Source organism: Enterococcus sp. AZ084 (genome assembly GCF_051714905.1).
Taxonomy (GTDB): domain Bacteria; phylum Bacillota; class Bacilli; order Lactobacillales; family Enterococcaceae; genus Enterococcus_B; species Enterococcus_B pernyi.
The window spans coordinates 1050001-1511373 of sequence record NZ_JBIOSS010000001.1 but is presented as its reverse complement, the minus strand read 5'-3'; the positions used below and the strand labels follow the sequence as shown (position 1 = coordinate 1511373).

At 38.7% G+C, this 461373-nt stretch carries 383 protein-coding genes, 13 tRNA genes, 1 other RNA gene, 3 pseudogenes and 3 riboswitches (2 of these 403 cut by a window edge); of the genes and pseudogenes, 89 read left to right on the top strand and 311 right to left on the bottom strand.

The annotated features are described in order from the left end of the window. Positions 1-338 carry the 5' portion of an AMP-binding protein gene (locus tag IGI79_RS06925; protein WP_195273494.1) on the bottom strand. It extends 1192 nt beyond the left edge of the window, so 338 of the gene's 1530 nt are visible here — the first part of the coding sequence; it begins with the start codon at positions 336-338; its stop codon lies beyond the left edge, outside the window. A gap of 503 nt (positions 339-841) precedes the next feature. Here IGI79_RS06925 and IGI79_RS06920 point away from each other — a divergent pair. Together IGI79_RS06920 and IGI79_RS06915 are read left to right on the top strand one after the other, a co-directional pair. Beyond that, positions 842-10111: a QWxxN domain gene (locus IGI79_RS06920; protein ID WP_438845779.1), complete on the top strand. Its 9270-nt coding sequence runs from the start codon at positions 842-844 to the stop codon at positions 10109-10111. An 863-nt stretch (positions 10112-10974) separates the two neighbouring features. After that, positions 10975-20250 (top strand): QWxxN domain, encoded by a 9276-nt coding sequence (locus IGI79_RS06915; RefSeq protein WP_438845778.1) that lies wholly within the window; start codon positions 10975-10977, stop codon positions 20248-20250. A gap of 255 nt (positions 20251-20505) precedes the next feature. Here the strand turns inward: IGI79_RS06915 and IGI79_RS06910 are convergent, their stop codons facing one another. The 3 genes from IGI79_RS06910 to IGI79_RS06900 form a co-directional block, all read right to left on the bottom strand. Continuing rightward, positions 20506-21504, bottom strand: a complete 999-nt coding sequence (locus IGI79_RS06910) for a tyrosine-type recombinase/integrase (RefSeq protein WP_438845777.1) — start codon at positions 21502-21504, stop codon at positions 20506-20508. A gap of 249 nt (positions 21505-21753) precedes the next feature. Beyond that, positions 21754-23064 carry a sensor histidine kinase gene (locus IGI79_RS06905; RefSeq protein WP_438845776.1) on the bottom strand — a complete coding sequence of 437 codons (1311 nt, stop codon included), beginning with the start codon at positions 23062-23064 and terminating at the stop codon, positions 21754-21756. A gap of 4 nt (positions 23065-23068) precedes the next feature. After that, positions 23069-23743 carry a response regulator transcription factor gene (locus IGI79_RS06900; RefSeq protein ID WP_438845775.1) on the bottom strand — a complete coding sequence of 225 codons (675 nt, stop codon included), beginning with the start codon at positions 23741-23743 and terminating at the stop codon, positions 23069-23071. A gap of 141 nt (positions 23744-23884) precedes the next feature. Here IGI79_RS06900 and IGI79_RS06895 point away from each other — a divergent pair, with 141 nt between their 5' ends. The 7 genes from IGI79_RS06895 (at position 23885) to IGI79_RS06865 (ending at position 30633) form a co-directional block, all read left to right on the top strand. After that, positions 23885-24610: a polyphosphate polymerase domain-containing protein gene (locus tag IGI79_RS06895; RefSeq protein ID WP_438845774.1), complete on the top strand. Its 726-nt coding sequence runs from the start codon at positions 23885-23887 to the stop codon at positions 24608-24610. Then, positions 24600-25274: a DUF4956 domain-containing protein gene (locus tag IGI79_RS06890; RefSeq protein ID WP_438845773.1), complete on the top strand. Its 675-nt coding sequence runs from the start codon at positions 24600-24602 to the stop codon at positions 25272-25274. Before IGI79_RS06895 ends, IGI79_RS06890 begins: the two co-directional genes overlap by 11 nt. Before the next feature lie 13 nt (positions 25275-25287). After that, positions 25288-27132, top strand: a complete 1845-nt coding sequence (locus IGI79_RS06885) for a carbohydrate-binding domain-containing protein (protein WP_438845772.1) — start codon at positions 25288-25290, stop codon at positions 27130-27132. Positions 27133-27403: 271 nt separating this feature from the next. Further along, positions 27404-28477: an ABC transporter permease gene (locus IGI79_RS06880; RefSeq protein WP_438845771.1), complete on the top strand. Its 1074-nt coding sequence runs from the start codon at positions 27404-27406 to the stop codon at positions 28475-28477. Between the two features lie 7 nt (positions 28478-28484). Next, entirely contained in the window at positions 28485-29165 is a 681-nt protein-coding gene (locus IGI79_RS06875) for an ABC transporter ATP-binding protein (RefSeq protein ID WP_438845770.1), read from the top strand. Positions 29166-29183: 18 nt separating this feature from the next. Next, positions 29184-29795, top strand: a complete 612-nt coding sequence (locus IGI79_RS06870; protein WP_271554124.1) for a TetR family transcriptional regulator — start codon at positions 29184-29186, stop codon at positions 29793-29795. Positions 29796-30054: 259 nt separating this feature from the next. Continuing rightward, positions 30055-30633: a histidine phosphatase family protein gene (locus IGI79_RS06865; RefSeq protein ID WP_438845769.1), complete on the top strand. Its 579-nt coding sequence runs from the start codon at positions 30055-30057 to the stop codon at positions 30631-30633. 96 nt (positions 30634-30729) lie between these two features. Here the strand turns inward: IGI79_RS06865 and IGI79_RS06860 are convergent, their stop codons facing one another. Further along, positions 30730-31602, bottom strand: a complete 873-nt coding sequence (locus IGI79_RS06860) for a MurR/RpiR family transcriptional regulator (RefSeq protein WP_438845768.1) — start codon at positions 31600-31602, stop codon at positions 30730-30732. 212 nt (positions 31603-31814) lie between these two features. Between IGI79_RS06860 and IGI79_RS06855 the strand changes: the two genes are divergently transcribed. From IGI79_RS06855 to IGI79_RS06800, 12 genes are all read left to right on the top strand, one after another. Next, a complete protein-coding gene (locus tag IGI79_RS06855) occupies positions 31815-32852 on the top strand; it encodes a Gfo/Idh/MocA family oxidoreductase (protein WP_195273480.1) in 1038 nt (345 codons plus the stop codon). 213 nt (positions 32853-33065) lie between these two features. Continuing rightward, a complete protein-coding gene (locus IGI79_RS06850) occupies positions 33066-34109 on the top strand; it encodes a LacI family DNA-binding transcriptional regulator (RefSeq protein WP_065095808.1) in 1044 nt (347 codons plus the stop codon). A gap of 147 nt (positions 34110-34256) precedes the next feature. Next, on the top strand, positions 34257-35591 hold the full coding sequence (locus tag IGI79_RS06845; protein WP_065095807.1) for a PTS sugar transporter subunit IIC: 1335 nt from the start codon (positions 34257-34259) through the stop codon (positions 35589-35591). A 12-nt stretch (positions 35592-35603) separates the two neighbouring features. Then, entirely contained in the window at positions 35604-36041 is a 438-nt protein-coding gene (locus IGI79_RS06840; RefSeq protein ID WP_065095806.1) for a DUF3284 domain-containing protein, read from the top strand. A 92-nt stretch (positions 36042-36133) separates the two neighbouring features. Continuing rightward, positions 36134-38380 (top strand): alpha-galactosidase, encoded by a 2247-nt coding sequence (locus IGI79_RS06835; RefSeq protein WP_195273478.1) that lies wholly within the window; start codon positions 36134-36136, stop codon positions 38378-38380. Beyond that, a complete protein-coding gene (locus IGI79_RS06830) occupies positions 38377-40425 on the top strand; it encodes a beta-galactosidase (protein ID WP_195273476.1) in 2049 nt (682 codons plus the stop codon). Before IGI79_RS06835 ends, IGI79_RS06830 begins: the two co-directional genes overlap by 4 nt. A gap of 83 nt (positions 40426-40508) precedes the next feature. Continuing rightward, the gene (locus IGI79_RS06825) at positions 40509-40802 is read left to right on the top strand and encodes an rRNA processing protein (protein ID WP_065095803.1); all 294 of its coding nucleotides are present in this window, start codon (positions 40509-40511) and stop codon (positions 40800-40802) included. Between the two features lie 162 nt (positions 40803-40964). Continuing rightward, positions 40965-41156: a hypothetical protein gene (locus IGI79_RS06820; RefSeq protein WP_065095802.1), complete on the top strand. Its 192-nt coding sequence runs from the start codon at positions 40965-40967 to the stop codon at positions 41154-41156. A gap of 35 nt (positions 41157-41191) precedes the next feature. Further along, positions 41192-41536 carry a hypothetical protein gene (locus IGI79_RS06815; RefSeq protein ID WP_065095801.1) on the top strand — a complete coding sequence of 115 codons (345 nt, stop codon included), beginning with the start codon at positions 41192-41194 and terminating at the stop codon, positions 41534-41536. After that, entirely contained in the window at positions 41533-42057 is a 525-nt protein-coding gene (locus tag IGI79_RS06810; protein WP_195273474.1) for a hypothetical protein, read from the top strand. Before IGI79_RS06815 ends, IGI79_RS06810 begins: the two co-directional genes overlap by 4 nt. 114 nt (positions 42058-42171) lie before the next feature. Next, complete coding sequence (locus IGI79_RS06805; RefSeq protein WP_142433042.1) at positions 42172-43116, top strand: L-lactate dehydrogenase; 945 nt, start codon at positions 42172-42174, stop codon at positions 43114-43116. A 911-nt stretch (positions 43117-44027) separates the two neighbouring features. Next, positions 44028-44873 (top strand): hypothetical protein, encoded by an 846-nt coding sequence (locus IGI79_RS06800; protein ID WP_142433043.1) that lies wholly within the window; start codon positions 44028-44030, stop codon positions 44871-44873. Between the two features lie 928 nt (positions 44874-45801). Here the strand turns inward: IGI79_RS06800 and IGI79_RS06795 are convergent. After that, on the bottom strand, positions 45802-48342 hold the full coding sequence (locus tag IGI79_RS06795) for a cation-translocating P-type ATPase (RefSeq protein ID WP_438845767.1): 2541 nt from the start codon (positions 48340-48342) through the stop codon (positions 45802-45804). Positions 48343-48603: 261 nt separating this feature from the next. On the opposite strand from IGI79_RS06795, the gene IGI79_RS06790 reads away from it, so the two are divergent. Next, positions 48604-49092: a GNAT family N-acetyltransferase gene (locus IGI79_RS06790; protein WP_104776494.1), complete on the top strand. Its 489-nt coding sequence runs from the start codon at positions 48604-48606 to the stop codon at positions 49090-49092. Positions 49093-49128: 36 nt separating this feature from the next. Here IGI79_RS06790 and IGI79_RS06785 read toward each other — a convergent pair whose 3' ends face one another. Both IGI79_RS06785 and IGI79_RS06780 read right to left on the bottom strand, forming a co-directional pair. After that, on the bottom strand, positions 49129-49443 hold the full coding sequence (locus IGI79_RS06785) for a hypothetical protein (protein ID WP_010735484.1): 315 nt from the start codon (positions 49441-49443) through the stop codon (positions 49129-49131). A gap of 24 nt (positions 49444-49467) precedes the next feature. Continuing rightward, the gene (locus IGI79_RS06780) at positions 49468-51690 is read right to left on the bottom strand and encodes a DNA topoisomerase 3 (RefSeq protein WP_438845766.1); all 2223 of its coding nucleotides are present in this window, start codon (positions 51688-51690) and stop codon (positions 49468-49470) included. Positions 51691-52108: 418 nt separating this feature from the next. On the opposite strand from IGI79_RS06780, the gene IGI79_RS06775 reads away from it, so the two are divergent. The 3 genes from IGI79_RS06775 to IGI79_RS06765 all read left to right on the top strand — a co-directional run bounded on the left by IGI79_RS06775 (position 52109) and on the right by IGI79_RS06765 (position 55367). Next, positions 52109-53989, top strand: coding sequence for an RNase A-like domain-containing protein (locus IGI79_RS06775; RefSeq protein ID WP_181055220.1), 1881 nt, complete (start codon positions 52109-52111; stop codon positions 53987-53989). A gap of 125 nt (positions 53990-54114) precedes the next feature. After that, complete coding sequence (locus IGI79_RS06770) at positions 54115-54732, top strand: hypothetical protein (protein WP_104776493.1); 618 nt, start codon at positions 54115-54117, stop codon at positions 54730-54732. A gap of 17 nt (positions 54733-54749) precedes the next feature. Continuing rightward, entirely contained in the window at positions 54750-55367 is a 618-nt protein-coding gene (locus IGI79_RS06765) for a hypothetical protein (protein ID WP_065095795.1), read from the top strand. Between the two features lie 111 nt (positions 55368-55478). On the opposite strand, the gene IGI79_RS06760 is transcribed toward IGI79_RS06765, so the two are convergent. From IGI79_RS06760 to IGI79_RS06710, 11 genes are all read right to left on the bottom strand, one after another. Continuing rightward, the gene (locus tag IGI79_RS06760) at positions 55479-56060 is read right to left on the bottom strand and encodes a hypothetical protein (protein WP_065095794.1); all 582 of its coding nucleotides are present in this window, start codon (positions 56058-56060) and stop codon (positions 55479-55481) included. Positions 56061-56078: 18 nt separating this feature from the next. Then, the gene (locus tag IGI79_RS06755) at positions 56079-56633 is read right to left on the bottom strand and encodes a hypothetical protein (RefSeq protein ID WP_065095793.1); all 555 of its coding nucleotides are present in this window, start codon (positions 56631-56633) and stop codon (positions 56079-56081) included. Between the two features lie 54 nt (positions 56634-56687). After that, on the bottom strand, positions 56688-57266 hold the full coding sequence (locus IGI79_RS06750) for a hypothetical protein (RefSeq protein ID WP_065095792.1): 579 nt from the start codon (positions 57264-57266) through the stop codon (positions 56688-56690). A 20-nt stretch (positions 57267-57286) separates the two neighbouring features. After that, entirely contained in the window at positions 57287-57844 is a 558-nt protein-coding gene (locus IGI79_RS06745) for a hypothetical protein (protein ID WP_065095791.1), read from the bottom strand. Between the two features lie 254 nt (positions 57845-58098). Beyond that, a complete protein-coding gene (locus IGI79_RS06740) occupies positions 58099-58722 on the bottom strand; it encodes a hypothetical protein (protein WP_438845765.1) in 624 nt (207 codons plus the stop codon). A 508-nt stretch (positions 58723-59230) separates the two neighbouring features. Continuing rightward, a complete protein-coding gene (locus IGI79_RS06735) occupies positions 59231-60379 on the bottom strand; it encodes an LCP family protein (protein ID WP_195475950.1) in 1149 nt (382 codons plus the stop codon). A gap of 114 nt (positions 60380-60493) precedes the next feature. Then, on the bottom strand, positions 60494-61354 hold the full coding sequence (locus tag IGI79_RS06730) for a shikimate dehydrogenase (protein ID WP_195475948.1): 861 nt from the start codon (positions 61352-61354) through the stop codon (positions 60494-60496). A gap of 181 nt (positions 61355-61535) precedes the next feature. Further along, on the bottom strand, positions 61536-62306 hold the full coding sequence (locus IGI79_RS06725) for an ABC transporter ATP-binding protein (protein WP_065095787.1): 771 nt from the start codon (positions 62304-62306) through the stop codon (positions 61536-61538). A gap of 2 nt (positions 62307-62308) precedes the next feature. Next, positions 62309-63190: an ABC transporter permease gene (locus tag IGI79_RS06720; protein ID WP_019722826.1), complete on the bottom strand. Its 882-nt coding sequence runs from the start codon at positions 63188-63190 to the stop codon at positions 62309-62311. Beyond that, positions 63187-64212 carry a tryptophan ABC transporter substrate-binding protein gene (gene trpX, locus IGI79_RS06715; RefSeq protein ID WP_195475944.1) on the bottom strand — a complete coding sequence of 342 codons (1026 nt, stop codon included), beginning with the start codon at positions 64210-64212 and terminating at the stop codon, positions 63187-63189. The genes IGI79_RS06720 and trpX overlap by 4 nt, the downstream gene beginning before the upstream one ends. Before the next feature lie 422 nt (positions 64213-64634). Beyond that, positions 64635-65261, bottom strand: coding sequence for a hypothetical protein (locus tag IGI79_RS06710; protein WP_195475942.1), 627 nt, complete (start codon positions 65259-65261; stop codon positions 64635-64637). 192 nt (positions 65262-65453) lie between these two features. On the opposite strand from IGI79_RS06710, the gene efbA reads away from it, so the two are divergent. Continuing rightward, the gene (efbA, locus tag IGI79_RS06705; protein ID WP_195475940.1) at positions 65454-67154 is read left to right on the top strand and encodes a fibronectin-binding protein EfbA; all 1701 of its coding nucleotides are present in this window, start codon (positions 65454-65456) and stop codon (positions 67152-67154) included. Between the two features lie 78 nt (positions 67155-67232). On the opposite strand, the gene IGI79_RS06700 is transcribed toward efbA, so the two are convergent. From IGI79_RS06700 to IGI79_RS06590, 23 genes and pseudogenes are all read right to left on the bottom strand, one after another. Further along, the gene (locus IGI79_RS06700) at positions 67233-68147 is read right to left on the bottom strand and encodes an ETX/MTX2 family pore-forming toxin (RefSeq protein ID WP_438845764.1); all 915 of its coding nucleotides are present in this window, start codon (positions 68145-68147) and stop codon (positions 67233-67235) included. A gap of 256 nt (positions 68148-68403) precedes the next feature. Then, positions 68404-69306: pseudogene (locus tag IGI79_RS06695) on the bottom strand (LysR family transcriptional regulator). Continuing rightward, a complete protein-coding gene (locus IGI79_RS06690; RefSeq protein ID WP_019722832.1) occupies positions 69303-70004 on the bottom strand; it encodes a carbonic anhydrase family protein in 702 nt (233 codons plus the stop codon). Before IGI79_RS06690 ends, IGI79_RS06695 begins: the two are co-directional and overlap by 4 nt. A gap of 41 nt (positions 70005-70045) precedes the next feature. Beyond that, positions 70046-70687: a YfbR-like 5'-deoxynucleotidase gene (locus tag IGI79_RS06685; RefSeq protein ID WP_019722833.1), complete on the bottom strand. Its 642-nt coding sequence runs from the start codon at positions 70685-70687 to the stop codon at positions 70046-70048. Between the two features lie 196 nt (positions 70688-70883). Then, on the bottom strand, positions 70884-71516 hold the full coding sequence (gene pyrE, locus IGI79_RS06680) for an orotate phosphoribosyltransferase (protein ID WP_010735509.1): 633 nt from the start codon (positions 71514-71516) through the stop codon (positions 70884-70886). Between the two features lie 3 nt (positions 71517-71519). Beyond that, on the bottom strand, positions 71520-72230 hold the full coding sequence (pyrF, locus tag IGI79_RS06675) for an orotidine-5'-phosphate decarboxylase (protein WP_195475936.1): 711 nt from the start codon (positions 72228-72230) through the stop codon (positions 71520-71522). Continuing rightward, positions 72227-73156: a dihydroorotate dehydrogenase gene (locus IGI79_RS06670; protein ID WP_065095779.1), complete on the bottom strand. Its 930-nt coding sequence runs from the start codon at positions 73154-73156 to the stop codon at positions 72227-72229. The genes pyrF and IGI79_RS06670 overlap by 4 nt, the downstream gene beginning before the upstream one ends. Further along, positions 73153-73929, bottom strand: coding sequence for a dihydroorotate dehydrogenase electron transfer subunit (locus tag IGI79_RS06665; protein ID WP_195475934.1), 777 nt, complete (start codon positions 73927-73929; stop codon positions 73153-73155). Before IGI79_RS06665 ends, IGI79_RS06670 begins: the two co-directional genes overlap by 4 nt. An 85-nt stretch (positions 73930-74014) precedes the next feature. Beyond that, complete coding sequence (gene carB, locus IGI79_RS06660; protein WP_195475932.1) at positions 74015-77200, bottom strand: carbamoyl-phosphate synthase large subunit; 3186 nt, start codon at positions 77198-77200, stop codon at positions 74015-74017. Then, on the bottom strand, positions 77200-78279 hold the full coding sequence (locus tag IGI79_RS06655) for a carbamoyl phosphate synthase small subunit (RefSeq protein ID WP_195475930.1): 1080 nt from the start codon (positions 78277-78279) through the stop codon (positions 77200-77202). The genes carB and IGI79_RS06655 overlap by 1 nt, the downstream gene beginning before the upstream one ends. 4 nt (positions 78280-78283) lie before the next feature. After that, a complete protein-coding gene (locus IGI79_RS06650) occupies positions 78284-79564 on the bottom strand; it encodes a dihydroorotase (protein WP_195475928.1) in 1281 nt (426 codons plus the stop codon). A gap of 20 nt (positions 79565-79584) precedes the next feature. Further along, positions 79585-80511 (bottom strand): aspartate carbamoyltransferase catalytic subunit, encoded by a 927-nt coding sequence (locus IGI79_RS06645; RefSeq protein WP_065095774.1) that lies wholly within the window; start codon positions 80509-80511, stop codon positions 79585-79587. Positions 80512-80523: 12 nt separating this feature from the next. Then, positions 80524-81807 (bottom strand): solute carrier family 23 protein, encoded by a 1284-nt coding sequence (locus IGI79_RS06640; protein WP_010735517.1) that lies wholly within the window; start codon positions 81805-81807, stop codon positions 80524-80526. A 14-nt stretch (positions 81808-81821) separates the two neighbouring features. Next, on the bottom strand, positions 81822-82361 hold the full coding sequence (gene pyrR, locus IGI79_RS06635; RefSeq protein ID WP_029594119.1) for a bifunctional pyr operon transcriptional regulator/uracil phosphoribosyltransferase PyrR: 540 nt from the start codon (positions 82359-82361) through the stop codon (positions 81822-81824). Between the two features lie 240 nt (positions 82362-82601). Continuing rightward, entirely contained in the window at positions 82602-83513 is a 912-nt protein-coding gene (locus IGI79_RS06630) for an RluA family pseudouridine synthase (protein ID WP_195475926.1), read from the bottom strand. Then, a complete protein-coding gene (gene lspA / locus IGI79_RS06625) occupies positions 83510-83974 on the bottom strand; it encodes a signal peptidase II (protein WP_195273443.1) in 465 nt (154 codons plus the stop codon). Before lspA ends, IGI79_RS06630 begins: the two co-directional genes overlap by 4 nt. A gap of 4 nt (positions 83975-83978) precedes the next feature. Beyond that, positions 83979-84677 (bottom strand): CBS domain-containing protein, encoded by a 699-nt coding sequence (locus tag IGI79_RS06620; RefSeq protein ID WP_438845763.1) that lies wholly within the window; start codon positions 84675-84677, stop codon positions 83979-83981. Then, positions 84664-85047, bottom strand: coding sequence for a hypothetical protein (locus tag IGI79_RS06615; protein ID WP_195475921.1), 384 nt, complete (start codon positions 85045-85047; stop codon positions 84664-84666). Before IGI79_RS06615 ends, IGI79_RS06620 begins: the two co-directional genes overlap by 14 nt. Positions 85048-85143: 96 nt before the next feature. Next, entirely contained in the window at positions 85144-85635 is a 492-nt protein-coding gene (locus tag IGI79_RS06610) for a DUF6773 family protein (RefSeq protein WP_019723662.1), read from the bottom strand. After that, positions 85622-85816 (bottom strand): helix-turn-helix transcriptional regulator, encoded by a 195-nt coding sequence (locus IGI79_RS06605; RefSeq protein ID WP_438846065.1) that lies wholly within the window; start codon positions 85814-85816, stop codon positions 85622-85624. The genes IGI79_RS06610 and IGI79_RS06605 overlap by 14 nt, the downstream gene beginning before the upstream one ends. A 293-nt stretch (positions 85817-86109) precedes the next feature. Continuing rightward, positions 86110-93300: a QWxxN domain gene (locus tag IGI79_RS06600; protein WP_438845762.1), complete on the bottom strand. Its 7191-nt coding sequence runs from the start codon at positions 93298-93300 to the stop codon at positions 86110-86112. 262 nt (positions 93301-93562) lie between these two features. Then, on the bottom strand, positions 93563-100810 hold the full coding sequence (locus IGI79_RS06595; RefSeq protein WP_438845761.1) for a QWxxN domain: 7248 nt from the start codon (positions 100808-100810) through the stop codon (positions 93563-93565). 256 nt (positions 100811-101066) lie between these two features. Next, a complete protein-coding gene (locus IGI79_RS06590; RefSeq protein WP_195475914.1) occupies positions 101067-102737 on the bottom strand; it encodes a formate--tetrahydrofolate ligase in 1671 nt (556 codons plus the stop codon). Between the two features lie 181 nt (positions 102738-102918). On the opposite strand from IGI79_RS06590, the gene IGI79_RS06585 reads away from it, so the two are divergent. Beyond that, entirely contained in the window at positions 102919-103131 is a 213-nt protein-coding gene (locus IGI79_RS06585; protein ID WP_074799328.1) for a cold-shock protein, read from the top strand. Positions 103132-103239: 108 nt separating this feature from the next. Here IGI79_RS06585 and IGI79_RS06580 read toward each other — a convergent pair whose 3' ends face one another. Next, positions 103240-103677 carry an EbsA family protein gene (locus IGI79_RS06580; protein WP_195475912.1) on the bottom strand — a complete coding sequence of 146 codons (438 nt, stop codon included), beginning with the start codon at positions 103675-103677 and terminating at the stop codon, positions 103240-103242. 75 nt (positions 103678-103752) lie between these two features. Between IGI79_RS06580 and IGI79_RS06575 the strand changes: the two genes are divergently transcribed. After that, positions 103753-104148: a ribonuclease HI family protein gene (locus IGI79_RS06575; protein WP_065095766.1), complete on the top strand. Its 396-nt coding sequence runs from the start codon at positions 103753-103755 to the stop codon at positions 104146-104148. Positions 104149-104161: 13 nt separating this feature from the next. Here IGI79_RS06575 and IGI79_RS06570 read toward each other — a convergent pair whose 3' ends face one another. The 4 genes from IGI79_RS06570 to alaS form a co-directional block, all read right to left on the bottom strand. Then, the gene (locus IGI79_RS06570) at positions 104162-111631 is read right to left on the bottom strand and encodes a QWxxN domain (protein WP_438845760.1); all 7470 of its coding nucleotides are present in this window, start codon (positions 111629-111631) and stop codon (positions 104162-104164) included. Positions 111632-112279: 648 nt separating this feature from the next. Next, positions 112280-113419 (bottom strand): cation diffusion facilitator family transporter, encoded by a 1140-nt coding sequence (locus tag IGI79_RS06565; protein ID WP_418261517.1) that lies wholly within the window; start codon positions 113417-113419, stop codon positions 112280-112282. A 38-nt stretch (positions 113420-113457) separates the two neighbouring features. Next, positions 113458-114054 (bottom strand): ECF transporter S component, encoded by a 597-nt coding sequence (locus IGI79_RS06560; protein WP_065095763.1) that lies wholly within the window; start codon positions 114052-114054, stop codon positions 113458-113460. Positions 114055-114221: 167 nt separating this feature from the next. Continuing rightward, a complete protein-coding gene (gene alaS / locus IGI79_RS06555; RefSeq protein ID WP_438845759.1) occupies positions 114222-116864 on the bottom strand; it encodes an alanine--tRNA ligase in 2643 nt (880 codons plus the stop codon). 359 nt (positions 116865-117223) lie between these two features. Between alaS and IGI79_RS06550 the strand changes: the two genes are divergently transcribed. Further along, a complete protein-coding gene (locus IGI79_RS06550) occupies positions 117224-117652 on the top strand; it encodes a GNAT family N-acetyltransferase (protein ID WP_066025522.1) in 429 nt (142 codons plus the stop codon). Between the two features lie 107 nt (positions 117653-117759). Here IGI79_RS06550 and IGI79_RS06545 read toward each other — a convergent pair whose 3' ends face one another. Then, complete coding sequence (locus IGI79_RS06545) at positions 117760-119109, bottom strand: DEAD/DEAH box helicase (RefSeq protein WP_010735538.1); 1350 nt, start codon at positions 119107-119109, stop codon at positions 117760-117762. 75 nt (positions 119110-119184) lie between these two features. Continuing rightward, positions 119185-120330: a VanZ family protein gene (locus IGI79_RS06540; protein ID WP_335883335.1), complete on the bottom strand. Its 1146-nt coding sequence runs from the start codon at positions 120328-120330 to the stop codon at positions 119185-119187. Positions 120331-120455: 125 nt separating this feature from the next. Between IGI79_RS06540 and IGI79_RS06535 the strand changes: the two genes are divergently transcribed. Beyond that, positions 120456-120782 carry a hypothetical protein gene (locus IGI79_RS06535; RefSeq protein ID WP_071867245.1) on the top strand — a complete coding sequence of 109 codons (327 nt, stop codon included), beginning with the start codon at positions 120456-120458 and terminating at the stop codon, positions 120780-120782. 181 nt (positions 120783-120963) lie between these two features. On the opposite strand, the gene IGI79_RS06530 is transcribed toward IGI79_RS06535, so the two are convergent. The 7 genes from IGI79_RS06530 to IGI79_RS06500 form a co-directional block, all read right to left on the bottom strand. Continuing rightward, positions 120964-121638, bottom strand: coding sequence for an HD domain-containing protein (locus IGI79_RS06530; RefSeq protein WP_195273428.1), 675 nt, complete (start codon positions 121636-121638; stop codon positions 120964-120966). Between the two features lie 30 nt (positions 121639-121668). After that, entirely contained in the window at positions 121669-123171 is a 1503-nt protein-coding gene (locus IGI79_RS06525; RefSeq protein WP_195273427.1) for a carboxypeptidase M32, read from the bottom strand. A gap of 63 nt (positions 123172-123234) precedes the next feature. Continuing rightward, entirely contained in the window at positions 123235-123699 is a 465-nt protein-coding gene (locus tag IGI79_RS06520) for an ASCH domain-containing protein (RefSeq protein ID WP_065095755.1), read from the bottom strand. An 81-nt stretch (positions 123700-123780) separates the two neighbouring features. Beyond that, on the bottom strand, positions 123781-124950 hold the full coding sequence (locus IGI79_RS06515; RefSeq protein ID WP_010735544.1) for a THUMP domain-containing class I SAM-dependent RNA methyltransferase: 1170 nt from the start codon (positions 124948-124950) through the stop codon (positions 123781-123783). A gap of 295 nt (positions 124951-125245) precedes the next feature. Beyond that, positions 125246-125616: RNase P RNA component class B (rnpB, locus tag IGI79_RS06510), an RNA gene on the bottom strand. An 18-nt stretch (positions 125617-125634) separates the two neighbouring features. Next, positions 125635-126048: a cell division regulator GpsB gene (gpsB, locus tag IGI79_RS06505; protein WP_010735545.1), complete on the bottom strand. Its 414-nt coding sequence runs from the start codon at positions 126046-126048 to the stop codon at positions 125635-125637. Between the two features lie 89 nt (positions 126049-126137). Next, the gene (locus tag IGI79_RS06500) at positions 126138-126677 is read right to left on the bottom strand and encodes a DUF1273 domain-containing protein (RefSeq protein ID WP_010735546.1); all 540 of its coding nucleotides are present in this window, start codon (positions 126675-126677) and stop codon (positions 126138-126140) included. A gap of 64 nt (positions 126678-126741) precedes the next feature. Here IGI79_RS06500 and recU point away from each other — a divergent pair, with 64 nt between their 5' ends. Together recU and IGI79_RS06490 are read left to right on the top strand one after the other, a co-directional pair. After that, a complete protein-coding gene (gene recU / locus IGI79_RS06495; protein ID WP_065095754.1) occupies positions 126742-127383 on the top strand; it encodes a Holliday junction resolvase RecU in 642 nt (213 codons plus the stop codon). Further along, positions 127373-129763 (top strand): PBP1A family penicillin-binding protein, encoded by a 2391-nt coding sequence (locus tag IGI79_RS06490; protein WP_065095753.1) that lies wholly within the window; start codon positions 127373-127375, stop codon positions 129761-129763. Before recU ends, IGI79_RS06490 begins: the two co-directional genes overlap by 11 nt. 87 nt (positions 129764-129850) lie before the next feature. On the opposite strand, the gene IGI79_RS06485 is transcribed toward IGI79_RS06490, so the two are convergent. The 29 genes from IGI79_RS06485 to IGI79_RS06345 form a co-directional block, all read right to left on the bottom strand. Continuing rightward, entirely contained in the window at positions 129851-130222 is a 372-nt protein-coding gene (locus tag IGI79_RS06485; RefSeq protein ID WP_065095752.1) for an LPXTG cell wall anchor domain-containing protein, read from the bottom strand. A gap of 5 nt (positions 130223-130227) precedes the next feature. Next, positions 130228-130791, bottom strand: a complete 564-nt coding sequence (locus IGI79_RS06480) for a hypothetical protein (protein ID WP_065095751.1) — start codon at positions 130789-130791, stop codon at positions 130228-130230. Between the two features lie 24 nt (positions 130792-130815). Further along, a complete protein-coding gene (locus IGI79_RS06475) occupies positions 130816-131340 on the bottom strand; it encodes a hypothetical protein (RefSeq protein ID WP_438845758.1) in 525 nt (174 codons plus the stop codon). A gap of 54 nt (positions 131341-131394) precedes the next feature. Continuing rightward, on the bottom strand, positions 131395-134349 hold the full coding sequence (locus IGI79_RS06470) for a BspA family leucine-rich repeat surface protein (protein WP_438845757.1): 2955 nt from the start codon (positions 134347-134349) through the stop codon (positions 131395-131397). A gap of 153 nt (positions 134350-134502) precedes the next feature. After that, the gene (locus IGI79_RS06465; protein WP_438845756.1) at positions 134503-135693 is read right to left on the bottom strand and encodes a hypothetical protein; all 1191 of its coding nucleotides are present in this window, start codon (positions 135691-135693) and stop codon (positions 134503-134505) included. A 67-nt stretch (positions 135694-135760) separates the two neighbouring features. Further along, complete coding sequence (locus IGI79_RS06460) at positions 135761-135934, bottom strand: hypothetical protein (protein WP_019723727.1); 174 nt, start codon at positions 135932-135934, stop codon at positions 135761-135763. A gap of 46 nt (positions 135935-135980) precedes the next feature. Further along, a complete protein-coding gene (locus IGI79_RS06455; RefSeq protein WP_065095748.1) occupies positions 135981-136541 on the bottom strand; it encodes a hypothetical protein in 561 nt (186 codons plus the stop codon). A gap of 31 nt (positions 136542-136572) precedes the next feature. After that, entirely contained in the window at positions 136573-138741 is a 2169-nt protein-coding gene (locus IGI79_RS06450) for a MucBP domain-containing protein (RefSeq protein ID WP_438845755.1), read from the bottom strand. Between the two features lie 20 nt (positions 138742-138761). Continuing rightward, positions 138762-143075: a hypothetical protein gene (locus IGI79_RS06445; RefSeq protein ID WP_438845754.1), complete on the bottom strand. Its 4314-nt coding sequence runs from the start codon at positions 143073-143075 to the stop codon at positions 138762-138764. A 38-nt stretch (positions 143076-143113) separates the two neighbouring features. Then, positions 143114-144043 (bottom strand): hypothetical protein, encoded by a 930-nt coding sequence (locus IGI79_RS06440; protein WP_065096270.1) that lies wholly within the window; start codon positions 144041-144043, stop codon positions 143114-143116. Positions 144044-144062: 19 nt separating this feature from the next. Beyond that, positions 144063-147314, bottom strand: coding sequence for a lysozyme family protein (locus tag IGI79_RS06435; protein ID WP_438845753.1), 3252 nt, complete (start codon positions 147312-147314; stop codon positions 144063-144065). After that, positions 147307-149616, bottom strand: a complete 2310-nt coding sequence (locus IGI79_RS06430; RefSeq protein WP_065096429.1) for a VirB4-like conjugal transfer ATPase, CD1110 family — start codon at positions 149614-149616, stop codon at positions 147307-147309. The genes IGI79_RS06435 and IGI79_RS06430 overlap by 8 nt, the downstream gene beginning before the upstream one ends. Continuing rightward, positions 149558-149908 (bottom strand): PrgI family protein, encoded by a 351-nt coding sequence (locus IGI79_RS06425; RefSeq protein ID WP_065096430.1) that lies wholly within the window; start codon positions 149906-149908, stop codon positions 149558-149560. The genes IGI79_RS06430 and IGI79_RS06425 overlap by 59 nt, the downstream gene beginning before the upstream one ends. 15 nt (positions 149909-149923) lie before the next feature. Then, positions 149924-150748 (bottom strand): hypothetical protein, encoded by an 825-nt coding sequence (locus IGI79_RS06420; protein WP_065096431.1) that lies wholly within the window; start codon positions 150746-150748, stop codon positions 149924-149926. A gap of 29 nt (positions 150749-150777) precedes the next feature. Continuing rightward, positions 150778-151014: a hypothetical protein gene (locus IGI79_RS06415; protein ID WP_010735554.1), complete on the bottom strand. Its 237-nt coding sequence runs from the start codon at positions 151012-151014 to the stop codon at positions 150778-150780. Between the two features lie 2 nt (positions 151015-151016). Further along, positions 151017-152756, bottom strand: coding sequence for a VirD4-like conjugal transfer protein, CD1115 family (locus IGI79_RS06410; protein WP_065096432.1), 1740 nt, complete (start codon positions 152754-152756; stop codon positions 151017-151019). A 35-nt stretch (positions 152757-152791) separates the two neighbouring features. Continuing rightward, entirely contained in the window at positions 152792-154252 is a 1461-nt protein-coding gene (locus IGI79_RS06405) for an HTH domain-containing protein (RefSeq protein WP_081277446.1), read from the bottom strand. A 324-nt stretch (positions 154253-154576) separates the two neighbouring features. After that, on the bottom strand, positions 154577-155929 hold the full coding sequence (locus IGI79_RS06400; protein WP_065096433.1) for a lytic polysaccharide monooxygenase: 1353 nt from the start codon (positions 155927-155929) through the stop codon (positions 154577-154579). A gap of 260 nt (positions 155930-156189) precedes the next feature. Then, positions 156190-157686: a helix-turn-helix domain-containing protein gene (locus IGI79_RS06395; protein ID WP_065096434.1), complete on the bottom strand. Its 1497-nt coding sequence runs from the start codon at positions 157684-157686 to the stop codon at positions 156190-156192. Positions 157687-158226: 540 nt separating this feature from the next. Further along, positions 158227-158802 (bottom strand): hypothetical protein, encoded by a 576-nt coding sequence (locus tag IGI79_RS06390; RefSeq protein ID WP_065096435.1) that lies wholly within the window; start codon positions 158800-158802, stop codon positions 158227-158229. 473 nt (positions 158803-159275) lie between these two features. Continuing rightward, positions 159276-159941: an endonuclease III gene (gene nth / locus IGI79_RS06385; RefSeq protein WP_010735562.1), complete on the bottom strand. Its 666-nt coding sequence runs from the start codon at positions 159939-159941 to the stop codon at positions 159276-159278. Between the two features lies 1 nt (position 159942). Then, positions 159943-160647 carry a DnaD domain-containing protein gene (locus IGI79_RS06380; protein WP_010735563.1) on the bottom strand — a complete coding sequence of 235 codons (705 nt, stop codon included), beginning with the start codon at positions 160645-160647 and terminating at the stop codon, positions 159943-159945. A gap of 236 nt (positions 160648-160883) precedes the next feature. After that, positions 160884-161174 (bottom strand): DUF5960 family protein, encoded by a 291-nt coding sequence (locus IGI79_RS06375; protein WP_023519579.1) that lies wholly within the window; start codon positions 161172-161174, stop codon positions 160884-160886. Positions 161175-161434: 260 nt separating this feature from the next. Further along, positions 161435-162787, bottom strand: coding sequence for an NADH oxidase (locus tag IGI79_RS06370; protein ID WP_065096436.1), 1353 nt, complete (start codon positions 162785-162787; stop codon positions 161435-161437). A gap of 372 nt (positions 162788-163159) precedes the next feature. Further along, positions 163160-163585 (bottom strand): Fur family transcriptional regulator, encoded by a 426-nt coding sequence (locus IGI79_RS06365; RefSeq protein WP_019724202.1) that lies wholly within the window; start codon positions 163583-163585, stop codon positions 163160-163162. A 182-nt stretch (positions 163586-163767) separates the two neighbouring features. Then, entirely contained in the window at positions 163768-164694 is a 927-nt protein-coding gene (gene cysK / locus IGI79_RS06360; RefSeq protein ID WP_010735567.1) for a cysteine synthase A, read from the bottom strand. A gap of 133 nt (positions 164695-164827) precedes the next feature. Further along, on the bottom strand, positions 164828-165697 hold the full coding sequence (locus IGI79_RS06355) for a glucosaminidase domain-containing protein (protein ID WP_019724201.1): 870 nt from the start codon (positions 165695-165697) through the stop codon (positions 164828-164830). Positions 165698-165955: 258 nt separating this feature from the next. Then, on the bottom strand, positions 165956-167950 hold the full coding sequence (gene tkt, locus IGI79_RS06350; protein ID WP_108144620.1) for a transketolase: 1995 nt from the start codon (positions 167948-167950) through the stop codon (positions 165956-165958). Positions 167951-168048: 98 nt separating this feature from the next. Beyond that, on the bottom strand, positions 168049-168300 hold the full coding sequence (locus tag IGI79_RS06345; protein WP_010735570.1) for a DUF896 family protein: 252 nt from the start codon (positions 168298-168300) through the stop codon (positions 168049-168051). Between the two features lie 151 nt (positions 168301-168451). Here IGI79_RS06345 and lexA point away from each other — a divergent pair, with 151 nt between their 5' ends. Both lexA and IGI79_RS06335 read left to right on the top strand, forming a co-directional pair. After that, positions 168452-169075, top strand: coding sequence for a transcriptional repressor LexA (lexA, locus tag IGI79_RS06340; protein WP_010735571.1), 624 nt, complete (start codon positions 168452-168454; stop codon positions 169073-169075). Positions 169076-169252: 177 nt separating this feature from the next. Next, a complete protein-coding gene (locus IGI79_RS06335; protein WP_023519576.1) occupies positions 169253-169471 on the top strand; it encodes a hypothetical protein in 219 nt (72 codons plus the stop codon). A 205-nt stretch (positions 169472-169676) separates the two neighbouring features. Here the strand turns inward: IGI79_RS06335 and IGI79_RS06330 are convergent, their stop codons facing one another. From IGI79_RS06330 to IGI79_RS06290, 9 genes are all read right to left on the bottom strand, one after another. Next, positions 169677-170189, bottom strand: coding sequence for an adenine phosphoribosyltransferase (locus IGI79_RS06330; RefSeq protein WP_010735573.1), 513 nt, complete (start codon positions 170187-170189; stop codon positions 169677-169679). A gap of 14 nt (positions 170190-170203) precedes the next feature. Beyond that, positions 170204-172501 (bottom strand): single-stranded-DNA-specific exonuclease RecJ, encoded by a 2298-nt coding sequence (recJ, locus tag IGI79_RS06325; RefSeq protein WP_195274480.1) that lies wholly within the window; start codon positions 172499-172501, stop codon positions 170204-170206. Between the two features lie 234 nt (positions 172502-172735). Beyond that, on the bottom strand, positions 172736-173170 hold the full coding sequence (locus IGI79_RS06320; protein ID WP_023519574.1) for a LapA family protein: 435 nt from the start codon (positions 173168-173170) through the stop codon (positions 172736-172738). A 9-nt stretch (positions 173171-173179) separates the two neighbouring features. After that, complete coding sequence (locus tag IGI79_RS06315) at positions 173180-173968, bottom strand: SDR family NAD(P)-dependent oxidoreductase (RefSeq protein WP_029594283.1); 789 nt, start codon at positions 173966-173968, stop codon at positions 173180-173182. After that, positions 173965-174906 (bottom strand): ribonuclease Z, encoded by a 942-nt coding sequence (rnz, locus tag IGI79_RS06310; RefSeq protein ID WP_065095905.1) that lies wholly within the window; start codon positions 174904-174906, stop codon positions 173965-173967. The genes IGI79_RS06315 and rnz overlap by 4 nt, the downstream gene beginning before the upstream one ends. A 151-nt stretch (positions 174907-175057) precedes the next feature. After that, positions 175058-175645, bottom strand: a complete 588-nt coding sequence (locus IGI79_RS06305; RefSeq protein ID WP_023519572.1) for a hypothetical protein — start codon at positions 175643-175645, stop codon at positions 175058-175060. Positions 175646-175909: 264 nt separating this feature from the next. Beyond that, entirely contained in the window at positions 175910-177223 is a 1314-nt protein-coding gene (gene obgE / locus IGI79_RS06300; RefSeq protein WP_104776808.1) for a GTPase ObgE, read from the bottom strand. Positions 177224-177474: 251 nt separating this feature from the next. Further along, complete coding sequence (locus tag IGI79_RS06295) at positions 177475-178407, bottom strand: alpha/beta hydrolase (RefSeq protein ID WP_034689256.1); 933 nt, start codon at positions 178405-178407, stop codon at positions 177475-177477. Positions 178408-178564: 157 nt separating this feature from the next. Further along, entirely contained in the window at positions 178565-179656 is a 1092-nt protein-coding gene (locus tag IGI79_RS06290) for a DUF871 domain-containing protein (protein WP_108144624.1), read from the bottom strand. A gap of 186 nt (positions 179657-179842) precedes the next feature. On the opposite strand from IGI79_RS06290, the gene IGI79_RS06285 reads away from it, so the two are divergent. After that, complete coding sequence (locus tag IGI79_RS06285) at positions 179843-180595, top strand: peptidylprolyl isomerase (protein WP_019723747.1); 753 nt, start codon at positions 179843-179845, stop codon at positions 180593-180595. Positions 180596-181038: 443 nt separating this feature from the next. Here the strand turns inward: IGI79_RS06285 and fabZ are convergent, their stop codons facing one another. Then, positions 181039-181479 (bottom strand): 3-hydroxyacyl-ACP dehydratase FabZ, encoded by a 441-nt coding sequence (fabZ, locus tag IGI79_RS06280; RefSeq protein WP_010735583.1) that lies wholly within the window; start codon positions 181477-181479, stop codon positions 181039-181041. A 210-nt stretch (positions 181480-181689) separates the two neighbouring features. Here fabZ and fabI point away from each other — a divergent pair, with 210 nt between their 5' ends. Next, complete coding sequence (gene fabI / locus IGI79_RS06275) at positions 181690-182445, top strand: enoyl-ACP reductase FabI (protein ID WP_010735584.1); 756 nt, start codon at positions 181690-181692, stop codon at positions 182443-182445. Between the two features lie 66 nt (positions 182446-182511). Here fabI and IGI79_RS06270 read toward each other — a convergent pair whose 3' ends face one another. Next, positions 182512-183525, bottom strand: a complete 1014-nt coding sequence (locus IGI79_RS06270; RefSeq protein ID WP_195476304.1) for a branched-chain amino acid aminotransferase — start codon at positions 183523-183525, stop codon at positions 182512-182514. Positions 183526-183702: 177 nt separating this feature from the next. Between IGI79_RS06270 and IGI79_RS06265 the strand changes: the two genes are divergently transcribed. Then, a complete protein-coding gene (locus IGI79_RS06265; RefSeq protein WP_010735586.1) occupies positions 183703-184620 on the top strand; it encodes a mechanosensitive ion channel family protein in 918 nt (305 codons plus the stop codon). A gap of 279 nt (positions 184621-184899) precedes the next feature. Here the strand turns inward: IGI79_RS06265 and cbpB are convergent, their stop codons facing one another. From cbpB to IGI79_RS06225, 8 genes are all read right to left on the bottom strand, one after another. Further along, positions 184900-185406: a cyclic-di-AMP-binding protein CbpB gene (gene cbpB, locus IGI79_RS06260; RefSeq protein ID WP_010735587.1), complete on the bottom strand. Its 507-nt coding sequence runs from the start codon at positions 185404-185406 to the stop codon at positions 184900-184902. 106 nt (positions 185407-185512) lie between these two features. Then, entirely contained in the window at positions 185513-186025 is a 513-nt protein-coding gene (locus IGI79_RS06255; protein WP_019724525.1) for a metallophosphoesterase, read from the bottom strand. After that, positions 186026-187378 carry a ribonuclease PH gene (gene rph, locus IGI79_RS06250; protein ID WP_195339610.1) on the bottom strand — a complete coding sequence of 451 codons (1353 nt, stop codon included), beginning with the start codon at positions 187376-187378 and terminating at the stop codon, positions 186026-186028. Continuing rightward, positions 187378-188205, bottom strand: a complete 828-nt coding sequence (gene racE / locus IGI79_RS06245) for a glutamate racemase (RefSeq protein ID WP_019724592.1) — start codon at positions 188203-188205, stop codon at positions 187378-187380. The genes rph and racE overlap by 1 nt, the downstream gene beginning before the upstream one ends. 212 nt (positions 188206-188417) lie before the next feature. Then, positions 188418-189074: an amino acid ABC transporter permease gene (locus IGI79_RS06240; RefSeq protein ID WP_010735591.1), complete on the bottom strand. Its 657-nt coding sequence runs from the start codon at positions 189072-189074 to the stop codon at positions 188418-188420. A 14-nt stretch (positions 189075-189088) separates the two neighbouring features. Then, the gene (locus IGI79_RS06235) at positions 189089-189736 is read right to left on the bottom strand and encodes an amino acid ABC transporter permease (RefSeq protein ID WP_023519564.1); all 648 of its coding nucleotides are present in this window, start codon (positions 189734-189736) and stop codon (positions 189089-189091) included. A 12-nt stretch (positions 189737-189748) separates the two neighbouring features. Continuing rightward, on the bottom strand, positions 189749-190564 hold the full coding sequence (locus IGI79_RS06230; protein ID WP_019724510.1) for a transporter substrate-binding domain-containing protein: 816 nt from the start codon (positions 190562-190564) through the stop codon (positions 189749-189751). A 13-nt stretch (positions 190565-190577) separates the two neighbouring features. Then, entirely contained in the window at positions 190578-191315 is a 738-nt protein-coding gene (locus IGI79_RS06225) for an amino acid ABC transporter ATP-binding protein (protein ID WP_010735594.1), read from the bottom strand. A gap of 253 nt (positions 191316-191568) precedes the next feature. Between IGI79_RS06225 and trpS the strand changes: the two genes are divergently transcribed. Further along, positions 191569-192582, top strand: coding sequence for a tryptophan--tRNA ligase (gene trpS / locus IGI79_RS06220; RefSeq protein ID WP_195476301.1), 1014 nt, complete (start codon positions 191569-191571; stop codon positions 192580-192582). A 70-nt stretch (positions 192583-192652) separates the two neighbouring features. On the opposite strand, the gene pheT is transcribed toward trpS, so the two are convergent. From pheT to IGI79_RS06190, 6 genes are all read right to left on the bottom strand, one after another. Continuing rightward, positions 192653-195073: a phenylalanine--tRNA ligase subunit beta gene (gene pheT / locus IGI79_RS06215; protein ID WP_195476299.1), complete on the bottom strand. Its 2421-nt coding sequence runs from the start codon at positions 195071-195073 to the stop codon at positions 192653-192655. Positions 195074-195077: 4 nt separating this feature from the next. Further along, entirely contained in the window at positions 195078-196121 is a 1044-nt protein-coding gene (pheS, locus tag IGI79_RS06210) for a phenylalanine--tRNA ligase subunit alpha (protein ID WP_019724055.1), read from the bottom strand. 308 nt (positions 196122-196429) lie between these two features. Continuing rightward, on the bottom strand, positions 196430-196771 hold the full coding sequence (locus tag IGI79_RS06205) for a winged helix-turn-helix transcriptional regulator (protein ID WP_019724054.1): 342 nt from the start codon (positions 196769-196771) through the stop codon (positions 196430-196432). Positions 196772-196837: 66 nt separating this feature from the next. Then, the gene (gene addA / locus IGI79_RS06200; RefSeq protein WP_438845752.1) at positions 196838-200557 is read right to left on the bottom strand and encodes a helicase-exonuclease AddAB subunit AddA; all 3720 of its coding nucleotides are present in this window, start codon (positions 200555-200557) and stop codon (positions 196838-196840) included. After that, positions 200554-204084 carry a PD-(D/E)XK nuclease family protein gene (locus IGI79_RS06195; protein ID WP_438845751.1) on the bottom strand — a complete coding sequence of 1177 codons (3531 nt, stop codon included), beginning with the start codon at positions 204082-204084 and terminating at the stop codon, positions 200554-200556. Before IGI79_RS06195 ends, addA begins: the two co-directional genes overlap by 4 nt. Positions 204085-204226: 142 nt before the next feature. After that, positions 204227-205690: a peptide MFS transporter gene (locus IGI79_RS06190; protein ID WP_438845750.1), complete on the bottom strand. Its 1464-nt coding sequence runs from the start codon at positions 205688-205690 to the stop codon at positions 204227-204229. Positions 205691-206062: 372 nt separating this feature from the next. On the opposite strand from IGI79_RS06190, the gene IGI79_RS06185 reads away from it, so the two are divergent. Further along, on the top strand, positions 206063-206659 hold the full coding sequence (locus IGI79_RS06185; protein WP_010735602.1) for a nitroreductase family protein: 597 nt from the start codon (positions 206063-206065) through the stop codon (positions 206657-206659). 68 nt (positions 206660-206727) lie between these two features. Here the strand turns inward: IGI79_RS06185 and IGI79_RS06180 are convergent, their stop codons facing one another. Then, positions 206728-207216: a hypothetical protein gene (locus tag IGI79_RS06180; protein ID WP_019724091.1), complete on the bottom strand. Its 489-nt coding sequence runs from the start codon at positions 207214-207216 to the stop codon at positions 206728-206730. A 240-nt stretch (positions 207217-207456) separates the two neighbouring features. Next, a complete protein-coding gene (locus IGI79_RS06175) occupies positions 207457-207654 on the bottom strand; it encodes a hypothetical protein (RefSeq protein ID WP_010735604.1) in 198 nt (65 codons plus the stop codon). Between the two features lie 271 nt (positions 207655-207925). On the opposite strand from IGI79_RS06175, the gene IGI79_RS06170 reads away from it, so the two are divergent. After that, complete coding sequence (locus IGI79_RS06170; protein WP_065095894.1) at positions 207926-208675, top strand: C39 family peptidase; 750 nt, start codon at positions 207926-207928, stop codon at positions 208673-208675. Between the two features lie 59 nt (positions 208676-208734). Next, on the top strand, positions 208735-209157 hold the full coding sequence (locus IGI79_RS06165) for a hypothetical protein (protein WP_065095893.1): 423 nt from the start codon (positions 208735-208737) through the stop codon (positions 209155-209157). Between the two features lie 92 nt (positions 209158-209249). Here the strand turns inward: IGI79_RS06165 and IGI79_RS06160 are convergent, their stop codons facing one another. Next, entirely contained in the window at positions 209250-209621 is a 372-nt protein-coding gene (locus IGI79_RS06160) for a YxeA family protein (RefSeq protein WP_019724088.1), read from the bottom strand. Between the two features lie 159 nt (positions 209622-209780). On the opposite strand from IGI79_RS06160, the gene IGI79_RS06155 reads away from it, so the two are divergent. Further along, positions 209781-209966 (top strand): hypothetical protein, encoded by a 186-nt coding sequence (locus IGI79_RS06155; RefSeq protein WP_019724087.1) that lies wholly within the window; start codon positions 209781-209783, stop codon positions 209964-209966. A gap of 162 nt (positions 209967-210128) precedes the next feature. On the opposite strand, the gene IGI79_RS06150 is transcribed toward IGI79_RS06155, so the two are convergent. Beyond that, positions 210129-210317, bottom strand: a complete 189-nt coding sequence (locus tag IGI79_RS06150; protein WP_019724086.1) for a hypothetical protein — start codon at positions 210315-210317, stop codon at positions 210129-210131. 22 nt (positions 210318-210339) lie between these two features. Further along, positions 210340-210603 carry a hypothetical protein gene (locus IGI79_RS06145; RefSeq protein ID WP_108146530.1) on the bottom strand — a complete coding sequence of 88 codons (264 nt, stop codon included), beginning with the start codon at positions 210601-210603 and terminating at the stop codon, positions 210340-210342. A 170-nt stretch (positions 210604-210773) separates the two neighbouring features. Between IGI79_RS06145 and IGI79_RS06140 the strand changes: the two genes are divergently transcribed. Continuing rightward, complete coding sequence (locus tag IGI79_RS06140) at positions 210774-211028, top strand: glucose uptake protein (RefSeq protein WP_108146531.1); 255 nt, start codon at positions 210774-210776, stop codon at positions 211026-211028. Between the two features lie 73 nt (positions 211029-211101). Here the strand turns inward: IGI79_RS06140 and IGI79_RS06135 are convergent, their stop codons facing one another. Beyond that, positions 211102-211536, bottom strand: a complete 435-nt coding sequence (locus IGI79_RS06135) for a universal stress protein (protein WP_023519554.1) — start codon at positions 211534-211536, stop codon at positions 211102-211104. A gap of 341 nt (positions 211537-211877) precedes the next feature. Between IGI79_RS06135 and IGI79_RS06130 the strand changes: the two genes are divergently transcribed. Then, positions 211878-212492 (top strand): LysM peptidoglycan-binding domain-containing protein, encoded by a 615-nt coding sequence (locus IGI79_RS06130; RefSeq protein ID WP_074799681.1) that lies wholly within the window; start codon positions 211878-211880, stop codon positions 212490-212492. Positions 212493-212554: 62 nt separating this feature from the next. Here IGI79_RS06130 and IGI79_RS06125 read toward each other — a convergent pair whose 3' ends face one another. The 3 genes from IGI79_RS06125 to arsC form a co-directional block, all read right to left on the bottom strand. After that, positions 212555-213109, bottom strand: a complete 555-nt coding sequence (locus IGI79_RS06125; RefSeq protein WP_195274549.1) for a ClbS/DfsB family four-helix bundle protein — start codon at positions 213107-213109, stop codon at positions 212555-212557. 151 nt (positions 213110-213260) lie between these two features. Beyond that, positions 213261-214121 (bottom strand): AraC family transcriptional regulator, encoded by an 861-nt coding sequence (locus IGI79_RS06120; protein WP_195274547.1) that lies wholly within the window; start codon positions 214119-214121, stop codon positions 213261-213263. A 90-nt stretch (positions 214122-214211) separates the two neighbouring features. Next, a complete protein-coding gene (gene arsC / locus IGI79_RS06115; protein WP_108146534.1) occupies positions 214212-214646 on the bottom strand; it encodes an arsenate reductase (thioredoxin) in 435 nt (144 codons plus the stop codon). Between the two features lie 260 nt (positions 214647-214906). Here arsC and IGI79_RS06110 point away from each other — a divergent pair. Together IGI79_RS06110 and IGI79_RS06105 are read left to right on the top strand one after the other, a co-directional pair. Next, a pseudogene (locus IGI79_RS06110) lies at positions 214907-215086 on the top strand (helix-turn-helix transcriptional regulator); the annotation flags it as partial. 47 nt (positions 215087-215133) lie between these two features. Then, a complete protein-coding gene (locus IGI79_RS06105) occupies positions 215134-215712 on the top strand; it encodes a helix-turn-helix domain-containing protein (RefSeq protein WP_104776883.1) in 579 nt (192 codons plus the stop codon). A gap of 91 nt (positions 215713-215803) precedes the next feature. Here IGI79_RS06105 and IGI79_RS06100 read toward each other — a convergent pair whose 3' ends face one another. The 4 genes from IGI79_RS06100 to IGI79_RS06085 form a co-directional block, all read right to left on the bottom strand. Beyond that, complete coding sequence (locus tag IGI79_RS06100; protein WP_195274545.1) at positions 215804-216250, bottom strand: GNAT family N-acetyltransferase; 447 nt, start codon at positions 216248-216250, stop codon at positions 215804-215806. A 240-nt stretch (positions 216251-216490) separates the two neighbouring features. After that, positions 216491-216613, bottom strand: coding sequence for a hypothetical protein (locus IGI79_RS06095; protein ID WP_267472077.1), 123 nt, complete (start codon positions 216611-216613; stop codon positions 216491-216493). A 29-nt stretch (positions 216614-216642) separates the two neighbouring features. Next, positions 216643-217101, bottom strand: coding sequence for a GNAT family N-acetyltransferase (locus IGI79_RS06090; protein WP_195274543.1), 459 nt, complete (start codon positions 217099-217101; stop codon positions 216643-216645). Continuing rightward, entirely contained in the window at positions 217091-217579 is a 489-nt protein-coding gene (locus tag IGI79_RS06085; protein WP_207463599.1) for an ASCH domain-containing protein, read from the bottom strand. The genes IGI79_RS06090 and IGI79_RS06085 overlap by 11 nt, the downstream gene beginning before the upstream one ends. 250 nt (positions 217580-217829) lie before the next feature. Between IGI79_RS06085 and IGI79_RS06080 the strand changes: the two genes are divergently transcribed. Then, complete coding sequence (locus IGI79_RS06080; RefSeq protein ID WP_195274519.1) at positions 217830-218333, top strand: phosphoribosylanthranilate isomerase; 504 nt, start codon at positions 217830-217832, stop codon at positions 218331-218333. 362 nt (positions 218334-218695) lie between these two features. On the opposite strand, the gene IGI79_RS06075 is transcribed toward IGI79_RS06080, so the two are convergent. From IGI79_RS06075 to IGI79_RS06055, 5 genes are all read right to left on the bottom strand, one after another. Continuing rightward, positions 218696-219439, bottom strand: coding sequence for an SIR2 family NAD-dependent protein deacylase (locus tag IGI79_RS06075; RefSeq protein ID WP_229054109.1), 744 nt, complete (start codon positions 219437-219439; stop codon positions 218696-218698). A gap of 187 nt (positions 219440-219626) precedes the next feature. Beyond that, positions 219627-219848, bottom strand: a complete 222-nt coding sequence (locus IGI79_RS06070; RefSeq protein WP_229054107.1) for a hypothetical protein — start codon at positions 219846-219848, stop codon at positions 219627-219629. Between the two features lie 4 nt (positions 219849-219852). Further along, the gene (locus tag IGI79_RS06065) at positions 219853-221166 is read right to left on the bottom strand and encodes a hypothetical protein (RefSeq protein WP_195274517.1); all 1314 of its coding nucleotides are present in this window, start codon (positions 221164-221166) and stop codon (positions 219853-219855) included. 1234 nt (positions 221167-222400) lie between these two features. Further along, the gene (locus IGI79_RS06060) at positions 222401-222739 is read right to left on the bottom strand and encodes a metal-sulfur cluster assembly factor (protein WP_019723739.1); all 339 of its coding nucleotides are present in this window, start codon (positions 222737-222739) and stop codon (positions 222401-222403) included. A 247-nt stretch (positions 222740-222986) separates the two neighbouring features. After that, a complete protein-coding gene (locus tag IGI79_RS06055; protein WP_034691361.1) occupies positions 222987-223916 on the bottom strand; it encodes a YitT family protein in 930 nt (309 codons plus the stop codon). 174 nt (positions 223917-224090) lie between these two features. Between IGI79_RS06055 and IGI79_RS06050 the strand changes: the two genes are divergently transcribed. After that, positions 224091-224585 (top strand): YajQ family cyclic di-GMP-binding protein, encoded by a 495-nt coding sequence (locus IGI79_RS06050; protein ID WP_019723741.1) that lies wholly within the window; start codon positions 224091-224093, stop codon positions 224583-224585. A gap of 58 nt (positions 224586-224643) precedes the next feature. Here the strand turns inward: IGI79_RS06050 and IGI79_RS06045 are convergent, their stop codons facing one another. Further along, positions 224644-226992, bottom strand: a complete 2349-nt coding sequence (locus IGI79_RS06045; protein ID WP_347082162.1) for an ATP-dependent DNA helicase — start codon at positions 226990-226992, stop codon at positions 224644-224646. A gap of 315 nt (positions 226993-227307) precedes the next feature. Here IGI79_RS06045 and IGI79_RS06040 point away from each other — a divergent pair, with 315 nt between their 5' ends. The 3 genes from IGI79_RS06040 (at position 227308) to IGI79_RS06030 (ending at position 229777) form a co-directional block, all read left to right on the top strand. After that, positions 227308-227934 carry an MBL fold metallo-hydrolase gene (locus IGI79_RS06040; protein WP_010735633.1) on the top strand — a complete coding sequence of 209 codons (627 nt, stop codon included), beginning with the start codon at positions 227308-227310 and terminating at the stop codon, positions 227932-227934. Positions 227935-227957: 23 nt separating this feature from the next. After that, a complete protein-coding gene (locus IGI79_RS06035; protein ID WP_019723743.1) occupies positions 227958-228662 on the top strand; it encodes a histidine phosphatase family protein in 705 nt (234 codons plus the stop codon). A 281-nt stretch (positions 228663-228943) separates the two neighbouring features. Continuing rightward, complete coding sequence (locus IGI79_RS06030; protein ID WP_065095862.1) at positions 228944-229777, top strand: undecaprenyl-diphosphate phosphatase; 834 nt, start codon at positions 228944-228946, stop codon at positions 229775-229777. Between the two features lie 115 nt (positions 229778-229892). On the opposite strand, the gene abc-f is transcribed toward IGI79_RS06030, so the two are convergent. Further along, complete coding sequence (gene abc-f / locus IGI79_RS06025) at positions 229893-231476, bottom strand: ribosomal protection-like ABC-F family protein (protein WP_335884851.1); 1584 nt, start codon at positions 231474-231476, stop codon at positions 229893-229895. Between the two features lie 509 nt (positions 231477-231985). Between abc-f and IGI79_RS06020 the strand changes: the two genes are divergently transcribed. The 6 genes from IGI79_RS06020 (at position 231986) to rpsT (ending at position 235424) form a co-directional block, all read left to right on the top strand. Continuing rightward, positions 231986-232318: a PadR family transcriptional regulator gene (locus IGI79_RS06020; protein WP_104872446.1), complete on the top strand. Its 333-nt coding sequence runs from the start codon at positions 231986-231988 to the stop codon at positions 232316-232318. Next, on the top strand, positions 232315-233271 hold the full coding sequence (locus IGI79_RS06015; RefSeq protein ID WP_195476327.1) for a permease prefix domain 1-containing protein: 957 nt from the start codon (positions 232315-232317) through the stop codon (positions 233269-233271). Before IGI79_RS06020 ends, IGI79_RS06015 begins: the two co-directional genes overlap by 4 nt. 380 nt (positions 233272-233651) lie before the next feature. Beyond that, positions 233652-234107 carry a DUF441 domain-containing protein gene (locus IGI79_RS06010; protein WP_010735644.1) on the top strand — a complete coding sequence of 152 codons (456 nt, stop codon included), beginning with the start codon at positions 233652-233654 and terminating at the stop codon, positions 234105-234107. 70 nt (positions 234108-234177) lie between these two features. Continuing rightward, the gene (locus tag IGI79_RS06005) at positions 234178-234303 is read left to right on the top strand and encodes a hypothetical protein (RefSeq protein ID WP_010735645.1); all 126 of its coding nucleotides are present in this window, start codon (positions 234178-234180) and stop codon (positions 234301-234303) included. 195 nt (positions 234304-234498) lie between these two features. Then, positions 234499-234768, top strand: coding sequence for a hypothetical protein (locus tag IGI79_RS06000; RefSeq protein WP_010735646.1), 270 nt, complete (start codon positions 234499-234501; stop codon positions 234766-234768). Between the two features lie 401 nt (positions 234769-235169). After that, complete coding sequence (rpsT, locus tag IGI79_RS05995) at positions 235170-235424, top strand: 30S ribosomal protein S20 (RefSeq protein WP_010735647.1); 255 nt, start codon at positions 235170-235172, stop codon at positions 235422-235424. A gap of 114 nt (positions 235425-235538) precedes the next feature. Here the strand turns inward: rpsT and holA are convergent, their stop codons facing one another. The 36 genes from holA to purC all read right to left on the bottom strand — a co-directional run bounded on the left by holA (position 235539) and on the right by purC (position 282660). After that, positions 235539-236585 carry a DNA polymerase III subunit delta gene (gene holA, locus IGI79_RS05990; protein ID WP_077151784.1) on the bottom strand — a complete coding sequence of 349 codons (1047 nt, stop codon included), beginning with the start codon at positions 236583-236585 and terminating at the stop codon, positions 235539-235541. Between the two features lie 36 nt (positions 236586-236621). Next, the gene (locus tag IGI79_RS05985; protein WP_195476241.1) at positions 236622-238898 is read right to left on the bottom strand and encodes a DNA internalization-related competence protein ComEC/Rec2; all 2277 of its coding nucleotides are present in this window, start codon (positions 238896-238898) and stop codon (positions 236622-236624) included. After that, a complete protein-coding gene (locus IGI79_RS05980) occupies positions 238891-239373 on the bottom strand; it encodes a ComE operon protein 2 (protein WP_034689319.1) in 483 nt (160 codons plus the stop codon). The genes IGI79_RS05985 and IGI79_RS05980 overlap by 8 nt, the downstream gene beginning before the upstream one ends. A gap of 19 nt (positions 239374-239392) precedes the next feature. Beyond that, on the bottom strand, positions 239393-239968 hold the full coding sequence (locus IGI79_RS05975) for a helix-hairpin-helix domain-containing protein (protein WP_258080084.1): 576 nt from the start codon (positions 239966-239968) through the stop codon (positions 239393-239395). Positions 239969-240169: 201 nt separating this feature from the next. Next, positions 240170-241312 (bottom strand): hypothetical protein, encoded by a 1143-nt coding sequence (locus tag IGI79_RS05970; protein WP_229078418.1) that lies wholly within the window; start codon positions 241310-241312, stop codon positions 240170-240172. Positions 241313-241615: 303 nt separating this feature from the next. After that, entirely contained in the window at positions 241616-242659 is a 1044-nt protein-coding gene (locus IGI79_RS05965) for a SepM family pheromone-processing serine protease (protein WP_207463899.1), read from the bottom strand. After that, entirely contained in the window at positions 242649-243140 is a 492-nt protein-coding gene (coaD, locus tag IGI79_RS05960; RefSeq protein WP_195476243.1) for a pantetheine-phosphate adenylyltransferase, read from the bottom strand. The genes IGI79_RS05965 and coaD overlap by 11 nt, the downstream gene beginning before the upstream one ends. Beyond that, a complete protein-coding gene (gene rsmD / locus IGI79_RS05955; protein WP_019723134.1) occupies positions 243141-243698 on the bottom strand; it encodes a 16S rRNA (guanine(966)-N(2))-methyltransferase RsmD in 558 nt (185 codons plus the stop codon). 182 nt (positions 243699-243880) lie between these two features. Continuing rightward, complete coding sequence (locus IGI79_RS05950) at positions 243881-244222, bottom strand: YlbG family protein (protein WP_104872426.1); 342 nt, start codon at positions 244220-244222, stop codon at positions 243881-243883. Continuing rightward, positions 244206-244637, bottom strand: coding sequence for a YlbF family regulator (locus IGI79_RS05945; RefSeq protein ID WP_195476266.1), 432 nt, complete (start codon positions 244635-244637; stop codon positions 244206-244208). The genes IGI79_RS05950 and IGI79_RS05945 overlap by 17 nt, the downstream gene beginning before the upstream one ends. Further along, positions 244624-245754: a CAP-associated domain-containing protein gene (locus IGI79_RS05940; protein WP_195476245.1), complete on the bottom strand. Its 1131-nt coding sequence runs from the start codon at positions 245752-245754 to the stop codon at positions 244624-244626. Before IGI79_RS05940 ends, IGI79_RS05945 begins: the two co-directional genes overlap by 14 nt. 17 nt (positions 245755-245771) lie before the next feature. Then, entirely contained in the window at positions 245772-249200 is a 3429-nt protein-coding gene (locus tag IGI79_RS05935; protein WP_195476247.1) for a pyruvate carboxylase, read from the bottom strand. Positions 249201-249221: 21 nt separating this feature from the next. Further along, the gene (locus IGI79_RS05930) at positions 249222-250388 is read right to left on the bottom strand and encodes an FtsW/RodA/SpoVE family cell cycle protein (RefSeq protein WP_019723755.1); all 1167 of its coding nucleotides are present in this window, start codon (positions 250386-250388) and stop codon (positions 249222-249224) included. A gap of 2 nt (positions 250389-250390) precedes the next feature. Beyond that, positions 250391-250693 carry a YlaN family protein gene (locus tag IGI79_RS05925; protein WP_010735661.1) on the bottom strand — a complete coding sequence of 101 codons (303 nt, stop codon included), beginning with the start codon at positions 250691-250693 and terminating at the stop codon, positions 250391-250393. A 97-nt stretch (positions 250694-250790) separates the two neighbouring features. Further along, the gene (recQ, locus tag IGI79_RS05920) at positions 250791-252569 is read right to left on the bottom strand and encodes a DNA helicase RecQ (protein WP_104776300.1); all 1779 of its coding nucleotides are present in this window, start codon (positions 252567-252569) and stop codon (positions 250791-250793) included. Positions 252570-253004: 435 nt separating this feature from the next. Further along, positions 253005-258140: an LPXTG cell wall anchor domain-containing protein gene (locus IGI79_RS05915; protein ID WP_195476251.1), complete on the bottom strand. Its 5136-nt coding sequence runs from the start codon at positions 258138-258140 to the stop codon at positions 253005-253007. A gap of 499 nt (positions 258141-258639) precedes the next feature. Then, positions 258640-260469: a translational GTPase TypA gene (gene typA / locus IGI79_RS05910; protein ID WP_065096760.1), complete on the bottom strand. Its 1830-nt coding sequence runs from the start codon at positions 260467-260469 to the stop codon at positions 258640-258642. A 347-nt stretch (positions 260470-260816) separates the two neighbouring features. After that, complete coding sequence (locus IGI79_RS05905; protein ID WP_195274399.1) at positions 260817-261584, bottom strand: inositol monophosphatase family protein; 768 nt, start codon at positions 261582-261584, stop codon at positions 260817-260819. 4 nt (positions 261585-261588) lie between these two features. Continuing rightward, a complete protein-coding gene (locus IGI79_RS05900) occupies positions 261589-261864 on the bottom strand; it encodes a UPF0223 family protein (protein WP_065096761.1) in 276 nt (91 codons plus the stop codon). 167 nt (positions 261865-262031) lie between these two features. Beyond that, complete coding sequence (gene lpdA, locus IGI79_RS05895) at positions 262032-263438, bottom strand: dihydrolipoyl dehydrogenase (protein WP_010735668.1); 1407 nt, start codon at positions 263436-263438, stop codon at positions 262032-262034. Positions 263439-263445: 7 nt separating this feature from the next. Next, on the bottom strand, positions 263446-265098 hold the full coding sequence (locus tag IGI79_RS05890; protein ID WP_108145716.1) for a dihydrolipoyllysine-residue acetyltransferase: 1653 nt from the start codon (positions 265096-265098) through the stop codon (positions 263446-263448). A gap of 24 nt (positions 265099-265122) precedes the next feature. After that, positions 265123-266100 (bottom strand): alpha-ketoacid dehydrogenase subunit beta, encoded by a 978-nt coding sequence (locus IGI79_RS05885; protein ID WP_010735670.1) that lies wholly within the window; start codon positions 266098-266100, stop codon positions 265123-265125. Between the two features lie 2 nt (positions 266101-266102). Continuing rightward, positions 266103-267212: a pyruvate dehydrogenase (acetyl-transferring) E1 component subunit alpha gene (gene pdhA, locus IGI79_RS05880; protein ID WP_010735671.1), complete on the bottom strand. Its 1110-nt coding sequence runs from the start codon at positions 267210-267212 to the stop codon at positions 266103-266105. Between the two features lie 519 nt (positions 267213-267731). Continuing rightward, positions 267732-269168 (bottom strand): PLP-dependent aminotransferase family protein, encoded by a 1437-nt coding sequence (locus IGI79_RS05875; protein ID WP_195274401.1) that lies wholly within the window; start codon positions 269166-269168, stop codon positions 267732-267734. Between the two features lie 243 nt (positions 269169-269411). After that, the gene (gene guaC, locus IGI79_RS05870; RefSeq protein ID WP_019723828.1) at positions 269412-270389 is read right to left on the bottom strand and encodes a GMP reductase; all 978 of its coding nucleotides are present in this window, start codon (positions 270387-270389) and stop codon (positions 269412-269414) included. Between the two features lie 239 nt (positions 270390-270628). Next, positions 270629-271750 carry a hypothetical protein gene (locus tag IGI79_RS05865; protein ID WP_065096735.1) on the bottom strand — a complete coding sequence of 374 codons (1122 nt, stop codon included), beginning with the start codon at positions 271748-271750 and terminating at the stop codon, positions 270629-270631. A 105-nt stretch (positions 271751-271855) separates the two neighbouring features. Continuing rightward, entirely contained in the window at positions 271856-272770 is a 915-nt protein-coding gene (locus tag IGI79_RS05860; RefSeq protein ID WP_065096736.1) for an aldo/keto reductase, read from the bottom strand. Between the two features lie 118 nt (positions 272771-272888). After that, entirely contained in the window at positions 272889-274154 is a 1266-nt protein-coding gene (purD, locus tag IGI79_RS05855; protein WP_065096737.1) for a phosphoribosylamine--glycine ligase, read from the bottom strand. A 15-nt stretch (positions 274155-274169) separates the two neighbouring features. Then, entirely contained in the window at positions 274170-275702 is a 1533-nt protein-coding gene (gene purH, locus IGI79_RS05850; RefSeq protein ID WP_065096738.1) for a bifunctional phosphoribosylaminoimidazolecarboxamide formyltransferase/IMP cyclohydrolase, read from the bottom strand. Continuing rightward, complete coding sequence (gene purN / locus IGI79_RS05845) at positions 275699-276277, bottom strand: phosphoribosylglycinamide formyltransferase (protein ID WP_207463895.1); 579 nt, start codon at positions 276275-276277, stop codon at positions 275699-275701. Before purN ends, purH begins: the two co-directional genes overlap by 4 nt. Next, on the bottom strand, positions 276274-277317 hold the full coding sequence (purM, locus tag IGI79_RS05840) for a phosphoribosylformylglycinamidine cyclo-ligase (protein WP_207463896.1): 1044 nt from the start codon (positions 277315-277317) through the stop codon (positions 276274-276276). Before purM ends, purN begins: the two co-directional genes overlap by 4 nt. Positions 277318-277347: 30 nt before the next feature. Next, positions 277348-278787 (bottom strand): amidophosphoribosyltransferase, encoded by a 1440-nt coding sequence (gene purF, locus IGI79_RS05835; RefSeq protein ID WP_065096813.1) that lies wholly within the window; start codon positions 278785-278787, stop codon positions 277348-277350. Beyond that, complete coding sequence (gene purL / locus IGI79_RS05830; RefSeq protein ID WP_207463897.1) at positions 278772-280994, bottom strand: phosphoribosylformylglycinamidine synthase subunit PurL; 2223 nt, start codon at positions 280992-280994, stop codon at positions 278772-278774. Before purL ends, purF begins: the two co-directional genes overlap by 16 nt. Continuing rightward, the gene (purQ, locus tag IGI79_RS05825; protein ID WP_065096815.1) at positions 280995-281669 is read right to left on the bottom strand and encodes a phosphoribosylformylglycinamidine synthase subunit PurQ; all 675 of its coding nucleotides are present in this window, start codon (positions 281667-281669) and stop codon (positions 280995-280997) included. A 1-nt stretch (position 281670) separates the two neighbouring features. Then, positions 281671-281925 (bottom strand): phosphoribosylformylglycinamidine synthase subunit PurS, encoded by a 255-nt coding sequence (gene purS / locus IGI79_RS05820; RefSeq protein WP_065096816.1) that lies wholly within the window; start codon positions 281923-281925, stop codon positions 281671-281673. 3 nt (positions 281926-281928) lie between these two features. Continuing rightward, positions 281929-282660: a phosphoribosylaminoimidazolesuccinocarboxamide synthase gene (purC, locus tag IGI79_RS05815; protein ID WP_065096817.1), complete on the bottom strand. Its 732-nt coding sequence runs from the start codon at positions 282658-282660 to the stop codon at positions 281929-281931. Positions 282661-282916: 256 nt separating this feature from the next. Here purC and IGI79_RS05810 point away from each other — a divergent pair, with 256 nt between their 5' ends. After that, positions 282917-283294 (top strand): hypothetical protein, encoded by a 378-nt coding sequence (locus IGI79_RS05810; protein ID WP_010735685.1) that lies wholly within the window; start codon positions 282917-282919, stop codon positions 283292-283294. A 141-nt stretch (positions 283295-283435) separates the two neighbouring features. Here the strand turns inward: IGI79_RS05810 and purB are convergent, their stop codons facing one another. The 9 genes from purB to IGI79_RS05765 form a co-directional block, all read right to left on the bottom strand. Next, a complete protein-coding gene (gene purB / locus IGI79_RS05805; RefSeq protein ID WP_195476257.1) occupies positions 283436-284731 on the bottom strand; it encodes an adenylosuccinate lyase in 1296 nt (431 codons plus the stop codon). 13 nt (positions 284732-284744) lie between these two features. Then, positions 284745-285869: a 5-(carboxyamino)imidazole ribonucleotide synthase gene (purK, locus tag IGI79_RS05800; RefSeq protein WP_195476259.1), complete on the bottom strand. Its 1125-nt coding sequence runs from the start codon at positions 285867-285869 to the stop codon at positions 284745-284747. After that, positions 285862-286350: a 5-(carboxyamino)imidazole ribonucleotide mutase gene (gene purE / locus IGI79_RS05795; RefSeq protein ID WP_065096818.1), complete on the bottom strand. Its 489-nt coding sequence runs from the start codon at positions 286348-286350 to the stop codon at positions 285862-285864. The genes purK and purE overlap by 8 nt, the downstream gene beginning before the upstream one ends. A gap of 434 nt (positions 286351-286784) precedes the next feature. Beyond that, positions 286785-288089, bottom strand: coding sequence for a nucleobase:cation symporter-2 family protein (locus IGI79_RS05790; protein WP_065096819.1), 1305 nt, complete (start codon positions 288087-288089; stop codon positions 286785-286787). 2 nt (positions 288090-288091) lie between these two features. Then, positions 288092-288673, bottom strand: coding sequence for a xanthine phosphoribosyltransferase (locus IGI79_RS05785; RefSeq protein WP_104872133.1), 582 nt, complete (start codon positions 288671-288673; stop codon positions 288092-288094). A gap of 85 nt (positions 288674-288758) precedes the next feature. Further along, positions 288759-288856, bottom strand: a riboswitch (purine riboswitch). Positions 288857-289201: 345 nt separating this feature from the next. Beyond that, the gene (locus tag IGI79_RS05780) at positions 289202-289879 is read right to left on the bottom strand and encodes a hypothetical protein (protein ID WP_010735691.1); all 678 of its coding nucleotides are present in this window, start codon (positions 289877-289879) and stop codon (positions 289202-289204) included. Between the two features lie 24 nt (positions 289880-289903). Further along, entirely contained in the window at positions 289904-290518 is a 615-nt protein-coding gene (locus IGI79_RS05775; protein WP_071867141.1) for a glycoside hydrolase family 73 protein, read from the bottom strand. Positions 290519-290527: 9 nt separating this feature from the next. Continuing rightward, positions 290528-291328, bottom strand: a complete 801-nt coding sequence (locus IGI79_RS05770) for a M15 family metallopeptidase (protein ID WP_104776287.1) — start codon at positions 291326-291328, stop codon at positions 290528-290530. 13 nt (positions 291329-291341) lie between these two features. Continuing rightward, positions 291342-291878: a hypothetical protein gene (locus IGI79_RS05765; RefSeq protein WP_019723461.1), complete on the bottom strand. Its 537-nt coding sequence runs from the start codon at positions 291876-291878 to the stop codon at positions 291342-291344. A 196-nt stretch (positions 291879-292074) separates the two neighbouring features. Here IGI79_RS05765 and IGI79_RS05760 point away from each other — a divergent pair, with 196 nt between their 5' ends. Continuing rightward, the gene (locus IGI79_RS05760; protein WP_104776286.1) at positions 292075-293034 is read left to right on the top strand and encodes a Gfo/Idh/MocA family protein; all 960 of its coding nucleotides are present in this window, start codon (positions 292075-292077) and stop codon (positions 293032-293034) included. 57 nt (positions 293035-293091) lie between these two features. On the opposite strand, the gene IGI79_RS05755 is transcribed toward IGI79_RS05760, so the two are convergent. Then, positions 293092-294057 carry an aromatic acid exporter family protein gene (locus tag IGI79_RS05755; RefSeq protein WP_195476261.1) on the bottom strand — a complete coding sequence of 322 codons (966 nt, stop codon included), beginning with the start codon at positions 294055-294057 and terminating at the stop codon, positions 293092-293094. Positions 294058-294166: 109 nt separating this feature from the next. On the opposite strand from IGI79_RS05755, the gene IGI79_RS05750 reads away from it, so the two are divergent. Beyond that, positions 294167-294769 carry an FUSC family protein gene (locus tag IGI79_RS05750; protein WP_065096826.1) on the top strand — a complete coding sequence of 201 codons (603 nt, stop codon included), beginning with the start codon at positions 294167-294169 and terminating at the stop codon, positions 294767-294769. Here the strand turns inward: IGI79_RS05750 and IGI79_RS05745 are convergent. The 3 genes from IGI79_RS05745 to IGI79_RS05735 form a co-directional block, all read right to left on the bottom strand. Next, a complete protein-coding gene (locus IGI79_RS05745; RefSeq protein WP_438845749.1) occupies positions 294704-296452 on the bottom strand; it encodes an IS1182 family transposase in 1749 nt (582 codons plus the stop codon). The genes IGI79_RS05750 and IGI79_RS05745 overlap by 66 nt on opposite strands. Positions 296453-296599: 147 nt before the next feature. After that, the gene (locus tag IGI79_RS05740; protein WP_104872138.1) at positions 296600-298081 is read right to left on the bottom strand and encodes a flotillin family protein; all 1482 of its coding nucleotides are present in this window, start codon (positions 298079-298081) and stop codon (positions 296600-296602) included. Positions 298082-298094: 13 nt separating this feature from the next. After that, entirely contained in the window at positions 298095-298619 is a 525-nt protein-coding gene (locus IGI79_RS05735; RefSeq protein ID WP_104872139.1) for an NfeD family protein, read from the bottom strand. A gap of 126 nt (positions 298620-298745) precedes the next feature. Here IGI79_RS05735 and IGI79_RS05730 point away from each other — a divergent pair, with 126 nt between their 5' ends. Together IGI79_RS05730 and IGI79_RS05725 are read left to right on the top strand one after the other, a co-directional pair. Continuing rightward, positions 298746-299558 carry a DNA/RNA non-specific endonuclease gene (locus IGI79_RS05730; RefSeq protein ID WP_195476336.1) on the top strand — a complete coding sequence of 271 codons (813 nt, stop codon included), beginning with the start codon at positions 298746-298748 and terminating at the stop codon, positions 299556-299558. A gap of 9 nt (positions 299559-299567) precedes the next feature. Beyond that, the gene (locus tag IGI79_RS05725; RefSeq protein ID WP_195476334.1) at positions 299568-299927 is read left to right on the top strand and encodes a hypothetical protein; all 360 of its coding nucleotides are present in this window, start codon (positions 299568-299570) and stop codon (positions 299925-299927) included. Positions 299928-300197: 270 nt separating this feature from the next. Here the strand turns inward: IGI79_RS05725 and IGI79_RS05720 are convergent, their stop codons facing one another. Next, positions 300198-302789 (bottom strand): HAD-IC family P-type ATPase, encoded by a 2592-nt coding sequence (locus IGI79_RS05720; RefSeq protein ID WP_065096829.1) that lies wholly within the window; start codon positions 302787-302789, stop codon positions 300198-300200. A gap of 162 nt (positions 302790-302951) precedes the next feature. Between IGI79_RS05720 and IGI79_RS05715 the strand changes: the two genes are divergently transcribed. After that, a complete protein-coding gene (locus tag IGI79_RS05715; RefSeq protein WP_258080082.1) occupies positions 302952-303740 on the top strand; it encodes a MerR family transcriptional regulator in 789 nt (262 codons plus the stop codon). Positions 303741-303834: 94 nt separating this feature from the next. Here IGI79_RS05715 and nagA read toward each other — a convergent pair whose 3' ends face one another. The 4 genes from nagA to IGI79_RS05695 all read right to left on the bottom strand — a co-directional run bounded on the left by nagA (position 303835) and on the right by IGI79_RS05695 (position 307843). Continuing rightward, the gene (nagA, locus tag IGI79_RS05710; protein WP_104776281.1) at positions 303835-304983 is read right to left on the bottom strand and encodes an N-acetylglucosamine-6-phosphate deacetylase; all 1149 of its coding nucleotides are present in this window, start codon (positions 304981-304983) and stop codon (positions 303835-303837) included. 74 nt (positions 304984-305057) lie between these two features. After that, complete coding sequence (locus IGI79_RS05705; protein ID WP_010735706.1) at positions 305058-305894, bottom strand: helix-turn-helix domain-containing protein; 837 nt, start codon at positions 305892-305894, stop codon at positions 305058-305060. A gap of 435 nt (positions 305895-306329) precedes the next feature. Continuing rightward, positions 306330-307547 (bottom strand): pyridoxal phosphate-dependent aminotransferase, encoded by a 1218-nt coding sequence (locus IGI79_RS05700; RefSeq protein WP_019724414.1) that lies wholly within the window; start codon positions 307545-307547, stop codon positions 306330-306332. Between the two features lie 134 nt (positions 307548-307681). Further along, complete coding sequence (locus tag IGI79_RS05695) at positions 307682-307843, bottom strand: hypothetical protein (protein WP_019724415.1); 162 nt, start codon at positions 307841-307843, stop codon at positions 307682-307684. Between the two features lie 64 nt (positions 307844-307907). On the opposite strand from IGI79_RS05695, the gene IGI79_RS05690 reads away from it, so the two are divergent. Continuing rightward, positions 307908-307990: transfer RNA gene (locus IGI79_RS05690), tRNA-Leu, on the top strand. Between the two features lie 146 nt (positions 307991-308136). On the opposite strand, the gene IGI79_RS05685 is transcribed toward IGI79_RS05690, so the two are convergent. Together IGI79_RS05685 and IGI79_RS05680 are read right to left on the bottom strand one after the other, a co-directional pair. Continuing rightward, positions 308137-308412, bottom strand: a complete 276-nt coding sequence (locus IGI79_RS05685) for a hypothetical protein (RefSeq protein WP_019724534.1) — start codon at positions 308410-308412, stop codon at positions 308137-308139. A 96-nt stretch (positions 308413-308508) separates the two neighbouring features. Continuing rightward, positions 308509-309201, bottom strand: a complete 693-nt coding sequence (locus IGI79_RS05680; protein ID WP_104776280.1) for a DNA-directed RNA polymerase subunit omega — start codon at positions 309199-309201, stop codon at positions 308509-308511. A gap of 211 nt (positions 309202-309412) precedes the next feature. Between IGI79_RS05680 and IGI79_RS05675 the strand changes: the two genes are divergently transcribed. Further along, positions 309413-309625, top strand: coding sequence for a DUF378 domain-containing protein (locus IGI79_RS05675; protein ID WP_010735711.1), 213 nt, complete (start codon positions 309413-309415; stop codon positions 309623-309625). A gap of 398 nt (positions 309626-310023) precedes the next feature. Then, positions 310024-310638 (top strand): LysM peptidoglycan-binding domain-containing protein, encoded by a 615-nt coding sequence (locus IGI79_RS05670; protein ID WP_019724622.1) that lies wholly within the window; start codon positions 310024-310026, stop codon positions 310636-310638. 110 nt (positions 310639-310748) lie between these two features. On the opposite strand, the gene IGI79_RS05665 is transcribed toward IGI79_RS05670, so the two are convergent. The 8 genes from IGI79_RS05665 to IGI79_RS05630 form a co-directional block, all read right to left on the bottom strand. Further along, positions 310749-311273 carry a hypothetical protein gene (locus IGI79_RS05665; protein ID WP_019723590.1) on the bottom strand — a complete coding sequence of 175 codons (525 nt, stop codon included), beginning with the start codon at positions 311271-311273 and terminating at the stop codon, positions 310749-310751. Between the two features lie 98 nt (positions 311274-311371). Beyond that, entirely contained in the window at positions 311372-311974 is a 603-nt protein-coding gene (locus IGI79_RS05660) for a hypothetical protein (protein ID WP_019723589.1), read from the bottom strand. 41 nt (positions 311975-312015) lie between these two features. Then, positions 312016-312354 carry an LPXTG cell wall anchor domain-containing protein gene (locus IGI79_RS05655; protein WP_065096554.1) on the bottom strand — a complete coding sequence of 113 codons (339 nt, stop codon included), beginning with the start codon at positions 312352-312354 and terminating at the stop codon, positions 312016-312018. A gap of 376 nt (positions 312355-312730) precedes the next feature. After that, on the bottom strand, positions 312731-314203 hold the full coding sequence (locus IGI79_RS05650) for a helix-turn-helix domain-containing protein (protein WP_104776828.1): 1473 nt from the start codon (positions 314201-314203) through the stop codon (positions 312731-312733). A 330-nt stretch (positions 314204-314533) separates the two neighbouring features. Further along, positions 314534-316018, bottom strand: coding sequence for a helix-turn-helix domain-containing protein (locus IGI79_RS05645; RefSeq protein WP_104776829.1), 1485 nt, complete (start codon positions 316016-316018; stop codon positions 314534-314536). 411 nt (positions 316019-316429) lie between these two features. Further along, positions 316430-317377 (bottom strand): ABC transporter ATP-binding protein, encoded by a 948-nt coding sequence (locus tag IGI79_RS05640; protein ID WP_104776821.1) that lies wholly within the window; start codon positions 317375-317377, stop codon positions 316430-316432. Next, entirely contained in the window at positions 317374-318912 is a 1539-nt protein-coding gene (locus IGI79_RS05635) for an ABC transporter permease/substrate-binding protein (protein ID WP_066025372.1), read from the bottom strand. The genes IGI79_RS05640 and IGI79_RS05635 overlap by 4 nt, the downstream gene beginning before the upstream one ends. A gap of 129 nt (positions 318913-319041) precedes the next feature. Further along, complete coding sequence (locus IGI79_RS05630; RefSeq protein ID WP_010735720.1) at positions 319042-319257, bottom strand: hypothetical protein; 216 nt, start codon at positions 319255-319257, stop codon at positions 319042-319044. A 510-nt stretch (positions 319258-319767) separates the two neighbouring features. On the opposite strand from IGI79_RS05630, the gene IGI79_RS05625 reads away from it, so the two are divergent. Beyond that, on the top strand, positions 319768-320433 hold the full coding sequence (locus IGI79_RS05625) for a YitT family protein (RefSeq protein ID WP_010735721.1): 666 nt from the start codon (positions 319768-319770) through the stop codon (positions 320431-320433). A gap of 132 nt (positions 320434-320565) precedes the next feature. Here IGI79_RS05625 and IGI79_RS05620 read toward each other — a convergent pair whose 3' ends face one another. The 5 genes from IGI79_RS05620 to IGI79_RS05600 all read right to left on the bottom strand — a co-directional run bounded on the left by IGI79_RS05620 (position 320566) and on the right by IGI79_RS05600 (position 324805). Continuing rightward, on the bottom strand, positions 320566-321615 hold the full coding sequence (locus IGI79_RS05620; protein ID WP_104776822.1) for a zinc-binding alcohol dehydrogenase family protein: 1050 nt from the start codon (positions 321613-321615) through the stop codon (positions 320566-320568). A 151-nt stretch (positions 321616-321766) separates the two neighbouring features. Beyond that, positions 321767-322459: a hypothetical protein gene (locus tag IGI79_RS05615; protein WP_108146544.1), complete on the bottom strand. Its 693-nt coding sequence runs from the start codon at positions 322457-322459 to the stop codon at positions 321767-321769. Positions 322460-322521: 62 nt separating this feature from the next. Then, positions 322522-323490 (bottom strand): LacI family DNA-binding transcriptional regulator, encoded by a 969-nt coding sequence (locus IGI79_RS05610; protein WP_010735724.1) that lies wholly within the window; start codon positions 323488-323490, stop codon positions 322522-322524. A gap of 158 nt (positions 323491-323648) precedes the next feature. After that, positions 323649-324410 (bottom strand): alpha/beta fold hydrolase, encoded by a 762-nt coding sequence (locus IGI79_RS05605; RefSeq protein ID WP_065096561.1) that lies wholly within the window; start codon positions 324408-324410, stop codon positions 323649-323651. Positions 324411-324418: 8 nt separating this feature from the next. Then, on the bottom strand, positions 324419-324805 hold the full coding sequence (locus IGI79_RS05600) for a hypothetical protein (protein WP_041684187.1): 387 nt from the start codon (positions 324803-324805) through the stop codon (positions 324419-324421). Positions 324806-324942: 137 nt separating this feature from the next. Here IGI79_RS05600 and IGI79_RS05595 point away from each other — a divergent pair, with 137 nt between their 5' ends. After that, entirely contained in the window at positions 324943-325491 is a 549-nt protein-coding gene (locus tag IGI79_RS05595; protein ID WP_019724126.1) for a DUF2179 domain-containing protein, read from the top strand. 138 nt (positions 325492-325629) lie between these two features. Next, positions 325630-326241: a hypothetical protein gene (locus IGI79_RS05590; protein WP_195273905.1), complete on the top strand. Its 612-nt coding sequence runs from the start codon at positions 325630-325632 to the stop codon at positions 326239-326241. A 163-nt stretch (positions 326242-326404) separates the two neighbouring features. On the opposite strand, the gene IGI79_RS05585 is transcribed toward IGI79_RS05590, so the two are convergent. The 7 genes from IGI79_RS05585 to IGI79_RS05555 form a co-directional block, all read right to left on the bottom strand. Continuing rightward, a complete protein-coding gene (locus IGI79_RS05585) occupies positions 326405-327256 on the bottom strand; it encodes a DUF1803 domain-containing protein (protein ID WP_195273907.1) in 852 nt (283 codons plus the stop codon). Between the two features lie 98 nt (positions 327257-327354). Further along, on the bottom strand, positions 327355-328281 hold the full coding sequence (locus IGI79_RS05580) for a manganese-dependent inorganic pyrophosphatase (RefSeq protein WP_019724232.1): 927 nt from the start codon (positions 328279-328281) through the stop codon (positions 327355-327357). An 84-nt stretch (positions 328282-328365) separates the two neighbouring features. Continuing rightward, the gene (gene pflA, locus IGI79_RS05575; protein ID WP_065096563.1) at positions 328366-329127 is read right to left on the bottom strand and encodes a pyruvate formate-lyase-activating protein; all 762 of its coding nucleotides are present in this window, start codon (positions 329125-329127) and stop codon (positions 328366-328368) included. 198 nt (positions 329128-329325) lie between these two features. Then, a complete protein-coding gene (gene pflB / locus IGI79_RS05570; protein WP_195273909.1) occupies positions 329326-331557 on the bottom strand; it encodes a formate C-acetyltransferase in 2232 nt (743 codons plus the stop codon). Positions 331558-331829: 272 nt separating this feature from the next. After that, the gene (gene parC / locus IGI79_RS05565; protein WP_195273911.1) at positions 331830-334280 is read right to left on the bottom strand and encodes a DNA topoisomerase IV subunit A; all 2451 of its coding nucleotides are present in this window, start codon (positions 334278-334280) and stop codon (positions 331830-331832) included. Positions 334281-334291: 11 nt separating this feature from the next. Beyond that, positions 334292-336337: a DNA topoisomerase IV subunit B gene (gene parE / locus IGI79_RS05560; RefSeq protein ID WP_023519491.1), complete on the bottom strand. Its 2046-nt coding sequence runs from the start codon at positions 336335-336337 to the stop codon at positions 334292-334294. A 266-nt stretch (positions 336338-336603) separates the two neighbouring features. Further along, the gene (locus tag IGI79_RS05555; protein WP_010735735.1) at positions 336604-337029 is read right to left on the bottom strand and encodes a CoA-binding protein; all 426 of its coding nucleotides are present in this window, start codon (positions 337027-337029) and stop codon (positions 336604-336606) included. Positions 337030-337126: 97 nt separating this feature from the next. Here IGI79_RS05555 and plsY point away from each other — a divergent pair, with 97 nt between their 5' ends. Further along, entirely contained in the window at positions 337127-337762 is a 636-nt protein-coding gene (gene plsY, locus IGI79_RS05550) for a glycerol-3-phosphate 1-O-acyltransferase PlsY (protein ID WP_010735736.1), read from the top strand. Positions 337763-337899: 137 nt separating this feature from the next. Here the strand turns inward: plsY and IGI79_RS05545 are convergent, their stop codons facing one another. The 12 genes from IGI79_RS05545 to IGI79_RS05490 all read right to left on the bottom strand — a co-directional run bounded on the left by IGI79_RS05545 (position 337900) and on the right by IGI79_RS05490 (position 351110). Next, entirely contained in the window at positions 337900-338775 is an 876-nt protein-coding gene (locus tag IGI79_RS05545; RefSeq protein WP_195476271.1) for an aldose 1-epimerase family protein, read from the bottom strand. 66 nt (positions 338776-338841) lie between these two features. Beyond that, complete coding sequence (codY, locus tag IGI79_RS05540; RefSeq protein WP_010735738.1) at positions 338842-339633, bottom strand: GTP-sensing pleiotropic transcriptional regulator CodY; 792 nt, start codon at positions 339631-339633, stop codon at positions 338842-338844. A 15-nt stretch (positions 339634-339648) separates the two neighbouring features. After that, positions 339649-341046 (bottom strand): ATP-dependent protease ATPase subunit HslU, encoded by a 1398-nt coding sequence (gene hslU / locus IGI79_RS05535; RefSeq protein ID WP_010735739.1) that lies wholly within the window; start codon positions 341044-341046, stop codon positions 339649-339651. Positions 341047-341057: 11 nt separating this feature from the next. Then, the gene (gene hslV / locus IGI79_RS05530; RefSeq protein WP_010735740.1) at positions 341058-341606 is read right to left on the bottom strand and encodes an HslVU peptidase proteolytic subunit; all 549 of its coding nucleotides are present in this window, start codon (positions 341604-341606) and stop codon (positions 341058-341060) included. Between the two features lie 24 nt (positions 341607-341630). After that, the gene (xerC, locus tag IGI79_RS05525; protein WP_023519490.1) at positions 341631-342527 is read right to left on the bottom strand and encodes a tyrosine recombinase XerC; all 897 of its coding nucleotides are present in this window, start codon (positions 342525-342527) and stop codon (positions 341631-341633) included. Positions 342528-342804: 277 nt separating this feature from the next. After that, a complete protein-coding gene (gene trmFO, locus IGI79_RS05520) occupies positions 342805-344130 on the bottom strand; it encodes an FADH(2)-oxidizing methylenetetrahydrofolate--tRNA-(uracil(54)-C(5))-methyltransferase TrmFO (RefSeq protein WP_023519489.1) in 1326 nt (441 codons plus the stop codon). A 22-nt stretch (positions 344131-344152) separates the two neighbouring features. After that, entirely contained in the window at positions 344153-346231 is a 2079-nt protein-coding gene (gene topA, locus IGI79_RS05515; RefSeq protein WP_195273913.1) for a type I DNA topoisomerase, read from the bottom strand. Between the two features lie 126 nt (positions 346232-346357). Then, the gene (dprA, locus tag IGI79_RS05510) at positions 346358-347215 is read right to left on the bottom strand and encodes a DNA-processing protein DprA (protein WP_195273921.1); all 858 of its coding nucleotides are present in this window, start codon (positions 347213-347215) and stop codon (positions 346358-346360) included. Positions 347216-347270: 55 nt separating this feature from the next. Beyond that, a complete protein-coding gene (locus tag IGI79_RS05505) occupies positions 347271-348038 on the bottom strand; it encodes a ribonuclease HII (RefSeq protein ID WP_108145488.1) in 768 nt (255 codons plus the stop codon). After that, the gene (gene ylqF / locus IGI79_RS05500) at positions 348031-348891 is read right to left on the bottom strand and encodes a ribosome biogenesis GTPase YlqF (RefSeq protein WP_023519485.1); all 861 of its coding nucleotides are present in this window, start codon (positions 348889-348891) and stop codon (positions 348031-348033) included. The genes IGI79_RS05505 and ylqF overlap by 8 nt, the downstream gene beginning before the upstream one ends. A 120-nt stretch (positions 348892-349011) precedes the next feature. Beyond that, positions 349012-349788 (bottom strand): aminoglycoside phosphotransferase family protein, encoded by a 777-nt coding sequence (locus tag IGI79_RS05495; RefSeq protein WP_195273923.1) that lies wholly within the window; start codon positions 349786-349788, stop codon positions 349012-349014. Between the two features lie 677 nt (positions 349789-350465). Continuing rightward, positions 350466-351110 carry a helix-turn-helix domain-containing protein gene (locus IGI79_RS05490; protein WP_195273926.1) on the bottom strand — a complete coding sequence of 215 codons (645 nt, stop codon included), beginning with the start codon at positions 351108-351110 and terminating at the stop codon, positions 350466-350468. A 212-nt stretch (positions 351111-351322) separates the two neighbouring features. Between IGI79_RS05490 and IGI79_RS05485 the strand changes: the two genes are divergently transcribed. Next, the gene (locus tag IGI79_RS05485) at positions 351323-351790 is read left to right on the top strand and encodes a hypothetical protein (RefSeq protein ID WP_019724587.1); all 468 of its coding nucleotides are present in this window, start codon (positions 351323-351325) and stop codon (positions 351788-351790) included. 88 nt (positions 351791-351878) lie between these two features. After that, complete coding sequence (locus IGI79_RS05480; RefSeq protein WP_010735749.1) at positions 351879-352277, top strand: VOC family protein; 399 nt, start codon at positions 351879-351881, stop codon at positions 352275-352277. Positions 352278-352329: 52 nt separating this feature from the next. Here IGI79_RS05480 and lepB read toward each other — a convergent pair whose 3' ends face one another. The 14 genes from lepB to IGI79_RS05410 all read right to left on the bottom strand — a co-directional run bounded on the left by lepB (position 352330) and on the right by IGI79_RS05410 (position 365291). After that, positions 352330-352881: a signal peptidase I gene (lepB, locus tag IGI79_RS05475; protein WP_065096573.1), complete on the bottom strand. Its 552-nt coding sequence runs from the start codon at positions 352879-352881 to the stop codon at positions 352330-352332. Between the two features lie 248 nt (positions 352882-353129). Further along, on the bottom strand, positions 353130-353357 hold the full coding sequence (locus IGI79_RS05470) for a YozE family protein (RefSeq protein ID WP_019723629.1): 228 nt from the start codon (positions 353355-353357) through the stop codon (positions 353130-353132). After that, entirely contained in the window at positions 353354-353872 is a 519-nt protein-coding gene (gene msrA / locus IGI79_RS05465) for a peptide-methionine (S)-S-oxide reductase MsrA (protein ID WP_195273928.1), read from the bottom strand. The genes IGI79_RS05470 and msrA overlap by 4 nt, the downstream gene beginning before the upstream one ends. 32 nt (positions 353873-353904) lie before the next feature. Continuing rightward, positions 353905-354561: a YpmS family protein gene (locus tag IGI79_RS05460; protein ID WP_438845748.1), complete on the bottom strand. Its 657-nt coding sequence runs from the start codon at positions 354559-354561 to the stop codon at positions 353905-353907. Continuing rightward, positions 354554-355450, bottom strand: coding sequence for an SGNH/GDSL hydrolase family protein (locus IGI79_RS05455; protein WP_023519482.1), 897 nt, complete (start codon positions 355448-355450; stop codon positions 354554-354556). The genes IGI79_RS05460 and IGI79_RS05455 overlap by 8 nt, the downstream gene beginning before the upstream one ends. A 243-nt stretch (positions 355451-355693) precedes the next feature. After that, a complete protein-coding gene (locus IGI79_RS05450) occupies positions 355694-356536 on the bottom strand; it encodes a DegV family protein (protein WP_010735755.1) in 843 nt (280 codons plus the stop codon). 264 nt (positions 356537-356800) lie between these two features. Further along, positions 356801-357313: a dihydrofolate reductase gene (locus IGI79_RS05445; protein WP_065096577.1), complete on the bottom strand. Its 513-nt coding sequence runs from the start codon at positions 357311-357313 to the stop codon at positions 356801-356803. Between the two features lie 14 nt (positions 357314-357327). Then, positions 357328-358275 (bottom strand): thymidylate synthase, encoded by a 948-nt coding sequence (locus IGI79_RS05440; RefSeq protein ID WP_195273932.1) that lies wholly within the window; start codon positions 358273-358275, stop codon positions 357328-357330. A 10-nt stretch (positions 358276-358285) separates the two neighbouring features. Further along, a complete protein-coding gene (locus tag IGI79_RS05435) occupies positions 358286-360172 on the bottom strand; it encodes an ABC-F family ATP-binding cassette domain-containing protein (protein ID WP_010735758.1) in 1887 nt (628 codons plus the stop codon). 221 nt (positions 360173-360393) lie between these two features. Next, positions 360394-362490 carry a cation:proton antiporter gene (locus tag IGI79_RS05430; RefSeq protein WP_195273934.1) on the bottom strand — a complete coding sequence of 699 codons (2097 nt, stop codon included), beginning with the start codon at positions 362488-362490 and terminating at the stop codon, positions 360394-360396. A 12-nt stretch (positions 362491-362502) separates the two neighbouring features. After that, the gene (locus tag IGI79_RS05425) at positions 362503-362778 is read right to left on the bottom strand and encodes a hypothetical protein (protein WP_010735760.1); all 276 of its coding nucleotides are present in this window, start codon (positions 362776-362778) and stop codon (positions 362503-362505) included. A 228-nt stretch (positions 362779-363006) separates the two neighbouring features. Beyond that, positions 363007-363462: a hypothetical protein gene (locus IGI79_RS05420; RefSeq protein ID WP_010735761.1), complete on the bottom strand. Its 456-nt coding sequence runs from the start codon at positions 363460-363462 to the stop codon at positions 363007-363009. Between the two features lie 265 nt (positions 363463-363727). Further along, positions 363728-364933 (bottom strand): CCA tRNA nucleotidyltransferase, encoded by a 1206-nt coding sequence (locus tag IGI79_RS05415; RefSeq protein ID WP_195273936.1) that lies wholly within the window; start codon positions 364931-364933, stop codon positions 363728-363730. A gap of 19 nt (positions 364934-364952) precedes the next feature. Next, a complete protein-coding gene (locus IGI79_RS05410) occupies positions 364953-365291 on the bottom strand; it encodes a nucleotide pyrophosphohydrolase (protein ID WP_195273938.1) in 339 nt (112 codons plus the stop codon). A gap of 247 nt (positions 365292-365538) precedes the next feature. Here IGI79_RS05410 and IGI79_RS05405 point away from each other — a divergent pair, with 247 nt between their 5' ends. Then, entirely contained in the window at positions 365539-366420 is an 882-nt protein-coding gene (locus IGI79_RS05405) for a YitT family protein (protein ID WP_019723717.1), read from the top strand. A gap of 498 nt (positions 366421-366918) precedes the next feature. Here IGI79_RS05405 and tnpB read toward each other — a convergent pair whose 3' ends face one another. The 12 genes from tnpB to IGI79_RS05345 form a co-directional block, all read right to left on the bottom strand. Then, positions 366919-368067, bottom strand: a complete 1149-nt coding sequence (tnpB, locus tag IGI79_RS05400; protein WP_438845747.1) for an IS200/IS605 family element RNA-guided endonuclease TnpB — start codon at positions 368065-368067, stop codon at positions 366919-366921. Between the two features lie 16 nt (positions 368068-368083). After that, positions 368084-368488, bottom strand: a complete 405-nt coding sequence (gene tnpA, locus IGI79_RS05395) for an IS200/IS605 family transposase (RefSeq protein ID WP_207463901.1) — start codon at positions 368486-368488, stop codon at positions 368084-368086. Between the two features lie 548 nt (positions 368489-369036). Beyond that, positions 369037-369597 (bottom strand): YpiB family protein, encoded by a 561-nt coding sequence (locus IGI79_RS05390; protein WP_029594129.1) that lies wholly within the window; start codon positions 369595-369597, stop codon positions 369037-369039. Between the two features lie 5 nt (positions 369598-369602). Then, the gene (locus tag IGI79_RS05385; protein WP_195273940.1) at positions 369603-370862 is read right to left on the bottom strand and encodes a tetratricopeptide repeat protein; all 1260 of its coding nucleotides are present in this window, start codon (positions 370860-370862) and stop codon (positions 369603-369605) included. Next, positions 370863-371909, bottom strand: coding sequence for a hypothetical protein (locus IGI79_RS05380; protein ID WP_195273942.1), 1047 nt, complete (start codon positions 371907-371909; stop codon positions 370863-370865). It abuts the gene before it with no gap. A 241-nt stretch (positions 371910-372150) separates the two neighbouring features. Next, positions 372151-372426 carry an HU family DNA-binding protein gene (locus IGI79_RS05375; protein ID WP_002290178.1) on the bottom strand — a complete coding sequence of 92 codons (276 nt, stop codon included), beginning with the start codon at positions 372424-372426 and terminating at the stop codon, positions 372151-372153. 246 nt (positions 372427-372672) lie between these two features. Further along, positions 372673-373983 (bottom strand): ribosome biogenesis GTPase Der, encoded by a 1311-nt coding sequence (gene der, locus IGI79_RS05370; RefSeq protein WP_010735768.1) that lies wholly within the window; start codon positions 373981-373983, stop codon positions 372673-372675. A 212-nt stretch (positions 373984-374195) separates the two neighbouring features. Further along, positions 374196-375428: a 30S ribosomal protein S1 gene (gene rpsA / locus IGI79_RS05365; protein ID WP_010735769.1), complete on the bottom strand. Its 1233-nt coding sequence runs from the start codon at positions 375426-375428 to the stop codon at positions 374196-374198. Between the two features lie 133 nt (positions 375429-375561). After that, positions 375562-376242, bottom strand: coding sequence for a (d)CMP kinase (cmk, locus tag IGI79_RS05360; RefSeq protein WP_010735770.1), 681 nt, complete (start codon positions 376240-376242; stop codon positions 375562-375564). 126 nt (positions 376243-376368) lie between these two features. Beyond that, a complete protein-coding gene (locus IGI79_RS05355) occupies positions 376369-377004 on the bottom strand; it encodes an SAG1386/EF1546 family surface-associated protein (protein ID WP_010735771.1) in 636 nt (211 codons plus the stop codon). A gap of 84 nt (positions 377005-377088) precedes the next feature. Beyond that, the gene (locus IGI79_RS05350) at positions 377089-378480 is read right to left on the bottom strand and encodes a RecQ family ATP-dependent DNA helicase (RefSeq protein ID WP_104775662.1); all 1392 of its coding nucleotides are present in this window, start codon (positions 378478-378480) and stop codon (positions 377089-377091) included. Continuing rightward, positions 378467-379486, bottom strand: coding sequence for a helix-turn-helix domain-containing protein (locus IGI79_RS05345; protein ID WP_104775663.1), 1020 nt, complete (start codon positions 379484-379486; stop codon positions 378467-378469). Before IGI79_RS05345 ends, IGI79_RS05350 begins: the two co-directional genes overlap by 14 nt. Positions 379487-379515: 29 nt before the next feature. Between IGI79_RS05345 and IGI79_RS05340 the strand changes: the two genes are divergently transcribed. Further along, complete coding sequence (locus IGI79_RS05340) at positions 379516-379737, top strand: ferredoxin (RefSeq protein WP_010735774.1); 222 nt, start codon at positions 379516-379518, stop codon at positions 379735-379737. A gap of 256 nt (positions 379738-379993) precedes the next feature. Here the strand turns inward: IGI79_RS05340 and IGI79_RS05335 are convergent, their stop codons facing one another. From IGI79_RS05335 to IGI79_RS05245, 19 genes are all read right to left on the bottom strand, one after another. After that, positions 379994-380725, bottom strand: a complete 732-nt coding sequence (locus IGI79_RS05335) for an alpha/beta hydrolase (RefSeq protein ID WP_029594035.1) — start codon at positions 380723-380725, stop codon at positions 379994-379996. A 278-nt stretch (positions 380726-381003) separates the two neighbouring features. Further along, positions 381004-381411: a type II toxin-antitoxin system death-on-curing family toxin gene (locus tag IGI79_RS05330; RefSeq protein ID WP_019723228.1), complete on the bottom strand. Its 408-nt coding sequence runs from the start codon at positions 381409-381411 to the stop codon at positions 381004-381006. Then, a complete protein-coding gene (locus IGI79_RS05325; RefSeq protein ID WP_104775664.1) occupies positions 381408-381644 on the bottom strand; it encodes an AbrB/MazE/SpoVT family DNA-binding domain-containing protein in 237 nt (78 codons plus the stop codon). The genes IGI79_RS05330 and IGI79_RS05325 overlap by 4 nt, the downstream gene beginning before the upstream one ends. Positions 381645-381869: 225 nt before the next feature. Further along, positions 381870-383210 carry a M20 family metallopeptidase gene (locus IGI79_RS05320; protein WP_104775665.1) on the bottom strand — a complete coding sequence of 447 codons (1341 nt, stop codon included), beginning with the start codon at positions 383208-383210 and terminating at the stop codon, positions 381870-381872. A 375-nt stretch (positions 383211-383585) separates the two neighbouring features. Further along, a complete protein-coding gene (locus IGI79_RS05315; protein ID WP_010735777.1) occupies positions 383586-385109 on the bottom strand; it encodes a YfcC family protein in 1524 nt (507 codons plus the stop codon). Positions 385110-385665: 556 nt separating this feature from the next. Further along, positions 385666-386277 carry an ECF transporter S component gene (locus tag IGI79_RS05310; protein ID WP_019723230.1) on the bottom strand — a complete coding sequence of 204 codons (612 nt, stop codon included), beginning with the start codon at positions 386275-386277 and terminating at the stop codon, positions 385666-385668. A gap of 127 nt (positions 386278-386404) precedes the next feature. Then, positions 386405-386527: riboswitch (FMN riboswitch) on the bottom strand. Between the two features lie 84 nt (positions 386528-386611). Continuing rightward, positions 386612-387328, bottom strand: coding sequence for a pseudouridine synthase (locus IGI79_RS05305; RefSeq protein WP_010735779.1), 717 nt, complete (start codon positions 387326-387328; stop codon positions 386612-386614). Further along, positions 387328-387903 (bottom strand): SMC-Scp complex subunit ScpB, encoded by a 576-nt coding sequence (gene scpB / locus IGI79_RS05300; RefSeq protein WP_195273948.1) that lies wholly within the window; start codon positions 387901-387903, stop codon positions 387328-387330. The genes IGI79_RS05305 and scpB overlap by 1 nt, the downstream gene beginning before the upstream one ends. Then, positions 387887-388657 carry a segregation/condensation protein A gene (locus IGI79_RS05295; RefSeq protein ID WP_029594036.1) on the bottom strand — a complete coding sequence of 257 codons (771 nt, stop codon included), beginning with the start codon at positions 388655-388657 and terminating at the stop codon, positions 387887-387889. Before IGI79_RS05295 ends, scpB begins: the two co-directional genes overlap by 17 nt. Beyond that, positions 388654-389022 carry a GNAT family N-acetyltransferase gene (locus IGI79_RS05290; RefSeq protein WP_019723231.1) on the bottom strand — a complete coding sequence of 123 codons (369 nt, stop codon included), beginning with the start codon at positions 389020-389022 and terminating at the stop codon, positions 388654-388656. Before IGI79_RS05290 ends, IGI79_RS05295 begins: the two co-directional genes overlap by 4 nt. Positions 389023-389041: 19 nt before the next feature. Further along, on the bottom strand, positions 389042-389929 hold the full coding sequence (xerD, locus tag IGI79_RS05285; protein ID WP_019723232.1) for a site-specific tyrosine recombinase XerD: 888 nt from the start codon (positions 389927-389929) through the stop codon (positions 389042-389044). Positions 389930-390025: 96 nt separating this feature from the next. After that, on the bottom strand, positions 390026-390499 hold the full coding sequence (gene fur / locus IGI79_RS05280; RefSeq protein WP_023519469.1) for a ferric iron uptake transcriptional regulator: 474 nt from the start codon (positions 390497-390499) through the stop codon (positions 390026-390028). A gap of 104 nt (positions 390500-390603) precedes the next feature. Continuing rightward, the gene (locus IGI79_RS05275; protein ID WP_065096604.1) at positions 390604-391467 is read right to left on the bottom strand and encodes a CvfB family protein; all 864 of its coding nucleotides are present in this window, start codon (positions 391465-391467) and stop codon (positions 390604-390606) included. 280 nt (positions 391468-391747) lie between these two features. Then, positions 391748-393808: a cell division site-positioning protein MapZ family protein gene (locus IGI79_RS05270; RefSeq protein WP_019723579.1), complete on the bottom strand. Its 2061-nt coding sequence runs from the start codon at positions 393806-393808 to the stop codon at positions 391748-391750. Positions 393809-394090: 282 nt separating this feature from the next. Then, positions 394091-395200, bottom strand: a complete 1110-nt coding sequence (gene rpoD / locus IGI79_RS05265; RefSeq protein WP_010735787.1) for an RNA polymerase sigma factor RpoD — start codon at positions 395198-395200, stop codon at positions 394091-394093. Between the two features lie 23 nt (positions 395201-395223). Continuing rightward, a complete protein-coding gene (dnaG, locus tag IGI79_RS05260) occupies positions 395224-397065 on the bottom strand; it encodes a DNA primase (RefSeq protein WP_019723580.1) in 1842 nt (613 codons plus the stop codon). A 168-nt stretch (positions 397066-397233) separates the two neighbouring features. Continuing rightward, positions 397234-399603 carry a cation-translocating P-type ATPase gene (locus IGI79_RS05255; protein ID WP_192807061.1) on the bottom strand — a complete coding sequence of 790 codons (2370 nt, stop codon included), beginning with the start codon at positions 399601-399603 and terminating at the stop codon, positions 397234-397236. 248 nt (positions 399604-399851) lie between these two features. Beyond that, complete coding sequence (locus IGI79_RS05250) at positions 399852-400688, bottom strand: DUF368 domain-containing protein (protein WP_039730321.1); 837 nt, start codon at positions 400686-400688, stop codon at positions 399852-399854. A gap of 102 nt (positions 400689-400790) precedes the next feature. After that, the gene (locus tag IGI79_RS05245) at positions 400791-401420 is read right to left on the bottom strand and encodes a lysozyme family protein (RefSeq protein ID WP_065096593.1); all 630 of its coding nucleotides are present in this window, start codon (positions 401418-401420) and stop codon (positions 400791-400793) included. A 210-nt stretch (positions 401421-401630) separates the two neighbouring features. On the opposite strand from IGI79_RS05245, the gene IGI79_RS05240 reads away from it, so the two are divergent. Together IGI79_RS05240 and mprF are read left to right on the top strand one after the other, a co-directional pair. Continuing rightward, positions 401631-402347 (top strand): alpha/beta fold hydrolase, encoded by a 717-nt coding sequence (locus IGI79_RS05240; RefSeq protein WP_010735792.1) that lies wholly within the window; start codon positions 401631-401633, stop codon positions 402345-402347. 23 nt (positions 402348-402370) lie between these two features. After that, positions 402371-404956, top strand: a complete 2586-nt coding sequence (gene mprF, locus IGI79_RS05235) for a bifunctional lysylphosphatidylglycerol flippase/synthetase MprF (protein ID WP_019723507.1) — start codon at positions 402371-402373, stop codon at positions 404954-404956. 71 nt (positions 404957-405027) lie between these two features. Here mprF and fic read toward each other — a convergent pair whose 3' ends face one another. From fic to IGI79_RS05220, 3 genes are all read right to left on the bottom strand, one after another. Further along, positions 405028-405633, bottom strand: coding sequence for a protein adenylyltransferase Fic (gene fic, locus IGI79_RS05230; RefSeq protein ID WP_019723508.1), 606 nt, complete (start codon positions 405631-405633; stop codon positions 405028-405030). Positions 405634-405951: 318 nt separating this feature from the next. Further along, positions 405952-407139 carry an elongation factor Tu gene (gene tuf, locus IGI79_RS05225; protein ID WP_019723509.1) on the bottom strand — a complete coding sequence of 396 codons (1188 nt, stop codon included), beginning with the start codon at positions 407137-407139 and terminating at the stop codon, positions 405952-405954. A 406-nt stretch (positions 407140-407545) separates the two neighbouring features. Further along, a complete protein-coding gene (locus tag IGI79_RS05220) occupies positions 407546-409429 on the bottom strand; it encodes a glycosyltransferase family 2 protein (RefSeq protein WP_104775673.1) in 1884 nt (627 codons plus the stop codon). 241 nt (positions 409430-409670) lie between these two features. On the opposite strand from IGI79_RS05220, the gene IGI79_RS05215 reads away from it, so the two are divergent. After that, a complete protein-coding gene (locus IGI79_RS05215; RefSeq protein WP_029594083.1) occupies positions 409671-410027 on the top strand; it encodes a YxeA family protein in 357 nt (118 codons plus the stop codon). Positions 410028-410156: 129 nt separating this feature from the next. Here the strand turns inward: IGI79_RS05215 and IGI79_RS05210 are convergent, their stop codons facing one another. Beyond that, positions 410157-411161, bottom strand: a complete 1005-nt coding sequence (locus tag IGI79_RS05210; protein ID WP_104775674.1) for a nucleoid-associated protein — start codon at positions 411159-411161, stop codon at positions 410157-410159. Between the two features lie 159 nt (positions 411162-411320). Between IGI79_RS05210 and IGI79_RS05205 the strand changes: the two genes are divergently transcribed. The 3 genes from IGI79_RS05205 (at position 411321) to IGI79_RS05195 (ending at position 413489) form a co-directional block, all read left to right on the top strand. Beyond that, a complete protein-coding gene (locus IGI79_RS05205; protein WP_010735800.1) occupies positions 411321-412172 on the top strand; it encodes an aldo/keto reductase in 852 nt (283 codons plus the stop codon). A 22-nt stretch (positions 412173-412194) separates the two neighbouring features. Continuing rightward, on the top strand, positions 412195-412440 hold the full coding sequence (locus IGI79_RS05200) for a hypothetical protein (protein ID WP_104775675.1): 246 nt from the start codon (positions 412195-412197) through the stop codon (positions 412438-412440). A 308-nt stretch (positions 412441-412748) separates the two neighbouring features. Next, positions 412749-413489: a hypothetical protein gene (locus IGI79_RS05195; protein WP_104775676.1), complete on the top strand. Its 741-nt coding sequence runs from the start codon at positions 412749-412751 to the stop codon at positions 413487-413489. A gap of 122 nt (positions 413490-413611) precedes the next feature. Here the strand turns inward: IGI79_RS05195 and IGI79_RS05190 are convergent, their stop codons facing one another. The 4 genes from IGI79_RS05190 to IGI79_RS05175 all read right to left on the bottom strand — a co-directional run bounded on the left by IGI79_RS05190 (position 413612) and on the right by IGI79_RS05175 (position 420593). Then, complete coding sequence (locus IGI79_RS05190) at positions 413612-415213, bottom strand: phosphatase PAP2/LCP family protein (RefSeq protein ID WP_104775677.1); 1602 nt, start codon at positions 415211-415213, stop codon at positions 413612-413614. Between the two features lie 20 nt (positions 415214-415233). Further along, positions 415234-416373: an FtsW/RodA/SpoVE family cell cycle protein gene (locus IGI79_RS05185; protein ID WP_438845746.1), complete on the bottom strand. Its 1140-nt coding sequence runs from the start codon at positions 416371-416373 to the stop codon at positions 415234-415236. Then, positions 416363-417508 (bottom strand): FtsW/RodA/SpoVE family cell cycle protein, encoded by a 1146-nt coding sequence (locus tag IGI79_RS05180; RefSeq protein ID WP_010735805.1) that lies wholly within the window; start codon positions 417506-417508, stop codon positions 416363-416365. The genes IGI79_RS05185 and IGI79_RS05180 overlap by 11 nt, the downstream gene beginning before the upstream one ends. Positions 417509-417592: 84 nt before the next feature. Beyond that, a riboswitch (M-box (ykoK) riboswitch) is annotated at positions 417593-417760 on the bottom strand. Positions 417761-418154: 394 nt separating this feature from the next. After that, positions 418155-420593, bottom strand: coding sequence for a hydroxymethylglutaryl-CoA reductase, degradative (locus IGI79_RS05175; protein WP_438845745.1), 2439 nt, complete (start codon positions 420591-420593; stop codon positions 418155-418157). Positions 420594-421050: 457 nt separating this feature from the next. On the opposite strand from IGI79_RS05175, the gene IGI79_RS05170 reads away from it, so the two are divergent. After that, the gene (locus IGI79_RS05170) at positions 421051-422208 is read left to right on the top strand and encodes a hydroxymethylglutaryl-CoA synthase (RefSeq protein ID WP_062805420.1); all 1158 of its coding nucleotides are present in this window, start codon (positions 421051-421053) and stop codon (positions 422206-422208) included. Between the two features lie 30 nt (positions 422209-422238). Here IGI79_RS05170 and IGI79_RS05165 read toward each other — a convergent pair whose 3' ends face one another. Next, positions 422239-422961, bottom strand: a complete 723-nt coding sequence (locus IGI79_RS05165) for a class I SAM-dependent methyltransferase (RefSeq protein WP_104775681.1) — start codon at positions 422959-422961, stop codon at positions 422239-422241. Between the two features lie 202 nt (positions 422962-423163). Beyond that, a complete protein-coding gene (locus tag IGI79_RS05160) occupies positions 423164-425830 on the bottom strand; it encodes a cation-translocating P-type ATPase (RefSeq protein WP_438844163.1) in 2667 nt (888 codons plus the stop codon). A gap of 337 nt (positions 425831-426167) precedes the next feature. Here IGI79_RS05160 and cls point away from each other — a divergent pair, with 337 nt between their 5' ends. After that, entirely contained in the window at positions 426168-427619 is a 1452-nt protein-coding gene (gene cls / locus IGI79_RS05155) for a cardiolipin synthase (protein WP_438845744.1), read from the top strand. Positions 427620-427802: 183 nt separating this feature from the next. Here cls and IGI79_RS05150 read toward each other — a convergent pair whose 3' ends face one another. From IGI79_RS05150 to IGI79_RS05115, 8 genes are all read right to left on the bottom strand, one after another. Then, a complete protein-coding gene (locus tag IGI79_RS05150; protein WP_155756830.1) occupies positions 427803-428342 on the bottom strand; it encodes a hypothetical protein in 540 nt (179 codons plus the stop codon). Next, positions 428329-428988: an ATP-binding cassette domain-containing protein gene (locus IGI79_RS05145; RefSeq protein ID WP_019724307.1), complete on the bottom strand. Its 660-nt coding sequence runs from the start codon at positions 428986-428988 to the stop codon at positions 428329-428331. The genes IGI79_RS05150 and IGI79_RS05145 overlap by 14 nt, the downstream gene beginning before the upstream one ends. Before the next feature lie 10 nt (positions 428989-428998). Further along, on the bottom strand, positions 428999-429742 hold the full coding sequence (locus IGI79_RS05140; protein WP_019724306.1) for a hypothetical protein: 744 nt from the start codon (positions 429740-429742) through the stop codon (positions 428999-429001). Continuing rightward, positions 429721-430476: a hypothetical protein gene (locus tag IGI79_RS05135; protein ID WP_019724305.1), complete on the bottom strand. Its 756-nt coding sequence runs from the start codon at positions 430474-430476 to the stop codon at positions 429721-429723. The genes IGI79_RS05140 and IGI79_RS05135 overlap by 22 nt, the downstream gene beginning before the upstream one ends. Continuing rightward, positions 430466-431248, bottom strand: coding sequence for a hypothetical protein (locus IGI79_RS05130; protein ID WP_019724304.1), 783 nt, complete (start codon positions 431246-431248; stop codon positions 430466-430468). Before IGI79_RS05130 ends, IGI79_RS05135 begins: the two co-directional genes overlap by 11 nt. A 318-nt stretch (positions 431249-431566) precedes the next feature. Continuing rightward, a complete protein-coding gene (gene thiD / locus IGI79_RS05125; protein WP_065096600.1) occupies positions 431567-432382 on the bottom strand; it encodes a bifunctional hydroxymethylpyrimidine kinase/phosphomethylpyrimidine kinase in 816 nt (271 codons plus the stop codon). 149 nt (positions 432383-432531) lie between these two features. Beyond that, complete coding sequence (locus IGI79_RS05120) at positions 432532-432972, bottom strand: universal stress protein (protein WP_010735813.1); 441 nt, start codon at positions 432970-432972, stop codon at positions 432532-432534. 195 nt (positions 432973-433167) lie between these two features. Next, positions 433168-434565 (bottom strand): glycoside hydrolase family 1 protein, encoded by a 1398-nt coding sequence (locus IGI79_RS05115; RefSeq protein ID WP_438845743.1) that lies wholly within the window; start codon positions 434563-434565, stop codon positions 433168-433170. A 153-nt stretch (positions 434566-434718) separates the two neighbouring features. Between IGI79_RS05115 and celB the strand changes: the two genes are divergently transcribed. The 4 genes from celB (at position 434719) to IGI79_RS05095 (ending at position 438869) form a co-directional block, all read left to right on the top strand. After that, positions 434719-435990: a PTS cellobiose transporter subunit IIC gene (celB, locus tag IGI79_RS05110; RefSeq protein WP_019723475.1), complete on the top strand. Its 1272-nt coding sequence runs from the start codon at positions 434719-434721 to the stop codon at positions 435988-435990. Between the two features lie 303 nt (positions 435991-436293). Next, positions 436294-437016: a GntR family transcriptional regulator gene (locus IGI79_RS05105; RefSeq protein WP_023519447.1), complete on the top strand. Its 723-nt coding sequence runs from the start codon at positions 436294-436296 to the stop codon at positions 437014-437016. 252 nt (positions 437017-437268) lie between these two features. After that, positions 437269-438246: a ring-cleaving dioxygenase gene (locus IGI79_RS05100; protein ID WP_019723477.1), complete on the top strand. Its 978-nt coding sequence runs from the start codon at positions 437269-437271 to the stop codon at positions 438244-438246. Positions 438247-438266: 20 nt separating this feature from the next. Next, entirely contained in the window at positions 438267-438869 is a 603-nt protein-coding gene (locus tag IGI79_RS05095) for an alpha/beta hydrolase (protein WP_019723478.1), read from the top strand. A gap of 207 nt (positions 438870-439076) precedes the next feature. On the opposite strand, the gene IGI79_RS05090 is transcribed toward IGI79_RS05095, so the two are convergent. The 8 genes and pseudogenes from IGI79_RS05090 to IGI79_RS05055 form a co-directional block, all read right to left on the bottom strand. Beyond that, positions 439077-439340, bottom strand: coding sequence for a hypothetical protein (locus IGI79_RS05090; protein ID WP_019723479.1), 264 nt, complete (start codon positions 439338-439340; stop codon positions 439077-439079). A 371-nt stretch (positions 439341-439711) separates the two neighbouring features. Then, positions 439712-440017: a hypothetical protein gene (locus IGI79_RS05085; protein WP_019723480.1), complete on the bottom strand. Its 306-nt coding sequence runs from the start codon at positions 440015-440017 to the stop codon at positions 439712-439714. A gap of 9 nt (positions 440018-440026) precedes the next feature. Further along, on the bottom strand, positions 440027-441274 hold the full coding sequence (locus IGI79_RS05080; protein ID WP_195273967.1) for a lipase: 1248 nt from the start codon (positions 441272-441274) through the stop codon (positions 440027-440029). Continuing rightward, complete coding sequence (locus tag IGI79_RS05075; RefSeq protein WP_019723482.1) at positions 441271-441678, bottom strand: hypothetical protein; 408 nt, start codon at positions 441676-441678, stop codon at positions 441271-441273. The genes IGI79_RS05080 and IGI79_RS05075 overlap by 4 nt, the downstream gene beginning before the upstream one ends. Then, positions 441674-441948 (bottom strand): annotated as a pseudogene (locus IGI79_RS05070) (lipase); the annotation flags it as partial. The gene IGI79_RS05075 and the pseudogene IGI79_RS05070, both read right to left, overlap by 5 nt. After that, positions 441945-442352 carry a hypothetical protein gene (locus IGI79_RS05065; protein ID WP_019723485.1) on the bottom strand — a complete coding sequence of 136 codons (408 nt, stop codon included), beginning with the start codon at positions 442350-442352 and terminating at the stop codon, positions 441945-441947. The gene IGI79_RS05065 and the pseudogene IGI79_RS05070, both read right to left, overlap by 4 nt. Positions 442353-442371: 19 nt before the next feature. Continuing rightward, positions 442372-442602 (bottom strand): hypothetical protein, encoded by a 231-nt coding sequence (locus tag IGI79_RS05060; RefSeq protein WP_019723486.1) that lies wholly within the window; start codon positions 442600-442602, stop codon positions 442372-442374. After that, positions 442599-443006, bottom strand: a complete 408-nt coding sequence (locus IGI79_RS05055) for a hypothetical protein (RefSeq protein WP_195273970.1) — start codon at positions 443004-443006, stop codon at positions 442599-442601. Before IGI79_RS05055 ends, IGI79_RS05060 begins: the two co-directional genes overlap by 4 nt. 464 nt (positions 443007-443470) lie before the next feature. Between IGI79_RS05055 and IGI79_RS05050 the strand changes: the two genes are divergently transcribed. After that, positions 443471-444691, top strand: coding sequence for an MFS transporter (locus tag IGI79_RS05050; RefSeq protein WP_019724159.1), 1221 nt, complete (start codon positions 443471-443473; stop codon positions 444689-444691). 117 nt (positions 444692-444808) lie between these two features. On the opposite strand, the gene IGI79_RS05045 is transcribed toward IGI79_RS05050, so the two are convergent. From IGI79_RS05045 to IGI79_RS05015, 7 genes are all read right to left on the bottom strand, one after another. Then, positions 444809-445471 (bottom strand): DUF624 domain-containing protein, encoded by a 663-nt coding sequence (locus IGI79_RS05045; protein ID WP_019724158.1) that lies wholly within the window; start codon positions 445469-445471, stop codon positions 444809-444811. A gap of 12 nt (positions 445472-445483) precedes the next feature. Then, entirely contained in the window at positions 445484-446320 is an 837-nt protein-coding gene (locus tag IGI79_RS05040) for a carbohydrate ABC transporter permease (RefSeq protein ID WP_019724157.1), read from the bottom strand. Between the two features lie 13 nt (positions 446321-446333). Continuing rightward, positions 446334-447230, bottom strand: coding sequence for a carbohydrate ABC transporter permease (locus IGI79_RS05035; protein WP_065095643.1), 897 nt, complete (start codon positions 447228-447230; stop codon positions 446334-446336). Positions 447231-447449: 219 nt separating this feature from the next. Continuing rightward, entirely contained in the window at positions 447450-448715 is a 1266-nt protein-coding gene (locus IGI79_RS05030; RefSeq protein WP_066025600.1) for an ABC transporter substrate-binding protein, read from the bottom strand. A gap of 35 nt (positions 448716-448750) precedes the next feature. Further along, complete coding sequence (locus IGI79_RS05025) at positions 448751-449884, bottom strand: glycoside hydrolase family 88 protein (RefSeq protein WP_195273976.1); 1134 nt, start codon at positions 449882-449884, stop codon at positions 448751-448753. A gap of 11 nt (positions 449885-449895) precedes the next feature. Then, positions 449896-451683: a DUF2264 domain-containing protein gene (locus IGI79_RS05020; protein ID WP_019724531.1), complete on the bottom strand. Its 1788-nt coding sequence runs from the start codon at positions 451681-451683 to the stop codon at positions 449896-449898. Beyond that, positions 451592-451897, bottom strand: coding sequence for a hypothetical protein (locus tag IGI79_RS05015; RefSeq protein WP_196768990.1), 306 nt, complete (start codon positions 451895-451897; stop codon positions 451592-451594). Before IGI79_RS05015 ends, IGI79_RS05020 begins: the two co-directional genes overlap by 92 nt. Before the next feature lie 331 nt (positions 451898-452228). Here IGI79_RS05015 and IGI79_RS05010 point away from each other — a divergent pair, with 331 nt between their 5' ends. Further along, positions 452229-453284, top strand: a complete 1056-nt coding sequence (locus IGI79_RS05010; RefSeq protein WP_019724308.1) for a LacI family DNA-binding transcriptional regulator — start codon at positions 452229-452231, stop codon at positions 453282-453284. A gap of 181 nt (positions 453285-453465) precedes the next feature. Here IGI79_RS05010 and IGI79_RS05005 read toward each other — a convergent pair whose 3' ends face one another. Both IGI79_RS05005 and IGI79_RS05000 read right to left on the bottom strand, forming a co-directional pair. Next, positions 453466-455139 carry a heparinase II/III family protein gene (locus IGI79_RS05005; protein WP_019724309.1) on the bottom strand — a complete coding sequence of 558 codons (1674 nt, stop codon included), beginning with the start codon at positions 455137-455139 and terminating at the stop codon, positions 453466-453468. Positions 455140-455142: 3 nt separating this feature from the next. After that, a complete protein-coding gene (locus IGI79_RS05000) occupies positions 455143-455991 on the bottom strand; it encodes a discoidin domain-containing protein (RefSeq protein WP_335884557.1) in 849 nt (282 codons plus the stop codon). Positions 455992-456586: 595 nt separating this feature from the next. Between IGI79_RS05000 and IGI79_RS04995 the strand changes: the two genes are divergently transcribed. After that, on the top strand, positions 456587-458098 hold the full coding sequence (locus IGI79_RS04995) for a helix-turn-helix domain-containing protein (protein WP_195273980.1): 1512 nt from the start codon (positions 456587-456589) through the stop codon (positions 458096-458098). A gap of 417 nt (positions 458099-458515) precedes the next feature. Here IGI79_RS04995 and IGI79_RS04990 read toward each other — a convergent pair whose 3' ends face one another. From IGI79_RS04990 to IGI79_RS04930, 13 genes are all read right to left on the bottom strand, one after another. Further along, complete coding sequence (locus IGI79_RS04990) at positions 458516-459523, bottom strand: hypothetical protein (protein WP_430608345.1); 1008 nt, start codon at positions 459521-459523, stop codon at positions 458516-458518. A 738-nt stretch (positions 459524-460261) separates the two neighbouring features. Continuing rightward, positions 460262-460345: transfer RNA gene (locus IGI79_RS04985), tRNA-Leu, on the bottom strand. A gap of 17 nt (positions 460346-460362) precedes the next feature. Then, positions 460363-460434: transfer RNA gene (locus IGI79_RS04980), tRNA-Gln, on the bottom strand. A gap of 9 nt (positions 460435-460443) precedes the next feature. After that, positions 460444-460516 (bottom strand) — tRNA-His (locus tag IGI79_RS04975). Positions 460517-460580: 64 nt separating this feature from the next. After that, positions 460581-460664 (bottom strand) — tRNA-Leu (locus tag IGI79_RS04970). 16 nt (positions 460665-460680) lie between these two features. Then, positions 460681-460751 (bottom strand) — tRNA-Cys (locus IGI79_RS04965). Between the two features lie 38 nt (positions 460752-460789). After that, positions 460790-460861: transfer RNA gene (locus IGI79_RS04960), tRNA-Gln, on the bottom strand. Between the two features lie 10 nt (positions 460862-460871). Further along, a tRNA-His gene (locus IGI79_RS04955) sits at positions 460872-460944 on the bottom strand. A gap of 2 nt (positions 460945-460946) precedes the next feature. Next, positions 460947-461020: transfer RNA gene (locus IGI79_RS04950), tRNA-Trp, on the bottom strand. A gap of 6 nt (positions 461021-461026) precedes the next feature. Continuing rightward, positions 461027-461107 (bottom strand) — tRNA-Tyr (locus tag IGI79_RS04945). 1 nt (position 461108) lies between these two features. Next, a tRNA-Phe gene (locus tag IGI79_RS04940) sits at positions 461109-461184 on the bottom strand. Positions 461185-461227: 43 nt separating this feature from the next. Further along, positions 461228-461300: transfer RNA gene (locus IGI79_RS04935), tRNA-Asp, on the bottom strand. Between the two features lie 9 nt (positions 461301-461309). Then, positions 461310-461373 (bottom strand) — tRNA-Val (locus tag IGI79_RS04930) (it continues 9 nt past the right edge of the window).

The window sequence follows — 461373 nt, the reverse complement described above, 5'->3', positions numbered from 1 at the left end:
AAACGATCAACAAATACTTCTAAAGTACTTGTTGGTAAATGGTAGGAAGGCATGACAGGAACTGCACCTAGATAAGAGACAGCAACGGCCATCAAGTAGGTATCAAAAGCAGAGCTTTTGTAGATCATGACCTTGTCACCAAGTGTCACACCTAAACTAGCCAGTTGATAGGCACGTGTTACTACTAATTCATGACATTCGCTGTAAGTGCTTTTAAAACCAAGCTCCGGAAAAGCCACTAAAGTCTGATCAAAAATCATTGGGACATCAGGTGTGCGTTCAGCAGCTTCTTGAAAATTCGTATAAAGATTAAGTGGGGTATAGTCGATTGTTTCCATCTTTCACGCTCCATAAATAAATTTGTTAATAAATGTACAAAGTCTTAAAATATGATAGCATATCCACAATCTAAATAACAGAAAAACCTGAATGTAAAGTTATCTTTTGAATTGAGACGGAAGATTGGATGAGAAATGCGCAACATCCACATGATGTGACGTAAAGGTTTTTTTTGAGAAAATGCTTGCCACTCACTTTTTCAATTTTTTATTTTTTAGTAGGAGATACTCATATAAATGAATTTTCATACTCATGAATATACCATAACCTTCTATACCTTTCATATTTACCCACTAAGATAATTAAATGGTAATTTTGAAAACACATAACAATTTTCTATTCTACATAAATAAAAAAAGCTTTTAATAAAGGATTTATTAATCATTTTTTTATTTTTTTCAAAAAAATAGTACTTAGAATCGGTTATTTTTTTAATAAGATAAACTAAAATAATAGATATACCATTTGAATTAATCAGCTGTATTGAAAAGGAGCAAAAAAAATGCCAATCGAAGAACATCGTAAAGCAGTCGGTACATTTGAGAACAAGCGCAATAAAAAGTCTGATCAAAATGCTAGGCAAGAAGCAGTCAATTTCATCTCTAGCACTGCAAATAACCAACTAACGGAACGAATTAGATGGTCTCCATTACTTTTCTTTCAACTATTAGTCATTACTGATTCTTTAGCTGTGAGAGGGGAACCCCCAAGGGCACTTCGCACAAGTAGACCAGCTTTTGAAGCCGATACCACCGTTGAGATCGGCCCATTAGAAACAAATGCGAATAAAACGACGATCCATTCCCTTTCTTTTCGTTCGAGTGTAAATACGACCCTCGTTCAACCAGCTCAACCGATCAATGCTTCTGAATACCTTTCTGATCCTGTAAAAAACGCGACCTTACAAGAACCTGTTTCTTTAGCTGAATTTACACACCATTGGACACTACATATACATAAAACCATTCATAATCTGGAAAAAATCGATAAGTGTAATACTACCGTCACGCCCATGTCCGTACTCGAGTATGGGTTGTGGGAGAAGAAAAATCATACCCTCTATCATTTTAATACGATCTGTGAAGAGGCAAAATCAAAATCCCTTCAATTAAGAGAACAAGCCAAAGACGAGCAACAAGAAATCCACCATTTTTCTTTTAAAAATAAAGATTCCAAGAATAAAGTAGATCTAGGTAAAATCCAACGTGAGGCAAAAAATATTGCTCGTATGGTCCTATCCTCTTACTATGACCATGAAGGGGAACCATCAAGTAGTCAGAGCGAAAACAATCATACTCGACCGTTCCTGCCAAACTCTTTTTGGGACAACTTAACGGATACCTTCACTTCTTTTTTTCACGAATACCAGAATACTAGTCACACGACTGGTTCAGGTGAACCACCAGTGGAAAGCGTATTATCAAAATTTTTTACAGTGTTAACTCGGACATTCTCAGCGGAACAGCTGGCAACTGAACATGCGCACAAAGAAAGTAGTAGAAGTGCTGGGGTAGCTTATTTCCCTCAAGCACCCAAGAGTGAACAACCTCAGGGATCTAAGAGCCAGCAAGCTCAGACGCCCAAGAAAGAACGTCCTCAGACATCCAAGAGCCACCAAACTCAGACAACTATGAACGACCAAGCAACCGAGACACCTATTTTGGAAGAAGAAGAAGAATATCTCGCAGCGCCATTACTAGAATTAGCCAAAAAATTCAACGAACGGCTCGATCAATTCTTTGAAAAGATCAACTTTCAGATACTCCCTGGAGCGGAAGCACTACCGACACCCCCAAAAAATCTGAATGCTCCTATCTTACCTTATGCCTCTAGTACGAGTGTTTTTATGAAGTATATGGAAGAAGAACCTTCTGTTGAACTACTAGCAACAGTCAATGAGGTACTAAAACGTTACGTGAATATTGAACCTTCACCATCAATAACTGTTAAACAATTGACTCCATTTTGGTTTCATCTAGTGCTCTTTCAGAAGAGAGATAAAGTGGATGAAGTAATGGACACCCTCAGAAAATCGCTTTGCGAGTTGTCTGATGACGTTTGTTTCTCGAATAGTGTGTCCACAAAAGAATTATTTCATGGGCTTCAGAAATGGGGGACTTCAAAGGACCCAAGTGATTACGAACAAGTCTTAGAAAGAAGACAAAAGATAGCCAAACTCATTTTAGAAGCTTATGACGTAAAAGTAGGTACGATTACTGATATCGAAGCAGTCAAAATCTTTCTACAAGCACGTAATAATCATGCCTTTAAGTACTATACATTTCACGAACCTAAACCATTGGATCCAGCCAAAGAACAAACAACTAATTCACCCTCCTTACCTGATGTCAGCCCTTATGATGCTAGTCAAACGCCACTGAACTCAGCCGTAGAAATATCAGCACTAACTCGAGCCTTCTTAGACCAAACAATGGATGCCTATATGAAAGATCAGCCTTTACCTATTCCACCGAAAGAACCAATAAATGCAATGTGGTTTGACTTAGATGTCTATCAGCAGCGTATCAAAACAGAAATCGCTACAAATAGAATGAAAGAGAATGTTTGTGAATATCTGGGATTATGTTTGATCGATGATCTGTCCATCAAAGATTTTTTCCTTGCGTTACAAAAATGGGGAAGTAGGGGGATGTCAAGTACTAGCATACTGGAGAAGAGGCTTCAAATCGCTCACCTCATCCTTCAAAGTTACGATTTGAAGGATGAGGTGATTTCCGACGAACGTGCGGTTGCGATTTTCATCCAATGGCTTCATAACGATGCTCTAAAAAATGTTCCATTTACCGAACAGCATCTAATAGACATACACCCTATAAAATCAGTTCATTCAGAGCGTAAGAAACTTTTACCTTATGACATCAGCGCGGAAGTATCGTTAAAATCAACGAAAGAGCTTTCAGAAGAAGAACAATCAGTCGTCAATAAAATAGTCATGGCTCATTTAAAAAATCAGCCTTTACTTGACAATCCCTCTGTGGCTTTACCTCCGATATGGTTTGATTCAGAGTTATTTGAAAAAAGGGAAGAAACTGAAAAAGTCAACAGACTCATTATTAAAGAACTTAGTAGCCAGTATGCTGAATTAAACCAACTATCGGAACTAGCACCAAATGATTTTTCGCTAGTTTTGCAGAGTTTTGCTAGTAAAGGACGATCAGATGCAGTGATTATTGCCCGAAGACTTCAAATTGCCAAAACGATTCTTGATAAGTATGGGTTACCTGCCCATAACTTATCGGAAGAACGCGCAATCGCTATCTTTATGCAATGGCGCTATAACAATGCTTTTAGGGACTACAATTTCAAAGAAGAAAGCGAGAAACACCTCGTCCAAAAACGTACAGGGTTCAGAACCAATAATCCCTACCCAGGAACTTCATTATATGAAAGTGCTAAAAGTTTACAAGCGCCATTATTTTCATATGAGGAACTGCACATAGATGTAGAACACAAATTAAGATTATGGACTATCTCCTATCTTGACACGAGATACTTGTACAGTACATTGATACCACATGTCATACTAATGCCATTCTGGTATCATTCGATCATTTTTAAAGAGCGAGACTATACTGAAACAATCAATGGGGCAGTGAAAGATTATCTAGCTCATGAAGAGGGGAATTTTCGTCAATTAAACAACTCAGTCATACGCTATACCTTCATTGAGCTGGCCTCACTGGAAAGTGAAGAAAGTCCTGCTCAGTCATTGATTCGAAGGAGAAAAATCGCCCATGTCATACTTGATACTATTAGACGTCCAGCAACAAAATTGACGGATGCAGAAGTAAATGCGATTTTCTTACAATGGCGAACGAACAACGTGTTTATTGCTGCCAACTTTAAAAATATAAAAACGATTCCTTTACTTGAATCCCCACCAGTTGATGAGATAGCAACGACGGATCAGACGGTGAGTCCTTCTCTTTCGTCTCAAGAGAAGGATTTGATACAAATCAAGAGAATCGTGCAAGAAGTCAGCAATAATAAGCAACCGTCGGAGGCAGATAGAAAGAGTATCCCGAATTGCTATTTTGTTTTTTCACTTTATCAAAATATCTATAGAACGCATGTAGTCAACGAAAAAATCAGGGAATACTTACGCCAACAAAATATTGTTGGTGACCTCGATACGTCTGAGAAATTGATTAACGAAGTTGACAAGTGGTTAGGGGGAGAATGGGAAGTTGAAAATAGTGTCGATGCGGGAAAGATGCAATTTTTCACGTACATGCTCTTGGAAGAATATCGTGTGGAGTTTATGAGGTTTGGCGAGGTCCTATCAACAAGAAAAATACAGGCAATTTATATGCAATGGAAAATGAATACATTACTTGAAGGTGGGACATACAAAGACACGGATGAACAAACGATTTATTACAAATTATCTCCTCCAGAATCTCCATATGTTATCAGTAACTTTCAACATAAACAGGACAGCGATCAAATCTATAGGGCCTTTAGTAGGGGGTATCAATCCGAACTTTCTACTGAAAAACCAATCATTCCATATGTCTATTATAAAAATATTTTTGATAAACTGGAAGAAACGTATTCCGTCAATTCAGGTGTAAGAAACTATCTTCTTTCACAAAAAGTCCCGACAATACCTCAAGAAACCGAAGATTTGACAAAAGCATTGGAAAACTGGATACTTTCCGAACCAAACTATTATCACATGGTTGAACGTGTAAAAAAAGCGGCAAAAATCATTCTGCAAGAATACAAAGTTAATGAAGAGGATTTAACCCTTAACAAGGCGTATGCGGTAATCCTTCAGTGGATTAACAATAATGCGCAGTTTGGTTTTACCTTTGATATGCAGGAAATATGTTTTGCCTATGGAACAGATGAAGCTAGCAAAAATCAAGAAATACTTGAAAAAGCTAAAACATTTATTTCTGAAAATAACATCGAACAAAGTTCGGAAACAACCGGTCAAGCAGAAATTGATACATTCGGAAGATCTGCGATACAAGTGGAAGCAACATTTAAAAAAATAGCTGATTTTTTAACTTCTGAGGGATATCCTTGTAATACTGACGATACAGATAACTTAGTAAGAGTGGCATCTTATTGGACACTTAAAGAAGGAACGGCAGAAGAAATACTTGATTTCGGTAAAATCAAAAAATTAGTCGTCATGATTTTAGGCGCAAGACAAGCGCAAAGACTTTCAAACAATGAGTTGCAACAAGCATTCGTCAAATGGGCCGTAGATACCTTAGAAATGGCTGCTCCACCAACAATAACTTCTGTACCAGTAACCACTCCCGTGGCTGCTCCCATCGATCAATCCTTTGGAAGTAGAGAAGACCGTGAATGGCGTGATCTAAGCATCAGAAAGCAAATCGAAAATTTCTTTCAAGACAAAAAGTTACTTCCTGATAAAGCAACAAAAGAGGATTTATTGATTGCTTTTGCCAAATGGTTTTCACAAGATGGAGCAGGAATCACACTAATGCCTGATAAATCCCAAGCGATTGCAAAAGTCATTCTAAGAGCCATGAACCGATATGGTGGTGAAACGAGCGAAGTAATCAGTAACAAAAATGCAGAATTAACGGTAACAAAATGGATTTTTGAAAACATATTAGGCTGTTCTATCGAAGCCTATGTCACTAAGAATATCCTTGCTTCGTCAAATCCATCCGTCTTTACTATCGGTCAGCTAAGGAAATTGTTTGAGATCGACGAGATGCTTAAAACGGGCACTATCTCATTTGGTCAGCTACGAACGGCTAATGCAACAGAAGAATCTTTGATACTTTTAAAAAAAATGTGGATTCTTTTGGTTCAAAAAACACTACCGAATTATTTTCTTGAGACGAGTCAGTTAGCAGACGAATTACTGATTTCTGAATTTGGCTCATTGGTTCAGCTGGTGGGATCGAAATTACTTGATAATGAAGGCTACATCAGCCAGTTCAGTCAAACTGAGATTCGTAAATTAGGTGCTGCGTTCTGTGAGATGATTAGTGTAAAAGGCGTTTCAACTTTGGACGAATTGAATCATGTCTTAATACCAGCGTTGATTGCTACAGCGCAATTCGATCCAGAAGGATTACGAGAAGCAGGTAAGACCGGAGATTATAAAGGCTATGCGCTAAAAGTCTTTCTAGGATATTGGCAAAAACGGCATGAACTGAGTTTGCAACTTCAAGAAGAAGTCCAAAAGGAGTTTTTGTCTTTTCAAGCAGCAATGATCAACTGGCGACGAAAACAAGTGATCACAGAAGAGGTCGTCCAGGAATGCGTACGACTTGGTGCACAGTCGACCTTTGGCATGGGGGAAACCTACCTAGGCGGAGGTAGCCCATGCCCAAATTTATACACTCCTGTAAATATTGAAGTTGCTTATACAAGCTTGACAAAACAGGTTTCAGAAACTTATTTCAGATTTGATCAAAAGATTATTGAATTTTCATTTCATACGATGAATCCAGTAGAATACGATTTTATATTTTCTCCTACTACTCAAATTTACGGCGCAACTGCTCAATTAAAAAATAAAGTCCACTATTACGCTCCTTCTGGTCCTGGAGTGATGCCTCCCGTCTTTTTTGCTCGACGTGAAACATGGTTAGACACCACTCTTTCTCTCGAGCAAACCGATTTATTTGTGGCGATAAATGGGACAGAAGAACGGTTATATGCGTTGAAAAAGCTACCAGGTGAAGGTGGCTACATTATCTATCGTGTGGATAAAAACCCATTACTCTACCTTAACTTTGGTTTGTTCAACAACAAAAAAGTTTGGGGTCAGGGCTATCAAACAGAAGGGGATAAGATTCGCATTGGAGATAAACTTTTTACCTTTAGTGTTGAGATCGATAAAGAGAAGAAGCTCAGTCAAGGAATCGATAATCAACCTTTAATCGATTATTTTGCTCATCTACACAAGGATATACTATACAAGCTTTTATATGATTTTGGAAACGATAAAACCATCAAGGAGAAAGTATGGAATATCGTTAAACACTTTATTCCGTTTTATGATTGTGTCGTCGGCATTATTGATCAAAATGTAGGTGAAGCAGTCACGTCTTGTACCATTGATGCTATTTTCTTGATCCCTTTCCTTGGTCAAGTGACCTCTGTGACTTCAAAATTTGCTTTAGGGACAGCAAAAGTAATGGCAACGGCTGGTATGAAAGCAGCCATAAAAAATGCCCCTCATTTTCTTCCTAGCATAACTGATGTAAAGTTCTTATTGAAAAGCAGTGCTCGTTACGTAGATCCGGGATTTGAGTTATTGATGGGCGGCGGAAAAATTGCTATCAAGCGATTGATCAATTTGCAATATACACATTTAATTACAGAAGAAATGAAATTGTTACTAAAAAAACTAGAAAAATATCAAGGTGCAACGACGGCTAAATCCATGGAAAAAGACATGGTTCTAGCTAAATTGACCCAAGATGGTCCGTACATCTTTGTTAGACGTAAAAAAGATCACTTGTATCTGCAAGTGACAAATATAGAAACGGGTGATGTCTTTGGTCGCTACTATACATTGAATGGTGATCAATTGAAAGTATTTGAAGGACCTATTCCTTCAACCCCTGAGCAAATTGAATTGGTTAAACGGTTAACAAGTTCAGTAGTTGTTTATAAATCGTTTGGCGAGGAAAAAAATTTAAATCCAAAAGGGTATGGTGAGGGTACCATCTTAACGAGTACAAAAGTAGATCAACCAATTGAGTATTATATCAAGATCAATGGACAGACCGTTCCAGTCCGAGTGACGACGATTGATGGTCAAGGTACTCGCTATGACGTGTGTGAAGGAAATAAGATATTTCCTGTAATGTATAATGGGATCGAATGGGGGTTTGAGCCACCCTCATCCCGAACGGTGACAAAAGAACTCATCGAATCGCTGGAAAAACAGCTGGATCAGTCTGAAACATTGAAAGACCCAACTACCCTTTCACCACCCGATGAAAATGGATTGATGTGGAATACTCATAAGAACGCCTACATCAAGATCAAAGATCAGTATGTCCCAATTCAATTACTTGATGCAGAAAAAAGTCGCTATTCCATAGTAAAGAAAAATGCGAATGCTCCAATGACAGTTTTACGTTTTGAACCTGAGATGAATCAATTTCGCTTTGAAACACCAGAAGAAAAAAAAATGATCGACCTAGAAAACGCGATGCTAACGGCTGGAAAGAGGAAGAGATACCAAGAAAAAGTCACTCCTAGCACGTCAAAAGATGCTTCTTCAAGTTCACAAGCTGAAGGACCACCCAAAGGAGTGCTTCAGCATATTGAATATAACACTCTTCCGCCAAAAGCGGGAATGGAAAAAGAATGGAATGCACTACGAGATACTGTCCCATATGCAGACAATATCGCTAGAACGATCGATCCTAGCATCAAACTTGAACCTTTGACTGCTTTTATCCCAGAACTACCCAACCGAGTCTTAGCAAACCAAGAAGAGCGCCTAGTAAATGAACTCACTGGCGGAATCAACTTCCTTTTACCAAAAAACCCTGCGCTTCTTTATCGCGTATTTACAGGACTTGATCCAACTACAGTTCCAGATTTTCTCCAACCGTTTATCAATAAATTTAATGAAGAAGTAGAAAAATCTTCAGCAGTTTTTCAAACATTTATAGAAAAAGTGGACGAGTGGTTGAGTCATGAAAATATTGCGGATACAGCGGCTGCCAAACTCTTAATTCCATTCTTTGAATTGCAGGATGTCGCAAACAGAGAAGCAATCATGAGAGCAACGCTCAATAGACTCAAATCAGTGTGTGAAAAAGGGAACCAATTTCTTCAACAATCGTCTGCTTTTGGCTTTAATAATATTTTGACAGTATCGACCAATTTAGTTTACCAAAAAGAAACAAAAAAGTACCTGTCTCGGTATAGCTCCCCGCCAAAAGCAAATGCCTTTGTTTTACGCTACGATCCAGAGGCTCGAATTATCATCTTGGCAGATTCTTTTCATGTGAATCCAGCTCTAGCGGAAGGCAAGCAAACAGATTCTATGGTAAAGCAAACCCTTATCCATGAAATAACACACCTTGTATCTCTCACAGACGATTGGATAGCCTTTGATTTACCAGACATAGGTGAGGATATGCTTAGTCTTAAACAAGTACTAGATGAATATAAGGAGGATGCGGCTAATCTAATAGTATCAACTCCATTTAACGACTTCGTAAATCAAATTTCCAAACAATTCAACTTACCAGGTATATCAGCCGACAGCGTTAGAGAGGCACTAAAAACAGATCCTTTCCTACGAGCAAATATCAAAATGACTGATGCAGAAACAGTGACAATCCTAATTATAAGTCTTGCTGAGGGATTACCGTTCGAAAAAGCCAAACTAAACAAAAGAGACTTAGCGAATAGTAAACTAGGATCTGGTTATCTTATGCTTGCTATTGCCTTATCAAATATCTTGAATTATACCGCACATAAGAAAGAAATCCAGCTGGAACAAACCCAGACGATTGAAAATAATAAGACTACAACTTCTGCTCCAGTTAGTGAGGAACATCCTAGAGAAAAAAGAGGGATCAACACCATAATCACTTATGGGAAAACAGCTAGCACTATTGCCAATACACAGGGAGCGATCAAAAAACAAAAAATGGAAAAAAATTTCTACAATCCATTCAGATTATACAAAAAGAATAAAAAGGAGCAATATCCTTTTGATCCGTCCAAGTCTAGTAAGAATAAAGCAATGAAGCGCAGCGATTTGAATCTATCTCAACGATGAAGTTCCAATAAATGGTGTTCATCCGGCAAAAATCATGATTTTCTCAGAGGATGTTCAGTAAACCTAGTTGTAAAAAAATGATGGAATAGAGAACAGATGTATCTTATTGAATGTCAAAACCAAAAAATTTCAAGACTCTGGAATCCCCCCATGGTCGCTAACGTGCCTACCTCATAGGATGAGTATAATAAGAAAGAGGACCTAAGATTTATTAGTGGCGATAAAAAATCAACCTAGCAAGTTGATCGAACCAGATAACACAAGCAACTTGCTAGGTGATTAATTTGTTTATTTGTTTGTTCCAGTGTAGGAGAAATCACGCCTCTTTGCACGAACAGCATCAAATGGGTGGGAACGAATATAACGATTGCTGCAGAGACAATTCACTGCCCTCTTTATCTCCTAAGTATCATTTCGTTTAGTAGTGGAAGGTTTTCCGATACAATTTTGGTGAAATATTGTTGTGTTCGTGATTCACTCAAGAATCTGGCGAATCGTGTTGGGGGAGATTTGTTCATCGTGAGAAGAGAGCAAAAAGGATTTTACAAGTCCGCCTTTTTTATATTGGTTAGAATAATTTGTTAGTATCGGAAATCCCATCATTTGGAACAGGTAGCCGATACACAGGATGGATTCTGTACCTCTATACTTTTCAAGTAAAAAAATCAACTAAAAACTGTATTACTAAATGATGGGCTTCTAATGAATCAGATATAAAATGATCTTTGAATAAGATGTTTATTCAACATTATTTATTCTTATATAAAAAAGGACTTGGTACGAGTTATTTTCTATATAAAATTAATTTAAATAGTAGGTATACCAATATCAACGATAAATAGAATGAAAAAGGAGCGAAAAAAATGCCAATCGAAGAACATCGTAAAGCAGTCGGTACATTTGATAATAAGCGCAATAAAAAGTCTGATCAAAATGCTAGGCAAGAAGCAGTCAATTTCATCTCTAACACTGCAAATAACCAGCTAACGGAACGAATTAGATGGTCTCCGTTACTTTTCCTTCAACTATTAGTCATTACTGATTCTTTAGCTGTGAGGGGGGAGCCCCCAAGGGCACTTCGCACAAGTAGACCTGCTTTTGAAGCCGATACCACCGTTGAAATCGGCCCATTAGAAACAAATGCGAATAAAACGACGATCCATTCACTCTTTTTTCGTTCGAGTGTGAATACGACCCTCGTTCAACCAGCTCAACCGATCAATGCTTCTGAATACCTTTCTGATCCTGTAAAAAACGCGACTTTACAAGAACCTGTTTCTTTAGCTGAATTTACACACCATTGGACACTGCATGTACATAAAACCATTCATAATCTGGAAAAAATCGATAAGTGTAATACCACCGTCACGCCTATGTCTGTACTTGAGTATGGGTTGTGGGAGAAGAAAAATCATACACTCTATCATTTTAATACGATCTGTGAAGTGGCGAAATCAAAATCCCTTCAATTAAGAGAACAAGCAAAAGACGATCAGCAAGAAATCCAGCATTTTTCTTTTAAAAATAAAGAGTCAAAGAATAAAGTAGACTTAGGTAAAATCCAACGTGAGGCAAAAAATATTGCTCGTATGGTCCTATCATCTTACTATGATCATGAAGGGGAACCTTCAAGTAGTCACAGCGAAAACAATCATACTCGACCGTTCCTGCCAAACTCTTTTTGGGACAACTTAACAGATACCTTCACTTCTTTTTTTCACGAATACCAGAACCAGAATAGTAGTCACACGACTGGTTCAGGTGAACCACCAGTGGAGAGCGTATTATCAAAATTTTTTACAGTGTTAACTCGGACATTCTCAGCGGAACAGCTTGCAACTGAACATGCTCACAAAGAAAGTAGTAGAGGTGCTGGGGCAGCTTATTTCCCTCAAATACCCAAGAGTGAACAACCTCAGGCATCCAAGAACGAACGACCGCAGGCATCCAAGAGCCACCAGACTCAGACAACTAAGAATGACCAAGTAACAGAGGCACCGATTTTGGAAGAAGAAGAAGAATATCTCGCAGCGCCATTACTAGAATTAGCCAAAAAATTCAACGAACGGATCGATCAATTCTTTGAAAAAATCAACTTTCAGATATTCCCGGGAGCGGAAGCGCTACCGACGCCTCAACCAAATCTGAATGTTCCTATCTTACCTTATGCCTCTAGTATGCGTGTTTCAATGAATTATCTGGAAGACGAACCTTCTCTTGAAATCCAAAAAACAGTCAATAAGGTAATGAAGTGCTACGTGAATATTGAACCTTCACCATCAATAACTACGAAAACATTAACACCTTTTTGGTTTCATTTAGTGCTATTTCAAAAGAGACATAAAGTAGGCATGGCAATGGAAACGATTAGAAAATCACTTTGCGAGCTGTCTGATGACGTTTGTTTCTCGAATAGTGTCTCCACAAAAGAACTGTTTCATGCTCTTTATAACTGGGGGACTTCAAAGAACTCAAGTGATCAGGAGCTAGTATTAGAAAGAAGACGACAAATTGCGCAGGTCATTTTAGAGGCGTATGGCGTAAAAGATGAGCCAATTTCAGATGTCCAAGCAATAAAAATATTTCTACAAGCACGTAATAATCATGCCTTCATGAACTATAACTTTAAACTTCCAGACACATTGAATCAAGTAACACAACGCATCGATACGCCTTCCACCTCAGCGGATGTGCCACCATACGATGCGAGTAAAATACCACTGAATTCAGTAAAATACATCTCACAAACTACTCAAGCCTTTATTAACCAAAGAGTGGATATGTATACAAAAGGACAACCATTACCTATGCCAAAAACAGAAGCAATCGACGCTTTTTGGCTCGACTTAGATGTCTTTCAACAGCGCGTGGAAACAGAAGTGGCAACCAATCGAATCAAAGAACGTGTGTGTGAATACCTAGGTTTCTGTTTGATTGATGATTTGTCTACAAAAGACTTTTTCCTCGCTCTACTAAAGTGGGTGGATAACGACATATCAAGTGTTGCCATCCTGGAAAAAAGACGCCAGGTTGCTAAAGTAATACTTCAAAGCTACGACATAAATGATGACACCATTTCAGATGACCGAGCCATAGCCATTTTCTTTCAGTGGATTTACAACGATGTGTTTAGCGACATCCAGTTCAATGAACCGAGCCTAACAGACATTCAACACTTAAAATCATCTTCGCCAACACAAAAAAAACTTTTGCCTTATGACATCAGTTCGCAAGTATCTTTGAACTCCTCTAAAGAACTTTCACAAGAAGAACACGATGTCGTAAATAAAATCGTCACGGCTTATTTGAAAAATCAGCCTTTGCTTGATAAACCATCATTGACTTTGCCGCCAATATGGTTTGATCGAGAATTGTTTGATCGAAGAGCAGAGACGGAGAAAGTCAATAAGCAAATCATCGAGGAACTTGTTGATCAGTATGAAGAATTAAAAGGATCATCAAGACTAGCGTCAAATGATTTTTCACTTGTTTTGCAAAATTTTGCTAATAACGGAGGCTCAAATGCGGTAATTATCGATCGGAGAGTGCAAATTGCCAAAACGATTCTAAAAGAACATGGACTACCTGCACATAACTTATCAGAGGAGCGAAGCATCGCAATTTTTTTACAGTGGCGCTATAACAACGCGTTTAATGGTTACACATTCAAAAAAGAACCTGATCATTTGATTCAGAAAAGGGCAGGCGAACATATCCCAGGTACCGAGTTGTATGAAAGTGCTAAAAGTTTACAAGCGCCATTATTGTCATATGAGGAGCTAACTCTGGAAGTTGAACATGAATTAAAATTCCGGCTCATATCCTATCTTGATATAAAGCACTTGTACACGAACTTGAAATTAGATGCCGTGTTAACACCCTTCTGGTTTCAATTTGAGGTTTTTAAAGATCGATATCATACAGAAATAATCAATGAAGCCGTAAAAGAGTATTTAGCCAATGAAGACGGTCGTTTTAGGGAATTGAAAGGATCACTCATACGCTATATCTTTATTGAGCTGGCTAAATTAGAAAATGAAGAAAGTGCGAGTCAATCACTGCTTAGAAGAAGAAAGATTGCCCATATCATACTTCATACGCTTAGTCGCCCAGCGACAAGATTGTCTGATGCAGAAGCAAATGCCATTTTCCTACAATGGCGAGCGAATAATGTCTACCATGATGCTAAATTTCTAGACGTAAAAACAATTCCTTTTTTTGAATCTCCTGAGTATACTGAAACAGCAACGACCAATCAGACGGAGAAAGTGGTTCCTTCAGATCTGGAAAATGATTTGACACAAATCAAAAAAGTTGTGCAAGCAGTCATCAATAACAACCAACCTTTAGAAGCCGATATACATAATCTGCCAAATTTTTATTTCGTTGGCTCTATTTATCGAAACAAACAGAGAACCGCTAATGTCAATAAGAAAATAAGAAATTATCTTGTCCAGCAAAGAATTGTGGAAAAGCTAGACACGCCCGAGAATCTAATTGAGCAAGTCGAAAAATGGATAGGTAAAAACTGGCAAACTGAAAATAGTGTTGATTCAGAAAGAATGCAATTTTTTGCATACATGATCTTGAAAGAATACGATGTGCCACTGATAAGATTGGGTGAACTGTTATCAACAAGAAAATTAGAAGCAATTTATATGCAATGGAAACTGAATACTTTACTAGAAGGAGCAATCTACCAATCAACAAATGAAAAAACAACCTATTATAAAATATCTCCAGATGAATCACCCTACGTGATAAGTAAATTTCAGCAGAAGCAGGAAAGTGACTACATCTATAAGAAATATAATAAAGGCATGGTAACCAATACCAGTATTTTCAATGGAAAACCACTCGTTCCATATGTGTATTATCTTAATATTTTTAATAAAATAGAGAGAACATTCTCGGTTGATCGGAGTAAAACATTCTCTGCTAATGAGATAGTTAGGAGATATTTACGTTCAAAAAAGATCATACTGAAGCGTTTACAATCCCGTTATCTAACCCAAGCAGTTGAAAACTGGATACTCTCTGAGAAAAGATATCCTCTAATGGTGGTACGGGTGTATAAAGTAGCCAACATCATCCTTAGTGCATACAATGTCAATGAGGAAAATTTGACTCTTGAAAAAGCATATGCAGTGATACTCCAATGGATAAATAATAATGCGCAAGCTGATTTCACTTTTGATATGGAACACTTGAATTTTGCCTATGGAAATGATGAGGATAGCAAAAAGCAAGAAATGAAGGAAAAAGTCAAAGCATTTATTTCTGAGAATGGCATTAATAAAAGTAATAAAAAAATCAGTGATGTAGAGATTGATAAATTTGGAAGTTCTTTACTACAGGTTGAAGAAACATTACAAAAAGTAGCCGATTTTTTAACTTCCTATGGCCATCCTTGCAGTCCTGACGATAAAAATAACTTAGTTAAAGTGGCCACCCACTGGACGCTTCAAGAGGGAACATCCACAGAAAAAGTTGATATGAACAAAGTCAGAAACTTATTAGTTCTGTTTGTCGGAATCTTTAAAGTTCGGGAGCTATCAGATGAAGAGGCGCACCAAATGTTTCTTAAATGGGCGATGGATACACTAGAACTAGCCTCTGCACCGACGGAGGTAAAACCGGCACCATCTCCAAACGATCGATCATTCGTCATCACTGAAGATGGTCGCTGGCGAGATAAAAATATTAGGAATCAAATCGAAATATTCTTTCAACAGAAACAACTACTGTCTACAAACCCAAGTAAAGAAGAATTGTTGGTCGCTCTCGGTAAATGGTTTTCTCAAGATAGCGCAGGGTTCGTCCTCATGAATGATAAAACCCAACCTATAGCAAAAATCATTCTGAAAGAAATGGATCGATATGGTGGGGAAGCAGACGAAAAAATCAGTGAAAAAAATGCAGAATTAACAGTGACCAAATGGATCTTTGAAACGGTATTAGAAAACTCGGTCGAAGCTTATGTCACAAAAAATATTCTCGACGCAGAAGATCCATCGATATTTACTATTGGGCAACTTAGAAACTTATTTGAGGTAGATGAATTAGCAAAAGCAGGCGTATTCAATTTGTCCAAAACAGATTCGAAAATATCAGAGGACTCCTTAAGCACCTTAAAAAAAATCTGGATTCTTCTTGTTCAAAAGACCTTACCAAATTATTTCCTTGAGACGAGTCAAATTTCCGACGATTTACTGATATCAGATTTTGGATCGGTGATACAGCTGGTCGGGTCGAAAATACTTGAAAACGTAGGTTATCGTACGAAATTTGATCAAACTGAAATTCGCAAGTTAGGCGCTCTGTTCTGTGAAACGATCAGTACCCAAGGAATCACAACCATTGATGAACTAAATCATTTGTTGATGCCCGCATTGATCACTACGGCGCAACTCGATCCAGAAGGACTACGCAAAGCAGGGAAAGAAGGGAGATATAAAGAATATGCGTTGCAAACCTTTCTGGGGTATTGGAACAGGCGTGATGAAATCCGCTTGGACATTCAAAAAGAAATAGAAAAAAGATTTTCACCCTACCAAAAAGCAACCATCAATTGGCGCAGAAAACAAGCGATAACAAATGATGTCGTACAAGAGTGTGAGCGGCTTGGTGCCACCTTTACTTTTGGAATGGGGGAAATCTATCTAGGTGGTGGAAATCCATGTCCTAGCCTATTTACTCCCGTCAATATTGAGGTCGCCTATAAAAGCTTGACAAGAGCTGTTTCTGATAGTTATTTTGATTTAGATCAAAAAATAATTGAACTTTCATTATATTCGTTAAATATAGAAGATCAGAATTTTATCTTTTCTCCGGATACTACTGTCTTTTTAGCATCTGCTAAATTAGCCAACAAGGTACATTACTATGGCCCTTCTGCGCCCGGTTCGATGCCTATGATCTTTTTCAAGCATGATCCATGGTTAGACACCATTCTTGAACTTGACCAGACGGATCTATTTGTGGCAGATAACGGAGAGGAAGAACGAATATACGCGTTAAAAAGACTGGCAGATGAAGGTGGGTATGTCATCCAACGAGTCGATAGAGACCCCTTGCTGTTCCTTGAATATGGTTTGTTTAATAACAAGCATCTTTTGAAAGAAGGCTATTCAAAGGAAGGCGATCGGATTAAAATAGGCAAGAAATTATTTACCTTTACCATTGACATCAAAAAAGATAAAAAGCTATGTCAGGGACATGATACAAAGCCATTTATCGATCAACTTGCACGTCATCACAGTGATTTGCTCTATAATATCATGTATGAACTCGGCAATGATAAAACAGTCACTGAAAAAGTCTGGAATTTAGTCAAACATTTTATCCCATTTTATGATTGTATTGTGGGTATCATCGATCAAGATATTGGTGAAGCGGTGACATCTTGCACGATTGATGCCGTTATGATGATTCCTATTTTAGGTCAAATCTCAGCGCTAAATTGGAAATTTGCGCTAGGTGTATCTAGAGCGCTGGCGAAAGGCGGCTTAAAATTAGTAATCAAAAATACCACGTATTTTCTTCCTAGTATGTCTGACATAAAAGCCGTGATGAAAAGCGTTGCACGATCTGTCGATCCAGGATTTGAATTGTTACTCGGAGGAGGAAATTTGATCATCAAACGATTGATCAGTTTTAAATACAGTTCACTGGTTACAAGAGAAATGAAACTACTATTAAGTAAATTAGAACGCTTTGACAGTGCAACGAAAGCGCGATTAATTGAAGAAGAGGTATTGCTTGCTAAGCTATCAAAGGAAGGGCCACATATCTTTGTCAAGCGTGTAAAAGACAATTTATTTTTACAGGTAACCGATATAGAAACTGGTGATGTCTTTGGAAAATATTATACGTTGCACGGCGATCAGTTAAAACCCTTTGAAGGTCCTATTTCTTTCACTTCAGAACAAAAGGAATTAATCAAACACTTAGCAAGTACAGTTGCTGTATATAAGTCTTTTGCTGATGAAAAGAATTTAAACCCGAGAGGGTACGGAGATGGTCCAATCTTAGCAATCAGAAAAACAGATCTACCAACAGAGTATTACATCAAGCTAAACGGTCATATAGTCCCAGTCAGAGCGACAATTATCGAAGGTCAAGGCATCCGTTATGACTTATGTAACGGAGACAAAATATTTCCGGTAAAATATAATGGGATCGAGTGGGGATTTGAGCCACTATCATCACCATTGGTTACAAAAGAAGTAATCGAAACAATCACAAAACAGTTGGAAAAAACAGAAACGATAAAAGATCCAAGTACACTTTCGCCACCAGATGAAAATGGTTTGATGTGGAATGCTTATGGAAAATCCTATCTTAAAATCAATGACCAGTATGTTACGACCGTACTACTAGATCGAGAATTTAATCGCTACGGTATATTGAATCAAAGCGGAAATGATCTGCTGACGATTTTACGCTTTGATTTAGAAAATAATTCTTTCCGCTTGGAAACCTCCGAAGAAAAACGACTGTATGAACTGGAAAAATCGGTCCGCAGAACTGGAAAAAAAGAAATTCCCTCGCACGATCTCCCAGGTACTTCAAATGCAGGGACGTCAGCTGGTGCATCGAGTTCACAAACTACAAGTACAACCAAAGGACCAGACTACTCTATCTTCCCGAAAAATCCTGGAAGAGAAAAGGAGTGGAATATGATTCGAGATGCTATCCCTTACTTTGAGATTGATGCCATCAGATTTGTGGATCATAGCGTACAACTTCCTCCTTTAGATGCGCTTATTCCACTACCTAGAAACCGAGTCAGAATAGACGCAGAAAAAAATTTGTTAAGTGATCTGGCAGAGATCCTCCAACTATATTTACCTAAAACGCCCGAGCTTCCCTACAAAGTTTATTCTGGTCTTGAACCGAGTAAGTTACCGGCTTCTCTCAGACCGTTTGCAAAAAAATTCGTAGAGGAGGTTCAGGAAACGACAGCTATCTTCGAAACTTATATAAAATTAGCTGAATTTTGGCTAAGTCATGACAAAATAGAGAATACAGATGCAGCCAAACTTTTTATGCCGCTATTTGAACTACAGAACGTTGAAAACAAGGAAGAGATCATGCGAGCAGCACTAAAAAGGTTATTATTTATCTCTAAAAAAGGACTCCAGTTCGTTGAACAATCCGCTACTTTTGGCTTTGAAAATATTTGGCTGGTTTCTACTGATTTGGTTTATCAAAAAAGCACTAAAAGTTATTTTTCTCAATATACAACGCGCCCCCTTGCAGACGCATTTATTATAAGCAATGATCCGAATTGTCGCGTCCTTATTTTTGCTGATACTTTTCATATGGATTCAAAAATAGATTTGAATCGACAAGTACGTCCGGGTATAAAGGAAACCTTTATTCATGAAATCACACACACTGTGGCAGGCACAGAAGATTGGATATGTTACACCTTACCCCCTCGAGGAGTATTCATGAACAGTCTGGAAGAGATACGAGATTCCTTTAATAAAAATAAAGATAAGCTTTTAGGCACCCCATCATTTCAAGAATTCGTCAGGCATGCATCGATGTGTTACGGTTTACCAGAACTATCACCAGAAAGTGTCTTGGTATCTATACGTACAGATCCATTTTTAAGTGCAAATATTAAATTGACTGATGCAGAAACTGTAATGAACCTGATCGTCAGTCTTGTGAAAGGACTTCCTTTTGCGCGGGCTAAAGTACAAAAAAGAGAAACAAACACCATGGATCTAGGGAGTGGATATCTTATGATGGCGATTGCCTTATCAGAAATATGGGACTTTAAGGCAAATGAGATGGAAATTCCATTGGAGAATGTTCATACGATCCAAAATAATAAAACAGTCACTGCTACTCCGGAAAGAGCCACTGGTCATAGAGAAAAAAGAGGGATTGAAACCATTATTAACGAAGGAAAAGAAAATAGTGAACACGTGAATGTCTTCGGCTTGACTGGCAAGACTGAAAGTAAACGGAATGTCTTGGATCCGTTTGGATTGATCAGAAAACAAAAAATGAAGAAAAAACAAAGAATAGGCCAAAAACAAAGTCCTTTAAATCCCTTTGGACTAGGAGGGAGCAACGATAAAAAAATGAAGCGAAGTGATTTAAATGTATCACAAAGATAAGTGAGTCACTATGATCGAATCGCTTCTTTATCAGTCAAGTGCAACGGATCATGTCCTTAGGAGGATGAGCAGTTACGACATAATTACTTTATCTCATGAAAGCAGACAAAATCAACTTGATCGTTTTTTCACACTTGAAGTGAGGATACTTGGCAGTTAATAAAATCAGCAACAAGAAATTGCTCGCATAGAAAGTGAAGAAACAAGGCGATGTAGCGAACTTTCTATGCGATGTTTTCATGGATCATTGAAGGTTCAACGATAGGAGAAGCCACGCATTTTCTCGTAGATTTCTTCAAATGAGTGCGGACGTACATAGCGATTGCCACAGAGATAATTCACTGCATCTTTGTCGCCTAAGTATAATTCAGTATAGTAACGGAAAGTTTTCCGACACAATTCCGGTGAAACATTTTTGTACACCGTGATCCGATCAAGGATTTGGCGAATCGTGCGAGGCGAGATTTGTTCATCGTGTGAAGAGCGGAAAACATAGGATTCACCAGATGCGCCATTTTTATGTTGGTTGGCATAATTCGCAAGTATCGGAAGTGCTTCATTTGGAATAGGTACTCGCTCCAAACGATTCGCTTTCCGATCTACAACCAGAATCTGTTTCTTCAAATCAATGTTTTTCCATTTTAATTCAACAACTTCATGAATTTTCAAGCCACAATAGAGGAGAACAGCCACGATTGCCAGATTTCTTGCACGATTTTTTTGTTCAAAAAGTGCTTCCCGTGGAGAATTAAAGCCTTTTTCAGGAACGAAAAGCGAGTCAAAATCACTTAATAAGGAAGCATCGATGTAACGTGGAGCGGCAGAGGTAGTTTCTGGTAAACTATCCCCTAATAAGGAAATCTCTTTTTCAACAAGGCCTTTTTCATACAAAAAGCGTAGAAAATGATTCAAAGCATATTGCTTGCGAGAGATCCCGTAGTAACCATTTTTGAATTGCTGTTGCGTTTCTTGTGCAGCAGCTGTATGGAAAGCTCGCGTGTGAAGGTAAACTTCACTTAAAAAATTAAGATAGACTTGTTTTTCCAATTGGATGATCAACTGATCATTTATTTCTTGTTTATGCGTTTTTCGTAAGTAATCTGTAAATAAATGGAAATCTTTTGCATATTCATAGCGACTAGCTAATGATAATTTTTTTGAATTCGCCTGCAAAAATTCATTGAAGATCGGTGGTAACTGGAGCATTCGTTGTTTCAACTTTTTTTGTATCTGTTTTCTTGTTTTGGCATCCATGCAAAAAACCTCCATTTCTTATCTAATGTCATGGGAACAGGAACTAGTGTAGTTTCTGGAAAGATTGCTTCTGCATCCCCAAATGTATTAGCCTGATAGGGGGAGCGATGAAAAGCAATTGTTACTTGTTATCCTCGTCTTATTTTACTACAACCATTCACTGAATACTAAAAACTAAATCAATAAAAAAGACACTTTGACGTAGCATCGGCTATGGTTCAAAGTGTCTTTTCGCGTGTCACTAACTGATTATTTGATAGGTAACTGGATCTTGAAATCCACACCCACAGGCAGGTGATCTGACACAGTCAATTGTCCCTTGTGTTGCTCGATCAATTGTTTTGCGATTGCTAAGCCTAGTCCATAGCCACCCGTTTCCTTTGATCTAGCTTGGTCTTCGCGGTAAAAGCGATCAAAAATCCGTTTTTTGTCTTCGTCACTGATCGCAGGACCTGTATTTTTGACATGGATCACCCAGTCTTTATTGGTGCTAGCTGAAGTGACAATGATCTCGTCGTGTTCACTTGTGTACTTGAGTGCGTTATCTAGCAAAATGACTAATACTTGATGGATTTTTTTCGGATCAGCTAAAACGCTCATGTCTGCTTGATTCTCGACTATAAATTCTTTTTGATCAATCGTTGCCATCTCTTGGAAAGGTTTGATCAACTCAGCGATAAATCCTTTTGTTTGTAGTTCTTGCTTTGCGAGCGTATCTTGACTCGAATCGCTTCGTGCTAAGGTCAATAAATCAGAAGTCAAGCCAGTCAGGCGTCTTGTTTCAGACAATGCTTGCGCAATACTTTCAGATTCTTCGATGATCGTATGATTTGGTTTAGTGAAGAGGTGTTCCAAACTGTTTTGGATGATTGTTAAAGGTGTTCGCAATTCATGGGAAGCATTTTCCACAAATTCTCTTTGTCGACGCCATGATGCTAAAATCGGACGCATGTTGAGCTTAGACAAATAATAGCTAACGCCAATAGAGCCTAGCCAAAAGACGATCATACAAAGAATCAAAATCGTTTGGAATGTTCGCAGAGAAGAGTTGATTTGATTCGTATTTTCCAAAACTTGGACGTAGGCAACTTCTCCTTGGTTTGTTGCTTTTTTTGTAATGGATCGAAAATAAAGGGGCGTTCCTTGGTCAGCTTGCGCCAGTTCAATGTCTTGGATCGTATCTAACTTACTCGTATCCAGCTTGATCCCTTCGATTTGATTAAAACGACCACCAATGGTTTCTTTATTCAAGACTTCACCTGATGCAGACCACAAGATCACTTGAGTATTGAAACGATCGCCTTCAGGTAGTGACTCTGTTTGACGTGGAGGGATCTGGGCGTTGAAAAAAGGGTCTCCCTGTTGATAACGTTCGATTTCTAATTGCACCATATGGGAGTTCATTGAGACATTCTTCAACATCAGGTCGGTCTCACGATAGGCTGACTGATTCAATAATTGGAGAATGATTCCTCCAAGCAAAAGAAAAATCAAGGCAAAGGCGGTCACATTGGCTGCAAATAGTTTTGTGCGTTGTTTATTGAAAATGCTGTCTGTCATCGCCTCACTCTCCCTGTAAGATATAGCCGACATTACGCAGCGTTTTTATTTCTTTATCCAAGCCGGTCTCGCGAAGGTGCTTTCTAAGATTACTCATATAGACTTCCACAACAGTGATCGTCGTGTTAGAATCAAAGCCCCAGATACGGTCGAAAATCTGCTCTTTCGTCAAGATGATCCCTTTATTTTGCAAGAAATAAACAAGCAACTCAAATTCTTTCCCTTGGATCGGAAGTAGTTGTTTCTTGTATTCGACGGTATTTTGTTGCAAATCACAGATGATTCCTTGATACTCCAACGTATGTTCACTGAAGAGTCCAAGTGAACGTTTCAATAATGCTTTGATCCGCATCAGTAATTCTTCACGATAAAATGGTTTGGTCAAATAGTCATCCGCACCACGTTCAAAGCCTTCAATTTTGTCTTCTAAGCCATCTTTTGCAGTCAAGATCAGCACAGGGGTCAAGATGTTCTTTTTCCGAAGATGCGCTAATACTTCATATCCATTCATTTCAGGGATCATCAAATCAAGCACTGCTAGATCATAAACACCAGATTCCAATTCATATAAGCCTTCGCTGCCATCATAGACTTGGGTCACTTCACCGATTTCAGAAATGATCTCTTTGATATTATCCGACAATACGTGATCATCTTCGACCACTAATAATTTAATCATACATTCCACCTCTATTGTTTTCACCATATAAGTTGATTTTACCATGATTAGCATAAACAAAACTTAAATTTCGGATTAAGTTCCGTTTAAGCTAACCTTTGTATGCTAGGTGACATCACTTGATCCGACAGGAGGAATAAAATGAAATTAAAAAATGTATTCCAACGCAAAGAAACAAAATATCTGATCCCAACGACACAGTTCCATTCTTTTTTAAAAGACTTGAAAAAACAGATGCAGATCGACGAATATGGGCTGCATACTATTTTATCCTTGTACTTTGATACACCAGACGATCGTTTCATTACCAATTCTATGACGAAACCAAAATACAAAGAAAAATTCAGAGTAAGAAGCTATGGCCTCCCACAGGAGACATCGATGGTCTTTCTAGAAATCAAAAAAAAGGTCAACGGAATCGTCTATAAAAGAAGAATGCCACTCACTTATGCTGAGTATCTACAATGGCTTGATCAAAAACATTTCCCAAAAAATAAAGACGAACAAATCCCACAGGAAGTGAACTGGTTGTTCAAAAGAAATCCAGATTTGTCGCCTAAAACAATGATCATTTATGAACGAATGTCGCTATTTGGCACGTCAGATCCAGATTTTCGTGTGACGTTTGACCAGAATATCCGTTTTCGCAGTACCAATTTGGATCTATCAATCACAGGGGATGAAACTTTGGTTGCGCCTGAGATTGGCGTATTGATGGAAGTGAAAGCGCTAGGGGCGTATCCCTTGTGGTTTGTGGAGCTACTGAACAATTATCAGCTAAGAAAAGGGAGCTTTTCAAAATACGCAGAAACATATCAGCGACATTTATTCATTCAGACAAAGGAGGGAAAGAACCATGCTATCTAGTTTAATCGAATCAGGGACAACCATTCAACCTAAAGAATTATTGATTTGTATCGCCACTTCATTAGTTTTAGGGTTATTAGTTGCAACTATCCATATGCAACGTAACGTCTATACAAAAAGCTTTGTTGTTACCGTTGCAGTCTTGCCGATACTGGTTCAATCAGTCATCATGTTGGTCAATGGCAATCTTGGAACAGGCTTAGCGGTCGTCGGTGCCTTCAGTCTGATTCGTTTTCGTTCGGTTGCCGGCGGCTCAAGAGAGATCACTAGTATTTTTTGGTCGATGGGTATCGGGATTGCTACAGGGATGGGCTACGTTGCGTACGTGGTGATATTCTCAGTTATCGTCGCGCTCTTTTTACTATTGCTTTATCTTTCACCTTTTGGCAACCAGAATAAAGTAGCTGAGCGAGAATTGAAAGTGACGATTCCAGAAGATTTGGATTATCCTGAACTATTTACCGATATTTTTGAGGAATATACGTATACGCATCATCTCAATTCCGTTCGAACTACGACAATGGGGAGTTTGTATGAATTACGCTATATCCTTTTACTAAAAGACCATCAACAGGAAAAAGAAATCATTGATCAGATACGTGTTCGCAATGGTAATTTACCAGTCGTACTCGGTAAAGTAGCCACGAATCGTGAAGAATTATAAAGGAGGAACTCGCATGAAAAAATTCTATTCATTGATCGCTGCCAGTCTCTTATTAACCGCCTGTTCTTCAGCAAATTCAGCTTCTTCGGGTAAGACTAGCACAGAGGAAACAGATACAAGTACAGTGACAAATCTCTCGACAGATACGACATCGACGGAATCAGAAACGACGTTCGGTAATTATGAGACAGAAGATCTAACAACTAGCTATGACAAAAGTACCGCTGTCGACATCCAATTAGGGGAGGAGACAGAAGTGACAGGAGAAGGTGTCGAAGTAGCGGATAAACAAGTAACGATCACAAAAGGAGGGACTTATGTCATCAGCGGAACATTAACTGACGGTCAATTGATCGTGAATGTGCCGAAAGAAGAAAAAGTCCATCTGATTTTCAACGGTGTATCGATCACCAATTCTAGCGGACCCGCAGTGGATATCCAACAAACAGAAAAGGCGATAGTGACGTTGGCAGACAACACCGATAATCACTTAGCTGATGGAAAGACATATACACTTGCTGAAAACGAAACTGAGCCAGATGCCACATTATACAGTAAAGAAGATTTGACGATCAATGGAACTGGCGCATTGACTGTTGATGGCAATTATAGTAACGGTATCCGCAGTAAAGATGACTTATTTTTGATCTCTGGAACCTATACGATCAATGCAAAAAATAACGGATTGAAAGGAAAAGATGCGGTATCGGTCAAAGGTGGAAGCTATCAGATCACCACCGAAGAAGGGGATGGCATCCAAGCAAATGGAACAGAGGACGAGACAAAAGGTGCTGTTGCAATCGACGGCGGGACTTTCAATATAAACAGTGGAAGAGACGGCATCCAAGCAGAAACATCCATCCGTAGCCAAGGAGTAGAAATGACGATCCAGACGGCCGACGGAGCCGATAGCACGAACTTAGATACAAATGAAAGTTACAAAGGCATAAAAGCTGGGAATAATGTATTGATCAGTAGCGGAAACTATACCATCAATAGTGCCGATGACAGTATCCATACCAATAACAGTGCAGAAATAACAGGCGGGACACTCACATTAAGCTCTGGAGATGATGGGATTCATACAGACAACGAGTTGACCTTCAATGGCGGAACAATTGACATCCAACAATCCTATGAAGGCATTGAATCAGCAGTCATCACCTTCAATGACGGAGAAATAACAGTCACTGCCACTGATGATGGGATCAATGCCGGTGGTGGCAGTGACACAGAAACAACTACTGGACAGTTTGGCGCTGACAGCTTTGGTGGTCCACCGGATGAGGCGGATGAGAGCAAAGAAGTCACGATCAATGGTGGGACGATCTACGTTAATTCAGAAGGCGACGGTTTAGACAGCAACGGGAACATTCAAATGTCTGGCGGTACAATGCTGATCGACGGCCCCGTAAATGGTGGTAATGGCGCATTGGATTATGGTGGCGCGTTTACTTTAACAGGTGGGACATTTGTCGCTGCTGGTTCAAATGGGATGGCGCAAACAGTCAGTGATAGTTCTACTCAAGCAACAGTAGCGATCAGCTATGACACTCTTCAACAAGCAGATACACTCATGAGCCTACAAACAACCGCAGGGGAAGCAGTGATTGCGTATCAACCTGCTAAAAATTATCAAACAATCGTAGTCTCGTCACCACAGCTTGCAGTTGGGGAAACGTATACGATCGCTACCGGTGGCACGACTCAGGCTGAACTTACTAATGGCTTTAGTGAACAACTATCAATCAGTGACGCAGAAGATTTAGGCACGTTCACCTTCGCAGATACTACAATGACGATTTCTCAATCTGGCGAAGAAGTTTCCTTTGGTCAAATGGGACCGGGAGGTTTTTAGCACCACCCTAAAACTCGAAAGCCCCCAAATAGCACCTGTTCCCACGCTATTTAGGGGGCGTTTTTTTGTTCATTATTTCTTTCATTTGAGATATCATCTGTTTTTAGCGTTTAAAGAAGCATTTTCTAGGTTTTTTTTCTTCGTAAAAATACTATTATTATGAACTGGATAATCAAACGAAGCAATTGACTTTTTCTTTGCATAAGCGCTATACTTTTCTCCAGTGACACTTTGTCACTAACAGAGAAATCGAAATGGAGGAATCAAAAAAATGTTTTTAGCGATAAAAGAAATGCGCTATGCCAAACTACGCTATGGGCTGATTATTGGGATCATGTTCTTGATCGCTTATGTTGTGTTTATGTTAACTGGTTTAGCAAGTGGACTCTCCGAAGAGTTCAAAAAAGCAATTGTTGACTGGCAAGCACAAGAAATCGTGTTATCAGAAGATGCCAATAAAGTCTTTGCTGCCTCTCAATTGACGAGAGAAGATCTGGATCAAGTAGATGCAAAAGACAAAGCGCCGATTGGCTTATTCAGCGGAGCAGTCAAAGCAGAAGAAAAGGAAAATATCACTGTATTTGGGACGACAAGCGATGCGTTCTTATTGCCTGATTTATTAGAAGGCGAGATGTTCAAACAAAAAAATGAAATCATTATTTCCAAAAATATGGCAGATCTAGGTTTTTCGATTGGCGAAAAAATCAAAATCGGTAGCTATGATGAAGAACTAACAATCGTTGGGATCTTCCCTGAAACTTATTACACGGTTGGCCCGGTCGTTTATACAGACCTTGATACATGGACACAGTTGAAATTTGGCGATCAGCCTTTTGCTTCGGATGAGAAGAAACCGATCAATGCCATTGTCACGAAACAAGCTGCCACTATCCAATCGGATGGGGCATCAAAAACATTACAAAAATTGTCGATTGACGACTTTATTCAAAGTCTCCCAGGTTATTCTGCACAAAACATGACATTGAATGCGATGATTTATTTCTTGTTTGTCGTTGTTGCAGCAGTTGTAGGCATCTTTATGTATGTGATCACCTTACAAAAAACAGCGATTTTTGGTGTGATGAAAGCACAAGGGATCAGAAATTCATTTATCGCCCGTTCATTACTAGCGCAAGCATTCATCGTAGGAGTAGTTGGTGTAGCATTCGCAGTAGGGCTTGCTTTCTTGACTAGTTTGATCTTACCGACTGCCATGCCTTTCGCGATCATGTGGCCTCAGTGGCTTTTATATAGTGGGATATTGATACTCGTAGCAATGATCGGTGGGCTATTCTCCATTCGGACAGTCGCTAAAGTTGATCCAGTTATTGCGATAGGAGGGTAATAGAAAAATGAAAGAAATCTTGACAATGAAAAATATCGTCAAAAAATTCGGCAACGGCCGAACAGAAGTGACTGCACTAAAAGAAATCAATTTTTCAGTAAAACAAGGAGAATTTGTCAGCATCATCGGCCCTTCTGGTTCAGGGAAAAGTACATTTTTAACTATCTCTGGTGGTCTTCAAACACCTACTTCAGGTGAAATCCACATTAATGGTCATTCATTTTCCGAATTAAATGAAAAAAAACGAGCAGACTTACGCTTTAAAGAAATTGGCTTCATTTTACAAAGTTCAAATTTGATTCCTTTCCTAAAAGTCAAAGAGCAGTTTTATTTAGTGGATCGCGTCGCTAAGAAAAAAGCAGGGGACGAGCGAATCGACGAATTGCTGAAATCATTGGATATCTATGAGTTGAAAGACAGTTATCCGAAAGATTTATCCGGTGGAGAAAGACAACGAGTAGCTATCGCAAGAGCATTATTCAATGATCCAAGCTTGATTTTAGCGGATGAACCAACAGCAAGCTTAGATACCGATCATGCCTATGAAGTCGTCAAATTGTTAGTCAAGGAAGCCCATGAGAAGCAAAAAGCCACCGTCATGGTCACGCATGATTCTCGAATGATCCAATGGAGCGACCGTATCTACCGCATGGAAGACGGTTATTTGACAGAACAAGCTAAAGCTTAAGCAGTAAGGAGAGAGCTTATGCCAAAAGAAACATTTTTCAATATTTCCAAGGACAAACAGCAATGGATCTTAGAGATTTTATTAGATAAATTTTATGATCGGCACATCAGCCAAGTCAAAGTTTCAGAAATCGTTGAAGCAATGGGCATGTCTCGGGGTGCGTTTTATAAATATTTTCAGGATCTGGAAGATGCGTATACGTTTACTGTCCGAAACTACTCCAATCGGGTCCATGGAGATATCATTGCTTCAATCAATCGAAATCGAGATCACTTTTTCTTAGGAATCGAAGAATACCTCGCTTGGTGTGGAAAACTAAGTAAAGATAGTTCTTATTGGCGATCCATCAAATTACTGACAAGAGCGAGCGATTTAGGTTCAGCGAAGCGTTCAAAGAATGAAGGAGACGCATCGATGGTCCAACAATGGCTTGATCTATTGAAAATCAACCAGATTACGATGGACACGACGGAAGAAGCCATCAGCTTTTTATATTTCGTGATGGCTCTTGTCATGAATTCTTTGACAGATTATATGGTCAACCAATGGACAGCCGAAGAACTAGTGGAAGATTTCCGCTATAAAGTTAAATGGTTAGAAATAGGGATAAAGAGCAAGACAGACAGCTAGCCAAAGTCCATAAATAAAAAGAAGCGCCTACTTCCACAGAATTTTCTGTTGTTGGGAGGAGGCGTTTCTTTTTTATATGGTCGCTGAATAACCATTATCAAAGTTTGATGGTAAACATCGAGAGCGTTGATCATTTCAAGTCAAGACACTTTTAGCCCAACCTTATCGAAAAAAACAGGTTTTCTGTTGACTTGGAGTTTACTCCAGAGACTATACTAACTAATGAAGATACATAGCCAAATCGACAGGAGGTCTAGCAATGAAAAAACTTTATCTGATGCGTCATGGTCAAACCTTGTTCAATCAATTAGGGAAGATCCAAGGGGCTTGTGACTCTCCCTTGACAGAAGCTGGTATCAGACAAGCAGAGGTGGCAAGAGACTATTTTGAAACCAATCAAATCACCTTTGATGCCTATTATTCATCCACCCAAGAACGAGCTTCTGATACGCTAGAAATCATTATCGGACAAAAAGAATATCAGCGTTGCAAAGGGTTAAAAGAATGGAACTTTGGCCGATTTGAGGGAGAAAGTGAAGCGTTGAATCCTAAACGACCAATTGGCGAAACTTCCTATGGTGATTCATTTGTTCCTTATGGCGGTGAATCAGCAAAAGAACTCCAACAAAGAATGAACACGACCTTGATCGACATCATGGAAAAAGAGCACCAAAACGTTTTAGCAGTTAGCCATGGTGGGGCGATGTATTTATTCATTCAAAAATGGTTACCCTATGAACAAGTAGCCAAGCTAAAATTTTCAAATTGTTGTATTTTAGAATTTGCGTATAGCGATCGTCAATTTTCATTCATCCAGGCGATCAATCATCAATTTTAAGTTTTTTTGATAGATGAAGCAATAAACTCCGATACTAATAGCCCAAAGACTAAAAGAAGGATTCAGTCTTTAGGCTATTTCTTTTTACTACAACGCTTACTTCTTGTATTCCTTTAACAATCCTTTTTGGATCAGCTCTTGTTTTTCTTTCAAATTCAATAAATTATCTTGGTAGTTTTGCGTATACATCAAGGAGTACAAGGTATTCAAGACATAGTCAAAGGCAATTTGAGAAGAGAATGTAGCAACTTTCGCAAAATCATACTCTTCTTGGGACACGACCAACCGCATGGCTGCTTTCTTTGCCATTTCAGACTGTTCATTTCCTGTGATCAATAAACTAGGTGCGCCAATATGTGCCAGATAGGTAAGAATACGTTCGTAATGATGGATGCGTCCACTATAGCTAATAAAAATCCCGCAGTCATTTTCCGTCAAATTAGCCGCATTCCAGGACGAATCGCTATATTCTTCGGCTAAGATCAAGAACTTATTTAGTTTGACTAATTTGTTTTGGAACTTCCGGGCGGTTGTTTGCGAATCACCTTTTGCAAATAAGAAAATGCGCTCTGCTTTGTTTAAAACAGTCGCGATGGTTTCTAACGATTGATCTTCCATTTGAAATTGCGCTTTTTTGATAGCTTGAATGGATAGATCTGCCATTTTTTTGGCAATCATCTTCGCATCATCATCAACGGTAAAAGGAAAATTAGGATCGATGACTTGATTGAACTGAGCAACCAGTTGGTGGACTTCTCGTCCTAATTCAAAGCGAAATTCTTTAAAGCCGCTATAGCCGATTTTTTTACAGAATCGGATAATAGCGGAATGGGAGGTATAGGTCTCCTTTGCCAGCTCTTCAATCGTCATATAAACTGCTGCTTCCAAATTCATCCGCAGATAATCGGCGATCCGTTTTTCATTTGTAGTAAATGTTTCTTGTTGGGTTAATTTTTCTTCGATAAGCATCCATCACACACCTCCAAATCTATCTTACTGAATAACTAGAAAAATAACCACTTCTTTTTACAGTAGTCTAAGATTGAACATCTTTTTCAAAAATATCGTCATTCTTTCAATTTCTTTGAACATTTCTACCAAAAAAACTAGAATCGGTTTTCTTTTATCTATAGTGCGCTATACTCAAGAAAAGAAATCATTCGAAAGCAGGAGGAAACGACATGTTAACCATCGCATATTTAGGTAATGGCAAAAGTACCAATCGCTATCATTTGCCCTTCTCAAGAAGGCTACCTGACAAGATCAACGTCAAAAAAATCTACTCTCCATCAGCACCAATTTGGGAAACTTTTGATGAGATCGAATATACCGATCAGTTGTCTGATCTGTGGCATGATCCTGAGATCCAATTAGTAGTCATCACGACACCAAGCCAATTTCATGCAGAATACGCCAAACTTGCTTTGGAAAATGGCAAGAACGTGTTAGTCGAAAAACCTTTTGCAGAAACTTCAAAAGAAGCAAAAGAATTATTCGACTTAGCAGCGGAAAAAGGACTATTTATCCAATGTTATCAAAATCGCCGCTTTGATTCGGACTTTTTGACCGTCCAAAAAGTGATCGAAAGTGGGAAGCTTGGTGATATCTTAGAAGTGGAAATGCACTATGACTACTTCCGCCCAGAAATCCCAGAGAATACAAAAGAATTTTCAGTGGCAAATAGCTACCTGTATGGTCATGCCTGTCATACAGTAGATCAGGTCCTTTCTTATTTTGGTGAACCAGATGATATTCATTACGATGTCCGTCAATTACTAGGCACCGGTCGAATGAATGATTACTTTGACTTAGACTTTTACTACGGTCGAATGAAAGTTTCGATCAAATCAAGTTATTTCCGTATCAAAGAACGTCCTAGTTTTGTCGTCTATGGCAAAAAAGGGATGTTTGTCAAACAAACAAAAGACCGACAAGAAGAACACTTAAAAATGTTTTATATGCCTGAAAATGCGGACTTCGGGATTGATCAACCGGAACACTATGGTGTATTGACCTACATTGATGAAGAAGGAACGTATCATGAAGAGAAAGTTGTTTCTGAAGTCGGAGATTATCGCCGAGTGTACGAAGGAATCTATGAAACATTGATCAATGGTGCAGAAAAAATCGTAAAAGATGAAGAAACGTTATTACAAATGAACATATTAGAAACAGGTATCCAACAGATCGAAGAAGCAAAAACTGCATTTGAAAATTAAGGATGTTGTTACATCCAAAAGGGATACTTTTTTCCAAGTAATGAAAGAATCGAGCCGTAAATCAAAAGGATGATTTACGGTTTTTTCGTTTATTCTACCCACTGATTCACACAATGCAACAACAAATCCTCAAAGGGCAAACGCTAAATTTTCATTCGCCTTTTGCTTGATCTTCTGTTACTATTTAGTAAACAGTAAACAAGAGGTGAGTAAATGGCATCTATACGTGATATTGCAAAAATCGCTGGGGTTTCAGCAGCGAGTGTTTCCCGTATCCTGAATGAAGATCCCACATTTAGCATCAACGAACAAACGAGGATACGTGTGATTGAAATTGCCAATCAATTAAATTATTCTGTCGATAAAAATAAACGCGGCAGTCGAAGTTTAGGAGATGAAATGACGATTGCCTTGATCGTTCGACATCAAGAAGAAGCAGAATTAGATGATCCCTATTTTCGCAAAATCCGTGGTGGCATTGAAAAAGAAGCAGCAAAGTGGCGTTTTCGCACGATCCGTGCTTTCCATATGAGAGATGCCCATAAAGAATGGAAAGAGTTAGCGAAATATGGTGCGGTGATCATGATCAGTGAAATGACGATTGAAGCAACGAAAAAAATCGCTACGATCAATCCCAACTTGATCTTGGTCGATAACTACTCGAACTCTGAAGAATTTGACTGTATCCAAACCGATTTCCAACAAAAAACCGTGGAAGTATTAGAAGTTCTCTATAAGAAAGGCCATCGAAACATCGCATTTATCGGTGGCTACAGCAGTCAAGTAGCTGAAAACGGTGAAGTCCATAAAAACAAAGAGGAGATCCGGGCGGAATCTTACTTGAAATGGATGAAATTAAATGGCCTGCAACATTATGCCAATACCTATCAAGGAAACTGGAAACCTGAAGATGGCCTTCGTTTAGGTAAAGAGTTATTGGCGCAATCCTCACCGCCCACAGCAGTTATCGTCGCCAGTGATCCGATGGCAGTAGGTGTTTATAAAGCAATCAGTGAAGCAAATAAAAAAATCCCTGATGATATTGCTGTCGTGAGTTTTGATGATATCGAAATGGCTCAATTCATGACACCAAGCTTATCAAGTATTAAGGCAAACCCGGAAGAAATGGGGCGTTTAGCTGTACGCTTAGCGAAGGAACGCATGCTAAAAGAACGAACGATGCCGATCCGTGTGATCTGTCGCAGTGAACTCGTGTTACGAGACTCCATCGGACAGGACAGCGCGCTTTTAGATTAACTCATTTTACACATTTATCCCTTGAAAAAGTTCGAGAATCTCTCTTTCTCGAACTTTTTTTGTTTTCTCACTTGTGTAAACATTAAGTAAACAATTATACTCACCAAGTAAACGTTTGCACATATTAAATAAAAGGAGTTATCACACATGAAATTTGTCGATAAATTAGCTGAAAAAATGGTGCCCGCTGCAACGCTGATCGCAAATAATAAATATCTACTCAGTCTCCGAGATGGTTTTATGATGGCTTTTCCTGCAACAATGTTTGCTTCCATCATGATCATTATCCAAAATTTGCCAACAACATTTGGCTTCGCTACTTTTCTGCCAGAAGCATTCAATACCTTTTTAAATGAGTTCTTTGGACCTGTCGGCAATGCGACAATGAGTATTTCAGCACTTTTTATTGTATTTGGGATCGGTTATCAATTGGCTGGTCACTACAAACAACCACAAATCTTTGCTGGTGCCATTTCACTTTCTTGTTTCATCATGCTGTTACCGTTTGGGAGCGATGAAACCATGGGTACGTTTATTCCTTTATCGAAACTAGGTGCTGAAGGGATGTTCGTGGGTATCTTGACAGCGATCGTTGCTACAGAAATCTATAGTCGGATCAGTCGCTCAGGGTTTACGATCAAGATGCCAGAATCTGTACCGCCGATGATCGCTGAATCTTTCGTGGCAATCATCCCCGGAGCTGCTCCTTTGTTTTTATTCAACATCATCCGCTATCTATTTACTTTTACCACCTGGGGAAATGCAGTCGATTTCGTTTATCAGATGTTGCAACAACCTTTGATGGGACTTGGCGGAACTTTACCAGCTGTATTGATCGCTGTTTTCTTTACGCAACTTTTCTGGTGGTTCGGTATCCATGGCACGTTAGTCATCAATGCAGTGATTGATCCAATCATGGGTGCTTTAGCCATCGAAAACTTTGAAGCATATAAAAATGGCGCTGAGCAGTTGCCACATATCATCAATACGACCTTTATGGGGGTGTTCGTCAATCAAGGAATGCAACTTGGTATTTCGATCACGATGGCGTTCTTTATTGCTCGCTCCATCCGAATGAAGAAAACGATGAAAACGATCATGGCGCCAGCGATCTTTAATGTATCAGAACCAATGACTTTTGGACTGCCCGTCGTGCTGAACCCTATAGCATTCATCCCTTGGATTCTAGCGCCACTAGCTTCTACCACGATTTCATACTTTGCGATTTACTTGGGCTTCGTTCCTCGTCCAATCGGGGCAACAGTTGTCTGGACGACGCCGATTTTACTGTCAGGGTGGTTAGGAACTGGTTCGATCACCGGCGCACTTTTACAAATCGTAACAGTAGTTGTGATGACACTGATCTGGGTGCCTTTCTTAGTTGCGATGGACCGTGAATATTTGAAGGAAGAACGCCAACAACTGAAACAAGAAAAAGAAAACCAACTGATGGATGGAAAAATCACCATAGAAGAACAGTAGGGAGTGAACCGTATGCGGATCGATACCTTGAACTACCGAAAGAAAATACCGACACACCCCGCACATTTTTACCAAGTACTACTTGAAGAACAATTAAACTATTTTCACAGCAAGGACTCTTCAATTACCAAACTGACAGAAGGAGCAGCTGTCACGACTGCGCTTCAAACAAAACTAGGGCAAGCGACTGTCGAAAGTACGCTAACGATCCAACGTTTAGTCAAAGATGAACTACTTGAAATGACTACTGATTACTCCGGTGGAAAAATCATTCAAACCTACCAACTAAAACGTCAAGATGAGCAGCAGTTCACATTGCATTATTCTGAAAGAAATGAACTGGTTGATGCCAAAACGCAGCTGAGTTTGCTTTTTGTCCTGCCATTTTATAAACTCTTTTACAATCGTCAGTTAGCCAAAAGAGTCAATTATTTGATACAAAAGCTCTGATTTCTCCACAAACAAGGAATGGAGGAACAAAACGTCGTTCTCTTCATTCCTTGTCTGTTTTACTAACTAAAAATTAAGAGGTGTTGCCTTCCATGATTGAACAATTAAATAACCGCATATTTCACATCAATAATTCGCAAGTTAGCTTTATTCTCCATGTCATGCAAAATGGACAGATCGAGCAAATCTATTACGGGAAACCTTTACATGGCTTATCTGTTGAAGAAATCGACTACTTGGTCACAGATCAAAATAAATCTGCTGGAACAGTCAAGTTTTTTGAAGATGACCCGAATTTTACGTTAACTGATCATCCACAAGCATATCCTGTGTATGGTTCTTCTGATTTTAAAGAAGGCGCGATCGAACTTTCAAGTAACCAAACGCCTTACTACACAGATTTTCGCTTTGTTGAAGCAACGACAAAAAAAGGCAAGACAAGAAACTTGAATTGTCCGACCACTTATGGCAATGAGGAAGAAACAGAAACCCTCTCATTGCGATTAGTGGATCAGGAACGTCAGTTAGAACTAATACTTCATTACACCTTATTTTACGATTCCACCGCCATTGTACAAAGTCAGACGCTGATCAATCAATCTGAGGCAGATTTACAGATCCATCGCATGCTTTCAGGCGTCTTGAATCTTTCCACCAAAGCGTATGATTTCACTCATTTTTCAGGTGCTTGGTTAAAAGAACGGCATGAAAAGAAACGGCCGCTTGAACAAGGAGTCGTAGCGATTGGCTCACTAAAAGGTGCAAGTAGCCATCAGCATAATCCCTTTATCCGGCTAGAACATCAAAACTCGACGCTCGATCAAGGAGAGGTCTATGGAATGAATCTCGTTTATTCCGGTAATTTTCTCGCTCAAGCAGAAGTGGATGAATGGGACAAAACGCGAGTGATGATCGGTATCCATCCGACACAATTTACTTGGACATTAGCGCCTAAGGAAAGCTTTACGACACCCGAAGCAGTCTTGATGTATAGCGCTGCAGGTACGAATGGTCTTGCCAAACAATTGACACATTTTATCGAAAACTACCTGATTGATCGTCAATGGCAAGACACGCCACGACCAATCGTCTTCAACAACTGGGAAGCAACGTATTTCGATTTTACTGAGGAAAAACTCTTGTCCCTTGCGACCATTGGAAAAGAATTAGGGATGGAATGTTTTGTCTTAGATGATGGCTGGTTCGGCAAACGAAACAATGATCGTTCCTCATTAGGTGACTGGACGCCTGATAAGCAAAAATTCCCACACGGTTTGGCTTCCTTTGCAACAAAGCTCAAAAACATGGGTCTTCAATTCGGCATGTGGTTCGAGCCTGAAATGATCTCTCCTGATAGTCAGTTATTGGAAAAACATCCAGATTGGGTGGTGAAACATCCCTATTCACGTATCTCGGTGGGACGTGGACAATATGTGCTTGATTTTGCGAATCCGGCGGTTGTTGAAGGAATCTATGAGCAAATGGCAAAGATCATCGAAGAAACAAATTTAACTTATATCAAATGGGATATGAACCGCAATATCACTGAAGCCTATTCCGCTTATTTAGAAAAACAAGGGATGCATCAACAGGAGTTTTTCCATCGCTATGTCCAAGGCGTCTACACGCTTTACGGTAAATTATTGACCAGCTATCCTGATCTTTTGATTGAAGGTTGTGCTGGCGGGGGAGGGAGATATGATTTAGGTATCCTATTTTATAGTCCACAAATCTGGCCTAGTGATACCAGTGATGGGTTGGAACGATTAAGTATTCTTAGCGGAACATTAGCAGGATACCCCATTTCTAGCTTTAGTAATCATGTCTCTGCTTCTCCGAATCATCAAGTATTACGTGAGACTTCTTTATCATTCCGCCAAGATGTAGCCATGTTTGGGCCTTTAGGCTATGAATTAGACCTATTGACTTTGACAGAAGCAGAAAAACAACAGATCAGTAGCCGGATCACTTTTTACAAAGCCCATCGTCAGTTGCTGACTCACGGTGAATTTCTCCAGATCTTGCCAAATCATCCGTATGATAATGAAATTTGTTGGGGTGTGTTTAGTCACGATCGGTCAGAAGCAATCATTGGTTTTTATCAAAAATTAGGACGTGCAAATCCAGCTGCACAGGCATATTTACCACTTCCAGAATGCCTGAATAAGGATAGTTATTATCAAATCAATGAAAAAGAAACGATTAGCGGTCATTTCCTGATGAATGTCGGTCTGAAAAAACCACGTTTGTTCAATGGAGCCAACCATACCACTTACCAACTTGCAGGAGACTGTCAATCATTCATCTATCATCTGGTAGAAAGGAGGGAAATGAAGTGAAGACATATAATGACACACGTTTACTCCATGGTGGGGATTATAATCCGGAACAATGGTTGAATCACCCTGAAGTATTGAAAAAAGATTTTGAGTTGATGGATAAAGCACATGTCAATACTGTAACTGTCGGGATCTTTTCATGGAGTACATTAGAACCAGAAGAAGGGGTTTATCACTTTGACTGGTTGGATAAAGTGTTTGAAGAGATGCACAAACGTCAAGGGCGTGTGATCTTGGCCACACCAAGTGGCGGACGACCGCAATGGCTGAGTGAAAAATATCCAGAGGTGAATCGAACGAATGCAAAAGGACAAAAGCATCATCATGGTTTTCGCCATAACCATTGCTACACATCCCCAATTTATCGGGAGAAAGTCCAGCAAATCAATCGGCGTTTAGCTGAACGATATGGTGACCATCCGGCATTATTGCTGTGGCATATCAGTAATGAATACTCAGGAGAATGCTACTGTCCACTTTGTGCAGCCAAATGGCGTGAGTGGGTCAAAGCGAAATATCAAACCTTAGAAGCGGTGAATGACGCTTGGTGGATGACATTTTGGAGCAATGATTATTCCAGTTGGTCACAAGTTGTACCACCTTCGCCTCTTGGAGAACATAAAGTACATGGCATGGACTTAGACTGGAAACGATTTGTGACTGATCGGACGATCGATTTCTTTTTACATGAAATCGAACCGATCAGAGAACTCACACCAGCAATCCCAGTAACGACTAATTTTATGGCAGAAGGCCATGATCAACATGACTTTATTCCCCTGGAAGGACTTGATTATTCCCGATTTGCTGAAGTTGTAGATATCGTCAGTTGGGATAGCTACCCCGACTGGCATAACCCATACGAATCCTTACATGTGACCGCCATGAAATCAGCTTACGTCCACGATCAATATCGTTCATTGAAGAAACAACCGTTTCTCGTGATGGAATCGACGCCTAGTTACGTGAATTGGCACGCATTCAACAAGGCGAAGAAGCCAGGGATGCATCTGCTCAGTGGGATGCAACAACTGGCACATGGGTCAGATAGCACACTCTATTTTCAATGGCGGCAATCACTAGGGAATTCCGAAAAATTCCACGGGGCGGTGGTCGAACATGACAATTCAGAAAACAATCGAGTCTTCCAAGAAGTAGCGGCTTACGGAAAACGAGTAGACACTTTATCTTCGATCAAAGGCACACAAACAGAGGCAAAAGTCGCTATTTTATTTGACTGGGAAAGCAATTGGGCATTAAAGAGAGGCGGTGGTTTTGGTCGTCCAACTCGTCGTTATATCCAAACACTTCAAGAACATTACCGATTCTTTTGGGAAAGAGATATCGCTGTTGATATTTTGACGCCAAATCAAGACTTCTCTAATTATGCTTTAGTCGTTGCACCAATGCTCTATTTGATGCGGGAAGAAACAATGGTTGCACTCTCAGAGTATGTCAAAAATGGTGGTACGTTGATTGGTAGCTATTTTACCGGAATGGTCAATGAACACGATCGGTTACATCTTGGAGAATGGCCACAAGTATTGCAAACACTTTTTGGTGTCTTGCCAAAAGAGCTTGATACGCTTTATCCAGGTGAATACAATCAAATCCTTTACAAGGAACAAACGTATCAAACAAAAGACTACTGTGGTATCGTCAAAGAAACGACAGGGAAGGTGAGGGCTACTTACCAAAAGGACTTTTATACTGGTACACCAGCTTTAGTTGAAAATCGCTTAGGGAAAGGGACTGCTTATTATTTAGCGGCCCGTACCGATCTGGACTTTTTAGAAGTATTTTATCAACCAATCATCGAATCATTACAATTGCAACAAGGAATCATTAAGGCATCACATCCAAAAGTATCGATTCAATCGCGAACAGATGGGAAACAGAGCTATTACTTTCTAATGAATTTTTCTGAAGAGATGCAACAACTTGAGTTACTTGATCCTCACTTGGCTATCGAAACAAATCAAACGCTCACTGGTATACTAACGTTTGCACCTTACGAAGTGAAAATTCTAAGGAAAGACAATTAATACGAATGAATACGCCTTTATGTTTTGACAGTTATTTTATTCTTGTTGTAGGATAGAGACAGAGCAACAAGGAGGACGAGAACATGACAAATTATGATGGAGAAAAAGAAAAACGCTTAAGAGGGTCAATGGCGCCTAAAACAGATGATGAAGTTGCGTTAGCCGGAACTAATTCAGGTGAAACAACAAATAAAGAAGAGGCGTTAGCTGGGACCAACTCCGGTGAAGAAAAAGAAGTCGCGATGTCTGGTTCAAATGCTGTGGAAGAAGAGTCTGAGCATCCTACAAAGAAACATCATTTGAAGGAAGAACTAGATGAAGTGGTAGAAGAAGCGAAAGAAAAATTTGACGCTTTTAAAAGGAAACACAAAGAATAAGTAATCAAAAAAAGAACTTGTATCCACATGAGCCATGTTGAAGGCTTACGGATGCAAGTTCTTTTCTATTTTTTCAAAATAAGTCAAAAAAAGTTTTTTTCGGACCAGCCTTTCATTATAAACTATGATTGCTTATTGTATGTCTAAAGGAGGTGAAACATAGTGGTTGGTCAAACAGACATCATTCAATTATTGACAAAATATTTTATCAATAACACATCTATGATCATTGGTATCACAAGTTTTGTTATTGTTTTATGTGTTTTTATTTCTGTAAAAATGGTTGCACAACCTAAAATGGGGAAACCATCTAAACAAGCACTCGCCAAAAGTCGATATAAAAAGAGTAAGTAATCACTGGAACAAAGAGGAGTAGGGGGAAAAAGAAAATGGGCATGTACTGGGTTTTAACATTTATTGCGCAACAGCAGGAAAATTTTCCATCAGCTAGTCAAGCAGGTAAGCTTGCTGCTTTTCTTATGTCGTTTATTATTCAGTTTGGTTTTTCTGGCTTTTTTACGGTTTACTTACTTGTCGTAATTATTTGGCAAATATTCAAATATATTAAAAGAGTGACTCGTAAAGATCGCAGACACTTTAAAAAAGAAGTTGCGGCTTCTTATAAAGTCCAAGAAGAAAGAGTGAAGAGCAATATAGAAAAAGAAAAGGCCCGAGCAAGTAGACAAAGAGATGTCTTTGAGCCATGGCACCAGAATGAGGAGCAAGAAGATTGAGGGATTTTATACTGTATCAGTTTCATCGATTATTCAATACAAATACATATCGGGAAATGCTATTCCAACGAATCAACGAAGCTATCTATTCGACTTATCATGCTGCAAACTATCCTAAATATACTGGTGAGAATGAAATGGAGCGGTTAACTAACAAGCTCAAGCGCAGTGAAAGAAGAAAAAACTGGATACCTAAACTTGGGGATCCACTCTATAAAAAACCTTCTTCAAGAATTTATGTCGAAGATCTACAACTAAAAATTTCTCCTACTCGTTTGGAAGGAGATCCTAATTTTAGCTATCTCTCACGACAATCCAGTACCAATTCTTTACCTGATGATCATCAAGCTTATCAATCAACAAAACCTGAACCTATGTCTTTACGATCTAAAGTAACAAAACTTTCACCGCAAATGACTGCTTTAGTAAAAACAAATGATCTATCAATTAAAGGCTTGCCCACTTGTCGTAAAGAAATACCAAGAGTGAGAAGAACACAATCCGACTATGGACGTTATTGATTTTCTATAAAAAATTATTATAGTATATATAATTTCTATATTATTGAAAAATGATAGCAACCGATTTATAATTTTCATGAAAATAACAAAGAACGGATGAAAGGTGTGTTAGACATGAAAAAAACAAGTCGTAAAGTTGTAATCGTAGGTACAGGATTTGTCGGTACAAGTATTGCTTATGCGATGATCAATCAAGGTGTTGCCAATGAACTTGTCTTAATCGATGTCAACCAAGAAAAAGCAGAAGGAGAAGCTTTAGACTTACTAGATGGAATGGCATGGGGCGAAAAGAACGTTTCCGTATGGTCTGGCACGTATGAAGAATGTAAAGATGCAAATCTAGTGATCTTAACTGCTGGCGTGAACCAAAAACCTGGTCAAACTCGCTTAGATCTAGTGAAAACAAATGCAGCAATCACTCGTCAAATCGTTAAAGAAGTCATGGCTTCAGGTTTTGATGGTATCTTCGTGGTTGCTTCAAACCCAGTCGATATTTTAACTTACTTAACATGGCAAGAATCCGGCTTACCAACTTCAAGAGTGGTAGGAACTGGAACAACTTTAGATACAACTCGTTTCAGAAAAGAAATTGCTTTGAAACTTGCAGTTGATCCACGTAGCGTACATGGTTATATCTTAGGTGAGCATGGGGATTCAGAAGTAGCTGCTTGGTCACATACTACAGTCGGTGGTAAACCAATCATGGAATACGTTGAGAAAGATCATCGTTTAGAAGAAAATGATTTAAACGTGCTTGCTGACAAAGTAAAAAATGCAGCTTATGAAATCATTGACCGTAAAAAAGCAACTTATTACGGTATTGGTATGAGTACGACTCGAATCGTCAAAGCCATCCTAAATAATGAACAAGCTGTACTACCAGTTTCAGCTTACTTAAATGGCGAATACGGTGAAGAAGATATCTTTACTGGTGTGCCATCGATCGTTGATGAAAATGGGGTAAGAGAAATCATTGAACTATCGATCACACCTCAAGAAAAAGCAATGTTCCATCAATCAGTTAGCGAACTAAAAGCAGTACTTGATACTGTACGTTAACATCAGCAATGAAATAAACACAAAGACGGGAAAATCGGAAAGTAGTAAAAAATTATTTCCGATTATTCCCGTTTTTTTTAATAAAATAAGAAAAATAAACAACAATCGTTTCATTAAATGAGTTTTGAAAAAAATTTACATTTATGACTTCTCTAATTAATTTAAGAAAATAATCTTAATCCTTGATCAAGCCGAAAATAAAAAACTATTTGTAATAACTTTTACAAAAAGATAAAGGTAATCTATTGATGATTGGTTATATTGTTTCTGTGTTTACTCATAGTAAAAAATAGTATATTATGAACTATAAGACCTCAAGTAAAGGCGTTTACTGAAGCTGAGCTTAAAATTCAAAGTAATTAGTTGTTGTTATATAGAATCGTTAGCCATCAAATTAAAAATATCACTTATAACGTTATTTTTTGACTGATATGACTATATATTACAAAGCCTTCTACTCAGAAAAATCCACTTGGGTGTTCATCTTCACTAGAGAAGAAGGTAAGAGTATTATTATATAAATAATCTTTCAGTTTTTAAGATTACTGCTCTTATTGCAGAGGCGATTGTGTAGAATGATTTAGGTTAATGCCCGAACATGCTAAAGAAAGATTCAAAATTTCTAATTGCTATGTAGATTAGGCAGTAACTCAAGAAGCCATAAAAATTTGAATCTTTCATCATCGAATCAGTTTTAAAATGTTAAAGAAAGGAGAAGGGGATTTGGGATAAAATATATCCAGAATTTATAATCGATGAAGGAAATAAATTGTACTACACTGTTGTAGCTCTGTAACTTCTCAAAGTTTATAAAGGATATCAAGAAACATCGAAATACCAACCGAGCAATAAAAATAGCGAACAAACAGATGATATTTAATCATTAATTGTCTAGTAAAGGACGGAGAAAAATGACAGGATTTATAGTGTTTTTTGGGATAGTTACAATTGCTTTGGGGTATGGAATTTGGAGACTTTTTGTTAATAAAAAGAACTGGTTTTTTAAGGGGATTGCTATTGCATCATTTCTATTTTCAGCTTTTTGTTTGTTCGCATTTTCAATTTATGATGAAGACTCGACCACCCAAGTGAGAGGCGAAAGTTCATTGAGTTCTCAGTCAAAAGAAGTGGAAGAAACAACGGTATCAAGCTCTAAGAAACCTGAGTTAACTGAAGTAGAAAAAGAAGAGAAACGTAAGCAAGAGGAAGAAGCTGCTGCGAAAGCCAAAGCAGAAGCAGAAGAAAGAGCCAAAAAAGAGGAAGAAGCAGCCGCGAGAGCCAAGACGGAAGCAGAAGAAAGAGCCAAAAAAGAGGAAGAAGCAGCCGCGAGAGCCAAGGCGGAAGCAGAAGAAAAGGCTAAGAAAGAAGAAGAAGAAAGAATAGCTAAAGAAGAAGAAGAGAAACGACAAGCTGCGGCACAAGCTGAAGCAGAAAAAAATAAATATGAAACTGGAATTACTTATGATAATATAGCAAGAAATCCAGATTCAAATATTGGTAAAAATGTTAAATTCTACGGAGAAATTATTCAAGTTATTAAAGGCGAGGATTATAGTCAATTTAGATTTGCAATTGACGGAAATTATGATCAATTAATTTTAATCGAAATTAGCGAAGATCAATTACAAGATAATCGTATTTTAGAAGATGATTACATTACAATTAAAGGTATGTCAATGGGGGAAATGACATATACTTCAGCAATTGGTGGAGAAATTACTGTACCAGCGGTATTGGTTGATTCATTCGAATTTTAATTTGTAAACAAACTACTCGTGAAGACTAATGCTTTGCTTTTAGACAAATAGTCTGAATGATTTCAAATTGAAAAAAAATTCATCAAAAATAAATCTAAGCCTACTATAAGCTTAGATTTATTTTTTTGGATTAAATTTGTAAAACTAAGCCCATCCAATTAAATACGTTCATCAAAATAAACAGAATTACGGCTCAGAATTTTACGACATTTCTGGCATTTCTATAGATAATATATAGAACCAAAAAAGTTATTTCCGAGGAAAATAAGGAACATAGTGAGCTAAGTTATTTAGAGTAATAATAATTGAAAAAGATAGTTAAAATGATTGTTTATATGTGATTTATGAATAAACATATGAAATTAGCAAAACATATTATTAGAATGGCTGATATAGATTAGTTGATGATAAATACATAAATTGACGAAGTCACAAAAAACTCTTGAGACCAACTTAAATCTGATGCAAGAATGTCAATCTGATTTTTTTGTAGATTTAGGATGAACATAGATTTAAAATCATTGGTTTCTAGTAAATGGATAACGTATAACTAGTAAGAGAAAACAAACGAATCAAGTACAAAATAATTTTAAAATTTTGCAGAAGAGTCAAAAATCGGTTTTGTGGTAAAATTCGGTTTAATTCAGGTTGATAACGGTTCATACTTCATTTGAATCTACTTTGTATAATATATATTATGTAAACTATAATAAATAAAAAATGATTAAGTTCATAATTCCTCGTTCTAACCTCTCTCACTAATCGTAAATTCCCATAATTCTCTAGTTTTTTAGTTATCTGTATTTATTTTTATCATTTGCGCTTTTTTCAAGTCATTTTAAGAAAAGTTCGTCCGTAGCTTCGGGAAAAATAAACGACAGACGAACAAAATCAAACTTAACTAAGAGAAAATCCTTCAGGTAATTCTTTAAAACAGATGTGTCCATTTTTTTACTTCGATATAGGCTACTGGAATAACAGATAAACCAAGAACCCATAGCCAATTGGAAAGTCCAATCGTTACAAATCCAAAGATATGTTGTGTAACAGGGATTGTCACTAATAAGACAATGATCAATGCGCCAATTGCTGTAGTTAAGACTAACAGTGGATTGCCCAAAAATTTCAATCGTAAAATAGATACTTCACTGCGACAATTATACATATGGCTGATCGTGGATAATCCTAAGACAATAAATGTCATTGTTTCAGCAATCGCTACTGATTGTGTACGACCAATAACTATAGCCAATAATGTGACGACGGTAAACACGACAGAGATTTCAAGGATCTTAAAGGTCAATCCTCGTGAAAAAATGCTATCGTATTTATGGATCGGTTGTTTTTCCATATTTTTTTCCTCTGCAGGTTCGACACTTAAACTAAAACCAGGGATGCCATCTGCGACTACTTTGATGATCAACAATTGGATCGCTGTGACCGGCGCGCCCCAACCTAAGATCAAAGAAATCAATACGATCGTTAAAGCTGAAATATTACAACCTAACATGGCATATAGAGATTTACGGATATTTTGATACACTCTTCGCCCCTCTTCTACCGCTTGGACGATCGTTGCAAAATGATCGTCCACTAAAACCATATCAGAAGCTTCCTTCGCCACTTCCGTTCCACTCCCCATAGCAATGCCGACGTCCGCTGCTTTTAATGCCGGAGCGTCGTTCACTCCGTCCCCTGTCATGGCGACGATTTCGTCATTTTGTTGAAAAGCTTTAACGATTCGTATCTTGTCCTCAGGCGACGTTCGAGCAAACACTCGATACCTATCGATAGTTTCGGCTAACTGTTTGTCACCCATTCTTTTCAGTTCCGCCCCTGTCATTGCCTGGTCTCCTTCTCCCATTATCCCTACTTCTTTAGCAATACGTGAAGCTGTTAATAAATGATCGCCAGTGATCATAATGGTTTTGATTCCTGCTTTTTTGGCTACTTCCACTGCCTTTGCTGCTTCTTTCCTCGCTGGATCGATAATGCCGATAAAGCCGGCAAATGACAACTCCTCCTCTAGTTCTTCCTCTGATAATTCTTCGATTGATTGTTGGAATACATTGTAGGCTACCCCTAATACACGGTACGCTTGATCAGCAAGTTGATCATGTTCCGCTTGGTAATCTTCGTTTAGATTCACTAAGTGTAGTCTATCGAATGCTCCTTTTGTGACCGATAGATATTCTTGACCCATACGATAGACGACAGTCATACGTTTTCTTTTTGAATCAAAGGGCAATTCTTTGATTTTTTTCAAATCAGAAAGAGATTCCTGTAATTCTTTCTCCGAAAATTGATCTTTTACAGCTTTTTGAATCGCTAATTCCGTTGGATTACTCCCTCCTTCTTTCTCAGAAAAACCACTCGCAAGATAAAACAGTAAAAGTAGATTTTTTTCCTTGTCTTTAGTGAAGTCTATAAGAGTAGGTAATTCTGTTAGAGGAACGATTTTTTTCAACGTCATTTTATTTTCAGTAATCGTACCCGTTTTATCTGAACAAATCACAGAGACACCGCCTACTGTTTCAACCGTTGAAGGTGTTCGAACAATGGTTTTCTTAATTGCCATATTCCCCATTCCCACAGCTAAAGAGATGGTTACGACAACCGGTAATACTTCTGGTATTGCTGCAACGGCCATTGAAATTGCAGTCATGATACTTGATTCTAGGCTCAAACCTTTTACTAAACCAATTACAATTGCTAAGAAACCAGCAGTGATTGCGACTATCCCTAGTACTTTACCCAGTCTTTGCATTTTGACTTGCAGTGGTGCGACATGCGTTCCTTCATTCGTGATCAAATGAGAGATTTTTCCGATTTCTGTAGCATTACCAGTTTTTTCAACTAAGACTGTCGCTTTACCTGTCACAACCAATGAACCTGAAAATACTAGGTCTTTACGATCACTCAATGCTTCATTATCAGTAGGTTGATAAGAAGCGTCTTTTTCACTCGGTTCACTTTCTCCAGTCAAAAACGATTCGTCAACAAAGAAATTAGTACTTGTAATTACTTTCGCGTCAGCAGGGACACGATCACCCAATTTAAGTTGTACAATATCACCAGGAACGATCTCAGAGCTGTTTATTTCTTTAACGGAACCTTCTCTCAAGACACGACTAGTTGACGCACCCATTTTTTTCAATTGATCCATTGATTTTTCCGCACTTTTTTGTTGCCGTATCGATAAATAAAGATTTAATAGGACAATTGAAAAGATGACAATTGATTCTGTAAAATCATCCGGATGTGTTTGATAAGCAATAAACGTAGATAGGCCTGTGGCAACAAGTAAAATTAAAATCGTGATATCTTTCATTGCTTCTTTGAGATAAGCAATAAAAGATTTAGTTGACTGAGTGTCAATCGAGTTCACACCGTAGTATTCTAATCGATCGTTTGCTTCTTGTTCCGTTAATCCTTTTTGTCTATCTGTCTGTAAGTTTTCTATTTTCATTCTGCCTATTCCCTCCCAAAACAAAAAGGAGCCAGGCAAACGAACCATTAAAGCCTACGGTTCGTTTGTCTGACTCCTACAAGATCGTTCCGGCGAACGCTCTTAAGTCATAAATTTTTTATGAAGTTATTATTTCACAGTTCAAGCAATGGGTCAAGGGAGAAGTTGATAAAAGAATGTCCCTCTGAGTACAAAGTAAATTGACCCTTCCGTTCATTTGTATTACGATAAATAAACACGATAGAAAAGGAGCCTTGTCCGATGCTGATCCGAGAAATCAAACCACAAGATGATCCAATCATCAAAGAAATTATTCAAACTTCCCTAGAATCACTCGATTTAGCGATTGAAGGAACTGCCTATTTCGACCCACAATTAGACCATTTAACAGACTACTACCATGCTCTCCCCTGTGCTGCTTATTGGGTGGTGGAATTAGAAAATAAAGTAGTTGGCGGAATCGGCATTGCACCTTTCGACGAGCAAAATCAGATATGTGAATTACAAAAATTGTACTTAGCCCCAGAAGCAAAAGGTTTAGGAATTGCCAACCAATTGATGGAAACAGCATTGTCTTATGCCACTCAACATTACCGTCAATGCTATTTAGAAACGATGCTTTCCTTAAAGCCTGCTTGTAAACTGTATGAAAAGTTCGGCTTTCACTTGATAGCTGATCCACTAGCAGGTTCTGAACACTCGACGATGGACGCTTGGTATATCAAAGAATTGAAAAAAGACGGCGAATAAGGAAATTTTTCTCTATCGTCGTCTTTTTTTATCTATTTATATGAACTGTTGAATAAATTGCGTAATCACTGGTAAGAAATAAACAACACCCGCCGCAGCTAATACGAAAAGCAACTGTTTCCGTTGTTTCTTTCTTTTCAGTAGACTACTCGTTGTATGCAACAAGTATGTGCCACTCTTGGCTGCTGCGGTCAAAGTTGTCAAAATGACCGTCGGTGAGTAGCCAGTCGGATGTTTTGTAATAGCTAATAATTTGGTTCCATATTCTGGATATGCGATGACCGCTTGATATAGCGCAACCAACGTTAACAACCCCATCGCATAATTCAAAAGCGAATTGATTTTTTTCACGTACAAGTACTCCTCTAATAATGATTACTTTAGTATTTTTTGGTTTAGGCATTTTGACTTTTCGGAATATATATACCTACTCTTTTTTTCCATCCAAGGAAATGAAAAGCCGATCGTTAAATCTTCTTTCAAAATAAGGACAGCATCAAACTTTCCTTTTTTCCCCGTGAATCCTTTGACCACTTTACTAGTCTTTCCTTTTGAGAGTAACTCTCTAAGATTTGTTTTGGTCAATTTCTTCTTAGCAATCGTAGGCCATAATTTAAAATCACATTCCTTGTTCGTACATGTCGCGATTTTTGGATACAACATCACAGTGCCTTTTTTACATTTGGGACAACGCCCGACTTGGTCATTCTTCTTCTCCATTGCTTCGATTTGCATCAATCCGCTTTGCTCTTCCGACAAGTCGACTGTTTTTACTTGTTCTGGGACGACTTCTAATAAATGCAGAATAAATTTTTTGATATTTTCTAAAAAGACTTCTGGCGTTCCTTGCCGTTCACCGATTTTTTTCAAATAACTTTCCCACCGCGCCGTCATCTCAGCACTTGTCAGTAAAGATTCTCCTGCTACTGCTTTACACAAAGTGATACCTTTGGCAGTCACTTGAATATCATTTTTATTGACTTCGATATAGTGCCGTTGTTTCAAGTTTTCAATAATGCTCGCGCGGGTAGCTTCCGTTCCGATCCCTTCCACTTCTTTCAGAATCTCTTGCGCTTCTTCATCGTCTAAGGTCTTTCCTGCGGTTTTCATCGCAGTGATCAGCGTTCCCTCATTGTAGGGCTTAGGTGGTTGAGTCTCTTTCTCAAGGCTTCTCAGATCAACAGCCACTACCTCTTGTTCACTAACTTTAGGCAAAAGCTGACCATCTGATTTTTTCTTGCTTTTTACGGTCAAGATTTGTTGCCAGCCTTCTGCGATCGGACGTTTCCCTACACTCTTCAAACGTAATTGTTCCACTCCTGTAAGGATCACGGTTTCTTCATAGCGATAATTTTCTGCAAACATTGCTAAAGTCGTACGCATCACCTGCAAATAGATCGCTTGCTCTAGCCGGGAAAGCTTCGCAAAACGTTCCTTCGTCGGTATCGTTTTTGTCGGAATGATCGCATGATGCTCTTGGACTTTTTTTGCATCCACATATCGTTTTTTAGGAAATGTTTCAGGTGTCGCTACCTCTGTGATCCCTAAAAACGCTTTATAGCGATCAAGATTTTGGACAAGATACTGGTGTTCGCTTTCTGTGATGTAAAAAGAATCTGTTCGAGGATAACTCAAAAACTTACTTTCGTACAAGCCTTGGACTGCATCAAGTGTGGCTTTCACACTGACTTTCATCAGTTGATTCATTTTCGATTGTAAACTTGACAAAGAAAACAAACGTGGACTACTTTGTTGTTTTTCTTTTTTCGTTACTTGTAAGATCGTTCCTTGTTGTTTTCCTAAATGCACACCTTTTGCCTCTATCGCAGCAACTAATTCGTTCGCAGTCTTAAAAGTTTGTTTCGGCTCGATTTTACCGACAAACTGTCCATGTTGACTTTTGATCTGCGCTTCTCCTTCGAAATAAGGTTCTTTTTTAAACTTTCTGATTTCTTCTTGTAACTGGTAGATTATATAAAGCGTTGGTGTTTGCACACGCCCTAAGGAGAAGCTCCCTGAGATTCCTTTTTGTTGCAGCAGCAAACTATACAGTGGACTGCCATTCATCCCGATCAGCCAATCCGCATGTTGACGTGCTTGTGCTTCTTTGTATTTTGGATAAAATTGCTCCGCTGGTTTCAGTTGTTTGAACCCTTGGTAGATGGCTTCTTTTTCCAATGAATTGATCCATAAACGTAAGTACTGCTTTTGCTTCGTAAAGGCTTTCGCTTGCCGGATGATCGACCAAGCAATCGCTTCACCTTCACGGTCACTATCTGTTGCGATAATGATCGTATCAGCTGCTTGTAATTGTCGTTTAACGATCGCAAATTGGGCCCGCTTCTCTGGAGGGACCGTATATTTAAACTGATCTGGAAATATCGGCAAGTTGGGCAATGACCACTTAGCCCAGCGTTCTTCATACTCTCCAGGAGGAACCATTTCCACTAAATGACCAAATCCGTAAGTGATCGTTACTTCACCTGTGAATAGTGGATCGTTGACTTCAAAATAACCTTCCTGCTTTTTCCTTTTTTTGAACGTTTCCGCATACGCTTTTGCTTGAGAAGGCTTTTCAGCAAGTATCACTGTTTTCATGTTTTCCCTCCTCTTCTTGATAAAATAAGAATTCCTTAACAGTTTACCAAATGGCTTTCAAAAAGAATAGCGAAAAAATTGAAGATGTTTTTGTTGAATGGAAAAAAGCGTTACAAAAAAATAACTATAATCACCTAAAGAAGAACATTTATCTTTTTATTATTATCATGCTGTTATTTTTAAATAAGGGTATAAACATTGATAAAAGAACAGCAAGACTTAACATATAATTAGTATTTGCAAAGAAAATAACTATATAAAAAAATGAGTTTTTTTATAATTATAATTTTAAATAAACTTGAAGTTTATTGTTATATTTTAGAAAATATAATTAAGCAACCTACGACACAAATAAGGAGGTTTTTGGTAGTTGAACTGTTGGTAGTCACTTAAGCCATTTGATAAAAAGGAGTAAAAAATGAAAAAATTTTATCGCCTATTACTTGTTGGTCTGTTGCTCGCACCTTTTGCCACTTTGCCACTTGATGTCCACGCCCAAGAAGCGATCGCTAGCGAAATCACCCAACCTGACGAAGCCATCGTTCCGATCGATACCACCTCACCGATCCCTTCGTCCGCAGAACCACAAAATGCAGCAGTTGCCTTAAACGTTTTTAATGGAATCAGCATGTCTGCTTATGCATCTGGTTTATCAGGTAGTACACTTAGCGCTGGCTTACTGTCGACCGCCGCCTCCGCTGTTCTTGCCCCCGCTCTGCTAGGGATTGGTCTAGGGGTCGGCTTTTATCAGCTCGGTGCCTCTTTAGGCGTCGCAACAGCTGATTTAGCGAAAACAAACAGTGGCTTATTTGAATCGATCGGTAGCAGTGCCTCCACTCAAAATGAACTGAACGCTTTTGCAATGTCTGGAATCGATTCGACAACAAATACCTACAATTTCTCCGCAGCCTTACAAAACCGCTACGCACAAGATGTAACAAGCAATGCGTTGATGCGTGAGTACTTGACTGGCGAGAGCGACCACGGAATCTTTACTTTCAGCGTCAGTGACCGTGTTGAACTTTATCGTCGCTACATCAACTACACCATCCCTTGGACACTACGGGAACAAGCAGCGGTGGTCGGACGTAACACGTCACTAGCCGATTCTCTCTCCCAGAATGAGTTTTTCGTTTTAGAAAGCATCCAGTATGGCGAATCCGTTCGTGGTGCAGATGATGCCATCTTGAACATCACCGGTTCTTCTTACTACGGCTATGATTTCCCAGAACCTTTTAACTATCAAGTCAAGCTTGATACGAGCATCTCTACGCTCTTAACAGAGATCACAACAAAAGAACAATTGCTCGACTACGTCCAAGCAACCACACCATTTGAATTCGGGGTCGTCAATGAACCTTCTAAAGCCTTAGCTATTGAAACTGCCCAAGAAATGGCTGTCGCATATGATGAACGAACCAGCCAAATCAGCCAAAGTTTAAGCGAAGCCTTAGCTCCAAACAACAATGGATTAGACTTTGACCCTTCTGGAATGATCGCGACACTATACGGTGCGGCAGTCGTATTGGATCGTGCTGGAAACTTCATCTATGCTCAAACCCAGGAAGCAGTTCCATCGCATTTAGTTGGAGCGATTGAGTTTTCTTATAGTGATGAGGCAATACCTTATGATAATGCTCTTACGATTAACGGTAGGCGAGGGACATTTGATCCAGAAACAGGAAGCATAATCAATGAAGGCACAAATGAAACTTTAATTGATTCAGCATTAGGGGACTGGACCATTGCCAGTTACAATACTTTGGTAGCTGAACTACGTAAATATGATGATAACGAAGATGCCTGGTATACTCCCATCGACTTAATCTATGATGAGTACTTTGCTCATGGCGGCAAAGGTCATACGATTACAGATCATGTTATTCAAAATTGGGACACCCTATTTACAAGGATGGAAACAACTCCCACTTTAGAATATACTTCAAGTTTTCATAATGCTCTCCAAGCTTTATTAATAATCAACTATGCCGTTTGGACAGCAAAACATGAAAATTTATTAGCCGGAGATAAAGGATTCGACTTAGGTTATTGCAATTTCCCAGAAAACAGCAATACGATTTCTTATCGATCCTATGGTATATTGTCTTTAGGGCAATCTCTCGGTATTGGTTTATCAAAAACCACAATACCTAATCAATTTGATCGGCATGAACACATCCCTTATGCAAAGGTCATGATCCGAAAGACCAAACAAGCAGTTCGAAAAAATAGAAAATATTTTATTGTTACTGCATTTCCTGATTTAAAAAGAACGATTGAAGGATGGACACCTAGTTGATAGAAGTTCGTTAGAAAATAATCAGAAAAAGGTGGATTTAAAGATCCATCTTTTTCTAATTTAACCTTCCGATTTCTCAAACACTGGAGGTTTAAGAAATTGAGTGACATAAAGGAGGAAAATAGATGGAACTACTAGAAAAAGAAACGCTGACCTGTTGGAGAATTGATAAAAAAAGTATTCCAAATCATGTTAATTATGGTTTTTTTTATGAAAATAATTACCTAGGAATTAACAGTCACCAGCAAGCCGTATTAGGATATCTAGAATTTTTAAATCGAATCGTGCAATGTAACCGCTGGGCATCAGTCCTTAGAGGAAAAACTGGGAACCCTGCAAGTATAGAACAATTCAACGAGTATTTCTGTTCAATTAAAGCTGACCCACTCATCTATATCAAGCGAGATCCCGACTACTTAAGTTGGGAAACAGCCCCAATTTATGTCAATAAAAAAATGATGAAGGCAGAAGAAGTCAATCCCGATATTCTATTTAAAAATAGAGGAATCTATGAAAAAACTTTTTTCCATGAAACTCAAACAATCAAAGTGACTAAAGAGCAATTTTTAGCTCTCAATCAACAATTCTTTCCTGAAAGAGCCCAATTAAAAGTGTACGAGTGGGATACATCCTTTTCCAATCATTATAATCGTGCACGTGATTGTTTCGGTGCCTATTTATGGAGTATTTATGATGAGAAAAAGCACCGTTTTACAGTTATCAGTATACTTTTGGAACCTTAGTAAAAGGAGACAAATAGATGGAACTATTAGAAAAAGAAACACTAGCATGTTGGGATTGGAGTGGTGAAAATATACCGATTTATGTTAATTATGCCTTCTTTATTGAAAATAATAATCAAGGAATTCACAGTCACCAACAAGCCATTCTAGGATATCTAGAATTTTCGAATCGAATTGTACAATGTAATCATTGGGCATTCGACCAAAGAGAAAAAACTGGGAAGCCTACAAGCATAGAACAATTTAACGAATATTTTTGTTCAATTAAAGCTAACCCACTCATCTATATCAAGCGAGACCCTGATTACTTAGGTTGGAAAACAAACCCGATTTACGTCAATAAAGAAATGATGAAAGCAGAAAAAATTAATCCTGAAATCCTATTTAAAAATAGAGGAATCTATGAAAAAGCCTTTTTCCATGAAACTCAAACAACTACAGTGAGTAAAGAACATTTTTTAGTGCTTAATCAACGGTTCTTTCCTGAAAGAGAGCATTTAAAAATCTACGCGTGGGATACATCCTTTTCTAATCGCTTTAATCGTGCGCGTGATTGTTACGGTGCCTATTTATGGAGTATTTACGATGAAAAAAGAAAACGATTTACAGTAATCAGTGTATTTTTGAATCCTTAGTGATGAACCCGAATTTGAAAAAATGCTTTTTCTTCACTTATTTACATATGCAACTGAGAGTCATCACATGACTTTCAGTTGCATATTATTATACTTGATCAATTGTGTCATTCAATCAGCTATTGAAATTCCGATCACTGTAAATTTATGTTGCGCTTTGTCATAAATCGTCCATAAAAATCCATCATATAATTCTCTTCCAAAAGAAAAGTAATTTGACCATTCGCTGTTCCATTCATACACCGTTAGCTTTTTTTTATCAGGAAACAACCAATCATTAAGTTGTATAAAGTGGTTTTTTTTACCACCATAACTATACGGAGGATGAAGAAAAAGAAAGGTATACATAGATTGATAACCACCTGCACTTTTGTTGTCTATTGATATTAACTCCTCGATCGTTGAGAGTTTCCCATACATTAAGGCTGGATTCACTGCATATCTATACTGGAGTTGATTGCCATATCTAGGTAAACAATCAAAATAAAGTAATTCAGTATAGTAAATTCCCGGCACATTCCTTTTTTCATTCATCACTTTAATAAATTCAAGTGCTACTTTTCGATGACTAGAGCGTCCTTTATACTCAGTCTCTTCAAAAAAAACATAATCTATCAAAAGACCCTGCACTGGAATGTTTCTCTTGTGGGCATTTTGTTTAAACTCGAATGTTTCTTTTCTCAATAATCTCATGATCGACCTCCTTCTTTCTCAAGTTCCTAAAACTGTGAACTTCTTACTTTCTTCATCGTAAACTGTCCATAAGTAAGCAGCTCCGCTCATCTTCTTTATGTAAGAAAAATAATCTGACCAAGTATTGTTCCATTGATAGATAATCAGTTTGGCTCTATTTCCAAAGATATGATTGTTCAATTGAATAAAATCTTTCTCCTCTCCTTTATAAGATGAAGATAATTTAAAGAAAGCAGTGGCATAATCGGAAGTATATTTCTTGTCCGAATCATAGGCTGTAGAAAAGAAAACATTCCCTTCGATTATAAACCCTTGCATCAGTAGTTGATTGATGGAATAAGTTTTTCTCAGATTGACAGGGAAATTTACTCTATCCGTATACTCAATTTTTGTATGTCCTCTCTTTTGATTGATTGCTGTCACAAAGGCAAGTGCTGCTTCTTTGTGACTTTCTTCTCCTTTGTAATTTTCTTCATGGAAGAAGCCGTAAGTGAGTACGAGCTCTTTCATCCAGATATTTTTTTCAACCATAGTCAGTACAAATCGATCTGTTTCCTTTTCCAAAAATTTCATCTTTCCCTCCTCTAGAAATGTTGTATGTACTCGATAGTATTTTTCACGTAGTATTCAGTACCTCATCGAAGCACCTATCACCGTAAATTTTTCAGTTTCCCTCTCATAGATCGTCCATAAATACGCACCATATTCCTCGCTACCTATTGAAAAATAATTTGACCAATCATTATTCCATTGGTAGATTATTAGGTTCTCTTGCATAGGAAATAGATACTCATTGGCTTTTAAAAAAATCTCTTCTCGCTGAGGTCTATATATCTGTGAGAGTATGGAATAAGCATAGGAAGATTCATATTTACCATTCTCACATTTAGTAGAGAAAAAGGCAGGGGGCAATACTGATTTCGCATACATCAACTCTGGATTCACTGCATAAGGATAAGCCACAGATTTAATAAAAATAGGTAAATCATCAAAATAATGTAAATCTGTTAAATGGACACATGGGTATCCTAGTCTTTTTTTGTTCATCACCTTTATAAATTCAATCGCTGCTTGTTGATGACTCTCCACATTTCGATAATCCTTCTCTTTAAAGTAGACAAAGTCTAAATTTAAACGTCTTGTAAATAATGCTTTCTCCTCTAATTTTTGGCTCAATACTTCTGTTTCCTGTAGTAAAAACTTCATATTATATTTTTCTCCTAATCTCATAAAATGCTTGCATTGATCACCGTAAACTTATTTCTTTTAGGATCATAGATCGTCCATATAAAAGCCCCTCTATGCTGTCTGCCATAATGAAAATAATCTGACCAAGTATTATTCCACTCATAAATAATCAGTTGTTCTTTATCTGGAAAAAGAATATCGTTCATTTGAATAAAATGTTCTACTTTTCCGAGATAGTTTGAAGACATCTGGAAGAATGCATAAGCATAATTTGAAATAAACGGTCTTTTAGGTTCCCGATAAATTGAGAAAAAAACCTCGTGACTTAAACGTCGAGCGGTCATGCGCGTAGGATTTATTGTATATTCTTGTATTCGGTTATCTAAATGTTCCTGCTTATTCCAAGTATTCATAGGATATCTTTTTTTCTGGTTCGCAAACTTAACAAGCTGAATTGCTGCTTGTTGATGACTGCTATCTTCCTCGTAATCTTTCTCATGAAAGAATAGAAAAAGAATCGGGATATTTTTCATTGGGATATTATTCTCCATCATAGTCAAAGGGAATCGATACGTTTCTTCATCTAATAATTTCAAATTGATCTTTCCTTTCTTTTATGTGATGATTTCTTTTCTATTATGTAGTCAATAAAGCACCAAGCACTGAAAATTGAGTCAAAATCCGATGAATGAAATTTCTCTGCATACATTTCATAATGATCAGTTTTCGGTTTCCCTATGTTTTTATTACCCAATTATTTACTTTTACTAAAGGAAAAAGTACTTTCTTTTTTTATATTTTCATTATTAATGATTCAATTGTTTAACCTACTTATAGGTTTGTTATCCTCTTACCCCTGTTCTGCTAAATAAATCTCGATGATCGTAAAGATTTTAGTTCTAGGATTATAAACACTCCAAAGATAGGCGCCCCAGCCCACACGCGCATAATTGAAATAATTTGTAAACTCTGAATTCCATGAATAGATGATCAATTTATCTTTTAAAGGAAAGAAACGTTCATTTACCAGATTAAATTCTTTCTTAGATAACTTTGTACCATGAAATTCATTAAAAAAAGCTTCCTCATATACCCCACCATCCATAAACAATTCTTCCGCAGTAAGTTCAGTACCTTCCATCATCTCTTCGTTGACTTCAATGGGGTAGCCATCTAAGTTTAACGTAGTAGGATCAATTTCTGTGTAAGTAATTGAATCAGAATTTAGTTCACGAAATTTCGCTACATACATTTCACGGGTAACAGTTTTTCCAGTTTCTTTGCGTTTTTTTGATGACCAAAGATTTGTTTTTGCTAAACGACTTAAATAATTTAGGTAGGCTATGATTGCCTCTTTATGGGTGCTCTTTCCTTGGTAATTATTTTCCTTAAAGAACGTATAACCAACGTAATACGGAAAAAGTATATCCCTTTTTTCTTCTAATGCTAATGTTTCTTTTACCAATAATTCCATGGCTTTTTTCTCCTCTAAATAATGTTGTATGTACTCAATAAGTATAATTCCTATACTTTACAAAAAGACCTATTTATCTTTGCATCACCAAACGTATACTTAAATTTCATAATCATCCTTCGAACCTCTAAAAAATTAAACAGAAAACCCAATTACCTTTTATTGTTATTTTATATGTATTTAAGTAGAATAACTATCTTTTTAATATTATATTATCGCATGATAAAGAAATCGACAAGTTTCTCCGATTGATTTATCTTGTTTTTTAAAGTCGTATCTGCGAAACAAAAATTTATGTTTTTAAGAAATAAAAGTAAAAAAATAAGCTCATAAAAAATGAAAAAATTGTTAAGAAATTCAATCTGAATAATAAGTGGATTTTTGCGAGGAGGATAAAATGGAGCTATTGGAAAAAGAAACACTATATAGCAATTAAGACATCCACACAAAAAAAGCTTTTCCAGAAGTTATCACCTCCAGAAAAGCCTTTTTAACAAAACATCAACGATCATTTACTCAAAAATTGTTCAATCTTTTCACGGTTCATTTGTTTATCTAATACGAGGATACTACCCGCATAATCACTTTGACCATAGCTCCAAGTATTATCCGCTGGGACGCTTAAACGGTCGATTCCGCCAGCACCACGTAAGATAGAGAAACTATTTTTGACTAAAAAAGTCATCGGTACATCGGTGGATGTATAACCGATTGCTTTTCCGGCAGCATATGGCGCACGGATCAAGTTCAATGGATTTTTTAGTTGACCGAAAATCGCATCCATTACTTGTTGCTGTCTGCGGACACGACCGAAGTCGCCTTCTTCATCCATCCGGAAACGCGCATATTGCAACAGCACATGACCGTCCATCCGTTGTTTGCCTTTAGCGATATCAACACCGTCTAGATTCAAATCTTTTTCAGCATCGATCGACACACCATTCATGAACATGGCATCAATCACTTTTTCAAACGATTTGAAATCGACTTTCATGTAGTATTGACAGTTCAGCCCAAAGTTCTCTAACAAGGTTTGTCGAACTAACTCAGCGCCACCATAAGCATAAGCTGCATTGATTTTATTGTCTCCGACCCCAGGGATCGTCACGAAGCTATCCCGCATGAATGAGATCAATTTGGGTTTACGAGCTGGCCCATCTAATTGTAGAACCATGATCGTATCTGCTCGTCCCGCATCTTCACCCCTTGTATCACTGCCTAAAATCAAAATGTTGTGTGCGCCACTTGTTGATTGGGTGCCGTTGAATGTTTCTGAAGTCGCTGGTTCCAGTGACTGATCATTTTCAGCCACGAACTTGCCGACGAAAAATGAAATCAGTGAAAAGACAAATAAAAATAATAAGATCCCTACTATGATTTTCCACCAAGACCGCTTCTTACGTGGACCTTTGGGCTGTTTCTTTTTAAAGAGTCCTTTTTTCTGGGGTTGTTGTTCTGAATGAACGTGTTCTTCGTAAGGCGTTGAGTATCGAGAATCACTTGGACGTTCTTCATAAGTTTGTTCGTAAGAAGGGATTGCTTCCTCTTCAGGCTCCGCTTGTTTCTTACTTGCGCGTCGCCAAGATAGCGGCGATGACTTTTCTTTGATTGGTTTTGCTTTTTTATGGATGTTCTGATAGCGATCCATCCGACTCATTTGATTTCCTCCCTTTGTTCAACTCAGTAAAATCATACGATACTTCTTAATGAAAAACAGTAAGAACTTTGTAAATTTAACTAAAAGCTAACGAATCCTTTGATATCACGCGTTTCATTCCTTTGAAACGAGTAAAGGTTGGATTTCCTCAATCGGCATGGTCTCGCCTGTCCAAAGCTCAAAGGCAATTGCTCCTTGGTACATCAGCATCCCTAGCCCATTTCGTGTGAGACAGCCGACTGCTTTGGCTTCTTTTAGAAAGCGTGTTTCTTTAGGGGAATAAATCAAATCAAAAACTGCGATTTTCTTATGGAGAAATTGAGGATCAATTGGCATCAACTCTTTTTTTGTGCCCATGCCCATATCGGTACCATTGATCAAAAGGTCCGCATCTTCTAGATCTTTTTTCAACTGTTCAGTATCTGCATAATCTTTGACGATGATAGGACAATTGGTTTGTTCCGCTACTCTCTCAAAATCCGCAACGACACTCGCAAAAGTAGCATTCTTCCTTTTATAGATGACGATTGCTTTTGCTTGATCTAATGCCGCTTGAACAACGATTGCTTTCGCTGCGCCACCTGCACCTAGCATGATTATTTTTTTGTTTTTGATTGAGACACCCGCTTCGTGTACTGAACGCATGAAGCCCATGCCATCCGTATTATAGCCGATCAAGCGGTTGTCTCGATGAACGATGGTATTAACAGCGCCTATCAACTGCGCTTCTTGACTTAATTCATCTAAATAAGGAATAACTGCTGTTTTGTTAGGCATGGAAAGATTGACTCCTAACATATTGAATGTACGAATGCTTTCAACCGCCTGCATAAGATTCGTCTGATCGACTGTGAATGCCAAGTAAACAGCATCGATCGAACGCGCTTGAAAGGCTGTATTATGCATCAATGGAGATAAACTATGGGTAACGGGAGATGCAAAAATCCCTGCTAATCTTGTTTTTCCTGAAATCATGGAACGCCTCCTATAATACGCTAAAAATGCCGCGTCCATTCGTAGAACCTACGAAGGAACAAGCGGCATCAATCATTTTTCTAATATGAATCGTATTGATTTTGATTGTTATTATACCTGCTATCACAAGTATAAATTGAAGGAAACAAACTTGTCAAACGGAGATAGCGTTCTCGAATGACTAATCGATGACTTCCTCGAAGAAGTGTAAGAGATCGTTCATGGATAATGCTTGTTTTTCTTCTTTCGCTAAGTCTTTGACGATCCGGCCTTTTTGTAAGACGATCAAGCGATTCCCATATTTCAAAGCATCTTCCATACGGTGCGTGATCATCAAGCATGTTAACTTTTGCTCTGTGATGCGTTGGTTGGTCAATTCCATTAATAGCTTGGCTGTCTTTGGATCTAACGCTGCGGTATGCTCATCTAACAAGAGTAATTCTGGCGCTTTGATCGTTGCCATCAATAAACTTAAGGCTTGTCGTTGCCCCCCTGACAATTCGCCAGCAGGTGTATCCAAATGTTGCTCTAATCCATTCCCTACTTCTTGGCATATTTTATAGAACGCTTCTTTTTGGGTTTTCAATTGACGTAAACGAAGCGTCCGTTTCTCGCCACGTTTTTGAGCTAACAATAGATTTTCTGCAACGGTCATCCGTGGTGCAGTCCCCATTTTCGGGTCTTGGAATACGCGTGATAGAAATAAAGCTCGTGCTTCTTCTGACAACTTAGTGATTGGCTGGTCTTTAAAATAAACCCCGCCTTGACTTAATTGCAATGTTCCGGCAATCGTATTGAACAAAGTACTTTTGCCCGCCCCATTACCGCCAAGAACAGTGATAAAATCTCCTTCATTGATGGTCAATTGGATATCATCCAATAATACTTTTTCTTCGTGCATCCCATTGTTGACTACTTTTCTACCATTTTTGATCGTTAAGATAGCTGTCATCGTTAGACCTCCTTTTCAAAGCCAGTTTTTAATTTCAATGCTTGTTTCACTTGTGGGATCATCAGGCAAGCCGCTAAGATGATCGCTGAGAATAATTTCAGATAAGTTGTATCAAAACCTAATTTGATAACAGCTAAAATCAATAATTGATAGATGATGCTTCCGACAACGATTGCTAATAAACGCTCGATCAGTGTCAACTCCTGGAAAATGACTTCCCCAATGATGATCGAAGCTAGTCCGATCACGATCACGCCGATTCCTTTGTTGACATCCGCATAGCCATCGTTTTGAGCGATCAATGCGCCTGATAAAGCAATCACTCCGTTAGATAAAGTCAAACCTAAGATTTTCATACGGTCGGTTTTGATTCCTAATGAACGTGCCATTGTCTCATTATCTCCAGTGGCAATATAGCCTTGCCCTAGATCTGTATTGAAGAAAAAGATCAACACGCTGATCAATAAGCCCAGCGATAATAATCCTAATAAGACAGTGTCAAAATAATTCGGTAAATGTAGTGCGTGGAACACATCTTGTAAGACTGGATGATTCAACAATGAAAGGTTGGGTGTGCGCATCACGAACAAGATGACTGAGTTTAAACCTGACATTACTAAGATACCGGCTAAGATGACTGGAATCTTTCCTTTTGTATAAAGTAAGCCTGTGACAAGGCCAGCTGCCATTCCGGCCAAAACACCTAGAATCGTTGCCAATAATGGACTAACGCCATGCGTGATTGCTGTTACACAGACAGCCCCACCAAGAGGGAATGAACCTTCTGTTGTCATATCAGGGAAATCTAAAATGCGGTAAGTCATAAAAATCCCTAAACCTAATATGGCCCATAACATACCTTGTGAAATTGCGGATACGATCATTGTTCTTCCTCCTTGATCTCTGTCAGTACTTTTGCATCTTGTTTGATGGATTCAGGAATCGTGATTCCTAATAGTTCTGCTTGCTTTTCATTGACGATGATATCGCCTTTATCAAAGACATAGACAGGGGTTGTGGCTGGTTCTTTCCCATTTGCTAAAGCGGCTGCCATTTTACCTGTTTGTACACCTAATTCGTATTGATTGATTCCAATTGTCGCTAACCCACCTTGTTCGACCATCGTATCGACAGAAGGAATTACTGGGATATCTGCTTTATTTGCTTCTTTGATGACCGTTTGCATCGCGTTAGCAATCGTGTTATCTAAAGGAACATAGATAAAATCAACTGATTGGCTCATGACTTGGACGGTTTGCGCAATTTCATTCGTTGAAGGGACGGCATACTTCACTGGTGTTAGTCCTTTGGCTTTTGCCGCTTCTTCTGCTTGGCTGACTTGATAACGTGAATTGTCTTCTGATGATGCATAAAGAATCCCGACCGTTTTTGCTTTTGGTAATAGTTCTGTCGCTAACTGGATCTGCGCTTCCACAGGTGGTTGATCCGACACTCCTGTGATGTTGCCTCCTGGTGCTTCTAAACTTTGTACTAGTCCTGCCCCTACAGGATCAGTTACTGCGCCCAAGACAAGTGGAATATCCTTTGTAGTGTTTGCGATGGCTTGTGCTGCTGGCGTCGCAATACCTACGAGAACGTCTGGGTTGTTTTGGACTAATTGCTGGCTCATGGTAGCTAATTTACTTTGGTCGGCTTGACCATTTTGGAAATTGATTTCTAGGTTTCGTCCTTCTTCCAAACCTGATTCTTTTAATCCATCTTTGATCCCTCGATAGATTTCATCTAAAGCAGGGTGACTAACGAACTGTAAAACCCCAACCACTTTTTTATCACCCGTTCGATTTCCTTCAACAGATGGTTGATCCTTGATTGTTTCGTAGATAAATGTACCGGTCAAGTAGACAAGTATCAGTGCGATCACTGTGATCAATCGTTTATTTTTCATTTTTATTTCCCCTTTTTGTTATGTATTTTTTTAAATAAATCGGCTACGTGTGTAACTTCGAGCGAATGAACAAAAAAAGACAATCACCGCTTGTACGGTCATTGTCTTTTACCAACAAAAAACCGCATAGAGCCATCTATGCGGTCGTCAAATTCTTGTCCAGCATAGATACAAACTTTAGAATCGTACATTGTTGTACTCTAAAAAGTTGTATCTACGAAAAAGTTCGCCCTTGATACAACTTATCTACGCCAGTTACGCCAATTATTTTTATGTTCTGATAAAAATTGAATTGATAAGTTCATCTTGGACCATCCTTTCCTTTAAGTGTTATCCTAAGTCTAATCGAATTTTATTTATCCGTCAACTAATTTTTTATTTTTTTGTTTTTTTGTTATTTTTCACTAAGTATTTCGCTACACTTACTCCAAGGTGCTCTCTGTTGTTTTTTCCGTTTGTTCGCCGTTTGCTAATTCTTTTTCAAGTTGTTTGATGTTGATCAGTGGCAATCGATTCAATGCAGGAACCAGGGTTTTCTCAAGTTCCTCTTTACTTTGGTCAGAAAGGACTAAGCGATTTCTCTCTTTTCCGCCATCAAAGAAAATAATAGTGATTTTATCTTTTTCGATCCCATATCGTTGTTCTAATTCTTGGGTATCATAAACGAGTGGATAGAAGAAAATCGATCGATTCAATTCACTACTTTGTTGCGGATCTTCAAATATATCCACCACTTGCTTGTAAAGTTCACCTTTCGGCAGACTAAACATGACAGAGATGGCTCGACTATCAGTGATCTCTTGATGCGCGGAAGAAAATGGCAAAGGCTGTAGCTTTTCGGAATGGATCGAGGAATAAATCAATGTATCCACCTGTGCTTCTTTGATTTTACTTGGCAAAAAAAACATTGCAGCCGTCAACAAAAATGAACAGCTCAGAAGAAGACCGATCCGTCTGAAATATTTTTGAGGATGTTGTTCAAAATCCTCTGATAAATTCGTGTAGCTTAGTATGATTTTATCCTTTATCTCTACCATCAATCGCTGCATTCTCTTTTCCCCCACCTGTTCTTTCTTTAATTATACCTAAAATCAAGCGAAAGAACGAAATAAAACACTAGTTTTTCATGTAAATTCTTTCTTTATTCTCTCTTTTACAGAAGAAATCATCCGGTCCATTGGTCTTTCCTTTCTTTTTTCGTTATAATAAGTGTACTTATGAATAGAAATGAGGAATGAATCATGTCCTTTGATGGTGTATTTACCCATGCAATGATCCGTGAATTGCGCGAAACACTATTATCTGGTCGGGTCTCAAAGATCCACCAACCGTATGAAAATGAAATCATTTTGGTGATTCGTTCTCGTGGAAAGAACCACCGATTGTTGTTATCTGCTCATCCAAGCTATGCCCGTGTCCAGATCACAGAGATCGATTATCAAAATCCAGAAAATCCGCCGAACTTCGTGATGATGTTGCGTAAACATTTAGATGGTGCGATTTTAGAAAATATCAAGCAAATCAAAAATGATCGAGTGATCCACTTCCATTTTTCAAAACGAGATGAACTAGGCGACTTACAAAATATTGTTTTGATCGTTGAATTGATGGGACGACACAGTACCATCGTTTTAGTGAATCAACAAACACAAAAGATCCTAGACGCGATCAAGCATATCGGCAGCTCACAAAACACGTATCGTTCGTTACTCCCTGGTGTCGAATATGTCGCACCACCTGAACAAGCGGCACTTGATCCTTTTGAAGCAACAAAAGAACAAGTATTTGAACGCTTATCAAAAATCGAGGCAAATGCAAAAGCACTGCAACAAGTATTTCAAGGATTAGGTCACGACACTGCATTAGAATTAGTCGAACGGATCAATCAGCGACCGAATGAAAAAATGGCTGTTTGGGAAGAATTCTTTACTGCGATCGATCAACCTACACCCACACACTATGAAGTGGGTACAAAAGAATACTTTACGCCGATTGCTTATCAAGAATTAGCGAAACAAGCCGATTCAGTGCAAGAATACGAAACATTAAGCGCGTTGTTAGATGCGTTTTACCAAGAAAAAGCGGAAAAAGATCGGGCGAAACAACAAGGTGGCGAACTGATCCGTAAAATCGAAAATGAACTGAAACGTAATCGCAATAAATTGAAAAAGCGCGAACAGACCTTGCTTGATTCTGAAAATGCGGAGGAATTTCGTCGTGATGGCGAACTATTGACAACTTTTATGACTCAAGTTCCTCGTGGTGCGACTGAAGTGACCTTGGCGAATTATTATGAAGAGAATCAACCAATCCGGATTGCTCTTGATCCCGCCTTAACACCTAATCAGAATGCGCAAAAGTACTTTCATCGCTACCAAAAACTTAAAAATGCGGTCAAATTGATCGGGAAACAAATCGAAGAAGCGAAAAGCGAGATCCAGTACCTTGAATCTGTCCTTTCGCAATTGGAGATTGCTGGACCGATGGATATCGAAGTGATCAAAGAAGAGCTATTAGCAGAGGGCTACTTGAAAAAGAAAACAAACAAAAAACAAAAGAAAGCAAAATCTTCTCAACCTGATCGCTACTTCTCTTCTGACGGCACTGAGATTTTAGTTGGTAAAAACAATCTGCAAAATGATCAATTAACTATGAAAACTGCAAGAAAAACGGATCACTGGTTGCACGCGCAAAACATTCCAGGGTCTCACGTGATCATCAAGAGTGATCAACCTTCTGATGAAACCATTACGGAAGCTGCGGAACTAGCTGCGTATTACTCCAAATATCGCCACTCTGCACAAGTGCCTGTGGATCTAGTGCAAGTCAAACATATTCGCAAACCGAATGGCGCTAAACCAGGCTATGTGATTTACGAAAACCAAAAAACGATCATTGTGACGCCAGAGGAAGAAAAAATCCAAGCAATGACGAAAGATTGATTTTGCTGAAAAAAACCGACGTCAAGAATTCATGACTTCTGACGATCGGTTTTTTTGTGTATTTATAACTATCTTCAATTAAAATTGGTAGCCTGTCGCAATGATTTCTTTTGTGCCAGTTGTTCGATCGAAGGCTTCTAAGACAAATCCTGAACCATAATCGACACGATAGGTACCAGCACCAATTTTATGTCCTGCCACATTTGCATCGACTTTCTTCCAGTTATTACGAGTTTCTGTGATATAGCGATCCCAATAACTATCTGACAGCACTTGGCGGTCGCCAACTACCGTTCCAAGTCCATATGTATGGATGCGCCCAGCAGCATCTTTTTTGTATGGGATATCTGCTCGGATGCGTTCTTGTAAATCAACCGATCCTGTGGCTTCACCCGTATAAAATACCCAATTGACTTCGACTGTATGTCCCGGTCGAACATTGATAGCTTGACCAGGAACAGTCCAGCCTTTTTGTGTCTCCCGTGTATGTGAAGTGGTTGTACTAAAATTGTAACTTAATTCAAGACCCATACTTGCCGAACCAAACATTGGTACACTGATTTCAGTACTCGCTGATGTAGAAATACCTGCAGAATGTGTAGTTGATGTCGTAATCGAATCTATATAAGTTTGGGTATAAGAAGGTGTGGTAAACGTTTGATCTTGATTTGTTTGATTATGAAAAACACTTGTATTAACAGTTTTTGACGTTTGTTTCGTTCCCATATCACTATTGACTCCTACAGAATAGGATTGACTGGACACATTTTTTGGATTGTATTCATTGCCAGTCAGTCTTTCATTCACACCAATATCTCCCCATTGATACATTTGGTAGGACAAAGCGTAGGCCATCGTACTCATGCGATCGATCGTGCTTTGATTGACCGATTTCAAATACCCTTCTCCGATTTGTGGAAGCGAATCATCCGCACAAGCAACAGACTCCCCTTTAAATAGTCCTACACTCGTCGCTCCAACTACTCCTAACATTAATTAAATTACTTTTTTCATTTTGCTGATCCCCTTTGTCATTATTGATAAACCAACAGTGAAATCGTTCCCAATTGATTTATTAATGACAGTATGAATCATTTTTTAACTATGTAACATTATGTACTTTACTGCAACAATACAGTCAGACTTGAACGAACAAAAAATAAGCCTGAAATCAACATTCACTGATTTCACGACTTATCTTTTGCATCATCTTCTTTTCCAATGAAAGGATTGATTTGATTTTAAACATTCACTTCATCTGTTTCATCACCTGTTGGATACTTGTGATAAACTTCTTGGCGATATCACTTAATGGCTGCTTTCCAGAATAAATGACATATAACTCATTCATTGGACTATCCGCTAAAGGAATCAAGCGTAAATATTCTTTGATCTCCCCGATCACGATGCCAGAGCCTGAAGCATAGGCATCTGTTTCTAACACAATGTTCATCAACGTGCCACGGTCACTCGTATAGATCACCGATTCTTGTTCAGGGATCTCAATTAGATCTTCATAAAAGTAAGGAAAATTATTGCCATCTTGTGTAAAGCGAACTTGTGGAAATGCTGCTAACTCTTCTACCTTTATTTCTTCTTGCTGGGCAAGTGGATGGCGCTGTCTAAGAAAGATATGGGTCTTAAATGTTCCTAAAGACTGCGCGACTAATTCCCCTTGTTCTAAGTAACGCTTGATCCCTGTGCGATTATGGTCATTCATATAAAGGATACCTAACTCGCTTTACTGCTGTTGGACTTCTTCGATCACGTTTGCTGTCGTCGTTTCCATGATCCGAAACTGCTTCACTTCTGCTTTAAACGTCTCGATCAGTTGCGCAGTCAACGGTCCTAAAAAATCATAGTGTTGTGAAGCAATCGAAAAGCTTTCTCGCTTTTCACTTTTTTGGTAATAGTTTTCCAAAGAATCTAATTGTACTAAAATCCGTTCCGCCCGTTTTAAAAAGGCTTGACCTTCTTCGGTTAGATAGGCACCTCGATTCGTGCGGGTAAATAAAGTGATACTTAATTCATTTTCCAATTCTTTGATCGCTGCAGAAAGGCTTGGTTGAGAAACAAACAATTTTTTTGCTGCTTCTCGAAAACTTCCATTATTCGCTACCGCAGTGACATATTTCAATTGTTGGATATTCATTTCGTCCCCTTGTAATAATAAATTTTTCGTTCCTTTAGTGGTTGTAATGGACGATTGTTTGGCTGCGCATATTGTCCTTTGAATGGGATCAAAAAATCACGATTCAATTGACCGACTTGATCCATGACGAACCATTGGATCGGCCCACTCGTTGGCGGAGTGGTCAAGGAACCAACGTAATGATAATGACTTTTCTGCTCAGGGAAAAAGACAGAGGCATCGGTCCAATGCTCATGTGCATCGAGATCCCATTTGTCGCCATTTTGGCGATCGTACAACCAACCCTCATCATTTGATAGATGGTACATCGCACCAACCACTAAGTTTTCTTGTCGTTCGTTCGTATGGACAAAGTGAAACTCGATATCTTCTTGTTTCCCATTGATGACGTGTTCTGACGGCATATGAAAATGGATGTCGGTCAAATAGTATTTGTCTTCATTGAAAAGAACGTAACTGATTTGATCGTATGGCACAAGATGGATCGTGTTCTTGAACTCTTTATCCGTGAAGCGTTGCTTCTGATAGTGAAAAGACAGTGTTTCTTTCGTGTCACTGCTTTCTTCACATGTAACTAGAGGAATGGGCGATTGCCACTCAAATTCGGCTCCTTTTGCAAACCAATCGCACAATCCTGCCCAATGTTCCGGTCCTCTTTCACCAGAATAACCCCACTCAACATCCATATTCTTCTTCAACTAAAATTCCTCCTGAATCAGTTACCTACAAGGCACTTCGACTATTCTTTTTCTTTTTTGACAATGTTTGAAACAGCTGCTAAGAAATCCTCTTTTCCATAGAATTCTTGATTGAGCAACTCCGGAAAGATCTCCTTGAAAAAATATTGGACGGAAGGTCGATGGTCGAAGCCTTTGATCGTTGTGACTGCCTCAATAAACATCTCTTTATAGACTTTCTCCGGATTATTTTTACTGATCTCATCAAATGATTCGTACAACAAATCGATTTTATCTGAAACTGCTAATAATTCGCCTTCGACCGTATCGTCTTTTCCTTCGAATAAGCGGCGACGATAGACGTCTTGTAACGCTTCGGGAATTTCTTGATTGATGAACTCATCCGTCATTTTTTCTTCGACAGTCTGTAGCATCCCCCGCAACTCTTTACTTGCATATTTTACCGGTGTTTTGATGTCACCGATAAAACGTTCAGTATAATCATGGTTCAAAGCTTTTTCATACAAGAGTTTCCAATCGATTGGTTGCCCATGGAGTTCTTCAATATCACCTAAGACTTGCGCAATTGAAGCCACACGATAGGAATGAGCCGCAACAGTATGTTCAGTGTGTTTGAAGAAACCTGGCGCCCGTGTGATTCTTTCTAAGTTATTTAGTCCTAAAATAAATTCATTCAATCCCATAAAGATTCCTCCTCCTTGAGATGACTTTTCCGATAATGTTATCATTAAATAACTTGAATTCGCAAATTTTCAGCTTATTATCTTTAGAGGTTTTCATTTATAAAAGAATAGTTTTTACTATGTATCATCAGGATTTGGCTATTTCAAAAATAGAAAAAGGGCTGAAACAACAAATGTTTTCCGCCCTTTTTTCAACTTAATCCGTCACCCAGTTCTCAGGATCTTTTTTCCATTCTTTTAGTAAAGCTAATTCTGTTTCGTCAATGGTTTTATTTTCTAAAGCAAATTCGATCAGCACAGAATAATTCGTCAAAGTAACCAATGGTAGACCCGCTGCTTCAAAGTTAGCTTTTCCTTTTGGCAACTCGTAAGTAAAGATAGCTGCGACACCTAAAACATCCGCACCTTCTCGTTTCGCTGCTTCAGCGGCTTCTAGTACACTTCCACCTGTTGAGATCAAATCTTCAATGACCACCATTTTTTGTCCTTCGAAGATCCGTCCTTCGATTTGGTTTCCTTTGCCATGAGCTTTCGCTTTGCTGCGAATATAGACCATTGGTAAGTCTAAGATCTCAGCTACCCAAGCTGCATGAGGGATTCCTGCAGTTGCTGTTCCAGCAATCACTTCGACTTCTGGAAATTCTTGCTTGATTTTTTCAGCTAATCCTTGAGCGATTTCTTTTCTTACTTTTGGATAACTCATCGTGATGCGATTGTCACAATAGATGGGGCTTTTGATGCCACTTGCCCAAGTAAATGGTTGATTTGGGCTTAAGAAAACAGCTTCGATTTCTAAAAGGTCTTTGGCAATAGTTTGTTCGATATTCATAGATCAACGACTCCATTCTGCTTTGATTGTTTGATAGGCTTGGTAGGGATCTTCTGCTTGTGTGATTGGTCGACCGACAACGATAAAGGTTGAACCGATTTCTTTTGCGCGGGCTGGTGTCACGATTCTGGTTTGGTCACCAGCAACTGTTCCTTCCGGTCGGATGCCAGGTGTCAAACATGTAAATGACTCACCTGCTTTTGCTTTGATTGATGCCACTTCAAGTGCTGAAGATACGACCCCATCTAAACCTGCTTCTTTTGCACAAGTTGCGTAGTGGATCACACTTTCTTCTAGCGGCACTTCGATCAGTTGATCATGGTGCATCTCTTCTTCACTCGTAGAAGTCAGTTGCGTGATTGCTAAAAGTAAAGGTCGTTTCTTCCCTTCGGGTGTGCCATCTGTCAAACCGCGCATCGCCGCTTCCATCATACGGATACCGCCGGCAGCATGGACACAGGTGATGTCTACGCCTAATTTTGCTAAGCCACGCATCGCTTTTTCCACGGTGTTCGGGATATCATGTAATTTCAAATCTAAGAAAACGTTATGTCCAGCATCTTTTAACCAGCGAACGATGATCGGCCCTTCTTGATAAAAGAGTTCCATACCGATTTTAACGAATAACTTTTCGTCTTCTGGGAAACGTTGCATAAATGTTTCTACTTCTTGCCAAGATGAAAAATCTAAAGCAATGATTGGTCGTTGATTCATTGATTTCTACCTTCTTTCACTTCTTTGATCAATTGCTCTAAAGACTCAATGCCTAACTCGCTCATTCTCGCTGGTAGGTCTGCAATCAGTTTTGGACAGATATAAGGGTCGGTAAAATTCGCCGTTCCAACAGCAACTGCACTTGCACCTGCCATATACATCTCCAGTACATCATCCACGGTTTGCACACCGCCCATCCCAATGATCGGCAAGTTAGAGACACCTGCCACTTGATGGATCAAACGAATAGCTACCGGTTTGATCGCTGGTCCTGAAAGACCGCCTGTTTGATTGGCAAGGATCGGTTTTCTGGTTTTCAGATCGATACGCATCCCTAACAAGGTATTGATCATGGTAAAACCATCGGCTCCGCCAGCCTCGATAGCTTGAGCCACTGGGACGATATCCGTAACATTAGGAGATAATTTGACATAGACAGGGACATTCGCCACTTTTTTCACTGCTTGTGTCAGTTGGAACGCCACATCCGGATCCGTACCAAAAGCAATTCCGCCATGTTTGACATTTGGACAAGAGATATTCAGTTCAATGGCATGGACATTCGGTGCATCACCGATCTTGCCACAGACTTCGACATAGTCTTCTTCACAGGCGCCAGCGACATTCGCAATGATCGGCAAATCTTTATAGGTGGCTAATTCAGGTAGCGATTTTTCCATGACCACTTCCATTCCAGGATTTTGCAACCCGATCGCGTTGAGCATACCAGAAGGTGTTTCTGCTACTCGCGGCGTGGGATTACCAAAGCGCGCTTTAGGTGTCGTCGCTTTGACCATGATCGCGCCAAGTTGGTTCAAATCGTAGTATTTACCATATTCTTTGCCAAATCCAAAGCAGCCACTTGCTGGCATGATCGGATTCTTCAAGTTTAGTCCTGGAAGTTTAACTGCTAAAGGGTTACTCATAAAATCACCTCTCCTGCTTGGAAAATCGGTCCTTCATCACAGACTTTCAAGCTTTTCGTTCCTGTTTTATCGCCTGGGACATGACAGACACATGCGTAACATGCACCGACACCGCAAGCCATGCGAGACTCTAAGGACAGTTGGACGTTAGGATGACCGGCGAAAAGCTGTTCCACTGTCTTTAGTAATCCATTTGAACCGCATGCAAAAACAGCAGCAGGCTTATCTTTTGCCGCAAGTAATAGATTACCGACATTCCCATGGAGTCCATAGGTGCCGTCATCCGTTGCGATCCTTGTATCACCTAGCTTTAGAAATTCTTCTTCATAATACATTACTTCTTGTGAAGCAAAGCCTAGAAAGTGAATCGCTTTGACGCCTCGTTGCTTTAGCTGTTTCGATAGTTCGTATAAAGGAGGAACACCGATCCCTCCACCGACAATGAAGACCTCATCTTCTTTCGTTAATCCTGAAAGATCAAAGCCATTCCCTAAAGGTCCTAAGACGTCTAAAGAATCACCAGCAGTCAATTCTGCGAAATGCTTTGTTCCGTCTCCTTCTACACGGTAGATGATACGACAAGTTTTTTGTGATTGATCGATCTGGTTGATACTGATTGGTCGGCGCAACAACAAATCTGCTCGGGGTACCCGAATATGAAGGAATTGTCCAGGGCATGTCATTTCTTTGACTAATTCCCCTGTCAGTGTCATTTCATAGATTCGTGGTGCTAGTTGCCGTTGGTGAACGATTTTCATTACTTCTTGTTTCATCTTAACACTCCTATGTTTTGGGACTTTTCGCTAGACTGCTTTGCTTTTTTTATTTTTTAAATAGGAGGGCAATTGCCCTCCACGATTAGATTGCTTGTGTTGAAAATGCTCGGGATTCCATCACGCGGACGATCGCATCCGCAGTATCAAGGGAAGTAAACAATGGCGTGCCATGCTCTACTGCCTCACGTCGAATGATAAAACCATCTTTTGACGCATTCCCACGATCTTTATCAATGGTATTGACGACCACTTGTGCTTTGCCCGCACGAATCAGGTCAACGACATTTTTCTCTTTTGTTTCCTCAGAGATTTTAGCTACTGGGGTCACCACAAGTCCGTGTTGTTCAAAGAACGCTGCGGTATTTTTCGTTGCCAATAAGCTATAGCCGATTTCTGCAAAGCGTTTTGCTAGACCTAAGGCTTCTTCTTTCGTTTCATCGGCGATCGTAAACAAGACAGCACCATAATCAGGCAGACGTAAGCCAGATGCTTCAAACGCTTTATACAGCGCTTTGTCTAAGTTTTGATCCGAGCCCATGACTTCACCTGTCGATTTCATCTCTGGGCCTAAATAAGTGTCCACTTTATGCAACTTTGTGAATGAGAAAACTGGCGCTTTGACATGGACGTTGGCAGTTTCAGGGTACAAACCATCTTCATAGCCTAAGTCTTTCAATTTTTCTCCTAAGATGGCTTTTGTCGCGATCTGTGCCATCGGGATATTCGTCACTTTGCTCAAGAAAGGAACCGTTCGACTCGCACGTGGGTTCACTTCGATGACATATACTTGGTTGTCGTGGATCACGAATTGGATGTTCATCATCCCGACACAATTCAACCCTCGTGCTAAACGGATCGTGTAATCTTCGATTGTTTGCTTGATTTCCTCTGACAGCGCTTGTGGTGGATAAACCGCCATCGAATCGCCTGAATGGACCCCTGCACGTTCAATATGTTCCATGATTCCTGGGATCAAGACGGTTTCACCATCACAGATCGCATCGACTTCACACTCACTACCGATCAAGTAACGATCGACTAAGACTGGATGTTCTGGTGAAGCTTTGACCGCATGTTCCATATAATCTTCTAAGTCACGTTGGTTCTCCACGATCTCCATTGCCCGACCTCCCAAGACATAGCTTGGACGAACAAGTACTGGATAGCCGATTTTATTGGCAACTGCAACTGCTTCTTCTTTACTTGTCGCAGTATCTCCTAGTGGCTGAGGCACCCCTAATTCTTGTAACGCTTGTTCGAATAGATCACGGTTCTCCGCACGATCAAGGTCTTCGATCGTTGTCCCTAGGATTTTTACGCCTGCATTTGCTAATGGTTCAGCCAAGTTGATCGCTGTTTGTCCTCCAAATTGGACGATGACACCGATTGGTTGCTCTAACTCGATGACATTCATCACATCTTCAAAAGTCAAAGGCTCAAAGTAAAGTTTATCAGAAATCGAGAAATCTGTCGAAACGGTTTCAGGGTTACTATTCATGATGATTGCTTCATAACCTGCTTGTTGAATGGCTTTCACTGAATGAACTGTCGCATAATCAAATTCGACCCCTTGTCCGATACGGATCGGTCCAGAACCAAGTACTAACACAGAAGGTTTTTCCGAACGATGACTTTCATTTTCGATTTCATACGTACTATAGAAATAAGGGGTATGAGATTCAAATTCGGCAGCACACGTATCGACCATTTTGTAGACAGGTTGAATGTTCTTTTCTGTACGTAATTGACGAATCGCTTCCGTCGTCGTTTTCCACAATTCCGCAATTTTTCGATCCGTGAAGCCATTTTGTTTCACAGTAAGAAGTAGATCCAACTGATTCGGTTGTTCCGAAAGCTCGTCTTCTAATTCAACGATGTGCAACAATTTATCTAAGAAGAATAAATCGATTTTCGTCAAGTCTGCCAGTTCTTGGATCGGATAGCCCCGACGGATCGCTTCGGCTAAGTAGAATAAACGATCATCTTGTGCCCGGACGATTTTCTCCATCAAACGTTCTTCACTGACTGTCTTCAGTTCAGGCAATTCAAGGTGGTGTGCCCCGATTTCTAATGAACGAACCGCTTTTAGTAAAGATTCTTCGATGTTACGACCGATCGCCATTACTTCGCCGGTCGCTTTCATTTGCGTACCTAAGACACGTTCCCCGTTTTCGAATTTGTCAAAAGGCCAACGTGGGATCTTGGCTACTACATAGTCCAATGCAGGTTCAAATTCAGCATAAGTCGTTCCTGTTACTGGATTTTTCATTTCATCCAAGGTCAAGCCTAACGCGATCTTAGCTGCTAATTTTGCGATCGGATAGCCGGTCGCTTTACTTGCTAAAGCAGAGGAGCGTGAAACACGAGGGTTCACTTCGATGACATAGTAGTTGAAACTATGAGGGTCTAATGCTAACTGAACGTTACAGCCACCTTCGATTTTTAAGGCACGGATGATCGATAGTGACGCATCTCTTAACATTTGATATTCATGGTCTGCTAATGTCTGGCTTGGTGCAAAGACGATCGAATCGCCTGTATGGATACCAACTGGATCGAAATTCTCCATGTTGCAGACGACGATAGCATTATCGGCAGAGTCGCGCATCACTTCATATTCGATTTCTTTGAAGCCTGCAATACTGCGTTCGATCAAACATTGTGTGACAGGTGATAAACTCAACCCATTTTCCGCGATTTGGCGTAGCTCGGCTTCATTCTCACACATACCACCACCAGTACCACCTAATGTGAAGGCTGGTCGAACGATGATCGGATAACCGATTTTATTGGCAAAAGCAACTGCTTCTTCCACCGTCGTCACGATTTCTGATTCGGGGATCGGTTGATTTAATTCTTCCATCAACTTTTTGAACAAGTCACGATCTTCTGCTTGGTCGATCGCACTTAATTTTGTCCCTAGTAATTCGATGCCTAATTCGTCCAAGATTCCTGACTCGGCTAATTCCATCGCCATGTTCAGACCTGTTTGCCCACCTAATGTCGGTAAGATCGCATCTGGACGTTCTTTTCGTAAAATTCGTGAGACAAATTCTAATGTGATTGGTTCTAAGTAGACTTGATCCGCAATTTCTTTATCGGTCATGATCGTTGCTGGATTGGAGTTGACTAAGACGACTTCGTAGCCCTCTTCTTTTAAAGCAAGACAAGCCTGTGTGCCTGCATAGTCAAACTCAGCGGCTTGACCAATGATGATCGGACCAGAACCGATCACCATGATTTTATTGATATCTGTGCGTTTTGGCATTAGAATTGCTCCTTTCCAGCGTCCATCATTTCCATAAATTCATCAAATAAATGTAGTGCATCATGTGGGCCAGGTGCTGCATCTGGATGGAATTGCACACTGAAGGCAGGATAGCGACGGTGACGGACACCTTCGACTGTGCCATCATTGACTTCCACGTGAGTGACAAGTAATTGTTCCGGATCGATCGTCTGTTCATCTACCGCATAGCCATGGTTTTGTGACGTAAAATCGATTCTTCCTGTTGCAACTTCACGCACAGGATGATTCAGTCCACGGTGACCAAATTTCATTTTGTACGTATCTGCACCATTTGCTAGTGCAAAAAGTTGATGCCCCAAGCAGATGCCGAAAATCGGGATCTTGCCTTGGATTTGTTTGATCATCTCGATCGCTTCTGGTACATCTTTCGGATCCCCTGGTCCATTCGTCAACATCACGCCGTCTGGCGATAATGAAAGGATCGTTTCCGCATCCGTATTGTACGGTAAGACTGTTAAATTACAGTCACGCTTACTCAATTCACGTAAGATGCTATGTTTCAATCCAAAATCAATGACTGCCACATTTCTTCCTGTTCCTGGGCTTGGATAAGGTTTATTGGTTGAAACTTGTTGGACTTGGTTCGTTGCCAAGACGGTTGCTTTTAGTTGGTCAAACGCATGTTCAAATGTGTCGCCTGCATCCACGATACTGGCTTTCATTGTCCCAACTTCACGGATTTTTCGTGTCAACGCCCGTGTATCGATGCCAGAGATACCAGGGATTCCTTTTTGTTTCAAGAACTCGTCTAATGTCATTTGGTTACGCCAATTTGACGCAACACGTGCATGCTCTTTGACCACTACACCTTTACACGTTGGTGCAATCGATTCATAATCATCACGGTTGACGCCATAATTCCCTACCATCGGGTACGTAAATGTAATGATCTGTCCATTAAAACTTTGGTCTGTGATCGTTTCTTGATATCCTGTCATACTTGTCGTAAAGACGATTTCTCCAAACACATTGGCTGTCGCGCCAAATGATTTCCCTCTAAATACTGTGCCATCTTCTAAAATCAGCAACCGTTCCATCCAATTATTCCCCCTTATGCCAAACAAGTTTTCCGTTGACAAATGTCATCAATGTTTCCCCTTTGATTTCCCAACCGACAAAAGGTGTGTTTTCGCCTTTTGATAAGAAATCTTTTTTATCGATTACTGCAGCATGGGCAATATCGTAAACGGCCAAGTCTGCTGGTGCGCCGATCGTCAAGGTCCCAGCTTCCAAGCCAAAGATGGCTGCTGGTTTGACTGCCATCCAGTCAATCACTTGCTCTAGTGTGAATTTTCCAGTTTCAATAAAATGTGTATACACGAGTTGGAAGGCTGTTTCACTTCCAACGATCCCGAACGGTGATTGCAAGAAACTTTGACTTTTTTCTTCTAATCCGTGAGGTGCGTGGTCGGTGGCAATACAATCGATCGTGCCATCAAGCAAGCCTTCGATCAATGCCTCGCGATCTGCTTTGCCTCTCAATGGCGGATTCATTTTCCAAAAACCAAAATCTTCTGGAATATCTTCATCGATCAAGATCAGATGATGTGGTGAAACCTCTGCGGTCACATGGATCCCGGCTTTTTTCGCATCGCGGATCACTCGCACGCTTTCTTTTGTTGAAACGTGGCAGACATGATAATGAACGCCTGTTGCTTCCGCTAATAGCAGATCACGAGCAATTTGAGAAGACTCAGTCACACTTAAAATACCTGGCAACCCTAGCTCTTCTGCTTTTTCTCCTGCGTGCATCACACCGCCAAATAATAATGATTCATCTTCTGTGTGAGCAACGAGTGCTTTATTGTTTTTTGCGGCTTCTTTCATCGCTAAGTACATCGTGCCTGCTGTTTGCACGCCGACACCGTCGTTGGTAAAAGCAAATGCGCCTTCATTGATCAATGCTTCTTGATCGACCAGTTCTTCACTTCGAAGATTCTCAGTGATCGGTGCATATTGTAAGACTTTGACGACAGCATCACGTTTGATGATGTCATAGACTTGTTTTAATTTTTCTGCTGTATCGGGTACTGGGTCAAGATTTGGCATCGCACAAACAGTGGTGAACCCACCTCGAGCAGCTGCTTTCGTGCCAGCTTCGATCGTTTCCTTGTAAGTAAAGCCTGGCTCTCTCAAATGGACATGGACATCCACTAATCCAGGTGTGATCAACTGCCCTTGTGCATCAAACACTTCATCAAATTCAGCCTCAGGAAAGCCTGTACCGATTGCTTTGATCTTTCCTTCTTCGATCCAAATTTCTGCTGGTGTTGTTTCATTTCTTTTTGTATTGATTTGACCGTTTTTAATGAGCGTTTTCATGTTTCTTCCTCCTCTTATCTCTATGCTTTTCCACTTAATACAGCTTCTAAGATCGCCATTCTGACAAACACACCATTGCTCATTTGTTGAATGATCCGTGACTGCAACCCTTCAACCAGTGAGTCCGCCAACTCGACATCTCGATTGACTGGGGCAGGGTGCATGATGATTGCGTGTTTTTGCATTTTTTTGGCACGTTCGACCGTCAAGCCGTACTCTTGGTGATAGCCTTCTTTTGAAAAGCTTTCTTTTCCATCATGACGTTCATGTTGCACCCGCAACATCATCATGACATCGACTTGATCCAGTAATTCATCCAGTGGTAAGTAATGACCGTAAACTTCGAATTCATCGTCATACCATTCTCTCGGACCTGAGAAGAAGACTTGCGCGCCAAGACGTTTCAACATTTGCATGTTCGATTTTGCGACACGAGAATGCGTGATATCACCGACGATAGCCACTTTCAAGCCTTCGAAATAGCCAAATTCTTCGTAGATCGTCATCAAATCAAGTAAACACTGCGTTGGATGTTGCCCACTACCGTCACCACCATTGATGATCGAGCATTGGATCGTTTTACTTTGGATCAATTCGTCGTAGTAGTTTTCGTCTCCATGACGGATAACTGCTACATCCACCCCAAGTGCAGACATCGTTAGAACGGTATCGTATAATGTTTCACCTTTTGTAACTGAACTTGTACTTGCTTCAAATTCGATCACTTCAAGACCAAGTTTCTTTTCTGCTACATCAAAACTTTTATGGGTTCGTGTACTGTTTTCAAAGAACAAGTTCGTCGCAAAATATTGAGATTTTTGTGGTGACCAAGTTGCACCTTGCTTGAACTCTTGTCCTCGTCGGATCAACCCCATTACTTCTTGGTCTGTCAATGCCTCTACCGTTAATAAGTGTTTTAAACTGATGCGTTCTGATTTGATGATCATGCGATGTCCTCCTTAATTTTCTTCGCTGCGTGAAGTTTCTGGTAAGATAAGATTCAAAATGATTCCTAAAACTGTTGCTAGTGCCATGGCAGATAAAGTGAATGTTCCTACTTCAAGGACTAATCCTCCGATACCTACGACTAAGATGACTGAAGCAATCAATAGATTTTTCTTTTTATCAAAATCGATTTTGTTTTCGACTAAGATTTTCATTCCACTTGCCGCAATCACTCCGAATAGGATGAAACTGATACCTGAAATGACTGGGCCAGGAATACTTAATATCAAAGCACTTAGTTTGCCAATGAAACCAAGGATCACTGCGAAGACCGCTGCGCCTCCGATCACGAACACGCTGTGTACGCGAGTGATTGCCAAGACTCCGATATTTTCACCATAACTTGTCACTGGCGGTCCACCAACGAAGGCTGCCACTAGCTGAGCCAGCCCATCTCCTGTCAATGTACGGTGTAATCCTGGATCTTCAAAGAAATTACGTTTCGTCAATTTGTTCAAGACCATCAAGTGGCCGATGTGTTCAGTCATTGTGACAAAGGCGATCGGTGCCATCGTGGTAATCGCTCCTATATATAACTTCGGTTGATATTGCACAAAGGGAATCTCGAAGTTGGGTAGTGCAAACCACGGTGCATCAATGATTGGTTGGGTATCAACGATCCCGAAAAGTAAAGCGACGATGTATCCAGAGATGATGCCAAGCAGGATCGGTAATAATCCTAGGAACCCGCGTAGGAACATATTGAAGAAAATCGTCAATCCTAAAGTGATCAACGCAACTGATAGATATTTGAAATCGTAATGGTCTTGATTGAACATCGCGTTGTTTGCTGCATTGGCAGCTAAACCTAAACCGATGACCATGATGACTGGGCCAACCACGATCGGTGGCAAGATTTTGTCTAACCAAGCAGAACCGATTTTCTTGATGATCAACGCGACGATCAGATAGACAAGTGCTGTTGTCATCGCGCCTTGTGCGATCGCCGGGAATCCGTCGGTTTTCATCAACATCTGCATGGCTGCGATGAACGCGAAACTACTGCCTAGATAAGCTGGGATCTTTCCTTTCGTTGTAATCAAGTAAACGATCGTTCCTAATCCTGAACTGACCAAGGCAATCCCTGGGTCGATCCCAACTAAGATCGGTACTAAGACGGTTGCACCGAACATCGTGAATAAATGCTGTAAACTTAATCCCACCCAGTGTCCAATGGTTGGTCGATCATGGATGTCTAATACCACACTATCGTTGTGAAACTTTTTTTCTTCTGCCATCTTGCCTTACTCCTCTACTTTTCCTCGTTTAAGATCATGATGCGATCTTGTCCATCTAGTTCTTGCATCTCTACTAAGATTTCTTCTTTTTTTGCTGTAGGAATGTTTTTGCCTACATAATCTGCGCGGATCGGTAATTCTCGGTGTCCGCGATCAACTAGAACCGCTAGTGAGATTTTTCTCGGGCGACCAAAATCCATGACCGCATCCATTGCTGCGCGGATCGTCCGTCCTGTGTATAACACATCATCGATCAAGATGACTTCTTTTCCTTCTAAACTGACTGGAATATCTGAAGAATGCAATTCTGGTTCTTGAGCGATTTCTTTTTTATCATCACGGTACAACGTGATATCAAGTTCTCCTACAGGTACTTCGATATTTTCGAGTTGTTTCAGACGTTCGGCAATTCGAGCAGCAATATAGATCCCTCTCGTTTTGATCCCGACTAAAACGATCTCTTCGATACTTTGATTTCTTTCAATGATTTCATAAGTGATACGTGTTAGCGCTCGTTTCATCGTTACTTGATCCACTACTTCTTTTGCTTGCATCATTTTTCCCCCTCCATTTTTTACACAAAAAAACTCCTGCCCTAAGAGGACAGGAGGAATGTTTAGACTGAGTGTATACTGCTACACTGGTCGCTTTGTGTATGCGACGTCATTGAGCAAGTCTCGCTATGGCGCACCACAGGAATTCTTACTCACACCCTTCTTAGCCTCACGGGACTAAACTTAAAGGACTTCTATTAAGTTTTTCTTTTATTGTTTATTACTATACCGTTAAGTACTTTAAAAAGCAATATCTTTTCTCAACTTCTCTAAAGTTTTTTCAAAAACTTCTGGCAATGGTGCCTCAAAGGTCATTCGTTCATTCGTTTGAGGATGGGTGAAACCTAATAATTTCGCATGTAAAAATTGCCCATTGCCTTTGAGGGTTTTCTTTGGTCCATAAACGGGATCACCTGCTAAAGGATAACCGATATACTTCATATGCACACGGATCTGATGTGTACGCCCTGTTTCTAATTGTAACTCTACTAAAGTAAAATTATCAAAACGTTCTAGTACAGTAAAATGCGTCACAGCAGGTTTTCCATCTTCACGGATCGCTTGCATTTTTCGATCGACTTTTGAGCGCCCGATAGGTGCATTGATCGTCCCTTTTTCATGAGGAATAACGCCATGGACTAAAGCAATATATTTTCTTAGGGAAGTTTTATCTTTCAATTGCTGTGCCAAAGCTTCATGGGCTTGATCATTTTTGGCGATCATCAATAATCCAGACGTGTCTTTATCGATTCGATGGACGATCCCTGGACGGATCACGCCATTGATCGATGATAGATTTTTCATATGGTACATCAACGCATTGACTAGTGTTCCTTGGGCATGACCAGCAGAAGGATGAACAACCATGCCTTGTGGTTTATTGACCACAGCTACGTCGTCATCTTCATAGACGATTTCTATTGGTAAGTCTTCTGCTACGATTTCAAGTTCTTCAGGCTCTGGTACTTCCACGATGATTGCATCAGCCGATTTTACTTTGTAATTCGCTTTTACTGGTTCACCATTTACGGAAACGGCACCGTCTTTCAACCATTGTTGAACTTGTGAACGACTATGATCCGCAAATAATGCTGTTAGAACTTTATCGATTCGTCCTTTTTCTTCTTTGATCGTTGCTTTTAATTGTGTCATTTTTTTCGTTGTTCCTTTTCATCTAAAATAATATAAATCAATACGCAGATCACACCGATCACTAGAGAAATGTCTGCCACATTAAAAATCGGGAAATTCATGAAATCAGTTTGGAACATATCGATCACATACCCTAAACGGACACGATCGATAAAGTTACCGATTGCTCCAGCTAGAATCAATGTCAGACCGATCATGAACCAACGATTTCCGTTGCTACGATTTTTGATCATCAACGTCAAGATCACTACAACTGCGATGATCGTCACGACAGTAAAAAACCACATTTTTCCTTCTAGTAAACTCCAAGCTGCTCCGAAATTACGGATATGATTCAAGGACAAGACCCCTGGAATCACTGATTTCGTTTCTCCTAAAGCAAAGTTATCGACGATCAACCATTTTACCCATTGATCTAACCCGATGATCAACGCACTTATAATCCAATATATCGCTAACAAACAATCATTCCTTTTCTACTTCATGATAAATATCTCTTGGTCTGATGATCCCTAATAAATTTCCGTTAGGGTCGCCGTTTTTGGTGATCAACACAGCTTCAAGCGTACCCTGCTCGCCAAACATTTTTTCTACTTCAGCAATCGTTGTCTGAGCGGATACAAAATGATAATTGGTGTACTTACCATCTTGAGTGATCAGATCGGCAGCTATTTTCCCTTGAAGATCGATCACACCATGATGACTTTCTTTGGCTAACCAAAAACCTAACATCCGCAACGTCACTAATCCTTTGAATGTTCCTTTATGATAAAGCGGGAACTGAGAATAACGCTTTTGAGCAACAGTCTCCAACAAACTAGGTAATGGGATGTCCCATTCAAACCCAGTTACATGCTTTGCGAAACGCGGTAACACTGTTTCTGGACGAATCAGTTCTTGCTCGATTCTTTGGATGCGTTCCGCCGCCCAATCATTAGGCTCAGCGATAATAAAATCGACGGCGATGCGATCATGCACGATCGCATTACGTAATTGAGCCAACTGTAGTAAGTCATCCTCATATTTTTTGATACTTTGATGTTGCTTTTGTGCTAACCGACGAACGAGTTCGGTGAACCCCATGTTTCGTGGATTCCCCATCTCTTCTTGCATCCATTTTTCGATCCGATTAAAGCTACTCAAAAAAAGATCAGAATTCTTCATCACTAGCCTCCTTGATGACATATGCTTTATTTTTTATAAAGAAAAAGAAACCAATCATTACGACGACGATCAGTAAACTATAAAGGATACTTTGCATAAACACGGCGCTGATCCCCGTAAATAAGAACAGCAAAGGATACATCTGTAACAGTATCAGATTCATCGTGATCCGATAGTTTTTAGTTGGTCTTGATATCGCGTAAACCGGACTTTTCAGCCAAAAAAAGGTGACTTGCATCTGAAAAGGGGCGTCTACATCTATCATAACAGATTGGTTATGTCTTAAACTGATTTTCCGATCATCTATACGTAATGTGATTGGACTTCCCATTCCGTAAAATCCCGTATCTCTAGTAACATTCACTTCCATTTTCGCTCCTCCTATTATGCGTTAGTCTCTATCAAAACACAAGCGGAATCTCTGTTATTCCTAATGGATCGATCCTTGTATCATCTTTTTCAGCAGTCATTTTTCCTCATTTTCATCCTCTAATTTACTTTCAAGTCTTTTCTGCCCAAATCGATTGACAGAAGAAACCAAAAACACTAAGGCAGACATAAATAAAGCTGAAGATATAAATGTAATCCCTAAAATCGCTAAAAAATGAGGATCGAAATAACCAGTGTATAACTCATGATATAAGGTATAATTTCTCACCCCAGTAACTGCAGAAACGAATACACTTCCAACAATGACTGCTAACACTCGCAATTTCTTTGCATGTTTGGATTGATCGATAAGCTCGTGACCAATCAGTGAGCCACGGATCAATAAATAGATGAACGCTACTCCTAGCAACAATAACTCGGTAAATACTTCAGAAACTGGTTGCTCCAACAAATAACTTTTTACAAAGATCGAAGTCCCTAATAACACCAATAATAACAAAAAGGCTTCACTTTGTATTTGATTATTGACCTGTACAATACGTTCATCTTTAAGTTTATTCTTTTTCATCTTTATCCTCCCAAAATAGATCATCTAGTGTTTGATTCAATTCATGGCAGATGGCCTGACACAACTTGAGTGTGGGATTATACTTCCCTGCTTCAATCAATCCAATCGTTTGCCTTGTCACGCCTACACGTTGGGCCAATTTTTCTTGGCTTAAATCATTTGCTAAACGCGCGAGTTTCATTCGAATGTTTTTCAACTTGATGGTTAACCTCCATTCTTCTCTGTCATCCTAATTGTAAACTATACCTTACTAAATGTAAAATATATATTGCTAAAATAAATGTAAACGACAAATAAAAGTAATAGAAAAACTGGTACGTTAGCCCTCTCGCCCATCTCCGAATAAACGGTGGGAACAGAAGTAACCACTTCGAAAAAATAAGGCACCATCCACAAAAATTTGAAGAACATTTTTCGTGGATGGCGCCTTATTTATGAGGTTAAACAAAAAGGATTGAACTTTTACCAGGTCCATTACTTTTGAAGATTTAAATCGCTCTTTTTTTTGGCTGAGTTGTTTACTTGTCCTTCATTCACAAACCCACTGATTTTCGTGCTAAATCCAACCAGTTTATTTATCCGCGGCTTTTTTTGATTCTTCTTATTCTGATTCTTCTTACTTTGTTTCGCCTTATCTTGTCCAGAGCCTTGCTGATTGGTATTCTCTTTATTAGGCGTACCGGTTGGCAAGGGACTTGCAGTAGTCTGGACTATCGGTTCTTTTGTAACTCCCAATTCTAGATTTCTTTCAGCTATATTGAACTGTCCTGAATTCATTAATGCAAGAGAGACCAGCATTTCACCATTTATTTTTGGATTGTTCTGTTGATTGCTGAGGTCTCGTTTAAAGAGTTTTGGTCGTTGATTGATTGGACGTTTATTGAAAGGATTCCCTAATGCAATATCTCTAATGATTATCGTTAGGGTTTCTGCATCAAGACTTTGAATATTCATACTCATCATCGCATCAGTTTTTTCTGCAAGTATAACCGCTTCTTCTGATAACATCGGAGACTTCTGGTAATCTGCTAACTGATCAACAAAGCGAGTAAACTGCTCCGTTTTGAAAAAACCAGGATACTTTCTGAAATATTGGTTGCGAACATCTGCTCCAGATTTCGAATATCCTGACACCATATACGGATAGCTGGAAATAACGTCATAGGCCATGGACACGATATGTGTTGTTTCATGGATAAGAGTTTCCTTTGGATCTACAGATATCTGCATTTTTGGCATATAATCTGGATCAATATGATTCGTATCTGCAATAAATATGATTCGACATTCCGGATCATGACTCATCATAAACGCATATGCCTCTGGGATCGCTTCAACCTTTGAATAGAATACTTGCTTCGCTTCATTTTTTTCTAACTCCGTAGAGACGATCCAAATATTTTTAAATCCCCAATCTGCTGACTGGCGAAGAAAACGTTCACCTTTTTCCGATACAGTTAATAATCTTTTAAAGATCTCCCTTAAATAAGGTTCACGATTTTTGATCAGATACATGTCAAACATTTCTACTGCATACTTGCCTTCAGGAGTTTCCGCAATGTTATCTAGTTTCAACAACTCAATACATCTTTCTTTTGTAGTTTTGAAATAATTGATTGCTTCATAAAATCCATCTGAAAGTTCTTTCAAATAAGGTTGAAGGTAATCAGGCACCTTGCTAAGATCCAACCCTGAAAAAACTTGGTAGTCTACAGGTTGTGAATGATACATCATTGCAATTACTTCAGATATTGATTGACGCATACTTTCCTCATTCAACATAACCTCGACTTGTGGTTCGGGAATAAAAGTAGTTAATTTCTTAGGTTCTACATTTTTATCGACCGTCCTTGGCAGCGGATCTGTGAACACTGCCACTGCTTCCCTGATTTTATTCCATTCTTCCCATTTACCTGGCGTATTTGGAAGTAGTGGATAGGATAGAGTTACCTGTTGTGACGTTTTTTCCCCTTGGGATGTGCCCACAGTTCCGCTTGAAGTACCTGGTATCACCTCATCACTTCTTCCGGCTCTTCTGAACTGGTTTTGAATGTCAATCGCTTGTTTTTCAAGCTCAGTTTCGAATCTAAATGAGCGGTTAATTGGATCGAACCGTAAGATAGTCATCGTTTCAAGGATATCTTTTTTTACTAGATGGTACCGATTTACATCTTTATCCAATAAGATCAATGGGAGATAGCGATCGTTGATTCTAATGTAAGACCTACCCTCCGCATTCCACATCAAACCTCGTTCATCTGGAGGTGAAAGGATACTTGAATCCCATAACGCCTCAAATTGATTGATTCGGTTCGTTATATCTATTTCTACAGGTTTCCTCACCATTGGCGATGTAGGTGGTTCAAAGTACCATTCAATCCCATTGAAATTAACGGGTAAAAGCTTTTCTCCATCGTATACATCATAGCGTACGCCATGTTTTTTGAGCACAGTTATTTCAACAGGAACCAGGTGACCATCCATTTGAAGCACAGAAACTCGTTGACCGTCTCTTTTTTTGAATGTAAAGACGTTCCCTTCTCCATAAGCTTTAGGATTTAAATTGGGTTCTTCTACGAATACTTGATCAACGTCCAATGTTCTTGAAAGTCGTTGGATCACTACCTTTTGTCTTGGTGTAAAGGTAGCAGGTCCTTCGAATTCTCTCAACTGATCACCTCTTAAGGTAAAATAATTCCCAAACACATCCCCATTTCTAAGGTCATTTACCCTCAAGTATAAATGGTTTGACATACGCTTCACTCGGACTTCTGGACCATCCTTTGCTAAGCGAGCGGTCACATATTTTTTTGTCCAATCAGTCTGTTGACTTCCTAATTCGCCTAATTTTGCCAATGCTGCTTTTAATTCTTTCCCAATAAATTGTTCATTGCTAAAATTGACTAAACGTTTCAAAATGAAGCGTCCACTACCTGCGATCAGCTCCACGCCCGGCTCCAAATAACGTATCGTATTTATGATTAGCCCGCTAATTTCGGTTAGCGTTGGCAGAAAGCGTGCGCTGTTTTTTAGCGTCACACTCATCCCACTTTTAACGACAGATTTTGCGACTCCTAAGGCAAACCGCATGTTGAAAGTCGTCACCTGACCTAGAAGTGGGATCAATGAGACCGCATCAATCAGACAATTAGGTACTGCTTCTTCTGCATTTTGTTCGGAAATACCCACCACGCAATCATAAAAAGGGATCACGTGTTTTAAAACATTCCAGACTTTTGTAGCGGTCGTTTGTTCATTGCCTGAGTCATATAACTGTTGATAGAGCGCATCTCGATGCTTCAAACTGATTTGATTGGCGAGTGTCTGTTTCGTATCTCCACGAGAAAATTCCCTATCGGTATGCACTTTCGTTGTGAATGTATAATCTTTCTTGCCAATCTGGATCATATCCCCATTTTTTCGAAATTGCCCATCCCAAATATCTTTCTGATCCATCAGGCCATAGGTAAGGTATAAAAAAGGATCTTTGTCCACACGATAAAATTTATAGCCACCATTTTCCACTTGTTTCAACGCATACCATCGTTCTTCGTTTCCCTTGATGACAACGAACAGATCTGTTTGGTTCAAATTGAGCGTCGCGTTCAATAATTCCTCCTGTTTATAAAATAAAAGCGGAGGAACTGAACGTAAGTTTATTGGGTACTGATATTGACGAACTTCACTCTTGAATTGAGCCGAAGCTTCATAAATTCGGCTATCAGGAGAAAAGATAAATTCCAACTCCTGTTCTCGGATCGATTGGATTGAAAGCTCGATCAAAAACTCATTAAGCAAGTGAAAGGATTCTGAGACATCTTTCGTCAGTCGAGTATACCATTTCTCAAGATCTGGTGGGATCCATGGACCGGGACAAGGGTTACCTCCAGCTAGATACACTTGACTCGCAGCCAAATCAAGCCTTATGCCAAGTCGATTACACTCTGCTAGTACCTCGTCTACTAACACAAGCTTTCGTCGCCAGTTGGTCACAGCTTGTCGATACGTAAGAACAAGATCATCAGCAACCGCTTGCATCTTCATCATCTGGAGATAACCTCTTTGCGAATAACCGATAAAGGTTGTCAGTGCTACTTCGATAAGGTTGCCTTTCATTAGCGCTTCTTGCATTTTATCAGGTTCTAGTTGTGCCACAGTGAGCAAAGCTGGCGTCAAAAGGAAGGACAACTCTTCGAAGTGGCGGATGCCTTCAACACTAAGCGTTTCTAAGAAAAATTCACCTAGCAACTGAGTCTCAGTCTGATTAAATTTTAAAGAAAAACCTAAATCTGCGATTAAGCTTTCTCCTGTTAATTGAGTCAGTGAATTATAATCAGAAATCAATAAATTATCTGAAAGATTGCTTGACTTCAGTAAGTAATTTGGCAACGCTCGGTTGGACAAAGAAATCCAAAGTTTCCTAAAAAACATCTCTGCGTCCCCTGCTTGATTGCCCTGTTGTAAAGCATTGGATGGCGGAGATAGGTTAATCACTCCTGCTTTTTTTAATTCTTCAAACATGAGCAATTTTCTAAGATGACCAATCGTAAAGGCTGATGGATCAGGGGAATCGACGATTTTCTTTACGATGTACGCTTCGATCGAGCTCCCCAATACATTCTCAAACGCCCACTTCATCACCGTTCTTTCTGCACTGGAATCAGAAATCATTTCATCTGGACCGCCACCATATAAGTTCAATTCTTTTAAGATCAAAGAAGCAACTGCCTGAACTTTCTCAGGCATGATGACCGTTTGCTTCTCTCCTTCGGTGAACCATCTCCCCATCGCACTCAAAATATCTTCTTTGGAGGCTATGCCAATCAGCAGACCTTTATTACGAAAAAAATTTTCGACTTGTTTTAATAATTTTGGACTACGCCATTGCTCACTATTTGCTGTTTCTTTCGATTTCTTTTCTTCTTTGACCGGTGATTCTGTCAGAGTGGTCACGTTTATGTCTGTAGAAGTTGAGACTGTACTATTTTCAAGTATGGATTCATTATTCACTGATCGAGGCACTACAGTCAATAATGATTCATCGGCTTCAATCAAATCCCACAACCATTTCGTAAAAGTGATTTCAGCATGTTCATTTGAAATAGCACCATCTACCTTTTCATCGAGGATCACTTGGGCGATTTGTTTGACTTTTACCATATCAATGATGTCTTTAGTTGCTCCCTCAAGTAATATCCAGTTTGACACAGTTTCAGCGAAAACATTGGGATCCGATGCATTACAAGCAACATCCTGCTCCAATAAAAATTTCGCTACTCTTTGGCGTGCCATAATGTGATCCTTCGTTGATAGCATTTGTGATGATTCTTCTGGTTCTTGAAGGTTCTTTAGAGGTGGATCTATATTATTTTCACGAAGAAACAGTTCGATTTTTTGATTCATCTGTTCCTTACGTTCCGTTTCCTGATCCTTTTTGATTTTATTGATATCGATGCCCAGAATTTTTTTCTTAGCTTTCTTGTATGTATAACCGATCTGCGCATTATTTTCTTCCCATTGCAACAAAATCGCTCGTGCCATATTGACCGTTAAATGTTTCTCTGTCAATCCATAGGCTTTCAAAAGTAAGTTGGCTGCTGTTAACTCCCTTTGGACGATTTCATCGTACAGTTTGCCATTAAAAATCCATTTTTGCAGCCAATAGATTAACTTTTCAGGTGTTGGCTCATTCAAATAAATTCGTTGCTTGTAAAGAAATTCTTCAACGATTGCGTTAACTTCTACTGTTTTTGATCGCCTGTTGAAACTATTTTTATGGTAATAGATCGCTAGAATCTTGGTCCCCTTAGAAACAGTCTCTGGGCGCTGATGCTTAAAATCCGCATAAATTTGATTATTTAATTTTTTTTGATTTTGTAGTCGAATCACTGCATCATCCTCTACAGGTGATAAGCGATACTGCTCCGTTTTTTCATTAATTTCTTTAAATTGATAATCAATCAACAACGTATTCGTTTTCCATTGATTATAGATCGACTGTAACTTTATGTCCGATAAGAAATCCCCTAGTCGGACATTTTCTATCCCATATTCGGTAAGTATCCGGTAAGCGAGATACTGTGCTCTAGCGGAGGACAGAGACTCTTCATTTTTCCAATTCATACCGGCCCATCGTTGGACAACTTTAATCAATTCCAGATCGGTCGCTTGCGTAGGAAGTAAATTCTGATCAACAAAAAATTCTTTTAAATACGTGTTCACTTGAGCTGTTTGATTCCTTCTTTGAGAAAGCAACTCGTCATAATAAAAATTCGGTAATGGGGACAAAATCCTCGTAGGTTTTTTATTTTTAGAGATTGCTTCAGTGATTTGAATGACTTGTTCATATTCAGAATCCTTAGAAGGAAGTAGGAGTCGATCCTCTAGATTCCCTTCAACAGTTTGAACGGTCGTAGATTGATCGGACATCGGTCGACCAATTATTGGCGCTGCCTCTACGCCTCTTGTGACTAAAAAATCATATTTTTTTATGAAGCGATCAAGTTTTTCCGCCAATTTGTTCGTGAGTTCCCATAAAGGTGTTATCGCTCCTGCCACCACTTCCTTTACAGCTGGCTCGGCCATTGAAGCTTGTGTCTGGGATTGATCAGGTAAACCTGACGCTAGAGGAATATTCGAATTCTGATTTTTTTTGCTATCCACCGTATCATAGGACGAATGATTGACTGAGAACGTCTGGGTCAGCCATTCAACCAAATGATCTACCACTGAGTATCCATTCGTGTCTGCTGGTTGCTCTGTATATGTAGCATTTTCAGGTTTACCGAAAAATGTCGTAAAGAGCTCGGTCAGTTCTCCCCAAAAAGCCTCAACGATTGGCGCTTCAGGAATAGGAGTTCCATGCTTTTTTGTTTTTTCTGTCGTTCTTCTATTTTTTGTTTGATAGAATTCTTCCACCGTTGATTCAAATATCGTTTTCATTTTTTTGGCTGCCTCTTCGGCAGTGAATCTGTGTGTTGTCTTCTCTATTGTTTTCTTTTTAAAAGAAAATTTTTGAATACTCGCAGGCATACTTTTTCGTTCTTCATTGGTTGTTTGTGATTTTGTAATAGCTGTCTGACAAATAGTTTTAAAATGAGCTTGTGTATGATTGGCGCCATTCCAAAGTCCAAGAGGGTTTTGGTGAAAGATCTCGCTCGTAGTCGTGCAATTTTCGACTTGCGCAATTCGATGCGCCATTTTGTGCAGTCCTATGCTCCACTGATGAGCCTTCTCTACTAAATAAATGAGCGAATTCGAAGGCAGTGCACCCTCAATCGTCGAATTGGTAGGTATAGACGAATGATTCGGCGTAAATGGAGTAAATCGCTGGGGAGCCGCAGTAGAACTTGACACTAAAGAATGTAAAGAGGTCTCATTCCCTTGTTGTCGTGCTTCTACAAATGTATCCACTTCAAATGCAGCAGTCGTTTCTTGCACTGCACGCTGTCGATTCGGTAGATTTGCTTCCGATATCCGAAGATTTTGACCAACACTTAATAAGTACAATATTCCTGTCGGCGACCAGACTCCTCTACCGACAGGATAATGCCCAAAACTATCTGCAAGTGAGCTTAGATTTCTTTTTAGGTGATCTTCCGTCATATATTTCTGTGATTTGTTGTTGAATTGACCGATTTTTTCTCGATGTTGTTCGATAGGCATCTTCATACTCCTTTATTTATTAGGTATTTGTACGCATCTGATAAGAGATAGATCGTGTGAACAACTAAACCAAAATTTGTCTAATTAATCTAATTAATATGAATACTTGACTAAGCAAAACAAAATTTATTGCATCGACATGTAGTCACAAAATAAAAATATTAATACCTAAAGATATCCAGATAATCATTAAACAACTGTTGTCTTTATCCCCAGTGTCAACGTATTTACAATTGTTGACCTGCATGATCATTTCAGGATCTCAATTTTGTAAATTCATTCCTACCAATTTATTCTTATTTTGCCTCCTTGTTGAAGTTCTATTTAGCGCCTGACTCTTTCCAACTCCTCTATTTATGAGAGCGGAGAATTTATTATAAAATGTTGGATTGTCGCTTACAGGCTGGGAAATCTCAGCTGAGGTACCTGTTTGTACGACAGGTCTAGATTGAGAAGTTCCCTGATCGATTCTTTCATCCGCTAAATTCAAGTCACTTCGTTTCACTCTTGTTCGTTGGAAAGGAATCTCTCCATTTTGTGATTGACTATTTGACATCTTTCCATCTATCACCGAAGCAGAACCAGCTTGTTTCGAATCAATTGAGGTAGAAAATTCTGTTGTAGGACGTACATCGCTAAGTGTGCTTCCTAAAGGGGGTTCCTTCGTCACTTCCAATCCAATATTTCTTTCTTCTGCTGCATACTCACCGATTGACATCAATGACAGACTGATAAGTATATTACCACTTCCAACTTCTGGCGTTGGCTCCTGAGTTGGTTCATCCACAGAGCGTTTTGGTCGCAGGAGCGGTTGATCATACTTATGCCCATAGGCAACATCTCTAAGAAGCGTACCGACCATTTCCGCATCGTTCAACATATAATTAGCCAACAACATAGAATCTGTACCAAAATTTCGAAAAACAGCCATTCGTGACAGCCCATCCAAACGAAAATAATTTGCTATCAGTCGAACAAAATTATAAAAACCAGGTTTTCTGAAATTATTATGATACCGAGAAACAAAATCGGTTAGTGCATCTTTTCCACGCTTTAAAAAACCACGCTGCACCGCATCATAACCGACGATATCATCAGTCATCGAAACTAGATGAGTTGTTTCATGAAGCAAAGTTTCTGATACAGGTGGTGCCATTTCAGCTTCTGGCCAAATATTAGGATTTTTATTGAAAGAGTCTGCCATAAGTACGATTCGATTTTCAGCATCGGTTCGAATCACAAATCCATAGGGCGAAGTACGTTGCTTGCTTAAGGAATAGAATGCCTTTGTTATCGGATCTTTTTGAAAATCGGTGGAAGCGATCCAAATATTCTTGAATCCCCAATCTGCTGATTGCTTAAGAAATGCTTTGCTCTTTTCTGCGATCGTCTGAAGCCTTTTGACTACTTCTTTTAATACTGCCTGTTCCTCTGGTTTGCCATATACATTAAACATATTAGCCAAATAGGTTCCTCTCTTCGTTGAACTTATTTTCTCAAACTTCAACATATAGATACATTCTTCGATAACACGTTCTAAAACAAGCAACGCTTCCTTATATTCTTTTGCTACTATTTCTCGAAATTCTTTTAAATGTTCAGGCATCTTTGCAGCATCTAAACCAGCAAACACACGATATTTATTTTTCAACTCAGGTGGTAAACAATGCTGGATCCCCAACTTGATTTTTTTTATGGTCATCGCTTCATTGGTACTAATTCGTTTTGGTGGTTCTGGTATCAGCTTAGTTAATGGTGGGAGTACAACTCGACTGTCTTCCACGACAGAGAAACCGCTAGGGCCAGCTATTTCAATTGCGTTCATCCGTGCTTTCCATTCTGGCCATTTCTCTGGTATTTTAGGTACCCACATATAAGGTGGATAATTAGGATTGCTAAGAGTTACAGAGGTCAGCTGATTTTGTGTAGAGACTGGTTGACCTTTTGATGTGCTTGCTCCCTCATCGAAGCCGCCAGCGAATAATAGATCATCCGGACGTTCAACGACGCTTTTCTCCAACTGAGTTTCAAAACGGAACTGATCGATTCCCGGATCTAATCGTAAGACAGTCATTGGTTCGAGAATATCTTTTTTCACTAAATGATATCGGTTGTTTTCCTTATCTAATAGTGCCAAAGGAATATAGCGTTCCTGGATCTTAATATAGGATCTACCTTCGGCACTCCACATCAGACCATTTCCATCTGGCGCTGACAGAGTACTAGGGTCCCATACCGCTTCAAACTGATTGATACGATTCGTCACTTCGATTTTTACTGCTCTCGAAATTATCGGGGAGGTAGCTGGTTCGAAATACCATTCAATACCATTAAAGTTCACTGGTAATACTTTATCTCCATCCATTACATCATAGCGCACACCGTATTTTTTTATCGGTTGGATCCTAACAGGAACAAGCTGATCGTCCATTTCGATCACAGTCATTTTTTTCTGACCATTTTTAAAGATGTCCATGACCGTTCCGTCACCATAACCTTTAGGATAAAAATTTTTCTTTTCGATAAACATCTCATCTGGCTGGATATTGATTTTTAAAGATTGGATGATTTCCTTTTGTTTTTGAGAAAAAAATACGGGACCCTCAAACTCTCTCAGTTCTTCTCCTCTTAAAGTAAAATATTTTCCGTATACATCTCCTTTCTTAAAATCGGAAACTTTGACATAAAGACTGTTTTTCATTTTTTTCACAAGAACTTGCGGACCATTCCTTGGTAAATGAGCGTTGACAGTCATTTTTGATATTACTGGTGCAGGCAAATCTTTTTCATGTTTTTCAAGTTTTGTTAGGACTGGTTTATAGTGAATATTTCTCGTAAGAATTGGCTGGTCTTTTAATTTTAATAGGTTCTTGATCACAAATCGTCCACCACTAATTGCTGCTTCAATCCCTGGATCGATATACCGCACCACACTAGCCAAAAGACTTCTCAAATCAGAGAGTTTTGGAAGCACCTTTGCGCTGTTTCTTACCAATCCTGTTACCCCGCTTTTGGCAATCACTCTTGCTGCACCTAAAGCAAAACGAATATTGATAGTAGCTATTTGCCCTAATACAGGAATAACAAGAAGCGCATCGATGACACAATTAGGTACTGCACTTTCAACATCTTTATTGATGATACCAACGACACAATCATAAAAAGGAATGAAATGGCTAACAGCATCCCATACTTTACTCGCCATCGTCTGGTCATTTCCTGATTCATATAGTTGTTGATACAGAATATCTTTATGTTTCGTGCTGATATTGTTGAATAAAGATTCCCTTTCATCACCATGAGATAATTGTTTATCCTGATGGGTCTGCATGACAAAAGTATAAGAATAATCACCGATCCGAATCTTAGCCCCTTCTTTTTTATATTTCTTCCACCAAAGGGATTTGAGATCCATTAAATCATGATCTAAGAATAAAAGGGGATCTTTATCCACACGATACATCGTATATCCCCCTTCTTTTTCTAATCTCTTCAACGCATAGACTCGTTCTTCATTCCCACGAATGGCCACCAATAGATCTGTTTGCTTAAGGTGTAAGATCAAATCATCCCTATTTTCTTTTCTACTGGCGATAACGAGAGACGGAATTGAACCAATCGGGTTTGAGGCAAGAGCTGCCTCATCTCTAAACTCAGCCTTCCCTTCATAAATACGCGTCTCAGGAGAAAACATAAAATCTAACTCTGTTTGATTGAACGAATCGATGGATAGTCCAATCAATTTCCGGTTCAAAAGATGATACGACTCTGCCACATCACTGGTTAGCTCTCTGTACCAAGTTTCGATATTAGGTGGAATCCATGGACCTGGACATGGGTTCCCACCTGCTAAATAGATTTCTCCTGCAGCGGGAGGCACCCTGATTCCGAGTCTTTCACACTCATTCAGAACTTCCCCCACTAATGCTTGTTTTCGCCTAAATTTGATCACAGCCGTTTTATAGTTTCGATAAAAACGGTTAAATTCTTCTTCGTGGGCCATGATCGTAAAGTAGCCTCTTTGGAAATAGCCAATGAATGTACTGATTGCGAATTCTTTATAGTTGCCGGTTTCAATTGCAATTTTTAAACTAGGGGCATCTAATTGCGCTGTTGTGAATAATGCCGGTAACAACAGCTGATCAAATTCTTCGATATCCTGGACCCCTTTTTCACTGACTGACTCAAAGAAAAGTTCACCCAACGTTCGAATCTCTTCTTTGTCAAATTTATTTAGAATACCTGCGGCTGCTAGTATCCTTGAGCCTGCAATCTGCATCAATGACCCATAATCGGAAATCAACAGATCATCTGACAATTCACTTGATTTGAGAAAATAATTAGGGAGCAGATCGTTTAGACACTCCTTCCACAAATATCCTATGTTAGTCTCTAATTCTTTTTGCTTTTTAGCATCATTATTTTTATTAAGAATAATTCGTTTGTTCTTTACCAATTCCTTCAGTTTGAATGAGTCTCTCAGCTCACCAATCGTAAAAGTAGCCGGACTGGGGTGATCAAGAATTTTTTTTGTCGCATATTCTTCAACTGAGCTGCCTAGTACATTTTCCATGACCCATTTCATGACTGTTTTTTTTGCATCATTATCAGAAATCAGCTCATCCTCTGCCCCACCATATAAGTTCAATTCTTTCAGTATGACAGTAGCTATCGCTTGTAGCCTTTCAGATCTAATTTCCCCTTCATCTTTATTTTGCATAAACCATTTGCCTATTCCACTCAGAATATTCTCTTTTGTGGCTGGTCCTGTGATCAAATAATTTTGACGTAAATATTGCTCTACTTTATTCGTCACTTGCTGACTTCTCCATTGAATTTCATCATTTTTCAAGTCAGGCTTATCTGTTTTTGGCTGATTGTCAGGTTTCAAGTCAGGCTTATCCTTTTTTGGTTGATTGTCTGGTAAACTAGGCGACTCTTTTTTTGCCAATTTCCCTTCTAACCAGTTCGCAAATGTCAATTCTGCTTCCTTATTTGAAATAAGACCATTATCTTCTTGGTTAAGTATCGTTTGTGCGATTTGCTTTAGTTTAACAGGATCGATCACTTTCTGAACTGCGCCTTCAAGCAAAAGCCAATTGGATACTGTGTCCACTAACACCTGAGGATTCGATAGCTTACAGACGACACCTTTTGATTTTAAAAAATCACAGATTCGCTGATCGGTTACTGCAGTCAATTCGTTTGGTGGATTTTGCAGTTTGTTTTCATGAGTGGTTTCATTTATCGGCTTGATGTGATTATCTTTAAGGAAAGATTGAACTTGCTGTTCCTCGGTCTGATCTGATTTGTCCTTGCGAGCATCTGGCGCAATTGCATTTATGCTGTTTTTCTTATACCTATATCCTACTTGCGCATTATTATTTTCCCACTGAAGGATTACCGCTCGTGAATCATTAGTTCCCGCAAGTGTCATCTTAGATCCATAGGCCCTCAACAACGCCTTCGCTGCTAGTTCTTCTCGACTCACGATTTCTTCATATTTACCTATTCTAAATAGCCATTTCCGCATCCATCGGACCAGTTCAATGGCGGTGGGATCCTTTAAAATGAACCCTTGTTTTCGTGCAAAATCAATGATTTGTTTATTCACTTCTTCGGTTTTGTGCCGATCATTGAAAAGATCGCGATTGTAAATTATAGCTGTAATCATCTGGTTTTTTGGTACAGTAGCAGGAACATCATTGATAAAGTCCGTAAAGATTTGATTGGACACATTGGTTTCTTTCCGATAATTAGCGTCTATAGGTTGTTCCATTTGTGACAATTGAATGGGTTGCGACTGTTCTTGGTAAGAATAATCTACCAAATATACATTGACTTTCAATTGCATAAAGATTGCTTGTAGTTGTGCTGTGGTCAAAGCATCGCCAATTCTTACATTTTTCAAACCATAGTTTTTTCGAATGAGGTAGGCGGCAAATTGAACTTTAGACGAATCTTGTGAAATATCATTTGTACGACGGATTCTAATCCAGTTCTCTAGCCCATTAACAACTTCCACATCATTGGCATTTTTACTCACAGCTTTTTGTTTGATTAAAAAGACTTTCAATTTTCTGATTACATTCTTTGTTTCGCTCTTACTCTGGAATAAAGAATCATCGTAAAAAAAGTACGGTAGAGGTTCTGTAGACGGATTAGTTGGTAGCCGATTTTGTTCAATATCTGCAATGATTCCTTGGACTATCTCGATCTTAGAAGATTGAGTATTCTTCTTACCCTGCTGATTATCTTTGGCTGTTTCGCCTTCACTTTCTGCTCTAGCATTTAAACGTGGATCGTTGATCGGCCTTGCTTCAGCTCCTCGAACTACGAATAAATCCCATTTTTTTATAAAGTTGGTCAGTGTTTCATCCATTTTACTAAACAATGTCCAAAATTGTGTCGCAAATCCTTCCTCTTCTTTTTTCAACGTAGGAAATCCACTTGGTAAGTCGGAGGATTGAAACGAATGAGGAACATTTGTACTATTTGAAGGTTTTACTGTATCATGGATCTTTTCTTGATAGGTAATGCTTTGAGCCATCATTGATAAAAAGCGTGTGATCAGTGAATCTCCTTTTAAACTTTCGTGTTTTTCTGTATAGATTGGTTGATCAAAATCATTAAAAAATGTGACGAAAGCCTCAGTTAGACCCGTAAAGAAATTAGCTGCCTCAGAAGTATCATTTGTCGCATTCCCTGTTGTCTGGTGATCCGTCTGATTGTTTTTTTTGTTAAATGATTGTTGAAAAATATTTTTTAGTTTTTCCGCCGAATCTTCAAATGAAAATTGCTGTTTGGGACTCCCATTTCCTCCTTTCTTGAAGGAAAAACGATGTAAATCTGTGGGTTTATCAGTTCGCTGAAGATTCATCTTTTGAGACTCAGCAATCGCACTCTGACACACGGTTTTAAAGTGGACTTGGGTGTGATTGAACGGATTTGATTCTTCCTCTAAAATTGGGCGCGTTATGCTCGTCTTATTTGTTGTGCAACCATATGTTTCTGCAATACCGTGTGCTATTTTATGTACATTTAAACTCCAGTGATGAGCAAAATCTGTCAAATTGTAAGTAGTATTATCATAAAAAGTTCGAAAAAATGGTGCATCCACAGTAGCAATTGTCGTCGAGTTCTCTGTCAGAGCTGGTGTGAGCAACGTCGTGTTCACCGTCGAATGGGAGGTAAGCGAATTCAATACTTCTGATTGATTTGCATGTTGTGTAACTTCAACAAAAGTATCTACTTCAAAAACAGCGCCACTATTTTGCTTAACTCGTTGTTGTTTTGGTCCCTCTCCTCTAACGACCACATTTCCTAAGATGCTCGAGACATATAGTGACAATAATAATGGCGAGTGAAGAATCTCTGGTGTTGGGGCATGACCGACACCAGAAGAAATTGCTTTGACTGCCTCTTCAAAAGCTTGTTTATCTTCTTTATTATTTTTCTCATTGTTAAATTGTCCATTTCGTTTTCGATTACTTTGGTTATCGATTGGCATAGCTTTCTCCCCTTGTTTTGTTGATGAGATACAAATTTAACAGTACAATTTATGCCCCAATTATACATGTCCGCCCGTTTGAACTCGTGACTAGTTTTTTTTTAATAATAAAAACTTGAACTTTTTTTGTTACTTAGGTATAAATCAATCATTATAAAAAAACGCATAAGCAAAAAATAGATCAACTATTTTTTACTTATGCGCCTACTTATCAAAAAGAGTCAGTGAATACTACTTAAAATCTTGCATTTTCCGATTAGAATAAACCAATTACTTCTCCTTGATTCGTCACATTCATATTCAAGGCGGCTGGTTTTTTTGGTAATCCAGGCATCGTCATCACATCGCCTGTCAAAGCGACTAAAAATCCCGCACCTAACTTAGGCACAAATTCACGGATCGTGATGGTGAAATCCTCTGGTGCACCTAGTAATGTTGGATCATCAGAAAAAGAGTACTGGGTTTTCGCCATACAAACCGGTAAGTCAGACCAACCATTTTTCTCAAATTCAATGATTTGATTTTCTGCTTTTTTACTAAAAGAAACTTCTTTGCCACCGTAGATTTTTTGAACAACCGCTTGGACTTTTGTTTTGATCGAATCACTGGATTGGTACAATGGAACGTAATCCGCGCTTTCTGTATCGATCAATTCTACGACTGCCTTTGCTAGCTCGACTCCCCCTTGGGCACCATTTTCCCAAACACTTGCGCGTTTTGCTACGACTCCTTCTTTTTCACACAATTCTTTCAGTAATTCTAATTCAGCGTCTGTATCAGTCACAAACTCATTGATTGCGACGATCACTGGAATCTGGTAACTTTTCATATTACGAATATGCCGTTTTAAGTTCGCATATCCAGCCTGCAACGCCTCAAGATTTTCACTTTGTAATTCTGCCTTATCCAATCCCCCGTGCATTTTTAACGCACGGACAGTTGCTACGATCACAATCGCATCTGGTGCTTTCTGCAAATTAGGAACTTTGATATCTAGGAATTTTTCTCCTCCTAAATCAGCACCAAAACCAGCTTCAGTCACTACATAATCCGCAATTTTCAAAGCAGTTTTAGTTGCTAATACACTATTACAGCCATGAGCAATATTTGCAAATGGTCCACCATGGATAAATGCTGGTGTACCATAGATCGTTTGTACGAGATTCGGTTTAATTGCATCTTTTAATAACAAAGCAAGAGAACCCTCTGCTTTTAAATCCCCTGCTGTTACAGGACGGCGATCGTAGGTGTAGCCAATCACGATTCGTGCTAACCGAGCTTTTAAATCATCTAAATCAGCAGCTAAACACAAAATTGCCATGATTTCACTAGCCACAGTAATGTCGAATCCATCTTCTCTTGGTACCCCTTGCATCGGTCCGCCCAGCCCAACGATCACATTTCGCAATGCTCGGTCATTTAAATCCACCACACGTTTCCAAATGACACGTCGAGGATCGATCCCCAGCTCATTTCCTTGATGGATATGATTATCTAATAGAGCTGACAATGCATTGTTTGCAGAAGTGATGGCATGCATATCGCCAGTAAAATGCAAATTGATATCTTCCATTGGTAATACTTGCGCGTAGCCACCTCCTGTCGCTCCGCCCTTAATTCCCATAACCGGACCTAATGAGGGCTCACGCAATGCAATCACTGCTTTTTTGTCTATTTGGTTCAACGCGTCACCTAATCCGACTGTAACTGTTGATTTTCCTTCACCCGCTGGTGTTGGATTGATAGAAGTTACCAATATGAGGCGACCATCCTCTTTTTCCGAAAAATCATTTATTGCGGTAAAGTTTATTTTTGCTTTGTATTTTCCATATAATTCCAAATCATCTTCATTGATCCCAATGCTATGCGCAACTCCAACTATCGGTTTTAGCTGTGTTTCTTGTGATATTTCTAAATCGTTTTTCATTAAAACGCCCCTTTTCACGAACTATATACGCTGTTATTAGTTTTTTTGTTAAGTTATATCCATTATACCTTTTTTTGTTGTAAAAAAAAACAAAAAAAACTGACTTTTAATTTATTTGACGTACCTATTAATTCTCTTTATAATATAGGCTATGATCAGACATAGAAAGGTCGTGAGTGTTTTGACCACAGGAATGGTGAAATGGTTCGATAACAAAAAAGGATATGGCTTTATTAGTTATGATGAAACAGAAGAGATCTTCGTACATTTTACTGCAATAGAAGAAGAAGGATTCAAAACACTTGAAGAAAACCAAGTGGTAGAATTTACCGTCATTGAAGGTAATCGAGGCGTTCAGGCGGCCCATGTCAAAAAGATCAATGATCAAGTTTAGTCCAATCAAACAAAATAAGCTATTCCGATATTTTTCGGAATAGCTTTTTTATTATTATAGACGACTCTCAGTGCAGTTAAAGATAGCTAAAGTCTCTATCGTTATTTTTTACTCAACTAAATCATTCGTATTCTGTATCAGCGAAGAAGTGTTGATCGTTTTTTTATGTGGATGTTTCAAGTGATCAAGCAATTTCCCTTGTGCCTTCTGATTGACGAAAATCACGAATGGCTCTTTGCCTTTTACAAGAGATAAAGATACTTTACGTTTTTGTACGTGAACTTCCTTGATTTCATTGATAGGTATGTCGCGATCTCTCCAAAAAGCAGCATATTTTATTTTTATTGCCTCTTTCTTTAAAACTAGCGAGCGTCGAAATCCTAGCAAAAGAAAAATAAAGAAAATCCCCATTAAAATATTACTTTTCCAATAAGGTCTTGTATTTTCTAACGATAAAATCAAACTCAAAAATAATAGAATAAATGTTGATGACCAATAAATGATCGACTGTGCCGTTTCGGGCTGCCAGCGAATATTTTTTTTCATTCTTCAACCTCGTGTCTTTATCTGTAGTGGTATAATAAGTCAAACCGACAATTTTTGAAGGGCGTGTTTTTCCTTATGTTAAAAGTATACATTGACGCATCAACAAAAGGCAACCCTGGACCTAGTGGTGGAGGAATTTTAATAGTCGCTGATCAGCAACAAGAACAGTTATCTATCCCTTTGTCCTTTGGTTCAAACCATCAAGCCGAGTTTGAAGTCTTTTTAAAAACTTTAGAAATTCTAAAGAATAGACAGATGACCGAAGAAATCATTCTCTGCTATTCCGATAGTAAAGTACTTGTATCAACCATCGATAAAAATCATACGAACAACAAAGATTTTTTGCCCTATTTTGAAAAAATACAAAGTCTATTAAAAGATTTTTCACTGTTGATCCTTCAGTGGGTACCTGAAAGTAAAAATAAAGGCGCCGATAATCTAGCTAGACAAGCGTTACAAAAAACCTTATAAACTATCGGTATATTTAGTTAACCCCCCTCACATTCAATTCCTTTTTATTCAAATTGGAAAATGAACTATTCACTGTTTTATTCGTTTCTTTGCTATTTGTTGCTGCTTGTTGGACGATACTAGCAAAACTTCTTTTGTCACGAATATTCGGAGTACTTGAAAGGGTTGTGGGTTGATCCTCTCTGATATTTCCCGCTATGGTTTGGTTCTTTTCCGTTTCATATTCTTTTTCTATGATAAAAAAATTCCCCGTATGCATCAGCGCAAAAAACATGAATATTTTAGGATCGATTAAAGGTCCATCCCTCAACCCTCTTTCCACACGCAGACGATTGAAGAAATCATTGTCTAATGCAAGATCTCTTATAATCGTCATCACCACTTCCGCATCTAAAATCAAAAAATTTGCTGCTAACATTGGATCATTTAAAAGTTGCTTTGCCACCTCACTACGAGCTAATTTAGGCAAATCGAATTCTTGCGCCAAATGTCTAACAAACAAATCAAAATCCTCAGAATACGTTATTTTCGCATATTCAAGGTCATAGCGTTTTCTGATATCTTCACCACTACTTTGAAATCCTATCGGAGGATCTTCAAATTTAGCATAATCAACTGTGCTTGATACAATATGCGTGGTTTCGTGGATAACCGTTCCGGATAAAGTAGGTGTAGTTTGAATCGTTGGCTTAGCTGACGGCTTGACATGAAATTTATCCGCCATGATCAGTATTCGGCATTCTGGGTCAGCATTTACAACAAACGCCACGGTAGTCGGAGGTTTCACTTTGGATGTATAATAGTTTTTCGTCTTTTTATCGTAGACTAAATCGGAAGAGACGATCCAGATATTTTTATAGCCTAGATCTTTTGATAAGTTGAGGAATTGTTCGCATTTATCCGCTATAATCAATAATCTTTTGATGACTTCTTTCATTATTTGTTCTTTATTTCCGCTGGTTTCTAGCTTGAACATGTGATTCAAATATTGACCTGGCTTTCTTTCTGCAAGTGTTTCAAGTGTTAACCACTCCTCTGCTTTTTTCTTGAATGTTTTGAGATAGGTCACTGCCTCATCGACTCCCGAAGCGACTTCTTGTTGAAATGCATCAATATACTCTGGTACTTTATCAGAGGTAAAGCCAGGAAATATTCGGTAAGGGATCTCGGGCTTGTTCGCTAGTATTCTTGCGATTTCATGCTTCATCCCTGATTTTGCCATCCCATCAGTACTGGCAGTTGGATTCGTATACTCTGACACAAAAGAAGTCAATATTGGAAGCTTCACTCGGTCATCCTCATACCTGAACTTCTTTGGATGATCAGAAAGTATCGTGGCTTTTCTGAACTCATCAAATGTTACCGCTACACCAAGGGAATCTGGTAATTTGTAATACGGTGGGTATTCCAAAATTTTCGCTATCTCTGCTAAACGGTCTGCCTCATGTGATGGTCCCGCTTCTCCAAGTTGCGGAATTGGTTGCTTTTCTTTTTTTCCCCCTGCTTCCTTGTCCTTTGGTTTCTTAGGAACACTTTTTTTCCCACCTGCTAAGATGGCATGGTGTGGATCAGCGATCAATCTTTCTAATGGGGTCTCCACACGGAAATGATTGTGTATCTCATCAAATCTCAAGATGATCAACGGTCTAGTTACCTTTTTCTTAACAAGATGATATCGTTGATTTTCTTGATCGATTAAAATCAATGGAACATAGCAATTATTCACCTTGATATGCGTCCTTCCTGAAGAGGTACGCATCAAGCCAAACTCATCAGGTGGTGTAAGTGAGACGGGACTACTGATACTTTCAAATTGTTCCGGTTGACTAGCAACATAGTCACTTACATCTTTTGCCAATCTTGGCGAAGTCTCAGTTTCGAAATACCAGCCAATACCGTTAAATCGGATAGGGAATAAGTTATCTCCTTCGTATACGTCATATCTTACCCCATGTCCTTCAATCGAATGGATTTGAACAGGAACTATTCGTTGATTCATTTGAACAAAGGAACCAATGACTTCTCCATTATTCTCTACCTTATATACCTTTCCTTCACCATATCCTTTGGGGTTTAAATTATTTTCTATTATAAACAGTTGTTTGGTATCCACTTGATTTGCGAGCCTGTTTATACGCTCAAGCTCTTCATGGTTGTAAAACAAGTCCCCTTCAAAAGACCTGAGCTGATTCCCATGCAATGTGAAATATCCACCAAAAATATCACCATCTTCTAAATTCATCACTTGCTTGTACAATGAGTCTTTCACACGTCTCACTATACTGTAGGGGCCCTTTCTCGGCAACTGTGCTCTCACATGATCCTCAGGCAACGGAGGTATTTTTCTGGTTAACCTCTCTAGTTTAGTTAATACTGGTTTCAAATGAGCAGGAATGAACCAATGATTTTTCAATTCAGAAAATCCTCTAAGTATCCAATTTGCGCCGTCAGTGACTAATTCAAATCCAGGATCTGCATAGCGTGTTGAACTTTTAAGAAGCGCTTTTATTTCTAAACGAGAGGGTGTGAAGCGCATTCCACTTCGTATCGCGTGTCTGACCCCACTTTCCGCAGCCGCTTTTGCCATTCCCAAGGCAAAATTTGTACTCAATCCCATCACTTGTCCAAAGACAGGGATCAAGAAAATCACATCAATTGTGCAGGAAGTAACCGCATCAGAGACATTTTTTTCACTGATCCCGACAATACAGTCGTAAAAAGGAATAATATGTTTGATCACATCCCAAATTTGTTCAGGTACAGACTTATCATTTCCAAACTCATATAGTTGGTGATAGAAACGATCACGCTGTATTTGACTGATTGCGATACTCAGTTTTGCATGATTCATCCCTTGCCCTAGTTCATTTTCTTGATTGATTTTGGTAGAAAACGTGAAATCTTTTTTACCAATTCGGATTTTTTCTCCGTTTTGTATATAACCATTGCGCCAAAGATCTTTTTTATCAAACAATCCATATTTAAGATATAACAGCGGATCTTTATCCACTCGATAAAAAATATATCCCCCGTCTTGTTCCAGTTTCTTCATAGCATACAAACGTTCTTCTGTTCCCTGAACCGCTGCAAAAAGATCTGTTTTTTCTAGATTCAAGTTCGTATCCAACCATTTTTCACGTTCACTGAAATTGATCGCAGGAACTCCTCCAATAGCTGGTGGCGCATAGTAGTGTTTCTGATGCTTTAGTTCTGCCGAAGCTCTATAAATTCGTGTGTCCTTTGAAAACAAAAAATTCTTCTCTGACTGATCTAATCCATTCAAAGCGGTGCCGATAAATCGCTGATTGATTTTGAAAAAAGCATCGGCTACGTCTTTCGTTAACTGTGTGTACCATTCCTCTAGATCTGGTGGTTGGTAAACGTCAGGACAGGGTGGTAAGCCTAATAAATATGCTTGATCCAATAATAATCTGTTCTTTCCTGAACGTTTGTTACATTCTTGGTTCACATATTCTGCCAATGCTTTTTTTCGACGCCAGTTGATCACTGCCTCTTCATAAACACCCATTTCATGATAAACGATTTTTTCATTCTCAACGATTGACTCCATCATTTCTTGCCAGAAGGTGATAAATGTCTGCAGGGCATAGATTTTATACTCGCCATTTTCTATAGCCTCTTTTAATCCTTCTGGATCTAGTTGAGCAGTGGTCAGTAAAGCTGGAGTTAGCAAGTACTGTAAGCCTTCAATTTGCTGATCCGATTGTATCTCCAAGTAATCACAAAAAAATGTACCTAGTCTTATAACGTCTGCCGTGTTAAATTCCGATAGATAGCCAGCATCTGCCAATAGTTTTGCCCCAGCTAATTGCATCAATGAGCCAAAATCAGAAATCGGTAAATCATCAGCTAATTGGCTAGATTCAAGAAAATAATTGGGTAATACTTTCCCGATAAATTTTATCCATAGTTTTTCAAAAAATACCTGATCTTTTCTCAACATTTGTTCCTCATTGCTATCTTTTCCGACGATGGTATGGAGAGTGATCACGCCTTCTTTTCTTAACGAATCGACCTCTAACAAATTTCTGATTTGTCCGATCGTAAAGCTTGATGGATCAGGTGAATCGATAATTTTTCTTATGATGTATTCTTCAACCGATCCATTCAATATATTTTCAATCGCCCATTTCATAATTGTAGCTTCAGCTTTTTTTACAGAAATTTTCTCCTCTGACGCGTCACCTTGCATCTTTAGTTCATTTAAAATGATTTTGGCGATAGGCAGAATTTTGTCTGGCATAAAGACCATGCCAACACCTTCTTGAGTCAGCCACTTCCCCATAGATATCAGTATTCGTTCCGTTGATTGATCATAAGGATGAACCCCATGTTGCATAAAAAAGTGATGCAACTGAACACCTATATTTTTATTACGCCATCGTTCCTTGCTTACACTGGAATCTATTGCCTCTCTCTTGGTTTGTCCTGTTTGTTTATTGTCAGTCAAGTCAATATTTGCCGGTAATTCACGTGCCTGATCGTCAAGCTCAAACGTTTCAAATAACCATGTTATATACGTTAATTCGGCTTGTACACCTGAGATGACCCCATCGATTTTTTCGTTCAAAATCACTTGTGCCAATTGCTTGATTTTGACCGGATCAATCACCTCAATCGTTGCTCCCTCTAATAACACCCAATGAGTAACTGCGTGCGCAAAGGCACTGGGATCAGACATATTCCAACTTCGGCCTTGTTCTACGAGAAAATCAGCGACTCGTCGTTTCGTCTCCTCTTTTTGGATGGGTGTATCTTCAACATGCCTTGTCGCTTCAACACTTTGTGCATCTTCTGCTTTTTTTTGCAGGTTATTTTCTTGTAGAAACGTATCGATCCCCTCTTTTTTGTCTTTATGCTCCCTTTCTGGCTTCTCATCAATAAGGTAATTTAATTGCGCATTATTATCTTCCCACTGAAGTATACAAACACGAGCATCCTGAACAGTCAAAGGTCGCTCATCAATACCATAATGCTCAAGAAGTAGTTCGGCTACCTCTTCTTGTCTTTGGACAATCTCCTCGTAGTTTTCCCCGTTCAGCAGCCAACCTTGTAATTTCCTTACTAATTCACTGTTTGACACATTTCCCAATGATAAACTTTTTGAAATAAGGAAAATTCTGACTGCTTTGTTTACAACCAATGTTTTTTCACGTTGGAGCAAAATCGGATAATCATAATAATATGGCTTGATGGGATCAACATTCGATACCGTCATTGCCTGATCATGTATAAAGTCATGAAAGATTTTTCCACTTACTTTTTTTTGTTCTTGAAGTCGAATAGTATAAGGGGTTTCTGGTGAAGACAGGCGAATATCTTCTGTCTGTTCAGAATTTTCTTTATAGGTACATCCTTTCAATAATAGATTTACTTTCAATTGTTGTTGCACCGCTGATGTTTTGGTTAGCAAGTATGGATCACCTAACCGAATATTTTCTACCCCGTAGGCCTTCATTAAAAAATAAGTAATGAATTGTTCTCTTGATTCTTGTGCCAAAGGGTTAGAACTCCCCCCCGATTCTACAAATTTTTTGAGACTAGCCATTATTTTTTTAGACGTAGCATCTCCCTGGATCTCCACTTTATTTTTTTTGAGGAACTCAAGGAGCAGTTCTTTTACCTTATCCGTTTCGTCTCGATTGATAAAAAGATCATATTCATAATAAAAGATTGGCAAATCTTGAAATAAGATTCCTGCCGGCATTTCGTTATTTTCCAAAATTTCTTTGATATTGTGTACTTGAGCTAAATAAGCGATTGGAGATATCGTTGTCGTAAGATGATTCATCTTCACTTTAGGAAGTGTCAAATGAACGATCACACTACTTACTTCAGTGAATTCAAAGCCTTTGAAAATATTGTTTGTTCGCCACTGAAGGGCAATTGCGACGGCTTCTCTGTAGGTTAAATCTCGATCTGGTATCCCATATTTTTTTAGGATAAGATGCGCCAGAGAGATTCGTTTCTCTAAAATAAGATGAAAGGCAAACGTGTCTTGTTCCCAGTTACTGATCAACACAAACAAGTCATGAATGGCTAGATCACCCATAAAGTTTTTGACTGCTTCGTTGACCTCGTCTGTTTTGCTGCGCTGTTGAAACACCTCGTGGTCATACCAAAATGGCATCATAGGCGCCATCATATTTTCTGGAAAAGGTCGTCTATGTAAATAGTTGTGGATAATATGATTAATTCTATCGACCGTTGTTTGAGGAAGATCCTCATAAGAAGTAAAACGTATTTTGGAAATCTGTGCCGAAGCAGGTGTAGTTGTCATGGAATGAGAAGGAAGTGATGTAGCATCTACACCAAAAAAGTTTGTCTTTTGATCAAAAAATTCGCTAATGCTTTCAGCAAATCTACTCGTTAGCTGCCAAATAGTCGTTAACAATTGTTCTGATTCTTCTTTTGATGATGGGAGATTGAGCGGTGGTAAATTATGTGCAGAAAAAGGATGTTCATGAGGATTTGTTTTTTGTTCTCTGCCAAACCGTTCACGCGCTTTTGGTATCCCATCGAAGGTGTCTTTGATCCATTCATAAAATTGACGAGAAGTTCCCTCTTCTGGTCTTTCAGCACTAGGTTTCGATGGGTTGCGAACGAATGAGCGGAAGCTATCGGCTAGATAGAACCAAAAATCCTCATTTATACCGTGGAAATAGGGATCGTTTATGTTGTCTGTCCCATTTTGTTTAGTCGTATGAGGACTAGGTGTTTCATCAACGAACTCTTCAAACACATTTTTAAGTTTTTCCGCGATGTCTTTCGCTTCAAAATAATCTCTGTCATTTGTTGGGGGAATTTTTTTGAAATAGAATTGTTGGGGATCGTGTGAAGGCTCTGTTTCTTGTTCATTTATTTTTTGAGATTTAGCGGTTGCCACTTTACAGATAGTTTTAAAGTGCGTTTGTACGTTTTTGGGTTGTTCCCACAATCCCCCTTTACGTCCGATTGTCTCTGTTTTTGTCGTCGTGCAATCGTCTAGTTCTACTATGCCATGTACGAACTTATGAACCGCTAAGCTCCATAACTGCGCTGCTTCAACTAACGGGGTTGACGTATTTATCTTGGGGGCAAATTTATTTTGTGTTCTGTTACTATTTGATACATCGGGGAGAGTTCTGGCATCGAAGGTTGAACTTGAAGACAGCGAATGCACCACTTCGTCTTTATGATTGATCCACTCATCAGTTACCACAAAAGTATCCATCTCAAAAATGGCACGGTCTTCTTGAACAGCCCTCTGTTTATTTGGCATTTCCTCTTCTAATTTGAAATTTTGGAACAGACTGAATGCGTAAAGCATTCCGACTGCCGTCTTTAGCCCCTCTCTTGTTGGTTGGTTGCCAGAATGTTCGGAAATATAATTGACCATTCTTTGTTCAGCTTTCCTGTTCACATTTTTATGTCTTTTATTTTCGAATATTCCTATTGATTTACGATGATCTTCTATCGGCATCTTATTCCCTCCTCAATTGATTCGAATGACTGATTGCTAGGACTTCATCAACAGTTGAACATTGAAACAAGAATTTTCACCTTGTGAATGATAAGAATCATTGAGACTCATTATTCTTAAAAACACAGCCTACATCCATAATTATTCCTGTTGGCACTACCGAAAATCTCAGAATCATTGATGGAATAGAATATTTATTTTTATAGTACTTGATAGTATTTATAAAACAACTACTATTATTTCTTGATAAAGTAAAAAAAGACAAAAAAACGTTTGAATTTCTTTTTTTCACAGAATTCAAACGATAGATTAAAAATTATTTGATCAAGAAGGTTATACTTAAAAATCACACATTTATTAAACGATACATTCTATTATACGACTACGACACCACCTCTATGTTCATTTCAATGGATAAAAGAGTGGACACACCGTTCAGAAAAAATAATATCATCACCCTTTGTTCTCCCCTAAAGATGAAGTGGCGGTGTTCCATAAGCATTCTTTTAAAAAAATAAGCAAAAAACCCGAAAATCCAAGATTTCAGGTTTTCTGCTTATTTTAGCTAAGTGAAACAGTTCAATCAAAACCTCATTGCATCAGATGGACTTATTGATGTTTAACCGTCGCTCATTTTTTTACAACTATTTAGAAAAGTAAATAATTATGATCAAAGGTGATATCTAATTGATACTGCCCGACTCTCTTTTCTATTTGGATACGCATCATTCGTTCTAACTCCTCATCTGACAAACGCGTACCTTCAGGAACAACGACATCAAATTGTAGGATCTGTCCTTTATGGATCATACGGAAATCATGGATCTTCAAGCCTTCTGCTGTCTCATTGATGATTTTTTTCAATTCATTAAGAATCTCTTGATAATTCTCATTATTGATTGGTACAGGATCTAGATGACAGACTAATTCGACACCTAATGATCGTTTAAAATCCTTTTCGATGATGTCCATGATCTTGTGCGCTTCATTTAAATCTAGCCGATCATCCACTTCCACATGAACAGAAGCAAAGCGTTGATTTGGTCCGTAATTATGCACTAACAAGTCATGATAACCGAGGATTTTCGTATAGCCATTCAGCTGCTCCTCCATCGCCTGGATCTGTTCGACAGTGGGACGGCTACCTAATAATTCATACACGAATTCTCTTAACATCATTACGCCGCTGTACAAGATGTAAAGTGCTAACAAGAAGCCAATATAGCCATCCACGCGCCAACCTGTCAACCATTCGACAGAAGCTGAGAGTAAAACAGCAAATGTCGTATATACATCATTATAACTGTCTTTGGCAGTTGCATGTAAGGTTTCCGAATCGATCATTTTTGCGGTTCTCTTGTACATACGCCCCTGAATAACTTTTAAAGCAATCGAAAAGACTAAAACTAAAAAGATGATCGGTGATAGGGCGATATTTTCCGGATCGATGATTTTTTCAATTGAGGAGTGTAAGAACTGGAATCCGACGTACGTGATGATGAGAGACACGAATAATCCACTAATATATTCAAAACGTTCGTGTCCATAAGGATGCTCCGGATCTGCTGGTTTTGCCGCGATTTTGAAGCCAATCAAAGTCAAAACAGAAGAAGCGGTATCCGACAAACTGTTGATGGCATCCGCCATGATCGACACACTTCCAGAGAGTAGTCCGATCATCAATTTCGCAACGAATAGGATCACATTAGTTAACAGACCCCATACTCCTGCCATCAATGCTTTTTTTGTTCGTTCTTTTGCTGTTAGTGTTTCTTGTTTCTTTGCCAAATTTGTGACTCCTTTTATCTGTGATTGCTGGTCTTATATCATTCAGGTTTTAAAGGTGTTGCTGCAAATAATGCTTTGGCGAGTAATGGTGTGATGATCCCCGCGCCGATAGCTTCTGGAATCCCGTTGATTGCGGCAATTCCAGCAAGTGTCTTGAACAAGACCGAAGCATCGACACCATAAGCTTGAGCTGTGGCATTCGTATAAAATAAGCCCATAAATCCTAAAACAAGGATCGTATTGACTAGAGAGCCTAGAATCCCAGCTACAACAGCCGGTACGACGATCGTAGAGGAACGCTTATACAACCAATGGAATACTAAGCCAGCCACTAGTCCCACTAAAACTCTGGGTACAACTGAGATGATTGGATTGGTAAAAACCAACGTATCGAACGGTGTAGTTGGCATCGCGTAGGCTCGGATGATCGTCGCAATTCCCCAGAACAAGCCGATCAACATGCCATCTTTCGGTCCTAATACTACGGCCGCTACGATCACTGTGATATGGATGATCGTCAAGCTAATAAAACCTAATGGAATAAAGCCTAACCATGGAATCATTGATTGAACGATAATGATGGCTAACAAAATGGCACGAAGTACTAACCGAAATGTTTTGTTTTTGCTATTCATTGAATCTCCCCCTGTTTGCTTTACTCTAATCCTATAGCGTTTTGTTGATTTGTCAATAAATGTGTACATAGCAACAACCGTTGAGCCAATGAAAATAAAGCAACGAGTTTGGGAAATCAGCCCAAACTCGCTTGCCATTTATTTGTAGTAAAAACCTACGCTTGCTTCTATTTATTTTCTAACCATGTTTTTGCTTCTGTCAATGCGTCTGAGATACCCGCTGGGTTTTTTCCACCTGCTTGCGCCATATCTGGACGACCACCGCCACCACCGCCGACTTTCGGTGCGATTGCTTTGATCAAATCACCGGCTTTTAAGCCTGCTTCATTTGCTTCAGGTGTCATTGCTGCTAACAAGCTGACTTTACCTTCTTGTTCGTTTGCCAAGACAAGAATATCTGAAACTGCTTTTTGTTTCCATTGATCAGCTAATTGACGCAATTGATTCATATCTTTTACTTTAACTTGCGCAGTGATGATCGTTTTGCCATTGATCGTCTCTGGATTTTTGAAAATATCCCCTGCTTGTTGGTTGGCTAACTTACTTGCCAATTGTTCATTTTCTTTTTGTAGTTCTCTTACTTGTTGTTGCAATTGTTCTGCTTTAGCTACGACTTCTTTCAATTGTAGTGATTTCACGATTGCCGCAACTTCTTTTAGTTGTTGTTCTTCGCTTTCCAACAATTCATAAGCTTCTTTACTTGTCACCGCTTCGATCCGACGAACCCCTGCACCGATCCCTGATTCAGAAACGATTTTAAAGATTCCGATGTTTTCGGTATTACCGACATGCGTACCACCACATAATTCGATCGACCAACCGCCGATATTGACCACGCGGACTTCATTGCCATATTTTTCGCCAAACAATGCCATTGCGCCCATGTTTTTCGCTGTGTCGATATCTGTTTCGATGGTTTCGACAGGAATCGCTTCCCAGATTTTTTCGTTCACGATTTGTTCCATTTTCGCCAATTCTTCACTTGTGATCTGCCCAAAATGTGTGAAGTCAAAACGTAAATGGCCTGGTGCAACCAATGAACCTGCTTGGTTGGCATGATCGCCTAATACTTCTTTTAATGCTTTGTGCAATAAGTGAGTAGCCGTATGGTTTTTGATGATTCGGTTACGTCTTGGTTCATCGATCAATAAATGATAGGTGTTTCCTTCTTTGATTTCAGAAAGGACTTCTGCTTTATGCAAGAATTGTCCATTTGGTGCTTTACGAACATCGGTCACATTAGCTACTGTTTCACCAGCTGCATCAATGATCCAACCTTGATCGGCTACCTGTCCACCCATTTCAGCATAAAATGGTGTTTGATCAAAGATCAATTGAGCTTCCCCATCCGATAGTTCACTGACGATTGTTTCGTCTTGGACGATCACTAGTAATTCACTGTCAGATTCAATATGGTCATAACCGATGAATTTGCTGTCTACTTTGATATCTGTCAATAAAGCAGATTGAACACCCATCGATGTTTCTGTATTACGAGCCGCACGCGCGCGCTCACGTTGCGCCTGCATTTCTGTTTCAAAGCCTGCGTGATCGACATTCAATCCTTCATCTTCCGCCACTTCTTCTGTCAATTCGACTGGGAATCCATACGTATCGTAAAGTTTAAAGATATCTTTTCCGGCAAGCGTTGTTCCGTTTGCTTGTTTTACCTCTTTGATCACTTGGTTCAAGATCTCAAGACCTTCATTGATCGTTTCATTGAAACGTTCTTCTTCCGTACGAACGACTTTTTCGATAAATTCTTTTTGCTCCAACACTTCAGGGTAGTAGCTCTCCATGATTTCGCCAACAACAGGCACTAAACGGTATAAGAAAGCTTGCTCGATCCCTAATTTTTTTCCGTGCATGACTGCTCGACGCAACAAACGGCGCAACACATAGCCGCGTCCTTCATTTGAAGGCAATGCCCCGTCACCGATCGCAAAAGATAATGCGCGGATATGGTCTGCGATTACTTTATATGAAATATCAGTTAAGGCATCCTCACCGTATTTTACTTTGTTGCTCAATTGCTCAACTGCATGGATGATCGGCATAAATAAATCTGTTTCAAAGTTGGTTGGTGCATCTTGAACGATGGAAACCATTCGTTCTAAGCCCATGCCCGTATCAATGTTTTTATGTGGAAGAGGTTCAAACGTATTATCTGGTTTGTGGTTGAACTCTGAGAATACTAAGTTCCAGATTTCAAGATAACGTTCATTTTCGCCACCAGGATAGTTTTCAGGATCATCTTCTTCCAAGTCATTATAGGCTTCGCCACGATCATAAAAAATCTCTGTATCTGGTCCACATGGTCCAGCACCGATATCCCAAAAGTTATCTTCTACATCCACGATATGGTCAAGAGATAACCCAACTTCTTCGTGCCAGATACGTTTTGCTTCTGTATCTTTTGGATAAACAGTGACATATAATTTCTCAGGATTAAACGCCATCCATTTTGGACTTGTTAAAAATTCCCATGCCCAGTGGATTGCCTCTTCTTTGAAATAATCGCCGATCGAGAAGTTCCCTAACATTTCAAACATCGTATGATGACGAGCTGTTTTCCCAACATTTTCGATATCATTCGTCCGAATCGATTTTTGCGCATTCGTGATTCTTGGATTGTCTGGTACAACAGATCCATCAAAATATTTCTTTAGTGTCGCCACTCCTGAGTTGATCCATAATAAGGTTGGATCATTGACCGGTACTAGTGAAGCACTAGGTTCGATCGTATGTCCTTTTTCTTGGAAAAAGTCTAAAAACATTTGACGTACTTCTGCACTGCTTAATTTTTTCATTGTTTTACCTTCTTTCTACATAATAAACGACAAAAAACACCATTACAGCCAAGGACGAAAACTCGCGGTACCACCTTGATTGCAATGATGTTTACTCATTACCTCTTAAACTCGTTAACGCTGAGTCGCGTTGATATTTCTATCAAATTGAAAAAGGGAGCAGTTTGAACAGTGACTATTCTTTTTTCAGCCGAGAAAGAATTTTCTGTGAGTCAGTCTAAAACAAACTATGTCCTTTTTGTACTTTATCAGTATACGTATTCTTAGCGATGCTGTCAATCCTACTTTTTGATTTTTCATTGTTTGCGATCTACGTTTTCCTTGCTATAATCAGGAAAGAACCCTAGGGAGGCAAAACAATGGAAACGTATTTTGGAACCGAAGAATGGATAAAAGCCAGCAGTTACGTTTTACGTTATGACGTATTCGTGTTAGAGCAAGAAATACCTGCTCATTTAGAATTTGACGGTAAGGATGCCTATTACCCAAACCTTGTCATGATCCATGACGAACAGCCAATTGCTACCTTACGTTACCAAAAACAAAGTGACGAACAAATCCAATTTGATCGTTTTTGTGTCGCAAAAGATTGGCGCAAACGTGGGATTGGCAGAGAAATGCTTCAATTGGCAGAAAAGCGAGCAATAAATGAGGCATTCAAAGAAATCTATTTGATTGCAGAAATCCCCGCCGTTCCTTTCTACGAAAAGCAGGGCTACCAGAGTTTTTCAGACCCACTGATCGAAGACGGCATTCTTTGTCAACAGATGCGAAAACAGCTCTCCTAATATCAACTGTTTAATCAAAAAAATCAGCCCCAAAACCAAAAATAGATTTCCTATTTAGGTTTTTGGGGCTGAAAGTCAAGAGCAGCGTGATTCGCTCATGACTGCTTTTATTGGTTGGAATTCTTTTTATTTTTTCTGGCTGTACGCGTTTGTTGACGTCTTTCGATCTTGCGGTCTTTTTTATTTTTCTCCGCAATCGCCCAGTCGATTTTTTTCTTGTAACCAGGTTTGATTTTTTTCTTTTTCTTTTTGACTAAACCAATCAGTGTTGGGTCTAGACTGTCTTTTGATTTTTCACGTTTCGTCCGACGGTTACGGTCATAGGTTTTAACGATTTCACCATTTTTGATTTCCATTGGCTCAAAGACAACACCGATTTTTTCGATGCCTTCGATCAATGGCTCATCACTTGGTGCATATAAAGTGATCGCGGTTCCTTTTAAGCCATTTCTACCAGTACGACCGACACGGTGGATAAAGAAATCTAGATCTTCTGGGACCTCTGCATTGATGACATGAGAAACGCCTTCGATATCGATACCACGAGCAGCTAAGTCTGTCGCAACTACATATTGATACTCTAAGTTTTGCACTTGGCGCATCACACGCTTACGCTCACGAGGAGTGATATCTCCATGGATCTTCGCTACTTTCAAGCCTTGGTTTTTCAAGTAATCAGCGATTTCGTCTACATGTTGTTTCGTATTTGCAAAGACGATTGCTAAATAAGGATGCCCGATCGTCAATAATTGATAGATCGTTTGATTCTTATCTTTTCCTTTTGTTGAAACTAACCAATTCTCGATATCTTCTGAGATCACTGCTTTTGGTTTGATTTCTTCGATGATTGGATTTTCCATATATTTACGCAAGAATGGGCGTAGTTTTTCTGGAATCGTTGCTGAGAAAACTAAAAATTGTAATTTCTCTGGTAAGCGACTAGCGATTTGATCAACTTCATTCAAGAATCCCATATCTAAGGTCATATCTGCTTCATCCACGATGAACGCAAAGGCTGTATGGATCTTCAAAGCTTGCTCATTCATCATGTCAAGGATACGTCCTGGTGTACCGACAACGATCTGTGGTTGTTGGTGGTTCAAGCGATTTAATTGACGTTGTTTGTCTGTTCCGCCGACAAAATTCGATACGCGAATCTCCGGATCGGAAAACTTAGCGATTTGAACAGCAGCTTCATAGATCTGCGTCGCCAGTTCACGACTTGGTGCTGTGATCACCACTTGGACTTCTTCTTTATTGGCATTGATTTTTTGAAATAGAGGCAAAAGAAACGTATGCGTTTTTCCTGAACCAGTTTGTGATTGTCCGATGATATTTTTCCCTTTTAAAATCAAAGGAATCAATCGTTCTTGCACTTCTGTTGGTTGTTGGAACCCTTTTTCTGCTAACGCTTCGTTGATAAACGGATGAAAATTGAATTGTTTAAAATGACTCATTTCGACACCTCTTCTCTTTGTATTTTTCACGACTTTGGAATTATACCATAAATTTGCTTATTTTGCTTGAAAAGGTCAGGCTTTTCTATCTTTGATCGTACTGATCGTGTAAGTATGACTCGCTTTCTCATAGAATAAAACTCTCTTTTTGCGGATAAAAGATAAGAATAGATTCAGACCGAAGATGAACTGTGCAACCAAAGTACATAAGAAAATGAATACTGCACTCATCTGTGTGACACCTGTCGCTTGATTGATGACTGGACCAACTAATTGGCTCAACCAGCCTAGCCCATAAAATAAGAAATAGAGATACGCATATCGAATGAACAATGCACGAAATCTGATTCGTTCTCTCCCATCTTCAACAAGCTTGATCCGGACGATTTTTTTTCCAAGTGTTCTGCCATTCGTTAAGAAAGGAAGAAGCATGAAATATAGAAAGACTTGCACGAACAACCACCAACTGTAGGAAGTGAACTCGCTACTTCCAAACGATAATCCGGCTACTAATCCGATAATCGCCGAACAAATAGACAAGAAAAACCAATCGATCAAATAGGCAACCAGGCGGCGCGTCAATGAGACTGTCTTGCCTTTTTCATAAGATACTTCATCCATTCTCGCTCTTGTAGGCAACATAAACGTGAAAATCGGTGTCACTATGAACCCCAGCATCCCGCCAAATGTATTCGTCAGTAAATCATTGACATCAAATAATCGATACGGACGTGGATAGATAAAGTAAAGACCGGTTAATTGTGTCAACTCAAAAAATAGGGAGAGACAGAAACTTGCAATAACCGTTTTGACGAAGGATAGTCGGAAATAATACCTTAAATAGATGCCAAACGGTAAGAGTAAAAAGACATTGAATAATGGCTCTAAAAAAACACTTTGTCGCATCGCAGGTAAATACGTACTCGGATCAGCCAATACAAGAACAGTATTCGCTCTGAAGTTCTCCCAAGACGCAAATAGGTGTAATTCCATTTTTGGACCTGTCATTTGCGCAACAGCTTCCTTAGTAGGTAAAGGTAAAATCACTAAAAAGTAAGCACATAATAGATAAAAGACAAATGAATATAAAATGACCGCTCTAGTTAGGAGAAACGTTCCATACTTTCGGTATTCATAAATAAAAAAGATAGCAGAAATCGCCAACGCTAGAAAAGGAAAGACGATCAACGCAAAGCGAATCGGCTCGATATAACTTGGCATAAATAAAAATCCTCCTTTGAATATAGTCATCTTATCAAGATTGCTTCAAAAAACGCAAGCAATGACTAAATTATTTTTAAATTCCTATCAATTGAAGTATGATTATTATAAGGAGGCGATTCATTTTGCTTAATATTTATTTTGTATTTGGTGTTCCAGCATTTTTACTTATTCTCTATTTAGTCTTTGCATTGATTCGTAAGCGGACATCGATCCATTACTTAGGCTTTATTCTATTGATCATCGCAGGCTTTATGCTTGTTTTCAACTTACAGACATGGCAACAAGCACTATCTGAGCTTTCACATACTTCAAGTGCAGAACTTTCTGCAGAACTTGGCTATTCTGTGTATTTGATCTGGGTGCCGATTGGGATTGCTACTTTATTATTTTTGTTGAATATTTTCCGAGCTTTGTTAAGGATCAAGCAAATTCGAAAAAAAAACAAATAGAAAGACGAGGTCCAGACAGAAGCGTTTAGCCTCGAAAAATAAGGCGCCATCCACGAAAATTGTTTTTCAACTTTTTGTGGATAGCGCCTTATTTTTTGAAGAGGTTCCTTCTGTTCCCGCCGTTTATTTGGTTTTAGATGATGCGAGAGGACGAATGGCGCAAACACGTCTTTTGATTCAATTATCGGTTACGCCAAGTTTGTGCAGCAAGTGAATCATCACCTAAGAACCATTCTGTGTAGAACTCATCTAGAAATCCACGCATAAATGCTGCACGTCGTTTGGCTTCTTGCCTCGCATACTCCGTATTCATTTGATCTGGCAGTAACAGCAATTTCTCATAAAAATGATTGATGACTGTCGAACCTTTACGATAATCTTGTTTATTCGTATAATTGATCGGCTGGATGGCTGGGTCGAAAATCGGATGCCCCTTATGTCCTCCATAATAAGCCGTGCGTAAAATACCCATTGCACCTAACGCCTCTAAGCGATCTGCATCTTGTACGATCTTGCCTTCTAATGACAATTCAACGTCATCAGACAAGCTTTTTGAAAAAGACATATTTTCGATGATATGAAAAATCTGGTAAATCTCTGTTTCTGCTACTCCGATGTTTGCTAAAAAGACTCTAAGTTTTTCTTTCGCTTGCTTTTCATCTTCGACCACTTTATCATCGACCGTATCATGTAGATATGCCGCTGCCAGAGTGATAAAAGAATCGGCTTGTGGTAGTGTCTCAAGGACTTGACGGGAAAGTTCGACTACCCGATTCGTATGATCCACACCATGTCCTGAACGATCCAAAGACAATTGTTCCATGCTGTAGTTAGCAATTTCATTTAATTTATCCACTGCCGCTTTCACCTTCTATTTGAGAATTTTTTAGACTTCTTCAACACCATAAACGCTAAAGTAAAGTTTTCGCATGAAATCGATCAAGTACTGCGGATTCAATGCTTCTCCTGTCGCATCTTGAATCAATTGATTTGGTTTTCTTGATGCACCGTACTGATGGATTTTTTCTGTCATCCACTCTTTGATCGGTGAATAATCATCAGAAGATAAGATCTCATCAACAGCGATATCTTTTTTCATTGCATGTAACAATTGGGCAGCATACATAAATCCTAACGCATAAGATGGGAAGTAACCAAAACTTGCACCTGACCAATGGACATCTTGTAAGATCCCTTCTAAATCGTTTGTTGGGCGGATACCTAAATACTCTTCATATTTTTGGTTCCATACTTCTGGTAATTTCTCAACTTCTAACCCTTCATTGAACATCATTTTTTCGATCTCATAACGTATAATGATGTGCAATGGATACGTCAAACTGTCTGCTTCGATCCGAATCAAGCTTGCTTTTGTATACTGCAATGAACGATAGAAATCATCAAAAGAAATATCATCAAAGGTTCCTTCAGCACACTCTTGGAAGAATGGGTACTGTTTTTCCCAGAAACTACGGTTGCTGCCGACAATGATTTCATTGAAAAGTGATTGCGACTCATGGATGCCCATCGAAGTACCTTCACCAACTGGTGTATACGTATATTTTTCATCAATATTTTGTTCATACATCCCGTGTCCGGCTTCATGGATCACTCCAAACGTTGCCATTTTGAAGTCCTCTTCATTCCAACGTGTCGTGATGCGGACATCATTACGATTGATCCCGATCATAAATGGATGGATCGTGTCATCTAAGCGACCTCTAGAAAAATCATATCCTAACTGTTTGATCACACCGACTACAAAACGTTTTTGTTGTTCCTTCGTCATTTTACGTGAAAGAAAATCCGTCTCAGGTGCTGTTCCTTTTTCGACTAAGGCTTGACGGATGGACATAATACCTTCTTTGACTTGATCAAATACTTGATCTAAGATCTCTACTGTCATTCCTGGTTCGTATTGATTCAACAGCACATCATAATCTGTTTTCTCCTCTTTACGCCAATATGGGATCAACTGTTTTGTGATCTTGATGTTTTCAGATAACGCGGATTCAAAATCAGCAAATTGTTTTGATTCACGCGATTCTTGCCATTTTGTGTGGGCTTTAGAAGTCGCAGAAGTTAATGCAATCATCAATTCTTCCGGTACTTTATGCTCTAATTCATAGTCTTCCTTGACTTTCTCAAAAACCGTTTTTCCGACTTCAGACAACTCGTCAGGGTGCGCAGAGAAGTATTCGATTGCTTCTGCGATTTTCGGTCCGACTTTTTTTGAGAAATATAGCCCATATAAATAACTGTTGACTTCACTGCGTTCTTCACTTGATTTTTCTGGCATACCTGTTTGGATATCCCAGTCCAATACTGTTAACGCTTGACTCATTAAATCGATTTCTTTGACTTCTTTCAAAAATTCCTTTTCATTCATCCAAAAATCCTCCAACTTATCCTAGTTATCATTTATCCAATAGTTATCGCTCACTTACTTTTACTACATTTCCTTTGCGTTGATTAATTCAAACCGTTCAACAGCAAGGGGCATCTCTTCATAAAATTCTTTTCCAATTTGGGGCATTAACTCCCTAAAAAATTTTTTATGAACTTTATACCAGTAATCATAACTCAAATCACCCTCACCCTCAGCACGGGCAATTTCTTCTGTTACTTCATTCATTGGCATTACCGTCATATCTGTATATTTTATGATGCCTACAGGTTCGTCTTTACTATTTAAAACAATGGTATAACTTCCGATTTTAGACAAAGGGTCTGCATCGTAATACAGGCATTCATCGTATGATGAACATGACGCCGTTTTGATCCCCTTTAAAATCAAGTCCGCCAATTCATCTGCCATCGGTGTCCCTTCCCAACCCCACTGCTCTGCCGTAACATTTGTTGGGGGGGATTCACCTTGCCAAAATTCTTTCCAATACTTTTTTGCTTGTTCATTCATTTAGAATTCCTCCAAAAATCATAGGGTCAAAGGTCTTAAAGTCCCAACCATGTTTTTTTGGTGTCCATACTTATATCCTAGTTATTCGTTTTCAGTCCGTTCTTTTCTTGGTGGCCGAGTTCCCCAATATTGGAACAGATCTGTGCGCAATGCACCATTGTATAATTTACGTTTTTTTGTTGCTTTTTGTCCGTAAAATTCTTCAAATGCCAAATCACTTGTCAAGATGTACTTACTCCACGTTTTCAATGGTCGGAAGACCTCACCCATTTCTTTGTAGAGACGACGAACAGACTCTTCTTCACCTAAGCGTTCACCATAAGGGGGATTAGCAACGATCACGCCGTATTCTTTTTCCGTTTTGAAGTCCTTCACTGCCCGTTGTTGGAAGGTGATGGAATCTCCTAAACCGATCTCTTCCGCATTGGCTCTGGCGATACCGATCAATTGACCATTGATATCAGACCCAGTGATATCTAATTCGATATCATAATCTGCCTGTTCTTCTGCTGCTGCACGTACTTTTTCCATGATAGCCGGATCGAACCAATCCCACGTCTCACACACAAATTCACGATTGAAACCAGGGGCGATATTATGACCGATCAGTGCAGCTTCGATACACAGTGTTCCTGAACCACAAACCGGATCATAAAACGGACGATCTTTTCGCCAGTTCGTCAACATCACTAAAGCTGCTGCCATATTTTCTTTTAATGGGGCACCACCTTTTTCTAAGCGATAACCGCGTTTGAACAAACTTGGACCAGTTGTATCAAGGGTCACTAACACATGATCTTTCAGTAAAGCAACTTCTAGTTGAAAATGTGCACCGGTTTCTGTCAATGGCACAGTAGACGGACGATGATAATACGTACGTAGTCTTTCAACAATTGCTTTCTTAGTGATGGCTTGACAGTCTGGTGTACTATAAAGCGTCGATTTGATCGATTTTCCTGCAACCGGGAAAGAGGCGTCTAATGGAAGGTAATCTTCCCATGGTAACGCTTTGACTTGCTCGAATAATTCATCAAACGTACGGGCATCAAATTCACCCACGACGATCTTGATACGATCTGCTGTACGTAACCACAGATTTGTTGTAGCAATCGTTTCCATCGTCCCTTTGAAACGCGCACGACCATTTTCGACTTGGCACTCGATGCCAAGATCTCTAAGTTCTTTTCCTACTAATGCTTCTAGCCCGCTTGCCGCTGTCGCTATTAAATTGAATTCTCTATTTTTATCCATTGTACTCTCCTTATCAATCAAAAAAGAGGCATGACATTTGTCCTCTATAATCAAACAAATGGTGTGGCAGAAGCAGCCCTTAGAAAATAAGCAACAACACCCAAAAATACGATAAGCTATTTTCGTATGTTGCTGCTTAATTCTTGGAGCTGTGCGCTTCCGTCACACCCTCTTCTAAATCCCCCTACATCCGATCTTTTCTATGTGAAAAGACCTGACGTAGGAAAAAGCTATTGTTAGTACTGTTTTTGTAGGCTGTTATTCGCCTATCGATTTATTCCCTGAAGATGTGGTTTTCTATAAGCCATGTTCTGTACTTTGTTTTTCCAGGGAGAAAAAACAAAGCGGTAACCATCTATCTGCAGATCAACTGCCCTTTTGTCTCGTTCTGATTCCCCGACAAAAAGCGCCCCTACCGTTGTTTGGGTTGCTCGCTCGAGGGGTTTACCGCGTTCCACCGAACAAGTTTCCTCGTTCGCTTCGTCACTGTGGCACTTTCAAGGATACTGAAGCATAGCCGAAACCTTAGCTTGTTTTCCTGCCGTTACTCTGAAAGAGTACCTTAGCTTATTTTTTCGCTAAGCACGAACACTACAGGCATCACAGCCTGTGCGAGCATGGACTTTCCTCAGTCTGGTCAAAGCCAGACCGCGATTACCCGAAAACCACAAATCGATTCATTGCTTAAAACTGACGTGTTGCTTCGTTGTCATGTTCATTTGTTGTTGTATAGTTGTTTGGATTAGGTGTTACTGGTGGTACATTTCCTGCTTGTGCATCTAATTTTTTACCAAATACTTCACGTTCAAGATTTGATAGACGTTTTAAAATATCAAAATTCGTTACTGCCGCACTTTTCGGAGTTTCTGTTTGTTGTGCACGACTTGGAGCTGCTCCTTGGTTTTTCGATAATTGAGCGACTTTTGCACTTAATTTATCGTTTTCTTCTTGTAAAGCAAGGAGTTGTTTGCTGTAATTCTCATAATCTTTGATAATATTGTCTAAGAATTCGTCCACTTCGATCGGATCATATCCGCGCATCTTTGTTTTGAATTCTTGTTGTAAAATGTCTTTAGGACTATAAATCAAATTCGCCATATTTACACCTCTAGTTCTCATTTACGTATTAACGTTTCTACTTTTTTATTGTATCGGAAAAGACTTGATAAATCAAACACTATATTATTTTATTCACTAAAATTTTGCAAATCATCCATGCTGACGGTTCGAATCTCATAAGGATGACTCCCTTGATATTTTTGTGCATCCTTAAAAAAATAGTCTGTTTTTCCAGGATATTCTGGATCATAAATCAATAGGGTCCCGTCTGTGTGTTGTAGAATAAATTGGGTATGATTCCTTAGTTGACTTGGTGATTGATAGGGTTGATGACTCACCGACTCACGATAGTCAGAAAGCTGTTCTACCAGCCTTTTCTTTTCCTGATTGTTCTCATTCCAACCATTGCCAAATTCTGCAAACGGATAAATGATCCCAAGCTTCAATTCTGGATAATCCGTCTTCATTTCAGCGACGACTTCACCTGCCCATAATTCGACACCTAAGTTACCGCTGATGATCACCCATTCCAATCCTTCTTCCACTAATTGAGTCAATTCATTTTTTAAAACTTTTTTAATAACTGTCATTTTAGGGTCATTATCTTTGAATATGCCTAATTCAAAACTGCGATAACCAGAGATATACATTACTTTTATTGTATCCATTCCAGTTTCCTTTTCTTTCTCTGTGCTTTTTTGCTATAATGTGGCCTAGGAGAGTGATTCGATCATGGTTTTACGCTATCCAAATGGCCGTCCTTATATCAAGGATGCCTCGTCCAAAGAAAAAAAACAAGTAAAAAGGAACCCACATACGGAGTTTGGCAATCGCGGGATGCGATTTGAAGAAGCCATCAATGAAAGCAACGAGTATTATCTGGCACATCAAATGGCCGTTATCCATAAAAAGCCAACACCGGTTCAAATCGTAAAAGTTGACTACCCTCGACGTAGTGCCGCTGTCATTAAAGAAGCTTATTTTACTCAAGCTTCCACAACTGATTATAACGGTGTCTATCGAGGTTTCTATTTGGATTTTGAAGCAAAAGAGACAAAAAACAAAACTTCATTTCCATTTAAAAATTTTCATCCCCATCAAATCTCACATATGGAAGCTTGTCTAAATCAAGGAGGAATCTGTTTTGTCCTTTTATGGTTTTCTGCCTTACAACGTTGTTTTTATTTAGATAGTACACATTTAGTCCATTATTGGCACGAACAACAGACACAAGGAAGGAAATCCTTGCCGCTTTCATTGATCGAAAAATTAGGAATCGAGATTCCAAGTGGCTTTGCCCCTCGTGTTCCATACTTGCAAGCAATCGACCAGTACTTAGAATCTAATGAAGGAGAACCAAAGAATGCCAACTAATCAAACGAGATCTTCTAAAAGAAGCACCTCCTCTTCTTCTCCAAAGAAAAGAGGAAAACAATCAACGAAAAAAGGCACTGGAAAAGATCGAAAAGGATTGATCACACGTATTCTTTTAATTGGTCTTTCCTTGATCTGTGTCGCTTTTCTCGCAGGGGTCGGACTTTTTTGGTTTTATGCCAAAGATGCTCCTGCTTTGACAGACGAAAAACTGGATGCAACAGTTTCGTCAAAACTTTATACGAAAGATGGCGAGTTATTTGAGGATCTAGGAGCAGAAAAAAGAGAAAAAATTTCTGCCAACGAACTGCCAAAGACACTTGAAGATGCCATCGTTTCAGTCGAAGACCGAAGATTTTACAAACATATCGGTGTCGACCCTGTTCGGATCATCGGTGCCGCATTATCCAACTTTACATCTGGCGGCTTACAGGGTGGTAGTACGTTGACTCAGCAGCTGATCAAGCTCTCTTTCTTCTCAACTAGTACCGAAGACCAAACAATCAGACGTAAAGCCCAAGAAGCTTGGATGGCTGTCAGACTGGAACAAACGAAATCAAAACAAGAGATATTGACCTATTATGTCAATAAAGTCTATATGTCTAACGGTCTTTATGGCATGGAAACAGCGGCTCAATCTTACTTTGGAAAAACATTAAGCGAATTGAATTTACCGCAAACCGCGCTTTTAGCAGGAATGCCTCAAGCACCGTCAGCTTATGATCCTTACCAGTTTCCAGAGCAAGCAAAAAAACGTCGTGACACTGTCTTGTACACGATGCTCCAAAACGAAAAAATCTCTCAAACAGAGTACGATACAGCGATCAATACACCGATCACGGATGGGTTACAAGAATTAACCCAAGAAGACACTAATACACGGATCGTCGACAATTATGTCAAAGAGGTCATCAATGAAGTCCATGCTAAAACAGACAAGAATGTCTATACCGATGGCTTAGATATTTATACGAACTTAGACTTGAATGCCCAAAAACACTTATATGATGTAGTGAATACAGATCAATACGTTGCATATCCAGATGATCAAATGCAAGTAGCCACTACGTTGATCGATGTCAATACTGGACAAGTCACCGCGCAGATCGGTGGAAGAAACATTCCGGATGATGTCGCTTTAGGTAATAACTTAGCTGTTAATACCTCTCGTGACTTTGGTTCAACCATGAAACCGATCACTGACTACGCGCCAGCATTTGAAGAATTGAACTATTCTACTGGCAAATTGATCGCCGATGCACCTTACAATTATGAAGGAACTTCTATTCCTGTTTCGAACTGGGACAACCGTTACATGGGAATGGTCACCTTGCGCCAAGCGTTATACCTTTCAAGAAACGTCCCGGCAGTCAAGCTCTTCAATGAAGTTGGCGCAGATAAAGTCGCAGAATTCTTGAGTAGCTTAGGGATCGAATATAGCACGATCCACCAGTCAAATGCGATTTCAAGTAATACTGAACAACAAGATGGTACAAAATACGGTGCTTCTTCTGAAAAAATGGCCGCAGCATACGCTGCCTTAGCAAACGGTGGTACTTACTATAAACCACAATACGTTAATCGGATCGTTTTCCAAGATAGCACCGAAGAAACATTTGAACCAGAAGGAACAAGAGCGATGTCTGAAGAAACAGCGTACATGGTGACGGACATCTTAAAAGACACGATCACTCGCGGAACCGGCACGAATGCCGCAATCCCAGGGTTGATCCAAGCAGGTAAAACAGGAACATCTAATTATACGGACGAGGAGTATGCTAAGTTAGGTACCTCAACGGGCGTTTATCCAGACATTTTATTTGCTGGTTATACACCGAATTATGCGATTTCTGTGTGGACGGGATACAATGATAAAATGACTCCGATCACTTCCACTGGAACAGATGTAGCTTCAGATGTTTATCGCGAATTGATGAAATTTGTCTCTGCAAATGTGACAAATACGGATTGGACGATGCCTAACGGACTGTACCGTTCTGGTGGTGAATTATTCTTTAGAAATGCATCATCATCTGGCAATTCAAACGCTACGGTGCCGTCAACGACGATTCCTTCTTCATCTGCGGTCGTCCCTGTAACTCCTGTTCCAGATTCTTCAACGAGCGAAACTGTTCCTGAGACTTCTACAAGCTCAACGACTGAACCTAGTAGCTCTGAACAGTCGACGCCACCAAGTAGTGAACCAACTGAACCAAGTAGTGAGCCTTCTACAGAACCACCAGCATCTTCTAGCGAGGAAGCACCACCTGAATCCTCTGCTACGCCGCCAAGTTCCGAAGATACAAATGCTGCTGGTGGTGACAGCGGGACACGAACTGCACCTTCTACTCGAGCTTCGTCCAGAAACAGTAGTGATTGACCATAGAAAAAAGCCATTCTCTGCGGATGGCTTTTTTGTTTACTCGTTTTCTGTCATTTTTCAACGCTCATTTCCCTACTAGATCGATCATTTTAAGTATTCAATAGGATAGTTTCGTTTTCTAGAAAACAAAACTACTCCCCCAGAAATACCAATCAACAGATAACCTAAGAAAACAATTCGTTGATTTACTACTGTTCCTGTTTCGGGTAGATTTTGTTTTGTGATCGCAGAAAGATCAGCGACTAGTGTCTGGTGCTTATTTGCTTCTTTTGTTTCTTCAACAGTCGATCCAATCGTACCAGATACTCTGATATTGTGAGTGGATTGCACCACTTCTGCCTTGACTATGGTGGAAAAGGATAAGCTAATAATAAGAAGTATGTGTAGTACCGATAAAACTTGCCATTTTTTACTTCTAGACTTCCTCATCTTACTATCTAATAGTAAATTTTCCATTTGCTTTATTCCTCTACTGCAAAATTCAATACTAGTTTAAAGCTCGGATTACTTTCTACGGAAGCATTTCTCGGTGTCGCATCCCCACTAAATTGGAAGTTACCGACTGTATGATTCCCCTCATTACCAGATAAGGTGAATAAAGGCGTAGCTGCCACTGTTGAAACCCCGTCTTTAAATAATTCGATCGTATTGATCATTAGTCGATCTACTTCGCTCATTTCTTTGACTTCTGTCACATTTGAGACGGAAGCCCGCACACTTAGCGCAGAATGGTTCGTCACGTGATAAGCCGGAGAAGTAATCTTTTTATGCTCAGATTCTTCTGTTGTCCGGAAAATAGCTGTCGTCGGTAGGGTCACATTGATCCATTGATCGAGATTTTCTGGATTTGGACCAGGCTTTGTATTATCAAATTCACCGATGATCCCCTTTATAGTGATATCTCCAGAAGTTGCGCCTTCTCGCCCATCGATGGTTTGGACTGGACTTGCAAAAGCGGTAATTCCACTAATACATACTCCTGTAATTGTTAGAATACTTAACACTAATTTTGTTGCTTTTTTCATTTAGGTAGCCTCACTTAAATTGGATTAATTTTTTATCAATATACTGATTTCTGCTTCGGTTACGCCTTGCTTTTCTTTGGTTTCTGGATCATAGATATTGACTGTCGCTGTTGCTGGATATTCTCCTTTTTCTAAAGGTCGTTTCAAATACACCGCTTCAATCAATTGATTGGGATAAATCGCACCAGAAGAATAAATCACTTCTTTCGTATCATTGATCGTGATATCGACCGCAATCGGATAAACATTCGTGCCAGGATTGACGATTTCGATCGATCCACGACTTCTGCCATTTTCGAAAACTGCTTCTGAGTTGATCTGCAAGGTGAAATAATTTGCATCTGCTAGTTCTTGCGCACGCTCAGAGATCCGTTGATCACTCGCATCACTGATTTCAGGTAACAAATCCGCGCTGATAACTGGAATGGGTTCTTTGTGACCAAACCAATACCAACTAGCAACAGCCATCACCATTAAAGAAACAAACAATAATAAGACACCGTTCTTCCGTCGTTTCTTTTGTTGATTCCTTCGTTTTGTTTTACTCATTGGTTGAACGTCTCCTAGTCATTATCATTCTTTTATCTCGTACATCTATGCCCGCTATCTGGGAACAAAACGTAAAATCATACGATAGGTAGGAACGAATGAATCTTGATAATAGCCCCCTTGTTCATTGTCACTTTCCGAGATCCACTTAGGATATGGCCCATAAAATCGACCGATCAAATGGAAAGGGACACTTGAGTATGGTGCAACTTGTGCCAAGCGTTGTTCACTTCTTCGTCCATATAAAGAAATTTTGGTTTCATTAGACATCAACTGTAATTCCAATAGTGGTTGTTTGATATCAGAGAATTTTTTCGGTTGTCCTTCTTGCAATGGCGCGTGATCTAAAGGATTTTCATCCTCTCTTAACAAGGTGACCCCTGCATCATCTTCAACAATGAACTGATTCACATACGTATCAACAGAAAGATCTGAATGATTACGGATCTCGTAATCTGGACTAACAAATTCACGATTAGTTTCCTCGCCTTGGTAGAGGGATTCGAACACCATTTTCGTCGGTATGGAAACTTTTAGATGATGGATCTTCGAGCTAACATCAATGCCTATTGTAAACTTATAGGCTTTGTTCCCTACTTGAAATGTAGCAAAATACGTGCCATCGTCCACTTCATCCTTGGTTAAATCCGTAGCTACGATTTTAATTTCCTGACTGTGATCGTCCTGTGTCAAAACATCGTGTGCTGTTGCCTGACTTTCCTTCAGAATCAATTCATGGAGTTCTGCTTCACTGGTTAATCCCTCTAACTTCTTACGTTCTAATGTGAAGTGATTTGCAGTGTAGTCGATCCCTTTGATTACCTTTTCGTCAATCGTCAAATCACCAGTTGTTTCGACGGATGGTTTAGCAACAGCGAGTGTTACCTGTGTGTCTGTTGCTAAACGCTCATTTTCTGCTAAGGATATCTCAAACTGACGAATCCGTTGATCTGCATCTTGGTAATCTCCCCACTTGATCCTCGGTGATTCTTTAGTTATAGTGACTGTTTGTCCCGCTGTATTTTGGTAAGTGATTGTTCGGCTATCCGTTACTTCTGTCATCCAGCCAGTGATTGCTGTTGATTGGTCACTTAATGGCTCTAATGCTGCCACTAATTCTTCCGGACGAGAACGTTCCCATACATAAGTTCCTGGATGATTTCCGTCATAGTTTGCCATAAATTCGTTTGAATTCTCAAACGCGATTGTTCGAACTGAACTATCCAAGCTTTCTTCAAGTACCCATCGGCCTGTATATTCAGTTGTAGATGTGATCCTTGGTAACCTGGTACCTTCAATCACTGTTTCTTTTCCTAATTTAAGAGATGAAAGTCTCCAAGTATTAGAGAACATGCCCCTAATATCTTTATTTTTTGTGTCCCAATTACTCAAATCTAATTCAGTTAGTGAAGAGGAAGACATAAATAAATTCGTCATACTGGTCACATTCTCAACATTCCATTGACTGACATCAATGTCCGCCAAGTTGTATGTCCAAGCAAATGCGTGGCTCATATTCGTCACATTAGACACATTCCATTGACTGACATCTAACTTTGTTAAATTGCTCATCCATGCAAATGTGTGACTCATGCTAGTTACATTAGACACATCCCATTGACTAATATTGAGCTCTTTTAGTGCTGTTGTACTTGCAAACATTCTGCTCATATTCGTAACTCCGGATGTATTGAACTTTCCTGCATCTTCAATACTTTTCAACTGATTTAACTCGTAAAATAAAGATGCGCTATTTTCTGGTAAAAATACTTCATTGATGACACGAATAGTTTCAACTTCTGAGTGAACTTTCCATGGCGCTTGCGAGACCGATCCAGCGATTCCACCATACAAATGGATCGTTTTCGTTGCCTCGTCGTATTGCCAAGGGACGGTTCCCCATAACTCCTGATTCTTCCGATAGATATAGGTGACTATCTGCTCAATATTCGTGAAAACCCCTGTTGCATTTTCCGGTGTAACAAGCAATTCCCAGCCTTCGATTTCTATTGCTTCTGTACGATATGCTTCTCCGCTAAATCCCGTTAAAATATCGCTTTGAGCTAACTCATTACCCTCTTCGTCCACATACCTTACGACGACACTGCCTTGTTGCAAGCGTTCATAATTGGCTTGAACGCTCACAGGTCCCGTACCCATTCGTAAACTGGTATTCGCCAGATTACTATTCGTGATGATTGCACCATTTTGGGTTCGAAACTGCCAATTGACAAACCGGTACCCGACAGCTGGATTCGCATTCAAATTGATGGTTGCTCCTTGTGCAGCAGATGAAGCTGAAACCGTAGGATTGCCACCAATCGTTGGATTTGCCTGCACACTCACACTATGGGTGATTTGTTCGTAGACTGCTCGAATGGACGAATCTCCTGTCCCCATCGTAATGGATGTACTTTGACTCGTTCGGTTTGCAATAGTCGCGTTTCCAGAAACAGGCTCCCATTGAACAAAGCGATATCCATTCGAAACGTTGGCATGGATCGTGGTCGTTTCACCTTGTGCCAGTATTGTTTGATCCGCTCTTGGATTTCCTCCAGCATTTGGAGCAGATTGAAAGGTTAAATTGTACACTCGCTCATAAACCGCTCGAATCCTTGCTGTCGCACTTATCGGTCCTGTAGGTCCGCCACCTGTATTGAGATTTGTTACCTCTGCATTTGGGTTTTGTATAGAAACACCATCACTGGATACTAATTCCCATTGCACAAAACGAAATCCTGGATTCGGATTCGCATGTATGGTGTACACCGGTCCAAGTGGTGGCATCTGACTACTACTTGTACGGTAAGGATTTCCACCTTCTGAAGGACTTGTTTCAAATGTAATCGTTACATTTCTAGCTAAGTCTACCCTTGCCTCATTCTGGATTTCATTAGCGGGTTCACTGGTTTCTGATCCATAAACAAAATGAAAAGGTAGATGAGACAATAGAACAACGATTACGGTCAATAAAATGATAGTTTTACTATGATTAATTCTACTTTTCATTGGTGCTCCTTAATGATTAACTGTTGGAATAAATAAACACATCGATCTTTTTCTTTTTATGAATAGTTCCAGATGAAAAACATCCGTCATTTTTACACACTGATCAGTGATATCTCCTATTGATAAAATTGATATCAATAGGAGATCCGTTTTTTATGCTCGTAATTCTTTATGTGAAGAATTACGTAATTTCTCCGTATTTTTTTGTTGCATAATTTCTGCTGATTTACTTATGCTTGCTTCCATTTTGTTTTGCAGTTTACTAGGACCAGGAATACTTGTAGTCAAGGAAGGCGATAACGTTTTTTGAGTAAGTCTTCGTTGCTTCACTTCATGAGAAGTCCCTGTGCGTTCATTAGCATTGAATAAGTTTTCTGCTTTTGTGAAATCGCCTTTCATAGCTAGTGATCGAGCTTCTCTTATAATATTCAATTCGTTTTTTAATTCATGGATCTGATTTTTTAATTGACGATATTTTTCGCGATTAAAAATATACTTACTAAAAAAATTGATTCGCTGTTTTTTACTTTGCAATTCGGCTAATTCATTTTGTTTCGTGTTGACTTTCATACTGTATTTCTCTAAGTTATGATTTTTTACAATTGTTTCTTTCATTTCATGGATTTTTTCAATAGCGGAATGAGTATCTCGATTGTAGCCTTGGTCTTCTTTCCATTTTTCGATAAAATTTCCGAGTGCTAGTTCACTTTGTTTTTCATTTTTCTTAAACCTGCCATAGAACCCCCCGTCATTAAAACTATTTTTCATCTTCAGGTCATATCTTTTTTTATGCATGTCGATATTCTCACCTAATTCCTTGATGTTTTTTTCATCCTTTGATGAATCATACTTAAATTTATACTCCTCAAAAAAATTAGATAGTTTTTTAAATTGTTGGTCTAGATCGTGGTGGATCATTTTTTGAGCATTTTTTAAATCTTCTTTGTCGATCATTGAGACCCCATTTGCTTGCCCAGCTATGCCTGTTTTGTCTGTAAGTTCATGACTCTTAGCTGATTTGAGACGTTCACTTTCTCTTTCTCTGATCAACTGTGTTTTCTCCGCTTCTAATTTTTCATAGCGGGGATCACTCATATCTTTGATACGGTTTATTTGCGCTTGTTTCTCTGAAATTTTTTCCGTTAATTGCTGAATCTTATTAGGATCAGTTTTTACTTCAGTTACTCTCGAGGTACTGGATGAAGCGGCCGACTGTCTTTCATTCCGTGCAGCGATTTGTTGTCGCACCTTATTTCTCTCTGCTACTAAGCGATCGTATTCAGGATCATTGATATCTTTTATGCGTGCAATTCTTTGGTTTAATTTTACGAGTTGTTCATCCATTATCATTCCCACTTTCTTAAAGAAATTCTTAATCTGTCTTCGCGATATTATTTATGAACAAAATGACTTATTTCCTATTTTTCTTTTGTAACGAACGTTTGAATCCCTCTGACGATCGAACACTCTCCAAATAAACGCGTTCTTGCTCTCTCTTGTTTTCTTCTATCCTTTTCATTGTTTGGATTCGCTTAGTCTCACGACCGATTCTTCGTTGTTCATCACTCATACGCTCATGTTCCATTCTTTCTCCTCCAATCAGGATGGCTCCAATTGATCATGAGAATTCCTTATGATCTTTGTAATGACGGTCTTCTTGTTAACTGATTATTTTTTGATAACTGATTGATTTTATTACTTTTACTGATTGCCTCTTTTTTTACTGTGGCAAAGCTCAATTTTTTGATTTTAGCAACGGATTGTTGTTTTGACGCTTTCACTGTTTTGACTTCGGCAGATTTGATTCTTCGTTGAGAGGATGTTGCACTGATACCTAGTGTTTTTATACTTTTTAAAAGATCAACCTTCATGAAGTTCGTCCCTAATTTGTATAAAAACTGAAAAAGGTTCCGATTGGTTTTTGTTGCGATATTTTTTACAACAGGCGCTTTTTCTTTCGCAGCTTCCAGCTTGACAGGTTGTTTTTTAGCTGCCTTCGTCGTATTAGCAGATGCTTCTAAAGGTGATTGCTCTTTTTCTTTCTTTTTTGTGATTCTATTTTTGATCATCTTCGTCACTTTGACGACAAATCTTCCTAAATATTTCAGTCCCATAAAACCAAATTTAGGTGTTTTCAACGATGTCTTTTGTAGCATTTTTACTTCTGGATCTGGCTGTTCATTGGTGATCATCGAACTCCTCCTTTAAATCAAACGTTTGGTATCATTTATTTTTACATTTAGTTCGCTTTTTTAGTTGTTTCCAAAAGACAAATGCAACGATTGACGTCCCTACTACAGTTAAGGAAATTCCTGCTTGACTATTCAATCTTGGTAGCGAACGCTTCTCTTCTTTTCTTCTGATTGCGCCCCCATCATTCTTTTTAGTTGAAGTTTTTTTGTCAGTTGTTTGGTCTACTGGTTTTGTTTCAGGTTGCTTATCCTTATTATCATTAGGTTTGTCTTCCTCTGGTATCGGCTGCTCCTCATTTCTAACATAGACGAAATTTATCTCTTGCTCCTCATCTGTAAATACACCTGTAGGTTGGCCGATGGTTTCTTTTACTTCCCAACCAGCTATTTGCATTGGCTCTGCCTTAAAAGCTTCTCCCCAACGTCCAAGTAGAATGTCCATTCGATTTTTTTCAGGCGCTTCCTCAAAAATGTGGTTGACGACTACTTGACCGCCAACTTTACGCTCGTATTGGATCGTTACCGTTTGTGCTTGTTCTGTCACTATCACTTCTGGCAACTCACCTTTTACTTGCCAACCCGCGTCTGTTCGTGGCGTCAATTCAAAATGATCACCAACATTCCCGACATCTGTAATCACATCGTTCGTATTCATAGAAGATTCGCCAATGAATTCATGATTGACGGTGATGGCACCTCCAGGTTTTCGCTCGTATTGGATCGTCACCGTTTGTGCTTGTTCTGTCACTATCACTTCTGGCAACTCACCTTTTACTTGCCAACCCGCTTCTGTTCGTGGCATCAATTCAAAACGATCACCGACATTCCCGACATCTGTAATCACTTCGTTCGTATTCATAGAAGATTCGCCAATGAATTCATGATTGACGGTGATGGCACCTCCAGGTTTTCGCTCGTATTGGATCGTCACCGTTTGTGCTTGTTCTGTCACTATCACTTCTGGCAACTCACCTTTTACTTGCCAACCAGCTTCTGTTCGTGGCGTCAATTCAAAACGATCACCAACATTCCCGACATTTGTAATCACTTCGTTCGTATTCATAGAAGAATCGCCAATGAATTCATGATTGACGGTGATGGCACCTCCAGGTTTTCGCTCGTATTGAATCGTCACCGTTTGGGCTTGTTCTGTCACTATCACTTCTGGCAATTCACCTTTTACTTGCCAGCCAGCTTCTGTTCTAGGTGTCAATTCAAATCGATCGCCCACATTCCCCACGTTTGTGAATCGTTCACTGCTATTCATACTTGAAGCACCGATAAATTCGTGGTTCACCGTGATCGCTCCGCCCACCGTTGGATTCTTTGTATAGACAAATTCAACAAGTCTTTCCGGACCAGCTGCCATCTGACCGGAAGCACTTGCGCTTCCAGATGATAATCTGCTGAAGGTATATCCCGGAATGACTGGAGGTGTATACGCATAGTTTTGACCAACCTCCATTTGTTCTACCAGTGGAGCTCGGAGTTCATTACCTTCCTCATCGATATATCTCACTTTGATTGAATTTTTTGTTCGCAGTGACAATGTGCCTAAATTAAGATTAGTAAGTGTGATACCCCCTACATTAATCGGGTTGTTTCCAAAAAAATCAGCAGTTGTTGGATCAATTGCCCATGTATCTAAATAAAGCGAACTCAAGTTAAGATTGATTGAGTTAGTATGACCATTTGTCGCACTCACCTGTGACCTAGTAACTGTCACATCAACTCTTGTATGATTTCCCGTAGTCGGACCAACTACCCTGCTAATAGTCACTCCCGAAGGAAGATTTGTCGCGGTCACTTCGCCTATGCTAAAATTACCTAGCAGATTTGGTGACTTTCCATAACGCATCTGAGTATAAAAGTAATTGGGTACAGGCGTATTTCCACTCTTACCTCCCGTAAGTGCTGGAATCCAACCACCTCGATCTGTTACAAGGGCATAGGTAGGAATATTAATCGAAAAACTTACACTATCCCCCACATCAACCCCTAAAGAACCATCTACTTGTGGTGTAGCACTGATCTGTTGAGAGATTGCGTTTTCTCCTTCGTCATACAACCATGCACTTAAGCTCTTTCCTTGATGGATCTCATCGAGCATATAATCATTAAAAGTAGCATAAACACTCACTGGAAAATGTAAGAGCAACAAGATGACGCTAAATATGCTCATTAGTTTGATTTTATTCATTGAATCTCTCTCCGTATTCTTTATTTTTCAAAAGATATTTGACCTTTCAGTAGGGGCTTACCACTGGCATTATTACTCTTCGAAATTGCTTTTTGTTTGATTGAATCAAATGCCTCTTTGACGGCCGGCTGACGATTGATTCCCTTATTTTGTTCAGTAATCTGTGGATTTCTTTCAGATTTTGTATTATCCAACCGATGTCTTGCGGCTTCACCTAATTGATTCGTCGTACGGTTATCACGAGAGGACTGTGATGGTGGCTCATGAATATCCGCTTTCACATGAAGTGTTTCATGGGTATTGAACGAATTCGACCGACTTGAACGATTCGCTTCATTTTGGGTTTTGTTTTCTGTCTCTTGACCATAGACCCATGCATATGGACTTTTTTCCATTGACTTCGTCTCATTACTAGCGAGTTTTATGCCATCTTCTTTTGAACCAGCACTTTTTATTGACGAATTATCATGGGCAGGTGCACGATCATCCTTATCCACTTTTTCATAGGCTTTATCAAAATTCTTATCTACCTCTAAAGAATTTTTTTCGATTGTTTCTTTTTGTGTTGTGGTTTCTAATGTTTGATCTTCTTTTTTATAAAACTTTCTTTGTAGTGCATGCAGTCCTTTACTCAAGGCGGTCACACCAAAGGAAACCGCAAGTGCCATTGCAATAACTGAAGTTACTTTGTACATAAATAACGGAGTTGAAGTGGCTATCGCAAATATATATGGTGCTATTACTGGTGTCAGTGCGATACCAATTCCTGCTACAACTATCCCAACACCAAAGATGATGGCGAGAGATTTCCAATTTCTTTTAAAATAACCCTTTACAGATTTGTCTTTTTCTGAATTTTCAGGACTGACTTTTTCTGATGAGTGATTCTGTTGTTTTGTTTTTGCTGTTTCTTTCTCATGAGCGGCAGTTTCTCTTTGAATTGATTTTTCTTTTGGATCAATCACTCGATCTTCTAAGTTTCTCTGTCGACTTCGTTCTGCCTGGCGATAGGTTTGTATTCTAGAACGAAGTTTAAGAATATAGTTGATGAGTTTTGGTCCATAAACGGCAATCAAAATAGTCACGTAAATAAGCCGAGTTAATGGTAGTCCATACATAGCAAAGTAAATTGGAACGATACCTAAAATGCCAGTTACCCACATACTGATCAACGGCCAAGATGCTAATGGTAGTAAGTTCAACAAAAATCTTCCGATTTGAATCGCTCGGCTTTTTTTTGTGTGGATTTTCTTTTTTTCTGTAAGCGGTCCTGACTCTGGCAATTCTATATCGTCATCCATAAAATCGGTTTCTGTAGCTTTATCCGTTTTTCCTGAAGGATTCTCATTTAAACCAAAAGTATCACTACTCGCGTCTATTCCAAGTTTATCTAAAGAATCAGTTGTGTTTTCCGACTGTTTTTTATCCATTCCTCGAGTGGCTATACTCGCTTCATCCAGTTTCGTTGGTCTCGGTTCCACACCTTCAATCATCTGATTTCTCATTTGGCTATTTTGAGTGTCTGAGGAAGATTCCTCTAAGGGTGCATGGGAACTATCTGTTTGATTATTTGTCTGGGTATTTGTTTCAAGTGGTACTTTTTCTTCTGGATTAAATTTGAGTTTATCAGCTAACAATTCACGGATTTTTTTCGTATTACCAGCAACGATACCTGTTTGATCTGTTTGATCTGTTTGAGCAGTAGAGTGAGCAGTAGATTGGTTGTTTGTTTCAGTTCTACGATCTAGCTGATCGGCTATAACCGTTTCTTCCGATTTTTGCCCATCACTACTTGTTACAGCAGGATTTTCAAATTGGTTTCGGCGTTGACGAAATCTTTCATTAGCCAAGCCATTTAGTTTTTGCTGGAATGTTTCGTTAGAGTCACTAGCTTCAGTTTCTCTCCCATTTCTGGACTCGTACTGTCTTCGCATCGCTTCAACTCGACCCGTCGATTCTGGAGCTGGTCGCTCATTAGGATGATCGTTCGCTTTTTCAAACTGGTCTCTCGCTGTTTTCACTTGACCCGTGGATTCTGGTGCTGGTCGGTCGTCAGGAAGATTACTCGCTTTTTCGAACCGTTCCCTCGCTGCCTTCACTCGTCCCGTGGATTCTGGTGCTGGTCGCTCATCGCGAAGAGCATTCGCATTTTCGAACTGATCTCTCGCTGCCTTCACTCGTCCCGTGGATTCTGGTGCTGGTCGCTCATTAGGATGGTCATTCGCTTTTTCAAACTGGTCCCTTGCTGCCTTCACTCGTCCCGTGGATTCTGGAACTGGTTGCTCATCACGAAAGGCATTCGCATTTTCGAACTGATCTCTCGCTGCCTTCACTCGTCCCGTGGATTCTGGTGCTGGTCGCTCATCACGAAGAGCATTCGCATTTTCGAACCGTTCTCTCGCTGCTCTCACTCGTCCCGTGGATTCTGGTGCTGGTCGCTCATTAGGATGGTCATTCGCTTTTTCAAACTGGTCCCTTGCTGCCTTCACTCGTCCCGTGGATTCTGGAACTGGTTGCTCATCACGAAGGGCATTCGCATTTTCGAACCGTTCTCTCGCTGCTCTCACTCGTCCCGTGGATTCTGGTGCTGGTCGCTCATTAGGATGGTCATTCGCTTTTTCAAACTGGTCCCTTGCTGCCTTCACTCGTCCCGTGGATTCTGGAACTGGTTGCTCATCACGAAGGGCATTCGCATTTTCGAACCGTTCTCTTGCTTCTCTCACTATTCCCGTGGATTCTGGTACCGGTCGTTCATTGCTAAAGGCATTCGGATTTTCAAACCGCTCCCTTGTTGCTCTCACTTGACCCGTGGATTCTGGAGCAAGGCGGTTATCACTTTTTACACTAGGTTTTTCAAATCGAGCGCGACGGTTTTGGAATTCTTCATTCGTCAAGCCGGTTTGATTCGATTTTATTTTATTTGCAGATGATGAATCATTCGTATCAACTGCTCTTTCGTTTACTTTACGTACGCTTTCACTACTGCCATGCCTGGTGATAGCTCTTTGATAAGAAATTCCTTGATGTTCACTCTCTCCACGACTCTTTTTCTTTGAAAGTGATGGTTCACTGCTTGTACCAGTCAGGTTTTCGAATCGATCACGAAGATTTTGAAATTCTTCGTCAATCCTACCAGTTTGACTCAATTCTGCATTATTTGTCCTTAAGGTATCGTTGCTATCTACCCTGCTTGCTCCGGCTTCTTGTACTAGCTCACTACTTCGTTGCTGTCTGGGTGGATTTTGATAAGCAGCTGTCTGGTAGTTATCCGTTTCTCTTTGGGTTGTTCTCTCTATGATTGGTGGTTCGTTACTTGGTCCAGGCATATTGCCAAATCGATCTCGCCGTCTTTGAAATTCTTCGTTTGTCATGCCCGTTTGATCTGGCTCTGCTTTATTTGTGGGTGATGATTCATTCGTATAGACTGTGCTTTCGTTTCCTCTACGCACAAATTCGCTAGTACCTTTTAATGGAGGAGCTTTTTGATAGGACGATGTTCCTTCATCTCTTTGGTTCTGTCGATCTGTCGGTTGATTTTGCCTATTTTGAACATTCGGTGAATCATTCGTTTGCGAGGTTCTCCATCTAGACGACTGTCGACTTTCTAATGGTGAATGATCATTTGATGAATGATTCAGACCTTCATAGTATTGTCGCAATCGATTGACTGTTCCTGATGGTACTTCAGCTGAATGCGCCTCTTTATTAAAAGAACGTTCTTTTTCAAATCGTTCTTTTAAATCACTCACTTTAAGCCTTTCTTGGTGTTCTTCTTTTGTATATTGATTCTTCGTGTGGACAGAATTTACGTGCATCGAGACATTCTCTTTGATCTGATCATTAGATAAAAATTCTTGCTTTACGTTGTCTCTCATATTGAGTGAGGCTTGTTCTGCAAATCTTCTTTCTTGTTCAGCCACTAATTTAGGACTTACTAATTCTTCAGATGCTTGTAATTGTGTGTGTGACGTCAAATTAGGTGTCGCATCTTTTGTCCTTGTTTCTTGCCTACGTATATTTTCTTTTAAGACGATCATCCGTGATTTATAGATGGAGAATCTCAACGTATTGTAATCTGATGAATCAATGTCTAAGAGCATTCTTTCAAATGAATGTTTTAAATCATTGGTCTTTTCTTCGTTCACTTGCTTTCTTGAAGAAATCAAGTCTAGAACGAAGTGAAATTCTTCTCTCAAAGTTTCAGGATTACTATCCAGTATTGCTTTTGCTTGAAACTCATTGAATACTTTTTCTTCATGAGGTTTTACTGATTTTATTGAAATATCTTTGTTTATATATTCTTTAAGATAGTCTTCGTATTTTTTATAAAACATCGGTCTCCTCCATTCAATGAAGAATTTTTTAGAGTCGATTAACCATTCAAGCGATGTTCAAGTAATTGTTCTAAAGATGAATTTTCTTCTCTAAAAATACCTGTTTGAGTTAATCGCACAGCTTGATGTGGTTTTTCGTAATCATTTACCCATAAAAACATCCCTGGGAGGGAATGCATGCGATAACCGAATTGTGTCTCTTCTAAGGTGACCTCAAATGTCATCACTGCTGAATTTTCATCTGTGACTGATAGTTCAAGTACACATAAAGTCTCAGAAATATCTTCAGAAATGACGCGATAGTAAAAAATTCGACTTATTTCGTTTCCGTCTTCCACTTTTCTTTGGACAAATGTGTCTTCTGTAAAATCAATCAACACTTGACTATTCATTGTCGTTCCCGTCCAACTACCTTGAAGCAACACGTCATTCCATTTTTGACTGATTATCTCATCGATTTCTTCCCCACCGGAATCAATAATTTCTTTGGTCCTTTCCATCAGTGCAACGCTAGGATAGAAATAGGTCGTGTTCCCTTCATTATCTTCATAAAAGAAAATCGTTTCGCCTAACCTTGTCATCATCTCAAAAGAAACTTCCTCTTTCTCTTTGTCCGTCAGAACAAGCTTTGTATCTACTAAGCGATACTGACCCGTTGTGAGCCAACTGGTACTTTGATAAGTTCCGTCATTTTTTAATTCTAGAACCATACCATCTTCTCGATCAGAGTACCAAATACCTCTATAGACTAAGGCTTCATTTCTTTCTACTAAATTTAGGTCCTCTTTTCTTTGCTCGCTTGCAGACAAAGGTTTACTACTAGAGGTAGCTCCCGAGTTTTCATTCGTACCGCGATGAAAAAATAGCGAGTAAAAAATAAAACTGAACATGGTGATGAAAATGCCGATAGCTATAAACACGATTCTTTTTCCTTCTTTTGACTCAACTATATTTTTTATTTGTTTCATTGTTTATCTCTTTCTCTCTTTATTGAAGAATACCGTAACCTGAAATGCTTGGATCATTGTTAAAATAGGTCCTTCTAGCTACTTTATCAGCAGTATTCCCTTCGATGGTCTGAATGATATTTCCATCTGTAAACTCTACGATTCCCACATGATCTTTTCCTGTACCACCTCCATTCCAATCAAAGAAAATCAAATCACCTGGTTGTGGATGATAGTTCTCTGAAGCTTTCTTATAGTTCCCTTTTTCAGTTAACCAGTTGATCATTTGTAAACAGTTAGCAGACTTGGTTATTTTCTCTTGGTTGAGATACCCTACTTGATCTGCTACCCAACTCACAAAGATCGCACACCACTCTACTCTTCCTTCAAACCCATACCATCGCCAGTACTTCTCTCCTTGGATCGTGCCAATCTCATTGATTGCAGCCTCAAGGAAATCTGAGTTTTCGAGCCATAGATAGTTAGTTACTATAGGAACATAGAACATATTTCCGTAAGCATATCGCCATGAAAATCCATATGCTAACGCTACTGGATGGGTATAAGTAACAGTCTGTCTGTTGCTTTTTTCTCTTGCATATAACTCTGCATGAAAGAAGCTATATTGATTATTGGTATTTGCTAACCAGTTTAAAAAGTCTTCTCCGTAGTTATAGGCTTGAAGAGCCGCACGATCATCAAGATGTAAGTCTCTCGCTTTACTTAATAATTGGGCAAAATAGTGGGTGCCTCGATCAATTGATCGTTCTGGATCATCAATCGTATTAGGAGACAAACCTTGTGACTCACTAGCCTGCATAATATCAGGGAATCTTTCTGCATCACCACCGGATTCTACTTGGATGATTGCCAAAATCATGTTGACATACTCTGGAATCCCATATTTTTCACAGGCTTCTCGAACAAGATGTTCCCATTGTAAAATCATTTGTCCAGGATTTTTAAGACTTCCTGAGATCGATCTTGAAGAACGATGTGTAAATCCTTCTATCTCAGAAGGATATTGAAATTCCAGATCAAAAATATAAGCAGATGGATAAATGTGTCTGTTTGGCCAGAATGTTCGACGTTCAATGACCTCAACCTTTAAATTTCCTGTGGTTTCTCCTACGATTGTATCGGCATCTACCCACTCACCATTTCTCACTCGGACATTTTTTAATGGAGATAAAACAACTCTTTTGCTCAAAGAAGTATTGATAGTGACATAATCATTGCCAGCAGCATGTACTCTTCCTGATCCAGAATTATCGATGCCATAGACAGGCGTGCCAGGCTCAGCCAACAGCTCGATATGATTATGTCTATTTCTGTCATTTGATCCTCGATAGCCATATTTTTGAACAACGATGGCGTCTTGGTTCATGCCAAAAGGACTTTGCAAAAATACTTTATTCTCAAATCGGTCCAATTCTTGGATCGGTCCAAACTTATCTAGTTCTTCCTCTGTCAGCGTATCTGAATTTTCATCAATAAACTGACTGATTGTTTTGATCTCAATATTGATCAACGCCACTTTTATCGTACGATGCGTTGGCCGATCTTCTTCATTACGAGGGGTAGGGGGTTGGTCCCCATTTAGAGTGTCATTCGTTTGATTTTCTTCGGAATCATTCGGTTCTTCTTCTGAGTCCTCATCTTCTTCTGAATCATCCGGTTCTTCTTCTGAGTCCTCGTCTTCCTCCGAATCATCCGGTTCTTCTTCTGAATCCTCATCTTCCTCCGAATCATCTGCTTCTTCTTCTGAGTCCTCGTCTTCTTCTGAATCATCCGGTTCTTCTTCTGAGTCCTCGTCTTCTTCTGAATCATCCGGTTCTTCTTCTGAATCCTCGTCGTCTTCCGATTCATCTGGTTCTTCCTCTTCCGAACCATCAGCTTCTTCCGATTCATCGTCGTCTTCAGAGTCTTCCGAGCCATCCTCTTCTGGATCAGTCTCATCAGGATAAATAATTGGCACTTCTCTTGTTTCGATTTCTGTCGTGTAACTAAAGGTATAGCCATGGATTCCCTCTACTTCTCCACGAACTCTTGTTGCACCAAAGATATTGCTACTTGCTGAGATACGTTTACTGATGTTATAGTCTTCATATTTTGCATTCAGGTAATAAAGGTACGTATCTGCATCAGAGCTATAGATAAAATTGTTATCTGGTCTTGCAACACCATTTACAACAAAATAAACTTCTTCGATTTCAGAATTTTCTGAAAAATTTTCGAAAACTTGTTGCACTTCTTTGTTCTTTCTGGCATCCAAAAGTGTGACATGTTCATATGCCTCTGCTAATGCCATATCTTCCGTTTTTATAGTAAATATACTAGCAATAAAATTAAAGATAGCGATAATCACGACGATCACGACGATGACGACCGCCAAGATCATCATTACTTTGACGGACAACAACATGAGAATCAGTTTGAGAATAATAAATAAGACTAAAAGAACTCCAAGGATATTCAATTCGCCATCTTTGTTCCTGCCAACTGTGTCTATGGCTGTTTGCGCCAGATTTTTTTTCAGTTTAGGTTTGAAATTTTTTTTCGATGGCATTTTTGTTTGCTTTTTTAATCGTTTGACTTTGTTGGAGTTACTTAACACTTGATGTTTACGTTCAAGTTTGTCTTTGATACCGAATAGTTTTTCTTCAAGCTTCTTTGCTCTGGTCTGCTTATTCGTAATAAGTGTATTCTTTATGCCAGCTAGATTGAGAACATTTTTGCCTAGCTTTTCTTGTTTCTTATGATAGAATTTTTTTGATCCTAGTTTTTGTTTATTGATTTTTTCAGCAGAGAGCTGACTTCGCTGATTCGTCCCATAATTATTGGGTGAAGTTTGTCTTTTCTTTATTCCTAAAAGCGCATGATCGATTTCTTTGGGAGAGCGATGTTTATTCTTTATGAAATAGGCCTTTTCTCTAGTGGTACTATGTTGTTTGTTTCTATTGATTTTGTTTAACTTTTTTTTATTTGTCATAAGATGGCGCTTTTTAAAATGACTAGCGTTTGATTTTTTGCTTGTCGCGCCTTTACTCAATGGCTCTTTTTTTGACTGGCTATTCACCATATGTTGTTTGAAATCAATGATATTTCTATTTTTTAGCTGTAAGTTATCTCTTTTTTTTCTCGCTAATTTTTGCTGACGCTTTTTGAATCGGAGGCGTTTCTTCAATGCTTTCTTATTTTGTTCTTTCGGACTGACACGTTTCAATTTGATCGATAACAGATCTTGCTGCTTGTTGTTTTCTTGTTTATTCCCCTCGTATGTTTCATTCATAATCTTGCTTTGTTTTTACCTCTTCACCAGGTTTAGTTGTCATGATTTGATAGAGTTTCGTCTCTTTAGGCAGTCGGTCTTCAAATGGAATGATCGTGTCCCCAAATACCATCAATCCAGTACCTTCACTCCCATTTAATACATACTTTTCCTGCTCTTCTGATATATCGAATAAACGAGTCAACTCTGAGCGGTCAGATTTTGCTTGATTGAACATGACAACGAAGTCGCTATTAGAAAGCATTCTTCTGGCTAGATCTGACAATAATAGTGTCTCGACATTTTGAGTGATCCCTGTCGGTATCGCCCCCCATTTTCTTGCTCTACTCCACAATTCAAAGAAATAATTTTCTGAATATTCATTTGTAAAGAGCAACTGTAATTCATCTATATATAACCATGTACGGATCCCTGATTCTCGATTTAATGTGATTCGATTCCAAATTTGATCTAAAACGACCAACATTCCGAATGGTTTAAGTTGTTTCCCTAAATCTTTGATGTCAAAAATGACCAAACGTTTATTTAAATCCACGTTCGTCTGCTCGGAAAATAGCGCCAGACTACCTTCTGTATAAAGCTCCAATTCAATCGCCAATTGCTTTGCCTCTTCTTCTGGCTGTGCATTTAGCGCCGTATAAAAATCTTTTAATGTCGGCAACTGTGTCTGGTCTTGGTAAATTTTCCGGCATACTCGGTCGATGATCGTCTTTTGTTGAGAAGATAACCCTAAAATCCCCCCCGTGATCAGCTCACAAAGTGAAATCAAAAACTGGGTTTTTAAAGCGATCGGGTCTGCATCATCGCCATAGTTGCTATTGATATCCATCGGATTGATGCAGGTGTTTGAATTACCAGCCAACCGAACCATTTGACCATCAAATTCCGAACAAATATGCTGATATTCTGATTCAGGGTCAATGACGATTACTTCATCTTCGGCGTTTCTTAGTAAAACATTGACAATTTCCCGTTTGACAGAAAAACTCTTACCCGATCCTGGTGTACCTAAGACAAACCCATTGGGCGCCATTAGTTTTTTCCGATCAAGAATCGTCAGATTTTTTGTCACAGAATTGATCCCATAATAATTGCCATTCTCGTGGAGCATTTCAGAAATCGAAAATGGCATCAGCGCCGAAACCGCAGAAGTTGCCAATAATCGATTTAAAGGAACATGATTCTTCCCTATTGGTAATAGTGTATTCAAAGCAAATTTTTGTAAATAAGCTAGTTCAATGATCGTGCAGCCAAATCTTCGCCCTACTGACTTGATTTTACTAGCGATTTTATTTAAGTTATCCTGATTCTCTGCGGAGAAATTGATCAACACAGTTACTTCAAATAGTTTCTGGCTTTTACTTTGTAATGAATCTAAAAGCTCTTTTGCTTCATCCAGAGAATAAGTTAGGTCATAGGGTAACATGTCATAATCGTACCCACTGTTTAAGGCTTTTCTTTGTTCATCCACCTTTTGCTGATCCATGTAAGCCATTTTAGTCTTTACTAAGTCGAAACTGCTTGCCATCGGTATCGGCTTGCAACTAACCGTAAGAGTGATTTCTTCATCGATCTCCATGAGACCTGTCAAGCATTCATCAGATAGTTCAGCTGGGTAACCATTCAAATAGAGGGTCTGATTTAGTTTGTCATCGATCTTGATCAGGCGCTTATCTAATTTGAGATCCACTTGTTTCGGTAGTACTGTATGCTTCTCATTATTTAAGATTTGACCGATCAATTCTTTGCGTTCTTCTCCCTTTAAAATATGGATGGTCGAACCAATTTTTCGAGCGAATAGATCCATTTGATCGGCAATCAAGAATAACTCTCTTTCCGCAAATTCCTGATTCTCATGTTTTTGAGTAAAAGTAATAAAAATTTTCTTTTCAAACGCATTCTTCTTTTCGTTGATTTTCGCTGTTAGATAGTCATTCATTTCTTGGCGGTATTTATCATCATATTGTTCATTTTTTTCTTTAAAAAGCACATGAGTCAATTCTTCGACTGTTTTTTTCTTTTTTACTAACGTAACTTTGTAATCAATGGAAGCTTCTAAAGAATTTAGGAACTCACAATATTTAATGAATATCTGCATACGTTGTTCTTCGGAACAAAGTTGATAACTGATATCGTGAATATTGATCGTTATTGAGTATTCATTCTCAGTAATTAGACAAATACCGTTCTCATAGATTTCTTCAAAAAGTAAAAAAGATTTTTTTTCTTCTTGCATATTTTTCTTATTCTTGTTTTGCCTGAAGTTCACCTTCATGAAATTGGGACGTATCAGATTCTTCATAAACAACTACTCCTTGATCAAAATGGTAAATAAAATAGTATTTCAAATAGCGTTCAAAAGGCAGTCCCTCTTTTTTTAGCCACCCAAAAGCGACGATTGGCATTGAAATGAGAATCATCAGCCAACTGATCACGTCCATGGAGTAACCAAAAAAGCGCACAAACACAAAACTGATCACGATGTTAGTCAACACCGCCACAGACAGAAAGCCTAATTGTCGTACGCTCATGCCTGCTACGATCCGTTCTTTATATTCACGTACATCTTTATGGACTTTTACTTCAATTGCCATTACTTTTATTCCTTTCTATGAGGCAGATACAATCATTTTCGCCCATCCTTTTGTCTTATTTATTGCAAACATCAAAGCAATCATGTAAATCGTCAAACCAAAAATCAGCGACCACATGCCACTTCTATGACTATTTAAGAAATTCACAAAAATCAAAGGATAAATGGTCAATACTAATGCGATCATGACAGCATGTAAGGAGGAAGCTGCAAAATTCTTAAAAAATCCTTTAGCCATCGATGAAAATTCTTGATGGGGTAATGCCGCCATCGAAATGGGAGCAATCGCACTAAATATATATAATTCAAAAAATCTTATATAGACGATGACATTGATAAAGACCCCTACCACTAAAGAAACTAAAAATAGAACAACAAAAATCATTAATACGACCATTACTTCCCACCACGAAAGATTGCTTACTGCTGAATTGACTACATTGCGATAAGAACTTAAAAAATCATCTCTATTTAGGGCCATTATTTGCCCTGCTAACATTGCCCCTAATGCGACAATGGCATCGAGAATCACTTGGATTCTTAAGATGACAATATAACAAATAATAAATTTTACAAATGCTTTCATGATCATTTCAAATCCCAAAGTTGGAGCACCACCCGCATTCTCTACTTTTAAAGAAATTTTTTGAAATTCAAATAAGATGAATATCGCTAGTATTGAAAATGCAACTGGAGCTATGATCGTTTGTTGGATGATTCCTGCTACTCGATAGGCATCTGCCATGTAATCTTGCAAACCACGACTTAAGGTTTCTGCAATATTGTCCCCATTCAGATATTCCATCATTCGATCAAATAGCATCATTATCGCTGCGCGCACTGATTAACCTTCTTTCTATAAAAAATTTTCTACCTACTTAAAAGTGAGCCGACATCAAATGCGGTCACGAACCAAACTGCAGCAACTAAAATCAATGCACCGCCGACGACTTGCCAAATCCCTTGTTGTAGTTGCGGGCCATTTTTATCTTTTAACGCACCTGCTAAGATCACGGTTCCCCAAATGATCCATAATCCTCCGCCAACCATCGTAAATCTTGAAATCAAATTAAATACATCCTGTAATAATTGTTGATTATTGTTCATTTCTATCCATTCTCCTCTTCATTTTTCGGTGATTGATTTCGTTCGTACCAATTCTCTGGAGTCACATCTCCGAGTTTTTTATAATTTTTATGTTTGGTAATATCATATTTTTCTGATATAAACGGAACTATTCCACGAATCTTCAAAATCGCTTTTGTTCCACTTAGGTTAGCCACTTCATCTACATCCAATAAATTTCGACCCATTTTTTGATAGTTCTCACTATAATTCCCATTACTACCTTTGGTGATACTGATGTTCTTGTGCTGGATCGTTTTCTTTCCTAGTAATTTGGAGATATACTCATGCGTGCTTAACTCCATCCCACCTAAATACAGAAAAACGTCACTGGTCCCGATGATTGTTTCCCAAGTATCTTTATATAAATTTTTAAGCTGACTAATGTTTTGTAAGATCACATTGACCGATATCTCGCGACTTCGAATCACTGAAATCACTTTTTCAAAGTCTGGAATCTGTCCAATATTGGCAAATTCATCTAAGACACATCGCACATGATGGGGCAGACGACCTTTATAAACATTGTCTGCTTTGTAAACTAAGCTATCGAATAATTGTTGGTACAACATACTTGCTAAGAAATTGAAACTCGTATCTGTATCTGATAATAAAATATAGATAATCGTTTTCTTGTCTCCAACAGTGTCTAATGCTAAGGTATCTTTACTCACGATTTTTTTGATATTTGGAATATCAAAAGGCGATAATCGCACTCCTAAGCTGACTAAAATACTTTTTGCGGTGCGATCCCCCGCTAATTTGAAAATTTTGTATTGCGCCACTGCAAAGTTGGCAGGATCTTTTTCTTCAAGTTCATTGAAAATCACGTCTAGTGGGGAAACATAATCTGGCACATCCTCTGGACAGTTTGCTAAGCGAACCATTTCAACGACATTTGTCAATGTTTGATCTTCCTCATCAACTTCTTGCAAAAGATAACTGAATGTGGCCATCAATAAGGCAGTTTCAGCTTTTTCCCAAAAATCATCGCCACCCTTTTTTTCAGGGTCTGAAGTATTTTTGATCAAGTTGTTGACGACTTTTAAAATATCGTCTTCGCTACGGATGTAAGTAAAAGGATTATAGTAATCTGTATTTTCCCGCGTGATCAAGTCAAAAACCTTGATTTCATAACCTGCTTCTTTAAACATTGTTGCTGTCTCGCTTAACAATAGTCCTTTAGAATCACTGACGACATAAGAGGAATGCAGTTGCATCAAATTTGGTTTCACATAGAATCTTGTTTTCCCTGATCCAGCTCCTCCTACTACGATGACATTCTTATTCCGATTAAAGTTATTAGATTTAGTGATCTTCATACGACCAGACATAGACAGCGATTCACTTTTTGTGAGAATGATATTGTTGTCTTTTTTTTTATCCATCATTGGCTTTATGTCTTTTTTGTTGCCCCATCTGGCACTTCCATATTCAAACTCTGTATGTTTCGGCATACCTGAGTGATACAAGATACCAAGAGCAAGCCCCCCCACGATTGTCAATGTACCAATGGTACTTGCTAGACTATAGCTAAAATCAAACTCAAAGCGACTAACTTCTAGTCCAAATTGATCGATTGTGCGAACCAAGACTTGTGCGATATCTTCTGTCTGTTGTCGGAAATTCTCGTAAATTAGGATGGTCCGATTTGCCGTATACGCGAATACAAGAAATAAAAATAGTAAAAGTAATTTATAATACCAAGTCTTTGAGTTTTTCAACTTGTCCTCCTAAACGACATAAGTTATCTTTGTTATTATCTAAAATCCGTAACGAGCAAGTCTGAAACGATGTCCATCGTTCGGTCAATATCTGCTTTTTCTGGTAGATAAAACATTTTAGTTTGATCACCAACTTGATACGGAAATGGTAGTATATTTGTCACTAATATATCTACATCAAGTGGATTTTCAATGGTTTCCAATTGTTCCTGGTACATGATGCTTGCTCTGGTGTGTAGATATCTTTCAATAATTTCATTTAAAGCAAAATCTGTTAAAAATCCTCGTTTTAATGCAACAACAACTGTACTTAAAACTTCACATGCCTTGTTCGTATATAAGAAAAGTAATAAGTCAGAAGTAAATGATGAAGCACATCTTTTTTGCAGGAAATTCTTTTGGATCGCTTTATTTTTTTTGATGACTGTATTCATTTCTTTATATAGCCGCCGGTTGATTGAATCAATCAGCATCGCCGATTCTTCATCGTTATATGAAAAATCAATTTCAAGTTCCTGTTTGATTTTCTCTTGAAATAAAAAGCAATTGACAATTGAATACAGTTGCTCATTATCAACTTGGATCCGATTCCCGAGAACACTCTTGAGATCTAAAACCAAATGTTTGACTGTCTCAGAAAAACCAAAGTATTCTGCAAATCCTTTATTGTGTTTTTCTATCTCAGTGTAATAACATTCATGTAAATGGATCATACAAGCTATAAAACAACATTCTTCAAAAATGACTTCTTTAGAGTAGGTCTTAAAACAATCTAATTGAATAAATTCAACGAATAATTGATTCGTTAAGGGATTGTTTCTAAACCAATCTAACAATCGCGACTGGATATATAATTTGTCTTTTCCAAATCGGATAAAAGTTAAAGCAAGTATTTTCTTTGTGATTGATTGGGAAACATCCGAACATAACGCCAAAACGATTTTGGTTATTTCTTCCATTTCATTTTTATAGGGGCAATAATCTTCGATTTCTAGATAAGCTGATTTAATGTAAAGATCAATAAACAGTTTCCTGATTTTGATCTCCTTCCCTATAAATTCAACCGGTGAAAGTTTTAAATTCAAACCATATTGATGGCAGATTTTCTTTAGCTTTCGCATTTTTTGGATCACTGTTTTCTCACAGTAGTGTAGTTCCCAGCTCCAATCGATCACCTGCTTCAGTTCACCTGTAAGGATACTTGTTGTCACTTTTACTAAGTCTTCATTCATGTAATAAGATTTTTTCTTCTCGAATAACTTAAAATGGTTCAATACAAACATGCTGACCCCTTTATAGGAAGTCAATATTTCAATTGTGTCGGAAAATTCATCTTGAATCGTTTTTAAATCATTGGTAATCGTTCTTCTAGTTACTTTGAGACTTTTTGCAAGATATTGAACGGTCACATTTTTTCTTCTCTCTAAAGTATTCAAGATAAATACGACACGTTTTTTGTAATCATTCGATATTAATCGTTCAAGAATCTCTTCCACTTACCTTCCCCCTTTCACATAACAACTTCACTATAAACAATATGTTTTTTTATTTCGAGGTATTGTATTTCCCGACTTAGAGAAAAAAATTTCTTTAGAAGACGAAGTTTTTTTAAAGTTTTTTTATAGATTTTAGTTTTTAGAGATAACAATAAAAAAGAGACTATACAAATTGTATAGCCTCTTTAAGGCGCAATTAATAACAATACTCCACTATTTTTATTTATCTACAATAAATGGCCCTCTAAGTTTTTAAGCTTTCTACAAAAAAGTTATTCTATTGGAATCCTAAATTAATCCAAAAGGCTAAAAGACTTTTAAAAGTTATTTAATTCTAAATAAACTTGCTGCACTATCTGGCGCCCAAGATGGATCCCCATAATTATAATGAGTCACTAATGTTGTATACAGTTTCCCTTCATGGAAGATGATTTCATCTTTTGTGTACAGCACTGGATTGGTTAAACTTCCTAACTCAAATTGACGATGTTCACTAGGTGGTGTAATTTCATTTGTTTTTGTTGAAATCACTAAGCGGTTGCTGGCCTCTGATCGAATAGAATCATTACTCACTGCTTTGATCGTATAGGTATATTGAGTCCCAGCATTCAATCCAGTATCTAGATAAGTTGTATTTGCAGTTTGACCAACTAATTGGCCATCTCTATAGATTTCATATGTTTTGATTCCTGCAGAGTGGCTCGAAGGATTCCACATCAATGAGATTGAGTTCACTGTTTCCCCCATTGAATGTAAGTTACCTGGTCTTGTTGGCACTTCTACTTCGTTATCTGCTAACGTTGTTACCTGAAGCGCATCACTTTTTTCAGATACTTGTCCGGTAAACGATACTGCTTCGATTTCGTACTTATACGTGGTATTTGCTGTTAGTTGATTATCTTGATAGTTGTTCGCAGAAGTTGTAGTAATCAGTTGACCATCACGATACACATTGTATTTTTCAGCAGCTGCTTGTGCATCCCACGAAAGTGAGACTGACTGTTTTGTCGTATTTACTGCTCTGACATTTGTTGGTTTATTTGGTACGACTGGTATTGCTCCATTACTCTTGATATTCGCATCAATCACATTATAAAAGGCATTCGCAGTATCACTAATATCCCAAATTGCTAAAATAACGTGATACCCCATACGGTCTTCTGGAATATTGACTGTGTGCGTTGCGCTAATATTCGCAGAAGATTGTCCGCCACCATCGAATTCCGATAATAACTCTAGATCTTCTCTCGCAAGTGGTTTGTTTTGATCCCAACCATTTTTCGTGATGTAGTAATGATATTTCGCAGTCCGGTGATTTGCCGTAAAATGCCAAGTGAAATTATTAGGACCAGTACTGATATCTTGCTTTGTCCATAACGTGGATGTCTGTTGATCTAACTGAAAACCTAACGCGCCATTTGCAGAAGCAATTCGTCCATCCGCTGGTCCTGCTGCTGGGAAGCCTTTCAATGCTTCTAAAGATTGTGGCTCATTGATCACTGCCCCATACTTTTGAAATGCTGCAGTCCAGTTGGTACGGGCATCTAATGACCCTTGGTATCCTCGACTAATTGGCTCCCTTACATACCCATGTGCAGAAACATCTTTTGTCGCACCAAAAATTATTCCTCCTAGACTTAAAATTAATACAACACTACCCAATAATCTTTTTTTCATATCATACCTTCCTTCCAATATTTTTTTGTTACATTATTTTTATAACATAATGACTTATTTAAAAATAGCAAACATACATTGATCAACAAATCACAAAAATACATATAAAAAACATTAAAATATTTATATATAAGTGTTTATAGCTTGTGAAAATAAAAACTATTATTCAGTTTTTGTTCATTTAAACCAAGAGATGATAAACAGATTTGACAAATAACTTCGATTTATCGTATCTGATTATGTTATTTAGTCAACCGTTATCAAAATTTGTACGTATTGACGATAACTTTATTAAAATACGATCCCAGCCTTGTCCATGAATCCTTATCTGAGATATGCTTAAAATAAAATAAATCTTTATCCTCGTATCCATGGGTGTCCGAAATAACGATATCAGCATGATGATACGATTCTACGATTTTTATTCGTTTATTATTGTAGTAATTTGTAATAACGTTTTCGACTATATTTTTAGATTCTGGAAGGTTAAAAAATTCTACATAAACTTTATGTTCAGATTTAAGACTGTTGGAGACTAAGTTTCCTAAGATGACTTGCACAAAACTATTTTTGATGTGATTGTAAGAAGGTTCATTTTGGTAAGATTTTAAGTTTTTATCGATGCAACGCTCTATATAGGACCCATAACGATTTGTTGGTAGTGCATCATGATATATAGGCATAAATTTATATAATTCCAAATGATGGATAGTAACTAATTTGTTTGTCAAATAATAGAGTAATTGATAAAAAATCGTTTCTGGTATATGAAAGTAATCAATCATGCACGTGAGTAATTTTTTACACTTGGTGACGATTGAATTCTTCTTTAGCTCCCCTAGCTTTCTTCCTAGTTCTTCTTTTTCTTCTTTCTTATTTAAATCTTGTGCAAAATAGTTGGATAGAAAGGCGAAATGGATACATTCATTTCGTGAATTTGTTCCATCTATCATCTTTTTGACAGTCAGCTTTTCTAAACATGCATCCATCTCCTCCTTATAGACTGTTTCTCCTAGCTCCACGAGTTCTAAGGGTAGATCATGGATTTGGTATCCATTTTTCAAAGATATCAAACTGACCGCTAATAGATAGTTGATACGCTTTTTCCCAAGCGGAGATAAATTTTGGTAATGATCAAAGTTGATGGATAAGCGTAAGTTGGTTACTTCTTCTTGCGTAATCGTTTTGAACAACCAATAGTTTCCTTTTGAAATAACAGCGATACTTAAATAATGCAACATACGTATAGTAGACTCACTACCTGCTAACTCAATCAATGTTTCATTGATCTTCATCAATCGAATATCGATTTTTAATAATTGAAACAATTCTTTCAACTTTCCTAAAAGTTTGTATACATGTGATTCACTATAGATTAGATATTTTGCGATATCTGAAACACTGAATTTCCTTTTTTCCAACACATATAACAATGTCTGATACAAATTTGACTCTGCAAAATATCTTTCTTGAAAAATATTGATCAACTCGAGATATTCCGTATCTATTAGTTGTGGCACACAGCGCAATTCATCTTTATCTAGAATCAAAGAAGTGTGCGTTTTCTTTGAGAATCCACTTTCTTCATATTCTGTCATCAAATTTTGAAGTATCTTCCTTGCTTGTCTTTTTGTTAGATCCATTTCATCTTCCAGCTTTTTTATTGAGACTGCTCCATGTTTCATTTCTTTTAATACCTTCATTTGTAAAAATTGTGTTTTTGTAATGAATAATAATATTAATTTATCTGGCAGCATATTTGTTTTCTCCTCAATCTATAGTTGAAATGTAAAAATTCAAATAGTATAACATCACCTCAATCTTTCCCTGTCATTTTTAAATAGCAAAAATATTCTTACTATTCAGAAAACAAAAGATACTTGTTAATTTATAGTAATTATTTGACATGAGAACGGTGTAAACCTTCGTTCTCTTTTTAAAGATACCCTAAAATAACTATTATAAAAAAACAAGTACAATTTAATATTAGAATATTTCTGCATAAAATTCCAATAATTATATTCTTGAATTTATTTTATTCCAATAAATTTAAGAGAAATTTATTGATTTATTTGCATGCGATACCTAGCAAAAAAACTGAAGAACCAACGAGTTGCCTCGTTTGATCCTCCAGTTGCTTTACAAATATTGCTTAAAATCATTTCAGTTAGTGCTGATAATTTATTTCGATGATTCGTTTGACTATCCTACATTATGTATCAATCTTACATGGTGGAAGTGTTAAAAGATCAAGCAGGATAGTCAGTCATTTTGTTGATTTAGCCATATATCTTTTCTTATCCGAATGGCACACTTGAGTGATGTAACTGAATTTTTAAGTCGCCATCCTCATCCATGATATAACCAAATGTGTATTCAACTTTGACTTCTTCGTTGGTTTCCCCAGAAGTAAAATAGTATACACCTGAAGAAATCGCTGTATCACCGTTCAAGATCGTGTCGTGATTATCAAAGCGGATATCTGTCCAAGGCTCTAAGGCAAATCCACCATCTTCTGCGATGTCCCCACCAACAAAATAAGATAGTGCTTCATCTTTTGTTCCACGAAATGGTACTTCCGCAGCTTTCGTTGGTTTGAAGAGTACTTGACCATCATCGTAAGCATAAAGGTTTTCCAGTGTCTCAAGCGCTTTTTCTTCGGCTTTTTCGTCACTTTCCAAGCTAGCTTCACCAATAGCGATAATATTTTCTGCCCATTCTTGTTGCGCTTCTTCCACATCTGAAAGAGTAATGACTGGTGTTTCCACCTGTGATTCATTTGTTGTACTAGTTGTATCTTCTCCTTGGGCAGATGTAGCGCATCCAGCCATTGTTAAAACTAAAGTTGATAAAAGTAATGTTTTTTTAATCATATAATTCCTCCTCTATAATTAAATTCTAACAGAAAACTCTTTTATTTAAAACTAAAAATATAACATACTTAAAACAAAATAAATAAATTAAACGTGTTATAATTGCCTAATTATAACATGCATATTTCATAAAAACATCATAATAAAATAACTGTTTTATTTTATTATTCTAATAACGTTTTATTATTTATTTCGTCGAAATAATTCTCGTTTGTATCATTCAGCAAATTTGCTTGTAATGTTATAAACAATCATTTATTCTTTTTCTCTTATGCCTCTTTCTCAATATTTGTTTCTTTACAAAAAAAGGTGGGATTTTCCTCCGCTCACATATTCGAAAATCGAATAAATGGCGGGAATAAAAGTAACTAATTCAGAAATAAGGCACCATCCACAAAAAATTGGACGAACAATTTTCGTGGATGGTGCCTTATTGATCGAGGCTAAACACTTCTGTCATGACCTCTTCTTTCTTATTTTAAGTGTTTGTTTGCAGGATTTTTCATTCGCATTTTGCCATCCTGGCACATATCCAGTAAAGGACATACTTCACAGCGGGGACTTCTAGCAGTACAGTGATACCGTCCAAAGAAAATCAATGTATGATGCGTTTTTACCCATAAATTTTCCGGCACCTTTTTCATCAATGTTTGTTCAACTTCTTGTACTGACGCATCCAATTTACAGATTCTTAGTCGTTTCGTCACACGTTCTACGTGAGTATCAACTGCTATAGCTGGCACCCCAAATGCATCCCCAAGCACCACATTTGCTGTTTTTCTACCCACACCAGGTAATGAGACCAACTCTTCTCTTGTCTGAGGGACCTGTCCTTCAAAATGATCAATCAACTGTTGCGCACATGCTTTAATGTTTTTCGCTTTATTCCGATACAATCCAATTGTTTTTATTTTAGGAATGATCTCTTCTAGTGGGGCTTTAGCTAACGCCTCAGGAGTTGGAAAAGCCTGAAATAGAGCAGGTGTTGCCTTATTGACCGAAACATCTGTCGCTTGTGCACTTAAAATGACGGCAATCAATAATTCATAAGGATTCTTATGCTGTAATTCTCCATGTGCTTCTGGAAACATCTCATACATTTTCTCAAAAGCTTCCATTGTACGTTGTTTACCTAACATATTACTCCCATTCTTCCAGCCAATTCTTTAATGATACTTTTGGCAGCTCTTCTTGTTGGGCTGGCTGATCGATTTCTTTTTGAAGCAGTTGCTGCTTTCTGCGTTTTTGATCTTCTTCTACTTGCTGTTTGGTTTTTAAATTTTTCCGTTCCCAAGATAATAAGATACGGTCGATATAATTGAAACTATACGCTTGGTTCAATACAGCCTCCCGTAAAGCTAGTTTCAAAATCTCCGGATGATAATGGTCCTCTTCCAACCACTGTCCGATCCGTTGGAATTCAATAGAGGATAACGGACGTCCAAACTCTTGTTCAAATAATTGATAGACTGAACGTGTCGTTTTTTCTTGGACTTCTTCTTCTTGCTTTAGAGAGTCTTTTTCTAATAATCTTTCTAAATGCACATACGTTGGTGTCAAATCATAGCGATCCGCTTTACGTCCATCAATAAGTGTAGTTTCGATCGCTATGAAATGACCACTGACCAATCGATTCAAAATTTGAAAAACTTTTTCTTGCTTGACGCCCATATTCTGGGAAATATTCATCAGATCCGGGAATGAATCTCCTTCTGATTGTGCCATATGCAACTGTAATATAAATAAAAATTCATCTGCTTGTAAGCCGATACGATGATAATTTTTAAGCAAAAGATTGGAAACGATCGTTTGACCAGCTTTTAAATAGTTTTCTAAATTCAACATTATTATCCCTCTCTTTAAAATTAGTATACGTAAAAACAAGAATTGAAGCAAGAAAGGATTATTTGAATTTTTTTAAAATGTTTTAGTGGTTTTTATATTTAGTTTTCACTTTTCGGAATATATGTATGCTAGAAAAAAAGCTGCTTGTATTAGTATATGCTCTCCTCTATGAAAAGGTCTCATATCTAATCTACAAGCAGCTTAGAAAATGACGCTCACGCTCGATAGAACGTTTATTATTGTACTTCGTCATCCGTTCGTAGCTCGTATGGTTGTCCTTCATACGTATACTCTGTATTCAATGTTCCATCATTTTCATCGGTATAGATCCGTCGACTAAACGGGAATTGATGGTCCTCCCCATCTGTTGTCTCATCTCCAGATAAAACGAATTCTTCTGCTTGAGTTTCATTTAATTGATTGATCACTTCTTCTGCTAATGAATCGATATCGATCGTTTCATTCCCTGTCACTTTTTTGTAATCTTCAATAAAATTATCCTGTTGTACAAAATATTCTTTTTCCATAATGATCCTCCTCTAGTCCAACTCACTACATCTGCTTTGTTGGAAATTAATTACATCTATTATTTTGACAAAAAAAACAAAGGAAAACAACTAATTGCAACTGGTGAAGTCTGCAACAAACCATTCCTGTCTCGTGAGAAATAAAACAAAAAGTGTCAATAAAAAATTTTGACCTTTAAATAGCCAGTTGAGTTCCAAAAAAAAGAACCATCTGGATACAATATCGCATCCAGATGGCTCGTCTATGACACTTTGACCAATTATTGAGCTGTCTCGATTTCTCCTAGAGCTGCTTGTGCAAGAAGATTCAAGTAGTTCCAAGGACGGTCAAAATGAGGTTGGAAGAAGAAGTCAGAAAGAGCTAAGTCTTCAACAGTCATTTTATTTTGAACCGCTAATGACATCGTATTAGCAGATTGAGTGATGTCGTATTTAGACATGAATTGTGCGCCTACGATACGATTTGTTCCTTTTTCATATACTAATTCCATCATGACTTTTTCAGTCGTTGGCATGAATTCTGGACGATAGTTATCTTCAAATAGTGTTGCTTGGACATCCAAGTTATTCATTGGGGCACTTTCTGTTGTTACACCTGTGGAACCGATCGTCCAACCGAATAAGTACAAACCAGAAGTTCCTTGTGTTCCACGATAAGCCATTTTTTGATCTGTTAAATTGTTTCCTACTAACAATCCTTGACGGACCGCATTTGTTGCTAAAGGAATGTAGTTTTGCGTACCACTTGGGTTATAATTGACAACTGCTGAATCGCCCGCTGCAAAAATATCTGGATTGCTTGTTTGCATGTACTCATTTACTTTGATTGCGCCGTTTGGCAATGTTTCTACTTTACCTTCTACTAATTTTGTATTTGGTCTGAAACCAACACACAAAATAACCATATCCGCATCAAATGTTTGGCTAGCTGTAGTTACTTGTTTTACTTTACCATTCTCATCTGGAATGAACTCAGAAACGTTTTCACCTAAAGCTAAAGTAACGCCACGATCGACTAATTCTTTTTCTAACACATCCGTAAATGGTTTATCAAGATATTTATTCAAGATACGATCTAAACCATCGATCAATGTCACTTCTTTGCCAGACTCGACAAACGCTTCGACTAATTCGATCCCAATATAACCACCACCAACGATCACTACTTTCTTCGCTTCTTCTGCTTTAGCAATGATTTCGTTTGCTTGGTTATAGTTTTTACATAAAAGAATATTTTCAGATTCGATCCCTTTGATTGGCGGGATGATTGGCCATGAACCAGTAGTCATTACTAATTTGTCATAAGAAACTGTTTCAGTTTCGCCAGTTTTTAAATCTTTCGCTGTGACTTGTTTGTTTTCTGTGTCAACATCAGTGACATCATGTTCCATTTTCACTTTCGCTCCTAACGAAGCTAACTCTTCAGGGTTTGAATAGAACAAGCCTGCTGGGTCTTTCACGACGCCTCCAACATACAATGCGATCCCACAAGATAAAAATGAAACATTGTCGTTACGTTCATAAACTGTAACATCTGCTTCTGGGTTGTTTTTTAAGATGCTTTTTACTGCTGCTGTTCCTGCATGGGTACAGCCGATTACTACTACTTTCATGTGTGTCCCTCCGATAAACGATTTGTCCTTTGACAATTTTTACTATAGCAAAATTAAAACGTATCCAACAGTTTTATGCTTGTGAATTCACAAGTGCTTACTTATCATATTTTGCGCATTTTCTATTTAAAACGCTGATAAATAAACGTTCTTTTTGTGATGTTTTAAACTAACACCTCTAAGCTTGTGAATGAATACGAAATCGCATAAAAAATCGCATAAATATTTTCACCTTTTTAAAACTGTTAGTGTGTTTTCCTCTTAATTTCACAGGAGTAGGTATCCCATGTTTTTCTACACGTCACAAATGAAAGACAAAAAAACATCAACAAAGTCATTTGACCTTATCGATGTTTCAGATGTTCGCACGATTTATTTTTTGCAATTCGGACATAGCCCATATAATTCTAAACGATGATCATGGATTTCAAAATCAGTTAAGCGCCCCGCCGCCATTTCAATATCTTCTAGCCCAGGATAATGAAAATCGACGATCGTCTCGCAATTTTGGCAAATCACATGATAATGTCTTTGTGAACTAAAATCAAATCGGCTTGATGCATCACCATATTTCATTTCTTGAACAAAGCCGATCGATGTGAACAATCGTAAATTATTGTAAACTGTTGCAACACTCATATTAGGAAAGCGATGCTCAAGCGCCTTGTAGATTTCATCTGCAGTTGGATGCGAACGATGCTCAATCAGATACTCTAAAACTGCGTATCTTTGCGGCGTAATCCGAATATTTTCTTTTTTCAGCTGCTCGATCGCCGCTTCTACTTTTTTATTTTCCATATAAACAAAACCCCACCTTATTGTTCTTTTATTATCATACTATTTTTATTTTTTTAAATCTACATATTATGGAAAGAAAAAGAAAAGAATTTTATAATTTTGCCTATTTTATGCAAAAAAAGTGTAAAATAACGGATGTTTCACCATTATTTCACACTTTTTATTCAGATTTTCACGTAGACTTACATATCCTGATACAATGGAGTAGACAAATAACGTTCTCCGTTATCAGGAATAATCGCAAGAACTTTTTTTCCAGCACCTAGTTCTTTAGCTACATTAAGTGCAGCTTCAACTGCGGCTCCTCCTGAAACACCCACTAAGATCCCTTCTTCTTGCCCCATACGGCGAGCTGTGATCATTGCTTGCTCACTAGATACTGATAAGACTTGATCATATACATTCGTATCTAACGTATCCGGGACAAACCCTGTCCCGATGCCTTGGATTTTGTGTGGACCAGGTTCTTTTCCTTCTAAAACGGCAGATTCGGCTGGTTCAACCCCAACGATCTTAAGCGCTGGATTGATCCGTTTTAATTCGTGTCCCGCACCGGTGATCGTTCCACCAGTACCGATTCCTGCAACAAACGCATCCAACCCATTCACACCAAACGCCGCTTGGATTTCTGGACCAGTCGTTTTTTCATGAACTAATGGATTAGCTGGGTTTTCAAATTGCAGAGGCAAGAAATACCCATTTTCTTCAGCCAGACGTTTTGCTTCTTTGATTGAACCACTGATGCCTTCTGTCCCTGGAGTCAAAATTAGTTCTGCTCCGTAGCCCTTCATCAATAAGCGACGCTCGATACTCATCGTTTCAGGCATGACAAGTTTCACATGATATCCTTTGGCTACACCGACCATCGCTAAACCAATACCAGTGTTCCCTGAAGTTGGTTCAATGATTGTATCACCCGGTTTCAATATTCCATCATGTTCTGCTTTTTCAATCATATTTAAGGCAATACGGTCTTTCACGCTTCCACCTGGATTGAAGAATTCCAATTTAACAAAAACATCCGCAGCTCCTTCTGGAACCATCTTATTTAATCGAACGATAGGTGTTTTACCGATCAATTCTGTGATCGACTGATAAATCTGTGTCATGTTTTTTCCCCCTTCATTTGCTTCTCTATTAATCATAATACAAAAGAGGTACTTCTGCGAGTGATTCTTACTGGAGAAGCAAAAAATAGAGACATATCATTGGATATGCCTCTATTTTTAAGTTGATATAAAGTTAGACATTGATTTCTTGTCCAACCAATAATGAATAATTTGACATCGTCATGCCATTTTTTGCCATCAGATCATCGACGGACATACCAAATTTTTGAGCAATATCCCAAAGTGTATCTCCAGAGACGACAGTATAAGTTTGGTTACTACTTGTCGTAGTCGTTGTAGAGGTTGTCGTACTTGTCGTTGTGGTACTTGTCGTACTAGTTGTTGTTGAACCAGTTGATGGTGTATCAAAGCGAGTCAGATTATATGTGCTGATCAATTCATTTAATTTGTATGCGTAATTAGGATCTGTTGCATAACGTCCAGTTAAATAAGCTGTTGCATCATAATAGCTGGTTGTATTACTTTTCCATACACCTGAATAATGATAATCGCCTGTCGAAAAACTAGTAGAACGTAAAACATTCGCATGATCTTGGAATGATTCCCAATAAGATGAATAGCGACGGAAAGGTTCGTTCATCGTTACCCATTGACCATTCAAATATTCTTGCGTATTCATATATACCACAGATTGACCTGCGCTACCTTTGACTCCAAATAAGTTGTAATATGGTGCACTTGATAATCCAGATGTACCATACGCACTTTCAAGTAATGCTTGTGCAATCATGACAGATGCATATAAGTCATTGCTTGCTGCAACTTCAGAAGCAGCCCATCCGATTTGATTGATAAATGCTTGCGGATCGGCAGAAGATGCGACATCTAACTCATCCGCACGTACAGTTTGTGGTGTTGCTGTGACCAACATTGGCCCAACTAATAGGCTTGTCCCCACTAAAGGTGCAATGGCTTTTTTATTGATGGTCATTTTCCTTTTGGGCCTATGGTGTCGAGCGCTACGGGTTCTCAGCTCTTGCATTCAAATTCCTCCTCAAATGAAACAGTAAATAAAACTTCCTCTTAAACGAAACTTAATCATTTAAATTATACGTTTTATTTTATTGAAACTCAAACGAATCTTCAATTATTTACTTTTTGTAATCTTCACGTAATCAAAAAGTAACACAAAAGTAACGACAATTATCCCTTTTTACTAATTTGTACCTAAAAAAAATAGAAAATTGGAGGCTTGGAAAAAATCTCCAAGCACTCCAATCGAACTGCTTTCAGTATTTGTCTATAATTGATTGAAGACGTTGACTACATTATCTACTGTAAAACCAAATTCTTCAAGTATTTTGTTTCCAGGAGCAGAAGCACCAAAGTGATCGATCGTGATCGTTTGACCTTCGATTCCTACATAACGTTCCCATCCAAATGAAGCAGCCGCTTCAATCGCAACACGCTTCGTCACTGCTTTTGGCAAGACACTTTCTTGATATTCTGCAGATTGTTGTTCAAACAAATCAAAACTTGGCATTGAAACCACAGAGACATCTTTTCCTTGTTCCGCCAATACTTTTTGCGCTTTGACCGCTAGATCCACTTCTGAACCTGTCGCGATCAAGATTCCTTCTGGTTGTTCCCCTTTAGCTGGAGACAAGACATAGGCACCTTTTTTAACCATATCATCCGCCACTTCTTTTGTTGTTGGAAGAACTGGTAGATTTTGACGACTCAAGACTAAGATCGTTGGTGTATCTGTCGATTCCATCGCAACTTTCCACGCCGCACGAGTTTCGTTCCCGTCCGCCGGACGTAAGACATGGACACCTGGCATACTTCTAACCGAAGCCAATTGTTCCACTGGCTCATGCGTCGGACCATCTTCACCAACTGCCACAGAGTCATGGGTCAAGACGAAAATAACTGGCGTGTTTTGGATCGCTGCTAAACGCACAGCTGGTCGCAAGTAATCGACAAAGACAAAGAATGTTCCCCCATAGATCCGGGTACCACCATGCAATTGGATCCCGTTCATCGCTGATGCCATCGCAAACTCACGAACACCAAACCAAATGTTGCGGCCTTCATAGTGTTCAGGCGTGAAATCTTTGTCTGCTGTCACCATCGTATTGTTTGATCCAGATAGATCGGCAGAACCACCCCAGAAGCTTGGGATCGCTTTTGATAATTCTTGGATGACTTCTTTACTTGAGACACGACTCGCTTGGCTTTCACCTTCGTCGTACGTTGGAAGTTCGGCATCCCAATTCTCTGGTAACTTCCCAGCAAAAGCATCTTCGAATTGTTGCGCTAATTCTGGATACGCTGCTTTGTATGCTGCGAACAGCTCACGCCAAGCATTTTCAGCTTTTTCGCCTTCTTCAACCATCGTTTGACGGAAGCGTTCCGCCACTTCTTCTGGTACGGTAAAGTCAGGGTATTCCCAACCATAGATCTCTTTGGCTTTTTGAATGCCTTCTAAGCCAAGTGGTGCGCCGTGGACCGCAGAAGTACCTTGGTTTGGTGCACCAAATCCGATGACCGTTTTCACTTCGATCAATGTCGGTTTGTCTGTTTCGGCTTTCGCTTCTTCAATTGCTTTTGAGATGGCTTCTAAATCATTGCCGTCTTTGACCAAGATATGTTGCCAACCATAAGCTTCATAGCGTGCGCCAACATTTTCAGTGAAGGCTTTTGAGGTTGGTCCATCTAAAGAAATATCGTTTGAATCGTATAAAACGATTAATTTTCCTAATTTCATATGACCAGCCATCGAACTTGCTTCTTGAGATACGCCTTCCATCAGGTCGCCATCGCCACATAACGCATAGGTATAATGATCAACGACGTTGAATTGGTCTTTGTTGTAGGTCGCTGCTAGATGCGCTTCTGCCATTGCCATCCCCACAGCCATTGCGATCCCTTGTCCTAACGGACCAGTCGTTGCTTCGACGCCGTCCGTATGGTTGACCTCAGGGTGTCCTGGTGTTTTTGACTCCCATTGACGGAATTGTTTCAAGTCATCAATCGTCACTTGGTACCCTGCTAAGTGCAACAAGCTATACAACATCGCTGAACCATGTCCCGCTGATAAGACAAAACGGTCACGGTCTGCCCAGTTTTTAGAAGTTTTCGGATTCACTTTCAAGTGTTTCGTCCAAAGGGCATAAGCCATTGGCGCGGCACCCATTGGTAACCCCGGATGTCCTGAATTTGCTTTTTGTACTGCATCGACACTCAATGTACGGATCGTATTCACACCAAGCTGATCAATTTTATCAAACAATGTAACCCCTCCTGTAATTTAGGTTTTTTTTACCTATATTTCTACTTCTAATTTTATAGTATCTCCTCTGAAAAAGCAACGACTTTTAGTTTTTTTTACTAAAACTTGCTATTTCGGTCGTGGAGGCCTTTTTTCTTCTGGATTTCTTTCAATTTATCTGGTGTGACATCATTTCCATCGGGATCAACCACTTTCATCCCTTCAATATGATGTCTCATGCCAGAACGAAAGGCTGTCAGATATGCTTCTCGTAATTCCTTTTGCTCTTTGACTTCAGCTGGTGTCAATCCTTCTGCTTTTTTCTTTTTAGCTAACTGATTGATACGTTCGATTTTTTCAGGCGATAACACAACTATTCCTCCTCGCTTTTGCTTCTCCTACATCTTATATAAAAAACGAAAAAAAAACAACTACATCAATAGTCTTTAATGCGAACATTTGTTTGAAATCATGTATTTTCTATGGTACTATTTAGTTATCAAGTGAAAGAAGGTGTACCTTGTGGCCCGACAAACTGAAACAAGACAAATCGAAGTCTTACGATATATTCACGAACAAGTGACCCAAAAAGGCTATCCACCGACTGTCCGTGAGATCGGAGAAGCTGTTCAGCTTTCTTCCACATCGACAGTCCATGGTCATCTTGCCCGATTAGAGAAAAAAGGCTTTATTCAAAGAGACCCTACGAAACCACGTGCCATCGAATTGACGCAACAAGGATTATCGAAAATTGGGATTCGCCCAACGACGATCCCTGTTCTCGGCGTTGTTACTGCCGGAGAGCCGATACTAGCTGTCGAGGAAGCTTCTGACTTCTTTCCAGTCCCACCAAACCTTTCCTCAGAAGAAGGCAGTCTGTTCATGTTGACGATCCGAGGAGAAAGTATGATCAATGCTGGGATATTGGATGGCGATAATGTCATTGTCCGTAAACAAGAAACTGCACAAAATGGTGATATCGTGATTGCGATGACTGCAGAAGACGAAGCAACTTGCAAACGGTTCTATAAAGAAAGAGATCATTTTCGTTTGCAACCCGAGAATGATTTACTGGAACCGATCATTTTAGATGAGGTGTCGATCTTAGGTCGTGTCGTTGGTCTGTACCGTAGTCATATTTATTGATAAGAAAAGAAAATTCAGTTATTTATTTACGAGCTTGAGATCATGATCTCAAGCTCGTCTTTTCCTCTTTTAGTAGATATCTTTGTTCTTTTTGAACTTCCCTCTTTACAAACCGAACAAAAGTTCGTATAATAATGATACGAACTTTTGTTCGCATTCTATAAAGAGGTGAAAATCATGAAATCAATGAGACGTTTTGGTTTAGTATTGATCGTTTTGTTTTTAGGTATTATTATTGGTAATTTTGGTCTACGTACAGCGCTGTTGGTTTTTGTTCCTTTGTTTACATTGTGGTTTATGTTGTGGGATGAAAAAAAATACCGTCAATCACAACGTCGTCAATCCCATGAAGACTCCTTCTATCACGAAACCTATTACAGCTCCAGGCACTCGTAAAAGTAAATAAGATCGCTTCTATGAAAATTCCGTCCAAGCAAACGATGATCGCTCGTTTGCTTTTTTTTAACGACAAACTGACTACCTACTCCTTGCACATATTTGTTCTATCAATAAATTGAGGCTACTCATCCAACGAAAATCCCCTTCCGCAAACGATTCATCCGTTTGTGGAAGGGGGTTTTCTGTTCAATATTTTATTTGATTAATACTCCATCAAAGTAATCATGTCGTAGCCTTCGATTTTGTCACGACCATGCAAGTCCATCAACTCGATCAAAAAGGCACAACCCACAACAACTCCGCCAAGCTCTTCGATCAATTCGATCGTTGCTTTGATCGTTCCACCTGTTGCTAATAAGTCATCACAGATCAAGACTCTTTGTCCTGGTTGGATTGCATCTTTGTGCAGCGTCAAGGTATCTGTCCCGTATTCAAGTCCGTAAGTCACTTCGATCGTTTCACGAGGTAATTTTCCTTTTTTACGAACAGGAGCAAAGCCCACGCCTAATTCGTAAGCCACTGGACACCCTACGATAAATCCACGTGCTTCTGGTCCAACGACCATATCGATACGTTTTTCTTTCGCATAATCAACGATTTGCTTCGTTGCTTCACGATAAGCATCTCCATCAGCCATCAATGGCGAGATATCTCTAAATATAATTCCTTTGGACGGATAGTCAGGAATACTGGCAATATAATTTTTTAAATCCACTTTATTGTTTCCTCCTAGGTTGTTAACCATTTTTTTATTGTGGGAATGTCACTTAATAGTAAGAATTCCTCTGATTTGATTTTTTTCAATCGCTCCTGATAGCGGTCACTTGCAGTCAATGGATGACTCGCCGGATCTGCGACTTTCTCCAAAACACCATTGTTTATTGTAACAAACTTCAACTCAAAAAACACCTGTATCATAAAAATTAATAATTTTTGTGGAATTTTTAAATAGTTGGCCATTGCACCTAATTTATGTCGGATATCGATCCGTTCTTGCGCATGGATCAATTTGAAGAGTCGAGCATATTGTTCTCTTGTTCCTACACCGTTCAAGTATGCTTCATCAACAGAAATACCTAAAAAGTAAACTCGGCTAAAGGACCCAAATGATAAGATCTCTTTCAAGTCGGTCAAATCGGTTGGACAATCGATCACGACTAATGCGTTTGGGTCATTTTCCTGAATCCATGATTGAATCATTTCTTTATCTGTCCAATGAATGATGTGTTTTTGTATCGACTTATTTAGTTCTTTGATCGATGCTTCATCAAAAGCTAAATAAATCGGATGTTCGATTTCATTTGCTAGCGTTCGGTAACGTTTTGCTCGCCAATCAAACACTTGCAATCCTTCTACTGCAAAGTCGGAAACCATCAGCTGTGGTTTTTTGCGTCCATTCCACTCATTGATCGATAACTGTCCTACAATATCAAGTGAATCATCTACAAATTCGTTTTCTTGTGGGCCAAAACCAAACGCGACAGCATCTAATTGACTATCTTCATCCACTAAAGAAAGCTTCAAGTGCTGTTGGTTCGAACCGATTCGTTTTACATTTTGGACAGCAACCTGTTTGAATAAAAAGTTAGGTACAGGATTATCTGTTCCGAATGGTGCCAGTGATTTCAATGTAGCGATTTGTTCGACCGTCACATCTTTTGGCGAGACGACCTCATCGATCGTCAACGCAGGACCCTTGGACAAGTCGATTTTCTTTTCTTCTATATAGGCATTCATCCGTTCTTGTAATTGGGGGATATTTTCCGCTGGCATCGTTAAACCGACTGCTGCGTGATGGCCACCAAAAAATGTAAACAATTCACGCATCTCATTCAGCATATCGAAAAGATTCAACGCTTCGATACTTCGACCTGATCCTTTTGCAACGGACTGGTCTTTGATGCCAAGCACGATTGTTGGTTTGCCTGTTTGATTCATGATTTTTCCTGCGACGATCCCTAGTACCCCTTCATGCCAACCTGGATGTGCTAATAAATGGATCTGGTTCTCTTCATTGATCATCGCTAATGCTTCTGAGGTGATTTGCTCAACGATTGCTTTACGTTCTTCATTGACCGTTTGTAACTGCTCGGCTAATGTCTGAGCTTGACTTTCGTCGAATGTGGCTAGTAATTCAACCGCTGGATTAGGGTCTCCCATCCGACCGATGGCATTCAAGCGCGGGGCAATCGAAAAACCGATCATCGTTTCATCCGCTTCATTCGCACGTACACTACTTTTCGCAAACAGTGCCTGTAAGCCTACTCGCTCGGTATGACGAATTGCCTCTAAGCCTAACGCCACTAGCGTCCGATTCTCATCAGTCATAGAGACAAGGTCAGCGATTGTGCCAATTGCGACTAAATCTAAAAATTCTGCTGGTGGTTCTTCCAACAAAGCGGTCGCTACTTTAAATGCGACACCGACACCTGCTAATTCTCCAAAAGGATAATTGCCTTGTGGATGGCGGGGATGGATGATTGCATAAGCCGTCGGTAATTCACTAGGCAACTCATGATGATCTGTCACGATCACATCTACTCCCTGCTGTTGTGCATAAGCAATTGCTTCATGCCCAGCTACCCCATTATCGACAGTCACGATCAGTTGGGTACCTGCGGCTATTTTCTCTTGATAAACGGTTAGATTAGGTCCATACCCATGTTCAAATCGATTAGGTAAAAAGACTTCCACTTGGGCACCAAGCAATTCTAACGTTTCTTTCATGACGGTCGCACTGGTGATGCCATCTGCATCATAATCTCCGTAAACTAAGATTTGTTCACCATTGATCACGGCTTCTTGGATACGGCTGATTGCCTTGTCCATATCAAACATCAAATATGGATCATGCAACTTTTGCTCTTTTGGATGTAAAAACCGATGGATACTTTCTTCCTCTCGGTATCCTCTTTGCCATAGCAATTGCCCGATCAGAGGAGACAATCCTTGTTGTTTGATTATTTGGATAAAAGATTCAGAAGGTGTTGTTTCATTGACCTTCCAATCAAAATTTGCTCGTCTCACATACTCACCCCTAACTTAGTCATTATAGCAAACGTCTTCTCTAAAAAAAAGAATTTCAGAAGATTAGATTCTGACATCACTAACTTAAATAAACCAAAGTAGACAAAACAGATTCGTTTGCCTACTTTGGTTGCCTTTTAGAAATTGAGTAATAAATCCTCTATTTGATTTTTGATACAGTGATTTCTACCACTTTATTCTATTTACTTTCAAAAAAACATCAGCTATCCATGATCAATCAAAGTAATTGACGCTTTGCTTTGGTGTTTGAGAAGGTGATTCAGAAGGTGTTTGCATTTGTTCGATCTGTATTTGCTTTGCTTGTAATTCTGCTTGATAGGCCGCTTCAAGTTCCGCACGTTCATTTCGAAATTGTCTTTGTTGTTCTTCTGTCGCCTCTTCGATTTTCTTTTGGATATCTGCTTGGTTCTCTGCTAATTCTTTTGTTAATTGTTTTAATTGTTTCTTTTGTTGCCATAGTGTCGTAAAGGCTGTTAAAAATACAATCAATGCACCAATCAATGCTGAACCAATGATCACTAGAATCAATGGCGCATTAAAAGAAGCAAAGCCAAAGCTTACAGGAACATTTTGATTGTTCAATACAGCGAACACGACAATGACAAGTACAAGTAAAAAACCAACGATCACACTACCTTGCTTTTTCATTTACTTCACCTACTTTTTATTAAAAATTCCACCTGCAAAATAATCCCCAATGGTTGGGAAAAGTGCATAAAATTTAGACGCGATTTCTAACAATACCGGTTGATTGATCTCACGTTTCGGATGTTTCATCGCTCGCACGATCGTTTGCGCCAATTTAGTTGAATCCAAAACTAAGTGACCGACTTTTTCCAAATAGCTACCACTTGGATCAGCCTTATCAAAAAATTCCGTTTCGATTGGTCCGGGATTTACCGTAGTGACCGCGACTCCTAGTGGCTTCAACTCTAAACGTAACGCATTTGAAAAGCCCAAAACAGCAAATTTTGTAGCGGAATAGATCGTAGATTTAGCTGTCGCCATTTTTCCTGCCATGGATGCCACATTGATGATATGTCCTTGGCGTCTTTCTGCCATATCGATCGCAAATTTTTGTGTCAATACCATCATCCCCAAGACATTGACTTCGAACATATCGTAGGCTTTTCCTAAGTCAAAGGATAAGAAATCCTCAAAGATACCAAATCCAGCATTATTGACTAAGATATCAACACGACCGACCTCAGTCATCACCTTGTCGTACAATTCATCTACGCTGTCAGGATTACTAACATCTAGTTGAAACGCGTATGCTGGTTTTCCACTTAGTTCTTGACAAACCGCCTTCACTTCGCCGATTTGTTGGATTCTTCTTGCACATGTGACAACGATTGCTCCTTGTTTTGCTGCTTCATAACAGATTTGTGCACCTAAACCACCAGAGCCACCAGTGACTAAAACGACTTTATTTTCTAAATTCAACTTTTTTCCTCCTCTTGAAACGGAACATCCACAACCTCAAAATCTTTCATGACTTTTGTATTTGGAAAGATTTCTTGTGCTTCTTGTTCAAGTTCTTGTGTTGCTTTTCCTAGATATCTCGCACTGATATGGGTCAGTAATAATCTTTGGACATTTGCTTCTTTTGCCACTTCTGCGGCTTGATGAGTCGTTGAATGGAAATAATTATGGGCCATTCTCGCCTCGTTTTTATTAAACGTACTTTCATGCACCAAGACATCTGCGTTTTTTGCTAATATAACAGAATTGGTCGTTTTTCGAGTATCTCCTAAAATGGTCACGATTCGGCCTTTTTTATCTGGACCGACAAAATCACGTCCATTGATGAGCTGGCCATTGTCTAATTGGACCGTCTCCCCTTTTTTTAGTTTTCCATAGATGGGACCAGCTGGAATATTCAGTTCTTTAAGCTTATCCACTTGTAATTCGCCTTTGTGATCATGCTCAACGATCCGATATCCGTAGCTTTCGATGCCATGGCTTAATTTTTTTGCATACACAGAAAAGTGTGCGTCTTCAAAAATAGCTTGATCTTCTGATAAATCAATAAAAACAAGGGGGTAGCCTAATTTTGTTTGAGAAATCGTCAGCGCATTGCGTACAAATGCTTCCGTTCCTTTAGGGCCATAGATTTCTAATGGTGTTTCGCCCCCCTGAAAAGAGCGACTACTGATTAAACCTGGCAAACCAAAAATATGATCCCCATGGAGATGAGTGATAAATATTTTTTCTATTTTTCTTGGACGGATATTTGTTCGTAGAATCTGCATTTGCGTGCCTTCCCCACAATCAAACAACCAAATCTCATTTCGCTCGTCCAAAAGTTTCAATGCGATACTTGAGACATTTCGATGTTTAGCAGGAACCCCTGCGCCTGTACCTAAAAATTCTAGTTCCATAATTTACCTAACTTTCTATTCATTCTTATTAATTCTAGGGTAAAATCAGCCGACAATCAACTGAAATTCGCAGGATTATTTTTAGAAGACTGTCCCTATAAATGAAAAGAGTGAATAAGTACCACTATTCTTACATCCATTCTTTTTATCGTTATTCAGAAGGCGTAGTATCCTCTGAGCTATCGGTTGGCTTTTTGTGCTTTTCATCCCAATTTTTCTGCGCTGTTTCTTTTGCATGTTTTTCTACCTCAGTTGCATCATGAACGTCTTGTTCTACTTCTTCATAATCCAATCGAGTGATTTCTCCACCTAATTCCATCATCACAAGTTGATTCAATGGTCGGTTGTCCTCTTCTTCTGCGATCAAGATCAGACCGGTTGCGCCTTCACCGATCTTATTACCGACAAAATCAAACACCGTTTGTGCATCTTTGATTTCCTTCGCATCTTGGCTGGCACCGATCATTCCGCCTGCAAACCATCCTAGTAAGATCCCTAATGGGCCACCTAAAACGCCAACTAGCATCCCGATCAGACCACCTTTAGAGGATTTATTATTGCCAGTAAAATCTAAAAAGTCTTCAATTTTGAATTGATGGGCGCCATTAGATTGATGGCTGATGACCGCCATTTGTTCGCCTTTGATCGCTCTCGTCATGTGAAGCTTCTTGATTTCGGAAAATGCTTGGTAAGCTTGACTTTCTAACTCAAAATTCAATATGATCACTCGTTTGCTCATGGAGATCGCCTCTTTCTCATTTTCTTTTAGTGTACCTTGGAATAAACAAAAATAAAAGGGAAAACCTTTAAAAAATAACGCAGTATACAAAAAAAGGAGTATGACATTCGTCAACTCCTAAAATCTGATAAACGTTTTAAAAAAACTACTCCTAAGAGAGTAAGCCAAAACTTGAAAAAATGAACGATTATTTTCTCAAATTTCGCCTTACTACTTGGAGCTGAACGACTACCTAGTCACCTAGATATGTGGTGTACCAAAAAATTATTCGACAAATTCAAACTCAAACTCACCAATGCGGACCAAGTCACCATCTTTTGCACCTCTAGCACGCAAGGCTTCATCGACACCCATCCCACGTAATTGGCGAGCAAAACGCATCACCGTTTCATCGTGGTCAAAGTTAGTCATTTGGAATAACTTCTCGATCTTCTCACCTGACAATACCCATGTCGCATCTGGTTCACGATCGATCGTAAATTCAGGACCTTCTGGATTGAAACCATAGTGCACAGTTTCTTCTTCGATCTCTTCCTCGTATAATGGGAATTCTGGTGTTACTTCTAATAGATCAGCTGTCGCATTCAGTAACGCATCCAGTCCTTTACGAGTCACACCGGAGATTGGGAATACCGGCAGGTCATCGGCAAATTCATCTTCTTTGTTTTTATTTAATTGTTCTTTGAATTTCACTAGATTTTCTTCTGCATCTGGCATATCCATTTTATTTGCTACAATGATCTGTGGACGCTCTAACAAGCGCAGGTTATGAGAAGACAACTCATGGTTGATCGCCAAGTAATCTTCATAAGGATCGCGCCCTTCCATTCCACTCATATCAATGACATGCAAAATGACACGAGTACGCTCGATATGACGCAAAAATTGTGTGCCTAATCCGACGCCTTGTGAAGCTCCTTCGATCAGTCCTGGAAGATCCGCCGCTGCAAAACTACGTCCGTCACTTGTAGTGACCATTCCTAGATTTGGCACAAGGGTAGTAAAATGATACGCACCGATTTTTGGTCTTGCCGAAGAGATCACAGAAAGCAAGGTCGATTTCCCAACCGAAGGAAAACCTACGAGACCTACGTCTGCTAGTACTTTTAATTCTAATTCGATTTTACGTTCTTGGCCGGGTTCGCCGTTTTCAGCAATTTCCGGGGCAGGGTTTCTTGGAGAAGCAAAACGGATATTTCCGCGACCGCCGCGGCCACCTTTTGCTACTACCAATGTCTGACCATCTTCGATCAAATCTCCTAAGAGTGCCCCTGTTTCTGCATCACGTACAGTTGTTCCTTGAGGGACTTTGACATACGTATCATCAGAACCACGTCCATGCATCCCTTTACTCATGCCATTTTCACCGGGCTGAGCCTTAAAGTGACGGTTGAAACGGAAGTCCATCAACGTGCGTAAGCCTTCATCAACGACTAAGATCACATCGCCTCCTTGACCGCCATCACCACCAGCCGGTCCTCCATCAGGTACATATTTTTCTCTACGAAACGCAACCATCCCGTCTCCGCCTTTACCAGCCTTCACGTCGATTGTTACTTGATCTAAAAACATGGACATATTATCGTCCTCCTATTTCCTTTTATCTATTCTAACTATACTGACTACCTGAATTTCCACAATAAACACAAGTCCTGTCTATTTTATCGGTGAATGGCCCGTTTGTCCATCATTAAACTGAAAGTTTCACGGAAATACCTGACTCTTTCTTTATTTTACTGCAAGAACGAATGGAGACAAAATAAAACGTTGTGACCAAAAGTTTCAAGAAAGTTCTTAAAGTTCTTTAAGAAACACTTTGGTCACAACAGTTATTTTACATATTTTTCTAGGAAACTACTTACAGTCTTTTGATAATTCTCAGGATCGATCGAATATGCTTTGGCATGCTCTGCTCCTGGGACGATATATTTTTCTTTTGGTCCGTTCGTCGCTTGGTAGACTTTGTCCAACATTTCATAAGGAACAAAGGTATCCGCATCCCCATGGATAAACAGCATCGGTAATTGGTTTTTTTCTAATTGTTTGATCGCATCAGCTTCCCCAAAGAAATAGCCGGCTCTGATTTTTGTCATCAAACTGGTTACTTGGATCAGTGGGAACGGTGGTAAGCTAAATAATTCATTGAGCTGATAAGCCAATTCTTCGTTAACAGAGGAATAACCGCAATCTTCGATGATCGCTTTAACATTTGTAGGCAGTGATTCTCCGCTAGTCATCATCACCGTCGCTGCCCCCATACTAATACCGTATAGAACGATTTCTTCCGATTGACCGTTTGTTTCAAGCACTTGATCGATCCATTTCACATAATCTTTCCGTTCGTGCCAGCCAAAGCCGATATAATCCCCTTCACTTTTTCCGTGTCCACGGGCATCAGGTACTAATACGTTATAGCCAAGATCATGGAACATCTTTGCGTAATTTGCCATCGTTTCTGCATTGCCCATATATCCATGAGCCACAATCGCCGTCTTATGACTGTCTGTTGCTGGTAGATAAATGGCTGATAGCTTCAACCCATCCGTAGATGTCTGTTGCCACTCTTTACGATTGTCAGGGTTCGCAAACCAAGATTGTGCACTCGATTCTTCATTTGTTTTTGTTGTGCCAGGAGTATCGCCTTCTAAAAAGTCTTTTTCTGAAGGAACAACGGCATAGTTATAAAAATAATTACCCGCAAAGACTAATACGACTGTCACGAGTAATGTCACGCCGATTAAAATTTTGATCCAAAGTTTCATCTTATACCTTCCTTGCTTTTACATTGATATACTATCTAAAATTAGTATAAACAAAGAGGACGTGTGATGCAATCTAGAATAAATAATAATCGTCATTGAAAAGCCCCGTAAAGCTCTGATCGCTTTACGGGGCTTTTCAATATTTATAATTACACAATTATTTGCTTTCGATCAACTTGAAGTTTGACCATGGTTTCAAGAAATCAAGTAAGAATAACTCATCGTCTGAGATACGTCCGACGACGTTCACACGTCCATCATTCTTCATTTCTTTTAAGGCAATTTGTGTTTCGCCTTTATATTGACCATAGCCAACGTTATCGATCAATACATCCCCACGGGTCATATCTTTCGTATTATGCGCTGGGAATGGTTTGTCTTTGTAATAGATACGTGTCATCGTTGAACGCAAGATATACTCTGAGCGATCCCCACGATAACTATGAAGGTTGTCGAATAGACAAATACGTTCGTCTTCTGTGATATCGTCTGCTACATCCACTTTTAATGTAGGATAACTTGCAAAGAAGGCTTCAGACATTGCGCGTAATTCCTCTTCACTCGCATAAGCATTCCCTACAGAGATATCATCGATCAAACCTGTCAACATCAGGTGTTTGACTTGTGTTGCGATCTCAAGATCACGATGGTCTTCTAATGAGCAAAGTCCGTCTTGAGTCGGCCATGGACCAAAGTCAGCAGTTTGTGAATTTACGAAAGCCATCGTATTCAAATTATATTTACGGAATTTCTCCGAACAAGCAACAAAATGTTCATAGCCTAAGCCGGAATAACGATGAGGGTAGAAGTTATGTGAACCTAATAAGTTATCTGTGTTCGGCGAATAGCTCATGATATTGTCAACATAATTCGTACCTGAACTCATGTTGATCTCGATTTTGATATTGTATGGATTACGAGTCATTTTTGCTTCTTCAGCTCCAGTAAATCCAATATCAAGACGAATGCCGTCGGCGCCCATCTCATCAAAGAACGATAGATCATCATATGAGATCTCTAACTGTTCAAATAATGCTGGATTGATATCCACCATGACTTCCATCTCTAATTGATTGGCATAATCGACTACCTTTTTAAAGTCTGCTAAGACTTTTTCTTTATCGTCTGCAATTTGTAATAAACTTGTGAATACACGTTTAAATCCGTATTTATGTGCTAAATCTAAATATTCTTTGTCCTTTTCAAACGTTGAACGTTCAGGATAAATTGAAATTCCTAATTTTCCCATGTGTTGATACCCTCCTGGATGTGCGTTTTTGTATCCACTTACATTATAACAAACCGCTTTCAAATGGTCTACACCTTTTGCTATTTATTAAATAATTTCGCTTATTGTTCGAAAAAGTGTAGGTATTTATCTGATAATTTGCTATCATTAAAGATAACAACGAACAAAAAAAGAAAGGAATTACTTATGAAACACAAAAAATTATTTTTAACTATGAGTATGGCTGCAACGCTATTATTTGCAGCTGGTTGTACGTCGAACGGTTCAGATACCGCCTCTTCAAGTACGAAAGAATCTACAGAAAAAACAACAGAGACTAGCACTGTAGAAAGCATCGATTTAAATTCTTTAGAGTTACCTCAATTGAATACAGAAGTCGCTGATAACGAAGATCTAGTTGAAATGGTCACAACTAAAGGAACAATCAAGATCAAACTATTCCCAGAGCTTGCACCAAAAGCTGTGGAGAACTTTATGACTCATGCTAAAGATGGCTATTACGATGGCGTCACTTTCCATCGTGTCATCCAAGACTTTATGATCCAAGGTGGCGATCCTGAAGGGAACGGAACTGGCGGAGAAAGTATTTGGGGAGAAGGTTTCGAAACGGAGATCTCAAACCAACTGTATAACATCCGCGGCGCCCTTTCAATGGCTCGTACACAAGACCCGAATAGTAATGGCAGCCAATTCTTCATCGTACAAAACTCTGATGACATGCATGATGGTTTATTGAAAGATGATTACCCACAAGCTATCATTGACGCTTATAAAAATGGCGGCTACCCTAGCTTAGATGGTGAATACACTGTCTTTGGTCAAGTCGTTGAAGGTATGGACGTCGTTGATGCAATCGCTGCTGTCGAAACAGATAGCTCAGATAAGCCAAAAGAAGATGTGAAGATCGAAAAAATCAACATCTTACAGGAAGCAAAATAAACACACATTTGAACACTTCGAGGTCGTGACAGAAGTGTTCAGCCTCGAGAAATAAGGCGCCATCCACGAAAATTGTTTTTCAAATTTTTGTGGATGGCGCCTTATTTTCGAAGAGGTTACTTTTGTTCCCGCCGTTTATTCGGTTATAGGTGGGTGAGATGAACGAATATCCCACTCCCTTTTTTACTAAAAAAACTTTTGATGGCTGGGACTTTACAACTATTTTTTATATTTTCGCTAAAAAATAGTTTTTTTATTTTCATCTTTAGTAAAACTTAACATTTTCAAAACAGTCTTAAATAGACAAAAAAAGATCATCTAAGAATAGAAAACTATTCAGAAGATGATTCTTTTTTGCGGAAAGCTACTTTCCGCTCCCCTATTGCCATATCTATTGCTATTTTTAGAACCTCTCTATGGGTTCCTAAAGTTTATTTTTATCTTTATGCTTGCTCATTGACGATAAATGTAAATTCACATTCACACACTTTTTTATCGTCAACAAAAGCTTCAGAAATCGCAGTCCCTACAGGTCCTTTCATTTTGATGATCTCAAAATGACACTTCATCACATCTCCAGGAACGACTTTTTGGCGGAATTTTGCTTTGTTGATCCCACCGATATACGCACGTTTGCCTAGGAACTCTTCTGATTTTAAAATCAAGATCGAACCTGCTTGTGCAAGGGTTTCTAGGATCAACGCTCCGGGCATGACAGGATTGTCAGGGAAATGACCTTGGAAAAAATCTTCATTGATCGTTACATTTTTTGTTGCAATGATCTTCTTTCCTGAATCGATCGAATCCACGTAATCGATGTAACAAATTGGGTAACGGTTTGGAATAAGATCCATTACTTCCGTTGCTGATAATGCGTATGACATAGTTTACTCCTTCTTTCGGGCAATTGCCGTAATCAATACTTTGATTATCAAAGTATCATATTCTTGATTATTTGGCAATCATTTTTTATTCATCAAAAAAATAGTTTGACAATCAAAGCATTTTACTGAATAATAAGAAATCAAGAAGTTATTTTTTTGCACTTATATTATCGTCAAACAAAACTTTTATTGAATCAAAGGAGTGTCTATATGTCTTTTTTAGAAGGAAAAAAAATCGTGATCATGGGTGTTGCGAATAAACGCAGTATTGCTTGGGGTTGTGCAGAAGCAATGATGCAACAAGGCGCTGAGATCATCTATACGTACCAAAATGAACGGATGAAGAAATCGCTAGTCAAATTAGTCGGTGAAGATGCCTTCACTGTAGAGTGTGATGTTGCTAGCGATGAGAGCATCGAAAAAGCGATGGATACGATTGGTGAATATGCCGGTGAGATCCATGGTTTGGTCCACGCTGTTGCTTATGCCAACAAAGAAGAGCTTTCAGGTAACGTTTCTGATATTTCAAGAGATGGTTATCAATTAGCACAAGACATCAGCAGTTATTCATTGATCGCTGTATCGAAGTATGCCCAAAAGTACTTAGCTCCCAACAGCGGCATCGTAAGTATGTCTTATCTTGGTTCACAACGAGCGATCCCTAACTATAATATGATGGGAATCGCAAAAGCTTCACTAGAAGCTGCCATTCGCTACTTAGCCGCTGAATTCTCACCTAAAGGAATCCGCGTCAATGGGATCTCAGCTGGTGCGATCAAAACATTAGCAGTGACTGGTGTGAAGGATTACCAAAAATTGATCGAGTTATCCGAATCACGCACACCTGATCAACAAGGTGTGACGATCGAAGAAGTCGGAAACACTTGTGCTTTCTTGATCAGCCCCCTATCTAGCGGGATCATCGGCGATATCATTTACGTAGATAAAGGTGTTCACTTATCTTGATCCAATAAAAAATCAGCCCTCCAAAGTGAGAGCTGATTTTTTTGTAGTTATTTTTAAAGCCTGTCATTATTCGACGACTTCGATCCATCCTTCTGGTGCTTCGATATCCCCAAACTGGATACCCGTCAATTCTTCATATAAGCGCTTAGTTACTGGTCCTACTTCTGTCTCACTGTAAAAGACATGTAAATCATTTTTATAGTAGATTCCACCAATCGGTGAAATCACCGCTGCGGTCCCACACGCACCTGCTTCTGCAAATTGATCAAGTTGATCGATGTAGATATCTCCCTCAACTGCTTTAAGCCCCAAACGTTCTTCCGCAATCTGCAACAAGGAATACTTCGTGATACTTGGTAAAATCGAAGGCGATTGCGGTGTGATGAACTGATTGTCTTTAGTGATACCAAAGAAATTCGCCGCGCCGACTTCTTCAATTTTTGTGTGCGTCGCTGGATCTAGATAAACGCAATCTGAATAATTTAATTCTTTCGCTTCAGTCCCTGGTAATAGACTTGCTGCGTAGTTCCCTCCTACTTTGGCAGCTCCTGTTCCATTAGGTGCCGCTCGGTCATAGTCAGAAACGATAAAGTTCGTTGGTTTTAATCCACCTTTGAAATAGGCTCCTACAGGCGTACAGAAAACAACAAACAAATACTCAGGCGCTGGATGAACACCAATGTTTTCTCCAACCCCGATCAGGAAAGGACGTAAATATAGCGTTGCTCCTGAACCATAAGGTGGCACAAAGGCTTCATTTGCTTTTACGACTTCTTTCACTGCATCAACAAACATTTTTTCTGGAACCATGGGCATCAATAAACGTCTGGCACTCTGGTTCAAGCGACGACTGTTTTGCTCTGGACGGAACAAATTGATCTTTCCATCTTTTCTGCGATAAGCCTTTAATCCTTCAAAGCACTGTTGGCCATAGTGAAGTGCGGGCGATCCTTCATGAAGTGACAGATAATTATCCTCGGTCAATTCGCCTTTTTCCCACTCTCCATCTTTCCATTTGGCAACGTAGCGCCAAGGTGTTTTGATGTAAGAAAATCCTAAGTTATCCCAATCTATTTGCATGTTCATACCACCAATCGTCAGTTTTGAAATATTTTAGCACTATCTCTCCCATTTGTCATCGTTTATTTTAACCACTTGTTATTGCAAATGTGATTGGTAGCTTATCTAATGATTTATTTTGATTTTTATGCTGTTCTTGTTACAATACAAAAGAGACTAATTAGAAAAGGGGATTTTATGTTTTCATTCATTGCAACAGCAGAAACAACAAGCTCAACTGGAGAAAATTTGACTGATCAAGCGGTCAGTCAACTCAATGCGTTCCAACGTTTTTGGAATAATATTGATTGGGATGGGATTTTTTCTACAATGATCCAAAAAGGATTATTCCTTATTTTTTTGATTATTCTTTTTGGCCTCATCAATCGAATCGGTAAATACTTGATCGACAAATCTTTTAAACAATATTCAAAAAAAACCGTTCTTAACGGTAGTCGCTTAAAAACGTTACAAAGTCTTTTAAATACCATTTTCAATTATACGATTGGCTTTTTCTTTATTTATGCCATCCTATCCGTGATCGGTGTGCCGATTGGTTCACTATTAGCCGGAGCAGGGATTGCCGGAGTAGCCATCGGTTTAGGGGCACAAGGCTTTATGAGTGATGTGATCACTGGCTTCTTTATCATCATGGAACAACAAATGGACGTTGGGGACTATGTCAAATTAACGAATCTTACGATCGAAGGCACCGTGGTATCCGTTGGTATCCGGACACTGCAACTCAAAGGTGTTGACGGCACCGTTCATTTCATTCCAAACCGTAGTATCACAACGATCAGTAACCTCTCTCGTTCCAATATGCAAGTCGTTCTTGATATTCGGATCGTTCCGGAAGAAGGCTATGATAAGATCTATGAGATCATTCAAAAAGTTAATGAAACGTTAGCTGTAAAATACGAAGAGGAATTACAAACTGAGCCATCGATCTTTGGATTGGTCGATATCGGCAACAGTAACTTTGCGATTCGGACGATTTGTTACGTTTTAAATGGTAAACAGTTCGAATTGAAAGAAGAATTTTTGAGTTCTTACGTCAAAGAACTGACAGCTGCCGGTTACAGCATCCCAAATACACCGATCGTGTTGAAATAGTTTATGTAATGTCTATTCTGGGAGTGGGACATTAGCCCTCTCCTACCATCTAAAACCGAATGAACAGAAGTGTTTAGGTTTGACCTCTTTTTTTAATCATTAGAAAAATGTCTAAAATGACTAAATTATTTGATTCTCAGGACAAACTTTATTCCCAATCTTGCCATTCCTTAATACTGCAAATGAAGCGACGTCCAGAAGTTAGAAATATAATCTAACTTTTGGGCGTCGCTTCATTTGTTTTATGTCTTTCTATTTTGTGAGTAGGATCAATTACCTTTAACTAACGATATCGATTCTTTCTCTTAAATCATCTACATCTATTTTTGGTGATACAATATTTTGACGTTCTAATTCGTGTACCATGTAATTGACTGCTTTCAATAACTCTTTTCGTGTGATGATTCCTTTGAACACTTTATCCTCTGTGACAACTGGCAAGAACGAAGCATCCACTAGTAAATGAAGAACTTCTTCTAGTTCCCAATTTTCATCAATGGTTGGTACATCGGTTTCCATTACATCAGCAACTGTTAGGCCTTCTAATGGTTCCATACTGATTGTTTGTAGGTCCATCATCTTATTGACAACATTCGACAGACTGACTAGACCAACAAAGCGATCATCTTTCCCTAAGACAGGGATTTTAGTGTAGCCAACTTTCGATAAAACTAATAGTCCATGCGATAACGGATGTTGATACATAACATTTGCCACGTTTTCTGCTGGAACCAAAAATGTCTCTTGATTTTGCAGTAATAACTCTCTTACAATTGGTCCAATCATGTATTGGCCCTCCATTTCAAATTCTTTCAATATCTCTATTTTACCGAAAACGGATGCAAAATCTATACAAACATTTCTTTTTTTAGCAAAAATTAGAGTTTGTTTGTCAGCGTTTATATTCAAATGCCATGTTATCGATTTTTTTGTGTGATCGATTATAGTACTGGACAGCAAGTGTCTCTTTCATACTCTCAATGATTGCGTAAGCTGGGATTTGGATCATTCCTCGAGGTTGGGAAATGCTTCCTGGATTCAAGAACAAGATACCTTCTTCAAATTCACACCCTAGTTGATGGGTGTGCCCAAAAAGAGCAATCGTTGCTTGTTGCTCTTTTGCTTCAAGGGCTAACTGAGTCAAACCAAAGCGGACATTCGATAAATGGCCGTGCGTCATATATACCCGATCAAGCCCAGTATCTACAACTCGTTTGGTCTCAAAGTCTGTGCCGAAATCACAATTGCCTTGCACACCGAGATAAGTTTCCCAAACTTCATCTGTTGCGTCAAGTTCTGAATCGCCACAATGAAAGAAATAATCAACTTGATTTTGATACTGGGTCAGCAATTCTTTGATGATTGCTCGATCCCCATGGTTGTCACTAACGACTAAATAGCGCATCTACTCCACTCCTTCCAACCATGCCTGCCAAACTTGGCTTAGTTTTGCCATAGCCAAGCCTCGGTGACTGTGGTTATTTTTTTCTTCACTTGAGATTTCTGCCGCTGTTTGAGTGTACCCATCAGGAATGAACAAAGGGTCATAGCCAAAGCCATTTTCGCCTTTAGGTATCCGACCAATTCGTCCAGGCCACTCTGCTTCCACTACTAAACTTTCTTTATTTGGCTCAGCGAAAACCAACGTACAATGAAATTGTGCGGTGCGTTCTTCATCAGCTACATCGGTTAATTCAAAAAGTAATTTTGCGTTATTTGCCGCATCACTCTTATGTTCGCCAGCAAAACGGGCAGAATAAACTCCTGGTCTGCCACCTAACGCATCGACTTTCAGGCCAGAGTCATCCGCCAATACTGGCTGGTTCAATACTTGAGCAATCGTTTCTGCTTTTAACCGAGCGTTTTCTTCGAATGTTGTACCTGTTTCTTCGACATCAGGTATCTCAGGATAATCGAACAATGTTTTGACTGTATAGCCTTCCTTCGCAAATAAGGTACGGAATTCTTCTGCTTTGCCTGCATTTCGAGTAGCAATCACAATCGTTTTTTCTGTCGGTTCAGGCGTAGTGTCTGACCATTCACTCAACAAAACATTTTTTTGTTCAAAAATCAGTGATTCGATCGCTGTTTTGCCATAAACAAGCATTTCGTTCAATTGTTCACCATCAAAGGTAGCTTCTTCGCCTGTCCCTTGGATTTCCACAAATTTGCCCGATTCCGTCATCACTAAGTTCATATCGACTTCTGCTGCAACGTCTTCGTGATAATCCAAATCAGTCACACATGTCCCATCAGCTAAAATCCCTACACTGATGGCGGCTAAATGTTCTTTGATTGGATCATTCGCTAACACTTTTTTCTGTAATAATTTTTCGATAGCTAATCTTAAAGCCACAAATGCACCGGTAATACTTGCTGTTCGGGTGCCACCGTCTGCTTGGATCACGTCACAATCAACGATGATACTACGTTCACCAAGTTTCTCGAGATCGACGACCGCACGCAACGAACGACCGATCAAACGTTGGATCTCCATCGTCCGTCCACTTAACTTACCTTTGCTGCTTTCACGACGATTTCTCGTATTCGTGGCGCGGGGCAACATACTGTATTCTGCTGTCACCCATCCTTTACCAGTCCCTTTTAAAAACGGGGGGACTGTCTCTTCAACCGTTGCCGCACAAATCACTTTCGTATCGCCAAAGCTGATCAAAACTGATCCTTCTGGATGCTTCAGCACATTTGTTTCAATCGTGATTTTACGTAAATCTTGGACATTTCTTCCGTCATGACGCATCATTGCTCTTTTCCTCCTAAATCAATCGATTCAACGATCAGTTCTTTTAATCCTAACCAATCTTGGGCAATCTCATGGAACATTTTAGCTGATCCTGTCGTATAAAACTGACAAAGCGTTCGGCCATTTTGTGGTGAATTACTGATTTCAAAATAGTCAAGTAACATTGAAACTTCACCAATCGTTTCTGCTCCTGAATCGATCAGCATGACTTTATCCCCCATAACATTCTGAATGATTGGGCGAAGGAGCGGATAATGGGTGCAACCTAAAATCAAGGTGTCGATCCCTTTTAATTCTAATGGAGCCAAAGTTTGGGCCACGATTTTTTTAGCGACTGATGATCGGTATTCTTTACTTTCTACGACTGACACAAACTTTGGACACGCCAAGCTGGTGACTTTCAGTTCGGGTGCTTTATCCAGCAAGGCCGTCTCGTAAGCGGCACTTTTGACGGTTCCAATTGTTCCAATCACCCCTACTCGGTGATTTTTCGTTTGTTTGACTGCCGCTCTCGTTCCTGGCAAAATCACACCGATCACTGGAATCGAGAGGGTTGCTTTGATTTCTTCTAATGCGACCGCAGTTGCCGTATTACAGGCAATCACAAGCATCTTTATGCCTTTTTCAACTAAATAATTCGTCATTTCCCATGTATAAGCGATCACTTGCTCTGCTGGTCTTGGTCCATATGGACAGCGCGCGGTATCGCCAACGTATAATATGTTTTCATTCGGCAATTGCTTCAATGCTTCTTTGACGACTGTAAGACCGCCAACTCCTGAATCAATAAAACCGATCGGACGTTTATCTGTCAATCGAATCATCCTTTTTCAAAAAAATTCTACCTTCTATATTGTGGACTTTTTGACGTGATTTATCAAGTCCTACAATCTGCTTTCCTGCTCTTTTCCCACATGACGACTCAACAGGTGTCCCGATGGAATTTTTGGATAACGTAAGAAGGAATCCACAAAAAATTTTTTAAAAAATTTCGTGGATTCCTTCTTAATTCCCATGTAAAATACGATTTTTTCTACTAATAACTGTACTTTCTTCTTTCTAGGTAAGAAGAAAGTAAAGAAAGTGCGTAACATACGACAAAATACATGAAAGTCATCATAACGAACATTGGTAAGACATAATTGGTATTTTGACCGTAGACGATCCGCGCTTGGTGTGTCAATTCTGGCAACGAGATGATCACCGCTAAAGAAGTGTCTTTGATCAACGAGATCAACTGACTGACGATAGCAGGGATCATTGACTTGAATGCTTGCGGCATGATGATCGTACGCATCGTTTCCACATAGCTTAATCCCGTGGAAAGCCCTGCTTCCATCTGACCTTTCGGCACAGCATTCAAACCTGCACGGAAAATCTCTGATAACATGGCAGATTCAAAAATCGTCAATGCTGCAACTGCTGACCAAAAGATGTTCATTTGGATACCGATTTGCGGCAAAGCAAAATAAGTGAAAAAGATGATCAGCAATAATGGCAGATTACGAATGATGTCGATAATCAAACCTACTATTTTTGATAAATAAGGAATACTCGCAAAACGAAGAACACCTGTCAGCCCACCGATCAGAAAACTAAAAATGATGGAGAAGAGCGAAACTTCGATCGTTACTTTTAGTCCTTCCAGTAAAAAGCGAATATTCATCCATGAAAATGCACCACTAAAATCCATTGAGATTCTCCTTTCTATGAACGAACTGCCCATTTTTTCTCAAGATAAACCATCAAATAAGACAATGGTAAGGTAATGATCAAGTAAAATAAACCGACGATGATATAGGTATCAAACGTGTTGAAAGTTTCACTGGCGATCAAATCCCCTTGATACATGATATCCAAACCAGCAACAATTGCTAAAATCGATGAATTTTTGACCAAATTGATAAATTGATTGCCTAATGGTGGGATAACGATTTTAAATGCCTGTGGCAATACGATGTAACGCATCGTCTCTGAATAAGTAAATCCTGATGAAAGACCAGCCTCCATTTGACCTTTTGGCACAGTTTGGATGCCCGAACGAACGGTTTCTGCAATAAATGCGGAAGTATAGATCGTCAGCCCGATCGTTCCTGCTTGAAAACCATCAAAGCTGATCCAATAAAGTGGTAATACGACATAGAAGAACATCACGATGATCAATAACGGGATATTCCTAAAAAATTCAACATAGGCTTTCGCTAAACCACGAATCCATTTATTGTGTGACAATTGAAAAATCGCCATCAACGTTCCGATGATCAAACTGAATAAAAGTGCCAAGACACTTGATAGGATCGTTACTTTAAATCCATCAAGGAAGGCTGGCCCATAAGTTTGTATCAATTCACTCATTGTATTCCCTCCTTAATCAATTTTTCCCTGAGTCGTATCTGGGAACCATTTTTCATAAATCTTATCGTAGGTGCCGTCTTCAACCATTTCCGCTAATGCTTGGTTGACTGCATCTAAGAAATTTTCTTGTCCTTTGTTGATCGCAATACCATAAGGCTCTTCGGTAAATGTTCCTCCTGCTAATTCATAGCTAGGGTTCTCCGCTGCCATTCCGAGTAAGATCGCATTGTCTGTCGTCATGGCATCACCTTGCCCCGATTGTAAGGCAGTAAATGCTTCTGCATAGTTCTCTAACTCCAAGATCCGCGCATCAGGTGCATGTTCTCTGATGTTGGCAGCTGAAGTCGAGCCTTTCACCGCTAGAACAGTCGTTTCAGCGTTTAAATCCTCCACACTTTTGATGGGACTACCCTTTTCAACGAGCAATGATTGTCCGGCGTCAAAATAAACAGAAGAGAAATCGACTTGCTTTTTACGTTCTTCGGTAATCGTCATCGTCGCAATGATGGCATCGATATTCCCATTTTTTAATAATGGGATTCTTGTTTTAGAAGTGACTTCGACAAACTCTGCTTTTCCGTCCTCTCCTAAAATCTTCTTCGTGATTGCTTTGGCGATATCGATATCAAACCCTTGAACAGTGCGACTTTCGATGTCCATCATCCCAAACAATCGTGTATCGTATTTGACACCCCAAATGATCTCGTTCGTTTCTTTACTACGAGTCAAAATATCTTTTTCTGCCAAACTGCTACCTTTACAGCCGCTCAATACTAGAAATACTAGCCCAAAAAGAAATAATAAACGAGTGAATGTTGTCTTACGCATATCGTTCCTCCTATCAATGATTGATTACTTTACTGATAAATTGTTTTGCACGTTCCTCTTTTGGATCATCGAAGAAATTGCGTACATCGCGACTATCTTCTAATACTTGTCCGTCCGCCATAAAAATGACACGGTCTGCCACTTCTTTCGCAAAGCCCATTTCGTGTGTGACCACGATCATTGACATGCCATCTCTTGCCAATTTTTTCATTACGTCCAATACATCACCGATCATCTCTGGGTCCAAGGCAGATGTTGGCTCGTCAAATAACAGCATTTCGGGATTCATCGCTAAGCCGCGAGCAATCGCTACACGCTGTTGTTGTCCACCAGATAACATGGAAGGATAGGAATCTTTTTTATCTAGCATATTGACTGTCTTTAAAAACTTTTCCGCATTTTTTACAGCAGTTGCCTCATCTTGTTTTAATACTTTGATTGGTGCCAATGTGATGTTTTCTAAAACTGTTTTATTGGGGTAAAGATTAAAATGTTGAAAGACCATTCCGACATTTTTTCTAATCTCCGTCAATTTTGTGTTTTTATCGCGAATATCGACATCATTGATCAAAAGCTTTCCTGAAGTGATTGTTTCCAAGCCGTTGATACAGCGAAGCATCGTACTTTTTCCTGATCCTGATGGACCAATGACAACGACAACTTCCCCTTTTTCAAACTCAAGATTGATGTTTTTCAACGCGTGGAATTTGCCGTAATACTTTTCCACGCTATCAAATTTAATCATTGTCATAACATTACACTCCCATTATTATTTAGTAAGATTTCATTTAAAGATATATAATAGAACACATTATATCCGAAAGCGAAGCAACTTGTAAAGTTTCCAAGAAAATTCCTTTGTGCGTTTTCTTTTACCATTTGTATAAATAACGATTTCCTAACTGATTTTTTCAATGATTTTCGGTTTATCCTGTTGTTAATTCTGCAAAAAAACGGTAAGATATTAAGTATTAGTCTTAGAAATTACAAAGAGGTGTTCTTTTTTGAAAAATATTATTTTAACAGGAGACCGTCCTACTGGCAAACTACACTTAGGCCATTATGTCGGGTCTTTGAAAAAACGTGTAGAAATGCAAGCGGATGAGAACAATCAGTTGTTCGTAATGATCGCAGATATGCAAGCCTTGACTGACAATGCGAAAAACTCTGAAAAAGTGTCTTCCAATGTATTAGAAGTTGCTTTAGATTACTTAGCGGTTGGTTTAGATCCTGCCAAATCAACATTGTTTATCCAGTCGCAAATCCCTGAATTAGCTGAGTTGACAATGTATTACTTAAACTTAGTGAGTGTTGGACGCGTACGTCGTAACCCGACTGTTAAAACGGAGATCGAGCAAAAGAAATTTGGCGAAAGTGTCCCAACAGGCTTCTTTATCTACCCTGTCTCACAAGCTGCTGACATCACTGCGTTCAAAGCGAATCTAGTGCCAGTTGGTGAAGACCAAAAACCAATGTTGGAACAAACACAAGAGATCGTCCAAAGTTTCAATCACACTTATGGAGAAGTACTCGTTGAACCGAAAGGCGTCTTCCCTCCTAAAGGAATGGGTCGTTTACCTGGGATCGATGGTAACGGAAAAATGAGTAAATCATTAGGAAATGGCATCTACATTTCTGACCCTGCGGATGTTTTACAGAAAAAAGTGATGAGTATGTATACTGATCCAAATCACATCCATGTCCAAGATCCAGGACAAGTCGAAGGCAATATGGTCTTTACGTACTTAGATGTTTTTGGTACAGACAAAGAAGCAATCGAAGAGATGAAAGCTCACTATCGTCGTGGTGGACTCGGTGACGTGAAAATCAAGCGTTACTTGATCGACGTATTAGAAGCAGAGTTCGCACCGATCCGCGCACGTCGTGAAGAATTGGCGAAGGACCCACAAGCCGTGATGGATATCTTACGTCATGGTAGTGAAGAAGCGGCTAAAGTTGCGGCAGCCACACTTTCTGAAGTGAAAGCGGCAATGGGCATCAATTATTTCAATCAGTAATCACACAAAAAAGCTGGAACAAAAATCATTGAATGATTTTTGTTCCAGTTTTTTCTTCTATTATTAAGGTTTAACGAATACTTGCATCGACTGTTTCTGTCAACGCCTTTTCAACCTTGCTCATTGCTTGGTTGATTTCTTCATCTGTCAACGTTGCTTCGGGATTTTCAAAGCTTAACGTATAGGCGACTGATTTGTACCCTGCTTCAATATTTGCTCCTTGGTAGACATCGAATAGTTCGACATTTGTCAAGAATCGGCCAGCAGCTGCTTGGATTGTGCGAACGATTTCTTGATTCGTCACTTGTTCAGCTACTAACATCGCAATGTCACGCGTCACACTTGGGAATTTTGTGACTGGTCGGAAAGTGATGCCTTTTTGTGATGCTTCCACGACTGTGGCTAAATCAAACTCTGCCACATACGTTTCTGGAATATCGTAAGCTTTAGCAGTCATAGGATGTACTTGACCAACAAACCCGATCATTGTTTCACCTAAATAAATGGCTGCTGTACGACCTGGATGAAGTTCATCAATCGTTGTCAATGCTTGATAAGTGATTTCCTCATTGATGGAAAGTTGTTCGAATACATTTTCTAATATGCCTTTTACTGTAAAGAAATCAACCGCTTGTGGCTTACTTTGCCAACTCTTCTCTTCCCATGTGCCAGACACCGCAAGAGCTACGTGAGTGACTTCTTGTGGTAGATGAGTCAATGGATCGTTTTCTTGATAGAAGACGCGACCTACTTCATAAAATGCGACATCTGCATTTTTACGTGCCGTGTTATATTGGACGTTATCCAAAAGACCACTGATCAAGTTCATACGTAAGACAGAACGGTCTTCACTCATCGGCCAATCCAAGCGAGTGATGGCTGTTTCTTTCAAAGCGAATTGACGTGATTTATCTTCCGTTGTCAGTGCATAACTAATGGCTTCAGTTAGACCACTGCCTTCAAGTAATGTACGGATCTTTCGTGTAGTCGCTTGTTCTTGTGTCAAACTACCTGCAACTGTTTCGCCGCTTGGTAACGTTGAAGGTAAACGATCATACCCATAAATACGTGCCACTTCTTCGATGATGTCTGCTTCGATCTGGATATCCCAACGTCTTGGAGGTACAACAACAGTATAAGTTTCTCCATCGACGTGATAGCCGAATCCTAATGCTTCAAAGATCTCACTTACTTCAGCGACATTTAAGGTTGTGCCAAGGTACTGGTTGATGCGCTTCAATGTGATCTGTACTTCGACTTCTTTTGCTTGATACTCAGAACCTTTGACAGCGCCTTGTAACACTTCTCCTCCTGCTAAAGCAACGATCATCGCTGCTGCAACATCGCTTGCTTCGCCGACGGTTCCTTTATTGATGCCTTTTTCAAAGCGCGCAGATGATTCACTACGTAAATTGAAACGTTTGGCTGTGCGGCGAATCGAGATGGGATCGAATAAAGCGGATTCTAACGCAACGGTTGTCGTTGTTTCCGTAATCTCTGAGTCTCGTCCGCCCATTACTCCAGCTAAGGCGACTGGTACTTGCCCATTCGTGATGACTAAGTCTTCTGAGGTCAATGTGCGCGTTTCGCCATCTAACGTCACGATGTTCTCTTCTTCTGCTGCATGACGCACCACGATTTCTTCTGAACCTAACTTATCATAGTCAAATGCGTGTAACGGTTGACCGAACAATAATAAGATATAGTTTGTGATATCAACGACGTTATTGATTGGTCGGATTCCTTCATTCATCAAGATATTTTGTAGCCATTGTGGACTCGGTTGGATCTTGACGTTTTCAATGATGCGGATTTGGTATGCTGGTACCAATTCTTCGTCTTCTACTTTTACCGCAATTTTCTCTGAAGCTTTACGTTCAACTTCTACTAATTTTTCATCATTGAACGTCGGCGTTTGGCGGTAGATCGCGCCAACTTCGTACGCCACACCTCTCATTGATAACGCATCGGCACGGTTAGGTGTGATCGATAGTTCGATGATAGCATCGTCCATATCTAGATAAGAAAAGACTGGTTCTCCATTGACCGCTTCTTGTGGCAAATAGTAGATGCCTTCTGAATATTCTTTCGGTACGACACTGTCAGAATAACCGATTTCTTGTAAGGCACAGATCATCCCATTCGAGACTTGTCCACGCATCTTGCCTTTTTTGATTTTGACATTGCCCGCAATCCGTGAATTTGGTAAAGCCACGATGACTTTGATTCCTGCTTTGACGTTCGGTGCGCCACAAACGATTTGTGATAATTCCTCTTCACCGATGTCGACTTGACAAATCGATAGATGATCAGAATCAGGATGTGGAATACATTCCTTCACTTCTCCGACAACGATTTTTTTCAACCCTTCTTCAGGTACAGTCACACCTTCGACTTCGATTCCTGTGACTGACATTTTGTCTGCAAGTTCTTGCGGTGTCACATTTGATAAATCAACGTATTGATTCAGCCATTTATATGATACTAACATTCTTTTACTCCCCCTTGAACTGACTTAAGAAGCGCAAGTCATTTTGATAGAAATTACGAATATCGTTGACCCCATAACGTAACATTGCGACACGATCTGGGCCAAGTCCAAAAGCAAATCCGGAGTATTCTTCAGGATCGATCCCTGACATTTCCAAGACATTCGGATGAACCATACCAGCACCTAAGATCTCGATCCAACCTGTGTGTTTGCAGACGTTACAGCCTGAACCACCGCATTTGAAACAGCTGACATCGACTTCAACAGATGGTTCTGTAAATGGGAAGTAGCTTGGGCGTAAACGGATTTGGCGATCTTCACCAAACATTTTCTTCATCACGACTTCAAGTGTTCCTTTTAGATCACCCATCGTCACGTTCTTGTCGATCACCAATCCTTCGATTTGATGGAATTGATGGCTGTGTGTTGCATCATCAGTATCACGTCGGAAAACTTTTCCTGGTGAGATCATGCGTAGCGCACCTTTTGAAAAATCATGTTTTTCCATGGTACGTGCTTGCACAGGCGACGTATGCGTACGGATCAAGATTTCTTCTGAGATATAGAAAGTATCTTGCATATCACGTGCCGGATGGTCTTTTGGTAAATTCATTCGTTCAAAGTTATAGTGGTCTGACTCGACTTCATATCCTTCAACGATTTGATATCCCATGCCGACAAAAATATCTTCGATTTCTTCCATGATCTGCGTCAAGATATGGCGTGTACCTTGTTTGACTGAGCTACCTGGAAGCGTTACATCGATGGTTTCTTTTTCTAATGCTTCATTCATTGCAGCGGTTTCCAAGACTGCTTTTCTTTCTTCGATTTCTTGTGTCAATAGATCACGGATCTCATTGGCAAAGCTTCCCACTTTCGGACGCTCTTCGGCACTTAGATCTTTCATTCCACGTAAGACCTCAGTGATTGGTCCTTTTTTCCCTAATGTTTCGACACGGATTTGATTTAGTTCTTTCAAATCCTGCGCCTGCTTGATCTTGATGATCGTTGCTTCTTTCAAGCTTTCGAGTTGTGCTTGTAAAGACATGCGATTTCCTCCTTTAAATTCAACTACAAAAAAGACCTCATTCCTATCAAGGAACGAGGTCTTCGCGTTACCATCCTAATTTACGATCCCAACGAGATCGTACACTCATTTTAATAACGACAGACATACTGCCGGTCTGAAAAATCTCTCAGACGAACTCGGAAAGTGAACTTCATTTTTCAAACACAGGATCTGCTTTCAGTCCATGACAGATCTCCCTATACTGGTTTAGCCAAACTACTCTTTTTCGTCAACATTCTTTTTGTCTATTCAACTAAAAACTAGTGTACAAGATTTTTGATGCAAAATCAACTGCATTCTTCGGGTGTGACCCATTTCTCACTCCAAAGCTGCAACTGGACCATCGCTTTTTGTAGATCTGCCCCTTTTTCTGTCAGCATATATTCTGAACGACTGGATTCATTACACGAAAAATTACGGGTAACGATCTTTTCTTTTTCAAGCTCTTTTAATCGTTCGACCAAGACACGGTCACTGACCATCGGGATTTTTGCAGAGAGATCAACAAAGCGCTGCGGACCATTTTCGAGTAATACATCGATAATCAATCCATTCCATTTTTTCCCTAAAATCGAGAATGTTTTTTCAAATTTGGGACACAGAATGAATTCTGTCTGTGTTAGCTCCATCTTACTCACCTCTTTTCATGAGTATAGCATATTACTTACAAAGTGTAAGTCCAGTTTGCTCACTTCTTATTCTTTATTAAGATTTATTATTTTCTTCGCCTGCAGCAAAACTAAAAAGACATCTTGAACGGGTTTATTCAGCGCTTCACTCAATGCCCGTTGGTATAAGTTCAATTGCCCGCGGTATTTGCTGATGACCTTAGTGATTTCCTCTGGGTTTTCAGGATGTAAAATAAAATCAGTCTTGAAATCATAAAGCTGCACGTAGTCCCCAAAATCAAGATATCCATCGACGATCCCATGAATCAATAATTCATCGTCTTCATTCGGGTAGTGATCGAATACCTTTTCTGCTTGTAGAAGCATTGAAAATGGTTGTTCGCGTTTCACTTTTTCTGGATGTTCGATCAGTGATCGGCCAAGGGTAGATTCATAAAACCATAAGATGGAATCAATTGGCACACGTTTCGCTACTTGTTCATCGACTAAACGTTTTTTGACGAGGGTCGTCAGTTCTTTTTCGATGCTTTCTTTCGTCAACTGTTCCAATGGTAGGACTTGTAACAGAAAATGTGTCGCTGTCCCAACAGCTGTGGCAGAAACTTTGCGCTCTTTTTGTACAAAACGTGGTTCAGCTAATTGGTCTTGCGTATACCTGAAAGGCTGAGCAAAGGCTTTTTTATCACTGCTTTCCCAAGTCAAACGTGCCTCTGGAGAGTCGTCTGGATCTTCAAATAGCCGTTTGATCTCAGAAACTGATTGATAACTCGTTGTTTGTGCAGAAGCCTCATAAGGATAACTGAAGGCTAAACGTGCTTGTAGTTCAGTCGTTAATGGAGTTAGATCTCCTTTTTGCTCTTCTGCTTGCTCTCCTTTGACTGTCAATGCTTGGCGTTGGGTTAAAATCTCTTGTTGATCCATCCAGGTGATCGTAAAATCTCCCGGTGAATGTTTCAGTTGTGGTAAAGGCGTGACTTCTGGAAAATATTCGGTCATTTTAGGATGACGGATCAAGCTGTAACCGATCCAATTCATCAAGCTACTCGAACTTTTCAGGCGAATCACAGGGTCTAACACTACATCCGTTTGCTCACTTGCTTCTGACCAGGCTTTGAACGTGTCTTCTTTGCTTTTGTACGAACCAACAATAAACAATTTTTGCTCTGCTCTAGTCAGTCCTACGTATAATTTACGCATTTCTTCAGAAAGCAATTTTTTCTGCTTAGCCAATTTGATGGCTTGATAAGGCAATGTGTCAAACAAGACCCGCGTGTCTGGCTCCATGTAGCGCACGCCCGCACCTAGTTTTTCTTCGAAGGCATAACGGTTTTTCAAGTCTTGCAGATTGAATTGCTTCGTCATATCTAATAAGAAAACAATGGGGAACTCTAATCCTTTACTTGCATGGATGGTCATGACACGAACGGCATTGTCACTAGAAGCAATCACTGGTTCCGCCAAGTCTTTGTCTTTCTCCTGCATTTTCTCAATAAATCGTACAAATTGATAGAGACCACGAAACGAGCTTTGTTCATAAGCTTTGGCACGATCCACTAACGCATACAGATTCGCTTGACGTTGTGCACCAGCTGGCAACCCAACGACATATTCTAAATACCCTGTTTGGTAATAGATTTCCCATAATAAGTCCGTGATCGAAGAACGCCGCGCTAACTCTCGCCATTGTTCCAGTTGCTCATTGAAATGAAGCAATTTAGCCGCTAATTCATCTTGGTTATTATTTTGGTAAGCCAAGACTGCATCATAGTAAGTATGCGCCTTATCGGCTAATCGGATACGTGCTAACTCTGGTTCGATCAAACCCACGACTGGTGAACGTAACACTGAAGCTAATGGGATATCCTGATAAGGGTTGTCGATCAATTGGAGCAATGAAATCATGATCCTGATTTCTGTCGCTTGGAAATAATTCTGCGCATCATTGAGTTCCAACGGAATATCGAACGTTTTGAACACTTCTAAAATCGTCAAATTGTTTTTCTTCGTTGGTGTCAATAACACGATATCTTTGTATTCGATCGGGCGCTCTTCTTGACTTTTTTTGTCGTAGATCATGAATTTTGAATCGATCAATTCACGGATCTTCAAACCAGTCATCAAGAGTTCACCTTCTGTCTTATCTTCCAACATATCGTCCATCGGCAACTCGATTTCTGTCGTTTCTTGTTCCTTTTCATATATCAAGACTTCTGGTGCAAATCGTTCATTTTCTGGAAACCCAGAAAAACCAAGAACCAGCCGAGCCGCTTCATCATAAGCGATTTGTCCAACTGTTGGGTCCATCAACTGCTCAAAAATCAAGTTGGTAAACGCTAGGACTTCCTGCCTTGAACGGAAATTCTCAGCTAAGACGATTCGTCGTCCCCCTTTTTCTTCAGAGAATTTCTCATATTTATTGATAAATAGAGTTGGATCTGCTAAACGGAAGGAGTAGATCGACTGTTTGACATCTCCCACCATAAAGAGATTGCCTCTCTCCTCATCTGGCTCTCTGACCCAATAGAGCAATTCTTCTTGCAATTGATTGACATCTTGGTACTCGTCGACCATGACTTCTTTAAACTTTCTGCGATAATAATCCGATGCTTCGCTTGGTAGCCACTCTTCCTCTGTTTGTTTCGTCAATATTTGTAACGCCAAGTGTTCCAGATCATTGAAATCTAGCACGCCTTTTTCACGTTTGCGCGCACTGAAGCCTTCCATGAAAAGCTTAGTGACTTCGGTCATTTGTTCCACGAGGGGGAACGCTTTTTGACTCAACTCTTCGATTTGTGCAGGAGAAACTGGGAAGTAGTTTTTACCGATTTGTTGTAAGATTTTTTTGGCACGGTCTCGCAAGTTTTTGACTTCAGCCGAACGTTCTTTCAACTCTGTTTTACGACTGCTTTTGAAAGTCGAAAACGTCAGATTTTCTAAAGCTTGGTAAGCTTCGTCTAACTCATCACCAAGAAAACGTTCATAGATTTGTTGGATGCTCGCTTGTTCCTGTGAGACTTGATCAAACATCTTTTCAAGTCCTTCTTCTTGTGCCAAAACGACCATTTCTTCGTATAGCTGCGTACAATGAAGTAAATCAGCTAAGACGAGCGGTCGGATCTGTTCTTGGTACAATGCAGAAGCTGCTAATCCCTCTTCTAGCCGATATGCTTCTGGTAAACGATCCAACCAAGCCAACGGATCAGGGTTCGCTCTGGCAAAATCATAGAGAGAAAACACGAGGTTAGTCAAACCATCGTCTGAGCGATCATTTGAAAAGTTCATCGTCAGCTGAAAAAAAGCTTCGCGATTTTCTGCATAAAGTTGTTCTCTGATCTCATCCCAGACATCTTCTTTCATCAAGATCGTTTCCGTTTCATCCGTCAACATCCGAAAGACTGGATCGATATCGATCAAATAGTAATATTTACGGATCACCGTTAAACAAAACGCATGGAGTGTCGAGATATTGGCGGTGGGTAGTAAAACGAGCTGTTTCGTAAAATGTTTTTGCCAGACCGGATCACTTTCACTATTCACTGCTTCTTGCAAGGCTACTTGGATCCGTTCCTTCATTTCTCTTGCTGCTGCTTCTGTAAACGTCACGATCAGCAACTCGTCGATATTGACACCCATTTTTAACTTTTCGATCACTCGGCGGACTAACACAGTCGTCTTACCTGAGCCGGCGGAAGCCGAAACAAGCAGGTTGTCGCCTTGGTCAAAAATGGCTTGCCATTGTTCATCGGTAAAACGTTCATTTTCCGGTTTTAAAGGAATTGATGTCACTCGTCTTCACTCCTTTTTAGTATTCTGCGCAATGCCTCATCTTTATCCAATTTTTCCAAACGATGATAATTATTTTCTTTGAGCATGACGTCAAACGTACAAATACTTCTGAACGGACAATGCTCACAAGCAATCCGTTGTTTATCTTTGTAAGCTGGATTCAGTTTGATCTCCCCTGAGGTGATCGCTTCACCAGCTAAACGCATATTCTCACGATTATGGTTCATGAATAATTGTAGTTCTTCTTCTGTATAGAATTTTTCTTTGCTATAACTACCCTTTTGTAATTCGTTTTTGGCATTTTTCTTCACCGGATAGATCAATGAACTTTCTTTTGCTTCCAATGAATGATCGAGCACTTCTAACAGACCAGGATCATCGACAAAAACACCGTCATAGCTGAATTTCTTCAACGTATTTTTCTCGACATCTGTCGTATCTGTCAAAACTGGATTATGCACATGCAAGTAATAAGAGCCTGCTGGTTTGACTGCGGCTTTCCCCGTCAAACGTACAGCATCCATCAAAGCCACATCAAGATATGTCAATAGTTGCATCGCCATACCATAGTAAGCCTCAGTCACATCAAAAGAACGACCACTTGATTTATAATCGACCACACTCAGCCACGTATCACTTTGTTCAGTCGCTACATCGATGCGATCGATTTTTCCACGAACGTGGAGTTTCCCGCCCTTGTCTAAAGGTATTTCCAATCCTGGAATCCCTCGTGCGCCAGCGATCTGTCCGAATAAAATCTCTGTTTGCAATGGCTTCATGCCAGTATTCTTACTTTGTTTTTGTAACGCCCAAGCCACTTTTTGGATCGTTTGCCCTAATTGGTAACGAATATAGTTCATGCGGGCAGAGCTATCTAAAATCTCAAAGCGTAATTCACCAAATACTTCTTGTAAGACTTTTTCAGTAAATTCTTGTCGTTCCTTCTCCGACATCGCCACAAGTGACAGTTGATTTGAGAACAGCAATTTGAAGAAGCGATCCAATGATTCATGATAAAAGTCGCCAGTGGCAGCTGGTGTCAGTCCATAGATATTACGTTCTTTCAGCTTCAAACCAAACTGGACAAAGTATTTATATTCACAGTTATAAAAGTTTTCCATGCGTGAGATCGACGTGTAGATTTCTTTGCCATAGAGAGCTTCTGCCATTTCTTCTGATAAGGAAACTGGTACATTCAGATGATCTTGACTTTCAAAAATCGTCAATGCAAAATTTCGTTGATCCGAACGCAGAACTAACTCTTTTAATTGTTGCCAATAAAGTGGTACTACCTGTTTGGCTTCTTTTGCTAAACGATAGACCCGATTGATCGTATTGATCCCACTACGGTAAGTGCCAACGTAACAATCTGGCTTACTCGTCAATTGCAACTGGCATTTTGGCTCGACTGGAACGCCTAGATAGTCAACGACTCGTTTCAAATACGGAGACATTTTTAACCGATTGGTATCATAGCTCTGCGCGTAGCTCAAGTACAAACGTTCCGTTCCCGAAACAAACACTAAATACGCTTGGAAAGGTTCGAAAGACATACTTTCTTTTGCTGGATCGAATAAAAACTGATCCTCGCCTAACCCTTGATTCAACGCTTCACGTTCTTCACTCGATAATAAACCTTTAGTTTCATGGCGATCTGGAAACACTTGGTCATTCAAGCCGACCGCAAATGTTACTTTTGCTTGATTGGCACGTACAAGTTCCAACCGGTTGATCCTCACTTGGTCGATTGCTGTAGGGATCTTCCCATAGCTGAGATTTTCTAGGCCACTCGTGATGATCTCTTGAAATAATGACCAGTCGAATGCTGTTTCTCCGTAGATCAATGAATACTCGTCCAAAAGATCCATCAAAGCGCCCCAAGTTTGTTCATGGTTTCTAGCCGCAGCTAACCCGCCACGCGCCACTTCTTGGTCTCGCCAGAAAAGCAATTGTTGTTGCACACCGCTTTCGATCAAGAAGCGATAAAACAAAGTGACCGCTTCTTGCCCTGTTCGGCTTTTTTTGATGTTCTTCAGGAATACCGGCACCATGTCGCGGAAAAGTCTTCGGACCGTATTCGATTGCTCTTCCAGTTGTTTGACGTCTTCTAGCTGTTCTGCTTCAAAATCATAGGCGACAAATTGCCAATCTTTTTCGCGAAGCCAATAATTCCCTTGGTAGTTGTACGCTAGTGCTACGTTTTCCGTGATATCTAAATTCGTGCGGAATTGATTTCTAGTAGCTTCCCAAGTAGCCAGATCGAGCTCTTCATCTGTCCGACCGATCGTCAACTCCGTCTTGAAGAAACGCATGATGTCGTTTAAGCGATATTGATAACGATCCAAAGCAAACAAACTGTTGATCCATTCGATCAATGGATGGTTTTCCATCAGTTGCTCTTCATCCAGATAAAAAGGGATCGCCATCTCTTGGAAAATTGGTCGCAGTAGATTTCCATAAAGCGTCATATCCTTCGTCAACACTTGGATATCTCGATAGCGAAATCCTTCTTGACTGACCAAACGACGGATTTCCACCGCTAATTGGCGAACTTCTTCCGTTGGATTCTCCGCCTCCCACAGATGTAATGTCTCTTGCGCGCCAAGTTTCACAGGTTGGCTTTTCTGCTGGCTGGAAGTTTCTTCCCACATTTGTTGTAATGTTTGAAGTTCGTTTTGGTGTTCTCGATTCGGTGCATAATGATCGACAGCCACAGGAACATTCAATTCTCTTGCTGCGTTGAGAAGTTGGAAATAGATCTTTCCTGTATTGAAAAACAAGGTCAACGGATCTGGTAGATCGGATTTGTAGGGACGATCCAATAGCAAATCCACCACTAGATGTCCTTTTTCCATCATTTTTTGCAGCAACTGGTACTCTTGGGCGTTGATCCGGGCGAAACCACTCACTAAGAACTTGATCTTATGATAATCCTGCGTCGCCATATAATTCGCTAATACCGTCAGCGCATCTTCAGATTGTAGGGCGCGTTGGACTAATTCCTCTTCGAATGCAGAGAAAATCAGTTGTAGATCCTTCATTTTCAATTGTCGGTCTTCTTCTTTTGGTGATTCTCCTGTCACAGAAGTCAACAGATCAACAGGGGAAATTTTTCCGACTTGTAGTTCGCTATATAGCTCTTGTAACTGACGGATAAACCCTTTTTTGCGGATTTCTCCTCGAAATATCGTCAATTCTTCTTGTTTTTTTTCTAAGATTTGGCGGAGGATCATCGCTGAGCCAGATTCGGTCAATTCACTACCTGTCAGCAATGTAGTTTGTTGCAATAAGTACCAAGCCAAACGATAGAAACTGAATACTTGCATGTTGGTTGTGCTAAATGAGCTTTTTCCGCTTTTTTTGCGCATCTCAGCGAGTAATTCTTGCTCTTGTTCAAATTTATTATAGTTAGGTACAAGGAAAAATACTTGATTGTCTTCATCTTTGTCAAGCCAAGCGGCGGCTTCATCGATCAGTGCTTTGCGGTGGTCTTTTTGACCATTCCCTAAGATAAATTGTAACGACACCTTATTGCCTCCTTTTCCTGGTTGATATACCTCTTCATTATAACAAAGATAGCTGAACATTTGTTCTATTATCGTTTAAATTTTGTAAATAAAAAAGCCGGAGCAGGACGACTGTCCTCTCCGACAAATGATGTAGATCCAATCAGTGGATCGACCCCATTAATTTTTTGATTGGTTCTTTGATTGCAAATAAAATCACTGCACCGACGATTGCAACGACGCCGATGATCCCAAAGTAGGCAGATTCAGTACCTGGTGTATAGAACCGTGCGATTTGTGCATTGATGGCTTGGGAAGAAGCATCTGCTAAGAACCAGATCGCAATCGTTTGCGATTCGAAGGCTCTAGGCGCCAATTTCGTCGTCACTGATAGGCCGACAGGTGATAAGCAAAGTTCAGCAATCACGATGATGAAAAAGCTACCGATCAGCCAAAGTGGGCTGACTTTTCCAGCTGTTCCATATAACATTCCTGGCAACATCAGTAATAGGTAAGACAATCCGGCAAATAACAACCCTAGAGAGAATTTCACTACAGTTGATGGTTGACGTTTACCTAAACGAGTCCATAAAGTAACGAACACAGGTGTCAAAATAAAGATGAAGATCGGGTTCAATGATTGATACCAACTTGCTTGGATCGGAACACCCATCAAGGTCGATTGTGTTCGTTCACTTGCAAATAGGGCAAGGATCGATGACCCTTGTTCTTGCAATGACCAAAAGATGATTGCTGCTAAGAATAATGGGATATATGCCCATACACGTGGTTTTTCTTCCACTGAAACATCTTTTGAAGTCAACATTTTGATAAAGTAATAGAGTGGTAAAACGATTCCTAAGACACTGATCGTATTAACAAAGAAATCGATCGTCAAATGTCCAGTCAGTTGCGCTCCACCAAAAATAATAACAAATACGACCAAAGCGATCACAACATTACGGATAAATACTTTACGTTCGCCTTGTGTCAAAGGATTTGGAGGTGTCATACCCACTCCATCCAATGTCTTACGTCCTTGGATCACATATTGCAATAACCCGAAGAACATACCGATAGCGGCTAATGAGAAACCTAAATGGTAGTTATACTCTTGACCAATCGTACCGACGATCAACGGCGCGAGCAATGCGCCTAAATTGACACCCATATAAAAGATCGAAAATCCTGCATCTCTTCGTAAATCGGTTTTCGTATATAAATGCCCGACCATTCCCGAAACGTTTGGTTTTAAGAAAGCTGTACCGATGATGATCAACGCCATCGAGATAAATAAAGTAGAGACACCAAACGGCAATGCCAAAACAACATGACCGATCATGATGAAGACCCCACCAATAAAGACGGTTTTTTTGGCCCCTAACACACGATCAGAAAACCAGCCGCCTACGATACTCGACATATAAATCAACGAACCATAGATCGACATGATCGACAACGCTGTGGCACGAGGTAAACCAAGGCCTCCATTTGCTACCGTGTCATACATATAATAGATCAGTAAGGCACGCATACCATAATAACTGAATCGTTCCCACATCTCTGTGAAGAACAATGTAGACAATCCCTTCGGCTGACCGAAGAACCCTTTGTCTTGTTTTTCCATATTCCCATACCCCAATTCTTTTAATTTTCAGAAAATAATACACATATTTACCGAAAATCCGTGTAAAAATATTTATTTAAGAAATATATACTTATTTTCTATAAATACAACAAAAATTTAATGGGAAAATGATAAGAAAAAACATAGGTTATTTTTAATAATTATATAGTCTACTTTATATCATAAAGCTTAAATGTCGGTATATTCAGTATGTAAACGGTCTCGTAACAAATTTTTTATGTAAAAGAACATCTTTTTTCTATTCGTACATTTTGTTGAGCATTTTGTTTTACTTACTTTTTGTAAGATGATATACTTCGTTTTGTCATCAAGAAAAAAACGCAGAAAAGCGAATTAAAGGAGAACTAATCTATGACTGAATTTACAAATATCTTAAAAAACCGCCGTTCGATCTATGATCTAGGCCGTAACGTATCACAATCAAATGAAGAATTAACAACATTGATCCAAGAAGCAATCAAAGAAAGCCCTACTGCTTTCAATGCGCAATCAACACGTGCAGTAATCTTATTTGGCGATGCACATGAAAAATTATGGGAAATGACAGAAGAAGCTTTACGTCCACTGACACCTGCTGATGCTTTCCCAAATACTCAAAACAAATTAGCTAGTTTCAAAAAAGGTTATGGTACTGTCTTGTTCTTCAAAGACACAGATGTGATCAAAAACTTGCAAGAGCAATTTGCATTATATGCAGATAACTTCCCTGATTGGTCAGAACAATCAAATGGTATTGCTACAGCCAATACTTGGGTGGCATTAAGCGAAGAAGGTTTAGGTGCAAACCTACAACATTACAATCCAGTGATCGATGAAGCTGTCGCAAAAGAATGGTCGATTCCTGCAAACTGGAAATTACGTGCACAATTAGTCTTTGGTTCACCTGAATCTCCAGCTGGCGAAAAAGAATATATGAACGATGCCGATCGTTTCCGCGTGTTTGGCTAATTCTACTAATACAAAAAGACAGCTCCCTCTACTAAAAGAAGGAGCTGTCTTTTTGTCATTTCAATGGATCATTCATCCTCATGCTCGATCATGATATCAAGTTCTGCATCATCATTTAAGTGTTTTGCTAAAAAAGGAATCAATTCTTCTAATGAGACAGAAAATTTCAATAGCGGGCCACGCCAACCGTTCCGGAAAAAATTCATTTTGACTTCTTTCGAATCTTTTGGTTGGTAAAGAACGACTTTGTTGATTTCAGAATATGGCACTCCACGACGGTCAAAGCTGTTCAAAACTAGCCCTTCTGTAGTAAGTCCTCGACTATCTAACAAGAAACTCAATAACACAAGAGAAGCCAAGACGCCTTTCACTAACTCATCAGTGGTTGGTTGACTGACCAATGTATACCATAAAACCAGTACAGCAAGGAACGGAACAACTAAATAGACCCAGCGATTCCGAACCGTTTTATAAACGATCTCTCGTCGTACAAGCCATAAAAATAAGCACATGACGATGACAAATAAAAAAAGAACTATTGTAAAAAAGGAAACCATCTTATCGATCCACACCTTTATTTTCAACTCTTGAAACTAGAAAATCAAAGGGGTAAATCATGTCCCCTCTAACTGAACAAACGGTATTCAAGGAGCAGCACTTCGGTCATAAGCCAAAAAACTCAAAAATGAAATAGGCGTTTTCGTTTTTTCTATCTTATGCCTTAGTGTTCAATGCCCCTTTCATAACCTTAAAAGGACCTGCAACATGATCATTCGATGTTGCATGTCCATATTTTCTTATTCAAATGTATCATATTTAGCTACTACCATGCTAGCTTTTTCTTCTAATAATTCTTGATCTTCTATAGCGCATTGGGCAACTTTGACTACGGCGCAATTCGTCATTTTTGAAACAACTTCTCCAACAACTGATTTGGTAAAACCAATGGGCCTACATGAATATTGTTCTCCTAAATTAATCATTTCTTCCGTCATCAAAATCCTCCTAAACTACTCAAACAGTTTGCCACAGAAAATCATTTCGTTTTATCTGTGTGTTTCGTTAGTGGTGATTTGATCAAACTCTTATTTGATCTATCCGCATTATAGCGTACTGTTTTCGTTTTCACAAATTTTAACAGCTAAACATAATAAAAAAATCGTTTTTGGGACTGTTTTTCCTTGTTTTTTACATTTGATCAGGCAGATTCATGTAGTTTTTTTTAGAAAAACAATTATAATAGAAAGAAGTCTGGGGGAGTATTTCATGTCAAAACAAAAAAGTAAAAAACGATTACTGCTAGGTGGTGCAGCACTAGTATTGTTTTCAAGCGTCTTTTACTTTACACATAAACAAACAGAAGATCAAAAAGCGATGTTGGATGAAAACGTAGAGCAAACGATCAAAGCCGAAGAAAAACAAGTGCTTCTCGATGTACCTCTTGAGAACCAATTCGATGAACCTGCACTAGAGAATGGCTGTGAAGTTACTGCCTTGTCGATGTTGCTGCGCTTCTATGGCTACGAAACAACCAAGAATCAATTAGCCGAACAATTAAATTATGTCCCCGTTTTTAATGCCGATGGCACTCATGGCGATCCAAATGAAGGGTTCGTTGGTGAGATTTGGGGTGGTGACTGGGCAATGGGTGTCTATGTTCCGCCAATCGCTACGTTAGCTCAAGAAATCGTGCAAACCGATTATCATACCGAACCGCAAACGGATGCAAACTTAACTGATATCAAAACTGCGTTAAAAGAAGAAAAACCTGTTTGGGCTTCTGTCACGATCGATTTTCAAGTGCCGACAGAAAATGATTTCATGACTTGGACGACTGCAAACGGTGAAGTACAAGTCACGCCATTAGTCCATGCCTGTGTTGTAACTGGCTACGACGATCAATCGATCTATGTCAATGATCCTTATGGCATAAAAAATCGTGCGGTACCAATCGACGACTTTGAGCAAGTATTTACTGCCATGGGCGGACAAATGCTTACTTTAGAAAAGAACTAGTATTTCCTAGAAAAATAGCTTATACTCAAGCTAACAAAGCATGGAAGGAGCAAGAATCTGTGGAACGATTTATTCATAAAAAGGCGGATCCAAATGAAATCCCAATCATCTTCGTCCGTGATACTGCTGGTAACATCCAAAAAAAAGTGTCAGTCAATGAATGGACGAACCGATACAGCCCTGCTTCCCTCGATTTACTTGAAATCAAACTTTATCGACAAGCATTGGCTTATTATTCTGAGCAAGACTACGAGAAAGCCATTGATTTGTTGAAATTTTTGATCATTCAAACTGGCTATACTCATTTTGAGTACATCGAACGTCTAGCCACCATCTATCGTAAAATCCATGCAGAAGCACTTGAATATCAGTTGCTCTCTTCTGTCTTAGCATCCGCTGAGATCATCGGCTTGCCTGTTGGTTTGATCAAAAAACTGGAACGGCGGATCGATCAATTGAAATTGAGCATGGCGAGAAAATAAAATAAACCTAAGAACGAATGATTAAGTTATTAATCAATTATTCTTAGGCTTATTTTTTAATTCGATGCTTAGTTTACATAATAAAAATAAAATCAACCAATTATAGCTAATGCTTCTTTAGGTACCTCTTCTTTGGAAATTTCTTCGTATGTTTCTACATGAGCGCCTTTATTCGTCAATCTCAAGTAACGGTCTTTTTTTAAAACAGATAACCCGTTAAATTCAATTTCGCGTTCGTTGCCATTAGCGTCAACTGCCTTTTGGATATATTTTGCTGTCCCAAACGAATTGACTTCATCAGGCTGTTTTGTTTTGACATACACTTCTCCCTTAGTGACTAACGGATTCAATTGGTCTATTACTGCTGGTAATTCTCCAGTAGCGTCTTGGGTATAAAACTTCAAGCCAAATAACGCCAACCCACTGAATACAACGGCACCTACTAATACTTTGATTACTTTCATTTTCCTACCTCCTCTTTACTCTTTGAGTATAGCCTGTAAAAAAATCACATTCATCCGTCTCTAGATCGAGTTTTTTATCGGACTTTAGCACAGAAGTTATTTTTACAAAATTTCATAGATTTTTGCTATTATAATAGGAAAGAAAGGATGTGTTTCATTATGAATAAAGAAGAAATACTTCAGAAAATCAAAGATCTGGTCCAAAGTGGCAATTTCACTGAAGCCAAAACATTTTTCGAAGAGCATAAAGAACAACTAGGTCCTTACAAAGAAAAAGCCCAAGAATTTCTCCAAAATGTCGATTTTCAAGGAATAACGGATAAATTCAAAAATCTATTCAAATAAAATTTATATTTTCATAGGGATGATCGGAGCGATTCTGTCATGATCTAGAAACAAAAAAATCCTCAACAATCAAGGATTGTCGGGGATTTTTTGTTAGGATTTCTTGTGCTTCAAAATAAACGATTGATCTCCAAATCGCCACACTTCTATCAAACCCTACTTTTAATACAATCTTGTTGGGTCATAGTGGTACGTCACATTACCATTCAGTTCGGCCTTTCCAACAACAAACTTGCGATTCTCAATTTTTAACCACGCTTCACGAAAAGCCATGACTTCCTCACGTTTGACCTCTATTTTTTGGATTTTTCCATCCATCAACTCTTGGATCATTTGTTCATAGGGATTCATCTTTGATTGCCTCCAGCTTATTTCAATATTCAGTGAAGATCGGCGCATGTATTTCTTTCGTATCTAAATCTTTTCGCACGTTCACTTTCGTATAAATCACTTTTTCAACTGGAATACTGTAGTAACTTTCTTCTCCATCGTTAAATTGATGGACATCCTTTTTTGATAAAATACCATCGATTTTGTTCATTAACACTCGCGGTTCCACACTATTACTAACAATATAATAGCAAATACGGATATTGTTTACTAAATGTAGATCAACTTCTAATATCACTTGGTCCATGAAATACTACACCCTTTCTTTAAAAGAATTATAACAATAAGTACATCAAGAATCAAAAAAACAACTTTATTTAAAAAACAAGAAATTTTATAACATATCCTCTTGTGCACAAACATACAAAGTGTTATTTTTAATTATAGATTTCTTTTTTCCTTGGAGGCGTATATTATATGGACACTTTGGGACAATTGGTTTTTTATGTTCCTTTTTTTCTAATGACAACTTTAGCAATCTACTACACGAAATGGACGAAGCGTAAATTTTCCGTATTGCTGACACTTTTACCAGTCGCTTATTTTTCCCACAAAATATTTTCCCTTCGGCATTGGGAACCCACCGCAAAATTACTTTCACATGAACTAGGGTTGATTATTTCATTGACGATATTGATCTTATGGATTTATTACCTTTACAAACATCCTTAGTTACCAGTACTACTCTTCACGAACAAAAAAGCCACGTTGGAAATCAGCAACGTAGCTTATCAGTAATCGGCATCTATTTAACGACCAACACATTACAAGGCGCATGAGTCACCACATAAGAAGCTGTCGACCCTACTAACGCTTGTTGGATCGAGCCTTTACCTGTTGCCCCCATCACGATAAGATCAATTGACTCTTGTTTTGGTAAGACAGTGGCGATCAATGTTCTTGGATCACCGGTCTCCACAATTGCATGAATCGTTTCAATCCCAAATTCTTTGGCATCATTGATTCTCTTCAATAGTTCCACTTCTGTTTTTTGTTTTTCTTCTGCATAGATTTTTGAGAACGCATAGGCACTATGTGTCAAATCGATTTTATTGATAATTGAAACGATCAATAATTCTGCTTGGTTATCTCTCGCTAATTCTAAAGCCTCGCCAAATGCTTTCTCGGCTTTTTCCGAACCATCAATCGCTACCATTATTTTTTTATACATATTCGTCATCCATCCCATCTCCTTGTTTCTTTTATTCTATCACTTCGTATAAATTTTATAAAAAATTCACTTTTTTCTCGGCTTTTCAAACTAAAATTGAGCATTTTCTATTTTTTTATTTTGAATCTTTCTAATAAAAAACAAATGTCAGAAGCGCACAATTCTTCATTTATGATGTTTTTCTAATTAAAACGCACATTATTTAAACACATTCTTGTTACAAAAAAGGAGCATTTGTCACAAACTGTTACGTATCTTTCACCTATGAAATATAATCCCATGGTAAAGTATTACTCGTTAGCGAAAACAGCTAATCAAAATAACTTTTTAAAATACGAAGGAGATTTTTCATGAAATCACTTAAAACTATTCTTTTTGGAACAACTTTGGCCGCCGGCGCTGCATTATTTATGGGTACTTCTGCACACGCAGACGAAGCCTACACTGTTCAATCAGGTGATACTTTATCAACGATTTCTCAAAAATACGTTGGTGACAACTCCTTGATCCAAACAATTGCCGAAGCTAACTCAATCTCAAACATTCACCTGATTTTTTCAGGTCAAGAATTAACTATTCCTACTGGTGAGCAAGCAGCTGCACCTGTCGCTACTCAAGCACCTGTGGAACCTGTTCAAGAAACAGCTCCAGTTGTGGAAACACCTGTAGTGGAACAAGCTCCTGTAGTAGAAGAAGCGCCAGTTGTGGAACAAGCACCAGCTACTGAAGTCGCTGTTTCAACTGGTACGAACGATGCCAAAGAATGGATCGCACAAAAAGAATCTAGCGGTTCTTATACAGCAACAAACGGACGTTATATCGGCCGTTACCAATTAGACTCTTCATACTTGAACGGTGACTACTCTGCTGCCAATCAAGAAAGAGTGGCAGAACAATATGTGGCTTCTCGTTATGGCTCTTGGGATGCAGCCAAAGCTTTCTGGTTAGCTAACGGTTGGTACTAAAAAGAACGATTTTGAAAAAATGGGAATCTTATTGATTCCTATTTTTTTTGTTCTTGTTTCACCTAATTTCCCTTTTGTTTTCGCTTCTGCTTTTGACTTTGTTTGATTTTTTTGATTGCCCAATCATAATGACTCGAAGTAGCAGAAACGAAATAACTGCCAAGCGTTGTATTCCCCACCCAAGAATACTGGTTTTTTTGGAACAGTTGATCGTCATCGAAGGTTTTCGCCAGTAACATCACTTCTGCATGGCTTTCCTTCAACCAGTCAGACGCTTGCCGTAACGTAGTAGACTGATGTTTTTTTGTAAAGGCACGATTCATCTCGGCTGTCGTTCGCCAATTATAGGGTTCCGGCAAAAAAGATACGCTTTCTCCCAATTGATTACTTTTTACCCATTTTAATAATAAAGAATGCCACTCGTACAAATGGATCAACACGTCTTTGATCGTTTGATCTCTTCGCCAATGTGCTTCTTTTTTCTTTTCAAGAAATACTTCCTCAAAATCAAATGTCGCTTCTCTTTGTTCCTCAGGTATTGAATCGATCAACTGCTGTAACTTCTCATAATTTTCAGCTGCGAGTATCAATAATTCCTCTTTTGACTTTGGTCTCATATTCTTCTCCTTATTCAAAATACATGTGTTTTAAATCGTTTCCAATCCAACTATAATTCTAGTATGCCTGATTTCTAAAAAAAGACGAGCAATATCCTAGAATGAATGTTCATTCTTCGATATTACTCGTCTTCACTGACTTGTTTCAATGTTACCCATGTCGCTTTGTGACAGCGATCCACACTTCACTATACGCTTCCCCTTGATTAAGCCATTTGGTAAAGGAGATTTCAGGTGCCTCCACCAACTCGTACCCAGAGTTCGGTAGCCACTCTGAAAAAATATTCGCCATCGTCGTTTGCAAGACTTCTGGAAAACTTCCTTGATTGGGAAAAATCGCCCAAGTATGTCCAGGAATGATTCGTTGCTCTAACCCTTTACATTCGTCGATTTTTGATGTCAAGAAACCGATCATATGCGTCAAAGCGCCCTTTTCTTCCAAGCGTCCTTCATCAAATTGAAAAGAGGCATTTACCACTTGATTAGGTGCAAGATCACCTAACCTATGCATTTCCTCTTTTTGTTCCTCTGTAATCGCTTTTGCTAATTCGACGATTGATGAATTGACTCCCACAAATTGGATCGGTACCCGCTTTGATACACCGATAATTGCAAAGGTCCCTTTTTCTTCGATTCGATAATCCATTGAATTTCCCCCCTTGATTTCTAAGTGAAAGGTGAGTTTAGGATAAGATTTGCAAACCCCTGATTTTTTGACCTCTGAAGGCAAATAACCTGACCAGTCGCGAAACGCTCTAGAAAAACCTTCTAACGTTTGATATCCATACGCAAAGGCCGTCACTGTCGCACTTGCGCCGTTGACAAGATCTACATTGGCACAAGCCAGTCGCCGATTCTTGATATATTCAAATAAAGTGATTCCTGCAACAAACGAGAAAGTCCGCTTCAAATGATACTCCGAGATTCCTGATTGTTTGGCTACTTCGCTTAATTGAATGTCACTTGTCAAATGTTCTTCGATATAATCGATCAGCCGGTTCAGCTCTTTCATCCTCTCACCTCACAACTTAGTCTATCGCGTCCATTCAATGCTCACTTGATTTTTCTTAGACCAATATTATCAATACATATTTTTCTACGCTTAGTTAGCGATATTCTTGATTTTATCTTTGATGATTTCGCGAGTTTTTCTAAATTCAGCAATAATTTCTTCTTCTGTCCCAGTCGCTTTTGCTGGATCTTCTAAATCCCAATGTTCATGACGAATATGAGCAGGAATCACTGGACATTTATCCAACGCATCTCCGCACAGAGTGATGATCAAGTCGGCATGATTAAAATAATCTGGGTCAATCAAGTCTGACGTTTGACTCGTGATGTCGATGCCATCTTCTTCCATCACTTTTACTGCACGTGGATTTAATCCATGTGTCTCTACTCCCGCGCTCCGAACTTCAAATTGATCTTCCAGATATTCGTGGCCATACCCTTCAGCGATCTGACTTCTGCAAGAATTTCCTGTACATAAAAAATAAACTTTCTTCTTTTCTACACTTGTTGACTTCTCCAAAACCATTCCTCCAATCCATTAATCCTTTCAGGATTAAGTGTATGATATCATAAATTCAAGGGATCGTTAGTTTATTCAAAAAAAACGTATGGTTTTTAATAAAGCAATGATCCGCCATTTACATAACAAATAACCAACAAAACTGACAAAACAGCATTTTAAAGCATGTCAAAGACTTTTTACATGCTAAATCTGGCAATGACAAAAACCTTTGATCGTCGATTTTGACCTCTTCGATCACACTGAGATAAGAAGGAGCGGATACTATGGACTTAAGTCATCAAATAAAAAAATATCGCAAACAACTAGCTTTCTCCCAAGAAGAATTAGCCGAAAAATTATATGTATCAAGACAAACGATTTCAAACTGGGAGAATGAACGCAGTTATCCTGATATTCATAATTTATTATTGCTGAGTGTCCTATTTGACGTTTCTTTTGATCGTCGATTTTGACCTCTTCGATCACACTGAGATAAGAAGGAGCGGATACTATGGACTTAAGTCATCAAATAAAAAAATATCGCAAACAACTAGCTTTCTCCCAAGAAGAATTAGCCGAAAAATTATATGTATCAAGACAAACGATTTCAAACTGGGAGAATGAACGCAGTTATCCTGATATTCATAATTTATTATTGCTGAGTGTCCTATTTGACGTTTCTTTGGATGAATTAGTCAAAGGAGATGTAGAAAAGATGAAAGAAAATGTTACCCTTACTGAACTGAACAAATATACCAAAATCATGCTATTTTTCATGCTTCTCACCTTGATTTCAGTAGGCCCATCCTTATTTTTACCCGGTAATTGGCGATTAGCTTTTCCCTTGATCTTTTGGATTGCCAGCATGTACGGCGCAATAAAAGTTGAGGGACTCAAAAAACAAGAGAATATCAAAACCTACAAAGAAATCGTTGCATTCATGGAAAACAAAGAAGTAGCACCTCTACGTAAACAAAGAAACAAGGTCAGAAATCGGATCGAAAAAGTAGGCATCGTCATTTTGTTTGGACTCATTTGTGGAGTGATCGCTTTCCTCGCAAGTCTGCCGTTTATACTTCTTGATCGCTAGTAATCCCATAGAAAAAACAAGATCCACCTTCAAAGATTGATCTTGTTTTTTTACACCTAGGCGTAGGTAGACTGCCCATGGTTTGTAGTCATTAAATCTGTCTATTTCTTTCCCACACCATGAGGTATTCTTTCTCACCCGTCGATTCATCCATTTGTTCATCCACTTTTCTAAAGTCATTTTTATAGTAGAATCGTATTGCTCCTTTATTTTTACCATAAACATGCAAGCTTATTCGTTCTTTTTCTTTTTTAGCAGCTTCAATCAATTTTTGTCCGATTTTTCTATTTTGATATGTTGACTCTACAAAAATGCCAGCCAAATAAGATTCATCTACGATGCCCATAAAACCAACAATCTGACTATTCATTTCACAATAATAAATTTCTGCTTTTGGCAATTCTTTTATCAACAATGCTTTTTTCTCATACCAATATGTCGCATCAATAAAATCATGTGTCCTGATATTGGTCGTTAACCAAATACCTAGTAGTCGGTCCATTATCTCTTGGTCTAGTTTCTTCACTTTTTTAATCATCCCATTACTCCTGAAAACTTATAGTTATTCTTCATACCACTTCAAACGATCATTTAGATTGCCCGCATGGATGTCTACTGCTACCCGCGAACGTTCTTCTTCAATTTTGAGGTCTAGAAGACGAAGTTGTTCTTTATATCAAAGAAGATGTTCCGGAGAGATTTGAAAAATCAATATGATTGTAGGTTTTGAGAAGCTTTGTCTGCTTATCTTCCCTCAATGCCACCCACAGATCACCGATCAATAAGAATGTTTCTGGAAATAAGGAGTATTGTTTTCCTTACTCGAATACACTTCTTTTGCATCAAAGATCTCCGTAAAGACTTCTGTCGAACATTTACGACCACGAACGACAGCTGTCATGTGCGAGAGTTCCAACTTCGCTTTCTTTTTTAGTTAAGACTTTTTAGCATTACCAAACATGGATTCCATTCATCCCATAAGGTTGGGAACACTTCTAGCTCAACAAAACCCATCCTTCGATAGAATCCAATCGTCTGATCATAGATAGCGTAATGCCCTTCGGCGACCGTTTTCACTTGTAAAAATAGGTAATGTTCTCTTGCATAGGATTCTAGTTCACCTAGTAATCGCTTACCTAATCCTCGATGATGATAGGTTTTTTTTATCCCCATACAATAGATCTCACCGGTGGCTTTACTTGTTTCTTTTAAACTGATAAACCCTATTGATTCATTTGTTTCTTGCAAGACCCACAACGGATATTTTTGGCAGTTCTCGATGTATTCTTGTGTCGAATCTGGCAAGCCAAACCATTCTGGCAAATCATTCAAGACTTCTTGGACGATTTTTTTCTTTTCTATTGCTTCTTCTACTAAATCAATACGCATTGGTTTCCTCTTTTTTCGGCAAATATCGATCAACAAGTTGGAATCGTTCAAAGACGATTTTTGTTTCTTCATTGAGCAATAGTCCATGTTCTTCATAGTAAGGTTTGAAATAATTGTAATGCCCCTTTTGCCAATACATAAGAGATAAGTCGCCTTCACCTTCTGTAGCTGCCAGTTCTTCGGTGATTTCTTTCCAAGGTAGGATCAACACTTCGACAGTCTGGATAATGCCTATCGGTACTTTAGAGCTATTCACCACGACGGAGTAGTCACCAACTTTAGGTAATGGTTCGTTATCCATTTGGTAAAGCTCATACCCTGAGCTTGTCCCTGTTTTCTTCCCTTTTAATACCAAATCTGCTAATTCATCTGCGTGTTCTTTCGTATTTCCAAAAGCAAAAATTTCATATAATGATGCTTGTGGCACACCATTTTTTAAGCAAAAGCTTTCCCAATATTTTTGTGCTTCTAGGTTCAATCTGTCACCAACTTTCTGATTGATAGTAAATCAAGTGTACCAAAAATAGGAAGACTAAGCCATTCACACTCAATTTTTACAACTCCTATAGTCAAATTTATAGTTACTCACCAACTTCACTTCTTAAATACAAGAAATAAAAAAACTAGATTCACTTTTTGAGAGAATCTAGTTTTGTTTTCAGGATGAAATGGAAAATTAGACATCCACTTTGATACAATAAATACAACCAAAGAAAAGGAGAAAATCCATGGAACTTTATTTCAAAGAATTTTTATTGATCACGCAAAAATTAAACAGGCAGCAGATTACTCCGCTACTACTAGGTTCATTAGGCTTGTCTTACTTAACAGATATCGACTGGCAACCAAGAGACATTGACATCCATGTTCCTGGCGATCCACGGGGTTGGGAGGCACCCGACAAAGATCGCTTGCACAAATGGCAAAGCATCATGAAAATTATGGAAACGTTGAATTACCAACTAGTTGATTTACACGAACATGAATTTGCAAAAGATTCTTATACCATCCAGTTTGGCAGTATGGACAGTCTTCTCGGCTTTGCAGGTATTCCACTTAATGAACTCTCTCTAATCAGGATCGACGACTGTTCCTTTTACTTACCTACAGCGGAACAATATTTGAAAGTCTATCAACGTTCCGCTAAAGATAGTTACCGTGCAGATAAAAATAATCATAAGGATCTAGCAAAGATCGAGTATTTGGAAAAGTACTTGAATAAGAATAAGTAATGAGAAATTCTGAAGCCTTCAACCAATTATCTTTTCAAAGATAATTGGTTATTTCATGTTTAAGTCTCTTTACTCACTGAGACCCTTCCATAGTAAATCCCCTACCAGACGTGCTAAATAGCAGTGGAATACAATAAATGAAAAAATGTGAAAGCAACCCTTTTTCACGAATCAACATACTTTCTAACCATTCATCCAACTTGAAAATTTTTTCTACAAAAACCAGTTTTTGTCAAAAAGGATAGATATGAAGAATTTAAATATCCTATTCTCAGTTCATACACATACTAAATTCGTTTCCAATTATTTCAGATTTATCTGTAGTAAATTTTATTTTCATTCTATAAAAATCAGAATTTTATTTATATTACTATTTCTCCTAAAATATAGTCAACAAAAAATTCAAATTGTTCCTTAATATTATAATCATTAGGTGATGAAGTTTTTATATTTACAAAATCAACATTATTTGTTCTTAATATTTCACTCTTTAGTCCTTCATTACCATTTATCATCACAAAATAATTTGTACAATAGCCTTTATTTGATTCACAAATATTTGTAAATTCTTCAGAAAAATATTTATCTTTTAATGAGAAACCTAAGAATAACATAGAACGTTTATTTATCAAGCCAGTTAGTATTCTTTTGTTAGCTTCGTTCTCGTATAATGTCTCATAATCTGAATTAGTAACAACCATTGAACCAAGTAAATCTATATCACCATGAATATGAAAAATAAATTGTGAGTCTTCCAACATTTGAAAACCTTCAAATGTTAGAATATTTTTTGATTTAGAGTATAAATTATTTTTTAAAGCATCAGTTTTTTCAATTAATTTATCATAATTAGTTGTTAATATATAATCCAAATTACATCTGACAATATCCAGAATAATCGAATCTAACAGTATTTCATCTTTTATTTTTGAATTAATAATTGGTTCTATTAATTTCATTTTCAATGATTCTTTATTTTTGATAACAGAACTAGTATCATATATGAAGTTTATAATTTTATCTACATCTCCTTTTTCATAGTAAAGATCAAATGTATTGTGATGAGTAGCAGGTATAAATTTTTTTGCCTCTTTGAATAATTCCATCCATAACGGTAGCCCTACTGATTTACTAACTCCAGCACCTACGAAAGGTATTATCCTGTGTATGTTCGCCCTAATATCTTCAATAACTATTAATGATTCTGGATAAAAATATTCTTCACATTTTTCTTTATTATATTCAACTAATTTAGATGTATATTTAGGTCTAAATACTTCAAAATAATCATGTTCATTTATTTTTTTTTTTACATATTTCGCATGTTTGCTCCGCTAAAATTGCATTATAATACTCTTCTTCACATTCATATTGAATTTTTATCTCAAATGCTTCACTTTTTAACATTTTTTGAAAAAATCTTAGTCCATCATTTTTAGATAGTACATTACTTATTATAGAATAGTATGCTTTTTTCGTTCTAAAATCATTGATATTAGAAGCAATAAGATTCAAAACTTTAACTTCTTTTTTTGAGCTGTTCTCTAATAGTTGATAAAACAAATTCCGTCATTCCTTTATTTTTGTATTTTTTATTCCCCATCGTTATTGAAAAATAGTCTTTTTTTACTTTTACAGTAGTTTGGCTAGTTTCCAATTCATTAGAATCATCAAAAAAATCAGAGTCAAACCAAGCTACAGTAAATTCTTCTAACTCCCCAGCTAAACTTAAATCAGTATTAATACTATAGAAAATTGTTTCAAAAGTTAACGGAAATTCTTTGCCTCTTGTCATAGCTTTTCCCCTAGCTAATTCATGACCTTTAAAACTTATTTTAGTGGGATAACATGGTGCATTTACTAATCTAGCCTTTTTCTTTAATTCTGTTTCATTAAACCCCATCGTTATAAATTCTCCTAAATAAGCAGAAAAAATTTTATCATTTAATTTTTTCTTTACAATAGAATTAGATTTCACTTGGTTATTCATTTTTGCCATTCGTCCGAATGTACGTGAAATTTGACCATCGATTAATGAGGTCAATTCATCATATAATTCTTCTGAGATGTCTCCGATCATAATATTATTCATATCATTACAAAACTCGAACATTCTTTCTCTATTTTCAATTAATATATTATTAGTTCTCTCCTTGAATCTAGTTTTAAATAATCTTTCAATTATTCTTTTTACATATTTAAAAAAAGAGTTAGGCGAAGAAATATCAGTATTACCGTCATTTACTATTTTTAAACTTCCAGTTGTTCCATTTACAAAAAAAGTAGTATAGTTTGTTTTTCTGTCTATTTCAACACAACACATTCTTAAACGTTTCTCTAATTTATTATCAAAAAAAGAAATAAAGCAAAATATTTCAATTTTATCTAAATCGTACTTCAATTTTGGAAAAAAAATATTGTGATTCTTATCAGGGGTTATTCTGTCAATTAAATTAAAATCTTTAGTGTTTAAATAAGTGTGGTAATTAATTGCCATATACTCTTTATTGTATAATGTATTGATGTTATCAAATCCCTGTTCAATCTGAGTATCAGTCAAATCATGCACTGTTTTTTCTAAAAATATATTACTACAATTATATTTCATATTTTCAGATAGAATATTGTTTACCTCATTAAGTGTACAATATTCATTCGTTATTAAATATTTCATAGAAGAATTAATACCATTATAATCAGCCAATTCTCCCAAAATTTGTTCTTCATTAGTACCTAGCTTATCCAAATATTTCTTTTTAAGCTCAATTTCATTAATCAATAATTTATATGAGCTTGCTCTGAAATCTAATTCATTTTCCAAAATTTTAGGCAAAAAAATCACTTCTTTCTACTTTTTTGTTTGCTTTTATCAAATACCACAATGTATTAGTATATACTTTCCCATATTTTACTATGGCTTGTATTTTTTCTCTAAGGCATTTGCTAAATCTATAATATCCTCAAGTATGTAGGTCAAATCCATAACCTCTATAAAAATAATCTTAACTCCTACACCAGAGTATTCTTGAATTACTTCATCTCTAAATCCATTGTTGGAACATCTTTCTATAGCCTCTCAACAATCTTTTCATATGTAACTAGCTTTTTATCGGTTGAATTAGCATTATAAGATAAAGGACGGCCTTTATAATTCTCTATTTCTTTAGATAACTCAACACCTTGTCTTTGAAGTATCTGCTTACGCTTATTCTCAGGCGTATACTGAAACAGTGCGATGATTAGTTTATTGTAGTAATCTTCTTAAGTTATGATCCTATATACAGTTTAGAAATGGTAAATTAAGGATTTCAAATGTTGCACTTTTATCCTATATCTGATTCATGTTACTAGTACTTACTTTTTTAAGACTGAGCCTATGTGATTCACTTAAAAAGATTATATCATTTTATCTAATATAATTTAATAATTTTTGTAATCTCAGATAATTATTTTCTTTACCACTTAATATATCTGAAAATATTTTTCTACTTCAACTCTCTCCAACAACTCAAATGATCTTTCTAAGTTTTTTTGTAGAAACTTTTGCTTACCCAAATTATATAATTATAATCCTTCTGTTGTAACTTGTAGGTAATGAACATCTATATTGGACACTTTAATACTATATATATGAATAAACATTAATTGTATAATTTAGGTATATTCAAATTATATAAAAACACATACTAATCAATTTGAAAATTAGTATGTTCCTAAGATAAATTTTGACATAGAATTTCTTATTTTTACTTATCATAATTATTTCATTTTTCATTCTAAAATTTATATATTTCTGAACAATTCTATTGAGAAATAGTGGTTTCTCCTACTCTATTAACATGTTTGTATAAGTTAACATTTAGAAATACCAATTATTTTCACCTTCTAAACTAATGGAAACCAAACTATATAATTAAAATTTTAATTAACTAAATTTCCATAACAAAAAACTCTCTCATTAACTTATTAATTAACGAAAGAGCTTATTATTTTTAGTCATCTTTACTTAAAATACAATCAAAATCTAACTAATTAATCTAAAAAAACCGTTATATGATGAAAAACTTCTAACGAATCCCAAGCGCAATTCGTGCATAACGACTCATTTTATCGGTTGTCCAAGCGGGATACCAGACTAATTTGACTTCTGCTTTTGACACTTCTGGCACTTCTTTTAGTGCATCATGGATCGATTCAGTCAAGATATCAGCTAACGGACAGCCCATCGTTGTCAAAGTCATTTTAACAACGGTATCTCCATTTTCAGGGTCAAATTCGATTTCATAGATCAAACCTAGGTTCACGATATCGATTCCTAGTTCTGGGTCAATCACCATTTCTAACGCGGTGAGAATTCGCTCTTTGATTTCATCTACTTCTTCAGCAGACCATTTTTGTTCACTCATTCTTCGGATTCTCCTTCTCACAATTTTTGTTTATCATACCTTTTTTTAAGAGGTTTGTAAATATTCATTTGGCTAGCAAGGTCTGGACAGAAGTCTTTCACTTCAAGAACTAAGGTAACAGCTACGCAAATTGTTTTTCAAATTTTTTATAGATCCTCTTAGTTCCTAAGAAGTTACTTCTTTTTCCACTAGTTATTCGGTTCAAAGGTGACAAACAAGGGGGTAGATTTGTTTGTCTATCACTTTTTTATTTGCTTTTCGCCTTTTTAGATGCATGTTTGATTTCAGGAAGAACCCCTGTTGAACGATACATTTTTTGTTCGTTCTCATTGGCAAAGCGACCAAAAACGGAATGCGTTGGTAAAATATTGATGAACGCATCTTCGTCGATCTCATGGACGATTTGATCAAGATCATACATTTCGTAACGTGTGATGACCATCATGATCATTTTTCCTTCACGTTTTGAATATCCACCAACTGAAGGTAAGAGAGTCATCCCCCGAACCATGCGTTGCGCAATTTCAGCAGTCACTTCTTCTGGTTTCACAGTGACAATCATGGCGGTCACTTTTTGGTGACTCGTATGGATCGCATCGATGACTTGAGTCATTGCATAGATTGAGATGATTGTATACAAAGCACTTTCCCAATTAAAGAGGAAGCCAGCTGCTACGACGATAATGCCATTTAAAATCAGCATATAGTTTCCTACGGTTTTCCCTGTCGTTTGAGAAAGAACCAATGAAATGATGTCCATTCCACCAGTCGTAAAACCCATTTTCAGAGAAATACCGACGCCGACGCCAAGTAAAACACCACCGACTAATGCATTCATCAGTATATTATCTGTTACCTGTCCTGTCGGTAAAACTGTCGTCATGACTGACACACAAACAACGTTGATGAAACTAAGTACAGTTGCGCGTTTTCCGACTTTTAAAAAGCCTAATATAAATACAGGAATATTCAATAGAAAAATAAACGTTCCAGTATCGACATCTATATGGACCCATTCAGATAATAGTGAAGCAATGATTTGGGCGATCCCGTTCATTCCTGCAGAAAAGACGTTGGCTGGAATCAAAAAATAATTCAATGCCACCGCTGCAGACAAACCGGTCATCAAGATAACCACTATTTTCTTAAGATTTTCGTTTCTTTGATAGACAGTCATGAATCTGCTCACAAGCACCTCTCCTTTTCAAGTTTATTCCAAATGTAAGAATAACAGTTTCTTCCAGAAAATAAAATAGCGACTACTTAAATGAGAAGAATTTTAGTAAAGATGTCACAAAAAAAATAAGCCTATGCTACAATAAAAGAAAACCGAATGAACGAGGAGGACATTATGGCAAAAGATGCAAGTTTTGATATCATTTCAGAAGTATCTGTTGAAGAAGTAAAAAATGCAATCCAACAAACCACGAAAGAATTAACTAACCGTTTCGATTTCAAGGATTCAACGGTTGAGATCAAGTTAGAGAATACAAATAAATTAGTTGTGCTAAGTGACGATGAATTTAAAATCGAACAAATCAAAGATGTTTTGTTTGGAAAATTGAATAAACGCAATGTGCCAATCAAAAATATCCACTTTTCTGAAACGGAACACGCTTTAGGTGGTAAAGCACGCCAATCTGCTGATCTAGTCAATGGGATCGACCGCGATAATGGCAAGAAGATCACGACCGCGATCAAAAATGAAAAACTAAAAGTGAAAACACAGATCCAAGAAGACCAGATCCGAGTAACTGGTAAAAATCGCGATGATCTACAAGCTGTGATCGCACTTTTAAGAAAACTAGACTTGCCGATTGAATTGCAATTTACAAACTACCGTTAGTTCATGGGTACTATTGAGATATCACTAAAAAAGGACAAGCATTTTGCTTCGTCCTTTTTTAGTGGTCTTGCCAAAACTGATGGATAGTTTGTGATAATGCCTCAACTGTTCGAACTTCTTTTGCTTGGTGCCAATGTGGCGGGAAAAGTTTACGATAATTTAACGAGGCAAAGCGTTGATCGGCTAAAAGCACAATGCCTTGATCTTCCATATCTCTGATTACTCGCCCAGCTGCTTGCAATACTTTATTCATTCCTGGTAACTGGTAAGCATAAGCAAAACCTAGTTGTTCTTTTTCATCATAGTAAGATTTGATCAACTCTTGCTCATGATTCATTTGTGGTAAGCCCACACCAACGATCATACTACCAATCAAGCGTGATCCGCGTAGATCGATTCCTTCTGAAAAAATGCCGCCAAGTACACAAAAGCCTACTAATGTTTCTTGCGGTTCGACTATAAATTCTGCTAAGAAATCTTCTCGTTCTTGTTCATTCAACTTGGTTCCTTGGATAAGTGTGCGAGTCGAAGGGTAAGTTTCTTTGAACACTTCGGCGACTTGGTCCAAATATTGATAGGAAGGAAAGAAAATCATATAATTGCCCTTCTTCCCTTGAATGAAACGTTGAATCGTTTCGACTAAACGTGGCATACTCTGCTCTCTTTTGCGATACGTCGTTTCAAGATAACTTGCTATAAGTACTTGTTGATTCTCAATTGGGAATGGACTAGGTAAGCGATACGCTAAACTCTCTTTGCCCCCTAATGTTTCTTGATAATAAGAAAGTGGTGAAAAACTCGCAGAAAACAAAAGACTACTCCGTCCTTTATTCAACGATTGTTCTAAAAATAAACTAGGATCGATGCAAAATTGCTTCACGATCAAATCATGGTAACTTTTCTCTACAGTTGTTTCATAGTGATCGTCATAGAATTCACTGATTTTTAAAAAATGATTCAAGTCAAAATAAAATCCTAAAATTTGCTCTTGCATCGGGTGTTCAGGATATTCAGCCAACCATTCTTGAATAAATTCACCGAGTTGAAACCCTGCGTTGATCAATGAATCTGCTGGGGCTTTTTGATGATGATAGTTCCATCCTTCTTCAAGAGCAATTTCTTGGATCTGATCAAAAGCTTTTAAAAGACGATTCCATCGACGACGTAGTTTTTTAAATTCCTTCGGGATCTCTCCATAGACTTTACGTGCTTTTCCATAAGATAACTCAGCAGAATACATTTCTCTTGAACGATTGACTAAATTGTGTGCTTCATCGATCAAGAAAAGATGATCTTCATTTTTCTCTTCATCAAAAAATCGTCTCAAGTAAACCGTTGGGTCGAAAAGATAATTATAATCCCCGATGATCACGTCACACCATAAGCTGACATCTAAAGAGAGTTCAAATGGGCATAAGGTATGTTTCTTCGCGTATTTCTCAATTACCTCGCGAGTTATTTGGTTTTCATGATTCAGTAGATCCCATAACCCTTCATTGATTCGATTATAATAGCCATTGGCATAAGGACATTGATCTGGATTACACGTGGTCTCATCTAAGAAACAAATCTTATCTTTTGCTGTCAAGGTCACACTTTTTGTCTCAGCCCCAACATCTTTTAACGCTGCTAACGCATCTTCAGCCACCTGTCTCGTAATAGTTTTCGCGGTTAAGTAAAAAATACGTTCTCCTTCATCTTCTCCGATCGCCTTTAAGGCTGGAAATAATGTAGAGATCGTTTTTCCAGTACCAGTGGGGGCTTCCGCAAACAGTTTTTGTTTTGTCCGGATCGTTTTATAGGCAGCAACTGCCAGTTCCCTTTGTCCTTTACGATACTCTTCGTATGGAAACTTTAATGCCATCAATGAGGCATTACGTACCGTACGCCAATTTTCCTGAAAAATCAGCCACTCTTGGTAATCCTCGGTCAGTTTTTTAAAAAATACTTCCAGTTGTTCTCTCGTCTGATGTTCCACTTTCCGTGTGATCACTTCTTCTGTGGTTTGATAATAGGTTAGCTGGAGGTTGATCTCCTCTAAGTTGTTTTCTTGACTATAAATATAGGCATACACTCTTGCTTGATGAAAAAACAATTCGACTTGTTCGGGTTCTAAATCTTCAAAGCGTGGTTCCGACGTTTTAATTTCGTCGATGTGGTACACGCCATCTTTTTTGAAGATACCATCTGCTCGTCCTTCAACGATCAGTTCATAAGGATCAAGCTGTACACTGGTTTGTAAGAACACTTCTTTTTGATACTCTTCGCCTGCTTCTTTTTGGAGCTTGCGGTGGATTTTTGCACCTTCCAAGGCGGTATGATTACTTTTCTTTCGATTATCGATACTTCCGCGACGCAAGATGAACTCGACTAAGTGACGGACGGATATTTTAGATTTTTTCACCATGGTCGCCTCCTTCTTGTATTAGAGTACCGCAAAATAGACCGTTTCGCAAAAAACAAAAACACCCTGCTCGGATAAGCAGGGATATAGGATATAGAATTTGGATTTTTGGATACATTCAATGTAACAAGAGTAAATGAAAAATCAATGAAAATTTTCTATTCTTCCGTTTAAAATTTTTAAACACTTTTCATATAATCTGACAATTCAGATAACTGATGTTATAAAAGTAGACACTTTTGTTTCTGATCCATATTTGCGTTATACTTATATCGAACGATAGAAGAAAGAATTTTTAAAAGTTGGAGGTTTCCTTTTATGCATGTTTTACAATTAAAAACTGGAACAATCGAGGAAAACTGTTACCTTGTCTACAACGACGAAGCGCTTCTGATCATTGATCCAGGAGCTGACGCTGAAATGATCCAAGAACAAATCAAGAAGACCCAGCAACAACCTGTCGCTATCTTATTGACTCATACGCATTACGACCACATTGGCGCTGTCGAAGCATTGAGAAATACCTATGACATCCCTGTCTATGTCAGTCCACTAGAACAAGAATGGCTTGGAGATCCCATCTTGAATCTCTCAGGACTTGGTCGCCATGATGATATGGATAATATCATTGTTTCTCCTGCGGAATATGAATTTGAAATGAAACAATACCGTCTTGGGAATATGTCATTTGAAGTCGTTCCAACACCTGGTCATTCAGCCGGTAGTGTTAGCTTTATTTTCGATGACTTCGTGATATCTGGAGACGCACTCTTTAAAGGGAGTATCGGGCGCACCGATCTCTACACTGGTAATTTAGAGCAGTTACTCTATAGCATCACGACACAGCTTTTTGTTCTACCAAATGAATTTGTGGTCTATCCTGGCCATGGAGAACCAACAACGATTGAACACGAGAAAAAAACCAACCCATTTTTTAACGCTTAATCAAACTTAGGAGGTCGTTCAACATGAGTGAAACAACCCTGTATATCGTCCGTCATGGTAAAACAATGTTCAATACGATTGAACGTGTGCAAGGCTGGTGTGACACACCATTGACGAAACAAGGACAAGAAGGTATCCATTTTTTAGGTAAGGGTCTAAAAGATATCGATTTTTCTTACGCCTATTCAAGCGACAGTGGCCGAGCAATCGAAACGGCACGGATCGTTTTAAGCGAACATACAAAAGGGAAAGAAATTCCTTACTTTATTGATAAACGGATTCGTGAATGGTGTTTTGGTTCGCTAGAAGGTGGCTACGATATGGAGATGTGGGGTGTCATTCCTCGTGTACTAAATTTTCAAACATACGATGAGATGTTCACCACAGATGTTACCTTTGAACAAATCGCTAATGCCATCTATGAGACGGATACTGCTGGCTGGGCGCAACCTTATGACGAATTAAAAGAACGTGTCTGGTCAGGTTTTGAAGATATCGCCCATCAGTGTGAGAAGAACAATGGTGGCAATGTTTTAGTCGTCTCCCACGGCCTAACGATTGCTTTTCTTCTTAGCTTGATCGATCCTTCTCAACCAGTTCGTGCTGGATTGTTAAATGGTAGTGTCACAAAAGTAACCTATAAAAATGGTCGTTTTTCAATTGAAAGTGTCAACGATACCAGTTATATCGAACAAGGAAAACAACAGACAAGAGAATCATTTATGTGATGAGTCATTGAATAGGGAGTGGGACATTAGTTCTCTCCCACCACCTAAAACCGAATAAACGGCGGGAACAGAAGTACCCTCTTCGGAAATAAGACGCCATCCACAAAAATTTGAAGAACAATTTTCGTGGATGGCGCCTTATTTCTCGAGGCTGAACACTTCTGTCCCGTCCTCTTTTTTGAAGTCCTTTATTTTTGTATTAATCTCAAAGAAACAATTTGGCTTTGGAAACAAAGAACGGTATACTAAATGTTGTATTTTAATTGGGAAGGAAGGAATTTATGTTTTTTGCAAATATCATAAAAGCAGCGATTCTAGGAATCATTGAAGGAATCACAGAGTGGCTGCCAATCAGTAGTACAGGACATTTGATCTTAGCAGATGAATTCATCAAGCTTGATGCGAGTTCACAATTCATGTCGATGTTCAATGTCGTGATCCAATTAGGAGCGATCTTAGCCGTCGTTGTTTTGTATTTCCACAAGTTGAATCCTTTTGCGCCAAGCAAGTCCTCGATCGAGAAAAAAGATACGTGGGTTTTATGGTCAAAAGTACTTGTTGCTTGTGTGCCAGCAGCTATTATTGGTTTATTATTGGACGATTGGTTAGATGCCCATTTTTATAAATTTTTACCAGTAGCGATCGCCTTGATCGTTTACGGTATCGGCTTTATCATTGTTGAAAAACGAAACAAAAATAAAACACCTCGTTGGTCAAACCTGAATGATTTGACTTTCCAAGCAGCGATTCTGATTGGGGCTTTCCAAGTCTTGGCTTTGATACCAGGGACTTCACGCTCCGGCGCTACGATCCTTGGAGCAATCCTGATTGGTGCTTCCCGCTTCGTTGCCACTGAGTTCTCATTTTTCCTTGGCATTCCAGTGATGTTTGGTGCCAGTGGATTAAAGATCGTGAAATACCTTGCTGATGGCAACAGCTTCCAAACGGAAGAAACAGTTATTCTTTTAGTAGGTACTGTGGTTTCATTCATCGTTTCGATTTTTGCGATCAAGTTCTTGATCAACTACTTGAAACGTAATGACTTTACTGTTTTTGGCTGGTATCGTATCATTTTAGGGATCATCTTGATCGGTTACTGGTTTATCGCAATGTAATTTGATATGCTCATCGCAAACCAGCTAAATGATTGGTAAGCGCAACACCAAAACAAAATAGTAGTAAGCTCACGCATCGCTGAGCTTACTACTATTTTTTATATACTTTTTTGAGCTAAAATGAATGATCCTCATACAATAGCTTTTCGATTTTTTTATCTTTCACTAATAATATCTGATCGAAATTCTTTCGCAAGAAATAGCGATCATGAGTAACTGATAAAATGGTACCGGTAAATGTAGACAATAATTCTTCGATTTCTTCTCTTACATAGATATCCAAGTGATTGGTTGGTTCATCTAAGATCAATACATTGATTTTCTTTAGGAATAGTTTCAAGAGGTACAGCCTTACTTGTTCTCCGCCAGAAAGATCTTTGATCCTTTTAGCGACATCCCCACTAAAGAATCCAAAATTCGCTAATACTTGTCGTGCTTTCTGTTCATTAGGTATCAGGTATTTAGCATAATTCAATATCCGTTGTTCTGGTTGATCAAACGTTAAGCGTTGAGGTAAATAGCCAATTGACAAACTTGCGCCAGTTTTAATAGCCCCTTCATCTACTCCTATTTCCCCCATCACTACTTTTAATAGCGTTGATTTCCCAGAACCATTCTTACCTAATATGGCGATCCGCTCACCACGATAGATCATAAACGAACTATCTGAAAACAAACATTTGTGACCTACTGTTTTCTTTATATTTTTGGCAACCAACACTTCTTTCCCCGACAGATCTTCTTGACTGATCGTAGTTAGTTTTTTGCGGGGGACCTTAGGCGCATTGATCAGTGTCATTTTTTCTAATCTGCGTTCGATTTCTTTTGCTTTTTTGAAGAATGCTTCGTTGTCCCCTTCATTTCCCCATTGACGATAGCGGCGAATCATTCCTTTCAATCGTTTGATTTCTTTTTGCTGAAGTTCATGATTTTTTTGAAGTTCCTGTATTCGTTGTTTCTTCAACGTCATGTAACGACTATAGTTTCCCGAATATTCGATTATCTGACCGTCCTCGATCTCCATGATTTTTTTGACTACATTGTCAAGGAATGCACGATCATGGGAAATCACGAGGAATGCACAATTTGTCAATCTCAGATATTCTTCCAACCATTGTACGGATTCGAGATCAAGATGATTGGTTGGCTCATCTAATAGAAGGACATCGTTTTCTTGTAATAATACTTTGGCTAATTCTACTCGAATACGTTCGCCTCCGCTTAATTGATCAAGTGATGTTTCAATTTGTTCATCAAGGCCTAATCCTTTCAAAACACTCGTGATCCGATCTTCTAAGCCATATCCGCCCATCGTCTCAAATCGTTGCTGCAAGTCGCCATATACTTTCATGATATGGTCCAGATCTTCCGTTGTGATACACATTTTTTCTTCATAGTAAGTGAGTTGTGTTTGCAATTCTTGGATGTCTTTGAAGCTTTGATACACATAGTCAAAAGTAGCGATTGAGCCATTTTCCATTTTCTGTGGAATATAACCAATCGACAGCCCTTTTTTCCTACTAACTGTCCCTTTATCAACACCTTCAGACCCGATCAACATTTGAAGAAGAGTTGTTTTCCCAGTTCCATTTTGTCCGATCAATCCGATTTTGTCTTGCTTATTGAGTGTGCAACTCAAATTTTCAAAAAGAGGTACGCCACTATAATTTTTACTGATCTTATTCGCTTGAATATACATTTTCTTGCTCCTTAAGACCAATCAAAAAAGCCATGAAAAAATTCATGACCTGTTGTTATTTCATTTATCTGGTACTTAGCTAAAAATGGAATAAACATATTGAATGGTCATTTATTTTTGATTGATTTTTCTATTTTTAAGCGCACTGATGCCTTGGATAGAAAATACAAAAATAATTGCATGACTAAAGCTAATATGATATCTAGAATAATTATCTGTTTCTGTTATTTTAGTCAAGCTGCCCATTAAATATGTCCCTCCTCTTCACTCTATATTTATATCAATTGTACCAAATCACTTATCAAAGCTCAAATGAGAACGAAAACAATTAAATCTTGTCTAAACATTGTGACATTTCCCCAAATATTGTCTCCGCAAATCGATTTCTAACAAACAGACTCAGACCTAAGACTGAATTCTAACTAATTTATTTAATTTACTTTACCTGTCGTAGTAATTGTTTTATAATTATTACGACAGATGGAGTAATTGAAAAAGGAGGCGATCAAGTGATATCAAGTGATGCAATTCGTGGATACAATGATGCCATCATCTTATCCATTCTTTCCAAGGAAGATTCCTATGGTTACGAGATCTCGAAGCAAATCCGGGAAGGAACCGATGCGCTATATGCGATCAAGGAAACCACTTTGTACTCCGCTTTTACACGCTTAGAAAAGCAGGGACTGATCCTTTCGTATCCTGGGGAAGTCACTCATGGAAAGAAACGGACGTACTATCGAATCAGCGATGCCGGGGAGAACATTTTGAAAGAAAAAAAAGAGGAATGGCAACAAACGAAAATCGTTGTTGACCGTTTTCTACAAGGAGGAGAACTATGAAAACCATTCAGGATTACTTAGATAGTTTATTTTTAAATGTGCCGATCACTCCTGAAACAAAAAAAGCCAAAGAAGATCTATTGGCAATCATGGAAGATCAGTATCACGGATTATTAGAAGAAGGAAAATCAGAGCATGAAGCCATTGGCGCAGTCATCAGTGAATTTGGTTCTATTGATGAGATCCTCCAAGAATTGGAACTTTCTCGGTCCTCTTTTGACGAAGAAGTCTGGGAAAACGAGATTGAACTCGATGAAGTGATTTCATTTTGGAACCAAGTCCGTCGTTTCTCCCTTTTTCTTTCAACTGGAATTGCTATTTGTATCTTAGCTGTAGGAATGCTCGTATTTTTTGCTAATGGTATTAGCGAGATCATCGGCTTTCTGGCAATGTTTCTTCTAGTCGCTTTAGGCGTTGGTTTGATTATTACTACAAGTTTGAGCTATTCAGCTAGTAAGAAGAAACTAAATGATCGACCCTATTCACAGCAAGTAAAAATCGAAGCAAGACAACAAACAGAAGCCTATGCGAAAAGTTTTCGAGTAGGACTAGTTTTCGGTATCATTTTATGTATCCTTTCGGTCACACCTATCTTTGCAAATAGAGCCTTTGGCTTACCAATTGGATTCGCTTTGTTACTTTTCTTCGCTTCCGTGGCACTCGGCGTCTTCTTTATCGTCTATGTCAGCATCATCTACACTTGGTTTTCAAAAGTGGCTGAAGGCACGTTCTTCATCTCAGATGAAGATGAGCCAGGACCACGAGCATCTCAACACATGTACGGAGACTCTGCAGAAGCGATTCGTTTATTTGAACGTTTATACTGGCCGGGCATCTTCATCGTTTACATGGTTTGGTCCTTTATGACCCGAAGCTGGGCTTACTCTTGGCTCATCTTTGTACTAGGCGGTGTATTAGAAGACTATTTTCTTGAAAGATTGAAACGTAAATAACTTCTCAATTTAGTCGAATCATCCGAGAAATTTTGGTATGATTCGACTTTTTTATTCGTTAATTTTTTCTAACTAGAAGATTCTGTCATGTTTTTCATCACATTTGTTGCCTTATCGACCCATTTCCCTTTTGCGACATCAGACAGTTTATTCGTTACTTTTTCACATCAAGTATACATGATAAATCAGACACTCTATTCTTCACCTCATAAAAACATGTTTTGACATCATCAACGTAGGTATTTTTCTCATTTTGCCTTTTCGTCTAATTCTTCGTACCTTTTTGTTCCTTCTATATTCGATCAAATATTTTGCTAATGACTCTTTTGCATCGTATTAAAAAAATGGTATGATGAATAATTAGAAAGTGAGGTTTTTTGATGGAAAGTTGGTTATTTCTTGGGTTGATCATGCTGGTTGCCGTCCTTGCTAAAAATCAAAGTCTGATGTTAGCGACTGGTTTTATTTTACTTGTTAAGTTTATTCCTGCATCAAAAGATTTTTTGACATGGCTCCAAGGGAAAGGAATCAATATTGGCGTGACGATCATTACTGCGGCGATTTTAGTGCCTATTGCTACAGGTGATATTGGTTTAAAAGATTTGCTTGATGCGTTCAAATCACCTATGGGTTGGGTAGCGATCTTCTGTGGCGGCTTAGTTGCTGTATTGTCGTCTAAAGGCGTTGGCTTGATTGCGACAGATCCACAAATCACTGTGGCTTTAGTTTTTGGAACGATCTTAGGCGTTGTCTTTTTAAAAGGAATCGCAGCGGGCCCTGTGATTGCTTCTGGAATAGCCTATTGCATTCTCCAATTGTTTTCTTTTAATAAATAATGATGCATCTAGTGGTTGAGAAAAGGATAATTTTTTTGTTCGTGGTATACTAGTTTTGAGGTGATCGCATATGCAAAAACTAAAATATTTCTTTGGGACTGTTGGATGGTTTTTATTGGCTGTTCTATTGATTATTGGATTGACCTACTTACTATTTCCTGATTTGATCCAAAACGTCTTTGATGCCAATTTTTAATATACGTAACTATTTTTTCAAATATCTATAAAAAAAGTCGGAAAACTTGAAAGATCTTGGGATTATTCAAGTTCTTTCGGCTTTTTTTTGGCTTGGTGCTTCTTTTTTGTTATACTAAGTGTAAGTGCTCCTCTTTTATGCAGGAAATTTTAAAAGAAGTGCGAAATGTTTGATTTAGAAGAAAGGAAGACGCTCGTGGAAACTTTTGAAGGTCTTTTGATTGATACGTATGTTTTACAAGAACAACCAATGATGTTGACTGGTTTGAATCTCCAACTTGAAGATCGGGTAATCAATTGTCTAATTAAAGATCGCTACTTGGCAAAATATGTTTTACGTTTACCTTTAAACAAATATGTATTGGAAGTCAGCGGAAAATGGAATCGTCGAAATCAATTAGTCATCAAACGAATGATGATCAAAAACATCGATGAATACATCAAAATCATTGGAACACCCGAATAGCTCCTTTTCATGCATTCTAATTAGTTATAAAATAACTAATCTATGTTAACGTTATGATTCATTGATTTGAAGCAATCGTATCCCTTTTCAAAAAAAACTTTGCAAACGGTTGACTTTGTTATATACTATTTCAGTACCAAACATCCCATTCAATTATTTATTTACCTAGATAAATTAAACCACGTTTGGTTAAGCGCTCGTTGTCTCCCACAACAGCGCTTTTTCTTTTGTTTTTTTGATTTTCTGCCACTCATAAATCCATGCTCTCTGATATTTCTTACGTGTTAAGGAAAAAAACTTGTCATGTTGATATTGCAATGCGCGCTCGCATTAGGTATAATAATGAATGTTGAATTATGCGGTAACACGCGTAAGAACTTTACTTATCGGAGGTGAAACAAATGCCAAACATTGAATCTGCAATCAAACGTGTTCGCACAAGCGAAAACGCGAATGTAAAAAATTCATCTCAAACTAGTGCTATGCGTACTGCAATCAAAAAATTTGAGGATGCTGTAGCTTCAGGTGCTGACAACGTAGATGCGTTATATAAAGACGCTGTTAAAGCGATCGATATGGCTGAAACTAAAGGTCTTATCCACAAAAACAAAGCAAACCGCGACAAATCTCGTTTAAGCAAAAAAATCGCTAAATAAGGAAATCGGCCACGGCCGGTTTTTTTATTTCCTTTTTCTATACACAAATACACACAGTTTGGCTGATCCTTCTGATGATCAACCGAACTGTGTGTATTTGTGTTGCTATTGTTTTTACTTATTTTTTAATCTTTCAGCTGCCTGAAACACAAATAATTGAAAACTCAATTTCTTTTCGATCTGTCCACTTTTTACTTGATAGTCCATCTCGACTAATTGGTCGAACAATTGGACTAATGTTCGTTCATCGAACTTCCTAACTTCTTGCATTGCCAATTTTACCCGATAGGGATGGATTTTCAAAGTTTCCGCAATGTTTGCTTGTTGGTACCCGATCTTGACTAAAAATTTCGTTTGGAGATACAATCGTAGTTGGGAGAGTAGGATCGCATTGATCTTGATGATCTCTTCCCCTTGTGTGACTAAATCTTCAAATAATCGCAGGGTATGTTCCGTATCTCCAGAAAGCATATATTGTGTCATGTCAAAGATATTATGTTCCAATGTCTTAGGCACTAATTGTTCGATTTCTTTCGCAGAGATTGCTGATTGATTCTGTCCATATAACATCAATTTATCTAATTCTGCCATCATTTTTGATAAGTCTAAATCAGTCAATCGTAAAAAAAGGTCGATTGCTTTACGATCTAGAGTAAGCGGTGTATTTTCTAATGTGTTCAATAAATACTGTCGCACTTCTTTTTCATTCAATTGCTGAACATTGATCGATACCGCCGTTTTCTTCAATTGTTTCGTAACTTTTTTTCGTTCATCTAATTTTTCATAAGGCGCAAAAAAGACGAGTACGGTTGATTCAAGCGGTTCTTTTAAATAGTCTACTAAAAGATCTGTGTTTTGTTCGATACTGTTGCTGTTTTTTTCACCCGTCAAAAAATAAGGGTTTTCGACAAAAACCACACGTTGATCACCGAAAAACGGTAAGGTTTCTGCTTCAGCGATTACGTCATCGATCGTTGCTTGAGTCATATCAAATCGCAGAAAATTAAGGTCATCTTCTCCTGATATTTGTATTTTCTTGAGGATTTCTGTACGCACTTGGTCTTGTAAAAACTTCTCCGTTCCTAAAACGAGATAACAAGGTGCGAGCTTTTCTTTACGAATTTTTTGTAGTTCAACTTGGATACTCACATCTCTCACCACTTTCCAATTTATCCTATCACGAGAAAACAAAAATTGCTAGTCTATCATTTTCTGAAGTCGGCCATTTTTTGTCCAAATAGGATGCCAATAAAAAGTGATCGCCCCATTTTTGTCTGTCCGATAAACTGTACTCTCTAAGCTTTCCAACGTTTCAAGAACTTCAGGATGAGGATGGCCATAGCGATTGTCAAACCCGTTAGATAAAATTCCTATCTTCGGTTGTAAAGCAGCCAAAAACATAGGATGACTCGAACTACGACTCCCATGATGTCCTAGTTTCACGACCTCCGCCCTTAATGTTGGGTAAGCATTCAACAGGTCGAGTTCCCCTTCTTGATCCAAATCCCCCAGTAATAAAAAGCGCTGCTTCTTATATGCGAACCAGAGAACCACTGAATCTTCATTTTTTCCTTGTCCTTCTTTACTTGGCATCAAAACGTACAAGTCAAAGCAAGCAGATATTCGATCTCCTTGCCTGACTTCTATGATCTTGGTTCCTAACTGACTAATTTTTATCAATCGTTCGCGAAACTTTGGCTCTTTGGCAGCGCCCCAACCAATGTATATTTCTTCGATGCTGAAATGTGACGAGAGTGTTTCTAATTCCCCGATATGATCAGTGTCATTATGTGTGAGAAATAGTTTTGTAATCGTGGTGATCCCTTGTCCTTTTAAATACGGGACGATATTATTTTCTGCATAAGGACGAGTAATACGTTGCTGCCACGCTTCTGTTTCAACATTTAATCTGCCCCCAGTATCGATTAAAATTACTTCTTGTTTCATCGGACTTTTTAGTAGGATACTGTCGCCTTGTCCGACATCGATAAAGGTGATCGTAGTCGAGGCATCAAGTAATGGTATCAAGAAATAACTGAGGAGGAGTGATAATGAATAAATGATTTTTTTCCATGGCGGAATCGTTACGCTCTCAAACAAAAGTAAGAGGACGACAATACTCAATAAAAAGAAATAAAAAGCGGGTTGCCCGATTGTCAGTGTGGAGAAATCAAAAAAAGAGAGGAAGTCTTCAAAGAGCATCAAACACGATTCGAGGATTTCTAATAAAGACTGCGGAAGGATGTTGCCTGCTAAAAAGAGAATGATCACCCCTGGAAGAAGGACGTATTGGAATAATGGAATGCCAAGTGTCGTGAATAAGCCACCTAAAAACGACCACTCATAGAAATACCAAGCACTTAATGGTAATTGAATTGCACTTGTTTGGAATAAATAGAATAAACGATTGTTCCAACCTTTTGATGAGTGAGAAAATGTCATAAATAATAAACTCATCCATATACTTAATTGCGCGCCCATTTGAAGCAGGATCAATGGATCGAACAATAAAAGCAACCATAGATTCAAAGAAAAGCAATCAAGCGTAGATAGTTTGATTGCTGCCAATTTAAGTATAAGCTTCAAAATAAATAAGCTCCCTGCTCTAACCACAGAAAATGAGCCTCCAGCTAATAGGATGTACCCCCCTGTAAGCAATGTCAGTGGAAGAATCGTAATAGACAAAAGACAACCACTTCGTCGAAAAAGATAATACAAAAATCCTAAATAATAGTGGACATGCATCCCAGAAACTGCGAATAGATGCAGTAATCCAGTGGCTTTAAAAATTGATTCGGACTCGCGAAAAGAAGCATCACGATAACCGTAAAGTAACGCGTTGATATACATTCCTATTTTTTCAGGATAGCGTTTTTTTACATAATTGATTGCTTTTCCACGGAGGTCACGAAATAGAGTCCACCCTCCCCTTGTTGAAGGCAGGACTTCGAAATCAGTTCCATGGAACTGACCACTAGTTCGTGATCCCTTCAGATATTTGACCGCATCAAATGCATAACGATTACGCAACGATTCAGATGTTTGATAACTGCCAGTTACTCGAAGTTCTATCGGATACCCGCGAAAGTCTTCCCATTGGTGTGCTTCTGCTTTTGTTTTGGCTTGATAACTTAGCTGGACTTTTTGTTTCGTGGGGATTCTTCGCGCCTCTACAGTCAACCAGTCGCCATTCCGTTGAATTGTATCGGTCATCAATAGAAACTCTTCAGTTGTTCTTGTGTGATCAATCGAGGGAACCTCTGAACGAAGACAAGACAACCAGACTGTCAGACTGCAAAAACAACAAAGATAGATCACCGCTTGCTTGTGTTTGAATAGTACCAGAAGAAAAAGACCAGCAACGATCAAGCGAGACAGATCATGCTCCTTATAGTAAACGAAACATAAAATGACTGAAGACATTGCTGGTAAAATCAAGTAATTACGAACTTGTTCGCCAAATTGTTTAATCAAGCTCTCCTGTTGACTCTTGTTGAAGTTTAGCAAAATATTTCATATCTAAATTGACTTGATGGACGGATGCACCTAATTGGGTAATCAATGACTGTGCATAAGGGTCATTGCGATAATCATGCAAGTAGTGGATTTTCCTGATTCCTGCTTGAAGCAATGCTTTTGTACATGCCAAACATGGAAAATGGGTGACATAGATCTCTGCCCCTTCTGTAGGAACTCCGAGTTTTGCACATTGGAGTAACGCATTCATTTCTGCATGGATCGTTCGTAAACAGTGACCATTCACGACATAGCAACCTTCGTCGATACAATGAACATCCCCACTCACTGCGCCGTTATAACCACCCGCAATGATTCGTTTTTCTCTAACTAATGTGGCACCTACTTCTAATCGTGTACATGTACTTCTTAATGATAATAATACGGCTTGTGCCATAAAATACTGATCCCAAGGAATTCGTTCATTGCTCATAATTTGTCACCTCATTGGTTTATTCTATTGTAATTGTAACGAAGTTTTTCAGTTTTTCAACTGTCTTTTCGCCAAATCCCGATATTTCTTTCAAACTTTCAATTGTTTGGAAGGAACCGTTGGCTTCGCGATAATTGATGATCTCTTGTGCTTTCATTGCTCCGATTCCCGGAAGCTCCTGTAATTCAGCAAGGCTGGCAGTATTAAGATTGACTTTCTTTTCCTCTGTCTGTTCTTTTTCCTTTACTTTCTCTGCGAACTGAGGCATCTCTTCCCCAACTTGGGGAATATAAAGCACTTGTTGATCCGAAACTTTTGCAGCAAAATTGATTTGTTTTTCATCAGCGTGTGCAGTCAATCCTCCTGCTTTTTCAATGATATCAAATACACGTTCCTCGTCGGTAAATGCGTATATTCCTGGTCGATGGACATTGCCTTTCACGTCTACATACATGATTGGGTCGTTTGTCGTTGTTCCGGTTGTTGCAGTTTTTTGGTAACTATCCGAGCTTGTCGCAGTTATCAACGGTATGTTACTAGATTCATGGATCTTAGGTGGACCGATCTGACGGTATACGACCACTCCTACTATCATGCTAACTGATACACTGCATATAAAAAATAGAATGAGGCGTTTTGGCGAATCAAAGATTTCTTGAACTATTTTCTTCATTGGTATTCTTTGCTATTTCATTTTCCTTTCTAAAAAATAGTGAAAAAACATCTACAATGTGATGTTCCTTCACTATTAGATACGCCTCAAATGATTATTTCTTTTATTTTTTATATCCAGGGTTTATCTAGTTGGTTCTAACCTTGGTTTCGGCTTCAAACTTGGAGAAGGCGGAGCTGGTGGTCGATTTTCCCCTGACTTACTCATTGCTGCTTGTTTGGTCATGCCAAATGAACGTTTGTCTGAGTCATTATGACTATTAAAAACCATACGGTCGGACTTCCCAGATCCGTTCTCTATTTCCCAAATCCGTTGTTTCACCGATTGCACAGCGCCTTCTCCAGATAAATTTTTTGACGAAATAAGTCCTTGATTGATCGCAGATTTTACTTCTCGAAGTTTCGAATCACGTCGTTCAAACTCATCTTTCAATGAATTTTTTCTCCCATTATTCTCTTGCAACTCTGAAATTGGTGATAACCGTCTTGGTTGTTTGATTTGTTGCTCATGCTGACCAGTAAAGGCTACCTCGCCATGAACGGAAGGATTTCTATGGTGTCTAGTTATAGGTTTTTCGATTCGTTTCTCATTATTATGGGAAACTTCTATATTTAATGAGACTTTTTCCCCCTTGTTCTCTCGTCGGATTACTGCGTAAATGACGGGGTCATCTTTTCTATTGATAGTTATCTTGCGCGACTTCTCGCTTTCCCCACCTTCCTCTAGGAAAGAAAGGGTACTGTAGTGTAATTCTTCTTCTGTTTCAGGTTGACGCCATTTTTTTTGCTCCGAAGGTTGTGCTCGAAACTGTTCCCTTAGTTCCAACCCGCGAGCCGTAGGGATAGATTTCGCTCTTGAAGCTAAGTGCTTGATTTCATCAACGATTTCTTTTGGATCAATCCATACATCTTTATCAACAATCGATTGAATATATTCTGATTTAAAATATTTACTGTTCAAATCCTTTAGTGTATTCTCATATTTTTCAGGCTCTTTATTCTTACGCCTTAGAATAAAATTGAAAACTCTACCCGCTTTGCTCAACTTTTTCTGTCGAAATTCTGCAAGTAAGCGTCTGGTCCACAACACACCGTTTCGATGTTTTGACAGTTGATCTTTCGTTTTTTCCAGTTGTTTGTCAAAATCGATTAATACACGTTTAAAGTCTGCTGTTTTTCGCAAGTGCCCAAAATTTTTTTTATACCTTTTATCTGAGTAATGTTCTCCAATATCGAATGATGATTGGCGATTGCTTGGTTGTTCCATGTTTTCCTTGCCCCTTTCTAACTCTTTTTTTATTATGGTAGCAAACTTACTTAAAATTACCTACAAAATAACAAAACGTTTTTTTGTAATTATTGAAAAAAAAGAAAAAGAGGGGACTCAGCCCTTTCGTACCATCTAAACCGAATAAACGGCGGGAACAGATAGAACCTCTTCGAAAAATAATGCGCCACTCACAAAAATTTAAAAAACAATTTTCGTGGATGGCGCATTATTTGTTGAGGCTAAACATGTCTAGACCTCGCTTTAAAATATGAGTACAAAACATACAAGTCGATAAACCGTTTATTTCATGTTCTCAAGATACTCTAAGGCATCTTGCACTGTTTTGACCGGAACGATCTTCATCGATGTATTGAGTTTTTTAGCCGCAGCTTTGGCTTCTTCATAATTCGTTTTGATATCTGGATTTTCTTTTTTCACTTCCTCAGAAATCGTATCATCCGGCGCAAAAAAGATATTCATTCCTGCTTCGTCTGCACTTGCCACTTTTTTATCGATTCCACCGATTCGTCCCACTTCACCTGCACTATTGATTGTCCCTGTACCGGCTATTTTTTTCCCTTTACGGATGTTTTGATGGGTCAACTGTTCATAGATCTCCAAAGTAAACATCAAGCCTGCTGAAGGGCCACCGATTGAACCAGAATTGATTGCCACTTCTGTGTCTGTGGCGATTTCTGTATGGTCGGTCAACGTGATCCCGATTCCTGGTTTTTTATCTGTCGATAACTCGATCAGTTTACCTGAAGCTTCTTCTTCTTTGCCATTGTGGATGAAGGTGATTGTGACAACCTGTCCTACTTCCTGTCCTTTCACGTACTCCATAAATTCTTCCGCACTCTTGAAACCCATCCCATCTACTTTCGTGACTGTATCGCCAACAGATAGTTTCTTGTAAAAACTCGAATTTTTTTCGACGCCCATGACATAGACACCTTTGAATTCCATCGTATACGGAATATTCGCTAGTTTCAAGGCTTGCTCAATGGCGGCATTCTGCGAGGATTCCATATAGTATTTTTGCATCTGGTTATATTCTTCATTTGTCGCTCCACCAGTCAACTCTTCTTCACTGATAACATCTTGGAAATCTGAGAGAAGTGCGGAGACGACACCAAATCCTGTTGCTCTTCTGATTCCTACAGAAGTGAGAGAGAAAGAGCCTGATTCTTTATCTTCTTGATCATTGACTGTGATCATATCTTTAAGATCGATCGTGGCACCTGGAGCTTCCACATAATAAGGTAAAGGAACAATAACAAAGCCTGCTAATAACGTACCTAAAAGGATCACGGATAATGTTTTCCACCATTTCTTATTCTGCATCACTTTCACGCTTTCTAGCTAATGCTTCGTTGATAACTGGAGGCAAGTAGGTACTCACATCTCCACCGAAATAAAGAACCTCTTTAAGCATACTTGAGCTGATATGGCTATACTCTGGTTTTGCCATAAAAAGCACCGTCTCCAATTCATGACTCAAGTGATGATTCATTTGCGCAATGTCACGTTCATATTCAAAATCTTTGAAGCTGCGAACACCTCGAACCAGCGCTTGAACACCTAGTTCTTTTGCCGTCGTCACTGTCAGCTGTGTCTCTTGGTGGATCACTCGGACATTTTCTAAGTGTGCGACTGCTTGTGTGATCAATTCCAAGCGTTCCTCAGCCGTGAACAATGTTTTTTTTGATGTATTGATAAAGATACCGATGATCACTTCATCAAACAACTTCGCAGCTCGTTCGATCGTGTCTAAATGTCCCATAGTCAATGGGTCGAAACTCCCTGGAAATAAAGCTCTTCTCATTTATATTTCCTCTTTTCTATAAATGGTCACCGCAGAGATGCCATAGGTCTGCTGTTTGATTTGTTGAAAATTTCCTATTGTCTCAGGAAGCTCCACTGACTTATCTGTTTCGCATACGATCAAGGCAGCATCCTGAAAAAGAGCCAATTCTTCCATACGTTCAATTTGATCGACGATTTTTTGTTTAGCATAAGGTGGATCTAAAAATAGAATATCAATCTTTTGATCTTCTTTCGCCAGTGACTCAATCGCTTTATCAGCATCTAATTTCATTGTATTGAATTTGTTCGGTTCTTTTGTGATTTCAATATTTTCTTTGATTATTTTTAGTGCTTGATAGTTTTTCTCCACGCAGATTGCGTAGCTACAGCCTCTGGAAACTGCTTCGATCGCTAGACCTCCGCTTCCTGAGTAAAGATCCAAAACGACCTCTCCATTAAAATAAGGACCGATCATGTTGAATATCGACTCTTTGACTTTATCGGAAGTCGGTCGAGTATTTGGTCCTGCTAAACTTTTTAAACGGCGACCGCCGTAATCTCCTGAAATTACTCGCATCTACTCACTCCTTGAAACATACTGTTATTAGTATACCAAAAAAATAGACTTGATTCCGACTAAAATCGTCAATTCTCAAGTCTATTTTTTCTTAATTTAACTTTTTATAACTATTCAAAATCTTTTTATCACATTTTCTTCATCTTCGCTGATCACATTAGCTAAAAGCTAGACTCTTTTCACTAAAATACGTGATCTGCTAAGCGGATCTTGGTATTTAATTCTTCGATCTCAAAGCCTTCTTCTTTTGCATCTGCTTTTTTACCGATTTTTTCAGCAAAATTCATTTCGACATCTGGTCGATAAGAACGTTCGACATTCCGTACGAAATGTAATTTCTTGATTCTTTCTTCGGTTTGTTCATAATTGTCTTCATTTAAATACATGATCACATACTTCATTTTACGAGAGACATAGTGCACCAAACCAAATTTGCGAAGATTTTTCAATTGTTTTAAGCTATATACCCACACGACCAACCCTCGCCGATGTGTTTGTTCAAATTCTTTATTTTCTATGTCCATGGCAGTTTCCTCCGCACCCTTCACTTTTTTCAAAAAATGGACTACCTGCACTGATCTTGATCTCCGTCGAAATCGTATGTGCAAGTTGTTTTCCAATGGAATCTAGTATCTTTTGTAATTCTGTTTCACTTATTCGAAAGGCAGCTACTTCTTCATTTAGATCCAACTGCCGTTTGGCTTGTCTTACGGTTCGTTGCTTTTCACGAAACTCTGGTACGTATTTTCCATAAGACGAAATTTCTTCAAATGCTTGTCTGCTTGCAATAAAATCATTTTTTAACTGGTTGACTTTGATAGAAGCTTCCATCTCTTTTTTGGTTTTGAGATATTGTTCCATCATTTCACTTGTTACAATCGTTTGAACAAGCTGATGACACTGGTCCTCCAGTCCAAACAACTCCTCATTGATTATCACTGCTTTCACTAGTCTCCTCTTTTTCCTTCATTAAGACTAACATGTTTTCTTTCGAAAACGCAACGCCTAACTGTGTTGGTTCTTTTTCCAAGAATCGGTCATGATAATAAGAATCAGTATATAACAATAAAACTGAAAAAGTCGGATCAATGATTGGATGCATGAAAATTCCAGTTGTTTGATCTAATTGTCGTTTTTCCACTAAGCGATTGATTTCATCATTTGATAACGTAAATTTAACTGTAGTTTGGGAAGTCTGCGTTGCCATTTGCCACTCTGCCAAACGATTATCTGCCAACCATTCTTCTGGTTGTTCGATAAAATCTGTTAATAGTACATTCGTTTGGATCATAAAATCTGGAGAGTAATGATAATCAGGCAATTCAGCTTCTTGGCGTAATCTCGTCAATAATCTGGTGATGACACGTTCTCTTGACTGATTGATACTTTCCCAGTCTGCTGAGCTCTCCATTTCGTAGTGGGGCAATCCTTCACCAAAAACTTGGTAGGGCATTAACTTCAATAAGCTTTTCTTGTTTAAATACACTGTTGAAAATAACCCACCTGTATCTTGATCAAAGAAAAGCATTGCAAATGTACCATTATCAAAAGCAATCAAGGGACGATAATTCATGTCTTCTTCTGTCAACTCGATTCCGACTTCGGTTTCTTCATACTCAAATGTGAAGTTTGGGAATATCGTTGTAATCTCTGTCAGATCCTGCATAGTCATGCCAACGGCAAATGGTGTCAAACTAGTTGCGTTCGCATTTAAAACTTTGATAGCCTCCACTCGGTCATTTTGTATATTTGCTTCAAGTACGATTTGTTGAATTGGATCTTGATAATATCTGATCTCAAAACCGAATCCGCTTGTCAAACGATCTTTAGGTGAACCAATCTCTGCTTCTAATTCGGTGACTGATCGACCAATATATGTAGAAAAGCCAGTCGCATTTAGCTCCTGGTATTTCCAAGACGTTACCTGATTTTGATTTCCTATCAGTTGTTGGTCTTGCGTGGATGTTTCAAGTTTAGGAGGGAACAATACGGGCTCCAAATATAAAGCCGACGTGACGAATAGTAGTGTTGCTATAAATAAACCTAGTCGTTTCAAATGTTCCCTCCCCTTTCTTATTTTTCTGTAACTTCGATCAATAGATCACCTGAGGAAATCGGGTCGCCAGCAACAACATAGAGATGTGCAATTTCTCCATCGAATGGCGCTTCGATAGCAGTTTCCATCTTCATTGCTTCAGTGACCATCAATGTATCGCCTCTTTTGACCGTATCGCCTTTTTTCACTAAGACGTCTAAGACTGAACCAGACATCGTCGCACCGATTTGTTCGCGATTGGTTGGTTCTGCTTTTCGTCTAGTTTTTACCGCACTGACGATCGACGTATCTTTGACGGTGATTTCTCTTCGTTGACCGTTCAAATTAAAGAATAACACACGATTTCCTTCAATATCAGGTTCACCGATCTCATCCAAACGAATGATCAAGATCTTGCCTTTTTCGATTTGGACATTGACCGTTTCACCTAAGCGGATTCCTTGGAAGAAAGTGGGTGTATCCAGTAATGTGACATCACCAAATTGATTATAAGCGGTTTGATAATCCAAGAAGACTTGTGGATACATCAAGTAACTCAAGACTTCATCTTGTTTTGGTTCATAGCCGATCTTTTTAGCTAATTCTGCTTTGACTTTTTCGAAGTCTACTGTTTCAGCGAACAATCCTGGACGTTTGGTGATGGCTGGACGTCCTTTCAAAATGATCTTTTGGATTTTTTCTGGGAACCCGCCTACTGGTTGGCCTAATTCACCTTGGAAGAAGGTAACGACTGATTCTGGGAAACTCAATGTCTCGCCTTTTTCGTAAATGTCTTCTTCGCTCAACTCATTTTGGACCATGAACAAGGCCATATCGCCTACAACTTTAGAAGAAGGCGTGACTTTGACGATATCACCAAACATCAAGTTTACTGTGTGATACATTTTTTTGATATCATCCCAACGATGACCTAAACCAACTGCTTTGGCTTGTTGTTGTAAGTTCGAGTATTGTCCACCTGGCATTTCGTGCATATAAACTTCAGTTTCAGGTGCATTTAAGCCATTCTCAAATGGTTTGTAATACATGCGAACATCTTCCCAGTAGTGATTCAACTGTTGCGCATTTGCAATATTGATTTCTGGTACACGTGGCCCATTGACCAAAGCGTAATACAAACTGCTCATACTTGGTTGGCTAGTATTTCCACTCATCGCACTCATCGCTACATCGACGATATCGACACCCGCTTTAGTTGCTGCTGAGTAAGTGATAATGCCATTGCCACTCGTATCATGTGTGTGTAAATGGATTGGTAGATCCGTTGTCGCCTTCAATTCACTGATCAAGCGATAAGCAGCTTGCGGTTTCAATAAGCCTGCCATATCTTTGATCGCGATCATGTGCGCACCTAACTGTTCCAACTCTTTAGCCATGTCCTTATAGTACTGTACATTGTATTTCGCACGACTTGGATCATTGATGTCTCCTGTGTAGCAGATCGTCGCTTCTGCGATTTTCCCTGTATCACGAACTGCTTGGATACTTTTTTCCATTTGTGGGACCCAGTTCAAACTGTCAAAAATCCGGAAGACATCGATTCCTTGTGCCGCTGCTTCTTTGATAAATTCAGCGATCACGTTATCTGGATAGTTTGAGTAACCGACAGCATTCGATCCTCTAAAGAGCATTTGTAATAAAGTATTCGGCATCAATGAGCGAATCTTTCTCAGACGTTTCCATGGGTCTTCATTCAAGAAACGATAGGCGACGTCAAATGTAGCACCGCCCCACATTTCACTTGAAAACAACTCTGGAAGCCCCTCACCAGTCAAACGAGCGATTTCTTTAAAATCTTTTGTGCGCACACGAGTAGCCAATAAGCTTTGATGGGCATCTCTAAACGTGGTATCTGTCAATAACACATTTTCTTGTTGTTTGACCCAATCCACTAATGCAGAAGCGCCGTCTTTGTCTAAGACATTTTTAGCTGTGATGTAATCCGGACGAGTGATCAGCTCTTTTGGCATACGTGGTGCATCATAATACGGTTTTTCACCACGTTCGATGCCAGGGAAACCATTTACCGTGATTTCTCCAATATATTTCATCGTTTTATTTCCACGGTCACGTAAGCGTGGGAAGTCAAATAATTCATTGGTACTATCGATGAACGTCGTTTTAGCTTGTCCTGATTGAAATTCTGGGTGCAAGATGACGTTCAACATAAATGGAATATTTGTTTTCACTCCACGGATACGGAATTCTCTCAAACAACGTTCCATTTTTTGGATCGCTGTTGCAAAGTCAGCCGCATGTGTACAAACTTTTACTAAAAGTGAATCAAAATATGGAGTAACGATGTAGCCTGCATAGGCATTCCCTACATCTAAGCGGACGCCCATGCCACCTGGCGAGCGATACGTATCGATCTTGCCAGTATCTGGTAGAAAGTTACTCAATGGGTCTTCCGTTGTGATCCGACATTGGATGGCTGAACCTTTGATTTTTATTTCACTTTGCTGTGGCAATCCGATTTCTTTATGCAGATCTTTTCCTTGTGCGATCAATAATTGCGTCGTCACGATATCGACATCCGTGATCATCTCAGTGATCGTATGCTCCACTTGGACACGTGGGTTGACTTCGATAAAGTAAAATTCGTCATTTTCCACTAAAAATTCGACTGTCCCTGCATTGACATATCCCACATGCTTCATCAACTGGACAGCGGCATCGCAAATACGTTGACGCTGTTGCTCATTCATCGAAACACAAGGAGCGACTTCTACGACTTTTTGATGACGGCGTTGAACTGAACAATCACGTTCGAATAAATGGATGATATTACCATGGGTATCCCCTAAGATCTGGACCTCGATGTGTTTCGGATCAGCGATATACTTTTCAACATAGACTTCATCACTACCAAAAGCAGCTTTCGCTTCACTTTTTGCACGTTCATATCCTTCGCGAGCGCCTTTTTCGTCATGCGCCACACGCATCCCACGACCGCCACCGCCTAATGCTGCTTTGATCATGACTGGATAACCATAACGTTCAGCAAACGTCAAGACTTCTTCAATTGACTCTACTGGACCATCTGTCCCAGGAATCGATGCGATGCCAGCTTCGATTGCTGCTGTTTTCGCTTTGATCTTATCGCCAAAAATATCAAGATGATGAAGTTCTGGCCCAACAAAAGTGATTCCTTCTTCTTTGCACCGTGTGGCAAAGTGTAAGTTCTCAGATAATAATCCGTAACCGGGATGGATCGCGTCCGCTCCACTAGCTTTAGCAATCTCAAGAATCCCTTCAATATCAAGATACGCATCTATCGGTCTTTTTCCTTTACCAACTAGATATGCCTCATCCGCTTTAAAGCGATGAACGGAATATTCATCTTCTTCTGCATAGACACCTACAGTTTGGATCCCTAATTCTGTACAGGCACGAAATACCCGTACAGCAATTTCTCCTCTGTTAGCTACCAAAACTTTTCTCATCGAATCACTCCTACGTCAATTTTAGTAAATACCTAAACTCTTACGTTTCTCATCTGCGCTGATATTCAGGACGAAACCTACGCAGATCGAAAGCATCAGTAAACTCGAACCACCTTGACTCAAGAATGGGAATGTGATCCCTGTCAATGGGATGATCCCAGTGATCCCGCCAAGGTTGACAAATACTTGGATCAGAAACATCGAACCGATTCCGATACATAGCAAAGAATTGAATGGATCTTTTGAGCGGATACCCACTAAGATGATACGCGCAATCATGAACATCAATAAAGCTAAGATCAAAATACCCATGATCACGCCTAATTCTTCTACTACGATGGCATAGATAAAGTCGGTTTGCGCTTCTTGTAGAAATCCTTTTTTCTGGATACTATTCCCTAATCCGCGACCGAATAGACCACCGTTGAACATCGCATAATAACCATTCACCATTTGGTGTCCGTTATTCAATTCATCAGAAAAAGGGTTTTGAAAAATCTCAAAACGATGATAAATATATTGTAGGCGACCTGGGAAAAGTTTCCCTTGGGTCACGTTGATCAACCAAATTGTTACCACACTAAAAATGATTCCTCCGACACCGACGATCAAGGTGTAAAAATAATTGACGCCGCTAGCTAATAGTAACACGATGATGATCAAAAAAATAACCGTTGCATTCCCAAAATCGGGTAGACTTGCCACTAACACTGTCAAGGCAAGCACTAACAATAAAGGTCGTTTGACCGTTGCAATGAAGTTTTTTTGCACACTCATTTGTCTCTGTGACAAAGTAAAGGAAAGATACCAGATGGCAATGATTTTTAGGTATTCGGCGGGCTGGATAGAAAATCCGGCAATTTCAAGCCAACCTTTTGCCCCATTACGTTCTTCCCCAAAAAATAAGACGATCAATAATAAAATCGTCAAGACTGCGATAGCCGCCATGATCAATCGCTGATTTTTCAATACACCGATTTTCATTTTGTATAGGAGTGCAATAACAATCAAGCTAAGCACCCAAAAAATACTTTGATTGATGACTGATGACGCTGGATTGCTCCCGTTTGCTAATAACAAGTAGGAGGTGGAACTATAAACCATGATCAGTCCGATGATACATAAAATCAAATATGGAATTAAAATACTGTAATCCAACAGATGCCTTTTTTTTACTTTATTCGGCAAGCTTATTCCCCCTTGCCACTTTCTTTTTTATCATAATTTTCTCGGTAAACTTCATTGTATAAGTGATTCAATTGACGTTCTAACTCGCTGAGCATCAGTTGCCCTTCTTTTTTTTCAATGATCCCTACACGTATCGCAAAACTCACTTGCTGAGAAAATCCATACATTTGTGTATCGACTACCTCTTCAAAGGCTTTGCACTGCGAGATACAAAGACTGTTTGTTTGATTTTGGATCAAACGCTTGATGCGATCTGCCTCATCAATCAACACATTGAGTGCCGTCTCTTTTGAAAGAGAATCCATTTGCCTTTCCCTCCATTTCTAAGTTCATTCATTATAGCATATTTTACGCGATAACTGAGCAAGAACCTAGATTTATCTAGGCTTTTTTTTAGGTTTTTTAACTGTTACTCGGCGTAGCGCTTTCTTGGAAATTTTTGATCGCCTGTAAGAACATTTCACCGTACTTATCAAGCTTGCTTTGTCCTACCCCTTTGATTTGGAGAAGTGCCAATCGGTCATTTGGTCGATGCTGACTCATTTCTTTGAGTGTCGCATCTGAAAAAACAACATAGGGCGGAACGCCTGCATCAACAGCTAAATCAGTACGTAGCTGGCGTAATACTTCAAATAGACCATCCGTTTCGTCATGCGACAATTGTTGCACTTTTTTGGGTTCCTTTTTGTGGACAGTTACTTTTCCCATAAGCACTTGCACCCCAAGATCGCTGACTTTCAAAACAGGGTATTCACCACTAGCCGCAAGTAAGTAGCCACTTGAAATTAGATAGTCGATCAACTGTAATATATTTTTTTGTGACAGATTCCTTAGTAGACCATACGTAGACAAACGATCAAACTGAAACTGTTTGATTTTCTGATCTTTTGATCCGGCAAGGACTTTCATTAGTAATTGTTTTCCGTAGTTCTCACCCATTCGTTTCAAACACGACAAAACCATTTGCGTTTCTGTGGTCACATCGACAAGTTCACGATCATCAAGACAGTTGCCACAACGCTGACAAGGCTCGCTTGCTTCTCCAAAGTAAGAAAGAATATATTGTTGAAGACAGGATTCGATATGAACGTATTCAGTCATTGCTCGGATCTTGTCGTATTCCTTATGTTTTTGTGCTTCCTCACGTTGCGATTGTTGAACAAAAAACTTTTGGACTTGCACATCTTGTGGCGCAAATAGCAAAATGGCTTCACTAGGTAAACCGTCTCTTCCGGCACGACCAGCTTCCTGATAATATGCTTCTAATGAACCTGGGATTTGGTAGTGAATGACAAAACGAATATTACTTTTATTGATCCCCATTCCAAAAGCGTTCGTTGCTACTAATAGCTGGATACGATCATAGAGGAAAGCTTCTTGCATTTCCGTCCGTTCCCTTTCTGAAATACCGCCGTGGTATCTGCCAACGGAAAAACCAAATTTTGCCAACAACTGATATAGTCGATCCACTTCTTTTCTAGTCGCGGCATAAATGATGCCGGATTGATTTTGATTCACTTTTAAATACTCGACTAAATATTGTTCTTTTTTTTGATCTTTGATAACCTGCAACCTCAGATTTTCTCGTGCAAATCCAGTTTGAATATGGTTCTTTTCAGGGATTTTTAAAAGTCTTTTGATATCTGTCGCTACAGGGACAGTAGCAGTTGCTGTCAATGCCACGATGGGCGGACGCTGAGGAATACCTTCTAAAATATTCGCCATCTGCAAATAACTAGGTCTGAAATCATGCCCCCATTGCGAGATACAGTGGGCTTCATCGATGGCAATCAAGCGAACGGACCAACGATTCATCGCTTGGATAAAATCAGGCATGATAAAACGTTCTGGTGCAACATATAACAATTGAACCTTGCCCTCATCTAATGAACGAAAACGTTGTGCCACTTCATATCCTTCTAATGAACTATTGATAAACGTAGCCGCAATTCCCAGTTGATTCGCAGCATCCACTTGATCTTTCATCAAAGAGATCAAGGGAGAAACGACGATCGTCAACCCTTCTAAGGCTAGCGCAGGTAGCTGATAACATATTGATTTTCCGCTTCCAGTCGGCATGATACCCAAGACATCTTCTTGAGCCATGATTTTTTCAATGATTTCTTTTTGGCCTGGGCGGAAAAGCTCATATCCAAAATATTTTTTTAATAACTGCTCCACATGCGCCCTCCTCGATTTCTGTTTGTTTTTACACTTTCATGTTTTACTTCTTTCATCTAACTATTAATTACGCATTTTCTCAAATGATTCATCAGACATGTACTATCTATTCTACTTCTGTCTGCTCATAAGAGCAAGTCTCGTTCTGTGAAACAAAACGCCTTTTGTGAAACTAAAAACAGAGCATTTTAAGTTTTTTAAAAGTTCTTTAAAAAATTCATCTTGCCATTCTTGCTTTCATTTTTTGTTTCTTTAAGTTCTCCACAGCTAATGATTGACTTCCTATTACGAGAATTTTGTTTTTTACTCATAGGATTTATTTTTATATTTCTTGTCTGTGACTCCTTTAGTGATCATAAAAAAACAGTTGAAAGGATGCCAAAGTAATTATCACTTTCGCTCTTTCAACTGCTTCGTTGTCATTTTAACTATCCGTTACTGTTTATCAAACGATTTTTTAGATGTTTTTCGTTTCCATAAAACAAATCCTACTATTAGTAAAAAGCATGCACCAATATATGGCAGTACTCGATTGATGGTTTGATTGGTTTGTGGCAATTTACTCTCATCACCTTCTGCTGCGGAACCCTCGCCTAAACCAGTCTCTGCTGAAATTCCATCTGCATCTGGGTCGTTGGAGGTGTCAGTACCTTCTGTTCCTCCTGCATTAGCATCCTCTTCTCCTGGCGTTGTTTCTTGACCAGGTTCAACGATTTCATATGAAGATTCTGTACGAGTAGATAAACTCCCATAACTCCGATCCACTTTGACATCGAGGGAAACAAAGCGACTTCCCATAGTTTCTGTATCGATTTCAGATGTCCCATCTAAAGAAACAGTATAGACGTTTTTAGGTATTACACGTCCATTCACTTTAACTTCTTTTACTAACGATTTCAGGTCAACTCTTTCTGTCCCTTGTGCAAAAGAAGGCTGAGCAGGTTCAACGGTCAACTCACCTGTAGGCTCAAAACCATAATCTGTTACCTTATAATAAGCGTAATTACTGCCATAGGTGTAGTTTCGTTCGTTCTCTTCTGCCATCAATAAATTGTTACTAGTATCTACGTGATAAACCTTCACGATATCACCTGGGGTCACCGCCAGTGCTTTACCAGTATTAAAACGTGAAATTGCTTGCTCGATCGTTTGTGTACCACGAACCTCGTATTGATATTTGCTTTGCTTACGTTCGTTGAGAATTTCGATTCCATAATATACTTCGGTGTCATCGTATTCATTCACTCTATTTTTTAAAACTGTTTGATCGGTTCCTTGGACAGATTGGATCTCGATTTGTTTGCTGTTTTTAAGTAGTCCAAACGATCCCACCGTTTCACCTTTACGATTTTTCAAGTGGATCGTGCTACCCCATTTCACTTCATAAGGCACTTCGATGTCAGTCGAAGAAACACCATCTGCGGTTGATACTTTTACCGTTACTGTTTTTTCTCCTGTCGTATGTGTATCAAACGCTCCCGTTTGTTCTACTTTATAAAGCTCTGTGTTCAAACTCTGTCCGTTGAATGCAACATTCTCAACCAACGTTGTCACATCTACTTCACTGGTATCTTCACCTAAGACGAGTTCCTGACTAGCAACATCTGCGTGGATCATCGTAATTGGCTCAAACTCTCCATTCTTGACTTCGTAATAAGCGTAATTCAACCCAGCTGTATAGTTTTTGACGATATCATCCCACATCAGTAAGTTCTGATTATCTGTTTCTGCATGGTAGACACGGAAAATGTCTCCTTCTTCCACAGGTAGTGATTCTCCATTGTTGAACCCTTCGATTGCTTGACGAACCGTTTGATTACCTGCCACTTCGTAGGTATATTTGATGTTATCGGGAAATAAACTATTTGCTTTATTTTTAGGATCTGCTAAGATGTCGATTCGATAATAGGCATTCCGACCATAGGCAGAGTTGACTGGCGCATTAAGTTCTGTTTCATCTTCGCCTTTCGTGGCATAGATAGCCAACTCATCATTTTGATCAAGCAGGCTAAAAGAGCCGACGATTCCTCTTTTCCCTTCTTTTTCTTCACCTTTCAGAATAAATGTACTTCCCCATTTGACTTGATAAGGAAGTTCAAGTTGTACACTAGATAAACCATCGTTCATTTTCACACGCATAGCGACGTTTTTATTTCCTACCGTTGTCGTATCGATTTCTGAACGTCTTTCGATCGTGTATTCCTCTGGATCGACTGTTTTGCCGTTGATCGTCACACGATCAATCAATTCAGCATCAGCTACAGTAGTCACATCTTGTGCGAGATAAAAGGCTTTATTAGCTGTATGGACTTCCATGACTGGCATTGCTTCAAAGCCATATGTCGTTACTTTGTAATACGCATAATCTGAACCATAAGTGAAGTCTTCTTCTAGTTCATCGACCATCAGTACCGAGCTACCAGGAGATTTTTGCGGGTGATAAATTTTGATCACATCATCTAACTGGACAGTGACAGCTTGAGTACCATTCGTTCCAAAACTGTTGATGACGTCTTGTAGCGTGACACGACCTGGGACTTCTTGACTATACTGGACTCTTTCGCCACGTAAGACTTCAATTGAATAATAGAGGTCTTGATCGTTTCCTAAGCGCTCATCTAATGGCGAGTCAAAGCCATGATGGATTTTCAATTGTCTGGTCGTGTTAGTAGTCTGCAGTGAGAAAACCCCTGCTGAACCGCCAGTACTTGATTTCATCACGATCGTTCTGCCCCATTTCACTTCATAAGGCACTGTGATGACTTTTGATACTACCCCATCTTTTGTGTCAAATTGGATAGCAAGTTCTTTTTGACCGACTGTAGTTGTATCGAAGTTTCCTAATTGTTTCACTGTATATAGATCCGGTGTTAACTCGGTACCGTTGATCGTCACATAATTAATCAGTTGTGTGCCATCAATCTCTGTGGCATCATCACCTAAACTAAATTCTTGTGGTTTAGTATCCGCAGAAATCGCAAGAATCGGTTCTAATCCATGCTCGGTGACTTCGTAATAGGCATTATTTGAGCCCATCGTAAAGTCTTTTGCCAATTCATCTTGCATCAATAAACTATTACCTGTTGGTTCAGCATGATACACTTTGATGACATCGCCTTGTTTGACGTCTAATGGTTTCCCTTGATTGAACCCTTCGATCCCTTCTCTGATCGATTGATTTCCTAGCACGTTATATTGGTACTTAGTAGTAATATTTTCGATCACTTCAATACCATAGTAAATGTCTCGGCCAAAATGATTATTGACCGGTTGACTCAAGTCCGTTCCACTTACACCTTGACTAGCATGTAATGCCCATTGATCGTTTTCTTTCAGTAGACTAAATGCGCCAACTGTTGCATCATCCAAGCCTTTCAATACGAATGTGCTGCCCCATTTGACTTGATAATCGACTTCGAATTCCTCTGCTGAAAGACCATCATTCATTGTCACTTTCAATTTCATTTTTCTAGTTCCGATGGTACTAGTATCAAAGTCGATCAATGATTCTACTTCGTATAAGCTACTATCAACTACCCGACCATTGATCGTCACATTTTTTATTAAGGAAGCTGGATCAATCGTCTTTGTGCTCTCTCCTAAAACAAAACTCTTTTGTGAAGCTTCTGCTTCTAGTAAGGGGAATGGATCAAATCCATAAGGAGTAATCTTATAGTAGGCGTACGGCGTATCATATGTATAATCCTGTTCCTTTTCATCAATCATTAAGACTGAACTATTCGGGGTTCGTTCTGGATGATAGATTTTAATGACATCATCGTAACGGACATCGATCGTTCCAGTAGAATCTCCAAATTTATCTAAGATTTGTTGCCAAGTTGCGCGATTTGTCACTTCTTGGCTATAAACGACTGTTTCGCCTCGTAAAACTTCAAACGAATAGTAAAGCGAAAATGGGGAACTCTGCGGACCAACTGCCGTATTTATTGAGGTTGGTATCCCCATACCAAATACAACTTTTGCCGTCTCATTTCCTGAATTATCCGTTCTTAAAGTAAATGATCCAGCTGATCCACCATTGATTGATTTCATCAAAATCGAGTGGTCCCAAAGAACATTGAGAGTTACCTCACCAGTTCCTTTAATCATCACACCGCTATTTGGGTGCTTGGTTTGAACTGTCAATTTTAGTGTTTGAAGACCGCCTATCCGATAATCTGCCTCCACACTTTCTTGTGGAATAAATTCAAGATCTCTTAATTCGACTGGTTCACCATGCATGGTGACTGAATCAATGTAATCTCTAAAGTTTGTTGCAAATGTTGGATAATTATAACCGAGTCTTCGATCCTCAATTGGTTTTAGGTTAACCTTTAAGCCCTCATGTGGCGTCACCTCCATCTGAATCGAAGCAGTTGCTTCACGTCCATCAGAAGTTGTTACTTTTGCTCGCCATGTTTGTTCACCTGGTGAATCAGTATTTACATCATCGAGCCATTTTAGCGTATAGGTACCATACTTATTTGTTACCTCAAAGTATTCAGCCACATCTGGCAATTTATCATATTGATAAATGTCAAATGGTCCTGGTTTTCCCTTGATTTCTACAGCCAGTGGTTCTACAGTGATCGGAACTACTGCTTCTATTTCTCTACCCGACTCGTCTTTTACTAAAATCTTCGTATCTTGCTTCCCTACTTTCGTTGTATCAGGAGCTGTTTTCCAACTATACTCCACCTTTCCACGTGTATTTTCTACATCTAGATAAGTTTCTGGATTAGGGATCGACTGAGCATTTTGCATGAGTTTATGTGTGCCTTCTTTGGCAGTTGCTACAATTTTACCGATTTCTTCTTCAGCAGTCGGTAATTTTACTTCAAAAGTAGATGCCATAAGAAATGCCTCAAAATAGTCGCCGTGCGTAAGATATGCAACTCTCGGAAATTCGAATTTTTCATTTCCACTGACAGAACCATATTTTAAACGAGTAAACCTTGCATTTAAATACGTATCTCCACTTGAATCCATCGTAGAGTATAAACGCATCCGCCAATTCCCACTTTCGGAGTCCACCTGTGTCCAATATACATTGTTAACTCCTCCTCCGTTTGGCCACATAACAAGTCCTTTTTGGTTTGGAAAGATACATTTAGAAAATTTTAAAACTTCAAAGCTATCTTCTTTCTCATGTTCTAAACCCGAAATATTAAAACTTGTTTTTGATAGATCTGTTTGTACTCGCGCTGCTTGCTCCTTACCAATGCTTAGTGAAGTTGCATTAGTAGTTGGCTTAAAATAATTACCATTGTTCCCTTGTACACTATCAAAATTGTCACTTGGGTTATTATTTCTAGTACTTTTTATTTTAGCTTTTTCATTTGATTCTTTTATACTTTCATTTTTTTCTGCTTCGTTAGTAGCTGAATTTTTTTCGTTTTTTGCTTTACTCTCTTCATTGCTTGATTCTTCTGTGGCTTGTTTTTTTTCAACAAGCGTTACCTTCTCAAATTTTGACTCTAAGCTCGATACCGCTTGAACCATCACGCCATTCGTATTTCCTAACAGTAATCCAACAATCATCATACCATTCAGAATTTTTTTCTTTTTCATTTTTCTAAGATTTACCTCCATTTATTCTATAAATATTCGGAGAAGTCTTAGAAAATATTCAGTTGAATAAGCAATCACTCTCATCTTTAGTTTTCTATACTCCTCCTTTTTCTAATGATCATCCAAAAGCAAGTATTCATTTTGTTATAAAGTCATTTGTTTTTTCTTTTTACATTTTTTCATCTCCAGTCATTGATACTATTTTGTTAGAACTTTCCCTCTTCAACTCTAAACCTAAATCCACTTTTTGATAACGCCATTTTTTTTATGTTAATTGGTATAAATTGAAAGAATAGTGTTATTTACTTTTATCTATCAATAAATAGCACACTTTTATGATTTCTTTTGAATATACTAAAAAAAACATCGAACAGGGAAAAGTGGTTCACCAACTGCTTTTAGCTAGTATTTTATTGAATAACTATATTTGATTGATGATCGATCCTATATAAAAAAAAACGAACCTCAGAGATTTCTCTCTAAGATTCGGTCAAAATTATTATTTTTTCTTTTTAGATGCTTTTTCACGTGCATTTTTTTCTAAGATTTGTTTTCTTAGACGGATGTTTTCTGGTGTTACTTCACAATACTCATCGTCGTTCAAGAATTCTAATGATTCTTCAAGTGTTAATTGTTTTGGTTTTTTGATGACTGAAGTTTGGTCTTTGTTAGCTGAACGAACGTTAGTCATTTGTTTTGCTTTCGTGATATTGACTGTCAAGTCATTCTCACGGCTGTTTTCACCGATGATCATACCTTCGTAGACTTCTGTACCTGGTTCCACAAACACCGTACCACGTTCTTCGATACTCATGATTGAATACGTTGTTGCTTTACCTGTATCGATCGACACTAAGGCACCTTGGTGACGTCCGCCGATTTGGCCAGGAAGCATTGGCAAGTATTGATCAAATGTATGGTTCATGATTCCGTAACCACGAGTCATTGATAAGAACTCTGTTGAGTAACCGATCAATCCACGAGCAGGTGTCAAGAATGTCAAACGAATTTGACCATTTCCTGTATGGACCATATCTTGCATTTCACCTTTACGTTGGCTCAATGATTCGATGACACTACCCATGTATTCTTCTGGTGTGTCGATTTGAACACGTTCAAATGGTTCACATTTTACGCCATCGATTTCTCTTTCGATAACTTCTGGACGTGATACTTGTAATTCATAGCCTTCACGACGCATGTTCTCGATCAAGATCGATAAATGAAGTTCACCACGACCTGAAACTGTCCAAGCATCTGGTGAATTCGTTGGTTCAACACGAAGTGAAACGTCTGTTTGTAATTCTGCCATCAAACGTTCTTCGATTTTACGTGATGTCACGTATTTACCTTCGCGTCCAGCAAATGGAGAGTTATTGACTAAGAAAGTCATTTGTAATGTTGGTTCATCGATATGCAAGATCGGTAATGCTTCTTGATGATCGACTGGTGTAACTGTTTCCCCAACGAAGATATCTTCCATTCCTGAGACAGCGATCAAGTCACCAGCTTTAGCTTCTTGGATCTCTAAACGTTGTAAGCCAAAGAAACCAAATAATTTTGTCACACGGAATTTCTTCACTGTGCCATCAAGTTTGATCAGTGATACTTGGTCACCAACTTTGATTTTCCCTCTGAAGACACGGCCGATACCGATACGTCCAACATAATCATTGTAATCAAGTAATGATACTTGGAACTGTAAAGGTTCATCGCTATTGTCAACTGGTGCAGGGATAGCTTCGACAATTGTATCAAAGATCGGTGCCATTGTTGGTTCTTGGTCCGCTGGATCATCGGATAAGCTTGATGTTCCGTTCAAAGCAGATGCGTAGATCACTGGGAAATCCAATTGATCATCGTCTGCGCCTAATTCGATAAATAATTCTAAGACTTCATCTACCACGAACTCTGGACGAGCAGATGGTTTGTCGATTTTGTTTACAACAACGATCGGTGTGATATGTTGCTCTAAAGCCTTTTTCAATACGAAACGTGTTTGAGGCATTGTTCCTTCATAGGCATCTACAACTAAGACAACGCCGTCTACCATTTTCATGATACGTTCTACTTCACCACCGAAGTCCGCGTGTCCAGGTGTATCCATGATATTGACGCGAATCCCTTTATAATCAACAGCTGTATTTTTCGCTAAGATTGTGATTCCACGTTCTTGTTCAAGTGCGTTTGAGTCCATCGCACGTTCTTGTAATTGAGTGTGGGCGTCTAATGTGTCAGATTGTTTTAATAGTTCATCAACTAATGTTGTTTTTCCGTGGTCGACGTGGGCGATGATCGCTACGTTACGGATGTCATTTCTTTTATTCAATTTAAGTAACTCCTTTTTTATCGATTCTTTATCACAGGGCAATTTTACTCGACTGTTTATTATACCAAACTTTTTTCATGAAATATAGTGAAATGTTTTCATTTTTTCGAGAAAATTAATAATTCGCCCTTTTTCTAATCAAAACAGCACGAAAAATCCGAATTTATGTAAAAAAATAGTCATTACAAAAACTTTTCCATTAGCCTATTCTATAAATGAATGTTCCGATACTATCATCGATCAAAAAAATAAGCGAAGGATTACATTGCTCAAAAAAGCAATTTTATCGTCCCCCACTTATTTTATAAGAACTTTTTGATGGATGTATCTCAAAGCTAGAAAAATAATCAATCCAATTGAAGCATGTCGAGTATGGTTCCATAGGCGGTTGGAGTTGCGGCTAAGTAATATTCTCTGCCACTGAAACTCAATGGCGCACCGGAAAACCCACTATATCGCATACCGAACTCTTCCAACAAGACATTACCAGCTGCGTAATCCCAAGGACTTAGATTAGAGATGTAGCCGATGTGGTTTCCTTTTAACATCGCGATCAACTCTAAGCCTGCACAGCCACACATCCGAACGCCGATACTTTTTTCACCGATAGCATGGATGTTGAATCGATCGTGCCCGAAGAGATAGCTATTGATTGCTACTAATCCTTTGTCTAATGGAAGGTCTTGCGGTTGGGGTAATTTCACATCGTTTTTGTAAACACCGATCGTTTTACCGCCCCAGTATAATTCATCTCGCATGACATCATAGATGAATCCTAGCTGTCCCACTCCATTTTCGTAATAAGCAAGCATGATACAAAAATTTTCTCCTTGAACCACAAAGTTCAACGTACCGTCAATGGGATCAATGATAAAGACTTGACCACTCAAATCAGATAGGTCATTGTATCCTTCTTCTTCTGCCAAGATTTTTGCTTGCGGATAGACGGAATTGATTTTGTTGATCAAAAATGCTTGGATTTCCCGATCCATATTCGTCACTAGGTCTTTACGATTCGTTTTTTCTGTGACCATTAGCTGATCATTTTGCGCATGGACGATCTTTTCTTTTGCTGCTACTAACCAGGTCACGATTTCCTTAATCATTTTTTCCATTGTCTCACCCATTCATTTTCAGCATTTTGTTCGTGTTCTTCTTTGCCTCTTGGACAGTACGGTATAGCGAATAGCCAGAAGCTTTTTCAAACTCGCGTCCTAACCGTTTTTCTTCTCCAATCGATTTGATCACTGTTTTGAATTGTTGATAGGTTGTTAGAAATTCCTGATTATTGATCCCTTGTTCATTCGCTTTTTCGAGGGCTTCCCACATGTTCATCACGATGACCATTTCTTCAGTGGTCCAGTCCAAGTCTAATGGATATTGATACTCATTCATAGATATTATCTCCTATTCTATTCATCCCTTTCAGTTTATCATAGAAAGAAGACTTCTTCCAAGTGGTTTTGCTCTATTTTAGTTTACATAATAATTTTATAGTCGCTATTTAGAGTAAAAAAAACACAACTCTCTCTTCTCAGAGAAAGTTGCATTTAGTTGAATGATTAAATATGGATCGGTAAGCCTAAAGCTAATTCAGCTGCGTCCATTGTGATCTCACCTAAAGATGGATGTGGATGGATCGTCAACGCGATATCTTCAGCGTTCATACCTGATTCGATTGCCAAAGCAAGTTCAGAAACCATATCACTTGCTCCAACTCCACCGATTTGCGCACCGATGATGACATTGTCTTCATTCGTTGTCACTAAGCGGATAAAGCCTTCTGTTTTACCTAATGATAAAGCACGACCGTTCCCAGAGAATGGGAATTTGTAAGCTGTTGCTTCTAGTCCGGCTTCTTTTGCTTCTTTGATCGTCATCCCTACTGATGCTAATTCAGGATCAGTAAAGGCAACAGCTGGCATGGCTTTGTAGTCAACTGCTACTTTTTTACCAGAGATTGCTTCTGCCGCGATTTTCGCTTCATAACTTGCTTTATGTGCTAAAGCAGCGCCTGGAACGATGTCGCCGATTGCAAAGATGTTAGGTACGTTTGTACGTCCTTGATTATCAACTGGGATCAAGCCACGTTCACCGATTTCAACACCAGCTTGTTCTAAGCCCATGTCTTCAGTATTCGGACGACGTCCAACAGTGACCATCACGTAGTCAGCTGTTACTGATTCTTCTTTTCCGTCTACTGCATATTTTACAGTTACGCTATCACCATTGTCGATTGATTCTTTAGCCATTGCATTTGTAATGACTGTTACGCCTTTTTTCTTGAAGTCATCTTCCACTAATTTCACCAAGTCTTTTTCATACGTAGGTAAAATTTGTGGTGAACCTTCAAGGATCGTTACTTCAGAACCTAAGTTTGCGTAAGCCGCACCAAGTTCAGCACCGATTACCCCGCCGCCTATGATGACGAATTTCTTAGGAACTTCTGTTAGGCTTAATCCACCTGTAGAATCTAAGACACGGCCACCAAATTTGAATCCAGGGATTTCGATTGGACGAGAACCTGTCGCAACGATAGCATGGTTGAATGAATAAGTTTGAGCAGAATCCGGATGGATCACACGTAATGTATGATCATCTACGAAGAATGCTTCGCCTTCGATCGTTTCAACTTTGTGTTTTTTCAACAAGTAGCCGACACCTGAAGTCAATGTTTTCACTACTTTGTTGTCTTTCCACTCTTGTGTTTTTGTAAAATCTAGTGAGACATTTTCACTTGTTACACCGAACATCGATGAATCAAGTGATTCTTGATAATGATGACCTGCTGCGATCAACGCTTTAGAAGGAATACAACCAACGTTCAAACAAACGCCGCCGATATATTCTCTTTCAATGATCGCTACTTTTTGGCCCATTTCAGCAGCGCGGATGGCAGCGACATAGCCGCCAGGTCCCGCACCGATTACAACTGTATCTAATTCAACAGCAAAATCTCCAACTACCATTTGTTTCTCATCCTTCCATCATTAATAGCTCTGGATCAGCTAATAAACGTTTGATGTTATTCATTGCTTGTTGTGCTGTCGCACCATCGACGATTCGGTGATCGAAACTCAATGATAATTTCATCACTCGGCCAACAACGATTTCACCTTCAGCATTGACGATTGGTTGTTGTGCAATTGTTCCTACACCTAGGATTGCTACTTCAGGGTAGTTGATTACTGGTGTGAACCAGCCGCCACCAACTGAACCAATGTTACTGATCGTGATCGTTCCATTACGCATATCGTCTGCCGCTAGTTTGCCATCATGAGCAAGTTTTGCTTTCTCGTTGATTTCGTCTGCGATCGCAAACATTCCTTTACGGTCAGCATCTTTCACGTTTGGCACATATAAACCATGGTCTGTATCTGTTGCGATACCGATATTGTAATAGTTTTTATAAACGATTTCTTGTTTTGCATCATCGATTGACGCATTCAAGATTGGGAATTTTTTGACTGTTGCAGTCAACGCTTTGACAACGTAAGGCAAGAACGTTAATTTCGTGCCGTTAGCAGCTGCCACTTCTTTGAATTTCTTACGGTTATCCCAAAGATTTGTTACTTCAACTTCATCATGTAAAGTGACATGAGGTGCTGTTTGTTTGCTGTTGACCATTGCTTTGGCAATTGCTTTACGTGTTGGTGTCAATGCCACACGTTCTTCTAGATCGCCTAAGTTTGATTTGAATGCTTTTGCTGGAGCAGCTTTTGTTTCAGCTGGTTTTGCAGCAGATGCTTCTGTTGGTGCAGCTGATTCAGCAGGTTTGCTTGCAGCTGCTGGAGCGCCTCCGCCAGATAAGAAGTTTTCGATATCTTCTTTTGTCACACGTCCGCCTTTTCCAGTTGCAGAAACTTGGCTGATATCCACGTCTTTTTCGCGAGCGAATTGACGAACAGATGGCATTGCTAATACGCGTTTATCTGGGTTTGCCGCTTCAGGGATACTTGAAGAACCTGAAGTTTCCACTTTTGCATCAGAAGTTGCTGCCGCTGGTTTGCTTGCAGGTGCACTATTGTGTCCTGGCGCATCGATCTCAACCAATACGTCACCAACATTTGCGACTGTACCTTCAGAAACAACGATTGTTTTCACAGTTCCTGTTACTGGAGATGGAATTTCTTCCACTGATTTGTCATTTTGCACTTCTAATAATGTATCGTCTTCATTGATCGTGTCACCGGCTTTAACAAACCATTTAACGATTTCACCTTCTGCGATACCTTCACCGATATCAGGTAATTTGAATTGGAATACGCCGCCGTCAGAAGCTTCTGCTGATGCAGATGAACTTTCTGTTGTTGGTTCAGCAGCAGGTGCTTCAGGTGTTTGCTCAGTAGCTGCCACGCCTTCGCTTCCGCTGTCTTCGTTTCCTTCATGTCCTGGTGCATCGATCTCAACTAATACGTCACCAACATTTGCAACTGTACCTTCTGGAACAACGATGCTTTTCACTGTTCCTGTTACTGGAGATGGAATTTCTTCCACTGATTTGTCATTTTGTACTTCTAATAATGTATCGTCTTCATTGATCGTATCGCCTGGTTGAACGAACCATTTAACGATTTCACCTTCTGCGATACCTTCACCGATATCAGGTAATTTAAATTGGTAAGCCATGGGTTTTTAACGTCCTTTCTTTCCTTAAAATTCTGCGATTTCTTTTACTTTTGCTTCGATGTCAGAAGCATTTGGCAACCAGATGTTTTCTGCTTGACCGAATGGGAAAACAGTATCTGGTGCAGAAACGCGTCCGATTGGTGCTTCTAATGAAAGAATTGCACGTTCAGAGATTTCAGAGATTACTTGAGTGCTTACGCCTGCTTGACGTTGTGCTTCTTGAACAACAACGACACGTCCTGTTTTTTCAACAGATTTGATGATTGTTTCAACATCTAATGGAGCAACTGTTCGTAGGTCAACGATCTCAACAGAGATACCTTCTTTTTCAAGATTATCTGCTGCCTTGATGGCTTCACGTACCATTGCACCATAAGTGATGATTGATACATCTGTTCCTTCACGAGTCACTGCGGCTTTGTCTAAAGGCACTTCGTACGCTTCATCTGGCACTTCCTCACGGAATGAACGATAAAGTTTCATATGCTCCAAGAAAACAACAGGGTCATTACTTCTAATAGAAGCAATCAATAATCCTTTTGCATCATATGGGTTTGACGGAATCACTACACGGATACCAGGAGATTGAGCAATCAATCCTTCTAAGTTATCTGAGTGTAATTCAGGTGTATGAACACCACCACCAAATGGTGAACGGATCGTTACTGGAATATTTCTTGTTCCACCCATACGGTATCTCGTACGAGCCATTTGTGCTACAACTTCATCCATTGCTTCAAAAATAAAGCCAAAGAATTGGATTTCAGGGACAGGACGGAATCCTTCAAGTGCTAAACCGAAACCTAATCCGGCAATACCTGATTCTGCTAAAGGAGTGTCAAATACGCGGTCTTCACCGAACTTTTCTTGCAATCCTTCAGTTGCACGGAATACGCCTCCGTTTTTGCCGACATCTTCACCAAAAACGAGTACGTTTTCGTCGTTTTCAAGTTCAAGTGCTAAGGCATCTGTGATTGCTTGAATCATTGTTTTTTGTGCCATGGTTATTTCGACTCCTTCGCTTCATAGATTGCAATTTGTTCTTTGATTGTTTGTGGTGTTTCTTCAAACATATTTTTCAAGAAATCTGAAACTTTTTGTTTTGGAACTTTATCTGCTTCAGCAATTGCTGCTTTGATTTCTTCTTTTGTTTGTTCGATGACTGCTTCTTCTTTTTCTTCGCTCCATAAACCTTTTTCAGTTAGGTATTTACGGAAACGGATCAATGGATCTTTTAATTGCCATTCATCGTCAACATCTTTTTCACGGTAACGTGTTGGGTCATCACCAGATAATGTATGTGGACCGTAACGGTAAGTCAATGTTTCGATCAATACAGGTCCGTTACCAGAGACTGCCCAGTCACGTGCCATTTTTGAAACAGTATAAACGGCTAATGGGTCCATACCATCGACTTGGATACCAGGGATACCAGCTGCTACTGCTTTTTGCGCTAATGTTTTTGCTGCTGTTTGTTTTTCACGAGGTGTTGAAATCGCAAATCCATTGTTTTGGATGTAGAATACAGCATTCGCATGATAAGCTCCAGCAAAGTTGATTGCTTCATAGAAGTCACCTTGAGAAGAACCGCCATCACCCGTATAAGTGAAAACAACATTTTTCTTGTTACGTTTTTTAAGTCCTAATGCAACACCTGCTGCTTGGACGTATTGTGCACCAATGATGATTTGTGGTGGTAGAGCTTTCAATTCTTCTGGGTAGAAGTTTCCAGCTGCATGTCCACGAGACCATAGAAATGCTTGAGATAAAGGTAAGCCGTGTTTGATCAATTGTGGAACATCACGGTAACCTGGTAATAGTACATCTTCTTTATCAAAAGCGAATGCACTAGCTAATTGACTTGCTTCTTGTCCAGCTGTAGGAGCAAAAAATCCTAGACGTCCTTGACGGTTCAATGCTGTGGAACGTTGATCCAATACACGAGACCAAACCATGCTAGTCATCAATTCTACTAACTCTTCATCTGTTAAATCTGGAACAAGATCAGGGTTTACTACTTTCCCATCTTGATCAAGTGCTTGGTATACCGGAAAATCTGAATTGACTTCTTCAAGCAATGCTTGGAAGTCGATAGGTGTTTTCTTGTTTGCCATTTATCACACATTCCTCTCTCATCTATAAGAAACTCTCTTCATTCCGCGGTTGAAACAGCGACGATATCTGTATCACTATTTCTCCGGCTTCACTAATAAATTATCACGTATTCCTCCGAAATACAAGCTTTAAGCACAAATTTTCACCATTTAAAAAAATTATAACAATCCCTATCTCTGTTAAAATAGTGAAGGTAATCACAAGGTAGTAAGCGGTTTACATTTTTTCTAAAAAAACATAGAGATGTTTCTCCCCTTTTATAACAATCGTTTCTTTTCTGTATTCAAGTTGTTACAACCTTTTACCAATCACTGTATTAATTTTTTTCTCGATAGTGAGTGATTACACAAATCACTTACTTTAATTTTATCCTTAACATAGGTTTTTTTACAAACAATAAGCCTGTCCAACTACATATTTCTTTTAATTGACAGGCAATACGTCAACATTTCCAGAAATTTCTTCACAAAATAAAAAAGAAAAGAAAAAAATAACAAAAGTTACTCTTTCTTTTCTTACTATTGCTTCTCTTTCGCTTCCAACCATGTACGTAGTTTGTCCATTCGTGAAACGAACAGTGGTAGGTCATCAGGACGCATACGGCTATAGTTGATTCTAAAACCAATGTCTTCGCCAAAAAGATAACCTGGAGCCACACCTAACCCCTCACGCAATAATCTTTCTGCTAATACTTTCGTAAACTTTTCACCCTCCCAAGTCAACCAGCCATAGTATCCGCCTGCAAGAGGGGCTAAATGAAAGAAGTCTTGCGAATCAACCCAACTACGTAAAAGCTGACTGTTCTTTTCTAGTCGTTGACACAGACTCGCCATGTTTTGGTCAAAAGAAGAATCAAAAACAGCAGTTGCGGCCATTTGTGTAAAGATACTCAAAGAGACATCCATCATTTTTTGTGCCTCAGACAATCGTTGGATCAGAATAGTTGGGCCCACGATCCAACCAATTTTAGTCGTTTCCCCCAACAAACGCGATAACGAACCGACATACAGCACATTTTCCGGATCAATTACATGGATCGGGGTGATAGCCTCTTGTTTCTCTGGAGAAAAGGCTAAATCAGCAAACACATCATCTTCTATGATCGGCAATTGGTATTTGCGACACAGCGCGACTAGACGTTGGCGGCGTTCAGCAGCCATTACAGTACCTGTCGGATTTTGAAAATTTGGATTGACTAAGACCGCTTTGATCTTATGCTTATGAATAGCTTCTTCCAATTTCTCTAGATCAATCCCTTGATCATCCATTGGAATACCGAACAAGCGGGTACCAAGTGCTTTAAACAATGGTAAGCGGTAGAAAAAAGTGGGGGATTCCACCGCGATGGCATCTCCTACCGACAAAATGGTTTGTAAAATCAGAAAGATCGCTTGTTGTCCCCCACCAGTGATTAGCAATTGACTTTTTTTAAACGAAAATCCGTTATTTCTGATCAAGCGTTCTCTGATCTGCGCCATCAGCGGTTGATACCCAAACACGGAAACGGCTTGTTCTTCTTTTAAGATACCTTCTAATGTATAATTGGGCATCTTCATATTAGGTAATACATCAAGCGGCATTTCACTTGAATATAAATCTAAAAAATCGGATTTCCGACTTGCTTCTTTGACTTTTTCTCCGTAACTATCAACGATTTTATCGTATCTTGCAGAGATCAATTGACGCCAATCGATCCGTGGCTCTGAAAAATCACCCCAAGTCACCGAAGAAATAAACCGACCACTCCCTTGACGACTTTCCAATATCCCTAGTCCACGCAATTCATCCAACGCATGAACAACAGTCGTACGATTCACACCAAAAAAATCAGCAAACATTCTTTCAGAAGGTAATTTATCTCCTGGTTGCAATTGCCCATTTTCGATTTTCTTCAAAATTTGGTCCATGATCTGTTGGTAAGCAGAACCTTTATGTTTAGTTATTCTCGTCCACATGCGCATTCTCCAAATATTTACTTTCTACTATTGTAGCTTAGTTTCAAAAAGAAAGAAAATGTAAAAAAAAGGAAGTGGGACATTCGTTCACCTCACCCACCTATAACCGAACAAACGGCGGGAACAAAAGTAACCTCTTCGAAAGATAAGGCGCCATCCACAAAAATTTGAAAAACAATTTTCGTGGATGGCGCCTTATTTCTCGAGGCTGAACACTTCCGTCCCGCCCTCTCTTACTTCGAATTAAATCGTATCTCCATTGAAAATCGAGTTTTTAACGATGACATAATCGACTTTACGAATCGATTCTAAGTCACGACCACCGGCATAAGAAATCGAAGATTGTAAATCTTGTTGCATTTCAACTAACGTATCTTTTAAAGACCCTTTGTGTTGAATCCAAATTTTCTTACCTTCAACATTTTTCTTTTCGCCTTTTTGGAATTCAGAAGCTGATCCAAAATATTCTTTGTAAACGACACCGTTCTCAACTTTTGTTTCTCCTGGTGATTCTTCGTGTCCTGCAAACAATGAACCGATCATCACCATCGTCGCACCAAAACGTACTGATTTCGCGACATCTCCAGGTGTACGGATGCCACCGTCCGCAATGATAGGTTTGCGGGCAGCTTTCGCGCACCATCTTAGTGCCGCTAATTGCCAACCACCAGTACCAAAACCAGTTTTGATTTTTGTGATACATACTTTTCCTGGGCCAATGCCGACTTTCGTTGCATCTGCTCCAGCGTTTTCTAATTCTCGAACGGCTTCTGGCGTGCCGACGTTCCCTGCAATGACAAACGTATCTGGTAAGTGCTTCTTAATGTGTTGGATCATCGCGATCACAGCATTTGAATGTCCATGGGCAATATCAATTGTAATATAATCTGGTACAAGCGATTTTTCTGCTAATTCTTCTACAAAAGCATACTCGTCTTTTTTCACGCCTACACTAATAGAAGAAATTAAATTTCTTGCTTTCATTTTTTCGATAAATGGGATTCGTGCTTCTTCTTCAAAACGATGCATGATATAGAAATAACCATTTTCAGCTAAAAATTCCGCAATCGTTTCATCAATGATCGTTTGCATATTTGCTGGTACAACCGGCATTTTAAAGGTATGTGAACCTAAAGTCACAGTTGTATCACATTCTGAACGGCTGTTTACGATACATTTATTAGGAATCAGTTGAATATCTTCGTAATCAAATACTTTCATCATATCGTCCTCTCGATTTCATATTCGTAAAAAACACGAACATTATCTACTTTTTTACGTGCTTATTTTTAGCACCTCAAGTAATTTAACGTAATTTCATTAAAAAATCAAGCTTTTCATTATAAAAAAGTTGTATTTTACTTTTAATTAAGTATTCGTGTAAAAAAAAGCGAACATTTTTAAACGTTCGCTTTTTTGATTGCTACCTTACTTTTTTGTTTGTAAAATCACAATGATTCTTAACGACTTTTTTCATGGTTACTTGTTGTTGGGCGATTTTGTTGGAAATCTCCCGCCATTTTTTTCGCACGATTCGTCCGGTCGGCGAAAGAACCTTGCGCTTTCAACTGAGCTACTTGTTGGAGTTTTCTATCCGTCTGTACATGCTTATCTACATCAACTGTTCTTAGTACTCCCGCACCTAAACTACGTACATAATCGATCGCTGACAGCACTTTAGGAGTATAGTGTGATTTGCTTATTGCTTTTAGATCAGTTAATGCCTGCCCACGCTGATAATTCAAACTTTTCAACGTATGGCTACCATTGACATACTGCTCTTTCCCGTTGATTTGCGCTCTGGTTTCAAAAAGTTCTCCCTCTTTTTTATTTAAATGGATCAAACTTTCTGCGTAATTCAACATACTTGAATGGAGTGACTCGATCGAATTGATGACAGGGCCTGCAATATGTTCAATAGAATGATGCGACTCCAAACCTCTCTTGAAATCCATGCGAAAATCAGGATTTTCTAAATCTTCACGATGCTGTAATACTTGTTTCGTTAAGGTTTTTAAATCATTTTTCCATTCATTTGATTCTTTATGTAGTACTTTAAACTCAGCTGATAAACGATCTTTACGTGTTTGTAGCGTTTTTTTACTTAGGTTTAGATCAACCGATTGTGGAATTTTTGCTTCACCACGGGCGAAAGTTACATCCTGACCAAGGAAGGAAGTGATATTTGAAATCAATTGTTGAAACACCTTGGGATAAAACTGTTCGTTACGTTTTTCAAGCATGAATCTTGCCGAATTTTCCTGATAACCCATTCTTTCGAAAGCCTTGCTTGGTTGATGAAAGCCCGCATGTAATTTTAATCGGATAGATTGGATATGTTTCTCCATTTTTTCCATCCGCATGGCGTTGGCTACCCACATTTCGATCTTATTTTCATAAGAATTGATTGGGTCGATAAGTTTTTTTGCTTGTGTTTCATTTTCAGGAAATTTATTCAATAAGTTATTTTGTTCTTTGGTGATCTCATTATATAGTTTTTGTTGTGTTTTATGTAATGTACTAAAATCGGCGTATAAGTATTTTCTCTCATCTTGTAATAGTTTCCTTAACTGTTTATCCATTGATTCTCCTCTTTTCTTCGATACTGTTCATCGTTTTTCTATTTTTGTAAAAACCGACTCTCTTTCTCATAAAAAACAGAGAGTCGGCTAACGATATCTTTTGTTTTATGGCAAAATATTGCCAGCAGCACGATACAATGCATACCAATCTTCTCGTGTCATATCGATCGTAGATGCTTTCGCGATTTCTTCAATTCTTGTCAGATTCATCGTTCCAGCAATCACCTGCATATTTGCAGGATGACGCAAGATCCACGCCGACGCTAAGCCGGTTGGTGTCGTCTGGTATTTTTCTGCCAGTTCGTCTAACGACTGATTCAATTCAGGAAATTTTTCATTCCCAATGAACACACCTTCAAAGAAACCATATTGATAAGGAGACCACGCTTGGATCGTCATCTCATGTAAACGAGAATAATCTAGGATACTGCCATCATGGTCAATACTTGCTTGGTCCGTCATGTTCACATGGATTCCCTGATCGATCATTTCGGAATGTTTAAGACCAAATTGTAATTGGTTCGCCAGTAATGGTTGGTTCACGTATTTTTTCAATAACTCGATCTGCATTGGCTTTTGATTGCTCACGCCAAAGAAACGAACCTTACCAGATTGTTCCAACTCATCAAACGCCTCAGCTACTTCTTCTGGTTCAACTAGCGTGTCTGGACGGTGAAGTAACAACGCATCAACATATTCCATATTTAATCGACGCAAGCTATCTTCAACTGATTGAATGATGTGTTTTTTTGAGAAATCAAACATCTTTCCTGGTACGATCCCGCATTTCGTTTGGATAAATAAATCATCCCGTTTTAGCGAAGTTTTTGCTAACGCTTGAGCAAAAATCGTTTCACAGTCCCCACCACCGTAAATATCCGCATGGTCAAAAAAGTTGATGCCATTTTCAAAAGCTGTTTCAATCACTTTTTCAGGTTGCTCAGAACCATTCAAACGCATACAGCCTAAAATGACTGAGGATACGAGCTGGTCAGAAGTACCTAAACGAATCTTTTTCATCAAATCTCATCCTTTCTTACCAACTCGATTTTACCATAACCACCATGAAAAGGCTTCAAAAAAAATAAAACTATTTTTCCTTTTCGGCAAAAAATAGTTTTATTTCTTTATATGCCTTTTACTTTTGTACCAAGGCTTTTGAGCCGATATCTCTCCGATAGAATGTATGATCAGTATTCTTGACTTTTAAAACAGAGTATATTTTTTCTTGTGCTTCTTCGATCGTTTGACCGCTTGCTTCCACCAGGTAAATTCGACCACCTGCTGCTACTAATTCTTTTTCTTGTTCCTTCACTCCAGCATAATAAACTGAAACTTCTCGATCAGCTGAAAAATCCGGAAGTAAGGCGCCTTTTTGGTAATTTTCTGGATAACCTTCCGCAGCAACGACTACGCCCAAGCGATAGCCTTCTGTTTCCCATGTCAACTCTACCGACTTTCCTGTTAGTAGGCGGTCAATGATTTCAGCTAAATCACTTTTGAGTCGCGGCAAAACGACTTGCGTTTCCGGGTCACCAAACCGAGCATTGAACTCGATGACTTTTGGACCGTCTGGTGTAGCAATCAAACCTGCATATAAAATACCAGTGAACGACCGTCCTATGTCTTTCATCCCTCGCACTGCTGGTTTCAACACACCTTCGACCGCTTGATCAACCATGGCTTGTGGAATTTGAGGTACAGGTGTATAGGCGCCCATTCCACCAGTATTTGGACCTTGATCTCCATCATAGGCTCGCTTATGATCCTGTGAGATCACCATGGGATAAACTTCTGTATCACGAACAAAAGCAAGCAAAGAGAACTCTTCTCCTGACAAGAACTCTTCCACGACGATTCGTTGTCCACTAACACCAAACCGATCATTTTCTAACATCTCTGAAGCGGCTGCGACAGCGACTTCCAGCGTTTCTGCCACAACCACACCTTTTCCAGCTGCTAATCCGTCTGCTTTGATAACGATTGGCGCACCTTTTACTTCAATGTATTCCCTCGCTTCATCAAAACTTGTAAAAGTTTGTGACTCTGCGGTAGGAATACCTTGACGTGTCATGAGATCTTTGGCAAAACTCTTTGAACCTTCAATCAAAGCTGCGGCTTTTGTTGGACCAAAAATCGCTAGTCCAGCTGCTTGGAAATCATCAACGATCCCATTGAGTAGAGGGATCTCTGGACCTACAAATGTCCAAGTGATCCCTTCAGATCGAGCGAATTCGATCAATCCTTCATGATCCGTTTCAACAAGATCCACCAATCGAATCCCATCTTTTTTCATCCCTGCGTTTCCAGGTGCGCAATACACCGCTTCGACTAACGGGCTAGCTGTAAGTTTTTTACTGATTGCATGTTCTCGTCCCCCCGAGCCAATCACTAAACATTTCATTTTATTCACTCCTTCTTAATGTCTAAAATGACGTACGCCGGTAAATACCATTGCGATACCATGCTTGTTTGCCATATCGATCGATGCTTGATCTTTGATACTTCCTCCCGGCTGGATGATTGCTTTGATGCCATGCTTCGCAGCATATTCGACAGAATCATCCATCGGGAAGTAGGCATCACTTGCTAGAGCTGCCGTTTCTGCTTTGTCTCCCGCTTGTTCGATGGCAAGCTTGACTGAGCCTACACGATTCATTTGACCTGCACCGATACCGAGGGTTTGTTGTTGATTTGCCACGACGATCGCATTTGATTTGACGTGTTTGACCGCTTTCCAAGCAAAAACCATCGCTGCTTGCTCTTCTTTCGTGGGTTGACGATCGGTTACTACAGTCCAACTTTCTGGTTCTTCCATTGCATTATCATCTTGTTGGATCAGTAAACCTCCTAAGACAGAGACCATTTCGTTAGCATTTCCCTCCACGTTTGAGAAATCGACTTGCAACAAGCGGAGATTTTTCTTCATTTTCAGTACAGCAAGGGCTTCTTCACTGTAACTAGGAGCGATAATGATTTCTAAAAACAATTGAGTCATTGCTTGTGCACTAACCAAATCGACTTCACGATTCAATACGATGATACCGCCAAAGATCGACACTGGATCAGCAGCATAAGCAGCTTCCCACGCAGAGAAAATCGTCTCGCCACTTCCGATCCCACACGGATTCATATGTTTCAACGCAACGACAGTTGGTTCCGTGAACTCTCTCATAATACGCAAAGCAGCATCGGCATCGCGGATGTTGTTGAAAGAAAGTTCCTTGCCGTGCATTTGTACCGCACTTGCAATCGAATAACTCGTTGGTAAAGCCGCTTGATAAAATGCTGCTTCTTGATGGCTATTCTCGCCATAGCGAAGGTCTTGTTTGCGTGTATAAGTAAGGGTTAGATTCTCAGGTTCTTTTTCACCCACAGCTTCTGTGAGATATTGACCGATCAATGCATCATAAGCAGCCGTATGGCGGAAAACTTTTGCCGCTAGCTTTCTACGCGTCTCAAGGGTGGTCTGACCTTCTTGCTGGATCTCTGCTAAGACGACCTCATAATCAAGTGGATCAACGATCGCCGTCACAAAAGCATGATTTTTCGCAGCACTTCGCAACATGCTCGGTCCACCGATATCAATATTTTCGATCGCGTCTGCTTCAGTGGTTTCTGGCTTCAAGATCGTTTCCTTGAAGGGATAAAGATTGACACAGACGACATCGATTGGTTGGATGGCTTCTTTTTCCATCGCTGCCATATGACTCTCGCTATCTCGACGTCCTAACAATCCTCCGTGGATTTTTGGATGTAAGGTTTTCACTCGGCCATCCATCATTTCAGGAAAACCAGTTACTTCATCGATGGAAATCGTTTCGATTCCCGCGTCTTCTAAAGCTGTTTTAGTTCCACCTGTGGAAATGATCTCTATACCAGCAGCACGCAGTCCTTTCGCAAAGTCAATGACCCCAGTCTTATCTGAAACACTTATTAACGCTCTTGTCATTTTTTTACATCTCCCATATTTACTATATTTGCAATTACTTCTGGAAAGATCCGATGTTCGATCTGATGGATTTTTTGTTCCAATGTAGCTAATGTATCTTCTTTTTCAATCATCACTTTTTCCTGACGAATGATTGGACCAGTATCCACACCACGATCGATATAATGGACAGTCACACCTGTTTCCTTCACACCTGCTTCAAAAGCATCGCGAATCCCATGAAGACCGGGAAAATTCGGTAATAATGAAGGATGGATATTGATCATTTTATTTTCATAAGCTGACAGTAAGCCTTCGCCAACGATTCGCATATAACCAGCTAATACGATCAAATCGATTTCTCGGGTCGCTAATTCTTCAAGGATCGCTTGCTCATACTCTGTTTTTGAAGCAAACTCTTTCGGCGAAAAGCAAGTAACAGCAACTTGCGCTTTTTTTGCCCGTTGCAAAACATAGGCTTGCGGCTGATCACAAAATAACCACTCGATTGTCACAGAAAGTCGGTTCTTTTTAAAATAATCGACCAGCGCTTGGAAGTTACTGCCATTTCCTGAAGCAAAGACAGCAATTCTCATTTTTTTTCCTCTGCGATCACGACTTTTTGCTCCTCAAACGGTACGACTTGTCCGATTTGATAAACTTCTTCGCCGGATTTGCGGATCTGATCAATGATTTCACTCGCATTTTCAGGAGCAACTGCAATGACCATTCCAATGCCCATGTTAAAGATCTCATACATTTCATGTGCAGGGATTTCACCATATTTTTGTAAACAATCGAAGATCGGTAAAACTGGCCAAGTGCCTAACTCGATGTTGGCAGCCACATTTTCTGGTAACATCCTTGGAATATTTTCGATGAATCCACCACCTGTAATATGTGCCGCACCTTTGATTTTCTCTTCTTTGATTAGTGGTAATAACGTCGCAACATAGATTTTTGTTGGTTCGAGCAATACATCTGCCAAGGGTGCATCCAACCCTTCGATCGTTTCTTCTAATGAAAATCCTTGCTGTTCTAAAAAGATTTTACGAACCAAAGAATAGCCATTTGAATGGATACCGCTAGAAGGTAAACCTAACAAGATATCACCTGTTGTGATCGATTGACCAGTGATCAATTGCGCTTTTTCCGCGATTCCTACCGCAAAACCTGCCAGATCATAATCATCCCCTTGGTACATACCTGGCATTTCTGCTGTCTCTCCACCGATCAATGCCATGTTTGCTGAAACACAGCCAGTGGCAACGCCTGCTACGACTTTTTCTAGACGTTCAGGATCATTTTTACCTGTTGCCAAATAATCTAAAAAGTATAAAGGTTCTGCTCCTTGTGCCAAAATATCATTGACACACATCGCGACACAGTCGATACCGATCGTTTCATGGCGATCTGCGGCAATCGCCACTGCTAACTTGGTGCCCACACCGTCTGTTCCGGAAACTAAGACAGGTTCTTTTAATTGGAAACCACTAAGGTCAAAGCAGCCACCAAAGCCGCCTAATGCGCCCATCACACCGATTCTTTCTGTTTTCTTCACATGTTTTTTGATACGATCCACGACTTCATAGCCCGCTTCTACGTCCACACCTGCTTTTGCATAAGCATTACCCATTTGATTGCTTGCTCCCTTCGTTTGCTCCGGTTAAAAAAATGATACTTTTTCTTTTAAAGATTCTTGGTATTTTTCTTCGTAATCATAAAGTGGTGTCGGATAATCACCGTTGAAATATGCCATACATAATCCTGAATAAGGGGCATCTTTTTGCAGACCGATTGCTCCAATCAAGCCTTCTTCACTTAAGAAATCCAACGAATCTGCGCCGATACATTCTCTGATCTCTTCGATTGAATGATTCGCTGCGATCAGTTCTTTTCTCGTTTGGATGTCGATCCCGTAAAAACATGGATATTTCAATGGTGGCGATGCGATCCGCACATGGACTTCCCTTGCTCCAGCTTCTTTCAATAAGTTGACGATTCTTCGACTAGTGGTGCCACGAACGATCGAATCATCGACCATAATGATTTTTTTCCCTTCCACAACACCCCGAACCGCTGAAAGTTTCATCCGCACTCCTTGTTCTCTTAATTCTGGGGTTGGTTGGATGAACGTACGTGCAACGTATTGATTTTTCACCAAGCCGATTTCATAAGGGATACCACTTGCTTCAGCATAGCCACTGGCTGCTGACAACGAGGAGTTGGGCACACCAACGACCATATCCGCTTCGATCGGCGCTTCAACTGCTAAACGTCTTCCCATATTTTTACGTGCCGTATGAACATTGATCCCTGCAATATCAGAATCCGGACGTGCAAAATAAATATATTCCATGGAACAGATCGCCAGTTGAGTATCTGTCGTGTATTGTTCGATCGTATACCCTTCATCATTGATGATCACGATTTCTCCTGGCAAGACATCGCGTACGAAACGCGCACCGATTCCTTCCAACGCACAAGTTTCAGAAGTAATGACATATGCGCCATTTTTCATTTGACCGATGGCTAAGGGACGAAAACCATTAGGGTCCAGTGCCGCCACCATTGCGTCTTCTGTCAATAATAAGTAGGCAAATCCGCCCTTTACCTCAGCTAAGGCTTCTTTTAATCTATCTAAGAATGTTTTTTCGTCACTGCGACGGATCAGATGCATCAAGATCTCTGTATCTGAATTGGAATGAAAGATCGCACCATCTTTTTCTAAAGAGGTCCGCAAAGAGCGAGCATTGGTCAGATTGCCGTTATGAGCCAACCCGATCGATTGATCGTAGAACTTGAATAAAAAAGGTTGGATATTATCCACACTGCCATTGCCAGCGGTGGCATAGCGAACGTGACCGATTGCGGCTTGTCCAGATAAAGAAGCTAGTTTTCTTGGATCTTTGAAGACCTCAGAAAGCAACCCAAGATCACGGTGACCATATAATTTCCCATCGTCATTCGATACGATACCAGCGCCTTCTTGCCCACGATGCTGCAAACTATGCAAACCAAAATAAGTGACGTTAGCGGCTTGAGGGTGTCCCCAAACGCCGAACACTCCACATTCTTCATTGATACTTCTTACTTCATAAGACATTCGATTGCTTCCTCCCAAGACTGTTTCGCAGAAGCGACTGCCAAGTCAATGCTTCCATCACTTGCTTGTACCACTAATTGTTTTTCTTCCGTCACGTGACCAAGAAATGTCACACGATCACCAGCTAGTTTTTCAAATGCTTGTTGGTTTTCTTTTGTTACTGATACGACAAAACGTGATTGTGTTTCAGAAAACAGTTGAGAAACTGGCAGATCAACTGTCGTTGATACACCAAATCCATTTGTAAACGCTGATTCAGCGATAGCTACCGCTAACCCACCTTCTGCACAGTCATGCGCACTTTGGATCAGTCCAGCTTTGATTGCTTCTAACATCAAGGTCTGGTTTTCTTTTTCGGTAGTTAGATCAAAATGTTCCATCATTCCTTCGATTCTACCTAACTGTAGCTTTTGTAATTCACTACCGTTAAAGTCTGCAAATGTCTGGCCGATCACATAGATCAAATCTCCCGCTTGTTTGAACTCTTGGGTAGTGATATGTTCGTGCGCTTCGATCAATCCGACCATACCGATCATCGGCGTTGGGTAGATCGCTTGTCCATCGGTTTCGTTGTATAAAGAAACATTCCCTGAGATCACAGGCGTTTCCAATACTTCACAGGCTTTGGCAATCCCATCAGCTGAGTATGCTAACTCCCAGAATACTTCTGGTTTATCTGGAGAACCATAGTTCAAACAATCCGTGATGGCTAATGGTTGCCCACCACTCGCGACGATGTTTCGTGCTGCTTCTGCAACAGCGATCTGGCCGCCAACTTCTGGATCTAGATAAATATAACGAGCATTACAATCCGTCGTCATCGCTAACGCTTTTTTGGTCCCGCGAATACGCAAGACTGCGGCATCACTACCCGGAGCAACGACTGTATTCGTTTGGACACGAGAATCGTAAGTTTCATAGATCGAACGTTTTGAGGCAATCGTTGGTTGTTGCAATAAATCTAGCAACACGTTATTTGGGTCATCGATCACTGGTTGATATTGCCCTAATTCACGGAATTTTGCCATGCGTTCAGGTTCAACCATCTCTTTATGGTAGACAGGTGCATCTTCTGCTAAGGCATCTACCGGAAGATTGGCTACTTCTTTTCCATGATGATACAAACGGTACTGCCCATCATCCGTTACTTTTCCGATCGTTACCGCGTCTAGATCGTATTTTTGGAATAGTTCTTGGACACGTGCTTCTGAACCTGCCTTCACACAGATCAACATCCGTTCTTGCGATTCAGATAACATCATTTCATAAGGCGTCATCTGTGATTCACGCTGTGGGACATCATCCAAGGTCAATACCAAACCAGAGCCTGCTTTTGAAGCCATTTCTGAACTAGATGAAACAAGTCCTGCCGCACCCATATCTTGGATACCGACCAGGATATCTGCGTGGTCCAAAATCAATTCTAAACAAGCTTCTAACAATAATTTTTCCATAAAAGGATCGCCCACTTGCACAGCTGAACGTTGTTGTTCTTCTTCTTGACTAAACTCTTCGGAAGCAAATGTCGCACCGTGGATACCATCACGACCGGTTTTAGCACCCACATACATGATTGAATTGCCCACACCTGATGCTTGTCCTTTTTGGATATCTTTATGATCGATCAGCCCAACACACATGGCATTTACCAATGGATTTCCTTCGTAACAAGGATCAAAGGCGATCTCACCACCAACCGTCGGTACGCCGATACAATTACCGTACCCTCCGATACCGGCAACAACTTCTTCTAAAAGATATTTTGTGCGAGGATTATCTAATTCGCCAAAACGCAGGGAATCGAGTAAAGCAATTGGACGTGCGCCCATGCTGAAAATATCGCGAATAATGCCCCCAACACCAGTTGCTGCGCCTTCATAAGGTTCGACTGCCGAAGGATGATTGTGACTTTCTGCTTTAAAGACTACTGCTTGTCCGTCTCCAATATCGACGATCCCTGCCCCTTCACCAGGTCCTTGTAAGACATTCGGCCCACTTGTTGGGAATTTTTTTAAGATTGGCTTCGAGTTTTTGTAAGAACAATGTTCACTCCACATGACTGAGAACAGACCGGTCTCTGTATAATTAGGTATTCTACCTAAGATGTCTTCTTCGATCATCCGGTATTCTTCATCCGTCAGTCCCCATTGCGTGTAAATCTTTTGTTCTTTGATTTCTAATGCAGTTGGCTCCATCATCGTTTTCATTTATGCAGTCACCTTTCCGAAATTCTTCAATAGCGAAGCAAAGAAACGTTTGCCATCTTCTGAGCCAAGCAACGCTTCCATTGCTCGTTCTGGGTGAGGCATCATCCCTAGCACATTTCCAGCTTTATTTGTAATCCCTGCAATGTTAGCCACACTGCCGTTGATATTTTCTCCCTCGTATGTAAACACGATTTGGTTGTTGTCGATCAGTTCTTGAAGTGTCTCTTCATCGCAAAAATAATTGCCTTCACCGTGTGCCACCGGCAACTGGATCACTTCATTTTCGCCGTACTCTGAAGTGAAGGATGTTTGGTTATTGACTTTCAGTTGAGCTGATTTACAGATAAAACGCAGTGAATCATTTCTTCTTAATACACCTGGTAATAATCCAGCCTCCGTCAACACTTGGAATCCGTTACATGTACCAAAAACAGGTTTTCCTTCTTCAGCAAAACGGATCACTTCATCCATGATCGTTGAAAAACGAGCAATCGCCCCACAACGTAAATAATCGCCATACGAAAAGCCGCCAGGGATCAATACTCCGTCATACCCTTCAAGAGAAGTTTCATCATAACGAACATAGTCTGCTTCTGCGCCCATCACATCACGGATCGCCCAAAGCAAGTCCGCATCACAATTTGATCCAGGAAAAACAATCACGGCAAATTTCATGCTAAACTTCCTCCATTTTGTTGATTTCATAACGATACGTTTCCATATTTACATTTGCTAATAAGCGATCACAAATCGCTTCGATCGTTGCTTCTACTTCTTCTTCACTTGCTGAGACTTGGATCTCAAAATATTTCCCGATCCGAATGTCTTCAATGGTATCGTAGCCTAAACGATGAACCGCATTTTTAACTGCCTCTCCTTGTGGGTCTAATACTGAGTCCTTATATGTTACGTACACTTTTACAAAATACATGATTTATTCTCCTTTATTTTCGAGTGATAATTGATTTAAACGATCGAGTACTTCTTGATAGACAGGAATGATGTTGCCGATCTTTCGCCGGTAGACATCCTTATCCATATGTTCCTTAGTGGTAAGATCCCATAAGCGACATGTATCCGGAGAAATTTCATCTGCTAATTCGATCTCGCCAGTCGCAGTACGTCCAAATTCCACTTTAAAATCGACTAATCGTAAATTGATTTTTTTGAATAGTTCTATCAGATGGTCATTGATTTGCAACGCTTGTTTTTTAAGCTCCGCTATCTCTTCAGGCGTTGCTAACCCTAAGAAACCAACGTGGGCATCATTGATGAAGGGATCATCTAGTTCATCCTTTTTGTAATAAAATTCAACGATCGGTGTCGGTAGCACTTGCCCTTCTTCTACTCCTAAGCGTTTTGAAAAACTTCCAGCTGAAATATTTCTGACGACCACTTCTAAGGGAATGATCGACCGTTTTTTAATCAATTGTTCGGTTTTTGACAATTTCTCAATAAAATGATTTTTTATTCCTTGATTCGATAAGTATTCAAAAATAGTACTTGTGATTTGATTGTTCAATTCTGCTTTCCCTTGCATTTGGTCTTTCATTCCACCGTTGAGGGCAGTCACTTGATCTAGATACTCCACCCACAGGACAGTTTCATCATTCGTGTTAAACATTCTTTTTGCTTTTCCTTCATAGAGCAAGTTCTGTTTTTCCATGTCTACGACTCCTTGTTTGTTAACGTTGTATTACCAACACACATTATTTGTTCGTCTTTTCACTTTAAATTTTACCAAGGGTCAGGAATCAAATCAATACAAAAGTGTACATTTAAACCATTAAAAACATTTAATGTTCGTCTTTCATGCTTTTATTAAGAATAGTTGTTCTTCGTTAAGAAGCGTTTACACATTTATTGATTGGTGATATAGTAGATTTAAAGAAAACAGTTAGAGGTTTCAAGGAGGTAACTAAATGGAAGATCCAAGTACGTCTGCCCAACGCTTTTTACTCGATTTATCTGTTGAAGAAAAATCACGCTTATACAATGATCTACTTGCTATCAAAGATGTTGATGCCTGCATGAAGGATCGAAGTTTTTATACATTTAGAAAACTTCGCCGTGCAGCAAAACGACAATCGGAGTGTCGAAAACGAACATTCCATTACTTGACCCAAAACAACCATGAACTAGTGATCAAACAAATCCATGAGCAAAAGCTATTCAAGCATCATTACCGATTGCTCGTGACCTTCGATCAACAAGAATTTGGCTATACATTTGTTGAAACATTATTGAATCTTCTACATTCCCAACATTTCAATTTGGGTCATCAAATGGCTTATGCTTAAACCAAAAAGAACATCCCTCAGAAGTTAGTCTGAAGGATGTTCTTTTTTTCTTGCATTTAAAAAAATAGTTCTAGCTAGTGATTGTTCGGTTTTTCTCGATCAGTCGAGAAACATTGTTAACATCTATTCTTACTGAATGGTTTATGCTAAACCGACACGTTCAAAAATGACATCCACATTTTTCATATGGTGGTTGTAATCAAATGCTTCAGCGATTTCTTCTGGTGTCAAAACAGAAGTGATCGCTTCGTCTTCTTCAAGTAACAGACGGAAGGACACTTGGTTATCCCAAGCATACGCTGTCTTAGGTTGAACAAGATCATAGGCTTCTTCTCTTGTCATCCCTTTATCAATCAATTTCAACATGACACGTTGGCTATAGATCAAGCCAAATGTCGCATCCATGTTACGTTTCATGTTTTCTGGGAATACCGTCAGATTTTTAACGATATTGCCAAAGCGGTTCAACATGTAATCAAGTAGGATCGTTGTATCAGGTAGAATGATCCGTTCTGCAGAAGAATGGGAGATATCTCTTTCGTGCCACAATGAAACATTTTCATAAGCGGTAATCATATGCCCACGGATCACTCGCGCTAAGCCAGCCATATTTTCTGAACCGATCGGATTACGTTTATGTGGCATAGCAGATGAGCCTTTTTGTCCTTTGGCAAAAAATTCTTCGACTTCTCGTGTTTCCGATTTTTGAAGTCCACGAATCTCTGTCGCAAAGCGTTCGATACTGGTCGCAATCAATGACATCGTCGCAAAATATTCGGCATGTAGATCACGTGGTAAAACTTGCGTCGATACTTCTTGCGGACGGATGCCTAGTTTTTCGCAGACATATTCTTCAATGAACGGAGGGATATTCGCAAACGTACCAACAGCACCGGAGATTTTCCCTGCTTCTACGCCTTTTGCTGCATGTTCAAAACGTTCGATATTTCGTTTCATCTCAGAATACCAAGTAGCTAATTTAAGGCCGAAAGTCGTTGGCTCAGCATGCACACCATGCGTACGTCCCATCATGACTGTATACTTATGCTCTTTGGCTTTTTCACCAATGATCGCTGTGAAACGTTTCAAATCTTCGCGCAAAATGTCATTTGCTTGTTTGATTTGGTAACCATAAGCTGTATCCACCACATCTGTACTTGTTAGTCCATAATGGACCCATTTACTTTCGTCGCCAAGTGTTTCCGAAACTGCTCGAGTAAAAGCAACGACATCGTGGCGTGTCGATTGCTCGATCTCTAAAATACGAGCGATATCAAAAGACGCGTGTTCACGGATTTTCGCTACATCTTCTTTAGGTATTTCTCCTAATTCTGCCCAAGCTTCATCAGCAAGTATTTCAACTTCTAACCATGCTTGATATTTATTTTGCTCTGTCCAAATATTGCCCATTTCAGGTCGTGTATAACGTTCTAACATCAACTATTCTCCTTTAATCCCAAATATTCGTTTTTTCGATTTCTTTCAATGTCGACTCGATATCTTCTGTCAAAATCGTGATGTGTCCCATCTTACGACCTTTTTTCGCTTGTTTCTTACCATAGAAATGAAATTTCCAATCTTGTTTTTTCGCAATCAAATTGTAACTTTCTAATAGTTGTTCCCCTAAAACGTTGACCATGACTGCATCACTTAACAATGGGACTTTTTTAGGTAAAGGCCAACCGCAAATCCCACGGATATGCGCATCAAATTGTGTCATTCCGCATGCTTCTAAGGTGTAATGTCCTGAATTGTGTGGACGCGGTGCCAATTCATTCACATACAATCCACCAGTCTTCGTCAAAAACATTTCGACGCCCAGTTCACCGGACAAACTCACTGCTTCAGCAATCACTTTAGCAATTCTTTCTGCCTCTTCGATCACATCCGCTGAAACAGTTGCTGGCGCAATCGTTTCATGGAGAATATTATTACGGTGGATATTTTCAACAACTGGAAATGTCGTATATTGCCCTTGCCCATTGCCTGCGACCATGATCGATAGTTCTTTTTCAAACGGAATCCAAGCTTCTAATACGCATGTTCCTTCTCTTAAAAGATCCATCGCAGGAGCTAAGTCCGCTCGACTCTTCAGTACATATTGCCCCTTACCATCATATCCGCCTCGAGTTGTTTTCAAGACACAAGGATAACCGATACCATCGATTGCATCTTGGATATCTGTGGGACTGACGATCGTTGCATGTGGAGCGATCACGATATTATTTGTTTCTAAAAATGATTTTTCTAGTAGACGATCTTGCGTGATCGCCAACAAATCTGTTCCTTGAGGAATAAATGACATCGGCAAAATCGCATTCAGTGCTTCTACACTCACATTCTCAAATTCGTAGGTGATAACCTCAGTTCGTCTTGCAAGTTCTTCTAGAGCAAACGTATCATCGTAGGAACTTTCAATGTGCCAGTCCGCTACTTGAGCAGCCGGACAATCATTCATCGGATCAAGTACACCGACTTTGAATCCCATCTCTTTTGCACTGATCGCCATCATGCGACCTAACTGTCCACCACCGACGATTCCGATCGTCGAGCCTGGTAATAATGGTTTAACCAAGTTGATCACTACTTTCTATTACAGATTCAACCGACATTGCGCGTCGTTTCGCTAATGCAGCCTCCAACTCTAAATCATACATTGAAAGCATCTGTATCGCAAGTAGACCGGCATTAATTGCGCCTGCTTTTCCAATCGCTGTCGTCGCCACAGGCACGCCACCTGGCATTTGGACAATAGATAGCAAAGAATCTAATCCATTCAATGTTCGGCTTTGAACAGGAACACCAATAACTGGTAGTGTCGTCTTTGCAGCAACCATTCCAGGTAAATGGGCCGCCCCCCCTGCACCTGCAATAATTACTTTTATACCTTTTTCTCGAGCTTCTTCTGCATACGAAAACATCAAATCCGGTGTTCGATGTGCTGAAACTACTTTCTTTTCAAAAGAAACGCCAAATTCTTCGATGATCTCGCATGCGTGTTTCATTGTGTCCCAATCCGAGATGCTCCCCATTATTACAGAAATTTTTGCAGCCATACGTTTCTCCTCTCGATTTGTATTCACTCATATTTTATCAATCGCCCCTCTGTAAATCAAGATAAATTCGAATGAAAAACAGATAAAAAGGTTTATTGTTCGTATTTTTTAAAATTGAATCTTGCTAGTTGAAATCAAGTTTTTTCCAATCCAAATCATTTGTTTTTTTAGTATATAACACTTTTTTCTTCATGCATCCAAAATGCAGGGTGAATCTGTCCATGACTATGCTACAAAAAATTCGTCTGGGACAGTCGTCTTCTCGCACCACCTAAAACTAAATAAACGCCGGGAAAAAGTAACCTCTTCGAAAATAAGGCGACCTCCACAAAAAATTGAAAAACAATTTTCGTGGAGGTCGCCTTATTTCTCGAGGCTAAACACTTCTGTGCTGACCTCATTCATTACTAACTATTTTTGTGAAGTGATCTATATTATTTCAATGCTTCTTTAATGATTCTCTCGTCTTGTTTCAATCCATTAAAAACTAAGTTCAAAACGATTGCTGTGATACTGCTCATAACGATCCCGTTTCCTGTAAACATTTGAACCGTTTCAGGCAACTGGCTGAAGAGTTCGGGCATCAAATTGAAGCCTAAACCAAAACCGATCGACACTGCAGCAATCAGTAAATTTTTGTCATTTGTAAAATCCACTTCTAACAACATCCGAATTCCTTGGATCGCCACCATCCCAAACATGACCAACATACCGCCACCAAGGACTGGTTCAGGAATGATCTGAGCAACTGCACCGATTTTAGGGAATAAACCCAAGATGATCAGGAAGAAAGCAGAAAAGTAAATGGGTTTTCTCGTTTTGATCCCTGAAAGTTGTACCAACCCGACATTTTGCGAAAAGCCAGTATAAGGAAACGTGTTAAAAATACCACCTAAGATCACGGCTAAGCCCTCTGCTCGATAGCCCTTTTTCAGCTGCTCTTCGCCGACTTTTTGCCCAGTGATATCTCCTAAGGCAAAATAGACGCCTGTTGATTCAACCATGCTCACCATTGAAATGATGATCATCAATAAGATCGACCAGATTTCAAATGTCGGTTTTCCAAAGTAAAATGGTTGTGGTACGTGGAAAACGGGGGCTTGTCCAATCGCTCCTAGATCGATTCTACCTAAAAAAGCAGCTAAGACACTTCCTCCGATCAGACCGATCAAAACCGCAATGGATCGAATGAACCCTTTGCCTAATAATTGCACACCAACGATCAGTAGGATCGTGACAAACGCTAATAATAAATTCGTCAAATCACCAAAGCCAGGTGCAGTTGCACTACCGCCACCCATTTTTTCGATAGCTACAGGAATCAATGTCAATCCGATCACTGTAATCACAGTTCCAGTAACAATCGGCGGAAAAAGCTTTTTGATCTTTGAAAAGAAACCAGCAACTAGCACAACAAAAACCCCTGATGCGATGATCGAGCCATAGATCGCACCGACACCTTCTGTGCTACCGATCAAAATCAACGGTGCAACGGCTTGGATCGCACAACCTAAAACAACTGGTAAGCCGATCCCGAAAAAGCGATTGACAGTCAACTGCAAGAGGGTTGCTAACCCACACATGAAAATATCGATCGAGATAAGATAAGTCATTTGTTCTTGATTAAACCCTAAACCCGTACCAATCAATAACGGTACAGCAACTGCTCCCGCATACATCGCTAATAAATGCTGTAACCCTAAGACAGCTGCTTTTCCATTTTGTGTTTCTTTCTCCACGCTTACGCATCCTCCTCAAGAAATTCTACTTGGCCATTAGAAAGTGATGCCACACGAGCAAGTGAAACTACTTTTAAGCCCATTTCTTCAAGAAGTTGACGACCATCTTGGAATGATTTTTCAATGACGATCCCGATTCCCTCAACGCTAGCTCCTGCTTGTTGGCATAATTCGATCAACCCTTTTGCCGCTTGGCCATTCGCTAAAAAGTCATCAATGATCAATACTTTATCGTCAGAAGACAAGAATTTACGAGAAATCGATATCGTGCTTGTTACTTGTTTCGTAAAGGAATAGACGGAAGCCGTCAATAATTCTTCATCCATCGTCAAACTTTTGGCTTTTCTTGCAAAAATCATCGGTACACCTAGCTCTTTAGCTGCAAATAAAGCGGGGGCGATACCTGAAGCTTCAATCGTCACCACTTTAGTGATTCCTTGCTCTTTAAATACTTCCGCAAAACGTTGGCCCATTTGTTCCATCAACACTGGGTCTACCTGATGGGTAACAAAACTATCTACTTTCAACACGCCTTCACCCAAGACTTGTCCATCTTCATTGATACGTTCTACTAATTCTCTCACTTTATTTACTCCTTTTCTTACTAAATTCGTGCCACTCACAATAGAAAAAAACATCTCTCCTGCTCATATATAAGCAAAAAAGATGGATCACTACTTTTTTACTTATAGTCCAACATTTACGGTGCTGGCTAGAAACTGTCATCCTTATTATGACGATATATAAGTCGTTTGATTATTCTATTGGTAAAAAATTGTTTCCAACAAACAAAATGGCTTGTTTTTTAAATGATGAAAACAGTCTAACACTTGTTTCTGAAACTTACAACCATATTTCTTGTATTTCTCATGAAGGATTTATCTTAAACATAAGACCTCTTAGAATCATTATCAAAACAAAAAAATGAACAAGCGAATCGCTAGCTGGCAAAAAAATCTCTTCATAACCAAAGAACTTCACTACTTTCTTAAATGCCATTTTTGCCAATCGATCATCTCATCAAAAACAAGCTATCAACCACACAAAAATTGAAGACATTTTTGTGGATGATAGCTTGTGTCATACCGCATGAAACACTATATTTTCTAAATTTAATTGGTTTTCTCGATTTTTCGATACTTGTCCATTTTACGACTGAATAACTCTCCGCTACTAGGTGGTGTGTAGGTGATCGCATTGGCGCCAGCTTCAATCGTTTCTTTGATGCTTTCTTCCGTGGGACCTCCAGTCGCAATAATTGGTAATTCTGGGTACTTTTCTCGGAAAAAGCGAACAGTGTCTGCTGTATCTTTTCCCGCACTGATATTGATGATCGTAATGCCTGCTGCCAATTTTTCGTCGATTTCCGAGTATTTAGACGTGACTGTACTGATTACCGGTATATCAACCACTTGACAGACATCATGGACAGTCTCTACTGGCGTTGGACCATTCAAGACTACGCCTAATGATCCTTGTGCTTCTGCAAAAAGGCTCATATATGCCGAACGCATCCCTTGTGTCAAGCCACCGCCGACACCTGAAAACACAGGGATATCCGCTGCTTCAATAATACTTTTCGTAATCGCCGGATGGGGTGTAAAAGGATAAACTGCGATCACCGCATTTGCATTGGTGTTTCTGATAATCGCAATATCCGTGGTGAAGATAATCGAACGTATCAACTTGCCAAAAATTTTAATACCACTTGCTTCCATAATGACCTCTGGGACTCTCACGATATCCTTACGTAATTCTGTCATTATTTCTGGAACAAATAAATCTGCCATCCGTCCACTTCCGTTCTTTTCTGATTATTGATCGTATTGATTTAACTGGTAAGTTTCAATCACATGTATGATTTTATCAGCATATGTCGGATCTGTCGCATATCCTGCCGCCTGTAACGCATGAGCTGCTTCAATATAATTGGTCGCAGTGATCACATTCGCATACAATGCAGGATTCCAATCGACACCATTGACAAATAAAGCTGTGTGGTCATCCATTGATTGTTCCCACGAAGAATAGACTCGAAAGTCTCCTTGGATGGTGATCCATTCTTCATTGATATATTCTTTTGTTTCCAGATTGACTTTTTCTTCGTTCCCAAACGCTTTGATACCGAACAAGTTCTTATATTTACTGGCAAGCGTACTATTGCCCCAATCAGATTCAAGGATGGCTTGCCCAATAATGATACTTGGCAAAACGCCATAGCCTTGTTGTAGTTCTTTCGCATGTGGAACTAATGCGTTGATAAATTCCTGATGAGTCAGTGTTTCTTGTTGCTGTGCTTCCGTAGAGTAGGGCGATGACAAACTTCTCAAAGAAAAAACAAAAGCCATCATGATCAACATACTCCCTAAAACTACAGCAAACCAGCGATTATTTTTACGCCTTTGTTTTTTCCATTTGTTTTTTGCCATCTCTTATTCCTACTTTTCTTTTAGTTGGTCCAAGTACTCCTCCATCGTTAAATCGTTTGATGTGATATATTCTGCACTTTCTTTGCCTACATAACGTAGGTGCCAAGGTTCGTAAGTGATTTTTGTAATATCTTCTCGACCTTTTGGATAACGGATGATAAAGCCATATTTAGAGGCATTGTCCGCAAGCCATTTCGCACCTGGTTCGTCACCATATTTTTCATCCAATACAGTATTGGGATAATTGTTGTACCATGTTTCATCGACCACATCCACAGCTAAACCTGTATGGTGTTCACTGTAACCCGGTTCTGTCATAGTTTTTTTCGTAATCGCGGTCGCCTCTTCTTCAGTGACTCCCTGACTACTCATCACCTGTTGGACATTTTGAGCGAACACCTCTTGTTGTGTCGCAACTGAGCGATAAGCCGATACCATAACTAAAGGAAAGCCCGCAGCTTTAGCTGCGTTAGCCAGTTCTTCATAATCAGCTTTAATACGTTTGTCGATCAGATAGCCATTATCTAGCGCAGCCAATTGGTTGGCTTCATCGATTTCTGTCTCGATTTTATGATCAGGTCCTACCAATACTAGCGACCAATCATCCAACTTAACATCTGGTAAATCACTAGAGGTTGCTTTTTTTGTTGCTTTTTCTGTACTTTCTTCTGTCGCACTCGTCGTATTTGTTTGTTCTGTCTTTGAATTATCAGCTTGAGCTTTCGTATCCGTCCGACTCTCACTAATAACCAGATAGCCCATCGCAACAATCATAATCACGACTGAGATAACGCCTAAAATTTTATTCACGCAAAAAATCCTTTCATTCCCTTTCTGGTTCCACTTTCTCACTCACGTAAGTTTCTTCCAGATTTTCATTTACCCAATCTAACAACTCGATTTTCTCCCCTTCGATTTGCTTTTGAACTTCTGCTGGTAATCGAAAGTTCAAAATGTCATCATAACCCCACTCATCATATTGAATACTGACTTTCAAGTCAAGATATCCATTGACAATTTGATCATTTTTTAAAGGGAGCAACTCTACATTCGCACTGCCACTACTTACCCATTTCTGAGCAATACGTGTTTTGATTTGCTTATATTCGGCTACTGCAACGTTTCTTTTTTCAGGGAAAATAATGGTTTGACGTAGAATTTTTTGCGTCAACATCCATTCATAGTCCGTAAAAAGATTTTTCACTTTTTGCATAGCCTCGGACGGTAAGTTTTGTTCACCACGCTTCCAAGCTTGCCAAGTTGTTTCATCCACCAATAGATAAGTATCTAAGAAATTTTCTTCTGTTTCAAATTGTTCGAGTAAAACACTCATAATAAGATCAACGTATACTTGATGCATCGCAATCTCCTCCTCCTTCTTATTCTACTTAAATTAAGTTAAAAAATCATCTATTAGAACATTTCTTTCACCTTTTTTTAGAAAGCAATTCTTCAGAACGATGGGATGTCCTTTTTTTGATATAATAATAGCGAAACCAAGAGTATTCAACTAAATACCCTTATATTAAATATATCACGTCAAGGAGAGATGAAAAATGAAAAAATACCAATGGGGCATTGTCGGTCTAGGATCGATTGCTAACGAATTTGCAGAAAACTTCGATCAAACATCAAGTGAATTGGTTGCTGTTGCATCACGAACTTTGGAAAAAGCACAGGATTTTGCTACACGCCATTCTATCAAAAAAGCGTATGGCGATTATCGTGAAATGTTGCAAGATGCTGAGGTTGATATCGTGTATATCGCCGTTCCGAATCGTCAACATATCGACTATATCCTTCCTGCCTTGGAAGCTGGGAAACATGTCTTATGCGAAAAAGCCATCACGATGAATAAGGCAGAACTTCAACAAGCCATCCAATTAGCCGAACAAAAACAGCTGATCTTGGCAGAAGCGATGACGATTTTCAACATGCCTTTGTATCATCAACTTCGTTCAATGATCGATTCAGGCAAGTTAGGTGCATTAAAGATGATCCAAGCACCTTTTGGCAGTTACAAAGAACCTGATCCGACCAACCGCTTCTTCAACCCTGATTTAGCAGGTGGAGCATTACTTGACATTGGAACCTATGCTGTTTCATTTGCTCGATTCTTTTTGAGCTCACAACCGGAAGTCATCGCCTCTCGTATGATTCCATTTAAAACAGGTGTCGATGAACAATCTGTAACGATCTTGCAAAATAAAGAAAATGAACTAGCTACGATCAACCTGACCTTCCAAGCAAAAATGCCAAAAGTCGGAATCGTTGCTTTTGAAAATGGGTATATCTCGATCAATGATTATCCTAGAGCTGACCAAGCCGAAATCATTTATACTGACGGTACAAAAGAATTGATCGAAAGTGGTCATCGTGCGCAAGCAATGAATTATGAAATTGAAAATATGGTAAAAATGATCGAAGGAGAACTTCCAAACCGTTCCCTGTACTTAACCACCGAAGTGATTGCACTCTTAGATGATATGCAAGAGCATTGGAAGAATAACAAATAAACAAAATAAAAATAAGACGAAGCGAGAATGGTCTTCTCATCGCTTCGTCTTATTTGTTCACTTTTCCGCATCCACTATCATCTGCTGAGAAAATTCTACTTTTATTTCAATAAAACTTTTGAATGACTGTAAAAACTGAAACAATTCCGCACGATCTTCAAATTCACTTCGAGTAGTCGGCAATGGCATTTGACGATACATTCCATAGACCTCTTCGATCCGTGTCAATATTTCTTTGCCATCATTTGATTCAGAAAATGTCTCAGCTGTATAGATCAACAAGCCGTATATATGGTCGCTATAAGGCACTGGGTCCTGGATATAAGCTAAATTTTCTTGCATATCTTGGATCACATTGATCTGAGCCCGTCGCATAGAAAAATAGGTTTCATAGTATTGATTTTGTCTAAGCAAGTTATTCTCTTGGTGATTCCGTGCATATGCTTGGCTTTCTCGAATATAAACTTGTAATTCTTTGCATAACCCTTGATTTTCGTAAGCTTCGCCAGAAAGCAAAAAGTCTGCCATATTCTTCAAAAGAAGACGAAATCGCTCTTCAATGATCATTTGATTTTCCTTTAAACGTTTTTTACTATCTGGCATATAGACATTAGATAACAAAGCAAAGCCTACGCCAATGATCATCAAGGCTGCTTCGTTTGTGATCAATTGCCAACTCATACTTTGTTCACTAAGATAATGAGTGATCAAGACTGAGTTTACAACGATTCCTTCTGTCAATTTGAACCGCACGGCGATTGGAATAAAAAATAATAGAAAGACACTGAAACTGATGATTCGATAGCCAAAAAGAGTAAAGCACAAAAAGGCAATCAGTGTGGCAACAATAAATGCAGCGATTCGATAGATCCCAGTCATCAAGGTGGAGCGACGAGTATTCCCTACACTCAACAATGCTATAATACCGGCAGACGGCCAGAACAACAAAGAAAAGTAGTTGGCAACCAACATGGAAGCAAATACACTGATGACCGTTTTTACCGTTCTCATTCCAATACGCATGATCGGCTCCTTTCTTTTTATTGAATTATACTAAATTCATCCATGAAAAACTAGCAATCCAAGGTAAGTTTAGTTATGATATTGTAAAGAACGTAAAGGAGAGTATACTATGCAATTTGGACGCTTTCGACTTGGTATGCGTACAATGAAGAGTGCTTTAGCCGTTTTCTTATGTATTTTGATCTTTCATCTCTTTGATCGTGGCATTCCAATGATTGCTGCCCTATCTGCTGTTTTTTCCTTGCGCCAAGATTTGACTACGACCTTTTCTTTTGGTCGTTCCCGTATTATTGGCAATCTACTTGGTGGCGGATTAGGAATTTTTTATTTTTTTGTTAAAAGTTATTTTCACAATGATTTTTTAGTTGAATTGATCGTTTTACCTCTTTTAGTAATCATTGTGATCGTCTTATCTGACGGTATCAATAATAATTCTGGGATCATTGCTGCTATCGCAACACTATTACTAATCTCTTTAAGCATCCCCCAAGGTGAATCAGCGTTCTATGCGATTGAGCGGGTTTTCGATACATTTATCGGGACATTTATTGCTATCGGTATCAATTTTTGTTTGCGTCCACCAGAAGTTGAAAAAAAAGAAGAGATTGTCGAAGACTTGGAAGAATTAAGAAAAAAAGAACAGGCTTTACTTGAAAATCTTGAAGAAGTAAAAGCACAGATCCGTGAGCAAAATGAAAAAAATAGCAAATAAAAATGAAAGAGAGTGGGACATTAGTCCTTCCTCAAAAATAGAAATGAGTCCAATTTTGATGTATTTTGTCAAAATTGGACTCGTTTTCGTTTGTATTCGCACATTTCTCTCCATGTACTTCCCTAATTTTCTCAGATTTAATGCCATAAGTGCCAAACCCACATCAATCGTCGCTCCTTGTTTTCCTCGTAAGTGAAAACGATGGAACGCTAAGTGAGCCTTTAGATGACCAAACACTGGTTCGACATCGACTTTTCGTCGACGGTAAATCGCACCGGTTTTTTCCTCCAAAAGCTTCTTTTTGCATTCTGCTTTAAAATAGCGCCAAGAATTATTCACTAGAAGCTGCCGCTTTTGTGTGCCTTTCGAACGGGTACATTGACTCCGGACTGGACAAGCTCGACAATCTTCGCATTCATACACTTTGAAATCTCGGACAAAGCCTCCTTTATCTTTTCTCCGACTATAGCCTTTGAACGGGACAGGTCGCTTTGCTGGGCAAATATACTCATCTTGTTCTTGCAGATAGCGCCAATTTTCTACGTTGAACGGATTCTCCTTGTTCTTCTTTTTGCTTTCTTTGTAATACGTACTGTAGGTGATCAAGGGTGTTTTATGTAGAACATCATGGATATACATATAATTTTGTTCGCTCCCATAACCTGCATCAGCTACAATATATTCTGGTAGCTCTTTATGTTGTTCTAAAAAACTATCTAAAAATGGCGCTAAGGTTTTAGTGTCCGTTGGATTTGGGAATAAGTCATAGGCTAAGATATACTGGTTTTCTGTCGCAATTTGTAGATTATATCCTGGTTTTAGCTGTCCATTACGCATATAATCGTCTTTCATTCGCATAAAGGTGGCGTCCGTATCTGTTTTAGAAAAGCTGTTTCGTTCTTGGAAGAGACGACGATATCGTTCATATTTTTGTTTTCTTGGTAGGTAATCCGCTTGTACTTGTCGAAGGTATTTTTTATAGACTCGTCTTTTTCTCTTTAACTGACTTTGCTTTTTTGGGGATTGTTCCTGGGCTAATTGTGTATTTGTTTCATGGAGTTCAGCTTCTAGATGATGAGCGACTTCTTCTAGTTGGTCGCTCGACAATCCATCGGATTGCTCTTCCTCTTTTAAACAAGGGAGAATCTCTTCTTGATAGAGCGCTTGGTAGAATGCTTCAGATTTTTCATCTAAAGCACGTTCGTATCGAGTAGCTGCTTTTCGCCAAACAAAGCTAAACTTATTGGCGTCCGCTTCAATTTTCGTGCCATCAATAAAAATCGCTTCGTTATCGATGACTTGATTCGTAATCAACTGACGACGAAATAGAACAAAGGCTTCAGCTAACAACTGAGCGGTTGTCTCATGATTTCGAAATCGGTTGATCGTGCGGTAGCTAACTTGTTCGTGATTGGCTAACCAACGCATCCGATAGCTATCGTCTAAAAGGAATTCAATCTTTCGACCAGAAAAAACACGTTGGGTATAGGCATAAAGAAGAATCTTTAACATCATTTTTGGATGATAGGCAGGACGCCCAAGTTGGTGTTCTAATTCATCGAAGAGGTGTGGAGGGATTGCTTCAACTAAAGAATTGACGGCAAACGCAACATCAGTTTCAGGAATAAACTGTTCCATATCTAGTGGTAAAGTGGTTTGATTAATGGTATAATTTTTGAACATAAGGCACACTCCTTTTTGATTGGGTTTAGTCACTTTAATCATACAAGGTTGTGTGCTTTTTTGTGTTCCTAAAATTCAAAAATACGCAAAAAAAGTGGGACAATAATCAGATTTTCTTCTGATTATTGTCCCACTCTCTTTCTTAAGTTATTCTTTCGGTTCATTTGATCCTTCATAGACATTCAATTGTCTAGAATTTCCACGAGTGGAAAGGTTCTCGATAATATCTTTGATGTCCAATCCAGTTGTTTCTTTCAATGTTTCTTGTGTCGTAGACAACAAGTTTGTCGCATAGCTTGTCACTCGATTGGCGCCACCTGCTTCACCTGAGGAATTACCTGTGTCAACAACAGAGATTTTTTCGATATTTCCTAGAGGTTGTGCCGCTTCACGCATCAATTGAGGCAACATTTCGATCACCATGCTAAGCACAGCAGCTTCTCCGTATTCTTTGAACGCATCTGCGATTTTTTGCTTCGCTTCCGCTTCCGCTTTCCCTTTTGCTAACGTTGCTTCTGCCTCGGCTTGTCCAGCTAAACGAGTTTGATTGGCTTGTGCTTGGGCTAATGCTTCGATTCTAAATTGTTCTGCTTCTGCCTCTGTCACTTCTTTGACTTTTTGCGCTTGTGCTTCTTGTTCTTTGGCGTAACGATCCGCATCGGCTTTTTTCTTCACTTCAGAATCGTATTGTTTTTCCCGACGAATGATTTCTTTTTCTTCTAATTCGATTTGTTTTTGACGTTCAACGACTTTTACTTGCATTTCTTGTTCGATTACTTGTTGTTGTTCTCTGGCACTTTCTAAATTATACGCTTGGTCGGCTTTTGCTCGTGCCACATCTTGTTCCTGCTTGTAGGCAGCTAGTTTCAATTCTTTTTCTTTTAAAGATTCGGCGATCTCTGTTTGACGTTGTAATTCAGCAGCCTGAGATTCTTTCTCAGCTTGCGCTTTTTTGATACGCGTTTCTTTTAAGGCTTCTGCCTCTGCAATATCAGCATCACGTTTGACTTGAGCGATCCGTGGTTTCCCTAAAGAATCCAAATAACCATTCTTATCACGGACTTCTTTGATCGTGAATGAAACAATGATCAAGCCCATTTTCGCTAGATCCACCGAGGCAACTTCTTGCACGCTTTGGCTGAATTTGTCACGATTTTGATAGATTTCTTCCACCGTCATCGAACCTAGGATCGACCGCAAGTGACCTTCTAATACTTCACGCGCTTCATTTTCAAGTTCTTCTCGCGTTTTCCCTAGAAATTGTTCCGCTGCTGTCGCAATTTCTTCTACAGAAGAACCGATCTTGATGATCGAAGTTCCATCACACATCACAGGAACACCCTGCTCCGTATAAACTTCTGGGGTAGATACGTCTAATTTACTTGATAATAAACTGATGCGATTCGAACGTTGGAAAACTGGTAGTACGAATGCACCTCCACCGCGGACGATTTTGATTTTATTATTACTCTCATCGGCATGGACATTTTTACTTCCTAAATAACTACCACTGATGATCAATGCTTCGTCCGGCTTTGCCGTTTGGTACTTAGCGACAAAGACGATCAATAACATTAAAACGATCAATACTGCTAAAACAATAGCAACAAACACTCCAGATATTTCCATTTCTTCCACTCCTTTACATTTTCAACATACTTTCGTACGGTGTAACATAACAAACACGGTCTCTTACTTCAATGATCAACACCTTTTCGCCACGTCCGATCATCGACTCTTGAGGTGTATAAAAACAAGCCGGGCGACTGATTGAACCAGTAACACTTTTTAATTGGATCTCTCCCATTCCTTGGATCGGTATCGGCGTCACCACTGTCGCGATTTGACCTTCTAATGATTTTTCAGAAGTTGATAGCGTCGATTCTGCATGCTTCATCGGCATCAAGATATAAAAATTCAACAAAAAAACTAAAACGGTTGCAATAATCGCGCTGATTACGAAAACCACTAACGAGGACTGGTCGGTCAAGGATTCACCTAAATATCCTAATAAACTGGTAAAAGTCAACCAGGGAACGATCAGCATCGGGTCGATAGGTCCGTCGAAATCAAAGACATCTCCAAAAATAACAAGTAACACTGCAATCCCAGCACATATGAGTAAAACGTACCAGTAAATCGTGATGATTGCGATTCCTCCTATCATCTCATTCGCCTCCTTTGTGTACATGAATATCATATCATACTAACCTATATAATTAACCTACTTTGGATAAAGTTTTCACTTTTAGTCCACTTGATTTTGGATTATACTAACAAAGGAGGTGGAAGAATGAAAAATTTAAAAAAACTATGGGGCACATTGATCTCTATAGTTGTTTTTGGCGCAATCGGCTTTATCGGAATGGATCTAGTGAATGTAGAACAACCGATCTCAAGGGATTACAGTGAATCTAGCTATACTGATTCAATTGATAGTGAATCGGGAGTTTCAACTGCCCAACGATCAAACATGAGTACATATAGTATGGAATCTTCTGATAAACCAGTCGAAAGTACAACCAAAAGTGAAGCTACTATCACAAGTAGTATACCTGACTCATCTGAACCAAGAAACAACGGCTTACCCCAAGAAGAAGACTTAGCCCCGACTGGAAACAATCCTGGTCCACAAGAATTAGGGAGAGCTTCCTTTGATTTAGCTGAACTTGCAACAAACAAAGGTTGGATCGAATACCATGAGCTTGATCAATTAGGACGTCCAACTGGTGCAGATGCCTTATTGGAAAAATCAATGATCAATACCGGTACCAGTGCAAATCGTGATATTCGTCCTCCTGGGTTTATTTCCGGACCCAGATATGACCATTCTCGTGGACATCTGATTGCTAAACAATTTGGTGGTAGTGGCGACGATGAAAGAAATTTAGTTACTTTGTTTCAATTTCCAGTCAATGATCCCTACATGAACTATTATGAATTGAAAATTCGCAGAGCATTGAATCATGGAGAAACGATTCGCTACCGTGTTACTCCACATTATGTTGGTGATGAACTCATCCCTGAAAGTGTCGAGTTAGAGGCAAAAGGGTCAAACAAGAACACAAGCATTGACTTTACTGTCTTGATACCAAATGAAAAGTAGGTGGAACGATTGTTTGAACAGTTGGACAAAAACAATACATTAGAACAGACACTTGCTTGGCTTAAAGAGGAACAGCTTTATGATTATGAAGAACTTGTCTTTTTCCCTTCTGCCAAACACTTCAAAGCTAGCGTTTTGCGTACAATCGAATTTACCTCGTGGGATAAAGAGGATATCGTGAATCTCCTTTCCTCCTTTCGCTTAGTTGCTCGAACGATCGATGGTGATTATCTCTTAGCAAACGAAAAGACAGTTTGTCTGTTTCCTCGCTCTCATCAAAAAGAGGAAATCAAGCGATTCAACGGGAGTTTAGCCGATCTACTAATAAGATACGCAAACTCTTCGAAAGCGATTGTCGAATTTTTTTAACTTTCTACTAACTAAGTTTGCTCGCATTAACAATGACAGACTGGGGCTTTATATTTAAACATTTAACAAAAAACGTATCGCGCATGTTTAGGTATATGAAACAGAATAACGTACAAAAAAACGTCTGAAATGATCATTCTCATTTCGGACGTTTTTACTAACTTATTTTATAAACTAATTTCTTCTTCCAACGTTACTTGGGTTTAGTGTGAGTAAAAAGCACCTAGTTACTTTGGTATCTTTCTATGTTTTTTTCAATAATATGGATGATCAAGCACCTACCCTGTAACTTCTAGCTGATAAAACATATTTTTCGATTTCTACTAAGAAGAATAAAAGTAATCCAGGTAAAAGACTGATGACGACTTCCGTACTTGATAGTAGGTTTGTTCCTAAAGCCATTCGTAATGGTGGGAACCAGATCATCGCGGCTTGAAGCAAGATCATGATCCCAATTGAATAAAACAATGCGGTATTTTTCCATAATCCTCTATCTAAACTAAATTCGCTGATCCTACGACAATTGATCATGTAGAACGCTTGACCAAACACCATCGCATTGATCAACACCGTCTGACGTGCATCGTTTGAGACATATTCCATCGCAGTTAAACCTAAGATCGTCAAGATCATCCCTACATACAAAATGCGCATCAACGCATATCGTGACAAAATCCGTTCATTCAATGGTCGTGGTCGTCGACTCATCACTTGTTTTTCTGCCCGTTCAAATCCTAAAGCATAGGACAAGGTGATCGAAGCAACTAGATTCAACCATAGGATTTGCACAGTCGTCAACGGTAATGGGTAGTTTCCGATCAATGAGAAAAGTAACAATAATCCTTGCGCCAAACATGTTGGTAAATAAAAGAGGATCGTTTTCTTCAAGTTGTCGAATATCCGACGTCCTTCTTTGACTGCATAAGCGATCGTCTCAAAATTATCATCGACTAAAACCATATCTGCTGCTTGCTTACTAACATCGCTCCCTTTGATTCCCATAGCAATCCCGACGTCAGCTTTTTTCAATGCTGGTGCATCATTTACACCATCGCCGGTCATCCCAACAATTTCACCTTGCGCTTGTAGATGAGAAACGATTGCCAATTTATGTTCTGGTGTGGTTCGCGCAAATACATCGTTTTCACTTACTGCTCGTTGCCATTGTTGCTCTGACAGTTGATTCAGCTCTTTTCCTGTGATTGCTGTTTGATGATTTTGCAATCCTAGTTGTTTTGCGATGGCTTTCGCTGTCAGTGGATGATCGCCTGTGATCATTTTGACACGTATTCCAGCTTGTTGCATTGATTTCACTGCTTCGATTGCTGACTCTTTTGGTGGGTCGATCACACCGCATAAGCCAATCATCATCAATGCTTCATCTAGTGCATCATGAGATAAGTCTTCATCGCCGATTTCTTTCATCGCAAAAGCTAACACACGTTGCCCTTGACTCGCTAAATCCTCATTTTTCTTATGCCAACGTTTTTTATCGATCGACTGGCTCATACCTCTAGCATCCATTTGTTGTCCCGCTTTTTCGATCAATACATCCGGTGCACCTTTTACGAACAAGATTTTCTTGCCATTGATCTCATGAACAGTTCCCATGTATTTATACGCTGAATCAAAAGGAATTTTGGCAATAGGTGAATGGATTATTGCCTGTTGCGTATTTGTATAACGTAATAATGCAAGTTCTGTTGCATTTCCTGTTTCAGGACAATCTCCATCTGCTAATTGTGTTTCTTGACAATTATGCATCGCTTGTAACAAATATTCTTCGACTTTTGTATGTGCTACTTGTGTAAATGATTCAGGCGTATACCAATCATTTAGTGTCGCTATATGAACTAAAGACATTTCATTTTTTGTCAATGTCCCTGTCTTATCTGAACAAATAACCGTCATCGCACCTAAGGTTTCTACTGTAGGCAATGTTTTTACAATGGCATTCTTCTTTGCCATTCGATTCACGCCAATCGACAAAATGATCGTTAAAATCGACGGCAGGCCTTCTGGAATCGAAGAAACGATCAAAGCAATGATCGCCGTAGCAATATAGCCCCATGTCATACCGTAATAAAAATACGAAACAAGAGCAATTAATAAAATCAACGCACTGATTCCTTTAAATATACTTGTATTCATTTCTTTGATTTTCTTCAATAACGGGGTTTCTTGTTCTTCAACAGTTGATAAAGAATGACTGATTTTACCGATTTGAGTATTCGAACCTACTTCAACAACGACACCTAATCCATTGCCAGATTCAACTTTTGTGCCCGAAAAAGCCATATTTACTTGTTCAGCTAATTCTGTATTTTCAGGTAAGCTATCAACAGTTTTGCTGACAGAATGTGTTTCTCCTGTTAAAATCGCCTCATCCACTTGTAAATTGAATGATTCGATGATCCGAACATCTGCTGGTACGATATCTCCAGCAGTCAAGACTACTTGATCGCCGACGACCAAGTCTGCCGGATCGATCTCTCGTTTTTTACCATCTTCTAAAATCACTGCTTTATCACTCAATAATCCTTTGATACTATCTAAAGAAGAAGCTGCTTTTCGTTCTTGGAAGTACCCGATCATCGCATTTAGAAAAACAACTAAAAAGATCATGCCACCTTCCATCAATGCACCAGTTGCAACTTTCAATATCGCTGCCCCTAATAAGATGTACATCAACGCGTCATGGAAATAAGATAAGAATTTTTGCCATTCTGGTGTTTGATCTTTTTCTTCCATTTTATTTTTTCCATATTTTTGTTGACGTTCCAGCCGATCACTCTCTGTGATATATTCTGTGACTTGAACTTGTTTGATTGTTTCTTCCGTTGACTTGTTATACCATTCCATACTTTTTCTCCTCCAACACTGACTAATCTATAATCAGCTTACAGGTTAGAGTAACTCTAAGGTCAAGGGTTTTGTGTAAATAATTTAAAAATACTCGCTTTTTTGAATCAACTAATAGTAAAATGAGGAACAGATATAAAGTATAAATAAAATCAAACGGAAGTGAATCGATTGAAAATCAATGAATTAGCAAAATTATACGATATTACCCCACATACTTTACGTTACTATGAAAAAATCGGTTTGATCCAACCAGATTATGACGATAACGGTTATCGAAATTATTCGTACAAAGAATTAGAACAACTAAATACGATTCGCGATCTGCGATATTTTGATGTTTCTTTGCCTGAGATCGTCGAATATCTGAATAATAAAAATATCGATCGAACAAAAGAACTTTTACGATTTGAAATTGATTCTTTGCATCGTTTGATTGCAGAATCAAAAGAAAAAATCGCCTTATTAGATGATCGCTTACAGTTGATCTATGAAGTAGAAGATACTCCATTCAATCAACCGATCGTGATGGAACATCAATTACGTCAAGTCATCAAAGACGATGAAATGACGACTAGCGATGATGTCGATTACGCATTGAAACAACTGCATAAAAAACATGAGAAACACCTCAGTGCCAACAATCAAAATTTATTTGGAAGTATCTTACATGAAGAGTCAGATCCTTTTGCCTATCAAGTCTTTTATTTCTATCCAGAAACTGCCTCTTTGATCAATGAGGTATCCACGTTACCATCCGGGAAATACTTGACCTACACTTACCAAGGAGCCTATGAGCAACAAGTCACAGGCATTCAAGAAATGAAAAAATATGCACAAACACATCAACTAGAATTAAAAGGTCCATTTTATGAACTCTATCTCGTAGATTTCCATGAAACCAATGACCAGAATGAATTTATTACACGCTTAGAAGTATTGATCCAGTAACCAACTATTTATCTAAAAAACACCACAAAAAAACAGCCAAAAGAGAGTAAAGCTAGGAGTTGCTTCTTCCTTTTGGCTGTTCATTTATTCTTTTTTACGCATGATAACGTTCAATACCATCTAAATAAGTGGCATCTAAGGTCATGTCAGGATTCAAGACGATGAAATCAGCATCTCTTCCTTTAGCAATCTTTCCACATGTATCGTCGATCTTACAGCTAACTGCAGGAACGTACGTAGCCATCATGATGGCTTGTTCTGGTGTAGCTAAGCCCCAATCTACGACATTTTTGATTGCTTCTTTTAATCTTAGGATACTTCCAGCTAGATTTCCAGATTCTAAACGAGCTGTTCCATCTTTTACGACTACTGGGAACTCACCTAAATTGTAGTTACCATCAGGCATTCCACCAGCCATCATGCAATCCGTGATCAAAGCCACATGTTCATGTCCTGCTTTTTCCATCAGGATCTGTGCTGCATTTGGATGGACATGGTGACCGTCACAAATCAACTCAGAAAATACGTGATCCAATGATAATAATGCGCCGACCATACCTGGCTCCCGATGGTTCAAGCCGCGCATCCCGTTAAACGCATGAACAAACACGCTTGCACCTGCTTCAACAGCTGCTTGTGCTTCATTGATCGTTGCATTACTATGACCTAAAGCAACGACAACGCCTTCATCTGTCACTTGTTTTACAAATTCTTCGACACCTGCGCGTTCTGGTGCTAATGCGATTTTTTTGATCAATCCGCCTGAAGCTTCTTGCCATTCATTGAAGACTGCCAAATCAGGGTCGCCAAAATAACTTGGGTTTTGCGCGCCTTTATGCTCTTCTGTAAAGAATGGTCCTTCAAAATAAATCCCTTTGATTTTAGCGCCAGGAGCTTCATGGTACATTTTTCCGATCGTCTCTGCCACATCTCTTAAACGTTCTTTACTAGAGGTTAATGTTGTAGGTAAAAAGGCAGTTACCCCACAAGATAACAAACCTTCTGACATAGCTTTGATTCCTTCTGCGTCATTATCCATAACATCGTGATTCATAAACCCATGAATATGTGTGTCTACAAGTCCAGGGGCGATCCATTTACCGCTTTGATCAATGATCGTTACTTCACCAGCTGGTTTTTCTGAAAGATATTCGCCAAAAAGCCCATCAGTGATTTCAAGATATCCAGTGTTTTTCACACCAGATGCTAAAAAGAATTTGTCAGCATAGATATAAGTTCTCATTCTATTCTCTCCTTTGATGATCTACCTTTAAATTACTCTTATTTACGAAAGAAGTCAAGAATGGTCTACACCATTTATATACTTTTAGCAATCTTTTTTACTGCTTGAGCTAATTCTTCATAAAACAATGCTTTTGATAGTTCATTTTGCTGTTTGTAGATCAAACTTTTTAGAATAAATAAATCATTTAAATAATAATAGCTATTTTTTTCTTGTGCCCAACGAATCCCTTGATTCACTTGTTCAAGAGCTGCTTGGCGTTCTCCTTGATGAAATAGAAAACTACCATAATTATAAAAAATCTGGGTCAATTCGCTTTTGTTATGCTCGTTGATCGTATCATGCAAGAGTTGGACACTACGACTTAAATAATATCTTGCTTCTGTACTTCTCCCTGCAACCCCATAGACTTTCCCAATACAGCTGATCAATTGGATCTCGATATCACAGACATGTGTCCGATCTTTTTGGCTGGAGTAAGTCAATGCTTCTTTCAAGTAACTAAGTGCCTTTACTAGGTTTTTCCTTAATGTAAATTCACAAACACCTAAATAATAATAATACCGTTGAAAATCCTCAGCTGAATAGAGATTCTCTGTCACCTTCGCTGATTTTAGTTCTTGTTCTAATTTACGATAATCTCTTTTTAAAAAGTAAAGATCCAGAAGATCAAACTGTCTAGTTGCTGCTCGAATCTTGTCCTTGGATAAGTTCATGACATAATCGATCGTTACACCAAGCCTGTGACAGATCTGAGCCATCACTAATACATTTGGTAACTCTTCGTTATTTTCGATTCTACTCAGCACACTTTGAGAACAAATGCCTTGTGAAAGCATTTGTTGAGTCATTTTTTGTTCTTTTCGGATTTCTTTGATGATCGTACCAAAGGAATCGACTAATGCTTCCATAAGTATCCCCCTCTCAAAAAAATATGCGTATTCGCATGACTACATGTATTGTACTTGACTACTTTGTAAACTTCAAGAAAAGTCCAATAGCAACGAATCATTTTTCAAAAATTGACATTAAAAAAACGCCTCGGTATCGGGACGGCTTTTAGGTGAAGTCGTATTTACTTTATAAAAATAGTTGCCAATCACATCGTTTTTACTACTCGTTGGCTATTACTCGAAACTGGTTATTTGCAGGTGTCAAATGAGAATAAAACTCAGACAAAAACGGTTGATTTAGTGAAGTAAGCAAACGCCCATAAGAATCGTTGATTCCAATTGTTATAGTGATTCACTTACTTCATAAAATCTTGATTTGTCCCGTCAGTTACTCGCTTACGCTTAATACTACCTACTTAATACACACGCACAACAGCCAAATTATGACATTTCCTATCTTTGTTGGTAGGTTGTCAGGAATTCACGCATTTTTTTCGCTGTTACTTTTAGATCGTCTAATTTTGGTAAGTAAACGATTCTGAAGTGGTCTGGATCAGGCCAGTTAAAACCGCCTCCGTGAACAAGTAAAATCTTGTGCTCGTGCAGAAAATCTAATACGAACTGCTCATCATTGGTAATATTGAAGCGTTTCGTATCGATTTTTGGAAAGATATAAAAAGCTGCTTTCGGCTTAACAGCTGATAATCCAGGGATATCATTGATTGCATTATAAATGTATTCTCTTTGTTCGTAGATCCGTCCACCTGGCAATAGCAATTCATCCACACTTTGGTAGCCCCCTAAGGCAGTTTGGATGATCTGTTGTGACAGGACATTTGAACAAAGACGCATAGAGGAAAGCATATTCAACCCTTCGATATAGCCTTTTACATTTGATTTGTCACCACTCAACACCATCCAGCCGACACGGAATCCTGCCACACGATGTGATTTAGATAGGCCATTCAATGTGACAACGAATAGATCAGGTGCTAAAGTCGCAATCGGGATATGCTCTAAGCCGTCCATCACTAAACGATCATAGATTTCGTCTGAATAAATGATCAATTGATGTTCTCGTGCAATTTTCACGATTTCTTCTAATAACTCTTTCGGATATAAAGCCCCTGTTGGATTATTAGGATTGATGATCACGATTGCCTTTGTCCGGCTGGTAACTTTAGATTTGATATCCTCAATATCTGGATACCATTCGGCTTGTTCATCGCATACATAATGAACTGGTTTTCCTCCAGCCAAAGAAACAGAAGCTGTCCATAAAGGATAATCTGGCATTGGCACTAATACTTCATCGCCATTGTCCAACAGCCCTTGCATACACATCGTGATCAGCTCACTGACCCCATTACCAGTATAGATATCATTGATCGTCACATTTGGAAATTTTTTCAATTGACAATACTGTTCAATCGCTTTTCGTGCAGAAAAAATCCCTTTTGAATCCGAATAGCCTTCTGAATCTCTGGCATTCATGATCAAATCACGGATTACTTCATTTGGTGCCTCAAATCCAAATGGTGCTGGATTTCCCGTATTCAATTTTAAAATACTGATGCCCTCTTCTTGCATTCGTTCTGCTTCTTCAAGAACCGGTCCGCGGACATCGTAACTTACGCCTTCTAATTTGTTGGATTTTTCAAATTCTCTCATAGTGATCCAATCCCTCGTTTCAAAAAAGTTAGAAATTTCTGATTATACCCATTTATTTTCATATCATACTCCATTCATCTGGATTTTGCCACCGTTTTAAAGAAATCCTAGATGAAAATCAACTTTTTTTACTTTTATTTCTCATGCCGATCGTTCCAAAGATTTGCTGCCCAATCCATAGCGATCCCGATAATCACACCTAAGAATATTCCCATGGTCAATTGTCCGAATGCAGATCCAATGATAATGCCTGCCACCATTCCTAAAATTGAAAATTCCCCATCATATTTATTCATGATTTTCCTCTTTCATATCTTGACATCTATTTCGTTACTCGCTATGATTAAAGTGTTGTTTCTTGCAGACGTGATGGAACGGCAGACATGCAAGATTGAGGGTCTTGTGAGCGTAAGCTCGTGTGGGTTCAAATCCCATCGTCTGCATAAATAAGTAAAACTCATGGTTTATGCCATGAGTTTTTTTGTTTGTTATTAAAAAAACAAGGCAGTTCGTCGAGTCAATTTACAATTTTTCTACCTATATAAGAGTAATCCATTAGTTCTTGATATCGAACATTGACTTTGTTCTCTCATTTGATGATCTTCTGTTTAGGGAAGAGACTATTTTCAAAAGCGACAACAATGTTTGGTTTTTCTAATACCGTGTAGTCTTTGACGACAAATTGCTTACGGTTATTATAGTAGCCTTTCACAAATATCTTCATTCCTTCATCTACATCGGCAATAAAATTAAGACTATGATTAGCAATCAAGCAATTCTCTGAGCCTAAAGTAAAACGGATCAGTGGTCGTTCCCCTAGTTTGATCGTTCTGATTTTTGAGACTGTTCCATATTTTCTTTCCATTGTCATCTCTCCCCTCATCATCATTATACGAACAAACGTTCCGTTTTTCAAGTGGTTTTCCTTGGAAAAACAACTCTAAAAAAGTATCTTTAACGTCTACTTATTCACTTGGCGATCAACGATTTGTTGAGATTTTTCCGCCGTTTGCTTTGCATCGTTTCTCGCTTTTTCTAATTGTGCGATATAACTTCTCAAATTACTATTTTCTGCTGAAATAGTTTCTAATTGTTTCTTCGCGGTTGCTAAATCAGTTTGCAAATTTGTTTTTTCTCGATTTAATTGGCTGATTTGTTCGTTTAACTGATTAACCGTACTTTGCATCTCTGTATATTTGCCCTGGATTTCTTGGAGTCTAGTATTCCATTGACTATTTAGGGTATTGATTTCGTTTATTTTTTGAGTTATTTCATTGATCTTATTGTTGATTTCGATTTGTTTGTCATTTAGTTGGTTTTCTTTACTTTTTAATTGATTTTGTAAGTTCGCATGTTCGGCAACCAATTGGCTTTTTTGCGTTTCCAAGTCAGTGATCTTTGTTTGGTATTCTTGCGCTTTTGTTTGTATATTTTGAAGATCTTGATTTTTTATTGCTAATTGACTATTTAAGTCAGTGATTTTTTGATCATGGCTTGTTAACTGTTGATCAAGTTTTTCTAAATTTTCGTTGATCTTAGTGATATCAGATTCTCCACCCCAGAATAAAACTTCTCCTGCAAACCGTGTGCCCGTATAACCAATAGCCCCTAGCAACAATGCAATCAATCCAGTAATCATCCATTTTTTTTTCATGTTCTTCTCCTTAATAGATATTATTATTTTATAACCAGCTAAATCTAATCTTTTACTTGTCTATTGTCAAGACATATCTATTTTTAAATTTTCAAATTCTATAAAACGTTGAAATGAAAGGACTATAAATTAAATTACAGGCAATATTTTAGTACAAATTCTTTAATTGTTTTATAATAATAGTATGTCATATAGGAAAGGGGTAATTTCAATGAAAACATTAGATATGATTGCTTTAACATTGTTGATTGTTGGAGGATTGAACTGGTTGTTAGTCGGTTTATTAGAATTTGATTTAGTTGCGACGATTGCAGGCGGTTCTACGACTATTTTAGCTAAAGCTATATATATTATTGTTGGGATTTGTGCTATTTATTGTTTGAAATTCTTTCCAATGATCTCCAATCGTGTAGAACATCAATAATTGGGATTTGATTTTTTTAGAACATGGGGCAACCATTTGCTCCATGTTTTTTTTATTTACTCCTTTGTATTGTCGTCAACAGGCTTAAGAATAGCTATTATGACTGATAGATAGCCACCCATTTTATCTTCTACAAGAGAAAAAAACATATTTATTACCCGCTTAATATTTTCTTAACTAATTTTTCTCATCAAAAAATGAGAACATACATTCTTTTAATTAAAGGAAAGAAAGCGTTTTTCGATTACATATGTTTCGTTGAATATTACAAAAAAGGTAGCTTTGTCATAAACTGTTACGTTTTTATCACCTATGAAATGTCTCCTCATGGTAAAGTATTACTCGTTAGCGAAAACAGCTAATCAAAATAACTTTTTAAAATACGAAGGAGATCTTTCATGAAATCACTTAAAACTATTCTTTTTGGAACAACTTTGGCCGCCGGCGCTGCATTATTTATGGGTACTTCTGCACACGCAGACGAAGCCTACACTGTTCAATCAGGTGATACTTTATCAACGATTTCTCAAAAATACGTTGGTGACAACTCCTTGATCCAAACAATTGCCGAAGCTAACTCAATCTCAAACATTCACCTGATTTTTTCAGGTCAAGAATTAACTATTCCTACTGGTGAGCAAGCAGCTGCACCTGTCGCTACTCAAGCACCTGTGGAACCTGTTCAAGAAACAGCTCCAGTTGTGGAAACACCTGTAGTGGAACAAGCACCTGTAGTAGAACAAGCGCCAGTTGTAGAACAAGCACCAGCTACTGAAGTCGCTGTTTCAACTGGTACGAACGATGCCAAAGAATGGATCGCACAAAAAGAGTCTAGCGGTTCTTATACAGCAACAAACGGACGCTATATCGGCCGTTACCAATTAGACTCTTCTTACTTGAACGGTGACTACTCTGCTGCCAATCAAGAAAGAGTGGCAGAACAATATGTGGCTTCTCGTTATGGCTCTTGGGATGCAGCCAAAGCTTTCTGGTTAGCTAACGGTTGGTACTAAGAACGATTTATCATTGAGTTAAAAGTTAAATAAAAAAATGGAAGGCTCGAAAATAGATAATCTATTTTCAGAGCCTTCCATTTTTTATTTATGTTCCCTTCAATCAGCGATCAACTAATGTTGATTGTACCATCGATTGTTGTTGTATTGACCAATTTTTCTTCGTTATAAATATTGTATAAAATTCTAACATCATGACTGCCAGCATCAGGTAGATTCTCAAAAGGGATAGAGTCTATTCGGTTGTTTGGAGGAATCAATCCTGATTTATACAATTGTTTATTATTTGATGCTAGATAGTATTCTACTTGGATATTGAATGCATTCTGACCATTATTACGTACATCGACACTCGCTTTTCCTTCTTTATCAACTTCTATATCATGTTTCAAAAGAATACGCATTTTGTCTTTATCTACTTGATCTTGCATTGCTTTTAAAATATCTTCATTACTCAATCTTGACAGATGATCATCTAAATCAGGCAATCCTGCCACTACTTGAGGAGGAGATTGATTAAAATAAAAGTATCCGCCGATCCCTGCTACAAGACATACGAGTAGCAAAGAAAACAAGATATAAGTTCTCTTCTTTTTACTATGATTCTTTTTTTCAATATTATTACTATGTGCCATTTTTCTCAACCTCCTTTCTCAAATTATAACTGAAAAGTCTGTTATTCAGACTCTTTCTACTAAAATAGGTAATGGAATACTTATCAACTTTGCTAAGATTAGTTAGCTAATGCAGAAAAATGGAAGGACATCGTGTATGCAGGTGTCACAATAACATCTTGTTGGAAAGGACTAGTGATTGCTCCTTCAAATTTCAAGGATTTTGTTTGTCCTGTTCCGATAGTTGTCAAGTAAGTACGAGTATTCAAGAACTGTCCAGAAGCACTTTGCAAACGAACCGCTGCTTCATTTAATGGTGTAAAGAACAAATCTTGAGTGATCCCAGTTGAGCTTGTCTCCGCAAAACTATCTACTTCGATCATCACTCTATGTGAAGTTGAATTATTTGTCATTGCATATAATGGGGAAACGATCTCTGGTTGAGGCGTTCCGTCTTCTGCCATTGCATTTGCATATCTTACAGTCGTTGGGATCGTGATATCGATATAGCGTTTATCTTCCGGATCAACTGGATCCCATTCTCCGATCCATCCTGAAACTTGAACATCTGCTTTATCATCACCTTTGATCGTTTGACCTGGTGAATTGTCTGGTTGTCCAGGAATCCATCCCAAGTCATTGGCAGCAGCGTTCATTGAACCAAGTCCTAAACCACTTAATAAAATTGTAGATACAATCGCTAAATTACTTAGCTTCTTCATATTGAATTTCTCTCCTTGCTGAAATAATCTATATTATTTCACTAAATTTTTTGTAGTCGTTCTTCTTTTTGATTGAATGTATAAAACAATCCTATCGAAAAAAGAGTAAGCAATAAACCGATCAAAGCAATTCCATTGGTCAAACGTTCCCCAGTTTGTGGGAAATTAGAGGAAGAACCTTCACTTTTGTTTGATGTTGGACCTGTAGCTTGCTGTTCTTCATTTTGGGTACTCTGCCCTGTGTCGTCTTGATTTTCGGAACTATTACCTAAATCACCGATCGTTGCTTCGACATGAACTGTTTGTATTTCTGATTGTTGAGCATGATAGACAGTTGGACTCATAACGCATAACAACAACACACCTATCATGTAATACATCGTCTTTTTTATCTTACCCTTCACCTCCTAATATAAACGACACGATTCCCACAAAACAATTATCCTTAAAAAACCAGCACTTTTAAAACCAAGTTTTACCGCCAGTTTGGTAAATAAAATAAGAATATATAGTTATTTATTTTAGTAACAAATACAAACCAGACTTACAATAATTGACCAATACCCCATATATAACAGTGATAAAATAGCATTATAGAGTCCATATGAAACCAAGAAAAAATAAATAACATATTATTTTAACCAATCAGTTTGAACTTTTCTTAATAATTCCCACCAAAAGAAATAATTGAGCGATCTATCGCGGAATCGAATAAACTATCCTGAAACAATTGCCAACTGATTTTTGTATAGTCGATCAAATCTCAGCAAGTTCATCCACTTTGATGTGATAGTACTCGACCAATTTATCAATGATCGCTTCATCTAAATAGTTAGAAATACCAAGAGTAGGCACTTCAAAATAGTCATTGGAATAGATATCTGTCAGAAGACAATCAAACTTTTTTAGATAATCATTTTTTATTTTTGTCGCAGGGTTGAGAATCTCTATATTGATATTATGTCGAAAATAAAATTTGATTTCCTCTTTGAGCATACGCATATGATCATAAGAACTATCTAATAATAGCGCGACATGGAGTTTTATCTTTTGCTTCCGTACTTGTACCCATAGATCTGACCAGGAAGTCAACAACTTGAAGACGGATTGATGGATCATTTCATCTAGATAGCTATGAAATGCAGATCCTAATGTCTGATAAATCTCAAAAAATCGGTCTTCTAGATCTTTCACTAGTGTAGGACTGTCTCTTTTTACGTTTTGAAAAAATTCTTGTTTCTTATTATGTAAAATATAGGTGGGTCTTACCATATTCATGGTTGTCCAATAAATATCATGAATCAATTGATCACGATTTTCACAAACTATACCGACCTTATTTTCCAAGTATTCAATTACTTGATTTAGTTTATTTTTTTGATTTACTGCATCAACTTGGACATTTAAATATTGTAATCGTAAAGTCGGATGAATCGGTTGATAAAACTCATAGAAAAGTTGTTGGAGGTTTTCTTCTCTTAAATTGACGGCAAAATTTTCATTGATACGTCCTAAAAGTTCTGTTTCATTTGCGAAATGTTGGAAAATAAATGGTACATTCCTCGAGATCAACTGATAATCTTGCTTCAAACGAACAAAACAAATAAATAAATGAAATTTCATATTTCCTAAAAATAAATGATTGTCATTATTGACTAATGCCCAGATCGTATTCTCTTTTACAAATACTTCGATGATATCCGTGATCAGAGAGATATCATCGCCTTTCATTAAATTCTCAGGTAAATTATATTTTTCTGCAAAAAAGGCAGAAAAAAAATCTCTAATATTCCCTTCATTACCTACAATATCGAGATGATTATTGATTTTAAATTCATATTTACTGATGACTTGATTGATTCGATTAATAATACGTGATACTTGTGTTTCAGATATGTATAAACTATCACTTAGATCGTCTTTTGAACTTACTCTTCTAAAAAATAGTGTCTCAAGTAAGGTATATTCCAAACTTTTACTCAAAATTTTGGAATAGATGAATGCTTTGGGTGTTTTCAGATTTTTCTTTAGCAATACTCCTGATCTAAAGGAGGTTTCAATTGTCAGCGGTGCAATCATCTCATTGATTTGTGAAAGATCATTTCGAGTTGTTTTTTCTGAGCTTTCGATCATTTCGGCTAATTCAGCTGTCGTCATCCACTGAGTATCCCATAATATTTCCAAAATCTTCAACTGACGTTTCAAACGTCCATCTAAGATTTCTCTCATTTCGTTTCCACCTCTCCAAACAAAAAATATTGAACGTCTACATTATTTTTAACATAGTGATTTATCTAAAAATAATCTCAATCTACCGACTGCTTGGTAAAATAACATTAGAACTTATAGGTAAATGTATTGAAAATGTCAATAATTCTATCATTCAAAAAATTGGTATAGTTTAAAAAATTAAGGTGCTCTCATTTGTTCAGTGATCATTCGATTGATAACCATTTCCAAAACAGATATTTATCAATGATTTTTTGCATTTTTATTAATTAAGAACAAGAAAAGATATGCCAGTATAGGCATATCTAATAAATTGGATTATTAAACAGATTACATCACAAGTTCTTTTCTAAATAACTTGATACTTTCTTTTCTATTTATAATAAAAGTATGTAATTTGTGAATGAACTCATTATCGAAATAATGTGGGATGCCAATCACCCTCGGTTGTTCGATGGACCCTCGGATTGTACAAACATCTGTCAGCACACAGTCATATTTTTCTAATTTTACTTGGCTTAACAGATCAAATGGTGACAAGATATCAACGGAGTATGTACTTCTAAAATGCATTTCAATTTCTTCCTTCAACATACGCAAATGACCAATGGGAACATCCAAGATCAATGCAGCCTTGATCTGATGGGTCTTTTTCATCTCGATCCTAAAATCAGTCCACTGTGTAACCAAACTATAGATCGATTGATACACCATATTTTTCTTATCAAACGGTTTAAGTTCAAGTTCTTCATATATTTCTGCAAAACACTCTCTTAATTCAAACATGATTGTTTGATTTTCACCCATTAATTCTAAAACAAATTCTTCAATCACATTGTTCAATATGAAAGTCGGCCCAGTGATTCGAAAACTACTCCATAAAATGTCCACAATCAATGTATCACTATGGGAACACTCGATATTAAATCGTTGAGATAAATCTTTGATCAGTCGTTCAATTTTACTATGTAAGGATGATTGAAACATACCAAACTGTTGGCAAGCTCCGGTCACTTTAAAAGGTTCGCAATAGTTGGCAAATAAATTGTATAATATGTCTTCATTCAGTTCAATTTCAAAAGATTCTTTACATCTACGTTTTAATTCTTCGTCATTCAAAATGGTTTTGTAGTTAAAAACAGTTGCTTTTTTTTCTATAAAAGCGCCTTGCTTGCATCGATATAGCGCAGCTAGTACTTTTAAATGTATTTTATTTAATAAAAAATGATGTTGGTCATTCGCTTCAATGATCGTTATGTTTTCCTCATAAAAACATTGGATCAATCGATCGATCAGGTCAAACTCTTCTTTTAAAAGAAGCGTTTCCGCAGACAGATATTTTTCATACATCAAACTAGCAAATAATTTACGAATATTTATCTCTGAACCTTCAATCGTCAATTCATGACTGATTTGTATTGAAAATTTTTCTAAAACTGTATTTAGCTTGGCCAACAAGCGGTTCAACTGTGTCTCTGAGATAAACAAGCAATCACATAACTCACCTTTAGAAAGCTTCGGATTGATAAAAATTTCTTCGATGATCTGGCATTCGATGCAGTTTTGCAAAAACAAAGAATAAAGATGTGTTTTTGAGACCCCAAGTGTTTTATCCAAGAAAACCCCGTGTTTAAAAGATGTTTCAATTTTAAGCGGTTTGATTATTTCATTTAAATGTTTGATATCCGTTCGTATCGTCTTTTCGACTCCCCCGATGACTTGGACAATTTTCGATACGGTCAACCATTCATTTTCCCATAGCAATTCTAATAATGCTAATTGCCTTGTACTTTGTTTATTTAATATTCCTTTCATTTTACTCCCCCAAATCTAATAAAAAAGCACAGTAATAAACAAAAAAATAACACCCCGTCTGTGATTTTTCCATTTTTTTTCTTATATGATTATTCAATTTTCATTTAGATTTATCATTGAAATAAGATTTCAACAAAAATATATGTACTATTACTTAATCATAATTTTAAAATATAAATCGTCTTATGTCTATAAGAAAAATGAAGATAACATGAGATATTTTTAATTTACAGTTAAATAATATTCGTAATAATAAATGATCGAATAAAAGCATCCGAAAATCAACGCCTTTATTCAATCATTTCTTTATTTGTTATTCTAATATTTTTTTAAATAACTTTTATTGAACTACTACTTCTTTGTGTCTAGTTATCTAAATAAGTCATGGTTCACCTGTCTAAAACATCCAAATCAACTCTGTTTCCCACTTAGAAATGCAAAGACATTTTCTCTGGAGATCGATCCAATCGGAATTTCTTGTTTATAGATGTTGACTGTTTCGACTGCTTCTAGTTGAGCAAATAATTGTTTTAGTGGTGTATCAAGCTGAACCACTCTTCGTTGTTCAGTGATCTCTTTCTCAAAAAAGCCAGCAAGTACAAGTTGTTCAACTGTCTGATCTTTTTCTTGGATCGATTCCTCGAAGAAACTACGTACAAAGTCATTCTTAGGATGCATCAATAATTGTTCTGGTGTATCACATTGGATCAATGCCCCTTCTTTCATCACAGCGATGCGATCCCCTAGTTTAATTGCTTCTTCCATATTATGGGTAACAAAAACAATCGTCGTACCTAATTCTTTATGAAGTGATAAAACAAGCTCCTGCAAGGAAGTTCTTGATAGAGGGTCCAACGCACTGAAAGGCTCATCCATCAAGATCACTTCAGGATTGGCTGCTAACGCCCGAATGATCCCTACACGCTGTTGTTCTCCTCCAGACAATTCTTGTGGCATTCGATCACGATAGATATCAGGATCTAAACCAACTTTTGCCAGTAACTGATCCGAAGTCTCGGATCGTTTCTGTTTTTCCCAGCCTAACATTTCAGGGATCACTTCGATATTCTGTTTGACAGTCATCGTTGGAAACAATGCAATCTGTTGCAAGACATATCCCATTTGCCAACGCATTTTTTGCAAGTTATAGTCCTTTAATGATTTACCTTTGAAATATACCTCACCGACACTTGGTAAAGAGAGTCCATTGATCATTTTTAGTGAAGTTGTCTTTCCACTTCCCGAAGGACCTACCAATACAAAGATCTCTCCCTCATTGATCGAAAGGTCTAATTGTCTAATTGCATACTTGTCATTAAAGGTTTTTTGGACGTTTTTAAATTCAATCAGTTCGGTCAATTGTTACCCTCCTTCACTAAACCTTGGTCAACCAAAAATTGTCGTGCCACTTCAGCTGGTTGTTTTTTCTCGACATTTACTTGGTAATTCATCGTTTGCATCTGTTCTTCCGTTATTTTGCCGCTAAGTTTCTCTAAAGCTGCCACGACTTCTGGATGATCATTGGCAAAATCTTCATTCATCAATGGTGCGCCTTGGTAGGTAGGGAACAAGCCTCGGTCATCTTCTAGGACGACTAAATCGTATTGTTTCAGTTCACTGTCGGTAGAATAGGCATCAACTACATTGACATCACCATTATTTATTGCTTGGTAACGCAAACTAGGTTCCATGCTTTGGACACTCGGAAAATCTAACTGATAAAGTTCCTGTATCCCCTTGTACCCATCCGCACGGTCGATAAATTCTAACGTGAACCCTGCCTTGATTTGATTCTCGATTTTAGCTAAATCAGAAATTGATTTTAATTGGTGCTCATCCGCAAAGTCACGTTTAACAGCAAGAGCATATGTGTTTTGATAAGCCATCGGACTTAAAAGTGTCATTGAGAACTGTTCATTTAACAGTCTATTGGCCTCGTGATACGTTTCTTCTTTTGTTAATTTTTGGTCCTTGATTGATTCTGGAACTGTAACCAAACTCTCTAATACTGTTCCAGTAAACTCAGGATAAATATCAATTTGTTTGTTTTCTAAAGCGCTGAATAGAAAACTGGTTTTACCGAAATTCGGTTTTAATTCGACTTCCGCTTCGGTTTCTTCTTCAATCAATCCTTTGTACATCTGGATCAATATATCTGGTTCTGCACCAAGCTTACCGGCAATCGTGATTTTCTCTTGTTTCAAGAAACCAGTTTGATAAATGGAAGCACCTGCGACTAAAGTCAAAATCAAGCCTAAAGTGATCATCGTATAACGAGGTTTCAAGTGTTGTAATAGACGGATCAAGCTACTGAAAACAATAGCTAACAAGGCGGAGCTGATTGCGCCGATCAAAGTTAAAACAGGTGTATTCCGATCGATCCCTAGTAAGATAAATGTTCCTAGCCCGCCAGCACCGATCAAGGCTGCTAATGTTGCTGTACCAATGATCAATACTAACGCAGTGCGGATACCTGAGATAATGACAGGCAGCGCGATGGGTAACTCTACTTTGATCAATCTTCGAAAACGAGACATCCCAAAAGCAACTGCTGCTTCTTCGATTGATGGATCGATTTCTGCTAATCCTATATAAGTGCTTTGAAATATCGGTAATAAGGCGTATAAGATCAAGGCGATCAACGCCGGTAAAGTGCCGATCCCTACAAATGGAATCAATAATCCTAAAAGTGCAAGTGAGGGAATAGTTTGCAGCACACTCGTTACTTGTAACAAAAATTCTGCCATTCTTTTATGGTTGACTGCCCAAATAGCAAGTGGGATCGCAATCACTGCGGCAATCAATAATGCAATCAATGAAATAGATAAGTGCTGAAATGTTGCTGCGAATAATTCTTCTTTTCTCTCACTGAGCGTTTCGATAAACGTATTCATATGACCTTCCTTTCTGTTCTCCTTTAAGTATAAACATAGCGAAGTAAATCCCCAACTAAGTTGTTTTAAAAAAAACTTGCAATCGACTAGATGGTGAGAAGTGATTGCAAGTTTTGTTTTTGTATTTAGTTATTTTGAATCGTACGTAGCTCTATGTTGATAGAAGGTTTCTTCATACCTGCGTTTTCGTTCATTTTGGCGATACTTTTTTTCATCCCACATCACAAACCATAATACAAACGAAGGTAAAAAAATCAATAATGCTGTTTGTAACCCATAATTACCTATAATAATTCCAAAAAATAAAATCAACAACATCGCACCAAAACGTCTCATTGATTGCATCTCTGATCACCTCTATTATTTTATACCGAACGATTGTTCGCTCTTTTATTATACGAACAATTGTTCTCGTTGTAAAGTAGAAGTTGGAATTTTGAACAAAAAAAAACAGCCAGTAACTTTTAAAATCTCGTGGGGGAGATACTTGTTTACTGGCTTGTTCAATAATTATTATACTTTAAGTTGTGTGTCAGTGACCAAAAAAGTAAAAATCGGTTGTTTTAACATCATAATCGTTAAATTTAATGAAATAATTTATGTTTTTTTATATTTACATACATTTTTTTATTTATTACACTATTTTATTCACTATTTTTTTATCCCTAAATTATGCAATACATATTTTTACAGAGAATCATTTTTGATTTAAATGATTGTTTTACAAGGAATGATTGACCGAAATTAAATACACTTCATTATGTATATTTTTTTCTATTTACCTATTGAATTTATAGAGCCGTTCAGTGTAATATAAAGATTGCTGAAAATTTTCAAAAAGAAAAGAGGTTAGAGATGAAACAAGTAAAATTTTTATTAGACTTATGTGGAATTATTTTTGGGGCTGCTCTTTACGGATTAGCGGTAACCGGAATCAATCTCCCTTCAAAATTAGCTGACGGTGGTGTCACAGGAATTGCTCTTTTACTTAATCATTTATTTGGCTTTGCGCCTTCCATCACCTCACTGATCATAAATTTACCTTTATTGCTGATTTCCTTGTTTATTTTTGGAAAACATGCATTTATTCGAACGATCGTCGGAACATTTTCTCTGGTCTTCTTCTTGCATGTATGGGAAAATTTAAATGTCCACTTTGCTGTTGGAAATCTTTTAGTGAATAGTCTAATGACTGGCATTCTTTCGGGAATCGGTTGTGGCTTAGTTTTTCGTTTTGGGGGCAGCACTGGCGGCACCGATATCGTTTATCAAGCAATTGAAAAATATTATCATGTGAATATCGGGAAAAGTCTATTTGTTATCACGTTTGGGATTTTAGTTGTGTCTTTGTTGTATTTGGATTTTACGCATTTTGCCTATACTCTTTTGAGTTGCTCAATTTTATCTTATACATTGAATAAAGTGAAGTACTTCCGCTTCGCTAATCCTTTCAAAAAAATCACAGCTCCATCCCCAACAGTCAATCAATTAGAACCTGTGGAAGATTCATATATAGATTGAACTCTTACCATAAAAAGCAACTGAGGTCGGAACAGAAGTGTTTATTTCTCGCCGTTTATCTGATTTTAGGTAGTGTGAGAGAAACCATGTTCCAGACACAGTTGCTTTTTATAGTCATTCTTACTATTTGACTTATCGATTCATTTTTCCACCGGTGGATTTGAACCCACCTGACAAAACGACTTTGCCTTGCTGGCTACCTTCCTTCACCAACTTCATCGCTTGTTCAAGTGAAGCTCGGCTGATACCATCTGAGTAAACAGTTGTTACATGGCTATGAAGTTTATTTTCTTCAAATAACTTTGTCAATGTCTCTAGGATTGTGCCTTGTGTTGCGATTTCTTTATTATGATCGGTTTTCGTGAAAACATACTCCCAATGGAAGCTGATTGAATCATTTTTATATTCATTCCAATCGATTTTCGCTTGTGTATTGACGATCATTCCGATATGCCCTAAAGGTTGAATGATTTTTTTTATTTCTGGTAGATAAGCTTCAATATCATACAACACTGCGATATAGTCAACACCATCGCTTCCAGCATGTTTTAATTGGTCATAGATAGAATGATGGTAATCGATCGGAACATCTACGCCATTTTTTTCAAGCCATCCAAAATTTTGCGGACTAGCAGTTGCATACACTTTCATACCCGTCCACTTCGCTAGTTGCGTCATGATCGAACCAACGCCACCTCCACCATTGATCACCAAAAGCTCTTTCCCTTCGTTGGCTTTTTCTTGAGGAACTAACTGAAATTTTTCAAATAGCAATTCATAGGCAGTGAGTGCAGTCAAAGGAATCCCTGCAGCAGCTTCGTCGCTAAGATTCTTAGGAGCTTTTGCAGCGATCCGTGCATCAACGATTTGATACTCTTGTTGACTCCCTTCGCGTTGAGTCGTTCCTGCATAATAGACACGGTCATTCAGCTCAAACCCTTTTACAGCCGCGCCCATTTCCCGTACATAACCCACACTATCATAGCCGAGCACAGTGAATGTTTCTTCTTTGACGATTTCTCTTCGCTTCGTATCTATAGGATTGATCGAAAGTGCTACAACTTCGATCAATAAGTCGTGTTCGCCAGGTTTTGGTACCATAGTATCTTCTTCAATCAATTGCGGATAAGGGGTCTCATAAGTAAAACCAAACCTTTTAATTGATGAGGGTCTATTTATCATTTTTCTGTTCCTTTCTACTGCAATAATATAGTCGGTCAAAAAAAAGCTGTTCCGCTCCAACATCCAGACATTTTTTCACAAGTCCTGCTTGTTTCTTATGTGTCTGAATGTTTGAAGGAACAACTTTTTCTCATACTTGAGCAGTCACTACTTATTGGAAATAACCATTGCCTTTCAAGGAATTACCTTGGTCATTGATCAGGCCTTCCAACGAACGATCTAGTACTCCATGAGTTTTCTTACTTGAACTTTTCTCTTGGTTCATTGTTACACCTTGTTTTCCATCATAGGGTGTATTTTCTGTTTCAAATAAAAGATACGCATTCTTTTCTTTTTTGATCGAAGCGAGCAATTCTTCTTCAGAGATTTTATTTTTCTTCGGATCAGGAATGATCGAAGCGGGTACGTACTTAGGTACAAAATAAGAACGTTCTCTTCCCGAACGATTGAATACACTTCGTGATTGGTTTGTTTTTTCTTGTGTTGGTCTTTGCTCTGAAGGGCTGGCATGACGAGTATAGCCAAAATTCGTCTGACTGTTTCGTTTGGTTTGTGTTTTTTTACTCTGCCTATAGTCTGGCAAATTTTGTTTATGTTTTGCTAGATTCGCTTTTTGTGTCGAAGCATGACGAACATTGACTGTCGAATGAGGATTTTTTTCATTTTTTGAATAATCCTCAAAATGAAATTCATTGATTTGCTCGAACAATGGTTTGTCGCTTGTATCGGTCATCAGATCATCTTGTCCGTCAAACAGCACACGCCTATTTTCATTTTTTAACTTTACACCTATGTGATCATCGTATGCAGGAAAGCGAAAATGTTTTCGTTTGATTTCTGTCATGTAAACCATCCTTTTTAAGTGGACTTTCTCTTATAATAGCACAAATCGTCTATTTTCTATAGCTAAGCGTTAGTCTTATTTAACTTTCTTGTCGTTTCACGAATGATCAATTCTGGGAAAAAGTGACGGTATCCTTGGCTTGCTCCTTTTTCAGTAATTTTCTTTAATAACATTTCGCCGCACACTTCCCCCATACGAATGATGTCTTGTTTAACGGTAGTCAGTTTTGGGGAACTGATTTGATCAAGAAATACGCCATCAAAGCCAATAACGCCAAATTGATCGGGTAACTGTCCGCCAACTTGTGTGATGCCACGAACGATACCAAGCGCTAAACGATCAGAACTGCAAACAAAACACGTTTTATCTGAAAATTCGTCCCAATGTTCTGTGATATATTTTTCTGGTGTGGTGGAGTGATTATCAAAACGCAGCATTTTTGGAGTTAGTCCAGCCTCTTCCATCACTTTTAGATAGCCCGCTTCTCTAGATAGTTCAAAAGGTTCTGCTTCATCAATGCCGATATAAACAACCGTTTGATAACCAACTTCTAAGGCATATTGTGTCGCTTTGGCGGTTCCATATTGATTATCGCTATCAACATAATCATAGCCCATACGATTTTCACCAAATAGCACGACTGGCTTTTCTAGACGATTGATCCAATCAAAATCTCTTTGACGCACGCCAGTGATGATATAACCATCGCAGGAGCCAACGTCAAAAGCATCGTTGGTCACTAATTGCAAGGAATAGTGCTCTTTACCAATCCTTTTAGCAATCCCCATGAGTAGATTCATATAATAGGGCTCCGTGGTATCGATTTCCTCAAGAATAAACAACTTGATGATCTGTGAACGGTTCGAAACTAACGCTTTTGCTGCAATATTTGGACGATAATCCAATTCAGCCATGGCTGTAAAAACTAGTTCCTTTAGCTCATCAGTGACTTGTTCTGGATGATTGATCACCCGAGAAACCGTCATTTTTGAGACATTTGCTCGTTTAGCTACATCTGCCAATGTTGGCATAAAATCTCCCCTTCCATGCCTAATTCCATAACTATAGTCATTATAGCAAAGATTCGTGCTAAAAAAGAGCAACTCTCAAGTAGTTCTGAAAAAAAAAATCTATCAAAGAAAAAAATTTCTCTTTGATAGACGTTTTATCTATTTAGACCTCTTACTTACTATATAGACACAGCCATCATTTGGCTCAAAAAATCCGCAGCTTCATCCATCAATGGGACTTCTACCATATGACGTTTTTCCGAAGAAGCACGAAAGACGATTCCCTTACCATAAGACTTATCTTGGTTTTTTTCGACAAATTTAGACACTTGTCGAAAAGGAATCTTTTCATCTTTTTCACCATGCCAGAAAAATAAAGGACGACCTGCTAATTTTTCTGGGTGTAAAGATAGATCATAATGGTTGACCCAAGAAATCAAATCAAAGTAGTCAACGGGCAACTTGTACTGGAATTCTTGTGCTCTACGTGAGATTTCTTCACCATATTCAAGTGGTGATGGTGATCCCATCAAACAAATTCCGCCAGTGATTTCTGGGTGTTTGGCTAGCAATGCACAAGTGGTCATTCCACCCATTGACACACCACCCACAGCTAATTTATCTGAAAGAAGTTCACGTTTTTTTAGATGTTCGATCAATGTATCAAACTCGAATAGATTCCCGTAGATACTACTCCAAAAAGTAAAAGAAGGAATTTTTGAAACGGGTTGTTTACGCTCGCCATGATTCATCGCATCTGGAAGCAAAACTCGCATCCCTTTTTTAGCCATTTTTCTACCTTGAGTCAATACAAGCTCCTTGCTTGTCTGCCAACCATGATAGTAGATCACTACTGGGATTTTCTCTGTCTTCAACTCTTTTTGGACAACTTCTAATACGGGTATGTTTTTGATGGTTCGTTTCAAAATAATTGGATTCACTGATTGATTCACCTGATTTTCATTAGATTGGTTGACCGTAAAGACAACCATAAACTTAGCATGACTTGTACAAGGCATAGTAGCCCAAATGTAATAGTATAAAAATCCATCCTTTTAACAAAGAATAACATGGCGAATATTCCTATGGTTCCTAATCCTATAGATAAGGCTGGGGAAATCGACATTTTAAAGAAGCTAGCCACACTACCAAAAATATTACCAATAAACACCATTAGAAAAAGAAAAATACTTAATATTACCCCATCAGTTAGTGAGATTGGGAATAACAAGGAATTCGCTTCAATGGGTTGTTGGATCGCATGGGTCCCTAAATACATACTAAGAAAAATACTACATATATGACTGACTCCAATGACCCTGTTCATTCGCTTCATCGCGCTCACCTGACTCTCTTTATAATTCTATTATAATCATTTTATCATTTTTTTAAAGTAATAAACGTTTATTCTTTTCTTCAATCGCATTATTTCTGATATGATGAACATAGACGCTACAGAAAGGAGTTCTTATTATGTTCGATCCAAAAATGTTAGCGATGATCTTTTTCATCAATTTCGCTTACATCACATTAAATACCTTACGCTTTATGTTGACCATGAAAGGCTATCGCTACATCGCTCCATTAGTTAGTATGGTTGAGATCACTATTTATATCGTTGGTTTATCGCTGGTTTTAGACCGCTTAGATAATCCATTGAATTTGTTCGTTTACGCGTTAGGCTATGCTGTTGGTATCAGTGTTGGCATTGCCATTGAGGATAAATTAGCACTAGGATATATCATGGTAACGACGATCCTACCAGCAAATACTTCAGAGGATAAAAATTTGCCGATCATTCTTCGACAAAATGGGTTTGGAGTGACACAAACGTCAGCAACTGGTTTAGAAGGTGAACGGTTAGTCCTAGAGATTTTATCTCCACGTAAAAGTGAACGTGAACTTTATCGCTTGATCAAAGAAGTTGAAGAACGCGCTTTTATTATCTCCTACGAACCAAAATATATTTCTGGCGGATTCTGGACAAAGAAAGTGCGCAAACGTCGAAGTAATGTGAAATGAATATTCACAAAACAGACGATGATCCGATGAATTTATTTCATCCGACCATCGTCTATTTATTTGTTTTATTAAAAACCATCGACAATTCCTCATCATTTTGTTATTATATTGTATATCATTAAATTTATGGGAGTACTTATGGAAATACAACAAAAAACAACGACCTATCTACATTGGGGATCTGTTTTTGCCGTTTTGAATGCTTTGCTTTTTTTCTTTTATGCTTATTTTAAGACTTCAAGCATCCCATGCAATTCATTTGGCTGGTTATTGCTTGACCATTCCGAGCTAAATCAATCGACTGACAACCCAACATTCTTGATTCTTTCTACTTTCTGCGGCCTTATCTTCTCGTTATGTTTCGCCGCCTATTTTGCTAAAAAAAAGATGAATACATTTAATGAAGTAAATGTTATTTTCGTGATACTGAAATCACTGAACCTTTTAACAGCTATGCTCTATACGGTTAATCAAGATTCACTTTTTTTCTTCATTATTAACGGTTTAGTTGTGATTTTAACGATATTTACTTTCTTTATTTTTTCATTGATCACCAAGCAATTAAGAATGCCGATGGTCATACAAACCAGCACCTTTTTCTGTTTTTGCTATAGTCTCGTAGCACTATTCATCCTAGCCTTTGCGCCATCGGTCAATTCTGCCAATATCCAAATCACTAGTAATATTCTAGATATCTTGTTTATTGGGAATTTGGCTTATATGATGTGGCATTTTCGTCAAGCAGCATGATCCCAATGAGATCTGGACAGGAGTGTTTAGTCTCGTGAAATCAGGCAGCATCCACAAAAATTATTTTCTAATTTTTGTGGATGCTGCCTGATTTTTCGAAGTAGTTCCTTCTGTTCTCACTTTTTTCGGTTTTAGTCGGTGGGGTCCCCAACAATTGTCGAGGTCATATTTTCTTGATATAAGAATAAGATTTTAAATCCAATTGCCGCATGACTTCGACTAACGCTTGTTCTTTAATAAAGGCGGCTTGCATTGGTGTTTCCGTTGAAGGTTCATATTTTTGTAGCAATGCGTCATCCCTATCCTCTGTTACAGGCAAGAGCAATTGATATTGCTCCTGTTGGACAACAACCCCCGCTAATAACAAGGCATCTAAAAAAATCGACTCACGGCGTTTTTTGTATTTGTTTTCACAAATCCGTTCGATAATCACTTCTATTTGGTCAAAAAAATAGGTTTCATTCACATCGCCAATCAACTGCCCTAGTACCTGAAATTCCTCAGATAGTGGAGCTTGCTGTTTTTGAAGATGGAAGTAGGTTGGTAAAGATACTACTTCTTCCCCTTGGGTGAGCGTCCTGAAGCGATAGTTCTCATTTCCTGCTTCCAACCGAACAATCGTAGGGACTGTAAAAGTAGTTGCATAAAAATAAGGAGATGTTGTTTCATGACAGAAATCCCAAATTTCTTCTGATAAGAAGAGATTTCTGTGGTGTTCCGGTTGTTTCATTAATTCATTGATCAATTCTTTAGTCAGTTGATTGATCTCTGTTTGGAAATCTCCTTTGTCATAGACCGGAAAAGCACAGCGGTAACGGCGATTTTCTCGGATGATCAAGCCACTATCGATCATTTGATCAAGAAAGTGTTCCATTTTCTTTTGGGGAAATGCTTTCTTTAGTTGGCGTAAAATGACCTCTTGTGAGCCTTGTTCGATCAAATAGTCGATCATTGGTTGGAAGAGCGGATGCTCAATTAGTTTTCGTTTGTTCTCTAAAGAATAAAAATATTGCATATCTGTTTACCTGCTTTCTATGTGACACCTTGAATGAAAAAAGCGGGAGGTCCCAGTCAACTGGTTACACTCCCACTCCCTTCTTCCAATCTCATTGCCTAATTGAAAACTTCTGTTAATTGAGGTACCACTTGTTTTTTACGTGAAACGACCCCTTGTAAAAATGCGCGATTGTTTTCTAACTTCACGCCAAAAGCTTGTTCAACTTGTTCTTTTCTTTCGCCAGCAATCAATAATTCTGAGTTACTGTTCAAGATGTCTGTTACAACAAGAACAAAAAGATCATACCCATTCGTCGCGATCTCTGTTTGCATAGCAGTTTCAAGTTCAGCTTGACGATCCATTACTTCATTTAGATCAACTGTATTGACTTGAGCGATACGAACACTTGCTTCACCCATAGGGAAACTTTTCGCATCTAGATCAAGTAATACTTCTGCTGGTTTATCACTTAGATTTGTACCTGCTTTCAACATGTCTAAACCATACGCTTCTAAGTCTACACCAGAGATTTCAACTAGCTCTTTTGCAGCCAATTGATCTGCTTCTGTTGAAGTTGGTGATTTGAACAACAATGTATCTGAAATGATTGCTGATAACATGATTCCAGCGATTTCTTTCGGAATCTCAATTTGATTTTCTTTAAATAATTTTAGAATGATCGTACTTGTACAACCCACTGGTTCAGCACGATAATACAATGGATTCGCTGTTTCAAAGTTGGCGATACGATGATGGTCAACTACTGCTAGAATCGTAGCTTCCGCAATATCTACCACGCTTTGTTGGAATTCATTATGATCGACAAGCATGACATCTGCTTGTTCCTCTTTGATCGATGTGATCACTCGAGGCGCCTCTAATTTGAAGTAATCTAGTGCAAATTGTGTTTCTTCACTTGGCGTGCCTAAAGCGACAGGCTCAGCGTTTACTCCTAATTGATTTTGCAAATATGAAAATGCAATCGCTGCTCCAATTGCATCTGTATCAGGATTTTGATGACCAAAAACTAAAACTTTTGACATTTGACTCGCTCCTTTTTGTTTTCTCCTATTCAATAATAGCAAAAAAACGGAAAGAAGCAATACTTATCTTCCTTCCGTTCGCGTCTATCTAGTTAAATACTTTGTATAATCTTCGATATGAAGAAGACGTTTTGCATTTTCTACTCTTTCTTTTGTCGGTGGTTCGATTCCTTCTAAAGGATACGTCAAACCAAGCGTTTCCCATTTGTATTTACCCATTGTATGATAAGGAAGGATTTCCACACGATCGACATTTTCAAGTGTTTTGATGAATGCATCAAGGCGGATCAAATACTCATCATAGTCACTACGTTCTGGGACTAACACATGACGAATCCAGACAGGTTTCTTGATATCTGAAAGATACTGAGCCATTTCTAAGATATTTTCATTGCCCCAATGAGTTAATTTTTTATGTGCTTCGTTATCGATGTGTTTGATATCGAATAACAGTAAGTCCGTATAGTTCATCAACTCTTCAAAACGAGAAAAGAAAGGCTCATCATGGCTAAATGGTTTTCCACATGTGTCGATTGTTGTATGAATGCCACGTTCTTTCGCCTTTTGGAATAATTCGATCAGGAAATCGATCTGCAATAAAGGTTCACCACCACTGATCGTGATCCCTCCTTGTTTCCCCCAATAAGAACGGTAACGTTCTGCTTGGTCTAAAATTGCATCTGCGGTATATTCTTTTCCTCCACCAATATTCCAGGTATCTGGGTTATGGCAAAATTCACAACGCATGCGACAACCTTGCATGAAGACGACAAAGCGAACGCCTGGTCCATCTACAGACCCAAATGTTTCAATCGAATGGACATAGCCTATTGTTTGTTCTTCCATCTTAATCACTTCTTTTCTTTAGTTTCTTTCGTTATGAGCCACGGACAATGTTGCGACTTCTCAACACGCTGTGAAGAGGAGATCTATCTGTTTGCCTCTAAAACGCTATATATCCTTTTTTTACATATAGTTGTAAAAAAGGAAGACAAAAGCTCATGCGGAACTTTTGCCTTTCCTTTTTACAATGCATTGATTGTCTTACATTCTGTCGTGTGACGTTCTCATTAATACGTCTAATTGTTGTTCTCTTGTCAAGTCACGGAATTTAACCGCATATCCAGAAACACGGATCGTTAAGTTTGGATATTTCATTGGGTTTTCCATGGCATCACGCAATAAGTCATTACTGAATACGTTCACGTTCAAGTGGTATGCTCCTCTTGAGAAGTAACCATCTAAGACGTTACGTAAGTTGTCGATTCTTGTTTCTTCATCTTTCCCTAAACCAGAAGGGTTGATTGTTTGTGTATTAGAGATACCATCACGAGCGTGTGCATAGTTGAATTTCGCAGTTGAGTTCAAGCTTGCAAGCAACCCATTTTGTTCTGCTTGATAACTTGGGTTTGCACCAGGTGCTAAAGGTTTACCAGCTTCACGTCCGTCAGGTGTATTCCCTGTATTTTTTCCGTAAACGACATTTGATGTGATCGTTAATAATGAAGTTGTCGGAGTTGAATTACGGTAAGTTTTATGACGTTTGATTTGACCCATGAAGTATTCTAAGATCCATTCAGCGATCTCATCGGCACGGTCATCGTCATTACCATATTTAGGGAAGTCACCAGTTACTTCAAAGTCAACTGTGATCCCTTTTTCATTACGGATTGGTTTAACTTGTGCATATTTGATTGCAGATAAGCTATCTGCTGCGTGAGAGATACCTGCGATACCTGTCGCAAATGTACGTTTCAAGTCAGTATCCATGACAGCTAATTGTGCTGCTTCATAAGAATATTTGTCGTGCATATAGTGGATGATGTTTAGCGTATTGACATAAAGCTCAGCTAACCAGTCCATGATGTTCATGAAGTTGTGTTTTACTTCTTCAAAGTCTAATGTGTCGCTTGTGATCGGACGATACTCAGGACCTACTTGTGCGCCTGTCATTTCATCCACGCCACCGTTGATTGCGTATAACAAAGCCTTAGCTAAGTTTGCGCGAGCACCGAAGAATTGCATATCTTTACCAACAACCGTTCCAGATACACAACATGCAATCGCACAGTCATCTGAACCCCATTGTTCACGAAGCAAGTTATCATTTTCAAATTGGATCGAAGAACTTTCGATTGCAATTTTACTTGCATACGTTCTGAAGCCTTCTGGTAAGTTTTCAGAGTATAAAACAGTCAAGTTTGGTTCTGGTGAAGGTCCCATATTTGTCAATGTGTGCAACATACGGAAATCATTTTTTGTGACTAATGAACGTCCGTCTAAGCCCATACCAGCGATTGATAAGGTTGCCCAGATCGGGAAGCCAGAGAACAATTGGTTGTATTCAGGCGTACGTGCAAATTTCACCATACGTAATTTCATTACTAAATGGTCGATTAATTCTTGTGCTTCTTTTTCAGTGATCACACCGTTGTCTAAATCACGTTGGATATAAATGTCTAAGAATGCAGAGATACGTCCGATCGACATAGCTGCACCATTTTGAGATTTGATTGCTGCTAGATAACCAAAGTATAACCATTGAACGGCTTCTTTTGCGTTTGCAGCTGGTTTTGAAATGTCATACCCATATTTTGCAGCCATTTCTTTCATTTGAGCTAATGCACGATATTGTTCTGAGATTTCTTCACGAAGACGGATAACCTCTTCACTCATCGTATGGTAGCCTGTATTGTCATGGTCTTTTTTCTTTTGAGCCATCAAATAGTCGATTCCGTATAATGCAATACGACGGTAGTCACCGATGATGCGGCCACGTCCGTAAGCGTCAGGAAGTCCAGTGATGATTTTGTTTTTACGTGCAGCACGCATTTCTGCAGTATAAGCATCGAATACACCTTGGTTATGTGTTTTTCTCCAGTCTGTGAAAATGTGTGTTAACTCTTCTTTTGGCTCATAGCCATTACTTGTTAACGCATGATTCGCCATGTTGATGCCACCAAATGGCATGAATGCTTGTTTCAAAGGAGTTTCAGTTTGCAGACCGACGATTTGTTCTAAATCTTTGTCTAGGTATCCTGCTTCGTGAGAAGTGATTGTTGATACGACATCTGTATCCATGTCATATACACCATTACGTTCAAATTGGATATCATTCAATTTTTGTAATTTTCCCCACAAATTTTCTGTTGCTTCAGTGGGTTTTTCTAAAAAGCTGTCATCACCGCGGTATTCTGTATAGTTGTTTTGGATAAAGTCACGTGTATCCACGCCTTCTTTCCACTTAGTTCCTTTAAATCCATTCCATTGTTCCATCGTATGGACCTCCCGTTTCTGTTTTATGTAACAGTTTTTACGTGATAAGTATAACACATGTTGCCTCCAATGCAAGGGTTTTCTTGTTTTTTTGTTAACAAATAAGGCGGATATAAAATAATAGTAGTTATTAAAGCTGATATATAGGCATTTATCTATTGTGAATCTATTCATATTTCATTTGTGCAACTATTAATTTTCTTTTAATAAACAAAAATAGCCGGCAACTGTAATAATACAGTTGCCGGCTATTTCATAAAAAACTATAACAGTTATTCCTTGATATCCATTGTCGGAGAATCAACCACCATCTGTACTTCTCCGCCTTTTTTCTCATCTAAAACAAATGAACCGTTGGACGTACGATCACCGATTGGATAATCCGTCGGGTCGATTGGTAATTCTTGTCCTTTTTGGTTGATCAATGTCATCGTTTTGGCATGCCCCTCTGACATATATACCACTCGATGTGGTTGTTTCTTCAATTCTCGCAATACAGTCACACCTCGCTTGGCACGAGAAGTCTGACTGATTTCTTGTGCAAGCATTCGTTTTACTGCCCCACGTTGACTGACGATAACGATAGGCGTATCCCCTTCTGCCAAAACAAGTAAACCATTAACGACAAAATCTTCTTCTTTCAAGTTGATGGATTTGACGCCTGCGGCTTTCGTGCCGACGACTGGTACTTCAGTCAGTGGATAGCGTAGGCCCATTCCTTGATTCGTAACAAGGAAAACATCACGATCTGTCTGTTCTTTTTCTAGATAAACAGCCACTAATTCATCTTCACTGGCTTTAAGTTTCATGCCGCTCAATGGACGACTCTTATACGTACGCCATGGTTCAAAATCTGTCATCCGTGTCTGTTTGATCAAGCCATTTTTACTGATAAATACAAATGTTTTTTCTGAATCGATCTTCTGATATGGGAATACCGCTAAAATCGATTCATCAACAGCTAGATTCAATATCGTTTGTGAGATATGCTCACCGGCATCTTTCCATTTCAAATCTGGCAGTTCATGGACTGGGCGATAGATCACATTGGCTTTATTAGTGACCAATAATAGATGATCCAAGGTATTCAGTTCCCCAGCATATAAAAGGTAATCACCTTCACGCATGCCGATTTCTTCTGGTTTTGATGCGCTGTATGAACGGAGACTTGTTCGTTTCACATAGCCTTCACGTGTCACACTGACAATGACATCCTCTTGCGCAACCAATACTTGTGTATCGATTTTGATTTCTTCGATTTCATCTTCGATCATCGTCAAACGAGAGGAAGCATATTTCTTCTTGACTTCACGGAGTTCTTTTTTCATGACAGAAAACAACTCTTTATCGTTTGAAAGGATTTTATTTAATTCAGTGATCAGAGCAATCAATTCTTGCGATTCACGACGTAGTTCAGTAATGTCTGTATTCGTCAAACGATAAAGTTGCAAGGTAACGATTGCTTCCGCTTGTTCTTCTGTAAATTGGAACATTCGGACTAAATTGTGTTTCGCATCTTTTTTATCTTTACTTTCACGGATCGTTGCAATGACTTCATCTAAAATCGATAGAGCCTTCATCAAACCTTCAACGATATGTTGTCTTCTTTGTGCTTTTTCCAAGTCAAACTGACTACGTTTAGTGATCACTTGTTTGCGGTGCTCGATGTAACTACTTAAAATATCCTTCAACCCTACTTGATGAGGGGTCATATGATCGATTGCCACCATATTGAAGTTGTAGTTGATCTGTAATTCGGTATTCTTGAATAAATAATTCAAGATTCCTTGAGCGTTAGCGTCTTTTTTCAATTCCACAACGATCTGTAGACCCGTACGATCACTTTCGTCACGAACTTCTGCGATACCATCGATTTTCTTGTTCAAGCGTATCTCATCCATTTTTTTGACAAGAGTCGCTTTGTTCACTTCATAAGGAATCTCAGTGATCACGATTTGTTGCTTGTTTCCTTTGATGGATTCAATCGCCGTTTTCGAGCGTAAGATCACTTTCCCACGACCAGTTTCATAAGCTTTCTTGATTTCATCTTTTCCTTGTAAAATGCCCCCAGTTGGAAAATCAGGACCAGGAATGAATTCCATCAATTTGTCTAAGCTGGCTTGTGGATGGTCGATCATATAGACCGTTCCATCAATAACTTCCGCGAGATTGTGCGTTGGTATCTCAGTAGCATAGCCCGCAGAGATACCGGTTGATCCATTGACTAATAGATTGGGGTATCTCGCTGGTAATACAGTCGGCTCCTTTTCAGTGTCATCAAAGTTCCACACAAGGTCGACCGTATTTTTTTCGATATCAGCAAGCATCTCACCACTCAATTTCGATAAGCGTGCTTCTGTATAACGCATCGCCGCTGGTGGGTCTCCGTCCATACTTCCGTTGTTTCCGTGCATTTCTACGAGTACTTCTCGGAGTTTCCAATCCTGGCTCATACGAACCATTGCATCATAGATACTGCTATCACCATGGGGATGATAATTACCCATGATATTCCCGACAGATTTTGCTGATTTACGGAATCCTTTATCAAACGTATTGCCGTCTTTGTTCATCGCAAATAAAATACGACGTTGAACGGGTTTCAGACCATCACGGATATCCGGCAAAGCACGTTCTTGAATAATATATTTCGAGTAACGTCCGAAGCGGTCACCCATCACTTCTTCTAACGTTAATTCTTGGATTTCTTGACGTTCTTCCATTAGGTGACCTCCTATTCTACCTCTACTGATTGTTCATTTTTGTTTTCTTCTGCGCGTTCTTCTTCTAATAGGTCATTAGAAACAGACGCGGAAGTCTCAGTTTCTTCTTTTTTGTCTAGAATACTACGTTCTTCTTCTAAGCTGAATTGGACATGGTTTTCGATCCATTTACGACGTGGTTCGACTTTATCTCCCATCAAGGTGGTTACGCGTCGCTCTGCTTGCGCAGCATCATCGATCCTCACCCGGATCAAGGTCCGAGAGGTTGGGTCCATCGTCGTTTCCCATAACTGCTCCGCATTCATCTCCCCAAGACCTTTGTACCGTTGCAACATATAGCCTTTTCCGACAGTCTTAATGACTGCAGCTAATTCGTCATCGGTCCAAGCATACTCGACTACTTGTTTTTTCCCTTGGCCTTTAGATACTTTATATAGCGGCGGCAAAGCAATGTAAACTTTTCCTGCTTCGATCAATGGTTTCATATAGCGATAGAAAAATGTCAACAATAAGACCTGGATATGGGCACCATCGGTATCCGCATCGGTCATGATGATGATCTTGTCGTAGTTGCAATCTTCAAGTGAAAATTCAGGGCCGACGCCGGCACCGATCGTATAGATCATCGTATTGATTTCTTCATTTTTTAAGATATCTTGCATTTTTGCTTTTTCGGTATTGATAACTTTACCTCGAAGTGGCAATATCGCTTGGAATTTCCGATCTCTACCTTGTTTGGCTGATCCACCGGCTGAATCTCCTTCGACAAGATACAATTCATTTTTCTTAGGGTTTCTCGATTGCGCAGGTGTCAATTTTCCAGAAAGCAAAGATTCACCCTTTTTACGTTTCTTTCCGTTACGGCTTTCTTCTCTGGCTTTACGAGCGGCTTCACGTGCTTCTCTCGCTTTGATTGCTTTACGGATCAGCATTTGGCTCATCTCACTGTTTTCTTGCAAGTAAAAGCCCATTTGTTCACTCATGACATTATCCACGACTGAGCGGGCAATCGGTGTGCCTAATTTTTCTTTCGTTTGACCTTCAAATTGTAGCAGATGTTCCGGCACACGAATGGATAAGACCGTTGCTAATCCTTCACGGAAGTCGCTACCTTCTAGGTTTTTATCTCGTTCTTTCAACAAACCTACTTTGCGGGCATATTCATTGTAGGCTTTGGTCATTGCTGTTTTCATGCCGACTTCATGCGTACCACCATCTTTTGTTCGCACGTTGTTAACAAACGACAGGACATTTTCAGAATAGCCATCATTATACTGATAGGCCACTTCGACTTCGATTCCTTCTTTTTCACCAGAGAAATAGACTACTGGCGTCAACGTATCTTTTTCTTCATTTAAATACGCAACGAATTCTTTGATTCCTTCTTCGTAATGAAAGACTTCTTGAACTGTTTCGTCACCTCTTAGATCTGTCAAAGTGATTTTTACACCTTTTAACAGAAATGCAGATTCTCTTAAACGTTCAGATAACGTATCATAGGAAAATTTCGTGGTTGAGAAAATACTATCATCTGGTAAGAAATGAACAGACGTCCCATTGGCTTTCTTCGTTTTGCCAATTTTTTTCAACGTTCCGTCTGGTTTTCCACCTTGTTTGAATGTTTGTTGGTATTCGATACCATCTCGGACGATCGTCACTGTTAGCCATTTAGATAAAGCATTGACGACACTGGCACCTACACCATGAAGTCCACCAGAAGTTTTATATCCTCCTTGGCCAAATTTACCGCCGGCATGTAGCACAGTGAAAATAACTTCGACCGTTGGGATACCTGAAGCATGCATGCCAACAGGCATACCACGTCCACTATCCGTAACAGTCACACTGTTATCCTCGTGGATCGTCACAGCGATTTCATTTCCGTAGCCTGATAAAGCTTCATCTACGGCATTATCAACGATTTCATAGACTAAATGATGCAAGCCTCGGCTATCAGTCGACCCGATATACATCCCTGGTCGTTTTCTTACTGCTTCTAATCCTTCAAGAACTTGGATCGAGGCATCATTGTATTCATTTTTAATTTTTTTTGCCAAGGCAAACGCTCCTTCAATAATACTTGCGATATAACCGCACCACGCTTATCATACTAGAAAAGTCCTCAAAAAAAAAGAGGGAAGGTCAGAATTACAAGAAACAACCAACTCTCCCGCTTTTTTCATTCTTTTCTCTCAGCATGTCTGTGGCGACGATCACTTACTCTTTTTTTAATGGATAACAGGTCTTTTCACAATCTAACAAAACAGTCTCCACAAGAAGCGTCACTGACTATCAGGATATGTGCTTCTGTTATTCCTGTTTTTTATTGTTCCATTTTTGCTAATTCGATCTTGATGCAGCGATCCATGACGATATCATTTCTTCCAGCTGCTTGGAGCATTTCAGCAGCTTCTTCATTCTCAATGCCTAACTGTGCCCAGAAGACTTTCGCATCTGTTTTCAGAAAATCTACCGCTACTTCTGGTAAAAACTCACTACGGCGGAAAATATCCACGATATCAATAGGTTCATTGATATCTGTCAACTGTGCGACAACAGTTTCGCCTAACACTTCTTCCCCTGCTAATACAGGATTGACTGGAATGATACGGTAGCCGTGTTCTTGTAGTAATTGTGCGATCTGATAACTTGTCCGTTCGGGCTTATTACTTAAACCAACGACCGCGATCGTTTTTGCTTCTTGAAGATAGCGAAAGATATTCGCTTGTTCTGGATTTTTAAATGACATGTGGATGACTCCTTTCGATCGTTCGATTTTTTCGATTGTTTGAAGCATTCTTTCATGCTAAAATATACATTAGTTTCAACTTGAAAGAGGTTAAAAAATGAAAATAATCTTATTGTTTATTGTAGCATATCTTTTGGGTTCCATTCCATCTGGAGTATGGGTTGGTAAAATCTTTTTTAAAAAAGACATCCGCGAACACGGTAGTGGAAATATGGGAACGACGAATACATTTCGTGTTCTAGGTAAAACCGCTGGAACAGTGGTATTATTCATGGACATCTTAAAGGGAACATTAGCTACTGCCTTACCTGTCATTTTCCATGTCACTTCTGTCAACCCGCTATGGTTTGGTGTCTGTGCGATCTTAGGACATACATTTCCGATCTTTGCTAAGTTCAAAGGTGGCAAAGCAGTGGCGACAAGTGCCGGTATGTTATTAGGCTTCAATCCACTGTTCTTTCTTTATTCATCAGCAATTTTCGTGATCAGTTTATACTGCACGAGCATGGTAAGCTTAACGAGCATGATCAGTGCAGTCTTGATCACTTTATCCACCATCTTCTTACCATACATTGCACCAGCGATCTTACCAGAACCAAATTTACTTTTGACGTTGATTGCTTGTGGTGTCTCCGCTTTTATTTTTTATCGTCATAAAGACAATATCAAGCGTATCAAAAATAAAACAGAAAGCCGAATCCCATTCGGTTTGAATAGTAGCAAAAAGAAATAATCTTTTTGATGAATGATAAAAAACAATGCCTTCTAAACAAATGACTGATCGATTGCTCAACCATTCGTTCATTTGTTCAGAAGGCATGTTTTGTTTCATCGAACTAGATCAAGAGAACACATGTAATCGACTTGTGTTTACTTGACAGTGATCGAATATTTCGTCTTGAATAATTCGTGAGCGCCTAATTGATTGATTCCTGCTTTTTCGTTCAACTGCCCATTACTATCAACAATATCTGCGATTCCAAACCACGGCTCGATACAAACAAATGGTGCTTCTTTAGGATAGGGCGACCATATCCCAACGTAAGGCATATCTTTGTAACTGAGGGTGACACTGTGACTAGACTTTTCACTCCGGATACTGTAAGCATTCAATCCCCTTGTTTCAAATACTAACGCATCCTGGTCAAACAGCTCCCGAAATAACGCAAGGTTGGTATTCGTTTGTCCAATCGTTTTTTGCTCCATGTCGATGAATGGTCCAGCTAATGGTAAACGCAAACGTGATTTTCTAGGAGAGAAAGCCAAATAAAAGTCTTCAAAAGTCAAACCTTCTTCTAATGGCACATTGAATGCTGGATGACCGCCAATCGAGAAATACATCTCTTCTTCCCCAATATTTTCAACTTGATAATGAACAGTGATCCCGTCTCCCCCTAATTCATAAACAAGTACCAATTCAAAATCAAACGGATAATTCTCTTTTGTTTCAGGGGTACTTTTCAGGACAAACTTCGCACGTTCTTGTTCGTGCTCCGCCACTTCAAAATCCATATCACGAGCAAAACCATGTTGACCCATTGAATACGTTTTTCCTTGGTACACATATTGATCGTTTTTCAAACGTCCAACAATAGGGAAAAGAACGGGGGCATGTCTTCCCCAATACTTAGGATCGCCTTGCCAAATATATTCTAGATCATGTTCTTTTGATTTCAAACTGATCAATTCTGCTCCATGTTCGGAAATTTCAGCAATCAGCTGATCATTTTGAATAATAACAGTCATCGTCATCCTCCATCTTTTCTCAGACACTCACTTCTTGGAGTAGCAAGCCTCTGAAAAATCTTCCTTTTAATAACTATGCTTCGTCAGCTCATCTTTAAAACGAGCATTCAATACTTTTAAATACGTGCCTTTCATTCCTAGAGAGCGGGATTCAATGATTCCAGCTGATTCTAGTTTACGTAAGGCATTTACGATGACCGAACGAGTAATACCGATCTTGTCCGCAATATTTGAGGCAGTCAATCGGCCTTCATTACCTTCTAAAGCATCAAAAATGGCTTGAACTGCTTTTAATTCACTGTATGACAACGTATTGATCGCCATTTGGACAGCGGTCGTACTACGAACGTCCGCTTCGATATCTCGTGATTTTTGATAAAGGATCTGCATCCCTACTACTGTCGCGCCGTATTCTGCTAAAACAAGGTCTTCATCGTTAAAGGCTTGTTCCATTCTTGCTAAAATGATCGTTCCTAAGCGTTCACCTGCGCCAAAGATCGGCACTACTGTCGTCAATCCAAAAGGATATTTTTCGCGACTTTCAAATGGAAATGCCGTCATATCGCTTGTGATCGGGATATTGGATTCTGTTTTCGTGATCATATCGACTGTTTCTGTGTAGGCATCAGGAAATTGTTTTTGCACAAACATTGTTTTCACACGATCATTGTTCACATCGTGCCGTTCATTATAACCAAGTAAAACCCCTTCACTGCCAATGATATACGTATTGCTGTCTAAAACAGCACCTAAAGTGACCGCCATTTTATCGTAAGGTAAATCCGCCTGCATATCAAACGTATTTTTTTGTTGCAATAATTTGTTTATCTTTCGAGTGTTCGTCAACAAATCCGTCATTTTTTTCCTCCGATTTTATAATATATAGCGACTTAGATCTTCATTTGCCGCAATTGATCCTAATTTATCATTGACATAGGCTTCTGTAATGGTAATTTCTCCCATTTGCATTTCTGGCGCTTCGAATAACAAGTCTTCCAACAATTTCTCTAATATCGTGTGTAAACGTCGTGCACCGATATTATCGGTATCACGATTCACATCATAAGCGATTTGGGCAATCCGTTCGATTGCTTCTTTAGTAAACGTGACAGTCACATTTTCAGTACCAATCAAGGCAATATATTGTTTGACTAACGCATTGTTTGGTTCAGTCAAGATCTTGACAAAGTCCTCAGCAGTTAAGTCATCTAACTCAACACGGATTGGGAAACGACCTTGTAATTCAGGAATCAAATCGCTTGGTTTTGATAAGTGGAACGCTCCTGAAGCGATAAATAAAATGTGGTCTGTTTGTAAGGTACCGTATTTCGTATTGACTTGTGAACCTTCAACGATCGGCAAGATATCTCTTTGGACACCTTCTCTTGATACTTCCCCAGATTGTTGCGATTTAGAAGTGATTTTATCGATTTCATCAATAAAAATGATCCCGCTTGATTCAGCCAATTTGATCGCTTCACTATGGATATCCGCATCATTGACTAATTTTGCTGATTCTTCTTTGATCAATAATTCTAAGGCTTCTTTGACGGTCACTGTTCGTTCGATTTTTTTCTTCGGCGTCAACGCACCAAGTGTTTCGTTCAAATCGATCCCCATTTGTTCCAGTCCATTGTTCATCATCGGTGCTGGTTTTTTTTGATCTTGGACTTCGATCGTCACTTCTCGGTTGTCAAGCAAGCCTTTTTGCAATTGCTCTAACACCGTGCGACGATTCACTCGAATCTCTTCTGTGACTTCTTCTTGTGTTTCTGCCGGTTGTTGCGAAGCATTGAACATATTCATCATTTGCTCAAACTGGTTGTTTGATTGTTTTTGTTCTTTTTTGATACCTGGTACAAGGATCTTCACTAATTGTTTTTCCGCATTTTTCTTGGCTTGTGGGCGAACACGAAGATACTGATCTTTTTCAACGATCTGGATCGCATTTTCGACAAGATCACGAACCATCGATTCTACGTCACGTCCCACGTAACCAACTTCAGTAAACTTCGTTGCTTCAACCTTAACAAAAGGTGCGTTGACGATTTTTGCCAGACGACGAGCGATCTCTGTTTTACCGACCCCAGTTGGCCCGATCATCAACATATTTTTAGGTGTGATATCTTGTTGCATCTTTTCATCTAATTGAAGACGTCGATAACGATTTCTAAGGGCAACTGCCACTGATTTTTTTGCTGCTTGTTGGCCAATGATATATTGATCTAATTCACTGACGATTTGTTTTGGTGTTTGTTTTAATTCATACATGTCATTCACCTCTATAATTCTTCTACAATAATGTTGTGATTTGTAAAGACGCAGATGTCTGCTGCAATATTCAACGCATTTTCAGCAATCTCTTTTGCACTCATCTCATTTTGTGCATAGTTTTTCATTGCTCGTGCGGCAGCTAACGCAAAGTTTCCACCAGAACCAATGGCTAAGATCCCATCATCCGGTGTAATCACTTCACCTGTACCAGAAACGAGTAACATTTCTTTGTCATTCATCACGATCAACATCGCTTCTAGCTTTTGCATCGACTGTTGTGTACGCCATTCTTGGGCTAATTCAACAGCTGCTCGTTGGAGATTTCCGTTGTATTCATTTAGCTTACCTTCAAATTTTTCTTCTAAAGTAAACGCGTCAGCAACGCTTCCTGCAAAGCCAACGACTACTTCATCGTTGTAAATGCGACGTACTTTTCTCGCACTGCCCTTCATCACGACAGATTCGCCCATCGTTACTTGGCCATCACCTGCCATCGCGAATTTCCCGTTTTTTTCAACTGCACAAATGGTTGTTGAATGAAACTGTGATTCTACCATAGATATTTCCTCCTAATAATGTGATCACGCTCGTGGATGGAAAGAGCGATAATTTTTTTGTAAGCTTTCTTTTGTGACATGCGCATAGATTTGAGTCGTTGATAAATTTGCATGACCTAAAAGTTCTTGCACTGTACGCATATCGGCACCATTATTCAATAAGTGCGTCGCAAAAGTATGACGTAACATGTGAGGATGGATATCACTATCCAAACTACTCTTTTTAATGATTTGATTTAATACATACTCGATCCCAGTAGGTGTGATTGGTTCTCCATGATGATTCACGAAGACATAGTCATGTGACTTATGGTATTTCGTCATTAAGACGCTGCGCCCTTTGGCAAAATACTCTTGCAAAGCATCTTGCGCAAATGAACCCAACGGCGCATAGCGTTCTTTATTTCCTTTTCCATGGATCAACATCACCTCTGAGCCAAAATCGATGGCAGACATCGTCAATTGGCTACATTCACTCAAACGGATACCTGATCCATATAGTACTTCTAATAATGCTCGATCTCTTAATGCTAAAGGACTATCCCCTGTCACACTTTCAAATAAGCTTTGCATCTCATTCTCATAAAAAAAACGAGGAAGTTTAACATTTTTTTTCTTCAAATGAACATACGAAAATGGATTTTCAGCAATTTTTTCTTCACGAAGAAGGTATTGATAAAATGAGCGTAAACTCGCAATTTTCCGACTCACCGAATTTCGACTGTACGACTTATCAGATAGATAACTTAGATAAACTCGTACATCCAAATAGCTGACTTTCAGTAGATCAGATTCCCCCGATTCCGCCAAGAATCGTTGAAAATCATTGATATCTTCTTCATAGGCAGATTTGGTTTTTTCTGAATACCCGCGCTCTATGATTAAATAACGCAAAAAATCTTCTTGTAAAGTTGGCTTCATTCTTTTTACACCTACCTTTAGATCCCAAAATAAATTTAGCATAGCCCCAGAGAAAAAACAAACAAATTGTCAGAATTTAACTAATATTTCTAAGTTTGTTCACAATTCAATTCGTTTGCTTGACAATTAAGGGATGAGCTGTCCAGAATCAACATAAAAAAACCATAGTTATTATATAAATTGGCATGAGTTCAGTCAATAACCGAGAAATAAGCCGAAGTACTCAAAAATGGCAAACACCATCCTGAGACACTTCGACTTATTACATAACATCCATTTAACGAGAAGCAAATTCTTTATTCAAGACTTCTTGCTTCACTTTTTCATTGGCTGCTAAGGCACGTTGTGCAATTGCTTCATACCGAGATTTTTTATCACGGATTCGTTCAGGTAATTCTGGGAATAATCCGTAGTTTGCATTCATTGGTTGGAAATGTTTGCCTTCCGCATGTGTGATGTAGTAGGCCATACTTCCCATGGCTGTTTCTTGTGGCAACGTCACAGGTTCCAATTCTTTCGCTAAGCGAGCAGCGTTGATCCCTGCAAGCAAACCACTTGCCGCACTTTCAACATACCCCTCTACACCCGTCATTTGTCCTGCAAAAAATAGATCTTCGCGTTTAGTCGATTGATAAGTTGGCTTCAAGAGTTCTGGTGAATTCATGAAACTGTTGCGATGCATTACACCATAGCGGACAAATTCTGCATTTTCTAATCCTGGGATCATGCGGAACACGCGCTTTTGTTCGCCCCATTTTAAATGCGTCTGGAACCCAACGATATTATAAAGAGAAGCGGCTGCATTATCTTGTCTTAACTGGATGACTGCATAAGGTCTTTTTCCTGTTTTAGGATCTTCTAGGCCGACTGGTTTCATTGGGCCGAATAGCATTGTCTTAAAGCCACGTTGCGCCATTACTTCGATTGGCATACAACCTTCAAAATATTTTTCTTTTTCAAAAGATTTCAATTCAGCAACTTCCGCATTGACCAAGGCTTCATGGAAAGCTTTAAATTCTTCTTCGGTCATCGGACAGTTTAAGTAAGCTGCCTCGCCTTTGTCATAACGTGATTTTAAATACACCTTGTCCATATCGATCGTGGATTTGTCGACGATCGGTGCCGCAGCATCGTAGAAATAGAAACCGTCTGAGCCATTGAATGCTTTGATGCTTTCTGCTAAAGGATGAGAAGTCAGAGGTCCTGTCGCTATCACCGTGATTCCTTCTGGTATCTCAGTGATTTCTTCATTCACTACTGTGACTAAAGGATGCTCTTTGACCTTACGAGTGATGGTTTCAGAAAATGAATCGCGGTCCACTGCTAAGGCACCGCCTGCAGGTACAGCTGTTTCATCTGCTGAATGGATGATCACTGAATCTAAGCGACGCATTTCTTCTTTCAATAAACCAACTGCGTTCGCAAGACTATTCCCTCTAAGAGAATTGGAACAGACTAATTCAGCAAAATTATCTGTATGATGCGCTTCTGTCTTCTTAACTGGTCTCATTTCATATAACTTTACAGGTACACCCGCTTGAGCGATTTGCCATGCTGCTTCGCTTCCAGCTAGACCTGCACCTACTACATTGACGATTTTCAACTAAAAACCTCTTCTCATTTCTTTATTTTTGAACATCTTCTTCGTAATCGCCATTCGTACAAACCACTTGTTTGCCGCCTTTGACTTTTTTCTCGACCAAATAATGGTCACATTTCGGACAATTTCTGCCGATTGGTTTTTCCCAAGAGGTGAATTCACATTCTGGGAAACGAGAGCAGCCATAGAATAGACGATTTTTCTTAGATTTACGTTCGATGACTTGTCCTTCATGACATACGGGACAAGTGACGCCGATTTCCTTGACGATTGGTTTGGTGTTTCGGCAATCTGGAAAATTACTACATGCATAGAATTTACCATACTTCCCTAATTTTATCACCATCGGATGCCCACACAAATCACAATCAAAACCAGCTGGTTCATCTTTGATCTGGATTTTCTCGATTTTTTCTTCGGCATTCGATAATTCTTTTTCAAATGGTTTATAAAAACGATCGACGACTTCGATCCATTCTTCTTTTCCTTCTTCGACTTTATCCAAGTCATCTTCCATTTCAGCTGTAAAATGGATATCTACGATTTGTGGGAAGAACTCACAGATCAACGAATTGACGATCTCACCTAATTCGGTTGGTTCAAAACGTTTTTGTGTCAACTTCACATAATATCGTCGTTGGATCGTATCTAACGTTGGCGCATAAGTCGAGGGACGACCTACCCCGTTTTCTTCCAATGCACGGATCAATGTCGCTTCACTATAACGTGCAGGCGGTTGTGTGAAATGTTGTTTCGGTTCGATATCGACAGATTGCACCATATCGCCTTCTGCTAACTCTGGCAAAATGTTTTCTTTGTCTTCTTTCCCATCATCGCGGCCTTCAACATACACTTGCATGAACCCTTTGAATTTGATTTTTGAGCCATTCGCAATGAATCTTACATCATTTTGTTCCAACGTGACTTTCATCGTATCCAATACAGCTGGTGTCATTTGACTTGCAACAAATCGTGACCAAATCAATGTATATAATTTCAATTGGTCTTTATCCAAGTATTGTTTCAACTCATCTGGTGTACGTAATGCACTGGTTGGACGCACTGCTTCATGGGCATCTTGTGCTCCTTTAGAGTTCGTTGCTTTACGTTCCGAATGACTGGAGAATTCTTTTCCGTATGTTTCTTCGATGAACGTTGCGACTTCGGCTTTAGCAGTATCGGCGATCCGTGTAGAATCGGTACGCATATACGTGATCAACCCGATCGTGCCTTGTTTGCCAAGTGAGATTCCTTCATACAACTGTTGCGCCACCATCATGGTTTTACGTGTTCTGAAATTCAATTTACGAGCGGCTTCTTGTTGCAAACTACTTGTCGTGAATGGGTTCGCAGGATTTCGCTTGCGTTCCTTCTTTTCGACTTTTGTTACTGCAAACTCTTTACCAGTGATCCGGTCAGTCACTTCTTTGACAGTTTCGGCATCGGACAATTTTTTCTTTTTGCCATCGACTCCCCAAAAGTTTGCTTTGAACTTCTTACGTTCTTTCTTAAAGTTTCCGTCAATACTCCAATACTCTTCCGGCGTAAAATCACGGATCTCTTTTTCGCGTTCAATGATGATCTTCAATGCGATCGACTGGACTCGACCAGCACTCAAGCCTTTTTTTACTTTACGCCATAAGATCGGACTAATCGAATAACCAACGATACGGTCAAGCGTTCGACGTGCTTGTTGCGCATCGACAAGATCCACATCGATCGTACGTGGCTCTTTAAATGCCGCTTTGACTGCATCCTTGGTGATTTCATTGAAGACAACACGATTCTTATCGTTGAGATCCAAACCTAATAAATAAGCCAAATGCCAAGCAATTGCTTCCCCTTCTCTATCCGGGTCACTTGCGAGGTAAACTTTTTGCGCTTTTTTTGCCGCTGCTTTTAGACTTTTGATGACATCGCCTTTTCCTCGAATCGAGATATAATGCGGTTCATAATTATTTTCAAAATCGATCCCCATCTTACTTTTAGGTAAGTCACGAATATGTCCTACACTAGCCATTACTTTATAATTACGGCCAAGATATTTTTCAATCGTCTTGGCTTTTGCAGGTGATTCTACGATCACTAAATATTTATATGCCATTCCTGAATGGACTCCTTTCCATTTTCGGGTTCCTACTATATATATGTTACAAGGACTTTTACAAATCGTAGCTTATCATATCCATTCAGAAATCGTTTGTCAAGGAAAGCAATAATAAATCAATCGTTATGATTGCAATTCATTAAGGATATCTTGTCCTGAAAAGGTACATATCGCTCCATCTTGGATCAATTGGTGACAACCAGTGGATTGACCTGTCAAAATATTCCCAGGGACAGAAAAAATCGGACGTCCAATCTCTAAGCCTTGCTCTGCTGTGATCAATGAGCCGCTTTTTGCTTTTGCTTCAATCACACAGATTCCACTTGATAAAGCGGCAATCAGACGATTTCTCATAGGAAAATGAAATTTTTGTGGACCAACATCTGGTAAAAACTCACTTAATAAAAGATGATCTCTAGCAATTTCTCGTTGCAACTGCTGATTTTCTTTCGGATAACTATGATTGATCCCCGTACCGATCACTGCAATCGTTCTGCCTGAACAGCGGATCGCTACTTGATGCGCATAAGTGTCTACGCCTTTCGCACAGCCACTAACAACTAGATAGTCTTGGTCAATCACAGGAGTGATCACTCGCTCTACGATTTTTCGCACATAACCAGATGTTTGTCTACCACCAACGACAGCGATCATTTTTCGTTTCATCAGCGAAAGATCCCCTTGATAAAATAATAAGATTGGGGGATTTGCCAAATGAAGCAATTGTGAAGGGTAGATAGGATCAAGAAAAGTTATGTATGGATTCTCTCCTATTCTATTCCGCCAAGTATAGTTGATCTGGCTCCAATAGTCATAAAAAATTGCTCTAGAGCGATTGAAGTGCGAAACTGTCAACATATCATCAACCGACAACCATTCTTTCTTTTCACTCAATAGATGACGGATCACACGCCATTTTTGCTCTCCGCTCAGTCCTTTGACCAATGCCAACTTTGTAATAAATTCATTGTATATAACCATAAAGCGCCACCTTTTCTAATCTTTTTTATAAGATACGTGAAAAGTGGCGCATCGCTTATGATAAATATTGTTTGACTGGTGCAAAACTTTTACGATGGATTGGCGTGATGCCATGTTGTGCTAATCCTAACAGGTGTTCTTTTGTTCCATAACCTGCATTCTTGGCAAAACCATAGCCAGGATATTGTAACTCGTATTCGTTCATCAAACGGTCGCGATAGACTTTTGCAATGATACTTGCAGCAGCAATCGAAATTGAACGGGCATCTCCTTTGATCAATTTATTTTGTGCAATCGGCAGATCTAAAGTCATCGCATCAATCAATAAATACGTAGGTTCTGGTGTCAATTCTTTAACAGCTTCACACATCGCTAATTTACTTGCTTCGTAAATATTGACACGATCGATCGTCTGCTCATCGATCACACCAATCCCGATGGAGAGGGCTTTTTCTTGAATCTGTTCATACAGTTCTTCACGTTTTTTTTCAGATAATTGCTTGGAATCGTTCAATCCGTAAATCTCTACACCTTTAGGTAAAATAACAGCTGCGGCTACAACAGGGCCAGCCAAGGGGCCTCTTCCTACCTCGTCGATCCCTGCAATCAGGTCATACCCTTGAGCGTATCCTTCATTTTCGTAGAAGGACATCGTCTCATATTTTTCACGAAGCAAAGCTTCCTTTGCTAAGCGTTTTTCAAAAGAGCTTAACGCTTGTTGGACACCTTTTCTTGTGTCTAATCTTAGTTGTGTGACTATCGGATCATCAAGCGTTGTGAGTTGTTTCAGTTTTTCTTTGATACTCTGGATCGATTCACTCATGAGTAGTCTCTTCCATTTCTTCACAACGATCTAACGTATAGCGACCAAGTTTCCCTTGGCGGATATCAAAAACGACTAGCTCGCTCCCACGGTCATAATCTTGGCGATATCCTCTCCGTTCCGTGATCGTCATCAATAACTCAGGTGCAACTTGTTGCTCTTCTTCTATTGATAGTCCATAACGTTCGCTGATTTTATTAGGGTAGTAACGGGCAAAGAAATCTAAGCCGTAAATTGCTAGATCATCAAGGTGTACCAATTGGTCTTTGATTGCACCAGTCAAGGCTAGTTTTTTACCGATTTCTTCATCTTCAAACTTAGGCCATAAAATACCCGGTGTATCTAATAGTTCTAATTCACTTCCTAAACGAAGCCATTGTTGCCCTTTCGTTACCCCAGGCTTATTCCCTGTTTGTGCAATCTTTTTGCCCACTAAACGATTCATCAATGTCGATTTTCCTACATTAGGAATTCCTAGGACCATCGCGCGGATTGCTCGAGGTTTGATGCCACGAGCTGCGTCTCTTTCGCGCTTTTCTTTCAGTGCTTCTTTTGCTGCAGGGATCAACGCTTTGATTCCTTTACTTTCTTGAGCGGTGATTGCTAAGGCTTGATGTCCTTGCTTTCTAAAGTATTGTTGCCATAATTTTGTTTGTTGCGGATCCGCTAGATCAGCTTTATTCAATAAAACAAGTCTTGGTTTTTGTTGGATGATTTGATCTAACATTGGATTACGTGAAGACAAAGGTAGTCGTGCATCAACTAACTCAAAGACGATATCAACATATTTCATCTTTTCTGAAACTTCACGTCTAGCTTTCGCCATATGTCCTGGGAACCATTGAATAGTCATTGGTGTTTCCTCCTCTAAAACTTAAAATCTAAAAAAGTTGCTCTTTACTTATACAGTACTTGAATGAACTACACTTCTAGGAGTATACAAGAAAAAAACTAAAAATCAAACGGCTTATTCTCAAGTTTCTTCATTTTGCAACTTTCTAAGAATTTTTTTCTCATTATCGAGCAACCATTGAATATCTTGCTCATATTTTTTTAGATGGCCTTGTTGTATATTTTTTTGAAAATTTGCTTCCCCGCGACTCGCTGCTTTAGTGATGAAGTCCATCATATAAGAAAGTCGCTCGATCATCGTAGGAATCAAATTTGGATACTCGGACTCATCTAGTCTGTATGCTTCAATAAATTTTTTTAAACGATGACACGTTTCATCCGTGATTGGATCTCCTTGATTCATCTCTAAAGGTACCCAGCGATAGGCGGCATAGCTTACATCCCAGATTCTTGATCCTGGTGTGATCGTGTCAAAATCAATGATACCAATGGCTATACCATTTTTCGTTGTCACATTGTATGGCGCAAAATCATTGTGACACATTACCTCACGCTCTCCGAACGAATGTAGCATCCACGGTTCTGTGCCACTTAAAGAAGTAAGGTATCCTTGATTCTGGTCGTGGAAATCTCTTAACAACCGACCTGCTGAACAAATGGCACTGTCCGTCAACAATTGAGGAGGCAAAGGATAATCATAGACCTCACCTGCGAGATAAGATACCACTTCATTTCCTTGCTCATCATAGCCTAGTGGTTCTGGCACATAAGTTACACCTTGGTTCCTGAGGTAACTTAAAAATTTTTGGACCTCCTCCGACCAGACTTTCTTAGGACGAATCACTTGCTCTTCTTGGATCACTACACCGTCTCTTCCTTTTGGTTTCTTTTCGATCATCTAGCTCCTCGCTTTCGACTCTTTTCTTCAGTTTACCATATCGCTTCCACCTCATGTTCTAAAAATTGAAAGAGAGACATCCGTTCAATAAGCAGGTTTCTATTTGTTAAAGTCAATCAAGGAGAATGTTGGCTATCCTAGAAATATTTACCATTGAACCAAGTCTTCTATTTTATAGTTATCTCAGAAGGCGTACCGACATATGATGCGAAACACTGGAGAAGTGAATCCATGCTTATTCAGATCGTAAACTGGACAAAAATATTTGATGAGGATGGAATACCTTAACAGAGTAAACTCCTTTGTCCGATCCAGCCACAAGAGGAATACTTCATATTTCTGATTCCTAACCGATCTTTTGACATACATCATGAGTCAGTTTTAGGAAAGGTCAAACGATCAATCAGCCAACGTTAGAAAGCAATCAATGTAAAAAAGAACTTGCATAGTAATGAAAAAAGTAAGCTCCGTAAAACAATCGACTGAACGATTCGTTTCATGAAGCTTACTTTTTAACCTGATCCGACTCGAAGTATACAGCTCGTTGACAAGAAGATTCACCTGATTTCTAAAAGTTTTTTAGAAGATTTTTATTTTGCCACACTTACCTTCACTAACCATAGAACTCCTTCATTTGTCCTCATACAGCTATTTTTGAATACTTCTTGCAATACGCTTTATTTTTTATAATTCACACTGATTTTATTCACTTTTGTAAACATATCTAAATCTACTTCAATCAGTCCATCATGTACTAATTTCCGCTGATTGACATCAGAATCAGCAGTCTTATATAAATCAAGGTTTACAAATCCTTCTTGATTACTTCCGTCAACATAGTAGCCAACATATTCACTGTCTTTAGGTATAGTAAAAAGAACAGTCATTTTCTTGTCTTTGAGGGTAATATCTTTGATGTCTTCTTTGTTAAAGAGCGCTACCTCTTCTGAATCGGCGTTTTCAACTGCATTCAAGACAATCGTCGGTTGCTTAGAAAATGAAAAAAATAAAAGCGACATGACTGAAACAATCGAACAAAGTGCTACTACATAAAACAATTTTCCTCGCTTTTTTTTCTGATTCACCGCCATTTCTTTAGTAGTATCAATCATCGTCTCAGTCATAGTAGAATTTTCCAATAGTTCGTCTAAAGACACACCTAAGCTGGTCGATATTTCCACTAGTGTATGTATGTCTGGGTAATTTCTGCCGATTTCCCAATTAGAAATAGCTGAACGACTAACATTTAATCTCTTTGCCAATTCTTCCTGTGTAATTCCTGCTTGATGCCTTTTTTCTTTTAATATTTTACCAAAATCCACAACATCGCCTCCTTATTCTATCTCTCATTATAACCATTTCATAAAAGAACTTAAAAGCGAATTATTGAAACGAATCGATATATTTCCGATTATTCGATGTCACAATCTGTGACACCTTGTAAAACTAGGATTCTTGCTATTGAAAATGTGTAACAAAACACTTATTATCAAGAGGTGAACGTTCACTAAAAAATAACAAAAAAGGAGTACTTATGAAAAAATTATTTTTGTTCTCTACTATTTTCTTATTATTTGGTTTGTCCACTCCACAACAGTCAGTAGATGCAGATCAATTAAGTGTTGAAGCCACAAATACAGAAGCAAGTTTAATCAACTTGACCCCTTCATTGATCAGAGGAGCCAATGTGCCAACGGCAAACTGGAACGTAGCTTCGTCAGGACGTTGTTCAATATCTGGCACTTATAGTGGCAAATATTATTTATATTCTAACTACAATATATTAGGAAGAAATACGTATAATTATTACTTCCACAATCAAGGTCGTGGAACCTTAGAAATTCGAATGAGAAATTCAGTCAACCATGCCGTCTTAAAAACACATTTCGTTCCAGCGAACTCTACGATTTCTAGTACTCTTAGTATGACAGATCAAAGTTCAAGATTTTATTACGAATTTTATAGTACTGTTGATTATACTTTTAGCGGATACGTCCAATAAAATAAAAAATTCTTCCCCAAGTTAAATACTTTGACAACGCTTACCGACGAGCGCATGATAGAGGAAAATTGAAAGGAGCTGTAGCAAGATGAACACAATGGTTTTTGTCAATTTCCCTGTGCAAGATGTTGGTCGCTCAGTCGAATTCTATACAAAATTAGGATTCAAACAAAATAAAGAATTTTCAACTGAGGAAGCAAGCGCAATGGTTTGGGATGACACATTTTGGGTGATGCTCTTGACACATGACTTTTACAAAAAATTCTTAAAAAACAAAGAAATCGCAGACACAAAAAAAATGAGCGGTGCACTGATTGCTTTTAGTTTAGCAAATGCTGCAGAAGTCAAACGTTTTGGTGAAATTGCAAAAGAAAATGGTGGTAGCTACCATACAGTCGAGATGGGAATACCGGAAGAAGAAATGTATTCTCTTGAAGTACAAGATCCTGATGGAAACACATTGGAACCAATGTGGATGAAAATATAATCAAAAAAAGAAGACTTTCCAACATGTTGCTATTGGGAAGTCTTCTTTTATTTTACCTGATCCATTTGATTTCATTTAATGGGTAATACACAAATCTCGCTTTTCCTAAAATTTCATCTCTAGATATTGTTCCAAATGAACGACTATCTTTTGACACACGACGATTATCCCCCAAAACAAAATAGCTATCTTCAGGTAATTCTGTATATCCTGTCAACTCTTCCAAGGTAAAATCGGTAGTATAAGGTGCATTTTCATGGTCCGAACGGATATTTTTACTTAAATAAGGTTCTTCGACTGGCTGTCCGTTGATTTTTAGTTGGTCCTTTTCATAACTAATAGTTTCTCCCGGTAGACCAATGACTCTCTTGATATAGATCGTGCCATCTGAAAGTTGGAAAACGACTACATCAAATCTTCTGATTTCAGAGAATTTTTCCATAACGACCATATCACCTTGCTTAAGGACATTCTCCATCGAGTTTCCTTCCACTGGTACTGGGATCAATATAAATCCCCGTAAAATAAATGCAATCACTATGGAACAAAGTAAAAATTTAATAAATAACCAAAAACGGTCAATATAACGCTGCTTTTTTGTCAAAGCCCATCAATCCATCCCTCGTAAAATCTTAACCTATTATCCTCATTATATAGAATAACTACAGAAAAAGCGAATGGTTCAATAATCATTTACAGATAGATGCGAAAAAAGACGGACATATGTACGATGCTTTAGAAATAATTGAATAGGCCAAAATCACTGTATCAAATAGGACTATTCAAAAATATTGTCTAAGCAGTACTTGTCTCGTCTTTTTTAAGTCATACCCTTCATACCAGATCCATTGTTCAGGCGAGATGATTATTCTCTAGATAATGATCCCAAGCTGTATCAAAGATATCCATAGAGGGCAAATAATCAACATTCATTTCTAAATAATCAGAGATTTCTTCATAACTCGTACTATGTTTTGGAAACTGGATATCTTTTCCAGCTTCGGTTGCAAACGTTGATAACGCATCGGAAGATTTCCCTCCACGAAGAGTCATCAGATAGTGATAGAAGCTGCGATTCATTGATTTCCCTCCCAATTGTCAGCAATAAATGCCGCACGACGCGCATGATTACGCTCAAAGTTCTCAGGATTTTTTTTGTAGTAATCTTGATGTTCATCTTCTGCTAAATAGAAGGTCTCCGCTGGCTCAATCGTCGTAACGATGGGATCACTAAAGCGACCACTTTCTGCAAGTTGTTGTTTGCTTTTTTCAGCTTTTTGACGTTGTTCTTCTGTAGTATAAAAAATCACAGGTCGGTAATTGTCGCCTCGGTCTTCGAATTGACCAAAAGCGTCCGTAGGATCTGTTTGTTGCCAATAAAGCTCAAGTAATGCCTCGTATGAGATCAATTCAGGATCATACAAGATTTCTACTGCTTCAGTATGTCCTGTTGTTTTGGCTTTCACTTGTTCATACGTTGGATTTGGCACATGCCCACCAGTATAACCGGACATGATCGTGTGGATGCCAGGTAATGTGTCAAAAGGCTGGATCATGCACCAAAAACAACCTCCTGCAAATATTGCTCGTTCCATTGTTGATTCCTCCCTTACTCTCGAGATATCACTTAATTAGTACTAGATTCGGTCGTTTCTTCCGTCGTTGAGGAATCTTTTGGTAAATACAAACTAAAGCGAATATCATCGTTGACTAAATCAATTTTGTCCGCTTTGATGTACATTCCATTTTGCATACGGAATTGGTCTAATCGTAACATGATCGTTAAATCGTCGGTATTGATCTCGATCCATTCAGGTAGTTTGTAATTTCGCTTGATCATATTCATCACATCTTTGATCGGCAGATTCAATGTACCGAACGATAGACTTTTTGCTTTTAACTGAACATTACCATTTTCCATTACATACGGATCAAAATACAAGTAAAAGTCGATAGGGAATCCTAACACTTCAAACGTCCCATTAAGCAATGCTTCATTTTCTAAATAAAATTTGTACTTGATATCTTGTCCTTCTTGGAAATCTGTCAAGAAAAAGCTGATCAGTTGGTTGACTTTTTCTTTTTGAGTATTGATCGTCAATACTGGATCGCCTTGTCTTTCTGTAATTGCTGGTACTTCTGGCAAATCAGGTTCACGATTGGCGAATATCCGCGTACCCAAGAAAATCGTCGAACCAATGATCAGGCCTAATAAAATCAGAAATGCGTATTTCCAGTAGTTATGCCTTTTGTTTTTTTCAACTGTTGAACTACGTTTATCCATCCTTGTTTCCCTCCTTGACCAACCATTTTTCATGCGTTTCGATCAATTGATCTCTCACAGCATTAGCCATCAATTGATAGCCTAAGTTATTAGGATGAAAATGATCTTCTTCATATAACACATTATTTTTCGTCCCGTTCGAACTATCACTAGAAGCTGACTGATCAGAAGCTTCCGTAATTCCGACCTCTTGATTTAATCCTTGATACAATAGATCATTGATCGGGATAAAATAGCTATTTTCTGCTTCATTTACTACTTGCTGTGTTCCTTCATTCCAGTTATCCACAATCGTTTGCATATCCGTGATCTCAGGGAAGTTCAAATAAAATGGATTGTAGATCCCTAAAATATAAATAGGTACCTCTTTATTTAACCCTCGTATCTCTTCGATGATGGCTTGGACGTTTTCTTGATATTTCTTGATTGGTTTATTGAATGAACGGATACTGATACCAAAAAGGTTATTTTGGATCACTTTCATTAAATCATTCCCACCAACAGTCAAGGTAATAATGTCTGCGGTTTCGATATTCTTTTGGATTTCTTCATTGCTTTTCAATCTTTTTAATATTTGATCACTTCGTTCGCCATTTACACCATAGTTTTCAATTTCAATGGCTGTCAAACCGTATCTTTCTTTTATGTCATTTGCGACTAACGGAACAAAACCACCTTGTTTCGTCTGGTCGCCTACTCCTTCAGTCAATGAATCGCCAATTGCTACATAGTGTAACTTTTCCTTTTGATTGCTTTCAGAAGTAACCGATGCTGCCGGTTTTAACAAAGGCTGTGCTTTCGGCACGCTCAAAGAGAGTCCGACAAAGAGAAGAACTGCAGTGAACAAAGGGATCAAAACAAGCAACCACTGTTGTTTCATTCGTTTCATTGTTTCACCTCTAGACCATGATTGTTTCTTATATTACCAAAATTCCAATTAAAAAAATAGCCCTTTTCTGAAAAAAAGAAAGAGGCTGTTTCTCATCTGCTAAAGGAAGTGGAGCATCTCAAAATGTCTTTTCCTCCTCACTTCCTTATGCTAGTAGCACTTGAACGAAAAAAGACAGATCACAAAAAACACGTTTTATTTGTCTTCACATGATCTGTCCTTCTATTCCTTATTTTACATTCATCAATCGGTATAATACATGATTGCAAAAGCATTTTCCCCTGTATGGGTAGCAATCACTGGATTTGTATGCAATACTGGGATGTCCATATCGGGAAACAATTGTTTCAAGCCTTCTTCAAACTCTCGAGCAAGCTCTGTGGCACCTGCATGTGAGATACCGATCTGGCGAACGTTCGGTAGAGCCTTCAGTTCTTTCTTCAAGCCATCGAACCACTTGTCGAAAGTCTTTTTCCCACGACCTTTTGTCACAGGAATCAGCTCTGAATGAGCAAAGTTCATCACCACACGAATGTTTAACATACTTGATAGTAAACCAGTTGCACGACTGATTCTTCCACCTTTTACTAAGTTATCCAATGTGGAGATACCGATATAAAGTTTTGTATTATTTTTGATCTTCTCGATTTCAGCAAGGATCTCTTCTGCTGATTTACCTTCTTTGGCCATTTCAGCCGCACGAATCACTTGGAAAGATAAACCTTGGTCAGTCGTATCACTATCAATGACTGTGACGTTTGTTTTCGTTAAGTTGCTTGCTTGTCTTGCAGCTTCAACCGTTCCACTTAACCCTTTCGTCATATGGATGGAAATCACTTCACTACCATCTTGTCCTAATTCATCATACGTTGAAATGAATTCGCCGATCGGCGGTTGACTTGTTTTAGGTAATGATTTTGATTTAGCCATCATTTCCATGAATTTCTCTCCGCCTAGTTGATCGTCATCAGGATATACAACGCCATCGATCATAATTGATAATGGCATAACATGAATATTCAAATGATCCCGTACTGCTTTTTCCATTGTACAAGAAGAATCTGTTACTATTTTTACGTTTGTCATTATTTCACACTCTTTCTTTCACAAAGTGCCTAGCATTTTTCAGGCAGGTCCACTTTCAGTATACCAAAGAACTTCTGTTTTTTCATCAAATTCAGTTATAAACAAATTTAAAATAAATTGTTTGTTATGATAACATGGTTCTACTCAGTTTTCTTTATCTGTTCTACTTTTTTTGATGGAACGACAAAATAAGCAGAAGAAACCTGAATGATAAAAAATCCATTTCGGTTTCTTCCGCTTTGAATCTATAGGTTCAACGAGACATTATATCTCTTCTGTTGTGTGTTCTTCTTTACGTTTATACGTCTCAAACTGATGTGCATAACTATTTTTTTCATCTATTTCTCCCGGACTGATATTGATCAATGACCATGCTTGCCAGTCTACAGCAGGAAAATACGTATCTCCTTCGAAAGAGTGATGGATCACCGTACGATACAAAATTGTGCAGTAAGGTAAAAATTCTTCATAGATTGCTGACCCTCCAGCAACAAATAAAATTCCATCTGCTTCTTTTTCATAAGCTAATACTTCATTGACATCATGCATCACTAGTACGCCCTCGGCTGTAAACTCACGGTCTCTTGTCAAAACAATCGTTTGACGATTAGGTAGTGGCTTACCGCCCATCCCCATAAATGTTTTTCGTCCCATGATCAATACATTCGCTTCAGTCATTTGCTTAAAAAATTTCAAATCATTCGGCAAATGCCAAGGAAGTCTATCTTCTTTTCCGATCAGGCCATTTTCATCTTGTGCCCAGATTGCAGCGAACATTTTCTCATCCTTTCTTAGACCGCGATAGGTGCCTTTATTGAAGGATGCGGCTCATATCCTTCAACATTGATATCATCCATTTCAAAATCAAACACAGAGTTTTTTTCTGTATTCAATACTAGTTTCGGAAATGGACGAACTTCACGAGACAATTGTTCTTTCATTTGTTCTACGTGATTTGAGTAAAGATGCGCATCGCCTAAAGTATGGATAAATTCACCAACTTCTAATCCCGTTTCATGGGCAATCAGATGTGTCAATAAAGCATAGCTAGCAATATTGAACGGGACACCTAAAAACACGTCAGCACTTCTTTGATACAGCTGGCAACTTAGTTTATTGTCATTTACATAGAATTGAAACATCGTGTGGCAAGGAGGTAAAGCCATACTTGGCACATCTTCTGGATTCCATGCTGAGACGATCAGTCGTCTTGAATCAGGTGTCTGCTTGATAGCTTCGATCACTTCTTTGATTTGATCGATGAAACTACCTTCTTTTGTTTCCCAATGACGCCATTGATAGCCATAAATATGACCAAGATCTCCATGTTTTTCTGCAAATTCTTCATCTGCCACTATCTTTTCACAGAATTTCTTGCTTTCTTCTTGATAAACTTTATTGAATTCTGGATCAGTCAAACTACGATGGCCAAAATCTGTCATATCCGGCCCTTGATAGTCCTCACTTTTGATGTACCGTTCAAATGCCCATTCATCCCAAATATGGTTATTATTTTGTAAAAGATAACGGATATTCGTGTCTCCTTTTAAAAACCATAATAATTCGCTTTTGATCAAACCAAAAGGTACACGTTTTGTCGTCAATAACGGAAAGCCTTTTTGCAGGTCAAATCGCATTTGATAACCGAATAAACTAAATGTTCCTGTTCCCGTACGATCACCTTTTACATGTCCTTCAGATAACAACTTTTTCCCTAGATCAAGATATGCTTGCTCCATCTTTTCCCTCCTAATTATCTGCCCATTCACTTAAATATTCCCAACGTGACATTTTTTCTTCCAGCAGTTCCTCAGTTGTGGTTACTTCTTTTTGTAATTCTTGCAATCGTGTGAAATCATCCCCTTGATGGTTCATCTCCTCTTGCAATTCATCCAAACGATTCTCTAGTTCCGCAATCTCATCTTCGATTGTTGCCCATTCTTTCTGTTCCATATAAGAAAGCTTTTTCTTTGGCTCAGATTTTTTTTCTTCTATCTTAGCTTTGACTTTTTCTGGTTGAATCTGTTGATCTTCTTTGCGTTTGGCTAAATAGCTAGACATATCGCCATAATAAAGCTCTTGTTTGCCATCTCCTAGAAAAACTAACAGTTTATCAACTACCTTATCTAAGAAATAACGGTCATGAGAAACGGTGATCACCGCTCCAGGGAATGTCCGGAAATAATCTTCCAAGATCGTTAAAGTAGCGATATCTAAGTCATTGGTTGGCTCATCCAGCAATAGAACATTTGGTTGCTGGATCAATAATTTGAGTAAATATAAACGACGCTTTTCCCCACCAGATAGTTTACGGATTAGTGTTCCGTGCATGAATCTAGGAAACAAGAACCGCTCCAAAAGTTCGGCGACACCGATTTGCGTTCCATCCGCAGTTTGGACTTCTTCTGCCGCTTCTTGCAGATAAGCAATCATTCGTTTGTCCGGAGACATTTTTTCATTTTCCTGTGTATAGTAAGCTAATCGAACAGTTTCGCCAATCGTATAGATGCCACTATCTAAGGATAATTTCCCTGCTAAGATATTTAACAACGTTGACTTTCCAGCACCGTTCTCTCCAGTGATTCCAAGACGCTCTCTTGATTGGATCAATAGATCCAAGTGTTGAAGCAAAGGTTTTCCTTCAATCGAATACGAACCATCCTTGATCTCGATCACTTTTTTACCTAAACGTTGTGTCGCGATATTGAGTTCGATATCCGTATCATGATTGACTTGATATAAGTTTTCTTTTAAATCTTCAAAGCGATTGATACGTGCTTGCTGTTTCGTCCCACGAGCTTGTACTCCCGCTCGCATCCAAGAAAGCTCCTGCTTATACAGGCGTTTACGCTTTTCTTCTTGTTCGACTTCGACACGATCTCGCTCGGCTTTTTCAATAAGATAAGCTTCATAATTGCCTTTATATTCATAAAGATTCCCAAAGGCAAGTTCAAAGATCCGATTCGTGACACGATCTAAGAAATAACGATCATGGGTAACCATCAATAAGGCACCACGATATTGTTTCAAGTAAGATTCCAACCATTCGATCGCTGCATAATCTAAGTGGTTTGTCGGCTCGTCAAGTAATAAAAGATCAGGTTCATCGATCAAAACCTGTGCTAAGCTGACACGTTTTTTTTGTCCACCCGAAAGCTCACCGATTTTCTTTTCTAATTGGCTGATCCCTAGTTTTTGCAAAATGATCTTGGCATTTGTATCCGTCGTCCAAGCGTCCTCTTTATTCATTCGCTCTTCTGCCAATGCGTAGCGTTTTTGGACTGCTTCATCATCGCCATTTTCAGCTAATGCAATCAAGGCTTCCTCATAGAGTCGTACAGTCTGGATCAATGGACTATTTCCTTGAAAAACAGCTTGTAAGACCGTATCATTTTCTGCAAATGAATCGGTTTGTGATAAATAACCGATACGGTAATCATTCGGATAAAAAACTGTCTGCTGATCACCATCTCCACTGTCAAGTCCAGCGATGATATTCAAAAGACTTGTTTTACCAGTTCCATTGGTTCCAATCAAACCGATGCGATCATGTTCATGGATCAAAAAGGAGATCTGATTAAATAATTCTTTTTCTCCATATGTTTTTTTGAGGTCAGTTATTTTTAGCTCTTTCACCAGTACTCCCCCCTTATCTTGGATATTGTAACATAAAACAATTGTTTAAAAGATAGTTTTTTTCGAATATTCTTTTTTTTAGGTAGCATTGAAGATACGTGTTCTTTCACTTCATATCACCAAATACACAGGATTCAAAAACCTGACTTCCAGAATGGACTTAATTATTAAGGTTAAACGACTTCTGTCACAATCTCAAAAAAAAGAGGAGCTGTGCTTTGTCACAACTTCCTCTTTTGGTCTTGTTTCAATTGAAATTTCTTTGCTTTCGCTTGGAACGCAAAGCGAAATGAAAAACGATCTGTCGGCTGATTCATTGTATAGGACTCCAACAGATTGATATTTCGTCTATATTGATTCGCAGAAAAAGTCGTGATCGTTTCTGCGACTTCATATTCATCAATGACTTTTCTTTCTAAATAATAACCTCTAAGCATCTTCTTCGTAAACAAACGATCTTGTTGGATCATCCAAGTGGAAATCAGATTACCACTCATCATCCGAATCCCCTGAGCTTTTCGTTGTTCGATAAAGAATCCGATCATCGTATCATCATAAACGTCTGTTAGATTCTCCAAACTTTCGATGATCAATTGCGTATTCTTTTGATACGTTTCTCGAATTTCCTGAATGTCTTTATCAGAGATCATCGTTTGGCGATCACTTTGCCGTCTTTGCCAAAACATTTTGGGGTGGAGAACGATCCGCATCAATCGGCGTACCACAATAAACCAAAATCCAATGAATGACAAAATTTGACTTGTGATCGACTGTTCAAAGTTAGCTAAGAATCTTGAATAAAAGCGATAGCCATTAGAAGACAACTTCCCAGAACGATATCTTTCGTCCAAGCCATCTCGCTCAATCGATAAAATCAACGCTTGGATTTCTTGGACTTCTTGCTTTTCATCTCCACTCAAATCAGATAAATAAAGCTCACTGATTCTTTCTTGATAAGTCTCAATCACTGCTTCTATCGCTAAATAAGCTTTTGATCCTGGTTCTTCCGCTTCTTTTTCTAAGCGTAGTGTTTCAATCACTTCTTCCAAGATCATCAAAGCTTTTAAATCAGTTGTCGCTGCTTCTTCTGTTTCAGTCAACATTGGCAATACAATGATCCCGATAATCAACGTGACCAAAATAACCCCTGCCGTTAAAAATAAGAGCAATGATCGTTGATTGAATGCCATTTGATTGATCGTGAATGGTAAAATAAAAATAGTCGCTAAACTGACTGTTCCTTTTACGCCCCCGAAGGTTAAGATCAAGACTTCATTCAGTTGTTTTTTGAAGCTTTGAAAACCACCCTTAAACATATAAAATAAGCTGATTGAAATGAAGCGTATGACGAACAGCATGATTGAAACCAATAAAATGATCATTAGCAACAAACTATTCGAATACAGTCCATCTCCCCAAACAGGTGTAAAGACTTGTGTCAGTTCAATTCCTAAAAATATAAATACCAGCGCATTCAATGTGAAGGCAATCGTTGTCCATGTACTATTCGATAAAGTTGACAACTCCGCATCAAAGACTGAGATTTTTTTAAATCCTGAGGCTTGTAATACCCCTGCAACCACTGCTGCAATAATTCCTGAAACATGAAAGACTTCGGCTAAAACATACGCTAAGAAAGGCAACAACAATTCAATCAATAAGTAGCCTGTTACGTCACGTGCCGATGCTTTCTCGATCAAACCAATGATTTTTCTTTTTACCCAGACAAGCAAAAAGCCGACTACCGCCCCGCCAATACTTGATAAAATCAGTGTAACGCCTGCATTTACCGCAGAGAACGTCCCAGTGATCAAAGCAGCTAAGGCAAATTGGAAGGCTGTTACGCCAGAAGCATCGTTCAGTAACCCTTCACCTTCTAAAATATGCATGGCTTTTTTCGGAATGTTCACACGATTGGAAAGCGAACTGACTGCCACCGCATCTGTCGGACCTAGTGCTGCACCAAAAGCGAAACACGCGGCTAAAGGGACACTGGGCAACAGAAACGATAACGTTGCTCCAACGCCAATCAAAGTCAAGATCACCCCACCAAAAGCGAGAAACAATATCGTATCGAAATTTTTCAGGATCGAGGCGATATCCGCTTTTTCTCCTTCTCTAAAAAGCAAGGGGGCGATGATCATCACTAAAAATAATTCAGGTTCAAAATTGATGGATTCACCCCATTCGGTCAAGCCTAAAACCACGCCAAGAAATATTTGGATCAGTGGTGCAGGGATCATTGGCAAGATACGACTTGCTATGTTGGATAGCGTGATCGTGACTGCAAAAACAATCACTAACTCTGCAAATTCCATGCTTGATCCCCTTTATTTTTTATTTTGTGCAAGAACTTTCAAATATTGCTCTTTTTTCTTTAAAATTTTGTTTTCAACAATTTCCGCTTGGGTCACCCGACCGTCTAACTCACATTGCACACGTTTTGATTCTAAACGGAGCAATTCGTGTTTCAAGCGTCCCAATTGACGATACATCAAGATATTCCTTTTACGCAACTTACATAAGATCTGGCGACGATCTTCCATTGAAAAAGTACCATAGTGATCAACCAGTCGTTTCTTTTGTTCTTCAAAACTCTCTCTCATTTTCAAGATCTCCTATATTCAAACTGCACCAATTATAGCAAAAAGTTTTTAGAATGCAACTAAAACCTTTTTACTTTTAGGATGAAGTATTCGTTTCAATTCCAGAAACTCATTCTAGTCCAATCACTATAAAATATCAACTGTAATCATAAAATAAAGACAAAAGAAAAACACATGCAAAACCCATTCAAAAGTTTTACATGTGCTATTTTTAAACGTCATTCGCTCTTATTCGAAATATTCGCCATAAACATCGTCAACACGTTGTTCTGGGTTGATCACAATGTATAAGTTACCAGTTTTTTCACTGATTTTTGTTGATTGATATTGATTATCTAATCCCTCTGTTCCTTTGTCCAAGTAAGGGAAGTATACTAGATCAGGTGTACCATTGCGATACAAGATTTCCATACGTTCAATATCTTCATATTTCAAAGCACGATTGAACATACCCATTTCCAAACCACCTAGATTGATATCATGAGTAGCTACTGAATCTCCCTCATGGAAGATTTCGATTTTAAAACCGGCACATGGATGGATCTCGATAAATTCACTTCCATTGATACGACCAAAACTTGTTGTGATTTGTTTGATCCAAAGGTCGCCGATGTGACGACGATTGATCGTCCATGTTTCGCCGTTACGGAAATAAAATTTTAGCGCTGTCATTTCTTTGCTCATTAAAAAAATCTCCTTTTTTGACGCATTATATTCTGTTTCATTACTAGTTTAGCATAAAACAACAAAAGCGGTCATCTCTCATGTTTGCTTTTCTGTCAGCTTTTTTGATAACAATCCTCCTCTAAAAGAGAAAAGGGACATGAGAAACATCCTACAAAAAAGCCAAACGCTTCTATAGATAACTCTCATGCCCTTACTTTAGACATGTCAGTATATGATTAGCCCACCAATCAGACGTAATTAGTGATTGTCACGATTTTGTTGACTAACCTTGTTGCTCTTTCAGATAGGTTAATAATGCAGCTTGTTCATTCTGTACCAGTCCGTTCACTACCGCTGACTCCGCAAGTGCTAACGCTTCACTGACCCATTTACCTGGTTTTTTCTCAGTCGTAGCTAATAACACCTTGCCATCAATCGCCAACTCACTCATTGTCTTGATAGGAAGTGCATGATAAATGTCTAGCACAGTTGTTGTGTCAGGGGTTTGTTGGAAGTAAATCATCAATTCTTCCACATCCAACGATGCGTCTTTTCCAAGATGATAGATCTCCAATGGTGTTAATCGTCGTTCTTGTCGCTTCGCCAATCCTTTGACCAAACGTTGGACTTCTCGAATCATTTGGTTGGAACATTTCCATGCTTTTAAGAAAGGTGCCACCTCTTGCTCAGATCGACCGAGTTGGTTGAGTAATAATGCCCAAGCTTGACTTTCTTTTTTTAATGGCATAGATGGTAAATCGGCAAATCTTAGTAATGCCTCACCATCTTCTTTTAATTGTGGACAATAGATGTAACATTTTGTTTCAACAAATGCCGTCAAGCCGTTTTTACGAAAATCCCCTAAAAGCATTTTGATAAATTCAACATTCATTCGCTCAACGGAAATTTTTTCCAGCAACGCATGATTGTCTTCGATCGCCTTGGCCGTTTCTTCTTCCAATTTGAACCCTAACTGACTCACAAAACGAAGCCCACGCATCATTCGTAAAGCATCTTCATGAAATCGCTCAAAAGGTCGTCCAACTGCTCGTAAGACGTGATTTTCTAAATCAGTTAACCCGTCGAATAAATCAATGATCTCACCATCTTCTTTCAGAGCGAAAGCATTGATCGTGAAGTCTCTGCGCTTTAGATCCTCTTCTAGTGTACGAACAAATGAAACACTATCAGGACGCCGATAATCTTGATACGTCGATTCCGTACGAAATGTCGTGATCTCATATTGCTCCTCTTCATGCAAGACGAGAACCGTTCCATGTTCGATCCCGATATCGATCGTTTTTGGAAACAACTGCTTGATTTCTTCTGGAAACGCACTAGTAGCAATATCTACATCATGAATTTTTTGTCCGAGTAACGTGTCCCGCACACTACCACCAACAAAGTACGCCTCAAATCCAGCTGCTTCAATTTTTCTTATTACTGGAATTGCTTTTTTATATTCGATCGGTAATTCATTTAGTCTCATTTTTACTCCTTCTATCCTCTCACTGTTCCTCATCTTTTCGGGCAAAACGATGATGGTCCCTTCGATTGAACTTCTCCATATTTTTTTCAAATACCGTCGTCAAATCAATTCCTAACGAGTTTGCCATGATCATTGTTACAAATAGAACATCGCCTAATTCTTCTGCCACTGAATTACTAGGTTCTGTTGTTTTTTTACTTTTTTCGCCATATGAATGATTGACCTCTCGTGCCAATTCACCTACTTCTTCGGTCAGACGTGCCATTTGCGCCAATGGCGAAAAATACCCAACTTTAAATTGTTGGATGTACGCATCGACCTCTTCTTGCATACTTTTTAGTGAACGCTCTTCTTTCATTAAGAACCCTCCAATCATCTCTTCCTAAAAAACTTTACAGCAAAACCGCAAGAAGTGCAATTGTGAAAACAAAGAATACATGCTACATTATGTTAGGTATACTTAATAAATTCTTAGCATCAAGCCAACTTGGTCTATTCTATAACTATAAAAATGAAGAACCAGTTTCCTAATCCCTAGGTCTATATCTAGGATTTACCGCTTGTTGCACAATGAATCATATCATATAGTAGAAAGTGGGGATTCGATGACATCATTGAAAACAATGAAAGAAGTTTTTTTTATTATTTTAGGAACAAGTATTTATGCTTTTGGACTAGTCTATTTGAATATCGCAAACCAGCTAGCCGAGGGTGGAGTTTCAGGTATTACCCTGATTTTGCGTGCTCTTTTTCATATCGATCCAGCTTATTCTACTTTATTGATCAATATTCCATTGATCCTACTAGGCGGAAAAATCTTAGGAAAACGTGCGCTCGCGTATACTGTCTTAGGCACTGTCTCGCTTTCTGTCTTCTTATGGATTTGGCAAAGGATTCCCTTACAAATCAACTTAGAGCATGATTTACTGATCGTCTCTTTACTTGCAGGACTGATTGCCGGTGTCGGCAGCGGGATCGTTTATCGTATGGGAGGTACTACAGGAGGAAGTGACATCATCGCTCGGATACTTGAAAAAAATCATGGAATCTCGATGGGACGTTCCCTTTTAGCTTTTGATGTCATCGTTTTACTTGCTTCATTAACTTATATCGATTTGAAGCGGATGATGTACACGTTAATCGCTTCCTATGTATTTAGTCGTGTCATCGATTTTATCCTTGATGGCGGCTACTCTGCCAAAGGGATTCTGGTGGTCTCAAATAAAAGTGAGGAAATTGCACCTTTATTGATGACCGGCTTACAACGTGGTGTCACATTCTTGCATGGAGAAGGTGGCTTTTCTGGTGTCGATAAAAAAATGATCTATATGGTGGTAAGTGCCAGGGAATTAAACGAAGTAAAACGGATCATTCATGAAATTGACGAACATGCCTTTCTTTCAATTCTAAATGTCCATGAAGTAGAAGGAGAAGGCTTTACGTATCTTAAACCACAAACGAGGCGGTTTAAAAAAATAACAGAATGATTTTGAATCAAGCAACCTGATACTGAAGCTTTCTACGTATATAGAATAACGTAGTTCTGCGTACTTCGTGATCAAGGAGTTGCACATGTCTACTTAGAGATATTCTCAGTTCATTCAGAAGTACCTGGGCGATCAGGCGTTTTGTGCTTCCTAAAACCGAATATATGGTGCTCCACAAGCTTACCTTCATGAATAAGCGTGAAAAACGAAAATGGCTCTTCAAATTTTTGGGATTCACGCTTATTTGCCATAGCTGGATACTTATGTCACATCTTTTTTGATCAATGGCTTTATCGTTTCATATTTTTTTTGCACAGAATGAAAGATAGATGAACTATGTGAACTACTCACCACTTAGCTAAACCTACCGGTTTTTAACGCTTGAAGTGGGAGCTTCTTGGGAATAGAGCATACTTGCAAGCGTATTTCTTTACTCACAGCGGTTTCTCTTATTTACCAAGCTATCCCCGTAGTTCCTACGGTTTTTGATGATTGGATCTAAGCTAATCCCATAGAATGTAGTCTTAGACCTTCGGTCAGAATATTGATACTAGCATTGATATCTCGGTCATGATGAACATGACAAACAGGACAAGTCCATTCTCGAATTTCTAGAGATTTCTTGCCGTCTTTGTGTCCACAATTCGAACAGATTTGACTAGATGGGAACCACTTATCCACTTCGATAATATTTCGACCGTACCAGTCAGCTTTGTATTGTAACCTAGTCACAAAACTAGACCATGAAACATCCGAAATACTTTTTGCTAGTTTATGATTACGCAACATACCTTTTGTATTTAAGTCTTCTATACAGATCATATCGTGGTTTTTGATAATCTCTGTGCTCAACTTGTTTAGAAAGTCATTGCGTTGATTCATTACTTTTTCATGTAGTCGTGCTATTTTACGTTTTTGTTTTTGATAATTTCTAGCTTCAAACAGATTGATACCTTTTTGTTTAGCTAATAATGCACGTCTTGACAACTTACGTTGTTCACGTTTTAGTTTTTTTGACATTTTTGACGTGAATTTATTGTTATCAATCTTTTGACCATTAGAAAGGATTGCAAAATCAGTTATACCAAGGTCAATTCCAATAGCGGAATTAGTTTTAGAAAGCTCAGCTATTTCTTCTTTACACAATAAAGAAATATAATATTTACCGCTAGAATGACGTGATATTGTAGCGGATTTGATCAGACCTTTAGGTTGTCTATGGAGCGTAATTTTAACTAACGACTTCAACTTAGGAAGTTTGACAAATTGATTATCAATCAAAGCGATTGTTCCATTTTGATTGTTAGTCGTATAGCTTTGAACTGGATTTTTCTTGCTTTTGAAACGAGGAAATCCGGCGGACTTATCGCGAAAGAAGTTCTTATACGCCTTATCTAGGTTGAGTTGTGCATTTGCTAAAGCAAGACTATCCACTTCTTTCAAGAACGGAAAATCTTGCTTATATTTTGCAGGCGTTGGAAAACTCATTTTTTTAGAGGAATTTTTCCTAGTTTCTTTATAAGCTTTCATTCGGTCATCAAGCATTAGATTGTAGACCTTACGGACACAGCCAAAAGACTTAGCAAAGAAGGTTTCTTGTTCTTCTGTTGGATAGATTCTAAATTTATATGCTTTTAGTCGCTCCATAAAGCTCGCCTGCTTTCTATTTATGATTGTTTTCTTGATTTTGAATATATTTCTTAATCACATCAATTGGTGCTCCACCAGTTGTCAAAAGACAAAAACTTTTTGACCAGAACATTTCTTTCCAAAGAAATTGTTTGATTCTTGGATAATTGCGCTTTATCAAACGTGAACTAGCACTTTTATAGGCATTGATAAATTTTGTCAATTCTGTTTTTGGTTGAGCTTTGAACATAATATGAACGTGGTCTTTATCATGATTCCACTCAACTAAAGTGATGTGATACGATTCTGAGATTCTTTCAAAAGTCGCTTTAGCGTAGTTAGATATTTCATTATCAATTACTTGTCTACGATATTTCGTTACTAAAACAAGGTGATAATAAAGAAGAAATACTGAATGGTTATTTGTGTCTAATTCCATGTTATATCAACTCATTTCTTGTATAGACTGATTTTAACATGAGACAAAATAAAAAAGCAATACGCCTTAGTTGTCGGTCTTCGAGTTACCAACGGTAACCCTCATACCGAACGGCATTCATCACCCACCTATAGAGGATGGGCGACTTCTGCCTAATTCTGTTAAAATATAACTGATAATATTTAAGAGAGCCTATATTACTATCCGAAAATATCACTGGAATCAAATATGTATACATTTCTAACAGATCAACGCACCTTCCAAAAATCTAGAATATGTAAAGATCTCTGGACATTTCGTTCATACGGATCAACCAAAGGAATTTAGGGAAGCGACCAGAGATATTCTGGAACAAATTTGATTATAATAAGCTTTTTAAGAAATTTTGTTATTGAAATCCATTTTTTGTTGATCTAAAAAACTTAATAAAAACTAGGCTTCCTTTACGAATATTACTCGGAAGGAAGCCTAGACTTTATTATATATATTTTCACTATAGATACTTACTTATCATACTGTTACTTTTCCATGGTCAGCTTTCCCCACACTCAGCTCTTACTCTTCTGTGGCGCTTGAAGGATCATGCGGTTCACTTCATCAGATAGTTCAAGAAACGCATCTTTATCGCCTTCTTCTAATGCCTGATCGATCTGTTGGTAAAGCATGTTTAGTTTTGCTGCTTGCTCTTTTTCTTGGAAATAATGCTCGATTAATTCTGTTGATTCTTCGCTGATTGCATCTTCCCATGAGGCTAACGGGTTATCTTCGATGATGGCTAAATATTCTTTCGTTTGCCACGCATTTTCAAAAAGGCATTCGACATAGAGTGGATTTTTCCAATTCAGACGGATTTCGTGGAAGATCTGATCAGTGTCAGTAAATTCCTTTCCATCTAAAAATAGCTTCATCGGCTCACCTTCATAGGAAAGATCGGTGATCTGTAAACCACGTCTTGTTAAGTTTGCACCTTCAACAAAACGCACATTGTGTAAGATTGCTTCATGATTTGCCAGATAGTTCAAAATCCAAAATACTTCTCTACGACTGAAAGAGACATGGTTAACCATCCAAGTTAAGAAATTCTTCTTTTCTTTAACATCAATCAACATATTCATCACCTCTCTGTTAAATCATCTAATAGCGACAATACCTCCATATCCCCTGGTTCATAAGTTAAATATTGTTCCAATAATTCTCGTGTTTTTGCTAATTGGCCCTCTTCACGTAAGAATAAAGCATATTCTTTCAAGAAATCTGGCTCATGATCTAATTCATGGGCTGCTTGTTCATAGTGGACTGCTGCTACCGCAAAATCTTCTAATTGATTATAGGCATGAGCGAGGTTCCATTCTGCATAAGGATTAGCAACTTCTTCCATTTGGTTGACTGTTTGAACAACGTCTTCATAACGTTCTTGATCCAAGTAAAGATTACTCAACGTCAACAATGTCTCATCCTGCTTGTCACCGACATTCAAAGCATCAAGTAATAATTGCTCTGCTTTTTCTGTGTCGTGTAAACGAAACGCATTTTCAGAAGCTAAGTGATAAAGCTCTACTTGGAATGGATTCTCTTTGATACCATCTTCTAAGACTTGTTGTGCTTCTTCGATCATCTCTTCTTCTTGAAGGGCTTGACCTAGATAAAGGTATAAGGATTGATACTGTGGATTCAATTCCCGTAACTCTTGCAAATAATTGATAGCTTTTTCGTTCTCATGTAATTGTAGATTCGTGAACGCTAATTGGAACAAACGATCATCTGTCCGCTCTTCGGCTAAAGCTGCTTCCAGTGGTGGGATTGCTGCTTCAAAATCCCCTTGCATACTCAACGATTGTCCTAAGCGTTCTTGCATGGAAATACTAGAAATTTCTTCTATACCATTTGTTAACAACATTTCGTAAAGTGCAGAAGCTTCATTGAAACGGTCAACTGAAAAATATAATTCAGCCAATGCAAATTGAATCAATGGTTCTTCTGGTAATAGCTTCGCTGCTTCTTTCAATTTTGCTTCACTTACTTCAGGAATACCGATTACTTGGTACAAGTCAGCGATTGCTAATAGTGCTTGTGGATAGTACTCACTATCTTGATGGATTTTTTCTAAATAGTCAAATGCCTGATCGATCTCATTGTCTTCGATAGCAATCTCTGCCAACGGAATATTCCATTCATCATTTTCAGGCGATACAGTTAGCAGATGTTCAAAAATTGCTTTTGCTTCTTCTAAAAAACCGATGGCTAATAATTCTTCTCCTAACTCATGTAACACATCAGCCGGATCTTCTTGGAGCGCCTTTGCCAAATATTCATTTGCTTCTGTCAAATTTTCGTCTGCTAATGCTTGTAGCATTTTTTCACTATTTGTCATCATCTAAATCCCTCTAATCTCTTGAACGATCCTTTCATAGGACGCCATTGTTTTCAATAGTTCTTGCTCGTTTGGCAATTGATATCCATCTATTATACCAATTTTTTCCAAAACGAGAATTTTTTTGCTCTTTTCTGCTAAAACCAGCACATTTTCTAGATAATCCATTTTTGATATCTCTTCAGGCCAAATAATTGGATAGCCTAGATACTGCAGCCAGATAAAAAAATTCTTCAATTGGAAAGAAAGCGACTTGATTTCTGAATTCCAGATAAGTTGCATCAAGATACCTAAAAATTTTTTCATACTGGCGGAAAGCAAATGACTATTTTCAGTCAGATAAAAAGCTTGCTCAAATAGTTTACCATAATTTGCCACTTGTTCAGCGTCTTCTTGATAAAAATAAATGATTTCTTCTAGCATGCCAGCAAAAGGACGATTGAATAATTTTTCGCGATTCGGATAATTTTTGTAAAGATTTTGAAGAAACGGATGATCACAGACTAACCCACAACAGATAAAAATCAAAAAATCGATTTGTTTCCCTTCGATTTGTTTTTCACTGATCGTCCGATCATAAATGATCCGTTCTGGAAGGTTCGTCGTTTGAAGAGCCGATTCGTTCGACCCATGTAATATCTCGCATTGAGGATTAAGTGCTCGTGCCATGGAGCGGATCGAGACGGGGATCAACCAAAGTGTAGTCTGAAGATACGTATGTTTTTGAAAGAAGCCCGCCAACTCCATAACTCCCTCATTGCCAAAACCGATTACTAAAAGCGGTCGATTTTCGGGATAGCGTCTCGCATAGGACAAGAGGCTATGCAATTCAGATAATTGATTACACTGCGTATTGCCACAAATATACCAATCAATCGCTAACTTGTTCGTGAATGACTGTGTCATTTTCTCAGCGTATAGATCATAATAACGTTGGTTCGTCAAAAAAAGAATCGCTTGATCAATCGATTCATTTTTCAACTGACTGACAAATGTTTCCCCATAAAAGATTGTTGTTTCTTCTTGTTGGTAGCGATAGGATAACTCCATGTTGCCCTCCCCTTTTCTTTTATTTTACCATTAGTAAGTAAAATAAAAAAAGAATAAGAAAAACTTGTTAATGAACCCATGCCTTTTTTGATCAACTCTATTCTTTTATTTGATATGTAACGAGTTCCATTTGGTTGCTGAACTATTTGGTTGTTGCCTTTCTACTGCTTTCCGCCTCTTTTATCCATCTATATAAAAAAAAGCGCCTGTAGCCGTAGCCACAAGCGCTTTTTCAACTGTCTTATTTAACAGCGTCTTTCAATGCTTTACCTGGTTTAAATGCAGGTACTTTGCTAGCTGGGATTTCGATTTCTTCACCAGTTTGTGGATTACGTCCTTTACGAGCCGCGCGTTCGCGTACTTCAAAGTTACCAAAACCGATTAATTGAACTTTTTCGCCGTTAGCTAAAGCATCTTGAATAGTTGAAAATACAGCGTCAACTGCTGCAGTTGCGTCTTTTTTAGTTAAATCTGTAGCTGAAGCAACTTTTTCGATTAATTCTGCTTTATTTGCCATGGATAGATTCACCTCCTCCAACAAGAGATATGATAGGAACATCATTTTAGTTTAAAAACTTTCTGAGTGGTCCAGAAGTTTATAAGAAATATTGATTAAGTTTCAATATTCTGTTATCACGATATCATATGAATCGCTTAATAGCAAGGTTTTTGGCATTATTTAACCGCTTTTTTTAGTCATAAAAACGTAATACAAAAATATGCTTATTTTTTTTGAAAAAAACGGTACACTATGGTAAAATGCCTATTTTCTTCGACGTGGAATGATTCGGATCGAAGTTCCTTCAAACGTAAATGCTTTTCTGATTTGATTTTCCAAAAAGCGTTCATAAGAAAAATGCATCAATTCTTCTTCATTGACAAAAACAACAAAGGTCGGCGGTTTGACAGCCACTTGCGTTGCATAGAAAATCTTTAATCGCTTACCTTTATCCGTCGGCGTCGGGTTGATCGCTACAGCATCCATGATCACATCATTCAAGACTGCTGAAGAAACGCGTAGGTTTTGGTTCATGCTGACTTCTTCGATCATTTCAGGCAAACGTTCTAATCGTTGTTTCGTTACGGCTGAAACAAATAGAATCGGTGCATAGTCTAAGTAACGGAATTCTTCACGGATCTCTTGCTCGAAGTCACGCATCGTGTTCGTTTCTTTTTTGACTAGGTCCCATTTATTGACAACGATGATCACGCCACGGCCCGCTTCATGGGCATAGCCGGCGACTCGCTTGTCTTGTTCACGGATGCCTTCTTCTGCGTTCAAGACCATTAAAACGATGTCTGAACGGTCAATCGCACGCATTGCACGCATCACGCTATATTTTTCTGTAGTTTCATAAACTTTTCCACGTTTTCGCATACCAGCTGTATCGATCATCATGAATTTTTGACCGTCTTCTGAGACGAAGTGCGTATCGATAGCATCACGAGTCGTTCCTTCGATGTCCGAAACGATCACTCGGTCTTCACCTAGGATCGCATTGATCAAGGAAGATTTCCCTACATTCGGGCGACCGATCAAACTGAATTTGATGGTATCATCCTCTTCTTCTTCTGCTTCTTCATCAAAGAATTTCACTGCCTCATCTAAGATATCCCCGATCCCTAATCCATGACTTCCAGATACAGGGTAAGGATCACCTAGACCTAGTGCATAAAATTCATAGATATCATTTCTCATTTCAGGATTGTCGACTTTATTAACGGCTAAGATCACCGGTTTATTGCTGCGATATAAAATTTTTGCTACGACTTCATCTGCATCAGTGATGCCTTCACGGCCACTGACGACACAGACGATTACGTCTGCTTCATCGATTGCGATTTCTGCTTGGTGCTTGATTTGATCCATAAATGGTTCATCGCCTAAGTCGATCCCACCAGTATCAATAATACTGAAATCACGACCTAACCATTCCCCTTTAGCATAAATACGATCACGAGTAACTCCTGGAGTATCTTCGACAATCGAAATACGCTCACCGGCGATACGGTTAAAAATCGTCGACTTACCGACGTTTGGGCGACCAACGATTGCAATTGTTGGATTTGCCATATTTTTTCCTCCTCACATGTTTCCAATCTCACTTAGTGTACCGAATACTTCGCGAACTTTCAAGCTTAGATCGGTGAACATTCAAGTATTTTTCTGGATCACTGCCTATTACAAAAGAAAATGGTCTGGGGCGTAATCCCCAGACCACTTGTTTTACACATGTACAACTTCCCTTGATGCTGTAAATTCGCGCTTCGGGAACGATCATTCATTTATTTTTCAGAATCATCTGTTGCTGTTTCTTCTACTTCCCCTTTTAAGGCTTCGCCTAAGATGTCACCCATTGTAAATCCTGTGTTTTCTTCAGGTAACTCATAAGACTCAACTTCTTTTGGTTCTTTATCAGAAGCAGGTTTTTCTTCTAATGCTTTGATACTTAATGCAATCCGGTGCTCTTCTGGATTGACTTCTAAAACTTTCACTTGGACATCATCGCCCTCATGTAACACTTCATGTGGTGTCGCGATGTGTTTATGTGAGATTTGTGAGATGTGGACAAGCCCTTCCACAGTTGGGAATACTTCAACAAAGGCACCAAAGCTAGTTAATCGTTTCACTTTACCTTCAAGTACAGCGCCTACTGGAGCTTTTGTTTCGATATCTGTCCAAGGTCCAGGCAATGTGTCTTTGATCGATAATGAGATACGTCCTTGTTCTGGATTGATTGAAAGAACTTTGACTTTCACTTCATCGCCAACAGCTAAAACATCACCCGGTTTAGCAACATGTCCGTGAGAAATCTCAGAAACGTGTACTAATCCATCGATGCCGCCTAAATCAACAAACGCACCAAAATCTGTGATACGAGCAACGCGTCCTTCGATCACGTCATTTTCTTGGATAGTTGATAGTAATTCTTTTTTCTGTGCTTCTTTTTCTGTTTCAACGACTGCTTTGTGTGAAAGGATCAAGCGATTTTCTGATGGTTCGATTTCAACGATTTTGAATGTCATCGTTTTTCCTTTGTATTCAGAAAAATCAGCGACAAAATGATCTTCTACCATTGATGCCGGAACAAATCCACGAACACCGACATCGACAACTAAACCACCTTTAACTACATTTGTCACTGGTGCTTCGATGATGTTTCCAGCTTGGAAATCTTTTTCGATATCCTCCCAAACTTTTTTCGCATCTAAGCGTCGTTTTGATAAAAGGTAACTTCCGTTTTCTTTGTCTTTACCAATCGTGCTGATCACGACTAGATCTAACGTATCGCCAACCTTTACCACTTCGTTGATATCTTCAACCGGTAAAGTAGATAATTCTTTTGCAGGAACTACGCCTTCAACACCCGTTCCTTCGATTCCAACGATGGCTTGTTTGTCTTCAATGACTAAAACTTCTCCTTTGACGACATCGCCAACGCTCACTTCTTGAACGCTATTCATTGCATCTTCCATAGATTGGTTGTTATCTGTCTGATTTTGTTCAAATTCTGTCATAACACTTGTCCTCCTAACCAACATTCTGCCGTTAACTACGGTACTGCCTATAGTTTAATTGATTATTTAAAAAAAATAAAGCGATTTCGTTTGTTTTCCATTAAAATGGTCGGATTCTTCGCTTTTTTTCTATTTAGTCAAGAAAATATCCTTTTTGTTGAATCACTTCTTTGATCGCTTGGACAACTTCTTGAATCGTTTTTCCGGTTGTATCGATCCGTATCGCATCTTCTGCTTGCTTCAGGGGTGAAACTTTTCTAGTAGAGTCATATTCATCACGTGCTTGTATTTCTTTTGTCAATTCTTCTAAGTCTGTCGGAATATTTTTTTCAAGGTTTTCTTTGTGTCGTCTTTGTGCCCGTTCAGATACGCTGGCTACCAAGAAAATCTTCACTTCGGCTTTTGGTAAAACAGCGGTACCGATATCTCGACCATCCATGACGACACCACCATCTTCACCGATTTTTTTCTGGATCGCAACAAGAGCTTCGCGTACTTTTGAATGCGCAGCTACTTCAGAGACCGCTCGTGTAACGTCTGGTTGTCGAATATCTGAAGTAACGTCTTGCCCAGCTACAAAGACATGTTGTCCATCCGCCATTTGCTCAAATGAAATCGGGTGTTTGTTGATCAAATCGACTAACTCTGTTTCATCTGAAAAAGCAATGTGATGTTTGATTGCCAAGTAAGTGACTGCACGATACATCGCGCCCGTATCTGTATAAATATAGTTCAATTCATTTGCGATGATTTTAGCTACCGTACTTTTGCCTGAAGAGGCAGGACCGTCAATTGCGATACTAATTCGTGTCATTTTTCATAAACTCCCTTTTCTCAAAAAAAAGGGGCTGTGGCTCAAGCCACTGCTCCTTATTTAATTACATTTTATGAAGATACTCTGAGGAAAAACAACTCTTCAGTATTATCTTTTTAACTCCATTTATTGAACTCTAAGTTCTTGTCCTGGATATAACATGTAGTTGTTTGGATCGATTCCGTTCAATTGGAACAATTGGTCGACTGTAATGCCTGCGCGTTCTGCTACTTGTCTAGGGCCTTCACCCGCTTGAACGACTGTGGTTGAGCCTGAAACACCTGTGCCTGCCTCTGGTGTTGAAGTAGGTGTTGTTTCTTGTGGAGCCACACTGCTTGGTGTTGTTTGTTCTGGCTCTGTTACTGTTGAAGATGGTGTTGTTTCTGGTGTCACAGCACTCGTGGGTGTTGTTTCTCCAGCAACTGATTGTGTATCAGAAGTTGGTTCACTAGAAACTGTCGTCGATTCTACAGTTGATTCTACAGTCGAACTTTCTACGATCGATGAAGTCGTAGAGGAAGAAGATGCAGCGGTCGCACTATTACTTGATCCGTTTCTGATCCAGAAGTAAGCTCCTGCCGGAATGGCAATACATAAAACTAATAAAATCAAAAATAGCGATAAGAACAGGGTGTTCCCTTTCTTTTGCTGTCTTTGCGTACTTCTTGAAGATGCTTCATCCTCTGTATCGTAAATTGGTTGCTCCCATGGTTCTTGTGTTTCGTTATTTTCTGATGATTGATGTCTATCTTTTCTACTCACCTTATTGACCTCCTAAATTCTTTCCTAGTTATTATACCATAGGATAATCTTGATTGTACGAAAAAAATACCTCGCACCATTTTTTTAAAATAAATTTAGTAAAATGGTTTGCCAGTCTGTTGCTTCTACGGTTGGACTAATATGTCCAGTTTCAGAATGAAATAAGGACGCACCATCTCGATCACAACATTTTTCAGGTTTTTCTTTGAGGGTTTCACCGAAATAATCCATCAGACGTTCTCGTCTACATGATGTTGTATGGATATAAGCAAGCATCTGCTGTAGTTGCTTGATTTTGACTTGTTCTTGTTTTTTTAATTGCAGAAGCCATGTATCAGGACTTTGCATTTCATTTACCAGCATCAGCCATTTTTGCTGGATCTCATCGAACTGGGGCGCCTCTGTTTGCCCAGTTGACAGATGTTCTTCGAAAATCTGGCGTTGTTCTTTAGATAATTGTTGGAAAAAGTAATGGATCCCTTCATCTCCTGGCCGGTAAAGCAACACAGCGCTACTAGGTCGCTGGTCTCGGCCTGCTCGACCAATTTCTTGCATATAATTTTCCAGGCTATCTGGTAGATCGTAATGGATGACATACCGAATGTCTGCTTTATCGATCCCCATACCAAACGCATTCGTCGCAATCAAAAATTGCAGTTGATTTTGACTGAATTGTTGTTGAAGTTGGCGGCGTTGTGAGGCATCTAGCCCTCCATGATAATACCCCACAGCATAGTCTTTGCGAAGCAGTTGATAAAGACGTTCGACTTCTTTTTTAGTCGCGCAATAAATGATCATTGCTCCGTCTGCTTGTGCCATCAACTGACGTAATTGCTGGTCTTTTTCATCTGTATGAAAGACAAATAATGAGATGTTTTCTCGATTAACTGAATGCTTGACGAGGGCAGGTTTTGTGCGAAAGAGAATGTGTTCGATCTCTTCTTGTACCGGTCGCGTGGCTGTTGCCGTCAAAGCTAAAGTAGTTGGTGATCCTAATTCTTTGGCGACTCTTCCGAGAGATTGATACTCAGGTCGAAAATCAATGCCCCACTGTGACACGCAATGAGCTTCATCGACTACGTACAACGAGATTTTTTGTTGCTTCAGGGCATGAAGCACTTCCGGTTGCTGCAACATCTCGGGACTGACAAACACAAATTTATATTCGGATAAATGAGCTAACACATACTGTTTCTCACTTCTAGTGAGTAAGCTATTATAGGCAACCACCCTTTTCTCTCCTCGTTTTTGCAATTGCCCTACTTGATCTTCCATCAAAGAGAGTAACGGAGAAACGATCAATACCATCCCATCTTGCAAATAGCCAGTCAACTGATAACATAAACTTTTGCCATTACCAGTTGGCAGGATCGCTAAAACATCTTTCTGATTCAATAAGGTGGAAATGATCTCTTCCTGTCCTTGGCGAAAAGAGGTAAAACCAAAGTACTGTTTCAATGGATCAAGCAAATCCATTTTTATCCCCTCCTTTAAATGCCTCGATTTGTGCCAAACGAAATTCTCCGTAATCGATCGTTTGTCCTTCAAGATCTTTATATCTTAGCGTAAGAAGTGGTCGCTCCAACGAAGCTAAAGATCTTCTTGTCTCGGAGTGGATCAGTCGTTCAAAAGGAAAATCATCAAAAAAGATGGCCCACTCAATCAAATGGTCATTGATCGTGCCCTTCTTCAATCCTCGTTTCACCATCACTTGCTCCACCGAATCCCCAGATAAAATCAATGCTCTCGTCGTCAACATGCTTTGATTATAATTTTGTCTAAGCAACGGTGCAAGCAAATCGTATAATAAGAAATCTGAATGCTGTTCGATAATCGCTAATAAGCGATGGATACACTGATCTTGGAATAATTGCTGAGCTGTGCCATCTTCAAGGGTAGTCAGTTGGTACGCGAGTAAGCCTGTTTGCTTTTTACCAGAAAATTGGTTCGCTAAAAAGTTCGCTTGTTCGTCTGGCATCAGAGTAAAAATAGTAGAAAGTTCCTTTGATACTTGAGCAACCAGCTCCGTTTTGGTACACGTTGCTTCCTTCAACCATCTCTTAACTTGGTAAGCATAAAAAGGACCCGTCTCTACTGGTAAATAAGCTGTTTCATTGGCGGATAAGTGAGAGACGACTTGTACAGAGAATTTCAGCAAACGCCAACTAACAGTAGCTGTACGTCCATACTTATCATAGTGTAGTCCAAGGAGGGATTTATTTTTTCTTTGCATTTCCCCTTTTTTCGTCAGTTGCAACTCTCGGTCTTCCCACTTTAATAATCCCTCATCTATCATCTGTTGGATCTGTTTATCAAACGTTGCTTGTTCAAGTGAAGGAAAACAACCATGAACAACTAATAATCGCTGAAAAAAGCCAAAAAGTAGTACCGAGGATGTACGCTTGCCACTTAATAATTGATAGAGTGAGCTTGCTCGTAACTTGTCACTTGAAGAAAATAAAGATAAAATAAACTCAGTCATAGTAATCCCCTTACGTTAGGATGGTGAATATGTCATTATTATGTAAATTAGTTCCTGAACGTTGTATCGCATGTGGTCTATGTCAAATCGAGGCGCCTGATATCTTTGATTATGATGAAGAAGGAATCGTCTTATTTGCACAAGAACCAGAAGCACATCAACAATTCGTTCAGCCTTTAGAAGAAGCCAACGTAACCAAAGCTTATCAAAAATGTCCGGTTCGAGCAATCTTATTGGAAAAAGAAAATTGACCGCTCTCTTACAACTAACTTTTAGCAGGACTCTCCGATGATCTACTTGTTTTTTCTATGTTACAAAATAGATGAGATAATCGTATTCCCCTCAAGTGATAAGGCGTCATCCACGAAAATGATTCTTAAATTTTTTTGTGGGTGACGCCTTATTTTTCTAGGAGCTTCCTTTGAGACGTCTGTATCCGCCGATCAGCTTGTGAAATTTTCAATTATAAACGGATCATTTTTTTCGTCGGTCCGAAAAGTGACGCTCTTACTTGATTTGATTCAGCCAATTCATCATGGTCGTGACGATTGCTGTTTGTTGGTCTTCATTACTGATCGTTGCTTCACCATCACCTTTTTGATGACCATAACTACCAAATCCGCCATGGTTCCCTCCAGCGATGGAAACAAATTCTGTTTGTTCAGGTAAATAAGCTTTTGCTTCATCAGCTGCTTCTTGGTTCATGACTTCATCTTCACTTCCGGTGATACTGATGACCGGTAAATCAGTTTTTGCCAATGTCCCCTTTTCATCCGGATAACTTGCCATGAAATAAATACCTTTTAATCGTTCATCATCCAGATTTGCATTAGCATAACGACTTGCCATCACCCCACCTAAAGAATGTCCTCCAATCACAAAATCTTGATCTTTGAAATCCTCTCTGATTTTGTCTGCTTTGTTGCCACTCAGGATCGCCAGTTCAAAAGGCATTTTAGCAATGGCTACCGTGTAGCCATTTTCTGCTAGTTGCTCTGCCCATATACTATAACTTTCTGGTTCGACAAGCGCACCAGGATAAAAAATCACCATTGGATGTTCCGCCGATTTTTGCGATTCGAATAATAAATAATCCTCTTTATCTATTCCTTGCTTAAATGATTGCTCTGCTTGAGTCGATGGTTCGTACACACTTTGTTGCCAATAAAAATAACCTCCAATAGCACCTAATCCCAGTACGATCACTAATCCTATCAGGACTCGTTTGAATATTTTCAAAAACATCACCTTCCGTCATCTTTCATTTGATACTCTTATACACTAAATAAAATACGGTAAAATTGCAAATGATTTTATGTAAGATGTTATTATTGGATATCTTTGTAAGGAGGAACAACTGACAATGAAAAACCACCCCTATTTTGACAAAGTTCCTCAAAATAGGGGTGATTTCCTACATTGTTATATTAAACTCAATTTATGTATTCACTGTTGTGCATGAACTCGCCTCATTTAATCTAGGAAACGATCAATCAACTGGAAAATCGATGTGGGAACTACTTTGGATTAACTTTTCCTGACCGAATTAGGTAAGTCGAGACAGTTCGTTTTAATTCATCAAATTCTTTTTTACTAGTAGTAATATCTAAAATGAATTTAACTGCCTCTTGTTGGGTAAAAGTTGTTGTATATCCATTCGCTTGCAAAAATGTAATCATCGATACAAATGCTGTACGTTTGTTACCATTATGAAAAGGTTGCTTTGTAGCTAAATTGATTGTAAGTATAGATGCTTTATCAAATATCGTAGGACACAAATCTCTGCCAAAAACTGACTGTGCAGGTTGATTTATTGCCATATCTAGTGCAGTTGCATCTTTTATACCGATTGTTCCCCCTTGAGAATATGCTAAAATTACTTTAGCATTTATCTTTATGATGTGTTTTGAGGTCAAATATATCATAGGTCGACCAAATCTTTCAATGCTTGATCATATTGATTCATCACAGAGTCGACAATAGTATCAATATCAATTTCCTCTTGTGCTTTTACTATCCTAACTGCCCCATCTGTATCAAATATATAACTAATAGACTCTCCAGTTTTAACTCCAATATACTCTTTTACTTCATTTGGTATTGTTGTTACATCACTATTTCCAGATTTTCTGATTTTGTATTTACGAATTTTATCCATTAATTTTTTTCCTTTCTGTTTATAATATATTCAATATGTAGATACATATTATCATAGTATATACATTCCAACAAATTTCTGAGTATGTGAAATAGCTATTACGCTTGTTGCTTAATTATGGATGTTTAGATGGTAAAGAAATCCACCACTATTTTGATAAAGTTTCTCAAAATAGTGGTGGGTCCTTTTAATGACTCTTCTTTTGCTTCTTAACTAACTAATGGCTTACTTCCCACACAAGCGATAAACCGCTTCTGCGTAGATTTCCATCGCTTTGTACATACTGCTTAGTTCCCATCGTTCATTGGCTTGGTGCATGAAGTCTGGTGTATCAGGGAACATTGCACCGAAAGCGACACATTGGTTCATCGTACGAGCAAAGGTTGCTCCACCAGAAACAAATGGCTCAGTCATATCCCCTGTGATATCACGGTACGTTCCTAATAAGTTTTGGATCAATTCACTCTCCAAAGGAACGTATAATGAATCCAAGAAATCAAATTCTTCATATGATAAATCGTATGCTTTGATTTTTTCTGTCATTTTTTCGACAAGCTCATCTTTTTTTAAGGTGACAGGGATACGCATGTCCACCCCGATTTTTGTTTGCTCAGGTGTGATTTCTAAACTAGCGAAGTTCATCGTCAACTCACCAGATTGTTCGTCAACAGTCTTTCCGACTACTTTTTCACCAGTCGCATTTTCTTGGACTAATTCTCCTAAAAACTTGATTGGCGCAAAATCAAAAACTTCAGATAAAGCGATCGCTAAACGAGAAATCGCATTGACACCTTCTGCTGCATCTTTTGCGTGGATACTTTTTCCTAGCACTGTGATCGAGTCACCTTGATCTTCAAATTCGAAGTTATGTTTGGTCAACGCTGCTTTCACTTCTGCCAATTTTTCACCTGAATAAGGTGCTGAATCCGGCACTACGTTTAGTGCCCCACCAGCATTTACAGAGAATTCATTTGTGCCAGGACCGGTCAAGTAAGCTTGTAGCAAACCTTTTTCTGCATAGATCAAAGGAAATTCTGCATCTGGTGCAAAGCCTTGTGTGATTCCTTCTTCTTTTTCATTGTATTTATCTAAACAACGCCAAAGATTTTCTTCGTCCGTTCCGAAGATGAAACGAATGCGCGTATTAAATTCTACCCCTGCATCCATCAATGCTTTCACTGCGTACATTGCAGCAATCGAAGGTCCTTTATCGTCTTGGGAGCCACGGCCAACTAACCAACCATCTTTGATCGTTGGCTCAAAAGGTTTAGATTCCCAGTTTTTTTCATCGCCTCCAGGGACAACGTCCATATGGCATAAGATACCAAATAACTCGTCTCCTGAGCCTACTTCTGCATAACCATAGTAGCCTTCGGGATCTTTAAATGTTTTGAAACCTAATCCTTCACTGATTTCTAACACTTTATCTAAAGCTTCTACAACTTTTTTCCCAAAAGGATGTCCCTCTCCAGAATCAGATTCATCCAACACAGAAGGAATTCTAATCAACTCACTTAATGATTCTAATGCTTGTTCATGATGTTGTTCTGTTACAAATTGTTTCATCAACTTTGCCTCCTCATTATTTAAAAAAAAGATGGCGGCAGAAAATACTACTTTGATCCACATGTACATCTGCTCGAGTGCAATAGGACACTATTTACGAAATTTTCTGTGAAAAAGCCAACACCTTCGGAAATAAGCGACAAAACCCAAAATCCAAGTTTCGGGTTTTGTCGCTTATTTCTTGGCGCTGGATTCTTCAGTCACCATTTCATCAACAGAGTAACTCGTTTTTTCAAAGGTCTTGTTTCTACCGACGATCTCTTACATACAAGTGATACATCGTACTTGGTGAATAAAGGATTCATGTCTCTTTATTCAGTCAATAGATATTGTTTCTTCATTTATCATAGAACTTTGGCTGTCATTTGTCTAGAATTAGAACATTGCTGCTACACCTAAGATCACACAGATAGCAACAAATAAGATGGCAATCAACTTCCCAGTGAATTTCCACCAAACGGAAATATCAAAGCGAGCAATGGCGATTGCACCCATTACGATAGCAGAAGTTGGCGTGATCAAGTTCACTAATCCAGATGCTGATTGGTAAGCAGTGATTACTAGATCTTTACCGACACCAGCAAATTCTCCCATTGGTCCCATGATGCCCATTGTCGCAGCTGCTAAGCCAGAAGTTGATGGAATCAAGAATGACATAGGGATATAGAAGATAAATGTAAGGATCAAGAAGACACTTGATGATAATGAGCTTAATCCTTGTTCTCCCCAATGTAAGATCGTATCTGTGATCAAACCGTTGTTCATCACTACTTGGATCCCACGAGCAACAGCAACAACGATTGCTACACCAATCAAGTCTGAAGCACCTGCTAAGAATTCTTTGACAAAATCAGATTCTTTCATACCAAAAGTGATTGCCACAACGATTGACATTACTAAGAATAACATTGTGATTTCAGGGAAATACCAATCACCTAGAGGCAACATGTTTTTACCTAAAACAGTTCCAATTACAGGTAGGCCAGTTAACCAATTTGTCAATGACTCAAAAATAGTGAAGTTTTCATTCAATGTTGTCCATGGAATCAAACTAATGATCATGATACCAAAAGTAAGGAAGAACAATACATTGACATGTTTTTGTTTCTTCGTGATCATTTCTTGACGATTGATTGCTTCGATATCAAAGTGTTTCATGTCTTCTTCGCGCTGATTATATACTAAAGATTTGGTTGGATCTTTTTCGATCTTCGACGCATAGCGATACACATAAATAATAGAGATTGCTAGTAAGACAACGAACATAAAGAAACGTAACCCGATTCCTTCACCCATTGAAATACCAACAGCTTGTGATGCAACTCCTGTCGCAAATGGGTTAACCGTTGATGCCAAACAACCCACTTGAGATCCGACCAACACGATGGCTACCGCTGTGACAGTATCAAAACCGACGGCCATCATAACAGGAATCAATAATGCGTAAAATGGAATCGTTTCTTCCGCCATTCCATAAGTTGAACCACCTAAAGCGAATAAAAGCATCAATACAGGGATCAACATTTTTTCTTTCCCTTTGAAGCGTTTCACAACAGTTGCGATCCCAGCATCTAATGCGCCAGTTTTATTGATGATTCCTAAGAAACCACCAACAATTAAGATAAAGAAGGAAATTGGAATTGCCGCAGGTGTTTCTTTTGTTAACTCACCCGCTGGTACACCCAACATCCCGTTGACTGGAGCCATAAAGATATCCCAAAGTCCTTGTGGATTTTGTTGGACTCTTTCGTAAGACCCTGCAATGATATTACCGGCTTCATCCACACTGTAGTGTCCTGCTGGGATGAACCATGTAAGTACAGCGATAATGGCAATAATAATGAATAAGACCGAGTACGCTGAAGGCATTTGAAATTTCTTCTTCGTTGTTTGTTCCATTTTCTTCTTCCTTTCTCGTTTCAAAAATCTTTGACACATCGGTATTTTATCAAAAAGATGATAAGAACAAAAATAATAACTAGTAGATTCGATAAATTTTATTCAAAACCCTCGTTTATTGTCCCTCCTTTGATTATTTAGTTGAAATGCTTTATTCATACTAATTGTAGCGTTTCCGTCGTCTATTATATCAGGTCCATCTAACAAACAAAAGGAGAAGAATTTCACGCAAAAACGTATAAAATACATTTTTATACAAAAAGCCAAAAAATACTCAGACACGATTTATAAAACGCTTACACAATGTCAGTTATTGAATTTTTTTTCATAACAAAATATTAAGAAAAACTTTAAAAAAATGAGTGTTAGCTAGGTGAATACCTATGATTGGTCATTTGTTATCCTCCCAAATAACCTATCTAGGCTCTATATAAATAACTGAAAATGCCCTTTTTCATAAAAAAAACTTGAAAGTAGGAACTCCTACTTTCAAGTTTACTTGTATTCTTTGTATTATATGCTATCGTAGTCTTTTTTTAAAAAGAGTCATTTACTTTTATTTTACAACGCTATGCCGTTTTTCTAACTGGTGTTGTTTTCTGCTCAACCAAGGCAGTAGTTTGGCGTGTAAGACAAGGAATGCCACACTAACGATAAATCCTTTGATCAAGTTAAAAGGTACAATACCGATCAAAATGTAATTTGCCAATGGCATACCTAACATTTGGGTTGCGTTTAGGCCTAAAAATGTTAAATAAAGAGGTGTGATTACAAAATAGTTCGCAATACTCATGAAAATGGTTAGTGCAAGTGTGCCACTGATCACGCCTAAAATTTGATTTTTTCCTTTTTGGTATTTGTTTCTTTTAAAGATGTAGAAAATCGGTAAAGTAAAGACCGCGGTTGAAAAGAAACTAGCGACGTCGCCAACTAGATTCTCCGGACTAAAACCGGTCATGATCAAATGTAAGATCGAACGTAAAAACGCGGTAACGATCCCCGCTAACGGACCAAATAAAAACATGCTGATCAAAACTGGGATATCACTAAAATCGATTTTCAAAAAGCTAAATGTTGGCATGATTGGAAATGAGAAAAATTGCAAAACCAATCCGATTGCAGCAAATAATGCGACCGCAACCATTTTTTGTACTCGGGTGTTCTTCATGTTGAAATCCTCCTGTTGGGATTCCTCTTCAGCGAACTATTCAACCACGTAAACACAAACAAAAAAACTCTATTTTCGCAGGGGAAAATAGAGTTAGAGTCATTTGTACATACGTATGCCAAATAAGCTCTATCTTCTTTATCCAGACTTTACTGTCGGTATCGGAATTTCACCGATTCAGCTACTCGCAAAAGTAGGTCGTGGACTATAACCACCGGTCGGGAATTTCACCCTGCCCCTGAAGACGAACCATATCTAATTTTTGTTTACCAATTTATTATACTTATTTCATAACAAAAAAGCAAGGTATTTAGTCTTACAAAAAGTAAGTTATTTATTTTGATTGATTCAATAACTGACTGATTTCTTTTTTATTGAGCTCACGATACTCACCAGGACGTAAACCTTGCAAGGTCAATTCGCCATATTTTTCTCGTTTTAATTTTTGCACAGGTAACCCGACGGCTTGTAGCATGTTTTTTACTTGGTGGTTACGGCCTTCATGGATCGTTAATTCTACGATACTATGATTCGTGTGAGGATCAACAGATAAAATGGCATACTTTGCAGGTGACGTTTTCTTTCCTTCAATTTTGATTCCTTTTGTCAATGGGTTCAGCGCTGACTTAGTGGCGATCCCTTTGACTTTGGCAACATATACTTTATCAACTTCATGCTTTGGATGCGTCAATCGTTGCGCAAAATCACCATCATTCGTCAATAAAAGTATGCCAGAAGTATCATAATCTAGACGTCCAACTGGATAGATACGCTCTTTGACCATTGGTAATAGGTCTGTCACTACTTTCCGGCCCTTGTCATCTGCTACAGCAGAAATGACCCCTTTTGGCTTATAAAGTAAATAATAGCCATATTCTTCTTGATAGATAGGCACTTGGTCGACTTCCACTGTATCGTGTTTGCCAACTTTTACGCCAAGTTCTTTGACGACTTGACCATTTACTTTTACTCGACCAGCCAAAATATATTCCTCGGCTTTACGACGAGAGGTAATTCCTGCGTGAGCAATTACTTTTTGTAATCTTTCCATTATCTGTTTTCTCCTTCATGCACGCCATCAAAAAATAAATCAAGGGGTGCGTCTTCTTCCAGTGAACGTTCGATATCTTGAATATCGGGTAACTCATTTAGCGATCTCAGACCAAAATAATCTAAAAAATGACTTGTGGTCCCGTACAGGATCGGGCGACCTGGTCCATCGACTCGCCCTTTTTCTTCGATCAGTTGGTGTGCAGTCAAGCGTTGAATCGCGCCAGAAACTTGAACACCACGAATCAACTCGACCTCACTTCTAGTGATCGGTTGTTTATATGCAATGATTGCTAGTGTTTCGACTGCCGCTTGTGACAAGGTATTCGATGTCCCTTGCACGTATCTTTTGACGATCGGCGCTAACTCCTTTTTGGTAGTCAGCACGAGTTGTTTTTCTGTTTCAAAAAGATGTAACGCTGTGTTGTCATTTGCTTCATAACTAGCTGCCAACTCTGCCACTAAAGCAGTCGTTTCTTCTCGTGTATAGGTCAGTAAGGCACTCAATTCTTCGATCGTCGTTCCTTCTTCTCCTACTATAAATAAGATTGCTTCAAGTTCACTTAATTTCGTCATGTTGTGTATCTCCTACTGCTGGATAAAGCATGATTGATTCATAATTTTTTTCTTGCTGAGCCACGATCTGTCCATTTTTCATCAATTCGAGGATCGCCAAAAATGTTGTGACGACTTCGTTTCTAGAAGGCGTTTCAAAAAAAGATTCGAACAAACAGCCATTTTTTTGAGAGACGATGCGCTGTTGGATAAATGTCATTCGTTCTTCGATTGTCGCATCATCAGGTGCGATCGTTTTTTCTTCTTTTTGAGCAAATTTCTTTCGTTCTAAAATTTTCTGCATGGCTTGAAATAAATCGATTTTTTTCACTTGTCCACGCTTCAATGGTTTTTCTTGCCCCAATAACTCATCGATTGCAGAAGGTTCTTTTGTGAAATACAAACTACGTTCTTCTGCCTTTTCAGTAAGCTTCTCTGCTGCATACTTGAATTTGCGGTATTCTAACAGCTGATTGACTAATTCGTCACGAGGATCTTCTTCCCAAAATTCTTCTTCGTCATTGCTTACTTCTTGGATAGGCAATAATGTCTTACTTTTGATTGCCATCAGTGTTGCTGCCATGACAAGGTACTCTCCTGCCACAGCTAACTCAAGCGTCTTCATCGTATGGATATAGTTCATGTATTGTTCCGTGATAGTGGCGATCGGGATATCGTAAATATCGATCGACATATCTTGGATCAGATGAAGGAGTAAATCTAATGGACCTTCAAAGACATCTAATTTGATATTGATTTCTGACACATCATTCACTCTTCCTTATTTTCATTGATCCATCTACTTAAATAAGCTTCTGTGATATCTGTTGGATGGATCAACACATCGGGGTATTTTGCTTGCAATTCATTCAACATTTGAAACCCGATATTCTCCCCCCGGTAGGAAGGATTCAACGAAATATCGTGAATCGTCATCTGATCTTTATCATTCCAATGCACACCAATGATTCCTTGGATATTTGTAGAATCTTCTGGCGTATAGAAAAAAAGTTCATAATCCTCAGCAGATTCATAGGTATCGATCTCTTTTAGTAAACTTGATTCTGCATTTAACTTTTTATGAAAGCTCAATAGTCCCATCGCGATTTTTCGGTTTTCTTTTCGATAATGTGTTAACATTTTCTCACCATCCTATAAACTAAGCCCTTGGGAAATGCTGCTTGTAGACATCTGTCATTCTTTTTTTCGTGATATGTGTATAGATCTGTGTCGTTGAAATATCTGCATGACCTAATAGTTCTTGAACGGTACGTAAATCCGCCCCATTCTCTAGTAAATGTGTCGCAAAACTATGCCTCAATGTATGAGGGGTCACGTCTTTGTAGATCCCTGCTTCTCGAACAAGTTGTTTTAAATTTTTCCATATTCCTTGTCGAGAGAGACCTGAACCATGATGATTCAAAAAAACGTGGGTTTCAGATGGATTTTTGACTAGTAAAGGACGAACCTCATCCAAATAACGTTCTAACCATTGGATCGCATAATCGCCTAAAGGAATGATTCGTTCTTTATCTCCTTTACCTAAGGTTTGAACCAGCCCTAAAGACAAGTGCAAATCGCCTAACTTCATTCCGACTAACTCACTCACACGCATCCCTGTTGCATACATGACTTCTAAAATAGCACGATCTCTGATCCCTAAACTTTTCGATGTATCAGGTGTTTCGATCAGCCGTTCTACTTCCTTTAAAGACAATGTACTTGGCAACTTTTGGGCTTTCTTCGGTGTCTCGATGTGTTGCATTGGATCTTGTTCTGTATACCGTTCTTGTCGCAAAAATTGATGGAATTTTCTTAAACTTGTAATCATACGTGTAATCGTTGCAGAAGCCTTATTTTCCGCATGCAACGTTTCTAAATATTGGATGACGACAAATCGATCAATTGTTTGCCAAGAGGTTATCTCGTGTTCTTTTAGATAGTGCAAGTATTGATTCAAGTCTCGTTCATAACTTTTTCGAGTATTGAACGATAATCCACGCTCGATACTTAAATAGCGAAGATATTCATTAATTTCTTCTTCCATCCTTCTCACCTCATGCTTCTTTATCATATCAGATAGCCTTTGGTTTCGGTAGTCTATTTTTCAGTAGACACTTCAAAGAAAAAGCCGTCTATCAATTCAGACGGTCTTTCTTTCTTTTTTCTTATTATAGCATTCTTGGCAGATACCATGAAAGGTCAAACGATGATCTTTGACAAAAAAGTGGTAACGCTGTTCAATCACTTGTTCAACTTCACTTAGCAGATCTTCTTCGACTTCCTCGATCGTTCCACAATCTAAGCACAGGAGATGATGATGAAAATGTTTGGCTCCTTCTTTTCGCAGATCATACCGAGCCACACCATCATTGAAGCTAACTTTGTCGATGACTTTTAGATCCGTTAGAATCTCCAACGTCCGATAAACGGTGGCCAAACCGATCTCTGAGTTTTTCTTTTTGACTAGAAAGAAAACTTCTTCTGCTGACAAGTGTTCTTTTTCGTTCTCTAAGAGGACGAGCAAGGTTGCTTCTCGTTGTGGGGTCAGTTTAAACCCAGATTCATGTAGCTGTTGTTTTGTTTTTTTCATTACTGACATTGTATTCATGCCCATTTTCTCAACCCCAACAATTTATAATGATTATAATTAAGATATCTAATCAACCGTTCTAGATTAAAATTATTATAAGCTAGACGAGAAAAACATGCAAGTCATTCTCAATTAGATTTTTTCGCTAGTTTCGTCACGCCATCCTCTTGTTTGATCAATCCTTGTTTCAATAAATTACCAATTGCTCGCTTAAATGCCCCTTTACTGATCCCAAAGGCACGCATGATCTCATCTGGATCTGATTTGTCAGTGAATGCGATTTGTTGATCTGCTGAACGTTCTAAAATCGTTAAGATCATTTGTGCATCATCAGAGATCGCTTCGTGTGCACGTGGTTTCAAAGAGATATTCAACACACCATCAGGTCTAGCCCCAACTACGCGTCCTTCTAATTTTTCACCTAAACGTGGTTCGCGGTAACGTTCTGAAGGATGGATGAACCCAATATAAAAATCATCCGTCAGCAGATACGTGCCAGTCAGCTTCAAACGATAAGCGATTCCTGAAATGTTTTTGTTTTTCAATTCTTCTGAACCATGCTTACTTAGTGATTTGAAGATTCTTTCTTCTGCTAGACTTCCCCAAATGCGATCTTTCGCGTCGACGCGCAAAGCGATCATCAACTGATCCCCTTTTTTAGGCCACAACTCAGTCATTGTAGGTAGCTCATCCAGTGAAACAACAAAATCTTTATCCGGTAAACCAATATCAACAAAGACACCTAGATCTTTTCTTGAAGAAGTGACTGTTCCAAAAGCATAATGACCAATGCGACTCTTCGGGATCACCGTTGTAAAACGATTTTCTTGTTTTTGATTCTGATAACCAAACCCTTCGACTGCTTCGCCGATCGTATGCTCTCCCTCCTCTTTGCTCAAACGGAAAGTTTGTCCATTTTTTTGGACAAAATAATTTTTTTCATTTTCGTCTATCACCATTGCGGTAAAGACATTTGCTAATAATTCGTTCATCTTTTTCTCCTTTTCTAAAAGGCCTTTGTATTCCAACATTTCTTTGCTATCATAACATAACGCCATGTTTATAGATAGAGATTCTCCATAAAAGCTTGAGCCTGCAGTGTTCGACTGAAATAGGCCATAAAACCCGAAAATATCCTCATATTTTTGGATTCTAAGGCCTATTTTTGACGCTATGATAGAAAGAAAAATTGCTTCTGGACCATTGTTGTTTTGCTTTGTAGGAATAGCAAATCAGGCTGATAGAACTATACTCTAGCTAACTACCACTGATCTAGTTACTACCATTCCCACCAAACCAACCAGTTTTACAATTGATTGTGACAATATAAAATGGTAGCGCACTTTCACCGATACCGTTCATCAAAGATGATTTAGTAGATGTCGCATAAAGGTTGTAGTATCCTTCACCGTTTTCGATGCGAGCTTTCTCTAATCGATAGCCGCCCTCTACGATGTATCCTCGTGCAATACTTGTTGCAATCACACTTTCTTTAACTCCTGGTGCCCAATTCCAAGCAGGATTTGAAGCATCTGCGACATCACTGGCTCTTGTTTCCATGATTGGACGGTTTGCGGAGTTAGTCGCTGGCGTTGTTTGTGTCGACTCAGTTTGTTGAGCAGCTGCCTCAGCTTGTGCTTGTGCTTGTGCTTCAGCCTGCGCCTGCGCTTGTTTCGCTTCTTCGGCTTTCTTCGCTTCTTCAGCTTTCTTTGCTTCTTCGGCTTTCTTCGCTTCTTCTTTTTTCGTCAAAGCTTCATCAACTTTGTCCAATTCGGTCACAAGTGCTTTGACTAATTCTGTATTTTTTACTTTCGCCACTTCTGCTTTTGCTGTGTCGTACTGCTCTTTTGTCGCTGAATCTTTTACTTGACCATCTGCATAGATTACAGCAGTTTTTTCTTTTGCTGTTTGAAGTTGTTGATACTGTTTGGTTGCTTCATCTGTCGCTTTGTCGATCAATTGACCAAATGCTGTATCTTCTGTTTCAAAACTTTGGATTGCTTGGTCAGCTTTCAATTTGGGTTCTGCGATCAGTTGATCATCTGCGATAACTGGTGTAACAAACCATTCATTGACCGTTTGGATCTGTTTGATCTTTGATTGGATATCTTCAAAGGTTTTTTCCAGATCTCCATAACCTTTTTCATCTTTGACCTCATTCAATGATGCCCTTAATTTTGATAAGTCTTGATTGATCATACTTGTACGAATGAACTGTTCATCATCATCTAAATAAAACGCAGCTAAATCTGATTGTAAATCAGCCATTTTATCTTGTTTACGTTGGGTTTCAGCAGCGATTTCTGCTTGGACTTTTTGCTGATGATCATAATACATCCAACCACCTGCACCAAGTAAAAGCACTGCCGCACTCGTCAGGTATAATCTTTTTTTGGATTTCTTTGATCCTCGATCATTTGGCAATTCTTCTTTTTTGATGGACGCATTGCTTGTTTCTTGTTCCTCAACCTTTGTCTGTTCCGGCTGTGTTTCCACCAGTTCAGTTGTTTCAGGAGCTTCTTTTGGTTGCGGTGCATCTGTTGAATCAGCTTTCGTACTCTCAACCTTAGAACTCTCCTCTTCGATCGATTCAGTCGGCTCTACAGGTTCTTCCGTTGAAACTGGGGCGGTTTCTTCTGTATTTGTAGTTACGTCTACTTGTTCTTCTGTACTTGTTGAAGAATCTTCGACCACAGTATCTTCAATGATTGTTTCTTCTGTTGGTTCTTCCACTGTTGGCTCTTTTATTGCATCCTCTTGAGATTTTTCAGGAGAAACTTGCTCCGTTGTATTTTCCGACAAGCGAATGTCGACTGAATCCTCACCCGTTGCTGCCGCCGTTTCGATCATTCGAAGCAGCTCTTTTGCGTGTTCTTCAGTCGTATCTTCGCGATGCGCCTTGATATAAGCAGCTAGAATGGAATTTTCTTCTTCATTGTTTACTGCTTCTTTTAATTCAGCTACTCGTTTTTTCTGCTGCGCTTTTTCTCTTTGCTCAGAGGTAGCAGAGCGATCTATCTCTGTTTTTTCTTTGCCAAGATTGGTATTTTCTTTTTTATCTACTTGATCATCCTTTGACTCAGTGCTCGTGTCACTTGAGTCAAACAACTCCATGACAGACTCCAACGGTAGATCTTTTAGTTCTGACCACTCGATTGGATCATTCACGATACTGTCTGGATAAACTTCCTCAGCTGTTTCGTCTAACGATTGATTTCCATCTGTTTGGGGTAATTGTGTCAGTTCATCTTGTTGTGGTTCAAAGTCACATTCTGGACATTTTGATTGATCTTTGATTTTTTCTGATCCACATTTTGGACATTTTTTTATCACTTAGCGATCGGCTCCTTTACTAGGTTTTCGCTACCATTAAATCTACCATAATCTAATCCACACGCCAATAGGATATCCTAAGGATTTTATAAAAAAACAAATAAGTCTTTCAGCGAAAAATAAATAACGACCGTAACGAACTACTTTGTTTAAACGACCCTTTGTCGAAAGCCAGTTGACTTGTTTGATAAAAAAACAAACCCTCAATAGCTGGAGAGAGCTCCTACTTTGAGGGTTTTCTATCATTCAAGAAAAATGATCTGTTTTTTTATTATTTCTTGATTATTCTAAGAAATCTTTCAATTGTTTTGAGCGTGATGGGTGGCGAAGTTTTCTTAATGCTTTTGCTTCGATTTGTCGAATACGTTCACGAGTCACGCCGAAGACTTTACCTACTTCTTCCAACGTACGTGTACGGCCATCATCTAAGCCAAAACGCAAACGTAAGACGTTTTCTTCACGATCTGTCAAAGTATCTAAGACATCTTCTAATTGTTCTTTCAATAGTTCATACGCTGCATGTTCCGCAGGACTAGTTGCTTCTTGGTCCTCGATAAAATCACCTAAATGTGAATCATCTTCTTCACCGATTGGTGTTTCTAATGAGACAGGTTCTTGAGCTATTTTTAAGATTTCGCGTACTTTTTCTGTAGGAAGATCCATTTCAGCACCGATTTCTTCAGGCGTTGGTTCTCTTCCTAAGTCTTGTAGTAATTGACGTTGGATACGGATCAATTTATTAATGGTTTCCACCATATGCACTGGAATACGAATCGTGCGGGCTTGGTCAGCAATCGCACGTGTGATCGCTTGACGGATCCACCAAGTTGCGTAGGTAGAAAATTTGAACCCTTTACGGTAGTCAAATTTTTCAACAGCTTTCATCAATCCCATATTTCCTTCTTGGATCAAATCTAAAAATTGCATCCCACGACCCACATATCTTTTGGCAATACTTACAACTAAACGAAGGTTAGCTTCAGCTAAGCGTTGTTTCGCTTCCTGGTCACCTTCTTCGATCTTCAATGCTAATGCTACTTCTTCTTCTGCAGTTAAAAGGGAGACGCGGCCAATTTCTTTGAGGTACATCCGAACAGGATCATTGATTTTGACGCCTGTCGGTGCAGAAAGATCTTCTGTTTTCGCTTGTTCTGCTTTTTTCTCAGCACTTTTCAGACTATGGATTGATGGTTCACCATTTTCGTCAACGACGCTGATACCTGCGTCCTCTACTTTTTGGATCAACTTATCCATTTCATCTGCATTTAAAGTGAATGGTGTCGCAAGTTTATTTGATAGATCATCATAAATCACTTGCCCTTTTGGTTTATTTTCTTTAATGAACGCTGCCACTGCTGCTTCATATTTTTTAACATCTGTTCCATTTGCCATAAAAGAAGGCCCCCTTTAAGTAGCTATTCGGCTTGTTTTAACTGTTTCGTTAAATTGATGATCTCAATCGTCAATTCCAATTCTAACTGTTTGTTCCCAGTACGTCGTGCTTCTTGCTGCATCTGTTTTTTTGTTATGATTTCTTCAGCTAAGCCCGATTTACTGATCACTCTCAGTAAGTCTTGGATCTCACGTGGCGTACTTTCTTCAGCCATTCGCATGTATTCGATCTCGACCACTATCCGCCTTAAATTTTCATCTTGCAAGAAGTCTAAAAACTCCGCAAGTTTGAATTCTCCATTTTGAGATACAAACGCATCAAATAAAAAATAGATTTCTGCATAAGTATCATGAATAAATTGAACGCCTTGTTCCTTGAGTAGATTACGCACCGCAAGTTCTTTGAACGCTCGATACAATAGCATTTGTTCTGCTTTTTCAACCTGAGATAGTGGGCGTTTTTGTCTGATCGTTCCAGATTTTACGGACACCTGCTCTGTCGTTGGTTGAGCTTGTTCTTGCTTGGTTGGTTGATTCTTTCGGCGCAGATCACGTATTTGTTTTTGCATCGTTTCTCGACTCAGCTGAAATTCTGCTGATAACTGCGTTAGATACATGTCTTGTTCGATTGGCGAAACAACTTTACTCAATTCACTTAGTACCGCTTCAAGATATTCAATTTTATCTTTTTCATTTTCCAGATTTTTTTCTTGCTTCAAATAACGCGATTTAAAAGCAAAAATGGTTTCTCGTCCGTGTAAAACTAATTCTTGAAAAGCCTCTTCCCCATACTTTCTCAAGTACTCATCTGGATCGAGTTTTTCTGGGATCGCTACGACAGATAATTGCATTCGGCTATTTTGACGCAGTAGTTCGATGCCTCGGTTCGTAGCTTCTACACCCGCACGGTCACCATCATAACAAAACACTAATTCTTTTGTCAGTTTTTCCATCTGCTGGATCTGTTGAGTCGTCAGACTTGTTCCCATGGAGGCTAAACCAGTCTTGACACCCGCTTGCCATGCAGCGATAACATCCATAAATCCTTCGAATAGTAAGATTTCACCCGACTTGCGGATCTCACTACGTGCTTTGTCTAAGTTGAATAAGACTTGTCTTTTGTTGAACAGATCCGTTTCAGGACTGTTCAAATATTTTGGTTGATCTTTTGTATCGTGTTCACCAGCCAAGTAACGACCAGAAAACCCGATCGTCCGACCTTGACCATTACGAAGAGGAAACATGATCCGTTGATAAAAACGATCCGACATCCGTCCATCATCATGTGTCACAAACAAGCCGGACTGCTTGAATACTTCCTCAGAATAGTCTTCATTTTGGAACACTTGTTGTAAAAATGAGCGTTCATTTGGCGCAAAACCGATCTTGAATTCTTCGATCAACTCGGTGGTCAGACCACGTTCGAGTAAATAATTTAACGCTGGCTCACCTACTTTTGTGTGCAACAACATGTGATGATAAACTTCTACTGCTTTTTCATGAGCCGCGATCAATTTACCAGTAGCTGAATCTCCGGTTTGAGTAGTCAGCGTTTGTTGTCGCCACTGATCTTCGAGTTGGATCTGTTCTAAATCAGCGACCTTGACCACTGCTTCTGGAAAAGACAGACCTTCCAATTCTTGAAGAAACGTAAAGACATTCCCACCTTTTCCACAACCAAAGCAATGGAAAATCTGCTTATCTTCCGCAACCGAAAATGAAGGAGTACGTTCTTCATGGAAAGGGCAGAGACCTAAATAATTCTTCCCAGATTTTTTCAACTGGACGTATTGCCCAATCACCTCAACGATATTCGTTTGATTACGAATCGTCTCAATGGTCTCTTGAGGGATCCTTTGAGCCATATTCTCACCCCCTGCATTAGTTGATATCTCATACTCATCGACAAGACATTTCAGGAGAATAACCGGTAAAAAATCGCACTAACGAAAATCAGTGCGATTTTAAAGGACACAATTATACATGTTTCATTGTACCATATTCCTATACTTTTTCAAGTGATAGATACTGGATTATATGACATTTTCTTCCACTTGAGTATGAGGAGTTTTATTTGCATTTACTTTATTCAATAATTTGTTTTGTATGCCTAATTTCCAATATCCTAAACGTAATAATACATTCAAAATCATAAAGCCCACAAAATATGGCCAAGTATTTCCTAACCCAAGATTGACTTCTAATATATGATGGAAAAGCATCGCAGCAACATAAATACCGACCACTGTGGTAACTGCTAAGAAAATCCGTAATGGATTGAATGGCAAGCAGGCTTTGATCACTGCCAGACAGCTGATCCCAATCAATAAATAATACATCAATGTCGTTGTTTCACCAGATGTCCAACCTTGGTTGTGACCGATCAGGTAGATCGCCACAGTATTGAAAGCAACAAGCAATGCATTAGGTAATGCATTGACTAGCGCAGTAGGCAGATAGCGATAATCGACTTTTCGTTTATCATTCTCAAATGATAAGAAGAAAGATGGGTACCCTTCAATAGCAAGATCGATCAACGTGATCTGGATCGGGATAAATGGGAATCCGATAGCCGTCACTGCACATAAAATCGATAGGATAAATGAATAGATTGTCTTAATAAAGAAAATACCTGAAACTTTCGTTACGTTATTCACGACTCGGCGTCCCTCAAACAATACCTCGGGCAATGTCGTAAAATCAGAATCTAACAAGACAAGATTAGCAATTTGTCGTGTCGCTCCGTCTCCTTCTGCCATCGCAATACTACAATCGGCTTCACGTAAAGCCAATACATCGTTTACGCCATCTCCAGTCATTGCAACTGTTCGTCCACTTGCTTTCAGTTCGTTGACTAAGAGTTTCTTTTGTTGCGGACTCACTCGCCCAAAAACTGTATATTGATGCGCCGCTTTTCTGACTTCTGCTTCTTCTATCAAATCAGATAGATCAACATACGATTGATAGTTGGGCAAACCAGCACGTCGCGCAATATTGGACACCGTAAAAGGATTGTCTCCAGAAATCACTTTCAAGTCTACCCCTTCTTCGTGTAGATAAGCTAAGGTTTCTTGCGCGTTTTTACGGATAGGATCATCGATTTCAAACAAAGCAATCGGTTCAACCCCTTGAGGATCGCCTGAAGACAACGTTTGATTGGGAGCAAGACCTAACATCAATACACGAAACCCGTTGGCCTGGGCTTCCACTAAACTTTCCGGCAACTGATCGTCTGCCACTAACCGTTCCGGAGCCCCGACATAGACTACACCTAGTTCAGGAAATTCCATTGCGCCCCATTTGCGGTCAGATGAAAAGGCTAATTTTTCTCCGACATCGTAACGATTAGAAATCTCGAAATACTCTCTCAACGCACGCATCGTGACATTGTTATCGCTACTTTCAGCTAAATATGTCCCCATAATGGTTGGAATCATTTTTTCATAGGTTTTATTTAAGGGTTCGACTCGTTGGATGCTCATTTTTCCTTCGGTGATCGTCCCTGTTTTATCAAGACATAATGTATCTACATGTGCCAGTGTTTCGATAGAATACATATCTTGGACTAAGATTCGTTTCTTCGCTAGTTTAGTTACACCAGTCGTCAAAGCAATACTGATCAATAACACTAATCCTTTTGGCAACATTCCCAGTAAGGCCGCCGCAGAAGCAACGACTGATAGTTGGATCGACGCATTTCGAATGAACAAAGCTTCCAAGAATAAGATGATCCCTAAAGGAATGATCACAAAACTTGTAAACTTAGATACTTTGCGGATCGATTCCACAAGTTCCGAATGAATTTCCTTGTGTGTTTTTGCTTCGTTGGTCAAGCGGACAGCATAATTATCTGCCCCAACACGGATAACTGTAGCAAAGACAGAGCCACTAGTCAGGTAACTACCAGAAAGCAATTCTGCTCCTGACTCTTTGACGATCAAATCAGATTCACCGGTCAGTAAAGCTTCATTTGCCTCTGCCCGACCACTGATCACTTGCAAGTCTGAAGGAATCTGTTCACCCGCACCGATTTTGACAAGATCGCCTAAAACTAGTTCTTTCGTTGCGATCATCTGTTCTTTCCCATCACGAATGACGGTTACTTCCGCCTGGGAGACGATTGATAATCGGCGCACAAGATTACGCGCATGGATTTCCTGATAGATCCCCATGGTGATATTTACAAAAATAATTGCTAAGTAAGCCATATTTGAATAAGCACCAACTAGTAATAAGCAGAGTCCTATTCCTAAGTTCAAAAAATTGAATAATGTTAAAATATTATCGCTGAAAATTTGTTTCGTACTTTTTGTAGCATCCTCTTGGTAATCATTCTGTTGACCAGAGGCACGTCTTTGTCTCACTTCATTTTCTGTAAGTCCCTTTAATTCTTTCATTTCCATATCACGCCAACTTTCAAAAATAATCACTTCAATTAGTCTAGCTGTTTCTACGATTAAAAACAACTCGTTTTTTTTATTTTAAAAAAAGATAGAAAAATCAAAAAACAGCGGATCTGTTTTCTATTTTTCTATCTCACCATATACTTCACCTAGAAAAATCACAGAAGAGAATCGTTTCTTCGAACCATCTATCAAGAACTTGGCTGATTGAATACAACGATCACGTGACTTTTCTTCTTGTGCTTCTTCTACTTATACTGCTCTTCTAAACGGCTCATCCACCAGCCTAGTGCAGCACCAGCAATGAATAACACTGGACATGCCAAGATACCTAAAATGCCAAGTCCACTATAATTTGTAGGAATGATCATGATCGTGGATGCAAAAACAATGCCTAGAATAAAATGGAATAATTTGCTATAAGCTTTTGAGAAAATAAAATCCATTACTTTGGAAAGACCTAGTACACACACGATTCCGCCGATTGCAATAGGAATGATCACTTCTAAACGCACTTCTTTAAATCCATCAGCCATCGCTTTATACAGTCCCATGTAAACTAAAAAATTCGACGGACTTAATCCAGGAACGATCATTCCGAGACCAATCAAACCGCCTGCCATCATCCAGGTATAGACATTTTGTTCTACTTGCCCATCAAATAAACGGGCACCATATAACAAGAAAAGATAACCTAAAATAAATGTCACAACCATAATAATGAGATCTGTATTGTTTCGGCCTTTTTTTCCTGACTCTTTCCATAAAGCGGGCACCGTTCCAGCAATACATCCCACAAAGAACCATAAAATCGTTGTTTCATAGGCCCCTAGTAAAAAACTGACTAAAAAAGACAGCAAGAATACGCCAGTGACACCACCTAAGCCGACTGGTAAAAAGAATAAGACGTTTTCTTTAAAGTTTCTAGTGATATGTGCTAAGAAAGAAATCAGCCGCTCATACATTCCGAATACTGCTGCTAAAGCTCCTCCGCTCACTCCCGGCAAGATAAATCCTGAGCCGATAAACATTCCTTTGAAAAATCTTAATCCCCAATCTTTCGTTATATTCTCTCTTTTCTCCATTACTTTTTGATTTTCTTCCACTCGTCCAAGCACTCCTTCTTTCCATTCATTGTATTCATTATCCGTCTTGCTTTGATTTGCAGTTGGTTCGATCCAACAGGCTTAAAAAATATTTTCATACCATTCAAGAAACTGTTGGTTCATCTTCACTACATCTGCATAAAACATATTACCACCATTATGGTATAAATACCCACCATTATACAATAATGACTGGATTCGCCAATAGCGATAGGTTTTTTTGTTGTCATTGCCTAAAAGCGGACTCAACACATCCCTAGAATACTCTTCGGCTAAACGGACCGTGTTCTTCCCGCCTCTTTCGTTGACGTAAGCAATATAGTCTTTGCCAAAATTGTACGCTTGGATCGCTGTCGCCAGATCGCAACCTAATGCTTTCGCCTCAGCTATCATCTCTGAGAGGTATTTGACTCCTTGGTCAATACTTCCTTCTTGTGTCGTGATCGCCCCCATCTGTCCATAGGCACTTTCCGAACTTTGCATCAAATCGACACCATTTCCTCTTGATTCAGTAAGTATGATTGCCTTCACTAGATTCTCATGTTCTTGCATTTGATACTTTTCTAATGCTGACGAAATCTCTGGCTGATAATTTTCTACACGCTTGATCGATTGATATGTTCTACCGAATAGAAAAAGAATCGTTGCCAGAATCGTGAAGACAAATAGACTTACGATCATACGGAAGATTGATTTTCTTTTTTTCTTCATCCAAACCCACCTAGCTATTTGACATCTTTTTTTATCTTACTATTTCTTTTCATTCTTGGCTATTTTTTCTCTGTTTTTTCTTATTTAATTTAATAAAAAATGAATGTTTCATTTTCCCTTTCATCTTACGAAAATGATCGTTCGTTTTATAGAGTTTCGATTTCTAAAATAGATAAAGAGCGTTATAATTCAAAATAGTAGGTGATAAATGTGAAAAGAGAAAAGAAATTTGCAAAAATGGCAGATGGTACTGACATCTATTATGAAAAAAGTGGACATGGATTTCCCCTCTTGCTACTTCATGGAAATGACGGGAGCGGTGATTTCTTTTCAGAACAAGTGCCCGTTTTAGAACAATACTTTACGATCTATCTCATCGATAGTCGCGGGCATGGACAATCGACAAATCAAGCAGGAACATTGAATTTTCGTTTGATGGCAGATGATTTATTGACAGTCATGCTGCTGGAACAAATCTCACAAGCGAATATCTTGGGATTTAGTGATGGAGCCAATCTTGCCTTAGTTTTTTCAAGCAATTATCCAGATAGGGTCAATCGCTTGATTTTAAATTCGGGTAATACACGATTGAATGGGGTTCTCTGGTCCTCACGACTACTCAGTGCTTTTCACTATTTCTTTGTTTGGTTGCGCGCACTGTTCCAGCCACATTTACGTCAGCATTTATTGGTCATCGATTTATTGCTTCATGATATTGGCCTCACGACAGAACATTTAGAAAAAATCAATTGTCCAACACTGATCATCGTCGGTAAAAAAGATGTCATCAAACTGAAACATTCGCTTTATTTAGCGAAAACGATCCCTAATGCTTCATTTGTTCTCGTCACAGGACAAGGACACCAATTAGCTCGCCAAAACCCAGAACGCTTCAATCAAGAAGTTTTAGATTTCTTGACAAAATAAATTTGAAAATAGTAGGTGATTTTTTGTTCAAGCCAATCATTCAGTGGTTCAAAAGCCACTTGAGACTTATCAAAACGATTTTTTTGATTTCCGTATTAGTAATTATTATTCGTGAATTGATGACAATCAGTACTTTGTTATCTGCGGACCAACTAGCTCAAACATTTTCCACGATCCCACTCTGGAAAATTGGTGTCATGTTTTTGATTGGGTTGATTTCTATTCTACCCATGATTGGATATGATTTGATTTTCAACAAGTTACTAAATCAAAAGCAAAAGCCATTATATTTATTTGAAACAAGTTGGATGATCAATACTATTAATAACATTGCTGGATTTGGTGGCTTTGTCAGTATCGGTTTACGATCCGAACTCTACGGTCAAAGAAAAGATAGCAAACAAGTCATGCAAGCTTTATCTAAAGTATTTTTATTTTTGATGGCGGGTTTATCTCTGTATAGTTTAGTCTCGTTTTTTATGGTCTTCTTTACTCCTGTCGCTCCGTTTCTTAAACAGTATTGGATTTGGTTGATTGCCGGTGGTTTGTATTTCCCCATCGTTTTTATTTTTACCACGATCAAAAAAGAAGGCTATGTTGGTGGTCTTTCAATTAAATCCCAAGGGCAATTGTTACTCGTTTCCTTATTGGAATGGACGGGTGTCTTAGGAACCTTTCTTGCAGTCGGCTATTTGATGGAGATCCCCATCGATCTATGGCAAACAATCCCTCTATTTATCGCTGCTTCAGTTATCGGGATCATCTCAATGATCCCAGGAGAAATCGGTAGTTTTGATGTGATGATGATCTTTGGTTTATCAGCTCTAGGTATCCCTAAAGAAACCGTTGTGATCTGGATCTTGCTTTATCGGATCTTCTATTACTTTATTCCATTTTTCATTGGATTAGTTTTCTTCTTTAAAAATGTCGGTGTATCGATCGACCAACGATACTCTGGTATTCCAAAGCAATTAGCGACCCAGATTGCTCGGAAGATCCTGGTGATCTTAATGTATTTTTCTGGCATCATGTTGGTTCTTTCAGCAACGATCCCGCAAGCATTTACTGAGTTTCGTTGGTTGCATCATATCAATCCTATAAAGATGCATTTTATTATGCAATTTCCAAGCATATTGTTAGGCTTCTTGTTTGTTATTATGGGACGAGGCATCGCAGCCAGAGTCAAGCGTGTCTACTGGCCAACCATTTTTTTGATCCTTGTTTCATTAATTTATGTTGGGCTGAATGATCTAAGCACTACTGGCATTATTTTCTTACTATTGCTATTAGGTATCGTGATCGCTTCACGTAATGAATTGTTCAGAGATCAATTGATCTACTCGTGGGAATGGTTGACGATCGATGGGTTGATCATAGGTGCATTGACCGTTTTATATATCGTGATCGGTGTTTATAATATGCCCACTTTCCCACATCGTAATCATCGGTTTATTTCATTTTTTCTATTTCCATCAGAAAAAATTTGGTTGTCTGGTTTTCTAGCAATTTTAGCAGTAGCCTTTATCATGATTTTATTTGTCCACTATCTCCAAGGTAAAAAGGCACAAGTTGGACAAGAGTTAGATGAAGCGGTCGCCACCACGATTTTAGAAACTTACGGCGGTAATTCAGATAGTCAACTGATTTTTTTGAAAGATAAACGGATGTTTACCTATGAAAAAGACGGGGAAGCAACCGTCTTGTTACAATTTGCTAGTTATAACAATAAGTGTGTGGTGATGGGCGATCCCTCAGGCAAAAAAGAAGATTTTCCAGAAGCAATCGAAGCCTTTATCGCAGAAACAGATCGCTTATGCTACTTGCCAGTCTTTTATGAAACGAGCGAAGAACTGGTTATGATCCTTCATGAATTTGGCTATGATTTTATCAAAATGGGCGAAGAAGGCCATGTTTCGTTAGCCGACTTCACGACTTCTGGGAAAAAAATGAAAGGCACACGTGCGATACTGAATCGCATCGAACGAGAAGGATTCACGTTTGAGGTACTTCAACCACCATTTTCTTCCCAACAAATGGCTGAGCTTAAAACCATTTCTGATCGTTGGCTAGGCAGTCGCAAAGAAAAAGGCTTCTCATTAGGTTTCTTCTCAGAAGACTATTTACAGCGAGCACCGATTGCAGTCGTCAAAAACGATCAAGGTGAGTTGGTCGCTTTCGCTTCGATCATGCCGACTTATACGAATGATAAGATCGGAACGATTGATTTGATGCGCTATGATCCAGATACTGCACCTTCCGGTAGCATGGACTATTTATTCATCCATCTTTTTGAATATATGAAGGAGGAAAATATCCAATGGTTCAATTTGGGTATGGCTCCTTTGTCTAATGTGGGGACTTCAAGAAAAAGTTTCATTCAAGAACGGATTGCTTATCTAGTCTATGAATTTGGCTCACATTTCTATTCTTTTCAAGGGTTAAGAGAATACAAAGATAAATATGCCACCAACTGGAGATCTCGCTATACACTTTATTCAAGAGATAGTTGGATCGCTTATGTAATGATCACGTTATTGATCATTGACAATGCGCCCGTTGATCAAAAAACAAAGCCTTTGAATGGCTTAAAAAAATGGTTTCGTAAATAAAAAAACGCCTGATTTTGCTGTTTTAGTCAAAATCAGGCGTTTTTTGTTTATTCACAAACCTTTCCCTTCTTTTATAGATCATCAATCGTATATTCAGAATAACCTTCATAAAAATAACTCACATCGATCCCTTTCATATAAAGTTCACGATCGGAAATCTTATCCGTCAACGCGTTAGAAATCAAATAGCTGATCTCTAAGTCATTGATCGGACTACGTTCCATTGCAGATAAATAATCAGACTTGTCAATTAGATTCCAGTCAACCACTTTCTGTATCTCCGATTTCAAAATGAGATCTAACCAAATTCTAGTACTCCTACCGTTCCCTTCACGAAAAGGATGAGCGATGTTCATCTCTACATATTTTTTGATGATTTCTTCAAAAGTAGACTGTGGCATTTGGTCAATATGTTTTAGAGAATACTCCAAATACATGACCGGCGCAAACCGAAAATTTCCCTTTGCACTATTTACTGAGCGAATTTCCCCAGCAAAACCATCAATTTCAGAAAACAAATAGTCATGGATTTCACTTAACCCTTTGAACGTTCCAATTTCTAATTCATCTATTCTTCCAGAATCATATAATTTTTTTGCTTTTTGCTTACTGATTTTTTCTTCCGCTTTTGCCAACTCGACTTGACTGGTCAATCCTAATTTATTTTCTAAAATCATTGAATCCCCCATAACTTTTTGTCATAGTTTTTTAGAAACACAGATATATTTATTATAACAAATTTATAGACATGGTAAAAACAAGAAAAATCGATGGAAACAAGCAACAAGGATACTAGTCGTATTGCACCTACTAAATTCTCATAACATTTTGTTCGAAGATTCCCCCACAAAAAAAAGCGAGAAACCCAAAAATTCAAAGAAAATTTGGAGTTTGCTCGCTTTTTTATCGGTGATTAACACTTCTATTAGAACTATTGGACAAGATATTCAAGTAAATACCTTGTCCAAAGGTTTTATATTTTTCTATAAAAATACTTACGCTTCGATTTCTGTTACCATTCCTGAACCGACAGTTCGACCACCTTCACGAATAGAGAAAGTCGTTCCTTGTTCGATTGCCACTGGATGGATCAACTCTACCTCGATGGTTACGTTGTCTCCAGGCATGACCATTTCTGTTCCTTCTGGCAACACGATCGTACCTGTTACATCTGTTGTGCGGAAATAAAATTGTGGGCGGTAGTTATTGAAGAATGGTGTATGACGTCCGCCTTCTTCTTTCGTCAATACATAGACTTCCGCTTTGAATTTTGTATGCGGTGTGATTGAACCAGGTTTCGCAATTACTTGTCCACGTTCAATATCTTCTCTTTGGATACCACGTAACAAGATTCCTACGTTATCTCCAGCTTCACCATAATCTAACGTTTTACGGAACATCTCTACCCCTGTCACAACCGCTTTTTTCGTTTCAGGTTTGATTCCGATGATCTCGATTTCATCACCGACACGAACAGCTCCACGGTCGATCCGACCAGATGCTACCGTTCCGCGACCAGTGATTGAGAAAACATCTTCAACTGGTAAAAGCAATGGTTTGTCGGTATCACGTTCTGGTGTTGGGATATAGTCATCCACTGTTTCCATCAATTCATTGATCGCAGCTTCTGCTTCTGGGTCACCTTGCAATGCTTTCAATGCAGAGCCTTTGATGACAGGTGTGTCATCACCTGGGAAACCATATTCATTCAGTAATTCACGAACTTCCATTTCTACAAGATCGATCAATTCTTCATCATCGACCAAATCAACTTTATTCAAAAATACAATCAAATATTTTACACCAACTTGACGTGATAAAAGGATATGCTCGCGAGTTTGAGGCATTGGTCCATCTGTCGCAGAAACAACTAAGATCGCACCATCCATTTGAGCGGCACCTGTAATCATGTTCTTCACATAATCCGCATGTCCTGGTGCATCGATATGTGCATAGTGACGTTTATCAGTTTCATATTCTACGTGTGCTGTGTTGATGGTGATCCCACGTTCACGTTCTTCTGGAGCTGCATCAATGCTTGCATAATCTTGAGGATTTGCTAAGCCTTTTTTCCCTAATACTGTCGTGATTGCAGCAGTCAATGTGGTCTTCCCATGGTCAACGTGCCCAATGGTTCCGATGTTTACGTGTGGTTTACTTCTATCAAAATGTTCTTTTGCCATAATTAACAAACCTCCTAAATAGTCTTATGCACTGAATGATTTCAGCTCATCGTCCATAACAGTTTTTTTAGTATAAACTCAAAAAAACAACTACACTTACTTTTTGTAAGTTATGAACAAACCCTATTATACGTCAAAATTGGTCAAAGTCAATTAAAGTGTTTCGATATACTATTTCAATAAAAAGTGTGTAGGATATTAGTCTTCACGCATATTCAAAAAGCGAATATACAGCGGGAACAGAAGCAACCTCTCCGGAAATAAGACGGCAGCCACAAAAATTTGAAGAACAATTTACGTAGCTGTCGTCTTATTTCTCGAGCCTAAATACTTCTGTGCCGACCTCTGTCATAACGCTATTGTTATTATTGACAGCGTTCGTTTTCTATTAGTAATGGTCATACTCTCAACTTTGTAAAGTATCGGTTTCCATATCGAATTCTAATTGTTTTGCTGCATTCAACTGATCACTGTAGTAACTTGCAAGTTCTTCTGCAGAAGCTTGTGTCAAATTGTTAAATGAGAAAGTCGCATATCTCCCATGATTTTCTTTACATATCGAATTGATTCGAAGTCCAGTTTTCTCATCCATAAATAAATAAGCTTTCCCAGGTGTAAAAGTAGGAGTAACTAATTTTTTGGAACGAAGTCTAAATCCGTTATAACTCATTTGATACATCTCAAATGATTGGGATAGATAAGTTAGTTGTTTCTTTGTTACAATGCTCAATGCTTCACTGTCGCTTTCTATTGTTCGATTTTTACCAATCAAAATCGCATAGAATAATCCATAGAGGTTATACACTGACCATAGAAGTGTCACAATATAGCCTGTTTCATATCCTTCTCCTCGATAAAGTCGGTACAATGCAACGATAGAGGCGAAAGCGATCCAACCAAATAGTAACATGTGAGGAAAAACTGTTCGCCAATCAAATGATTGACTGTCAACAAGTTCCTTTTTTGTCACTTTGAATTTTTTTTCCGAATGAAAGAACTCTTTGATCAATGCTCTAGTATGGATCGGCGCGACAAAACAATCATAGATATGCGAAGTAGTAAGATTCCTGATTTTAGGAACATACAACCGAAACGAAAGAGAAATCATGACAAACGGTGGTAAAAAGAACAATAATAACTGATTGTTGTTACTTCGAACAATAAATATATCAAAGACCATAAAAAGAGTTGGTGCTAATAAAAAAATGATTTTTTGAAATGAAGTAAACCAGTACAAATAAGAATTATAGTAACACAATTTTTGCATACGAGATAACCCTTTAAATTTACGTGGTTTAAAATGGTCAAATATTTGCTTTGTACCTTGGGCCCAACGTGTCCGTTGAGAGGACAGCTCTCGAGCTGTATAAGGCGTGATTCCCAAAGCATAAGCTTTATTTATGAAAATCGTTTCATAACCAGCATTTTGCAATAACATCCCTGTTGCCATATCTTCAGTAATGCTTTTTGTTGGGACGCCACCTATCTCCTCTAAAGCACTGCGTCGAATGATAGCGTTGGTCCCGATATGGATCAACGCATTTTCACGTGAAAGAGCTGGTTCTAAAAAACGCATAAATAATTCCTGTTCATTGTAAAATGATTTTCTCAATAATTGGAAGGGATCTTTATTATAAAAAGTTTGAGGATATTGAATTAACGCAACCTTTGGATTTCTAAAATAATCGATAGCCTCGTAAATAATATTTTTCTTAACGATGAAATCAGCATCTAAAAGCAAAATCAAGTCGCTACTTGTTTGTGAAAGTGCATAGTTGATATTTCCTGCCTTTGCGTTCTCGTTACCTTCTCTTGTCAGATAACCAATATGGTATTTTTCTGCAAGTTCTTTCAATTCCTCACGATGACCATCATCACAAATATATATTTTCTTATTTGGATAACGTAACGCTTTGACAGCCAAAGCAGTCGCGATCACTAATTTATTATCCTCATTATACGTACATATAAACGCTGCTACACTTGGTTGAAATGGCTCCTCATCGTAATGAACTCTCACGGACTCTTTCGACAACTTATTAGAAAACAAATAAATAAAAAAACCATACACAAATAAACCAATAAATTCTGCCACATATAAAATAAGACCGAAAGTTAATGATATCACGCCATCATTTGGGATCGTGTAGAAAAGACGCCAGATCAAGTATACAACCAAAAATGCTAAAGTTAATTTGGAAAAGAATGGTTTTATCTTATTGTTTCTTTTTGCTAACACATAAAGTCCAAAAATTATACCAAACAAACCAACTAAATAATACAGTTCCATTTTAATACCACCTTTCATAACATTATTATATAATTTGTGTTTTTTTAAGCAAAGCAACTAGCTCTCCTAAAATTCGATTATCGTAAGCTCAACTTTGAAAAATGTTCTCACAGAAAACTTAAGTATTTTATACATAAAACGGCGAATATGCCATTATTATATATAAATACGATAAATTTTGGACTTTCGATAGACGAATAATAGATTTTGTTGAATAATAGTATCCGAGGTGAAAAAAATGATAAAAAAATTGATAGCATTATTGATTGTATTGGGAATTTTCCTAGGAGGAAGCTTTATCGCTTATGATTATTTCTATGGCGGTGAAACTTATTATACAAAAATCACCACTAACGGAGAAAAAGAAGTTGACTCAGCAGACAATGACATGGACGTTTCTATTTATGTATACGACCAAAATGCTTACAACGCACAAGGAGAAGAAAAAGCAGTCACTTTACGTGAAGCGAGAGAACGTCCTTTAAAAATGGATGCTTATTTAAAACTAAAAGTCAATTCACGTAAAGGCGTCATCAGTTGGGAAGAAGTAACAGCTTCTCAAGTGCCGGACAAAGCGTTAGATCAATTAGATCAATGAACCAGTTTACAATAAACAACACAAAAAAGGCAGTCAACACCCACAAGACTTGAAAAACGATCTTCGTGGATATTGACTGCTTTTTTACTATTCACTTTTATTTGGTTTCTTTGATTCATCTAAAAGAAACTATAGACGATTCAATACTTCGTCCACATTTTTAATCATGACAGAGATCGTACCATCAGGATTATTGACAAATTCAATCAGATCCGGGTTACGATAAACGTCTACTGGTACAATCAATTCAATGCCATTTGATAAACGGAATTTTTGCTTTCCGAATTTTTTCTCTGAGATTTCTTGTACTTCTTTCACTGGTGGTGCTTCTGGAATAAAGCCTTGTTCTTTGACTTCTTCTTGGAATGCTAACTTGGCAGTGATATTTTCTTTGAATACTTTCTCCGCGATCATTTCATGATCCAATCTACCTTTTTCTTCGATCGTATCATACACAGCTTCTTTTAAGTCCGCCATGATATCGAACTCTTCTGCTTCAAACTTCTTGCCTAGCTGCTTCGCCACTTTTTTTATCACTTTGACGTTGTCTTCCAAAGAAGGTGCCGGGACGCTCTCAATCACTTTTCCCGAAAAGTACCATTCTTTTTTACCAGAGAACTCATAGCGTTTTTCAATCAACTCATACGTCAGATCTGTCAGATTGACTGCTAAGGCTTCATCTGCTTTTTGAGATTTTGAGCCAAGGATCGCTCGGTTCAAAATCAAATGGTTGTCAATACCGGCTTCATCTGCTTCCACATAGTGAGTATAAGCATCACGATAATTCACTTTCAATAAAGCTAAATACATCACAGTATCTACTTCATACAAGACAACGAAAACATCTGCACTAGGTGCTTCCTCACTTTCTGCATAGATGTCAAACCACCGTTGGACTAAACGCTCACTTTCTTCGACAAAATTTTCTTGACACTGTTTCAAGTTTTGAGAAAATAGGCTTTCTTCAGTGAGTTGCCCTGTTTTAGTTTGTGCAGAAGAGATTTTTTGGATCTTCTTTTGTAGAAAGTCCCTGACGAAATCTTTCGTAAGATCCAGTTCTTGTTGTGAAAATACAGGAGATCCTGTTTCTCGATCAATAATATGCAAGATTGCTTGTTTTAAATAGATATCCATCGTTTCATTCCTTTCTGCTCTAGTTTACGGAAAATCAAACAAAAATACCAGAGACAAAATGGAACGAACAAAAAAATATTTTATAACAAACAAAATACATTTCTTTTTTTAGAAAATAAGCTACACTTAAAGTGTACTAAAATCAAAGGAGCTGAAAGTATGAATTCACTAACATCTACTTACCGTTTATCAAATGGCTATGAAATCCCTGTTGTCGGTTTCGGTACTTGGCAAACCCCTGACGGAGACGTTGCTGTTTCCTCAGTTAAAGAAGCATTAGCTGCCGGTTATCGTCATATTGATACCGCTCAAGGGTACAAAAACGAAGAAAGTGTCGGACAAGCAATCAAAGAAAGTGGTGTTCCAAGAGAAGAGATTTTCTTAACGACTAAACTTTGGAATGAAAACCATAGCTACGATCTAGCAATGTCCTCTTTCGAAGAGTCCTTAAAAAAATTACAAACAGACTATGTGGATCTTTTCTTGATCCATTGGCCTAATCCAGTTTCTTTCCGCGAAAATTGGCAAGAAGCGAATGCCGAAACATGGCGTGCTTTTGAAGAGTTATACGAAGCGGGCAAAATCAAAGCGATCGGTGTCAGCAACTTCTTACCGCATCACTTAGATGAACTTGCAAAAACAGCAAAAATCATGCCAATGGTCAATCAAGTATTTCTTGCTCCTGGCGAATTGCAACCACCTGTTGTTGAGTACGCGAAAAAACATGATATGGTCCTTGAAGCATATAGCCCTCTTGGCACTGGTAAAATCTTCGACGTCACAGAAATGCAAGAGATTGCCAACACACACAATAAGAGCGTTGCCCAAGTAGCGCTACGTTGGTCATTACAACATGGTTTCTTACCATTACCAAAATCTGTCACACCAAGCAGAATCAAGGAGAACACTGAATTATTTGATTTTGAGCTATCAGAAGAAGAAATGAAGACGATCGACCAATTAGATGGTGTCGTTGGCAAAGCAAAAGATCCAGATACTACACAATTTTAAAGGTAAAGGATAGTGATATTCTATGAACCCCGTGGACCGCTTAAATCGTTTATCTGAAAAAGTGACACAGACATTTGATCCAGATTTCATCTTTTTGATCCGCCCAGAAAAAATCCAGCATTTTCCTGCTCGAAATTGGTCAAGGGATGAAAAACTTGCGGAAATAAAAAAACGCTTGGATCATTCATTGATGACGATGAAATGGCAAGGACATGAGGTCATCTATTCACCAGAACTAGTCACCTTTGCCTTATTGCCAAAAAAATAACTAGATGAGGGAGCATTAGTCTGTGGACTTTTGCTCCCCTTTTTGAGAGATTGGAACAGAAATATTTAACCTCGGGAAATAAGGCGATATCTACGAAATTGTTCATCAAATTTCTGTGGATGTCGCCTTATTTCCGAGAAGTTTACTGCTGTTTCCACCGTTTATTCAGTTTTAGCATATGTGAGAGGTCGATTATCCCACTCAATTTTGTTTTTCCATCGAAGTAATAAAAGTTTTTTCTTGATAAACCTTTTCATTTGCTCGTTTTTTTCTTATAATCGAAAGGGTATGAATGAAGGAGAGTATTTATGAAGAAAAAACAAAAACAAAAATTATTAAAACAATTCCGTCCTTCTTTAGATGGAATTCGCACGCAATTATTCCGTTCATTGGAAGAAGAAAGTTTACGCCGTTATGGGCTGCCATTGCAAGTCATGCTTGATCCTAAAAACCGTCAAGTCTTAATCATTGGCTTAGCAGGACAAGCAAATGAAGATACACGCATCAATGTACCAATCGACGATAACTTTACTGCTGTCTTGAAACGTATTCGTTCTGGTGAAGCAACGATTTTTGAACGTTTCCGTGACAACCTATTGATTGAGATTGTTTCTTACTGGAATGATCAACGCATGAAAAAAGATCAACCAACGGCTCAACCTGTAGCGACACCAGTCACTAATGACGCGTCTGTAAAAGAAACACCAACAAAAGAAGTTGAAAAAGTTGAGACAACTTCTCAACCAGTCAATAAAGAAGCAACAACTGACAAGAAAACAAGTGATGAAAAAGTAGTGACAGATTCTTTGACTTTCGATGATTTTGCAAAACAAGTAGCAGAATATCCGAAGTTCACTGCTGAAAAAACAGCAGATGCTGTAGTGATCAATGAAACAGTCAAAGACGACACACGAAAATTAGCAGAGATCTCTATGTCTGCTGTCAATGAATTTACGATCGAAAAAGCTTTAGAACGTAAATACAAAGTGAAATTGACATTCGTGCCATTGATCGAACAATTTGCCGCTACACCGATCAACGAAAGATAAACGCAAGCAAATAGATTGCGTGATGATTTTTACCTAAAAAAGCAGCTGAAATGACGATCATCGTTCATTTCAACTGCTTTTTTTATCATTTATAAATGTAAAAAAGAGAATATCAATTGTTCCTATTGTTGCGCTGCGTTCTTCCCTGTTGTTTCTAATTGCTCTTGCACCAACTGCATCACTCTCATCCGTTCCTCATCGGGTATCTTCTCATAGTAGATCCCTGCTTCTCCCAAGATGCCATCACCAATATATTGTTCACCTTTCAACTGATGGTTCGTGATATTGGATAATGCCGAATGGTATTCATTCATCATTCCGAGCATTTCATCTAAGGACATATCCGTTGTCCCATTTTCACCGACTACCTCTAAAAGCTGGCGATAATTGAATAAACTTTTCACAGATAAGAACTCATTGACTAAAATATTGACGACTTCCCTTTGCCTTTTCTGTCGCCCATAGTCATCCTCAGGATCTTCTGCTCGCATGCGCGCATACTGTAATCCTTCCCAACCATTTAATTCTAGTGTACCTTCTGGATAATGGATGTCTTCTGCTGTAAACTCAAACGCATTATTTACAGTGATTCCTCCCACAGCATCGATCAACGCTTCTAATCCATCCATATTCAACGATACATAGTGATGAATCGGTATATCAAGATATTGTTCTACCGTATCCACCATCATGTCGATACCACCATAAGAATGAGCATGGTTGATTTTATCAACCAGTCCATCCATATTGGCAATTTCTACGAAAGAATCTCGAGGAATACTCGTGATCGTCGTTGTTTTCTTTTGATTATTCAATGTCACCAACATGATCGTATTTGCACGATAGTCCGTTTTTCTAATTGAATTATTGGCGATACCTAAAACTAAAATGCTGACTGGCGTATCCTTTTCCCGCTGAACGGTTTCTCTTTGTAGCGGTTGTTGCATCGAAGTCACGGTCTGTCTGGCATCGTAGTAAAAGCGAACACCATACGCAACTGCAGAACCTACTAATAGGAAAAGAAATGCCATAATAGACAATAAAACTTTTTGTTTTCTAGTGAATATTCGTTTTTGTTGGTGCTTTTTTCTTACTGTTTTTTCAGTGATAAAAGAGAAAAACAGACTATAGCATAAGAAAACAACTGAAAAACTCAGTAAAAAACCTGCCAAGATATCGCTAGGATAATGTACTCTCAAATAAATTCTAGAACTAGCAATCAATAATGGATAAAGAGCCCCCACCCATACTAGTTTATTTACCCTTTTCTCACGATAAATAATGTACATAGTGATCAAAAATACTAAGAATAGCGTCATAGACAAAATCGAATGGCCACTTGGAAAAGAGTAAGAAGATCTAGGAATCAATTGCTCCACATCAGGTCGTGTCCGCTGGATAGCTTGTTTCATCACGTAGCCAATCAAACTAACTGTCAAAACCATTAAGACTTGCCAAATGGCTAATTTATGGTATTGTTTCCGCCAACTAAAAATTGCAAGCAATCCTGTGAAAAATAAAGTAGGAATAATCGTTGCTAGTTTTGCAAAATAACTAAAAAATGTTGTTAATACTGGGAATTCGATTAATCGCTCCTGTTGATAAATGGCTAAATCGAGTTGATTGAATAAGGTGTTTTCTGTCATAACTCGTGTGGTCAAAGTCGTCAATAAGACGAATGATACGAATGCTACCACCAATGTTCCTTTTGGCATCTGTTTCATAATAACTTCCCTTCTACTTCTCATTCATACTTTTTAAATCCTAAAATAATGCCTAAACCACAGCCAATAACCAAGAGGGAAGTTCCTCCTTGACTTAAAAATGGTAAAGGAATCCCTGTTAAGGGGAGTAGACCGATCGCAGCTCCAATATTCTCAAACACTTGGAATAACAAACCAAATACGAAGACAATCGCAAAATACACATTTCCTTTATTATTTGTTTCGATTGCACTATAAATGATTTGGTAAAAAAGATAAAAATATAAAAAGAGCACAGAAACACTTCCTAAAAAGCCAAATGTTTCAGCAATCACTGTAAAGACCATATCTGATTCACGAACGGGCACATAGATAGGATTGATTGCTTCAGACCTTCCACTAAACCCACCTGCCCCGATAGAAAGTAAACTTTGTGATTGTTGATAACCAATCGATTGGCTATATGCAAATGGATCAACCCATGCGCGTACTCGATCTAACTGATAAGTCTTAAAATTCAGACGATATAAAATCTGGTGTCCGTATTCAGTAAAAACTAAAGCAATCAAAATGGCCCCGAGAATAACTAGAATCGAGGTTATTGCCGTCATGATCTTCCAATGTACCCCAGCGATCATGAATAATGCCCCCAAGCATATGACAAAAACCAAACTTGTTCCAAAATCTTTTTGCATGTACATCAATAAAAAGGTCGGTAAACTAACCAGTAATATCTTTCCTACATAAAATAAATCAGTTTTAACGGTTCGTTGTTTCACCTTTTGCTCATAGATCAAGGTCAAATAAACAACCACTAAGATAAAGGTGAGTTTCACTAATTCAGAAGGTTGAAATGAAAAGCTGCCAATCCTAAGCCAACGTTTGGTGCCTGTGAGTTGAAACATCACCGGATCATAAAACTGATACAACAGGCCCATCACAAAAAGTGAAAAGCCATAAAGATAAGGAGAATATCTTAACAATACGACTGTTTTCACTCGTTGTGTTAGAAACAACAGCCCGACCGACATCAAACAAAACACGATTTGTCGAAGCACGACTCCTCGGACTGGAACTTGGTCATAAACAGCTGCCCCATATTGCACACCGACACTTAATAAATATAAAAGAAAGATTGGTAAAAATAATGCATAGTTGAATTCATTTATTTTAAATTTCATTTTGCTTACCTCGTGAGGACAGTTTCAGGCAAACGCCCAAAAGCATGGATAAAATCAAATAGCTTGATCCTCCATAACTAATAAAAGGAAGCGGAATACCTGTCATTGGGATCATGCCACTGATACTTGCAATATTGATACTTGTCTGTAGCAATAACAGCATCCCTGTTCCCAAATAAATCAACCCGATCTGCTGATTTGGTTCATTCGCACTCAAGACAAATAAGCGCAAAATAATCGAAAATAACATTGCTAGAATCAGTAAGCCCACGATCAGACCTAACTCTTCTAAAATAATCGAAAAAATAAAATCAGTCTCGGCTACTGGTAAATAGCCCTTTTTGGTAATACTATTTCCCAATCCTAATCCAAAAAGCCCACCGTTGTACATGGCATAATAAGATTGACTCATCTGAAATCCTTTTCCATAAGGATCTAAAAAAGGATTAAAAGCAATGCTCAAGCGATCATAAGTATGAGCAAAAATACTTGGTAATAGGTCATTTTGCCCTAGTAAATAAATAATGCCGCCAAGGAGCAAAAAGAGACTGAACAGTCCTGCAAAAAACAATAAAATATAGCGAACTGGTAATTGAACCGTCGTGATCATGATTGCAGCTAAGATGATCAACAAGATCGCACCAGCTACTTTTGGTTGGAATAAAATCAGCAGAGAACATAAAGCGATGATAAAAAAGGGTTTTTTTAATTCATTCAATGATTGCTTGGGTTTTCTAAAATAATAAGCTAAATAAAAAATCATACCGACATTGACAATTTCAGCAGGTTGAAATTGAAAACCTGCAATTGAGATCCATCGTTGCGCCCCACTGATATTGACACCAATCCCAGGTACCTTTGTCAAGATCAGACCCACGATACCGATCCCCATCATTATTTTTACGATTCGATGATTGAGTATAAATGCAGGTTTCACTCGGTAAATGAAAAAAATCATTGCCCAACTAAGTGCTACAAATACCATTTGTCGAACTAAAAGTTGATTTGTACTTTGATCGAATGACATCAAACGGAACGTACTCGCACTATAGATCATCAATAATCCTATTACACTGATCAACAGATATGGTACGAGCAAATACAAATCTATTTTTCTTATGTCTTTTACACCCATCCTATATTTCTCCTTTGTGTTACAGCGGAGATACGTCACTTACCCATCTTGAATAAAAAAAGCCAAACGAAAAAAACGATTGGCTTTTCAGTCTCATCGTGTGAGTTTTGACACTAAACAACGTAAAGATTTCTCTTAGCTATCTTATGAAGAGCCTTAATCCGACAATTCCTGTTTTACACATTGGCGTCTTTCGACGTTTCTGCGCAATAGCCTATGTTTGTTTAGGAGTCTCGCCTAACAAGTTATTCTATTTGAGGAAAAGTATACCTGTTAGATTATTTATTCACAAGAGAACCTCAAATAAGCTTAAAAAACTTTAGCTTTTTTTAATGTTATATAAATTATTTTTAAAATTTAATAATATATGTTCTATATTTTTTAGATCAGAGTATGTAAAAAAACGTAACAGAAAACCTTTAATCGACAAGGTCTGTTACGTTTTGTTTAATATTATACAACCTCACATAAAAATGAAAATAGCATAAAAAGACGTGATGGTCTCTTATGAAAAAAATAAATTTCAGATTATAGATTCTTCATACTTAGCATAGGTATTTTTTTATGTGTTTTGAGAGGCACGTTATAATAATGAAAATTATTTGTCATTTTCCCTCAGCTACTACGCCCATTTCGCAAATTATTCCTAGTTTTTGCTCGCCTGGATAGCTTCTAAGGCAGCTAGTGCGCTTTGTTGGTTGATCGTTCCTGATTCCCTAAGCTTTGCGGCAACTCTCTCGATTTCGTCCCCTTTGGCACCAACTGTGATTGCCAATGCTCTCGCTTGTAAGGACATATGTCCTTTTTGGATACCGTCACTAACAAGTGCACGCAGTGCCGCCAGGTTTTGTGCTAAACCAACAGCTGCAATCACTTGTGCCAATTCTTGTGCAGAATCAATTGCTAACATATCTAAAGAAGCTTTCGCTTTCGGTAAGACGCGGGAAGCCCCCCCTACTGTCGCGACAGCTAAAGGAACCGTCAATTTCCCTACCAAATGATCTTCCTTGATTTGCCAGTCAGTCAACCCTTGGTAACTACCATTTCGAGCAGCATAGGCATGAATAGCCGCTGCGGCTGCTCGTGTATCATTTCCTGTGGCTAAGATGACCGCTTCGATACCATTCATGATTCCTTTGTTGTGGGTCGTTGCCCGATAAGGATCCAACTTTGCGTATTCACTCGCTTGACGAATCTTTTCAGCAATCAGCTGACCCGTTTCTTTGTCCTTTGCCAATCGCTCAAAAGGAATCATACAAGTCGCGATCGCTAAAGATTCAGTCGCCAGATTACTCAAGATACTGAACAAGATTTCTTCTTCAGGGAACCATTCTTTGATACGAACAGCAACTCCCTCCAAAATCGAGTTGATGATATTCGCACCCATCGCATCTTTGACATCCACTAAAAAATCAAGTGAAAGATAGGCATGCTCGCTCCCCATAAATTCTCGAGTAGAAATTTCTCGGACACCTCCACCACGCTTGACGATCGAAGGATAGCTTTCGTTTGCACAAGTGACCAATTCTGGTTTTCTTGCTTCAATGACTTCTTTGATTTTTCGATAATCACAACGACCGGTCAAGACGATTTGCCCACGCATCAATCGTTGGGGTATCTGAACGCTGATATCGCCACATATTTTTGCGCCATTGCTCGCTGCAGCAATTACAGAAGGTTCTTCCGTGGCCATAGGAATCCATTTTTTTTGACCGTTCACTTGAAAATTCAATGCGACACCTAATGGGATCTCTACTTGGCTGATTTGATTTTCAATCAAATGGTTGGCGATATCTTCTGTTAAAACAGATTCTTTAAAACCTGTTGCTTCTGCTTGAGAAATCACTTTTTCTTGAACTAATCGCTGTCTACGTTGTTCTGGCGTTAGTTCATAAAACTTTTTTTTTTCGTTATCACCAGTTTCTTGCAAATTAGCTTCCAAAAGAACAGCTAATCCAAGACCGCCACCAATACATAATGAAGCTACTCCGTATCGTTGGTGCTGCCTTCTTAACGCATAGCCTAAAGTAGTCAAGATACGAGCGCCACTAGCACCAATCGGATGGCCTAACGCAATCGCACCACCATAAATATTGACTTTCTCTGATGGGAGATTCAATTCACGATTCACAACGATCGATGACGCAGCAAACGCTTCGTTAATTTCAAATAGATCGATGTCGTCCAAGGAAAGCTCTGTTTTCTCCATCAAGGTATTGATTGCTTTGATTGGAGCTACCCCCATGATACTTGGATCGATCCCAACTTCAGAGACTCCTTTGATCGTAGCTAAATACGGTAAGTCATGAGCAATCGCATAGTCTTTAGACGCTAAGATCAGTACAGAGCCACCATCGTTCAAAGGTGAAGCATTTCCAGCAGTAACTGTGCCGTCCTCCGCAAAAACCGTCCGTAACGTGCTTAATTTTTCTAACGTACTATTTCCTCGCACGGCTTCATCTATTGCAAATGGTTCTTCATTATGGGAAATCGGAATGATTTCTTCCTTGAAGACCCCTGACTCGCTGGCTTTCGCCGCTTTTAGTTGTGAAGCCAGTGCATATTGATCTTGCTCTGCTCTCGTCACAGAAAATTGTTTTGCCACATTTTCTGCTGTCAGTCCCATATGAGTATTGGAAAATGCATCGGTTAATCCATCATTGACCATACTTGAGATTTCTTCGATTTTCTCGTTTTCTGGATCGCTCACTTGGATCATCGGCGCTCTAGTCATGCTTTCAACACCACCGGCTATGATCAGATCCGCTTCGCCTAGTTGGATCTGTTGACGCGCAAGGATCACTGATTTCATCCCAGATCCACAAACTTCATTGATTGTCATTGCCGGAACACTTACGGGGATTCCGCTATTGATCGCAATTTGTCGTGCAACATTTTGCCCATTCCCTGCTTGAAGCACATTTCCAAAAATGACTTGATTGATTGCTTCTTTGTTTATCCCTGTTCGTTCAAGGATTTCTGTTGTAATGAATGTTCCCAACTCAACAGCAGAATAACTGCTTAAGCTACCACGATACTTTCCAATCGGTGTTCGTGCAGCATCTATAATAACGACTTCCTTCAAGTTAAGCCACCCGTTGCCAAAGTCTATAAATTCACTTATCCACGTATTATAAAAAACGCGATAGATTTATAGGTGTTACAATCTTTTGCGCAAACGGATTCCCTCCTTATTTCTCTCATATTTGCGAAGAACGTCACGCTGTAACCGACGAGACATTCCTCAAAAAACGTTTGTCTATATCTATTGGATAGAACAATCTGAATGGTTTCGTAAAAATTAAAATACACTTCTTATTAAATTGTATAAAAGATGGACAGTTGATTATTTTCTAACTGTCAAGTATCTCCTACAAAAATATACCATTCTTTACCGGAAATACAAATATAACATACACCTTTTAAAAAAAGCGCTATATTTTTTTACAAATCCTTAAAAATTAGCTTTTTTGTATTTCTTTTAGCGATTTTGTGATACTTTAATAAAGTAAGTTTTTTATCATGAGTAAAGAGGTGTTGAAATGAAAATAGGGATTGATCGTCTTTCCTTTTTTATTCCTAATTTATTTTTAGATATGACTGAATTAGCAAACAGACGTGGAGATGATCCTGCCAAATACCATATTGGGATCGGTCAAGATCAGATGGCTGTCAATCAAGTTTATGAAGACATCGTCACGCTAGGAGCAAATGCAGCGAGTAAAATCGTCACAGAAGAAGATCGTGAGAAAATCGATATGGTCATTGTAGGTACCGAATCAGGCATCGACCAATCAAAGGCAAGTGCTGTGATCATCCATCATTTGTTAAAAGTTCAACCTTTTGCTCGTTCATTCGAAGTAAAAGAAGCTTGTTACGGGGGAACAGCAGCTTTGCACATGGCAAAAGAATATGTCAAAAATCATCCAGATCGTAAAGTCTTAGTGATTGCGAGCGATATCGCCCGCTACGGTTTAGCAAGTGGTGGTGAAGTGACTCAAGGTGTAGGTGCGGTCGCTATGATGATCACACAAAACCCTCGGATTCTTTCTCTTGAAGACCACAGCGTCTTTTTAACAGAAGATATTTATGACTTTTGGCGTCCAAATTATAGTCAATATCCTGTAGTAGATGGTCCTTTGTCCAACTCTACTTATATTGAGTCTTTCCAAAAAGTCTGGAATAGATATAAAGAAACAACAGGTCGAACACTTGCTGATTATGATGCGCTTACCTTCCATATTCCTTACACAAAAATGGGGAAAAAAGCGTTACAAAGTGTGATCGAAGAAACAGATGAGGCAACGCAAAAACGTTTGATGGCTCGTTATGAAGAAGGCATCACCTATAGTCGACGAATAGGAAATCTATACACTGGGTCCCTTTATTTGGGATTGATTTCTTTATTGGAAAACTCTCAAGCATTGAAATCGGGTGCCCGTATCGGATTATTCAGCTATGGTTCTGGTGCTGTGAGTGAATTTTTCACTGGATATTTAGAAGAAGGCTATCAAAACTTCTTATCCAAAGAAGACAATCAAGCGATGTTAGATAACCGTGAAGCATTGACGGTTGATCAATATGAAAAGATCTTCAATGAAACATTACCGGGAAATGGTGAAACAGCTGAATATCATTCAGATCTACCTTACTCGATCTATAAAGTTGAAAATGATATTCGTTTTTACAAAGAAAAATAATGAATGCAAAAAACTGACCTCGATCGTTGACTAATAGATAGTCAATAATCGATAGGTCAGTTTATTTGTACTCTGAATTGTCTCACTGTTTTTAAATAATTCTTGGAGAGCTGACTGAAAACGTGGATCATCTTGCATTTCTTCATAATAAGCCCGCAAAAAAGAAGGCGTGACTTCTTCCTGTGAATCATAAGTGAATTCAGTTCTCTTATAAGAAAGATGTTTCTTTGCTAAATACGTCTCAAACCGATCCATAATAGTTGGCGAGGTGTTAGGGTCAGATTCCTCGATCCCTAAATGCCTTTCAAGGGGTACAAAGACATTATCTTCTGAGGAGACTACTCTTAGGATCAAACAAGCTCTCGTCGCTTTCCCACGTAGTTTTTCCAATTGTTCACAAGAAACCAAGGCGGGATTTGCTGCCGAAAAAACAAGTTCATAGGTCTTCTCTTCTTGTAAAAAATTAGTAAAATCTTGCAAAATGAATTGGCAGTTATTTAGTCCCAGTATTTGTGCTTCATGTTCAGCATATACAAGCATTTCTTCTGAAAAATCAATCAACTCATAGTGTTCTATTTCTTTTGCTAACGGCAGATAACGCCCTGCACCACCGGCAACATCTGCGAATGAGCCAGCTGGTAATAAATCCTCGCTTTTTAGATAAGCAACGATATCCTCTACGATCGTCGTACTGGATTCTTTTTGTGATTCGTAATAGTCTTTCGCAAAGGTATTCCATTCTTCTTTGTCCATTTGGATGTTTCTCCCTTCATCTTCACTTTTCGGAATAAATATTTTATCAGAAAAACGATGAGCTTTGTTTCTTAGTATAAATCAAAATCCACGAAAATCGAAGAAACGATTCTCGTGAATTTCTTTTTGATTCGAAAGGCTAAAAACTATCACATTTCATCGTTATTCGTAAGTGATAGATGAACGATTTTTACTTTGATGATTATTTGTTTCCTTGTACACGTACCAAAATCATTTTAGTGATTTCCATCAACACAACCGTTACAAGCGCGATTCCGATACATGTGAAGACTTCAGTCAATCCAAATGCTGCAGGGATCGAGAAGACTTCTTTTAGTCCTGGGATCATTGCAATACAGTAAAGCGCACTACATACAGCAACTGCTAATAGCACACTGCGGTTTGAGAAGAAACCAGCTTGGATCGCTGTTTGCGTATTTGAACGAGCTGGGAATGTTTGCAACGTACGACACCAAATCAATGTTGTAAAGGACATCGCTACTCCAAATTCAGGAGAATGTTGCATTCCTAACCATTGAGCAAAAATAACTGCAATACCGATCAATACGCCACGATATGTCACAGAGATCAATGTTTTATCCGTAAAGATACCTGAATTTGGATCTCTTGGCGGACGTTTCATTGTCGCTGGCTCTGCTTTTTCAGTTCCTAACGCGATTGCTGGTAATGAGTCGTTGACTAAGTTGATGAACAATAATTGTAAGGCTGTAAATGGATTTGACCAATCTGCAACTAAGGCAAAGATGATCGCGATGATCGCACCTAGGTTTCCTGAGAACAAGTAAGAGATGGCCTTTTTGATATTATCAAAGACATTACGTCCTACTTCCACTGCACTGACGATCGATGCGAAATTATCATCTGTCAGAACCATTGCTGCAGCATCTTTGGCTACGTCAGTACCTGTACCCATTGCAATACCAATATCTGCTTGTTTCAAGGCAGGAGCATCATTCACTCCGTCCCCTGTCATTGCAGAGATATGACCTTTTGTTTGCCAAGCACGCACGATACGGATTTTATTTTCCGGAGATACACGCGCATAAACGGTTACTTTTTCTAATACTTCATTCAATTGATCTTCTGATAATTCATCTAATTCTGTACCAGTCAACGCTTGGTCACCCTCAGCAAAAATACCGATTTCTTTTGCAATAGCTACCGCAGTTGTTTTATGGTCACCAGTGATCATGATCGTTTTGATTCCAGCACTTTTCGCTTCTTTCACCGCTTGTGTAACTTCTTCTCTTGGCGGATCGATCATTGCCATGATACCGACTAAAATCAAATCATCTTCATCATCAAATGATAATTCTAAGCTATTGATTGGACGGTAAGCAAAGGCTAACACACGCAATGCGCGATTTGAGAATGCTTCGTTTTGTTCTTGGAATTTTTTTCTTAACTCGTCTGTCATTGGCACGACTTCACCATTTACCAACGCTTTTGTACTACGACCAAAGACGATATCAGGTCCACCTTTTACAAATAAGAATTGTTGATTGTCGATTTCATGTGCTGTCGACATCAATTTTCGATCCGAGTCAAATGGTAATTCCGCTTGTCTTGGATACGTTTGACGGATCTCACGATAAGGTTGGTTCATTTTTTCACTGAAGTCAATGAAAGCTACTTCTGTAGGATCGCCTAATTTTGAACCATCTTCACTGATCGACGCATCATTTGCCAAGACACTGATCTCAACTAAACGACGTTCATCGACAGACCAGTTTTTTGGATCATTTGAAAAATCACCAGTTGCTCCATTGGCTAAATAATAGTCAACAACAGTCATTTTGTTTTGTGTCAATGTTCCAGTTTTATCTGTACAAATGATACTCGTTGAGCCTAATGTTTCTACGGCTGGAAGTTTACGTATGATGGCATGTCGCTTCGCCATTTTATTTGTTCCTAATGATAAGACGATCGTTACGATCGATTGCAATGCTTCTGGGATCGCTGCTACGGCAACCGCAACTGCAAACATGATGGCACTAACGATATCCGCCGTCATATCTCCTGTTCCGCCACCCATGTAGATACGGAATAACTGGATACCTAAAATCACTAATGATAAGCCTAAAATGGCTAAACTTAACTTCTTACTGAATTTATCCAACCCACGTTGTAGTGGTGTCACTTGTTCCGTTGTTGATTCTAATAAACCAGCAACTTCACCGATTTCTGTATTGTTTCCTGTAGCAGTAACTAAGAATTTTCCACGACCGTAAGTAATGATCGTACCACTAAAGACCATATTCAAGCGATCACCGATCGGCACAGTCTGAGTGATTTCTACTACTTCTTTTTCTGCTGATGTCGACTCACCTGTCAACATCCCTTCGTCAACTTTTAATGAACCAGCTTCTAATAGACGTCCATCTGCCGGTACATAGTCACCTGCATCAAGTAAAACGATATCCCCAACCACTAATTCATTCGCTGGAATCGTCATTTCTTTTCCGTCACGAATCACTTTTGCATCTGGTGCAGAAAGGTTTTTCAATGCTTCAAGTGAACCTTCTGCTTTTTTCGTTTGGATCACACTGATCACTGAGTTCAACATCAACACGGCAAAGATAACGAAAAATTCGATATAATCACCCATCACCATTTGAATCAATGCAACAACTAATAACACAATTACCATCGCATCTTTAAAAGTTTCGAGAAACAGTTTCCAAGTTGGCTTCTTCGGCGCTTCCTTCAGTTGGTTCAAGCCATCTCTTTCCAATTTTTCTTTTGCTTGCGTACTACTCAACCCATCAGGTGAGCTTTGCGTTTGTTGCATCAACGTGTCGATCGATTCTTTGTAGACCGTTGATTGTGCGTGTTCCTTGTTTTCCAAATTTCATCCCCCATTTTAGTTATTGTTTCCGCTATCGCCTGAAAAAAAAGAGACCTAAGACAAATACGGATTTGTCTTAGGTCTCACCATTTCATACAATACCAGAAAACCAATTGGTTAACTTACTGTTGATATTATCACAACAAATGTTGTCGGTTACTCCCCTAAGGAGATATTCAACTGTACTTTTATCCTACATGATTTATTTTTAAATTGCAACAACTTTTGCTTATCGCTCATGATATTTTCAAAAAATTTCCACCTTTGTTTTCTTGTGAATAGGCTTCTCACCTTTCTCATGCTATACTAGTGTTATTATATAAAGGAGGATTTACTCGTGGTAGGAAGCATTATTACTTTCTTATATGTACTGAACGCACTTATTGCACTTGTAACTATCTTGATCAAACCTCGTGACGTCGCAGCGATCTGGGCATGGTTGCTCGTTTTATTTGCTTTACCTGGTTTTGGTTTTATTCTCTACCTTTTCTTTGGTCGGGGGTTGACCGACAAGAAAAAATTCCATCTCCGTCAGAGTGATTTGAGAGAACTGGAGAATTTCCAAGATTTCAAGGGAGATACCTTGGAACATTATGATCCCATCATCCAGAATGAAGATCATCAGCACTTCGTTGATTTCTTTTCATCCTTGAATCAAATGCCACTCACTCGAAAAAACGCCGTCACACTCCTGACAGACGGTCAAGAGAAATTAACTGCTGTGCTGAAAGATATCGAAGCAGCCAAGCACTCCATCCATATCGAATATTATGCTTTTGTTACCGACAATATCGGTCAACAGATCTTAAAAGTATTGGAAAAAAAAGCAGCAGAAGGTGTCGAAGTCCGCTTACTCTATGATGCCTTTGGTTCTCATGGCACAAAAACAAAAGATTTTAAAAAGTTAGTCGAAAATGGCGGTCATGTCCATACATTCATCACTTCGCAACGGGCACTTCTACGCTTTCGTCTAAATTATCATGATCATCGGAAAATCATCGTTGTTGATGGTAAGATCGGGTACACAGGTGGTTTCAACATTGCCGATCAATACGTCAATCACACCAAAAAATTTGGCTATTGGCGAGATACACATATTCGTATTTACGGTGCCGCCGCCTCTTTACTACAACTTCGCTTTTTGATGGATTGGAATGTCTCTGTGCCGGATCAAAAAAAAGTTGGCTATCATTTAGATTATTTTTACAAAGTAGAGAAAAAGGATCAGGATCAACTATACCAAACATCGATCCAACTTGTATCTAGCGGACCGAACAATGAACGGGAACAGATAAAGTTATCCTTTATCAAGCTGATCAGTTCAGCAAAAAAACGTATCTGGATCCAAACACCTTATTTAGTTCCTGATGAAAGTGTGATTGCTGCGTTAAAAATCGCTGCCGCTTCTGGCGTAGAGGTGAAAATCATGATCCCTAACAAACCAGATCATCCTTTCATCTACCGAGCAACTCAGTACTACGCTCGCCAATTGATCAAAGAAAATGTACAGATCTTAGTTTATGAAAATGGCTTTTTACATGCGAAAACATTGATCATGGACGACGAAATCTGCATAGTCGGATCAGCCAACCAAGATATTCGTAGCTATCGTTTGAATTTTGAAAGTAGTGCAATCATTTATGATCCAGCTTTCTTGCAACAACTAGCCGACCAATTTGTACTTGATGAACAAGCAAGCAATCCGATGACTACTGAAACAATCAAAGAAATGTCAAATTGGTTGCTGTTCAAACAACAAATCTCCAGACTATTCTCACCGATTTTGTAACCTATTTTTCCTTCAATAATCAACAGTTGTAATGACAACCTTATTTCATTGATAGGATATTTCAAGAAAGAAACTCCCTTAGCAGATTTCTCAAAGGCTGCTAAGGGAGTTTCTTTTGTTGAGCTGTCTTTACAGTATTAAGAAAAAAAGAGACCCTTCAAAATTTCCATTGAATTGGAACGATCATAGCTGGATAGCTACACCTTTATAGACTCCTTTATCGTAACTAACATGATAATTCGCTTGATCAAATCGAAGTAAAGCTTGAGTTGTTAACACAAATTGAAAGGATTCTTCTACTTTTTCTGCATCGACCGTGTAGACATATGTAAGCGTCGTTTGCTGTTGAGGATCTAGTACCTGTTGCGGAAAGTCAACATCACCTGTATTGTAATAGTTGTAGCCACTAAATAACCGACTTTCTTTCAAAATTGCCAAATCCTGGGCATCCGGCGATATATTTTTGACGTTTACTGTAACTGTCACAGGCATAAACTCATATTGGTCCATCGGGTTCCCACCATCATAATGATAGGACTTTCCTTTAGAATAGTTTAAAACAGTAAGTTCTAAATCATTTAAAGAGACTACGTCGTTCAAATGGTAAGTGGTAATTGCAAATGATTTGGGTACTCCACGATTGATTTCGATAATACGAGTTGCTGCGACTGCTAAGATTATTGAACCGCCTAGACAAAAAAAGAAAATTTTACTTTTTTTCATCATTCGATACCTCAATTCTTGAAAGACTTCCACGATCAACTTGATAAAATTTGGTGCAAACTCTTTGCAAATCTTCGTTTCGATGACTAGTCAGCAAGACTAGCTTATTTCTTAACTTCAATTCTTCAATAATCTCGATCAATAATTCGATGCCTTGATTATCCAACCCATTAAAAGGCTCATCTAAAATGATCATCGTCGGGTCGCCCATCAACGCTTGTGCGATTCCTAAACGTTGTTTCATTCCTAAAGAATAGTTGGCAACCTTAACTTTCTGTTTATCCAATAAACCTACGAGTGTTAATAGTTCAACAATCTCAGCTTTTTTGACATTATCAGTCAATAACGACAAGCTATATAAATTATCAAAACCTGTCATCGAACCAATAAATCCAGGATTTTCAATCAACATTCCTGTATGAGAAGGAAAGTCTACTTCTTTGCCGATTGTTTCTTCCCCTACCTTGATCTTTCCTTTTGAAAGACGAATAAAGCCACAAATTGCTTTAAAAAGCATTGTTTTACCCGAACCATTTTGACCGATGAAACCTACAACGTCACCAAGCTCAGCTGAAATCGTTGCCTCATTAAGGATTCGTTGTTTTTTTCTTTCAACGGTTACTTCTTTTATTTCTAAAAATGCCATGGAAACCCTCCTAAAATATGTGCCTACGAATGAAAAATAAAATACCAACCAAATAACCTAACAATAATCCCAACTGTATTCCTAAAACCACGAATAATGTAGGATGGGTCAAATAGAAATGAATATCATTAGTTAGAATCAATGAATATTTATAAGGCATAAACTTAAAATTGACTAGACTTGCAACAACCAACATGCCCATGCAAATCAATAACGAGAAGATACCGTTTGAATAAATAAAATAAATGAATGTGGCTAAAAAATTAAGCAAGATTAGCGTCGAAAATAAAAGAAAGCTATAGTGTATAACAGCCAACGACCAAAAATCAGCGGAATAAAAAATAAAAAAAAGTACGCTGAAAAAAATGAGAAGATAGGCAAAACAATCCACTATGATCGTAAGAAAAATTGAAATTGCCAATTTACGTCTACTTTTGATCCGGATCAATAAAAAAATACTTTGTGTTTCCAATAATTCAATGATCGGGAAAAAAATAAATAGCAATGAGAACAGATGAAACAAAAGCCAAAGATAAGGAAGTAAATAGTCTGTATAGTTATGAATAGGATAAGGACCTTGAAACAAGAAAGTAAGGATACTTTCTCCATCAAAAAGAATCCTAGGATACATATACTTAATCGCTAAAAGGTAACCTATCAAAAACACCCCAGTAGAGATCCACCATTTTTTCCCATAGGTAAAGGTAAAACTGATCATCCGTCTAGTGACTATCATGATCGAGGTAAGCACCATTGGTTGGACCTCCTTAGTAGAATGACTGTATATTTTGCTGCAAAAAGCAAAAGGTTCAGAGAAATCAATAAACCAAGCCAAGCGATAAATGTACCTTGAGCCATTATTTGTTGTCTATTAACGATAAACACGAGATTAAAAGCCGGAAATGAGTCAACTAAGTTTATAATAAATACTGTCATAACCATTAATACAACGACTAAATAATTTCTAATTACTCTATTTAATAAGAGAAAAAGATGTCCCATAAATAGAAATTGTAAGTACTTGATGGCTGCGATCTTACCAACATTCAATAAAGTTAGCTCTGCCTCCACCAATTCTCCCTTAACGAGAGCGTACATGATGAGGTAGGCGAAAATAAATCCCAGGAAAACGAAAATTATGTAGAGGATCAGACTCAAAACTATGATTAGATCCTTATTCACCAATAGTTTCAACTTTGTTTTAACATGTAATAAGTAAAAATTTTCTTCTGTTTTTTTATCTATGCTATGGATAAAAAACAGCCATAGCATCAAATAAATAGAACTGATAAATCCATTTATTCCTCCATTTAAAATACCGTATGGTCCATAAAGCAGTAAATCTAACTCGTCGTATTGTTGTCCCATCTGATAATACTGATAAACTAAATTACCCAAACTGAAGATCATCCCTATGAAAAAAAATCCCCAGATTTTCTTATGTGAAGTAAGCGACAAATAATAGCAAATGGTTTGCTTAAATCTCATTCTTCTTCACCCCATAGATCACCGTCATGACTGCAAATAGCAGTATAGTTATGACAAACAAAACGCCTGTCAACTGAAGATTTTCTGTACCAATAAATTGATCACTCAAACTATATTTTGCAGCACGCAACACACTGATCAACATATCGCTGACTAACACAAAAAACATTGGAATCAAGATAGCAAGGTAACGATTATGTGTTAAATAAGCGCAAATACTAGCAAATAAAGAGAGACAGCCACCATACAAAAAGAGAAAGGCACTTCGCACTAACAAATAGATGCTTGGATGGTCATAATACAAATGGGGCATGAATTCATCAGAAGGGACCAAAAACATACTATAAAATCGATGCAAAGGCGTCACAGGTATAAAAAACAGGAGGCTAATAAAATTAACAAGGACAGGAATAACCACTAAGCATCCACCAATGAGAAAAGCCAACAAAAAATGATTGATCAAATACTTTTTTAACGTGATGTGAGACACCATCGATTTCATATAACCACTCTGGCGATCTTCCGCTAAAATATCACCGATCGGAATCGTTGCAAGCAATGAAAAAGAAAACTTAAACGTTATTAAAGTAACCGCAGGAATAACAAGCATATGCAATGAATAAAGACTGGTCGGTTCGTCATACCCTCCCTTCCATGGGTATTGCCCAATGATACCATATGTAAACAAGCAAGATAAACCTAGAACTACCATAAAAGCTAACATATAAATAAATTGACGTCTTCTTAGCACACGATATAGAATTGCTTTCATAAACCTTCTCCTACTAAAGATTATTTTTTGTTTGCGCTTTCTAAAAACCAAGGCATACTAACCACGTAGCATATAATAACACAAAAAAATTAACAAAGGATGTAAGAAAGATGAAAAACAGGTTATTTTATGAGACTATTTTGTTAGAGGTGAGTTAGTTGGAGTCCAGACAGTGTTTAACTATTTTTCAAAAAACAACTACTTATTTTTCTAAAGTTATCTACTTAATCAACAAACTCCCCTGAGAACCACCAGAATCCATTAGGATGCACTAGTAGCTATCAGGGGAGTGCTGTTTAAAATCATTTTTGCTATCAGTTAGTCGATCGTACTTGCCGCCCAATGATTGATTGGGCCATATTTATGTCCAATAAAAAGTTCTTCTTTGATTGCTTGATTGACATATTGTTTCGCAATACGGATGGCTGCTTCCACTGTTTCTCCTTTTGCTAATTCAGCAGCAATACACGCAGATAAAGAATCACCTGTTCCATTGATGCGATCTGTTGCATAAAATGGTGCTTCTAACCAAAATGTTTTTCCTGAAGCTAAACGAACATAATCCCTCACTGTTTGTTGATTGGAATCACTAGTATGATGTCCTTTGATCAGAACATTTTTGGGTCCCAGCTCTTGGAGGATCTTAGCCGCTTTTTCATAGTCTTCTTCTGTTCTCAATTTGAGACCAGTTAGTTTTTCGGCTTCATAAAAATTAGGGGTCACTACTTCTGCCAATGGCAGTAATGCTGTTTTTAATGTAGTCAATGCTTCTTCTTCCAATAATTGATTGCCATGTTTCGTCATGATGACTGGATCAACGACCAAGGGACCGAAATCATACCTTTGAATATTTTTGACCACGGTATTGATCAATGTCGCATCTGCTAGCATCCCCGTCTTTGCTGCTTTGACTTGGTAATCCTCTGCAATCAGTTCAAATTCTTTATCGATAAAATCTGTAGGTAAAGGAACACTTGCACCGATTCCATAAGAATTTCCAGCGACACAAGCAGTCAAAACAGATACCCCATAGACCTTTCTTGTAAAAAACGTATGCAAGTCTGCTTGCATCCCTGCACTTCCATCACTATCTGATCCAGCGATCGTCATTACTTGGACATATTGTTGTTCCATTTCATCCATCTCCTATTTGAAATACGTTTGTCTTGTTTATCCTACCGCATTTTCTGCTGAAAAACAAAAAAGGATGCGCAATAACTCATGCAGCATCCTCAAAAACGGATAAATTATATGTTAAAAGTAAATAGTTCGAACAACATCTTCTATTTTACTACTAATACATTGCATTTCGCGTGATTTACCACATAAGAAGTCGTTGAACCAACCAATGCACGTTCAACGGCGTTTAACCCAGTCGCCCCCATGACGATCAAGTCAATTGGCTCTTCTGACTCGTTGAAGTTTGCGATCAATGTTTTAGGATAACCGTATAACACATATGTTTTAATATCCGTCAAACCTTTTTCGATCGCTAGATTTTGATGTTCCTTCATTTGTTTGTCTGCCACTTCATCTAACTCTTCTTGTAAACTTGTTGTGACAAAAGCAAAGTCACCAAAATAATTTCCTGACACCTCATTTACATACAAGATGTGTAATTTTGCTTGATTTCGTTTTGCTGTTGCGATTGCTTCAATAAATGCTTTTTCTGATTTTTCTGAACCGTCGATTGCTACTAAAATATTTTTATACGTGTCTACCATTGAAACCGCCTCCTTCTTTTCTTTTAGTGTAGCACGATTAGAAACGAAGAACAATTCTTATGGATATGGTTCAAAAGCCCCTGGCTCCAACAGAAAAAATAAGGCAGAAAATCTAATTTTTAGATTCACCGCCTTATTTCAAAATAATTTATCCCATTCATTTAGTTATAAAATAATTGATTTTTAAGCCATTAATTAAGCGTCAAAACCATTATTTGTTGCTACTTCTTTAAACCAGTGTCCTGATTTTTTGATCGTCCGTTTCCCATCTTGATCTAGATCGACTGCGATAAAGCCATAACGGTTTTTATACGCATTTGTCCATGACCAGTTATCCATACATGTCCACATATGATACCCTAAACAATTTGTTCCTTCTTGAATGGCTTGATGCACATATTTCAAATGATCTGTCACAAACTCGATACGATAATCATCTTCGATCATGCCTTGTTCATTTACGTAGCGCTCTTCCCCTTCGACACCCATGCCATTTTCAGAGATAAAGCATTTGATATTGCCATAATTTTCTCTCGTATTCGTCAAGATATCATAGATACCTTTCTCATAAATTTCCCAACCACGATAAGGATTCATTTTTTTATTCGGCATATCGTAGTTATCGAAATAATCATCTGGTAACGGCGCACGATTATTGTTGATCGGTGTTTCTTTCGCTTTGATCCGTCGTGGTTGATAGTAATTGATTCCTAATAGATCCACTTTATTTTCTTGGATGATCGTCAAATCGCCTTCTTCCATAACAGGCATGATATCCAATTCTTTGACGATATCGATCAACTCTTGTGGAAATTCACCTTTTACTGCTGGATCAAGGAATGAGCGATTGAAAAAGGCGTCCGCAATCGCCGCAGCTTTCACATCGTCCGCATTATTTTCGTCACGTGGATAACTTGGAGTCAAATTCAGGATAATACCGATCTCCCCATCTTGTCCTGTTTCATGGTAGATCTGAATCGCCTTCGCACTTGCCAAGTTTTCGTGGAAACCCACTTGAACAGATTCTTTGAAGTCCACATGATTTGGATAGTGGAACTGATAAAGATAGCCACCTTCTACAGGGACGATCGGCTCATTGTGCGTAAACCATTTCTTCACAAGATCGCCGAATAACTCAAAACATGTTTTGGCATACTCAGCATAAGCATCAACAGTCTCTCTCGCTAACCAGCCACCTTTTTCTTGTAAAGGCATCGGCATATCAAAATGGAAGAGATTGACGAAGGGTTCAATACCATTTTCAATCAGTTCTTCAAAATACGTACGATAGAAAGTGACTGCTTGCTCATTTACTTTCCCTGTACCATTAGGAAGCAAACGACTCCACTGGATCGATGTTCGGAACGTATTATGACCAGTAGCTTTCATCAATGCGACATCCTCTTTATACTTCGTGTAGACTTGAGAAGTCTTGCTTGGCCCTACTTGGTTAAAAAACTTCTCAGGCTCCAAGTCGTACCAATGATCCCAAATATTTTCTCCTTTTCCATCTCCTGCTACACGTCCTTCTGTTTGTGGTCCACTAGCAGCTGAGCCCCACCAAAAATTTTCTGGAAATACATAGTTTGTCATGTTTAGTCCCTCGCTTATTTTTCTTTTGATAACGTAATCATACCAAACCATAAAAATAAATCAATACTTTTTAAATAAATGACTAGACATTTATCCAGATTGAAGTTATACTCATTTTGTAATCGATTGCAAATTATAATAGAGGTGAATAAAATGAACGGTTTTATGGATAAACTTGCTCAGAAAATCATGCCTTTAGCGAACCTACTAGGGCAAAATCGTTACTTGACAGTGTTACGGGATGCATTTATGTTATCGTTTCCTTTAACGATGTTCGGATCGATTGTTGTCGTTTTCAATAACTTACCTTTCTTTAGTGATGCGACTAAAGGAACGTTGTCTAGCTTATTTGGAAATGGACAAAATGCAACAATGAGTATCATGTCTGTCTTTGTTACTTTTGGTATTGGCTATTATTTATCTAAATCATATGATGTAGAAGGTATTTTTGGAGGGGCTGTCTCATTCGCCAGCTTCTTGATCTTAACACCTTTCGTCATGACAACTGTTGGTGGCGAAGAAGTATCAGGTGTGTTGACTCTTGATCGCTTAGGTGCAAAAGGAATGTTCATCGGTATGATCGCAGCTTTCATCGCCGGTGAAATCTATTGCCGAATCACTAAACGTGGTTGGCAAATCAAAATGCCTGCAAGCGTACCACCAGCTGTGACGAAATCATTTGCAGCGTTGATCCCAGCAGTGGTTACTTTAACTGTCTTCTTGATCATCAATGCAGTGATGACTGGTGTCTTCCACGCAAACTTGCATGATGTGGTTTACGAAGTTATCCAAAAACCATTGACTGGTTTAGGAAGTAGTTTACCTGCAACTTTAATTGCTTTGTTCTTTGTACAATTCTTATGGTTCTTTGGTCTTCATGGTCAAATCATTGTCAACTCTGTGATGGACCCGATTTGGAACACACTCATGCTTGATAACTTAGAAGCATATCAAAATGGTCAAGAATTGCCACACATCATCACAAAACCATTTATGGAAACATTCACTGTCGGAATCGGTGGCTCAGGTATGACTTTAGCTGTTGTACTATTGATGGCCTTTGTTTTGAAGAAAAAACAATATCGTGATGTCGGTCGTTTAGCTCTTGCACCAGGAATCTTCAACGTGAATGAGCCAGCAATTTTTGGTTTACCGATCGTATTGAACGCAACTATTTTGATTCCTTGGGTTGTCGCACCATTAGTCGTAACAACGTTCAACTACCTTGTAATGGCAGCAGGTATCGTACCAGCGCCAACTGGTGTCTCCGTTCCATGGACAGTGCCAATCATCGCGAGTGGTGTCTTAGCCACAAACTCATGGTTAGGTGGCTTACTCCAAGTGATCGATTTTGTGATCGTTGCAGTTATCTGGTATCCGTTCTTGATGATCTTAGATAAACAACCTGATATGGATGTTGTTTGATCCTATACTAAAGGAATGTAGTATTTGAAGTTGAAATAAACATATTCACGAACAATAATCAAAGAAGCATCCACGAAAATTTGCTCGTTGCATTTTCATGGGTGCTTCTTTAAGTTTTGAAACATACATAAATTGGTATTTTATTGATCGCAATGAGCAACTGTCCTCTATAAAACATCAGTCAGCTATTTCCTGTACCAAAATTAAAAAGTAAATTCTCTGATAAAGCTATCCGCGCTTCTCATGCTTTTATTGGTTGTCGGCGCTATGATCTTTCGTTATACTCAAAGTGAGGTGAAAAACGTGCCAAAATATGAAGAAATCGCAAATGTCCTAAGAGATCGAATCCGTTCAAAAAAATATCCACCAAATAGTTTTTTACCAAATCAGGTGGATCTAGTCGAAGAATTCAACGCTAGTCGAATGACGATCAAAAAAGCCATCAACATCTTAGCCATGGAAGGACTCGTTTATTCCCAAAGAGGGTCTGGAACTAAGATTTTAAGCCATCCTTATTTAAACAAAGATACTTCTCCAGCTAATGAATACGAAGGATTAAGTTTACAAATGAAACGCCGACAACGCTCGCTGACAAGTCAGATCATTCAATTCGATGTTGAGTTTCCTAATGCTTTTATTCAAGAACGCTTGATGATCGATGCGGAACAGCCTGTGTATAACATTCATCGCCTACGTATCTTAGATGATGAACCGTATATTCTAGAACACACTTTTATGCCAGTGCAACTTGTCCCTGGATTAAAGAAAGAACATCTACTATCATCGATCTACGACTATTTACACAAGGAACTTAATGTCCATTTTGCCGGAGCCTATCGCGCGATCTCAGCAGATAAAAGTTCTGCCTTCGATCAACAATATTTGAATTGCGCCGAAACAGATCCAGTTCTGGAAGTCCAACAAGTAGTCTATCTAAAAGACGGACAACCGATCGAGTATTCATCAAGTCGCAATCGTTTTGATGTCCGCAACTATTCACTGTTAGATGTCCGTGGAAATCAGTAAGCATTTTTGACTGTTCCTATAGTCATTTCAAAAAAGCAACGTCTACGATCTTACTATCGTGAGCGTTGCTTTTTTGTATCGTCTTAGCTGACTACACCTCTTCCTCTCATTAAATCGAGCGAACAATATTCCAGAAGCAACCTCTCTTTCAACTAGCAAGACATATTTATTGCAAAATTTTTGGTGACGCCCTATACTAACTTTAATAACATTTACTTACTTTTTGTAAGTTAAAAGAAAAGAGGATAAATTATGGATACAACAATCAGAGGCGTCCACCATGTGACAGCAATGACATCTAGTGCAGCAAAAATCTATCGCTTCTTTACAGACATTTTAGGCATGCGTTTGATCAAAAAGACAGTGAATCAAGATGATATTGAAACTTACCATTTATATTTCACCGATGAACACGGCTCTGCTGGTACAGATATGACTTTTTTTGATTTTCCTAATCAGCCAAAAGGAACGAAAGGAACGGATACGATCGCGCGCACTTCTTTTCGTGTTCCATCCGATACAGCATTAGAGTATTGGTTGGCTCGCTTTGAAAAATACCAAATCACTCATTCTGAGATCAAAGAACGTTTTGGTAAGAAATATCTTGAATTCGAAGATTTCGATGAACAAGCGTATCAATTGATCTCAGATGAAAAAAATAGCGGCGTTCCTGCGGGGATCCCTTGGAAAAACAGTAGTATACCAACAGACGTGGCAATCACTGGACTTGGTCCGGTCATCGTACGTGTGAGTGATCTTGAGCCGATCCGAACAGTATTGCTGGCCTTACTCGGTTTTACAGAAATCGAACAAGTGGATGATTTTTATTTATTTGAAGTCGGTACGGGTGGGAACGGCGCTAGCATCATCGTCGAACATCGTGCTGATCTACCAAAAGCGATCGAAGGATATGGAAATGTCCATCATCTCGCTTTACGCGTCGCTGATCATGAAGCACTACAGTTTTGGATCAATAAAATCAACCAAACGTCCCTACCTAGCTCTGGATTTGTTGATCGATTTTACTTTGAGTCTGAATATTTCTTAGCTTCTACGCACGTCTTATTTGAATTAGCCACCGATGGCCCTGGATTCTTTGGAGATGAACCCGCAGAAACAGCTGGAGAGATCCTTGCTTTGCCGCCATTATTAGAAGGAAAAAGAGAAGAAATCGAAGCGTATGTTCGACCTTTTGACACGCGTGATGCAAACCAAAAACGGGTAGATTAACGACGACAGGAGTGAGTCATTTGAAGTATCTTTATAGACAAGGAAAAGCAACACAAAAAAAATTGATTTTACTTCATGGAACTGGCGGCGACGAACACTCACTTTTGGAAATTGCAGAGTTTCTTGCACCTGAAAGTACGCTTTTATCCTTTAGGGGGAACATCAACGAGCAAGGCTTGAATCGTTTTTTCAAAAGAAATGGCTTGAACCAATTCGATTATGAAAGTTTAGCTGAACAATCCACAAATCTGTATAATGAAATCAAGGAAATCAGTCACTTACAGGATATCTCATTAACTGATTGGATCGTTGTCGGTTTTTCAAACGGAGCAAATATTGCCGCTCATATCATGTTGGCTCAACAGACAGAACTAAAAAAAGGGCTCTTCTTTCACCCGATGTCCTTAGATGACTATCAGGAAAAATCAGAACTCCCTGACACTTCTGTCTGGTTATCCTTTGGCGAAGGAGATCCAATCGTTTCTAATACTTCATTTAGTCATTTAGTTCGCGAATTTGATTTACGAGGCGCCAAAGTAACAACACAAATCACAGATCAAGGACATCAATTGACAATGGATGAGTTGACCCATGCCAAGCAATGGCTTGATACTTTAGACTAATGCATCGCGTGTTTTTTGAAACGAAATCCATCATCCAACATCGAAAAAGAACTTGGGAAAACAAATCGTTTTCTCAAGTTCTTTTTTACATTTTAACTCCACTTGTTGGACGAGGTAGCTTGCAGTTCGGATAAATCAATTATAAAAAGAAACACAGAGTGAACAGCCCGCCAAACTAACACTTATTATTCTCATGATAACACTGACTTATTCAAACACTTTCAATTCTTTTTCTTGTTCATCGAATACTTCTATTACCTTTTTGGCAAATCCTCCTTTTAAAGAATTTTCTAACTGATCACGACTACTAGAAAATGAATTTTCCGCTTCCTTTACCGCATCCTTATGGGTTTTATCCGTCGTTTTCTTTTCTACCGCTAAATTTCCCTGCATGGCAATTCCCACAGTTTGGACATTCCATCGCTCTAAAGTTTTTCTTAATTCATGTAACAAATCTTCTAATTCATCCATGACTTCCCGTTGCCAAAAATCTATAATTAGTTCCTCAAGATAAAGTTATCTAACATCTAATTTATAGAGATTATATATTTTGACAAACTAGTTTCCTCCTTATCTACCTCTTATTTTTGAGAGACTTTACGCTATAACCAACGAAAGCGCTCCTCAATCATTCTTAAATTTCTCTTCTGATTGATACATTTTTACAGACTAATCTATATGAGACAATTGCCAAACATGGCAAATTCGAATTTTAAACTCCACTTTCATCGAGTAAAGCAGAATTAACTTTTAATATAATTTCCCCTCAACCAGAAGATATGCATTATTGATCCGTTTAAAATGACATGTTGGTATGTTTCTATGTAATTATTTCTCTTTTATCACTGATTTAACATTCGATAAGCCGCTTGATACTCTCGTTCTAAATCATCGAATCGTTGATGTAACTGACGTCGTTCTGAATTTAGCGCTGACTTATATTGCTCTTCTGCAATCTGATATTGTTTCCTTGCTCTCATCAATGGTTCGTTATCAAGGGCTAACCCATTTAGACTTCGCCTTAACAGTTGTTCAGATTGTTCAACTACTTCTTCTCCTTTTCGGTTGAAATAACGCAACAAGTCTTCCTCTTCTTCTAGTTTGATTCGTTTTCTCTGATAGTCTGCTTGCAACTCTTCAATCGTCATTTTCTTCCCTCATCCCTTTAGTTGATTGGCTAATTCTTGATCTCGTGCGACTAAATCATCGATTTTATTTTTGATTTCTTTCGCCAATTCGTCATAGCGTTCGCCTTTTCGTCTGGCTTTTTGGATTCTTTGTTGACACTTTTCCTTTGGCGTCATTACGTGTGTTTCCCATGTCACGCCAACAGATGCCAATGTTTCTTTTACTTCCCAAGCAGTCAAAGAAGGTGCAGCATGTTCCGCTCTTCGTACCTCTTCTGCCCAATTCATTTCGATTCGTTCAATACTACTCTGATTGATTCGAATGACTTCTTCCATTGCACTTTTAGTCTTTCGTCCCATTGTTTCTACAACTACCTTTGTTTGACTATGATTCAAATAAATTCGCTCATTCGCTGATAAATGTCCTCCACTCGCAGTAAACTTCTCACGCCATTTTTTCAACGTACCCAAATGACTTGAGAAATCACTCATTGCTTTATGTTTTTCCTGTTGTATACTTGCTTTCGTATTATAGTCGTTCTCTGGAATGATTAGATTTCCGTATTTATCAAACCTCCAAATATCTAAACCATGATAATCAAACGGATTAATTAACCCCATTTCCATACTTATTTTTATTTCTGCGCCTGTTCCATCTCCCATGAGATTGCCAATCAATTCATCCCCACGATTACGATAATTCGTCAACATCCCCGGATTTTCCTTTATCCATTTTTTTGCTTCTGGAGATAATAGTTCGTAAGGATCTGGTCCATTGAACCCAACATTTTTCCATTGGTTTTCAGCTGCGACATACAAGGCTAGATACTGTCCTAATGAATGTCCAGTTGTAGAAATTTCGGCATCTTTATACTCATTCTTTACCTCTTTCGCAAACTCAGTAGCGGACGTCAATTGACCCAAAAAACGTGCTTGCCTGGTTACTAAAGAAACCACTCGATTATCTGAGCCATCGAAAAGACCAATAATCGTTCGTAAGTCTGTTTCTAGATCCTTAAAATCCGATGTATTTGTTCCTGCATAAGAAATCACTACTTGGGAAGTATCAACGTTACCTTTTTCATCCAGCGGAGCAACTGCCATAGCTTGCATGCCATCTGTTTTAGAGTTTTCACGGAGTTTTAGTATTTTGAATTTTTTCCCGCAAATAAATTTTATAGAACCTTCTCTAAAACTTGTATTATGCTTTAAGTGCTTAGGGTCTAACCAATATACTCTATCGCTAAGCCACTGATACTGCTCATCTGTAAATGTCATATTTCATCCTCCTGACCATTACTATAAGTTACTTTTATTTTTCTTGTGGTTATTCCTTCTTTTTGTATATCTATATCTTCTATTCCATAAGCGCCTAATTTATTTGTTTGTGATATAAAGCCATAATCAAAATAGACTGACTCTCCTTTAGTATTTGTCATTGTGACCATTGCTCCATAAAATCCAGTCATATCATTTCTATCAAATTGTTCAATTTTCACTTCTGCAATATCCGCAAATGTATTTTTCAAAGCTTGAACCGACTGTTTCTCTACTGCTAACAATTCTTGCGCTTTTCTTTCTTCTCTCTTATCCATATATACTTTCCCTCCAATTACGATTATTACCAAACTGATTATTACTGTGATACCTATTAACAGTTGTTTATTCATTCGTTTTTTCATTTTCTATATCCTTAAAATCTGATGTATTTGTTCCTGCATAAGAAATCACTACTTGGGAAGTATCAACGTTCCCTTTTTCATCCAGTGGAGCGACTGCCATAGCTTGCATGCCATCTGTTTTCGAGTTTTCTTTGAGTTTTAGTATTTTGAATGTAGTGTACCAAATTTCCTTACTGTGTCTTCTTTTAAAGTAGGGTCATATTTTTTTTTAGGATCTAGACGGTATACTTGATTACTTATTTTATTATAGTTCTTATCAGTAATTATCATACATACTCCTCCTTACTATTGGAATAAATCACTTTTACTTTATTCTTAGTAATTCCTTCAACTTGTATACTTCTATCTTCAATTCCGTATGTATCAATTTCTCTACTATTCTTTGAAAAATCATACGAAAAATAAACAGCCTGTCCTTTTGTGTTTCTCATAGTGACGAGCATGCCATACGAACCTGTCATATTGTCATATCCTGTTTGTTCAATTTTTACTTCTACAATATCCGCAAATGTATTTTTTAAAGCTTGGACCGATTCTTTTTCTGCGATTAACAATTCTTGTGCTTTTCTTTCTTCTCTCTTATCGATGTATACTTTCCCGCCGATTCCAATCATTACCAAACTAATTATTACTGTGATGCCTATTAACATTTGTCTTTTCATTCGTTTATTCATTTTCTATATCCTTAATATCTTATATATTTGTTCCTGCATAACAAATCACTACTCGGGAAGTATCAACATTCCCTTTTTCATCCAGTGGACCGACTGCCATAGCTTGCATGCCATCTGAACCAGAGTTCTCTTGAATCTTTAAAATTTTATATTTTTTATCTATTTTAAAAATAGTTCCCTCTGTCATATCTGAATCATATTTCTTATCATCATTTGGATCTAACCGATATACTTTATCACTAAATGTCATAGTTTACCCTCCATATTATTTGAGAATACGATATGGATCGGTTCTTTTGTGATCCCTTCTTTTTGAACATTTACATTATTGATAATATATGAACCAATTTCATTTCTCTCTTTCCAAAAAGAAAAAGAAAATGAGTCCCGTTCCCCTTTTTTATTTTTGATTGTTACAAATAGGGTGTATGACCCTGTCATTTCATTTTTAGCAGAACCTTCAAATTTAACCTCTGCAATATCCACAAATGTATTTTTCAAAGCTTGAACCGACTGTTTCTCTACTGCTAACAATTCTTGCGCTTTTCTTTCTTCTCTCTTATCGATGTATACTTTCCCGCCGATTCCAATCATTACCAAACTGATCAGCACTGCTATACCTATTACAAGTCGTTTGTTTATTTGTTTTCTCATCTATTCCTCTTTTCCTTTCAAAAACAAAGTTTCGCTTCTCTATTTAATAGATACGTCAAATACAATCAAAAAACGAAAAACTTGAGAACATCCTACAAACAATTTATCAGCTATCCCCCACCAGATAACATCGTTATTTAATATCTGTTTATTTTTATGTAAATCCAAATTCAATACGATTGATTCATCTTTATATTAGAAGTTTTAATTTCACCACTAAATCTTAGAACGATTGATTATGTCACTCATCCTATCATTTTTACATTGTTATTTATTACATTCCTAATAAAAGATCTTTTTAGTATCATAATCGTTTGCATGAGTACTTCCCTCCTATTTATTCTTTACAATTTTTTTTAAATATGATAAATTCGTTTCAGCAATTAGGACACATTCTCCGAAAAACCCTTTTGGGCATATAAATTGTTAAGCACATGATTTATATAAAAAGGGAGAGAATACAAATGTCAAAAACTATTTATGATGAAAAGAATTGGAAAACGAACATAGCATACTTACTAACTTCGCAAGCCATCTCAATGATCGGAACGATGTTGGTACAGTATGCTATTATTTGGCATGTCACATTATCAACACAATCAGGAACGATGGTTGGTTTAATGAGCGCTCTTGGCATCTTGCCAATGATCGTGGTCATGCCTTTTGCGGGAGCACTTGCTGATCATTACAACCGAAAAAAAATCGCTATTTTATCTGATAGTTGCGTTGCGCTTGCTTCTTTGTTCATGGTGATTTTATTGATGATAAACAAAGAAATGGAGCATAATCTTTTCTTATTATTAGGACTGATATTCATTCGCTCTGTAGGTCAAGGATTTCAAACACCTGCTGTCTCTTCGCTCATTCCACAAATTGGCAAAGAAAAGCACTTAGTACGGATCAACGGAATCGATCAGACGATCCAAGCAGTGATGATGTTAGCAAGTCCAGCATTAGCAGCGACATTACTGACCGTTTTACCTTTAGAGATGATATTGATGATCGACTTTGTGACAGCAGTTATCGGTGTGACTATGCTGTTTTTCCGAGTAACAATTCCCCCATTGAAATCTCTAGAAACAAATAAAGTAAACGTGTTAGAAGAAATAAAATCAGGGATCAGTTACCTACGTACTCATACTATCCTGCTTGCATTGATCATCGCTGGTTTTATGGGCAGTGTGTTTTCTACACCTGCTGCAAATTTAGCGCCTTTACAAATCACTCGTAATTTTCATGACGGGTTGTGGCAGCTATCGGCCATTGAGATTGGTTTTGCTTCTGGGATGTTAGTTGGAGGATCTGTGATGAGTACATGGGGAGGCTTTAAAAATAAAATCCATACGATTGCACTGGGCTATTCATTGTTGGTCATCCCTTTTATTTTGTTAGGTGTGGCATCAAATTTCTGGCTGTATTTCGCCATGATGATAGCAATTGGTTTTGTTGTACCCATTTCACGTACTGCAATGGTTTCGTTCTTTCAAGCAAAAACGGATAACGAACATATGGGCCGAATCATGAGTCTAGTCACGATGGCGATCAGTAGTGCTTCTCCAGCTACGATGTTGATACTGGGACCATTATCTGATATAGTTTCAATCGATTGGATAATGATTGGAAGCGGACTACTACTGATGCCACTTATCCTATGGCTAGTAGTCGGAAAAAACTTTCGATGCTAATATCGATTGACCTTTTCCGTTTTTCTTCAAACCACGGATAAATCAATAGCCCCCCAAAGTCAGATTTTGATCGAACTTTGAGGAGCTACTTCTCTTTTCAATTTTTTTCTTCAATAGCTATTGATTTAGCTTTCGATATGTCTGCTTGCAGTTAAGATAAACTAAACCTAAAAATAAATTTGGTGTGAGCAAGAAGCCAAACTGTGGTTTAACGACCATCACGATTAGCAAAAGAACCAACAAAACAGCGTTCAATAGACTAATGTACCATTTTTTCAATACATAATATAGTGATACATGGTAGATTTTTCGTATGGAGATCTTCGGATTCTTTACTTGGAGATAAAAGTTATTGATTATCAGGCTAATCGCCAAAATGATCAATAAGAAAAAGAAAGGAATGAGCCATTTTCCGATTGGTTGGTGCATGAAAAAAAGGATATCGACAAAAGAAATCACGATCACGAGATAGCCTGGACCACCTAAGTACATACTTTTTTTCCACAACGAGCGATACAGTTGAAAAAAAGTTTTGATTGGGACTTCGTTTTCTTGGATTCCCTCGACGAACCAGGCAAAAGTTGTCATGGTGGCAGGTAAGAAAAAAAGGATACTGCCTAAGAAAAAGAGACTATTTCTGATATCGATCGCAGTAGTTATTACGACCAAAAAAAATGGAAGATTCACAAGTAATAAGCATAGATTGCCCGCAAGAAAACAATATGCTAAACGAAACAGTTTCATGTAAACATTCGTTTCAAATGTTTGTTTTTTAAACATAGTCTTTCCTTTCTATCCTTTGACCCCAGAAGAAGCAATACCTTCAACAAAATATTTTTGCATGGCTAAAAAGACGATCGCAACTGGTAAAACAGACAACACAGATGCTGCCATGATCAAGGCATATTCCGTATCATACAATCCGACGAACATTTTTAATCCTAATTGGATCGTTTTATTTTCTGTAGATGACAGATAAATAAAAGGTCCCATGTAGTCATTCCATGTATTAACAAAAGTGATGATCGTCAAACTAGCCAAAGCTGGTTTAGTCAATGGTAAGATGATCCTGCGATAGATGCCCCATTCGGATAATCCATCAATTCTTGCACTTTCGCAAAGTGAATCGGGAATACTACTATAGTATTGTTTCAATAAAAATACCCCAAATGCACTAAATGCTTGTAACAAAATCAAAGAAAGTAACGTATCAGATAATCCTAATTGCCGCATCATGATAAATTGTGGGATCATATAGGATTGCCAGGGAACAGCGATCGTACCGATATATGCAAGAAAAAGGAGGTTTCTTCCTTTAAAATGCATTTTAGAGAAACCATAAGCAGCAAAACTTGATGTAAATAACTGGATCAACGTGATCACGATACTTAAAATGGCTGTATTTTTGAAAAAGGTCAATAATGGAATGCGTGTCCAAATGACCGAATAGTTTTCTGGATGCCAGGTTTTAGGTATCCATTGGATCGGAACCGAAAAGACATCATTGTTCGCTTTGAATGACGCAGAGATCATCCAGATAAAAGGGATCAAAGTGAGCAGTGAAAAAATTAGAAGTAACGTAAATACTAAAATTTTATGAAATGATTTTTTTTCTGATCGATTATTCATCCGTTCTCCTCCTTTACACTTTCTCTCGGATCTGATTCCATTTAAACTGGATGACTGTAATCACAAGGACGATGACAAACAAGACCATAGCAATCGCGGAAGCATAGCCGAAATTGAATTTTACGAACGCTTCACTATAAACTTGATAAACTAACACATTGGTCGCACGCCCCGGTCCTCCATCAGTCATCACTTGAACAAGGTCAAAAATCTTGAAGCAATTGATAACCAACATGATCGTCACAAAAAAGGTTGTTGGGCGCAATGCAGGCACGGTGATGTGGATGAATTGTTTCCATTTATTTGCACCATCCATTGCAGCTGCTTCGTACAATTCTTTCGAGATCCCTTGTAAGCCAGCTAAGTATAAAATCATGTAGTATCCCATTCCTCGCCAGACACTAACGATAATGATCGCTGTCAATGCCCAATCTGAACTAGACAACCAACCAGGGGGATTTTCGATAACCACACGTAAAAACTGGTTGATTGGTCCCATAGTAGGATGGAACAACATACTCCACACCACTGCGATTGCTACTAATGATGTGACATACGGAAAGAAAAAAGCTGTCCGAAAAAATTTGACTCCTTTGATTTTCTGATTCAATAAAATGGCCAAGCCCAATGAACATATCAATGTCAACGGAACCACACCGATCGTATACAAAAAGGTGTTTTTAAGAGAGATCCAAAATGTATCATCCGATAACATGCGAGTGAAATTTTGCAGACCAACAAATTCGGGTGTACTAAAGGAATCCCATTTCATAAAGGCTAAAATCAATGAAAAAACAACAGGTACTAAAGTAAAAATCAAAAATCCAATAAAATTTGGCGCAATAAATGACCAAGCAATCAACGTATTTTTACGTTTTAGTTTACGTGAAGCTGACTTCGTTACTTCCATAGCTTGATGTCAAAAAAACCAATTGGTTCTTTTAACGCTCCCCCTTTCATTAAAGGCAATAACAGGTATTCCTGTTAGCTATACACTGAAGGCGCAGAGAAAGCTCCTTCAGCATATAGTTGACAAGATAGCGGAGGAAAATCATTTATCCCCCTTATTTATTTGATATGAAAATGAAAGAAATCTTACACCTTCAAGACAAAATTGCCACACACCTTTTTATTCACTTTCTTGTTTTACTCGTTTTTCCATATTACCAATTGCTTCTTTTGGTGTTTCGTCTCCTACTAAAATCAGTTCATGTTCTTCTTGTAAAATCTTATCGATAGCTGGTCCGTTTTCATCCACTGGAAACTCAATAGCGATCTTCTCCGGATTGAAAGCTGTTTGTGAGACTTCGTCATTTGGCATTCCGTTGCGGCTAAAGTACAACTCATTGATCGCATCTGTTCGATAAGAAGGTACTACACCTACTTCTGCTAATACTTTAGCTCCCGCTTCACCCGAACAAAAATCAAGGAATTTTTGCGCTAGTTCTTGTTCTTTCGAGTTCTTATTGATTGCAAAGGCTGTTGGTGACCCAAATGTTTGGATTTCCTTTCCTTTTTCATTTTGTGGCATTTGAGAAATCCCCCATTCCACATCTGTTGTTCCAGCATCGATATTAGTCAACAAAGCGCCCATGTACCAAGAACCCATATACATCATGGCTGCCTTGGAGTTTTCAAATTGAGATTGATAGGTCACATTCGTCGACTTGGCCGTACCAAAATCCATCTGTGCTTGGTCTTCTTGCATCCGCAATACACGGTCATAGTACTCACCTAAAAATCCATAATCTGGCTCCACCAGATTTTTATTATTTTGCGCAGCAGCAATCGCTTGAACAGTCGAACGCCACGTATGTTGGTATGCACCGTATACTTGCTCTTCTGGTTTTGAAAGTTCTTTCGCTAATTCTTCGTATTCTTCCCAAGTCAGATTATCTGGATAAGGCAATCCTGCCTCATCAAATAACTTTTTATTATAATAAAGCACCCAAAAGTCTGTACGATACGGTTGCGCATAGGTTTTTCCATCAATATCATACATCTCGTAGCTTTCCATGGCAGGGTCTGTGTCTAAATCTTTGATGTGGGAAGACAGATCGACTAATTGATCTCTTAATGCATAGTTGGAATAAGACAAGAGATTTTTCATCGTCAACACGTCTGTCGAATCTCCGCTAGCTAACATCGTGGTCAATTTCGTATCATAATCATCTGAAGCAATATCTACTGGTTTCACTGTTACCCCAGGATTTTCCTTTTCAAATGCCCGAAAAAGTTTGTCAAATTCTGGCGTAGTGTCATAATTCCATGTACTGACTGTCAACACCGTTCCGTCCGTTTGATCTTGTGCTTGGTTTTCATTTCCGCAGGCTCCCAACCATAGCCCCCCACTAACAAGTAATCCAGCAACTAAACTTTTTTTCCAAAACTTCATATTCCAATTCCCTCCATTTCTTTCATCTTAGTTTTTTACCAGTAACTGTACCAAACTTTTTTCAGTCTTATCAGGGCTTCTACATAGTAGTAATCCCCCCAGATCATGCACTCCTTCACTCCTTTATTTGATTTTTTGTCATAGACTCCTTCAAGTAACAAGCCGTTCGATTGTGGCGAATCCACACTTGTATAATCAGTTGATAACGTTTTCATAATTGCGATAGCAACAGTCTGATAATATTCTTTTTTCGGATCGCTTAATGGCAGTTGCTTCGCCAGTTCCAATAAACCACACACTGCGATTGCCGCAGCGGAAGTGTCTCTTTCTTCACCACTGCCATCATGAAATACTAAATCCCAATAACAGATAGTGTCTTCTGGTAAGCAGTTGATGAAATAGTCAGCCAGTTTTTTGGCTGTTTCTAAAAACGTGTAATCACCTGTATGATTATAACTCAGTGTAAAGCCATAGATTCCCCATGCTTGCCCACGCGCCCAACAAGAATCATCTGAAAACCCTTGTTGTGTCTTACCACCGATTGCTTTGCCAGTTTTCGGATCAAAATAATACGTATGATATGTCGTAAAATTATCACGAACGATGTAACGTTGTGTTTGTTTGGCATGGGCATAGGCAGCTTCTTTATAACTGCTCTCTCCCGTCATATTAGATGCAAAATACAGAAGCGGTAAGTTCATCAGACAATCGATGATCATACGCCCACGTTGGTGCTCATCCTTTAAATCTCCCCAAGCTTGAATGATCTGTGTATTAACGTCATAACGCTTCATCAGCCGATCCGCTGCTTGAATTGCTAATTCTTTTGAAGATTCCCGTCGGTTCACTTGATAATCAGCGACTGCTGAGAGTGTGTACAAAAAACCGATATCGTGCGTTTCAAGCGCAATGTCATTTTCAAGGCGTTGACGAAAAGATACCAATTGTTTTTCGATCGTTGCATCAACCGCTTGGTCATTCGTCAGTTCTTTTACTAGGAAGAGCATCCCTATCCAAAAACTAGCTGTCCAATCCGTGTTTTCCTCTGGAACGTAGACAAGGTCTACGCTCGCAGCAGGTGGTACGGTATCTTGAAAAAGTGTCAGATTTTTTTTGACTTTATTAGTTACAAAATCAATTTCATGTGTCAACCAATCAAATTGTGTCATTCCTACCTCCATTATCTAATCGTTAGTTCGATCGTTTGATTCTTTTGTTGGATCAGTAATTTTTGTCCTTTTTGCTCAATAACTGGCTGGATCACTGTTTCACCAGGTAAAGTCCCTGAAACAAGGGATACAAGCAAGTGTTTGCCTGAGGAGATCTCAGCTGAGACAAAAGGTAACATCGTACGTGGGTAAAAGAGATTCGTATTTGGTTCCGTTCGCACGACATCTGCTTTTTCATATCCGATGATTCCTTCGATCTTCGATGTTCCGATACTTGTTTTTGCTTCGATACTTAACGCATCTCCTTTTGGTAAAGTCTGTTCGAGAGGGACACTAAAACCTCCATCATGTGCTTGTATAGGAGCAGTTGTGTCAATTTCATGGACTCTGACGTGACAGTTTTCCAATGGAATGATCGTGGAATAGATTTTGACGTCTTCCCACGGAGACCATTCATGGATGATACGATCAGGTAGAACAGAAAAATCTAGGTCTAACCCTTTCGGACGGAAATAATGACCATCTTTTGCCAAAGCTAACGTACTGTCGTAAGCACCTTCGTAATACCAATAATCAGATTTTGGGACACTGAAACCGAAACGTGTCGAATAGACGAATTTACTATATTTGGCATGTGGGAAGCTTTGCTGATTGACAAACTGCCCAGCTGGGAAAGCTTGAAGATGCGTCAATGACTGATTGTATTGGTAAAAATTTTTACTTTCCGGCAACGCTAGCGTCTTTTCTTCAATTTGTAGTGGACATATTTCTGCTTGCCAATACGGATGATCATCAGGTACAGCCAATAAGAGAAAACTCTTCATTGCCCAATAAGGAGAACCCGGTCCGTTATACCCTTCTCCAAACACTAGATTTTGATAATGATATCCAACAGTTAGAAGCCCATCTGTCGAGAAAATCTCTTTATCCATCCAGTTTTCTAAATGACGACTAAGCAACCCTTTGATCTCACCCCAAGGGAGTGCTTCCACATCCGCGAACACCAAGGCACTGAAAAAGCTCGCTTGGGCAAAGCGGTATGTCAAGCTACGACCAAAAGGTAATGCTTCGCCATTAGCATCAAACCAATATTTAAATGTTTGAGCAAAAAGAACGGCCCGCTCTTTGATCCGTTTTGTGCGGACTGGATCTTCCTCTGCCATAAAATGGGCATATACTAAGCTGTAATAATGGATCGCAAATGAGACGTAGTAATCATATTGCGTATCTGCCCCATCAAAATACCAACCATTGTCATTGTAAAAATGCTCGATCACTTCAAAATCTTGATCGATTTGTTGCTGTGAATAGGATTTGCCACATTTTTTCAATGCGATATTCACCAAGATACGGAAAAAATACCAATTATTTTTAGGTATCTTACGCGAATTCACTGTGAATAACCATTCTGCCAAGTTCGTCTGTTCCATCGAAGTTAAACGTCCCCAGATTTTTTCAGGATTCAAAAGCAACGTCGTACTTATTGAAGCCATCTCGACAATCAACTGGTCATAGTCTGTTACTGTCCCCCAATACTCATCACTCTGTGGATCAGTCCCTGCAATGATTCCTTTCAGATAATCAGATGCTAATTCAGCATCATCTTCGTCGACCAGATAAGGACCAAATCCCCAGAGTGGTCGTAAAAATGCTTCAACTTCTCTTGTTGCCTCTGAATAGACGGTGCCATGTGTTCCTAGTTTTAATTTACCCGATTGATTTTTGTAATAAGGACGTAACGGTGCCATTAACTGGCGAAAATTTTCTTGCCATTGTTTTTTTGTACGAAATTGTTGCATGTATATTCTCCCTTTCAATTAAAAATCCTTTGATAAACCCATAATATTCTCCGTAAACGATCACTTCATCGCCCACATTGATTGATGCTGCTTGTTCATTGAATACTTGGTAATCACTGGAACCACTTCTTAGAATAAAGCGATCGCCTTTTTCTATTTGTTCTTGACCATCTGATCGTATAATTTTTCCTTCGATTTTTACCCACTGATGCAATGGAACCTCTGCTGACTGATATTCTTTTTCAGTAAAAACATGCGCCTTTTGCTGGATTTCTTCTTTGATTTGATTTTCAAAAGCCTTCTCTTGTTGTCGGCTATTTGTTTGACATCCTGTACAAAAACTAACGATAAAAATGAATTGTAATCCGAAGAGAAATCGTTTGATTTGGCTCCCCTCCTAATGAAATCGTTTTCTTTTACTAAATTTTACCTAAAATTAGTAAAAAGTCAACATTTTTTTGGTAAAAAAATAAACATTTTTACTTGCCTTTTTACTGAAATTACCTATACTATAATTAATAAAGTCTATTATCCGGAGGTAGCTTATGGCGACGATCACCGACATCGCAAAGGAAGCAGGCGTATCGATTTCTACTGTTTCACGCGTTTTAAATTATGATGATACACTCTCAGCAACAGAAGAAACCAAACGTAAAGTTTTCGAAATTGCAGAAAAGCTGAACTACACTAAATATAAAAAGAAGGTAAAAAAAAATGGCAATTCCCACTCAGCAAATGAACTGTTGAAAAAAAAAGGTGTCCTTGGTTTGATTACTTGGCGCACGAGTGACGAAGAACTAGAAGATATTTATTATATGTCCATTCGTTTAGCTGCCGAAAAACGTGCAGTAGAACTTGGCTATCACGTCATTAACTTTTCCCAAAACGAACAACATCAAATCCAAACAGTCGATGGCATCTTAGCAATCGGTAAATTCACGCAAGAAAAAATTGATGAATTAAATACTACTGCGCCAAATCTATGCGTCGTCGGATCAAATTTTCCTTTTCACGATTATGACTGTGTCAATACTGATTTTGGTCAAGCCACTGAAGTCGCACTTACCCATCTCTTAGATTTAGGACATAAAAAGATTGCCTATATCGGTGCAGAAGAAAGTGCCAATCTCTACGGGTATCGAACCTACAAAACACCAACGACTAATACGTATATCGATATGATGAAACATCATCAGCTATTCGACGAAGATTATTTTTTCGTAAAAGAAAATAGTTCTCTTGACGTCAAAACGAGTGAATCACTGACAGAAAAAGCCTTAGCACAATGGCAAGACGATCTACCGACTGCCATTTTAGCCGCAAATGATGCTTTCGCTATCGGTATCATCCATACATTGAATGCTCATCAGATCCAAGTACCTAAACAGATCAGCGTGATGGGTATCAATGATTTATCGATTTCTCGCTACATCACGCCACCCCTTTCAACGGTCAGAGCTTATACAGAGGAAATGGGCGAAACAGGCATCAATCTTTTACACGAACGTATCCACTCCCCTGGTATTGCGAAACGAATCCTATTAGATACAGAATTAATCGTCCGTGGCTCAACTACCCCACCAAATAAAAAGAACTCATGATTGATAGATGAACTTCCGATAAATAAGCTAGAAAACCCGAATTTTTAAAACTTTGGGGTTTTCTAGCTTATTTACGAAGGAATTGCTTCTGAAACACCATTTATTCCCTTGCGAGGATGTGTGTGACACTACCTCATTCCATTAAACAAGGCCCACGCTTACCGCTGATAATCACGTGTCCTCATTTACTTTTGATCGCAATCTTGATCTGGATTGTTTCTTCTTTCAGCAACTGATAAGTCGCTTGGATCAGCGTAGCTTCATTTTTTTTGCCATAGTGATCGTAATAACTTTCTTTGATCAACTGCACAGGTTTTGAAAAATACATCTCACACTTTTCTTTTTCTCCTGTGATACATACCGTTTTCCCTATAACTTCCACTGGATTCGTCGTTATAAAATTTTCAATAACTAACTGATTTTCTGTTTCGAATGTAAATACATCACTCAGAACAAGTTGGCGTTTCGAACGATCCACTTCTATTGTCCGATCCATCTGGCGTAGTCCTATCTGCGAAGGATACGTGGAAGCCAATTCTGTCTTGAAGACTCCACCAGTTCGCGTTGATTGAAAACTCGTATGTTCTGCCGCAACAGCTCCAGGTAATTGGTAACTGTTCGCAACGATAGGAATGCTATGCCCAAGTGCGCTGTTCACTAAGAAAAGATAACGTGTTTTTTCATCAAAGTAATCTTTTGTATACTCTCCCGCTCCAAGATCAGTAAGAAATAAGTCTTCTCTCGTACCAAATACGAAATGACCAATATCCATATGATTATGGCTTTCATCATTTCGTCCTCCCTTTGCTGCAAACACCAAATTTTCTTTCGAAGATTGAAGAACGCCCCATGCTACATCCTCAAAATATTGAAGGACTTCTTTTTGATCATTCACAATATGTCTTTTTGACCAGAGTAAATTACGTAATAAAGGGGCAAAACGATAACAATGATCAAAATCTAAGTCATTGATTCTCACAACTTCGGGAATTGCGACATGGAACCTTTCCTGACAGAAACTCAATAATCCACTTGGTAACTCCGCTGGGTGGTAGTCGGAAAACGGTATAGCCTCTGTTTCAGCGAGCATCACATCATTAGGGAAAGCCGCGATTTTTTTCACTTTATCACCCAACAGATAGCGGTCATCATCATAAACTTGTTGGTACTTTTCTGCAAAATAAATATAATAACCAAATCCATATGCCCAATAGCTGACGCCTTCCTCACATGCGCCATCCATCCCAAAACTTCGTAAATAAGAGGCCATACAACGATCTACCTTCCTCAATATCTCCGCTTGTGATTCACCACCTTTTTCTTGTATATCCAAGGCAGCCATACCAATCGAACCACCTACAACCGCACTCCAATTGTTTTCAAATGATTCAAACGGCCATGTGTTTGTTACAAAAGGAACGAAGAGTCGTCGATCGACTTCCGACCGGATTCGAAACGTCAATAGTTCAGATAATTCTTTCTCAAACAACTTGACTATCTCTGCTAACATTTGTCCTGTCTCAGCTGCAAATAAATCAATCCATGTCGCGGAATCCACACGAAAGTGATTCGCTTCAATTGGTAAATGAGCTGGTAAACTCCAACTATACTCATTGCAGATCTCCCACAAAAATTGTTCTAACCCTTCAACTACTTCGGCTTCTTTTTTTTGCAATAAGGACAACGCCAAAACTGTGGCATGTTTACGTCTTGCAAAGTAAGCCTTCTCAAAAACCAATCGCTCTCCAGTCATCAAAAACTCTCTATACCCTGAGACTGGCAACTCAGGAACTACTTTATTCATAAGATACTCTTTTTTGGCTTCTGACAGTTGCTTCAAAAAGTATTTTTTCATTGCTTATCCTTTCATCGGCTGATCATTCATGCCCCACAATTCAATTTGCGTCAATGCAGGAAACGGCGATGGGTCATTCGCTTGAATAAGATCACAAAAGCGAATAGCTTTGGTCTTTCTTGCACTAAATGAAAAATATTGTGGTTGAGCTGTTTTTTTAGTCGCAAACGTTTCACTAGTTCCATCGTCAAACTGAATCGTCACATTCGTCCAGTAACTATCATGGGGAAAGTCTGCTCGCCATGTAAAACCAACTTTATCCAATTGGACCTCTCGACCAAAATCAATCGTCAAAGCTGCATCAGCTTGCTGATTGATGCCCCAAGATTGAAATGGGTATGAACCATGAGAATGATTCGCGTATACACCATCAATCGCATTACACGCAAAGAAAGTGGCATCATTTCTCGTTTCCACATTTGCACTCGCATGTGGATACGCACCAGTTTTTTCTTTTTGATCATGCGGATTCAACGCTAAATTACGATACATCTTCACTTCCTCTTCAGAAGCACAACGAACACTTAGATAATGTCGTCCCCCAGAAAAACGAGTCTCCGGTCTGGCTTTGATACGATTGGAATGAAATGATACTTCATAGGTCCATTTATTTCCCGGTAGATAGATCAGTGAACTTTCTAAAGTTTCATCTAGTTTGACCCATAGGTACCTCCCAGACTCATCCATTTCGACAACTATTTGATCTCCTTCTTGGTACTCAAATTTTCTCATAGACAAATGCACAAAATTTTCTGCTGTCACAACCAAATCTTTTTCTATTTCTTCTTCTCCTTGAAAACTTTTTCTTGGAACTCTTTCTTTATCATAAATCGCTAATGTTAACTTCGTCATTTCACTACCCCCTAGTGATCATTTTTATCTATTATAACGTGACTGGAAAGAAAAGAAAACGATTTATTTTACTAAATATTTAGTAATTTAATTTTCGTTATTTAGTTAGAAATACTATTTCCATTTCTAATAAATTCATATTCAAACTTGCTACTACTACTAAAACTCAGTGTTATCAACTGAATATCTCACTACATATTTATATCCATAAAATAAGTTTTTATTTAAAATTAAATTAGATTAAGCAAATAAATAACCTTATATTGCTAACTAATATTACGCAAAATCAATTATATTCATTATTAAATTTAAGCACAATGAGATTCAACATAACGTTTTATCTATTTAAAATAATATTTCATCTAATTCACAAATGAATTTCACCGCTTAAAAATAAGTTTTATCAAAGATAATGCCAAAAAAAGCCGAGGAAATCATCGCTCATCGACAATAGTTAAATAAAAATGTGAGAATAATGATAAAAAGATTGATTAAATTTTAAATAACTAATAAACTATTAGTAATAACTATATTTCATCTTCTAAAGTGTACTTATTATCAAATTCTACATTTGTCTTAAAGAAAGGTTTCTCTCATGAATAATTTACCTATGACATTACAATTAGATAATCAATTCAAACGACAGTATAACTTACTACAATTTATACGTACGCACCAAAGTAAGAATTTAACCCTTAGTGATCTATCACAAAAGTTAGGAACTTCAAAACCAACTTTACGAAAAGATATCGATATTATCAATCATTCCTTACCTACGATTGATTTTCAGATTACTTACAATGAACAAGGATTCTTACAAATAGATCCTCAAGAAATCTCTGTCGATTCAGTCATTACTATACTAGCTAAAGATACAACCATTTATCGTATGATGGATCTATTGCTTCATAACAAAACGTATAGTACAGAACAATTATCGGACTACTTGATGATCTCTCGTAGTTCAATTTTCAATATCATTCGTCATATGAATGAAGTACTGAAAGAGTATCGCATATCGATAGCAACCGGTCCGCTCACTTTTATTGGCAAAGAAGAAGATATTCGTTTTTTACTTTTTTCTTTTTATTCAAGCTTTGGTGATAGTCAAATCATCGATTCTGATAGCAATCATCATGCGCAATCAATTATCGCTCATGGTCGAAAAAGTGGGATAACTTTTCTACATTTTAGCCATTTTCGTTTTTCACTTTGGTTATCGATTGCTAAAGTTAGAGGGCAGTCTAAAAATTTTTGTCACTTTAACAATAACACCGTTGCTTTAGTCAAAAAAAATCGAGGCTATCAGCTGATTGAACATCTGATTGCCTCCTACTATTCTTCACTCTTCAAGCTAACGATTCCTGAATCAGAATCACTATGGCTGTATCTTGTCTTTTTACATTGTGTCTCTTATTCAAATTGGCAAGGATTAGATGAAGAACGCACCTACGCCTTTCGTTGTCAAGAAGGCGCAGTGGTAGTCGATGCAGTCCAACGTTTTTTATTACAGGTTTTTCCTAAACAGATGCTGGATAATGGTGCTTTAGATAAAATCGAAGCCTTCTTGATCAATACGAGATTACTCTCAAAGATGAGCCCGTCATATGAAATGACCTCTGTTGCTTTGATTGATTTAATGAAAGAAAAATACCCAGAGCTTTTTCACCTTTGGCTTCAGCATTTAGAGCGATTAAAAGTCCATCCGATGTTTGAGTTCACACATCTTGATCATTTAGCTGCTAGCCTGACCACGTTCCATGCAACGATTTTAAGGATCAACTCACAACAACCTCTGAGGGTCATCGTAGCACTACAAAGTTGCCCCTCGATGGACGATTATATTATTCAAGAAGCAGAATTACTCTTCTTGCGACAAATCTCAGTCAAATTTTTGATTGAACAACCAGTAACAAAAAAAGAAATCAATGATCATCAAGCCAACCTGATCATCTGCAACTATGATCTACATGTAAACGAAGATTTCCCGTGTCCAATTCACCGTTTGCCTAATATTCCTACACAAGACGATTGGACGCTTCTAATGGATCGAATCACTCATTTAAATTCAGCCACTTCCACAACAAACTATACAGGCTATTTTTAATCACTTAGATATTTATTTATAAAAAATACCCATTGAATTATTTTGAGATTTCAAATAATTCAATGGGTATTTTTCCTGGCGTATATTATCCGTTCGTATATATGTCTCAATACCGACAACGTTAAACAAAGAAAAAAGCACCAACGTATAGACTACGTTAGTGCCAAAATACCGGCGGCCGGGGTCGAACCGGCACGATCGTGAGAATACCAGATTGTGAATCTCACTCCTCTTTTTACTATAATTCGATCTGATAAAAATAAATAAGCCTATACTGACTTTTAGTCGATTTAAACAAGTTGTGGGTTAACCATCCTTATTATTTTAATTTAGATGATTGCTGCCCTCTTATCTTTATTGATAAGTTGGGGTAATTGATTTATTTCTTCAGCATAGATGAAGGGCCTAAAATGCGTTTCACTCTAGATCAATCGACGATTTTTTCTTTTTTCTATACAGCAGTATATATGGAACTATACAAGCTAATATATTTAACAAAAGGACACCTATCCGCTTTATTGCAATTAAATATAATGAAAAATAATGTAGACCTTCAGCTATAATCTCAAATAAAAGAGTAAAACCAGAATGAGTATACAAAAATGTGATCATCAAATTAAAACATAGAACAATCGTATAAACAACTAGTGAAGTGAGCTTGATCCATTTGTTGTGATTTCCTAAAAATAGTGTGCTTATAAATCCACCAATTATTGTTACAATTGTAGCAATTACCAGTATATTATCAACAAATTGTATATTACTATCATACTTAATTATATTTTCTATTGATAAGACTATCAGTAAGAATATTATTGGAACGGTCGAGTTAACTACAGCTATTTTCTGATAATCTAATCTATTTTTAGCCCGATTTTTAACTTTTAGAATTTTTATGTCTGTGAGCGTTCGATATAAACTAACAACTGTTCTCTCTTCATCAAGTATGTATATGTGGTTAGCCAAAATCATCAATATTACTGATAAAATATAATATATGATCAACAATCCGATAGTAATAAGCTTTAATGAAACATTTGCTGGGATTGAAGTGACGCCCGCCTCATCCAAATAGATAATATTTGGAGCAATACTTAGTACAATAATCCATAGTAGCAGTGTCCCAGTACTCATATTAAAAAGGAACATAGATTTTGAGTGGAAATTCCTTCGATAAGGTAATATTAGATTTAACCACGGCAATAAGAATACAAATAAATACAATCCGAATGACAAATAAACAATCCAAAAATATGCCCCACTCAATAAATAGAATTTAGCTACCTGAGCGGTTCCAAGAGCAAGAATAGCAGTTGAACCTAAAGCAACCACGATTCTCCAGCTTTTTTTAAGATTCATTTTTTTATGTATCCCATCAAGTACATCGTAGATATGTATTTTTGTAATAATATCATGTAGAACCATGGTAATGATCCATTGTACTGCAGTGATACATAGATAAATAATGGGAAAAAGCCACACTAAAACAAAAAAAATTTCATCATCTCCTTCATTAATATCCTTTCTTTATCTTGTATTTTAGTAATATTTAGCAATCAATTATACTCAGTTTTGAATAAATGAAAGAAAGTATACACCTAACTAAAATCACCAACAGGATACTCACTCTTAATAAGTATGAATAATCTATATCTATGATATTAAATCAATATCCATTGGTTGTAAACACCATAACATTTTGTAACCCTATTGATTAGACGAATGGTTCAAAATGACTATCTCTATATATAGATGATAGGATTTTACCTAACGTTTGAATCTATATATAACGTGCAACAGGTAATTGTCTTTTTCTATCTTTATAATAATGAGAGAAACTTCGAAAAATCAGCAATCATAAAAATATTTTTTCATCATTTCTTTTATTTCAGCTTCTGACATTGAAATAGGTGCGCTTCTTACTAAGATTTCTTGCCAAGCCGGATAGCTTTCTTCCTAACTCCCCTATAGAAGATGGGCGACTGCTACCAAATTAGCTTAAAAAGAAAAATAAGAGAAATTAATCAACACTATAAAGATTTCCTTTTCCTATTTCTATAATAGATAAAAAGTTGGGTATGACGTTACAACATAAGTACTAGCATTTTGACATAAAAAAAGAACCCTCTAATGTAAGATACACCTACATTAGGGGGATTATGATACCGGCGGCCGGGGTCGAACCGGCACGATCGTGAGATCACTGGATTTTGAGTCCAGCGCGTCTGCCAATTCCGCCACGCCGGCAAATAAATAGATAAAAACTGGGGTAGCTGGATTCGAACCAACGCATGAGGGAGTCAAAGTCCCTTGCCTTACCGCTTGGCTATACCCCAATAATAAAGGGCGAATGATGGGAATCGAACCCACGAGTGTCGGAGCCACAATCCGATGCGTTAACCACTTCGCCACATCCGCCATAATAAAACAATTTGTTATTTAATTTCCGAATAAAAAACTAAGATGTGGTCATCTTAGTTAATACCGGCGGCCGGGGTCGAACCGGCACGATCGTGAGATCACTGGATTTTGAGTCCAGCGCGTCTGCCAATTCCGCCACGCCGGCAATGTAATTAGTACTAAGGCGGTAACCGGATTTGAACCGGTGATGAAGGTTTTGCAGACCTCTGCCTTACCACTTGGCTATACCGCCATTATACTATTTTAAGCTATAAATTAATATTTATAGGACTGGGGTAGCTGGATTCGAACCAACGCATGAGGGAGTCAAAGTCCCTTGCCTTACCGCTTGGCTATACCCCAATGAAAAAAAGGCGAATGATGGGAATCGAACCCACGAATGTCGGAGCCACAATCCGATGCGTTAACCACTTCGCCACATCCGCCATGGCAGGGGCAGCAGGAATTGAACCCACACTAACGGTTTTGGAGACCGCTGTTCTACCTTTAAACTATGCCCCTATAAAATGGAGGAGAGTGGATTCGAACCACTGAACCCTAAGGAACGGATTTACAGTCCGTCGCGTTTAGCCACTTCGCTACTCCTCCATGGTGGCGCGGGACAGAATCGAACTGCCGACACACGGAGCTTCAATCCGTTGCTCTACCAACTGAGCTACCGCGCCATAAAGAATAAATTATTTATTTTTGTTAATTGAATAGAAATGACGGTCCCGACGGGAATCGAACCCGCGATCTCCTGCGTGACAGGCAGGCATGTTAACCCCTACACCACGGAACCAAATCATTATGGAGGTTAACGGGATCGAACCGCTGACCCTCTGCTTGTAAGGCAGATGCTCTCCCAGCTGAGC

What these genes read in the sequence shown, in the direction of transcription:
- IGI79_RS06920 (WP_438845779.1), top strand. Translation starts at nt 842, where the DNA reads ATGCCAATCGAAGAACATCGTAAAGCAGTCGGTACATTTGAGAACAAG.
- IGI79_RS06915 (WP_438845778.1), top strand. Translation starts at nt 10,975, where the DNA reads ATGCCAATCGAAGAACATCGTAAAGCAGTCGGTACATTTGATAATAAG.
- IGI79_RS06910 (WP_438845777.1), bottom strand. Translation starts at nt 21,504, where the DNA reads ATGGATGCCAAAACAAGAAAACAGATACAAAAAAAGTTGAAACAACGA.
- IGI79_RS06905 (WP_438845776.1), bottom strand. Translation starts at nt 23,064, where the DNA reads ATGACAGACAGCATTTTCAATAAACAACGCACAAAACTATTTGCAGCC.
- IGI79_RS06900 (WP_438845775.1), bottom strand. Translation starts at nt 23,743, where the DNA reads ATGATTAAATTATTAGTGGTCGAAGATGATCACGTATTGTCGGATAAT.
- IGI79_RS06895 (WP_438845774.1), top strand. Translation starts at nt 23,885, where the DNA reads ATGAAATTAAAAAATGTATTCCAACGCAAAGAAACAAAATATCTGATC.
- IGI79_RS06890 (WP_438845773.1), top strand. Translation starts at nt 24,600, where the DNA reads ATGCTATCTAGTTTAATCGAATCAGGGACAACCATTCAACCTAAAGAA.
- IGI79_RS06885 (WP_438845772.1), top strand. Translation starts at nt 25,288, where the DNA reads ATGAAAAAATTCTATTCATTGATCGCTGCCAGTCTCTTATTAACCGCC.
- IGI79_RS06880 (WP_438845771.1), top strand. Translation starts at nt 27,404, where the DNA reads ATGTTTTTAGCGATAAAAGAAATGCGCTATGCCAAACTACGCTATGGG.
- IGI79_RS06875 (WP_438845770.1), top strand. Translation starts at nt 28,485, where the DNA reads ATGAAAGAAATCTTGACAATGAAAAATATCGTCAAAAAATTCGGCAAC.
- IGI79_RS06870 (WP_271554124.1), top strand. Translation starts at nt 29,184, where the DNA reads ATGCCAAAAGAAACATTTTTCAATATTTCCAAGGACAAACAGCAATGG.
- IGI79_RS06865 (WP_438845769.1), top strand. Translation starts at nt 30,055, where the DNA reads ATGAAAAAACTTTATCTGATGCGTCATGGTCAAACCTTGTTCAATCAA.
- IGI79_RS06860 (WP_438845768.1), bottom strand. Translation starts at nt 31,602, where the DNA reads ATGCTTATCGAAGAAAAATTAACCCAACAAGAAACATTTACTACAAAT.
- IGI79_RS06855 (WP_195273480.1), top strand. Translation starts at nt 31,815, where the DNA reads ATGTTAACCATCGCATATTTAGGTAATGGCAAAAGTACCAATCGCTAT.
- IGI79_RS06850 (WP_065095808.1), top strand. Translation starts at nt 33,066, where the DNA reads ATGGCATCTATACGTGATATTGCAAAAATCGCTGGGGTTTCAGCAGCG.
- IGI79_RS06845 (WP_065095807.1), top strand. Translation starts at nt 34,257, where the DNA reads ATGAAATTTGTCGATAAATTAGCTGAAAAAATGGTGCCCGCTGCAACG.
- IGI79_RS06840 (WP_065095806.1), top strand. Translation starts at nt 35,604, where the DNA reads ATGCGGATCGATACCTTGAACTACCGAAAGAAAATACCGACACACCCC.
- IGI79_RS06835 (WP_195273478.1), top strand. Translation starts at nt 36,134, where the DNA reads ATGATTGAACAATTAAATAACCGCATATTTCACATCAATAATTCGCAA.
- IGI79_RS06825 (WP_065095803.1), top strand. Translation starts at nt 40,509, where the DNA reads ATGACAAATTATGATGGAGAAAAAGAAAAACGCTTAAGAGGGTCAATG.
- IGI79_RS06815 (WP_065095801.1), top strand. Translation starts at nt 41,192, where the DNA reads ATGGGCATGTACTGGGTTTTAACATTTATTGCGCAACAGCAGGAAAAT.
- IGI79_RS06805 (WP_142433042.1), top strand. Translation starts at nt 42,172, where the DNA reads ATGAAAAAAACAAGTCGTAAAGTTGTAATCGTAGGTACAGGATTTGTC.
- IGI79_RS06800 (WP_142433043.1), top strand. Translation starts at nt 44,028, where the DNA reads ATGACAGGATTTATAGTGTTTTTTGGGATAGTTACAATTGCTTTGGGG.
- IGI79_RS06795 (WP_438845767.1), bottom strand. Translation starts at nt 48,342, where the DNA reads ATGAAAATAGAAAACTTACAGACAGATAGACAAAAAGGATTAACGGAA.
- IGI79_RS06790 (WP_104776494.1), top strand. Translation starts at nt 48,604, where the DNA reads ATGCTGATCCGAGAAATCAAACCACAAGATGATCCAATCATCAAAGAA.
- IGI79_RS06780 (WP_438845766.1), bottom strand. Translation starts at nt 51,690, where the DNA reads ATGAAAACAGTGATACTTGCTGAAAAGCCTTCTCAAGCAAAAGCGTAT.
- IGI79_RS06775 (WP_181055220.1), top strand. Translation starts at nt 52,109, where the DNA reads ATGAAAAAATTTTATCGCCTATTACTTGTTGGTCTGTTGCTCGCACCT.
- IGI79_RS06770 (WP_104776493.1), top strand. Translation starts at nt 54,115, where the DNA reads ATGGAACTACTAGAAAAAGAAACGCTGACCTGTTGGAGAATTGATAAA.
- IGI79_RS06765 (WP_065095795.1), top strand. Translation starts at nt 54,750, where the DNA reads ATGGAACTATTAGAAAAAGAAACACTAGCATGTTGGGATTGGAGTGGT.
- IGI79_RS06760 (WP_065095794.1), bottom strand. Translation starts at nt 56,060, where the DNA reads ATGAGATTATTGAGAAAAGAAACATTCGAGTTTAAACAAAATGCCCAC.
- IGI79_RS06755 (WP_065095793.1), bottom strand. Translation starts at nt 56,633, where the DNA reads ATGAAATTTTTGGAAAAGGAAACAGATCGATTTGTACTGACTATGGTT.
- IGI79_RS06750 (WP_065095792.1), bottom strand. Translation starts at nt 57,266, where the DNA reads ATGAAGTTTTTACTACAGGAAACAGAAGTATTGAGCCAAAAATTAGAG.
- IGI79_RS06740 (WP_438845765.1), bottom strand. Translation starts at nt 58,722, where the DNA reads ATGGAATTATTGGTAAAAGAAACATTAGCATTAGAAGAAAAAAGGGAT.
- IGI79_RS06735 (WP_195475950.1), bottom strand. Translation starts at nt 60,379, where the DNA reads ATGAGTCGGATGGATCGCTATCAGAACATCCATAAAAAAGCAAAACCA.
- IGI79_RS06730 (WP_195475948.1), bottom strand. Translation starts at nt 61,354, where the DNA reads ATGATTTCAGGAAAAACAAGATTAGCAGGGATTTTTGCATCTCCCGTT.
- IGI79_RS06725 (WP_065095787.1), bottom strand. Translation starts at nt 62,306, where the DNA reads ATGACAGCTATCTTAACGATCAAAAATGGTAGAAAAGTAGTCAACAAT.
- IGI79_RS06720 (WP_019722826.1), bottom strand. Translation starts at nt 63,190, where the DNA reads ATGATCGTATCCGCAATTTCACAAGGTATGTTATGGGCCATATTAGGT.
- trpX (WP_195475944.1), bottom strand. Translation starts at nt 64,212, where the DNA reads ATGAAAAATAAACGATTGATCACAGTGATCGCACTGATACTTGTCTAC.
- IGI79_RS06710 (WP_195475942.1), bottom strand. Translation starts at nt 65,261, where the DNA reads ATGCAGCGATTGATGGTAGAGATAAAGGATAAAATCATACTAAGCTAC.
- efbA (WP_195475940.1), top strand. Translation starts at nt 65,454, where the DNA reads ATGTCCTTTGATGGTGTATTTACCCATGCAATGATCCGTGAATTGCGC.
- IGI79_RS06700 (WP_438845764.1), bottom strand. Translation starts at nt 68,147, where the DNA reads ATGTTAGGAGTAGTTGGAGCGACGAGTGTAGGACTATTTAAAGGGGAG.
- IGI79_RS06685 (WP_019722833.1), bottom strand. Translation starts at nt 70,687, where the DNA reads ATGGGATTGAATGAATTTATTTTAGGACTAAATAACTTAGAAAGAATC.
- pyrE (WP_010735509.1), bottom strand. Translation starts at nt 71,516, where the DNA reads ATGAATATCGAACAAACTATTGCCAAAGACCTTTTAGAAATCGAAGCT.
- pyrF (WP_195475936.1), bottom strand. Translation starts at nt 72,230, where the DNA reads ATGAATCAACGACCAATCATTGCTTTAGATTTTTCATCTTGGCAAGAA.
- IGI79_RS06670 (WP_065095779.1), bottom strand. Translation starts at nt 73,156, where the DNA reads ATGAGTAACCCTTTAGCAGTTAAACTTCCAGGACTAAACTTGAAGAAT.
- IGI79_RS06665 (WP_195475934.1), bottom strand. Translation starts at nt 73,929, where the DNA reads ATGAAACAAGAAGTAATGAAAATCGTTCACCAACGGCAACTAGCACCA.
- carB (WP_195475932.1), bottom strand. Translation starts at nt 77,200, where the DNA reads ATGCCAAAACGCACAGATATCAATAAAATCATGGTGATCGGTTCTGGT.
- IGI79_RS06655 (WP_195475930.1), bottom strand. Translation starts at nt 78,279, where the DNA reads ATGGAACGGTTGCTGATTTTAGAAGATGGCACAGTATTTAGAGGGAAA.
- IGI79_RS06650 (WP_195475928.1), bottom strand. Translation starts at nt 79,564, where the DNA reads ATGAAAACGCTCATTAAAAACGGTCAAATCAATACAAAAAGAAATGAA.
- IGI79_RS06645 (WP_065095774.1), bottom strand. Translation starts at nt 80,511, where the DNA reads ATGATCATCAAATCAGAACGCATCAGTTTAAAACACTTATTAACGGTA.
- IGI79_RS06640 (WP_010735517.1), bottom strand. Translation starts at nt 81,807, where the DNA reads ATGGCAGAAGAAAAAAAGTTTCACAACGATAGTGTGGTATTAGACATC.
- pyrR (WP_029594119.1), bottom strand. Translation starts at nt 82,361, where the DNA reads ATGCAAGCAAAAGAAGTAGTGGATCAAGTAACGATGAAACGAGCGCTA.
- IGI79_RS06630 (WP_195475926.1), bottom strand. Translation starts at nt 83,513, where the DNA reads ATGACACAATTAAAAGCAACGATCAAAGAAGAAAAAGGACGAATCGAT.
- IGI79_RS06620 (WP_438845763.1), bottom strand. Translation starts at nt 84,677, where the DNA reads ATGAAGAATTCTGATCTTTTTTTGAGTAGCTTTAATCGGATCGAAAAA.
- IGI79_RS06615 (WP_195475921.1), bottom strand. Translation starts at nt 85,047, where the DNA reads ATGGAAGTGAATGTTACTAGAGATACGGGATTTTACGGAATGGGAAGT.
- IGI79_RS06610 (WP_019723662.1), bottom strand. Translation starts at nt 85,635, where the DNA reads ATGAAAAAGAATAAACTTAAAGATGAACGTATTGTACAGGTCAATAAT.
- IGI79_RS06605 (WP_438846065.1), bottom strand. Translation starts at nt 85,816, where the DNA reads ATGAAACTCGCGCGTTTAGCAAATGATTTAAGCCAAGAAAAATTGGCC.
- IGI79_RS06600 (WP_438845762.1), bottom strand. Translation starts at nt 93,300, where the DNA reads ATGCCTATCGAACAACATCGAGAAAAAATCGGTCAATTCAACAACAAA.
- IGI79_RS06595 (WP_438845761.1), bottom strand. Translation starts at nt 100,810, where the DNA reads ATGCCAATCGATAACCAAAGTAATCGAAAACGAAATGGACAATTTAAC.
- IGI79_RS06590 (WP_195475914.1), bottom strand. Translation starts at nt 102,737, where the DNA reads ATGAAAAACGATTTAGAAATATCACAAGAAACACAGCTAAAACCGATA.
- IGI79_RS06580 (WP_195475912.1), bottom strand. Translation starts at nt 103,677, where the DNA reads ATGAAAAAAAATATTCGCTGGCAGCCCGAAACGGCACAGTCGATCATT.
- IGI79_RS06575 (WP_065095766.1), top strand. Translation starts at nt 103,753, where the DNA reads ATGTTAAAAGTATACATTGACGCATCAACAAAAGGCAACCCTGGACCT.
- IGI79_RS06570 (WP_438845760.1), bottom strand. Translation starts at nt 111,631, where the DNA reads ATGCCGATAGAAGATCATCGTAAATCAATAGGAATATTCGAAAATAAA.
- IGI79_RS06560 (WP_065095763.1), bottom strand. Translation starts at nt 114,054, where the DNA reads ATGAATAGCAAAAACAAAACATTTCGGTTAGTACTTCGTGCCATTTTG.
- alaS (WP_438845759.1), bottom strand. Translation starts at nt 116,864, where the DNA reads ATGAAAAAATTAAGCAGTGCAGAAGTACGTCAAATGTTTTTAGACTTT.
- IGI79_RS06550 (WP_066025522.1), top strand. Translation starts at nt 117,224, where the DNA reads ATGGAAACGTATTTTGGAACCGAAGAATGGATAAAAGCCAGCAGTTAC.
- IGI79_RS06545 (WP_010735538.1), bottom strand. Translation starts at nt 119,109, where the DNA reads ATGAGTCATTTTAAACAATTCAATTTTCATCCGTTTATCAACGAAGCG.
- IGI79_RS06540 (WP_335883335.1), bottom strand. Translation starts at nt 120,330, where the DNA reads ATGCCAAGTTATATCGAGCCGATTCGCTTTGCGTTGATCGTCTTTCCT.
- IGI79_RS06525 (WP_195273427.1), bottom strand. Translation starts at nt 123,171, where the DNA reads ATGAATGAAAAGGAATTTTTGAAAGAAGTCAAAGAAATCGATTTAATG.
- IGI79_RS06520 (WP_065095755.1), bottom strand. Translation starts at nt 123,699, where the DNA reads ATGAATGAACAAGCAAAAAAGTATTGGAAAGAATTTTGGCAAGGTGAA.
- IGI79_RS06515 (WP_010735544.1), bottom strand. Translation starts at nt 124,950, where the DNA reads ATGGATAAAAATAGAGAATTCAATTTAATAGCGACAGCGGCAAGCGGG.
- gpsB (WP_010735545.1), bottom strand. Translation starts at nt 126,048, where the DNA reads ATGGCGAATTTGATTTATAGTCCTAAAGACATTTTACAACAAGAATTC.
- IGI79_RS06500 (WP_010735546.1), bottom strand. Translation starts at nt 126,677, where the DNA reads ATGGATACAATAAAAGTAATGTATATCTCTGGTTATCGCAGTTTTGAA.
- recU (WP_065095754.1), top strand. Translation starts at nt 126,742, where the DNA reads ATGGTTTTACGCTATCCAAATGGCCGTCCTTATATCAAGGATGCCTCG.
- IGI79_RS06490 (WP_065095753.1), top strand. Translation starts at nt 127,373, where the DNA reads ATGCCAACTAATCAAACGAGATCTTCTAAAAGAAGCACCTCCTCTTCT.
- IGI79_RS06485 (WP_065095752.1), bottom strand. Translation starts at nt 130,222, where the DNA reads ATGGAAAATTTACTATTAGATAGTAAGATGAGGAAGTCTAGAAGTAAA.
- IGI79_RS06480 (WP_065095751.1), bottom strand. Translation starts at nt 130,791, where the DNA reads ATGAAAAAAGCAACAAAATTAGTGTTAAGTATTCTAACAATTACAGGA.
- IGI79_RS06475 (WP_438845758.1), bottom strand. Translation starts at nt 131,340, where the DNA reads ATGAGTAAAACAAAACGAAGGAATCAACAAAAGAAACGACGGAAGAAC.
- IGI79_RS06470 (WP_438845757.1), bottom strand. Translation starts at nt 134,349, where the DNA reads ATGAAAAGTAGAATTAATCATAGTAAAACTATCATTTTATTGACCGTA.
- IGI79_RS06465 (WP_438845756.1), bottom strand. Translation starts at nt 135,693, where the DNA reads ATGGATGAACAACTCGTAAAATTAAACCAAAGAATTGCACGCATAAAA.
- IGI79_RS06460 (WP_019723727.1), bottom strand. Translation starts at nt 135,934, where the DNA reads ATGGAACATGAGCGTATGAGTGATGAACAACGAAGAATCGGTCGTGAG.
- IGI79_RS06455 (WP_065095748.1), bottom strand. Translation starts at nt 136,541, where the DNA reads ATGATCACCAATGAACAGCCAGATCCAGAAGTAAAAATGCTACAAAAG.
- IGI79_RS06450 (WP_438845755.1), bottom strand. Translation starts at nt 138,741, where the DNA reads ATGAATAAAATCAAACTAATGAGCATATTTAGCGTCATCTTGTTGCTC.
- IGI79_RS06445 (WP_438845754.1), bottom strand. Translation starts at nt 143,075, where the DNA reads ATGTTTTATAAAAAATACGAAGACTATCTTAAAGAATATATAAACAAA.
- IGI79_RS06440 (WP_065096270.1), bottom strand. Translation starts at nt 144,043, where the DNA reads ATGAAACAAATAAAAAATATAGTTGAGTCAAAAGAAGGAAAAAGAATC.
- IGI79_RS06435 (WP_438845753.1), bottom strand. Translation starts at nt 147,314, where the DNA reads ATGAATGAAACATACGAGGGGAATAAACAAGAAAACAACAAGCAGCAA.
- IGI79_RS06430 (WP_065096429.1), bottom strand. Translation starts at nt 149,616, where the DNA reads ATGAAGAATCTGATACGTCCCAATTTCATGAAGGTGAACTTCAGGCAA.
- IGI79_RS06425 (WP_065096430.1), bottom strand. Translation starts at nt 149,908, where the DNA reads ATGGCAATTGAAGTAAAAGTCCATAAAGATGTACGTGAATATAAAGAA.
- IGI79_RS06415 (WP_010735554.1), bottom strand. Translation starts at nt 151,014, where the DNA reads ATGAACAATAATCAACAATTATTACAGGATGTATTTAATTTGATTTCA.
- IGI79_RS06400 (WP_065096433.1), bottom strand. Translation starts at nt 155,929, where the DNA reads ATGAAAAAAAGATTATTGGGTAGTGTTGTATTAATTTTAAGTCTAGGA.
- IGI79_RS06395 (WP_065096434.1), bottom strand. Translation starts at nt 157,686, where the DNA reads ATGCTGCCAGATAAATTAATATTATTATTCATTACAAAAACACAATTT.
- IGI79_RS06390 (WP_065096435.1), bottom strand. Translation starts at nt 158,802, where the DNA reads ATGATTAAAAAAACATTACTTTTATCAACTTTAGTTTTAACAATGGCT.
- nth (WP_010735562.1), bottom strand. Translation starts at nt 159,941, where the DNA reads ATGTTAGGTAAACAACGTACAATGGAAGCTTTTGAGAAAATGTATGAG.
- IGI79_RS06380 (WP_010735563.1), bottom strand. Translation starts at nt 160,647, where the DNA reads ATGTTGAATTTAGAAAACTATTTAAAAGCTGGTCAAACGATCGTTTCC.
- IGI79_RS06375 (WP_023519579.1), bottom strand. Translation starts at nt 161,174, where the DNA reads ATGGAAAAAGAATATTTTGTACAACAGGATAATTTTATTGAAGATTAC.
- IGI79_RS06370 (WP_065096436.1), bottom strand. Translation starts at nt 162,787, where the DNA reads ATGAAAGTAGTAGTAATCGGCTGTACCCATGCAGGAACAGCAGCAGTA.
- IGI79_RS06365 (WP_019724202.1), bottom strand. Translation starts at nt 163,585, where the DNA reads ATGGAAAATAAAAAAGTAGAAGCGGCGATCGAGCAGCTGAAAAAAGAA.
- cysK (WP_010735567.1), bottom strand. Translation starts at nt 164,694, where the DNA reads ATGACACAGATTTATCAGTCGATCACAGAATTGATCGGTAAAACACCT.
- IGI79_RS06355 (WP_019724201.1), bottom strand. Translation starts at nt 165,697, where the DNA reads ATGCAAGAGCTGAGAACCCGTAGCGCTCGACACCATAGGCCCAAAAGG.
- IGI79_RS06335 (WP_023519576.1), top strand. Translation starts at nt 169,253, where the DNA reads ATGAAATCAATGAGACGTTTTGGTTTAGTATTGATCGTTTTGTTTTTA.
- IGI79_RS06320 (WP_023519574.1), bottom strand. Translation starts at nt 173,170, where the DNA reads ATGAAAAAGCAAGGTAGTGTGATCGTTGGTTTTTTACTTGTACTTGTC.
- rnz (WP_065095905.1), bottom strand. Translation starts at nt 174,906, where the DNA reads ATGGAACTAGAATTTTTAGGTACAGGCGCAGGGGTTCCTGCTAAACAT.
- IGI79_RS06305 (WP_023519572.1), bottom strand. Translation starts at nt 175,645, where the DNA reads ATGAGCAAACGAGTGATCATATTGAATTTTGAGTTAGAAAGTCAAGCT.
- obgE (WP_104776808.1), bottom strand. Translation starts at nt 177,223, where the DNA reads ATGTCCATGTTTTTAGATCAAGTAACAATCGACGTGAAGGCTGGTAAA.
- IGI79_RS06295 (WP_034689256.1), bottom strand. Translation starts at nt 178,407, where the DNA reads ATGAAACTTTGGATCAAAATTTTAATCGGCGTGACATTACTCGTGACA.
- IGI79_RS06290 (WP_108144624.1), bottom strand. Translation starts at nt 179,656, where the DNA reads ATGGGAAAATTAGGAATTTCAATTTATCCTGAACGTTCAACGTTTGAA.
- IGI79_RS06285 (WP_019723747.1), top strand. Translation starts at nt 179,843, where the DNA reads ATGAAACACAAAAAATTATTTTTAACTATGAGTATGGCTGCAACGCTA.
- fabZ (WP_010735583.1), bottom strand. Translation starts at nt 181,479, where the DNA reads ATGTCATACGCATTATCAGCAACGGAAGTAATGGATCTTATTCCAAAC.
- fabI (WP_010735584.1), top strand. Translation starts at nt 181,690, where the DNA reads ATGTCTTTTTTAGAAGGAAAAAAAATCGTGATCATGGGTGTTGCGAAT.
- IGI79_RS06270 (WP_195476304.1), bottom strand. Translation starts at nt 183,525, where the DNA reads ATGCAAATAGATTGGGATAACTTAGGATTTTCTTACATCAAAACACCT.
- IGI79_RS06265 (WP_010735586.1), top strand. Translation starts at nt 183,703, where the DNA reads ATGTTTTCATTCATTGCAACAGCAGAAACAACAAGCTCAACTGGAGAA.
- cbpB (WP_010735587.1), bottom strand. Translation starts at nt 185,406, where the DNA reads ATGATTGGACCAATTGTAAGAGAGTTATTACTGCAAAATCAAGAGACA.
- IGI79_RS06255 (WP_019724525.1), bottom strand. Translation starts at nt 186,025, where the DNA reads ATGCGCTATTTAGTCGTTAGTGACAACCATGGGGATCGAGCAATCATC.
- rph (WP_195339610.1), bottom strand. Translation starts at nt 187,378, where the DNA reads ATGCGTCATGACGGAAGAAATGTCCAAGATTTACGTAAAATCACGATT.
- racE (WP_019724592.1), bottom strand. Translation starts at nt 188,205, where the DNA reads ATGATTCGATTGACAGATAAACGTCCGATCGGTTTTATTGATTCAGGA.
- IGI79_RS06240 (WP_010735591.1), bottom strand. Translation starts at nt 189,074, where the DNA reads ATGGATTTTAGTGGTGCATTTTCATGGATGAATATTCGCTTTTTACTG.
- IGI79_RS06235 (WP_023519564.1), bottom strand. Translation starts at nt 189,736, where the DNA reads ATGAGTGAATTGATACAAACTTATGGGCCAGCCTTCCTTGATGGATTT.
- IGI79_RS06230 (WP_019724510.1), bottom strand. Translation starts at nt 190,564, where the DNA reads ATGCGTAAGACAACATTCACTCGTTTATTATTTCTTTTTGGGCTAGTA.
- IGI79_RS06225 (WP_010735594.1), bottom strand. Translation starts at nt 191,315, where the DNA reads ATGACAATGATTAAATTTGATAGCGTGGAAAAGTATTACGGCAAATTC.
- pheT (WP_195476299.1), bottom strand. Translation starts at nt 195,073, where the DNA reads ATGTTAGTATCATATAAATGGCTGAATCAATACGTTGATTTATCAAAT.
- pheS (WP_019724055.1), bottom strand. Translation starts at nt 196,121, where the DNA reads ATGTCTTTACAAGCACAACTCGAAAGCTTGAAAGAAGCAACGATCATC.
- IGI79_RS06205 (WP_019724054.1), bottom strand. Translation starts at nt 196,771, where the DNA reads ATGGAGCTAACACAGACAGAATTCATTCTGTGTCCCAAATTTGAAAAA.
- IGI79_RS06190 (WP_438845750.1), bottom strand. Translation starts at nt 205,690, where the DNA reads ATGGAAAAACAAGACAAAGGGTTCTTCGGTCAGCCGAAGGGATTGTCT.
- IGI79_RS06185 (WP_010735602.1), top strand. Translation starts at nt 206,063, where the DNA reads ATGACTGAATTTACAAATATCTTAAAAAACCGCCGTTCGATCTATGAT.
- IGI79_RS06180 (WP_019724091.1), bottom strand. Translation starts at nt 207,216, where the DNA reads ATGGTTTCCTTTTTTACAATAGTTCTTTTTTTATTTGTCATCGTCATG.
- IGI79_RS06175 (WP_010735604.1), bottom strand. Translation starts at nt 207,654, where the DNA reads ATGACGGAAGAAATGATTAATTTAGGAGAACAATATTCATGTAGGCCC.
- IGI79_RS06170 (WP_065095894.1), top strand. Translation starts at nt 207,926, where the DNA reads ATGTCAAAACAAAAAAGTAAAAAACGATTACTGCTAGGTGGTGCAGCA.
- IGI79_RS06160 (WP_019724088.1), bottom strand. Translation starts at nt 209,621, where the DNA reads ATGAAAGTAATCAAAGTATTAGTAGGTGCCGTTGTATTCAGTGGGTTG.
- IGI79_RS06155 (WP_019724087.1), top strand. Translation starts at nt 209,781, where the DNA reads ATGAATAAAGAAGAAATACTTCAGAAAATCAAAGATCTGGTCCAAAGT.
- IGI79_RS06150 (WP_019724086.1), bottom strand. Translation starts at nt 210,317, where the DNA reads ATGAATCCCTATGAACAAATGATCCAAGAGTTGATGGATGGAAAAATC.
- IGI79_RS06145 (WP_108146530.1), bottom strand. Translation starts at nt 210,603, where the DNA reads ATGGACCAAGTGATATTAGAAGTTGATCTACATTTAGTAAACAATATC.
- IGI79_RS06140 (WP_108146531.1), top strand. Translation starts at nt 210,774, where the DNA reads ATGGACACTTTGGGACAATTGGTTTTTTATGTTCCTTTTTTTCTAATG.
- IGI79_RS06135 (WP_023519554.1), bottom strand. Translation starts at nt 211,536, where the DNA reads ATGACGAATATGTATAAAAAAATAATGGTAGCGATTGATGGTTCGGAA.
- IGI79_RS06130 (WP_074799681.1), top strand. Translation starts at nt 211,878, where the DNA reads ATGAAATCACTTAAAACTATTCTTTTTGGAACAACTTTGGCCGCCGGC.
- IGI79_RS06125 (WP_195274549.1), bottom strand. Translation starts at nt 213,109, where the DNA reads ATGAGACCAAAGTCAAAAGAGGAATTATTGATACTCGCAGCTGAAAAT.
- IGI79_RS06120 (WP_195274547.1), bottom strand. Translation starts at nt 214,121, where the DNA reads ATGAAAGAGCTGAACCGGCTGATCGATTATATCGAAGAACATTTGACA.
- arsC (WP_108146534.1), bottom strand. Translation starts at nt 214,646, where the DNA reads ATGGTTTTGGAGAAGTCAACAAGTGTAGAAAAGAAGAAAGTTTATTTT.
- IGI79_RS06105 (WP_104776883.1), top strand. Translation starts at nt 215,134, where the DNA reads ATGGACTTAAGTCATCAAATAAAAAAATATCGCAAACAACTAGCTTTC.
- IGI79_RS06100 (WP_195274545.1), bottom strand. Translation starts at nt 216,250, where the DNA reads ATGATTAAAAAAGTGAAGAAACTAGACCAAGAGATAATGGACCGACTA.
- IGI79_RS06095 (WP_267472077.1), bottom strand. Translation starts at nt 216,613, where the DNA reads ATGACAGCTGTCGTTCGTGGTCGTAAATGTTCGACAGAAGTCTTTACG.
- IGI79_RS06090 (WP_195274543.1), bottom strand. Translation starts at nt 217,101, where the DNA reads ATGCGTATTGATTTAGTAGAAGAAGCAATAGAAAAGAAAAAAATCGTC.
- IGI79_RS06080 (WP_195274519.1), top strand. Translation starts at nt 217,830, where the DNA reads ATGGAACTTTATTTCAAAGAATTTTTATTGATCACGCAAAAATTAAAC.
- IGI79_RS06075 (WP_229054109.1), bottom strand. Translation starts at nt 219,439, where the DNA reads ATGGAATTATTCAAAGAGGCAAAAAAATTTATACCTGCTACTCATCAC.
- IGI79_RS06060 (WP_019723739.1), bottom strand. Translation starts at nt 222,739, where the DNA reads ATGAGTGAACAAAAATGGTCTGCTGAAGAAGTAGATGAAATCAAAGAG.
- IGI79_RS06055 (WP_034691361.1), bottom strand. Translation starts at nt 223,916, where the DNA reads ATGACTGTCTATCAAAGAAACGAAAATCTTAAGAAAATAGTGGTTATC.
- IGI79_RS06050 (WP_019723741.1), top strand. Translation starts at nt 224,091, where the DNA reads ATGGCAAAAGATGCAAGTTTTGATATCATTTCAGAAGTATCTGTTGAA.
- IGI79_RS06045 (WP_347082162.1), bottom strand. Translation starts at nt 226,992, where the DNA reads ATGGTGAAAAAATCTAAAATATCCGTCCGTCACTTAGTCGAGTTCATC.
- IGI79_RS06040 (WP_010735633.1), top strand. Translation starts at nt 227,308, where the DNA reads ATGCATGTTTTACAATTAAAAACTGGAACAATCGAGGAAAACTGTTAC.
- IGI79_RS06035 (WP_019723743.1), top strand. Translation starts at nt 227,958, where the DNA reads ATGAGTGAAACAACCCTGTATATCGTCCGTCATGGTAAAACAATGTTC.
- IGI79_RS06030 (WP_065095862.1), top strand. Translation starts at nt 228,944, where the DNA reads ATGTTTTTTGCAAATATCATAAAAGCAGCGATTCTAGGAATCATTGAA.
- abc-f (WP_335884851.1), bottom strand. Translation starts at nt 231,476, where the DNA reads ATGTATATTCAAGCGAATAAGATCAGTAAAAATTATAGTGGCGTACCT.
- IGI79_RS06015 (WP_195476327.1), top strand. Translation starts at nt 232,315, where the DNA reads ATGAAAACCATTCAGGATTACTTAGATAGTTTATTTTTAAATGTGCCG.
- IGI79_RS06010 (WP_010735644.1), top strand. Translation starts at nt 233,652, where the DNA reads ATGGAAAGTTGGTTATTTCTTGGGTTGATCATGCTGGTTGCCGTCCTT.
- IGI79_RS06005 (WP_010735645.1), top strand. Translation starts at nt 234,178, where the DNA reads ATGCAAAAACTAAAATATTTCTTTGGGACTGTTGGATGGTTTTTATTG.
- rpsT (WP_010735647.1), top strand. Translation starts at nt 235,170, where the DNA reads ATGCCAAACATTGAATCTGCAATCAAACGTGTTCGCACAAGCGAAAAC.
- IGI79_RS05980 (WP_034689319.1), bottom strand. Translation starts at nt 239,373, where the DNA reads ATGAGCAATGAACGAATTCCTTGGGATCAGTATTTTATGGCACAAGCC.
- IGI79_RS05975 (WP_258080084.1), bottom strand. Translation starts at nt 239,968, where the DNA reads ATGATAGTAGGAGTGGTCGTATACCGTCAGATCGGTCCACCTAAGATC.
- IGI79_RS05970 (WP_229078418.1), bottom strand. Translation starts at nt 241,312, where the DNA reads ATGGAACAACCAAGCAATCGCCAATCATCATTCGATATTGGAGAACAT.
- IGI79_RS05965 (WP_207463899.1), bottom strand. Translation starts at nt 242,659, where the DNA reads ATGCAGAATAAGAAATGGTGGAAAACATTATCCGTGATCCTTTTAGGT.
- coaD (WP_195476243.1), bottom strand. Translation starts at nt 243,140, where the DNA reads ATGAGAAGAGCTTTATTTCCAGGGAGTTTCGACCCATTGACTATGGGA.
- rsmD (WP_019723134.1), bottom strand. Translation starts at nt 243,698, where the DNA reads ATGCGAGTAATTTCAGGAGATTACGGCGGTCGCCGTTTAAAAAGTTTA.
- IGI79_RS05950 (WP_104872426.1), bottom strand. Translation starts at nt 244,222, where the DNA reads ATGGACATAGAAAATAAAGAATTTGAACAAACACATCGGCGAGGGTTG.
- IGI79_RS05935 (WP_195476247.1), bottom strand. Translation starts at nt 249,200, where the DNA reads ATGAGAAAAGTTTTGGTAGCTAACAGAGGAGAAATTGCTGTACGGGTA.
- IGI79_RS05925 (WP_010735661.1), bottom strand. Translation starts at nt 250,693, where the DNA reads ATGGATTCTCTTTCAAAAGAGACGGCACTCAATGTGTTGATTGATGAG.
- IGI79_RS05915 (WP_195476251.1), bottom strand. Translation starts at nt 258,140, where the DNA reads ATGAAAAAGAAAAAAATTCTGAATGGTATGATGATTGTTGGATTACTG.
- IGI79_RS05905 (WP_195274399.1), bottom strand. Translation starts at nt 261,584, where the DNA reads ATGGAAAAAATGATTAAGGAAATCGTGACCTGGTTAGTAGCAGCAAAA.
- IGI79_RS05900 (WP_065096761.1), bottom strand. Translation starts at nt 261,864, where the DNA reads ATGAATGAGTATCAATATCCATTAGACTTGGACTGGACCACTGAAGAA.
- lpdA (WP_010735668.1), bottom strand. Translation starts at nt 263,438, where the DNA reads ATGGTAGTTGGAGATTTTGCTGTTGAATTAGATACAGTTGTAATCGGT.
- IGI79_RS05890 (WP_108145716.1), bottom strand. Translation starts at nt 265,098, where the DNA reads ATGGCTTACCAATTTAAATTACCTGATATCGGTGAAGGTATCGCAGAA.
- IGI79_RS05885 (WP_010735670.1), bottom strand. Translation starts at nt 266,100, where the DNA reads ATGGCACAAAAAACAATGATTCAAGCAATCACAGATGCCTTAGCACTT.
- pdhA (WP_010735671.1), bottom strand. Translation starts at nt 267,212, where the DNA reads ATGGCAAACAAGAAAACACCTATCGACTTCCAAGCATTGCTTGAAGAA.
- IGI79_RS05875 (WP_195274401.1), bottom strand. Translation starts at nt 269,168, where the DNA reads ATGTGGACGAGAATAACTAAACATAAAGGTTCTGCTTACCAACAGATC.
- guaC (WP_019723828.1), bottom strand. Translation starts at nt 270,389, where the DNA reads ATGAAAGTATTTGATTACGAAGATATTCAACTGATTCCTAATAAATGT.
- IGI79_RS05865 (WP_065096735.1), bottom strand. Translation starts at nt 271,750, where the DNA reads ATGGATAAACAGTTAAGGAAACTATTACAAGATGAGAGAAAATACTTA.
- IGI79_RS05860 (WP_065096736.1), bottom strand. Translation starts at nt 272,770, where the DNA reads ATGAAAAAGATTCGTTTAGGTACTTCTGACCAGCTCGTATCCTCAGTC.
- purD (WP_065096737.1), bottom strand. Translation starts at nt 274,154, where the DNA reads ATGAAATGTTTAGTGATTGGCTCGGGGGGACGAGAACATGCAATCAGT.
- purH (WP_065096738.1), bottom strand. Translation starts at nt 275,702, where the DNA reads ATGACAAGAGCGTTAATAAGTGTTTCAGATAAGACTGGGGTCATTGAC.
- purN (WP_207463895.1), bottom strand. Translation starts at nt 276,277, where the DNA reads ATGAGAATTGCTGTCTTTGCTTCAGGAAATGGCAGTAACTTCCAAGCG.
- purM (WP_207463896.1), bottom strand. Translation starts at nt 277,317, where the DNA reads ATGGGTAATGCTTATGCAAAAGCAGGTGTGGACGTAGAAGCGGGCTAT.
- purF (WP_065096813.1), bottom strand. Translation starts at nt 278,787, where the DNA reads ATGTCTTATGAAGTAAGAAGTATCAATGAAGAATGTGGAGTGTTCGGC.
- purL (WP_207463897.1), bottom strand. Translation starts at nt 280,994, where the DNA reads ATGAAAACGATGATGGAGCCAACTGCATTAGAAATCAAAGAACAAAAG.
- purQ (WP_065096815.1), bottom strand. Translation starts at nt 281,669, where the DNA reads ATGAAATTTGCCGTGATTGTTTTTCCTGGATCAAATTGTGATGCGGAC.
- purS (WP_065096816.1), bottom strand. Translation starts at nt 281,925, where the DNA reads ATGTATTTTGTAAAAGTGTACGTAACATATAAGGACTCAGTATTAGAC.
- purC (WP_065096817.1), bottom strand. Translation starts at nt 282,660, where the DNA reads ATGGAAAAACAGAACTTGCTCTATGAAGGAAAAGCAAAAAGAATGTTT.
- IGI79_RS05810 (WP_010735685.1), top strand. Translation starts at nt 282,917, where the DNA reads ATGGAAGATCCAAGTACGTCTGCCCAACGCTTTTTACTCGATTTATCT.
- purB (WP_195476257.1), bottom strand. Translation starts at nt 284,731, where the DNA reads ATGTTAGAACGTTATACACGACCTGAAATGGGCAATATTTGGACAGAG.
- purE (WP_065096818.1), bottom strand. Translation starts at nt 286,350, where the DNA reads ATGGCTGCAAAAATTTCTGTAATAATGGGGAGCATCTCGGATTGGGAC.
- IGI79_RS05780 (WP_010735691.1), bottom strand. Translation starts at nt 289,879, where the DNA reads ATGGCAGATTTATTTGTTCCAGAAATAATGACAGAATTACGTAAGGAT.
- IGI79_RS05775 (WP_071867141.1), bottom strand. Translation starts at nt 290,518, where the DNA reads ATGGCAAAAAACAAATGGAAAAAACAAAGGCGTAAAAATAATCGCTGG.
- IGI79_RS05765 (WP_019723461.1), bottom strand. Translation starts at nt 291,878, where the DNA reads ATGCATCAAGTATACGTTGATCTTATTATGAGTGTTTTACTCGAACAA.
- IGI79_RS05760 (WP_104776286.1), top strand. Translation starts at nt 292,075, where the DNA reads ATGAAAAAATACCAATGGGGCATTGTCGGTCTAGGATCGATTGCTAAC.
- IGI79_RS05755 (WP_195476261.1), bottom strand. Translation starts at nt 294,057, where the DNA reads ATGCGTATTGGAATGAGAACGGTAAAAACGGTCATCAGTGTATTTGCT.
- IGI79_RS05750 (WP_065096826.1), top strand. Translation starts at nt 294,167, where the DNA reads ATGCAATTTGGACGCTTTCGACTTGGTATGCGTACAATGAAGAGTGCT.
- IGI79_RS05745 (WP_438845749.1), bottom strand. Translation starts at nt 296,452, where the DNA reads ATGTTCAAAAATTATACCATTAATCAAACCACTTTACCACTAGATATG.
- IGI79_RS05740 (WP_104872138.1), bottom strand. Translation starts at nt 298,081, where the DNA reads ATGGAAATATCTGGAGTGTTTGTTGCTATTGTTTTAGCAGTATTGATC.
- IGI79_RS05735 (WP_104872139.1), bottom strand. Translation starts at nt 298,619, where the DNA reads ATGATAGGAGGAATCGCAATCATCACGATTTACTGGTACGTTTTACTC.
- IGI79_RS05730 (WP_195476336.1), top strand. Translation starts at nt 298,746, where the DNA reads ATGAAAAATTTAAAAAAACTATGGGGCACATTGATCTCTATAGTTGTT.
- IGI79_RS05720 (WP_065096829.1), bottom strand. Translation starts at nt 302,789, where the DNA reads ATGGAATGGTATAACAAGTCAACGGAAGAAACAATCAAACAAGTTCAA.
- nagA (WP_104776281.1), bottom strand. Translation starts at nt 304,983, where the DNA reads ATGAGAACTTATATCTATGCTGACAAATTCTTTTTAGCATCTGGTGTG.
- IGI79_RS05705 (WP_010735706.1), bottom strand. Translation starts at nt 305,894, where the DNA reads ATGGAAGCATTAGTCGATTCCTTTGGTACGATCATCAAAGAAATCCGA.
- IGI79_RS05700 (WP_019724414.1), bottom strand. Translation starts at nt 307,547, where the DNA reads ATGAGAGAATTTGAAAAATCCAACAAATTAGAAGGCGTAAGTTACGAT.
- IGI79_RS05695 (WP_019724415.1), bottom strand. Translation starts at nt 307,843, where the DNA reads ATGAATAAATATGATGGGGAATTTTCAATTTTAGGAATGGTGGCAGGC.
- IGI79_RS05685 (WP_019724534.1), bottom strand. Translation starts at nt 308,412, where the DNA reads ATGGAAAGAAAATATGGAACAGTCTCAAAAATCAGAACGATCAAACTA.
- IGI79_RS05680 (WP_104776280.1), bottom strand. Translation starts at nt 309,201, where the DNA reads ATGAAAAAAAAATGGATGATTACTGGATTGATTGCATTGTTGCTAGGG.
- IGI79_RS05675 (WP_010735711.1), top strand. Translation starts at nt 309,413, where the DNA reads ATGAAAACATTAGATATGATTGCTTTAACATTGTTGATTGTTGGAGGA.
- IGI79_RS05670 (WP_019724622.1), top strand. Translation starts at nt 310,024, where the DNA reads ATGAAATCACTTAAAACTATTCTTTTTGGAACAACTTTGGCCGCCGGC.
- IGI79_RS05665 (WP_019723590.1), bottom strand. Translation starts at nt 311,273, where the DNA reads ATGGCACATAGTAATAATATTGAAAAAAAGAATCATAGTAAAAAGAAG.
- IGI79_RS05660 (WP_019723589.1), bottom strand. Translation starts at nt 311,974, where the DNA reads ATGAAGAAGCTAAGTAATTTAGCGATTGTATCTACAATTTTATTAAGT.
- IGI79_RS05655 (WP_065096554.1), bottom strand. Translation starts at nt 312,354, where the DNA reads ATGTATTACATGATAGGTGTGTTGTTGTTATGCGTTATGAGTCCAACT.
- IGI79_RS05650 (WP_104776828.1), bottom strand. Translation starts at nt 314,203, where the DNA reads ATGAGAGAAATCTTAGATGGACGTTTGAAACGTCAGTTGAAGATTTTG.
- IGI79_RS05645 (WP_104776829.1), bottom strand. Translation starts at nt 316,018, where the DNA reads ATGAAAGGAATATTAAATAAACAAAGTACAAGGCAATTAGCATTATTA.
- IGI79_RS05635 (WP_066025372.1), bottom strand. Translation starts at nt 318,912, where the DNA reads ATGAATACGTTTATCGAAACGCTCAGTGAGAGAAAAGAAGAATTATTC.
- IGI79_RS05630 (WP_010735720.1), bottom strand. Translation starts at nt 319,257, where the DNA reads ATGCAATCAATGAGACGTTTTGGTGCGATGTTGTTGATTTTATTTTTT.
- IGI79_RS05625 (WP_010735721.1), top strand. Translation starts at nt 319,768, where the DNA reads ATGAAACAAGTAAAATTTTTATTAGACTTATGTGGAATTATTTTTGGG.
- IGI79_RS05620 (WP_104776822.1), bottom strand. Translation starts at nt 321,615, where the DNA reads ATGATAAATAGACCCTCATCAATTAAAAGGTTTGGTTTTACTTATGAG.
- IGI79_RS05615 (WP_108146544.1), bottom strand. Translation starts at nt 322,459, where the DNA reads ATGACAGAAATCAAACGAAAACATTTTCGCTTTCCTGCATACGATGAT.
- IGI79_RS05610 (WP_010735724.1), bottom strand. Translation starts at nt 323,490, where the DNA reads ATGCCAACATTGGCAGATGTAGCTAAACGAGCAAATGTCTCAAAAATG.
- IGI79_RS05600 (WP_041684187.1), bottom strand. Translation starts at nt 324,805, where the DNA reads ATGAAGCGAATGAACAGGGTCATTGGAGTCAGTCATATATGTAGTATT.
- IGI79_RS05595 (WP_019724126.1), top strand. Translation starts at nt 324,943, where the DNA reads ATGTTCGATCCAAAAATGTTAGCGATGATCTTTTTCATCAATTTCGCT.
- IGI79_RS05590 (WP_195273905.1), top strand. Translation starts at nt 325,630, where the DNA reads ATGGAAATACAACAAAAAACAACGACCTATCTACATTGGGGATCTGTT.
- IGI79_RS05585 (WP_195273907.1), bottom strand. Translation starts at nt 327,256, where the DNA reads ATGCAATATTTTTATTCTTTAGAGAACAAACGAAAACTAATTGAGCAT.
- IGI79_RS05580 (WP_019724232.1), bottom strand. Translation starts at nt 328,281, where the DNA reads ATGTCAAAAGTTTTAGTTTTTGGTCATCAAAATCCTGATACAGATGCA.
- pflA (WP_065096563.1), bottom strand. Translation starts at nt 329,127, where the DNA reads ATGGAAGAACAAACAATAGGCTATGTCCATTCGATTGAAACATTTGGG.
- pflB (WP_195273909.1), bottom strand. Translation starts at nt 331,557, where the DNA reads ATGGAACAATGGAATGGATTTAAAGGAACTAAGTGGAAAGAAGGCGTG.
- parC (WP_195273911.1), bottom strand. Translation starts at nt 334,280, where the DNA reads ATGGAAGAACGTCAAGAAATCCAAGAATTAACGTTAGAAGAAGTGATG.
- IGI79_RS05555 (WP_010735735.1), bottom strand. Translation starts at nt 337,029, where the DNA reads ATGTCATTTAAAAATCCAGAACAAGCGAATATCTTTCGCTATCTTCAA.
- plsY (WP_010735736.1), top strand. Translation starts at nt 337,127, where the DNA reads ATGAAAATAATCTTATTGTTTATTGTAGCATATCTTTTGGGTTCCATT.
- IGI79_RS05545 (WP_195476271.1), bottom strand. Translation starts at nt 338,775, where the DNA reads ATGACTGTTATTATTCAAAATGATCAGCTGATTGCTGAAATTTCCGAA.
- codY (WP_010735738.1), bottom strand. Translation starts at nt 339,633, where the DNA reads ATGACGGATTTGTTGACGAACACTCGAAAGATAAACAAATTATTGCAA.
- hslU (WP_010735739.1), bottom strand. Translation starts at nt 341,046, where the DNA reads ATGTATGAATTAAAACAAACACCAAAACAAATCGTCAGTGAATTAGAT.
- hslV (WP_010735740.1), bottom strand. Translation starts at nt 341,606, where the DNA reads ATGGTAGAATCACAGTTTCATTCAACAACCATTTGTGCAGTTGAAAAA.
- xerC (WP_023519490.1), bottom strand. Translation starts at nt 342,527, where the DNA reads ATGAAGCCAACTTTACAAGAAGATTTTTTGCGTTATTTAATCATAGAG.
- topA (WP_195273913.1), bottom strand. Translation starts at nt 346,231, where the DNA reads ATGGCATATAAATATTTAGTGATCGTAGAATCACCTGCAAAAGCCAAG.
- dprA (WP_195273921.1), bottom strand. Translation starts at nt 347,215, where the DNA reads ATGGTTATATACAATGAATTTATTACAAAGTTGGCATTGGTCAAAGGA.
- IGI79_RS05505 (WP_108145488.1), bottom strand. Translation starts at nt 348,038, where the DNA reads ATGAGTGAATCGATCCAGAGTATCAAAGAAAAACTGAAACAACTCACA.
- ylqF (WP_023519485.1), bottom strand. Translation starts at nt 348,891, where the DNA reads ATGACTATTCAATGGTTCCCAGGACATATGGCGAAAGCTAGACGTGAA.
- IGI79_RS05495 (WP_195273923.1), bottom strand. Translation starts at nt 349,788, where the DNA reads ATGATCGAAAAGAAACCAAAAGGAAGAGACGGTGTAGTGATCCAAGAA.
- IGI79_RS05485 (WP_019724587.1), top strand. Translation starts at nt 351,323, where the DNA reads ATGAAAAAATTATTTTTGTTCTCTACTATTTTCTTATTATTTGGTTTG.
- IGI79_RS05480 (WP_010735749.1), top strand. Translation starts at nt 351,879, where the DNA reads ATGAACACAATGGTTTTTGTCAATTTCCCTGTGCAAGATGTTGGTCGC.
- IGI79_RS05470 (WP_019723629.1), bottom strand. Translation starts at nt 353,357, where the DNA reads ATGAATCGCAGCTTCTATCACTATCTGATGACTCTTCGTGGAGGGAAA.
- msrA (WP_195273928.1), bottom strand. Translation starts at nt 353,872, where the DNA reads ATGGAACGAGCAATATTTGCAGGAGGTTGTTTTTGGTGCATGATCCAG.
- IGI79_RS05460 (WP_438845748.1), bottom strand. Translation starts at nt 354,561, where the DNA reads ATGGATAAACGTAGTTCAACAGTTGAAAAAAACAAAAGGCATAACTAC.
- IGI79_RS05455 (WP_023519482.1), bottom strand. Translation starts at nt 355,450, where the DNA reads ATGAAACGAATGAAACAACAGTGGTTGCTTGTTTTGATCCCTTTGTTC.
- IGI79_RS05450 (WP_010735755.1), bottom strand. Translation starts at nt 356,536, where the DNA reads ATGACAAACGTAAAAATAGTAACAGATTCTTCTTGTACAATGGAAAAA.
- IGI79_RS05445 (WP_065096577.1), bottom strand. Translation starts at nt 357,313, where the DNA reads ATGTTCGCTGCAATCTGGGCACAAGATGAAAATGGCCTGATCGGAAAA.
- IGI79_RS05440 (WP_195273932.1), bottom strand. Translation starts at nt 358,275, where the DNA reads ATGGAGCAAGCATATCTTGATCTAGGGAAAAAGTTGTTATCTGAAGGA.
- IGI79_RS05430 (WP_195273934.1), bottom strand. Translation starts at nt 362,490, where the DNA reads ATGGAATTTGCAGAGTTAGTGATTGTTTTTGCAGTCACGATCACGCTA.
- IGI79_RS05425 (WP_010735760.1), bottom strand. Translation starts at nt 362,778, where the DNA reads ATGAGAGAGAGTTTTGAAGAACAAAAGAAACGACTGGTTGATCACTAT.
- IGI79_RS05420 (WP_010735761.1), bottom strand. Translation starts at nt 363,462, where the DNA reads ATGAGCAAAGAAATGACAGCGCTAAAATTTTATTTCCGTAACGGCGAA.
- IGI79_RS05415 (WP_195273936.1), bottom strand. Translation starts at nt 364,933, where the DNA reads ATGAGACTAAATGAATTACCGATCGAATATAAAAAAGCAATTCCAGTA.
- IGI79_RS05410 (WP_195273938.1), bottom strand. Translation starts at nt 365,291, where the DNA reads ATGAAAGAAGAGCGTTCACTAAAAAGTATGCAAGAAGAGGTCGATGCG.
- IGI79_RS05405 (WP_019723717.1), top strand. Translation starts at nt 365,539, where the DNA reads ATGACATCATTGAAAACAATGAAAGAAGTTTTTTTTATTATTTTAGGA.
- tnpB (WP_438845747.1), bottom strand. Translation starts at nt 368,067, where the DNA reads ATGGAGCGACTAAAAGCATATAAATTTAGAATCTATCCAACAGAAGAA.
- tnpA (WP_207463901.1), bottom strand. Translation starts at nt 368,488, where the DNA reads ATGGAATTAGACACAAATAACCATTCAGTATTTCTTCTTTATTATCAC.
- IGI79_RS05390 (WP_029594129.1), bottom strand. Translation starts at nt 369,597, where the DNA reads ATGTTGATTGATGTTAAAGAAAAGAAGAATTTCTTAACTTGGATGGTT.
- IGI79_RS05385 (WP_195273940.1), bottom strand. Translation starts at nt 370,862, where the DNA reads ATGATGACAAATAGTGAAAAAATGCTACAAGCATTAGCAGACGAAAAT.
- IGI79_RS05380 (WP_195273942.1), bottom strand. Translation starts at nt 371,909, where the DNA reads ATGGAGTTATCCTATCGCTACCAACAAGAAGAAACAACAATCTTTTAT.
- IGI79_RS05375 (WP_002290178.1), bottom strand. Translation starts at nt 372,426, where the DNA reads ATGGCAAATAAAGCAGAATTAATCGAAAAAGTTGCTTCAGCTACAGAT.
- der (WP_010735768.1), bottom strand. Translation starts at nt 373,983, where the DNA reads ATGGCAAATCCAACAATTGCAATCGTTGGTCGCCCAAACGTCGGTAAG.
- rpsA (WP_010735769.1), bottom strand. Translation starts at nt 375,428, where the DNA reads ATGACAGAATTTGAACAAAATCAGACAGATAACAACCAATCTATGGAA.
- cmk (WP_010735770.1), bottom strand. Translation starts at nt 376,242, where the DNA reads ATGACACGAATTAGTATCGCAATTGACGGTCCTGCCTCTTCAGGCAAA.
- IGI79_RS05350 (WP_104775662.1), bottom strand. Translation starts at nt 378,480, where the DNA reads ATGGATTTGCTTGATCCATTGAAACAGTACTTTGGTTTTACCTCTTTT.
- IGI79_RS05345 (WP_104775663.1), bottom strand. Translation starts at nt 379,486, where the DNA reads ATGACTGAGTTTATTTTATCTTTATTTTCTTCAAGTGACAAGTTACGA.
- IGI79_RS05340 (WP_010735774.1), top strand. Translation starts at nt 379,516, where the DNA reads ATGTCATTATTATGTAAATTAGTTCCTGAACGTTGTATCGCATGTGGT.
- IGI79_RS05330 (WP_019723228.1), bottom strand. Translation starts at nt 381,411, where the DNA reads ATGATATATTTGACCTCAAAACACATCATAAAGATAAATGCTAAAGTA.
- IGI79_RS05325 (WP_104775664.1), bottom strand. Translation starts at nt 381,644, where the DNA reads ATGGATAAAATTCGTAAATACAAAATCAGAAAATCTGGAAATAGTGAT.
- IGI79_RS05320 (WP_104775665.1), bottom strand. Translation starts at nt 383,210, where the DNA reads ATGAAACAATTTGTAACAGAACAACATCATGAACAAGCATTAGAATCA.
- IGI79_RS05315 (WP_010735777.1), bottom strand. Translation starts at nt 385,109, where the DNA reads ATGGAACAAACAACGAAGAAGAAATTTCAAATGCCTTCAGCGTACTCG.
- IGI79_RS05310 (WP_019723230.1), bottom strand. Translation starts at nt 386,277, where the DNA reads ATGAAGAACACCCGAGTACAAAAAATGGTTGCGGTCGCATTATTTGCT.
- IGI79_RS05305 (WP_010735779.1), bottom strand. Translation starts at nt 387,328, where the DNA reads ATGGAAAGATTACAAAAAGTAATTGCTCACGCAGGAATTACCTCTCGT.
- scpB (WP_195273948.1), bottom strand. Translation starts at nt 387,903, where the DNA reads ATGACGAAATTAAGTGAACTTGAAGCAATCTTATTTATAGTAGGAGAA.
- IGI79_RS05290 (WP_019723231.1), bottom strand. Translation starts at nt 389,022, where the DNA reads ATGTTAACACATTATCGAAAAGAAAACCGAAAAATCGCGATGGGACTA.
- xerD (WP_019723232.1), bottom strand. Translation starts at nt 389,929, where the DNA reads ATGGAAGAAGAAATTAATGAATATCTTCGCTATTTAAGTATCGAGCGT.
- fur (WP_023519469.1), bottom strand. Translation starts at nt 390,499, where the DNA reads ATGGGCATGAATACAATGTCAGTAATGAAAAAAACAAAACAACAGCTA.
- IGI79_RS05275 (WP_065096604.1), bottom strand. Translation starts at nt 391,467, where the DNA reads ATGAACGAATTATTAGCAAATGTCTTTACCGCAATGGTGATAGACGAA.
- rpoD (WP_010735787.1), bottom strand. Translation starts at nt 395,200, where the DNA reads ATGGCAAATGGAACAGATGTTAAAAAATATGAAGCAGCAGTGGCAGCG.
- dnaG (WP_019723580.1), bottom strand. Translation starts at nt 397,065, where the DNA reads ATGGCTCAAAGGATCCCTCAAGAGACCATTGAGACGATTCGTAATCAA.
- IGI79_RS05255 (WP_192807061.1), bottom strand. Translation starts at nt 399,603, where the DNA reads ATGGAAATGAAAGAATTAAAGGGACTTACAGAAAATGAAGTGAGACAA.
- IGI79_RS05250 (WP_039730321.1), bottom strand. Translation starts at nt 400,688, where the DNA reads ATGGAGAAAAGAGAGAATATAACGAAAGATTGGGGATTAAGATTTTTC.
- IGI79_RS05245 (WP_065096593.1), bottom strand. Translation starts at nt 401,420, where the DNA reads ATGAAGAAAAAAAGAAAATCAATCTTCCGTATGATCGTAAGTCTATTT.
- fic (WP_019723508.1), bottom strand. Translation starts at nt 405,633, where the DNA reads ATGATTTTAGAAAATAAATTAGGATTGACCAGTCAAGTCGAGTTGGCA.
- tuf (WP_019723509.1), bottom strand. Translation starts at nt 407,139, where the DNA reads ATGGCAAAAGAACATTTTGATAGAAGTAAACCACACGTAAACATCGGA.
- IGI79_RS05220 (WP_104775673.1), bottom strand. Translation starts at nt 409,429, where the DNA reads ATGGAACTGTATTATTTAGTTGGTTTGTTTGGTATAATTTTTGGACTT.
- IGI79_RS05210 (WP_104775674.1), bottom strand. Translation starts at nt 411,161, where the DNA reads ATGGATATCTATTTAAAACAAGCAATCTTGCATATTATTGATCGAGAA.
- IGI79_RS05205 (WP_010735800.1), top strand. Translation starts at nt 411,321, where the DNA reads ATGAATTCACTAACATCTACTTACCGTTTATCAAATGGCTATGAAATC.
- IGI79_RS05200 (WP_104775675.1), top strand. Translation starts at nt 412,195, where the DNA reads ATGAACCCCGTGGACCGCTTAAATCGTTTATCTGAAAAAGTGACACAG.
- IGI79_RS05195 (WP_104775676.1), top strand. Translation starts at nt 412,749, where the DNA reads ATGAAGAAAAAACAAAAACAAAAATTATTAAAACAATTCCGTCCTTCT.
- IGI79_RS05190 (WP_104775677.1), bottom strand. Translation starts at nt 415,213, where the DNA reads ATGAAACAGATGCCAAAAGGAACATTGGTGGTAGCATTCGTATCATTC.
- IGI79_RS05185 (WP_438845746.1), bottom strand. Translation starts at nt 416,373, where the DNA reads ATGAAATTTAAAATAAATGAATTCAACTATGCATTATTTTTACCAATC.
- IGI79_RS05180 (WP_010735805.1), bottom strand. Translation starts at nt 417,508, where the DNA reads ATGGGTGTAAAAGACATAAGAAAAATAGATTTGTATTTGCTCGTACCA.
- IGI79_RS05170 (WP_062805420.1), top strand. Translation starts at nt 421,051, where the DNA reads ATGAAAATAGGGATTGATCGTCTTTCCTTTTTTATTCCTAATTTATTT.
- IGI79_RS05165 (WP_104775681.1), bottom strand. Translation starts at nt 422,961, where the DNA reads ATGGACAAAGAAGAATGGAATACCTTTGCGAAAGACTATTACGAATCA.
- IGI79_RS05150 (WP_155756830.1), bottom strand. Translation starts at nt 428,342, where the DNA reads ATGAAAAAAAGTAAAATTTTCTTTTTTTGTCTAGGCGGTTCAATAATC.
- IGI79_RS05145 (WP_019724307.1), bottom strand. Translation starts at nt 428,988, where the DNA reads ATGGCATTTTTAGAAATAAAAGAAGTAACCGTTGAAAGAAAAAAACAA.
- IGI79_RS05140 (WP_019724306.1), bottom strand. Translation starts at nt 429,742, where the DNA reads ATGGTGCTTACCTCGATCATGATAGTCACTAGACGGATGATCAGTTTT.
- IGI79_RS05135 (WP_019724305.1), bottom strand. Translation starts at nt 430,476, where the DNA reads ATGAGATTTAAGCAAACCATTTGCTATTATTTGTCGCTTACTTCACAT.
- IGI79_RS05130 (WP_019724304.1), bottom strand. Translation starts at nt 431,248, where the DNA reads ATGAAAGCAATTCTATATCGTGTGCTAAGAAGACGTCAATTTATTTAT.
- thiD (WP_065096600.1), bottom strand. Translation starts at nt 432,382, where the DNA reads ATGGAACAACAATATGTCCAAGTAATGACGATCGCTGGATCAGATAGT.
- IGI79_RS05120 (WP_010735813.1), bottom strand. Translation starts at nt 432,972, where the DNA reads ATGGTAGACACGTATAAAAATATTTTAGTAGCAATCGACGGTTCAGAA.
- IGI79_RS05115 (WP_438845743.1), bottom strand. Translation starts at nt 434,565, where the DNA reads ATGACAAACTATGTATTTCCAGAAAATTTTTGGTGGGGCTCAGCTGCT.
- celB (WP_019723475.1), top strand. Translation starts at nt 434,719, where the DNA reads ATGAACGGTTTTATGGATAAACTTGCTCAGAAAATCATGCCTTTAGCG.
- IGI79_RS05100 (WP_019723477.1), top strand. Translation starts at nt 437,269, where the DNA reads ATGGATACAACAATCAGAGGCGTCCACCATGTGACAGCAATGACATCT.
- IGI79_RS05090 (WP_019723479.1), bottom strand. Translation starts at nt 439,340, where the DNA reads ATGGATGAATTAGAAGATTTGTTACATGAATTAAGAAAAACTTTAGAG.
- IGI79_RS05085 (WP_019723480.1), bottom strand. Translation starts at nt 440,017, where the DNA reads ATGACGATTGAAGAGTTGCAAGCAGACTATCAGAGAAAACGAATCAAA.
- IGI79_RS05080 (WP_195273967.1), bottom strand. Translation starts at nt 441,274, where the DNA reads ATGACATTTACAGATGAGCAGTATCAGTGGCTTAGCGATAGAGTATAT.
- IGI79_RS05075 (WP_019723482.1), bottom strand. Translation starts at nt 441,678, where the DNA reads ATGAAAAAACGAATGAATAAACAACTGTTAATAGGTATCACAGTAATA.
- IGI79_RS05065 (WP_019723485.1), bottom strand. Translation starts at nt 442,352, where the DNA reads ATGAATAAACGAATGAAAAGACAAATGTTAATAGGCATCACAGTAATA.
- IGI79_RS05060 (WP_019723486.1), bottom strand. Translation starts at nt 442,602, where the DNA reads ATGACATTTAGTGATAAAGTATATCGGTTAGATCCAAATGATGATAAG.
- IGI79_RS05055 (WP_195273970.1), bottom strand. Translation starts at nt 443,006, where the DNA reads ATGAGAAAACAAATAAACAAACGACTTGTAATAGGTATAGCAGTGCTG.
- IGI79_RS05050 (WP_019724159.1), top strand. Translation starts at nt 443,471, where the DNA reads ATGTCAAAAACTATTTATGATGAAAAGAATTGGAAAACGAACATAGCA.
- IGI79_RS05045 (WP_019724158.1), bottom strand. Translation starts at nt 445,471, where the DNA reads ATGTTTAAAAAACAAACATTTGAAACGAATGTTTACATGAAACTGTTT.
- IGI79_RS05040 (WP_019724157.1), bottom strand. Translation starts at nt 446,320, where the DNA reads ATGAATAATCGATCAGAAAAAAAATCATTTCATAAAATTTTAGTATTT.
- IGI79_RS05035 (WP_065095643.1), bottom strand. Translation starts at nt 447,230, where the DNA reads ATGGAAGTAACGAAGTCAGCTTCACGTAAACTAAAACGTAAAAATACG.
- IGI79_RS05030 (WP_066025600.1), bottom strand. Translation starts at nt 448,715, where the DNA reads ATGAAGTTTTGGAAAAAAAGTTTAGTTGCTGGATTACTTGTTAGTGGG.
- IGI79_RS05025 (WP_195273976.1), bottom strand. Translation starts at nt 449,884, where the DNA reads ATGACACAATTTGATTGGTTGACACATGAAATTGATTTTGTAACTAAT.
- IGI79_RS05020 (WP_019724531.1), bottom strand. Translation starts at nt 451,683, where the DNA reads ATGCAACAATTTCGTACAAAAAAACAATGGCAAGAAAATTTTCGCCAG.
- IGI79_RS05010 (WP_019724308.1), top strand. Translation starts at nt 452,229, where the DNA reads ATGGCGACGATCACCGACATCGCAAAGGAAGCAGGCGTATCGATTTCT.
- IGI79_RS05005 (WP_019724309.1), bottom strand. Translation starts at nt 455,139, where the DNA reads ATGAAAAAATACTTTTTGAAGCAACTGTCAGAAGCCAAAAAAGAGTAT.
- IGI79_RS05000 (WP_335884557.1), bottom strand. Translation starts at nt 455,991, where the DNA reads ATGACGAAGTTAACATTAGCGATTTATGATAAAGAAAGAGTTCCAAGA.
- IGI79_RS04995 (WP_195273980.1), top strand. Translation starts at nt 456,587, where the DNA reads ATGAATAATTTACCTATGACATTACAATTAGATAATCAATTCAAACGA.
- IGI79_RS04990 (WP_430608345.1), bottom strand. Translation starts at nt 459,523, where the DNA reads ATGGTTCTACATGATATTATTACAAAAATACATATCTACGATGTACTT.